Origin of the sequence: Novosphingobium tardum, assembly GCF_042652045.1 — a bacterium.
In the GTDB taxonomy this organism is placed as follows: domain Bacteria; phylum Pseudomonadota; class Alphaproteobacteria; order Sphingomonadales; family Sphingomonadaceae; genus Novosphingobium; species Novosphingobium tardum.
Genome location: NZ_JBHSDR010000006.1, coordinates 619,222 through 1,068,907, shown reverse-complemented (window position 1 = coordinate 1,068,907; position 449,686 = coordinate 619,222). Strand labels below are relative to the sequence as shown.

429 protein-coding genes, 4 tRNA genes, 4 pseudogenes and 1 riboswitch (2 of these 438 running past the window's edge) are annotated in these 449,686 nt (G+C 65.3%); of the genes and pseudogenes, 234 read left to right on the top strand and 203 right to left on the bottom strand.

Translation table 11 applies throughout. The features are described 5' to 3' along the window. Together pnp and ACFO0A_RS13100 are read left to right on the top strand one after the other, a co-directional pair. Positions 1-529 carry the 3' end of a polyribonucleotide nucleotidyltransferase gene (gene pnp / locus ACFO0A_RS13105; protein WP_379539447.1) on the top strand. The gene continues 1,799 nt to the left of window position 1, outside the view, so only the last 529 of its 2,328 coding nucleotides appear in the window; the start codon falls outside the window, past its left edge; the stop codon is at positions 527-529. A gap of 145 nt (positions 530-674) precedes the next feature. After that, the gene (locus tag ACFO0A_RS13100) at positions 675-917 is read left to right on the top strand and encodes a DUF6582 domain-containing protein (protein ID WP_379539446.1); all 243 of its coding nucleotides are present in this window, start codon (positions 675-677) and stop codon (positions 915-917) included. Between the two features lie 33 nt (positions 918-950). On the opposite strand, the gene ACFO0A_RS13095 is transcribed toward ACFO0A_RS13100, so the two are convergent. Next, a complete protein-coding gene (locus ACFO0A_RS13095; RefSeq protein WP_379539445.1) occupies positions 951-1,667 on the bottom strand; it encodes a GcrA family cell cycle regulator in 717 nt (238 codons plus the stop codon). A gap of 76 nt (positions 1,668-1,743) precedes the next feature. Here ACFO0A_RS13095 and ACFO0A_RS13090 point away from each other — a divergent pair, with 76 nt between their 5' ends. After that, positions 1,744-2,658 (top strand): ABC transporter permease, encoded by a 915-nt coding sequence (locus ACFO0A_RS13090; RefSeq protein ID WP_379539444.1) that lies wholly within the window; start codon positions 1,744-1,746, stop codon positions 2,656-2,658. Between the two features lie 26 nt (positions 2,659-2,684). On the opposite strand, the gene hspQ is transcribed toward ACFO0A_RS13090, so the two are convergent. Continuing rightward, entirely contained in the window at positions 2,685-3,065 is a 381-nt protein-coding gene (gene hspQ / locus ACFO0A_RS13085; RefSeq protein WP_379539443.1) for a heat shock protein HspQ, read from the bottom strand. 164 nt (positions 3,066-3,229) lie between these two features. On the opposite strand from hspQ, the gene ACFO0A_RS13080 reads away from it, so the two are divergent. Continuing rightward, positions 3,230-3,319, top strand: a tRNA-Ser gene (locus ACFO0A_RS13080). 350 nt (positions 3,320-3,669) lie between these two features. Here the strand turns inward: ACFO0A_RS13080 and ACFO0A_RS13075 are convergent. Genes ACFO0A_RS13075 through ACFO0A_RS13065 form a run of 3 tightly spaced genes read right to left on the bottom strand, consistent with a single transcriptional unit; the run spans position 3,670 to position 5,995 of the window. Beyond that, entirely contained in the window at positions 3,670-5,286 is a 1,617-nt protein-coding gene (locus ACFO0A_RS13075; RefSeq protein WP_379539442.1) for a recombinase family protein, read from the bottom strand. Then, on the bottom strand, positions 5,283-5,687 hold the full coding sequence (locus tag ACFO0A_RS13070) for a DUF2924 domain-containing protein (RefSeq protein WP_379539441.1): 405 nt from the start codon (positions 5,685-5,687) through the stop codon (positions 5,283-5,285). The genes ACFO0A_RS13075 and ACFO0A_RS13070 overlap by 4 nt, the downstream gene beginning before the upstream one ends. After that, positions 5,684-5,995 carry a DUF3489 domain-containing protein gene (locus tag ACFO0A_RS13065; protein WP_379539440.1) on the bottom strand — a complete coding sequence of 104 codons (312 nt, stop codon included), beginning with the start codon at positions 5,993-5,995 and terminating at the stop codon, positions 5,684-5,686. The genes ACFO0A_RS13070 and ACFO0A_RS13065 overlap by 4 nt, the downstream gene beginning before the upstream one ends. A gap of 188 nt (positions 5,996-6,183) precedes the next feature. Here ACFO0A_RS13065 and ACFO0A_RS13060 point away from each other — a divergent pair, with 188 nt between their 5' ends. From ACFO0A_RS13060 to ACFO0A_RS13050, 3 genes are read left to right on the top strand one after another with little or no spacing between them, the layout of a single operon-like run. After that, entirely contained in the window at positions 6,184-7,488 is a 1,305-nt protein-coding gene (locus ACFO0A_RS13060; RefSeq protein ID WP_379539439.1) for a site-specific DNA-methyltransferase, read from the top strand. Next, positions 7,485-7,991 carry a DUF5681 domain-containing protein gene (locus tag ACFO0A_RS13055; RefSeq protein WP_379539438.1) on the top strand — a complete coding sequence of 169 codons (507 nt, stop codon included), beginning with the start codon at positions 7,485-7,487 and terminating at the stop codon, positions 7,989-7,991. The genes ACFO0A_RS13060 and ACFO0A_RS13055 overlap by 4 nt, the downstream gene beginning before the upstream one ends. Continuing rightward, on the top strand, positions 7,988-8,542 hold the full coding sequence (locus ACFO0A_RS13050; protein ID WP_379539437.1) for a DUF5681 domain-containing protein: 555 nt from the start codon (positions 7,988-7,990) through the stop codon (positions 8,540-8,542). The genes ACFO0A_RS13055 and ACFO0A_RS13050 overlap by 4 nt, the downstream gene beginning before the upstream one ends. A gap of 262 nt (positions 8,543-8,804) precedes the next feature. On the opposite strand, the gene ACFO0A_RS13045 is transcribed toward ACFO0A_RS13050, so the two are convergent. From ACFO0A_RS13045 to ACFO0A_RS13035, 3 genes are read right to left on the bottom strand one after another with little or no spacing between them, the layout of a single operon-like run. Beyond that, a complete protein-coding gene (locus ACFO0A_RS13045; protein ID WP_379539436.1) occupies positions 8,805-9,440 on the bottom strand; it encodes a PIN domain-containing protein in 636 nt (211 codons plus the stop codon). After that, positions 9,415-10,596 (bottom strand): helix-turn-helix domain-containing protein, encoded by a 1,182-nt coding sequence (locus ACFO0A_RS13040; protein ID WP_379539435.1) that lies wholly within the window; start codon positions 10,594-10,596, stop codon positions 9,415-9,417. The genes ACFO0A_RS13045 and ACFO0A_RS13040 overlap by 26 nt, the downstream gene beginning before the upstream one ends. Then, complete coding sequence (locus ACFO0A_RS13035) at positions 10,584-11,975, bottom strand: 7-cyano-7-deazaguanine synthase (RefSeq protein ID WP_379539434.1); 1,392 nt, start codon at positions 11,973-11,975, stop codon at positions 10,584-10,586. The genes ACFO0A_RS13040 and ACFO0A_RS13035 overlap by 13 nt, the downstream gene beginning before the upstream one ends. Positions 11,976-12,082: 107 nt before the next feature. Here ACFO0A_RS13035 and ACFO0A_RS13030 point away from each other — a divergent pair, with 107 nt between their 5' ends. The 3 genes from ACFO0A_RS13030 to ACFO0A_RS13020 all read left to right on the top strand — a co-directional run bounded on the left by ACFO0A_RS13030 (position 12,083) and on the right by ACFO0A_RS13020 (position 16,086). After that, positions 12,083-12,520 carry a hypothetical protein gene (locus tag ACFO0A_RS13030; RefSeq protein WP_379539433.1) on the top strand — a complete coding sequence of 146 codons (438 nt, stop codon included), beginning with the start codon at positions 12,083-12,085 and terminating at the stop codon, positions 12,518-12,520. A gap of 480 nt (positions 12,521-13,000) precedes the next feature. Beyond that, complete coding sequence (locus ACFO0A_RS13025) at positions 13,001-13,993, top strand: restriction endonuclease (protein WP_379539432.1); 993 nt, start codon at positions 13,001-13,003, stop codon at positions 13,991-13,993. 476 nt (positions 13,994-14,469) lie between these two features. Further along, complete coding sequence (locus ACFO0A_RS13020; protein ID WP_379539431.1) at positions 14,470-16,086, top strand: hypothetical protein; 1,617 nt, start codon at positions 14,470-14,472, stop codon at positions 16,084-16,086. A gap of 326 nt (positions 16,087-16,412) precedes the next feature. Here the strand turns inward: ACFO0A_RS13020 and ACFO0A_RS13015 are convergent, their stop codons facing one another. Beyond that, complete coding sequence (locus ACFO0A_RS13015) at positions 16,413-16,637, bottom strand: hypothetical protein (protein ID WP_379539430.1); 225 nt, start codon at positions 16,635-16,637, stop codon at positions 16,413-16,415. Further along, positions 16,634-17,593 carry a GlxA family transcriptional regulator gene (locus tag ACFO0A_RS13010; RefSeq protein WP_379539429.1) on the bottom strand — a complete coding sequence of 320 codons (960 nt, stop codon included), beginning with the start codon at positions 17,591-17,593 and terminating at the stop codon, positions 16,634-16,636. Before ACFO0A_RS13010 ends, ACFO0A_RS13015 begins: the two co-directional genes overlap by 4 nt. A gap of 106 nt (positions 17,594-17,699) precedes the next feature. Here ACFO0A_RS13010 and ACFO0A_RS13005 point away from each other — a divergent pair, with 106 nt between their 5' ends. Genes ACFO0A_RS13005 through ACFO0A_RS12980 form a run of 6 tightly spaced genes read left to right on the top strand, consistent with a single transcriptional unit; the run spans position 17,700 to position 24,466 of the window. Then, positions 17,700-18,959: a sarcosine oxidase subunit beta family protein gene (locus tag ACFO0A_RS13005; RefSeq protein ID WP_379539428.1), complete on the top strand. Its 1,260-nt coding sequence runs from the start codon at positions 17,700-17,702 to the stop codon at positions 18,957-18,959. A gap of 10 nt (positions 18,960-18,969) precedes the next feature. Further along, positions 18,970-19,230: a sarcosine oxidase subunit delta gene (locus tag ACFO0A_RS13000; protein ID WP_379539427.1), complete on the top strand. Its 261-nt coding sequence runs from the start codon at positions 18,970-18,972 to the stop codon at positions 19,228-19,230. Further along, the gene (locus tag ACFO0A_RS12995) at positions 19,227-22,145 is read left to right on the top strand and encodes a sarcosine oxidase subunit alpha family protein (protein WP_379539426.1); all 2,919 of its coding nucleotides are present in this window, start codon (positions 19,227-19,229) and stop codon (positions 22,143-22,145) included. Before ACFO0A_RS13000 ends, ACFO0A_RS12995 begins: the two co-directional genes overlap by 4 nt. Then, a complete protein-coding gene (locus ACFO0A_RS12990) occupies positions 22,138-22,680 on the top strand; it encodes a hypothetical protein (RefSeq protein ID WP_379539425.1) in 543 nt (180 codons plus the stop codon). The genes ACFO0A_RS12995 and ACFO0A_RS12990 overlap by 8 nt, the downstream gene beginning before the upstream one ends. 30 nt (positions 22,681-22,710) lie before the next feature. Continuing rightward, positions 22,711-23,562, top strand: a complete 852-nt coding sequence (gene purU / locus ACFO0A_RS12985; protein WP_379539424.1) for a formyltetrahydrofolate deformylase — start codon at positions 22,711-22,713, stop codon at positions 23,560-23,562. A gap of 4 nt (positions 23,563-23,566) precedes the next feature. Then, positions 23,567-24,466 carry a bifunctional 5,10-methylenetetrahydrofolate dehydrogenase/5,10-methenyltetrahydrofolate cyclohydrolase gene (locus tag ACFO0A_RS12980; protein WP_379539423.1) on the top strand — a complete coding sequence of 300 codons (900 nt, stop codon included), beginning with the start codon at positions 23,567-23,569 and terminating at the stop codon, positions 24,464-24,466. Here the strand turns inward: ACFO0A_RS12980 and otnC are convergent. Genes otnC through ACFO0A_RS12955 form a run of 5 tightly spaced genes read right to left on the bottom strand, consistent with a single transcriptional unit; the run spans position 24,441 to position 28,872 of the window. Further along, on the bottom strand, positions 24,441-25,079 hold the full coding sequence (otnC, locus tag ACFO0A_RS12975; RefSeq protein ID WP_379539422.1) for a 3-oxo-tetronate 4-phosphate decarboxylase: 639 nt from the start codon (positions 25,077-25,079) through the stop codon (positions 24,441-24,443). The genes ACFO0A_RS12980 and otnC overlap by 26 nt on opposite strands. Further along, the gene (gene otnK, locus ACFO0A_RS12970) at positions 25,076-26,305 is read right to left on the bottom strand and encodes a 3-oxo-tetronate kinase (protein ID WP_417600931.1); all 1,230 of its coding nucleotides are present in this window, start codon (positions 26,303-26,305) and stop codon (positions 25,076-25,078) included. Before otnK ends, otnC begins: the two co-directional genes overlap by 4 nt. Further along, complete coding sequence (locus ACFO0A_RS12965) at positions 26,302-26,994, bottom strand: alpha/beta fold hydrolase (RefSeq protein WP_379539421.1); 693 nt, start codon at positions 26,992-26,994, stop codon at positions 26,302-26,304. The genes otnK and ACFO0A_RS12965 overlap by 4 nt, the downstream gene beginning before the upstream one ends. Then, on the bottom strand, positions 26,991-27,749 hold the full coding sequence (locus ACFO0A_RS12960) for an HpcH/HpaI aldolase family protein (RefSeq protein WP_379539420.1): 759 nt from the start codon (positions 27,747-27,749) through the stop codon (positions 26,991-26,993). The genes ACFO0A_RS12965 and ACFO0A_RS12960 overlap by 4 nt, the downstream gene beginning before the upstream one ends. 1 nt (position 27,750) lies before the next feature. After that, entirely contained in the window at positions 27,751-28,872 is a 1,122-nt protein-coding gene (locus tag ACFO0A_RS12955) for a cupin domain-containing protein (RefSeq protein WP_379539419.1), read from the bottom strand. A 58-nt stretch (positions 28,873-28,930) separates the two neighbouring features. Between ACFO0A_RS12955 and ACFO0A_RS12950 the strand changes: the two genes are divergently transcribed. Both ACFO0A_RS12950 and ACFO0A_RS12945 read left to right on the top strand, forming a co-directional pair. Beyond that, positions 28,931-30,064, top strand: coding sequence for a LacI family DNA-binding transcriptional regulator (locus ACFO0A_RS12950; protein WP_379539418.1), 1,134 nt, complete (start codon positions 28,931-28,933; stop codon positions 30,062-30,064). A gap of 51 nt (positions 30,065-30,115) precedes the next feature. Further along, positions 30,116-31,162, top strand: coding sequence for a nuclear transport factor 2 family protein (locus ACFO0A_RS12945; RefSeq protein ID WP_379539417.1), 1,047 nt, complete (start codon positions 30,116-30,118; stop codon positions 31,160-31,162). Positions 31,163-31,463: 301 nt separating this feature from the next. Here ACFO0A_RS12945 and ACFO0A_RS12940 read toward each other — a convergent pair whose 3' ends face one another. After that, on the bottom strand, positions 31,464-33,908 hold the full coding sequence (locus ACFO0A_RS12940; protein WP_379539416.1) for a TonB-dependent receptor: 2,445 nt from the start codon (positions 33,906-33,908) through the stop codon (positions 31,464-31,466). A 223-nt stretch (positions 33,909-34,131) separates the two neighbouring features. Between ACFO0A_RS12940 and ACFO0A_RS12935 the strand changes: the two genes are divergently transcribed. The 3 genes and pseudogenes from ACFO0A_RS12935 to ACFO0A_RS15295 all read left to right on the top strand — a co-directional run bounded on the left by ACFO0A_RS12935 (position 34,132) and on the right by ACFO0A_RS15295 (position 37,278). Next, positions 34,132-35,379, top strand: coding sequence for an MFS transporter (locus ACFO0A_RS12935; protein ID WP_379539415.1), 1,248 nt, complete (start codon positions 34,132-34,134; stop codon positions 35,377-35,379). A gap of 6 nt (positions 35,380-35,385) precedes the next feature. Next, the gene (locus ACFO0A_RS12930; protein WP_379539414.1) at positions 35,386-36,372 is read left to right on the top strand and encodes an asparaginase; all 987 of its coding nucleotides are present in this window, start codon (positions 35,386-35,388) and stop codon (positions 36,370-36,372) included. Between the two features lie 170 nt (positions 36,373-36,542). Beyond that, positions 36,543-37,278: pseudogene (locus ACFO0A_RS15295) on the top strand (IS6 family transposase). A gap of 68 nt (positions 37,279-37,346) precedes the next feature. On the opposite strand, the gene ACFO0A_RS12910 reads toward ACFO0A_RS15295, so the two are convergent. From ACFO0A_RS12910 to ACFO0A_RS12900, 3 genes are all read right to left on the bottom strand, one after another. Beyond that, on the bottom strand, positions 37,347-39,614 hold the full coding sequence (locus ACFO0A_RS12910; RefSeq protein WP_379539413.1) for a TonB-dependent receptor: 2,268 nt from the start codon (positions 39,612-39,614) through the stop codon (positions 37,347-37,349). 62 nt (positions 39,615-39,676) lie between these two features. Beyond that, positions 39,677-40,942, bottom strand: coding sequence for a cytochrome P450 (locus tag ACFO0A_RS12905; protein ID WP_379539412.1), 1,266 nt, complete (start codon positions 40,940-40,942; stop codon positions 39,677-39,679). 28 nt (positions 40,943-40,970) lie between these two features. Continuing rightward, positions 40,971-41,705, bottom strand: coding sequence for a TetR/AcrR family transcriptional regulator (locus ACFO0A_RS12900; RefSeq protein ID WP_379539663.1), 735 nt, complete (start codon positions 41,703-41,705; stop codon positions 40,971-40,973). Between the two features lie 227 nt (positions 41,706-41,932). Here ACFO0A_RS12900 and ACFO0A_RS12895 point away from each other — a divergent pair, with 227 nt between their 5' ends. Continuing rightward, on the top strand, positions 41,933-42,649 hold the full coding sequence (locus ACFO0A_RS12895) for an IS6 family transposase (protein WP_379539411.1): 717 nt from the start codon (positions 41,933-41,935) through the stop codon (positions 42,647-42,649). A 163-nt stretch (positions 42,650-42,812) separates the two neighbouring features. Further along, positions 42,813-43,001 (top strand): annotated as a pseudogene (locus ACFO0A_RS12890) (transglutaminase family protein); the annotation flags it as partial. A gap of 37 nt (positions 43,002-43,038) precedes the next feature. On the opposite strand, the gene ACFO0A_RS12885 reads toward ACFO0A_RS12890, so the two are convergent. Further along, positions 43,039-43,833, bottom strand: coding sequence for a class II aldolase/adducin family protein (locus tag ACFO0A_RS12885; protein ID WP_379539410.1), 795 nt, complete (start codon positions 43,831-43,833; stop codon positions 43,039-43,041). A gap of 15 nt (positions 43,834-43,848) precedes the next feature. After that, on the bottom strand, positions 43,849-44,703 hold the full coding sequence (locus ACFO0A_RS12880) for a sterol desaturase family protein (protein WP_379539409.1): 855 nt from the start codon (positions 44,701-44,703) through the stop codon (positions 43,849-43,851). A gap of 136 nt (positions 44,704-44,839) precedes the next feature. On the opposite strand from ACFO0A_RS12880, the gene ACFO0A_RS12875 reads away from it, so the two are divergent. After that, positions 44,840-45,445 carry a Crp/Fnr family transcriptional regulator gene (locus ACFO0A_RS12875; protein ID WP_379539408.1) on the top strand — a complete coding sequence of 202 codons (606 nt, stop codon included), beginning with the start codon at positions 44,840-44,842 and terminating at the stop codon, positions 45,443-45,445. A gap of 153 nt (positions 45,446-45,598) precedes the next feature. On the opposite strand, the gene ACFO0A_RS12870 is transcribed toward ACFO0A_RS12875, so the two are convergent. From ACFO0A_RS12870 to ACFO0A_RS12850, 5 genes are all read right to left on the bottom strand, one after another. Further along, positions 45,599-45,784, bottom strand: a complete 186-nt coding sequence (locus tag ACFO0A_RS12870; protein WP_379539407.1) for a hypothetical protein — start codon at positions 45,782-45,784, stop codon at positions 45,599-45,601. A gap of 309 nt (positions 45,785-46,093) precedes the next feature. Continuing rightward, the gene (locus ACFO0A_RS12865; RefSeq protein WP_379539406.1) at positions 46,094-46,561 is read right to left on the bottom strand and encodes a GreA/GreB family elongation factor; all 468 of its coding nucleotides are present in this window, start codon (positions 46,559-46,561) and stop codon (positions 46,094-46,096) included. Then, positions 46,561-46,902: a hypothetical protein gene (locus ACFO0A_RS12860; RefSeq protein WP_379539405.1), complete on the bottom strand. Its 342-nt coding sequence runs from the start codon at positions 46,900-46,902 to the stop codon at positions 46,561-46,563. The genes ACFO0A_RS12865 and ACFO0A_RS12860 overlap by 1 nt, the downstream gene beginning before the upstream one ends. A gap of 240 nt (positions 46,903-47,142) precedes the next feature. Next, a complete protein-coding gene (locus ACFO0A_RS12855; RefSeq protein ID WP_379539404.1) occupies positions 47,143-47,919 on the bottom strand; it encodes an alpha/beta fold hydrolase in 777 nt (258 codons plus the stop codon). Positions 47,920-48,109: 190 nt separating this feature from the next. Beyond that, complete coding sequence (locus ACFO0A_RS12850; protein ID WP_379539403.1) at positions 48,110-48,556, bottom strand: GFA family protein; 447 nt, start codon at positions 48,554-48,556, stop codon at positions 48,110-48,112. A gap of 169 nt (positions 48,557-48,725) precedes the next feature. Between ACFO0A_RS12850 and ACFO0A_RS12845 the strand changes: the two genes are divergently transcribed. The 3 genes from ACFO0A_RS12845 to ACFO0A_RS12835 all read left to right on the top strand — a co-directional run bounded on the left by ACFO0A_RS12845 (position 48,726) and on the right by ACFO0A_RS12835 (position 52,260). Then, entirely contained in the window at positions 48,726-49,754 is a 1,029-nt protein-coding gene (locus ACFO0A_RS12845) for an IS110 family RNA-guided transposase (RefSeq protein WP_379539402.1), read from the top strand. 397 nt (positions 49,755-50,151) lie between these two features. Beyond that, positions 50,152-50,304, top strand: coding sequence for a hypothetical protein (locus ACFO0A_RS12840; RefSeq protein WP_379539401.1), 153 nt, complete (start codon positions 50,152-50,154; stop codon positions 50,302-50,304). 300 nt (positions 50,305-50,604) lie between these two features. Continuing rightward, a complete protein-coding gene (locus ACFO0A_RS12835) occupies positions 50,605-52,260 on the top strand; it encodes a flavin-containing monooxygenase (RefSeq protein WP_379539400.1) in 1,656 nt (551 codons plus the stop codon). A gap of 210 nt (positions 52,261-52,470) precedes the next feature. Here ACFO0A_RS12835 and ACFO0A_RS12830 read toward each other — a convergent pair whose 3' ends face one another. Next, on the bottom strand, positions 52,471-53,379 hold the full coding sequence (locus tag ACFO0A_RS12830) for a LysR family transcriptional regulator (RefSeq protein ID WP_379539399.1): 909 nt from the start codon (positions 53,377-53,379) through the stop codon (positions 52,471-52,473). 96 nt (positions 53,380-53,475) lie between these two features. On the opposite strand from ACFO0A_RS12830, the gene ACFO0A_RS12825 reads away from it, so the two are divergent. The 16 genes and pseudogenes from ACFO0A_RS12825 to ACFO0A_RS12750 all read left to right on the top strand — a co-directional run bounded on the left by ACFO0A_RS12825 (position 53,476) and on the right by ACFO0A_RS12750 (position 71,577). After that, entirely contained in the window at positions 53,476-54,723 is a 1,248-nt protein-coding gene (locus ACFO0A_RS12825; protein WP_379539398.1) for a CaiB/BaiF CoA transferase family protein, read from the top strand. Next, positions 54,710-55,516, top strand: coding sequence for an enoyl-CoA hydratase-related protein (locus tag ACFO0A_RS12820; RefSeq protein WP_379539397.1), 807 nt, complete (start codon positions 54,710-54,712; stop codon positions 55,514-55,516). Before ACFO0A_RS12825 ends, ACFO0A_RS12820 begins: the two co-directional genes overlap by 14 nt. Before the next feature lie 317 nt (positions 55,517-55,833). Then, positions 55,834-58,497 (top strand): TonB-dependent receptor, encoded by a 2,664-nt coding sequence (locus ACFO0A_RS12815; RefSeq protein ID WP_379539396.1) that lies wholly within the window; start codon positions 55,834-55,836, stop codon positions 58,495-58,497. 48 nt (positions 58,498-58,545) lie between these two features. Beyond that, positions 58,546-59,697: an acyl-CoA dehydrogenase family protein gene (locus ACFO0A_RS12810; protein ID WP_379539395.1), complete on the top strand. Its 1,152-nt coding sequence runs from the start codon at positions 58,546-58,548 to the stop codon at positions 59,695-59,697. 12 nt (positions 59,698-59,709) lie between these two features. After that, positions 59,710-60,720: an acyl-CoA dehydrogenase family protein gene (locus tag ACFO0A_RS12805; protein WP_379539394.1), complete on the top strand. Its 1,011-nt coding sequence runs from the start codon at positions 59,710-59,712 to the stop codon at positions 60,718-60,720. A 64-nt stretch (positions 60,721-60,784) separates the two neighbouring features. Beyond that, positions 60,785-61,690 carry an alpha/beta hydrolase gene (locus ACFO0A_RS12800; protein WP_379539393.1) on the top strand — a complete coding sequence of 302 codons (906 nt, stop codon included), beginning with the start codon at positions 60,785-60,787 and terminating at the stop codon, positions 61,688-61,690. 22 nt (positions 61,691-61,712) lie between these two features. Beyond that, on the top strand, positions 61,713-62,039 hold the full coding sequence (locus ACFO0A_RS12795; protein ID WP_379539392.1) for an NIPSNAP family protein: 327 nt from the start codon (positions 61,713-61,715) through the stop codon (positions 62,037-62,039). A 115-nt stretch (positions 62,040-62,154) separates the two neighbouring features. Beyond that, on the top strand, positions 62,155-63,585 hold the full coding sequence (locus ACFO0A_RS12790) for an NAD-dependent succinate-semialdehyde dehydrogenase (protein ID WP_379539662.1): 1,431 nt from the start codon (positions 62,155-62,157) through the stop codon (positions 63,583-63,585). Positions 63,586-63,591: 6 nt separating this feature from the next. Further along, positions 63,592-65,268 (top strand): AMP-binding protein, encoded by a 1,677-nt coding sequence (locus ACFO0A_RS12785; RefSeq protein WP_379539391.1) that lies wholly within the window; start codon positions 63,592-63,594, stop codon positions 65,266-65,268. Between the two features lie 11 nt (positions 65,269-65,279). Beyond that, entirely contained in the window at positions 65,280-65,564 is a 285-nt protein-coding gene (locus ACFO0A_RS12780; RefSeq protein WP_379539390.1) for a DUF1330 domain-containing protein, read from the top strand. A gap of 69 nt (positions 65,565-65,633) precedes the next feature. Next, positions 65,634-66,566, top strand: coding sequence for a DMT family transporter (locus ACFO0A_RS12775; RefSeq protein ID WP_379539389.1), 933 nt, complete (start codon positions 65,634-65,636; stop codon positions 66,564-66,566). Between the two features lie 47 nt (positions 66,567-66,613). After that, positions 66,614-67,396: an SDR family NAD(P)-dependent oxidoreductase gene (locus ACFO0A_RS12770; protein ID WP_379539388.1), complete on the top strand. Its 783-nt coding sequence runs from the start codon at positions 66,614-66,616 to the stop codon at positions 67,394-67,396. A 559-nt stretch (positions 67,397-67,955) separates the two neighbouring features. Further along, complete coding sequence (locus tag ACFO0A_RS12765) at positions 67,956-68,672, top strand: IS6 family transposase (protein WP_379539387.1); 717 nt, start codon at positions 67,956-67,958, stop codon at positions 68,670-68,672. Positions 68,673-69,324: 652 nt separating this feature from the next. Further along, positions 69,325-70,269: a hypothetical protein gene (locus ACFO0A_RS12760; RefSeq protein ID WP_379539386.1), complete on the top strand. Its 945-nt coding sequence runs from the start codon at positions 69,325-69,327 to the stop codon at positions 70,267-70,269. A gap of 148 nt (positions 70,270-70,417) precedes the next feature. Beyond that, positions 70,418-70,510, top strand: a pseudogene (locus ACFO0A_RS12755) (integrase); the annotation flags it as partial. 131 nt (positions 70,511-70,641) lie between these two features. Continuing rightward, positions 70,642-71,577: an MBL fold metallo-hydrolase gene (locus ACFO0A_RS12750; protein ID WP_379539385.1), complete on the top strand. Its 936-nt coding sequence runs from the start codon at positions 70,642-70,644 to the stop codon at positions 71,575-71,577. A gap of 156 nt (positions 71,578-71,733) precedes the next feature. On the opposite strand, the gene ACFO0A_RS12745 is transcribed toward ACFO0A_RS12750, so the two are convergent. The 4 genes from ACFO0A_RS12745 to ACFO0A_RS12730 form a co-directional block, all read right to left on the bottom strand. Beyond that, complete coding sequence (locus ACFO0A_RS12745) at positions 71,734-72,450, bottom strand: hypothetical protein (RefSeq protein ID WP_379539661.1); 717 nt, start codon at positions 72,448-72,450, stop codon at positions 71,734-71,736. A gap of 316 nt (positions 72,451-72,766) precedes the next feature. Beyond that, positions 72,767-73,780, bottom strand: a complete 1,014-nt coding sequence (locus ACFO0A_RS12740; RefSeq protein ID WP_379539384.1) for an inorganic phosphate transporter — start codon at positions 73,778-73,780, stop codon at positions 72,767-72,769. Next, positions 73,780-74,901 carry a DUF47 family protein gene (locus ACFO0A_RS12735; protein ID WP_379539660.1) on the bottom strand — a complete coding sequence of 374 codons (1,122 nt, stop codon included), beginning with the start codon at positions 74,899-74,901 and terminating at the stop codon, positions 73,780-73,782. The genes ACFO0A_RS12740 and ACFO0A_RS12735 overlap by 1 nt, the downstream gene beginning before the upstream one ends. A 165-nt stretch (positions 74,902-75,066) precedes the next feature. Continuing rightward, on the bottom strand, positions 75,067-76,542 hold the full coding sequence (locus ACFO0A_RS12730) for an amidase (RefSeq protein ID WP_379539383.1): 1,476 nt from the start codon (positions 76,540-76,542) through the stop codon (positions 75,067-75,069). Positions 76,543-76,803: 261 nt separating this feature from the next. Between ACFO0A_RS12730 and ACFO0A_RS12725 the strand changes: the two genes are divergently transcribed. Genes ACFO0A_RS12725 through ACFO0A_RS12710 form a run of 4 tightly spaced genes read left to right on the top strand, consistent with a single transcriptional unit; the run spans position 76,804 to position 80,513 of the window. Beyond that, complete coding sequence (locus tag ACFO0A_RS12725; protein WP_379539382.1) at positions 76,804-77,955, top strand: acyl-CoA dehydrogenase family protein; 1,152 nt, start codon at positions 76,804-76,806, stop codon at positions 77,953-77,955. A 5-nt stretch (positions 77,956-77,960) separates the two neighbouring features. Then, positions 77,961-78,854, top strand: a complete 894-nt coding sequence (locus ACFO0A_RS12720; RefSeq protein WP_379539381.1) for an acyl-CoA dehydrogenase family protein — start codon at positions 77,961-77,963, stop codon at positions 78,852-78,854. Continuing rightward, positions 78,851-79,630: an enoyl-CoA hydratase/isomerase family protein gene (locus tag ACFO0A_RS12715; RefSeq protein WP_379539380.1), complete on the top strand. Its 780-nt coding sequence runs from the start codon at positions 78,851-78,853 to the stop codon at positions 79,628-79,630. Before ACFO0A_RS12720 ends, ACFO0A_RS12715 begins: the two co-directional genes overlap by 4 nt. Position 79,631: 1 nt before the next feature. Then, on the top strand, positions 79,632-80,513 hold the full coding sequence (locus ACFO0A_RS12710; RefSeq protein ID WP_379539379.1) for an SDR family oxidoreductase: 882 nt from the start codon (positions 79,632-79,634) through the stop codon (positions 80,511-80,513). A gap of 307 nt (positions 80,514-80,820) precedes the next feature. On the opposite strand, the gene ACFO0A_RS12705 is transcribed toward ACFO0A_RS12710, so the two are convergent. Next, complete coding sequence (locus ACFO0A_RS12705; protein WP_379539378.1) at positions 80,821-83,352, bottom strand: TonB-dependent receptor; 2,532 nt, start codon at positions 83,350-83,352, stop codon at positions 80,821-80,823. A gap of 112 nt (positions 83,353-83,464) precedes the next feature. On the opposite strand from ACFO0A_RS12705, the gene ACFO0A_RS12700 reads away from it, so the two are divergent. The 9 genes from ACFO0A_RS12700 to ACFO0A_RS12660 all read left to right on the top strand — a co-directional run bounded on the left by ACFO0A_RS12700 (position 83,465) and on the right by ACFO0A_RS12660 (position 93,897). Next, positions 83,465-84,145: a GntR family transcriptional regulator gene (locus tag ACFO0A_RS12700; RefSeq protein ID WP_379539377.1), complete on the top strand. Its 681-nt coding sequence runs from the start codon at positions 83,465-83,467 to the stop codon at positions 84,143-84,145. An 8-nt stretch (positions 84,146-84,153) separates the two neighbouring features. Next, entirely contained in the window at positions 84,154-85,068 is a 915-nt protein-coding gene (locus tag ACFO0A_RS12695) for a hydroxymethylglutaryl-CoA lyase (protein ID WP_379539376.1), read from the top strand. 17 nt (positions 85,069-85,085) lie between these two features. Next, positions 85,086-87,134: a hydantoinase/oxoprolinase family protein gene (locus tag ACFO0A_RS12690; protein ID WP_379539375.1), complete on the top strand. Its 2,049-nt coding sequence runs from the start codon at positions 85,086-85,088 to the stop codon at positions 87,132-87,134. 10 nt (positions 87,135-87,144) lie between these two features. After that, positions 87,145-89,031 (top strand): hydantoinase B/oxoprolinase family protein, encoded by a 1,887-nt coding sequence (locus ACFO0A_RS12685; protein ID WP_379539374.1) that lies wholly within the window; start codon positions 87,145-87,147, stop codon positions 89,029-89,031. Then, the gene (locus ACFO0A_RS12680) at positions 89,028-90,221 is read left to right on the top strand and encodes a CaiB/BaiF CoA transferase family protein (protein ID WP_379539373.1); all 1,194 of its coding nucleotides are present in this window, start codon (positions 89,028-89,030) and stop codon (positions 90,219-90,221) included. The genes ACFO0A_RS12685 and ACFO0A_RS12680 overlap by 4 nt, the downstream gene beginning before the upstream one ends. Then, positions 90,221-90,853, top strand: a complete 633-nt coding sequence (locus ACFO0A_RS12675) for an isochorismatase family protein (RefSeq protein ID WP_379539372.1) — start codon at positions 90,221-90,223, stop codon at positions 90,851-90,853. Before ACFO0A_RS12680 ends, ACFO0A_RS12675 begins: the two co-directional genes overlap by 1 nt. Positions 90,854-91,115: 262 nt before the next feature. After that, a complete protein-coding gene (locus ACFO0A_RS12670; RefSeq protein ID WP_379539371.1) occupies positions 91,116-92,426 on the top strand; it encodes an O-acetylhomoserine aminocarboxypropyltransferase/cysteine synthase family protein in 1,311 nt (436 codons plus the stop codon). A 214-nt stretch (positions 92,427-92,640) separates the two neighbouring features. After that, on the top strand, positions 92,641-93,048 hold the full coding sequence (locus ACFO0A_RS12665; protein ID WP_379539370.1) for a hypothetical protein: 408 nt from the start codon (positions 92,641-92,643) through the stop codon (positions 93,046-93,048). Positions 93,049-93,489: 441 nt separating this feature from the next. Next, on the top strand, positions 93,490-93,897 hold the full coding sequence (locus ACFO0A_RS12660; protein ID WP_379539659.1) for an energy transducer TonB: 408 nt from the start codon (positions 93,490-93,492) through the stop codon (positions 93,895-93,897). Between the two features lie 110 nt (positions 93,898-94,007). Here ACFO0A_RS12660 and ACFO0A_RS12655 read toward each other — a convergent pair whose 3' ends face one another. The 4 genes from ACFO0A_RS12655 to ACFO0A_RS12640 all read right to left on the bottom strand — a co-directional run bounded on the left by ACFO0A_RS12655 (position 94,008) and on the right by ACFO0A_RS12640 (position 97,237). After that, positions 94,008-94,349 (bottom strand): globin domain-containing protein, encoded by a 342-nt coding sequence (locus ACFO0A_RS12655; RefSeq protein ID WP_379539369.1) that lies wholly within the window; start codon positions 94,347-94,349, stop codon positions 94,008-94,010. 231 nt (positions 94,350-94,580) lie between these two features. After that, positions 94,581-94,760 carry a hypothetical protein gene (locus tag ACFO0A_RS12650; RefSeq protein WP_379539368.1) on the bottom strand — a complete coding sequence of 60 codons (180 nt, stop codon included), beginning with the start codon at positions 94,758-94,760 and terminating at the stop codon, positions 94,581-94,583. A gap of 462 nt (positions 94,761-95,222) precedes the next feature. After that, a complete protein-coding gene (locus tag ACFO0A_RS12645; protein WP_379539367.1) occupies positions 95,223-95,960 on the bottom strand; it encodes a phosphatase PAP2 family protein in 738 nt (245 codons plus the stop codon). A gap of 404 nt (positions 95,961-96,364) precedes the next feature. Continuing rightward, entirely contained in the window at positions 96,365-97,237 is an 873-nt protein-coding gene (locus ACFO0A_RS12640) for a LysR family transcriptional regulator (protein WP_379539366.1), read from the bottom strand. A gap of 185 nt (positions 97,238-97,422) precedes the next feature. Here ACFO0A_RS12640 and ACFO0A_RS12635 point away from each other — a divergent pair, with 185 nt between their 5' ends. After that, entirely contained in the window at positions 97,423-98,223 is an 801-nt protein-coding gene (locus ACFO0A_RS12635) for a sterol desaturase family protein (protein WP_379539365.1), read from the top strand. 102 nt (positions 98,224-98,325) lie between these two features. Here ACFO0A_RS12635 and ACFO0A_RS12630 read toward each other — a convergent pair whose 3' ends face one another. The 3 genes from ACFO0A_RS12630 to dctA form a co-directional block, all read right to left on the bottom strand. After that, the gene (locus ACFO0A_RS12630; RefSeq protein WP_379539364.1) at positions 98,326-99,123 is read right to left on the bottom strand and encodes a hypothetical protein; all 798 of its coding nucleotides are present in this window, start codon (positions 99,121-99,123) and stop codon (positions 98,326-98,328) included. Positions 99,124-99,316: 193 nt separating this feature from the next. Then, on the bottom strand, positions 99,317-100,513 hold the full coding sequence (locus ACFO0A_RS12625; protein WP_379539363.1) for a tetratricopeptide repeat protein: 1,197 nt from the start codon (positions 100,511-100,513) through the stop codon (positions 99,317-99,319). Between the two features lie 465 nt (positions 100,514-100,978). Further along, entirely contained in the window at positions 100,979-102,316 is a 1,338-nt protein-coding gene (dctA, locus tag ACFO0A_RS12620; RefSeq protein ID WP_379539658.1) for a C4-dicarboxylate transporter DctA, read from the bottom strand. 216 nt (positions 102,317-102,532) lie between these two features. On the opposite strand from dctA, the gene ACFO0A_RS12615 reads away from it, so the two are divergent. Continuing rightward, positions 102,533-102,925, top strand: coding sequence for a metallopeptidase family protein (locus tag ACFO0A_RS12615; protein WP_379539362.1), 393 nt, complete (start codon positions 102,533-102,535; stop codon positions 102,923-102,925). Between the two features lie 122 nt (positions 102,926-103,047). Continuing rightward, positions 103,048-103,473, top strand: coding sequence for an ion channel (locus tag ACFO0A_RS12610; RefSeq protein ID WP_379539361.1), 426 nt, complete (start codon positions 103,048-103,050; stop codon positions 103,471-103,473). 50 nt (positions 103,474-103,523) lie between these two features. Here ACFO0A_RS12610 and ACFO0A_RS12605 read toward each other — a convergent pair whose 3' ends face one another. After that, positions 103,524-103,937, bottom strand: coding sequence for an ATP-binding protein (locus tag ACFO0A_RS12605; RefSeq protein WP_379539360.1), 414 nt, complete (start codon positions 103,935-103,937; stop codon positions 103,524-103,526). 10 nt (positions 103,938-103,947) lie between these two features. Between ACFO0A_RS12605 and ACFO0A_RS12600 the strand changes: the two genes are divergently transcribed. Beyond that, positions 103,948-104,430, top strand: a complete 483-nt coding sequence (locus ACFO0A_RS12600) for a FecR family protein (protein WP_379539359.1) — start codon at positions 103,948-103,950, stop codon at positions 104,428-104,430. Then, positions 104,427-105,014 carry an OmpA family protein gene (locus tag ACFO0A_RS12595; RefSeq protein WP_379539358.1) on the top strand — a complete coding sequence of 196 codons (588 nt, stop codon included), beginning with the start codon at positions 104,427-104,429 and terminating at the stop codon, positions 105,012-105,014. The genes ACFO0A_RS12600 and ACFO0A_RS12595 overlap by 4 nt, the downstream gene beginning before the upstream one ends. Here the strand turns inward: ACFO0A_RS12595 and ACFO0A_RS12590 are convergent. Genes ACFO0A_RS12590 through ACFO0A_RS12580 form a run of 3 tightly spaced genes read right to left on the bottom strand, consistent with a single transcriptional unit; the run spans position 105,011 to position 108,370 of the window. Next, complete coding sequence (locus ACFO0A_RS12590) at positions 105,011-107,074, bottom strand: CHASE2 domain-containing protein (RefSeq protein WP_379539357.1); 2,064 nt, start codon at positions 107,072-107,074, stop codon at positions 105,011-105,013. The two genes, ACFO0A_RS12595 and ACFO0A_RS12590, sit on opposite strands and share 4 nt — an antisense overlap. Continuing rightward, entirely contained in the window at positions 107,049-108,011 is a 963-nt protein-coding gene (locus ACFO0A_RS12585) for an MBL fold metallo-hydrolase (RefSeq protein WP_379539356.1), read from the bottom strand. Before ACFO0A_RS12585 ends, ACFO0A_RS12590 begins: the two co-directional genes overlap by 26 nt. Before the next feature lie 14 nt (positions 108,012-108,025). After that, positions 108,026-108,370 carry an STAS domain-containing protein gene (locus ACFO0A_RS12580; protein ID WP_379539355.1) on the bottom strand — a complete coding sequence of 115 codons (345 nt, stop codon included), beginning with the start codon at positions 108,368-108,370 and terminating at the stop codon, positions 108,026-108,028. Between the two features lie 118 nt (positions 108,371-108,488). On the opposite strand from ACFO0A_RS12580, the gene ACFO0A_RS12575 reads away from it, so the two are divergent. The 12 genes from ACFO0A_RS12575 (at position 108,489) to ACFO0A_RS12520 (ending at position 124,034) form a co-directional block, all read left to right on the top strand. After that, positions 108,489-109,244 carry a TetR/AcrR family transcriptional regulator gene (locus ACFO0A_RS12575; RefSeq protein ID WP_379539354.1) on the top strand — a complete coding sequence of 252 codons (756 nt, stop codon included), beginning with the start codon at positions 108,489-108,491 and terminating at the stop codon, positions 109,242-109,244. A gap of 78 nt (positions 109,245-109,322) precedes the next feature. Beyond that, the gene (locus ACFO0A_RS12570; RefSeq protein WP_379539353.1) at positions 109,323-111,281 is read left to right on the top strand and encodes an oxidoreductase; all 1,959 of its coding nucleotides are present in this window, start codon (positions 109,323-109,325) and stop codon (positions 111,279-111,281) included. 11 nt (positions 111,282-111,292) lie between these two features. Further along, complete coding sequence (locus ACFO0A_RS12565) at positions 111,293-111,808, top strand: nuclear transport factor 2 family protein (protein WP_379539352.1); 516 nt, start codon at positions 111,293-111,295, stop codon at positions 111,806-111,808. Continuing rightward, entirely contained in the window at positions 111,805-112,800 is a 996-nt protein-coding gene (locus tag ACFO0A_RS12560) for a zinc-binding dehydrogenase (protein ID WP_379539351.1), read from the top strand. Before ACFO0A_RS12565 ends, ACFO0A_RS12560 begins: the two co-directional genes overlap by 4 nt. A 46-nt stretch (positions 112,801-112,846) precedes the next feature. Then, positions 112,847-113,347, top strand: a complete 501-nt coding sequence (locus ACFO0A_RS12555) for a nuclear transport factor 2 family protein (RefSeq protein WP_379539350.1) — start codon at positions 112,847-112,849, stop codon at positions 113,345-113,347. Positions 113,348-113,361: 14 nt separating this feature from the next. Next, positions 113,362-114,099 (top strand): SDR family NAD(P)-dependent oxidoreductase, encoded by a 738-nt coding sequence (locus tag ACFO0A_RS12550; protein ID WP_379539349.1) that lies wholly within the window; start codon positions 113,362-113,364, stop codon positions 114,097-114,099. Next, complete coding sequence (locus ACFO0A_RS12545; protein WP_379539348.1) at positions 114,099-115,010, top strand: NAD-dependent epimerase/dehydratase family protein; 912 nt, start codon at positions 114,099-114,101, stop codon at positions 115,008-115,010. The genes ACFO0A_RS12550 and ACFO0A_RS12545 overlap by 1 nt, the downstream gene beginning before the upstream one ends. A gap of 200 nt (positions 115,011-115,210) precedes the next feature. Then, positions 115,211-117,592, top strand: coding sequence for a TonB-dependent receptor (locus tag ACFO0A_RS12540; protein ID WP_379539347.1), 2,382 nt, complete (start codon positions 115,211-115,213; stop codon positions 117,590-117,592). 4 nt (positions 117,593-117,596) lie between these two features. Continuing rightward, positions 117,597-119,567 (top strand): oxidoreductase, encoded by a 1,971-nt coding sequence (locus tag ACFO0A_RS12535; RefSeq protein ID WP_379539346.1) that lies wholly within the window; start codon positions 117,597-117,599, stop codon positions 119,565-119,567. Between the two features lie 22 nt (positions 119,568-119,589). Next, entirely contained in the window at positions 119,590-120,831 is a 1,242-nt protein-coding gene (locus ACFO0A_RS12530) for a cytochrome P450 (RefSeq protein ID WP_379539345.1), read from the top strand. A 49-nt stretch (positions 120,832-120,880) separates the two neighbouring features. Next, positions 120,881-122,818: an SDR family oxidoreductase gene (locus ACFO0A_RS12525; RefSeq protein WP_379539657.1), complete on the top strand. Its 1,938-nt coding sequence runs from the start codon at positions 120,881-120,883 to the stop codon at positions 122,816-122,818. 16 nt (positions 122,819-122,834) lie between these two features. Next, positions 122,835-124,034, top strand: coding sequence for an aromatic ring-hydroxylating oxygenase subunit alpha (locus tag ACFO0A_RS12520; protein ID WP_379539344.1), 1,200 nt, complete (start codon positions 122,835-122,837; stop codon positions 124,032-124,034). Positions 124,035-124,058: 24 nt separating this feature from the next. Here the strand turns inward: ACFO0A_RS12520 and ACFO0A_RS12515 are convergent, their stop codons facing one another. The 4 genes from ACFO0A_RS12515 to ACFO0A_RS12500 are packed head-to-tail and all read right to left on the bottom strand — an operon-like array spanning position 124,059 to position 128,355. Next, positions 124,059-125,222 carry a thiolase C-terminal domain-containing protein gene (locus ACFO0A_RS12515; RefSeq protein ID WP_379539343.1) on the bottom strand — a complete coding sequence of 388 codons (1,164 nt, stop codon included), beginning with the start codon at positions 125,220-125,222 and terminating at the stop codon, positions 124,059-124,061. After that, positions 125,219-125,617, bottom strand: a complete 399-nt coding sequence (locus tag ACFO0A_RS12510) for a Zn-ribbon domain-containing OB-fold protein (RefSeq protein ID WP_379539342.1) — start codon at positions 125,615-125,617, stop codon at positions 125,219-125,221. Before ACFO0A_RS12510 ends, ACFO0A_RS12515 begins: the two co-directional genes overlap by 4 nt. 4 nt (positions 125,618-125,621) lie before the next feature. Then, complete coding sequence (locus tag ACFO0A_RS12505) at positions 125,622-126,842, bottom strand: cytochrome P450 (protein WP_379539341.1); 1,221 nt, start codon at positions 126,840-126,842, stop codon at positions 125,622-125,624. A gap of 13 nt (positions 126,843-126,855) precedes the next feature. Continuing rightward, positions 126,856-128,355: a class I adenylate-forming enzyme family protein gene (locus ACFO0A_RS12500; RefSeq protein WP_379539340.1), complete on the bottom strand. Its 1,500-nt coding sequence runs from the start codon at positions 128,353-128,355 to the stop codon at positions 126,856-126,858. A gap of 130 nt (positions 128,356-128,485) precedes the next feature. Between ACFO0A_RS12500 and ACFO0A_RS12495 the strand changes: the two genes are divergently transcribed. Together ACFO0A_RS12495 and ACFO0A_RS12490 are read left to right on the top strand one after the other, a co-directional pair. Then, on the top strand, positions 128,486-130,087 hold the full coding sequence (locus tag ACFO0A_RS12495; protein ID WP_379539339.1) for a GMC family oxidoreductase: 1,602 nt from the start codon (positions 128,486-128,488) through the stop codon (positions 130,085-130,087). A gap of 124 nt (positions 130,088-130,211) precedes the next feature. Further along, the gene (locus tag ACFO0A_RS12490; protein WP_379539338.1) at positions 130,212-132,668 is read left to right on the top strand and encodes a TonB-dependent receptor; all 2,457 of its coding nucleotides are present in this window, start codon (positions 130,212-130,214) and stop codon (positions 132,666-132,668) included. 40 nt (positions 132,669-132,708) lie between these two features. Here ACFO0A_RS12490 and ACFO0A_RS12485 read toward each other — a convergent pair whose 3' ends face one another. Then, positions 132,709-133,344 carry a TetR/AcrR family transcriptional regulator gene (locus tag ACFO0A_RS12485; RefSeq protein ID WP_379539656.1) on the bottom strand — a complete coding sequence of 212 codons (636 nt, stop codon included), beginning with the start codon at positions 133,342-133,344 and terminating at the stop codon, positions 132,709-132,711. 178 nt (positions 133,345-133,522) lie between these two features. Here ACFO0A_RS12485 and ACFO0A_RS12480 point away from each other — a divergent pair, with 178 nt between their 5' ends. The 3 genes from ACFO0A_RS12480 to ACFO0A_RS12470 all read left to right on the top strand — a co-directional run bounded on the left by ACFO0A_RS12480 (position 133,523) and on the right by ACFO0A_RS12470 (position 136,686). Continuing rightward, positions 133,523-134,377 (top strand): alpha/beta fold hydrolase, encoded by an 855-nt coding sequence (locus tag ACFO0A_RS12480; RefSeq protein ID WP_379539337.1) that lies wholly within the window; start codon positions 133,523-133,525, stop codon positions 134,375-134,377. Between the two features lie 66 nt (positions 134,378-134,443). After that, the gene (locus tag ACFO0A_RS12475) at positions 134,444-135,634 is read left to right on the top strand and encodes an aromatic ring-hydroxylating oxygenase subunit alpha (RefSeq protein ID WP_379539336.1); all 1,191 of its coding nucleotides are present in this window, start codon (positions 134,444-134,446) and stop codon (positions 135,632-135,634) included. Then, complete coding sequence (locus tag ACFO0A_RS12470) at positions 135,631-136,686, top strand: acyl-CoA dehydrogenase family protein (RefSeq protein WP_379539335.1); 1,056 nt, start codon at positions 135,631-135,633, stop codon at positions 136,684-136,686. Before ACFO0A_RS12475 ends, ACFO0A_RS12470 begins: the two co-directional genes overlap by 4 nt. Before the next feature lie 6 nt (positions 136,687-136,692). Here the strand turns inward: ACFO0A_RS12470 and ACFO0A_RS12465 are convergent, their stop codons facing one another. Both ACFO0A_RS12465 and ACFO0A_RS12460 read right to left on the bottom strand, forming a co-directional pair. Continuing rightward, on the bottom strand, positions 136,693-137,904 hold the full coding sequence (locus ACFO0A_RS12465; RefSeq protein ID WP_379539334.1) for an acyl-CoA dehydrogenase family protein: 1,212 nt from the start codon (positions 137,902-137,904) through the stop codon (positions 136,693-136,695). Next, entirely contained in the window at positions 137,901-139,334 is a 1,434-nt protein-coding gene (locus tag ACFO0A_RS12460; RefSeq protein ID WP_379539333.1) for an aldehyde dehydrogenase family protein, read from the bottom strand. The genes ACFO0A_RS12465 and ACFO0A_RS12460 overlap by 4 nt, the downstream gene beginning before the upstream one ends. A 316-nt stretch (positions 139,335-139,650) precedes the next feature. On the opposite strand from ACFO0A_RS12460, the gene ACFO0A_RS12455 reads away from it, so the two are divergent. The 7 genes from ACFO0A_RS12455 to ACFO0A_RS12425 all read left to right on the top strand — a co-directional run bounded on the left by ACFO0A_RS12455 (position 139,651) and on the right by ACFO0A_RS12425 (position 147,446). Beyond that, positions 139,651-140,940, top strand: coding sequence for a L,D-transpeptidase family protein (locus tag ACFO0A_RS12455; protein WP_379539332.1), 1,290 nt, complete (start codon positions 139,651-139,653; stop codon positions 140,938-140,940). A 155-nt stretch (positions 140,941-141,095) separates the two neighbouring features. Then, entirely contained in the window at positions 141,096-141,536 is a 441-nt protein-coding gene (locus tag ACFO0A_RS12450; protein WP_379539331.1) for an NAD(P)H-dependent oxidoreductase subunit E, read from the top strand. Further along, complete coding sequence (locus ACFO0A_RS12445) at positions 141,533-142,999, top strand: NADH-ubiquinone oxidoreductase-F iron-sulfur binding region domain-containing protein (RefSeq protein ID WP_379539330.1); 1,467 nt, start codon at positions 141,533-141,535, stop codon at positions 142,997-142,999. Before ACFO0A_RS12450 ends, ACFO0A_RS12445 begins: the two co-directional genes overlap by 4 nt. Next, complete coding sequence (gene fdhD / locus ACFO0A_RS12440) at positions 142,996-143,808, top strand: formate dehydrogenase accessory sulfurtransferase FdhD (RefSeq protein WP_379539329.1); 813 nt, start codon at positions 142,996-142,998, stop codon at positions 143,806-143,808. The genes ACFO0A_RS12445 and fdhD overlap by 4 nt, the downstream gene beginning before the upstream one ends. Continuing rightward, entirely contained in the window at positions 143,805-144,338 is a 534-nt protein-coding gene (gene mobA, locus ACFO0A_RS12435) for a molybdenum cofactor guanylyltransferase (RefSeq protein ID WP_379539328.1), read from the top strand. The genes fdhD and mobA overlap by 4 nt, the downstream gene beginning before the upstream one ends. Then, positions 144,328-147,174, top strand: a complete 2,847-nt coding sequence (gene fdhF, locus ACFO0A_RS12430; protein WP_379539327.1) for a formate dehydrogenase subunit alpha — start codon at positions 144,328-144,330, stop codon at positions 147,172-147,174. Before mobA ends, fdhF begins: the two co-directional genes overlap by 11 nt. Continuing rightward, entirely contained in the window at positions 147,171-147,446 is a 276-nt protein-coding gene (locus ACFO0A_RS12425; RefSeq protein WP_379539326.1) for a formate dehydrogenase subunit delta, read from the top strand. Before fdhF ends, ACFO0A_RS12425 begins: the two co-directional genes overlap by 4 nt. 140 nt (positions 147,447-147,586) lie before the next feature. Here ACFO0A_RS12425 and ACFO0A_RS12420 read toward each other — a convergent pair whose 3' ends face one another. Both ACFO0A_RS12420 and ACFO0A_RS12415 read right to left on the bottom strand, forming a co-directional pair. Beyond that, on the bottom strand, positions 147,587-148,477 hold the full coding sequence (locus ACFO0A_RS12420; RefSeq protein ID WP_379539325.1) for an SDR family oxidoreductase: 891 nt from the start codon (positions 148,475-148,477) through the stop codon (positions 147,587-147,589). A gap of 2 nt (positions 148,478-148,479) precedes the next feature. After that, positions 148,480-149,280: an enoyl-CoA hydratase/isomerase family protein gene (locus tag ACFO0A_RS12415; RefSeq protein WP_379539324.1), complete on the bottom strand. Its 801-nt coding sequence runs from the start codon at positions 149,278-149,280 to the stop codon at positions 148,480-148,482. An 88-nt stretch (positions 149,281-149,368) separates the two neighbouring features. Here ACFO0A_RS12415 and ACFO0A_RS12410 point away from each other — a divergent pair, with 88 nt between their 5' ends. Together ACFO0A_RS12410 and ACFO0A_RS12405 are read left to right on the top strand one after the other, a co-directional pair. Continuing rightward, positions 149,369-150,466: an acyl-CoA dehydrogenase family protein gene (locus tag ACFO0A_RS12410; protein ID WP_379539323.1), complete on the top strand. Its 1,098-nt coding sequence runs from the start codon at positions 149,369-149,371 to the stop codon at positions 150,464-150,466. Positions 150,467-150,469: 3 nt separating this feature from the next. Continuing rightward, the gene (locus ACFO0A_RS12405; protein WP_379539322.1) at positions 150,470-151,690 is read left to right on the top strand and encodes an acyl-CoA dehydrogenase family protein; all 1,221 of its coding nucleotides are present in this window, start codon (positions 150,470-150,472) and stop codon (positions 151,688-151,690) included. An 11-nt stretch (positions 151,691-151,701) separates the two neighbouring features. Here ACFO0A_RS12405 and ACFO0A_RS12400 read toward each other — a convergent pair whose 3' ends face one another. Then, a complete protein-coding gene (locus ACFO0A_RS12400) occupies positions 151,702-153,207 on the bottom strand; it encodes a class I adenylate-forming enzyme family protein (RefSeq protein WP_379539321.1) in 1,506 nt (501 codons plus the stop codon). Between the two features lie 73 nt (positions 153,208-153,280). Here ACFO0A_RS12400 and ACFO0A_RS12395 point away from each other — a divergent pair, with 73 nt between their 5' ends. The 7 genes from ACFO0A_RS12395 to ACFO0A_RS12365 are packed head-to-tail and all read left to right on the top strand — an operon-like array spanning position 153,281 to position 160,913. Next, complete coding sequence (locus ACFO0A_RS12395) at positions 153,281-154,579, top strand: FAS1-like dehydratase domain-containing protein (protein ID WP_379539320.1); 1,299 nt, start codon at positions 153,281-153,283, stop codon at positions 154,577-154,579. Positions 154,580-154,615: 36 nt separating this feature from the next. Next, complete coding sequence (locus ACFO0A_RS12390) at positions 154,616-155,404, top strand: enoyl-CoA hydratase-related protein (RefSeq protein ID WP_379539319.1); 789 nt, start codon at positions 154,616-154,618, stop codon at positions 155,402-155,404. A gap of 1 nt (position 155,405) precedes the next feature. Beyond that, a complete protein-coding gene (locus ACFO0A_RS12385) occupies positions 155,406-156,602 on the top strand; it encodes an acyl-CoA dehydrogenase family protein (protein ID WP_379539318.1) in 1,197 nt (398 codons plus the stop codon). A gap of 2 nt (positions 156,603-156,604) precedes the next feature. Further along, positions 156,605-157,600, top strand: a complete 996-nt coding sequence (locus ACFO0A_RS12380; protein ID WP_379539317.1) for an acyl-CoA dehydrogenase family protein — start codon at positions 156,605-156,607, stop codon at positions 157,598-157,600. Further along, positions 157,594-158,532: an NAD(P)H-dependent flavin oxidoreductase gene (locus tag ACFO0A_RS12375; protein WP_379539316.1), complete on the top strand. Its 939-nt coding sequence runs from the start codon at positions 157,594-157,596 to the stop codon at positions 158,530-158,532. The genes ACFO0A_RS12380 and ACFO0A_RS12375 overlap by 7 nt, the downstream gene beginning before the upstream one ends. Positions 158,533-158,539: 7 nt before the next feature. Then, positions 158,540-159,928, top strand: a complete 1,389-nt coding sequence (locus ACFO0A_RS12370) for a wax ester/triacylglycerol synthase domain-containing protein (RefSeq protein ID WP_379539315.1) — start codon at positions 158,540-158,542, stop codon at positions 159,926-159,928. Positions 159,929-159,932: 4 nt separating this feature from the next. Next, positions 159,933-160,913 carry an NAD(P)H-dependent flavin oxidoreductase gene (locus ACFO0A_RS12365; RefSeq protein WP_379539314.1) on the top strand — a complete coding sequence of 327 codons (981 nt, stop codon included), beginning with the start codon at positions 159,933-159,935 and terminating at the stop codon, positions 160,911-160,913. A 12-nt stretch (positions 160,914-160,925) separates the two neighbouring features. Here ACFO0A_RS12365 and ACFO0A_RS12360 read toward each other — a convergent pair whose 3' ends face one another. Further along, positions 160,926-161,903, bottom strand: coding sequence for an NADPH:quinone oxidoreductase family protein (locus ACFO0A_RS12360; protein ID WP_379539313.1), 978 nt, complete (start codon positions 161,901-161,903; stop codon positions 160,926-160,928). 80 nt (positions 161,904-161,983) lie between these two features. On the opposite strand from ACFO0A_RS12360, the gene ACFO0A_RS12355 reads away from it, so the two are divergent. Further along, positions 161,984-162,964 carry an aldo/keto reductase gene (locus ACFO0A_RS12355; protein WP_379539312.1) on the top strand — a complete coding sequence of 327 codons (981 nt, stop codon included), beginning with the start codon at positions 161,984-161,986 and terminating at the stop codon, positions 162,962-162,964. A 3-nt stretch (positions 162,965-162,967) separates the two neighbouring features. Here ACFO0A_RS12355 and ACFO0A_RS12350 read toward each other — a convergent pair whose 3' ends face one another. The 5 genes from ACFO0A_RS12350 to ACFO0A_RS12330 are packed head-to-tail and all read right to left on the bottom strand — an operon-like array spanning position 162,968 to position 166,989. Continuing rightward, positions 162,968-163,714 carry an SDR family NAD(P)-dependent oxidoreductase gene (locus ACFO0A_RS12350; protein ID WP_379539311.1) on the bottom strand — a complete coding sequence of 249 codons (747 nt, stop codon included), beginning with the start codon at positions 163,712-163,714 and terminating at the stop codon, positions 162,968-162,970. After that, entirely contained in the window at positions 163,711-164,997 is a 1,287-nt protein-coding gene (locus ACFO0A_RS12345) for an acyl-CoA dehydrogenase family protein (protein ID WP_379539310.1), read from the bottom strand. The genes ACFO0A_RS12350 and ACFO0A_RS12345 overlap by 4 nt, the downstream gene beginning before the upstream one ends. Positions 164,998-165,009: 12 nt before the next feature. Further along, the gene (locus tag ACFO0A_RS12340; RefSeq protein WP_379539309.1) at positions 165,010-166,074 is read right to left on the bottom strand and encodes a phosphotransferase family protein; all 1,065 of its coding nucleotides are present in this window, start codon (positions 166,072-166,074) and stop codon (positions 165,010-165,012) included. Further along, on the bottom strand, positions 166,071-166,529 hold the full coding sequence (locus ACFO0A_RS12335; RefSeq protein WP_379539308.1) for a MarR family winged helix-turn-helix transcriptional regulator: 459 nt from the start codon (positions 166,527-166,529) through the stop codon (positions 166,071-166,073). Before ACFO0A_RS12335 ends, ACFO0A_RS12340 begins: the two co-directional genes overlap by 4 nt. A 31-nt stretch (positions 166,530-166,560) precedes the next feature. Beyond that, positions 166,561-166,989 carry a nuclear transport factor 2 family protein gene (locus ACFO0A_RS12330; protein ID WP_379539307.1) on the bottom strand — a complete coding sequence of 143 codons (429 nt, stop codon included), beginning with the start codon at positions 166,987-166,989 and terminating at the stop codon, positions 166,561-166,563. Between the two features lie 77 nt (positions 166,990-167,066). Between ACFO0A_RS12330 and ACFO0A_RS12325 the strand changes: the two genes are divergently transcribed. Genes ACFO0A_RS12325 through ACFO0A_RS12315 form a run of 3 tightly spaced genes read left to right on the top strand, consistent with a single transcriptional unit; the run spans position 167,067 to position 169,301 of the window. Then, the gene (locus ACFO0A_RS12325; RefSeq protein ID WP_379539306.1) at positions 167,067-167,948 is read left to right on the top strand and encodes an SDR family oxidoreductase; all 882 of its coding nucleotides are present in this window, start codon (positions 167,067-167,069) and stop codon (positions 167,946-167,948) included. Continuing rightward, complete coding sequence (locus ACFO0A_RS12320; protein ID WP_379539305.1) at positions 167,948-168,448, top strand: SDR family oxidoreductase; 501 nt, start codon at positions 167,948-167,950, stop codon at positions 168,446-168,448. Before ACFO0A_RS12325 ends, ACFO0A_RS12320 begins: the two co-directional genes overlap by 1 nt. Beyond that, positions 168,441-169,301 (top strand): SDR family NAD(P)-dependent oxidoreductase, encoded by an 861-nt coding sequence (locus tag ACFO0A_RS12315; RefSeq protein ID WP_379539304.1) that lies wholly within the window; start codon positions 168,441-168,443, stop codon positions 169,299-169,301. The genes ACFO0A_RS12320 and ACFO0A_RS12315 overlap by 8 nt, the downstream gene beginning before the upstream one ends. On the opposite strand, the gene ACFO0A_RS12310 is transcribed toward ACFO0A_RS12315, so the two are convergent. Together ACFO0A_RS12310 and ACFO0A_RS12305 are read right to left on the bottom strand one after the other, a co-directional pair. Next, complete coding sequence (locus ACFO0A_RS12310; RefSeq protein ID WP_379539303.1) at positions 169,298-170,821, bottom strand: acyl-CoA synthetase; 1,524 nt, start codon at positions 170,819-170,821, stop codon at positions 169,298-169,300. The two genes, ACFO0A_RS12315 and ACFO0A_RS12310, sit on opposite strands and share 4 nt — an antisense overlap. Beyond that, complete coding sequence (locus ACFO0A_RS12305) at positions 170,818-172,383, bottom strand: AMP-binding protein (RefSeq protein WP_379539302.1); 1,566 nt, start codon at positions 172,381-172,383, stop codon at positions 170,818-170,820. Before ACFO0A_RS12305 ends, ACFO0A_RS12310 begins: the two co-directional genes overlap by 4 nt. Before the next feature lie 171 nt (positions 172,384-172,554). On the opposite strand from ACFO0A_RS12305, the gene ACFO0A_RS12300 reads away from it, so the two are divergent. The 8 genes from ACFO0A_RS12300 (at position 172,555) to ACFO0A_RS12265 (ending at position 182,388) form a co-directional block, all read left to right on the top strand. Further along, positions 172,555-173,337, top strand: coding sequence for a FadR/GntR family transcriptional regulator (locus ACFO0A_RS12300; RefSeq protein ID WP_379539301.1), 783 nt, complete (start codon positions 172,555-172,557; stop codon positions 173,335-173,337). 92 nt (positions 173,338-173,429) lie between these two features. Next, entirely contained in the window at positions 173,430-174,194 is a 765-nt protein-coding gene (locus ACFO0A_RS12295) for an SDR family NAD(P)-dependent oxidoreductase (RefSeq protein ID WP_379539300.1), read from the top strand. Positions 174,195-174,229: 35 nt separating this feature from the next. Further along, positions 174,230-175,720, top strand: a complete 1,491-nt coding sequence (locus tag ACFO0A_RS12290) for a class I adenylate-forming enzyme family protein (protein WP_379539299.1) — start codon at positions 174,230-174,232, stop codon at positions 175,718-175,720. Next, positions 175,717-176,568, top strand: a complete 852-nt coding sequence (locus tag ACFO0A_RS12285) for an SDR family NAD(P)-dependent oxidoreductase (protein WP_379539298.1) — start codon at positions 175,717-175,719, stop codon at positions 176,566-176,568. Before ACFO0A_RS12290 ends, ACFO0A_RS12285 begins: the two co-directional genes overlap by 4 nt. After that, a complete protein-coding gene (locus tag ACFO0A_RS12280; RefSeq protein WP_379539297.1) occupies positions 176,565-177,356 on the top strand; it encodes an SDR family oxidoreductase in 792 nt (263 codons plus the stop codon). The genes ACFO0A_RS12285 and ACFO0A_RS12280 overlap by 4 nt, the downstream gene beginning before the upstream one ends. 10 nt (positions 177,357-177,366) lie before the next feature. Beyond that, on the top strand, positions 177,367-178,371 hold the full coding sequence (locus ACFO0A_RS12275; RefSeq protein ID WP_379539296.1) for a DUF2889 domain-containing protein: 1,005 nt from the start codon (positions 177,367-177,369) through the stop codon (positions 178,369-178,371). 148 nt (positions 178,372-178,519) lie between these two features. Further along, positions 178,520-181,051, top strand: a complete 2,532-nt coding sequence (locus tag ACFO0A_RS12270; RefSeq protein ID WP_379539295.1) for a TonB-dependent receptor — start codon at positions 178,520-178,522, stop codon at positions 181,049-181,051. Positions 181,052-181,059: 8 nt separating this feature from the next. Beyond that, complete coding sequence (locus ACFO0A_RS12265) at positions 181,060-182,388, top strand: MFS transporter (protein WP_379539294.1); 1,329 nt, start codon at positions 181,060-181,062, stop codon at positions 182,386-182,388. On the opposite strand, the gene ACFO0A_RS12260 is transcribed toward ACFO0A_RS12265, so the two are convergent. Then, positions 182,385-183,503: an amidohydrolase family protein gene (locus ACFO0A_RS12260; protein WP_379539293.1), complete on the bottom strand. Its 1,119-nt coding sequence runs from the start codon at positions 183,501-183,503 to the stop codon at positions 182,385-182,387. The two genes, ACFO0A_RS12265 and ACFO0A_RS12260, sit on opposite strands and share 4 nt — an antisense overlap. Positions 183,504-183,619: 116 nt before the next feature. Here ACFO0A_RS12260 and ACFO0A_RS12255 point away from each other — a divergent pair, with 116 nt between their 5' ends. From ACFO0A_RS12255 to ACFO0A_RS12240, 4 genes are all read left to right on the top strand, one after another. After that, a complete protein-coding gene (locus tag ACFO0A_RS12255) occupies positions 183,620-184,315 on the top strand; it encodes a FadR/GntR family transcriptional regulator (RefSeq protein ID WP_379539292.1) in 696 nt (231 codons plus the stop codon). A gap of 64 nt (positions 184,316-184,379) precedes the next feature. Continuing rightward, on the top strand, positions 184,380-185,600 hold the full coding sequence (locus ACFO0A_RS12250; RefSeq protein WP_379539291.1) for a thiolase C-terminal domain-containing protein: 1,221 nt from the start codon (positions 184,380-184,382) through the stop codon (positions 185,598-185,600). After that, entirely contained in the window at positions 185,597-186,025 is a 429-nt protein-coding gene (locus ACFO0A_RS12245; RefSeq protein ID WP_379539290.1) for a Zn-ribbon domain-containing OB-fold protein, read from the top strand. The genes ACFO0A_RS12250 and ACFO0A_RS12245 overlap by 4 nt, the downstream gene beginning before the upstream one ends. Positions 186,026-186,029: 4 nt before the next feature. Next, complete coding sequence (locus tag ACFO0A_RS12240) at positions 186,030-188,231, top strand: CaiB/BaiF CoA-transferase family protein (RefSeq protein ID WP_379539289.1); 2,202 nt, start codon at positions 186,030-186,032, stop codon at positions 188,229-188,231. Here the strand turns inward: ACFO0A_RS12240 and ACFO0A_RS12235 are convergent, their stop codons facing one another. From ACFO0A_RS12235 to ACFO0A_RS12180, 12 genes are all read right to left on the bottom strand, one after another. Beyond that, entirely contained in the window at positions 188,232-189,620 is a 1,389-nt protein-coding gene (locus tag ACFO0A_RS12235) for a phosphotransferase family protein (protein ID WP_379539288.1), read from the bottom strand. Beyond that, positions 189,617-190,681: a DUF7065 domain-containing protein gene (locus ACFO0A_RS12230; protein ID WP_379539287.1), complete on the bottom strand. Its 1,065-nt coding sequence runs from the start codon at positions 190,679-190,681 to the stop codon at positions 189,617-189,619. The genes ACFO0A_RS12235 and ACFO0A_RS12230 overlap by 4 nt, the downstream gene beginning before the upstream one ends. After that, positions 190,681-191,970 (bottom strand): cytochrome P450, encoded by a 1,290-nt coding sequence (locus ACFO0A_RS12225; RefSeq protein WP_379539286.1) that lies wholly within the window; start codon positions 191,968-191,970, stop codon positions 190,681-190,683. The genes ACFO0A_RS12230 and ACFO0A_RS12225 overlap by 1 nt, the downstream gene beginning before the upstream one ends. After that, on the bottom strand, positions 191,967-193,283 hold the full coding sequence (locus ACFO0A_RS12220) for an amidohydrolase family protein (protein WP_379539285.1): 1,317 nt from the start codon (positions 193,281-193,283) through the stop codon (positions 191,967-191,969). Before ACFO0A_RS12220 ends, ACFO0A_RS12225 begins: the two co-directional genes overlap by 4 nt. A 122-nt stretch (positions 193,284-193,405) precedes the next feature. Further along, the gene (locus ACFO0A_RS12215) at positions 193,406-194,746 is read right to left on the bottom strand and encodes an amidohydrolase family protein (protein WP_379539284.1); all 1,341 of its coding nucleotides are present in this window, start codon (positions 194,744-194,746) and stop codon (positions 193,406-193,408) included. Next, positions 194,739-195,716 carry a CoA transferase gene (locus ACFO0A_RS12210; RefSeq protein ID WP_379539283.1) on the bottom strand — a complete coding sequence of 326 codons (978 nt, stop codon included), beginning with the start codon at positions 195,714-195,716 and terminating at the stop codon, positions 194,739-194,741. Before ACFO0A_RS12210 ends, ACFO0A_RS12215 begins: the two co-directional genes overlap by 8 nt. Beyond that, a complete protein-coding gene (locus ACFO0A_RS12205) occupies positions 195,713-196,696 on the bottom strand; it encodes an enoyl-CoA hydratase/isomerase family protein (protein ID WP_379539282.1) in 984 nt (327 codons plus the stop codon). The genes ACFO0A_RS12210 and ACFO0A_RS12205 overlap by 4 nt, the downstream gene beginning before the upstream one ends. Positions 196,697-196,705: 9 nt before the next feature. Further along, entirely contained in the window at positions 196,706-198,208 is a 1,503-nt protein-coding gene (locus tag ACFO0A_RS12200) for a class I adenylate-forming enzyme family protein (RefSeq protein WP_379539281.1), read from the bottom strand. A gap of 6 nt (positions 198,209-198,214) precedes the next feature. Further along, entirely contained in the window at positions 198,215-198,523 is a 309-nt protein-coding gene (locus ACFO0A_RS12195) for a hypothetical protein (protein WP_379539280.1), read from the bottom strand. After that, positions 198,523-199,752: a CaiB/BaiF CoA transferase family protein gene (locus ACFO0A_RS12190; protein ID WP_379539279.1), complete on the bottom strand. Its 1,230-nt coding sequence runs from the start codon at positions 199,750-199,752 to the stop codon at positions 198,523-198,525. Before ACFO0A_RS12190 ends, ACFO0A_RS12195 begins: the two co-directional genes overlap by 1 nt. A gap of 12 nt (positions 199,753-199,764) precedes the next feature. Next, positions 199,765-201,240 carry an aldehyde dehydrogenase family protein gene (locus ACFO0A_RS12185; protein ID WP_379539278.1) on the bottom strand — a complete coding sequence of 492 codons (1,476 nt, stop codon included), beginning with the start codon at positions 201,238-201,240 and terminating at the stop codon, positions 199,765-199,767. A gap of 75 nt (positions 201,241-201,315) precedes the next feature. Beyond that, positions 201,316-201,897 carry a TetR/AcrR family transcriptional regulator gene (locus ACFO0A_RS12180; protein WP_379539277.1) on the bottom strand — a complete coding sequence of 194 codons (582 nt, stop codon included), beginning with the start codon at positions 201,895-201,897 and terminating at the stop codon, positions 201,316-201,318. Between the two features lie 49 nt (positions 201,898-201,946). Between ACFO0A_RS12180 and ACFO0A_RS12175 the strand changes: the two genes are divergently transcribed. From ACFO0A_RS12175 to ACFO0A_RS12160, 4 genes are read left to right on the top strand one after another with little or no spacing between them, the layout of a single operon-like run. Beyond that, positions 201,947-203,140: a cytochrome P450 gene (locus ACFO0A_RS12175; protein WP_379539276.1), complete on the top strand. Its 1,194-nt coding sequence runs from the start codon at positions 201,947-201,949 to the stop codon at positions 203,138-203,140. Then, a complete protein-coding gene (locus ACFO0A_RS12170) occupies positions 203,137-203,565 on the top strand; it encodes a VOC family protein (protein ID WP_379539275.1) in 429 nt (142 codons plus the stop codon). Before ACFO0A_RS12175 ends, ACFO0A_RS12170 begins: the two co-directional genes overlap by 4 nt. A 28-nt stretch (positions 203,566-203,593) precedes the next feature. After that, the gene (locus tag ACFO0A_RS12165) at positions 203,594-205,045 is read left to right on the top strand and encodes an aldehyde dehydrogenase family protein (RefSeq protein ID WP_379539274.1); all 1,452 of its coding nucleotides are present in this window, start codon (positions 203,594-203,596) and stop codon (positions 205,043-205,045) included. Positions 205,046-205,056: 11 nt separating this feature from the next. Further along, positions 205,057-205,842: an SDR family oxidoreductase gene (locus ACFO0A_RS12160; RefSeq protein WP_379539273.1), complete on the top strand. Its 786-nt coding sequence runs from the start codon at positions 205,057-205,059 to the stop codon at positions 205,840-205,842. On the opposite strand, the gene ACFO0A_RS12155 is transcribed toward ACFO0A_RS12160, so the two are convergent. Genes ACFO0A_RS12155 through ACFO0A_RS12140 form a run of 4 tightly spaced genes read right to left on the bottom strand, consistent with a single transcriptional unit; the run spans position 205,839 to position 210,029 of the window. After that, positions 205,839-207,023, bottom strand: a complete 1,185-nt coding sequence (locus ACFO0A_RS12155) for a thiolase family protein (protein WP_379539272.1) — start codon at positions 207,021-207,023, stop codon at positions 205,839-205,841. The genes ACFO0A_RS12160 and ACFO0A_RS12155 overlap by 4 nt on opposite strands. Continuing rightward, a complete protein-coding gene (locus tag ACFO0A_RS12150) occupies positions 207,020-207,430 on the bottom strand; it encodes a Zn-ribbon domain-containing OB-fold protein (protein WP_379539271.1) in 411 nt (136 codons plus the stop codon). The genes ACFO0A_RS12155 and ACFO0A_RS12150 overlap by 4 nt, the downstream gene beginning before the upstream one ends. Next, positions 207,427-208,866, bottom strand: a complete 1,440-nt coding sequence (locus ACFO0A_RS12145) for an MFS transporter (RefSeq protein ID WP_379539270.1) — start codon at positions 208,864-208,866, stop codon at positions 207,427-207,429. The genes ACFO0A_RS12150 and ACFO0A_RS12145 overlap by 4 nt, the downstream gene beginning before the upstream one ends. Beyond that, positions 208,863-210,029 (bottom strand): thiolase C-terminal domain-containing protein, encoded by a 1,167-nt coding sequence (locus tag ACFO0A_RS12140; protein WP_379539269.1) that lies wholly within the window; start codon positions 210,027-210,029, stop codon positions 208,863-208,865. Before ACFO0A_RS12140 ends, ACFO0A_RS12145 begins: the two co-directional genes overlap by 4 nt. A gap of 77 nt (positions 210,030-210,106) precedes the next feature. Here ACFO0A_RS12140 and ACFO0A_RS12135 point away from each other — a divergent pair, with 77 nt between their 5' ends. Beyond that, entirely contained in the window at positions 210,107-210,502 is a 396-nt protein-coding gene (locus ACFO0A_RS12135) for a Zn-ribbon domain-containing OB-fold protein (RefSeq protein ID WP_379539268.1), read from the top strand. Here the strand turns inward: ACFO0A_RS12135 and ACFO0A_RS12130 are convergent. Beyond that, the gene (locus ACFO0A_RS12130; protein ID WP_379539267.1) at positions 210,499-211,275 is read right to left on the bottom strand and encodes an SDR family oxidoreductase; all 777 of its coding nucleotides are present in this window, start codon (positions 211,273-211,275) and stop codon (positions 210,499-210,501) included. The genes ACFO0A_RS12135 and ACFO0A_RS12130 overlap by 4 nt on opposite strands. A gap of 106 nt (positions 211,276-211,381) precedes the next feature. Between ACFO0A_RS12130 and ACFO0A_RS12125 the strand changes: the two genes are divergently transcribed. Then, entirely contained in the window at positions 211,382-212,041 is a 660-nt protein-coding gene (locus ACFO0A_RS12125) for a TetR/AcrR family transcriptional regulator (protein ID WP_379539266.1), read from the top strand. On the opposite strand, the gene ACFO0A_RS12120 is transcribed toward ACFO0A_RS12125, so the two are convergent. Beyond that, on the bottom strand, positions 212,038-212,862 hold the full coding sequence (locus ACFO0A_RS12120) for a coniferyl-alcohol dehydrogenase (protein WP_379539655.1): 825 nt from the start codon (positions 212,860-212,862) through the stop codon (positions 212,038-212,040). The genes ACFO0A_RS12125 and ACFO0A_RS12120 overlap by 4 nt on opposite strands. Positions 212,863-213,059: 197 nt before the next feature. Here ACFO0A_RS12120 and ACFO0A_RS12115 point away from each other — a divergent pair, with 197 nt between their 5' ends. After that, positions 213,060-213,440, top strand: coding sequence for a PilZ domain-containing protein (locus ACFO0A_RS12115; RefSeq protein WP_379539265.1), 381 nt, complete (start codon positions 213,060-213,062; stop codon positions 213,438-213,440). A gap of 14 nt (positions 213,441-213,454) precedes the next feature. Here ACFO0A_RS12115 and ACFO0A_RS12110 read toward each other — a convergent pair whose 3' ends face one another. Beyond that, positions 213,455-215,011, bottom strand: a complete 1,557-nt coding sequence (locus ACFO0A_RS12110; protein ID WP_379539264.1) for a flavin-containing monooxygenase — start codon at positions 215,009-215,011, stop codon at positions 213,455-213,457. Positions 215,012-215,329: 318 nt separating this feature from the next. Between ACFO0A_RS12110 and ACFO0A_RS12105 the strand changes: the two genes are divergently transcribed. Then, on the top strand, positions 215,330-220,711 hold the full coding sequence (locus ACFO0A_RS12105; protein ID WP_379539263.1) for a HAMP domain-containing protein: 5,382 nt from the start codon (positions 215,330-215,332) through the stop codon (positions 220,709-220,711). A gap of 8 nt (positions 220,712-220,719) precedes the next feature. Next, the gene (locus tag ACFO0A_RS12100) at positions 220,720-222,762 is read left to right on the top strand and encodes a response regulator (RefSeq protein WP_379539262.1); all 2,043 of its coding nucleotides are present in this window, start codon (positions 220,720-220,722) and stop codon (positions 222,760-222,762) included. 46 nt (positions 222,763-222,808) lie between these two features. On the opposite strand, the gene ACFO0A_RS12095 is transcribed toward ACFO0A_RS12100, so the two are convergent. From ACFO0A_RS12095 to ACFO0A_RS12065, 7 genes are all read right to left on the bottom strand, one after another. Next, positions 222,809-223,210 (bottom strand): response regulator, encoded by a 402-nt coding sequence (locus tag ACFO0A_RS12095; protein WP_379539261.1) that lies wholly within the window; start codon positions 223,208-223,210, stop codon positions 222,809-222,811. 159 nt (positions 223,211-223,369) lie between these two features. Further along, positions 223,370-224,107 carry a 3'(2'),5'-bisphosphate nucleotidase CysQ gene (locus ACFO0A_RS12090; RefSeq protein WP_379539260.1) on the bottom strand — a complete coding sequence of 246 codons (738 nt, stop codon included), beginning with the start codon at positions 224,105-224,107 and terminating at the stop codon, positions 223,370-223,372. Beyond that, positions 224,107-226,047, bottom strand: a complete 1,941-nt coding sequence (gene cysN, locus ACFO0A_RS12085) for a sulfate adenylyltransferase subunit CysN (RefSeq protein ID WP_379539259.1) — start codon at positions 226,045-226,047, stop codon at positions 224,107-224,109. The genes ACFO0A_RS12090 and cysN overlap by 1 nt, the downstream gene beginning before the upstream one ends. After that, positions 226,047-226,952, bottom strand: a complete 906-nt coding sequence (gene cysD, locus ACFO0A_RS12080; protein ID WP_379539258.1) for a sulfate adenylyltransferase subunit CysD — start codon at positions 226,950-226,952, stop codon at positions 226,047-226,049. Before cysD ends, cysN begins: the two co-directional genes overlap by 1 nt. A gap of 126 nt (positions 226,953-227,078) precedes the next feature. Then, positions 227,079-227,177, bottom strand: a complete 99-nt coding sequence (locus ACFO0A_RS12075; protein ID WP_379539257.1) for a DUF2474 family protein — start codon at positions 227,175-227,177, stop codon at positions 227,079-227,081. Next, complete coding sequence (gene cydB, locus ACFO0A_RS12070) at positions 227,167-228,234, bottom strand: cytochrome d ubiquinol oxidase subunit II (protein ID WP_379539256.1); 1,068 nt, start codon at positions 228,232-228,234, stop codon at positions 227,167-227,169. The genes ACFO0A_RS12075 and cydB overlap by 11 nt, the downstream gene beginning before the upstream one ends. After that, positions 228,231-229,661, bottom strand: coding sequence for a cytochrome ubiquinol oxidase subunit I (locus tag ACFO0A_RS12065; RefSeq protein ID WP_379539255.1), 1,431 nt, complete (start codon positions 229,659-229,661; stop codon positions 228,231-228,233). Before ACFO0A_RS12065 ends, cydB begins: the two co-directional genes overlap by 4 nt. A 131-nt stretch (positions 229,662-229,792) precedes the next feature. Between ACFO0A_RS12065 and ACFO0A_RS12060 the strand changes: the two genes are divergently transcribed. Beyond that, entirely contained in the window at positions 229,793-230,599 is an 807-nt protein-coding gene (locus ACFO0A_RS12060) for an enoyl-CoA hydratase/isomerase family protein (protein WP_379539254.1), read from the top strand. Here ACFO0A_RS12060 and ACFO0A_RS12055 read toward each other — a convergent pair. The 7 genes from ACFO0A_RS12055 to crtY form a co-directional block, all read right to left on the bottom strand. Then, complete coding sequence (locus ACFO0A_RS12055; RefSeq protein WP_379539253.1) at positions 230,584-231,885, bottom strand: enoyl-CoA hydratase-related protein; 1,302 nt, start codon at positions 231,883-231,885, stop codon at positions 230,584-230,586. The genes ACFO0A_RS12060 and ACFO0A_RS12055 overlap by 16 nt on opposite strands. Positions 231,886-231,908: 23 nt before the next feature. Beyond that, the gene (locus ACFO0A_RS12050) at positions 231,909-233,168 is read right to left on the bottom strand and encodes an acetyl-CoA hydrolase/transferase family protein (protein WP_379539252.1); all 1,260 of its coding nucleotides are present in this window, start codon (positions 233,166-233,168) and stop codon (positions 231,909-231,911) included. A 179-nt stretch (positions 233,169-233,347) separates the two neighbouring features. Continuing rightward, positions 233,348-233,761, bottom strand: coding sequence for a response regulator transcription factor (locus ACFO0A_RS12045; protein WP_379539251.1), 414 nt, complete (start codon positions 233,759-233,761; stop codon positions 233,348-233,350). A gap of 65 nt (positions 233,762-233,826) precedes the next feature. After that, entirely contained in the window at positions 233,827-234,819 is a 993-nt protein-coding gene (locus tag ACFO0A_RS12040; RefSeq protein ID WP_379539250.1) for a phytoene/squalene synthase family protein, read from the bottom strand. After that, on the bottom strand, positions 234,816-235,397 hold the full coding sequence (locus tag ACFO0A_RS12035; protein ID WP_379539249.1) for an LOG family protein: 582 nt from the start codon (positions 235,395-235,397) through the stop codon (positions 234,816-234,818). Before ACFO0A_RS12035 ends, ACFO0A_RS12040 begins: the two co-directional genes overlap by 4 nt. Before the next feature lie 7 nt (positions 235,398-235,404). Then, the gene (locus tag ACFO0A_RS12030) at positions 235,405-236,892 is read right to left on the bottom strand and encodes a phytoene desaturase (protein ID WP_379539248.1); all 1,488 of its coding nucleotides are present in this window, start codon (positions 236,890-236,892) and stop codon (positions 235,405-235,407) included. Next, positions 236,889-238,055 (bottom strand): lycopene beta-cyclase CrtY, encoded by a 1,167-nt coding sequence (gene crtY, locus ACFO0A_RS12025; protein ID WP_379539247.1) that lies wholly within the window; start codon positions 238,053-238,055, stop codon positions 236,889-236,891. The genes ACFO0A_RS12030 and crtY overlap by 4 nt, the downstream gene beginning before the upstream one ends. 82 nt (positions 238,056-238,137) lie before the next feature. On the opposite strand from crtY, the gene ACFO0A_RS12020 reads away from it, so the two are divergent. From ACFO0A_RS12020 to ACFO0A_RS12010, 3 genes are all read left to right on the top strand, one after another. Continuing rightward, entirely contained in the window at positions 238,138-238,680 is a 543-nt protein-coding gene (locus ACFO0A_RS12020; protein ID WP_379539246.1) for a GNAT family N-acetyltransferase, read from the top strand. After that, entirely contained in the window at positions 238,677-239,273 is a 597-nt protein-coding gene (locus ACFO0A_RS12015) for a DUF2585 domain-containing protein (protein ID WP_379539245.1), read from the top strand. The genes ACFO0A_RS12020 and ACFO0A_RS12015 overlap by 4 nt, the downstream gene beginning before the upstream one ends. Before the next feature lie 68 nt (positions 239,274-239,341). Then, positions 239,342-240,229 carry a MipA/OmpV family protein gene (locus tag ACFO0A_RS12010; RefSeq protein ID WP_379539244.1) on the top strand — a complete coding sequence of 296 codons (888 nt, stop codon included), beginning with the start codon at positions 239,342-239,344 and terminating at the stop codon, positions 240,227-240,229. 3 nt (positions 240,230-240,232) lie between these two features. Here the strand turns inward: ACFO0A_RS12010 and ACFO0A_RS12005 are convergent, their stop codons facing one another. Both ACFO0A_RS12005 and ACFO0A_RS12000 read right to left on the bottom strand, forming a co-directional pair. Next, a complete protein-coding gene (locus tag ACFO0A_RS12005; protein ID WP_379539243.1) occupies positions 240,233-241,099 on the bottom strand; it encodes an enoyl-CoA hydratase-related protein in 867 nt (288 codons plus the stop codon). Continuing rightward, positions 241,096-242,466, bottom strand: coding sequence for a flavin-containing monooxygenase (locus ACFO0A_RS12000; protein ID WP_379539242.1), 1,371 nt, complete (start codon positions 242,464-242,466; stop codon positions 241,096-241,098). The genes ACFO0A_RS12005 and ACFO0A_RS12000 overlap by 4 nt, the downstream gene beginning before the upstream one ends. A gap of 158 nt (positions 242,467-242,624) precedes the next feature. After that, positions 242,625-242,709: riboswitch (TPP riboswitch) on the top strand. 54 nt (positions 242,710-242,763) lie between these two features. Between ACFO0A_RS12000 and thiC the strand changes: the two genes are divergently transcribed. Continuing rightward, a complete protein-coding gene (thiC, locus tag ACFO0A_RS11995) occupies positions 242,764-244,623 on the top strand; it encodes a phosphomethylpyrimidine synthase ThiC (protein ID WP_379539241.1) in 1,860 nt (619 codons plus the stop codon). 300 nt (positions 244,624-244,923) lie between these two features. Next, on the top strand, positions 244,924-246,471 hold the full coding sequence (locus tag ACFO0A_RS11990; protein WP_379539240.1) for an anti-phage dCTP deaminase: 1,548 nt from the start codon (positions 244,924-244,926) through the stop codon (positions 246,469-246,471). Here the strand turns inward: ACFO0A_RS11990 and ACFO0A_RS11985 are convergent. After that, entirely contained in the window at positions 246,468-246,812 is a 345-nt protein-coding gene (locus ACFO0A_RS11985; protein ID WP_379539239.1) for an Mpo1-like protein, read from the bottom strand. The genes ACFO0A_RS11990 and ACFO0A_RS11985 overlap by 4 nt on opposite strands. Positions 246,813-247,012: 200 nt before the next feature. On the opposite strand from ACFO0A_RS11985, the gene ACFO0A_RS11980 reads away from it, so the two are divergent. Then, positions 247,013-247,417, top strand: coding sequence for a GFA family protein (locus tag ACFO0A_RS11980; protein ID WP_379539238.1), 405 nt, complete (start codon positions 247,013-247,015; stop codon positions 247,415-247,417). 50 nt (positions 247,418-247,467) lie between these two features. On the opposite strand, the gene ACFO0A_RS11975 is transcribed toward ACFO0A_RS11980, so the two are convergent. After that, positions 247,468-247,788, bottom strand: coding sequence for an alkylphosphonate utilization protein (locus tag ACFO0A_RS11975; protein WP_379539237.1), 321 nt, complete (start codon positions 247,786-247,788; stop codon positions 247,468-247,470). Between the two features lie 134 nt (positions 247,789-247,922). Between ACFO0A_RS11975 and ACFO0A_RS11970 the strand changes: the two genes are divergently transcribed. From ACFO0A_RS11970 to ACFO0A_RS11960, 3 genes are all read left to right on the top strand, one after another. After that, positions 247,923-248,339 carry a DUF6632 domain-containing protein gene (locus ACFO0A_RS11970; RefSeq protein ID WP_379539236.1) on the top strand — a complete coding sequence of 139 codons (417 nt, stop codon included), beginning with the start codon at positions 247,923-247,925 and terminating at the stop codon, positions 248,337-248,339. A gap of 249 nt (positions 248,340-248,588) precedes the next feature. Then, positions 248,589-248,984: a DUF1801 domain-containing protein gene (locus tag ACFO0A_RS11965; protein WP_379539235.1), complete on the top strand. Its 396-nt coding sequence runs from the start codon at positions 248,589-248,591 to the stop codon at positions 248,982-248,984. Beyond that, positions 248,981-249,556, top strand: coding sequence for a DUF3833 family protein (locus tag ACFO0A_RS11960; RefSeq protein WP_379539234.1), 576 nt, complete (start codon positions 248,981-248,983; stop codon positions 249,554-249,556). The genes ACFO0A_RS11965 and ACFO0A_RS11960 overlap by 4 nt, the downstream gene beginning before the upstream one ends. Before the next feature lie 15 nt (positions 249,557-249,571). Here ACFO0A_RS11960 and ACFO0A_RS11955 read toward each other — a convergent pair whose 3' ends face one another. After that, a complete protein-coding gene (locus ACFO0A_RS11955; protein ID WP_379539233.1) occupies positions 249,572-249,760 on the bottom strand; it encodes a hypothetical protein in 189 nt (62 codons plus the stop codon). Next, the gene (locus ACFO0A_RS11950; RefSeq protein ID WP_379539232.1) at positions 249,761-250,225 is read right to left on the bottom strand and encodes a YaiI/YqxD family protein; all 465 of its coding nucleotides are present in this window, start codon (positions 250,223-250,225) and stop codon (positions 249,761-249,763) included. A gap of 403 nt (positions 250,226-250,628) precedes the next feature. On the opposite strand from ACFO0A_RS11950, the gene ACFO0A_RS11945 reads away from it, so the two are divergent. Further along, positions 250,629-251,543, top strand: coding sequence for a LysR family transcriptional regulator (locus ACFO0A_RS11945; RefSeq protein WP_379539231.1), 915 nt, complete (start codon positions 250,629-250,631; stop codon positions 251,541-251,543). Positions 251,544-251,574: 31 nt separating this feature from the next. Here the strand turns inward: ACFO0A_RS11945 and ACFO0A_RS11940 are convergent, their stop codons facing one another. After that, complete coding sequence (locus tag ACFO0A_RS11940; protein WP_379539230.1) at positions 251,575-251,937, bottom strand: hypothetical protein; 363 nt, start codon at positions 251,935-251,937, stop codon at positions 251,575-251,577. Between the two features lie 89 nt (positions 251,938-252,026). Between ACFO0A_RS11940 and ACFO0A_RS11935 the strand changes: the two genes are divergently transcribed. Beyond that, the gene (locus ACFO0A_RS11935) at positions 252,027-252,506 is read left to right on the top strand and encodes a MaoC family dehydratase (RefSeq protein WP_379539229.1); all 480 of its coding nucleotides are present in this window, start codon (positions 252,027-252,029) and stop codon (positions 252,504-252,506) included. Here the strand turns inward: ACFO0A_RS11935 and ACFO0A_RS11930 are convergent. Next, a complete protein-coding gene (locus tag ACFO0A_RS11930; RefSeq protein ID WP_379539228.1) occupies positions 252,503-252,784 on the bottom strand; it encodes a DUF427 domain-containing protein in 282 nt (93 codons plus the stop codon). The two genes, ACFO0A_RS11935 and ACFO0A_RS11930, sit on opposite strands and share 4 nt — an antisense overlap. Positions 252,785-252,955: 171 nt before the next feature. On the opposite strand from ACFO0A_RS11930, the gene ACFO0A_RS11925 reads away from it, so the two are divergent. Further along, entirely contained in the window at positions 252,956-253,519 is a 564-nt protein-coding gene (locus tag ACFO0A_RS11925; RefSeq protein ID WP_379539227.1) for a YbhB/YbcL family Raf kinase inhibitor-like protein, read from the top strand. 12 nt (positions 253,520-253,531) lie between these two features. On the opposite strand, the gene ACFO0A_RS11920 is transcribed toward ACFO0A_RS11925, so the two are convergent. From ACFO0A_RS11920 to ACFO0A_RS11905, 4 genes are all read right to left on the bottom strand, one after another. Then, complete coding sequence (locus ACFO0A_RS11920) at positions 253,532-254,977, bottom strand: S41 family peptidase (protein WP_379539226.1); 1,446 nt, start codon at positions 254,975-254,977, stop codon at positions 253,532-253,534. Positions 254,978-255,072: 95 nt separating this feature from the next. After that, positions 255,073-255,537 carry a hypothetical protein gene (locus ACFO0A_RS11915; RefSeq protein ID WP_379539225.1) on the bottom strand — a complete coding sequence of 155 codons (465 nt, stop codon included), beginning with the start codon at positions 255,535-255,537 and terminating at the stop codon, positions 255,073-255,075. Continuing rightward, positions 255,534-255,962, bottom strand: a complete 429-nt coding sequence (locus ACFO0A_RS11910; protein WP_379539224.1) for a DoxX family protein — start codon at positions 255,960-255,962, stop codon at positions 255,534-255,536. Before ACFO0A_RS11910 ends, ACFO0A_RS11915 begins: the two co-directional genes overlap by 4 nt. 3 nt (positions 255,963-255,965) lie before the next feature. Next, on the bottom strand, positions 255,966-256,475 hold the full coding sequence (locus ACFO0A_RS11905; protein ID WP_379539223.1) for a YybH family protein: 510 nt from the start codon (positions 256,473-256,475) through the stop codon (positions 255,966-255,968). A 156-nt stretch (positions 256,476-256,631) separates the two neighbouring features. Between ACFO0A_RS11905 and ACFO0A_RS11900 the strand changes: the two genes are divergently transcribed. Further along, the gene (locus ACFO0A_RS11900; RefSeq protein WP_379539222.1) at positions 256,632-256,955 is read left to right on the top strand and encodes an FHA domain-containing protein; all 324 of its coding nucleotides are present in this window, start codon (positions 256,632-256,634) and stop codon (positions 256,953-256,955) included. Here the strand turns inward: ACFO0A_RS11900 and ACFO0A_RS11895 are convergent. Then, positions 256,952-257,392 (bottom strand): pyridoxamine 5'-phosphate oxidase family protein, encoded by a 441-nt coding sequence (locus ACFO0A_RS11895; protein ID WP_379539221.1) that lies wholly within the window; start codon positions 257,390-257,392, stop codon positions 256,952-256,954. The genes ACFO0A_RS11900 and ACFO0A_RS11895 overlap by 4 nt on opposite strands. Positions 257,393-257,515: 123 nt before the next feature. Between ACFO0A_RS11895 and ACFO0A_RS11890 the strand changes: the two genes are divergently transcribed. After that, complete coding sequence (locus ACFO0A_RS11890) at positions 257,516-258,331, top strand: DUF72 domain-containing protein (protein WP_379539220.1); 816 nt, start codon at positions 257,516-257,518, stop codon at positions 258,329-258,331. Here the strand turns inward: ACFO0A_RS11890 and ACFO0A_RS11885 are convergent, their stop codons facing one another. The 3 genes from ACFO0A_RS11885 to dapD form a co-directional block, all read right to left on the bottom strand. After that, positions 258,332-258,544 carry a hypervirulence associated TUDOR domain-containing protein gene (locus ACFO0A_RS11885; RefSeq protein ID WP_379539219.1) on the bottom strand — a complete coding sequence of 71 codons (213 nt, stop codon included), beginning with the start codon at positions 258,542-258,544 and terminating at the stop codon, positions 258,332-258,334. It abuts the gene before it with no gap. A gap of 7 nt (positions 258,545-258,551) precedes the next feature. Further along, positions 258,552-258,755, bottom strand: a complete 204-nt coding sequence (locus ACFO0A_RS11880; protein ID WP_379539218.1) for a hypothetical protein — start codon at positions 258,753-258,755, stop codon at positions 258,552-258,554. Between the two features lie 83 nt (positions 258,756-258,838). Next, on the bottom strand, positions 258,839-259,675 hold the full coding sequence (dapD, locus tag ACFO0A_RS11875; protein ID WP_379539217.1) for a 2,3,4,5-tetrahydropyridine-2,6-dicarboxylate N-succinyltransferase: 837 nt from the start codon (positions 259,673-259,675) through the stop codon (positions 258,839-258,841). 203 nt (positions 259,676-259,878) lie between these two features. On the opposite strand from dapD, the gene ACFO0A_RS11870 reads away from it, so the two are divergent. Beyond that, positions 259,879-262,293 (top strand): S8 family serine peptidase, encoded by a 2,415-nt coding sequence (locus ACFO0A_RS11870; protein WP_379539216.1) that lies wholly within the window; start codon positions 259,879-259,881, stop codon positions 262,291-262,293. A gap of 22 nt (positions 262,294-262,315) precedes the next feature. Here ACFO0A_RS11870 and ACFO0A_RS11865 read toward each other — a convergent pair whose 3' ends face one another. From ACFO0A_RS11865 to ACFO0A_RS11840, 6 genes are all read right to left on the bottom strand, one after another. Further along, complete coding sequence (locus ACFO0A_RS11865; protein ID WP_379539215.1) at positions 262,316-262,675, bottom strand: VOC family protein; 360 nt, start codon at positions 262,673-262,675, stop codon at positions 262,316-262,318. A gap of 32 nt (positions 262,676-262,707) precedes the next feature. Continuing rightward, positions 262,708-263,790, bottom strand: a complete 1,083-nt coding sequence (locus ACFO0A_RS11860; RefSeq protein WP_379539214.1) for a phosphotransferase family protein — start codon at positions 263,788-263,790, stop codon at positions 262,708-262,710. Further along, positions 263,787-264,881 carry a Zn-dependent alcohol dehydrogenase gene (locus ACFO0A_RS11855; protein ID WP_379539213.1) on the bottom strand — a complete coding sequence of 365 codons (1,095 nt, stop codon included), beginning with the start codon at positions 264,879-264,881 and terminating at the stop codon, positions 263,787-263,789. The genes ACFO0A_RS11860 and ACFO0A_RS11855 overlap by 4 nt, the downstream gene beginning before the upstream one ends. Positions 264,882-264,954: 73 nt before the next feature. After that, a complete protein-coding gene (locus tag ACFO0A_RS11850; RefSeq protein WP_379539212.1) occupies positions 264,955-266,247 on the bottom strand; it encodes an acyl-CoA dehydrogenase family protein in 1,293 nt (430 codons plus the stop codon). 100 nt (positions 266,248-266,347) lie between these two features. Beyond that, entirely contained in the window at positions 266,348-267,781 is a 1,434-nt protein-coding gene (locus ACFO0A_RS11845) for an MFS transporter (RefSeq protein ID WP_379539211.1), read from the bottom strand. After that, positions 267,778-268,626: an SDR family NAD(P)-dependent oxidoreductase gene (locus tag ACFO0A_RS11840; protein ID WP_379539210.1), complete on the bottom strand. Its 849-nt coding sequence runs from the start codon at positions 268,624-268,626 to the stop codon at positions 267,778-267,780. Before ACFO0A_RS11840 ends, ACFO0A_RS11845 begins: the two co-directional genes overlap by 4 nt. Positions 268,627-268,803: 177 nt before the next feature. Between ACFO0A_RS11840 and ACFO0A_RS11835 the strand changes: the two genes are divergently transcribed. From ACFO0A_RS11835 to ACFO0A_RS11820, 4 genes are all read left to right on the top strand, one after another. Continuing rightward, positions 268,804-269,967 (top strand): acyl-CoA dehydrogenase family protein, encoded by a 1,164-nt coding sequence (locus ACFO0A_RS11835; protein ID WP_379539209.1) that lies wholly within the window; start codon positions 268,804-268,806, stop codon positions 269,965-269,967. Between the two features lie 73 nt (positions 269,968-270,040). Continuing rightward, complete coding sequence (locus ACFO0A_RS11830; protein WP_379539208.1) at positions 270,041-271,180, top strand: acyl-CoA dehydrogenase family protein; 1,140 nt, start codon at positions 270,041-270,043, stop codon at positions 271,178-271,180. A gap of 11 nt (positions 271,181-271,191) precedes the next feature. Beyond that, positions 271,192-272,007: an SDR family NAD(P)-dependent oxidoreductase gene (locus ACFO0A_RS11825; RefSeq protein WP_379539207.1), complete on the top strand. Its 816-nt coding sequence runs from the start codon at positions 271,192-271,194 to the stop codon at positions 272,005-272,007. Continuing rightward, complete coding sequence (locus ACFO0A_RS11820; RefSeq protein WP_379539206.1) at positions 272,007-272,888, top strand: SMP-30/gluconolactonase/LRE family protein; 882 nt, start codon at positions 272,007-272,009, stop codon at positions 272,886-272,888. Before ACFO0A_RS11825 ends, ACFO0A_RS11820 begins: the two co-directional genes overlap by 1 nt. A 25-nt stretch (positions 272,889-272,913) precedes the next feature. On the opposite strand, the gene ACFO0A_RS11815 is transcribed toward ACFO0A_RS11820, so the two are convergent. The 4 genes from ACFO0A_RS11815 to ACFO0A_RS11800 form a co-directional block, all read right to left on the bottom strand. Next, positions 272,914-273,330, bottom strand: a complete 417-nt coding sequence (locus ACFO0A_RS11815; protein WP_379539205.1) for a nuclear transport factor 2 family protein — start codon at positions 273,328-273,330, stop codon at positions 272,914-272,916. A 96-nt stretch (positions 273,331-273,426) separates the two neighbouring features. Continuing rightward, positions 273,427-274,080: a guanylate kinase gene (gene gmk, locus ACFO0A_RS11810; protein WP_379539204.1), complete on the bottom strand. Its 654-nt coding sequence runs from the start codon at positions 274,078-274,080 to the stop codon at positions 273,427-273,429. Positions 274,081-274,127: 47 nt separating this feature from the next. Then, the gene (locus ACFO0A_RS11805; RefSeq protein WP_379539203.1) at positions 274,128-274,574 is read right to left on the bottom strand and encodes a hypothetical protein; all 447 of its coding nucleotides are present in this window, start codon (positions 274,572-274,574) and stop codon (positions 274,128-274,130) included. A 41-nt stretch (positions 274,575-274,615) separates the two neighbouring features. After that, a complete protein-coding gene (locus tag ACFO0A_RS11800; protein ID WP_379539202.1) occupies positions 274,616-275,128 on the bottom strand; it encodes an SspB family protein in 513 nt (170 codons plus the stop codon). Positions 275,129-275,231: 103 nt separating this feature from the next. Between ACFO0A_RS11800 and hisB the strand changes: the two genes are divergently transcribed. The 16 genes from hisB (at position 275,232) to ACFO0A_RS11720 (ending at position 286,383) form a co-directional block, all read left to right on the top strand. Continuing rightward, positions 275,232-275,825, top strand: a complete 594-nt coding sequence (hisB, locus tag ACFO0A_RS11795) for an imidazoleglycerol-phosphate dehydratase HisB (protein WP_379539201.1) — start codon at positions 275,232-275,234, stop codon at positions 275,823-275,825. Continuing rightward, a complete protein-coding gene (gene hisH, locus ACFO0A_RS11790) occupies positions 275,818-276,447 on the top strand; it encodes an imidazole glycerol phosphate synthase subunit HisH (RefSeq protein ID WP_379539200.1) in 630 nt (209 codons plus the stop codon). Before hisB ends, hisH begins: the two co-directional genes overlap by 8 nt. Positions 276,448-276,500: 53 nt before the next feature. Then, positions 276,501-277,271 carry an SDR family oxidoreductase gene (locus ACFO0A_RS11785; RefSeq protein WP_379539199.1) on the top strand — a complete coding sequence of 257 codons (771 nt, stop codon included), beginning with the start codon at positions 276,501-276,503 and terminating at the stop codon, positions 277,269-277,271. Next, entirely contained in the window at positions 277,268-278,404 is a 1,137-nt protein-coding gene (locus ACFO0A_RS11780; RefSeq protein WP_379539198.1) for a glycoside hydrolase family 130 protein, read from the top strand. The genes ACFO0A_RS11785 and ACFO0A_RS11780 overlap by 4 nt, the downstream gene beginning before the upstream one ends. A 19-nt stretch (positions 278,405-278,423) precedes the next feature. Then, entirely contained in the window at positions 278,424-279,152 is a 729-nt protein-coding gene (gene hisA, locus ACFO0A_RS11775; protein WP_379539197.1) for a 1-(5-phosphoribosyl)-5-[(5-phosphoribosylamino)methylideneamino]imidazole-4-carboxamide isomerase, read from the top strand. Then, complete coding sequence (hisF, locus tag ACFO0A_RS11770; protein WP_379539196.1) at positions 279,149-279,910, top strand: imidazole glycerol phosphate synthase subunit HisF; 762 nt, start codon at positions 279,149-279,151, stop codon at positions 279,908-279,910. The genes hisA and hisF overlap by 4 nt, the downstream gene beginning before the upstream one ends. A 155-nt stretch (positions 279,911-280,065) precedes the next feature. Beyond that, on the top strand, positions 280,066-280,254 hold the full coding sequence (locus tag ACFO0A_RS11765) for a hypothetical protein (RefSeq protein WP_379539195.1): 189 nt from the start codon (positions 280,066-280,068) through the stop codon (positions 280,252-280,254). A gap of 154 nt (positions 280,255-280,408) precedes the next feature. Then, complete coding sequence (locus tag ACFO0A_RS11760) at positions 280,409-280,732, top strand: phosphoribosyl-ATP diphosphatase (RefSeq protein ID WP_379539194.1); 324 nt, start codon at positions 280,409-280,411, stop codon at positions 280,730-280,732. After that, positions 280,732-281,115, top strand: coding sequence for a histidine triad nucleotide-binding protein (locus tag ACFO0A_RS11755; protein ID WP_379539193.1), 384 nt, complete (start codon positions 280,732-280,734; stop codon positions 281,113-281,115). Before ACFO0A_RS11760 ends, ACFO0A_RS11755 begins: the two co-directional genes overlap by 1 nt. Before the next feature lie 95 nt (positions 281,116-281,210). Next, positions 281,211-281,699 (top strand): YbgC/FadM family acyl-CoA thioesterase, encoded by a 489-nt coding sequence (locus ACFO0A_RS11750; protein ID WP_379539192.1) that lies wholly within the window; start codon positions 281,211-281,213, stop codon positions 281,697-281,699. After that, entirely contained in the window at positions 281,696-282,403 is a 708-nt protein-coding gene (tolQ, locus tag ACFO0A_RS11745; protein ID WP_379539191.1) for a protein TolQ, read from the top strand. The genes ACFO0A_RS11750 and tolQ overlap by 4 nt, the downstream gene beginning before the upstream one ends. A 2-nt stretch (positions 282,404-282,405) precedes the next feature. After that, positions 282,406-282,903, top strand: a complete 498-nt coding sequence (locus ACFO0A_RS11740; protein ID WP_379539190.1) for an ExbD/TolR family protein — start codon at positions 282,406-282,408, stop codon at positions 282,901-282,903. A 14-nt stretch (positions 282,904-282,917) separates the two neighbouring features. Beyond that, on the top strand, positions 282,918-283,796 hold the full coding sequence (locus tag ACFO0A_RS11735) for a hypothetical protein (protein ID WP_379539189.1): 879 nt from the start codon (positions 282,918-282,920) through the stop codon (positions 283,794-283,796). After that, a complete protein-coding gene (gene tolB, locus ACFO0A_RS11730) occupies positions 283,793-285,160 on the top strand; it encodes a Tol-Pal system beta propeller repeat protein TolB (protein ID WP_379539188.1) in 1,368 nt (455 codons plus the stop codon). Before ACFO0A_RS11735 ends, tolB begins: the two co-directional genes overlap by 4 nt. Before the next feature lie 53 nt (positions 285,161-285,213). Beyond that, the gene (gene pal / locus ACFO0A_RS11725; RefSeq protein WP_379539187.1) at positions 285,214-285,726 is read left to right on the top strand and encodes a peptidoglycan-associated lipoprotein Pal; all 513 of its coding nucleotides are present in this window, start codon (positions 285,214-285,216) and stop codon (positions 285,724-285,726) included. Positions 285,727-285,849: 123 nt separating this feature from the next. Beyond that, positions 285,850-286,383 carry a J domain-containing protein gene (locus ACFO0A_RS11720; RefSeq protein ID WP_379539186.1) on the top strand — a complete coding sequence of 178 codons (534 nt, stop codon included), beginning with the start codon at positions 285,850-285,852 and terminating at the stop codon, positions 286,381-286,383. Between the two features lie 436 nt (positions 286,384-286,819). Here the strand turns inward: ACFO0A_RS11720 and ACFO0A_RS11715 are convergent, their stop codons facing one another. The 5 genes from ACFO0A_RS11715 to ACFO0A_RS11695 form a co-directional block, all read right to left on the bottom strand. Further along, on the bottom strand, positions 286,820-288,139 hold the full coding sequence (locus tag ACFO0A_RS11715) for a cystathionine gamma-synthase family protein (RefSeq protein WP_379539185.1): 1,320 nt from the start codon (positions 288,137-288,139) through the stop codon (positions 286,820-286,822). 68 nt (positions 288,140-288,207) lie between these two features. After that, positions 288,208-289,482 carry a HupE/UreJ family protein gene (locus ACFO0A_RS11710; RefSeq protein ID WP_379539184.1) on the bottom strand — a complete coding sequence of 425 codons (1,275 nt, stop codon included), beginning with the start codon at positions 289,480-289,482 and terminating at the stop codon, positions 288,208-288,210. Then, the gene (locus ACFO0A_RS11705) at positions 289,475-290,854 is read right to left on the bottom strand and encodes a tetratricopeptide repeat protein (protein WP_379539183.1); all 1,380 of its coding nucleotides are present in this window, start codon (positions 290,852-290,854) and stop codon (positions 289,475-289,477) included. The genes ACFO0A_RS11710 and ACFO0A_RS11705 overlap by 8 nt, the downstream gene beginning before the upstream one ends. Before the next feature lie 34 nt (positions 290,855-290,888). Beyond that, on the bottom strand, positions 290,889-291,629 hold the full coding sequence (locus tag ACFO0A_RS11700) for a DUF4331 family protein (protein WP_379539182.1): 741 nt from the start codon (positions 291,627-291,629) through the stop codon (positions 290,889-290,891). After that, complete coding sequence (locus ACFO0A_RS11695) at positions 291,629-292,294, bottom strand: DUF4331 family protein (RefSeq protein WP_379539181.1); 666 nt, start codon at positions 292,292-292,294, stop codon at positions 291,629-291,631. Before ACFO0A_RS11695 ends, ACFO0A_RS11700 begins: the two co-directional genes overlap by 1 nt. 335 nt (positions 292,295-292,629) lie before the next feature. On the opposite strand from ACFO0A_RS11695, the gene ACFO0A_RS11690 reads away from it, so the two are divergent. Continuing rightward, positions 292,630-293,133 (top strand): energy transducer TonB family protein, encoded by a 504-nt coding sequence (locus ACFO0A_RS11690; protein ID WP_379539180.1) that lies wholly within the window; start codon positions 292,630-292,632, stop codon positions 293,131-293,133. Positions 293,134-293,238: 105 nt separating this feature from the next. Here the strand turns inward: ACFO0A_RS11690 and infC are convergent, their stop codons facing one another. From infC to ACFO0A_RS11660, 6 genes are all read right to left on the bottom strand, one after another. Next, positions 293,239-293,757 carry a translation initiation factor IF-3 gene (gene infC / locus ACFO0A_RS11685; protein ID WP_379539179.1) on the bottom strand — a complete coding sequence of 173 codons (519 nt, stop codon included), beginning with the start codon at positions 293,755-293,757 and terminating at the stop codon, positions 293,239-293,241. A 189-nt stretch (positions 293,758-293,946) separates the two neighbouring features. Next, complete coding sequence (pdeM, locus tag ACFO0A_RS11680) at positions 293,947-294,639, bottom strand: ligase-associated DNA damage response endonuclease PdeM (protein WP_379539178.1); 693 nt, start codon at positions 294,637-294,639, stop codon at positions 293,947-293,949. A 42-nt stretch (positions 294,640-294,681) separates the two neighbouring features. Further along, positions 294,682-295,257 (bottom strand): TMEM165/GDT1 family protein, encoded by a 576-nt coding sequence (locus ACFO0A_RS11675; RefSeq protein WP_379539654.1) that lies wholly within the window; start codon positions 295,255-295,257, stop codon positions 294,682-294,684. 52 nt (positions 295,258-295,309) lie between these two features. Further along, positions 295,310-295,687 (bottom strand): glycine zipper 2TM domain-containing protein, encoded by a 378-nt coding sequence (locus ACFO0A_RS11670; RefSeq protein WP_379539177.1) that lies wholly within the window; start codon positions 295,685-295,687, stop codon positions 295,310-295,312. Between the two features lie 124 nt (positions 295,688-295,811). Next, the gene (locus ACFO0A_RS11665) at positions 295,812-296,555 is read right to left on the bottom strand and encodes a molybdopterin-binding protein (protein WP_379539176.1); all 744 of its coding nucleotides are present in this window, start codon (positions 296,553-296,555) and stop codon (positions 295,812-295,814) included. Next, positions 296,552-297,256 (bottom strand): cytochrome b/b6 domain-containing protein, encoded by a 705-nt coding sequence (locus ACFO0A_RS11660; protein WP_379539175.1) that lies wholly within the window; start codon positions 297,254-297,256, stop codon positions 296,552-296,554. The genes ACFO0A_RS11665 and ACFO0A_RS11660 overlap by 4 nt, the downstream gene beginning before the upstream one ends. A gap of 172 nt (positions 297,257-297,428) precedes the next feature. Here ACFO0A_RS11660 and ACFO0A_RS11655 point away from each other — a divergent pair, with 172 nt between their 5' ends. Further along, on the top strand, positions 297,429-298,016 hold the full coding sequence (locus ACFO0A_RS11655) for an NADPH-dependent FMN reductase (RefSeq protein WP_379539174.1): 588 nt from the start codon (positions 297,429-297,431) through the stop codon (positions 298,014-298,016). Between the two features lie 10 nt (positions 298,017-298,026). Here ACFO0A_RS11655 and rlmN read toward each other — a convergent pair whose 3' ends face one another. Beyond that, on the bottom strand, positions 298,027-299,301 hold the full coding sequence (rlmN, locus tag ACFO0A_RS11650; RefSeq protein WP_379539173.1) for a 23S rRNA (adenine(2503)-C(2))-methyltransferase RlmN: 1,275 nt from the start codon (positions 299,299-299,301) through the stop codon (positions 298,027-298,029). A gap of 232 nt (positions 299,302-299,533) precedes the next feature. On the opposite strand from rlmN, the gene ACFO0A_RS11645 reads away from it, so the two are divergent. Continuing rightward, positions 299,534-300,190, top strand: coding sequence for an outer membrane protein (locus tag ACFO0A_RS11645; RefSeq protein WP_379539172.1), 657 nt, complete (start codon positions 299,534-299,536; stop codon positions 300,188-300,190). Between the two features lie 70 nt (positions 300,191-300,260). Here ACFO0A_RS11645 and ACFO0A_RS11640 read toward each other — a convergent pair whose 3' ends face one another. Genes ACFO0A_RS11640 through ACFO0A_RS11625 form a run of 4 tightly spaced genes read right to left on the bottom strand, consistent with a single transcriptional unit; the run spans position 300,261 to position 303,952 of the window. Next, a complete protein-coding gene (locus ACFO0A_RS11640; RefSeq protein ID WP_379539171.1) occupies positions 300,261-300,767 on the bottom strand; it encodes a hypothetical protein in 507 nt (168 codons plus the stop codon). After that, positions 300,764-301,414: a histidine phosphatase family protein gene (locus tag ACFO0A_RS11635; RefSeq protein ID WP_379539170.1), complete on the bottom strand. Its 651-nt coding sequence runs from the start codon at positions 301,412-301,414 to the stop codon at positions 300,764-300,766. Before ACFO0A_RS11635 ends, ACFO0A_RS11640 begins: the two co-directional genes overlap by 4 nt. A 32-nt stretch (positions 301,415-301,446) precedes the next feature. Further along, positions 301,447-301,965 carry a GreA/GreB family elongation factor gene (locus tag ACFO0A_RS11630; protein ID WP_379539169.1) on the bottom strand — a complete coding sequence of 173 codons (519 nt, stop codon included), beginning with the start codon at positions 301,963-301,965 and terminating at the stop codon, positions 301,447-301,449. Positions 301,966-301,984: 19 nt separating this feature from the next. Further along, entirely contained in the window at positions 301,985-303,952 is a 1,968-nt protein-coding gene (locus ACFO0A_RS11625; RefSeq protein ID WP_379539168.1) for a lytic transglycosylase domain-containing protein, read from the bottom strand. A 137-nt stretch (positions 303,953-304,089) separates the two neighbouring features. Between ACFO0A_RS11625 and dapA the strand changes: the two genes are divergently transcribed. The 7 genes from dapA to recA all read left to right on the top strand — a co-directional run bounded on the left by dapA (position 304,090) and on the right by recA (position 311,145). After that, positions 304,090-304,971, top strand: a complete 882-nt coding sequence (dapA, locus tag ACFO0A_RS11620) for a 4-hydroxy-tetrahydrodipicolinate synthase (RefSeq protein ID WP_379539653.1) — start codon at positions 304,090-304,092, stop codon at positions 304,969-304,971. 122 nt (positions 304,972-305,093) lie between these two features. Then, positions 305,094-305,777, top strand: a complete 684-nt coding sequence (locus ACFO0A_RS11615; RefSeq protein ID WP_379539167.1) for an SMI1/KNR4 family protein — start codon at positions 305,094-305,096, stop codon at positions 305,775-305,777. A gap of 57 nt (positions 305,778-305,834) precedes the next feature. Then, complete coding sequence (smpB, locus tag ACFO0A_RS11610) at positions 305,835-306,317, top strand: SsrA-binding protein SmpB (RefSeq protein ID WP_379539166.1); 483 nt, start codon at positions 305,835-305,837, stop codon at positions 306,315-306,317. A gap of 10 nt (positions 306,318-306,327) precedes the next feature. Continuing rightward, on the top strand, positions 306,328-306,906 hold the full coding sequence (locus tag ACFO0A_RS11605; RefSeq protein ID WP_379539165.1) for a DUF2062 domain-containing protein: 579 nt from the start codon (positions 306,328-306,330) through the stop codon (positions 306,904-306,906). Beyond that, positions 306,884-307,507 carry a DUF2062 domain-containing protein gene (locus ACFO0A_RS11600; protein WP_379539164.1) on the top strand — a complete coding sequence of 208 codons (624 nt, stop codon included), beginning with the start codon at positions 306,884-306,886 and terminating at the stop codon, positions 307,505-307,507. Before ACFO0A_RS11605 ends, ACFO0A_RS11600 begins: the two co-directional genes overlap by 23 nt. Further along, entirely contained in the window at positions 307,504-309,930 is a 2,427-nt protein-coding gene (locus ACFO0A_RS11595; protein WP_379539163.1) for a hybrid sensor histidine kinase/response regulator, read from the top strand. The genes ACFO0A_RS11600 and ACFO0A_RS11595 overlap by 4 nt, the downstream gene beginning before the upstream one ends. Before the next feature lie 147 nt (positions 309,931-310,077). Next, positions 310,078-311,145 (top strand): recombinase RecA, encoded by a 1,068-nt coding sequence (gene recA, locus ACFO0A_RS11590; protein WP_379539162.1) that lies wholly within the window; start codon positions 310,078-310,080, stop codon positions 311,143-311,145. 112 nt (positions 311,146-311,257) lie between these two features. Here the strand turns inward: recA and ACFO0A_RS11585 are convergent, their stop codons facing one another. Genes ACFO0A_RS11585 through ACFO0A_RS11575 form a run of 3 tightly spaced genes read right to left on the bottom strand, consistent with a single transcriptional unit; the run spans position 311,258 to position 314,453 of the window. After that, entirely contained in the window at positions 311,258-312,013 is a 756-nt protein-coding gene (locus tag ACFO0A_RS11585; protein ID WP_379539161.1) for a hypothetical protein, read from the bottom strand. After that, a complete protein-coding gene (locus ACFO0A_RS11580; RefSeq protein WP_379539160.1) occupies positions 312,010-312,321 on the bottom strand; it encodes a PadR family transcriptional regulator in 312 nt (103 codons plus the stop codon). Before ACFO0A_RS11580 ends, ACFO0A_RS11585 begins: the two co-directional genes overlap by 4 nt. A gap of 44 nt (positions 312,322-312,365) precedes the next feature. Continuing rightward, positions 312,366-314,453 carry an elongation factor G gene (locus ACFO0A_RS11575; protein WP_379539159.1) on the bottom strand — a complete coding sequence of 696 codons (2,088 nt, stop codon included), beginning with the start codon at positions 314,451-314,453 and terminating at the stop codon, positions 312,366-312,368. 153 nt (positions 314,454-314,606) lie between these two features. Here ACFO0A_RS11575 and ACFO0A_RS11570 point away from each other — a divergent pair, with 153 nt between their 5' ends. Genes ACFO0A_RS11570 through alaS form a run of 3 tightly spaced genes read left to right on the top strand, consistent with a single transcriptional unit; the run spans position 314,607 to position 319,040 of the window. Then, on the top strand, positions 314,607-315,434 hold the full coding sequence (locus ACFO0A_RS11570) for a class I SAM-dependent methyltransferase (protein WP_379539158.1): 828 nt from the start codon (positions 314,607-314,609) through the stop codon (positions 315,432-315,434). Then, positions 315,431-316,342 carry a diacylglycerol/lipid kinase family protein gene (locus ACFO0A_RS11565; protein WP_379539157.1) on the top strand — a complete coding sequence of 304 codons (912 nt, stop codon included), beginning with the start codon at positions 315,431-315,433 and terminating at the stop codon, positions 316,340-316,342. The genes ACFO0A_RS11570 and ACFO0A_RS11565 overlap by 4 nt, the downstream gene beginning before the upstream one ends. Positions 316,343-316,394: 52 nt before the next feature. Further along, positions 316,395-319,040, top strand: coding sequence for an alanine--tRNA ligase (gene alaS / locus ACFO0A_RS11560; RefSeq protein ID WP_379539156.1), 2,646 nt, complete (start codon positions 316,395-316,397; stop codon positions 319,038-319,040). Between the two features lie 3 nt (positions 319,041-319,043). Here alaS and ACFO0A_RS11555 read toward each other — a convergent pair whose 3' ends face one another. Together ACFO0A_RS11555 and ACFO0A_RS11550 are read right to left on the bottom strand one after the other, a co-directional pair. Further along, positions 319,044-319,841 carry a hypothetical protein gene (locus ACFO0A_RS11555; protein WP_379539155.1) on the bottom strand — a complete coding sequence of 266 codons (798 nt, stop codon included), beginning with the start codon at positions 319,839-319,841 and terminating at the stop codon, positions 319,044-319,046. Positions 319,842-319,891: 50 nt separating this feature from the next. Beyond that, positions 319,892-321,685, bottom strand: a complete 1,794-nt coding sequence (locus ACFO0A_RS11550) for a cation:proton antiporter domain-containing protein (RefSeq protein WP_379539154.1) — start codon at positions 321,683-321,685, stop codon at positions 319,892-319,894. A 38-nt stretch (positions 321,686-321,723) separates the two neighbouring features. On the opposite strand from ACFO0A_RS11550, the gene ACFO0A_RS11545 reads away from it, so the two are divergent. Next, entirely contained in the window at positions 321,724-322,953 is a 1,230-nt protein-coding gene (locus ACFO0A_RS11545) for an FAD-dependent oxidoreductase (protein ID WP_379539153.1), read from the top strand. On the opposite strand, the gene ACFO0A_RS11540 is transcribed toward ACFO0A_RS11545, so the two are convergent. After that, complete coding sequence (locus ACFO0A_RS11540) at positions 322,950-324,608, bottom strand: GNAT family N-acetyltransferase (RefSeq protein WP_379539152.1); 1,659 nt, start codon at positions 324,606-324,608, stop codon at positions 322,950-322,952. The genes ACFO0A_RS11545 and ACFO0A_RS11540 overlap by 4 nt on opposite strands. Before the next feature lie 70 nt (positions 324,609-324,678). Further along, on the bottom strand, positions 324,679-325,899 hold the full coding sequence (locus ACFO0A_RS11535; RefSeq protein WP_379539151.1) for an NADP-dependent isocitrate dehydrogenase: 1,221 nt from the start codon (positions 325,897-325,899) through the stop codon (positions 324,679-324,681). 188 nt (positions 325,900-326,087) lie between these two features. Between ACFO0A_RS11535 and ACFO0A_RS11530 the strand changes: the two genes are divergently transcribed. Then, positions 326,088-326,855, top strand: a complete 768-nt coding sequence (locus ACFO0A_RS11530) for a crotonase/enoyl-CoA hydratase family protein (protein ID WP_379539150.1) — start codon at positions 326,088-326,090, stop codon at positions 326,853-326,855. Positions 326,856-326,919: 64 nt separating this feature from the next. Here ACFO0A_RS11530 and ACFO0A_RS11525 read toward each other — a convergent pair. Both ACFO0A_RS11525 and cpdR read right to left on the bottom strand, forming a co-directional pair. Beyond that, positions 326,920-326,994, bottom strand: a tRNA-Val gene (locus ACFO0A_RS11525). A 101-nt stretch (positions 326,995-327,095) separates the two neighbouring features. Further along, complete coding sequence (gene cpdR / locus ACFO0A_RS11520; RefSeq protein WP_379539149.1) at positions 327,096-327,476, bottom strand: cell cycle two-component system response regulator CpdR; 381 nt, start codon at positions 327,474-327,476, stop codon at positions 327,096-327,098. 153 nt (positions 327,477-327,629) lie between these two features. Between cpdR and ACFO0A_RS11515 the strand changes: the two genes are divergently transcribed. Further along, positions 327,630-328,598 carry an N-formylglutamate amidohydrolase gene (locus ACFO0A_RS11515; RefSeq protein WP_379539148.1) on the top strand — a complete coding sequence of 323 codons (969 nt, stop codon included), beginning with the start codon at positions 327,630-327,632 and terminating at the stop codon, positions 328,596-328,598. 202 nt (positions 328,599-328,800) lie between these two features. On the opposite strand, the gene ACFO0A_RS11510 is transcribed toward ACFO0A_RS11515, so the two are convergent. Both ACFO0A_RS11510 and ACFO0A_RS11505 read right to left on the bottom strand, forming a co-directional pair. Then, on the bottom strand, positions 328,801-329,601 hold the full coding sequence (locus ACFO0A_RS11510; RefSeq protein ID WP_379539147.1) for a SapC family protein: 801 nt from the start codon (positions 329,599-329,601) through the stop codon (positions 328,801-328,803). Between the two features lie 124 nt (positions 329,602-329,725). After that, complete coding sequence (locus ACFO0A_RS11505) at positions 329,726-331,147, bottom strand: FAD-binding oxidoreductase (protein ID WP_379539146.1); 1,422 nt, start codon at positions 331,145-331,147, stop codon at positions 329,726-329,728. A 170-nt stretch (positions 331,148-331,317) separates the two neighbouring features. Here ACFO0A_RS11505 and ACFO0A_RS11500 point away from each other — a divergent pair, with 170 nt between their 5' ends. Next, the gene (locus tag ACFO0A_RS11500) at positions 331,318-331,953 is read left to right on the top strand and encodes a hypothetical protein (RefSeq protein ID WP_379539145.1); all 636 of its coding nucleotides are present in this window, start codon (positions 331,318-331,320) and stop codon (positions 331,951-331,953) included. Positions 331,954-332,138: 185 nt separating this feature from the next. After that, entirely contained in the window at positions 332,139-333,587 is a 1,449-nt protein-coding gene (locus ACFO0A_RS11495) for a DEAD/DEAH box helicase (RefSeq protein ID WP_379539144.1), read from the top strand. Positions 333,588-333,616: 29 nt separating this feature from the next. Here ACFO0A_RS11495 and ACFO0A_RS11490 read toward each other — a convergent pair whose 3' ends face one another. Beyond that, positions 333,617-335,977: an ATP-dependent helicase gene (locus tag ACFO0A_RS11490; RefSeq protein ID WP_379539143.1), complete on the bottom strand. Its 2,361-nt coding sequence runs from the start codon at positions 335,975-335,977 to the stop codon at positions 333,617-333,619. Between the two features lie 64 nt (positions 335,978-336,041). On the opposite strand from ACFO0A_RS11490, the gene ACFO0A_RS11485 reads away from it, so the two are divergent. Together ACFO0A_RS11485 and ACFO0A_RS11480 are read left to right on the top strand one after the other, a co-directional pair. Then, positions 336,042-336,653 carry a hypothetical protein gene (locus ACFO0A_RS11485; RefSeq protein WP_379539142.1) on the top strand — a complete coding sequence of 204 codons (612 nt, stop codon included), beginning with the start codon at positions 336,042-336,044 and terminating at the stop codon, positions 336,651-336,653. Positions 336,654-336,767: 114 nt separating this feature from the next. Continuing rightward, positions 336,768-338,063, top strand: coding sequence for an MFS transporter (locus tag ACFO0A_RS11480; protein ID WP_379539141.1), 1,296 nt, complete (start codon positions 336,768-336,770; stop codon positions 338,061-338,063). Here ACFO0A_RS11480 and rsmD read toward each other — a convergent pair. From rsmD to ACFO0A_RS11465, 3 genes are all read right to left on the bottom strand, one after another. Next, positions 338,029-338,577 (bottom strand): 16S rRNA (guanine(966)-N(2))-methyltransferase RsmD, encoded by a 549-nt coding sequence (rsmD, locus tag ACFO0A_RS11475; RefSeq protein WP_379539140.1) that lies wholly within the window; start codon positions 338,575-338,577, stop codon positions 338,029-338,031. The two genes, ACFO0A_RS11480 and rsmD, sit on opposite strands and share 35 nt — an antisense overlap. Continuing rightward, on the bottom strand, positions 338,577-339,494 hold the full coding sequence (locus tag ACFO0A_RS11470) for a pseudouridine synthase (protein WP_379539139.1): 918 nt from the start codon (positions 339,492-339,494) through the stop codon (positions 338,577-338,579). Before ACFO0A_RS11470 ends, rsmD begins: the two co-directional genes overlap by 1 nt. A gap of 69 nt (positions 339,495-339,563) precedes the next feature. Then, complete coding sequence (locus tag ACFO0A_RS11465) at positions 339,564-340,721, bottom strand: aromatic ring-hydroxylating oxygenase subunit alpha (RefSeq protein ID WP_379539138.1); 1,158 nt, start codon at positions 340,719-340,721, stop codon at positions 339,564-339,566. A gap of 65 nt (positions 340,722-340,786) precedes the next feature. Between ACFO0A_RS11465 and ACFO0A_RS11460 the strand changes: the two genes are divergently transcribed. Next, positions 340,787-342,511, top strand: a complete 1,725-nt coding sequence (locus ACFO0A_RS11460; RefSeq protein WP_379539137.1) for an AmpG family muropeptide MFS transporter — start codon at positions 340,787-340,789, stop codon at positions 342,509-342,511. Here the strand turns inward: ACFO0A_RS11460 and ACFO0A_RS11455 are convergent. The 11 genes from ACFO0A_RS11455 to radC all read right to left on the bottom strand — a co-directional run bounded on the left by ACFO0A_RS11455 (position 342,489) and on the right by radC (position 352,355). Next, positions 342,489-343,826 (bottom strand): bifunctional folylpolyglutamate synthase/dihydrofolate synthase, encoded by a 1,338-nt coding sequence (locus ACFO0A_RS11455; RefSeq protein ID WP_379539136.1) that lies wholly within the window; start codon positions 343,824-343,826, stop codon positions 342,489-342,491. The two genes, ACFO0A_RS11460 and ACFO0A_RS11455, sit on opposite strands and share 23 nt — an antisense overlap. 29 nt (positions 343,827-343,855) lie before the next feature. Continuing rightward, positions 343,856-344,704, bottom strand: coding sequence for an acetyl-CoA carboxylase, carboxyltransferase subunit beta (gene accD / locus ACFO0A_RS11450; protein ID WP_379539135.1), 849 nt, complete (start codon positions 344,702-344,704; stop codon positions 343,856-343,858). Continuing rightward, positions 344,701-345,498 (bottom strand): tryptophan synthase subunit alpha, encoded by a 798-nt coding sequence (gene trpA, locus ACFO0A_RS11445; RefSeq protein WP_379539134.1) that lies wholly within the window; start codon positions 345,496-345,498, stop codon positions 344,701-344,703. Before trpA ends, accD begins: the two co-directional genes overlap by 4 nt. Next, on the bottom strand, positions 345,495-346,730 hold the full coding sequence (gene trpB / locus ACFO0A_RS11440) for a tryptophan synthase subunit beta (protein WP_379539133.1): 1,236 nt from the start codon (positions 346,728-346,730) through the stop codon (positions 345,495-345,497). Before trpB ends, trpA begins: the two co-directional genes overlap by 4 nt. A gap of 62 nt (positions 346,731-346,792) precedes the next feature. Next, complete coding sequence (locus ACFO0A_RS11435; RefSeq protein ID WP_379539132.1) at positions 346,793-347,434, bottom strand: phosphoribosylanthranilate isomerase; 642 nt, start codon at positions 347,432-347,434, stop codon at positions 346,793-346,795. A 25-nt stretch (positions 347,435-347,459) separates the two neighbouring features. After that, positions 347,460-348,239 carry an SIMPL domain-containing protein gene (locus ACFO0A_RS11430; protein ID WP_379539131.1) on the bottom strand — a complete coding sequence of 260 codons (780 nt, stop codon included), beginning with the start codon at positions 348,237-348,239 and terminating at the stop codon, positions 347,460-347,462. Between the two features lie 77 nt (positions 348,240-348,316). Next, positions 348,317-348,991 carry an orotidine-5'-phosphate decarboxylase gene (pyrF, locus tag ACFO0A_RS11425; RefSeq protein ID WP_379539652.1) on the bottom strand — a complete coding sequence of 225 codons (675 nt, stop codon included), beginning with the start codon at positions 348,989-348,991 and terminating at the stop codon, positions 348,317-348,319. Further along, the gene (locus ACFO0A_RS11420) at positions 348,988-349,314 is read right to left on the bottom strand and encodes a lipopolysaccharide assembly protein LapA domain-containing protein (protein WP_379539130.1); all 327 of its coding nucleotides are present in this window, start codon (positions 349,312-349,314) and stop codon (positions 348,988-348,990) included. The genes pyrF and ACFO0A_RS11420 overlap by 4 nt, the downstream gene beginning before the upstream one ends. A gap of 33 nt (positions 349,315-349,347) precedes the next feature. Beyond that, entirely contained in the window at positions 349,348-350,700 is a 1,353-nt protein-coding gene (purB, locus tag ACFO0A_RS11415; protein ID WP_379539129.1) for an adenylosuccinate lyase, read from the bottom strand. A gap of 181 nt (positions 350,701-350,881) precedes the next feature. Beyond that, positions 350,882-351,601, bottom strand: coding sequence for an NRDE family protein (locus ACFO0A_RS11410; RefSeq protein WP_379539128.1), 720 nt, complete (start codon positions 351,599-351,601; stop codon positions 350,882-350,884). A gap of 4 nt (positions 351,602-351,605) precedes the next feature. Beyond that, a complete protein-coding gene (radC, locus tag ACFO0A_RS11405; protein ID WP_379539127.1) occupies positions 351,606-352,355 on the bottom strand; it encodes a RadC family protein in 750 nt (249 codons plus the stop codon). Between the two features lie 106 nt (positions 352,356-352,461). On the opposite strand from radC, the gene ACFO0A_RS11400 reads away from it, so the two are divergent. From ACFO0A_RS11400 to ACFO0A_RS11365, 8 genes are all read left to right on the top strand, one after another. Further along, positions 352,462-355,758, top strand: coding sequence for an intermembrane phospholipid transport protein YdbH family protein (locus ACFO0A_RS11400; protein WP_379539126.1), 3,297 nt, complete (start codon positions 352,462-352,464; stop codon positions 355,756-355,758). A gap of 140 nt (positions 355,759-355,898) precedes the next feature. Continuing rightward, positions 355,899-356,024, top strand: a complete 126-nt coding sequence (locus ACFO0A_RS11395; RefSeq protein WP_379539125.1) for a YnbE family lipoprotein — start codon at positions 355,899-355,901, stop codon at positions 356,022-356,024. Then, positions 356,024-356,434: a YdbL family probable chaperone protein gene (locus ACFO0A_RS11390; protein WP_379539124.1), complete on the top strand. Its 411-nt coding sequence runs from the start codon at positions 356,024-356,026 to the stop codon at positions 356,432-356,434. The genes ACFO0A_RS11395 and ACFO0A_RS11390 overlap by 1 nt, the downstream gene beginning before the upstream one ends. Before the next feature lie 244 nt (positions 356,435-356,678). After that, positions 356,679-357,008: an AtpZ/AtpI family protein gene (locus tag ACFO0A_RS11385; RefSeq protein ID WP_379539123.1), complete on the top strand. Its 330-nt coding sequence runs from the start codon at positions 356,679-356,681 to the stop codon at positions 357,006-357,008. 9 nt (positions 357,009-357,017) lie between these two features. Beyond that, positions 357,018-357,767: a F0F1 ATP synthase subunit A gene (locus tag ACFO0A_RS11380; RefSeq protein ID WP_379539122.1), complete on the top strand. Its 750-nt coding sequence runs from the start codon at positions 357,018-357,020 to the stop codon at positions 357,765-357,767. A gap of 49 nt (positions 357,768-357,816) precedes the next feature. Then, positions 357,817-358,041, top strand: coding sequence for a F0F1 ATP synthase subunit C (locus ACFO0A_RS11375; RefSeq protein ID WP_379539121.1), 225 nt, complete (start codon positions 357,817-357,819; stop codon positions 358,039-358,041). Positions 358,042-358,099: 58 nt separating this feature from the next. Further along, positions 358,100-358,594, top strand: a complete 495-nt coding sequence (locus ACFO0A_RS11370) for a F0F1 ATP synthase subunit B family protein (protein ID WP_379539120.1) — start codon at positions 358,100-358,102, stop codon at positions 358,592-358,594. A 5-nt stretch (positions 358,595-358,599) separates the two neighbouring features. Next, positions 358,600-359,151: a F0F1 ATP synthase subunit B family protein gene (locus ACFO0A_RS11365; RefSeq protein ID WP_379539119.1), complete on the top strand. Its 552-nt coding sequence runs from the start codon at positions 358,600-358,602 to the stop codon at positions 359,149-359,151. 22 nt (positions 359,152-359,173) lie between these two features. Here the strand turns inward: ACFO0A_RS11365 and ACFO0A_RS11360 are convergent, their stop codons facing one another. The 4 genes from ACFO0A_RS11360 to ACFO0A_RS11345 form a co-directional block, all read right to left on the bottom strand. After that, the gene (locus ACFO0A_RS11360; protein ID WP_379539118.1) at positions 359,174-360,154 is read right to left on the bottom strand and encodes an NADPH:quinone oxidoreductase family protein; all 981 of its coding nucleotides are present in this window, start codon (positions 360,152-360,154) and stop codon (positions 359,174-359,176) included. Between the two features lie 14 nt (positions 360,155-360,168). Continuing rightward, a complete protein-coding gene (gene gloB / locus ACFO0A_RS11355; RefSeq protein WP_379539117.1) occupies positions 360,169-360,927 on the bottom strand; it encodes a hydroxyacylglutathione hydrolase in 759 nt (252 codons plus the stop codon). After that, complete coding sequence (locus ACFO0A_RS11350) at positions 360,924-361,358, bottom strand: GFA family protein (RefSeq protein ID WP_379539116.1); 435 nt, start codon at positions 361,356-361,358, stop codon at positions 360,924-360,926. Before ACFO0A_RS11350 ends, gloB begins: the two co-directional genes overlap by 4 nt. 92 nt (positions 361,359-361,450) lie before the next feature. Beyond that, positions 361,451-361,795, bottom strand: a complete 345-nt coding sequence (locus ACFO0A_RS11345; protein WP_379539115.1) for a GFA family protein — start codon at positions 361,793-361,795, stop codon at positions 361,451-361,453. A gap of 157 nt (positions 361,796-361,952) precedes the next feature. On the opposite strand from ACFO0A_RS11345, the gene ACFO0A_RS11340 reads away from it, so the two are divergent. Continuing rightward, a complete protein-coding gene (locus ACFO0A_RS11340; RefSeq protein WP_379539114.1) occupies positions 361,953-363,179 on the top strand; it encodes an acyltransferase family protein in 1,227 nt (408 codons plus the stop codon). After that, positions 363,179-363,967 (top strand): sterol desaturase family protein, encoded by a 789-nt coding sequence (locus tag ACFO0A_RS11335; protein WP_379539113.1) that lies wholly within the window; start codon positions 363,179-363,181, stop codon positions 363,965-363,967. Before ACFO0A_RS11340 ends, ACFO0A_RS11335 begins: the two co-directional genes overlap by 1 nt. A gap of 164 nt (positions 363,968-364,131) precedes the next feature. On the opposite strand, the gene rpsA is transcribed toward ACFO0A_RS11335, so the two are convergent. From rpsA to aroA, 4 genes are all read right to left on the bottom strand, one after another. After that, positions 364,132-365,838 carry a 30S ribosomal protein S1 gene (rpsA, locus tag ACFO0A_RS11330; protein WP_379539112.1) on the bottom strand — a complete coding sequence of 569 codons (1,707 nt, stop codon included), beginning with the start codon at positions 365,836-365,838 and terminating at the stop codon, positions 364,132-364,134. A gap of 208 nt (positions 365,839-366,046) precedes the next feature. Then, complete coding sequence (locus tag ACFO0A_RS11325; RefSeq protein WP_379539111.1) at positions 366,047-366,700, bottom strand: (d)CMP kinase; 654 nt, start codon at positions 366,698-366,700, stop codon at positions 366,047-366,049. Continuing rightward, on the bottom strand, positions 366,697-366,954 hold the full coding sequence (locus tag ACFO0A_RS11320) for a CBU_0592 family membrane protein (protein WP_379539110.1): 258 nt from the start codon (positions 366,952-366,954) through the stop codon (positions 366,697-366,699). The genes ACFO0A_RS11325 and ACFO0A_RS11320 overlap by 4 nt, the downstream gene beginning before the upstream one ends. Then, positions 366,951-368,288, bottom strand: coding sequence for a 3-phosphoshikimate 1-carboxyvinyltransferase (aroA, locus tag ACFO0A_RS11315; protein WP_379539109.1), 1,338 nt, complete (start codon positions 368,286-368,288; stop codon positions 366,951-366,953). The genes ACFO0A_RS11320 and aroA overlap by 4 nt, the downstream gene beginning before the upstream one ends. Before the next feature lie 218 nt (positions 368,289-368,506). On the opposite strand from aroA, the gene ACFO0A_RS11310 reads away from it, so the two are divergent. The 7 genes from ACFO0A_RS11310 (at position 368,507) to ACFO0A_RS11280 (ending at position 377,666) form a co-directional block, all read left to right on the top strand. Continuing rightward, positions 368,507-368,824: a TIGR02300 family protein gene (locus ACFO0A_RS11310; protein ID WP_379539108.1), complete on the top strand. Its 318-nt coding sequence runs from the start codon at positions 368,507-368,509 to the stop codon at positions 368,822-368,824. A 167-nt stretch (positions 368,825-368,991) separates the two neighbouring features. After that, positions 368,992-369,067: transfer RNA gene (locus ACFO0A_RS11305), tRNA-Ala, on the top strand. Between the two features lie 479 nt (positions 369,068-369,546). Continuing rightward, positions 369,547-373,089, top strand: a complete 3,543-nt coding sequence (locus ACFO0A_RS11300) for a DUF7507 domain-containing protein (RefSeq protein WP_379539107.1) — start codon at positions 369,547-369,549, stop codon at positions 373,087-373,089. 67 nt (positions 373,090-373,156) lie between these two features. Next, positions 373,157-374,884, top strand: a complete 1,728-nt coding sequence (locus tag ACFO0A_RS11295; RefSeq protein ID WP_379539106.1) for a type I secretion system permease/ATPase — start codon at positions 373,157-373,159, stop codon at positions 374,882-374,884. Between the two features lie 4 nt (positions 374,885-374,888). Further along, positions 374,889-376,196: an HlyD family type I secretion periplasmic adaptor subunit gene (locus ACFO0A_RS11290; RefSeq protein WP_379539105.1), complete on the top strand. Its 1,308-nt coding sequence runs from the start codon at positions 374,889-374,891 to the stop codon at positions 376,194-376,196. Positions 376,197-376,266: 70 nt separating this feature from the next. Beyond that, positions 376,267-376,959 (top strand): hypothetical protein, encoded by a 693-nt coding sequence (locus ACFO0A_RS11285; RefSeq protein WP_379539104.1) that lies wholly within the window; start codon positions 376,267-376,269, stop codon positions 376,957-376,959. Between the two features lie 5 nt (positions 376,960-376,964). Beyond that, positions 376,965-377,666 (top strand): COG3904 family protein, encoded by a 702-nt coding sequence (locus ACFO0A_RS11280; RefSeq protein ID WP_379539103.1) that lies wholly within the window; start codon positions 376,965-376,967, stop codon positions 377,664-377,666. Between the two features lie 9 nt (positions 377,667-377,675). Here the strand turns inward: ACFO0A_RS11280 and ACFO0A_RS11275 are convergent, their stop codons facing one another. Next, the gene (locus tag ACFO0A_RS11275) at positions 377,676-378,395 is read right to left on the bottom strand and encodes an energy transducer TonB (protein WP_379539102.1); all 720 of its coding nucleotides are present in this window, start codon (positions 378,393-378,395) and stop codon (positions 377,676-377,678) included. Between the two features lie 137 nt (positions 378,396-378,532). Here ACFO0A_RS11275 and ACFO0A_RS11270 point away from each other — a divergent pair, with 137 nt between their 5' ends. Next, complete coding sequence (locus ACFO0A_RS11270; protein ID WP_379539101.1) at positions 378,533-379,708, top strand: acyl-CoA dehydrogenase family protein; 1,176 nt, start codon at positions 378,533-378,535, stop codon at positions 379,706-379,708. Between the two features lie 10 nt (positions 379,709-379,718). Here ACFO0A_RS11270 and ACFO0A_RS11265 read toward each other — a convergent pair whose 3' ends face one another. Beyond that, positions 379,719-380,654, bottom strand: coding sequence for an isopenicillin N synthase family dioxygenase (locus ACFO0A_RS11265; protein WP_379539100.1), 936 nt, complete (start codon positions 380,652-380,654; stop codon positions 379,719-379,721). A 59-nt stretch (positions 380,655-380,713) separates the two neighbouring features. Here ACFO0A_RS11265 and ACFO0A_RS11260 point away from each other — a divergent pair, with 59 nt between their 5' ends. The 3 genes from ACFO0A_RS11260 to ACFO0A_RS11250 all read left to right on the top strand — a co-directional run bounded on the left by ACFO0A_RS11260 (position 380,714) and on the right by ACFO0A_RS11250 (position 381,760). Then, complete coding sequence (locus ACFO0A_RS11260; protein WP_379539099.1) at positions 380,714-381,145, top strand: EVE domain-containing protein; 432 nt, start codon at positions 380,714-380,716, stop codon at positions 381,143-381,145. A gap of 77 nt (positions 381,146-381,222) precedes the next feature. Further along, a complete protein-coding gene (locus tag ACFO0A_RS11255) occupies positions 381,223-381,405 on the top strand; it encodes a CsbD family protein (RefSeq protein ID WP_379539098.1) in 183 nt (60 codons plus the stop codon). Positions 381,406-381,577: 172 nt separating this feature from the next. Then, on the top strand, positions 381,578-381,760 hold the full coding sequence (locus tag ACFO0A_RS11250; RefSeq protein WP_379539097.1) for a hypothetical protein: 183 nt from the start codon (positions 381,578-381,580) through the stop codon (positions 381,758-381,760). Between the two features lie 6 nt (positions 381,761-381,766). On the opposite strand, the gene ACFO0A_RS11245 is transcribed toward ACFO0A_RS11250, so the two are convergent. Then, positions 381,767-383,077 (bottom strand): MFS transporter, encoded by a 1,311-nt coding sequence (locus ACFO0A_RS11245; RefSeq protein WP_379539096.1) that lies wholly within the window; start codon positions 383,075-383,077, stop codon positions 381,767-381,769. 113 nt (positions 383,078-383,190) lie between these two features. Between ACFO0A_RS11245 and pgsA the strand changes: the two genes are divergently transcribed. Further along, positions 383,191-383,799 (top strand): CDP-diacylglycerol--glycerol-3-phosphate 3-phosphatidyltransferase, encoded by a 609-nt coding sequence (pgsA, locus tag ACFO0A_RS11240; protein WP_379539651.1) that lies wholly within the window; start codon positions 383,191-383,193, stop codon positions 383,797-383,799. Between the two features lie 31 nt (positions 383,800-383,830). On the opposite strand, the gene ACFO0A_RS11235 is transcribed toward pgsA, so the two are convergent. The 4 genes from ACFO0A_RS11235 to ACFO0A_RS11220 are packed head-to-tail and all read right to left on the bottom strand — an operon-like array spanning position 383,831 to position 388,763. Then, positions 383,831-386,029 carry a copper-transporting P-type ATPase gene (locus ACFO0A_RS11235; RefSeq protein ID WP_379539095.1) on the bottom strand — a complete coding sequence of 733 codons (2,199 nt, stop codon included), beginning with the start codon at positions 386,027-386,029 and terminating at the stop codon, positions 383,831-383,833. A 28-nt stretch (positions 386,030-386,057) separates the two neighbouring features. Then, the gene (locus tag ACFO0A_RS11230; protein ID WP_379539094.1) at positions 386,058-386,954 is read right to left on the bottom strand and encodes a hydrogen peroxide-inducible genes activator; all 897 of its coding nucleotides are present in this window, start codon (positions 386,952-386,954) and stop codon (positions 386,058-386,060) included. Beyond that, positions 386,951-388,252, bottom strand: a complete 1,302-nt coding sequence (gene rnd / locus ACFO0A_RS11225; RefSeq protein ID WP_379539093.1) for a ribonuclease D — start codon at positions 388,250-388,252, stop codon at positions 386,951-386,953. Before rnd ends, ACFO0A_RS11230 begins: the two co-directional genes overlap by 4 nt. 58 nt (positions 388,253-388,310) lie before the next feature. Further along, on the bottom strand, positions 388,311-388,763 hold the full coding sequence (locus tag ACFO0A_RS11220) for a hypothetical protein (RefSeq protein ID WP_379539092.1): 453 nt from the start codon (positions 388,761-388,763) through the stop codon (positions 388,311-388,313). 187 nt (positions 388,764-388,950) lie between these two features. Between ACFO0A_RS11220 and aspS the strand changes: the two genes are divergently transcribed. The 7 genes from aspS (at position 388,951) to ACFO0A_RS11185 (ending at position 394,867) form a co-directional block, all read left to right on the top strand. Continuing rightward, the gene (aspS, locus tag ACFO0A_RS11215; protein ID WP_379539091.1) at positions 388,951-390,732 is read left to right on the top strand and encodes an aspartate--tRNA ligase; all 1,782 of its coding nucleotides are present in this window, start codon (positions 388,951-388,953) and stop codon (positions 390,730-390,732) included. Positions 390,733-390,851: 119 nt separating this feature from the next. Further along, entirely contained in the window at positions 390,852-391,088 is a 237-nt protein-coding gene (locus ACFO0A_RS11210; protein WP_379539090.1) for an acyl carrier protein, read from the top strand. Positions 391,089-391,224: 136 nt separating this feature from the next. Then, entirely contained in the window at positions 391,225-392,484 is a 1,260-nt protein-coding gene (fabF, locus tag ACFO0A_RS11205; RefSeq protein ID WP_379539089.1) for a beta-ketoacyl-ACP synthase II, read from the top strand. Between the two features lie 4 nt (positions 392,485-392,488). Continuing rightward, positions 392,489-393,466, top strand: a complete 978-nt coding sequence (gene mltG / locus ACFO0A_RS11200; protein WP_379539088.1) for an endolytic transglycosylase MltG — start codon at positions 392,489-392,491, stop codon at positions 393,464-393,466. Between the two features lie 157 nt (positions 393,467-393,623). Then, on the top strand, positions 393,624-394,178 hold the full coding sequence (locus ACFO0A_RS11195) for a peroxiredoxin (protein WP_379539087.1): 555 nt from the start codon (positions 393,624-393,626) through the stop codon (positions 394,176-394,178). An 18-nt stretch (positions 394,179-394,196) separates the two neighbouring features. Next, positions 394,197-394,715 carry a 2'-5' RNA ligase family protein gene (locus ACFO0A_RS11190; RefSeq protein ID WP_379539086.1) on the top strand — a complete coding sequence of 173 codons (519 nt, stop codon included), beginning with the start codon at positions 394,197-394,199 and terminating at the stop codon, positions 394,713-394,715. 75 nt (positions 394,716-394,790) lie between these two features. Beyond that, a tRNA-Met gene (locus ACFO0A_RS11185) sits at positions 394,791-394,867 on the top strand. 71 nt (positions 394,868-394,938) lie between these two features. Here the strand turns inward: ACFO0A_RS11185 and ACFO0A_RS11180 are convergent. From ACFO0A_RS11180 to ACFO0A_RS11165, 4 genes are all read right to left on the bottom strand, one after another. Beyond that, a complete protein-coding gene (locus tag ACFO0A_RS11180; RefSeq protein ID WP_379539085.1) occupies positions 394,939-396,528 on the bottom strand; it encodes a winged helix-turn-helix domain-containing protein in 1,590 nt (529 codons plus the stop codon). Positions 396,529-396,594: 66 nt separating this feature from the next. Further along, on the bottom strand, positions 396,595-398,622 hold the full coding sequence (locus tag ACFO0A_RS11175; RefSeq protein ID WP_379539084.1) for a TonB-dependent receptor: 2,028 nt from the start codon (positions 398,620-398,622) through the stop codon (positions 396,595-396,597). 141 nt (positions 398,623-398,763) lie between these two features. Further along, positions 398,764-399,045: a TehB family protein gene (locus ACFO0A_RS11170; protein WP_379539083.1), complete on the bottom strand. Its 282-nt coding sequence runs from the start codon at positions 399,043-399,045 to the stop codon at positions 398,764-398,766. Further along, positions 399,042-399,749 carry a group III truncated hemoglobin gene (locus ACFO0A_RS11165; protein WP_379539082.1) on the bottom strand — a complete coding sequence of 236 codons (708 nt, stop codon included), beginning with the start codon at positions 399,747-399,749 and terminating at the stop codon, positions 399,042-399,044. The genes ACFO0A_RS11170 and ACFO0A_RS11165 overlap by 4 nt, the downstream gene beginning before the upstream one ends. Positions 399,750-399,752: 3 nt before the next feature. On the opposite strand from ACFO0A_RS11165, the gene ACFO0A_RS11160 reads away from it, so the two are divergent. The 10 genes and pseudogenes from ACFO0A_RS11160 to ACFO0A_RS11115 all read left to right on the top strand — a co-directional run bounded on the left by ACFO0A_RS11160 (position 399,753) and on the right by ACFO0A_RS11115 (position 409,128). After that, positions 399,753-400,052: a hypothetical protein gene (locus ACFO0A_RS11160; RefSeq protein WP_379539081.1), complete on the top strand. Its 300-nt coding sequence runs from the start codon at positions 399,753-399,755 to the stop codon at positions 400,050-400,052. Positions 400,053-400,076: 24 nt separating this feature from the next. Further along, positions 400,077-401,738: a cytochrome-c oxidase, cbb3-type subunit I gene (ccoN, locus tag ACFO0A_RS11155; protein WP_379539080.1), complete on the top strand. Its 1,662-nt coding sequence runs from the start codon at positions 400,077-400,079 to the stop codon at positions 401,736-401,738. A gap of 10 nt (positions 401,739-401,748) precedes the next feature. Then, the gene (gene ccoO / locus ACFO0A_RS11150; protein WP_379539079.1) at positions 401,749-402,486 is read left to right on the top strand and encodes a cytochrome-c oxidase, cbb3-type subunit II; all 738 of its coding nucleotides are present in this window, start codon (positions 401,749-401,751) and stop codon (positions 402,484-402,486) included. After that, positions 402,483-402,638, top strand: a complete 156-nt coding sequence (locus ACFO0A_RS11145) for a cbb3-type cytochrome oxidase subunit 3 (RefSeq protein WP_379539078.1) — start codon at positions 402,483-402,485, stop codon at positions 402,636-402,638. Before ccoO ends, ACFO0A_RS11145 begins: the two co-directional genes overlap by 4 nt. Then, entirely contained in the window at positions 402,631-403,596 is a 966-nt protein-coding gene (gene ccoP / locus ACFO0A_RS11140) for a cytochrome-c oxidase, cbb3-type subunit III (RefSeq protein WP_379539077.1), read from the top strand. The genes ACFO0A_RS11145 and ccoP overlap by 8 nt, the downstream gene beginning before the upstream one ends. Further along, positions 403,583-405,121: a 4Fe-4S dicluster domain-containing protein gene (locus tag ACFO0A_RS11135; protein WP_379539076.1), complete on the top strand. Its 1,539-nt coding sequence runs from the start codon at positions 403,583-403,585 to the stop codon at positions 405,119-405,121. The genes ccoP and ACFO0A_RS11135 overlap by 14 nt, the downstream gene beginning before the upstream one ends. Next, positions 405,118-405,561, top strand: a complete 444-nt coding sequence (locus ACFO0A_RS11130; protein WP_379539075.1) for a FixH family protein — start codon at positions 405,118-405,120, stop codon at positions 405,559-405,561. The genes ACFO0A_RS11135 and ACFO0A_RS11130 overlap by 4 nt, the downstream gene beginning before the upstream one ends. Continuing rightward, complete coding sequence (locus ACFO0A_RS11125) at positions 405,558-407,675, top strand: heavy metal translocating P-type ATPase (RefSeq protein ID WP_379539074.1); 2,118 nt, start codon at positions 405,558-405,560, stop codon at positions 407,673-407,675. Before ACFO0A_RS11130 ends, ACFO0A_RS11125 begins: the two co-directional genes overlap by 4 nt. Further along, a pseudogene (ccoS, locus tag ACFO0A_RS11120) lies at positions 407,672-407,809 on the top strand (cbb3-type cytochrome oxidase assembly protein CcoS); the annotation flags it as partial. The gene ACFO0A_RS11125 and the pseudogene ccoS, both read left to right, overlap by 4 nt. 92 nt (positions 407,810-407,901) lie before the next feature. After that, positions 407,902-409,128 (top strand): aromatic ring-hydroxylating oxygenase subunit alpha, encoded by a 1,227-nt coding sequence (locus ACFO0A_RS11115; RefSeq protein WP_379539073.1) that lies wholly within the window; start codon positions 407,902-407,904, stop codon positions 409,126-409,128. Between the two features lie 25 nt (positions 409,129-409,153). Here the strand turns inward: ACFO0A_RS11115 and ACFO0A_RS11110 are convergent, their stop codons facing one another. After that, positions 409,154-410,101: an SDR family oxidoreductase gene (locus ACFO0A_RS11110; protein ID WP_379539072.1), complete on the bottom strand. Its 948-nt coding sequence runs from the start codon at positions 410,099-410,101 to the stop codon at positions 409,154-409,156. 156 nt (positions 410,102-410,257) lie between these two features. Here ACFO0A_RS11110 and ACFO0A_RS11105 point away from each other — a divergent pair, with 156 nt between their 5' ends. After that, positions 410,258-410,791 (top strand): nuclear transport factor 2 family protein, encoded by a 534-nt coding sequence (locus ACFO0A_RS11105; RefSeq protein WP_379539071.1) that lies wholly within the window; start codon positions 410,258-410,260, stop codon positions 410,789-410,791. On the opposite strand, the gene ACFO0A_RS11100 is transcribed toward ACFO0A_RS11105, so the two are convergent. Next, positions 410,788-411,201, bottom strand: a complete 414-nt coding sequence (locus ACFO0A_RS11100; protein ID WP_379539070.1) for a PaaI family thioesterase — start codon at positions 411,199-411,201, stop codon at positions 410,788-410,790. The genes ACFO0A_RS11105 and ACFO0A_RS11100 overlap by 4 nt on opposite strands. Before the next feature lie 87 nt (positions 411,202-411,288). On the opposite strand from ACFO0A_RS11100, the gene ACFO0A_RS11095 reads away from it, so the two are divergent. Together ACFO0A_RS11095 and ACFO0A_RS11090 are read left to right on the top strand one after the other, a co-directional pair. Further along, positions 411,289-411,816, top strand: coding sequence for a VOC family protein (locus ACFO0A_RS11095; RefSeq protein ID WP_379539069.1), 528 nt, complete (start codon positions 411,289-411,291; stop codon positions 411,814-411,816). An 11-nt stretch (positions 411,817-411,827) separates the two neighbouring features. Then, on the top strand, positions 411,828-412,193 hold the full coding sequence (locus tag ACFO0A_RS11090) for a nuclear transport factor 2 family protein (protein WP_379539068.1): 366 nt from the start codon (positions 411,828-411,830) through the stop codon (positions 412,191-412,193). Between the two features lie 4 nt (positions 412,194-412,197). Here ACFO0A_RS11090 and ACFO0A_RS11085 read toward each other — a convergent pair whose 3' ends face one another. From ACFO0A_RS11085 to ACFO0A_RS11075, 3 genes are read right to left on the bottom strand one after another with little or no spacing between them, the layout of a single operon-like run. After that, positions 412,198-412,716, bottom strand: coding sequence for a nuclear transport factor 2 family protein (locus tag ACFO0A_RS11085; protein ID WP_379539067.1), 519 nt, complete (start codon positions 412,714-412,716; stop codon positions 412,198-412,200). Next, on the bottom strand, positions 412,713-413,114 hold the full coding sequence (locus tag ACFO0A_RS11080; RefSeq protein ID WP_379539066.1) for a putative quinol monooxygenase: 402 nt from the start codon (positions 413,112-413,114) through the stop codon (positions 412,713-412,715). Before ACFO0A_RS11080 ends, ACFO0A_RS11085 begins: the two co-directional genes overlap by 4 nt. Further along, positions 413,111-414,442, bottom strand: coding sequence for a cytochrome P450 (locus tag ACFO0A_RS11075; protein WP_379539065.1), 1,332 nt, complete (start codon positions 414,440-414,442; stop codon positions 413,111-413,113). Before ACFO0A_RS11075 ends, ACFO0A_RS11080 begins: the two co-directional genes overlap by 4 nt. Before the next feature lie 151 nt (positions 414,443-414,593). On the opposite strand from ACFO0A_RS11075, the gene ACFO0A_RS11070 reads away from it, so the two are divergent. Further along, positions 414,594-415,136, top strand: a complete 543-nt coding sequence (locus tag ACFO0A_RS11070; RefSeq protein WP_379539064.1) for a carboxymuconolactone decarboxylase family protein — start codon at positions 414,594-414,596, stop codon at positions 415,134-415,136. Beyond that, a complete protein-coding gene (locus ACFO0A_RS11065; RefSeq protein ID WP_379539063.1) occupies positions 415,106-416,419 on the top strand; it encodes a cytochrome P450 in 1,314 nt (437 codons plus the stop codon). The genes ACFO0A_RS11070 and ACFO0A_RS11065 overlap by 31 nt, the downstream gene beginning before the upstream one ends. 7 nt (positions 416,420-416,426) lie before the next feature. Here ACFO0A_RS11065 and ACFO0A_RS11060 read toward each other — a convergent pair whose 3' ends face one another. After that, positions 416,427-418,067 carry an FAD-dependent oxidoreductase gene (locus ACFO0A_RS11060; protein WP_379539062.1) on the bottom strand — a complete coding sequence of 547 codons (1,641 nt, stop codon included), beginning with the start codon at positions 418,065-418,067 and terminating at the stop codon, positions 416,427-416,429. A gap of 90 nt (positions 418,068-418,157) precedes the next feature. Here ACFO0A_RS11060 and ACFO0A_RS11055 point away from each other — a divergent pair, with 90 nt between their 5' ends. The 9 genes from ACFO0A_RS11055 to ACFO0A_RS11015 all read left to right on the top strand — a co-directional run bounded on the left by ACFO0A_RS11055 (position 418,158) and on the right by ACFO0A_RS11015 (position 428,940). Then, positions 418,158-418,937 carry an SDR family NAD(P)-dependent oxidoreductase gene (locus tag ACFO0A_RS11055; protein WP_379539061.1) on the top strand — a complete coding sequence of 260 codons (780 nt, stop codon included), beginning with the start codon at positions 418,158-418,160 and terminating at the stop codon, positions 418,935-418,937. Positions 418,938-419,015: 78 nt separating this feature from the next. After that, positions 419,016-421,142: a molybdopterin-containing oxidoreductase family protein gene (locus ACFO0A_RS11050; RefSeq protein WP_379539060.1), complete on the top strand. Its 2,127-nt coding sequence runs from the start codon at positions 419,016-419,018 to the stop codon at positions 421,140-421,142. A gap of 97 nt (positions 421,143-421,239) precedes the next feature. Continuing rightward, positions 421,240-422,475: a cytochrome P450 gene (locus ACFO0A_RS11045; RefSeq protein ID WP_379539059.1), complete on the top strand. Its 1,236-nt coding sequence runs from the start codon at positions 421,240-421,242 to the stop codon at positions 422,473-422,475. Next, complete coding sequence (locus ACFO0A_RS11040) at positions 422,472-423,560, top strand: acyl-CoA dehydrogenase family protein (RefSeq protein WP_379539058.1); 1,089 nt, start codon at positions 422,472-422,474, stop codon at positions 423,558-423,560. Before ACFO0A_RS11045 ends, ACFO0A_RS11040 begins: the two co-directional genes overlap by 4 nt. Positions 423,561-423,609: 49 nt before the next feature. After that, positions 423,610-424,353 carry a ThuA domain-containing protein gene (locus tag ACFO0A_RS11035; protein ID WP_379539057.1) on the top strand — a complete coding sequence of 248 codons (744 nt, stop codon included), beginning with the start codon at positions 423,610-423,612 and terminating at the stop codon, positions 424,351-424,353. Positions 424,354-424,356: 3 nt separating this feature from the next. Further along, positions 424,357-425,565 carry an acyl-CoA dehydrogenase family protein gene (locus ACFO0A_RS11030; RefSeq protein ID WP_379539056.1) on the top strand — a complete coding sequence of 403 codons (1,209 nt, stop codon included), beginning with the start codon at positions 424,357-424,359 and terminating at the stop codon, positions 425,563-425,565. An 84-nt stretch (positions 425,566-425,649) separates the two neighbouring features. After that, positions 425,650-426,459 (top strand): helix-turn-helix transcriptional regulator, encoded by an 810-nt coding sequence (locus ACFO0A_RS11025; protein ID WP_379539055.1) that lies wholly within the window; start codon positions 425,650-425,652, stop codon positions 426,457-426,459. A 124-nt stretch (positions 426,460-426,583) separates the two neighbouring features. Then, positions 426,584-428,026: an aromatic ring-hydroxylating oxygenase subunit alpha gene (locus ACFO0A_RS11020; protein WP_379539054.1), complete on the top strand. Its 1,443-nt coding sequence runs from the start codon at positions 426,584-426,586 to the stop codon at positions 428,024-428,026. Further along, positions 428,023-428,940 carry an SDR family oxidoreductase gene (locus ACFO0A_RS11015; RefSeq protein ID WP_379539053.1) on the top strand — a complete coding sequence of 306 codons (918 nt, stop codon included), beginning with the start codon at positions 428,023-428,025 and terminating at the stop codon, positions 428,938-428,940. The genes ACFO0A_RS11020 and ACFO0A_RS11015 overlap by 4 nt, the downstream gene beginning before the upstream one ends. A 61-nt stretch (positions 428,941-429,001) precedes the next feature. Here ACFO0A_RS11015 and ACFO0A_RS11010 read toward each other — a convergent pair whose 3' ends face one another. The 6 genes from ACFO0A_RS11010 to ACFO0A_RS10985 form a co-directional block, all read right to left on the bottom strand. Then, a complete protein-coding gene (locus ACFO0A_RS11010; protein WP_379539052.1) occupies positions 429,002-429,232 on the bottom strand; it encodes a biotin/lipoyl-containing protein in 231 nt (76 codons plus the stop codon). Positions 429,233-429,236: 4 nt separating this feature from the next. Continuing rightward, positions 429,237-430,223, bottom strand: a complete 987-nt coding sequence (locus tag ACFO0A_RS11005) for an alpha-ketoacid dehydrogenase subunit beta (RefSeq protein ID WP_379539051.1) — start codon at positions 430,221-430,223, stop codon at positions 429,237-429,239. Continuing rightward, positions 430,223-431,194, bottom strand: a complete 972-nt coding sequence (locus ACFO0A_RS11000) for a thiamine pyrophosphate-dependent dehydrogenase E1 component subunit alpha (protein ID WP_379539050.1) — start codon at positions 431,192-431,194, stop codon at positions 430,223-430,225. Before ACFO0A_RS11000 ends, ACFO0A_RS11005 begins: the two co-directional genes overlap by 1 nt. A 32-nt stretch (positions 431,195-431,226) precedes the next feature. Continuing rightward, positions 431,227-431,991, bottom strand: a complete 765-nt coding sequence (locus ACFO0A_RS10995) for an SDR family NAD(P)-dependent oxidoreductase (RefSeq protein WP_379539049.1) — start codon at positions 431,989-431,991, stop codon at positions 431,227-431,229. A gap of 118 nt (positions 431,992-432,109) precedes the next feature. Continuing rightward, entirely contained in the window at positions 432,110-433,393 is a 1,284-nt protein-coding gene (locus ACFO0A_RS10990; protein ID WP_379539048.1) for a spinster family MFS transporter, read from the bottom strand. After that, on the bottom strand, positions 433,374-434,132 hold the full coding sequence (locus ACFO0A_RS10985; protein WP_379539047.1) for an SDR family oxidoreductase: 759 nt from the start codon (positions 434,130-434,132) through the stop codon (positions 433,374-433,376). The genes ACFO0A_RS10990 and ACFO0A_RS10985 overlap by 20 nt, the downstream gene beginning before the upstream one ends. Before the next feature lie 286 nt (positions 434,133-434,418). Between ACFO0A_RS10985 and ACFO0A_RS10980 the strand changes: the two genes are divergently transcribed. Continuing rightward, on the top strand, positions 434,419-436,974 hold the full coding sequence (locus ACFO0A_RS10980) for a TonB-dependent receptor (RefSeq protein WP_379539046.1): 2,556 nt from the start codon (positions 434,419-434,421) through the stop codon (positions 436,972-436,974). Between the two features lie 232 nt (positions 436,975-437,206). On the opposite strand, the gene mmsB is transcribed toward ACFO0A_RS10980, so the two are convergent. From mmsB to ACFO0A_RS10950, 6 genes are all read right to left on the bottom strand, one after another. Further along, positions 437,207-438,136 carry a 3-hydroxyisobutyrate dehydrogenase gene (gene mmsB / locus ACFO0A_RS10975; RefSeq protein WP_379539650.1) on the bottom strand — a complete coding sequence of 310 codons (930 nt, stop codon included), beginning with the start codon at positions 438,134-438,136 and terminating at the stop codon, positions 437,207-437,209. After that, on the bottom strand, positions 438,081-438,857 hold the full coding sequence (locus ACFO0A_RS10970) for an enoyl-CoA hydratase-related protein (protein ID WP_379539045.1): 777 nt from the start codon (positions 438,855-438,857) through the stop codon (positions 438,081-438,083). Before ACFO0A_RS10970 ends, mmsB begins: the two co-directional genes overlap by 56 nt. Then, positions 438,854-439,912: an enoyl-CoA hydratase/isomerase family protein gene (locus ACFO0A_RS10965; RefSeq protein ID WP_379539044.1), complete on the bottom strand. Its 1,059-nt coding sequence runs from the start codon at positions 439,910-439,912 to the stop codon at positions 438,854-438,856. The genes ACFO0A_RS10970 and ACFO0A_RS10965 overlap by 4 nt, the downstream gene beginning before the upstream one ends. Continuing rightward, entirely contained in the window at positions 439,909-441,054 is a 1,146-nt protein-coding gene (locus tag ACFO0A_RS10960; protein WP_379539043.1) for an acyl-CoA dehydrogenase family protein, read from the bottom strand. Before ACFO0A_RS10960 ends, ACFO0A_RS10965 begins: the two co-directional genes overlap by 4 nt. A gap of 63 nt (positions 441,055-441,117) precedes the next feature. Beyond that, positions 441,118-441,651 (bottom strand): hypothetical protein, encoded by a 534-nt coding sequence (locus ACFO0A_RS10955; protein WP_379539042.1) that lies wholly within the window; start codon positions 441,649-441,651, stop codon positions 441,118-441,120. 90 nt (positions 441,652-441,741) lie between these two features. Continuing rightward, on the bottom strand, positions 441,742-443,241 hold the full coding sequence (locus ACFO0A_RS10950) for a CoA-acylating methylmalonate-semialdehyde dehydrogenase (RefSeq protein ID WP_379539041.1): 1,500 nt from the start codon (positions 443,239-443,241) through the stop codon (positions 441,742-441,744). A gap of 91 nt (positions 443,242-443,332) precedes the next feature. Between ACFO0A_RS10950 and ACFO0A_RS10945 the strand changes: the two genes are divergently transcribed. After that, complete coding sequence (locus ACFO0A_RS10945) at positions 443,333-444,229, top strand: LysR family transcriptional regulator (protein ID WP_379539040.1); 897 nt, start codon at positions 443,333-443,335, stop codon at positions 444,227-444,229. A 38-nt stretch (positions 444,230-444,267) separates the two neighbouring features. On the opposite strand, the gene ACFO0A_RS10940 is transcribed toward ACFO0A_RS10945, so the two are convergent. From ACFO0A_RS10940 to ACFO0A_RS10930, 3 genes are read right to left on the bottom strand one after another with little or no spacing between them, the layout of a single operon-like run. Continuing rightward, entirely contained in the window at positions 444,268-445,518 is a 1,251-nt protein-coding gene (locus tag ACFO0A_RS10940) for an acetyl-CoA C-acetyltransferase (protein WP_379539039.1), read from the bottom strand. Between the two features lie 31 nt (positions 445,519-445,549). Beyond that, positions 445,550-446,755 (bottom strand): acyl-CoA dehydrogenase family protein, encoded by a 1,206-nt coding sequence (locus ACFO0A_RS10935; RefSeq protein WP_379539038.1) that lies wholly within the window; start codon positions 446,753-446,755, stop codon positions 445,550-445,552. Next, positions 446,752-447,846: an acyl-CoA dehydrogenase family protein gene (locus tag ACFO0A_RS10930; RefSeq protein ID WP_379539037.1), complete on the bottom strand. Its 1,095-nt coding sequence runs from the start codon at positions 447,844-447,846 to the stop codon at positions 446,752-446,754. Before ACFO0A_RS10930 ends, ACFO0A_RS10935 begins: the two co-directional genes overlap by 4 nt. A gap of 163 nt (positions 447,847-448,009) precedes the next feature. On the opposite strand from ACFO0A_RS10930, the gene ACFO0A_RS10925 reads away from it, so the two are divergent. The 3 genes in view from ACFO0A_RS10925 to ACFO0A_RS10915 are tightly spaced (at most 16 nt apart) and all read left to right on the top strand, a layout consistent with a single transcriptional unit that may run on beyond the window. Further along, positions 448,010-449,209: a M20 metallopeptidase family protein gene (locus ACFO0A_RS10925; RefSeq protein ID WP_379539036.1), complete on the top strand. Its 1,200-nt coding sequence runs from the start codon at positions 448,010-448,012 to the stop codon at positions 449,207-449,209. After that, positions 449,206-449,640, top strand: a complete 435-nt coding sequence (locus ACFO0A_RS10920; protein ID WP_379539035.1) for a hotdog fold thioesterase — start codon at positions 449,206-449,208, stop codon at positions 449,638-449,640. Before ACFO0A_RS10925 ends, ACFO0A_RS10920 begins: the two co-directional genes overlap by 4 nt. Positions 449,641-449,656: 16 nt before the next feature. Beyond that, a protein-coding gene (locus ACFO0A_RS10915; RefSeq protein ID WP_379539034.1) for an SDR family NAD(P)-dependent oxidoreductase crosses the window boundary here: on the top strand, positions 449,657-449,686 show its 5' end (the start). The gene runs 753 nt beyond the window's last position; 30 of the gene's 783 nt are visible here — the first part of the coding sequence; it begins with the start codon at positions 449,657-449,659; its stop codon lies beyond the right edge, outside the window.

The window sequence follows — 449,686 nt, the reverse complement described above, 5'->3', positions numbered from 1 at the left end:
GGCGCAGATCGAGGCGGCTCGCGCCTGGATCCTCGGCATCGTCGAGGAAGCCGAAGTCGGCAAGATCTACAACGGCAAGGTCGTCAACCTCGTCGATTTCGGCGCGTTCGTGAACTTCATGGGCGGCAAGGACGGTCTCGTCCACGTCTCCGAAATTCGCAACGAGCGCGTCGAGAAGGTCTCCGACGTCCTGAGCGAAGGCCAGGAAGTCAAGGTCAAGGTCCTCGAGATCGATCCGCGCGGCAAGGTTCGCCTGTCGATGCGGGTCGTCGATCAGGATACCGGCGAGGCTCTCGAAGACAACCGCCCGCCGCGCGAACCGCGTCCGGCCGTTGACCGGGGCGATCGCGGCGACCGACGTCCGCGCCGTGACGGCGACCGTGGTCCGCGCAGCGGCGGCGGTGATCGCGGCGATCGCGGTCCGCGTCGTGACGGCGGCGGTGACCGCGGCCCGCGGCGCGAGCGTTCGGAAGGCGGCGAGGGTGGTGATCCCAACTTCGTCCCCGCGTTCCTCAAGAACGACGACTAAGCCTTTCGCCTCCGGGCGAACGAAAGCAGGAAAGGGGCCGCGGGCGATCGCGGCCCCTTTTTTCGTGCGTGCAGAAGAAGGGTGCGGGAACCGGACTCGCGCATGCCGCGCTTAAGGCAAATCAGGCAATGCCAACGAGGTACCGATGACCAAGCTCGATGAAGCCAAGCGCGACAAACTGTCCGAGGGCAGGTTCGCGTTTCCCGAGCAGCGCAAGGAACCGCTCGAGGACGCAAGCCACGTCCGCAACGCCATCGCCCGCTTCGACCAGGTCGAGGGGGTCAGCGACGACGAGCGCGACGCGGCATGGCGGCGGATCAAGGACGCCGCGAAGAAGCACGGCGTGGACGTCAGCGAGAAAAGCTGGCGCGAACTCGGCAAGAAATAACCGGCCTGGGCGGCGCGAGGCCGCCCGGCGAAATCAGCGCACCCGCGGCCCGCCGAACGGCAGCGGTGGAGGAGGACGGCGCGAACCGCGCGGAAGCTGCGCCTGGTAGGCCCGTCCACAGTGCGTGACGCAATACGGGAAGCCGGGGTTCACCTTGTCGCCGCAGAAGTGGAAATCGGGCTCGCCCGGGTGGCCCATCGGCCAGCGGCAGATCCGGTCGTTGAGGTCGAGCAGGCTGGTCTTGTCCGCGATTTCCGCGCTGGGCCGGGCCGGAACCAGCCGGCGCGGCGGGGCGGGCGGAATCGGAGCTTGCTGATCGCCGGGGCCTTGGCGCAAGAAGCCGCCGGGACCGACCGAGACGATGCGGGGTTGCGCCTTGGCCACCGGCGCGGACTCGCTCGCGTCGGCCGAATCGGCGGCGCGGACCGGTGCAGGCGCGGGCTCGGCCGGTTCAGGCCGCACTTCGGCAGGCGGCGCGGGACGCGGCGCGATGGGAGCCGCCGGTGCGGCGCGCGTGGCGACCGGCCTTGCCGCAGGCGCGGCAGGCGCCGGGCGCGCGGCAGGGGCGGGGGTCTCCGCCTTCTCGTTCGGCTTGACGGGAGAGGGCCGGGCCTTGAGACCGAGGCGGTGCGCCTTGCCGATCACGGCGTTGCGGCTGACCCCGCCCAGTTCTTCGGCGATCTGCGACGCGGTCGCGCCGCCTTCCCACATCTTGGTCAGCTTCTCGATGCGTTCGTCGGTCCAGCTCATGCCTGCTCCAAATACCTTTGCGTCCCGCGTGACGGGAACTTGCCATGCGGCGGCGGCGCCGATAGGCGCCAAAGCCATGGCCGATCATGCAATCCCTTCGCAAGCGCAATCGCCGGAACCGGCCCCGCACCCGGTCGCATCCGGGACAGTGCCGATCAGGCCGCGCCGTGGGTTTGCACCCCACGGCACGCCGCAGCTTTCGAACGTCAACCGTTTGGGATTGTTCACCCTCTATATGAAGGAGGTGCGGCGGTTCTTCAAGGTGCAGACGCAGACGATATGGGCCCCCGCGATCACCACCCTGCTGTTCCTGACGGTGTTCACCGTGGCGATGGGGCGAAGCGGGCGGATGGTGCTGGGCGTTCCCTTCGCCACCTTCGTTGCTCCCGGGCTCATCGTCTCGACCGGGATGATGCAGAACGCGTTCGCGAATTCCAGCTTCTCCCTGCTCGTCGGCAAGATCCAGGGAACAATCATCGACTATCTGATGCCGCCGCTGAGCGAAGGCGAGTTGCTCGCCGCCATCCTCGGTGCGGCGGTAACCCGCGCGGTGCTGGTCGGGCTCGCCATCGCGGCGGCCATGGCGTTCTATCCCGGGGTGAGCCTCTACATGCACCACCCCTGGGCGGTGTTCTGGTTCGGGATGATGGGCTCGCTCTTCATGGGATCGATCGGCGTGCTGTCGTCGATCTGGGCGGAAAAGTTCGATCACAACGCCGCGATCACAAACTTCGTGATCGCGCCGCTTTCGCTGCTCTCGGGCACGTTCTACGTGATCGACAACCTGGCCCCGCTGTTCCAAACGATCAGCCGGCTCAACCCGTTCTTCTACATCATCTCGGGCTTTCGCTTCGGGTTCCTGGGACGCAGCGACATCGGCGATACGAACACCGCCGTGCTTCACGCCGCACTTGGCCTGGGCGTTCTCAACCTTGCGCTGATCGCGCTGAGTTACGGATTGCTGAAGTCGGGCTGGCGGCTGAAGAACTAGCCCCGCGAGCAAGCCGTGCCGTGCCCCTAGTGGCGCAGATCGCGGCGCAGCCGGTAACGGCCCCGGTCGTATCCTTCGAACAGGTCGTCCACCGAAGGGTGATCGATCGGCCCGCCATCGCCGTCATCCAGCAGGTTCTGCTGGCTGACGTAGGCGACATAGCTACTGTCGCCGTTCTCAGCGAACAGGTGGTAGAACGGCTGTTCGCGGCTGGGGCGCATTTCCGCCGGAATGGAATCGTACCATTCTTCGCTGTTGGCGAAGACCGGGTCGATATCGAAAACCACCCCGCGAAAGTCGAACATGCGATGCCGCACGACATCGCCGATGGAAAAGCGCGCTTCGGCCACCGGCGGGGCGGTGACGAGCTTGCCGGCCTGGGGCGAGAAGAATTGCGAGCGATCCATGGGCGTGAATATAGTTTTCACCACGCCATTAACAAGCCGAGCGCCGGCGTGTTCCCCGGCGATGTTGCAAAGCGCGGCGCGAAGGGCTTGGCAAGCCGCCCCGCTTTCGCTAACCGCCGCGCTTCGTCGACCGGCCCCGCACCACGCGGCGCCGCACATCTCGCGGAGAGGTGGCAGAGTGGTCGAATGCACCGCACTCGAAATGCGGCATACGGGCAACCGTATCGAGGGTTCGAATCCCTCCCTCTCCGCCACGCAGTTACAGCACCCGTCTCCAACTGGAACAGGCCGCCGAACAGCGGCGCGTTGCGCGGGCTTTCAGGGCCATATCCGTTTCCCGGCGTCCGATCAGCCCGTTCTCCGGCGGCGTTATGTCGCCACGATCTCAGCGCGTCTCCGCGCGGATCGAGATCGGTCCGGTTTCCCTGTTTTCAGGCGATAACAGGGAAAAACACGAAAACGACGGCCCCGATCAGGCCATTTGGCCTTGCTCGGCGACCAGGGCTGCATGAGAACTCGCAGAGTTCCGCCAATCTCGCCCCGCAAAATGCCTGTTCCCTGTTATTCGCCATAACAGGGCATTTAATCGCCCGTATCAGGGCATTTAATCGCGCGGATCAGGCTGCCAATTCGCCATAACAGGAACGTTGGCGCTTCGCGAAAACCCGAGCATCGCGCGCTGCGCGGACCAGGCGAGCGGGACGCCGCGGTGGATCAGCTGCTCAAGGTTGAGTGAGCGCGGCTGGCGCCCGGCGAGGATCGCCTGCTGGATGTCGGGGGCAAGGAAGGCGAGGCGCAGGAGCCGCCGCTCGTAAGGCGAGGCGGGCGCAGTAGTCATGATCGGCTGGCCGCGGGGATCGCGCTCGAGCATCGCGTGGGCCTTGCGCAGCGCGCCGATCAGGATCGCATCGGGGCAAGTCTGCATCCGCGCCCCGGCGTCGATGCTGCGCCGGCCGCCGCGCAAGGGCAGGCAGAGCGGGATGGTGACGATGCATGCATCATCCTCGAGCGTGACCGTCTCGTCGTCGCTGACCCGCGCGGCGATGCTGCGCGCCGCCGGGCGGGGCAGGACCAGGTCGATCGCGGCAGCCTTCAGGTGGACGGCGCGGAGGAGATCGCTGGATGCGGGCTGGCCAAGCAGCCGTTCGAGCGTGGTGGTGACGACTTGTTCCAGCGCGGGAGCAGCGACGCGCTGGAGACAGCTGCCGCGCGAGGCGCCGCGCTGGAGCGAGGCGGAAACGTAGTAACGATAGAGCCGGCCGGAGCGTCCGCGCGAGTGGGCGGGGCTCATCGGCTCGCCCTGCGCGTCGAACAGGCGCCCGGCAAGCATGGCCTTGTCCACGCGACGGGGACTGTCGGGACTCCGCTTCGTCGCGCTACCAGCAAGGCGCTGCTGGACGTGTTCGAACAGGCCCTGATCGACGATGGCGTCATGCTCACCATCGTGGACGGCGTCCTTGTGGACGATCTGGCCGAGATAGATGCGGTTGCGCAGGAGGTGGAACAGCGCGCCGCGGCCCAAGGGGGTGCCGCCGAGCACGCGTCCGCTGCGCGCGGTGTGGGCCTTGGAAACGACGCCTTCGTCGGTGAGCGTGCTCGCGAGCCGGTGGACCGATCCGATCGCGAGATAGCGCGCGAAGATCATCCGCACCGTTGCCGCCTCGTCGGCGTTGACCTGGAGCTTGCGGCTGCCGGGCTCGGGCAGATCGTAACCCAGCGGCGGTAGCCCGCCCATCCACATGCCGCGGGCCTTCGACGCGGCGATCTTGTCGCGGATCCGCTCGCCGGTGACCTCGCGCTCGAACTGGGCGAACGAGAGCAGGACGTTCAAGGTCAGCCGGCCCATCGACGAGGTCGTATTGAACGCCTGGGTGACCGAGACGAAGCTGACCCCGCGGGCATCGAAGCGCTCGACGATCCGGGCAAAGTCGGCAAGGCTGCGGGTGAGCCGGTCGATCTTGTAGACCACCACGACATCGACCAGCCCGGCCTCGACGTCGGCGAGGAGGCGCTGGAGCCCGGGGCGCTCCATCGTGCCGCCCGAGAAGCCGCCATCGTCATAGCGGGTTGCAATCGCCTTCCACCCTTCGGCCGCCTGGCTCGTGATATAGGCCTCGCCAGCGTCGCGCTGGGCATCGAGGCTGTTGAACGCCTGGTCGAGCCCTTCGTCGGAACTCTTGCGCGTGTAGATCGCGCAGCGCCTGGGCGCGGGCCTGCTCATGCCGCGTCGCGCAAGCCGAAGAAGCGCGGCCCGTTCCACTTACTCCCCGCGATCGCGGTCGCGACGGCCGACAGGCTGCGGTACGTCCTGCCCTCCCAGCGGAACCCTCCCGTCTCGACGATGACCTCGTGGACCCGGCCCTGCCAGGTGCGGGTGAGGCGGGCGCCGATGCCGAGGTCGAGCCCTTCGGCGCGCGGCGCGCCCTTGCGGCCAAGCGTGCGCCGCGTGCCCGGATCGATCCCGCCATGCGCTTGCGCCTGCACGCGCCACGCAAGCAGCAGGCGCAGGATCGGGACCGAGCGCAGTGGTGGGGGCGTGCCGAAGCGCTGCTGCCAGAAGCGGCGCAGCCCGGCGAGGTCGAGCGCGTCGAGCGCGGCGACCTGTTCCTCGACCGGGCTCACGAGGCCTTTCTCGCGCGGTAGCGGCGGACCCCGTCGACCTTGTCGGACGTGATGGCGAGCCAGCGCTTCTTCAGCGCGCCCGCCATCGCGCCGCGCACCGAGTGCTGCTGCCACCCGGTTGCAGCGACGAGCTCGGCGATGCTGGCGCCCTCGGCGGCAAGCAGCAGCGCTTCCACGCAGTCCAGCTTGCGCGGCGCTCTGTCTGTACTCGCAAGGTCCGCCTGCGGGGAGACGGGCGCCCCTTGCGCCTCGCGCGCCATCCGGCGGGCGCTGCGGGGTGTGGTCGAGGTGTTGCTGGAAATGGTCATCGCGGCATCCTTGCGTAGACGCGCCCGAAGATCCCGGCCGCTACCGCCACGAGCCCGGCTCGCCGGGCAGTTCCCACCAATGCTTGCGCTGCGCCGACAGTCCAGTCGCAAAAAGTTCTTCACGGCTTTGTCCCCAGACGCCGGGCGGTGTTGTGGTCAAAACAGGAACGTTCTGCTATTGTTCGCAAATGAGCAGCGCCCCCGCCACGACCGCACCGTCGGTCGTCCGCCCGCTGACGGTCGTTTACCGACCGCTCGGCTGCCTTGTCCCCGATCCGCGCAATGCGCGCACGCATCCACGGCGCCAGGTCGACCAGATCGTCGCCTCGATCCGCGCGTTCGGGTTCACCAACCCGCTTCTCGCAGATCACGAGGGCCGCCTCATCGCAGGCCATGGCCGGCTGCTTGCCGCGAAAGGGCTGGGGCTGACCGAGGTCCCGGTGATCGAGCTCGCCGGGCTCAGCGAAGCGCAGAAGAAGGCGCTGCGCCTCGCCGACAACAAGATCGCGTTGAACGCTGGCTGGGACGTCGAGATCCTCAAGCTCGAGCTGGCCGACCTGGCGCTGCCCGAGTTCGAGATGGACCTTGCGCTGACCGGGTTCAGCTCGGGCGAGATCGACGTTGTCCTCGGCGACAAGGGCGATCCCGATGATGAACGGATACCGCCCGTGCCCGCGACGCCGCGCACGCAAGCCGGCGACATCTGGCAACTGGGCGAGCACCGCATCGGCTGCGGCGACGGCCGTGACCTTGCGTTCCTGCGCGCGGTGGTCGGCGAGGGCGAGGCGATCGACGCCGCGTTCCTCGATCCGCCCTACAACGTGAAGATCAACGGCCACGCCAATGCCAGAGGCCGTCACCGCGAGTTCGCGATGGCCTCGGGCGAGATGACCACCGAGGCGTTCCGCACCTTCCTGCGCGAGACCCTGGCTGCCTGCGAGCGCGTCTCGCGCGGCGGCGCGGTCCACTTCGTCTGCATGGACTGGCGCCACCTCGACGATGTAAGTGCTGTCGGCGGCGAGGTCTACAACGCGCTGCTCAACATCTGCGTGTGGAACAAGAGCAACGCCGGGATGGGCTCGCTCTACCGCTCGAAGCACGAGATGGTGTTCGTCTACCGGGTCGGCGACGCACCGCACACCAATGCCGTCGAGCTGGGCAGGCATGGCCGCAATCGCACCAACGTGTGGGATTACCCGTCGGTCAACTCGCTCCAGGGCAGCCGGCGCGAGGACCTTGCGCTCCATCCCACGGTCAAGCCGGTGGCGATGGTCGCCGATGCGATCTGCGACGTGACCCGCCAGGGTGAGCGTGTGCTCGATATCTTCCTTGGCTCGGGCACAAGCCTGATCGCCGCCGAGCGGGTGGGGCGCAGGTTCCGCGGGCTCGATATCGACCCCGCCTATGTCGACGTGGCGATCGCGCGGTGGGAGCGACTGACCGGGAGGACTGCGGTGCTGGTGCACCGCGCGGCCGGGGAGGCTGCGGCTTGAGCCGGTTCGCCAAGGGCCAGTCGGGCAACCCCGCCGGCCGCCCGAGGCTTCGCCGCCCGCACGTCTCGGCGTTCGATATCATCTTCGACAAGACGCTCACCGTCACCCAGGGCGGGGCCATGCGCGAGCTGTCCGTTGACGAGGCGCTGCAGCTGCAGACCTACCAGGCCGCGCTCAGGGGCAGCAGGATGGCGATCCGCAAGGTGCTCAAGATGATCCACAGGCGCGAGCTGGCACTCGCGAAGAAGACGCCGCCGCGTTCAAACCCGGTCAAGGTCAAACACCACTATGGGTCGGACAATGCGAACGAGGCGCTGCGCATCCTCGGGATCGCAAGCAATGATCCCGACTTTCCAAGTCGGATGAAGGTGCATGGCTGGGCGACGCAAGCCGCTCTCAGTCGCCCCGGGCGCAGGAAACTATCCGGCAAGGACGTCGACGACATCAAGTTCTTCACGTTCGACTCCGAGACACTGCGCTGGCCGCGCGGGAGGATTGGATGAGCGTCAGCGAGCAACCTGTGGGCTACGGCAGACCGCCAGCTGCCACGCGGTTCCGCAAGGGACAGTCCGGCAACCCGAGGGGCCGGCCGAAAAGCCGCGTCCGCGAAATGCCCTACGATGCGGTGCTCGGCCAGATGGTCACGATCCGTGAGGATGGACGCGAGCGCCGCGTGACCGCAGCCGAAGCGTTCCTGCTCCAGCTGACACAGAAGGGCCTCGCAGGGGACAGCGGGGCCGCCCGCGCATCCCTCGAAGCGATCGAGGCGGCGCGCGCTTCTCGTGGCGGGGAAATGAAGACCATCAGCGTCATCATCATGAAATCGATCAGCAGCGGTGCGGACGCGATCCTCGACCGGCTTGATCTCGCCCGCCTCAAATATCCGACCGACCAAAAGCGGGTCCGCTGGGAGATTAATCCCTGGATCGTCGAAGCGGCATTGGCGCGGCTCGGTGCTCGCCGGCTGTCACGGGAAGAACAGCAGGAGGTCTGGTCAAACGTCAGAAATCCGCTGGGTGTTGTCTGGCCTGACTGGTGGACCGAGCGAGGCTAGGTTCCGCTTTGCGCCCCAATCCCAGTCATTGAAGCTCCGTCGCCGCGTTCCTGAAAGCGGAAATTGAAGCGAGCATCGCCGAGCGTCAGGTATGTTGGACACTCCGGTCAGTCCGCTTTTCGGAACACAGATTAGTGTATAGCCGACATTCCCGGCCGCGAGCCGACGTGTCTGTTTCGGGCCTAATTTTGGTCGCTGCTGTTGGCATTTGCCCAAATCTGCCATTCCGGACCCAACCGCAGGTGCGCTGAACGGCGAATGGTCAGCTGGCCGCCAATCGTGCGTCAGGCGGCCTCCTCCATAATGCTGGCAAACTTTGGCATTGCTGCCGACGCTCCGGTCCGAGCAGCCCGCACACCGCCGGCAGATGGCATTCAGGCACACGCATTCTCGCAACCGATAAGGCCCTGAACAAACTGTCCGCGAGATCTTCGAGTGTCAGCGCGCATTGCACTTCCTGAGAGAGTAACAGATCCGTCGTGCTCATCACTTTAACTGACGGGAACTGGCTTCCGCAGAGAGCGGTCGCTTTCCGCTCATCGATCAGCGCAACCGATCCTGATCCAAGCGCATATGCAATGGTCGCGGCCTCGCCATCGTCGAGCGTTTCACTGACAGGACCAGCAACGAGGCTAAGGAAGGTTGCCTCCTCTACGGGTCCGAGCCCTACCTCATCGACCAACCCCATTTCGATCAACTCTGCAACCACGGCCGCGGTCCGTCGCCCCTTCGCTCGACCGGCGTCAAGCTCGCCGAGCGCCGTCGAAGTAATGAGGTGACGTACAGAGGAAGCTCGTAGAATGACCTCAGCGCGATCCGTTGCAACGAGATTGATCCAGACACTTGCGTCGCTCACCAGCGATGCGGCACCGTTAAGCCAGGAGCCAGGGGGACTCATCGTCGACCGCTCCTTCCGCTTCGAACTCGTCAATCATCTCGCGAGCCTCGACCCGGTCGATGTGTAAAAGCCGCGCCAGCTGTCCCTCGCTCAACAGACCCCGTCGCCAAGCTTCGCTGGCCAGCAAGCTCAATCGCATCGAGACCGGACGAGACGCATCCCCCTTTGCAGGGTCCGGCGCAATAGCGTCCCCCAATACTTCCCGAGCCTGCTCGTCAGTGATTCCGCCATGGTCCGCGAACCAGTCCCAAGTTCCCGACTTGGTGAGGCCGAGTTCCTCGAGCCGGCGCACCATGGCCTCGCGCGACACGCCAAAAGCATGCGCGAGGATGATGATATGGCGACGGGTCAATCGTGACGCCCCGGCGGTCACATCCTGAAACCGGGCAGCTACTGCCCTTGCAGGGGTCAGGAAGCAGCGTGCAAAAGCGTTGGCATAACGCTCCTCGCGTGTCGCTTCCGGCGAGTCGCTATAAAGCGCGTCGGGCGCCCGGCGTGTCGAAATGAAATGCCCGGTCTCGTGGGCGCCGGTTTGCGCCCGGCGATCCCGGGGATGTGCCGCATTGAGAAGGATGCACGCACCTGCCTCCTCGTCGAACGCGTAGAGACCAGACACTCTCGCCGGTAGCTGCCTAACGAATACGCGCGCGCCGAGCTGCACCTCCAACAGGCTGAGCATGTCGTGAATTGGCGCCATGCCCAGTCCGAGCCACTGCCTCAGTTCCGCAGCATCCTGCTCGGCTTGCAAGATCACGTTCCCGGGCAGCAGCGGCCTCTCCGGTGGATCGTTGCGCGCACGCTTGATGCCGAGCAAATTTTCAAGCTCCAGTTCGGCCTGGACCAAGCTGTTGAGAAGGGCAACCGCGCCTTCCACCTCCTGATCGTCTTCGCCTGCCTTCCGGAATCTCGGACGCAAATCGACTCTAACACCGTCCTTTCGCAACAAGACATTGAGCGAAACACGATACAGTGCGGCAAGCTTTTGAAGCTCCTCGATGCGGGCACGGCGTTGCCCCTGTTCGATCGCGACGAGCGTAGTACGTGCCACATTGAGCGCCTGCGCCGCCGCTGCCTGTGTCAGCTTTGCATTCTCGCGAGCTTCCCGCAGAAGTTCGCCAAGCGCTTTGGGTGTGAGGCCGCCGGTTACCGCGGCCATGGAGATACCTGGGCAAGCTGGGAAACAAATGACTTCGGCCCCAGACTAATTTGGAAGCCAAGCCATTCGTCGCGATGACGCGCCAAGAGATCATGAATCTTTTGTTCCCCTTCGACGGGCTCGATTGACAGGGCGTCAGAGGTCTCGCGTGCAACGCGATCAATGGTCCGACGATGGATGGGCGATCCGGCCAGTGCGGCCAGATGGTCAAGATGCAGCACGCCAGCGATGGCATGTTCGCGAAGAGCTTTGGTCATAAGGGTGAAGCCCGGTACGGCACCCGACGCAATGTCGGGAGCGGAAAGATTCTCCCAAATATAATTGGATGCAGGTTCGTCTATCTCAGCCGCGTGCATGCTAAGCCGCCGAAGCATACAGGCTGCGCAAATTCCGCACTGACGGCGCTGCTGCGCGAAACTGACTTGCCGTGAATTCTGCCAACAGGAGCGGGTGTTCGACCAGCCGGGAGGAGATGCGAGCGCACTCGCCGCCTTCACGGTTTCTCCCTTGGTCGACCAAATCCGCGGATATTCGTACCGGATTCGCTTGCCGGTGAGTACCGCGAATAGTGCTTCGATCCGGCGGGTGAACGCCGGATGCACGCGATAATCTGCGTAGGCTTGCCCCAAGCTCGCGAGGATCGGACCAAGCGCACCCTGACCGCTCTCGGTCACCACGATCCGCTCTACATTGGCGAGGGTCGCGGCGATGCCGGTGATGACCGCAAATTTGAAACCGCGCGATCGCGCGGTGGATTCGACGCGCTGTCTTGCAGCGAGCCGGACTTGATAGGGAACCGACATGAACCTTCGCTCCCGGGGATCGCGCGAGCGAGTATCAGCCCCCTTGGTCCCGAGGCGCACCCGCACGAGGCCGCCTCCTTCTTCCGCGTCAACAAGAGCCGATACGGCGCGTGAATCGATGCCGTCGCTGTACGGCATGATAATGCGATCGCGGACGTCGAAGCCCAGCGTCCCTTGACCGACGCGTGCGATGTCGTGTTCGCGCTCGACGAACGAGATCGCCCATTGGTCCCCAGTCAAAAATGTCAGTGCATCTTCCAGCGCCATGCCGACGTCATTGTCTTCCCATCGCGCGAGATCATGGACAGCGACGCGCAGATCAAAAGAGCGCGCCCAGCCCCATCTCGGACGCCGAACGCTGAGATCACAAAACTCGACGGCTCCGGCGATCACCATCAGGTCGACAAGTTCGGGCCGCCAGCCCGTGTAGAAATAGCTCTCCAGGCCTGCGGTCGACAGGCTGATCGCAGAGTCCAAAAGGGCACCGACAGCACCATCGCGCATACTGACGCCAGCCTCGACGGCGTCTATCAGTGCCGCGTCTTCGCGACTTGCGTGATAGGTTCTGGCGGTCATAGGGACACTCCAGCATCAAGATCGGTATGTGAAGCGCGGGTTCGTCGGGGCAACGGATCGCCGGTCCTCAAGAGTGCGCGGGCGAGACCCCGGAAATCGACCCGCTGATGGGCGGTTTCGAACCTGCTCCGGACGAAACGCGCATTCTGCAGGCCGTCATCGCGGCGGACATGTTCTTCCACTTGGCGATAGCTGCTCAGCAGTCGGTCGGACAGGGCATCCTCTGCTGCCCGTTGCACGGCGGCTGCCCCGGAGTGTCCCGACCTAACGGCCTCCATCGCGGTAAGAACGAAAGTCGACTCCATCGGAGAAGCGCATGTTCGCTGAAGTCCACCAAGATCATTCAGGATCTGATCGGCAAACAACGATTGCTGGCCGACGGCATTAACGATTGCGGCCACGCTACTGACGAAAGTCTGCCGTACTTCGCTACGCCAATCGGCATGCGATGCCCGGGTGACGCTATCCACGACCTCGTCTGGCGAATAGGCCTCTTTGTAGGCGCACTTAGCGGCTCGCCGCCAACGCGGCTTCATCGGCAGTGATTTATATGGACCATCACTCATGCAGAGCTCCCGCACCCTATTTGCGCCCAAGACCTGACATTGTCAACATATATGTCTAAATATCCTGACATTGACTGGGCCCGCCAGTCGCTGCGCCAGGGCGCGTCGCGTTTGAGCGGGTCTGCCGTCACGTCGAAGTTTGGTTCCGGCTGCGCCCAGCAATGGGTTGTCTGGGGCTAATTAACATCGCTGTGATTCTGGGCGCCACGATTTGGGCGCTGGTGTATCCGGCGGCCTACGGCCCGCTGCCGCCGTCGCAGCGGCATTCTCGCTCACAACCCAGACGCTCGGCATATCGCTCGGGATCGTCCGACTGGTGCTGCGCAGCCCGCGACCTACTGGCTGATGCCGGCGATCTCGAATACGCTGGGACGGCCGAGGGGGCCGCCGCGCCAGCCACCGGGGTCCCAACAGCGCCCCGGTGCTAGAAAGGAAGATAAGCGTATGGGGCATATCATCATGCCATCTTTCGCGTTCCGTACTGCGCTCAGCGAGGATGCAGGCGTGCGCTCTGGCTTCGCGCTCAGCGAAGCCGACATGCTCGCGCATTTGCCGAAGACTCACAGCTTGCGTGAAGGCCTCGAAGCCGATGTTGCGATGAGGGTGGGATCGGAAGACTACGCCGATACCGTCGGCGACCTGCTACACTCGCTCGGTGCCACCGACGAGCCCGGCATGCCGACGCTCGGCATCCGACTGATGAAGCTGATTGGGCGCGACTGGCGGGAGTTCGCGACGCTCGATGGGATGATGGCGATCGAGGCAGTCGCCAGCCATTATCTGCGTTTGCGCAACAGCAACGATGCCGAGCAGGTGGCGATTCTTGCAGAATTGAAGGGGATGGTGGCGGGCAAAGCCGGCGTCTGGGACGCGCTTCAGGAGGCGATGACCTATCATCTCGCATTTTCGCCTTTCTTCACGCGTTCGGTGACGCATGCCGACCGGATCGCGCTCGACGCGTTGTTCGCGAGCGAGCACCTTCCCGTCGAGCCCGAGCGCTATTTTGACCAGCGCTTCATCAATTACTTGGCGAGCCAGCCAGAGCGCCTAAAGGACATTCACTGGCGGCAATTCGAGGGATTGACCGCCGAGTGGTTCCAGCGCAGCGGCTACAGTGTCGAGCTCGGGCCCGGGCGCAATGACGGCAGCATCGATGTGCGGCTATGGAACGCCAACGCTGCCCCCGGCACTCCGCCGGCGGTGATGGTCCAGTGCAAGCGCCAAACGCGCAAGGTCGAACGCGTAGTGGTGAAGGCACTCTATGCCGACATGCTCGAGGAGCGTGCGGATGCGGGACTGGTGGTGACGACGAGCGACATCAGCCCGGGAGCCGCAAGCGACGTGAGCGCCCGCGCTTATCCAGTCACGACGGCGAACCGGGCACAAGTGCAGCGGTGGATCGAGGCGATGCGAAGCCCCGAAGCGGGCGTGATCGCCGGCGAATTCGAATGACGCGCCCTATCAACGCGACGAGCGCTCGCGTCAGCTTGGTCTTAAATCGGCATAATCGTTACGAGTTCCCTACGCGCCTTCGCACCTACGATCCGAGAGCCTTGGGGTCCGCCCAATCAATCCAAACCGTTCGCTCGGCATCGCGCTTAATGAAGGGCAGGTACCGGGATGTTATAAAGGCGATGGAAATGACCGCTATGTCGGCGCAAGCTGTCCGAGACATTAAGTCAAGCGAACGGCAGCTTCGCTCATGCTAGAGCCTGAAACCGGACAGGCAGAAGACGGCCCAGAATTAGTCATCCAACGGTGCGTGAATGAGCGTACGGTTTCGGAGACAGGAGAGGCGCCCGGAACGACCAACGATCCTTCGATAGCCCCGTCGATTTTGTCGAAACGACGCAGGTTTGAGAACGTCCGATCCGCCGCGTAACGAGATCGGAGTGGGCGTTCAAATTTAGGGGTGGTAGCCGAACGCCATGACTCTTGATGGCTTTATCACCTTTCTGGGCTTAGTCGCCGCGGCGTTGGCTATCGTCTCGCCGGTCACGAGGCTGCAGCTTGGCATGGCTGCTCGCCGGCTGGCGTGGTCGTCCGTCCTGTTCACCGCTGCGATCCTGTATTTTGAATTTTTCGATCTGCTGGCGCTGGGCTGCCCCGACCTTCTCGGCACAGCTTGCCCGGTGCTGACCAAGGACGGGGCGATCACCCCGCAACAAGCCGCCTTTCTGGTCGTCTTTGTCTGGTTGGTGCTGCTAGCGGAAATCCTGCGTCGGCCGAGCACATCGCTCAGTTCGCTGGTCGCGCTCGAACGGCTGGTCGCGCGGCTGGCCGAATCGGCGCGGTATGCCGAGCTGGTCGAAGTCGTTGAAAGGCCGATCGGATTCATCGACGATTGTGCTGCTGGAGAGCTTGGTTTCCAACGCCGCCGTTCGCGGTTGCTCGGAGCGCCCGCAATCCCCCGGCTGCAGATCCGCCTTGGCGGTGAAGAACTCGAGCCCAATCCGGTCCGTTCAACCGGGATCGCCACCTTCCTGACGACAGTCAAACGGACGTATGTCGCGCTCCTGCCATCCGACGCTCAGCCCCGCGAAGCAGCCGAACGCATTCTCCAGACTGTGTTGCGCTCAGGCTCCGTTGTCGACTGGATTGCCGAGCACCGACCTCACTTCGGTGCCAGATTGCTGTCGCTGCGTTCTCACAAAGTGGGGGATTTCTCCGACCGCTTCCTCGGGAATCTCATCGCCCACCCCGGCAGCGCGCTTTATGATGAAGTTCAAGACAATCAAAATCTCGACCGGTGCGGATATGTGCTCACCGGGCACAACAAAGTCCTGCGTGCTTTGCTCACCGACGCGGCACTTGCGGAACGGTTGGAGGCATACCGGCCGATCGGCGAGCATGTTTTGGGCGTGCTAAGCGCGACCAACGCGCCCGAGTATGTCACCACCTTGAACCTGCCCTTCGACAATCATTGGAACGAGCGGGGGCGCTGGCGCGACCAGACTTTTGTCGCCATCCGATATTTCGACATCCTGGTTCAGGCGTCGGCCTGCCAGAACATTCATTGGCATATGTGGCTCTATTATCTCGCTCATTTCGTGGAACGCCTCGAGACGTTCTACGAGGAACCAATCAATGATGATGGGTTTGGCGAATTCCCGACCCGGGGGGCCAGGCTGATATATGCGGCGGTCGACGCGCTGGCCGACTTTGTCGTTTTGGCAGGGAAGGTTGGGGAGGGATCGAACCATCGCGCGCCCGAGAACGATCGGGTCGATCATGAGAACGGCAACATTCCAAAGTCCGCGGCGCTTGCGCTGGGGATCTGCATGCGCACGATCATTCTGTCCGATCGCATAAGTGAGCGCGTCCAGCGGACTTTGGTCGGTGTCGCGCTCAGCCCTTTGAGCGACCCCTACCTCCGCGAAGGGCATGACCGCCTGCGCAAGGTCCTGATTGGATCCATCATCGCCGGCGGCATCGTTGGAGGCGGCGCACCCTACCTGGCGCGGTTGCGTGAGCTCTATGCGCAGAGAGATCGGCCATGGCTTGATGATCTTGACGATTTTCGGACGGCACTCGCCGCGGCCTAGTCTCGTCCCCTCGCGTGCCGCTGGGGCCACTGGGCGCGAACAAGCGGGCGGTGTGATGCACGAATGTCTGCGTCGAGACTACCACGGAACCGAGGTGAAATTCTTCCCTGAGTTTTGCTACGTGGGCTGGTAACCGAACGAACGTCTGCTTCTCGCATCCTGGCGCCCAGGAGCGGTCTGTCCGCAACCGGTCCAGGTGCTGCCAAGATATTTCGGACTGTTCGTTGGGCTTATTCGTCATCAAACAAGTTAGTAAGCGAGTTCCGCACCTCGTCCTCAACTTCATCGTCTTGAACGCGTGGGGGCGCTTCATGGGCGCAAGCCATTCACTTCAGGATGAAACGTTCGACATCGGGCAAGCAGTAGGTAGTTCCCGTTCCTCGGGTAAGAGTTTTTCTCGCAATCGGTTCATCGATCTGTTGATATAATGACTGGGCCAAGTCGCCGGCATGCAAGTGCGCCCAAATTGGCATGGGCGTTCGGCACGAAGGATCGAACCGGAGTAAGCGAACGCACAATGCCGGGCGCAACGCGTGGAAATAGCGCTTCACTGCGACCTCACCGATATCATGGACCGAGCGATCGACAATTTTTGGGCCGCTCTAGCATCTGTCGGATTAACTCCGAATTTCTTGGTGAACGATCGTGAAAAATGGCTCTGGCTGGCGAAGCCGCTGGCCGCGCTGATCTCGGCAACTGAACTGGTCGTCTCGACAAGAAGCTTGTACGCCAACTCCAGCTTCAACGCCTGGGCATGGCGTGCAATCGACGAACCGAGGTATTGCCTGAAAAGCCGGTCTAGTTGCCGGACCGAAACCCCCGCTACGACGGCCAGTTCGTCGCGTCCGAGCGGCTCCACGACGCGTGCTTCCATGGTGGCCAAAACCTTTACCAGCCCGGAATGCGTGACGCGGTAACGTTGGATGATCGAGTGGCGTTGCGAGCGCCCGGCCTGACGTTGCTCCGTCTGGATATACCAGTCGCTCACCTTGTCCGCCAGCTCGGCGCCATGGTCGCGCGCGATCAGGACCACGGCAAGATCCAGTCCGGCGATACCACCGGCACAAGTTACCCGGTTGCCATCGATGACGAAGAGACCGCGCTCGAGTCGAGGCCGGTCGAACGTTTCCAGGAAAGCCTCCTCGTGCTCCCAGTGGATAGTGCACTGCACGCCATCGAGAAGCCCGGCGCGAGCGAGAATAAAGGGGCCGCCCGATACGCCGGCGACCGTCGTTCCGAACCGGGCGGCGCGGCGCAGCGCCTGCAGCGTTGTCGCATCCCTGAACTGCGAGGGATTGCCGCCCGCACAGACGAAGAGAATGTCGGTCGCTTCCATGCCCGCGATGGCGCTATCGACCGCAAACGAAATGCCGTTCGATGCGCTGGCTGGGCTGCCAGTCGGAGAATAGTGTTTCCACACATACAGTGCCTTGCCCGAAAGGCGGTTGGCGGCGCGAAAGGGCTCGATGACCGGGGCGTAGGACATGAGCGCGAATCCGTCGATCATCAGGTAGCCTAGCCGGATCGGTCTTTCCGTGATGTCCGCTCGGGGCATGGTTATGTCGCTTTGGGGCATGATAAATCTCTATCAACGAGTAGTCAGGTCGTCGATCATGACGAAACGCTATTCCCTCCTTTCCCTCGCGCGCCAGGCGTTATCCGCGCACCGCGGATGGGAACCCGTTTGGCGCGATGCCGCGCCGCGCGAACACTATGACATCGTCGTCATCGGCGGGGGCGGGCACGGTCTTGCGACAGCCTACTACCTGGCCAAGGTGTTCGGCGAGAAGTCGGTGGCGGTGCTGGAGAAGGGCTGGATCGGCGGCGGAAATGCCGGGCGCAACACCACGATCATTCGGTCGAACTACCTGCTGCCGGGCAACATCCCATTCTACGAGCATTCGCTGAAGCTCTGGGAGGGGCTGGAGCAGGACTTCAACTACAACGCAATGGTCAGCCAGCGCGGCATTATAAACCTGTTCCATTCGGACGAGCAGCGCGATGCTCACGAAAGGCGCGGCAACGCTATGCGGCTGCACGGCGTCGATGCGGAGCTCCTCGACGCGTCTGGTGTGTGCAAGATGGCCCCGTTCCTCGATTTCGAAAACGCGCGTTTTCCGATCTTCGGCGGGCTGTTGCAGAAGCGGGCCGGCACCGTACGTCACGACGCAGTGGTCTGGGGTTTTGCCCGCGGGGCATCCGTGCTGGGCGTCGACATCATCCAGAATTGCGAAGTAACCGGCATGGAGCGTGGCGCCGGCGGGCGCGTCGTCGCCCTGGATACGACGCGGGGCCGCATCGGCGCAGGGAAAGTCGGGATGGCTGTGGCGGGCAACAGCTCGCGCGTGGCGGCACTCGCAGACCTGCGGCTGCCCATCGAAAGCCATGTCCTTCAAGCATTCGTCAGCGAAGGGCTGAAGCCGGTAATCCCCGGAGTGATTACGTTCGGGGCAGGGCATTTTTACATCAGCCAGTCGGACAAGGGCGGACTGGTCTTCGGCGGGGATCTCGACGGCTACAAGAGCTACGCCCAGCGCGGCAATCTACCCATCGTAGAGGACGTCTGCGAAGAGGCGATGGCGCTGATGCCGATGGTCGGTCGCGCCCGGCTCCTGCGCTCGTGGGGCGGCATCATGGACATGACGATGGACGGATCGCCCATCATGGACCGTACGCCCGTCCCTGGACTCTATCTCAACGGCGGCTGGTGTTACGGGGGGTTCAAGGCGACGCCCGCGTCGGGCTGGTGCTTTGCCCACCTCCTTTCCCGTGACGAACCGCATCCTGTAACCGCCAGTTACCGGCTCGATCGTTTCGCGACGGGCCGGCTCATCGACGAAAAGGGCTCCGGCCCGCAACCGAACCTGCAGTGAGGGGCGCAAGATGATCATCGATTGTCCCCATTGCGGCGCCCGCGACAGCGGCGAATTCCACATGCGCGGCGAAGCGACTGGGTCGCGTCCGGCCTATGCGGACGGGCCGGACGCCTTCGCGGGATATGTCTACGACCGGGCCAATCTCGCCGGCGTGCAGCGCGAGCACTGGTATCATGCCGCAGGCTGCCGATCGTGGCTGGTGGTGGAGCGCGACACCCGCAGTCATGTCGTGGCCTCGGTTACCGCCGCCCGAAAGGGCGGGGCATGACCCGTGCGCCACACGGCGGTCTTGTCGACCGAGCTCGCCCGATCGCTTTCAGCTTCGACGGACGCCCGATGCAGGGATACTCCGGCGACACACTTGCATCCGCGCTGATCGCCAACGGCGTGAAGATCGTCGGCCGCTCGTTCAAGTATCACCGACCACGCGGCATCCTTACCGACGGAGCCGACGAGCCGAACGCGCTGTTGACCCTGCATCGCGGCGCCCGTGCCTTGCCGAACAGCAAGGCGCCGGTGGTCGAGCTGGTCGATGGCATGGAAGCGTTTAGCCAGAATTGCTGGCCCAGTCCCCGCTTCGACCTGATGGCCATCAACGGCCTTTTCTCGCCGATTTTCGTCGCGGGTTTTTACTACAAGACATTCATGTGGCCGGCTGCGTTTTGGGAACGCATCTACGAGCCGTTGATCCGCCGCGCCGCCGGTCTCGGCAAGCTGAGCGACCAGCCGGACCCCGACACTTACGATCGCAGCCACGCTTTTGCTGATCTCCTCGTGATAGGGGCCGGTGTGGCGGGCCTGACGGCAGCGCTCGAAGCGGCAAGGATGGGGCAGCGCGTCATTCTGGTCGAGCAGGATGCGGAGCTGGGCGGACGCCTGTTGTCCGAGCGCGGCGATGTGGGAGGCAAGCCCGGCGTAGCATGGGCGAAAGATGCAACGGCCGAACTCGCCGGCCTCAGCAACGTAACGATGCTGAATCGAACTTCGCTGTTTGGAGCCTACGACGGGCGCAGTTACGGCGCGGTCGAGCGGGTGAGCGAACATCTGTCGCAAGCCGTCAGCGGCATGCCCCGCCAGCGCTACTGGAAGATCGTGGCCGATCACGCGGTGTTCGCCACCGGCGCAACCGAGCGTCCCATCGCATTCGCCGGCAACGATCGGCCCGGCGTCATGATGGCGTCCGCCGTACAGACTTACGTCAACCGCTATGCGGCCCTCCCCGGCCAGCGCGCCGCCGTTTTCGCCCAGTGCGACAGCGCTTACGCCACTGCCGCCGACCTCGTTGCCGCCGGCGTCGAGGTGGTCGCCATCGTTGACCCGCGCCCAGATGCCGGCCAAGTCGAGAGGTCTATTGCCCCTATCATTCGGGGCGAAGTCGTACGCACGCATGGCAAGTGCCTGAAGGCGATGACCGTGCGGCGCCCCGATGGATCGACGCACAAGCTCAAGGTCGACCTGCTAGCGGTCGCGGGCGGATGGAACCCGAATATCGGGTTCGCCAGCCACCTCGGTCAGCGGCCTACCTGGTCGGACCAATTGCAAGCCTTTGTGCAAGATGCGCCGCCCGAGGGGATGCATTTTATCGGCGCAGCGGCTGGCCGCAATTCGGTCGACGCGGCTATGATCGACGCGCGCGCGGCGGTGGCCGCTCTGTGCCGCGGTGTGGGCATAGCCCGGGCCACCCACACGGACCGGCTCGCTGCGCCGCTGGTCGTTTCCGGCAGTGACAAGAAAGCGTTCGTCGATTTTCAGCACGATGTCACCGTTTCCGACGTCGTCCTGGCCCAGCAGGAGGGCTATGCTTCTGTCGAGCACCTGAAGCGTTATACCACGTTGGGCATGGCGACCGATCAGGGCAAGATCGGGCAAGTGCTGGGCCACGCCCTGCTGGCACGCCTAAGGGGCAAGGACATCTCCGCCGTCGGTACCATCGCGGCCCGCCCGCCGCACACGCCCGTCGCGATTGGCGCGCTGGCCGGCATCCATCGCGGCGAGCACCTCAAGCCGACGCGCCTCACGCCGACGCACGACTGGGCCGTCTCGCAAGGCGCCAGTTTCATTAATGCCGGGCTGTGGAAGAGGGCGCAGTGGTACACCCGCCCGGGCGACGCCGACTGGCTAGCCAGCGCGGTGCGCGAGGCGAAGGCGGTGCGATCGGCGGTTGGCATTTGCGACGTTTCGACACTCGGAAAGATCGAGATCGCTGGCTCCGACGCAACGCTGCTGCTCGAGCGGCTTTATTGCAATGCGATGGCTAGCCTGGCTGTCGGCAAGGTCCGCTACGGTGTGATGTTGCGCGAGGATGGCTTCGTCTTCGATGACGGCACCGTCGCCCGTATCTCCGCGGATCGATATGTCATCTCCACCACGACCGCCAACGCGATCGCGGTGATGCGGCACATCGATTACGCGCTGCAGGTCATCTGGCCCGATCTCGATGCGCAAGCATGTTCGATCACCGAGAACTGGGCGCAGGTCGCAGTGGCCGGGCCGAATTCGCGCACTCTGCTGCAGCGGCTGTTGCCCGACATCGACCTTTGCAACGAGGCATTCCCATTCATGGGCGCACTCGAAGGCCGGTGGGCAGGGGCGCCGATGCGGCTGTTCCGAATCTCGTTTTCGGGTGAACTTGCCTACGAAATCGCAGTCCCGGCCGGTCTTGGCGACGCGCTCACCCGCCGGCTTATGGATCTCGGGCGCGATCTCGGCTGCACGCCATACGGGCTCGAGGCGTTGGGGATCCTGCGCATCGAAAAGGGCCACGCCGCAGGCGGCGAGCTGAACGGGCAGATCACTGCCGGTGACCTCGGCCTTGGGCGGATAGTGTCGAAAAAGAAGGACTTCATCGGACGGGCGCTGGCCGAACGCGCTGCGCTGCTCGATCCCGACCGGCAGGTGCTCGTCGGCCTTGCTCCGCTCGACCCGGCTGCCAGGGTGACCGGCGGATCGCACATTCTGCCACGCGGCGTGCCGGTCACGGCCGCGCATGACGACGGCCATGTCACTTCGGTCGCGTTCTCGCCGACCCTCAATCGGTGGATCGCGCTTGGCTTTCTTGCGCGGGGGGCGGAGCGTATCGGCGAGGTCGTCAATGTCGCTTCACCGGTTCGCGGAACCAGCATGGACATGATCGTGTCGAGCGCCATTTTCGTCGATCCGGAAGGGGAGAGACTGCGTGGCTAACCTGACGATCGGAGCATTTTCCCGTTATGTCGCGAAGCTCCCGGCGGCGGTCCATCCGACATTGACCCTTACCGAATGGACCGAGGTATCTGCTTGCCACGTCATTGCTTTACAGGCTCGCGCCGAAGCGACCGCAGCCGTGCTGGGCGCCCTTCCCCGTGACGCGCATATTCTGCACACCGGCATCGGCCAATGGCTGGTCATCGTGAAAGGCGGCGGCGTCGTCGACCTCACTTCGCGCCTGCACGGTCTCGCCAAGACTTTCGACCAGTCGGCCGCATCGGGCATACTGGAGTTCGAAGGCCACGATGCTCTCCGACTGCTGCAAAAGGGTGTCTTCGTCGATCTTACGCGCACACTCGACATGGACGGAAGTTGCCTAGTCAGCGTGATCGCGCATGTCCCGGTTACCATGTGGCGCATTTCGTCGGACCGGTTCGGCATCGCCGTGCCGCGCAGCTATGTGGGCAGTTTCTGGCACTGGCTCGAGGCCAGTGCTGCGGCCGATGCGATGACGCTCTCGACGCTTAACTGAAACACTCAATTCTTCGGAAAAGTTGACACGATGACTGAAAAATACGTCCTCACCATGTCGTGCGGCAACCGGCGCGGCATCGTTTCGCGCATTTCCGCGGCGATCTTCCACCGCGACGGCGACATCGTCGAAGCCGACCAGTTCGACGATCCGGAAACCGGCCTGTTCTTCATGCGGATCGTCTTCGCGCTTCCCGTCACGATGGGCGAGCCGCTGGGCCAGGATATGGCGATCATCGCTCGCGACCTCGACATGACGTGGCAGCTTCACCGGATGAGCGCGAAGAAACGGGTCCTGCTGATGGTGTCGAAATTCGACCACTGCCTTGTCGACTTGCTCTATCGCTGGCGAATAGGCGAACTGCACATGAACATCACTGGCATCGTGTCGAACCACTCGCGCGAATGCTTCGACACCGACTTCGGCGACATTCCCTTCCATCACCTGCCGGTCACCATAGACACGAAGCCGGAGCAGGAAGCCGCGATCCGTCAACTGGTCGCGGAAACTCGAACCGACCTCGTCGTGCTCGCGCGCTACATGCAAATCCTGTCAGACGAGATGGCGGGCTTCCTCAGCGGTCGCTGCATCAATATCCACCATTCGTTCCTGCCGGGGTTCAAGGGCGCCAAGCCTTATCACCAGGCGCACCTGCGCGGAGTGAAGCTGATCGGCGCGACCGCGCACTACGTGACGTCGGACCTCGACGAAGGGCCGATCATCGAGCAGGATGTCGAACGCATCAGCCATGCCGATACTCCGGAAGATCTCGTTAGGAAGGGCCGCGACATAGAACGCCGCGTGCTTTCTCGGGCAATCGGCTTCCATCTCGAAGGACGTGCGCTGATGAACGGCGGCAAGACGGTCGTTTTCCGGGACTGATGCGGTGGCCGCCGAAGTTATCGATGGCGCCGCGTTCGCCCGCGACCTGACCCGGGAACTGACAGCAAAGGTTGCCGACCTCGCGTCTCAAGGCACCGTTCCTCAACTTGCGGTCATCCTTGTCGGCGAGGATCCGGCCAGCCAGACTTACGTGCGCAGCAAGATTCGCGCCGCTCGATCGGTCGGCATCCGCTCGGTCGAACATCGGCTCGACGCGGCAATCGCCCAGGATGACCTCCTGGCGCTGATCGTCCGGCTCAATTCCGATGCGGAAACTGATGGTATCCTAATCCAGCTGCCGCTGCCGCCGCAGATCGACGTGACGAAGGTCATCCGCGCTATCGATCCGGCCAAGGACGTGGACGGTTTCCATCCCAACAATGTCGGCCAACGGGTAACGGGGGCGGGCGGCATCGTGCCGTGCACCCCTAAGGGCGTAATGCTCTTGATCAGATCGGTCGTAGCGAACGTAGAGGGGCTGGACGCGCTCGTCATCGGCGCATCGAACATCGTGGGCAAGCCGATGGCGGACCTCCTGCTGACAGCAGGATGCACGGTGACAACGGCGCATATCAAGTCGGTCGGGCTGCCGGGCATATGCCGTCGCGCCGACATTGTCGTCGTCGCCGTTGGCAAGGCCGGGCTGGTGCGCGCGGACTGGATCAAGCCGGGCGCCATCGTCATCGACGTGGGCATCAACCGCGTCATTTCGCCTTGCGGGCAAAGCCGTCTCGTCGGTGATGTCGCGTTTCAGGAAGCGGTCGGCGTTGCGGGGGCGATAACGCCGGTGCCGGGCGGGGTCGGCCCCATGACCATTGCGTGCCTGATGATCAATACGGTCCACGCCGCCATCGAGCGGCGCGGGCTGAAGCCGGTGCTCAGCGCGGTGATCTCTGCGCGTTGAAAAAGTCGACCTCGGCCTGGGGGACCAGCCGGGGGCGTTCGTTGCGCAGCAGCAGAAGCAGCCTTGCTGTTTGCTCCAGTTCCTCGATCGCGTAGCCCGCTTCGAAAAGCGTGTCGCCGGCCACCACCGGTCCGTGGTTCGCCAGAAGCACTGCCGAATAGACCCCGTTCAGGTCTGCAACGGCATCGCCCATCGCCGGATCGCCGGGCCGGAAATAGGGGAGCAGCGCGGTCCGACCCACTTTCATCAGTTGGTAGGCGGTGAACGGGGGCAGGGCATCGCCGGGATCGATGTCGGGGAGCATCGAGACGGCCACGCTGTGCGTCGAATGAAGGTGCACGACGGCCCCGCTGCCGCCACGGGTGCGGTATAGAGCTTCGTGCAGGGCGACCTCCTTGGTCGGAGACGGTCCGTCGACGAGGCGGCCCGTTGCATCGAGGCGAGCCAGCGCTGCAGGATCGAGCGTCCCCAGTGATACGTTAGTGGGCGTCACCAGAAATCCGCCATTGTCCAGCCGGGCGCTGATGTTGCCGGACGCGCCGTGCGTGTAGCCACGTTCGACCAGCGAGCGGCCCAGATCGCAGATCGCGTCCCTCAACCGGGCTTCGTTCATGAACATGGCTCCATCGCGGCTACGGCCTCGTGCAGGAAATTCTCCGATCCGAAGTTGCCCGATTTCAGCGCGAATGTCTGGGTCTCGCTGGCCAGCAGGGGAACCCCCGGCGCGATCATTTTGCCGACCTGCAGCGGGCCCGGGCGCAAGGCTTCTACTACGCCACCCGACGTTTCGCCGCCAGCCACCACGAATTTGGTAATCCCTCGCGCCGCAGCCCTGGTCGCCAGCTTGGCCAGAAGATTCTCGACTGCGTGGGCCGCCCTGTTAGCACCATCGTCAGCGATGAAAGTTCGCGAATGTTCCGGTGGTGCCGTCGAATAGGCCAGTGGCGCGTCTGCGGCATAGCGCCTAAGAAAATCGTCGACTTCATCCACCACCGGGCATCCCTCCAGAAGACGGCTCACGTCCACCGCGATAGCCGGACGTGAGGCGCGGTAGGATGCCACTTGCGCATTCGATGCAACCGAACAACTGCCCGAAAGCAGGATCGTCGGGCCAGGACGAGCTAGATTGGGTAAGGCGGCATCGCCAATCAGCTCGCGTTCGCGGAAATTTGCGGGCAATCCCATGCCGATCGCCGAACCCCCGGTAATCAGCGGCGCATCGGCGACGGCGCGGGCAATGATGCGCAGATCGTCGTCGGACACCGCGTCGGTGACCACCAGCCCGGTCGCACCTGCCAGTTCGGCTGCCAATCCGGCGGCCCGCACGCGCTGCAGCGGAATGTGCCTCACTGGCAGCGAGGTCTGCGGTGCCAGCCAGCGGCGAATATCGCTGTCAGTCATTGGCGTCAGCGGATGATCTCGCATGCCGCTTTCTGCCAGCGGAACGTCGCCGACGAAAAGATTGCCCTGATAAACCGTCCGGCCGTTCGCGGGGAAAGCGGGGCAGACGATGGCTGTCGCGACGCCAAGCCGGGCCGCCAGCGCTTCGGCGACAGGTCCGATATTGCCCCGCGGGGTCGAATCGAAAGTCGAGCAATACTTGAAAACGATCTGCCGGCAGCCCGCAGCCAGCAACGGCACAAGCGCGGCGAGCGACTTTGCGACCGCATGTTCGACCGAGATCGAACGGGTCTTCAACGCGACCACGCCGGCCTCGCAGTCCCTGCTTCCGATGTCGTCGATGCTGGTGAACAGGCTCGTCCGCATGCCTTCGGCAGCGATCAGCCCGGCGATGTCACCCGCGCCGGTGAAATCGTCAGCGATGCAGCCAAGGATCATGCCACGTAGTCCGGAAAGAGCCGGTACAGATGCGCAGCGAGGACGGCGGGTGCCTCGAGAGGTACGTAATGGCCGACGCCGTCCAGGACCGTCAGCGTGGAATCGGGTCCCGAAGCGGCCTGTTCGTACCGGTCGCGAGGGCAGAGTCCGTCGGCCGATCCCGCGATGACGTGGATCGGCACGCGCGCTCGCGCGGCGAATGCACGCAGGTCCGGGCGGTTAATGTTCATCTCTGTCTGCAGGGCGTGCCGCTCATGACCGACCGCTTCGGCCATTTCCACGATGAGAGAACGCAGAGCGGTATTCGTCCGGTGTTGCGGGCCCAGCATTCGGTCCCATTCTTCCGCGAAGACGGCATTGAACCCGCTTTCCCGTCCCCGCGTCACGCGGTCGCGGCGGCTGATCGCGTTTTCGGATGCATCGGGAAAGGCATTGCCGCTGATGAGGACGATGCCACGAAATCGCTCGGGCGCAAGCCTGGCCATTTCGAGCAGGACCCACGAACCAAGCGAGAAGGCAACGCCGAGCGTCTCCGGCTCGACGGTCCCTACGAGATGCCGTGCCGCGTCGGTGGCATCACCGTACGTCGCAATATTGTTAATCCGCGCGCCCTCTAAGCTGTGCTGCAGGAGGCCGAAGACCCGTGCGTCGCACAGCGTGCCGGGCAGGAAGACGGCGCGTCCGGTCACTGGCGCGCCTGTTTTACGGCACTCGCCATCGCGACGCGCAGCAAGGCTGCGTCATTGCCGGGCGTGACCAGATCGAAGCCCTGTGCGATCCGCATCGACGCTGCCTCACCGTTGCTGCAGAAGATCCCGCTGATCAGGCCAACCTCGTCGGTCCTGGCCCTGACGAGTTCGATGGCTTCGGCAACCGGACCGCTCTCGGGTTCGTTGAGCGGACGATGCCCCAGCGCCAGGCCGAGATCGTTGGGCCCGACATAAATACCGTCCAAACCTTCGACCGCAAGGATCGCGTCCAAATTAGCCAGGCCCTGGCGAGTTTCAATCATGGCGAGGACCAAGATTTCGTCGTTGGCATGGTCAAGATAGTCCGCGCCGCCATAAAGCATTCCGCGAGCCGGACCGAACGAACGGTCGCCCGCCGGCGGATAGCGGCAGGCAGCAACGAGCCGTGCGGCATCCTCGGCCGTTGAGATCATGGGGCAGATGATGCCGTAGCTCCCAGCATCGAGGAAGCGCATGATCTCGGCGGCATTGAGGCCGGAGGGTCGCACCAAAGGGATGGCTGGCGTGCTCGACACAGCCTGCAGCATCGCGATCGCGGTGTCGAAGCCGATCATGCCGTGCTGGCAGTCGATTGTGGCGGCGTCGAAGCCCTGGTGCGCGATCGCCTCGGCAGCGTAGGCCGCGCCAATGGAAAGCCACGCGTTGACGATGGGCTTGTCTTCGGCCTTCAGCCTGCGAAGTGCGTTGGGGCGCATATCAGGCTGTCGGCAGGAGATGCGCTGGCGCTATATAACCGTTGGGATCGAGCCCCACGCCGGCGGCCATCGCCGCGGCGACGATGTCTGGCGACCACTCGATGTCGGGCCTTGCGTCGCCCGCAGTCGTCAGGGTGAAGAGCGCTTCCTCGTCGCCGACGGAACGGAACGTACGCCATGTGTTCGCGGGAACCGAGAAGGTCGACCATGGTTCCGCGACGGCGCTGGTCGCGTCTGCGCCATCGCCCAGTTGGATCTCGAGCTTGCCTTGGCGGACAATAAGTACCTGCTTGGGCGCGATGCGATAGGTGCCGATAATGTTCCCCGCGGGAAGGCGGACATATTCGAGCATGAAGCCGTGCGGATCAGAGATCGGTGCGACGGCATTGCGGTCCTCCGTCATGCCGGCGCCGATGACCGGAGCGACAAAAGAAGCATGACCTGCGAGCCCGCTGTCGAGCAAGGGGGCGTCGGACCATGCAAGATCCTCGAAACGCACCACGCGGCGAGCCATCTCGCTTGGCGTGGGGCGACGCATGGCGGCGATGTCGGCGGGACTCAGCGGCTGGATCAGACCGGCATCGGCGGGCTTCGCCTTACCTTCCGCAGTGTCGACCATCATGTTGTCGCGCGTGAGGTAGAGACCCTGATCGGCAGCGAGCTCGAGTATCGAGGGGTGCCAGACCACGCCACCGCTGTTGTCACGGCCGAGAAGGGTGAAGATCCAGCTATCGTCGGGCCCGACATTGGTAAACCCGCGGAACATCCAGGTCGGCATAGACAGGACATCCCCCTCGCGGCCGGTGATCTCGCCATCGTTTCCTTCCGGCCCCCAGCGGAACAACCATTCGCCGCGATAGATCATAAATACTTCGGCCGTGTAGTGCATGTGGAGGTTGTTGGTGACGCCATTCGGCATCGCCGCCACGCCCAGCGCGAAACCATGCGGTTCGGCAAGGTTCACAAACTGCTCGCGCGATTGGGTCACCCCGGCACCGATGATGGAATAGTTAACCTTCCGGTCCGAGCCGGGAATCTTGCAGTCAATAAAGGCAAGCGTGCAGGGAACCAGATCCTCGAGGCGGATGAGGCGATCGGACGCGGTGAATCTATTATTAGGCATCGGTTTTCAGCTTTCGAGATCTCTTGCGAGGGTCGCGCGGCCATATCAGTGCATCCGAATGCAATCAAGAGGCGCATTTCAGGTCATTTTCGATGCAGGAATCGTGCATCGGCTTTGCTATGGGTTGGTCATGATCAAGCCTGACACCGCTGTGCGTGCCGACCTCCCGGTAACTTTGACGGATGCGCAGGCGATTGGCCGGATCGTCACCTCCTACGACGTGGCGAAATTCGCCGGCGTATCGCAGTCGGCCGTCTCGCGCTGCTTCACCCCGGGCAAAAGCGTATCCGAACGGATGCGGACCAAGATCTTGCGGGCGGCGAACGAACTTGGTTACCAGCCGAACGCCATTGCACGGATGCTTATTACCAAGCGTTCCAACCTGATCGCGGTCATCGTGTCCAACCTTAGCGTGAACCCGGATTTCACTTCCATTCTCAGCCAGCACATGATCGAGCGCGGGCTGAACCTGCTGTTCTTTACGCTGGACCAGGATGCGGACGCGGACCGTGCGATCGAGCAGCTCTGGCAATACCGTGTCGACGGCGTCATTTCGGCGGCGGAACTTTCGATCGACCAGATCCGAGTATTGCGGGAGCGCGGAATTCCGTTGGTTTTCATTAACAGGCTCTACGACGTGATGGGCGCAAACAGCGTTGGTTGTGACCACGCCGAGGGCGAAGGATGGCTGATCGAGAAACTGGTTGCGGCGGGGCATTCCCGGTTTGGCATTGTCGCGGGGCCGGAGGCTTCCGTGGTCAGCCGGATGCGGCTGAGGGGCGCGGTGGATAGGCTGGAGGCGCTGGGGTGTGCTGCGCCGCAAGTCGTACACAGCGACTTTACCTATGCCGGCGGGCGTGGAGCGATGCGTGCTCTGTGCGGCGGCAAGAAGCGCCCGGATGCAATCGTCTGCGCCAATGACCTCATGGCGGTCGGCTGCATTGACGAGGCGCGGTTGGCGCTGTCGCTCAAGGTGCCTGAAGACGTCTCCGTCGTGGGCTTTGACGGCTTCGCTCCCGGCCAGTGGGGCGGCTATCGGCTCACAACTGTCCGCCAGCCCGTGGCCGCAATGGCAAGGGCGGCGGTCGATATGCTGGTTGCCCGAATCGAGGATCCTTCGATGGCAACCGAAAAGCGGGTTTTTTCGGGCGAATTGATCGAAGGCGGCAGTGCTCGCAGTGAATTGGCTTGACCAAAATCTGCATCCGCTTAGCATTCGGATGCAAACTTTCAAAGGATTTTCATGGACAAGTTCGATCCACTCGCCGATCTCGATCCGGCTGCCTACGCTCCCTTCCGCGACCCGCGTGACTACATCCTGAGCTGGACCGACCAGATCTGGATCGACAAGGGCCTCGGCCGCCTGGGGGAACACTACGCCGACGATATCAAGGTCCACACCGCCTATGGCGAGACCTACGATTTCAATCATGTCCTGACGAACAGCGTTCAGAAGATGAGCGCTTTTCCCAACGGCGGTGGTGGGTCGGGCGAGGACGTGATCTGGGAACAGCGCGGACCGATGGGTTTCATCAGTTCGCACCGCGTCCTCAAGACCGGCACGAACCTGGGTCACTGGACCTACGGCCCGCCGACTGGGCGCAACTGGATCTCGCGTACGATCGCGCACTGCGTCGTGCAGGACGGCAAGGTGGTCGAGGAATGGTTGGTCCGCGATGAATACGCGGTGCTACTGTCTCTTGGGATCGATCCTGAGCAGGTTGCTGCCGACATGGTGCACGCTTCTCCGATTACGGGCGAGGTTTTGGCCATCACGGACGAAACGCCCGCCTTTTCCGGCAATTACCCGGAGCCTGGCCGGGAAGGACTCTCCGGTAGGCGACCCGATCGCTTCCAAGCTGAGTGCGATGCCATTGTCGCGATGTACGATGAGGTCTGGAACCGAAAGCGGTTCGACCGTGTTTCGGCCTACTGCGATCCCAAGGTCGTGTCCCACACGGTGCGCCTGCACCGGGCCCAGGGCATTGACGGATATCAGCAGCAGGTCATCGACCTGCTCGCCGCATTCCCCGACGGTCGCATCGAGGTCCGCGACCTGGTGGTCTGCCAGTCTGACGAACTGGGCATGCGCATCGCTGCGATCTGGACGCTGCACGGCACCTATAGCGGAGTTCCGCTTTACGGTCCCCCGACCCGGAAGCCGGTGAAGGTCATGGGCGCGACCCATTTCGAGATGAAGGATAACAAGATCCTGCGCGAATGGCGCCTCTTCGACGAGATTGCGGTCATGGCTCAGATCATCGGCGCGCGTACCACCGCCGCCGCCTGACTTCTGGATAAAGGACATCTAAGGGGGCTGGTCGAAAGGCCCGCCCCATTTTGTCTGTGCGTCTAACTCGAGCGCTGCCCGGCGAGCGCTATTCGCAATACTTCGAGAGCTGAACGGGGCGCGCGGCGTGGCATGGTGCCCGTGACCCAGATCGCGACCACCAAGCTTGTCCCTCCGGCGCAACAGCAGGGCCAAAGGCAAAAAAAGGGTAGGCGATCCCGGCGGACCGCCCACCCTTGCTGTGCCCCTCTTGCCCCAATCCTAGGCCTTGACCCGGCTCGACGCAGAGGGCGCGTGAGAGTTAAAATTTGATCCGTGCGCGCACGCCGTAATTGCGCGGCATGCCCCAATTGGCTTGCTGCAGGCCGTCACCACCGGTTTGCGTGCGCTGGTTGAGCATCTCGTCCTCGATGTTTTCGACGAAGAATTCGACGCCATAGCGGCCTTCGTAGTCCGAAAGGGCAAGGCGTACGTCCGTCTGAGTGAAGCTAGGCTGGTAGCCGGACAGGTCGAACGGCAGGCCGCCATGGGCAAAGAAGCTGCTCGAATAGCGCATTTGCGCCTGCGGCGTCAGATAGCCGAAGCCGACGTCAATGTCATAGCTGGTGCCGATCGTGAAGCTGAACTTGGGGGTATAAGGCGGACGATAGCCCGACAGGTCGATGAAGCGGCTGGCCGGGACTGCGCCGTTGAGCACCTGGAAACCGCCCGGCAGGTTTATGCCGAATTTGCCGTACTTGGCATCGAGCAGAGACGCACCGAATGAAATCTTCCAGCGGTCGACCGGCAGCAGGGCACCGGTGACTTCGACGCCCTTGGCGTTCAGCACGCCGCCGTTCGACGACATCGTGATGAACGATCCGGGGTTGGCTGGGTTCGCCACCTGGAACGTCGTGGCCAGATCCGAATAGCGCGCCTTGAACAGCGCGATGTTCAGTTCCGCCCGGCTATCCCAGAAGCGCGATTTGAGGCCGAGTTCGAACGAACGGGACTTTTGCGGCTGGGTGACTGAGCCGTTCTGATTCATCGCGCCCGACAGGAAGCCTGTCGAGGCGGTGAAGTAAGCCATGACGTCGTCGGCCACGTCGAATTCGGTGCCCGCGCGCCAGGTCACGTTCTCGAACGTAGCGCGCACGTCGCTCTTCGCCGTGGCGGTAGCGAAGTCAAATGGGAAGACCTCGCGCGGGTCGGTCGGCGGGGTACTCGGAGTCAGGCTGCCGACATATATCGCGTTGCCGTTCTTAGCGTGCTTGCGCTCGTTGTTGTAGCGCACGCCGCCGATGACACGCCATTCGGGCATGATGGCGAACGTCACTTCGCCGAAAGCACCTAGGTAGCGCGAATCGATGACCTGCGTGTTGTTCGACGCGTTGTTGATAACGTTGTCGAGCGAAAGCAGCGGCGTGCCAGTCTGGACCGGCAGGGTCACGCCGTTCGTTGACGTAGCCGTTGGCCGAGCCAAAAGATTATCCCGCGTATGGCGCAGTGAAGAATAGGAGAAGAAAAGTTCGTCGTAGGACGCGTACGCGCCTACAGTCATGCTCAGGGGGCCGTCCCACTGCGAGATCAGCTGCAGTTCCTGCGTATACGACTTGTTGTTTTCCTCCACCCATTCGCGTGCATTGGGATTGGAGCTGTAGTCCGCGTCGTTGCCGAGCAGCGATGTATAATTGGTGTAGGAACTGATCGAGCGCAGTTGCATGCTGCCGAGTCCTGCCGTCACATCAAGCGTGGCGTTGGTTTCGCGCAAGCTGTCTTTGTTGACGAAGTCGCGCGATACGGTGCGGCGGTCCTTGTTCGACATGCCGGGTTTGCCGTCTAGCATGTCGAAGGCGACCGTCCCGCCCGAACCGCGGCGCGGGTTCTGGCAATCGAATTGGGGGCCAAAGGGATCGGTCAGGCCGTTCGGCTGGACGGTTCGGCAGGCGCCGTTAATGGCGAACATTCCGGCTGGGTTGCCTTTTTCCGAAATCGACGAAACTCGCAGGATCACCTCCAGATCGCTGCTCGGCTTGTAGCGGGCCGAACCGCGGACCGAGAAGGTGTTCGCAATGCCCAGATTGCGGCCATTGAGATTCTTGACCCAGCCATCGCTGTTGTCGGTCAGCACCGCAACGCGCACGCCGACGTCTTCGGTTATGCCGGCGTTGACAAACATCTCATTGCGGAACTCGTTGAAGCGGCTGAACCGGCTGTCGATGCCGCCCGAGACGCCGCGGATCGAGAGGTCGGGCGCCTTGGAGTAGAGGTTGATCGCACCGCCGAGAGTGTTGCGGCCGTAGAGCGTACCCTGCGGCCCACGCAACACTTCGATCCGCTCCACGTCGAAAAAGGCGCGGGTCTGCTGCGAAGCGCGCGGCTTATACACGCCATCGACAAAGACGCCGACGATGGAGGAGTTGTCACCGAACGTGCTGTTCGAGTTGGCACCGCGCAAGGCGATCTTGGCATCGTTTCCACCCTTGGCGAAAACGAGGCCAGGAGCCATCTGCTCGAGCCGCGACACGTCGTTGATGCCGGCCTTGGCAAGGTCTTCGCCGGTCAGCGCCTGCACACTGGCACTGACGTCCTGCAGGTTCTGGGCACGCTTGTTCGCAGTGACGACGATTTCGTCGAGGCCTTCGCTTGCACTGGCCGCAGTCGCGGAATCGGAAGCGGGGGCTTCCTGCGCGAAGGCGACCGCCGGGAGGAGCGCGGTGGCGAGAGCGATGCTTGCGGTGGTTGTCCGGAAAGTTGTGCGGCTCATGAACATGGTCCCCTGTTCGGATTATCGACGGGCATTGCGATGCCTCGCCCCTAGACTGTAATCCGAATGCAAAATTCAGCAATTAAAAAAGAGGCCACAAAATCAATAAGATGGTTTCCTATGTCTGGAATACAGCTGTGGTTTTTTGGGATTTCGGCAAATAACCTTGCATCCCATTTCAATCGGAGGCAGCATCGCCTCGACACCGATGTAAGGATGATGGATGCAACGCGCGGAAGACATGGCCTTGGGCCGCAGGATTTGCGCGCTCGCATTTCTGGCTTTGGCCTACATTCTCTACAGCTGGTCGTGGAACACCGTCGATGTCCTGCGCCCCTACATCGCGGCCGACTTGGGCCTCTCCCTGACGCAGGCCGGGTCACTCTACAGCGCACAGGCGCTGGGTGCCCTGCTCGGCGCCGTTATCAATGGCCAGCTTGCCGACCGGTTCGGCCGCCGTAATGCCTTGATGGCCGTGATGGTCGGTTTCGGTATCATGCTGATTCTGGGCACCCTGGTCACCAGCTATGTGCAGGTCCTGTGCCAGCGCTTCGTGCTCGGCTATTTCACCGGCTCGATGTATCCGATCACGGTGGGTATCTATGCCGCCCTGTTCGGTCCTGCGGTGCGCGGCCGGGTTGCATCGGTGATCATGGGGTCGTCCTACCTCGCCGTTTCGCTGCTTGGCTTTGCCTCCGCTACCGTCTTTTCGCTCGGACTCGACTGGCACCTACTTCTCTGGGTCGGTATTTTCCCGATCGCGATGGCCGCTTTCGCGCCGCTGGTAATACCAAACGATCGCAAGCTGATCGCATTCGGTGCGCCGGCACACGAGGGGCTCCGCGCAGGCGGATTTCCGGTCAAGGAGTTGTTCTCACCCGTCTTTCGCAAGCAGACCATTATGCTGACACTGGTGTCCGGACTGAATTTCTTCGCTTACCAGGCCTTCAGCGGCTGGGCGACGACCTATCTCAAGGACGAGCGCGGCCTGAACGACAGTGCCATTGGCGTCTCGGTGTCGTGGATGTTTGCCGGCAGCCTACTGGGCGGATTCTTCTGGGGCTGGATCGGTGACCGCTTCGGACGCCGGGCCGCTGCACTCGGCTTCTTCCTGACGGCAGGCCTTATTCTCGTATACCTCTATGCACCAATCTCGCCGATGGTGCTGAACCTGGTCGCTTTCGGTTATGGCACCTGTCTAGCATGCAGCGTGGTTTGGGGTCCGTGGCTGGCGGAACTCTACCCTCATCACCTCAAATCGACGGCCGCATCGATCTTTCAATGGGGCCGTATCGTGAGTTTTGTCGCGCCGCTTATAACCGGGCAAATGGCTGAGGTTGTAGGGTTGTCGCTGACCATGACAGTCGCAAGCGTCGTATTTACTATTGCCGCGCTTATCTGGCTGCGTCTGCCCGAAACCTATCGTTATGCTGCCTCGCCAAAGGCACTTGTCGTAGAGCCCTCCAGGTAACCTAAAATGACCAGCGATTCCATTCGCATTCGCCTGATCGCCATGGGCGGCACCATCGCCATGCGGCGGGAGGAGGGACAAGGCTCTACGCCGCGTGACGGGGCCGACGAACTGGCCGGAAGTACGCCTTCGCCGTCTGGCGTACGCGTTGAGCGGCAGGACCTTACGCTGAAGCCGAGCGCGAGCGTGACACTGGCCGATGTCGCTGACTTGTGCCGCGCGATTGCCAAGGCCGAGGCAGACGGCGTGACCGGTGTGGTCGTGACCCACGGTACCGATACGCTGGAGGAAACCGCCTTCGCGCTGGGGCTGATGGAGCGCGGGGCCATTCCTGTAGTCGTCACCGGCGCCATGCGCAGCGCCGACAGCATCGGCGCAGACGGGCCGGCCAACCTCGCCAACGCGATCCGAGTTGCAAGCCATCCCGATGCCAGGCGGCATGGGGTGATGGTCCTGTTCGGCGACGAGATTCACGCCGGGCACTTCGTACGCAAGGTCCACAGCGGCCGGCCGCACGCCTTTTCCTCCGAGCCTTACGGCCCGCTCGGCCACGTGACCGAGGACGTGGTGCGTTTCGAAATGGCCGCGCTGGTCGACCTGCCGCAACTGACGCTCGGCGAGACGGCGGACGGGCGCATTCCGGTCGTGCCGATCCTGCAAGCCGGGCTGGACCTGGAGCCAGAAGCCATTCGCCTGTTCGAGGCGGCCGAGATCGACGCGCTGGTTATTAGCGGCGTCGGTGGTGGGCACGTGTCGGCTCGGGCGGCGCAAGAACTCGAACGGCTGGCGCGCATCAAGCCCGTGGTCATGACCAGCCGGGTCGGCATGGGCCCTACGCTCAGCAACAGTTATGCCTATGCGGGCGGCGATATAGACCTCGGCAAACGCGGCATTCTCAATGGCGGCCGCTGGCGTCCGGCGCAGGCGCGCATCCTGCTGCAACTGCTGATCAGCCGGGGCATGCGCTTCGAGGAGACTCGTTCAGGCCAATGAGACAGCTGCTAGCGACAGATCTGTCATAGCGAGTGTGTCAGAGCAAATGGCTCTGTTAGAGCTAATGCACCAGCTGGCAATCATCTGAGGGCAGGGCGGCCCGATGCCTCGCAGAGGCTCTGTCAGAGTAATTGCACCCGTTGGTGATCCGAAGAGGGCAGGGCGGGCTGATGTCCCGCAAATGCCAGCCCGCCAGCCCGTTCCGCTATTTCAACTCATCGCCCGAGGTGATCCGCCTTGTGGTGATGATGTATGTTCGTTTCCCTTTGTCGCTCCGCAACGCGGAGGACCTGCTGTTCGAGCGTGGGATCGACGTCTGCCACGAGACGGTTCGGCATTGGTGGAATCGGTTCGGGCCTATGTTCGCAGGCGATATCCGCCGGCAGCGGGTCAGCCGGATGCGCGGCTTCCGGCAGTGGCGCTGGCACCTTGACGAATTGTACGTGATCCGAAGGGCGGCGAAGCCAACCTCGACGGTGAGATGGTCTACCTGTGGCGCGCGGTCGACCAGCAAAGCGAGATCCTCGAGAGCTACATCACGAGAACCCGTGACAGGGCAGCGGCGCTAACCTTCATGAAGAAGGCGCCGAAGCGTCACGGCAGGCCCGAGAAGATCACGACCGACGGTTTGTGCTCGTACAAGGCCGCGATGAAAGATGTGGGAGTGCCGACAAGCAGGAGATCGGCCGCTGGGCCAACAACCGGGTGGAGAACAGCCATCTGTCGTTCCGACGACGGGAGCGCGCGATGCTCAGGTTCAGGCGAATGAAGACGCTACAAAAGTTCGCCTCGGTCCACGCCAACGTCCACAACCACTTCAATCAGGAACACCACCTCGTCGATCGACAAACTTTCAAGCAACGCCGCTCGGCCGCACTGGCCGAGTGGCAAGGCCTCATGGCCTAGGACCGCGCGCTCAAGGCTGCAGCTCCACCAATCGGTGACGAGTGGCAGTTAGACTGACAGCACCCTCCTTAGAAATGATAACCAACGCTCACGCCAATCTGGCGTGGGGGAGTGTATTCCACCCCATCGATCTGCGCCGCAAGAAGTGTCCCGCTGATCACATGCTGCCCTGTAAGGTTTTTTCCAAACAACGCGATGCGCACATCACTGTCGGAGGGGGTTAAAGCCAGCTGCCCGTTAAGGATCGCATGTCTAACTGTTTTCACACGGTCTGTGAGTTCCCAATTGTAACCGCTCGAGTAGGCCAACGTTGCATTAGCCTCCAGCAGACCCAAACCGATTGTCCGCGAGTAATTGGCGGAGATTGATCCGCCAAGCCTCGCCGATTTGAGGATGCGGTGTCCACTTGCATCGATTACAGTTTGAGCCATGCCTGTAGGCTTGTTGGGCAAGAGAAAGGCAACAGCGCCGGGAAAGTTCCGATACTCGGCCTTGGGCAGCCATGAACCTGCGACGCGCAATTGCAAGCCCTCAGCGACTTCCGCCGATGCGTCGATATCCAAGCCGATAATTCGGGCGGTTGCCGCATTTCCGAGAAGCGTGCGCGTTCCATTGAAAAATTGAACTTGGAGATTGCTGTAATCATAAAGGAACGCCGCAGCGGTGAAGCTGTACCGGGGTCCTCCAATCTTCGTTCCAACTTCGTATGAACTGATTGTTTCCGGCAGGGCGGGCGAGTTGGTAAAGCCTTGGGCGTCGATTACCCCGCTTTTGAACCCTTTGCTGTATGTTGCGTAGATGTTCGCGACGTCGGTTATGTCGAACCGTGCCGAAAATCTGGGCGTCCAACGATGTGACGTCGGTAGCCCTCCGAATGCGAACGGCACTCCCGCTACGCCTCGCTTGCCGACCCCACTTTTCTTGTCGACGCTGTACCGGAGCCCCCCGATCAGGTGGAGCCGATCGGTGACGTCCAACGTTGCCTCACCAAATGCCGCATAGGACCGTGTCCGAACGGTGGCCGCGCTCCGAACCAAACCAACTCCGCCGTCGACCAAAGAGCCGTCTGGGTTGAGCGGAGGATTGAGGTTCGTCGTGGAATCGCTGCGGTCGTGGTAATAGAACAAGCCAGCGACAAAGCTGAGAGCGCCGAACTTCTCGGAAGCAAAGCTGAGCTCCTGTTGAAAGGTTCGCGACGGGCCGTAGTTCACGTTATACAAGAGGCATCGGGGAAACGGACAAGTTGGGGCATATGCGCCATCAATGTCCGATGTCGTGACGGAGTCAGCGAAAGTGTACCCTGTGAGAGACGTCAGTTTGCCGGCGTCCAGGAAGTCGAACTCCGCTCGCAGCGTCGCGCCTCGATGCTCCGATCGTGTCGGTACGACACTATCCTTTAGCTCACTCGCCAGATGGTACGGTTTCGTAGAGATCAAGAAGGGCGGATAAAACTGGGCATTGGTATTGCCGCGCAGGGGCGCTGCAGAAGCAGCGGCGTCATCGTGACGATGATCGGCAAAACCGGCTAGAATAAATCGTAGTCCCGGAGCGGGCTTAAACAGAAGCTTTCCCCGAACAGCGTAACTCTCGACTTCTCCCGTGCCCCGACCGGTGCGGTCATCGACAAGATAGCCATCAATTTTGTCGTAATAACCACTGACGCTTACCGCGAGGACGTCTTCGACTAGCGGAGCGCTCAAGAAAGCCTTGGCGGTGAACTCGTTCGAGCGATGCGAGCCTCCGCCGCTGAACACGCCATCGCTAACGACAATATCGCCCGTAGGGACGAAACTAGGATCGCGCGTATAGATGGTAATCGCCCCGCCCGTGGCGTTCCTACCAAAAAGTGTACCTTGAGGGCCTTTGAGGACCTCGACGCGAGATACGTCGGGTAGGTCAAAGATGTTTGCCACTTGGTTTGGCTGATAAAACCCGTCGATATAGATGGAGATTGGATTCTCGGATCCGGTCACGCTGATGGAAGACTGGACTCCGCGGATCGTCGGCTGGGCGAAGGTACCCTGCGTAGTGAAGGTTAGTCCCGGAACAAGGTTACCTAGCTCCCGAACGTTTGCTACGCCCGCCTGCGCGAGAGCATCACCGGTAACGGCGGTTATCGAGATTGGCACATCGCGTAGTCGCTCAGAGCGTCGCTGAGCAGTTACAACAATATCTCCGTAGCCCGCTGTTGCAGGCGTCTCTTCTACGGTGTCCGTCGCCGTCACGGAGTCGCTGGGGGCTGAAGGTGTTCCGGAGGTAGCTTGCGCTAGAGCCGCATGGCTCGATGCAAAACAGAGCATCAGGATTGCGGCTCGAGACGAGGTTCTGAGCAACATGTATACCCTCCCTAAGGCCGCCGGTTTTATCCGGTCGGCGTCAAATCAAAACGAAACCTAGCTTAGTCAAAAGAGACATGGAGATGGCGGAGCGCACGAAGCACGAAGCCTGGCCAGTGAGTGAAATCATTGGCCCCGGGGGTCAGCCGAAGGTTGGGTAGCCGCTCCAAGAGCCGCTCATAAGCTATCACCTGTTCAAGCCGGGAAAGAGCAGCGCCAGGACAATGGTGCTCCCCCTTGCTGAAGGCCAGATGACGGGAAGCGTTCTTCCTACCGAGATCAACTTTGTCGGGATGAGCAAATACTGCTTCGTCGCGATTGGCGGCGGCAAACCGCATGTGAATGGTGGCACCTTTTGAAATGGGGACACCACGTATCTCGGTGTCGGCCGAGGCTGTCCGGTACAGGCCCTGGGTGGGGGATTCTAGGCGAAGGACCTCTTCGGCGAACGTCGGCAATTGCGACGGATTGGCAATTAGCGCCTTATAGATTTGTGCCTCGCGCAGCATGAGCCACAAGCCAGACGCTATCGCAAACGTCGTGGTTTCGTTGCCGCCAATATATAGGTGGTCGACGATCGAGGCGATCTCATGATCCGTTAAAGGCCGCTCGTCGTCGTAGCGAGCTTGAACCAGATGGGTTATGATGTCTTCGCGTGGGTTGCGGCGTCGCTCATTTGCAACATCGCGAATATAATTCTGGAAATCCACGCCTTGACGCGCGACCTCCATCTCCTGCTCGAGCGACAACCCCCTTGCGAATGGAGCCGCCCAAGCGGCCGACCACTGTCTCAGCTGGGGTATATCCTCGAGCGGCAAACCCAAGAGCGAAGTGATAACGGTGACCGGCAAGGGTTCCGCAAATGCACTGACTACTTCAACTTCACCTTGGGTAACAAATCCATCGATGAGCTCGTCGACAAGTTGCTCGATCAGTGGCCGGGCGTCCAGAAGAGCCCTTCCCTGAAAGAAGCGGTCGACCAGATCGCGATACTTCCGATGGCGAGGGGGATCGGTGGACAATGGAGACCAGCGGCCTACTCCAGTTTCCTTTCCCAGTCCGTTCTCGCGGTAAAACTCCCGCGCTTGTTCATGTTTGATGAGTAGATCGCCTCCTAGGCGCTCATGCTCCACCGAGAAGAGCTTCGGGTCCCGAACCACGCGCATGATATCCTCGTAGCGGGTCAGGACATACAAATCTGACCCAGGGAGTCGGTAGACCGGGTGGTTATCCCTCAGCTCCCGATAGGCCGGATACCAGTCCTCCTGGGTGGCTGGATCAAACAAGTCGATATTCGGTTGCCCCACGCCACCCTCGGTCTCTGCCACTGGTGGAGGACTGTTACTATCAGTGATGCTAGTGAGGGCCTGCCGATTTTGATAGCTCATTCAGGCATTCAATGAGCTCCTCGGCAGCCTGACGAAGTCTGTTCAGTTTGGGCTCGGCCGAAGGCATAGAAACCGGATCCGATGATGCCTGGACGCCGCGCTCTGACCAATAATCTCTCAAAAGTGAGGAAAGGAGGGCCAACTGGCGCTCCTGGGTCGAGTCTTCTGCTGGAGAACCGAAGCGGTGCCTCAAAAGGCCCTCAAGAAAGATTGTGGTAAAGGCGCGCGCCTCAGTAAATGCAGCTTTATCGGCAACAGAAAATGTTGAAAATTTTATAGCAGCCTCATCGTAACGCATATGTGCGTCGTCAGCGCTTAATTCGTCAATTATCCTGCGAAGTTCTGGATCAGTCCGCGATGAAATGTCTAATTCGTAGTAAGCTTGGTACTCGGGCAGATGCATGTGATTCCATAATCTAATAATACCAGACAGAATGTCTTTAGATTCCTCTTCTGGGTTTGAAAGAGAGAAATAACGTTCACGCCAATCATCAAGGATACGACGAATTGCAGCTCGCAGAAGAAGCTCGCGGGTCGGAAAATAATATTGCACCAGTGGCCGCGTTACCCCCGCCAGCCTAGCAACGTGAGACATAGTCGTGCGATTATAGCCGTCCCGTACGACACTTTTGATCGCAGCCGCTAAGATGTCCTCCCGGCGGGTCTGCTTTGGGTTCGGCGCAACCGGTGCTGCCTCTCTCACATCATTCACCAAAAAAATGCGATTCTGAAATCATACCTGTCAGGCATGATAGTTGCGCGCCTCAACCAGATCAACTGCGCCGCCCGCCGGCTTGCCTCTATAAGGACTGATTGCCTCAGGTACCGGCGCAATCCGCAGGTCCGCTGCGAAATGACGGCCAATGCACGCCTTGGCTCTGTCAGAGCAAGTGCACCGCTCGTTAGGAACTGACGGCTAGCGGGGCGCGCATGCCCCGCAAACGCCAGCCTGCCAGTCCGTTCCGCTACTTCAACTCATCGCCCGAGGTGATCCGTCTCGTGGTGATGATGTACGTGCGGTTTCCCCTGTCGCTGCGCAATGTCGAGGACCTGCTGTTCGAGCGTGGGATCGACATCTGCCATGAGACGGTGCGGCATTGGTGGAACCGGTTCGGTCCGCTGTTCGCAGGGGACATCCGCCGGCAGCGCGTGAGCCGGATGCGTGGCTTCCGGCAGTGGCGCTGGCACCTCGATGAGATGTATGTGAAATTGAACGGCGAGATGGTCTACCTGTGGCGCGCCGTCGACCAGGAAGGCGAGATCCTCGAAAGTTACATCACGAAGACCCGCGACAAGGCAGCGGCGCTGACCTTCATGAAGAAGGCGCTGAAGCGCCACGGCTCACCTGAGAAGATCACTACCGATGGCCTGCGCTCGTACAAGGCCGCGATGAAAGACCTGGGCAATGCCGACAAACAGGAGGTCGGTCGCTGGGCCAACAACCGGGTGGAGAACAGCCACCTGTCCTTCCGACGACGCGAGCGCGCGATGCTCAGATTCAGACGAATGAAGACGCTACAGAAGTTTGCCTCGGTCCACGCCAACGTCCACAACCACTTCAACCTCGAACGCCACCTCGTCGACCGCCAGACCTACAAGCAACGCCGCTCGGCCGCACTGGTCGGGTGGCAGAGCCTCATGGCCTAAGACCGCGCACTCAAACCTGAAGATCTGCCAATCGGAGACGAGTTGCGGTTAGACTGACAGCACCTTCCAAATCGCCCAATGGCGACCTCGCCGAATGCAGCAAAAGGATTGCACTCTGGATGTCGGCTTTCTTCTGTCTGGTCGCTCAAGCCGGACAGTCTCCTCCCGGCCCAGGATCGGTCGGATTGCAATGGCGATCGGCAGGGATGCGACCGATGTTGCGCTAACCACCGCATTCCGCGATGCGCGCCTTAGGGACTTCAAGGTTCATACCGACGAAGTCACGACTCTCGATCTTGAGATCGCACCGAAATTGTCCGCCGTTCCGCAGCGGGAACTGGAGCCTTCCTGACTGCGAACGGCCACCACCGATGAGCGCGAGGTGGCGGTCAGGTTCGATACGACGGGTCGATCCGGTCCAGTTTGCGCAGCAGTGCGGGCCACGCGAGCCGGTCGGCGACGACGGACAGTGCGGGCCCGCCCGATTGTTCGCGAACCTTCTCCGGCGTGCCCTGCGGCGGGTTGTGGAGGCCATCGCGGCCGGCGCTGAGCATCTTGACCTGCGCGTCGCAGGCGCGTTCGAGGAAATAGAGCCGCAGGAAGCACTGGGCGACTGACTCGCCCACCGCCAGGGTGCCGTGGTTGCGCAGGATCATGACATTGCGCGCGCCTAAGTCTTCGACCAGGCGCTCGCGCTCCTCGAGCTCGGTCGCGATACCCTCGTACTCGTGATAGGCGATGTCGTGGCGCGCGATCATCGCGGTCTGGGTGTGCGGCAGCAGGCCTTCAGCCATCGCGCTCACCGCCTGGCCAGCGGGCGTGTGTAGGTGCATCACCGCGTGCGCGTCCTCGCGCGCCATGTGCAGCGCGGAGTGAATGGTGAACCCAGCCGGGTTGACCGGGTGCGCGCTCGGCACCACCGGATTGCCGTCGACGTCGATCTTGACCAGCGATGATGCGGTGATCTCCTCGAACATCATGTCGTAGGGGTTGATCAAGAAATGGTGCTCGGGGCCGGGCACGCGCGCCGAGAGGTGGGTGAAGATCAGGTCGTCCCAGCCGTACAGCGCAACCAGACGATAGGATGCGGCGAGGTCGACGCGGACCGTCCATTCCTCCGCACTCGCGCTCGAGCGGATATGTTCATCGTTCGTGGCGGTCGCGGTATCGAGCATCGTCGCCATGGTCGGTTCCTTCCCTCAGGCAGTCGCCGGCCGAGCGGCGGGCGCCGACCCCGCCGGGCTGTAGTGCAAGTCCGTGTTCTCGGCGAACAAAGGCCACAGCAGTTGCTGGCCCAGCGTCGCGTCGGCGAGGTTCTCGACGCCGTAGCTCGCCGGATAGCTACGGGTGATCTGCGCGGTGCCGAACAGCACGTCCCAGAAGAACAAGAGGTTGCCGTAGTTGCCCTTGTAGTGAACCGCTGGATCGTCGAGGTGGCGGCCGTGGTGCGCGTGGTGCGTCGAAGGCGTCGAGATCGTCCGCTCGACCAGCCACATCAGCGGTGACAGCGCGGGGATGCGATAGAGCGGGGCGTCCCACTTCACGTCGCTGTGCGCGCCAATGATGACCAGCATCTTGACCACCAGATAGCCGGCATAGAACCACCCAAGCCCGAGGTAGATCAGCGCTGCCGCGAACCACAGGCTGGGCATCATCGCATAATAGATGACGTTGTTGCGGTAGACCAGCCGCACGCTCATGTAGCGGGCGTTGTGGTGCGCGCGATGGAGGTTGTAGAGCCACGCGAAGCTGTGCGAGGCGCGGTGCCACCAGTACTGCATCATGTCCTCGAACACGAGGAACAGCGCGAGCGCGGCGAAGAAATTGAGGCCTGCGAGCGCGCCGCGATATCCGGGAAGAAACCGCGCTCCGAGGATGTCGACCAGCGTGATGATCGCCGGCTGCGTGACCATCAGCAACATGGCGGTCGAGACGACCTCGACGATCCCGTCGTTCCGGCACTGCTCGGGCTTGGCGAACAGGTTTGAGCTCAACAGTTCCAGCAGGCCGAAGCCCAGATAGATCGCAATCACAGCCTGGGTGGCGACGGGCATCTCTTCTCTCCTTTGCGCGGGCCGGATTGCGCGCCCGGCCGCTTGTGCCGGAACACGCAATAAGCCATTGCAGCGCTCAGGAATGCAAAGAACTTATCAATTCGGTGGAATTGCCCGCACCCGCGCCGACGACGCGATGACGGCGATGCTTGCGGGCGCCGGGCGGCGGCGGCATTTCGACGATGGCGCCACGATCCAGCAGCAGGGAGACGAGGGCGACGGGTTCTGGCTCGTAGTCTCGGGTCGCGTTGTGGTCTGCCGTTTCGCCGAGACAGGTGACGTGACCGTCTTCGCGGTGCTTGGTCCCGGCGACCTGTTCGGCGAGTTGGCCTATTTCGCCCAGGTTCCGCGACAGGTCGATGCTGTCGCCGAGGGCAACGTCGAGTTGAGTTGGATCGGCGCGGCGCTCGTCGACCGGCTGCTGGCCGACGAGCCTGCGTTCGCACAATGGCTGCTGAGGTCGCTTGCGCACCAGCTGCGCACCGCGCTCGATCGCGTTGATCGCGACCGACGGCTATCGGCCCACGCGCGGTTGGCGCGCGTGCTTTCCGACATCGCTGTGCGCGACGGCCCCGCCATCACCGCTACGCAGCAGGACTTGGCCGATCTGGTTGGCGTCTCGCGAGTGACGACCGGCCAGGCGCTAGCGCGGTTTGCCGAGTCCGGCCTGATTGAACGTGGGTACGGCCGGATCACATTATGCGATCCGGTGGGCCTTGAGGCGTTGGCGGCTGGGTTATGACTGTTCTCGCTTAGTTTTCACCAAAACCGGCCATGCGGCAAACGGCCCAGAAATCGCCGGCAGCCGACCCTCAACTGAGCGGCGATCCGCCTCATCCGTTGAGCGCAGTTGCTTTGACTGCGCCTGTGGAGCCTCTCAGACGCCCACATCCTGCTACTTCTGAGGTTTCAGCGAAACCCAGACGTCGATTGGCGCCACGAACTTTCCCGGAGGGGGCTTGCCGACGTCGATCCGTTCGGCAGTCACGAGTGTGCCATTCTCCAAGGTGAAAGACGCCCATGGCTTGGGCATCCGTTGAAACTTCATTCGCTGTATGGGGCGGCCCGTGAGGGTGTTCATGATCGTTGCAACAATAGCTGTGCCGCGATCGCCTAGGTGCTCAGGACGTACCCTGTCGAGGGCCTGGCGGCGACCCCAGAATTGTCAGCTCACAGGGCGGGGGACTCGCTTGCCCTTCATATGGTGGGTCAGGTGCATCATCCTGCAAACGCTCCGCCGGGTCCGCATGATGCTTCGTAATAGATTGCGTGTGTTGAGCGTTTAAACGCCTGAGCTGTCAACGATCACTCGAGGTGAGACAGCAAATCGGGTGGTACAGTTCCAAGCCCTAGTAACCCAGGGAGGCAGCTTGTGCGCTTCGCAAGACGGCTATTGCTCCGGCACATTCACGCTCAGGATTTCGATCGCATCCTCGGCCTTGCCGAACGGGAGCAGGTCTCCCTCCTGCCCGCCCAGCATGGCTCGGCTCAAAGGTGCGTTGAAGGAAATCAGACCGTCAGACGGCGCCGCTTCGTCGTCTCCGACAATCCGAAGGGTCCGGGCGATGCCGTTCAATGTAAAGTGAACCTCCGTGCCGAACTCTACCTTAGCGCCGGAAGGCACTGGCACCAGATCGGCCGTGACTTGCCGAGTCTGCCAGTAACGCAAATCACGTTGAAAGCTGGCGATGTTTGGTGGGTCGGTAGAGTCGGCAATGAGGGCTTCCAGCTCGGCGATCCGTTCGTCGATCAGCCGCAGTCCACGCGCGGTCACGAAGTTTGGACCAGCTGGGATCGGAAGCTCGAATTTCGGCTCCAGATGCTCTTCGTCGCCGTCGCGACGGAACGCTACGCTCATCAGCGCTTCTTCTTCGAGATCGTCGCGGTAAAATCGGGATCCTTGTTCGCCACCCAATCCACGAACTTGCGCATGGCGGGATTGGCCAGCAGGCCCTCCAAATCCATTCCGTGGCGCTGCAGTTCGGAATTGGTGAAATTGACCGTCAGCGTCTGCTGGCAGATCGGATGCATCGGCACGACATTACGCCCGCCCCGGCTCTTGGGTACAGGATGATGCCAAACGATCTTCTCCCCGGTCGGACGGCCGCATAGCCAGCAGGGCGTCGTCGCTGCCGCAGTGTTGTCGTCCTCGGCCCATGAGGTTTCGAAACGGTCATGATTGGAATGCTTGCGGGCCATGTGCTTGCCTCAACGGGAGCTGCCGGAGCGCCCGTATAGAGCGCGCGGGCGACATTGCCAGATCGGCCGGCCTTCGAGCTTGTGAAGGGATGCTTCCTCGAGAAGCGACCTCCGGATCTCCGGGCCCCAGTTGCGCTCGGTAGCTATAGGCGCCGCGCGTATGTCCGCTTCAACGCCCTTGGACCCGAAAGCAGCCGTTCTGCAATCGGCCCAGATTTGACCGGTCCAAGCGAATCCCGGCTAACCCGTGGCGTTGAGAATAGCGCGGACTGTTTCGGGCGGTTGATCCCACATAGGAAAATGGCCACTCTCTTCGAACCAGTGCATCGTTGCATCTGGAAAGGCAGCCATCGCTCGGCTCGCTTGCGCAGGAAGGCACAATCGATCCTTGCGGCCCCAGCCGATGACGACGGGGGCAGCGGTGGCGGCAGGACCTTCCTGCATCGGACTTGTAGCAAGGTCCTTGACCAGGGAGTTGAAGGTAGAGGTACCAGCGAACGATCGCAGTTCGTTCAGAACCAAAGAGGGATCCAGCGCCCATGGCTTCGCAGAAAGCTGAAGCATGAGTGCGGTCCGACTGGCGACGTTCTTGGTGATGGCGGGAAGAACTGGTTGCATTGCCCGCACCAGAGCGATCGACGCCGAAATCGTGGTTCTGAAGAACGTGCGTTCCCAACCTTGCCAGAACCCGCCCGGATCGAGAGCGACAACCGCACCGGCGCGACCGCGCCGTGCCATCTCTAGAACGAGGCGCGCGCCCATGGAGCTGCCAACCATATCAATACCTGCGAGATTCTCGTTGATCAGCCAGTCCTCCATGCCACGCGCCAAGCCAGCAAACGTGCCGCTGTCGACATCCGCAGCGGTTTGACCGTGGCCGGGCAGGTCGACGGCAATTACCTCACGTTCGTTCGAGAGTGCGGTAGAGACTGTGTCCCAAGACCGGTGACTTCCCCCCAAACCGTGAATGAGCAGGAGGGGTTTACCGCGGCCTGAGCGCGTGTGGTGCATGGTCATGGCGATAGAACGCCTCGCAGCGACTTATGGCCTCCAGACTGGCGAATGCCCGCTTCCTCGGTTTGATCCGCAAAACCGGATAGTCTGTAACCGACCCCACAGCGGCCAGTAAGCAGGCCTCGATACTGCGTCAGATTCTGGGAAGCTGATCCCGGACGGCTACGTCAGCAATTGGGGTGGAATGCGGACGTCATCTCATCGTTGGCGGGGTGGGATTCTTGGCGTGTGTCGGGAGGTCGGTTAAAAGCAGCCAAGGATGCCGGCTTTCAGCCCACACCTGCTGTTCTGGTAATGGGAACCCTGGGTCGGCGAAAGCACCGACGGCAACACCGATCAAGGCCGGTAATCGTTCAGCTTCCCACCAAAGGTTAGAACCGCAGGCACGGCAAAAATGAAACGTTACATCCTTTCCGCTGCCTGATGGGCGACGGAACGAGCCGGCCTCATCACTCACAATCCGAACAGCATCTCGGGGGTAGAAGGCGGCCACGCTGAACAACGAGCCTGTTCGTCGCTGGCAATCGAGGCAGTGACAGAGCGATACCTTGGTTGGCTCGCCGATGCATTCGAGTTGTAGGCCACCGCAATGGCACTGAGCCTGTCGGATTACTGTCGAGGTGGGCGATTGGAATGCCATCGCTCACGGTCTGCTCCTTCGCTCCTTTGTCCGCAATGGGGTCGGTAGCGGACCGACAGTTTCCCGGCTGATCAGACGGAAAAGCAGACAGTCGGCAACTGATGCTGTGGACGGCTCTCCACCCCCTCCCGCGCTATGATCGCGGGGTTGAGCTGGAAGGAGAGTCGATATGGGCGAAGTCATTACGATAGGTCTGGATATCGCGAAGTCGGTGTTCCAGGTGCACGGGGTTGGATCGGATGGCGAGGTACTGATCCGTCGCCGACTGACGCGAGCAAGGATGCTGCCGTTCTTCGCGAAGCTGCCGCCATGCTTGGTCGGCATCGAAGCCTGTAACAACTCACATTACTGGGCGCGTGAGCTCATCGCACTCGGCCACGATGTGAAGCTGATGCCGGCGCAATATGTGAAGCCATACGTCAAGTGCGGGAAGAACGATGCCGCCGATGCCGAAGCAATCTGCGAGGCGGTCACACGCCCGACGATGCGGTTCGTCGCGGTGAAGAGCCCGGAGCAGCAGAGCCTGATGATGCTGCACCGGGTGCGGCTGATGCTGAACCGGCAGCGCACGCAGATCTCGAACGCGATCCGCGCTCACATCTCGGAGTTCGGCGTAGTGGCACCGGTCGGCCGGCTCGGGGTCGAACGGCTGCTCGAGGTGGTCGTGGATGCGGGCGACGATCGTGTCCCGGAGGATGCACGCCTGTGCCTGCAGATGCTGGCAGCGCAGCTCGAAGTCGTGAAGCAGCAGATCCTCGAGAACGACCGGCGTGTGCTCGCGAGCGCTCGGCGGACTGAGCTCGGGCGCAGGCTGATGGATATCCCCGGCGTGGGTCCGCTTCTGGCGAGTGCGTTCGTCGCCTCGGTCGCCGATCCAACCGTGTTTAGGACCGGGCGCGACCTGGCGGCCTGGATCGGACTCGTGCCGAAGCAGAACTCATCGGGCGGGAAGGATCGGCTCGGCAGCATCACGCGGGCCGGCAACCGATACCTTCGGCAGATGCTTGTGGTCGGGGCGATGGCAGTGATCCGCTATGCCGAGCGGCATGGCACGAAGCGACCCTGGCTGGTCCAGCTGCTCGCGCGCCGCCCAGCCAAGGTCGCGGCAGTAGCGCTGGCGAACAAGAACGCGCGCACGATCTGGGCGCTGATGACCAGCGGTGAGCGCTACCGAGAGCCGATGCCGATGGCAGCGTAAGAGCTTAGCGCGGAGCACCGCGCCGGCGATGTTGGAAAGGGCAACGAGGAGTTGATGCACAAAGCCGGTTGAAACCGCCGGATCGGGAAAACCCATTTTGGGCCGTGGCGCCTCGAGCGCGAGCTATAGGTCGGGACCCGGTTCGCGCGAAAGGCATCATGGCCAGCGGCGCATGACAATGCCGCATCGAAAGGCCGGACACATGGCCGCCTCGACCAGCGGAATGCAGAGCCTCGAAATACCCTTGCCAACGGAGGGCCGTCCACACACGGCCCAATCCTGGTCGTGTGTCTCTGTGTTCCAGGAACCGAACTTGCAATCCATCAGCGCACCATGTCAGCGAGATCAAAGCGAACAGAAGACTCTTCGCGCTCGCATTGCCGAAACCGAGCGGCTCATGAGCGATGCCGAGTTAATTCTCGAACTACATCCAACCGAGCAAAATGATCTGGCCGAGACCTTAGGCAGCGGCCAGCCAATTGCGACCCAAATCGAGCCGCTGCCGCGATTGTCCGAGAAATCGTCAATGAGGCACTGGCCCACGGACTAGGGATTTGCGCCGAAAGTTCGAGGGATCAAATCGAACATTCCGTGACGCAGGAACATCCAGGTTCCGAGCGGTCGGCCGGAGCCCGCTTGAAAGAGTTGCTTGGATGACTAGTCCTATATCGTTTCGATATTAATCTCTTCCCTTTTAATATTGGACCGCACCTCGACGGACCGGCTATCCTCCTCGCGGAAATCGATCGACGAAGCGCGATAAACGAGGCAGATAAGCTTCAAGTTGCGGTCCAATTTCGTCGGTCGAGTGCCTTGATATAAAACCTACCATCAGATGGGCTGGGCGAGGATGATCGAAATGAAGGCCGGAAGCGACGATAGTACCGATCTGGACGTCATTGTTGTAGGGGCTGGGTTCTCGGGCCTTTACATCCTTCACGAATTTCTGAAGCGAGGATACCGCGTTCAACTATTCGACGACGGTGAGGGCCCTGGCGGAACCTGGGATAAGAACAATTATCCAGGTGCGAGGGTGGACTCCGAGGTATGGGTCTATCAGTTCACGGACCCTGCGATCAGGCAAAACTTCACATTTTCGGAAAAATTTCCCAGCTGGCGTGAACTGAAGCCGTACTTCAACTTCGTGGCCGATAAGTGGGAATTGCGGCCCCACATGAAGTTTGGCACGCGGCTCGAGGGCGCCTCTTTCGACGATCGCGAGAACTTGTGGACAGCCCGTTTCAACGACAAAACGACGCGTCGCGCCCGCCATCTCGTATTGGCTATGGGCTCAACAACGACCCCTGTCCTGCCGAAAATCCCCGGCATAGAGAAGTTTGAAGGCGAATCCTATCACAGCGCACGTTGGCCAAAAGGTGAGGTTTCATTCGCTGGAAAGCGCGTCGCCGTCATCGGAACCGGCGCTTCAGGTGTGCAGACAATTCAGGAGGCGTCCAAGACGGCCGATCATCTTACCGTCTACCAGCGCACGCCCAACCTCGCTCTCCCAATGGGCCAGGAGACGTACAGCAAGCAGGAGTACTCCAAGATGGGGCCGCTGATCGGTTCCGCGATGGATTATAGCAAAAAGACATTTGGCGGTTTTGCATACGATCTGGATTACCGCCCCTGGGCCGATCATTCCGCGGCAGAAAAAGAGGAGGTCTTGCGGCGGAACTGGGATCAGAAGGGTTTCCGCTTCTGGCTCGGAGCACCTTCGGATCTGTTCTTCGACGAAGAGTGCAACCGGGATCACTACTATTTCTGGCGTGACGAAATCCGCAAGCGCATCAAGAAAGACTCCCTGATCGAACTGCTTGCGCCCACCGAACCGCCGCACCCCTTCGGAGCCAAGCGGCCTTGCCTCGAGCAATGGTATTTCGATGTCTATAACCAGGAGAATGTGGACCTGATCGACGCCAATGCCGCGCCCATCGAATGCATCACCAAGACCGGTATCATAGCCGGCGGCGTCGAGCGTGAGTATGATTGCATCGTCTATGCGACCGGCTTTGATAATTGTACGGGTGCGTTGGCATCGCTAGACATTAAGGACGCCGCGGGGCGAACAATTAGAGATATCTGGGACGAGAAATATCTTACTTACTTGGGCAAAATGGTGCCCGGTTTTCCCAATCTTCTCTTTACGTATGCGTTGCAGAGCCCGTCGGCTTTCCTTAACGGGCCGACTGCCGCTGAACTCGAAGGTGACTGGGTCGTAAAGACCGTAGCCAAGTTCGACGAAACGGGAATTCACCGGTACGAGGCGCGTCTAGAAGCGGCCCACCACTGGGCCGAAAGATGCAACGAAATTGCAGACATGAGTCTTATGCCTAAGGCAAAGTCATGGTACATGGGTGCTAACGTTCCGGGCAAACGTCCGGAGATCCAGCCATTCATCGGCGGCCAACTGGCCTACAAAGCGGCGCTCGATGAGGAAATGGAGAAGGGGTACCCCGGCATGACGCTTGAAACATCGTCAGTGTCGAGCGTAGCGGCCGCTTAGGAGCCCCGTCCGGCGGCACCTTCCCCCTGTCCGTGGCAGCTGTCCGTGGCAGCTGTTTCTCGGACATCGGGAAGGTTCGTCTTCCCCTTGGCTGGCGCTTGAGTTATCCGGCCCCGATATCATCAGCCCTTGCGCGCACGAACAAGCAGGCAGTGTGTTGGCAATGTCGCCTAGGGAATTGCGTCTTCTGAAACCGCCACATTTGATCTCTCAGGACAGCCTGGAGTCGCACGGTGCCTGACGAAGCGCAAATTCCAGAAATCTCTCGGTTACGCGACTGCGCTGGTCCTTCGGGAGGGCCAGCGCCAGACCGATCCGGTTGCTCTGTTCCGAGCCCTTAATTTTAAGAAATTTGATGTTGCTTGCCGAATAATTACGGGTGACCCCTGCGACGAGCGCGACCCCGATCCCACTTTGAACAAGCGAGATCATCGTTTGTGCCTGTATCGCTTCCTGCACCACGTTTGGCTGAAAGCCGGCCTCATGGCACATGAGCATCATAACAGCTCTCATGTTCGGAACCGCTGCCTCGGGGTGGGTGATAAGCGGCGCGTCCTTCAGTTCGCTGATATCTATGCTGGTCCGTTCGTCATACGGACCGGGCGACTTCACCACCGCGACAAGGGTATCGTGCTCGAGGACATGCAGTTCTGCATCTAGGTCTCCAAGCACTGGAGTGCGGACGAGTGCTACGTCGATTTCTCGGTCCGAGAGCTTTCGCAACAAGGCAGTGGTGTAAGACTCCTCCAGTAACAGATCGATGTTTGGATATTCCAAACGGAAACCGCTGAGCAGCCGGGGCAACAGGCTGTAGGTCGCGGAGCCCACGAAGCCGAACCGCAGCCGGCCCGTCGAACCAAGAAGGCTTTCTCGGACCGCTGCCTTGACCTGCTCAATGTGAAAGAGGGCCTGGGCCGCGTGTGGCAAGGCGGCCGCTCCCGCGGCTGTCAGAGTGACCTTGCGACGGTCTCGGGCGAACAGGCGCACGCCAAACTCAGCTTCCAATTTGGCGAGTGAGATCGATAGCGGCGGTTGGGCCATATTCAGCTTTTCCGCTGCGCGGCGGAAACTGAGCGTATCGGCCAGTGCGACAAGCTGGCGCAGCTGCTGCAGGTTCATGATATCCCTTGCATATTAAACATCTCTCTACCGATATTGGACCCTATTTGAACTGACAGCTAGCCTCAATCCTCATGCATATGCTCAGGTTCTAACATGCTTCCTTTGTCCGGTATTAAAGTAATAGATCTCGGATCGGTGCTTATGGCACCCTATGCCAGCCAGTGGTTGGGCGACCTTGGCGCAGATGTGGTGAAGGTCGAGACTAGGGATGGCGATTCCACACGGCATACCGGGCCAAGCACTGAACTTGGCATGGCAGCCATGTTTTTGGGAGCGAACCGTAATAAGCGGAGCATCGTTCTTGATTTACGCAATCCGGAAGGCCTCGAAACCCTATTAAGACTTGTCGAAGGCGCCGACATCTTTCTACACAACATCCGTCCTCAGAAAGTCAAGAAGCTCGGCATTGATCCCGAGACAGTCGCTGCGCGCAATCCGCGGGTAGTCTATGCTGGCCTGTACGGGTTCGGAGAAGGTGGGCCCTATTCCGGGCGCCCTGCATACGATGACATTATTCAAGGCATGTGCGGCAACAGCGATCTGATGATGCGTCAGACCGGAATGCCTGGCTATTTCCCAACGGTGAGCGCAGACAAGACGAGCGGATTAGTAGCTGCTATAGCTATTCTCGCGGCGCTAAGCGCTCGAGAGCGCAGCGGCCGCGGGGGCGTGGTTGAAATCCCCATGTTCGAGACGATGGCTGCCTTTAATCTCGTGGAGCATTTGTATGGTGGCCACTTCGAGCCGCCATTAGGGCGCCCTGGGTATCCCCGTGTCCTGGCGCGCACAAGAGCGCCATTCCCCACTCTCGATGGCTTCATCAGCGTCATGCCCTACACGGATCGCCATTGGACCGATCTGTTCGAGGAAGTTGGATCGCTGAGTATGCGTGAGGACATTCGGTTCGCGGACATTGCTGCACGGACACGAAACATCGGCCTTCTTTACGAAAAGCTCGCTGAGATCATCGCTACGCGGTCGACATCTGATTGGGTGGATGTCCTGGGTCGTCTCGATATCCCGTCAGCACCAGTGATCGGTCTCGATGAACTGGTCCACGACCAGCACCTTGAGCAGACTGATTTTTTTAGCGAGCTGAGCGACGAAAGCATGGGTCATATGCGCTTTCCCGGGGTTCCGGTACGCTTTGACGGAGTGCGACCCGGTATAAGTATGCCGCCGCGGCTCGGTGAACACACTATAGAGGTTCTTGTAGCGGCGGGACTGAGTTCGGCCGACATCGAGCAGCTCCTTTCCGCCGGTGCGGCATTTCAACACTCCTTTGATCAGGTCGACCAAGTTAGCGCACGCTACGAAGAATTCGGCGGTGCAATTGTCTAACTTGCTACTCGTGGAGCGTCGCGGCGACATTGCGGTGGTCACGATCAATCGTCCGGATCGACGAAACGCTCTGGGTTTCGGCGACGATGGCGACGTGGTCGAAGCTCATCTTAGAGAACTTAATGCAGACCGAACCCTGCGCTGCGTCATTCTCACTGGAGCTGGGACCGCGTTTTCCGCGGGCGGGGATCTGAAGCAGCTCAGTCGTTGGGCGCACGATGCCAGCATCAGGCCCCCCGATTTTCTCAAGCTGTATGAGGCCGGCATTCACAAGGTGGTCCGCGGATTCTGGAGCCTTGAAATGCCTGTGATCGCGGCGATCAACGGTTCGGCCATAGGGCTGGGTAATGACCTTGCCTGCCTGGCGGATATGCGTCTCGCCGCCGCTTCTGCGAAGTTCGGTGCGACCTTCCTGAAGATTGGCTTGGTGCCCGGGGACGGCGGCGCTTGGATCCTGCCAAGGATAATTGGCTGGGAGCGAGCTTCTGAATTGTATTTTACCGGCAAGATCATCGATGCCCCCACGGCCCTCGACTGGCGTCTCGTTGGACGTGTCGTGGCCGACGAAAGCCTGATGGATGAGGCAATGGCCGTTGCGGAAATGGTTTGCCGGCAACCGCCTGAAGTCCTGCGGGCCACCAAAAAGCTCATGCGTGCGAGTATATTGCAGGGTTTCGAAGACATCATGTCCTTGTCCGCGAGGTATCAGGTCATGGCGCATCTCACGGATGACCACCGCGAAGCGCTCGATGCGATCCACGAACGACGCCCTCCGGCATTCTCAGGCAGCTGATCTGGCCGGAGAACGGCTTCGGTGACAACTAGCGTCCGAAGACCGAACCGACAGTCATAAGGGGCGGCGGCTCCATCTCCCCCGGCCCAAAAGAAGACCGACGTGCGAAGCTCTGGGTGTCTAGGCACTCACCTCCGGGAGATCTGGATAGCCGGCGTGTGCAGTCGACCAACTCAAGCAGCTTCTAATATCCAATATTAATTAATCGCGACAAAACTAATATTAGACGCAATAGCCTTCCGCCCCGTAGGTTCCTGAGAAAGCCGGTACAACTCCAAGCCCAAAGATCGGGCGGAGCTCCAGCAAAGGGGTAGGGTATGAACAACATTCTGAAGGCAACGTTTCTGTGCACCGCGACGGCCCTAGCTAGTGTCGCTCATGCCCAAACTGCGCCGACCCCATCGGACTCAGCGAGCCCGATAGCGGCCGACGTCGAGGCGCATTCCTCCCAGGCCGGCGACCCCGTCACGGCGACTGACCCGTTACAAGGCGGGGCAAGCGTCGCGGACGCCAGTGAGCCTGTTAGCCAAGGCGATGGTGACATCGTTGTCACCGCCCGGAGGCGTAACGAAAACCTGCAGGACGTGCCGGCGTCCGTTTCGGTGCTTACAGAGAAGCAACTGGAGGCCACCGGGGCTCGTATGGTTCTGGACTTCGCCGAACTCACTCCCGGTGTAACGATGCAGGTGGGGGCGACGGAGCCTGGAGACGCCTCTATCAACATTCGGGGCCTGAACGGCGCACGCGATGCCGAGAACAACGTAGCGCTTGTGATTGATGGTGTGCTTCGGACCAGCGCAGTCGCCACGACCCAGCCACAAGGGGACATCACTCAGGTTGAGATCATCAAGGGTCCCCAAGGGGCCCTGTATGGACGCAACGCCTCTGCTGGCGCGATCGTCATCACAACTCGGAAGCCGACAGATCAGCTCTCTGGTCAAGTTAAGGCCATCGCAGCCAATGATGCTACATATCTCGTATCTGGCCTGCTCAGTGGCCCCATCACCGACCAGATCGGGTTTACCGTCAATGCCGAGTATTCCACCTCGGACGGTTTTCACCGAAACACCTTCCTTCAGTCGCCGGTGAACCAGCAAGTCTACCCCGGGAATAGCCGAAACGCCGCGTCCATTGACAATTATGAAAAATTCTATGCCTTCGGCCGCCTGCTGATATCTCCCAGTGAGGACACCGAGATCGACGTCAAAGCGAACTATGGTTCGCAAACGGCCAGTTCGATCAACTACAACGCAGTGTTTCACCTTCCTGCATTAGCCGCCGCCTTCAACACGCCACTTTTCGACCTCCCGATCAGTGACCACAAGTTCCTTTTCACGAACAATACCGAGGCCCAGAGCTGGCAGAAGAGCTATGGTGGATCGATCCGCTTCAATCAGCGTCTGGATTTCGGTTCGCTGATCGGATTCGCTGCATACAGCAACATAAAGAGCGATTTTATTGGCGGCGGAACGAGCGGGGCATTCGGCTTCTTCGCAAACGAGCCGACCTGCATGGCGACGCGTGCTGCGACTGCGCCTCGAGTGACTGGGGTCGCCAACCAAGAGCCCTTCACGACCTTCTACGATGTGTTCGGTTACGCTCAGCCGTACTCTCCGAGCACCTGCGACGGGATACAGTACAACGATCGTCGGCAGAAGGACGTTGTAACTGAGCTCCGCCTGGTCAGTCCAGAAAATGGGTCAGCGCTGTCGTGGCAGCTCGGATCCAGCTACATCTTCATTGACCGTCGGGTTTGCATCAACCTCACGCTCGACACAGGACAGAGTGCGTCGCGCCAGTGCTATACCACCGATCCCCGCTTTCCCACGGAAAGCCTCGTCGACGATAACTTCAAGACAAACGTGTACGCGCTTTTTGGCTCAGCCGAATACGAGGCCACCGACAAGCTGACGCTCGGCCTGGCTCTTCGGTACGATATCGAGGCGCGGAAAACGTCCAACAATGTGCCGGTGAATGCCCGGACACGCTGGGTGGGTAACGCACGAACGGGCTTTCCGACAGGCACGGCGACAAGCCCCGCGAACTACTATCTTAATCCGGGCCTCGACCCCGCCTATAACGCGAGCGGTGTTCTCGCGCCGCGCTCGAAAGCCTTCAGGCAGCTGCAGCCGAAAGTGTCGCTCACGTATCAAGCGAACTCCGATATGACGTTGTTCGCAAATTGGGGAGTCGGCTTCAAGGCAGGCGGTTTCAACAACGCTGGCACTGAGGCCATTGTTAACGGCTATTTCAACGCTCCGGTCTCGGCTGGGGGCATCAATGCCGGCCTGACAGTGGGCGACGTTTTCAAGAAGGAAGTAGACAGCGCATACGAAGCTGGAATCAAGGGGCGCGTCTCGAACAACATTAGGTACGAACTCGTTGGTTATTATACAAATGTGAAGGACATGCAGTTTTTCGAGTTTTTTGTCGGTGAATTCGGGCTGCTTAGAAGCGTCTCAAATATCGATAAGGTGAGAATCTATGGAGCAGAGGCGTCTCTTAACTATGAGTTCGCTCCAGGTTACAGCGTCTATGCCTCCGGTAATTACACCAATAGCAGGATTCAGAAGAACTCATCTCGCCCATATACCGTCGGGAACAAGTCTCCCAATACGCCCGATTACACCCTCAATTTTGGCGCGAGCGCTGATCAACCTATCACCGCGTCGATGAATTTTATTGGCCGGGTAGATGCGCGCATTACCGGCCCCACGCCCTATCACACCGTTCAGGACAACGACGTTCCGACAATTTTTGGGCTTACGGGGAACTATAAGAATTCCACGAGGGGTGCGTACACGATCGTGGACGTGCGCGCGGGTGTTCAAACCGACAGCTGGAGCATCACTGCCTTTGCCAGCAACCTCTTCAACAAGGCTTATATAAACGACGACGTTGTAGCACCGGAATTTGGTGGCGATTTCGTTGCTCCCGGTAGCCTGCGTCGTTACGGCATCGAAGCTTTGTTCAAGTTCTGACGGATGGCGGGGCGAGCATTCGATGTTGCAGACAGTGGGCATTAGCGAGTGCTAGCTTCGCTTGAACTCTCCAGCGTTCCTAAGGAGGACGAGGCGATCAGGCCGCTCGTGCGGGCATTCCTGGACGAAAGTCTCGTCCAGATGCCGCACGACATTCGCGCGCGATCGTGGATGGGGCACGATCCCGATTTCAGCCGCAACCTGGCGGCGCGGGGATGGGTCGGCATGACGCTGCCGATTGAATATGGCGGACAGGGCCGCAGCTACTTTGCACGGTTCGTTGTGGCGGAGGAACTGCTCGCCGCAAGTGTCCCGGTGGGCGCGCATTGGGTCGCGGAACGCCAGAGTGGGCCCCTGATTCTGCATTACGGTACCGAGGACCAACGGCAGTTCTATCTGCCGCGCATTTGCCGCGGAGAAGCCTTCTTCTGTATCGGCATGAGCGAGCCTGATACCGGATCGGATCTGGCCAGCGTCAAGACCAGCGCTGAGCGGACCGATGGCGGTTGGCTGCTGAACGGAGCGAAAATCTGGACCACGTACGCGCACGTGGCTCATTACATGATCGCGCTCGTCCGGACCTCCGGGTCGGGGGCAGATCGCCAGCAGGGCCTTTCCCAGCTTATCGTCGACCTATCACTCCCCGGGGTGACTGTTACCCCGATCGTCGACCTAGCGGGCGATAGCCACTTTTGTGAAGTGCACTTCGATAACGTCGAGCTGGCAGCCGATGCGCTGATAGGCGTCGAAGGCCAGGGTTGGCAGCAATGCATGGCCGAGCTGAGTCTCGAGCGCAGCGGACCCGAAAGGCTCTACTCGAGCATTCTCGTGCTCGACGAATGGCTGGCCCATCTGCGGGAGCAGGGAGCGCCTGACGATCGCACCATGGCGCTAGTCGGCAGTCTCGTGGGCCGCCTTGCAGTACTTCGCGCGCTTTCCCTCGCGCTCACTGCCCAGCTGGTACGGGGGGAGCGTCCAGAGGCCGCCGCGGCGCTGTACAAGGATTTCGGGACCGCGTTCGAGCAGGACTTGCCCGCTCTGATTGCGGACGCCATCGCGTCTCAGCCGGATATCATGCCCCCCGACGAACTTATGCGCACGCTTGCTTACGCCACGACCATGTCGCCGACGTATTCTCTCCGCGGCGGCACTCGTGAAATCCTCAGGGGCATGATCGCCCGTGGGCTCGGACTTCGATAGGGCGCCCGACGAATGGACACGCTTCTTGAAGACATGTTCGCGCGTTTGCTGGCCCGATCCTGCTCAACTACGTTTGTGCGTGCCGCCGAGCGCGATCCTGAGGATAAGCTGCTGGCACTGGTGTGGGACGAGATCGAAGAGTCCGGCCTGCCCAATGCTCTGGTAGCAGAGCAAGACGAGGGGTTCGGCCTATCCCTCGCGCAGATCTTGCCCCTGGTCCTTCTGATGGGCGCGCATGCGTTCCCCCTTCCGCTTGCTGAGACCATGGTCGCGCGGGCGCTTCTTCGCCGTGCCGGAGTGGAGCCGCCCCTTGCGCCTATAATCCTAGCGACTGCTCTCTCTCACGAGGACCAGGCGACGATCCAGACCGCGGGGCTTCCGCTCGCGCGTACCGCTGGCTATATGCTGGTTGCCCGCGGCGAGACCTTTGATCTTGTCGAGTTGAGCCCCTCGGTCCTTTCCTCGTCCCGGAATCAGTTCAGTCTCTCGGCACGCGTCGTTGCCGGGGCGGAGCAGATTCTGAACACGATCCCATCGGGCGCGCTGGCGCTCCGAGAAACGATAGCGTTCCTGCACGCTGCCAAACTAGCTGGCGCGATGCAGTCCGTTCTCCAGATGACCATCGATTATGCTCAGACCCGGTCGCAGTTCGGTCGACCTATTGGAAAGTTTCAGGCGATCCAGCAGCAGGTCAGCGTCATGGCCGAGCATGTCGCGGCGGCGCGCATGGCGGTGCAACTTGCCTCAGGCACCGGCCGAATGTTCCCCGATCCCCTCGCGGCGGGCGTCGCCAAGGAGTGTGCGAGCTCCGCCGCACTCGTGGTGGCGCAGATCGCGCATTCAGTGCACGGCGCGATCGGGATCAGCCGCGAACACGATCTACAGCTCTACACCCGGCGTATGGCCGAATGGCGCGCTGCAGAGGGCGCGGAAAGTTACTGGGCGACTCAGGTAGGGCGGGAATTCTTCGCAAGCAACGCAGCGCGCACGGCAGACTTCGTGCGGACGCGGCTGTCCGCCTGATCAGGCCATCCGCCAGACAACCGGTTCAATCGGCACGATCAAAGAACAACTCGGGAGAGATGACATGAGCACGACGCAGGCAAATGCCCTGACCGAAATGTACAAAAGCTGGACTGCGCGGATGGCGACGGGGACGATGGAACTCCCCGAGATGCGCACGATGTTCGAGGAGTGGGGAACGCTGGCGACGGAGCCTGAGGGCTTTGCCTATACGACCCTGTCGCTCGGCGGCGTGCCTTGCCTGGAGGCGGTGGAGACCGGCAGAGCCGATAACGGGCGTGTCCTGCTCTGCTTCCACGGCGGTGGGTTCGTGTGCGGTTCGCCTGAATCCCATCGCAAGATGTTCGCGCACATCGCCAGGGCGGTCGGTTGCAAGGCGATCATCGTCGACTACACGCGGACACCCGACAACCCCCACCCCGGCATCGTCAATCAGTGCACCGCCGTTTACGGCGCTTTGCTCGATCAAGGCTACGACCCCCGTCAGATCGCCATGATCGGGGATTCGGCGGGGGGGAACCTCGCCACCGCGGTCCCGCTCAACGCGCTTCGCGAAGGCCTCCCCGCTCCAGCTGCCAGCGTCCCCCTATCGCCCTGGTACGACATGGAGCCGACCGGTGAGACTTTCGTGACCAACGCAGAAGTCGATGCCTTCGTCAGCCCCGACGCGGTGCGACTGATGGCGGGAATGTATCTCGGCGGTGCCGATCCGAGCGATCCGGGCGTCAACCTGTTGCACGCGGACCCGTCCGCATTGCCTCCGCTGCTGATCCAGGTCGGCGGATATGAGGCCCTGCTCGACGACAGCCGCCGCTTCCACGACCGTGCAAAGGCCGCGGGCGTCGACGTGACGCTGCAGATCTACCCCGAGATGCAGCATGTCTTCCAGTTGATGGCGGGCAAGGCTCCCGAAGCCGATGATGCTATCGACAAGATCGCGCAGTGGCTGCGGCCGAGACTCGGACTTTGACCACCGGACAGGAACACGGCTGATGTTGTATGAGCTTCGTATCTATCACTGCGTCCCTGGCCGCCTGGGTGCGCTGCATCGCCGGTTCGAGGAGGTCACGCTCAAGCTCTGGGACAGGTTCGGCATCCAGCCGGTCGGCTTCTGGACCACGGTGGTCGGGCCGAGCAGCCAGACCCTGACCTACCTGATCCGCTGGGACTCGCTGGCCGACCGCGAGAGCAAGTGGAACGCGTTCATTTCGGACCCGGAATGGGCCGCGGCAAGAACCAGTTCCGAAAGGGACGGTGCCATCGTCGAGAAAGTGGAGAACCAGTTGCTGGAACCGACGGCCTATTCCCCGATGCGATGACGGCCCTCGGCCCGAACGGGCCGATCCCGGGCGAGCATGATCGGAGCCCGATGCGACGGTGCATTCGATCATGTCTTCAGTCCAGTATCCCGCGCGCGAAGAAGAAAGACTTATCATGGCCGACCATCTCGCTTGCACCCTCCTCATCGCTGGCGAGGCGTTAACCGGCACGGGTCGCGAGAGCCAAGACGTCATCGACCCGGCGACGGGCGAGATTATCGGCAGCGTGCCGCACGCGACCGCCGCCGATCTCGACCGCGCGCTCGAGGCGGCGGAACGCGGGTTCAGGACCTGGCGCGGCACCTCGGCCGACCAGCGCACCGCGATCCTGCTAAAGGCCGCGGGCCTGATCCGCGAGCGCTCCGCCCAGATCGGCGAAGCGCTGACCCGCGAGCAGGGCAAGCCGATCAAGGAGGCGATCGGCGAGACGCTCTACAGCGCGACGCTGCTCGAATTCTACGCGCAGGAGATCAAGCGCATCTATGGCCGCACGCTCGTGCGCCCCGCGGGGCAGCGGGCCGAGGTGCAGTATCACCCGGTCGGCCCGGTGGCCGGGTTCGCGGCATGGAACTTCCCGTCGCTCAACGTCATGCGCAAGATTGGCGGTGCGCTCGCCGCCGGCTGCTCGACGATCATCAAGCCGTCGGAAGAGACGCCAACGGCGGGGATCGCACTCGTCCAGGCCCTGATCGACGCGGGCGTGCCGGGCGATACGGTGCAATGCGTCTTCGGCGTGCCAGACGTGGTCAGCCGGCATTTGCTTGCATCGCCGATCATCCGCAAGGTGACCTTCACCGGCTCGACCGCGGTGGGCAAGCATCTTGCAAAACTGGCGGCCGAAGACCTCAAGATCGCGACAATGGAACTCGGCGGACACGCCCCGGTTCTCATCTTCGCCGATGCCGACCTCGACGCCGCGCTCGATACGATGTCCGCTAATGCCTTCCGCAACGCCGGTCAGGTCTGCGTCAGCCCGACCCGCTTCCTGATCGAGGAGCCGGTGTTCGAACGTTTCCGCGACGGGTTCGTCGCGCGGGCGAAGGCGATCAAGGTCGGCAGCGGGTTCGACGCGGATTCAGCGATGGGCCCGATGGCTTCGGCCCGCGGGCTCGAGCGGATGGAGCAGATGATCGGCGATGCCCGGGAGCATGGCGCACAGGTGCTCGCCGGCGGTGAGCGGATCGGCAACCGGGGTTTCTTCCATCAGCCGACCGTTCTGAGCGAGGTGCCTGAGAGCGCCGAGATCATGAACGAGGAACCGTTCGGTCCGGTCGCGCTGCTCAATCCGATGAAAGGCGAGGATGCGATGATCGAAGAGGCGAACCGCCTGCCTTACGGCCTTGCCGCCTATGCCTGGACGAAGGACCCTGCGCGCCGTCGGCGTCTTGCCGCCGAGGTCGAGGCGGGGATGCTGGCGATCGACACCGGCAGCGTTTCGGCCGCCGACGCCCCGTTCGGCGGGATCAAATGGTCGGGCTATGGCAGCGAGGACGGGCGCGAAGGCGTGATGGCGTGCATGGTCACCAAGACCGTTCACGAGGGATGAGGCTCCATGGCCCCGGGCCTCACCCAGACAGCGGAACGCTCTGTGCAATCTAACCGAAGTCCTTGGCGGACAAGGCTGGAGGCAGGCGTCGCAGCCGACTTCAGTGAGAGCGGTCAGTGGCTGGGTGTCACGCTTGTCCAGCAGGCGGCAACCCAGACGAAGGTGCGCGGCGCGACGACGGCAATCGTCGATGGGAAGGGGTCGCAAACTTTTGCCGAGATCATGGCGGAAGCCCGGCTGCTTGCCGGTTGGTTCCGCCAGATCGGTCTCGCCCCCGGTGAAGTCGTCAGTTTCCAGCTGCCGAACTGGTCGGAGGCGATCGCGATCAATCTCGCCGCCTGCATGTGCGGACTGGTGGTCAACCCGATCGTCCCGATCTACCGGGATGTGGAAGTCGGATATATCCTGCGCAGTTCGCGCACCCGGATAGTCTTCATCCCCGAGACGTTCAGAGCCACAGATTACGTGGAGATGGTCGAGAACCTTCGACCATCGCTGCCGGATCTCGAAGCGGTTGTGGTGGTGCGCGGTACGGAGAACCGCAGCGGGGTTCTAAACTACGGCCGATTGCTCGCAGAGGCGCCTCAAGCCCCTGGTTTCGCCGTGCAGATCCAAGACCCGAACGCGGTCAAACTGCTGCTTTACACGTCGGGCACGACGGGCCGACCCAAAGGCGTCCTGCACAGCCACAACACGATCCAGTCTGAGATCGACGCGGTCGGAAAGTTCTGGGGTATCCAGTCGACCGACGTGATACTGATGCCGTCACCGGTCACTCACATCACCGGGTATATCTATGGCATAGAGATGATGGCCACGTTCGGCTGCAAAGCGGTCTTCATGGACAGATGGGATGCGGAGCTAGCCGCCGCCCTCATCTTGCAGCACGGCGTCACTTTCAGCGTCGGTGCGACACCTTTTCTCAGGGAACTCGTCGGCTTCCTCGAACATCGCGGCGAGACCAGGCCCAGCTTGCGACTGTTCGCTTGCGGGGGGGCGCCGGTCGCGCCCGACGATATCCGGCGGGCCCGCGCTGTTCTTCCCAACTGTCTCGCCTTCCGCATCTACGGCAGCAGCGAAGCGCCGACGGTGACGGCGGGCGTCGCCGCAGGGGACCCCGTCGAACTCGGTGCGACGACCGATGGCGCGATCGTGAACTTCGACGTGAAGATCGTGAGCCCGGACACCGGCGAGACGCTTGGCGACGGCAGGGAAGGCGAGATTCTGGTCCGCGGCCCCGAACTGATGCTGGGCTACACCGAGTGGGAAGACACCGTGGAAGCCTTCGACGCGGAGGGATACTTCCGGACCGGAGACCTCGGCTTCATCAGCCATGCGCGCTACGTCACGGTCAGCGGCCGGAAGAAAGACCTTATCATCCGGGGCGGCGAGAACATCAGTGCCAAAGAAGTGGAGGATATTCTCCACACCCATCCCGCCATCGCGGAAGTCGCGGTCGTCGCGATGCCCCATGAGAGACTGGGCGAAACACCCTGCGCCTTCGCCGTTTTGAACAAGGGCGGCAGTCTGACCATTCAGGAGGTTCAGACCTTCCTGGAAGACACCAGGCTCGCGAAACAGAAATTTCCCGAGAATTTGTTCCTGCTCGCCAGCATGCCGAAAACGGCATCGGGGAAGATCCAGAAGCATGTGCTGAGAGCACGCTGCAAGACAGACACTTGAAAGGAAACGATATGACTGCGTACATCATCTTCGATCGGAGGCAGACCACCGATGCCGCCGAGCTCGCGACCTATGCGCCTTTGGTCGGGGCAACGCTTGCAGGACGCGGAGCGACCAAACGCGCCGGCGGCAGTCCAATCGTCGTCGAGGGGGAGCCGAGTGAAATGGTGGTAATCCTGGAGTTTCCCTCGGTCGAGGAAGCCAAGGCGTGGTACGACAGCCCGCTCTATCAGGAGGCCTCAGCTCACCGCCTCAAGGGTGGCGAATGGCGTGTCATGATCGTCGAGGGAGCCTGATTTCGACGCTTTCATCATGCGGTGACATTCGGGCGGGTGGCGTGGGCGCAGAAACCGCGGACCCGCCCGATGGCTGCTAAGGCTTTCCAACCCCGTCACCAGAGCGTGTCGCGCGGCATTGCCTTCCGGCTTGTCTCGGTCGGCTGTTATTCAGTGATGGCGGCGCTGCTCAAGCTGGCCTCGGAGCACGGGGTGGTGGCCGGCGAGATGCTGTTCTACCGGGCGATCTTTGCCCTTCCGGTCGTGCTGGTCTGGGCGCTTCGCAGCGGGGGAGTGCGCGCGCTCACTACGCGTCGACCCTGGGCGCACCTGGGCCGATGCGCGCTGGGCATCGCAGCGATACTTTGCTCCTTCCAGGCGCTCATCATGCTGCCGTTGGCCACCGCGACCACGGTCGGCTTTACCGCGCCGATATTTGCGACGGTGCTATCGGTGCTCTTTCTTGGCGAGAGGGCGGGGAACCATCACTGGCTGGCGGTCGCGCTGGGTCTTGTCGGCGTCGCGATCATCATGCTCCCCGGCGGGCCCGCCAACGATACCGCTCCGCTTCCGGGTGTCGCGGTCGCGCTGCTCGCTGCCCTCGGGACCGCTTCTGTCGTCACCGTGGTGCGACAGTTACGGCATTCCGAGCATGTGGCGGCGATCGTTTTCTGGTTCTTCGCGTCCTCCGCACTGGTCGGCGGTATCCTGCTGCTTTATGTCGGAAAGCAGCACGACTTGCAGACGCTGGCCATCCTCGCCGGAGCGGGGTTCGCAGCCGGAATCATGCAGATTACGTTGACGGAGTCGCTGCACGCGACGCAAGTATCGATTCTCGCGCCGCTCGACTATCTTCAGATCGTGGGTGCCTTGGCGCTTGGATGGCTGGTATTCTCGGAACTGCCCGGGCAAAGCGCGATACTCGGCGGGTGCCTTATCATCAGCAGCGGAATTTACCTGATCTGGCGCGAGTACAGACCCCAAACGATTGCCCGGCGCAATCTGGAAGCCAATACTGTTTAGCTCATGCTCGTCGCGCCTGTCGCAGCTGACCAATCGGAGCCGGAAAGATGACGAAGGGATTGTTCGACCTGACCGGGAAGGTGGCGCTAGTGACGGGCGGCAATGGGGGGATCGGCCTCGGGATGGCGCGCGGGCTTGCCATGCATGGCGCGTCGGTGATCATCTGGGGGAATAAGCCCGAGAAGAACGAGCGAGCGGTCGCCCAGCTCCAGGAATTCGGCGGTGAAGTTCGATCCCGTCAGGTCGACGTGTCGTCGGAAACCGCGGTGCAGGAAGGCATCGCTGCGATCATCGAGGAGTTCGGCTGGATTGACCAGGCGATAGCCAACGCCGGGATCGGCATACCCCGGAAAGACATGTTCGACATTTCCGCAGCCGATTTTCGCAAGCTGTGCAGCGTGAACGTGGAGGGTGTGTTCTTCACCCTGCGGGAGGCGGCCCGGCACATGATCCGGCAAAACGGGCAAGGCAGGCGAGGGGGCTCGCTCGTCGCGATCGGATCGACGTCGTCCATTCACGGCGCCGCCCGCAACGAGCATTACGGCGCTTCCAAGGGTGCGGTGGAATCCCTCGCGCGCGCGATGGCCGTGGAACTCGGGCCCAATGGGATCCGGGTGAATGCGATCCTGCCCGGCTGGACCCGATCCGATCTGACCGAGCGCCTGCAGACGTGGGACAAATTCAACGACAATGTCATCAGCCGGGCGCCGGTTGGCCGATGGGCGAGTGGTGACGATTTTTCGGCGATCGCGGTCTACCTGGCGAGCGATCATTCGAGCTTTCACATCGGAGACACGATCGTCATCGACGGCGGATATACTGTCTTCTGATATTGATCGTCCGGCGGGCGGGACTCGGTCTCGCCAATCTGACGACACACACAGTTGCTACCGATCTCTCCATCGGTGACCTAACTAGCTCAGCCTCGGGGCGCGGGGAGATAGCGAGCGACGCCGTTGACGGGCGTTAGTGCGCCCATGGGCGCGGGCGGCCACATTTTTCACCGGGGAACGGGCAGCGAAGACCAACCGCTTGATGGTCGTCACCGACGCCGTATTGGCGATCGCCAGCCGGCCGGTTTGAGGGACCAGCGCCATCACTCGCATGCCTCGCCGATCGAACGTCTAACGCAGGAAAGTGCGTTGTTTTCAGAATCTCTTCGCAGTCGTTATGGATTCATGGCCTAATTCGGCGACAATTCGGCGTTCCCCTTCAAGGAAATGCGCGCGATCAGCGGTGAGATCATCCCGTCGGCCGGGTTGCTTGATCCGTGAAGCCAGCCAACTTGCCTCCGACAGGACGCCATCGGCTGGATCGATGATGCAGGCGGGCCCCGTCAGAGCAAATGCACCGCTGGTGGCTGAGGGGGGACGGGCTAGGGCGCCAGACATGCTGCGCCCCCGCAAGCCTGCCAGCCCGTTCCGTTACTTCAACTCGTCGCCCGAGGTGATCCGCCTGGTGGTGATGATGTACGTGCGGTTTCCGCTGTCGCTGCGCAACGTCGAGGATCTGCTGTTCGAGCGCGGCATCGACATCTGCCATGAGACCGTGCGGATGTGGTGGCACCGCTTCGGTCCGCTGTTCGCCGGAGACATCCGGAGCCAGCGCGTGAGCCGAATGCGCGGCTTCCGGCAGTGGCGCTGGCACCTCGACGAGATGTACGTTAAGCTGAATGGCGAGATGGTCTACCTGTGGCGCGCGGTCGACCAGGAAGGCGAGATCCTCGAGAGCTACATAACGAGGACCCGCGACAAGGCAGCCGCCCTCACCTTCATGAAGAAGGCGCTGAAGCGCCACGGATCACCGGAGAAGATCACCACGGACGGTCTACGCTCGTACAGGGCGGCGATGACCGCGCTCGGCAACGCCGGGAAGCAGGAGATCGGCCGCTGGGCCAACAACCGGGTCGAGAACAGCCACCTGTCGTTCCGACGGCGAGAGCGGGCGATGCTCAGGTTCAGGCGGATGCGAACGCTACAGAAGTTCGCCTCGGTCCACGCCAACGTCCACAATCACTTCAATCAGGAACGCCACCTCGTCGATCGCCAGACCTACAAGGACCGCCGCTCGGCCGCACTGGCCGAGTGGAACAGCCTCATGGCCTGAGGCCACGCACCCCAAGCCACAGCTCCGCAAATCGGAGACGAGTTGCGATTAGACTGACAGCACCGCCACGGACCCGCGCCGGGTTTTGGGGTGTCGCGAACCCGCCAGTCCGCAGCACACATTTAGGGGGTACCCTTCCTTGGTCTCTCGTCCGTCCATGAAGACCGTGAGATCGCTGGTTCCAAACGCTTTGAGGAGCGACTTGCCCTCATGCGTCGGCAGGCCGACGACTGACGTACCTCAGCGTGGTCCGATCAGCGCCCAACACCCGGCAGCGATTCCGATGCCCGAGCTAATCCGCATTCTGTCAAGCGAATGATCTGCCCGCACATTGCGGCCTTTGCGGATGTTGCCGCCGCCCGCCGACCTTGACGTTGTTCGGCTGGCGCTTTTTCGCTTATGCTGCAGGCCCTTGGCGCAGGTCGGCTTTGAGCGTAACCTCGGGGACGAAGGAGTGCGATCAATGGTTCGTCGTTCCCTTATGGGCGTAATGTGCCTGACACTCGCGAGCTGCGGGGGAGGGGGTGGAAGCGGTGGAGCGACCGGCGAGATCATCAATCCGCCCCCAAGCCCGACGCCGACACCCTCCCCCTCTCCCACTCCGACACCAACGGTCACGCCAGCGCCGACGCCCACTCCTTCGCCTGCTTCGGTGAGCGCCCCTTACCCAGAGCCGATTGCCGCGCCCGGCGCGTCCGGCAGCACGCCAACGGCCTCGGTCGGCCCCCTTCTGCCTGCCAAGTCGGCCGCTGCCAGCCCCAATCTCTTGGGGTCAACCGCGGACTGGAGCGTGCTCAATCAGCCTGGCCAGCTTTTCCTGACCTATAGTTCTGGTTTCGCGAACTACAGCTTTGGCGCCGTCCCCGACAGGTTCAGCGCAGTCTACGCCAAGGCGTCGGACAGCTACCGTGTGACCGCATCGTACTACCGCGCCAACCATGACGTGACGCCCTACCAGACCTTCGATCTGACCTTCGGCCAAGGCGACCTCGCCGCCAGCGAGACAAACGCACGCTTCACGACCTATCGAAAGAACGCGAACGGGATTGCATCACGCCTGCTCCTTCTGAAGCCGACGAACGATCTCGTGAGCACGGCGTATTGTTCGATCGGGATGTGGGATGCGACGCTCAACTCCGGTGCTGCGAACCAGAGTTCCTTCACCGAAGCTTTCGTCTACGGCTATCAACAGAGCGGCGAGCCGCCGGCAGGAACCCGAACCTTCAATGGGATCGCGGTCGGTCAGGTTGCCGGATACGAAAACCGCCAGATGATGGTCATCGGCCGTGTAACTCTCACCGTCAGCTACGACGCCACTGCCCAAGCCTACCGCGTCGATGGACCCGTGAACCTGACGGGCGTCGACGCCAAGACGCATGAGGTGATCGCACTGGCGCCGATCCGGCTCCAGAACAATGGCAACGCCGATATCATCCTGGCCAACACGGCCGGTTTTGCCGACTTCGGACAAGGAAGATCCAAGTTCTGCGGCCCTTCATTCGATGAATACAGCGGAGTCGTATTTTCCCGGGTGTCCTTCGGAAACGGTATCACCGCCGGGGTGAATCTGGCGATCATCGCAACGCCTTCCCCCTAGCCAAACACGCTGCCGGCCCGGCGCACGCGCTGGCGTCAAAGACCCGCCATGGCCAAGATGCTGCTCCGCAACTACCCAATGACAAAGGTTCGACGCCACGCCGCATATCGGCAATCGAGTAGGGATGCTGACGTTGGGCTGGCTGAGGATGCTGGGTCATACCAAGATCGAGAACACGGTCCGCTATCTCGGCGTAGACGTCGAAGACGCCTTACTGTTGGCTGAGCGCACCGAAATCTGACTTCTTGTGCGGTCGGTCGGCAACGTTGGCCGACCGCTTGTGTGCAATAAACTCGCTGGCGAGATCGGCCGCTATGGGGTGGAAAGCGGACGTTCGACTCGCCTACGCCTTTCATGACATAAGCGCTCTGGATGGGACCGAAACAGCCGTCGTCGAGACTTTCCCGCCGAACCTTCATTGGTGCAGCAGGGCTGTCCGCGCTTCTGGTGAGTAGCCATACCTTTGCCGCGCCTCGTTCCGCGAAAGTCATTTTGCTCGGCACTAAGGGGGGGCCGACGCCGTCCGCCATTCGTGCTCCGGCTAGCGTCGCAATCGTAATCGGGGGTTTGGTCTATCTGGTCGATGTTCCGAACGGCGTCGCGAGACAATTAGCCTTGGCGGGGCTTTCGCTCGACCGGCTTGGCGAAGTTTTCATCACCCACAACCATTCGGACCATGTGCTGGACGTTGGAAGTCTGCTCGTCCTGGCATGGGGATCAGGCTTGAAGTCACCGGTGGGTATTTATGGACCTCCGCCATTGAGGGAAATCGTCCACGACTCCCTCGCTGCTTCGAGGTTCGACATTAACGTTCGGATGCGTGAAGAGGGACGCCCCCCCTTGGCGCCCATGATTCATGTGCACGAGCAAGCAAATAGCGGCACTGCGTATCGCGACGAGAACGTCACTGTAACGAGCGCTGTGGTGGATCATTACTCTGTGAAGCCAGCGTTCGCTTATCGGTTCGACACCCCAGGGCGCTCCATCGTCATCTCCGGTGATACCACCTACCGTGAAGCTCTTGTCGATCTCGCCCGAGGGGCCGACTTGCTTATCCACGAAGCCATGTATCTGGACGGCGTCATCCAACTCGCTGGCGGCAACGAGAGTTTGAAGGATCACCTGTTGCGTAGCCATTCCACTACAGAGCAAGTGGGCCTAGTGGCAGCGCGCGCAGGCGTGAAGAAGCTGGTGCTTTCTCACCTCGTGCCAGCTTTCCCTTCTATCACCGACGAAATGTGGCTTGCTGGCGTGCGCAAACATTTCACCGGCGAAGCGGTTGTTGGACGCGATCTGCAAGAGGTTTGAACTCCAACAACGACAGCGTCCGCAATGGGGTGGCTACTCGAACGGAAGCTCCCGCCTGCCGGTCAATTAACAGCGGACTGTCCGAAACCAGCCCAGCAGTTCGGCCGGTGGAAGCCGGTGAGATTTCCCTTGCAGTTATGTCCGCAACCGTGGCGGTTATCGCCCTGTCACCAAAGGTCCTGCGGGCGGCGGGGGAAATTGAAGTCCCGGCACGTAGGCGCCGTGCGAACCTGCGGTAACGGCGGCATAGAGTGCATCACCCAAGGGCGAATAAGCGATCGCCTCGTATGCTGCGGTATAAGCGAGAAACACCGCCACCGTCACGAACCAAGCGGGATGGACGCGTCCCAGCACGCGGCGATCGCGGATCATCCCGGCGATCGGGAACACCATGGTGGCAACGCCTGCGGCCTCGAAGGACCAAGGGATAAGGAGGGGCAGCGGTAGGAGCCGGCCAAAGGCTGGTGCGGTGAGGAGCGCCATCGCACCCAAGTGGAGCCGGTCATGCCAATCGGTCCGCTTGCGCATGGCGATCGCAACATAGGTCAGCACCGCGAATGCCAACAGATTGATCGGATCGCCCACCATAAGCAATTGCGGCTGGAAAAAGAACGGGATGGTGCCGTTCCGGGCCGATACTATGATTACGGCCATCGCCGCGCCGATCATCAACACTATCCAGCCGGCGGCGAACCAGCCGAGCTTGCGGTGCAGCGCCAGCGGCCCCCGCGTGGCCAAATAAGTCTGCAACAGGAATATGACGACCCAGCCCATGAAAGCGATCGCATGGACATGGACGCGCAGTGGTGAGCCAAAGGTGGATCGCCCCATCGCAAGTTGGAACGAAAATCCTGCGACGACGGTCAGGGCCATCACGATCGCCAACTTGAACGCGAAGGTTTCCGAGCGTGCGGGTTGATCGGGTCCTCTCCGAAGCTCCGACGCGGTCAACGATATGCTCGCCATTGCTTTTGCCCCCAATGAAGCCCGCTTAGCTGACGCAGGTTATAAGTCGTCAGACACGAAGTTTATTCAATGAACGTGAAAGATCCACAATTGGTCGTTTGATGTCGGTCGGCTCCTAGGCTCCGCCCACGAGAGTGCTGAAGTCGGGCATGTGGTGGAAATATGTCGTAAGTTAGGGCTGCTCTCGAATCCCTCAGCCAAGAATTTTTGTCGCTCTCGAAGTCTAAAAGAGGGTGATCAGCCAATAAAATAGCGCACCGACCGCAGCACTCGCCGGGATCGTGATGATCCACGCAATGACCACGTTCTGCGCAACGCCCCAGCGCACCGCGCTCGCCCTCCGCGCAACGCCCGCACCAATGATGCACCCGGTGATCGTGTGCGTTGTTGAAACGGGAATGCCCAATGAGGAAGCAGCGAACAGCATGATCGAGCCCCCGGTCGATGCGGCGAAGCCCTGGTGATGATCGATCTTGGTGATCCGGCTGCCCAACGTCTCGATGATTTTCCAGCCGCCGGTCAGCGTGCCCAGCGAGATCGCGATGTAGCAGGATATCGCCACCCAGTGCGGCACCTCGAAGTCGCCGCTGAGATAGCCCGTTGAGTAGAGCAGCACGGTGATCAGGCCCATGGTCTTCTGCGCGTCGTTCAGGCCATGCCCGGTAGAATATGCTGCGGCCGAAATCAGGTGGAGCATGCCAAAGCGCTTTTCCGCCCCGCGCGCGGTGGCCCGACGCATCGTCCAGCTGGTGATCAGCATGATCAGCAGCGCGAGGAACATCCCCAGCAGCGGAGACAGGACAATCGCGACGAGGGTCTTGTTGAGCCCGTTCCATTGCACGCCGGTCAACCCCGCATGCGCTACCCCCGAACCGACCAGACCGCCGACCAGCGCATGACTGGAGGACGAGGGAATGCCCTTGAGCCAGGTCACGACGTTCCAGAAGCTCGCCCCGATCAGCGCGCCGAACACCACCCCGGGGGTCACCAAGTCCTTATCGATCAGACCTTTGCCGATGGTGTCGGCGACCTTGTGGAGCGCGGGGAAGGCAATCGTCAGGAAGTAAGCGGCGAAATTGAAGAACGCTGCGAATGCGACCGCCTGGACCGGGCCGAGCAACCGCGTCGCCACCACCGTCGCGATGGAATTGGCCGCGTCGTGCAGCCCGTTGAGGAAATCGAACGCCAGCGCGATCACGATCAAGGCGACCAGCAGCGGGAAAGCAAGCTGGTGCATCAGGCGTGATCGATGACCAGGCCGTCGATTTCGTTTGCGATGTCCTCGAAACTATCGACGATGCGTTCAAGGTGCTTGTAAATCTCGCGCTTGACGGTGAAGGCCATGGCTCCGCCAGCCTCGGTGGAGTGGCTGCGGTAAGCTGATTTGAGACCTGCACGGTGCACTTCGTCGGCGTGGCTTTCCATGCGCACCAAGCGTTCCGTGAGCTCATGCAAGCGACCGCCGTTTGCCGATATGTCACGCAGCAATGGGATGGCCTCTGCCAACACTCGCGCTGAATCGATCGCGATCCCTACCATATCGGCCATCTCCGGCTCGAAATCCGTGATGTCGTAGAGATCGACGGCATTGGCAGCCGACTGCATCTCGTCGATTGCGTCGTCCATTCGCCCGATCAGCGACGTGATCGCTCCACGGTCGAACGGGGTGAGAAATGTGCGGCGGACGGTCTGAAGCGTCTCGCGGATGATGTTGTCGGCGTCTTGTTCGCGTTCGTTGATTTCGCGAATATGTTCGGCACGCGCACCGCCGTCGCGAAACAGGCGGCCGAGCGCGTCGGCACCGGCAACGACACTGCGCGAATGGGCCTCGAACAACTCGAAGAAGTTGCCCGTCTTGGGGAGCAGGCGTTGGAACCAGGCAAACATCGGACCCACCTTCGATTTTTGCGCGACCACCGAAATGATCGTGTTGCGCTTGGCTGCTTTGGAAAACTCGGCGGCGTTGAACGATCGGATCAGGTTGGCCAGGTCGGCCTCCTCGACCATGTCGGCTGCTTCGCTGAGGCTGAACCAGCGTCGGGTCCGCTCGCCCGCCTCTTTCCACTCGGACAGCTCCTGGCTGACAGCGAGCGGATAGACGTCGACATCGAACCACAGCGAGGCGCCGGTCTTGCGGCGCTTGCGATAGCGATACTGGCCTAGCGGGATCGGACAGATCGCACCGCGGACACCCGCCTCTTCCTCAGCCTCAAGCGCCGCCGCTGCATGCGGCGAGTCAGCTCCGCCCTGGTTGCCCTTGGGCACTACCCAGCGCTTGCTCTCACGAGAAGTGACCAGCAGCACGCTGACCGCTCCGCTTGGAGTTGCACGATAGGGAAGGGCAGCGATCTGACGAATTGCGCGTTCCAAGCAGTCGATTGAAATGCCGTAGCCGTTCGTCAAACGACTGCAATATGAGCGTCATGATTGCCCACAACGGCGATCAGTTCGTACTTCCAGCGAACGGCGCCTTCAACCTCATGGTGAGGGTTGCCGAATGCCAGCCGACGTCGCTCAAAAGCGTCATTCACTCCAGCGCTTGAGCGTGGGGACGGGCAGTTTCGCACTTCGCGCACGCTCGTAGGCCGCGCCAGCATCTAACACCGCCGCATCGGCCCACTTTGGACCGATGAAACTGAGGCCCACGGGAAGACCTTCGACGGCGCCCATGGGGACGGTCAGGTGCGGGTACCCTGCAATCGCGGCGAGACTCCCAGCGCCTACGCCACTGAGCCCACGCTCGCCCATTACATGGTCGATCGGCCAAGCCGGTCCCTCGGTCGGAGCAATCAGGAACGAGACCTGGTTTGAGCCAAGCAGGCGGTCGATCCCGGCAATTCCCGCCAGCGTCAGCGAAGTCACCCGCGCCGCGGAGTAGGCGGAAGCGTCGGTTGCAAGCGCGGACTTCTCGAAGGTTTCCTGCCCGAAGAACGCGAGTTCGGCGGGGTTAGCCTTGTTGAACCCGATTACGTCAGCAAGGCTGCGGACGGCCGCAGTACCCGGCAAGTCACGAAGGTACGCGCCGAGGTTCTCGCGCAGTTCGTATTGGAGAACCTCGTTCTCGCCTTTGCCCATCGCTCTCGGAAAATCATAGTCGATATCGACCAGCACCGCGCCAGCGCGGCGCAGATCGGCGAGCGCCGTTTCGAACACGCGCAGCGTCTTGGGTTCGTCTCCCGCCTGCTTGCGCAAGACCCCGATGCGCACATCCTTGAGCGAACTGGTCGCAAGTCCCGCGGTGAAGTCGCTCTTACGGGAGTCGGCGTCGACGGTCTGCGCGTCGAGCGGATCGCTGCCTGAGATCGCGTTGAGCAACAAAGCGGCGTCGGCGACGCTTTTCGCCATCGGCCCCGGTGTATCCTGGCTGTGGCTGATTGGAACGACGTACGTGCGGCTCACGAGTCCCACCGTAGGCTTGAACCCGACCAGACCATTCACCGACGAAGGACAGGTAATCGATCCGTCCGTCTCGGTGCCGATCGCCGCCCAGGCCATGCCGGCCGCAACCGCGGCACCGCTGCCTGATGACGAGCCGCACGGGGTTCGGTCGAGGGCATAGGGATTTCGCGTCTGGCCGCCGACGGCGCTCCACCCGCTAGCCGACCATGGCGAGCGGATGTTCGCCCATTCGGATAGGTTCGTCTTTCCCAGTACGACTCCGCCAGCCGCTCGCATCCGCGCAACGAGCGGTGCGTCACGCCCGGTCACGTTGCCCGCTAGAGCCAAGCTGCCCGCGGTCGTGGGTAACTCGCGGGTCTCGATGTTATCCTTGACCAGCACGCTTCGTCCAGCAAGCAGGCCGGTAGCGGCCCGCGCCTCGGCAACCGCCGCGGGGTTGATCGCAATTACTGCATGGATGGCCGGTCCCTTGTCGTCGATGGCCGCTATCCGCTTGAGGTATGCCGCAGCAGCGCGGGCCGCTGCCTCATCCGCTTGCGCGGGGGCGCCGCCGAGTAAGGCAGCAAGGATGAACACGAAGGGGAAAGCGGCGCGCGACATTGGGTTCTCCTGGAGGGGCAGCGCGATGCTGGGACAGGCACCTCGACTGCGCAAGAGCCGCAGCTACCGCCATCAGTTCGCGCGGCGTCATCGGTCAGGTACGGCGCTCGCTAGAAGATGCGCCCTCGTCAAAGTCTGTCCGCTAATTGCGCTTGGCGGGGGCTAAGCAATTGACAGCCGACTTGCCCTGCTCAATACCAACCTAGTTATATAACTAGGTTTTATATATAGCGAAGCTGAAGCAGAGGAGGCCGGGAGGGCATGGACATCCGCTTTTCCTCGGATGAGCAGCATTTTCGCCAGGAATGCCGCAGTTGGCTCGCCGCCAACGTGCCCATCGAAAAACGTCCGCTCAACGCCGACGAGGCGCTCGATTTCGACAAGGCGTGGCAGCGCCGCCTGTTCGACGGGGGCTATGCCGGGATCGACTGGCCGGTGGAATATGGCGGCCGGGGATTCTCGATCATCCAGCAGGTGATCTGGCTCGAGGAGTACGCAAAGGCGAATGCACCCTGGATCGGGGCTAACTTCGTCGGGATCAATCACGGCGGCCCGACCCTGATACTCAACGCCAGCGAGGCGCAGAAGGCCTACCACCTGCCGCGCATCCTCCGCGGCGAGGCGATCTGGTGCCAGGGCTTCTCGGAGCCAGGCGCCGGATCAGACCTTGCCGGGATCAAGACCCGCGCTCGCATTGAGGACGGCGAACTGATCATCAACGGATCCAAGATCTGGACCAGCTTCGCCCACGTCGCAGACTGGCAGGAACTGGTCGTGCGGACCGAGGAAGGCTCGGTTCGCCACAAGGGGCTGTCGTGGGTGATTTGCGACATGCACGCCCCCGGCATCGAGATCCGCCCGATACGCAAGATCAACGGGACGATCGAGTTCTGCCAGGTGTTCTATGATGATGTGCGCATTCCGCTGGAAAACGTCGTCGGCGGACTCGGCAACGGCTGGAAGGTGGCGATGAGCACCTTGAGCTTCGAACGCGGCACCGGGTTCATCGCCGAACAGGTCAAGCAGAGCCAGGAAATCGAGGAACTGCTCGAGAAGGCGCGGGCCACCGGGGCGATCGAGGACGACCGGATCGCGAACGAGCTCGCCCAGTTGCGGGCCGAAGTCGCCGCGATCCGGTCAATGACCTACCGCAATGTCAGCCAGTTGATCCGCTCCGCTCAGCCGGGTCCGGAAGCTTCCGTCATCCGGCTGTTCGGGTCCGAGCTCGGCCAGCGGCTCGAACGCATGGCCATGCTGCTTGCCGGACCCGAAGTCCTCGACTTCCGCTATGGCGACGACAATCTCGTCGCCGACTACCTGCGCGGCTTCGCCGGGACGATCGCGGGCGGCACGTCCCAGATTCAGCGCGACATCATCGCCGAGCGTCTGCTCGGCCTGCCCAAGTCGAGGTGACATCCATGGACCTGTCGCTCGATTCCGATCAGGAAGCCCTCGTCACCGCGACCGCCGACTGGTGCCGCGCCAACATGCCGCTCGAGCACGTGCGCGACCGCCCGGTCGACCTGTGGCGCGATTTGGAGGCGATGGGCTGGACCGCGATGACCGCTCCCGGCCTGGACCTTTCCCACGCGACCGAAGCGATGGTCTTCGCCGAACTCGGCCGCTTCCTCGCTCCGGTCGCGCTACTGTCGAGCGCTGTCGCAGCGCGTTGGCTGGGCAGCGCGGACAAGGTCGCACTCGCGCTGGACGACGGTAATCGGCTACGTGTGTTCGATGGCGAGAGCGCGACTCTCGCGATAGGCGTTACGAGCACGCAGGCCAGCGTCTATCGCCTGCCCGAAGGCCTGTCGGGCGCACCCGGCCTCGATCTTTCTGTATCCCTCACCCTGCTCGAAACCGCGCCTGCCGCCGAGCCGCTGGGCAATCCGCACGCTGCACTCCACCTCCAGCTCCTCGCCGCGGCCTTCACAGTGGGTTGCGCCGAGGCGGCACGCGACATGGCAGCCGGCTATGCCATTATGCGCGAACAGTTCGAGCGCCCGATCGGCTGGTTCCAGGCGCTCAAGCACATGATCGCCGACACGGCGGTGCGCGCGGCCGTCGCGCGCTCGCAACTTTGCTACGCGGCCTGTGCGCTTGATGCGAACGCGCCAGATGCGGCCTTCCACATCGCCGCGGCGCGGCGGTTGGCCGACCAGGCGGCGATCGACAACAGCCGGACCAACATCCAGGTTCACGGCGGCATCGGCATGACTGACGAGGCTTTCCCGCATTTCTGCCTGAAGCGCGCCCACCTGCTGTCGTTTATCGCGCCGGCCGAACAGGGCGCCCTGCTTGGAGAGGCTTCATGAGCGAAAAAGTCCTTTATCATGTCAGCGACAACGTCGGGATGATCACTCTCAATCGTCCGGACGTTCACAACGCGATGGATGACGAGGCTTCAGAGCGCTACGCCGAGGTCCTCGACCAAGCCCTGGCCGACGACACGGTCCGCGCTGTGCTGATTCAGGGCGCGGGCAAGTCGTTCTGCTCGGGCCGGGACATCACGATGCTCGGCCAGCGGGCAAGGGATGAAAGCGACTACCACTTCGTGCTGCGAGCCCAGCAGGGCCGGCTCAAGATCCTCGACAGCGCCAAACCGTTCATCGCCGCGGTCAAGGGCGCGACGATCGGCGGGGGCTGCGAAATGGCGCTAGTCTGCGATATCCGCGTCTCGTCAACCGACCTCAAGATGGCTTTGCCCGAAATCAACTACGGCATTCTGCCCGATACTGGCGGCACCCAGTACATGGCCAATCTGATCGGGACGAGCCGGGCCAAGTACCTCGTGATGACGGGCGATCGCATCGGTGCGCAGACGGCGCTCGAATGGGGCGCGGTCGATTTCGTGGTCGAGCCGGACCAGCTCGACGCCCGCGCGCTGGAAATCGCCAAAACGATCGCGTCGAAGCCGCCCCTGTGCCTCGCCATGGCCAAGACCATGATCGACCAGTCGGTCGCCGGGGCGGTGCGAAGCGGGATCGCGCAGGAGCTGATGGCGCAGTCGTACCTGTTCAAGACCGCGGACTACCAGGAAGCCCGCGCGGCGCTGCGCGAGAAGCGCAAGCCCGTGTACAAGGGGAAATAGGATGAGCGAGGACTACAAGGGTTTGCGCCGGGCGCCGGCCAAGGGCATGCGGATGCTGCCCGAAGGCACCTTCGCCAACGACGTGGCGATCATCACCGGCGGCGGCTCGGGCCTCGGCAAGGGCATCGCGGCCGAGTTCGGTCGGCTGGGCGGCGCGGTGGCCATCGCCAGCCGCGATTCGGAGAAGCGCGCGCGCGGCGTCGCGGCGGTCGAAGAAGCGGGCGGCCGGGCGATCGGCGTCCAGCTCGACGTGCGCAGCCCCGAGGCGGTTGCCGCCTGCTTCGACGAGGTGGAGGAAGCCTTCGGCCCGGTTACCCAACTGATCAACAACGCGGCCGGAAACCTCGCCGGCGCATCCGAGGACTTCAGCCTCAACGCCTGGCGCGCGGTGACCGGCATTGTCCTCGATGGAACGTGGATCTGCTCGACCGAGTTTGCCCGGCGGCGCGTCGCCGACGGCATCGGCGGGGTTATCCTCAACATGGGCGCAACTTATTCCTGGACGGGTGGGCCGGGAACCAGCCCCTCGGCGGCGGCCAAGGCCGGGGTTACCAACCTGACCCAGAGCCTCGCGGTGGAATGGGCGCCCTACGACATCCGAGTGAACTGCCTCGCTCCGGGGCTGTTTCCGCACGAGGACCGCGCCAAGCACCTGCAGGTATTCGACAAGTCAAAGAGCGACCTCGACAGTCGCCAGCCCGCGCTGCGGGTGGGCGAGATCCACGAGCTCGGCTGGGCCGCCGCCTATCTGTGCTCCGACTACGCCGCGTTCTGCTCGGGCCACACCTTCGTGCTCGACGGAGCGAACTGGCTGCGTCGCAGCTTGCGGATGCCGGTGTTCGAGCCGGTGCGGACCTGGGTTCCGGAAAAGAAGGAGAGGTGATGCTTCCTGTGCCAACCATCGGGTCTTGGCAGTCTTAAGCGCGCAATGCTGAGGTTCAGGCGAATGAAGATGCTACAGAAGTTCGCTTCCGAACACGCCAACGTCCACAACCATTTCAACCAGGAATGTCACCTCATCGACCCAGACCTCCAAGGAACGCGCACGGCCGCACTGGCCGAGTGATGTTACCTCATCCGCTAAGCCCGCACGCCACTCGACCGCGCTGCCGATGGCGTAGGCAAGCGCCATCATGGCTACCTCGCGGGGACAGTCCGCCGGCGGCGGACGATCAAAAGCCAAAGAGGTTCTAGAACTTGTAGCCTGCCTCGACCCCGACGACCCGGCGGGCACCCGGAGAGATGAACGATCCTCCGAATTCGATCGCCGGGATGACTTCTGCCAGATATTTGCGATCGAGCATGTTGTTTGCGAAGGCGGCGATGGAAAACCGGTCTGTCTGAATGCCCGCGCGAAGGTTCAGGACACCGAACGCCGCGCGTTGCGATTTGCAGAAGTTCGCGTCGCCGACGAAGCTCGGCAATGCGAGCGCCGAGATCGGAAGAAGACCGGAGAAGAGGGACGGCCGGTCCTGGCACTGTACGTTGCTGAACCACGTCGGGCCGGTGATGCGGTAGTCCGCTCGCACGAGCAGCTTGGCCGCCTCGCTGATCGGTGCGACGATCTCCGTTCCCAGATTGATGGTGTAATCGGCCGTGTAGGGGGAGTTGTTTCCTACCGTATAAGGCCGTGTGCTGTTCTTCTTGATCTCGCTGTCGGTCACGTTGCCCGAAGCGAAGAAGCGCCAGCCATCGATCACGCGTAGCCCCAGATTGAGCTCGGCGCCCTTCAGGTCGACGCGGTCGATGTTCGAGACGACGCGCAACAGGCCGAAGCCGCCGACGAAGAACTCGAAGAACTGCATGTCGGTGACGCGGGTATAGTATCCCGCGAGGTCGAACGTCAGTCGCTCGTCGAACAGGCTGCCCTTCATGCCTACTTCGAAGGCGCTCGACCGTTCCTTGCGATACTGGTCGCTGATGTTCACCCCGGCGTTGATGGTGCCGGGGGTCACGCCATCATTGAAGTTGGCATCGATCAGCGCAGCCGAGCCCTGATTGTTGAAGCCGCCCGATTTGAAACCGATGCCCCAGTCCGCATAGAGGTTGAGATGGTCGGTCGGACGCCAGCTGACCGAGATCTTCGGCTCGAGTTGATTGAACGTCGCAGCCTGCGGCACGAGCGGCCCGAACGCCTGGCCGGGATTGATCGGGGCGCCGGTGAATGGGTCATTTGCGGTCGGCACCAAGGGGTTGGATCGACGGTGCTCGCTGTCGTATCGGAGGGCGAGGCCGGCGGTGAATTGGCTCGTCGGCTTCCAATCGACGGACCCGAACGCGGCATAGACATCGGTCTTGAACTTGTCAGCGAGCAGCAGGGAAGTCGGGTTCACGCTGCTCGGAGGATTATAGAGCTGCTTGATGACCCCTTGCCCCTCGTCGGCACCGAGACTGACGCCCACGGTCCGGTCGATATTCAGGTAATAGGCCCCGACCTGCCAAGCGAACGGACCGTCGCCGATCGACGACAGTCGCACCTCACCGCTGATGTCCTTCTGGTTACGAAGCTGGTACTGGATGCCGTCGCAAGTCGTCGGGCTGTAAGGGCCGAACGTCGATCCCGTCGCGGGCGCGAAAATGAATGGAACCGGGATCGTCCCGATGAAGCCGGGCGGGTTGACGGGAAATCCCGTAAGCGCTGCAGTCGAGGCGAAGCACTTGTTGACGGCCGGCTGCGCGGCGGGGTTAGCTGCCGAGATGTATCGCGCGAAATCCGCGGACGTGCCGTCGGCGACAAGGTCCTGCTTGACGTCGGAATACAGCGCCCAAGCGGTGAGCTTCATGGCCTCGAATTCATGCTCGACCTTTGCCGATACGTCGAAGCTGGTCTGATCGTTCGTCGGGCGGACGTTGCTGTAGAAATTGAACGGGTGCTTGTTCACATCCTCGTAGAACGCGGGATTCACGGCAGCGAAGTTCGGCAACGCAAACGCTGCATTGAACGGGAGCGATGCGCCGCTGAAATCCGCGTAACGCGCTTTCAGGTCGACCTGTGTCGCGCTGTTCATGCCGAGCATGACCCGCCCGTCGATCGCCCAGCTGCGGTGATCGTCGACTACGCTCCGGTTGTTGAGGTAAATGTTGCGATAAAAGCCATCGGATTTCTCGTAGATCCCCGACAGGACGAATCCCGCTCCCTCCGCGATCGGGCCGGCGACGTGGGCCGAGGTGCTCCAGGTGTTATGCTCGCCGTAACTGCCCTTGATGGCCCCGGTGAAGGTGTCGGTCGGTTTCAGGGTCTGGATGACGATGGCGCCCGCGGCGGCGTTCCGGCCGTATATCGCGCCCTGCGGACCCTTCAGGAACTCGACCTGCTCGAGCGTTCCCTGGTCCTGGTTGAGCTGCGCGGTGTTCGTCTTGAGAATGCCGTCGACGACAAGCGCGACCGAGCTCTCCGCATCTCGCGCGCCGTTGATGCCGCGAATGTTGATCTGGGTATCGCCTGCCTCGGCCGTACCGGTGACGATCGTCACGCCTGGGGTGAGCTGGACGAAATCTGCCGCCTTCGCTGCGCCGGTGCGATCGAGCGCCGCCGCCGTCAACACGGACACCGATGCGGGGACGTCCTGCAGTCTTTCGGACTGGCGACGGGCCGTGACGATGATCGCGCCCTCGTCCGGCTGTGCAGCTTCCGGCCGATCGGCATCCTGGGCGAGGGCCGGACTGGCGAATAGCGCATTGAGCGCTACGCCGGTGAGGAAAGCCTTGGCGAAGTTCGTCATGCGAGAAACTCCCTCATATCGATGTCGGGGTGCAATTTTTGCGGCACTTGATCCTTGCGACGAAATCACCTTATTGTATACAAAACCGATCAGTCAAGAGCAAGGAAGCCAGATGTCACGGGCGTCCGACAGGGCCTACACCGCCATCCGCGAAATGATCATGTCCGGCGAACTGGCGCCGGGAGATCCGCTGGGAGAAGAAGCCCTCGCGGAGCGCTGCGGAGTCTCGCGGACACCGGTGCGCGACGCACTGCGCCGGCTGGAGTCGGAAATGCTGATCACGCGAAGCGACACGCAGCGCAGCTTCGTCGCAGACTGGTCGATCGACGACGTGGCCGACCTTTTCGAACTGCGCGCCATGCTCGAAGGTCACGCAGCAAAGCGCGCTGCCGACCGGATGAGTGCCTCGACCTTGCAGGAGCTTCGCCGTTGCAATGCAGCGCTCCGCAGCGCGGTCACCGCCTCGCCACCGGACGTCGACCTATTTCTCGAGCGAAACCGTGAATTTCACGCCCTGATCCTCGAGGCCGCCGGTTCGCGGAAGCTCGTTTCGCTGCTGGCCGCGGTGATCGAGCAGCCGGTCATATGGCGCACCGCGCACCATTATGGAGAAGAGGAATTGCGCCGCTCGTGTGGGGAGCATGAGGAATTGCTCGCTGCATTCGCCAGGCGCGACGGAAGCTGGGCGGAATCGATCATGGCCGGGCATATCCGCCGTGCCTACCACGCGTATGCCGACGCTCATCACGGCCTGACCGCGATCGACAAGGCCGGACGAAAGCGGACAGCGTAATGGCAAAAATGTATACAGATAAGATCGAGATTGTCGAGGTAAGTCCTCGCGACGGGCTACAGAACGAGCCCGTCATCCTTCCGGCTTCAAGCAAGCTCGAGCTGATCGGGAAAGCGAGAGCGGCCGGGTCGCGCCGCATCGAGGTGGCGAGCTTCGTGAACCCCAAGGCAGTGCCGCAGATGGCAGATGCGGAAGAGGTGTGCGCGGGCCTGCCCGACCGCGACGACGTCACATACATCGGACTCGTGATGAACGCTCGTGGAGCGGAACGGGCTATCGCGACGGGCCGGATCGACCAGCTGGGCGCCGTGGCGGTCAGCACCGACCGTTTCGCGATGGCTAACCAGGGTCAGACGAGCGACGGCTCGGTCGACGCATCGCGGGCAATCATCGAGCGGGCCCGCGAGGCGGGACTGACTGGCCAGGCGACAATCGCCGCCAGCTTCGGCTGTCCCTTCGAAGGCGAAGTCAGCGAAGACCGGGTGCTTGCCATGGCGGTGGCAATCGCTGCCTCCGGACCCGTGGAGATCGCCCTGGCCGACACCATCGGTGTCGCCAATCCTGCTCACGTTGCAAGCCTGGTCGAGAAGGTCGGCAAGGCCATCGCGCCGATCCCCGTCCGTATGCACTTCCACAATACGCGCGGAACGGGGCTTGCGAATGTCTGGGCGGCCATTGGCGCGGGAGCGCGCGTCATCGATGCATCGATCGGCGGCCTTGGCGGATGCCCCTTCGCGCCCGGCGCGGCCGGCAATATCGCGACCGAGGATACGACGTACATGCTCGAGCGCGCAGGGATATCGACCGGCCTCGATCTCGAAATGCTGATATCGACAAACCGCTGGCTTGCCGGACTCATGAACAAGGCCCTGCCCGCAATGGTGGGAAAAGCGGGCGGATTTCCCGCTCCTTCGACGTATTGAAAAGAGGAAGCTGCCCGATGCGTTACCGGCTTGGTGTGGATGTCGGAGGCACGTTCACCGACCTGCTGCTGTTCGATAACGAAACCGGCGACTTCTGGCGGCACAAGACGCCTTCCACCCCAGACGACAGCAGCGAAGGAATTCTTGCTGGCGTGACGGCAATCACCGCGGAAGCTGGTGTCGACCCGGCGGCGATCGAATTCTTCCTTCACGGTACGACGGTGGCGACGAACGCCATACTCGAAGGAAAGGGCGCCCGGGTCGGGCTCATAACGACCGAAGGCTATCGGGACATCATGCAGATCGCCCGCAGCTTCGTGCCGGGCGGACTCGCAGCATGGATCGTCTGGCCCAAGCCGCAACCTCTGGCCGCGCTCGAGGATACCGTGACCGTCAAGGGCCGGATGGATGCGGACGGCAACGAAGTGCGTCCGCTCGACGAAGACGAAGTTCGCGCAAAACTTGCGGCGCTGCGGGATTCGGGCGTCGAGGCGATCACGGTCAGCCTGATCAATGCATATGTCGATGGACGGCACGAAAGGCGCATCGGCGAGATCGCAAGGGACATCCTGCAGGAAATGCCCGTGTCTCTCAGCCACGAGGTCCTGCCCGAGATGCAGGAATACGAAAGGACGCTGTCGACGGTCGCGAATGCATCCGTCCGGCCCGTCGTCGGCAAGTACGTCTCGAACTTGCGGACCAAGCTCCAGGATGCCGGGGTAACGGGCAAGTTATCGCTGTTGCGATCGGATGGCGGCCTGATGAGCAGTCAAAAGGCCGAGGAACACCCGGTCAATATTCTCATGTCCGGGCCGGCCGGCGGGGTTACCGGTGCGCTTTGGGTTGCGAAGAACGCGGGGTTCAAGAACATCCTCACGCTCGACGTAGGCGGAACCTCGACCGACGTTGCGCTGATCGAGAACCTCGAGCCGCGCAGGGTGCGCACGACGGAAGTTGGGCATCTTTCCGTCCGAGCATCGTCGCTCGACGTGAAGACGGTGGGTGCCGGCGGCGGGTCGATCGCCTACGTTCCCGAACTCACCGGTGCGCTGCGGGTCGGTCCGCAGTCTGCCGGCGCGGTGCCGGGCCCGGTCGCCTACGGCAAGGGCGGCCATCAGCCGACTGTCACGGATGCCAACGTGGTTCTTGGCTACTTGCCCGAGGATCTGCTCGGCGGGTCCTTCAAGCTCGACCGCGAGGGCGCGAAGAAGTCGATCCAGGGGATCGCCGATGCGCTGGGGATTCCTCTCATGGATGCCGCGCGCGGTATTATCGACATCGTCAACGAGAACATGTTCGGCGCCCTGCGGATGATTTCCGTTCAGCAAGGTTACGATCCGCGACATTTCGCCCTGATGGGATTTGGAGGCGCGGGACCGCTTCACGTCAACGCGGTCGCGCGACTGATGGGAAGCTGGCCGGCAATCTCCCCAGTTTCGCCGGGCGTGCTCTGCGCTCTCGGCGATGCGACCACACGCATGCGGACGGAGACTGCGCGCAGCTTCAGCCGTCTTGCCCACGAGACCGATGTCGAGGAACTTGTGGCCATCCTCGACGAGATGGCGACACAGACGCGCGCCGAACTTGTCGCCGACGGCATTCCGGGAGGCGAGGTATCGAGCGAGTTCGAGATCGATGTGCGCTATGCGGGCCAGGCGTTCGAAGTACCCCTGACCATCGACCAGGCCACGTTGCGTGAAGGGGGCATCGAGAAGATCCTGGAGCGCTTCGATGACGAGCATCGACGCCTGTTTACATTCAACATGCAAACGCCGCACGAAATCGTAAACCTTCGGGCGGTTGCTCTCGGTCAGCCGCCCCACCTTCCGGCCGCCGAGCTCGAGAAGGGCTCTGGCGATCCTTCGGCCGCAAAGATCCGCGATCACACGGTGTGGATGAATGGACGAGAGCAGGCAGCCGTCATCTACGACCGATCGCGCTTGAAGCAGGGCGATACAATTCCAGGTCCTGCGATCGTCACCGAGATGGATTCCACCACCCTGATCGAAAATGGCTGCGTCGGCACTGTCGATCCGGTCGGCAACATCCTGATCACCCTGGCCTGAGGAGCACCCCATGCCCGCCCGGATCATTGAACAGAACGCCAAGCCCTTCGACCGGGTCCCCATCGATCCCGTCACGCTCGACATCATCGAGAACGCCATGCGCAATGCCCGGATCGAGATGGACGCAACACTCGTCCGGACCGCAATGTCCCCGGGCATCCGCGAGCAAGGCGATGCCTTTCCGCTTATCGCCGACCCTTCCGGCAAGATGATCGTCGGCCAGTTCGGCAGCTTCATCGATGGCTTCCTCAAAGGCTTCGACGGGACGATCGAGGACGGGGATATGATCTTCCTGTCCGATCCTTATTCATGCGAAGGCGCGATCAGCCATTCGAACGACTGGCTGGTACTGTTGCCGGTCTACAAGGACGGACGCCTGATCGCGTGGACGGCAATGTTCGGCCATCAGAGTGACATCGGCGGCAAGGTTGCCGGCTCCATGCCGATCGACGCCAAGTCGATCTTCGAGGAGGGGGTACGCATCCCGCCGGTCAAGATCTGGAAGAAGGGCGAATACAACGAAGACCTGATGAAGCTGGTTCTGCACCAGACGCGCAAGCCTGACTGGTGCCAGGCCGACCTCAATGCCTTGATCGCGTCCTGCCGGGTTGCTGCCAATCGGGTGACCGAAATGGCCGGTCGCTTCGGCGACGATGTCTATGTATCGGCGACGCAGGAACTGCTCGCGCGCAACCATCGGGCGATGAAGGCGCTGATCGCCATGGCTGTTGCCGAGGAACCTGTGAGTTTCGAGGATTACATCTGCGACGACGGCCTCGGCTTCGGGCCATACAAGATCAGATGCACGATGCGGCGCGAAGGCGAGAAAGTCGTGCTCGATTTCGACGGTACCGATCCGCAGAGCGCCGCTTCGATCAACTTCTATCTCAATGAAAACATGTTCAAGATGTTCTTCGGCATCTACATGATCATGGTCTTCGACCCGCAGATCCTGTTCAACGACGGGTTCTACGACTTGATCGAGGTGCGCATCCCCGAAGGGTCGCTCCTCAAGCCGAAATTCCCGGCAGCCCTGTCGGGTCGCACACACGCCCTCGGGCGCATATTCGACATCCTCGGCGGACTACTGGGGCAAAAGACCCCGGAGTTCCTCAACGCCGCGGGATTCAGTTCCTCGCCACACCTGTTCTATTCGGGGTGGGACAACCGGCAAGGTCGTGAAGGCGAGTGGTTCCAGCTATTCCAGATCGGTTTCGGTGGAATTCCCGGGCGACCGCTCGGTGACGGACCCGACGGCCATTCGCTTTGGCCCGGGTTCACGAACGTCCCGAACGAGTTCCTCGAGCGATACTTTCCGATGAGGATCGAGCGCTACGAAACCGAGCCCGACAGCGGCGGAGCCGGACTTCATCGTGGCGGAAACGGCATCCACATGACCTACCGCTTCCTCGCGGATGGCCAGATCGGCATTCATGACGATCGCTGGTTCGTCCCGCCATGGGGAGTGAACGGCGGGCTTCCGGGGCGCCGCGCTCGCAAGATTCTCGAAAAGGCTGACGGCACGACGCAAATCGTCGGCAACAAGACCGACGACATCGCGGTCTCGGCGGGCGACCAGTTGCACTACGTCACATGGGGCGGTGGTGGCTGGGGAGATCCGCTTGAGCGCGATCCCGAACTCGTCGGGCTCGAAATCCGGCAAGGTCTTGTGACACCCCAGGGTGCACGCGATTATGGCGTTGTCGCTTCGAGCGATGGCGCAGTGGACGTAGCCGCTACGCACGATCTGCGTACGCAAATGCGCGCGGCCCGTGGTGACCCCAAGCTGTTCGATTTCGGTCTTTCCATTGAGGACCTCCGAAGGAATTGCGAAAAGGAAACCGGTCTTCCTGCCCCGATCCAGCCGGTGTGGCAGCATCAGGTAGCCGCAGAATGAGCGGCGCCCCCGGTGCATTGAACGGTTTGCGCGTGGTGGAGCTGGGCCAACTCCTCGCGGGCCCGTTCTGTGGACAGCTTCTGGGCGACATGGGAGCCGACGTCATCAAGATCGAGCCGCCTGGGGCGGGGGACCCCATGCGGGTGTGGGGGCAGGGCGAAGAGAAGGTCCAGTGGGAGGTGATCGGACGCAACAAGCGATCGGTCACCTGCAATCTCAGAGTTCCGGAAGGCCAGGCGCTCGCGCGACGCCTGATCCTCGCGGCAGATGTGATGGTCGAGAACTTCAAGCCCGGCACGCTCGAGAAGTGGGGGCTCGATCCATCCGACCTGCTGCGCGAGAAGCCCTCCCTGATCGTGTCGCGCATGTCTGGCTATGGCCAGACGGGCCCATATTCCGACCGCGCAGGCTTCGGCGGTATCGGTGAGGCAATGGGCGGGTGGCGGTATATCGTCGGAGAGCCCGATCGCCCGCCTGCGCGCATGGGGATTTCGATCGGCGATACCCTTTGCGCGACTTACGGATGCATGGGCATTCTGGCTGCGCTTCACCATCGCGAGAGGACAGGTGAGGGCCAGGTGATCGACACAGCGCTCTATGAAGCGGTGCTGCAGGTCATGGAGGGACTGATCCCGGAATACGACTACAACGGCGTCATACGCGAACGCTCCGGCTCCATCCTGCCGGGCATCGCACCGTCGAACGTGTACACATGCAAGGACGGCCCCTTCATGATCGGCGCGAACAACGATGCGATCTTCGCGCGGCTGGCTCAGGCGATGGGGCGTCCCGAACTGGCCCAGGACCCGCGCTATGCCACTCATCTCGCGCGGGGCCGGCACCAGACCGAACTCGACGAACTGATCAACGCCTGGACCTCGACCCATACGATCGACGAAGTCGATCGGTTGATGATCGAATATTCGATACCTGCGGGCCGGGTCTATACGGCGAAGGACATGCTCGAAGATCCTCACTTCGCGGCCCGGCAAGCGATCGTCGAAGTCGAGACGCAGACACACGGCAAGGTCAAGATGCAGAACGCCTTCCCCAAGTTCTCCCGTACGCCCTCCGGGATCTTCCGCGCCGCCCCTGCCCGACCTGGTGTACACAATTTCGAGGTCTATGCGGACATCCTCGGCATGGATCCGGCGGATCTGGATCGCCTTTCGGCCTCTGGCGTGATCTGATGGAGCCTGGCGACACGGGAGTGACCCGCGCCGGCGCATTCGCGGGACACATCGAGCCGGGCAACTCGCCCGCCCTGCTGCTCGTCGACATGGTGCAGGCGTACCTCCAGGCCGACTCGCCGCTCTATTGCGATACTGCTGCGGCAGCTTTGAACTGCGCTTTGAAACTGCTTGGCGCGGCTCGATCCGGCGGTCGCCCCGTGGTGTTCACGAACGTCGTTTACGCACCGGGAGGGACAGACGGCGGAATCTTTTACAAGAAGGTGCCTGCTCTCAAGGTGTTCGAGAGAGGCTCACCGCTGGGAGATTTCCCCCCGACCTTGAGGCCATCTCCCGAAGAACTCGTCGTCACCAAGCAGTATCCATCTGCATTCTTCAAGACCGGGCTGGACCGATGGCTCGCCGAGCGAGGCGTGGACACACTTGTGATAGCCGGTTTCTCCACATCCGGATGCGTACGCGCCTCCGGTCTCGACGCGCTTCAGTATGGTTTTGCGCCGTTCATAGTGCGGGAAGCATGTGCTGACCGACAGGCCGAGACTCACGAGGCCAACTTGTCGGATCTCCAGGCCAAATATGCCGAAGTGTGCACACCGGAGTTCGCCCTTTCTATCCTAAACTCCGATGCGTGAACGCAATTTTGAATGGATGCGAAGAGTACGGGATTGTCGAGGGATGCGCACTTGGGTGCCATCCAGTCTTGTCTGTTGAAGATGCACGTCCGGTTGACGGATCAACCGCTTAGCGCCCGCCACCCGTTCCACGACCTTTCTAAATCGCTGAGTTGGTGGATTTAGGTTGGTACCGCACTCCGAAAGCCGAGGGACCATAGACGGTGGCCTGATGCCAAGAGGCGGGATAGGGGTCTTGGCTACAAATGCATGGAGCCGACCAATGCCGAAAGAGAGTCTGCATCCCGAAACGCTCGCGCTCCATGCAGGATGGCGCGCGGACGCCTCGACGGGTTCGGTGGCCGTGCCGATCCACCAGACAACATCCTATCAGTTCCGTGACGCGGAACATGCCGCGTCTCTCTTCGCGCTCCAAGAAATGGGGAACATCTACACTCGGATCATGAACCCGACGACGGATGTGCTGGAAAAGAGAATAGCCGCTCTCGAAGGGGGAGCGGCTGCTTTGGCAGTCGCTTCCGGGCAGGCGGCTTCCGCCTTCTCGATCCAGAACCTTGCGCGAGCAGGAGACAATATCGTCAGTTCGACAGCGTTGTACGGGGGAACTTACAACCTGTTCGCGAACACGCTTCGAGACCAAGGGATCGACGTCCGGTTTGTCGACTCCTCGGATCCGCAGAACTTTGCCCGTGCGACCGACGAGCGCACGCGTGCCTATTATGCCGAGACGCTGCCGAATCCGAAACTGGAGGTCTTTCCCATGGCGGAAGTGGCGAAGATCGGACGTGCATCGGGCATCCCGCTCATCATGGACAATACTGCCGCGCCGCTGATCTGCCGTCCCCTCGATCACGGCGCTGCGATCGTGGTCTACTCCGCCACGAAATACCTGGGCGGCCACGGCTCCTCTATCGGTGGTATCCTCGTCGATGGCGGAAACTTCGACTGGGCGGCGCATCCTGACCGTCAGCCGCAGCTCAACACACCCGATCCATCCTATCACGGAGCTGTATGGGCCGAAGCAGCCGAGCCGCTCGGCCCAATCGCATACGTGCTTAGGGCCCGCGTGGTGCTCCTGCGGGATCTCGGTGCCGCGCTTTCGCCGTTCAACGCGTTTCAGCTAATTCAGGGGATCGAAACGCTGCCGCTGCGAATGGAAAGGCATTGCACCAACGCGCTGGCCGTTGCCGCCCACCTGGCGCAACACCCGGCCGTCACCAGGGTCATCCACCCTTCGCAGCAAAGCGGCGAGGCCCGAGCGCTTGCCGAGCGCTACTTGAAAGGCGGGCAAGGCGGATTGATCGGCTTCGAACTCGCCGGTGGGATCGAGAGCGGCCGGCGCTTCATCGATGCTCTGCAGATGTTCTACCACGTCGCAAACATCGGCGACGCACGCAGCCTCGCCATTCACCCCGCGTCCACCACACACTCTCAGCTAGGTGAAGCCGAACAGGTCGCGTCGGGGGTATCTCCCGGATATGTTCGGCTTTCGATCGGGCTAGAGCACATCGATGACATTCTGGAGGATATCGATTGCGCCCTGGCGCAGTCGGAAACGTCAGCCTTGAAATGAAGTCCGCGTCCAAGCTGCTGTCCGCCTAACGGCCCATGAAGCGCGCCCCCGATACCCCCACGCGGATTTCGCTGATCACCCAGTGGATAGAACGCAAGACCGCCATCACGTCGGTGTCGTTTGGAAGTGAGTGCCTTTGCCCATAAACTCACGACTGGGGCGCGAGTCGAGCGGGTGGATCTTACTGCCCGTGAGTCGATTTGGGGGAAAGTTGATGAAGCGGATTATACTTATTGCCGCACTCGTGACCGTCAGCGCTTGTTCAAAGCCAGCGCCGGCGCCGACGCCTTCGCAAACGACGACCGAAGCATCGTCGACCGTCCCGGCTCAAACGCTCGCGGCCGACGGAAAACCCTCCGTTGGAACTTACAAGGTCACGACTTCGGATGGGAAGATCGTGACGGAAGTGGCTAACGCCGACGGAACCTATGTCGACACGATCGACGGTAAGGTAGTGGAAACCGGGAAGTGGGAGCAGAAATCGCCGGAGCAGTATTGCTATACCAAGGACGAGCCTGGCGCGAAGCAGAAGTGCAATGTCGAACGCGTCGATGAAAAGGGCGTGTGGACGACGAAGGATCCCGAAGGAAAGATCGCGACCGTTGAGCGGGTGAAGGGCTGACTGACAGCGTAGGGTCGCCGCGACTTTGGGTCTCCGACCCGCGATCCAAATGGTCGATGTGGGAGCTTCCGCCAATCGGCGGAAGCTTCTGCGCCCAGGGGTGAGGGCAAGCCGGCCTCTAACCCTGCGGTAAACTTGTATGGACGCGACAATCGTTCGCGCCAGGCCGATTTTCGGCAATGGAATCGTTGACAACCCTCCAAATTGGGACATTTTCGTTCACGGGACAGCGCGTGGTCCGCAAAACGCACGCCATCCTATCGACCTTAGGCGTAAGGCGGGCAATCCGCATATTCGGGCGTCGTCGGCAAGGCCGGACAATCTCCGACTTGAGGGTAAACGATCATGAAACTAACTGTCTTGGTGGCGCTTTAGGCCATCCCCGCCGTGTGCGTTCCTTCCGCGGCCAAGGAACTGCACCCCGTCATCGTCACCGGCCACATGAACTCGGTTGCTCAGTGGTCGAGCGGGATGACCGACAAGATCAATCAGAACCTCGAACTCCCCCGTCGGGTTCTGAATGAATCCACCGATGGAACGGTTTCGGTGGCGTTTCTCTGCAGCGAGGACGGAACCCCTGCAGCATTGCGGGTGATTCACCGGTCTGGCAATTCGACGCTTGATCGTGCGGCACTGCGAGCGGTCAGCCGCATCCCCACGATGCACCCGCTGCCGCAGGGCATCGATCACGGGCAGCGTTTCCAGGCCAACATCATTTTCGCGTCGTCCCAGTCCGCCTATGACGATCAGATCAGGACGTTACGCAGGGACGCGGCAAGGACAAGTCAGGCGCTGGCCGCTCAAGGCGATACGCTGGTTCTGAACGTGACGGCGAACCCGCGCGGATAGACCCCTTCATCCGACCCTCCTCGCGCTCACTCGGCTTTTGCGGACGGGTGGGCGCGTTGGCGGCCGCCCTGGCTCAAAGCTGAAGTTCCGCCAATCCAGACGAATTGGGATCAGACTGCCAGCAGCAGCTCCCTGATCGCGCCGATTCCCGTAGTCACTTTCGGTGCCTCTCCGAGCTCACTGCGCGAAATCGTTCCAACGATTGCCCAGTACGTATTGCTCCAAGCTGAGAGGAACGACGGAGTGGCTCTTTCTCCGAGCAAATCCTTCAAGCCGACACTGAGAAAATCGCCAAAACAGGAATAGTGGGCAGGCGTAATGCCAAGAGCGCGATGGCGACTTGCCGTCTCTTCAATCGGTCGAAGCAAAGGCAGACCGACGACGTCGCGGACATGGTCGAACCACGTGGCAGAGAAGAACGGCCACGTCGATGGCACCACTATGTAGAACAAGGCTCAATCTCCGTTTTGACCTCGGTCGGAGCCGGATTAATCGGCATGCGCGGCGGCAGTTCGATCGCGTGGCCATGTCCCGATGGGCGCCAGTGCTCGTTGACTATCATCCGCGTCGGCAAAGGCGCGTCGTAGGCAAGGGCTACCTCCGGTATTTCACTTCATCGGGCGCAGGGGCCCGCATGGCGTTGGTGATTTACGCGCCGCTAACTCGTTACTTCGCAACGTAGCTTATGTCTTCGGGCACTTGGTGAAATGACCCTTGGCATCGCGGCACTTGGCGGCCTTCACAGGCGCGGCTTTGGCGCACTTGATGAACTTGCCCTTGGCGTCGCGACAGGCCGCCGCGTCGGCGGTTACGGGCGCGGAGAGAAGGGCTCCGGCGACCAGCGCATAGAGAAATTTCCGCACGGACTGTTCCTTTCCTCCTTGATGAGGAAGCAAGGGTGAGGGCGGGCGCTTTTCGGCAAGATGGCCGGTCGATTACGGTTCTGTAATTTCGGCAACACCTTGAGAGGTTGATGTCGTCGCGGCGTCACAGTTCGGAAACGTGGACTGTCGAGAGGCGCGAAATGGGAAACTATGAAGCCTATGTTTTCTCGCTACCCTGCGACGAGGCGCGGTCCTTCGCGAGGTCTCGGCGTCGACAACAGCGTTTGCTCCAGGCGGCGAGCAAATGGACTGGCCTGGTTGCGGCCGCCGCAATCAGTCTGGCTATTCTGCAGGGTTGGCATCTCTGATCAGAAAAATGCGCTGCCCATGACTGCGACTAACCCGCTTCCGCGCCGTCCAGATCACGGTGCGGGAAGGAAGAACTCCCTTCGTCCTTCCCGCATCGCCAACCGAAAAAGGGGAAGCAGGGGCCTGTAGGGACTAGCTTCCCTCTTCTGGGCCAGCCCCTTCGATCCTGCGGTGCCGCTGTAGCGATTTGCCAATAAGCGAGCAGCCAGCTGCCCACGCTGCACCCACCGCCCATCCGGCGACAACGTCGCTTGGCCAGTGAACGCCGAGAAAGACCCTCGAGAATCCAATCATGAGCGTGAGAGCAATCGCGGCGCAGAGGAGATAAACGCGGCCCCTGACGTCCTCCTGGGATCGACCCAGGAGCGTTGCCAACGTCAAGTAGACGACCGCCGAGTTCATGGCGTGGCCGCTGGGAAAGCTCGCCGAGGTCACCTCGACGAGGTGCGGCACAACCTCGGGTCGCGGCCGGAAGAACAACTCCTTCAAGGCTCCGCTGAACAATGCCCCTGTTGCGACCGAGAGAGCCACGAATACCGCAGTGGAGCGCTTTCTGACCGCGATGAGATAGCCGTCTGTCAGAATCGTGATCAACGTGAGGACGGTCGAACTTCCCAAGGCCGTCACGTCGATCATCGAGAGCGCCAGCCATCTTGGGCCAATAGGAACTGCTGGGTTGGCCGCGGCGCGCAGACCGCGCAGGATGAGGCGGTCGATGGCGAAGGTCTCACCTTCGATAACCTCAGACGCCAGCCAGAGCAGACCGAAGGCTGCCGCCGAGAATAACAGGAAGAGCACAAGGATCTTGCTGTCGACGCGGTGCCCTCGAAGGGTGCGGGCCAGAGTTGAACCTGCCTCGATCTTTGTCACAGCGAGCTCCCCCGACAACTGCGACTAACAGATCGCGAGGAGGCATGTTCCCTGGGATTGTTCAAAAGCAGTTGGTGCGAATCCCCCACTCCGCCAAGTCGGCTTATCGGAACGCCGCGAACACGTCGGCGAGGCCTGGCGGGTCGCACCCTGCTCTCAGTGCTTCGACAGCTGAAATGGGCTTGGGGCGCGAGTTCTTCGCACTGCTGCGCCACCACGCCAGCGGCGCAGAGCAGGGTGCCAGCGCGATACTCGCCGAAGCAGGGCTCTAACGCACTTCGACGATGCCGACGTTCAATGCCTTAATGCGCAAGGTGATCCTCAGTGCTCGTGGTCGATGATCCGGCCCATGGGCTCCGTCAGAGCCTTATCGAGTTCTTCGTGCAGTCTCATGGGGGTCGGATTCAGACCGGCTCCGCAAGATTCATCGATGCCACAATGTAGCGCAATGAATGCACAATCTTCGGGACAGATTCCCCTGCCCACATAATCATCATCGCGGATTTCGGAGTGGTGAGGTGTTGTGCTGCGGTTAGGTCAACCAAGCCGGGTGTCTGCATGGACGCGGGGAATATGCAAAACGCATCGCTGCTCGCCACAAGCTGTGCCAACATCTGGAAATCGTCCGAAGCAATTACGGGGTCATAGAGTATCGACTGCGGCGCAAGCTCTTTGATCATTCGTTGGTCGAGAACCGCGCCAACGAAGGGGTAATGGCTCAGGTCGTCGGCAGTTAAGATGGCCTTGTCCAGAAGAGGGTGACCTTCCCGCACCCGCATCGAAATTGGAATGTCAAAGAGATGCTCGGCGTGCAGATTGCCCCGCACTTCGAATGATCCTTCTGCGCAAACAGCTACATCCAGTTCGTCCGCCTCGATGAGCTCTCGCAATCTCATTCCGGTATGGACCTGGCACACCAGCCGTTCAACTACTCCATCCTTGATCTGCTGCCGGCACAATTCAGCCTGGATAAGCGATGCCGGCATTGGTCCCATACCGAGCCGGACTGTTGCCCCCGAATGCCGCCAAGCCAGGCGCATCGCATCCTCAAGATCGTCCACTGCCCCCAGCATGTCCTGCGCCTTGCGCAAGAACAGTTTGCCGATCGGGGTCGGGATGGTTCCCATTCCTGTGCGTTCGAAGAGCGTAAGGTCGAGCTGGTGTTCGAGTGTCTGGATGCTCCTGCTCAGCGTCGATTGGCTGATGTTGAGCTCTATTGCGGCACGCGCAAAATTTCCGTGCCTTGCCAGAGTCGCCGCGTGCCGGACGCGTTCCATGCTTCGTAATGCATTTTTTGCATTAGGAGGCTGCTTTCTTCTCATTGGATTTATCAAGCCTTCTCAAGCTATCGAACCTGCTCGTCTGAAAGGATTTCGGATCTTGAACCGAAACCCGGAGACACCGACGGCCCCTGACATGAGCTTTCTTCATGAAAGCAGGTGACATCGCAAGGAAGAGGTAGATGACTAGCAACCCGACCGGAATCGCATTCCTCTTTGCGGCGGTACTCATCCTCCTGGCAGAAATTTGGGCAGGGCGGCATCGTGGCGCCTACAGTCCGCACGATTTGAGTGTCACGGTTCTGTGCGCCGCAATCGGAGTTGCCATAACGCGCCCGCTCAGCGCTCTTCTTGCCGCCTCGTTGTTCGCGTTTGCCTTTCCCGAGGGTCGAAATAGCCTCGAGGGGGCTTCATTCGGCACCGCGTTCGTTCTCATTTTGCTGGCAAGTGAATTCGGCTTCTACTGGGTGCATCGACTGGCTCATGACTCTCGTAACACCCGCTTCAACTGGTTCTGGGGCTTCCACCGGACACACCATTCCGGAAAGTTCATGAATGTCCTGCTCAACTTCCGGGTCCTTCCCATCTGGAGCTTCATCGTCCCCAACACCTGGATCTGGGGGCTTGCGGTGTATCTTGGACTGGGTTCCGCAACGGCAGCGGTAATCGTCGTCGTTACGATCTGGAACCTTGTTACCCACGCCAATTTCCGTTGGGACGATGCCATTCGCAGTCATCGGATATGGGGCGAAACCTGGCGCATTCTTGAGCACGCGTTCGTGACGCCGGGAATTCATCATACCCATCACGGTTACGGCAAGGACGGAGCGTCCTACCGCAACTTCGGAGTGGTGCTTTCGATCTACGATACCATCTTCGGTACGCTCCACATCCCTGATGGCAGGCCGTCCAGATATGGCCTGCCCGGCCCGAATGACGTCCATTGGACGCGGGAAGTGTTTTACCCCTTCGGTCGGCGTTAGGGAGGACAGGTCTGGCGATCGACGAGTTGGCACGCGAGGGCCCGGCGCGAGCGCTTCAAGCCGAGTATCGGCATGGGCATGAATGGCACCCCGTGCAGCGGTCTAGCTGCTGCAAAAGCCGGTCATGATACCCGTGACTGCGCCCTTGGCTCGAACCGCGATTTCAGACGCCTGAGGTCCGAAGAAACGGCTCTCAAGGACATTGTCGTTCGACGTTCCGTAAGTCGCGCTCAATTGGGTAGGTGCGGTGCGGGAGTATAGAGCCTGGCTTAACGGATAGCGCGGCAGAGGCTCCCCGTTCATTGCATAAAACGGCTCGACAAACCCCGATTGAGTGCCGGTCGAAGAATCGAACGTTATTTCTCCGTCTCCGATTTCGTCCATGCCGAAGCGGCAGGTTTTCGTCCCCGAGGCAGGGACATCGCCGGGTGCGGTTGCGAAGCCAAATGCCACATACGCCTTGGCGGACATGTCCGCGTAGATACGGGCTTCGGCAAGATATTGCGGCAATGCGGAGCCGGAAGCCGGCGCAGAGATCAGCATCTGGAACGGGAACTTCGAGCCGTCAGGGGCCAGGACATCGAACTTTCCGCCGCCGCTCGCGAGAGCTTTCAGACTTCCCCAATCTGCATAACCGGTCGCCAGCACTTCATATTGCGATGCCGCCGCATTCCAGCGCAGGCTCATCGCCGACGGGACGGGAGCAGCGGGCCATGCGTCCCAGCCGAACACGTCGAAAGTGCGATCCTGGGTCAGCGAAAACGGTACCGGCGTCGACATGTACTGGGTGGGCGTTGCCGTTGGCGTGGGTGTTGGCGTCGGCGTGGGTGACGGTGCTGGTGCGACCGCGATAGGCATCGACCCACCGTTGTTGCCGCCACCGCCGCAACCGGCGATCACCCCTATCGCGCAGATCGCCGATAGCCGGATGGTCGCATGAATTATTCGCGGCGCAAGACGGATCATCGCTGGCCCCCAGAGATGCGGTGCAGGAACCTGATGCCTGCCAAAGCATCCTAGCCGTCGCGCCCGATGGGCGCGCGTCGTATCAAGTTGCAAATAGCGGCAGGTGGCGGATGAGAGGAGCCGCGGGTTATCCTTTGGGGAAGCTGAGAGCTGCGAGCCCTCGAAAATCAGGCGGTTTGCGGGCCTCGCGCCAATATCTTTCGAGGCCGAGCTCCTCGATCAACAGACCGAAGCGCCGATCCTTCCACATCGGCGAAAGCGGTGGTTCGAAGAGGTAGTTCGTGTGCCGCTGGCTCTGCGACACGAAGAGGCCGCCTCCGAGCTCTCCGCCAACGGTAAACCCGCGTGCGAAGTAGTAGGCCTGGGCGAGTGTAAAGGCATCGTCGAGGCGGCCCGTGAGTGAAGCAACCCGCAACGCATTGGTCGCCGCGCGGATGCCGATCCGGGCGCCCGTAAGCAATTTGCCCATCAGATCGTCAATCTGCGCTGCGTGCCTGCTGCCGAGGGCCGCAGCCAGAAGAACGAGGTCTTGCGCTTCGCTCTCCGTCACGACCTCGGGTCGGCCCCTGGCATCCTGCGCCAGCGCAACCGCCTCGTCGGGACGGCCGCCGAAAGCCAACACCTCGAACCGCGTGTACCAGAGCATCTTGTTGGTCGGGTACAGTCCCGCCGCCTCGGCGAGCTTGCGGTCCCGTTCCGCACTTTGCCCCGCGCTCCACAATGCCCTGATCCAAATGTTGTAGAGGGGCGGGGTGCGATGACGGGTTTGAAGGCGCGCGCATACGGCTGCCGCCTCTGCGCAATGGCCGGTGAACCGCAGGATAAAGGCTTGCTCGACGAGCGCGTCGGGATCGGAGGGGGCGCGGTCAAGCGAGCGCTTGATGCCGTCGGCACGGGCGAGCCAACTGTCGGTCCCGCACAATGGAAGCGCCGTAGCCAAGGCCAATTCGCCCTTGGCATTGCCAGGATCGAGGTCGAGCGCTCGCTGTCCGCTCATTGTGGCCTGTTCGCGCAGCGATCTGGATTCCGCCTCCTGGCGCCAGCGCGAGGCGGTGGCCTGCGCGTAACCCAGTTCACCCCAGGCAGTTGCATTGCTCGGGTCCTGCCTGACTGCCTCGCGAGCGAGACCGATCGCCTGATTTTGCGTCTCGCGCGTATTCTGGCTGCGAAGGATGCGGGCCTGCTCGAGCAGCGCCTTTGCGTCGCTTTTTCCTTCGGTTGGGCGAAAAGCGGCGATTCCCAGGGCGGCGACCGTCGCCGCGGCGAACGATCCCACGATAAGGGTGCGGCGCGCGATCGTTGGATCGGCAGATATCGAATCCATACCGCCTGCCAGCCAGGCATCAAGCTCCTGGCAAACGGCATAGACGCTTGCTCTTCTTCCGCCCGGCAACCGATGAACGGGGAGGCCCCGGGTCGCCGCCCAGCGCATCGCCGTCGTACGATCACGGTCGACATAGCGTCCGATGGCTTTCCACCCGCTGATCCTCGGAGAATCCACAGGACTGCCCCTTCCGACGACCCATCCTCAATAAGTGGAGGATGCAAGATCGTACCTTCGGCCAGACCGGTCATCAAGCCGATCGGTCGATAGGTCCACGGACGGAGGACAGACGGGTTTGCCCGACTGGGGCCGCTCGGCCTCAACGCCGGCAAGCATTATCGGGACCACCGGTGGCCAGCCAGTACCCTCACAGCGCCTTCGTGATGCCGATCTCGCCACCCAGGCCCGCCTGATTGTAAAGGGCAAAGGTCGACGACGGTTCTCAAGCGACTTCCACCGCGAAATCTATTGTGTTGCGACAGGCCCCGGTTCGATTTCGCCTACCGTCGGAACATCGAGGTCGGCGGTCCCGTTCAGCGCCGCGTCGAGCTGGGCGCGATCGAGACCGCCTTCCCATCGGGCGATGACCACGGTCGCGACGGCATTGCCGATGAAGTTCGTTACGCTCCGGCATTCGGACATGAAGCGGTCGATCCCGAGGATCAGCGTCAGTCCGGCAACCGGCACCGAGGGGACGATTGCAAGGGTCGCCGCGAGAGTGATGAAGCCGGCTCCGGTAACGCCGGCGGCGCCCTTGGAGCTGAGCATCGCGACGCCGAGCAGGAGAGCGATCTCGCCGAATGACAGATGAATGTTGCACGCCTGGGCGATGAACATCGTCGCCAGCGTCATGTAGATGTTGGTGCCGTCGAGGTTGAACGAGTATCCGGTGGGAACGACGAGGCCGACGACCGCATCGTCGCAGCCGGCGTTCTCCATCTTGCGGATGAGGTTGGGCAGGGCCGCTTCCGACGACGAAGTGCCCAGGACAAGGAAGATCTCAGCCTTGAGGTAACGGATCAGCCGCCACAGCGAGAACCCATTCATCCGGCAGATCGCGCCAAGCACCACCGCGATGAACAGCACCGAGGTAAGGTAGAAGGTGGCGATCAGGCCGACGAGGTTCGACAGCGCCGACAGGCCGTAATTGCCGATCGTGAACGCCATCGCGCCAAAGGCGCCGATCGGCGCTGTTCGCATGACGATGGCAACGACGCGGAAAACGATCAGCGCGAGCCGGTCGAGGAAATCGCGCACCGGCGCGCCGTCCTCACCCGTCGCGGCAAGCGCGATGCCCACCAGAACCGCGACGAGGAGGACCTGGAGTACATTGCCCTGGATCAGCGATGAAAGCAGCGTGTCGGGAATGATGTCGGTGAGAAAGCCGACGACCGACTGGTCGTGAGCCTTCGCGACATAGTCCGAGACGGCCGCGCCATCGAGCGAAGCCGGATCGACGTTCAGGCCGACGCCGGGCCGGATGACGAGCGAGGAGGCCAGTCCGACGAAGAGCGCCAAGGTCGAAACGCTGATGAAGTAGGCAAAGGCGCGCGTGGTGACGCGGCCGAGTTCGCCAAGCTCTCGCATCCCCGCGATGCCGGTCACCACGGTCAGGAAGATGACCGGCGAGACGACCATCTTGACCAGTTTGACGAAGGCATCACCCAATGGCTTGAGAGCGGTGCCGAAGGTCGGGAAGAGCGCCCCGACAGCAATGCCGAGCAACATGCCCAAGACGACCTGGACGTAAAGCGAACCCAGCAACCCGCGGCCGCGCCCGCTCTTTTCGCCCCGAAGGATTATGGTCGGCTGCAAATTGCTTCTCCCGGCGTCGATGCGCGTCCCCCCTGAGGGGCTTAGTCAAGGTAGGGGCTGCCAACTGGAACGGGAAAACAAAAGCCAGAATTCATTGGTCACGAAGATAATGCGGCAAGCGGCGAGCCCATCGACAACTCGAGCCACCGCAAGGAGCTGCGGGCAGGAGGTGACGTATCGCCTGCTCGTTCCCATATCGGCGAAATGGAATTGCCCGCGCCCTCTGCCGAGAAGATCATGCAATTGGCGCAAAGCGCGATCGCGCGGCTCCCTCGGCAGTTCCGGGATCATCTGGCTGACGTGGCGTTACGGGTTGACGACTTTGCTGACGATGAAACCCTCGATGCGCTCGACATCGACAGCGCCTGGGACCTCACCGGCCTGTATCACGGCCGTCCGCTTACCGAGCAATCGATTTGGGCCTCTGGCGATCTCCCGCCGGTAATCTCGCTGTTCCGGCGTCCCCTCCTTAGCGAATGGGCCGAAACCGGCGTCGATCTGGAAGCGCTCATCTACCACGTCATAGTTCATGAGGTGGGGCACCACTTCGGGTTCTCGGACGAGCAGATGCACTCGATCGAGGATGACGATACCTGATCGCTGCCGGGCTCGTCGTGTAGTCGCTATCCGGCGAGTGGACTTGCGGTCAGGCTCAGGGAAATCCACACAGGGCTGTCCCGCGCGCATTGGCGCGCCGTTCCGGCCTGAGGGGTCCAACCGTGCTAGCAGAGCTGACCCTGGCGACAGTGATGGTCACCCTCACCGTGCTGGTGCATGGTAGCGGACTGGTCCTGCTCGCGCGGTTGCTCCGGTTGGAGGAGCGCTCGGACACTTCTGGACATATGCATCCCAGTTCGCCGCTGCACATGGCGATAACCCTGTTCTCGATCCTCGCGCTTATCGGACTGCACGGGGTCGAGATTTGGCTCTATGCAGCGCTTTATCTGGTGATCGGCGCGATCGGCGACCTGCGTGAAGCGGTCTATTTCTCGACCATCACCTATGGCGCGATCGGCTACAGCGATACCGCCATGGCTCCCGAATGGCGTCTGGTTTCGGCGATCGAGGGCATCAACGGCATCATCATGATCGGCTGGTCTACGGCATTCCTGATCCGCATAGTGTCGCTGCTACGGCGGGTTTAGCGGGCCGGCATTATCGCCTTGCCGACATTTCATTCCCACGGAAGCGCGTGTCAGCGCTCCGATCTCAGCGCAACGCGCAGTCGGTTGGAGCCGTCGATGCGCGCATAGCAAGGCTTGTGCCCCCAGGCGTTGAGCAGCGCGAGTCCGACGCCTCCGCCGGTTTGAGGATCGGGTCCTTTGAAGGCACGTTTCCGGGTCGGATCGAACGGCGCTCCGTCGTCCTCGAAGGTAAGCGCGATACCCCCGGCTACGGACCGCAGGTGGAGACGCACCTTCTGCGCCTTTCCATGGCGCAACGCGTTGGAGAGCACTTCCTCGACCATGACCGAGAGCCTCGCTGTGGCGGCTTGCGCCAGACCGGCGCCGGCAGCGAAGTTCGCCACGGCTGCTTGCGCGGCGATAAGGACATCGCCCGGATCGCTGCCGGGCTTCAACCTGGCTGAAAACCGTTTGCTCGCCCCCATGGGCGGGGTTATGCCACACGAGGTCGCGTTCGGGGGAGAAATCGTGCGCAACCTTATCATCGTTCCCGCCCTTGTGCTGCTGTTTACGGCGGCACCCGCCTGGGCCGAGATCGGCCGGATCAAGAGTCACGTCGGTGAAGTCCTGGTCGTGCGAAAGGGGGCTGCGGTGGCTGCGGCCCCGGGGCTCAAGCTTGAACAAGGTGATATCGTGAAGACCGGCAAGGACGGCCGGGTCGGCATCGCCTTTCTCGACAACACGCGGATGGCGCTGGGGCCGAGCAGCCGGATCACCCTCGACGAATTTTCCTACGACCGTTCCCGCCAGACCGGCAGCTTCGTCACCAGCGTCAATCGCGGTTCGCTTGGCGTCGTGTCGGGCAATATCGCGAAGTCCAAGCGGGATGCGATGCGGGTGCGCACGCCGACCTCGATGCTGGGGGTCCGTGGCACGAAATTCGTCGTTGAGGTCAAGGGAAGGGGCTCGGACAAGTGAGGCGCGCGCTCCCTGCGTCGGTGCTGGCCCTGGCAATGGCGATCGCAGGCTGCGCCACCGACAAGGTCACCTTGCTCGAGAACGAGCCCGGCCACGACACTGGCGCGGTTGCGGTGATCGGCAAGGGCGGGCGCGAAACGGTGGTCGACCGGGTCAACGCCCAGGCATCTCTGGGCAGCGGGTCCAGCCATGTCCGCGGTCTCAAGAAGCTCAAGCCCGCGTACGGTACGCTCCTTGGATCGCTGCCGCCTTCGGCAAAGGCCTTCGTCATCACTTTCCCGACGGGCAGTTCGGATATTCCGGCCGACCAGCGCGGCGTGCTCGAACAGATCCGCAACGAGCTTTCGACCCGACCCGGCGCGCAGATCGAAGTCGCGGGCTTCACCGATTCAACCGGCGGGGATGCGATCAACGACAAGATCTCGCTCGATCGCGCGCAGGAAGTTGCCGAACAATTGCGCAGCTTCGGCTTTCCTGTGGATCGCGAGGATGCGATTGGACGCGGCGAGGACGAGGCGAGGGCCAGGCTGGGTGACGAAGTCGCGAACGAAGGCTATCGCCGCGTCGAGGTCATCGTCCGCTAGATCGCGCGAAAGCGCACGGTGAGGATCGTCAGGTCGTCGTTCGGGTCGGTTCCAGTCTCGAACGCCCTGATCCGGTCGGCAAGATCGGCGGCGCGGCGGGTCGCGGGAATGTCGCCCTGACTACGCAAGGCTTCGATCACGCCATCGAGCCCCAGCATAGCTCCTTGCGCATCCTGGGCCTCGGTAGCGCCATCAGTGATGAGGATCAGCGTGTCGCCCGGCGCCAGCCGCACGCGTTCCTCGGGATAAGGAAAGTCGACCACGCAAAACGGCGGCCCGCCACGCATCCCAAGTGATTCCACGGCGCCCTGTTTGCGAACCACGACGGGGTTTTCGTGGCCGGCGTTGACGAGGGCCAGTTCGCCGTTCGTGCAATCGAGAATCCCGACGAGCATGGTGACGCCCATTTCCTCGTCGGCATCGGCCATCAACTCGCGGTTCAGGCCTGCCATGGCCTGCCCCAAATCGCCATCGGCCCTGCTCAGCACACTTTTCGAGACCGCTTTCGACAGCGCCATATAGAGAGCAGCCGGGACCCCCTTCCCGGTAACGTCCCCGATCACCAGCAGCAGCTTGTCCGGCGAGATCATCAGAGCGTCGTAGAAGTCGCCGCCGACCGACCTGGCGGGCCGCAATACCGCGCCAATTCCGACGCGCTGATCAAGCCGCCCGAGCCTGTCGGAGCTTGGCACCATCCCTTGCTGGATTCGCCGTGCCGCGTTCAACTCGCCGTCCTGCTGGGCCGCGGTGATGCGTTGTTCCACCAGCGCGGCGGCGAGCCGGGAGCGTTCTGCCCGGGCGAGCATGTAGAGGGTGATCCACATTGCGATCGCGGCGCTGAGGCCCACCAAGACCGGATTGATCGGATCGAACAGGATGTTGGCGCGGTCGAATGCCACGAAGGAGGCAAGAGGAAGGGCGATTGCCAGCGCAAGCGCCACCCCCAGCAGCCAGTATGACCTCCGCCCCCCGGCGCCGAGTATCAGAACGAGCAGCAAGAGGCCTGCCGCAACCTCCGCCCAGGGGACCCAGGGCGGGCGTGACAGCCAGCCGTTCGAAAGGATCGCGTCGACCGCCTGTGCCTGCACCATCACGCCGAAGATTTCGGTCTGCAGCGGTGTGGCGACGATGTCGGCCGTGCCTTCGGCACCCTGGCCGACGAGCACGATCTTGTCCGTGAATGTGCCGGGGCGAACCTTGCCGCCGAGAACTTCGGCGGCGGACGTGACCGCGGTACTTGGCAGGGCGCCCATCCGGAATGGAAGGTTCGCAGTGTCCTCGGCCTCGAGCGTGCGGCTGCCAATGGCGAGCTTGCGATCGTGCCAGTCGAGGCTTTTCGCACCCAGGCCGATCCGGGCAAGCTCGACGGCGAAACCGGGCATGGACCTGCCGCCGGCGATCATAGTGAGGGGTATGCGGCGCACGATGCCGTCGTTGTCGGGCGGGCCATTGACGAGGCCGTGACCCAGCGCAACGCCATCGATCTCGGGCAAACTCGCCAAGACCTGGGCGCGGCGAGCGGTCTGTGCCGGAGGCGTTCCCCGAATTTCGGGGTCGACCATCAAAGTTGCTGGATCGGCGCCATCGTGATCCGACGCGCTGCGCGCAAGGACCACCGGCGCCCGCCCGAACACATTCGCCAGAATGGCGTCCATTGTGGGGAGCGACGAAATTCTGGCGCGCGTCGCGGGATCGAGTTCCTGGGGATAAAGCCCGGCGAAATTGGCGGGGCTGAGCGCGTCGGGTTCCGCGAACACCATGTCGAAGCCGATTGCCTTGGGCTGCTGCGCGGTGATCGCCTCGGTCAGGCGCGCGATGTAGTAGCGCGGCCAGGGCCAAGGCCCCACCGCATCGAGGCTGAGCGAATCGATAAGGACGATCGCCACCTTGTCGCCGCTGATTTCGCGGGGGGCGAGCCGCTGCCATTCGTCGAACAGCGTGCGGCGGTGCCAGTCCGCGGTGGCGAGGCCGAGCAACGCGCCGACGAGGCCGCCGAGAATGACCGCCCAGCCCGCGACGCGGCGGGCGCGCGTTTCAGATGTCGACCGCGAGCCCGTCATAAGCACAAAGCACCTCGAGTGGCGCCTCGGCGCGGGTCAGTTCCTCGTAGCGGATCGTCTCGAGATGCATTCGCTCGATGTCGGCGTCGGAATAAGTCGGCTCGTGATGGAACAGGACCAGCCGCCGGGCCTTCGCTTCATGGCAAAGGTCGACCGCGACGATGTTCGACGAGTGGCCCCAGTCCTCTTTCATCGAAACGCTGTCTGCCAAACTGTACATCGTGTCGCAGACGACAAGGTCCGCATTGGCAAAGAACGAAACGACGTCAGCCTCCCCGTCCATCCGGTCGATCTTGTGCTCGCTGTCGGTTGAATAGATCGCGGATTTTCCGGTCTTGTCGGTGAAACGGAAACCGTAGCTGGCATGGCTGTGGTGTTGCTCGATGCACGATACGATTACCGCGCCGATGGTATAGTCGCGGGCTGGTTCCAAGGTACGGAATTCGATGTCCGCCCGCAGGTAGTCGAACGGCACCGGGAAGCTGATCTCCTCCTGCTGACGGCGCAGCGCTGCTTCGGCATCGGCATGTCCGGCATGGATCACGATCTTCGACCCCGGCGCAAATGCCGGAACGAAGAAAGGGAAGCCCATGATGTGGTCCCAGTGAAGGTGCGACAGGAAAAAGTGCCACTCGCGCGGGCGGCCCTCTGCGCAGCGGCGGAGGCTGTCGAGGCCGAGTTCGCGCAAACCCGAGCCCATGTCGCAGATGATGAACGCCCCTTCGCCGACATCGAGCTCGACGCAGCTTGTCGCGCCGCCATACGAATGCGCGCCGGCAAAGGGCATTTCGTGTTCGAGGAAGTTGCCCGCTTGCGCGACGGTGGCGAAGCGTCGCCCATCGGCCGCAACCAGTGCCGCGGCGATCTTGTCCCGGACTGCCTGGGCCTTGGGCGCCACGGGAAGTGAACCGCGGGTGCCCCAGAACCGGATCTGCATCGCCCCCTCCCGCGTTAGTCCGCGATAGCATCCTCTATCGTTTCGGTGACCGTGAAGACCAGATCGTACCGGCTGATCGCCAGGATTTCCCGCATCGTATCGTTGGGCCGCGCGAGCACCAGCGCCGACCCGCCATCAGCCCCGCGCCGCTGCGCCAGGGTAAGCGCACGAAGCCCGCGCGACGACATGTAGGCGATGCCCGCGAGATCGAGAACGAGCCTGCCCGCTCCGGCGCTGGCTGCCTCGGTCAGGCGTTCGGTAAATTCCGTTGCCGTGGATTCGTCGACCCGTCCGACTGGTGCGACGATACGGACGCCATCGCGCTCGTCGCTGCTCCAAGTGAGCGTTCCCTCGTTCATTGCACAGGGATATCCCTGACCGCGGCCAATGCCAAGCGGCGCTTGCCTTCCCCAATGGAGTTCGCGCCGATGCGCCTGCGTTTGCGTTTGGCCGGGTCACCCGCGTAAAGCGGTGGACATGACCAATCCCGCACCCGCCACGTCAGAAGAAGTCTCCAAGCCCGCGCATGCGCGCCGGCGCGGGGGCTCCGCTCCAGGGCGTCGTTACGACAGCGCGGGGATGCAGAACCGGCGCGCGCGCATCCTGGCCGAGGCGCAGGCCTTGCTCAGCGAAGTGGGCATCGAGGAGTTCACGATCGGCGAGCTGAGCAAGCGCGCGGGCGTGGCCCAGCGCACGCTCTACCGCAACCTGGGTTCGCGAGAAGACATCATGGCCCGCGCCATCGCCGCGCAGCATGATGGCCTGCTATCGACCATTCCCCCATTCAAGGCGCGATCGCTGGCCCAATGCCTCGACCGCGCGGCAACCGTCGCGCGCTTCGTGATCGCCTTGCGCGGCTACGCCACAGCGATGGTCACCGTGTTCTTTTCGGCAACGATCGACCGCCGTATCTTCGAGGAACTGCGCGGCATTCCTTTACGCGGATACGGCAACTTCTTCGAGGACGGGGTCGAGGCGGGGATCATCCGTCCGATGACAGAGGGAGAAAAGCTGCTGGCCGCGCAGCGCATGCCGCACCAATCGTACGGGCTGGTCAGCGACTGGGCTGCCGGACGCCTGACCGACGAGCAATTCGTCGAGCGGGCGCCGATCTCGTTCCTGCTTTCGATGCACCCCTTTCTGACGGACGAGGCAAGGGCCGAGGCGGACGCAATCCTATCGGCCCACGCCGAGCACGTCGCGGCAGAGCAATCGGCACTCGACGACGATTGAAAACTATCATGTCTGCTATTTTCTAGTTCGCGTTCGTCTGCTACCTCTCCCTTCGAGAGAGGGTGACGAGGCAAGAAAATGTCGCTCAAGAAAGTTCTGACGCCGATCGAGATCGGCGGGGTCACGATCCCGAACCGCGTCGTGCGCACCGCGCATGCCACGGGCCTGGGACCGATGAACGATGCGCTCATCGCCTATCATCGTGCGCGCGCCGTCGGCGGCGTGGGGCTGACCATCGTCGAGATCCTTTCGGTCCACCCCACCAGTCCCGCGTCGCTCAACGCGTTCGACCCGGCGATCGGCGATGGCTACGCCAGGCTGGTCGATGCGGTTCGTCCGCATGGCATGAAGCTGTTCCAGCAGATCTGGCACGCCGGTCACAACAGTTTGCCCATCGATGGTTCGCCGCCGTGGTCGTCTTCCGACGTGCCGAGCACGACCGTCGGCGTCGTTCCCCTGGCGATGACCAAGGGGATGATCGACGAGATCGTCGGCGCCTATGCCGACGCGGTGCGCAAGTGCGCCGCATGGGGCATGAACGGCGCGGAAATCCACTGTGCCCACGGTTACCTGCCGGCGCAGTTCCTGTCGGCCGCGATCAATCGCCGGGACGACGACTATGGCGGGTCGATCGACAATCGCGCGCGGTTCGCGATCGAGGTCCTGGCGGCATGCCGCGATGCCGTGCCGAAGGGATTCGCCCTTGGCGTGCGCGTCGCGCCTGACATGGTGACGGGCGGGGCCGGGATCGACGAAAACGGGCGGCTGGTCGAGCTTCTGGAAGCTCGCAGCCTGATCGATTTCGTCGATGTCTCGCTGGGCAACTACCAGACATTTCCCAAGATGATCGGCGGGATGCACGAGCCGGCGGGCTATGAATTGCCGACAAGCGAGCCGATCACGCGCCTGACCGGGCTGCCGACCATCGTGACCGGCCGCGTTCGCACGCTGGAAGAAGCCGATCAGATCATCCGCGATGGCGCGGCGGACCTCGTCGGAATGACCCGGGCGCACATCGCGGACCCGGCCATCGTCTCCAAGACCCTTGCCGGGCATCCGGAGCAGGTTCGGCCCTGCATCGCCTGCAACCAGGGATGCGTCGGCAATCTCCTTTCGCCCAAGCGTCGCATGGAATGCGTGGTCAATCCGGGGGCAGGGTTCGAGACGAGCGTTGGTGACGACCACCTTATTCCCGCCGTTCCGCGCCGCGTGCTCGTGGTTGGTGGCGGCCCGGCGGGGATGGAAGCGGCACGCGTCGCGGCGCTACGCGGCCACCAGGTCACGCTGGCCGAGGCCGAGCCTGAACTGGGCGGAGCGCTGAAGCTCGCCGCCCGCGCGCCCAAGCGCCACGGCTTTGGCGATCTGCTCGTGTGGCTCGAACAGGAAGTATTCCGGCTCGGTGTCGAGGTGCGGCTGTCGACATATATCGAGGCGGACGAAATCGTGGCCGAAGGGTTCGACGCCGTCATCGTGGCAACCGGTGCGCAGCCCCGGATGGACGGGCGCGTGATCTCTGCTCCCGGACTACCGATCCAAGGGGTCGATGGCCGGAATGTCATTTCGACCCACGATCTGTTCCGCAGCCCGGCCAGCTACAATCCCGCCCGCGCCGTCGTGATCGACGACCTGGGCCACTACGAGGGGATTGCCGCCGCCGAGCAACTTACAAGCTCCGGAGCGGCCGTTGCCTGCATAAGCCGACATCCCTCATTCGCGCCCCTCGTCGAATCCGCGCTGATGGTCGAACCCGCGCTCGAGCGGCTTGCGCTCGCCGAATTCGAGCAATTGGCTCGCCACCGCGCGGTGCGGATCGAGCGTGACGCGGTCATCGCAGCGCCCGTCTACATGCCCGCAGGATCGGGCGAACGGCGCATTCCGGCCGATCTGGTGGTCGTTGTCACCGCCAACCGGCCCGACCGCAGTCTCGCCCAATCGCTTGCGGGCAAGGTCGAGGTCACGATGGCGGGGGACGCGCGATCCCCGCGGTTCCTCCAGCAGGTGATCCGCGAAGGTCATCTCGCCGGCGCGACGATCTAGGGAGACGAAAGATGACGCTCGACGAGCTGGCCGCGCACGAGGCGATACGTCAGGTGCTGTACCGTTACTGCCGCGGCGTTGACCGCGGTGATGCAGCCATGATTTCCGCGGTCTATCATCCCGATGCCATTGACTACCACGGCGCGTGGTCGGGCCTTGGGCGGGAGTTCGGCGACTACCTCGTCCCCTCGATGGACGGGGCGGCTGGCGCCGGGCAGCACCATATCACCAACGTCCTGATCGAGCTGGATGGCGCCAGCGCAGCAGTCGAAAGCTATTTCATCGCATTTCACCCGCAGCCCGCGCAGGAGCATGAGGCGCGACACATCCTGGTCGCCGGGCGCTATCTCGACCGGTTCGAGCAGCGCGACGGAGCCTGGTTGATCGCGGAACGTCATGTCGTGATTGACGTCAGTCGTCCGATGGCGCCTGAGGTGGCGGACTGGATCGGCGCAGCGAGCTTTCCGGCGGGGGCACGGCGCGGCGACGATCCGTCCGCTTCGCTCTTCCGGAAGACAACCCGATGACGCGCGCGGTCCACCTGGCGCGCCAGCCCGGCACGCATATCGCGCCCGACGATTTCGAGGTTCGCGACGTTGTCCTTCCCGCGGTGCAGTCAGGCCAGGCAAGGGTGCGCAACCTGTTCGTCTCGCTCGATCCCTACATGCGACTGCCACTGACCGCGCGCGCCGGGCTGCACCCGGCCAAGGGTCCGGGCGACCTGCTTGGCGGCGCTGCGGTGGGCGTGGTCGAGGAATCTGCCGATCCCGCGCTTGTGGCGGGAACCCTCGTCGTCAGCCAGTCCGGCTGGACCGAAGGCTTCGTAGCGCCCGTCGCGAGCTTGCGCGCGCTGCCCGCGGACACTCCGCATCCGAGCTGGCATCTGGGCGTTCTGGGGCTCACCGGGATCACAGCTTGGCTCGGCGTGGAACGCGTATTGAAGCCGGTGCGAGGCGAAACAGTCTATGTTTCGGGCGCAGCGGGCGCGGTGGGTTCTATTGCTTGCGGCCTTGCCCGCCGACGCGGAGCGACCGTGATCGGAACCGCGGGGACCGACGCCAAATGCCGCTTGCTAATCGACGAGATCGGGTGCGCTACGGCGGGCAATTATCATCGCGAGCCGGTCTCCGCGTTCCTTGCGCGAGCCGCGCCTGACGGGGTCGACGCGAGCTTCGACAACGTCGGGGGTGCAACGCTGGACGCCATTCTCGGCGCGACGAGGCCGGGCGGCAGAATCGGAGCCTGCGGCGCGATCTCGCTTTACGAGAGCGACGACTATCGCGGCGGGCCGGCCGACTTCTTTCGCGTGATCGAACAGGGCCTGACCATCACTGGCTTCAATGCCGGGCAGGCAGGCGACGACGCGCCCGCGATCGTCTCGGAACTGCAGCAGATGGCCGCCGCGGGCGATATCCTCGTCCGTGAAACAGTCGTCGAAGGAATAGCCGCTGTGCCTGCCGCCTTCGCATCGCTCTTCACGGGCGAGACGACAGGCAAGCTCATCGCGCGGCTGGGATGACGGGAAAAGCGGCCGGCAGATGCGCGGCATCACGGAGAGAACGGGCATGACCTACCAACGGCTAACCGCCGACGACCTGATCGACCGCGCCGAAATCGTGGACACGGTCCATCGCTATGCCTCGGGCATCGATCGCTGCGACTGGACCATGTACCGCTCGATCTTCGCAGACGAGGTCCTGTTCGACTTTTCGAGCTGGTCCGGCGCGCCTGCCGCACCGATGGCGGCGGATGACTGGGTCGCGCGGGTCGGCGGCACCTTGTCGCTGTTTGATTCAACCCAGCACCTGCTCAGCAATCACCGCATCACCCTGGACGGGGATGCCGCGCAGTGCGTCACCTACATGATCGCTCTGCATCATCTGGTGACCGGCGACGTGCGCGAGATGCACGCCATCGGCGGCTTCTACACCAACCGGCTGAAGCTCACGGACGAAGGCTGGCGGATCGTCGCCTGCACGCTCACCGTGACCTGGGAAATGGGTGACCGGGGGCTGTTCCAGCGCGCCGCCGATCGCGGACGGCGCCGCCCCGCCGGAAAAGCCTGAACGAAAGGTACGTCATGGATATCAAGGGGAAGACCGCGCTGATCACTGGCGCGGCAGCAGGGATCGGGCGTGCGACGGCCATCGCCTTCGCCGAACGCGGCGCGACACGGCTTTTGATCGCCGATGTCGATGAGGCGGGCCTGGCCGAGACTGCACGGCTCGCGGCGGGGGACGGCACGCGGGTCGACGTCTGCAAGCTGGACGTGACCGATTCCGATGCCTTTGCCGCGTTGTTCGACGGCGATGCCTCAATCGACATCGTATTCAACAATGCGGGGATCGTTTCCGGGCCGCCGCCCTATCCCGGAACGCCGATCAAGCGGATCGAACTGCTAGTTGCGATCAACCTGACAAGCGTTATCGTCGGCACCACGCTCGCGGTGCGGCACATGCAGGCGCACGGGCGCGGCGGGGCGATCGTCAACACTGCCTCTACTGGTGCGCTCAATCCCTACATCGACGATGCGCCATATGCGGCATCCAAGGCCGGCGTGGTGATGTTCTCGCGCAGCTGCGGCGCGCTGAAGGATCGCGACGGAATCCGCGTCAATGCGGTCCTGCCCGGGGTCACCGAGACACCCATTCTGGAAAAGCTCGGAGGCGGGGAGCGGCCCGAGTGGCTTGGGCCGATCATGGAAGGCATCCGCATCCACCAGCCGTCAGACATCGCGGCCGCCGTCGTCCGGATCGTCGAGGACGACGAAATGGCCGGCGATTACGTCACGCTGTCCAACGACCGCGCCGCAAGCTGATGGCGCGCGTCCTGATCCTGGGGGCACGCGGCTTCGTGGGCTCGGCTGTGGCCCGCGCCCTGGCCGCAGAGGGGCACCAGATCTCGGGTCTTGCGCGGTCCGACGAAGCGGCAGAGGCGCTGCGGCAAGCGAGGATCGCACCGGTGGCTGGCGACATGGACCGGCTCGAACAAGTCGCCGCGCAAGTGGGAGCGCACGACGCCACGGTCTTCGCGCCGACCGTCCCCTTCGCGGACGAGTGGCGGATAGCCGAAGCGCTGATCGAACCGCTGATCGGCAGCGATCGCCCTTTCATCTTCACCTCCGGCACCGCAGTCCTTTCGCACGAGGCGCATGACGGTCATTGGAACGAGGCAACCTATGCCGAGGACGACCCGTTCAGTCCGCCCGAATGGATCGCAATGCGGGTCGAGACCGAGAATCGGGTGCGCGCAATGGCCGAGCGCGGTGTCCGCGCGATGGTGGTGCGGCCTCCGCTGATCTGGGGACACGGCGGCAGCAAGCAGATCCCGGCCATTTTCGATTCAATCGCGACGACCGGGGCCGCCTGCTATCTCGGCGCCGGGCTTAACCTCTATTCCAACGTCCACGTCGATGATCTTGCGGCGGTCTATCGCCTGGCGATCGAGCGCGGCACGGCCGGCGCGCTCTACCATGCGGTAGCCGGTGAGGCGAATTTCCGCGCGCTGGCCGAAGCGGCTGCGGTCGCCATGGACTGTGGAACGCGCTCGATCGACATCGACGAGGCCCGAAAGGTCTGGGGAGACTTCGTGGGACCGCTGTTCTTCGGCGTGAACAGCAGATCGCGCGCGGTGCGGACGCGAGCCGAACTGGGCTGGGTGCCGCAGCACCTCGATGTCGCCGAGGATGTGCGACGCGGCTCGTACCGCGCCCGCTTTCGTCAGGATTAGGCGCTCCACGCCCACCGAAAACTCACGGTTAACGCGGCGCGACGGCTTTGAAGTCGGAGCGGAACGAGCGTGCTTCTCTGTTGTGCGACACCGTCGTTGAACACGCATTTTTAAAATTGACATGCATGCGCAAAACATGAAAGTTATCATGCAGTAGCAAATTCAAACCGACAAAAGCTGCTTTGGGATGGGAGAGGAAGATGGCGAAGTACGCCGGTTCGCGCGCGTCGACGCGTGCTTTTATGATGTCCGTTGCCGCGGCGGCGCTGATCACACCAGCCGGTGCGGCCTTTGCCCAGGAACAGGCTCCGGACCAGTCATCACCACCCGAAGCCACGAGTGACCACGCTATCGTCGTGACCGCCCGCCTGCGTGAGGAATCTCTGCTCGAAGTGCCGGTCGCGGTGACCGCGCTGAGCAAATCCGACCTCGAGCGCTACGGCGCCGCGTCGCTCAACGCGATCGCCCAGCAGACCCCGAACATCATCATCAACAAGTCCTCGTCCGGCGGCGGCGGTCAGATTACGCTGCGCGGCATCAGCACAGCCGCGGGTCAGGCCGGGTTCGACCAGGCGGTGTCGGTCAATATCGACGGCATCCAGACCAGCCGCGGCCGCGTCATCACGCAAGGATTCTTCGATCTCCAACAGGTCGAGGTGCTGAAGGGGCCGCAAGCGCTGTTCTTCGGGCGCAACAGCCCTGCCGGCGTGATTTCGCTTACCAGCGCGGGCCCGACGAACGCGTTCGAAGGCTATGTCCGCGCCGGCTATGAATTCAACGCCGACGAAGCCTACGGCGAAGCTGCCGTATCCGGGCCGCTCAGCGATACGTTTGGCTTGCGGCTGGCGCTGCGTGCGCGCAACCTGAAGGGCTGGATGCGTAACCAGTCGGTGGCGCAGCCGACGCCCTTCAACACGCCGGGCGCCAGCGACAGGCGCGCGGGCGAGCGCGAGATCATTGGGCGGGTCACTGCGAAGTGGCAACCGACCGATAACTTCACGGCGACGCTCAAGATTCTCGGCAGCGACTACAACGACGATGGTCCGTCGGCGGGCAACATCCAGATCATCTCGTGCGGATCGGCGCTGCTTCCCGAAGTCACGTTCAGCGGCAACCGTTTCAGCGATCCGACGGGCGACTGCCGCCGCGATTCGCGCAATTCCAGCGGCGACCAGCGCGCCGTGGTGGCTGCCAACTGGCCCGTCGCCGCCGAAAACGGGGGCGTCAATTTCGGGCGCTACAGGTCATTCACGGGATCGCTGAACCTCGACTGGCGCTTTGACAATCTGCGCGTAACCTCGGTGACCGGGCTGTTCGCAACGCGCGCCGCCTCGCTCGACAGCTATGATGGCGTCACTTACGCGCAGATCGCCGCGGCGGAGCGGGATCGCTACCGCCAGCTCAGCCAGGAGCTGCGCATTCAGTCCGACTTCGACGGTCCGATCAACTTCATGGTCGGCGGCTTCTACAGCGACGTTAACCACCACTTCTTCAACGCCTCGCGGATCGCACCCGTGCCCGTCGACGCCGCGACCGGCAAATACCATAGCTGGGAGAAGCCGAGCCAGTCGCTGGGTGAAACCTATTCGCTGTTCGGGCAGGTCCGTTACACCATCGGCGACGTCGAGATTGCCGGCGGTGCGCGTTACACGCACGAAAAGAAGGACTCGCGGATCGAGAACACTTACGTCCACCCGCTGTTGCGGGCGGCGCTGTCGTTGCGGCGGTTCGATGACCATTTCCGCGACAACAATGTCTCGCCCGAAGCGACAATCGCGTGGCACCCGGCTCCCGACACCACGATCTACGCCGCCTACAAGACCGGCTACAAGTCGGGCGGTCTCGGGCTAAGCGCAGTGCTCACGACCGCGATCACCAGCGTCGAGACGATCAATTACGACCCGGAGCGGGTGAAGGGCTTCGAGCTGGGAGCAAAGGGCGAGTTTCTCGACCGCAAGCTTCGCGCGGAACTGACCGTCTATCGCTATCGCTTCGCCGATCTTCAGGTGAATTCGTTCGATCCGGCGACCGCATCGTTCACGATCCAGAATGCGGCCAGCTTGAAGCAGTTCGGCGTCGAGGGGCAGGTCGTGGTTCGGCCGACCGACGAGCTCCAGCTGCGTGGATCGCTTTCCTACAACCGCAACCGCTTCGGCCAGTATATCGGTCAATGCTACGCGCAGCAGACCGCGGCACAAGGTTGCACGCCGCTGGGTCAGAGCTTTGCCGGACGCGCGCCGGCACGTTCGCCCGATTGGTCGGGAAGCGCAGGTGCAACCTACACGGTCAACCTCGGCAGCGCGAAGCTGGGACTGACCGGAGACGCTTTCTACACCGACGGCTATTTCGGAGCAGAGACCCAGTCGCCCGGTTCGTACCAGCCTTCGTTCTGGCGCTTCGACGCCAGTGCACGGGTCCAGTTCGACGATAACCGCTATGAGCTTGCGCTGATTGGCCGAAACCTGTCGAATGAACGCTACGTGCTGTCGTCGAGCGACAAGCCCGGCACGTCGACCGGCCAGCAATACGGCACGATCTCGCGTCCCCGCGAGATCATTCTGCAGGCAACCACGCGGTTCTGATCCAATGGCCTATACCCACGTCCTTACTCCGATCCGGCTTGGCCCCGTAGAGGTCAAGAACCGTGTCGTGCGCACCGCGCATACGACGATGATCGGGGGCGGGACGGTGAACGACGCGCTGATCGACTATCACCAAAGGCGCGCGATCGGGGGTGTAGGACTGTCGGTGATCGAGGCGATGGCGGTCCACCCTTCGTCGGTAGCAACGCTCAACGCCTTCGATCCTCGACTGCAGGACGCCTATCCTCCGCTGGTCGAGAGGATGCGCCCGCACGGCATGAAAGTGTTCCAGCAGCTCTTTCATGCCGGACATAACGGCCAGTCAGCGGACGGTGGCCCGCCCTGGGCGCCGTCAGATATCCCGGGCTGGGCCAACGGCGCGCCGCCGCTGGCGATGTCGAAGGGAATGATCGACGAAGTCGTCGAAAGCTACGCCAATGCGGCGCGGATGTGCGCTGACTGGGGGCTGGACGGCGTTGAGGTCCACTGCGCGCACGGCTTCCTGATCCAGCAGTTCCTCTCCACCTATGCCAACGATCGCGAAGACGACTACGGCGGCCCGATCGAGAATCGTGCGCGCTTCATGCTCGAAGTGCTGCGCGCGGTTCGTGGGGCTCTTCCCGGCTCGATGGCACTTGGCATCAGGGTCGCGCCTGATTTGATGCCGGGTGGGGTCGGCATCGACGACAACTTGTGGGCGGCGCAGGCCGCGGCCAAGGAAGGCCTCGCCGATTACGTGAGCATCTCGTCCGCCACGTTTCAAACCTTCCCTAAGATGATCGGCGGCATGCATGAGCGAGCCGGGTTCGAGCTGGAAACGAGCGCGCCCATCACCACCAAACTGGAATTGCCGACCATCGTGATCGGCCGTTTCCGCACGCTGGAGGAGGCCGACCAAGTCATCCGTGCAGGCGAGGGCGACATGGTCGGCATGGTGCGCGCGACGATCGCCGATCCCGATCTCGTCGCCAAGTCGCAGCGCGGCGAGCCTCAATCGGTGCGTCCGTGCATCGCCTGCAACCAGGGCTGCATAGGACAACTTCTCGGTGCGCCTGGCCGGATGGGCTGCGCGGTGAACCCCGCAGTGGGTTTCGAGGCGACATTGTCCGACGAAGACGCGCTTCCTGTCATCGAACCGCATAAGGTTCTGGTCGTGGGCGGTGGGCCCGCGGGCATGGAGGCCGCGCGGGTCGCGGCGCGGCGCGGACACCATGTCGTGCTGGCAGAGGCAGCCCCGCGGCTTGGCGGAACGATTTCACTCGCGGCACGCGCCCCGACGCGTGCCGGACTGCGCGACATCACGGAATGGCTGGAACAGGAAGTCTATCGGCTGGGCGTGGAAGTGCGGCTTTCGACCTACATGGATGCCGATGACATTGCCGCGGAGCAGGCGGACACCGTTATCCTGGCCACGGGTGCATCGCCGCGCATGGACGGTGTGCAACTATCCAATCCGGGCGAGGCGATCACCGGCATGGACCTGCCACACGTGCTGTCGTCCACCGACCTGCTGGCTGCGCCCGATCGCGATTTCGGCAAGCACGCCGTCGTGATCGACGACCTTGGTCATTACGAGGCTGTGGGGGCGGCCGAATTCCTCGCCGCGCGCGGCGCGACGGTAACGTACCTAACCCGTCACACAGCCTTTGCGCCGCTGATGGAGCCGGCGCTGATGAACGAGCCGGCGCTGCGACGGATGGACGGGGCGATCGATGTTCACCTTCGCACCCGCGCCATCGCGATCGACCGTGAGAGCGTCCTCGCCGGACCGACCTACTTGCCCGCGCAATCGAACGCATCGCGCCGTTTCCGCGCGGATACCGTGGTCTTCGTCTCGCACAATCGTCCCAATCGCGACCTTGCCGAAGCGCTCGTCGCGCGGGGGATCGAGGCGCGGAGCATAGGGGACGCAAACACGCCCCGATACCTGCCCGCTGCGATCCGCGAAGGGCGCATTGCCGGGCTTGCCGCATGATAATTCAATCGGAAAAATCGCTATGAGCACGACCAAGACCCATCCCGTCGAAGGCATGATGGAGATCGACTTCAACTCTCCGGAGTTCCAGCGCGACTTCAAGGAAATCTACGCCCGCATGCACGCGTCGGGTTGTCCGTTCGCGCACTCGACTCCCGGTGATCACTACGCGATCGGGTCGTACAAGGAACTGACCGGCGCGCTCCTGCAACCGCAGCTGTGGCGCAGCAAGTTTGGACCGGGCCTGCCCTATCAGCCCGAGGACACGCCCGGCGTGCTCGTCAGCGTCGATCCGCCCGAACACACGGTCGAGGCTCGGATCGCGGGCAAGGTCTTCTCAAAGGCCTATTTCGATTCGTTTGAGCCGCGCATCGCGAAGTTCCTCGACGAGCGGATCGACGCTTTCTTCGCGCGCGGCAAATGCGACATCCACGCCGAACTTTCGATCCCGTTACCTCTCTTCGTCATCTTCGAGATGTTCGGCATCCCCCTCGAGGGACGCGCAGAGATCTTCCGCAAGGAGTTGAAGGACAGCGTCGGCTTCATGCTCATGCCCGCCGACATGCGCGGCGGGAAGGTGCAGACCGACTTCACCCGCGAGAGCGAGCGCATGATCGTTGCCCATGTCGAGGACTGCGAACGCAAGCTGGCGTCCGGAGAGATGGGACCCGAGGACAATCTGGTCACCAAGTTCATGACCACCGAGGTGAACGGCGAGCGCCTGAGCCGCGAGAAGATCCTCGGCTTCTGCCGATTCCTGCTGGTGGCGGGAAGCGCGACGACAACGATCCTGTTGTCGAACGTGCTTCACCGCCTGCTGAGCGAACCGGAACAGTTCCGCATGATCATCGAGGATCCGTCACTGATCCCGATCGCGATCGAGGAGGCACTGCGCGTCGACGCACCGGTCCAGGGGCTTTTCCGAACCAACGACGAAGAGACGGACCTGGGACCCGTGCACCTGGAGCGGGACACCAAGGTCATGATGCTGTGGGCCGCGGCGAACCTCGACCCTGAGATGTTCGAGGATCCCGAGCGCTACGACATCACCCGCAAGCCCAGCGTTATCCGCAAGCACGTGGCATTCGGGCATGGCATCCACGTCTGCCGCGGCGCGCCGCTGGCCCGGATGGAGGCAAAGCTGTTTCTCGAAACGCTGATCCGCCGCCTGCCCAATATGCGCATTGCTGGCGAGGTGAAGCCGGAACTAGCGATGCCAGTGCTCCAGGGCATCGCCGAATTCCCGCTCGCTTGGGACGTGTGATCCTCCGGGTGATCGCCCTTCCAGCCAAGGAGAATTGCCAGTGACCGAGATGAGCCGCGCGACCGATGCGGAAATAGATTCGCTGTTCGCCCCGCTCGCGGTTGGCAATATCACGGTGCGCAACAGGATCGCGATGGCGCCCTGCACGCGGCAGCGGTCGTACTTGGACGGAACGCCGACCGCGTCCGTGGCGGAATATTACCGCCAGCGCGCAAGTGCCGGCCTGATCATTTCAGAAGGCATCTACCCCGCAGAGATGGGGAAGGGCTACCTGTTCTCCCCCGGTCTGTGTTCAGCCGATCACGTGGAGGGATGGCGCGCGGTGACCGATGCCGTCCACTCCGAGGGCGGCGCGATCTTCGGGCAGATCATGCATGTCGGGCGTCTTTCCGATCCCCTCATGCTGCCCGCCCATGCCGATCCCATCGCACCGTCCGCGGTGCAGCCGGACCCGCTGGCGCGGCACTACACCGTCAACTGCCCCCGCGCGAAGCGCCCCTATCCCACGCCGCGGGCGTTGACGGCCAAAGAGGTAAGCGAGGTGGTCGAGGACTATCGCCGCTCCGCCATTCTGGCGCGCGACGCCGGGTTCGACGGCGTCGAAATACACGGGGCCAGCGGCTATCTGCCGATGCAGTTCATGTCGACCAACACCAACGTGCGCACCGATGTCTATGGCGGGAGCGTCGAAAACCGCGCGCGCTTTCTCCTGGAGTGTGTCGACGCGATGATCGATGCGACCGACAACGGTTTCGTGGCGGTCAAGGTCGGTCCGGGCTGGGAATTTCACAACGTGTTCGACGTCGATCCCGTAGCGACTTACAGCCACGTCGTATCCGAGTTGTCGAAGCGCAGGATCGCGTTCCTGGAAGTGGGTGACTACGGTCAGAAATGGGACGTGCATGGCACCCTGCGCCCGCTGTTCGACGGGCCTTACATGGGGGTAGCCGGCTTTACCCGGTCGACCGCGGCGCGCGCCGTGTCATCCGGGCAGATCGACATGGCGGCGTTCGGGCAGAACTATCTTGCCAACCCGGATCTTGCCGAGCGCTACCGCAACGGCTGGCCGCTCAACCGGCCGGACCCGGCGACATATTATACGCAGGGCGATGCGGGTTACACCGACTACCCCGCATACAATCCGGAGTCCGGCGACGGTCTGGTGGACGTGGAATCGCCGCCTACCCGCTCGCGGCTCGCGACTGACGCAAATCCGGCGATCGAGAGAAGGACGAAGATGGGCAAGCTTTCGGGCAAGGTCGCGCTGGTGACGGGCGGCAGTGCGGGAATAGGCCTGGGGATCGCCCAGCGTCTGGCGCAAGACGGCGCGCAAGTCGTGATCATGGGACGGCGAAAGCCGGTGGTAGATGAGGCCGTTGCCCAGATCGGACACGACGCTGTCGGCATCGCGGGCGACGTTACCGTGATGGCCGACCTCGACCGCGTCTTCGCGCAGATCAAGGAGCAATTCGGCGGGCTCGACGCACTGGTGCTCAATGCCGGCGGCGTGGGCGCGGGACCGCTTGAAACGTGCACCGAGGAAGCCTTCGACGAGCTTGTGAGCCTCAACATGCGAAGCATCTTCTTCGCTACGCAGAAGGCCCTGCCGCTCCTGCGCGATCCGTCGAATGTCGTCCTGATCGGATCGGTTGCGGACCAGATCGTCGTGCCGGGCGGATCGGTCTATTCGGCCACCAAAGCGGCAGTTCGCGCATTCGCGCGCTGCTGGGGCGAGGACCTCGCCCCGCGCGGCATCCGCGTTCATCTGCTGGGGCCGGGGTACACCGAAACCCCGCTGTTCGAGCGGATCACAGCAACCGACGCCGGACGCGAGCGGTTCGACGAGTGGGTGGCGCAGCGAACTTCGCTGAAGCGGCGCGGGCGGCCCGAGGAGATTGGCGCAGTCGCGTCGTTCCTTTGTTCCGACGACTCATCCTACATGACCGGCGGCGCGATCTATGTCGGCGGCGGCGCGGAGAACTGGTGAGCGCGGGAGCAGGGCGATGAAAGCCGAGACGATCTTCAGCCAGATCCGTTACGAGGAAAGCCGCGACGACGCCCCACCGGGCTTCCCGTCGTTGCCCGAGGTGCCCGGCGGGCGCTATACCGATCCCGCCTTCTTCGCCCTCGAGGTCGAGCGCGTCTTTCGGCCTGCATGGCATCTGGCGGGGCATGTCGCCGACCTTCCCGAGCCCCGCAGCTACTTCATCTTTGACAAGCTGCTCGGCAAGCCGATCCTCGTCGTCCGCGACCGTGAGGGCGAGGTGCGGGCCTTTTACAACACCTGCCGCCACCGCGGCGCGCCGATCGTCAAGGATGCGGCCGGGCGATGCAACCTGCTGCGCTGCCAATACCATAGTTGGGCCTACGACTTCGATGGCCGGCTGCTGTCGGTCCCCGACGCCCACGACTTTCCCGGACTGGACAAGGCGGACCGCGGCCTGATTCAATTGCGCTGTGAGACGTTCGAAGGGCTCATCTTCGTGAACGAAGATCCCAAGGCGATCCCGCTCGTCGAATGGCTTGGCCCCTTGGCCGAGGAATGGCGGACGGCCGATCTGCGTGCGCTGGTGCCGGACTATCGCTGGTCGCGCGTGATCGGCTGCAACTGGAAATGTGCGCTCGACGCCTTCCAGGAAGTCTATCACATCAAGACCCTGCACCCGACGACCGTCGGCGCGGCGCTCGATCATCACGCGACCGCGATTTCCCTTCTGCCGAATGGGCACAGCCGCATGTGCGTGCGCTATGCCCACGGGGATTGCGAGACGCGGCCCGATGGCGGCTGGAGCGATCGTTCCGTCTACGAGCAGACCAGCGTGGCGCACACGATGTGGCCCGCGCTGAACGTGCCGTGGCGGATCGGCTCGGGCAAGTTCATGATGTTCTGGCCGCGCGGTGTGGACCAATGCGAAGTTCAGATCATCGGCGTCGGCATGCCGTGGGGCGAGGGTCCGCTTCCGGCAGCGCGCCAGGCCGGGAACGACCAGTTCGACAGCATCCTCATGGAAGACGTCGAGAACCTGGAGGCAATCCAGGCCTCATTGGAGAGCGGGGCGTTTACCGGAATGATTCTCGGCTACCAGGAGCGCCGCCTGTACTGGTCCCACGAGCAGATCGATCGCGCCATCGGCATCGATCGTCTGGAGAAAGACCTGCGGGTCGAACAGCTCCTGTCACCCCTCGTGGAATCCCCGGCGTAGGGGAATCGCCGGTTCTTTGGAGAGCTAGAATGCGTTGGCGAAGATTGCCGAACTGACAGTCGGCGCGCCGGGGCCCCCGGCAAGCAGGCACGTACGCGCACCGGCAACTGGATTTGGCGATTCGCCCCGCAACTGGCGCACTGCCTCGATCGGCAGGCCGATGCCGTGGATGAAGCCTTGCGCGAGATTGCCTCCCGCGGTGTTGACGGGGAGCTTGCCGCCATCGCTGATCAGGTTCTCGAAGCGCAGGATCTCCGCGGCGTTTTCGTACGTGCAGAAACCATGGTCGATCAGGGACATGATGCCTTGCGCGTCGAAGTTCTCGTAGAGCTGGACGACGTCGATGTCGGCGGGCGTCAGGCCCGTGTCGCGATAGAGTCGCCCCGCCACGAAGCGAAAGCCGGCGGTGGCGTAAAGCTCGGTGTCATCGTTTTCCAGCAGGTCGCCCCAGCCGGCCTCGGCCCCTTGCGTGCAGCCCAGCAGATACACGGGAGGTTTGGCCAGGTCGCCGGCTACATCGGCGGCGACCATCAGCAAGGCCCCAGCGCCGTCGTTCTCGCGCGAGCAATCGAACAGTCGGAATGGTTCGGCAATCAGGCGCGATGAGTGGAGCAAGGCCGGATCGAACTGCTGGCCGAACGCGACCGCTTCGGGATTTCGGCTGCCGTGAAAATAGGATGCGCGGACGAGATCCTCGACGATCCTGCGCGGAACGCCGTGATGCTCGAACAGCCGGTTGGCGCGGATCGCGCATACCTGCGCCGGCGACACGACCCCGGCGGCAAGCATGTGATCGTTGAGATGATGCGCCATGACCGCGGCGGAAAGCCGGCCGCTTGCTCCTTCCACCAGTGCGCGGAAGATCACCACCGCCTTGGCCTGCCCCGAAAGGATTGCCGCGGCGGCCACGCCGAAGGCCCCGGCGATGCCGCCGCCGCCGCCGCCCCACACGGAAGCCGACCAGCGCAGTTCGCGCGTTCCCAACTCCGGCATCAGGCGGACAGGCTCGTTGTGGTCGTCGCCGTACGAGACGAAGCCATCGACATCGGCGGGATCCAAGCCGGCCTCGCCACATGCATCGAGGATGGCCTCGACCAGAACGCTTCGCTCCGGCAGGGGGGATGCGCCGCGCTTGTACTGGCGCAGGCCGACGCCGGCGATCGCCGTCGTGCCGAACAGCGGGTTCATGGCCGGCTCCAGATGATCGTGGGAATGCTGTCGTCGCCGACGACAGTTGTGGCGAAACGGCCGCTCAGCGCCTCACCGATCACGGGGTTGATCCGGTCGGGATCGTCGAGCCGGCCGAGCAGCCGCACACCGCAATCGTGGATTTCGGCAAGGACGGTCGTGAATGGAAGGTCGAGCGCCTCGGTAAGAACGAAGCGATGCCAGGTTCGGGTCCATGAAAAGACGGTGGCCCTGGCTTCGCGCTCGAGCCAGCGGACGGCGGTGCTGCCGCAGTGGCCGCAGCGGTGCCCGGCGGGCCACATCCAGCGATCGCAGCCCTCGCAGCGCGGGAGCACAAGCCGGCCTTCCGCCAGCGCGGTCCAGTAGGGCGCGTCCGCGCCATCGAAACGGTTCATCCGATCAGACGTCCCATTCGATGGGCAGCTTCTCGAGCGCCATGACGGTGCCGGTGCGGAACGGGCGTTCGGCCCCTTCGACGATGTGGAAGCGCGGTACCTGGCGCACCCATTCTTCCACCAGCACGCGAATCTCGGCACGGCCGAGGACGTGGCCGATGCACAAGTGCGGCCCGGTGGAGAAAGTCATGTGCGCGACCTTCTTGCGATCGATGTCGAGCGCGTGGGGATTTTCGAACTTGCGGTCGTCGCGGCTCGCTACCGGCAGCAGGTTGAGAACCATGTCGCCCGTCCGGAATGGCACCCCGAGCAGGTCCTTGTCCTTGACCACTAGACGGGGCGAATTGACCACGCCGAAAGCGCGAACCGCTTCGTCGGCGAACGCGGTCGACAGGCCCGCGGGGTCGGCCGCAAGCCGGGCCTGAAGTTCGGGCATCTGGGCGAGTTGCTGGAAGGCGAAGCCAGTCACGTTGGTAACCGTGTCCATCCCGCCCAGGAACAGGACGAAGCTCATCGCGAGGATTTCATCGTCGTTCATCGTGCGGCCGTCTTCGATTTCGGCGTGCACGAAATGGCTCATCAGCTTGTCGTCGGGGCGCGCGCGCTTCACGTCGACGAGCTCTTTCATGATGCCCAGGATCGTCGCGCTCAAGCGGCCCATCTCCTCGGCATCGTTCTGCACTTCGAAGAACCGCTCGGCGAGGTGGCGGAACTCCTGCAGCCGCGAGAGGTCCATGCCCATCAGTTCCATGAAGATGCTGACGGGATAGACCTTGGCGACGTCGGCCATGAAGTCGCAGCCGCCCTTGGGCGCCACTTCGGCCACGATGGTCTGTGCCCAATGGCGCAGGCGCGGCTCAAGCGCCTTGATCGCGGTAGGCCCGAACATTGGCGCCATCGCCCGGCGATACTTGAGATTGTCGGGCGGATCGAGGCTGAGCGGAATGAAGAACGGGGGGTTTTCGACCCTCGGGATCTGCATCTCGCGCACCGAAAAGTGCTCCGGATCGCTCGCGACGGCGGCGATCGCGTCGAAGCGCTTCACCAGCCAGTGGCCGCCGTTGGCCGGCGACCAGAAGATGTCGGGCGCGTCGGCGATCGCCTCGGCATAGCTGCGCTGAACGTCGCTCGAGACGCGTTCGTCGGCGTAGATGTCGAAATTGTAGACCAGGTGAGGCGGCACGTGATCAGGGATCGTGCGGTCGATCTGGGCTTGGGCGTTCATCGGCCGGTCTCCTTCAGCGGACGCGGGGAAGGTGCTTGTGCGCGTCGGCGTACCGTTCACGGACGGCGGGCTTGGATAGCTTGCCGGTCGCCAGCCGCGGCAGCGGCTCGCGCGAGTAGGCGACGTAGCGCGGCACCTTGTAGTTCGCGAGGTTGGCGTCGCAGTGTCGGATGAGCGCGGCGACGTCGATCTCGTCGGGACCGTGGATGACAGCCAACGGCGTTTCGCCGAACTTGGTGTCGGGCGCGGCTATCACGAGCGCCTCCACGATGCCGGGAAACTCGGTCACGACGCCTTCGACTTCGGCGGCCGAGATATTGAGCCCGCCCGAGATGATGAGGTCCTTCAGCCTGTCGACGAAGGTCAGCATGCCATCTTCGTCCAGCATCCCCAGGTCGCCCGAATGGAGCCAGCCGTCGCGGATGGCTCGCGCCGTCTCTTCGGGATTGCGCCAGTAGCCCTGCATCATCGCGGGGGACCGCATCACGATTTCGCCGGTCTCGCCCGGTGAGCAATCGCTGCCGTCGGGCCGCACGACGCGCAAGTCCATGAACACTCCGCCCCAGCCGCACTTCTCCGGCGCGGCGAGCGCGAGATGCTCGGGCATCATGGTCGCGTTGCCGCCGACTTCGGTCTGGCCGTAGATCTGGCGGATGACGATGCCCTTGGCCTTGTAAGCGTCGAGCAGCTGCCGGCTGACGCGCGAGCCACCGGCGGTGGCCAGGCGAAGCGAACTGAGATCCGCATCGGGGAATTCGGGCAAGGCGGCGATGAATTCGAAGAATGCCGGGACCGCGCCGAAGCAGGTAATGCGCTCCTGCTCGATCAGCCGCAGCGCCTTCAGCGGATCGAACTGGGGCACCATGTAAATCGTGCAGCCTTGAGTGGTGTAGTGCATCAACTGCACGAACCCTGCCGAGGTATTGAGCGGCGCAAGGCTCATTACTCGCGATCCCGCGGCCGACGTCGTCTCCTCGATTGCCCAGTTTGCGGCATAGGCCGTCATCGAGCGGTTGGTGAACACCACGCCCTTGGGCTTGGCGGTCGATCCCGAAGTCGCGATGATCACCACGGGCGCATCGGGCGCCGGATCGTGCGCGCAGATGGCAGGGGCACCCGTCCTCAGGGCGAGGATGAGGTCCATTGCGCGCGGCGAGATGCCAGTCGCGGCCACGTTCTCGCGGAACTCCTCCGCCGCAAAGGCGAAGCGCGGTTCGGTGGTCTCGAACAATTCGGCGATTTCACGAGTGGTATAGCGGAAATTGACCGGGTTCACGATCCCGCCGGCGCGGATCGTGCCAAGGATCAAGGCTACATAGGCAAGGCTGTTGGTCGCGCAGATCGCAACGCGGTCACCGGGCTCCAGCCCATCGGCGATCAGCATCTGGGCGACCCGACGCGACCAGTCGCGATATTCGCTGTAGGTGATGGCATCTTCGCCGAGGACGACAGCCGGCTGGTCCGGCCGCATCCGCGCCCACCAGTCAATCGCCGCTGGCAAAGTCTGCGCCATTCCACTCCTCTCGGCATCGTATCGCGCAATGCGACGTGCTTTGCGATGTAGCTATTGCCCATTCTATCTAATGGCAATAGGTTTATTGCACCGAGCGACCACAGATGTTGCCGGACTCCGGAGGAAGCGCATGAAAAGCTATGATTTCGTGATTGTCGGAGCGGGTGCAGCAGGGTGCGTCCTTGCCTACCGGCTGAGCGAGAATCCTGCGAATTCGGTCCTCCTGATCGAAGCCGGACCTCGCGATACACACCCGTTCATCGCCATGCCCAAGGGGCTGGCGAAGGTCATGGCAGACCCGAAGCATCTCTGGGCCTATGCCAGCAACCCTGAGGAATCGACCGCTGGGCAGTCCGAAGTCTGGGTTCGCGGCCGCGTCCTCGGCGGGTCGAGCTCGATCAACGGAATGATGTACGTCCGGGGACAGCCTGCCGACTTCGACGCCATCGCGGAACTCAGCAGCGACGACTGGAATTGGGAGCATATCGGCAAGGCCTACGCCGCGCTGGAAAGCCATGAGCTGGGCGCAGCGGAAACGCGCGGCGCAAAGGGCCCGCTGCGGGTAACGATGCCCGATCTGCGCGATGAATTGTCGGAAGCACAGGTCGGTGCCGGAGAGGCGATGGGCTGGCCGCGCAAGGCCGACGTCAATACGCCCGACAATGCCGAGGCAATCGGCTTCGCCCCGCGCACGATCTCCAATGGGCGCCGACAAAGCGCAGCGGTTGCCTTCCTCCGTCCGGCCGAGAATCGCGCGAACCTGACCATCCTGACCGGCTGTACGGTTGATCGGGTGACCTTTACCGGCACGCGCGCCACGGGGGTCGAGCTGATCCGAGAGGGCAAGCGCGAAAGCTTCGGGGCTGGGCGTGAGGTGATCGTCTGCGGCGGCGCCATGGCAAGCCCGGGAATTCTCGAACGATCGGGCATCGGCGACGCCGCGCGACTCGAGGCGCTCGGCATCAGGGTGGTCCACCACAATCCCGAGGTGGGCGAGGGCCTGATCGAGCATCGCGGCCTGATCATGCAGTGGAAGCTGAAGCGCGATATCTCGCAGAACAAGGAGTTCAAGGGCTGGCGGCTGCTGCGATCGACCTTGAAGTACTATCTTACCCGGCGCGGGCCGATGGCGGCGGCGGCCTACGAGATCGGCGCCTGGTTCCGCACGCGTCCGGGCCTCAATCGCCCAGATGCGCAAATGCTCATCGCCCCGTTCTCGTTCGACTTCGCCAAGAATCGTCAGGACGTGGAGCGGTTTCCCGGGATGCATGTGGTCGTCTATTCGCTGCGGCCGACGTCACGGGGGCAAATCCATATCGAGACCTGCGATCCGGATGCTCCCGCCCGTTTCAGCCCGAATTACCGGGCGAATGCCGAGGACCGGCAATCGATGATCGGCGCGGTGCGGGTTGTCAGGGACTACGTCCGCAAAGCACCTCTCGCCGACCTTATCGCCGAGGAGACGATGCCGGGACCGCAATATGCATCCGACGATGAGATCCTCGATGCTTACGACCGTTTCGGCACCTGCGCCTATCACGCGGTGGGCAGTTGCCGGATGGGCAATGACGAAGGTTCGGTCGTCGACCCTCAGCTCAGGGTCCGCGGAGTGGATGGCCTGCGCGTCATGGACACGTCGATCATGCCCGTGATTCCAGCGGGAAATACCCAGGCTCCGACGATGGCGATGGCCTGGCGCGCAGCCGATCTCATCCTGGCCGGGAACCAGTAGTAGCTGGTCCGCTTTCGTTTATCTATTGACATTAGGTTGACGGAATGGTGGATATGGAACCGCGTAAATAAACGTGGTGAAGCCCAGCAACGGCGAATGTCGCGGGCTTTTGGGAGGATTGGCCGTGGCTCATAAGTTCCGAATTGCTGCCCTGATGTTGTCGACCGGGTTGGTCGCGCCAGGCACTGTCTTTGCTCAGACCCAGGCGGATGCCGTCCCCGGCGGCGTATCGACCGACCCTGCCGCCGATGCCGCTTCGACCGAGCCGCAGAACGACCAGGAAATCATCGTTTCGGCCCGCCGCCGCGACGAGCGCCTGCTCGATGCCCCGGTGGCGATCACCGCGATCGGTGGCGAGACGCTGAAGGATTATTCGGTCAACCGGGTGACCGACCTCGCCACGCTTGTCCCCTCGCTCATCGCGGGCAAGGCGGCTTCGGGTTCCTCTGCCAGCATCTTTCTGCGCGGGGTTGGCTCCACGGCCCTTTCCGCCGGTTTCGACCAGTCGGTCTCGTTCGTCATCGATGGCCTTCCGATGAGCCGCGGGCGCGAGATCAGCCTGCCGCAATACGATATCCAGCGCGTCGAAGTCCTGAAGGGACCGCAGGCGCTGTTCTTCGGAAAGAACACCACGGGCGGCCTGATCAGCATCACGACCAACGGACCGAGCGACACGTTCGAAGCGGGGGTCAAGGCCGGTTACGGCTTTAATACCGAGGAGAAGTACGTCGAGGCATTCGTCTCGGGTCCGATCAGCGATACCTTCCGCGCCCGGGTCGCCGGCCGCTTCTCGGATAGCAACGGCGCGTTCACCAATACCGCGGCGGCGATTTATCCTACCCCGATCCCGGGGCAGGTCCGGACCCGCAATTCCGACAAGCGGGGCCCCGCGAAAAGCTACAGCGGCCGTCTGACGACCGAATGGGATGCCAGCTCGGCGTTGACGCTCCAGCTCAAGGCCGGCGCGACCAAGGTCGAGGACGGCGGACCGACCGATCTGCTCGAGCGGATCTGCGGGGGCGGGCGCACCGTGCCCTTTGCCGCCAACGGCATCCCGCCGAGCCCGAACGCCGATTGCCGGATCGACGGCCGGGCCGACAGCTCCGCGATCCCGATTCAGGTCGCGCAGGCCAACTATCGCTATGCCCGCAACGGCAAGATGTATGCCGACTTCCAGTCGCAGTACGCAATCCTGACCGGCACGCTGAAAAGCGATCCGTTCGATGTGTCGTCGATCACGGGCTACTATCGGTTCAAGCAGACCGATCTCAACAACGTCTCGGGCGAGGGTTATCCGGCCGGGTTCAGCCAGCTTGCCGAATTCCAGCAGTATTCGCAGGAACTGCGCTTCCAGTCGCACTTCGACGGGCCGCTGAACCTGCTGTTCGGTGGATTCTACGCGCACGGGAAATTCGACTTCAACACCGATGCCTACATCTTCCCGGTGCCGATCGATCCGATCAACCAGACCTTCGTGACCTTCAAGCGCGACAACGGGTTCCAGACGGATTCCATGTCGCTGTTCGCCGAAGCGACGCTGAACCTGGGCGAAAAGTTCGAAATCGCCGGGGGTGCGCGTTACAGCCTCGAGGCGCGCGATTCTTTCCAGCAGTCGCTGCCGGCGCACATTGCCTTTGCCGGCGCGTTCCCGGGTAACATCCGCCTGACCGACCGTTATCGCGACACCAATCTCTCCCCCCAGGTCACTGTGCGCTACAAGCCGGAGGCCGATACGACCTTCTATGCCGCGTACAAGCAGGGCTTCAAGGCGGGCGGATTCAACATCTCGCAGGCGCTGACGCCCGCCGCCAGCGTCGCGGCGGGCCGCTACGGCTCGGAAACGGCCGAGGGCGGCGAGGTCGGCTTGCGCACCTTGCAGCTCGACCGGCACCTCAGCTTCAACCTGACGGCCTATCGCTATATCTACTCGGATCTGCAGGTTCAGTTCTTCGATCCGCAGGCGGTTTCGCTGATCGCGGGCAATGCGGGCAAGCTGCGCACGCAGGGTGTCGAGGCCGACCTGAACTATCGCGTGCCGGGGATCGACGGGCTTAGCCTTCGTGCCGCGGCGGCGTATAACGACGCAAAGTACCAAGACTACATCGGCCAATGCTATCCGGGCCAGACCAGCGCGCAGGGTTGCAACCTGCAGCTAGTGGGCTCGGCCTTCACGGCGCAGGACTATGACGGCCGCACGCCGCCCAAGGCGCCGAAGTTCGCGGGCAGGGCCGGGTTCACCTGGGACATCCCACTGACCGACGCCGGCTGGACGCTGCGCGCGATGAGCGATGTCAGCTACACCTCGCGCTACAACTTTACCGACGCGCTGCGGCCGGACTCGATCCAGAAGGCCTACACCAAGGTGGACGCCAGCCTGTCGCTGCGCGGGCCGGACGATCGCTGGTCGCTGTCGCTGATCGGGCGCAATCTGACCAACGAGCTGGTGGTGACCGCGGCGAACGACATCCCGTTCACCGGCGGCACCGGTACCGGCACGGCTGGACCCGGCGTCCTCGCCGACATGTCGGCGTTCGTCGACAACCCGCGCGAGGTGTTCGTCGAGGTCGCGCTGAAGTTCTGACGAGTTCGCGCGCCGCGTGTCCTCGGACCGCGGCGCCCGCTCAGTCCTTCGCCAGCTTCGATCCGAAGCGAACGCGAAAGCCGTCGAGCAGCGCCTTCAGCGCCTCCACGTGAATCGCCTCGTCGTCGCCCGGCGCCACTTTGAGGGCATGGGCGAGGCGGGGAAAGCGCCCGGCGTCGACCGTCGGCATGGCCGGCACGTGGTGTGCCTCGGCCGCCGCGGCGAACAGCGAAGTTCCATAAGTGAACTTCTCCACCGCCTCGAGGATCACCGCCTGCGCCTCGGGAGAGTAGGGACAGTCGATCAGCGACCTCTCGTAGGCGGGAAGCATCAGCTTGCGCGGAAAGAACCGCAGCGCCAGCGGAGCGCCGTTGGGATGGCGCAGCATCACCCGGCGGGTCGCAAGGCTGAGCTCGATCGTGCGGGTTTCCCAATCGTCGGACCAGGTGTCCTGTTCGGCGCCGATCTCTTCCAGCATCCGGCGCACAACTTCGGTGAGGATTTCCTCCTTGTCCTTGAAGTGGTGGTAGAGCGACGGAGCGCTCACGCCCAGTTCGCGTGCCACGCCTTGAAGGCTTAGGCCGTCGAGCCCGTGTCGATCGATCAGTTTGAGCGCGGCATCTGAAGCGGTCTGCCGTGTGATGAGCGGCGTCGCCGGTCTCCCTGCCCGCGGCACGCGAGGCGCGGCCGCGGCTGATGCTTTTCCAGACTTCACTTCATTGTCCCCATTGCACAAGGCCCTGACCTCGGGTTCGGTAGGATACCGGCGAATCCGACGCCAGCAACTTCGCTGGCTTGTCACTAAACCTAATTACAGTAGATTAACGGACTAAGCGAGTGAAAGGTCGGTGCCGATGAGTGTAGTTCGTCGCTATGTGGCTCCAGACGGCGTGACGTTGGTGGCCGACGAGGCAGGCCCTGAGGGCGCGCCGACAGTGATCCTGCTGCACGGCGGCGGGCAGACCCGCCATAGCTGGTCGGGGGCTATGCGCGCCCTGGTCGGACGCGGTTATCGCGTGATCAATGTCGACGGGCGCGGGCATGGCGACAGCGACTGGTCGGAGGCCGGCCGCTACTCGCTTGACGATCGCGTTGACGACCTGCGCGTCATCACGGCGGGCATCACCGGCCCCTTCGCGCTCGTGGGGGCCTCGCTTGGCGGGATGACTGCGATCCACGCGGCGGCATCGGGTCTTGCGCCGTCGGCTCTCGTCCTCGTCGATATCGTGCCTACTCCGGAGCCTGCCGGGATCGACCGCATCGTCACTTTCATGCGCGGAACTTCGGCCGGGTTCGATACGATTGAAGACGTTGTCGCCGCGGTGACCGCCTACAATCCGCATCGCCCGCGCCCGCGCGATTCCTCCGGCCTGCGCCGCAACCTGCGCGAGCGCGAAGATGGGCGCCTCTATTGGCACTGGGACCCACGGATCGTGTCGACTCGTCCCGAAGACATTCACGCGATGGTCGAGCGTTCGGCCCGCATGCTCGGCCGTCGCCTGGAGATGGGCGTGCTGGTCGTGCGCGGGATGAGCAGCGACGTGGTGAGCGACAGCAGCGTCGCCGCCTTCCGCAAGATCCTGCCGACGCTGGAAGTCGCCGATGTCGCAGGCGCGGGTCACATGGTCTCGGGAGACAGGAATGACGCCTTCAACGCCAGCGTCCTCGAATTTCTCGACCGCCGGATGCCGGTCGCGGCGGAGACCTAAAACTATTGCCATTAGATTTAGGTGGGGGTATGCTCGCTTCAACGAGTCTGGAGAGGCATCAAGACCATGAACGAGGTCACCGATATTCCCGCGACAACGACGCGCAAGGTAACCCGCCTTGCCGACCTGACCGCCAGCCAGCAGGAATCGATCCGCCGAATCCCTGCCGAGAAGGACGCGGTCAACGTGCCACTCGCCGCGACCCGGCCCAATTCCATCTTTACGGGCACGGAGCGGTTCGAGGCTGAACAGGCCAAGATCTTCCGGCGTTTTCCGGTCCCGGTAACGCTTTCGGCCCTACTCGAGGAACCCGGCTCGATTGTCGCCATCGAGGCATACGGGATGCCGTTGCTCGTCTCGCGAACCCGCGACGACGAGATCAAGGTCTTCGTCAATGCCTGCCAGCACAAGGGCTCGAAGCTCATCGAGGATTGCGCGGTCCACAAGCAGGGGCGGATGACCTGCCCCTACCATGCCTGGACCTATGGCATTGACGGCCAGCTCGTCGGCGTCGCCAGGTCCGACATGTTCGCCGACTTCGACAAGTCGAAGCGGGGGCTGCGGCAATTGCCGTCGCGGGTCATGGGCGGGATCGTCTATGCCCAGCTCGACAGAAGTGAGCCCGATTATTCGCAGCTTTCGGACCAGGTGGCGGAGGACTTTACCGCGCTCGGCATCGCCGACGGACATGTCTACGGGCGCCAGACGTTCGAGCTGAAGGCCAACTGGAAGGTCGTTCTGGAGCCCTTCCTCGAGGGCTATCATGTGCAGCGGCTTCATGCCGCCTCGATCGGCAACCTGTTTGTCGATGCGCCGAACATCGTGGACATGTTCGGACCGAATATCCGCCAGGTTTCCGGCAGGATCGGCTACGAACCGGCGATGCTGGACGAGGATCCGGAGGGCAATGTCCACAAGCTGGTGACGCATGCCTACACCGCGTTTCCGAACTTGGTAATCGTGACCAGCCAGTACTATACGAGCGCGATGATCCTTATGCCGCGGGACGTCGATCATACGACAGTGCATTACTTCATGCTGACCCCGGGGCCGGCGACGACGCAGAAGGCCGAAGAAGTGTTCAAGCGCTCCTACGAACTCATCATCAGCGTGTTTGGCGGCGAGGATTTCCGTGCCGCAGAGATCAGCCAGGAGGGCCTGTCAACCGGCGTTCCCGCCGAGGTCGTCTACTGCGGGCTCGAAGCCAATATCGTCCACTATTACGAAGCGCTCGAAGCGCTCCTCGCCCGGGCGTGAGCGAGGCTGCGGAGGCTGACGCGGCTGGTGCCGAGCGGGACCAGCTCTACGATGCGCTCAGCCGCCGGCTGACGCAGGCCGATGCGGCCAGCGCCTGGCCGATCCTCGGCGACGCGGGGGTTCAGGGCATTCTGATACGTGAGGCGTTGGGCGGCCTCGGGATGACGGCGGGCGAAGCCGAACCGATCATGGCCGCGCTGGGGGGAGCCTGTTGGCCCACACCCTTCGTCGAAAGCAGCATTGTCGCGGCCACGCTTCTTGCTCGATTTGCAACCTCAAGTTCGGATGAGGTTTTGCGGTCGATGGCTGAATCCGGAGAGATTGCGACTGTCGCGGGTCTCGACGAGCGCCTCCGCGGAGGTGTCTCAGGGTCCAAAGACGGCGAGCAGTGGCGCGTCGACGGGACGCTCAGACTTGTCCTCGACGCCGATCATGCGAAGGTGACTCTCGTCGTTGTCGATCAAGCCGAAGCGACAGGACTGTTCCTGATCGATCCGGCGCTCGCCTCTGGGCGCCGTTCCTATCCCACGATCGACGGCAGGCTTGCTGCCGACCTTCAGTTGGACCGTGCGCCCGCGACCATGCTCTCCGCCGATGCGGGGGAAGCTGTCGCGGCAGCCGCAGACGCAGCGCGGGCCTGCATCGCAGTCGAGGCGGCCGCGATCATGAAGAGGCTTGTGCGCGATACGGTCGAGTATGCTCGCCAACGGCGCCAGTTCGGACAGACGCTCGCCCAGTTCCAGGTCGTGCAGCACCGCCTGGTCGACATGCAGATGCACGCGCGGCGGGCAGGTGCGATTGCGCGCCGGGCAATGCAGGCGCTGGACGAACCGGCGGAGGTTCGTGGACGTATCGTCAGCGCGGCGAAGGCGACGGTGGCCACGGCCGGACGGTTCGTCGGCCAACAGGCGGTCCAGCTTCACGGCGCGATGGGAATGACCGACGAGCTCGCGCTAAGCCGTTGCTTCAAAAGGCTTACCGTGATCGCCGACGAACTCGGTTCAGCCGACCAGCATGCAGCCCGCCACGCATCCCTGCGCGACGCAGGCTAAACCGAACTACAGTCCCAGCTCTGCCTTGGCGATGATGTTGCGCTGAATTTCGTTGGTCCCGGCATAGATCGAGCCCGCGCGCTCGTTGAGATAGCGCAAGGGCGCGATCGCCTGCCAAGGTTCACCGCTCGAATAGGGCTCGATGTTGCCCGGGTAGCCCAGTACTGGCCCGCCAGGCATTGTCACCCCCGGCTGCCAGGCACGCGATAGCGGCCCTGCGGCTTCAAGCCGCAGTTCGGTCATCAGCTGCTGCAACTCGGTCCCGAGGATCTTCATCATCGATGCGTCGGTGCCGATCGAGCGGTCGTTTGACAATGCCGAGAGGATCTCGATCTCCAGCGCGTCGAGCACCTCGATCTGGACACCGGCGTCCGCCACCCGGCCGGCGAAGACCGGGTCCGACGCGATCATTCCCGCTGCCTCGCGGTAAAGAAGGTCGAGCTTAGCCTTGAGTTCGGGCGCGTATGCGCTGCCGCCGCGCTCGAAATCGAGCAGATACTTGGCCACGGTCCAGCCGTCGTCGATCTGGCCGAGGACGTTGGCGACCGGGACCCGGACATTGTCGAAGAAGACCTGGTTCTGAATCCACTCACCCGAATGCATGACGATGGGGCGCACCTCGATCCCCGGGGTGGTCATGTCGATCAGCAGGAAAGTAATGCCTTGCTGCCGCCGCTCGGTGCGCGTCGTGCGGACGAGGCAGAACATCCAGTTCGCGACGTTGGCGTGAGTCGTCCAGATCTTGCTGCCAGAACAGACCAGATCATCGCCGTCGCGCACTGCCTTCATGTCTAGCGCAGCAAGGTCCGATCCGGCCTGCGGTTCGGAATAGCCCTGGCACCAGAAGTGTTCGCCCGACAGCATCCGGGGCAGGAAATGGGCCTTCTGCTCGGCGGTGCCGTAGCCGAGGATCGCCGGACCGGCCATGCTGATGCCCATCGGCGAGGTCGGCGGCGCCCCGGCCGCCACGCGCTCACGCGTGAAGATGTGCCGCTGAACGGCTGTCCAGCCCGCGCCGCCGTGCTCCACGGGCCATGCCGGCGCCGCCCAGCCGCGCTCGTGGAGGATCGCCTGCCACGCCATCTGCGCCTCGTGATCGGCATATACGCTGGTCATCCTGCTGCCCGCCAGGCGCAGCTCCGGGGTCAGCTTGGCATCGAGGAACGCGCGCACCTCCTCGCGGAATTCCAGGTCGCGGGTGGACAGGGCGAGGCTCATGCGGCGGGCGCCGTCTTGGGAATGTAGATGGCCTTTGGCCGCGTGAATTCCAGCAGCCCAGACAGGCCGTTCTCCTGGCCGAAGCCCGATTGCTTGGCACCGGCCAGCGGCGTGAAGGGCGTCGACTGCAGGTTCTGATTGATCCACACCGTACCGGTATCCAGCCGATGGGCGATAGCCGTCGCCTGCGCCACGTCGGCGGACCAGACAGCGCCTGCCAAGCCATATTGGGTGTCGTTCGCGCGGGATACCACGTCGTCGACCTCGGTGAACTTGAGCAGCGGCAGCACCGGGCCGAATGCCTCCTCGACCACCACGCGCGAATCCTCGGGCGGGTTGTCGACGAGCGTCAGGGGCACGAAATAGCCTGCCTGCGGTACGGGCCCGCCTTCCAGCAAGGTAAGGCCGTTTGCGCGCGCGTCTTCCAGCAGGGAAACCACACGGCGATACTGTGCCTCGTTCTGGATCGGGCCATAGCGGTTGCCCTGTTCGGCGCCGTCGCCCACTGGCGTCTCGCGGATCAGTTCATGCAGGCGGTCACGAAGCCGGTCATAGACATCGGCGTGGATATAGAGCCGCTTCGTCGCCACGCAGACCTGCGCGGTGTTATGGAATGCGCCTTCGAAGAGCTGTTCCGCCACGGCATCGACATCGACATCGGGCATCACGATGGCGGCATCGTTGCCGCCGAGCTCCAGGGTAATGCGCTTGAGATCGCGCGCCGCGGATTCCATCACCCGCCGCCCGGTCGCGGTCGAACCGGTGAATGAGATCTTCGCGAAGCCAGGATGCGCGGTCATCAGCGGGCCAAGCGAGTCGTCGCCGCAGATCACGTTGAAGACGCCGGCAGGGAAACAGTCACGGATCAGTTCGGCGATGCGGAGGGTGGTGAGGGGCGTGAACGGGGAGGGTTTGAGGACCAGCGTGTTGCCCGCCATCAGCGCGGGGCCGATCTTCCATGATGCCAGCAGTACGGGGAAGTTCCACGGCACGATGCCGCAGACGACGCCAAGCGGAACGTGATGGACTTCAATCCGCCGGGTAGCGGTGTCCTCGGTGACCTCGACCGGGATGTCGAGCATCGTCGTGGCCTTGAGCCACATGGCGGCCCCCGCGATTTCCGCTTTCGCGCCGGGCAGGGGGCGGCCCTGTTCGCGCGTGAACAGCGCAGCGAGCGCATCGACCTCGCCCTCGATCTTTTCCGCCGCCTTGAGCAATGCCGCCTTGCGCGTTGCGATCGGGGTGTCGCGCCAGCCGGGGAAGGCGCGTCTTGCGGCGGCGACCGCCCGGTCGAGGTCACCGGAATCGGCGCATGGTGCCTCGGCAAACGCTTCGCCGGTCGCGGGATTCTTGACGGGGATTGTCCTGGCAGTCGACAAATCCTGACCGTCGACCGTCATCACGTAGCGATCTTGCGCGAGGGTTGCCATTTTTCTCTCCTGTCCGGCCGCCTGCAGCTGCTTGTTGCGATCAATCTAACATCATTAGATAAGTCAGGCAATCGTGCTTGGCAGGCAATCTTCGATCCGAGCAGGGGCGCGCCGGAAGCACAAGCCCGAACGACAGATGCTCATCGTAGTCGGTAAAGACTGACGAAGCCGATAGCCTCACGTCTGATCGGTGGCGCCGGTCGGCGTTCGCCCTTTTCGCCACACTCCGCGTTCAGGAGTGCGAAACTTAAATCCCGCCAGTCCGTTCATTCGCCGAACACCTGATTTGGAGGGCGCCGCGCAGCGGCAATTCGTTATGAACAAGAAGATTCACCTGATCCTCGGCGCTGCGGCGCTCTTGGTGGCCACGCCCGGCATGTCGGCCGTTCCGCGCGGCGACGAGCCCGTGGCGGTGGCAAGCAACATCAAGCAGGGCATCGATTTCGTCTACGTCGATCCGCAGATGAGCACGGTCGCGAAGAAGAAGCAGAAGCCGCGCAATTGGCTTCAGCGGATATTCAAGGGCTCCGATGAAGGCCGCGCGGGCGCGCCGAACATCCTGTTCGCCCAGCTCGCCCAAGGTTTGCAACAGTACGAAGCCACCTGGGGCGCCTTGCCGCAAACCCGGCTTGCAACCGGCGCGCCGCTCAAGACTGGCGCCACGGGCAAGCGCGTCGCCCAGCTCCGCTCGCGCCTCGGCCTGCCGGCCGGAAGCACGTACGATCAGGCGGTCTATCAAAGAGTGATGGAATACCAGTCCGTCCACGGCCTGGCTCCCGCCGACGGAATTGCCGGGCGCGCGACGATCGCTTCACTGAACCTCGGTGCGCCCTATTTCGAGCGCCGCATCGCGATCAACATGGAGCGCGCCTGGCGCCTTCCGGTCTCGCGTACGTTCGATCGCTATGTGGTGGTCGATTCGGGCGCGGCGGAGGCATACCTTTTCAACCGCGATCAAATTGCCGATACCATGCGCGTCGTTGTGGGATCGCCCAAGACCAAGACTCCGATGATGGCGGTTCTCATGCGCACGGCAAAGGCGAACCCCTATTGGAACGTGCCGCCCGAGCTAACGCGCAGCCTGACGGCCCGGCGGATCCTCGAGCAGGGGCCGTCGTACTTGCGCGATTTCCACTACGAAGTGCTTTCCGACTGGTCGGACAACGCGGCGCCTGCCGACCTGTCGACGATCAACTGGAAGCAGGTGGCGGCGGGCAAGCGCGAGGTGCGCGTGCGCCAGTTGCCTGGCCCCTGGAATTCGATGGGCGCGATGAAGTTCGAGATGCCGAATGATTACGGCATCTACCTGCACGATACCCCCCACAAGGAACTGTTTGCGCAGGATGCCCGCTGGGTCAGCAACGGCTGCGTCCGGCTGCAGGACTATCGCCGCTTTGCCTCGTGGGTGTTCCCCAAGATGCCAATGGTTACCACGCAGGCCGAGCAGAAGTTCGAACTGCCCAAACCGGTTCCAGTATACATGACTTACCTCACCGCGGCGCCGGGTGCCGGAGGCATTGTGTTCCGGCCCGATCCCTACGGGTTCGATGCCCTGGCCATGCCGCAGATGTTCGCTGGCGGACGCGGGAAATCCTCGGCGACCTAGTGCGTAGCTCGGGCAGGGGACTGAGGCGCTGCCCCAATCCCCCGCCCGGGCGAACTAAAATCGAGATACTGCCGATATACGAAATGGACGATTTGCAGTAAGCTTCGTCGGAAGCGTCCCGAAGCTTCGGGACGCCAACGATTGGAAAGTGAATCGTGACCGGTGCTGCAAACGTTCTTGAGGACGAGCTGGCACAGATCATCGCCTCGCACATTGAGCTTGACGGTCCGCTCCTTCCAATCCTGCACGCTGTTCAGGGCCGCTTTGGCGCCATTGGCGAAGCGCATGTCCGCGCAATTGCATCTGCCATGAACCTCAGTCGCGCCGAAGTTTACGGGGTGGTCAGCTTCTACCATGACTTCGCCGACGTCCCTGATCCGCGTCCCATCGTGCAGCTCTGCCGGGCAGAGGCGTGCAAGGCACGCGGGGTCGAAGCGCTTGTCTCCGCAGCCGAGGCGGCGGCCGGCGAGCGGGTTCGGCTTGAGACGGTCTATTGTCTAGGCCTGTGCAGCGTCGGCCCCAACGCGCGCGTGGGCGCGAAGCTCCATGCGCGGCTCGACGAACAGCGCCTTGCCGCGCTGATCGAGGCGGCATGACTCGGGTTCGGGTCTCGGACGATGCACTTGCCCTCGCCTGCGGGGCGGACGAGGTTGCCGCTGCCTTCAGAAGGCAGGGCTGCACCGTAGAGCGCGTATCGAGCTGGGGAATGCACTGGCTTGAACCGCTCGTGGATATCGGTGGCGATGGCTTCGGGCCTGTCGAAGTCGCGGACGTTCCAGAGATCCTGCGCGGCGACGGCGCGAAGGCAATCGGGCGCATCGCGGACCATCCGTTCCTCACCCGGCAGCAACGGCTTACCTTTGCGCGCGCGGGAAAGACCCGTCCTCTCGATCTGGGCGACTACGCCGCGAACGGCGGCTGGGCGGGGCTGAAGCGGGCCGGTGCGATCGGAGCCCAGGCGAGCATCGACGAAGTGACGGTCTCGGGACTGCGCGGACGGGGCGGCGCGGGCTTTCCCGCCGGGCGCAAGTGGCAGACCGTCGCGGATGCGCCTGCCGGCCCGAAATACATCGTCTGCAACGCGGACGAGGGCGACAGCGCGACTTTTGCCGACCGGATGCTGATGGAAGGCGATCCCTTCTGCCTGATCGAGGGGATGGCAATTGCGGCGCTCGCGACGGGGGCGGACAAGGGCTTCGTCTATGTCCGTTCGGAGTATCCTCACGCCTTTGCCAAGTTGAAAGCGGTGGTCGCGCTTGCCGCGCCGCTGATCGCGCCGTTCACGATCGAGGTCCGACTGGGCGCGGGCGCCTACGTCTGCGGCGAGGAGACGTCGCTGCTCAATAGCCTGGAAGGCAAGCGCGGCGAAGTGCGCGCGAAGCCGCCGCTGCCGGCGCTCGAGGGCCTGTTCGGTTGCCCGACAGTGGTCAACAACGTCCTCACCCTAGCCGCGGTGCCCCATATCCTCTCCGAAGGGGGAGACGCCTATGCGTCTCTTGAACCCGGAAGATCGCGCGGGACGGTCGCGATCCAGCTAGCGGGCAACATCCGCCACGGTGGCCTGTTCGAATGCGGCTTCGGCGTGACCCTGCGAGAGTTGGTCGAGGAAATTGGCGGTGGCACCGCGTCGGGTCGTCCGGTCCGCGCGGTCCAGGTGGGCGGGCCGCTCGGGGCTTATTTTCCACCCGAAATGTTCGACACGCCATTCGATTACGAAACATTCGCCGCGCGTGACGGGCTGATCGGGCACGGCGGCGTGTGCGTTTTCGACGATACCGTGGACATGGCCCGTATGGCGCGGTTCGCGTTTGATTTCTGTGCCGCGGAAAGCTGCGGCAAATGCACGCCCTGCCGGATCGGCGCGGTTCGCGGGCGCGAGACGATCGACCGGCTGCTTGCCGGCGAGGACGCAGCGGCGCAGATCGAACTCGTCACCGATTTGTGCGAGACGATGAAGTTCGGATCGCTCTGCGCACTGGGAGGCTTCACCCCCTTTCCGGTCATGAGCGCGTTGAGTCACTTTCCCGAAGACTTCGCCGGCCGGGGACGAGGGGGATGAGCGCCGCGCTCGACCAGGAACGCATCTTCGCGGTACACCGGCTTGGGCTGGGCGAACCGCGCGACGCCGATCTTGCGCGCAGCATCCCGATCGAAGCCCCCGTCGCGTTCGAGTACAATGGTCTGGGCTATGCCGTGATGATGGCTACGCCTTCCGATCTCGAGGCTTTCGCAGTCGGCTTCTCACTTGCCGAAGGCCTGATCGTGAGTGCCTCGGAAATCGCAGACATCGCGTTTCATCAGGCCGAAGGCGGCTGGGTTGTCCGCGTCGCACTACCCCCCGACAGGATGGACATCGTCTTGAAGCGGGCAAGGGCTCGGGTCTCGGAGAGTAGCTGCGGCATCTGCGGGATCGACAGCATCGAAGAGGCGCTGCGGCCGCTGCCGCCTCTCTCTGTCCGAATTGCCATCACGCGCAGGGCGCTCGCCCGCGCCCTGGCCGAACTGCGCGATCACCAGCCGCTTGGAAGGAGCACCGGCGCCGCCCATGCCGCGGCATTCTGTAGCGATGATGGCGCCATTATCCGCGCCAGCGAAGACGTCGGTCGGCACAATGCGCTCGACAAGCTTATCGGCAGGCTCGCCTTAGATGGGATCGATTGCGGGACCGGCTTCATCCTGCTGACGGCGCGGTGCAGTTACGAACTCGTCGAGAAGACGGTCCGCGCCGGATGCCCCATGCTGGTGACGATTTCAGCCCCGACGACGCTTGCCGCCGACCGCGCGAAAGCCGCCGGACTGACACTCGTCGCGCTGGCGCGGCCCGACAGCGCGCTGGTCATAAACGATCCGCACGGCGCCTTCAGATGAGGGTGCTCGGCGCAGTTCTCGCCGGAGGACAATCCAGTCGCTTCGGCTCCGACAAGGCGGAGGCACTGTTACATGGCCGCCCGTTGCTCGCTCACGCGCTCGAACAGTTGCGGCGACACGTTACATCGGTCGTCGTGGTCGGCCGCCAGACGGACTTAGCGCCCAGCGCGGTGGATTGGCCTCGACCTGGCGAAGGACCGCTGGGCGGTATCGCCGGAGCATTTCATTATGCCGAGTCAGAGGGCTTTAAATGGGTCCTCTCCGTGCCTGTCGATGCACTGTCCTTGCCCGATGACCTCCTATCCGCACTGTCGCCCGGACCGGCTTGCCTAGGCGAGCAGCCGGTAATTGGACTTTGGCCTGTTTCCGCGGCGCAGATCTTGGACGAACTGCTCGCCGGGGACGGCCGGAAATCGATGTTCGCCTTCGCCGAGGCGATCGGCGCGCGCAGAGTTTCGGTTTCGTCTCATCCCGCCAACATCAACACGGTGGCCGACCTTGTGCAGCTGGAGCAGCGCAATGGGATTTGAGCCGCAACCCGACTTCGGGACACCCGCCTCGCTTTCCGCGGAAACCGTTGCTCTAACGATCGACGGTCAGCCGGTCACCGCCCCCGCGGGAACCAGCGTGATGCGCGCGGCGGCGGAACTGGGCACCACGATTCCCCGGCTCTGTGCGACCGACAGCGTCGAGTCATTCGGGTCCTGTCGGCTGTGCCTGGTCGAGATTGAGGGCCGCGGCGGCACGCCCGCCTCGTGCACCACTCCGGTCGAGCAGGGCATGGTCGTCCATACGCAGACCCCGTTGCTTCAGAAGCTGCGCAAGGGCGTGATGGAACTGTATATCTCAGACCATCCGCTCGACTGCCTGACCTGCTCGGCCAACGGCGATTGCGAGCTTCAGGATCAAGCCGGGGCGGTCGGCCTGCGCGACGTGCGCTTCGGCCAGGAGGGCGCCACTCACCTCGGAGAGGTCAAGGATCTCTCCAATCCCTATTTCGATTTCGATCCGTCGAAGTGCATCGCCTGCTCGCGGTGCGTGCGCGCCTGCGACGAGGTTCAGGGCACCTTCGCCCTGACGATGGCCGATCGGGGCTTCGCGTCGAAAATCTCTGCGGGCACTGCGGCCGACAATTTCCTTTCGTCTGAATGCGTTTCGTGCGGCGCCTGCGTCCAGGCATGCCCGACGGCGACCCTGCAGGAACGGACGGTGGTCGAGATCGGGACGCCCGACCGCTCGATCGTGACGACATGCGCCTACTGCGGCGTGGGCTGCGCGTTTCGCGCCGAGATGCGCGGAGAGCAGCTCGTGCGAATGGTGCCGTGGAAGGACGGCAAGGCCAACCGCGGGCATAGCTGCGTGAAAGGGCGGTTCGCTTGGGGATACGCGAACCATGCCGAGCGGATACTTTCGCCCATGATCCGCGAAACCATCGACCAGCCGTGGCGGGAAGTGACCTGGAACGAGGCCTTCACCCACGCCGCCGCCGAGATCGCACGAATCCAGGAAAAGTACGGCCGCCACGCGGTGGGGGGCATCACATCGAGCCGCTGCACCAACGAGGAGACGTTCCTCGTTCAGAAGCTCGTGCGTGCCGGGTTTGGAAACAACAACGTCGATACCTGCGCGCGCGTGTGCCATTCGCCGACCGGCTACGGTCTGAAGACGACTTTCGGGACGTCGGCCGGAACGCAGGATTTCGATAGCGTCATGGCGTCGGATGTCGTCCTGATCATCGGCGCCAATCCCACCGATGGCCATCCCGTGTTCGCCAGCCGGCTTAAGCGCCGCCTTCGCCAGGGGGCGCGGCTGATCGTGATCGACCCTCGCCGCACCGACATCGTGCGCAGCCCCCATGTCGAGGCGGATTTCCACCTACCGCTCCGCCCCGGCACAAATGTCGCGGTGCTCACCGCGATGGCACACGTCATTGTAACCGAGGGTCTGGCAGACGAGGCCTTCGTCCGCGCGCGCTGCGACTGGGAGGAATACCGGCACTGGGCCGATTTCGTGGCGCTGCCCTGCAATTCGCCCGAGGCACTGGCGCCGGTCACGGGGGTCACGCCAGTAACGCTGCGCGCTGCCGCCCGGCTCTTTGCGACCGGCGGCAACGGCTCGATCTATTACGGTCTGGGCGTAACCGAGCACAGCCAGGGCAGCTCGACCGTCATGGCCATTGCCAATCTTGCAATGGCGACCGGCAATATTGGCCGGCCGGGCGTGGGGGTGAACCCGCTGCGCGGGCAGAACAACGTGCAGGGAGCCTGCGACATGGGCAGCTTTCCGCACGAACTGTCAGGCTACCGCCATATCTCCGACGCCGCCGCCCGTAATATGTTCGAGGCCGAATGGGGCGTGAGCATCGATCCCGAGCCGGGCCTGCGCATCCCCAACATGCTGGACGCCGCTTGTGACGGCACGTTCAAAGCGCTGTATATTCAGGGTGAGGATATCCTCCAGTCCGATCCCAACACCAAGCATGTCGCAGCCGGTCTTGCGGCGATGGAATGCGTGATCGTCCACGACCTGTTCCTCAATGAAACCGCGAACTATGCCCACATCTTCCTGCCGGGCTCGACCTTCCTCGAAAAGAACGGGACTTTCACCAACGCCGAGCGGCGGATCCAGCCGGTTCGCAAGGTGATGACCCCGCTGAGCGGACTCGAGGACTGGGAGGTCACCCAGGGACTCGCCAACGCGATGGGGCTCGGCTGGAGCTATGGGCATCCGGCGGAAATCATGGAAGAGATCGCGCGGCTGACGCCGACTTTCGCCAATGTCAGCTTTGCCCGTCTCGACGTTCTCGGCTCGATGCAGTGGCCAGCGACCGCTGCGGCGCCCGATGGAACACCGGTGATGCATGTCGACAGTTTCGTTCGCGGGAAGGGCAAGTTCGTGGTCACCGACTACATCCCGACCGACGAGAAGACCGGACCGCGGTATCCGCTGCTGCTGACCACCGGGCGCATCCTCAGCCAATACAACGTGGGCGCGCAGACGCGGCGCACCGCCAACGTGATCTGGCACGAGGAGGACCGGCTGGAAATCCACCCCGCCGACGCCGAGGACAGGGGGTTGAAAGAAGGCGACTGGGCGCGTCTGGCGAGCCGTTCGGGCGAAACGACGTTGCGCGTTATGGTGACCGACCGGGTCGCCCCCGGCGTGGTTTATACGACGTTCCACCATCCTGCGACCCAGGCCAATGTCGTGACCTCGGAATATTCCGACTGGGCGACCAATTGTCCGGAATACAAGGTGACCGCGGTCCAGGTCTCTCCTTCGAACGGGCCGACCGATTGGCAGGAAGACTATTCCGCGTTCACCGCACATTCGCGCCGGATCGCGTCTGAAGAACCCGCGGAATGAGCGACACCCGCTCGCGCCTCGTCTACATGGCCAACCAGATCGCGCGCAATTTCGCGGCGATGGGGGTCGATGCCGAAGCCGCGACGGCCGAGCACATCGCCAGCTTCTGGGATCCGGCCATGCGGGCCGTCCTGATCGCGGACCCGGCCGGGCTGAATGAAAGCGCCTCCGCAGCTTTCGACCGCCTGCGCTCCGCTGCGGCTGCGGCTCGAGTTCCTAAAACCGAGGTCGTGGAAAGGGCCAAGGCGCCCGGTGGGTCGGACGCAGGCTGACGACGCACTAGCGCGATGCATCGATCTTTCAGCTGACGGTTCACATGCTTAGGGGCGACCGACCAGCTCGTTGCCGCGCTTGAAGTCAGCTCGTGCGCAATCCGGGAGAGCGAGGACGAACTGGAGCGGGCCTGAAATGCTTAGGGTGCCTTGGGCGCCGCATCCTTCGCCTGCTCTTCGGATTCCCGGACCTCTTTGACGACGCGATTTACGTCGTAACGGTCGAGGCCCTCGCTCCAAGGTGCCTGTGCTGCGAACGCGGCCTCGACCATTTCGGCGCGGCGGCGGGCCGCGGGCCATGATTCCGCATGGGTCACGATCAGGCGCTCTCCGCGCCCGGTTCCTTCCACCGCCGCACGCGCGGCTTCCTCGGACGGCATTCCGCGCGACTGGACCGCCGCGCCGAAGGCGACGGCGCGCTCGCTGGGCTGGCGCAAATTGGCCGGTCGCGGGGCGTGCGCGAGATTGGTCGCCACCAGGCCAGGACAGAATACGGTGATGCCGATCAGCGGGGCCAGTTCTTCGCGCATCACGTCGGCAAGCCCCATCACGGCGTGCTTGGTCGCCGTGTACAGTCCCGCGCCGGTGTGCTGCAGCCCCAGCGAATGTTCCGAGGCGGTGACGCAGATCCGGCCCTCCTGCCCGGACGCGAGCATCCGCCGGGCAAAGGCCGACATCGTGCTCCAGGCCCCCCTGACGTTCACGCCGAATATCCAGTCCAATTCCTGGGGAGTGGCCGCAATCAGCGGTCCATTGATGATCGTACCAGCGTTGGCGAACACCAGGTCGACCTGTCCGAACAATTCGAAGGCGCGGTCCGCGAGCGCTTCGACAGCGGCGTGGTCTGACACGTCGCAGCGCATGAAGCTTGCGCCTTCGCCGAGCTCGGCCGCGAGGTCCGCGGCCGCGCCCTCGTCGATATCGGCAACCAGCACGCGGTCGCCGCGACGGGCAAGAATTTCGGTGATGGCGCGGCCGATACCCGATGCGCCACCCGTCACGACAGCGCAGCGCGGACGAGGATCAGCCATCGTCAGCGCAGCGTAAACTTCTTGGCCTTGTCGGCCATCAGCGTGGCACGGTCGACCTGTGGAACGCCAACCGGGTTGCCGATCTGCGGGAACATCAAGCCCTGCGCCAGCGCGACCGACCGGGGAAGGTCCAGGCTTTGCCAGATCGCCTTGACCGATCCGGCGGTCGCCGCCGGAGGCTTGGCCGCGATGATCGCCGCCAGCTCGGCGGCCCGCGGCCACAGGCGGTCGAGGGGAACCACCTCGCTGACGATCCCGATCGACTTGGCGGTTGCGGCGCAGATCCGCTCGTCATTGCCGAGCAGCACCATGCGGAGCACGTCCTGCAAAGGCATCCTGTACGTCATGCCGATGGGTTCGAGCGCGCTGGTCATGCCGTAGGTCACGTGCGGATCGAAGAATGTGGCGTCGTCCGAGCAGATCACGATGTCGCTCTCGTTCAGCCAATAGAACGCGCCGCCAGCCGCCATGCCGTGGACCGCGGTAATGACGGGCTTCCAGAAGTTCTGCGCCTTCGGGCCGAGGTACTTGCCGGGGTCCTCGCAGTGCCAGGTGTTCGCAAGGTCGACGACGGCCTGCCCGGGTTCCTGCGATGCCTTCACGTCGGCACCCGTGCTGAAGGCGCGGCCGGGAGCGGCGCGCAGCACGCAGCAATGCACGTCGTCGTTGTTGCCGAGAGCCTTCCAGACGGCGGCGAACTCTTCGCACATCGTCTTGGTGAAGCTGTTCATCGCCTCGGGGCGGTTGATCGTGATCGTCGCGACATGGTCGGCAATATCGACGATGATGGTTTCGTATGTCATCCTGGCAGTCTCCCAGACCGGCGTCGCATAGTTGACTTGGTTATACAAGTGAGTATGCCTCGAACGCGGGGAACGAGGAAGCCGGAAGATGAATTTCGACCTGTCGGATGAACAGAAAATGCTCGCCGAGCAAGCCCGCAACTTGCTCGCCGACCGGGTTCCCTATGATTCCCTGCGCGCGCTGATCGACGCCGGGGCCGAGTGGGACGAGCCGCTGTGGCGCGAACTCGGCGCGATGGGTTTTCTCGGCGCAAACCTGCCTGAAGATGCGGGGGGGCTCGGGCTTGGCGCGCTCGATCTCGGCGTGATCGCGGCCGAGCTGGGGCGGGTCAACGCGGCGGTCCCGTTCTTTTCGTCGATCGTGCTCGCCGCCGAGGCAATCCGCCTCGCTGGAAGCGACGAGCAGAAGGCGCGATGGCTTCCGCGGATGGCGACGGGAGAGGTCGTCGGCTGCTTCGCCAGCACCGAGGGCCCCGGACCGCTTCTGGGCTCGAAGGTCACGCTCGCCGGTACGACGATCACCGGGACCAAGACGCCGGTGGCCGATGCTGGCGTCGCTGCGATTGCCGTCGTGCAATGCGGCGATGGCCTGGCACTGGTCGAACTCAACCAGCCTGGCGTAACCCGAAAGCGGCTTGAGAGCTTCGACCAGCTCCGCCCTCATTATCGGCTGGATTTCTCTGATGCCGTGGCGGAGCCCATGCCCGGCGCCGGCAAGCTGGACGAATTGCTGGACCGGGCTGCGGTGCAGGCTGCGTTCGAGGCCGTGGGCGCTGCCGAAGCCTGCCTGACCATGGGGCGCGATTATGCGATGGAGCGCCAGATCTTCGGCCGTGCGCTGGCGTCGTATCAGGCGATCAAGCACAAGCTGGCCGATGTCGCCGTAGGGGTCGAACTGGCGCGATCGAATGCGTTCTACGCCGGCTGGGCGGCCGACGAATCCTCCGGCGACCTGCCGGCGGCGGCCGCAGCGGCGCGCTTGACCGCGATTTCGGCATTCGAGGCGGCTGCCCGCGAGAACCTGCAGGTGCATGGCGGCATCGGCTACACATTCGAGGCGAACTGCCACTTCTATTATCGTCGCGAGCGGCTGCTGGCGGTCAATGTCGGCAACCGCGGCTTCTGGGCCGATCGGCTGATCCGCCAGCAGCCCGGCTCGCAATCGACTTCGCACAAGGCGGCCTGATCCATGGATTTCAACGACACGCCCGAAGAAGCCGCATTCCGTGCGAAAGCGCGCGACTGGCTGGCCGCGAATGCCCCAGCCCACCTCATGCCCGATGGCGTGCGCCTGCCCGATACCGAAGAGGCCGAGCGCGGGCGCGCATGGATGCGCGCGCTTTATGATGGCGGGTATTCAGGGATCACGCTGCCCAAGTCGGTCGGCGGACAGGGCGGCACGGTAATCGAGGCGGTCGTCTTTGCCGAGGAAGAGTCCAAGTACCATCTGCCCAAGGGTCCGTTCACCAGCATAGGGACGGGGATGGCGCTGCCGGTCATAAGCAAGCACGGTACGCCCGAACAGATCGCCCGCTTCGCCGAACCGACGCTCAAGGGCGAGCTCACCTGGTGCCAGCTCTTTTCGGAACCATCCGCCGGTTCCGATCTTGCGAACCTGCGCACCAAGGCCGTCCGCGCCGACGATGGCAGCGGCGACTGGATCGTCAATGGCCAGAAAGTCTGGTCGAGCTGGGCTCACCTGACCGACTGGGGCATCCTGGTGGTGCGGACCGATCCGACGGTGCCCAAGCACAAGGGCCTGACATTCTTCGTGGTCGACATGAAGACCCCGGGAATCGATGTGCGCCCGATCCGCCAGATCTCCGGTGCGTCCGATTTCAACGAGACGTTTCTCACCGATGTGCGGATTCCCGACAGCCAGCGGATCGGCGCGGTGGGCGAGGGCTGGGCCTGCTGCATGACCGTCCTGATGGGCGAACGGCTCGGCAGCGGCAGCCACAAGAGCGCGATCGCCGGTCTGCTCGACTATGCCGTAGCGACACCCGACATGATGGGCGGCAACGCGCTCGACAACGGGGCCGTTCGCCAGTCGCTCGCCGAGGCCCTGGCCGAGGAGCAGGCTGAGAAGTACTTCCAGGCGCGGCTGCGGACGATGGTTTCGCGCGGCGAGAACCCCGGCGCGCTCGCCGGAATGGTCAAGCTGGCCTACGCCCGCCGCCTCCAGAAGACGAGCGGCCTCGCGCTGGAACTGCGCGGGATGGATGCGATGGCGCCCGCCTCAGGCGATGCCGCCACCGCCGAAATCCAGATGGACTACATCTGGTCGACCGTTATGCGGATCGCGGGCGGGGCCGACGAGGTCCTGCGCAACCAGATCGCCGAGCGCGTGCTGGGGATGCCGGGCGACGTGCGGATGGACAAGGACGTGCCCTTCGACCAGCTGCGCTGACGCGCTGCGCTTCAGGTCGCTGTGGCGCGCTTTCGCGCTTCGGCCTCTTTCTCGAGAAGAGGCTTCAGTACCTTCTTGAGCACCTTTCCATTCGGATTGTGCGGCAGTTCGGGCAGGATCAAAATCGTGCGCGGCACCTTGTTGTCGGCCAGGTGCTCACGGCAGAACGCGACGAGATCAGCCGGCGTGGCGCTGGCGCCGGAGCGCAGCGATACCGCGGCCGCGACGTCCTCGCCCAGCACGGGATGATCGATCCCCACCACTGCGGCGTTCTGCACCGCGGGATGCTGGTGCAGCACGGTCTCGATCTCCATCGGCGTGATGTTGTACCCGCCGCGAATGATGAGCTCCTTCGAGCGGCCCGCCATGATGAGGTCGCCGTCGTCGTCGAGATAGCCCAGATCGCCGCTGCGCGTCCAACCCTCGCGGAACGAGGCGGCCGTTGCTTCCGGGTCGTTCCAGTACCGCCGCGAGTGCTTCTGGTAGCCGAAGATCTCTCCCACGACGTTGGATGCGGTAATCACGTTTCCGTCCTCGTCGCGCAACTGCATGTTGGCGGGGAGCCGGCCGACGCAGCCGGGCTTCAGCACCTGCTCGCGCGTCGTGGTCATGATGCCGATCCCGCCTTCGGACATGCCGTAGCTGTTGCGCATCCGCACGTGCGGCCACAGCGCCAGTGCGCGAACCACGCTGTCGTGGGGCAGCGGCGCGGTGCCCGTCATCAGGTATTTCACGCCATCGAAATCGTACTGCGCCGCGTCGGGATGATCGAGCACCAGGCGCAGCATGGAAGGGACAAGGTAGACGAGGTCGGGCTTGCGCGACTTTACCAGTTCCAGGAACCCCTTCGGGTCGAACCTGGGCTGGGTGTAGGTCGTGGCACCGCCGCGCGCGGGCAGCATCAGCACGCCGAGATTGCCTCCGGACCCGCTGAACGGAAGGGCGTGGAGCGTCGAGCGGCTTCGGTCCATGTTCGTGCCCGTCACTCCCTTCATCAGGTCGGGATGCGAGATGACGACGCCCTTGATCTTGCCGGTCGTTCCAGACGTGCCGAGGATTTCGGCATCGGCGCTTGCGTCCAGCTTCGTCTGATCGGGCAGAGCGCCGATATCGCGCGGCATGTCGTCGACGTGCCAAACGCGCTCAAGGGGCACTTCGGCGAGCAGCGCGGGGTCGTCCGTCAAAGCGAAGCGCGGGCCGGTAAGTTCGGCGAAGTCGCGGATCTCGCGGGGCGAGAGCCGGGTATTGATCGGGCAGGCGATACCGCCGGCGCGGAACACGGCGAAAACCGCGATGGCATGTTCGACGGCGTGAGCGTTGCTGATCGGCAGGAACACGCGGTCGCCCGGCTTGAGGCCCGCGGCCGCCAGTCCACCGCCGACTTCGTCGGCCTCGCGGTCCCACTGGGCGAAGGTGAGGGTGCGGCGGGTGTCGTCATGCGCGATCTGGTCGGCCTGGTGCACCGCGCGAACCTTCAATGCATCGCTGATGCGCCTGACTTCAATCGCAGTTGGCAAGGCCCTATCCCCTCTTGCGTCTCTTCTCCCCGTATATTACCTAGTTATACAAGTGGGAGCAAGGAGAGTTTGCATGGCTGAGGGCACAACGGCGCCGAAAGACGATATTCTTCAGAGCGAGGAATGGCAGAAAGCCGTCGCTTATTCGATCACGGACGAGGACATCGAGCGCCAGCGCAAGCTTCTCGGGTATGACCAGGCGGCAAAGACTCGCGAGTACATTCAGACCGCGACCGAGGACAACATCCGCAATTTCGCGCACGGCTGCGGTGACGACAAGCCGCTGTTCTGCGATCCGGACTACGCCCGAAGGACGCGCTGGGGCAGCGTGATCGCGCCCGGGATGATGTGTTCGCAGATCAACAAGCCGATGCTTGGCGATCCGGTTCCCGACGAGATCAAGGCACTGCGCAAGAGCCTGTTCAAGGGCATCCACGTGTTCGTCTCGGGGTCGAACTGGGAGTTCTACCGGCCGGTCTTTCCCGGCGACACCATCTACAGCTTCAATGGCGACGAGAGCGTCGAGGTCAAGCAATCGGAATTCGCGGGCCGTTCCGTGATCAAGGTCCGCCGCGACGTGAAGGTGAACCAGCGGGGCGAGGTGGTCGCCGTCTATCGCATCCTGTCGGTCCTTACCGAGCGCAAGACAGCCGTGAAGAAGGGCAAGTATTCCGCGATCGAACCGGCGCAGTGGGACGACGACAGCTTTGCCGAGATCGAGCAGATCTATGCCAACGAGAAGGTTCAGGGGTCGGCCAAGCGGTGGTTCGAGGACATCAAAAAGGGCGACTCGCTGGGCCTTCAGGTCAAGGGGCCGCTGACGGTCACCGACGTGATCTGCTATCACGCCGGCGGCTATGGCTTCGTGCCCTACGCCCCCACCGTCGGGCGGCTGGCGCACAAGAACCGCCAGCGCATTCCTGCGTTCTACGTGAAGAACGAGAACGGCGTGCCCGATGTGGCGCAGCGGCTGCACTGGGATCCGAAGTGGGCCCAGGCGATCGGAAACCCGATGGCCTACGACTATGGCGTGATGCGCGAGAACTACCTCTGGGCCTATCTCAACGACTGGGCAGGCGACGACGCGATCATCACCAATGTCCACGACGAGATCCGCAAATTCAATTACATGGGCGACGTTCAGCGGGTTTCGGGTGAGGTTCTCGCCAAGCGCAGCGAGAACGGCCAGAACCTGGTCGATGTGGCGGTCAAGTTCGTGAACCAGCGTGATGAGGAAACCGTGCGCGCCACGGCGACAATCGCGCTGCCGTCGCGCGAGAATCCGCTGCCGATGTATCCCCAGGTGCCCGCCGAACTCGCCCAGAAGGCGGCGCAGATGATGGCGCGGCATTGGGAACTCGGCGGAAAGTGATAACGCTCGCCTGACGAGTGACCTTTGGGGGAAGCAATGGCTGACGAAGTGCTCGTCGAAGACGAAGGCGGAGTGCGCCTCATCACGATGAACCGGCCCGACCGGCTCAACGCGCTGACCGCATCGATCATGGCCCCGCTTGCCGACGCTGCGGCCGACGCCGCGCGCGATCCGGCGGTGGGCTGCGTCGTGATCACCGGCGCCGGCAGGGGTTTCTGCGCGGGCGGCGACCTCAAGGAAGGCGGAGCCGACAAGGCGGTCGTTCCCGCCAACGCGGGCAGCGGTGGCCGCACCGAGCAGGGCTTTGCCCGGTTGCGTGGTTTCATGGAGACGGCACGCCTCCTTCACGAAATGCCCAAGCCGACCATCGCGATGGTCAATGGCCCGGTAGCGGGCGCGGGAATCGGCATCGCTGGAGCCTGCGACCTTCGCTTCGCCGGCCCGGGCGCAAGCTTTCTCACTGCGTTCGACCGGATCGGCGCCGGGGGCGATTTTGGATCGACCTGGTTCTGGACCAAGATCGTGGGCACGGGCGTGGCGCGCGAACTGTTCCTTCTTGGCGAGAAACTGACCGCGGAACAGGCATTTGCCAAAGGACTTTACACCCGCCTCTTCGCAGAGGACGCGCTGCGCGAAGAAACGTTCAAGGCCGCACAGCGACTGGCCGATGGCCCGCGCATGGGCTTTCGCTACATGAAGCAGAATCTCAACAATGCCGAGGATTACGCGTTCGAGGCCGCGCTCGATGCCGAGGCGCTCAACATGACGCTTTCGACCCAGGCTACGGCGCAAATCTGGAAGGCCAGCCAGAGGAAGGACGGCTAGGATGGACCTGAGCTACGGGGCCGAGGCCGAGGCATTCCGCAAGGAGGTCCGCGCATTCCTCAGCGGGGCATGGCTTCCGCGCGAGCGCCGGGGGGCGGAACTGAAGGACTATGTCCGCAGCTTTCGCCGCGCGGCGATTGAGCGTGGCTATCTCTACCGCTCGATCCCCAAGCGTTATGGCGGGTCGGAGCAACCGGTCGACGTGATCCGCGCACAGGTTATCCGCGAGGAATTCAGCCGCGCCCGCGCGCCGATGGAGGTCGGCGGGAACGGGGTCAACATGACCATCCCCACGTTGCTCGAAAAGGGCACCGAGGAACAGCGCGAGCTTTTCATCCGCAAGACGCTGGAAGGCGAATACGTGTGGGGCCAGGGCTATTCCGAGCCCGGCTCCGGCTCGGACCTCGCCAGCGTCCGGACCAAGGGCGAACTGTCCCCCGACGGCACCCGCTGGGTGATCAACGGCCAGAAGATCTGGACGAGCCAGGGCGGCTACGCGACGCACATGTTCATGCTGGTGCGCACCGAACCCGACGCGCCCAAGCATGACGGTATCACCTACCTGCTGATCGATCTCGACCAGCCCGGCATCACCCGCCGCCCGATCCGGCAGATGACTGGGGAAAGCGGCGAGGGCACGTTCTTCGAGTTCTTTTTCGACAACGCGGAAACCCCGGTCTCGTGGCAGGTCGGCGAACGCGGACGAGGCTGGTATGTCAGCCGAACCACGCTGAAGCACGAACGCGCCGCGATCGGCAGCGCCGACGGGCTCGGCAGCCAGTTCCGCAAGCTGGTCGATCTGGCGAAAGAGACCGGCCGTATCGGTGATCCGCTGACCTGCGATCGACTGGTGGAGATCGAAGGGCGGGTCATGGCCCACCGCTATTCCAGCTTCCGCCTTTTCTCGAACGCGGCGGCGGGTGACGATCCCGGGCCGCTGCAGCTCATGATGAAGCTGCTGCTGACTGAAATCGGCCACGAGATTGCCCTGCTGGCGCAGGAGCTTATCGGCGAGAAAGGCCTGATCGAGCCGGCCAAGGGCGGTAAGGGGCCGCGCGGTCCGAACAAATGGCTCGACCAGATCATGGGGAGCCTTGGCAATTCGATCGCGGGAGGCGCGAGCAACATTCAGCGCAACATCATCGCCGAACGCGGCCTTGGCCTTCCGCGCGACCTCGCCATGAGCGGAGAGCGCTGACGATGCGCTTCCACCTGACCGGGGAACAGGTCGCGATCCAGGATGCGGTGCGCGGCACGCTGGCCGACGTCTGGCCGCTCGAGCGGCTGCATGCCTTTGCCGACGGCACGGCGGATCTTGATCGTCCGAGCTGGAATGCCCTGATGGGGCTTGGCCTCGCGGGGACGCTCCTGCCCGAAAGCGGGATGGGCTTGCTCGAGGCGGCACTTGCCTGCGAGGTTGTTGGCGAAGCGGCTGGAAACGGCCCGCTGATCGGACAGATGCTGGCGGTCTGGGCTGTCGCGCAGAGCGACCGCGCACCCCGCGGACTGCTCGATGACCTTGTCAGCGGCGCACGGATCGCGACGCTGGCGCTGGGTGACAGCGCACTCGTCCAGGCAGCTTCGAGCGCCGACCTGTTCGTCGCCGGCAGCCGCGACGGCGCAATCTCGCTGGTCGAGAGGGGTGACGACGTCACTGTCGAGGAGGTCGTGTCGACCGACCGCAGCCGTCCGATTTCGCGGGTGGCCTTGAGCGGCGGGAAGCACAGCGAACTGTTAGCTCCGGGGGATCCCAACGTCGCTCGCCTGTTCGACGCCGCGCTGGTGCTCGTCGCTGCCGACGCGCTTGGCGGAGCGCAGAAGTGCACCGACCTTTCGGTCGAGTATGCCAAGACGCGCGAACAGTTCGGCCAGCCGATCGGCCGCTTCCAGGGCCTGAAGCACCAGCTCGCCCACATGGCGCTCGACGTCGAGCCGGCGCGTGCGCTGGTATGGTATGCCGCCTATGCCTGGGACGCGGGTCTCGCCGATGCGCCGCGCTCCGCCGCCATCGCCAAGGCGCATTTGGCCGACGTCTATGTTCGTGCCACGCGCGCCGCGATCGCCGCGCATGGGGGAATCGGATACACTTGGGAGTATGGGCTGAACTACTGGTTCAGGCGGGCGATCTACGACCGTGCGTGGCTCGGCAGCCCGCCCGAGCATCGCGCGCGGGCAGCGGAGATGGCGGGTTGGTAGATTTCAGCAAGCTCGCCCTGCCGCTGATGTGCGCGCCGATGAGCTTCGCTTCCTCGGTGCCGCTGGCCGTCGCATGCTCGCGCGCGGGGGTCATCGCCGGCTGGCAGGGCGGAACCGTCACCACGACCGATCAATTCGCGCGATACCTTGCCGGATTGGATGAGGCGGAGGGTGCGCCGCCGATCGTGAACCTGCCCGCGCGGATCGCGGGCGAGGCGACCGGCGAGGAGAAACTGGCGCTGCTCGAACGGTATCGCGCGCCGCTGGTTCTTTCGAGCCTTGGCGACCCGGCCTTGCTGGCGGAGCGGGTTCATCGCTGGGGCGGAAGGGTGGTCCAGGACGTCACGACCATGCGCCACGCCGAAAAGGCGCTGGCCGCGAACGTCGACGGGTTGATGCTGACCTGTTCGGGCGCCGGTGGGCACACTGGTTTCCTCACTCCGTTCGCGTTCGTGCCGGCGGTCCGGCGCATCTACGACGGATTGATCATCGTCGCCGGGGGAATCGCCGATGCGGCGGGCATGGCAGGCGCCCTGGCACTTGGCGGCGACATTGCCTGCATGGGCACGCGGTTCATCGCCACGCCCGAAAGCGGTGTAGTGGACGGACACCGGGAGATGATCCCTGAAACCGGCATCGACCGCATCGTTACCTCAGCCGCCATGAACGGGGTGCCAGCGAACTGGATCCGGGAATCGGTGGAGCAGGCTGGGCTCGACATTGCGACCCTGCCGAATGTGCGGACAGCCATGCCCGAAGGCGTGCGGCCGTGGCGCGACATCTACAGCGCCGGCCAAAGCGTGGCGTTGATCGACCGGGTCGAGCCGGTCGATAAGCTGGTCGCGCGCCTGACGCACGACTTCGCGGCGCGCGTCCCGCAATCCACATGGCGCGCCAGGCTGGCAGAGATCAGCTCTGCCTGGGGCGACTGATGGGCGCATGAGCAGCGCAAGCGATCTTCTCGCGCCCGGCGTCCGGCGCATGCGCCCCGACGATCATTTCATGGTCCTGAGCGAGACTGACGCATCACCGATGCACGTCGGCGCCTTGCTGATGCTCGAGGTCCCCCAAGCGCAAAAGGCCGGCCTCGCCGCGGCCTTCCGCCGTCAGCTTGCCGAGCGGCTGCCGGCCACGCCTTTGCTCGTGCGGCTTTTCCAGTCGCCTGAGGGGTTCGATTCGGACGTCTGGGTCGATGTGGCCGGGGCCGACCTCGACCGGCTCGTAATGGCCGAGGACATGCCGCTGGCAGACGATGCCGCGCTTTATGCCGCGGTTGCCGAGCGCAACATGATCCGGCTCGACCTCACCTCTCCGCCCTTCCTTGCCTATGTCTTCACAGGCCTTCGCGACGATCGCGCGGCAATCTATTTCAAGATGCACCATTGCGTTGCCGACGGGATCGGCTTCCAGGAGGTACTGCGGCTGCTGAGCGACGAGGCTCCGCCTGTTCCGCCGCGCACCGCAGATGCAACGCTGCCCGGCGAGGACGAATGGCGGCGGATCGCCGAAGCGCGATTCGCAGCGGAAGAGGGCCTACGGGGGGCGCAATCGGCGACCCGCAAGCAGGCGCTTGCCGCGCTCGAACCACTGGCCGGCGAGCGCGCCGCTACGCCGGCACTCGACTTAGGCGGCGCGACGTCGAACCGGCGCTCGTACACCACGGTGAGCATCCCGCTCGAACCCTTCAAGGCGGTCGCCGGCAGGCTCGGCGCGACGGTAAACGATCTGTTCCTGGCATGCGCCAGCCATGGACTGCACGATGTCCTTGCGAGCGAGAGCGCCCTTCCTGCCGAGCCACTCGTGGTCAATACCGCGCGCAGTTACCGGCGCGCTGAGCACGGATCGTTCGGCAACCGGATCGTCGCCATGCATCCTCACCTTGCGACGAACCTTTCCGATCCAATCGCCCGGCTTCACGCGATCCAGGCATCGATGCGGTCAGAAATGCGGCGGACCGCCTATGACGAAGCGCTTCTCGATGCGCTGGAGAAGCCATTTGGCGCGCGCGATCGCAGGGCGACGTTTGCCAGGCTCCACGGCAGCGGCGGGCGCGTGCTCCCCGGTAACGTGACACTATCGAACGTGCCGGGCCCCGCTGCAGAGCGCCGCTTCATGGGCTGGCGCCAGCTTCACAACTTTCCCGTGCCGATCATCGGCAGCGGCCGCTTCGCCAATATCACTTCGCGGCGCAGCGGCGCCAATCTCGACATGGGAGTGATCACCGACGCGGCGAAGATCGCCGAAGCGCGGGCGATCGCCCGCGGATTCGAGGAGGGGTTTGCGCAATACGCCGCCCTGGGCAACAACCAGACATCAATCGAGGACTAGACGCATGGCTTTCAGGACACGCATCACCGACTTGCTCGAGATCGAGCATCCGATCGTCCAGGGCGGGATGCAGAACGTGGGGCTCGCGGGCCTGGCCAGCGCCGTCTCCAATGCCGGCGGCCTCGGCATCCTCACCGCACTCGCCCAGCCGACGCCCGCGGCGCTTCGCGACGAAATCGAGCTGTGCCGGTCGATGACGGCCAAGCCGTTCGGCGTGAACCTCACGGTCTTTCCGACGATCAATTCGCCCGACTACAAGGCCTATGCGCAGGCGATCATCGATGGCGGGGTGAAGATCGTCGAGACCGCCGGCACCCCCGCGGTGCGCGAGATCTGGGAGCAGCTTCGACCCCACGGGATCAAGATCCTGCACAAATGCACGGCGGTGCGGCATGCCCTCTCGGCGGAACGAGCCGGGGTCGACGTCATCTCGATCGACGGGTTCGAATGTGCGGGGCATCCGGGCGAGGATGACATTCCGGGCCTGATCCTGATCCCCGCCGCAGCGGACAAGGTGAAGATTCCGATGCTCGCCTCGGGCGGTTTCGGCGACGGGCGCGGTCTTGCCGCGGCGCTCGCGCTCGGTGCCGACGGGATCAACATGGGCACGCGCTTCTGCGCCACGCAGGAAGCAAAGATCCATCCCAACGTGAAGCAGGCATATGTCGACAATGACGAGCGCGGCAGCTTTCTGATCTTCCGGCAGTTTCGCAACACCGCCCGCGTCGGCAAGAGCCCGGTCAGCGAGGAAGTCGTCCGGCGCCTGGCCGAACCCGACGCCAAGTTCGAGGATGTGCGCGAACTGGTAAGCGGGGTCGCCGGCAAGGAACTGCTGGACACGGGCGACCTGTCCAAGGGCGTGTTCTGGGCGGGAATGGTGCAGGGCCTGATCCACGACATTCCCACGTGCGAAGAGCTCCTGACGCGCATCGTCAGCGATGCCGAGGCGATCATCCGGCAGCGGCTTCAGGGGATGCTGGCCTAGGCTAGCGCCCCGTCATTCCATCGTGAGAACGACGCGGCCGGCGGTGGCGCCCGCCGCCGCTTCGTTCATGGCTGCCGCGAACTGAGCCAACGGATAGCGGCTTGCGATCGGCGGGCGCAGGACGCCGTCTGCCGCCAGCGCGAAGACCGTGTTGCGATTGGCCTCGGCCCTGTTCGGCTCGAACTGGCCGAACTGGCGGATATCGACACCGACCAGGCTGGCGCCCTTGATCAGTGCGAGGTTGGTGCGCAGCGCGGTCATTCCGGCGGGAAAGCCGACGACGAGATGCCGGCCGCCCCAGCCGAGCGAGCGGAACGCGGGCTCGGTCGCGGCGCCGCCGACCGGATCGAACACCACGTCCACCGCGCGCCCGCCTGCGGCCGTGCGCACCGCCTCGCGCCAATCGGAATCGTTGGGATCGACCACCGCATCGGCGCCCCCTGAAAGCGCCAGCGCCCGCTTTTCCGGGATGGAGGCCGAGCCGACCACGGTAGCACCCAGATGCTTGCCGACCTGGACGGCGGCATAGCCGGTCGCCCCGCCCGCGCCCAAGACGAGCAGCGTCTCCCCGCGGGCAAGCCGGGCACGGTCGACCAGCGCATGCCACGCAGTCGCGTAGCTGACCGGGAAGACGGCTCCTTCCGAGAAATCGAGCGCGGCGGGCAGCATCCTTACCGCCGCAGCGGGCAGGACGGCGTCGGTCGCGAACATCCCGCCCCAGCCGGAACAGACCACCCGGTCACCAGCGGCGAAGCCGCAATCCGCGCTGCCCGTTGCGGTGACCAGCCCGGCCGCTTCGCTGCCTGGAACGAATGGAAGCGGAGGCTTCACCTGATATCCGCCCCCCGCGGTCAGCACGTCGACGAAGCTGATCCCCGCTGCCTTGATGGCGATCCGCACCTCGCCCGGCGCCGGCTCGCGAAGCTCGATCTCCCGCAGCGAATAAGTCTCGGGCGGCCCGAACTGGTCGGCGATTACGGCGAGGGTCATCGGCAAACCTTGCTTTGGCCGGCGCGGGGGAGCAAGCCCGGATTTCAGTGCGCGGTGCCCGCGAATTGGGAGAAATCCGAATGAAGTACGTCAGACTGGGCAAGTCCGGACTGAAGGTCTCGCAGCTTTGCCTTGGCTGCATGAGCTATGGCGACGCGTCGCGCGGAGGCCACGGCTGGGTTCTGGACGAGGGGACGAGCAGGCCATTCTTCCGGCAGGCGATCGAAGCGGGTATCAACTTCTTCGACACGGCGAATGTCTATTCCAACGGATCGTCCGAGGAATTTACCGGGCGCGCGCTCAAGGAGTTCGGGCGTCGCGACGAGCTCGTCATCGCGACCAAGGTGGCAGGGCCGATGGGCAAGGGCCCGAACCAGACCGGCCTCTCGCGCAAGGCGATCATGCACGAAGTCGACGCCAGCCTGCGCCGCCTGGGTACGGACTACATCGACCTCTATCAGATCCACCGTCTCGATCCGACGACGCCCATGGAGGAAATCCTCGAGGCGCTGCACGACGTCGTGAAGTCGGGGAAGGTCCGCTACATCGGCGCGTCCTCGATGTACGCCTGGCAGTTCGCGACGATGCTTCATCTCGCCGACAAGCACGGCTGGACCAGGTTCATCTCGATGCAGAACCATATGAACCTGCTCTACCGCGAGGAGGAGCGCGAAATGCTTCCGCTGTGCCGCGCCGAGGGCATCGGCGTAATGCCGTGGAGCCCGCTTGCGCGCGGTCGCCTGACCCGACCGTGGGACGAACAGACCGAACGCTCGGGTTCCGACCAGTTCGGCGCGATGCTTTATGGTGGAACCGCCGACCAGGATCGCAAGGTGGTCGATGCGGTTGGTGAAGTCGCCGCCGAACGCGGCGTCCCGCGCGCGCAGGTTGCGCTGGCATGGCTGCTGGCCAAACCAGGCGTCACCTCGCCCATCGTAGGGGCGACGAAGGCCGCCCAGCTTGACGATGCGATCGCGGCGCTGTCGCTTACCTTGGATGAAAGCGAGATGGCGAGGCTGGAAGCGCCATACGTCCCCCATCCCGTTCTCGGCCACCAATAGCGGCTACTGCTGCCCGCCATCGACGCGGACGAGCGCGCCGGTGGTGTAAGACGACGAAGGGCTGGCGAGCATCAGCGCTGCTGTGACAATCTCCTCGGGATGGCCTGGGCGACCGAGCGCGACCGGCTGGCGTTCGCGCTTCTCTGCCTCCCATGCTTCGGCGATGTCCGTCAGGAACGGCCCGGGGCTGATCGTGTTGACGCGCACCTTCGGGGCATACTCGCGGGCAAGAGAGACACTCATCGCGTTGAGCGCGGCCTTGGCCGCGCCATAGGGAACTACCATGGGCAATGCCATAAGCGCGCCTGTCGAACTGATGTTCACGATCGATCCGCCGTCGCCGTCGGCCATGCGATGGCCGATCTGGCTGGCGAGCCGGAAGGGTCCTTTGAAGTTGAGGTTGAGGACCGAATCGAACAGGCTCTCGGGCATCTCGTGGCTGGGGCAGGGCGGAGACATGCCGGCATTGTTAACCAGCACGTCGATCCGGCCGAATTCGGCGTAGGCCGCCTCGATCAGCGCATCGCATTCCGCCCAGCGACCGACGTGCGCGGAAACGGCCAGCGCCCGGCGCCCGAGGGTACGCACTTCACCGGCCACCGCCTCACAGTTTTCGAGCTTGCGGCTGGCCACGACCACGTCCGCGCCGCGTTCGGCGAAGGCGCGGACCATGCGATAGCCCAGGCCGCGGCTGCCGCCGGTGACGAGGACGACCTTGCCGGTGAAATCGAACAGCGGATCGGGGATCATGCGGCATGCTCCATGCGCGTGGGAATATGTTCGCTGGGGAACAGGCCCTTGGCAGGGACAGCGTTCCGCAGGAGGGCTTTGGCAACCTGAACATTGTGCACTTCCGTCGGTCCGTCGGCCAGCGCAAGGCTCATCACTCCGCCCCACCATTCGGCCAGCGGAAGTTCCAGGGTCACTCCCAGGCTTCCGTGGAGTTGGATCGCCCGCTGGACGATGTCGTGATAGACCTTGGCCATCTGCACCTTGCACATCGCGATCCCGGTCCGTGAGGCGCCGTGGGGCAGGCGCCCGGCCTCGATCTCGTCGATCGTCCAGGCGGTGTGGAGTACCAGCAAGCGGAACTGGGCGAGTTCGATGGCGCTGTCCGCGATCATTCCCTGCACGAACTGGTGATCGGCCAGCAGCTTGCCCTGGGTGCGGCGCGACACCGCGCGTTCCAGCATCATGTCGAGCGCGCGCTGGCACTTGCCGACCGTGCGCATCGCGTGGTGGACACGGCCACCGCCAAGACGCGCCTGCGCCACCTTGAAGCCTTCTCCGGAGCCTCCCAGCATCGCGTCGAGCGGAACCCGCACCCGGTTGTAGCGCAGGTAGGCATGGATGCCGCCGTCGCCAGCGTGATCGTCCCCCATCACCTTTACGTGGCGGACGAACTCGATCCCCGGGGTGTCAGTCGGCACGATGAACATGCTCATCCTCTCGTGCGGGGCGGCGTCGGGATCGGTCACCGCCATGACGATCAGGAATGCGGCAAAGCGTGCGTTAGACGAGAACCACTTCTCGCCTTCGATGACCCATTCGTCTCCGTCGCGCGTGGCCTTGCAGACGAATTCCTTGGGGTCCGCGCCGGCCTGCGGCTCGGTCATCGAAAAACAGGACACGATGTCCCCGTCCATCAGCGGCTGCAGAAAGCGTGCCTTCTGCTGATCGGTACCGAACATCGCCAGGATCTCGGCATTTCCCGTATCGGGCGCGGCGGTGCCGAAGACTGTCGGGGCCCAGTAGGAACGCCCGAGGATCTCGTTCATCAGCCCGAGCTTGACCTGGCCATAGCCGGGTCCGCCAAGATGGGGCCCGAGGTGGCAGGCCCACAGCCCTTGCGCGCGCACTTCGTCCTGCAGGGGGCGGATCGCGGCGCGGCTTTCTGCATTCGCAACATCATAGACCGCGCCGTGGCCGGGGAAACGGTAGTCCAGCGGCTCGACCTTCGTGCGCACGAATTCGGCCATCCAGTCGAGCTTCGCCTGGAATTCGGGATCAGTCTGGAAGGACCACATGGGCATCGTCTCCGGTTGTTATCCTGCCTGGCGGCAGAGGTCTTCGGCGCGGGCAAAGTTGGTGGTCACCAGCCGATCGAAGAACCGTCCGGTCTCGGGTGAAAGGATCCCGCATGCGCTTTGCGCGACTTTGTATTCGAGGATGCAGCCGCCCTTGTAGAGCGCAAGGACGCAATAATAGTCGAAGTTCGACAGGTCGCGCCCGGTTCCCGCGGCGTAGTAGCGCGCCAGCTCCTGCCGGGTTGGAAAGTTGGCAATATCGTAAAGCGCGTCGGGATCGATCTCGTCGGGCCGATCCTCGTCGCGAAGCTTGTTGGTGAACCAGGCAAGGTCGATCAGGGGATCGCCGATGGTCGATAGCTCCCAGTCGATCAGGGCGGTCAGCCTCGCCGGGCGATCGAAGGCGAAAAGCGCATTGGGCGTGCCGACGTCGCCGTGGATGATGCCGGCGCGAAAGTCGTCGGGAATATTCGCGCGCAACCAGTCGCGGGCATAGGCGAAGCCCGGTATCTCGCGGCCTTCATAGCCGTAGAGCCGGGGGTACGAGTTGAGCTGGCCCTCCCAGCGATCGACCTGACGCTCGAGGAAGTTATCCGCGCGGCCGAAATCGGAAAGTGCGACCGCGACGTGGTCGACGTTGGCGAGCGCGACCAGCCCGTCGATCATGGCATAGCCGATGCCGTAAGCGCTTGGTGCGGTATCGAAGGGCGGGCGATTGTAGATCTTGCCGTCGCGCAGCTCGGCGGCCCAGCCGTCAACCTTTTCCATCACATAGAACGGTGCGCCGATGATCGCCGGATCGGCGCAACTGGCATGGCAGTGCGGATGCGGCACGGCAGTTCCGTTGAGCGCCGTCAGGACGCGCGCCTCGCGCATGATCCCCTTCTCACTGCCCGGGGGCGGAACCGCCGGGGGGCGACGCAGGACCATCGTGAGCCCGCCCCGGTCGAGGGTAAGGATCACGTTGGAGGTGCCGCCGTGAAGCTGCCCGATCCGCAATGGCCCATCGCCGAGTTGCGGAACATGGCGGTCGAGCCAGGGCGCGAGCCGAGCGGGGTCGGCGAGTAGCGCGATGTCGATCATGCAGGACTTCCCCGTTCCGGCGAATGAAGGCCCGCGCGGATGCTGCCCAGCAGGCGGGTTGCCTCGCGCACTTCAGCAGGGTCGAGGTTCGCGATGAGGCGTTCGGCGATCTCCTCGGCGCGGTCGTTGGCGCGGCGTTGAAGGCGAGTGCCGGCGTCAGTTGGCAACAACAGGTTTGCCCGCTTGTGGTCGGGATTCGGCGCCTGCGAGATGAGGCCGCGTTCCGCGAGTGCGTTTGCCGCCCGCTGCACGACCTGCCGGGGATGGCCCAGCGCGCGTCCGATCTGCGGGACCGTCGGCGGCCGCTGCGCCTCTACCACCGCCGTGAGCACGGTCTGCTCCATCTGGCTGAGGGCGATGCCTTGGCGCGCTTCGGCAAACGCTTCGCGCAGCCTTCCTCCGGTACGCATGATGGCGTCGAGCAGGACGATCAGATAGGAATGAGACGACGACATCGCACATTGGTGTCATGATGACACTATGGTGTCAAGTGCGGGTCACCATCGGGCGGAAAAGGGAAGACGGCGCTTGCCAGTCGATCCGGACCTTGCGCGACGCGATAAGCCACCGGCCGCCATCGTGAACGAGCGCGTCGACGTAAGTGCCACTGTGATCCGGGCCGTTGTCGCTCGTGACCGCAAAGTAACTGCGCGCCTCGGCGCGTTCGCCCTGAACGATGATCAGCGGGTTGGTGATATGGTGGCGCACGAAAGTGCGTCCTTCGACCGGCGCTCCGGCCGAGAGTGCGGTGGCAATCGCCTCCGGCCCCTCGGCGCGCGAACCGGGAAATTCCAGCACGCCGTCCGGCGCGAAGCAGGCCGCGAGTTCGGCAATCCGCCCCCGGTCTCCGGCATACGTGTAGCGCGCGAGAAGGTCCCGGATCGCTTCGCGCGCAAGTGCTTCTGATTGGTCCATAGATATCTCACTTGGTGCACCATGTCTTGACAGGCTCGCCGGCCCGGCACAAGCCTTCACTTCGGGAGAGACCTGCAATGCCTGTACCTGCACACCACATAGTGCCAGAACCGCCGCCGTTCGACCGACCGCCCTATCCCGCCGATATCTTCGCGGGCCAGGTTGTCCTGGTTTCGGGAGGCGGCTCGGGGATGGGGCTGGCTATGGCGCTGGCCTTTGCCCAAGGCGGTGCGGCCGTCGCGATTCTTGGCCGGTCGATCGAGCGGGCCGAGGAGGGCGCGGCGCAGTGCGCGGCGCTTGGGGTGCCCACGTTCGCGACAAGTTGCGATGTTCGTTCGCCCGAAGAGGTGGCGGCGGCGTTCGACGCGGCGGAGGCCGCGCTGGGTCCGGTATCGCTGCTTGCCAACAACGCGGGCGCGAACTTTCCGGTGCTGGCCGAAAACATTTCGGCCAACGCGTGGAACGCGGTCACGCGGATCGCCATCGACGGGACGTTCCTGTGTTCCACCGAATTTGCCAGGCGCCGCATCGCGGCGGGAGCATCCGGGGCGATCATCAATAATTCCGCGCAATACATTTGGACCGGCTTTCCCGGAGATGCGCACTCGGCCGCCGCCAAGACCGCGCAGGCGACGATGACCCGCGCACTGGCCCGCGAATGGGCGCCACACGACATCCGGGTCAACGCGGTGGCTGCGGGCTTCTTTCCCCACGAACGATCAAGCGCCGTTTCGTCTCGTAACGGCCTCGAACCGCTGCAGGGGATGATTCCCGCTGGTCGCACTGGCCGCATTCGCGAATTCGGCTGGCTCTCTGCGATGACCTGCACCCCGCTGCTTGGCGATCTGACCGGCCAGGTAATCGTGCAGGATGGCGGCGAGAGCCTGCGCCGCTCGCTGATGAATCCCGATTTCATTCCACCGCGCGAGCGCGAGGGTGGCCCGTGGGAGTGGCGCTGATGGAATGGTTGGCAGGAAGGAGCGCGCGCGTCATCGGGCCCGATCGCGGTATCCCGGCCGCGCTTGCGGCGCGGGGCGCAGTAGTAGTGGAGGATGGACCCAGCGAACTGCTCGTCCACGTCGCGTCGCCGCCCGATTGCCGTCCGGCGCAGGCAATCGCGCACGCCGACTGGCGGCGAATGCTCGACGACGGGCTTGATCAGCGGTTCTTCTCCGCGCGCGCCTTTGCCGCCGAACGCCGTGCGGCAGGGCGCGGAGGCGCCGTACTTTTCGTCGGCTCTCCCGAACAGTCGGCGGGCGCCGCCCAGGCGGCCGCTGCCGGCGCGCTTGCCAATCTCACCAAGACACTTGGCGTCGAGTGGGCGCGCGACGGCATCCGGGTGAACACGGTTCTCGCCGCACACGATTCGCCCACCCTCGGAACTTTGGCGGCGTACCTGCTCAGCGATTACGCCGCCTATGTCACGGGCATGGTGACTGGGGTCGCACTCGATGACTGATCGAATCCGACTGCAAGGGCAGGCCGCGTTCGTCACAGGCGGCGGAGGCGGGATCGGGCGAGGCATCGCGCTGCGGCTGGCGGAGGCCGGGGCTGACGTGGCGGTGTTCGACATCTTTCCCGAACGCGCCGAGGAGGCGGCCGCCCGCGTCCGTGAGGCAGGCGGACGCGCACTCGCAATTCCAGGCGATGTCATGGATACCGACGCGCTGCGCGCGGCGATCGCCGCCACACATGCCGAGTTCGGGCGATTTGACATCCTGGTCAACAATGCCGGGGGCGTGTCCGCCCGGCCGTTCCTCGAACAGTCCGAGCGCAGCTGGCGCCGTCACATCGACATAAATCTCGTCTCGATGCTTGCCGCGACCCACGCCGCGGCGCCGCTGATGACCGCAGGCGGGCGGGGCGGTTCCATCGTCAATGTCGCCAGCATCGAGGCGAGCCGCGCCGCGCCGAACTTCTCGGTCTATGCCGCATGCAAGGCGGGCATGGTGAGCTTCACCAAGTCCATGGCGCTCGAACTGTCGCAGGATGGCATACGGGTGAACTGCATCGCGCCCGATCACACCACTACGCCGGGCAGCAGCGGCAATCGGTCCGGACCCGTCGATCCCGCGACGTGGCGGCAGCGCTCGGCCGAACAAGTGGACGCCATGAATCGGGTCATTCCGCTGCTGCGCGAAGGTGTCGATCTCGAATGCGGCGATGCGGCGGTGTTTCTCTCCAGCGCGATGGCCAGTTATGTCACGGGCATCCTCTTGCCGATCGATGGCGGGACCTTCGCCGGGTCGGGCTGGGTGCGTGGGCGCAACGGAAAGTGGACGCTGAACGAGGGGCTCGACTTCGGAGGCTAGGCGCTGGCGGTCTTGCCCCAGTACCGATCCTTGAGCAGCCGCTTGTAGAGCTTCCCGTTGTCCAGCCGCGGCAGCGCCATGTCGAAATCGACCGAACGCGGGCATTTCACCGGCGACAGATGCGCGCGGCAATGCGCGATCAGTTCCTGCGCGAATGCGGGTGTCGCGTCGGCGGGATCGAGCGGCTGGACGACGGCCTTCACTTCCTCGCCGAAATCGGGGTTGGGCACGCCGATCACCGCCGCGTCGGCGACCTTGGGGTGCGTGATCAGCAGGTTTTCCACCTCCTGCGGATAGATGTTCACCCCGCCGGAAATGATCATGTAGCTCTTGCGGTCGGTGAGGAAGAGATAACCATCCTCGTCGAGGTACCCGATGTCGCCGAGCGCGGACCAGCCGGGATGGCGCGGGTGGCGGCTGTCGCGGGTCTTGTCCGGATCGCCGAGATACTGGAAGTCCCAGCCGCCCTCAAAATACACGATGCCCGGCTCGTGCGGGGGAAGCTCGTTACCCTCGTCGTCGCAGATATGGATCTTGCCCCAGCTTGCCTTGCCGACCGAACCCGGCTTGCGCAGCCATTCCTCGGCCGTGATGTTGGTCGATCCGTTGCCCTCGGAACCGCCGTAGTATTCCTGGATGATCGGGCCGAGCCATTCGATCATGCGGTGCTTGATCTCCACCGGACATGGCGCCGCGGCGTGGATGACGTGGCGCAGGCTGGACACGTCGTAAGCCAGGCGGGCCGCGTCCGGCAGCTTGAGCAGGCGCACGAACATCGTCGGCACCATTTGCGTCACGGTTACCTTGTAGCGCTCGACGGTCTGAAGCCAGGCTTCGGGATCGAATCTTGGCATTACCACGACGGTTGCACCCAGGCGGTGGCAAGAGGTGCAGAACGCGATGGGTGCGGTATGATACAGGGGTGCCGGCGACAGGTAGACCGATCCCGGGCCGATGCCGTAGTTGAGCGCCGCGCGCTCGGCCAGCATGTGCGGAGCGGTGGGATCGCCGCCCGCAAGGGGCAGGCGAATGCCCTTGGGCCGGCCCGTGGTGCCGCTGGAATAGACCATGTGAAAGCCCGCGCTCTCGTCGGCGATCGGCGTGGATGGCATCGCCGCGATGGCTGAGTACCACTCATGCAAGCGAAGGATGTGCGCCAGCTTCGATGGCCGGTTTGCTTCGATATCCGCCAGTCCGGCGATCTCGTCGGAGCTCACCAGCAGCCGCGCCTCGCTGTTGTCGAGAATGTAGTGCGCTTCCTCGCCGGTCAGGGCGGTCGCCACAGGCGTGATGTACAGGCCGGCTCGCTGCGCCGCCCAGTACACGCACAGGAACTCCACGCAGTTAGGCAGCCAGACCGCAACGGTCTGGCCCGTTTCGATGCCGAGCGAGCGGAAGAGCTGCGCGCCCTGATTGGCGACCTTTTCGAGCTCGCCGCACGTCACTGACTTCCCGGTATCGCTCATCACGATCGCCAGCCGCTCGGGAAAGGCTTCGGCATGAATGCGGGGATGCGTCATGTTGCCTGCCCGGCGATCGCGCGCGCGGCAGCGCGCAACTGATGCTTGAGCACCTTGCCCGTTGCGTTGCGCGGGAAGTCCTCGACGATCTCCAGCCGTTCGGGCGTCTTTGCGCGGGCGATTCCCGCCTGTGCGAAATGCTCGGCCACGCTGCCCAGGGTCAGCTGCGCGCCCGGGCGGACGATGACGAAGGCGCAGACGACCTCGCCCATCCTCGCGTCGGGCGCAGCGACGACCGCGGCCTCGACGATGTCGGGATGCGTGAACAGGATGTCCTCGACCTCGCGCGAGGAAATATTCTCGCCGCCGCGGATGATGACGTCCTTCTTGCGGTCGGTGATCACCAGGTAGCCATCGGCATCGCGGCGGCCAATGTCGCCCGTGCGAAACCAGCGGCCCGGCAGAAACGCTTCGGCATCGAGCGAGGCGTCAAAGTAGCCGAGAAACAGCTCCGGCCCGCGGGTCACCAGTTCGCCTTCCTCGCCATCGGGCAGGAACCGGCCCTCCTCGTCGACGAATGCCATCTCATTTCCGCGGGTCAGCCGGCCTTCGGTGCCAAGGCGCTTCTCGATCGGATCGTCGGAATTGCCGGCGGTAACGGTGGGATGCTCGCTCGAGCCATAGCTGCGATAGGGGCGCAAGCCTCGCGCCTCGGCCCGGGCGATCAGGCCCGCCGGAACGGGCGCTGCGCCGACGAGGCAATTGGTGAGGCTCGACAAGTCGCGCCGATCGCGATCGGCCGCGTCGAGAATGCCGGACAGGTGAAACGGGGTGAACGAACTGGAATTGATCGCGTGGCGTTCGATCAGTTCGGCGGCCGTGCCGGCATCCCACTGGTCGGCAAGGACCATGGACGCATCGCCGGCAAGGAAGCGCATCAACGAAATCGCGCCGGCCACGTGCCCGGGAGGCCATGGCGAGAAGATGCGCTCGTCAGGAATCGCGCGGCGCTGCCATGCTGTCGCGGATAGTTCGGCGATGAGGGTGCGGTGCGAATGACGCACGCCCTTGGGGTCGGCAGTCGTGCCCGAAGTATAGACGAGCATGGCCATGTCGTCCGGACTAGAGGAATGGGCTTCCTGGACCGGGACCGACCGTTCCAGTTCACTCCACGGCACCGTGCCCGCCGGTGCCGCGCCTATGACGACGTGGTGGGCAAGGGCGGGCAACGGCCCGCAGTCCGCAACGATCGCGGCGAAGTCGGCTTTGCGGAAGGTATCTGGGGTAATGAGGATCTTCGCCTGCGACTGGCGCAGGATGAAGCCAAGCTCCCTGGCGCCATAGATCGACACCACAGGTAGCAGCACCGCTCCGCAATGCGCCGCCGCCACCGCCGCGACGAGCCATTCGGACCATGCCGGAAGCTGAACCGCCACGACATCGCCGGGCTCCACCCCCAGCGCGCGCAGGTTTGCGCCAGCGATCTCGCCGCGCGCATGGAGTTCGCCAAGGGAAACATCGGCCGGACGCACATTCGAGACGACGACCAGCCTGCGGTCGGCGGCGCGCTGCGCGCCATCCCGATAGAGACCGGCCAAAGTCGGCCCGTAGATTTCGCGCATGTGCCTGCTCTCCCGGCAATCGGCAGCTTGCGCATGTGCAGCGATTGACAGAACCTGTCAAACCTAGTGAACTAGCTGGCGAAATTGCGGCAGTTTCTTGCCGTATCTTGCCGGGGGGTGCTAATGGCCGGTTCAAATCTCAAACTTCCCCCGACATCCAAGGCATCGAGCGTGGCAGAAAGCGATTATGGCGGCCTGATGGGCCGCATCCGGGTGCCCAAGAATTCCGAAGTCGTGGCGGACCATTTTCGCGGCATGATAGTCCGGGGCGAGCTGAAGGAGGGAGACTTCCTTCCGCCCGAAGGCCAGTTGATGACCACGCTCGGCATCTCGCGCCCGACATTGCGCGAGGCCTTCCGCATCCTCGAGGCGGAAAGCCTGATCAGCGTCGTGCGCGGTTCGCGAACCGGCGCGCGCGTGCACCAGCCATCGACCGAGTTGGTTTCGCGCTATGCGGGTTACGTGCTGCAATCGATCGGCACGACCATTTCGGATCTCTACCAGGCGCGCCTTGCGATCGAGCCCACCGTCGTTCGGTGGCTGGCCACGAAGCCCAACAAGAAGGCCGTGGCCCGCCTTCGGGAAGAGGTGGAGCGGCTGCGCGTCCTTCTCGCCACCGGCCGTTACGAGGATTTCCTCGAAGGCGTGACCGACTTTCATGCCACGCTCGTCCAGGTAAGCGGGACCAAGACGGTCACCTTCCTGAACCAGCTTCTTCTCAACTTGGTTGCCCGCCACCAGGCGGACTACAACCGGCGCCATCCCACCGATCGCGAGACGCATGCAAAGCGCTTGCAGGCCGGTCTGAAATCCTACGAGAAGGTGGTGAACTTGATCGAGGCCGGCGACGTCGAAGGTGCGGTCGCGCACTGGCGGCTTCATCTTCACAACGCGAACGAAACCTGGGCGCGCGACGGCGAGGGCAGCAGGCTGGTCGACTCGCTGGGACGATAAGCCGTTCGGAGTCTCCGAGGGGCTCGCGTCGCTGATTCGGGTTGGCGCGTTCACCTATTGCACCAGGTGAACTATGTTGGCACAGTGCCGGCATGGGAGAACTTTCAGGCAAGACGGCACTCGTCACTGGCGGCGCGCGCGGAATCGGTGCGGCCATCGTCCGGCGGCTCGCGGCCGAAGGCGTCCACGTAGCCGTCAATTATGCTGCGCGGGCCGATGCGGCCGATGCTCTGGTTGAGGAGGTCGCCAAGGCTGGCGGGCGCGCCTTTTCGGTGCGTGCGGACGTCTCCTCGCTGCTCGAGATCGCGGCGATGTTCGAAGCCTGTGACGAACATTTCGGCCCCGCTCCCAACCTCGATATCCTCATCAACAATGCCGGCATCGGCAGCGGGGGCATTGACGCGAGCTTGGCCAACGAGACCGAGCAGCACTTTGACCGGCAGATGGCGGTCAACGTGAAGGGGCCGCATTTCGTGACCCAGGTCGCGCTCGGCCGCCTTCGCGACGGGGGGCGGATCGTCAACATCGGCTCGATGTCCGGCAAGGTCGGCCAAACCTTTGCGGCCGGCTATGCGATGGGCAAGCGGGCACTGCAGAGCCTGACCTTTTCCACCGCGCTGGCGGTGGCGAAGCGCGGGATCACCTGCAACCTGATCGCGCCGGGAGCGGTGGAGACCGACTTCATCAGCAGTCTTCGAGCCAGGCCGGGCTGGGACGAGGCGACCGCGCGCCATACTCCGATGGGACGGCTCGGCCATCCAGAGGACATAGCCGGCGCGGTCACCATGCTGCTGGGCAAGGATGCCGGTTGGGTGACGGGCCAGGTGATCGAGGCAAGCGGCGGGCTGTCGCTGTGAGCCTCGAGGCGCAAGCCGCCGGGCACGGCTCGTTAATGACCGACAAGCTTCGGGCGATCATGGCGATCGACCCCGCTCGGGCCGAGATCGATTTTGGCGGGCAGGACTATACCTGGGGCCAGATCGCCCGCACGGTTGAAGAGGTTATCGCGGCCCTGGCGACGCTTGACCTGCCGGCAGACGCGCGGGTCGGCGTGATGCTGCGCAACAAGCCGGGCCATGTCGCTGCGGCGCTGGCGGTCCTGGCGAGCGATCGCTGCCTCGTCACGCTCAATCCCGCGCTGCCCGACACGGCGCTTGTTGCCGATTGTGTGGGGCTGCACCTGCCCGTGGTCGTGCTCGACCATGACGATCTTTCACGGCCCGGCATGGCGGATGGACTGGCGCAGGCGGGATCGGCCGTGATCGCGTTCGGGGCGCATCTGGAAGGTGCCCGCCTGGTATCGCGCGGAGCCGGCGTCCCGCCGTCGATGGCGCCCGGCGTGGCGATCGAAATGCTGACCAGCGGTACGACCGGCAGGCCCAAGCGCGTCCCGCTGACCCGCGCGGCGTTCGATGCAAGCTTCGCCGGCTTCACCCGCTACGAGCGCGGTCGCGATTACGCGGACCAGCCCCAGCTTCGGTCCGGCGTAACGATGATTGTGAATCCGCTGACCCATATCGGCGGAATATACGGCTGCATCGGCGCCCTGATGGCTGGCCGCAAGATCGCTTTGCTCGAACGGTTCACCGTAGACGCCTGGGTCGATGCGATCCGCCGCAATCGGCCCAAGGTCGCCTCCGCCGTTCCCGCCGCGATCCGCATGATCCTGGAGGCCAATGTCCCTCCCGAGGCGCTTTCCAGCCTCACCGCGATGATCAGTGGGACGGCGCCGCTCGATCCCGAGACGATCGACCGGTTTCACGCAAGGTACGGCGTGCCGATCCTCACCAATTACGGCGCGACCGAGTTCGCCGGGGCGATCGCCGGGTGGTCGATCGACGACTTCCGCGCCCACTGGGCCGACAAGCGCGGCGCGGCGGGCCGCATCCATGCCGACGTCGACGCGCGGGTCGTCGATCCCGAGACTGGCGTCCTTACAGGACCGCAAGGCGAGGGCGTGCTCGAAATTCGCGGAGCCCAGCTTGGAAACGGCATGAAGTGGCTGCGCACGACCGATCGGGCGCGGATCGACGAAGAAGGCTTCCTGTTCATCCTCGGCCGCGCCGACAACGCTATCATCCGCGGTGGCTTCAAGATCCATCCCGACGATATCGTCAGCGCGCTGCAGGCTCACCCCGCCGTGCGCGAGGCGGCCGCGCTGGGCCTTCCGGACGAGCGGTTGGGGCAGGTGCCGGCAGCCGTCGTCATCCTCAAGGACGGCGCTGCGCCTACGTCACCGGAGGATCTGCTTGCCTTCCTCAAGCAACGTCTGCTGCCCTACCAGGTCCCGGTGCATTTGCGCGTCGTGCCGGACTTTCCTCGCACTCCGTCGATGAAGCCCTCGGCGCCGGGCCTGCGCGCGCTGTTCGGAGATGAAGCATGAGCGAAAGTTTCGCAGGCAGGACCGTCGTCGTTACTGGCGCGGGTCGCGGCATCGGGCGGGGCATTGCCGAAGCCTTCGCCGCGGCAGGCGCGAACGTGCTGCTCGGTGCCCGCACCGCCAGCCATGCGGAGGCTGTCCGCGCCGGAATTTGCGCAAGCGGCGGGACGGCGGAAGTGTTCCAGCTCGACGTGAAGGACCACGCGGCATGCACTGCGCTGGTTGAGCATGCTGCGGCGATGTTTGGCGGAGTAGATGTGGTGATCCACTGCGCCGCGGAGATCCCGCACGGTGGCCTTGGCGCGGTAAGCGACGAGGCGATGGAAGCCGGCATTGCCAGCTCCGCGAAAGCGGCGTGGTGGCTGCTCGACTCCGCGCGCAGGTACCTGTCGCGGTCCGCCCAGGGCGGGCGCTTCATCGCGATCGGATCGGTCAACGGAACCTTCACGACCGTTCCCAACATGACCGCCTACGGCATGGCCAAGGCCGCGCTCGATGCCTTCGTGCGCGGAGCCGCACTCGACCTTGCGGCCGAGAACATCACCGTGAACGCGATCGTTCCCGGGCTTGTGGCAAGCGACCGCGCCCGCGACATCCTGGGAGACGAGGGCCTCGATCTCTACGGTTCGACCGTCCCCGTGGGGCGCGCCGGAACGCCTGCCGACATCGCGCACGCATGCCTCTTCATGGCATCGCCAGGCGCCTCGTACATCACCGGGACCAGCCTCAAGATGGATGGCGGGGCGACGCTCGGTTCCGGAGGAAGCAGCCGCAGCCAGCTTTTGCAGGAGCGCCTCGCCATGCAGCGCGAGCCGCGACAGTCATCGATCGAGAAGGAACAACAGACGTGAAAACCGACAGCAACACCGCGGCCGTCGTCACCGGGGGCGCATCCGGCCTTGGCCGGGCCAGCGCCGAAGCACTGGCCGCCGCCGGCATGAAAGTGGCGATCTTCGACCTCAACGAGGCAGCGGGCGAGGAGATCGCCAAGGCCATTGGCGGCGTGTTCTGCAAGGTGGACGTCACCAGCGAGGACAGCGTGGTCGCGGGCTTTGCCGCAGCGCGCGCCGCTCATGGGCAGGAGCGCGTGACGGTCCACTGCGCCCAGGTTTCGAAGGGGGGGAAGACCCTTGCGCGCGACCGCGAGACGGGCGGTTTCAAGCGTTATTCGACCGAAGATTACGAATTTTCCGCGCGCGGCATCCTCGTCGCCAGCTACCGCGTCGCTTCGCTGTCCGCGCTCGGTATGGCCGGGCTGGAGCCGCTGGACGATGGCGAGCGCGGAGTGATCACCCTGACCGCCTCGGCAGCCGCGCAGGACGCACAAATCGGCCAGGTCGGCTACGGCAGCTGCAAGGCAGGCGTGAACGGCCTCGTCCTGCCGCTGGCCCGCGACCTCATGGATCTGGGCATCAGGGTGAATTCGATCATGCCCGGCATCTTCGCCACGCCGCCGATGCTCTCGGTGAAGGATCGGGCGCCCGCGATCTTCGAAGGGCTGGCCGCCTCCGTCCCGTTCCCCAAGCGCCTTGGCAAGCCCGAGGAGTTCGGCAGCCTCGTGCTGGAGCTTGTCCGCAACAGCTATTTCAACGGGCAGAACATTCGGCTGGATGGCGCCATCCGCATGCCGCCGCGTTGAGGGCCGGACATTGAACGCCCCGCCGCAATTCCCGCTCGCGCGGAGCGCCTACGGGCCGGCGCCGGTTCGCCGGCCGGGCTCGGTCCGCCGCACCTCCACGATCGACACGTCCTGGCCCGAAGGGTTCGGCCAGGCGATGCGCATGGAAGGTCATGCGCGCGACGTCCTGACGCCTGCCGGTGGCGGGGAGCCGGTCGTCCTGGCCGAGGACCGCTACGTCATCGTGGCATCGCCGCGGCGCGAGATACTTTCGCTCGAGACGGTTCCTGCACGGCCAAAGGCGCAGGAGCTCGTCGGGATAAGGGCGGGGGGCGAAAGCCGCGCGGCGCTGATGCGGATCATGGCGGCCGAGCGCGAGGCGGGAGCGCCGCTGTACCTCATCCTCGACGACTTTGCGGGCGCAAGTCTCGTCGCCGGGTGGGTCTGGTCGCTATGGGACGACAGGTGGCGCGAACGTGCGTCGGAATCGGGGGCGAGGCGCACGTCGTCATCGATGGAGGGCGTCTGCACGGGCTTTGCGCCGGGGTCGTCCGCGCTCGACAGCCACCGGAATCCGGAAATGCGGGAACAGAGCAGCACGCGGGTTCCCTCGCTGGTGAACCCGCTGGATGCCGAGGGCTGGCACCGCCTCGGCGAGCAGCCCGGCGTCGGGATGCGCCGCGCGCGGCGGATCGACCTTTGGCGCGACGGCGATGCGATTGCGATTGACGTCGGCTTTCAGGACAGCGGGACTTCGCCCGACGGAGGCGACCGGATCGCGATCCACGAATATCACGTGACCGCCCGGGCGCGCGAAGGGCGCCTCGAGGATCTGAAGATCGATCCCCGCATCCTGCCCTTCCGCGAATGCCCTGGCGCGGCTGCGCTGGCCAGCCGGATACTCGACGCTCCGCTGGCGGAATTGCGAACGCAGGTGCTTGAAACCTTACCCGGCACGCTGGGCTGCACGCACCTCAACGACGTGCTTCGCTCGATGGCGGAAGTGCCGCTTCTTGCACGACACCTGCCCGACTGAGCCTTTTGCGCAACACTATTGCCGCGATGGCGGCGCGAACCGCGCGAAACATGCTCTCATGGGAGAATCCCGGTTGTAATGCCTAGGTGACCTAGTTATACAACTGGCACGGAACCTCGGAGTAACGGGGTACTCTTGGGAGAGGGCTATGGAAATTCAAAAGCTAACGCTGCGCACGCTGTCTGCGCGAACGCTTGCCGGCTGCTCGGTCATCGCGTTGGGCATGGCTTCGGCCACTCCCGCGCTCGCCCAGTCCACAGGCGCCGAACCGGAACAGACGACGACCGCTCCGGCGGATTCGACCGGTCTTCAGGAAATCATCGTCAATGCGCGCAAGGTGGCGGAAAACCAGCAGGACGTTCCTGTCGCGGTGACCGCCTTTACCGGTGACGACCTGGTCAATCAGAACGCTCAAAAGGTCGAGAATCTCGCCGCTTTCACGCCCGGCATGTCGACCCGCCAGGGCTCTTCGACACCAACCGCGCTGACGATCACGCTGCGCGGCCAGGTCCAGACCGATATTCTGGCCACGCTCGATCCCTCGGTCGGCACGTATGTCGACGGGGTTTACTGGGCGCGCGCCTACGGCCTCAACGGCTCGCTTCTCGATATCAAGTCGGTTCAGGTGCTCAAGGGTCCGCAAGGCACGCTGTTCGGCCGCAACACGACCGGCGGCGCGCTGCTGATCAACACCAACGATCCCGATCTCAACGATTTCGGCGGTCGCTTCTCGGTGACCTACGGCCGGTTCAACGAGTTCGAGACGACTGGCGTCGTCAACCTGCCGGTCGTGACGGACCGCGTCGCGCTGCGCCTCGCCGCCACCCGCCTGACCCGCGATGGCTACACTCGCAACGTGATCCCGGCGACGGCGAATACCGCGCTTACCGGCAACACGGTTGTCAATCGCGGCCCGTTCACGACCAACCAGAACGGCAAGCGCTTCGACAACCGCGACCGCTGGAACGCGCGGGGCAAGCTGCTCGTGCAGGCGACCGACAATCTGAGCCTGCTTTTCTCGGGCGAAGTGTTCGACTCCGACGAGACCGTGCCGGCCCGCCAGCTCCGGTTCGTGACCAATCCGTTCACGGCCGCGAATACGACCTACAACACGTCAGGCACCGCCGGCCTGTACGTCGGCCTCCTGAACGGCAGCCCGCCGCCGCTCCCCACGGACGCGCCTGCGGTGCAGGGGCAAAAGGCTGGCGCCGCAATTGCCCTGGGCAATAGCATTCTCAACGCTCAGGCGGCCACGCTTGCCGCAAATCCTAAGACGACGTCCAACAACGAGCGTCCCTACGCAACGGCGCGGACCTACACCTATGGGCTCACCGCCGCTCTCGAAGTGCCATGGGGTGAAGCCAAGCTGATCACCAGCGCGCGCCAGGTGCGCACCTCGGCGGGCCTCGACCTTGAAGGTTCGTCTTACTCGGTTCACTTCACCGAAGGGCAGCAGAAGCTCAAGCAGCAGTCGGCCGAACTTCAGACCACGGGCAAGGCATTCAACGGCGCGATCGATTTCGCCGCGGGCCTGTTCGCGTTCCATGAGAGCGGCCACGACCAGTCGATCTCGGTCGTCGCACCGGAGATCAATGGCGCGACGTCGCACTTCTACGGGCTGATCAACAACGATAGCATGGGCGTCTATACCCAGGCATCGTACCACATCACCCCCGCGCTGACGTTCACCGGTGGCCTGCGCTATTCGGTCGACGACAAGGGCCTGGAGACGCGCAACAACAACTACCTCCGCGCCAGCAAGACGACCATCTGCTCGATCATTCCCGGCACGTTTGTCGTGGCGACCGAGACCGTCGGTCCCGCCCAGTGCGCATTCCGCCGCCGTGACAGCTTCAGCGGCTGGTCGTGGACTGCGGGCGTGGATTACAAGGTTACCGACGACGTGATGGTCTATGCCAAGGCCTCGAAGGGCTTCCGCTCGGGCGGCCAGAACCTTCGCGCGCCAAGCACGGTGGCGTTCCTGCCGTTCAAGCCGGAAACCGCCTATTCCTATGAAGTTGGCCTCAAGAGCGAATTCTTCAATCGCCGGGTCCGCTTCAACGCAGCGGCCTACACCTCGGATATCAACGACATCCAGCGCTCGACGCTGATCGCCACTGCGCCGATCCCGCCATCGACGCTCCCGGGCACTGCGACGATCCTGGGCAACGCGGGCAAGGCGCGCATTCGCGGCGTCGAGGCCGAGCTGGCCGCAGTCGTGTTTCCGGGCCTGACGGTAAGCGCCAGCGGCGCGCTGACCGATCCCAAGTACGTGAAGTTCGCGGACCTTTCCGGCGACCGCTCGTTCGAACGTTTCGTCGGCGTGCCCAAGCGCCAGTTCGGCGTCGCGGCGGATTATTCGACCGAGCTGATGAGCGACGCGAAGCTCAGCCTTCACGCCGACTACTCATGGCGTTCCGATACGGCGCTCTCGGAATACAACTGGGCGCCCAATCCGCAGAACGCGCTGATCCAGGACAAGACCACCGCCAAGGCGCTGGGCTTGCTGGGGGCGCGGGCCGCGGTGGAATACGGCAACTTCGAACTTGCCGTGTTCGGGCGCAACCTGACCAACGAGCGCAAGTTCGTCACCAACCTGCTGGTGGCGCCGGTCGGCTACATCACCGGCATCCGCCAGGAGCCGCGGACCTACGGGGTCACCGGCACGGTCAAGTTCTGACGACTGCCTTGACCGATACTATCATTGCGGGGGGAGAGCCGGAGACGGCTCTCCCCCTTCGTGCGTCGGGCGTTTCGACAGCCACAGCGACGTCGCCGGCGCGGGCCTACCTTACGCTCACCCTGATCCTCGTCGTCTGCGCGCTGAGCTACATCGACCGGCAAGTTTTCGGGATCTTCATGGAGAAGATCAAAGAGGACCTGGGGCTTAACGACAAGGCGATGGGCCTGCTCGCCGGGCTGACATTCTCGATCTTCTACATCCTTGCCGCCTTCCCGATCGCGCGCCTCGCAGACCGGGGCGACCGGCGCCTGATCATCGCGACCTGCGTGGCGGTATGGAGCCTTGCCACCGCGGCGTGCAGCCTTGCGAACAGCGGTTTGCAGATGGCGCTCGCCCGGATCGGCCTTGCCGCCGGGGAGGGCGGTGCGGGACCGGCATCGCAATCGCTTCTGCTCCACCTGTTTCCCGCGCACCGCCGCACGCTGGTGCTTTCGACGATGCTGGCGGCAAGCGCGGTCGGGCTGGGACTGGGCGGAAAGATCGGCGGCTGGCTTTCGCAGTTCTACGACTGGCGCGAAGCAATGGTGATCGTGGGCCTGCCCGGCCTGCTGGTGGCACTGGCGGTATTCGTCCTGATCCCCGAACCGCGCCGCAAGGACGGCCGTGCAATCGCGCCGCCGCCGCAAGTTCCCTTGCGCGAGACGCTCGGCATCATCGCCGCGAACCCGTCGCTGCGCTGGGTTGCGCTGACCATCATCGCGGTATCGATGGCTGGTTTTCCGTTCCTGATCTGGGCGGGCTCGTTCTATCAGCAGGTCCACGGGATGACCGTGCACGAGGCCGGAAACGCGCTGTTCTGGCCCATTACCGGCGGCCTGGTGATCGGCAACCTGCTGGCCGGATGGCTTGCCGACCGCTTCGGCAAGGACAACCTGCGGTTTCACGGGTGGCTCGCGAGCAGCGGGCTCCTGATCGCCTTTCCGTTGGGACTGGCGATGGCGTGGCTCCCCGACGCCAAGCAATCACTGGCCTGTTTCTTCGCCTTTCACATCTTCATCACGCTTCATCTGGCGCCGATGATGGCGATTGCCTTTGCCCAGGTCCCTGTCGCCACGCGCGCGGTGCTGGGCGCGACGATCAACATGGTGATTTCGCTGTGCGGGATCGGGATCGGGACGTTTCTGGTGGGCGCGCTCAGCGATTACTATGCGGCGGCGCACGGGGCGCAATCGCTGCGCTACGCGATGATGACGGTTGTGTTCAGCCTGCTCTTGGGGGCGGTGGCAGCGGTGCGCGCGGCGATTACCGCGCGCCCGCTGCCAGTTGCCGTTTAGGCGAGTTCCATTCCCGGGCGTTCGCTGGTGAACACCTTGGGCGCGATGCGGAACAGGTTGGCCCCGTTCAGCCCCAGGATCGCTCGCTTCGTATCGACTGGGACGCTCATCCCCTCGAACAGCGCTTCGGTGATCGGACGCGAGCTGGGGAACGTGCCTTCGGCGTGGGGGTAATCCGAACCCCACATCACGTTGCGCCCGCCGGGCAGGTGCGCCGATGCGATGCAGGCGCGATCATGCTGGAAACTCGCCCATACCTGGTCGTCGATGATCTTGCTGGGCATCCGCGACAGCTTGGGATGGACGAAATTTTCGTGCGCGTCGTGCACCTCATCCATCCGTTCGGCCAGTGCGACGAGCCAGCTTGCGCCGCTCTCGATGAAGGCGACCTTGGCCTTGGGATTGCGGTCCAGCACGCCGCCGGCGACGAGGTACATGCATGAGCTGACCGCGTCGTTCATCTGGTTGGTGTAGTTGATGATCGCCGCGCCGGGTCCGCGCTCCACCACCACGCTTTCCAGACCCGTGCCCGTGTGCAGGACGAAAACGATGCCGAGTTCGCCGGCGAGGGCAAAGATCGGGTCCCACTTCGGATCGTTGTAGCGCGGCAGGCCCGGAGGGCTGACGGCCGGCAGCATCGCCGCGGTAAAGCCCTTCGAACCGAGATAACGCAGTTCCTCGAGCGTGTTGGAGAAATCGAGCACCGGCAGCATCCCGCAGCGCACGAACCGGTTGGGATTGGAGCCCAGGAACTCGTCGTTCCAGTCGTTGTAGAGGCGGGCCGAGGCGGCTTCGGCTTCCGGATTGTCGAGCGCGTAGAGCCACAGGCCGAGGCTGGGAAAACAGATTTCGGCGTCGATGCCCTCGAGTTCCATGTCCTCGAGGCGGCCCGGGATTTCACGAATGCCCTTGCGCTCCGGATCGCCCAGCGCCTTCTCGCTGTGGGCGCCAACGCGCAGGCGGTAGATCACCTTGTCCTTCGTTCCGGTGACCAGATAGTCGCCCTCCTTGCGGGCGTGGATCGCATGATCCTTCAGACTTGCAGGCAGGCCATCGAGAAAGATCTCCTTGGGTTCCATCACGTGGCTGTCGGCGCTGAACACAAAGGGCTTCACGGCAATTCTCCTGCATCGAATCGTGATTTGCCAAAAAGGTATCTCGATACGCGTCAAAAATCAACGATTATTCGAAATGTCTTGCCATATTGCCGTTAAGAGGTATCTATTATGGCATGAGCGACAAATCCACCCGTTCGGCCGTCAACCGCGCCGTGTCCCTGCTGGCCGACCGCAGCCTCGCTGCCGCGCCGGGTGACTTCCTGGGCCGCGAGGACACGCTCCTGGCCGAACTTGGGATCAGCCGGCCGACGCTGCGGCAGGCGGCGCGCATCCTGGAAGCCGAGCATCTCGTCGCGGTTCGCCGCGGTGCGCGGGGCGGCTTCTTCGCGCAGCGGCCGCAGGCCGAAGACGTGATACGCGCGCCGGCACGCTTTCTTCGCCTGAACGGCGCGACGGTCGCGGATGTTCACGCTGCAACCAAGTCGATTGCCGAGGAGGTGGGCGCGCTTGCCGCCCGGTGCACCGATCCAGAGCTGCGTGGCCGGCTCGACGCGTTCCGCGACTCGATCGACGCGAACGTCAGCCCCGGCTCGGTCATTGCGGCCGAGACCGCGCTTGCCCGGCTGCTCGCCGAGATGAGCGGCAACCCCGCGGCGAAGCTATTCATCGAGATCGGCTATACGTTCGGTCGCGACGAGCACCACCTGCACTTCTACCAGAGCGCCGAGGACCGCGCGCGTGCGCGGGCGTTGCAGCGGGGCGTCTGCGACGCAGTTCTCGCTCACGATAGTGAGGTGGCGCGGCTGATGATGCAGCGCAGATCCGCCCTCGTCGCCGAGTGGCTGGCTCGGGAACCGGCCTCTGGATGAAGAGGCTTGCGCCGCCGGCCTATCCAACCTAGTTGCATAAGTGGGAACACGAGAGGATATGTTGATGGGCTGGGTCAACCAGGACAAGTGCGCCATCGTCGGCGTGGGTGCGACCGACTATTACATGCGCGGCAAGAGCTGGCCGCGCACGATCAACGACATGGCCGGCGAAGCGATTCTCGCCGCCTGCGCCGATGCCGGAATCAGCGTGAAGCAGATCGACGGCATCGCCTATTACTCGACGGCCGGCGCCGGCTATCTCGACAAGTTCGACACCGCGAGCCTGATGGAGACGCTGGGGATCCCGCACGTCGGCTTTTCGGCGACGCTGACTTCGGGCGGGGGCGGATGCCCCGGCGCCATCGGCCTCGCCACGGCGGGCCTGATGAACGAGGATTGTACCTACACGATTACCCTGATGGCGCTTCAGCAGCTTCCCCAGCACCGCCTCGGCGTGGTCTTCGGGGCCTCGGCGCCGAGCCCCGAGAACAGCTTTCTCCAGCCCTCCGGGCTCGTCGGGCCGGGGCACCTTATGTCGGTCCTCGCCCGGCGCCACATGCATCTCTACGGCACGAAGCCCGAAGCCTTCCAGGAGATCGTCCAGGGAACGCGAGCGAACGCGTACAACCGGCCCAAGGCGATCCGCAAGAACCCCTTGAGCGACGAGGAATACCAGAAATCGCCGATGCTGGCGGATCCGCTGCGCCGGCTCGACTTCTGCCTCGAAACCGATGGCGCGGTTGCGGTGGTCACCACCACGATGGATCGCGCAAAGGACTGCAGGCACAAACCTGCAGTGGTGCACGGCGTGGCTCACGGCGGCCAGCGCGAATGGGGCCGCGCCTTCGCCTGGATGGGCATGCCCGATCCCCACTTCGCGTCGTCGGGCCACAAGTTCGTTGCCGACCGCATCTGGGACCAGACCGGCCTTTCCGCCAAGGACATGGACGTGGCGCTGATCTACGATCACTTCAGCCCCATGGTCCTGATGCAGCTCGAGGATTACGGTTTCTGCGCGAAGGGCGAGGGGAGCGACTACGTTCTCGGCGGGCGGGTCCGCTATGATGCGGCGACAGGCCGAGGCGTGAACGGCGGCGTCCCCGTCAACACCCACGGCGGCAACCTCAACGAAGCGTACATCATCGGCATGACCCATATCGTGGAGGGGGTGGAGCAGGTTCGTGGCACCGCGATCAACCAGGTCAAGGACGCTGAATTCGCGCTCGTCAGCGGCGGCCCGGCCTCGCTCCCCGTTTCCGGCATGATCCTGAGGAAAGCAGCATGACCTACGGCCCCGCGCGCGCGCTCCCTGGCGAACAGATCCAGATTACTACCAATCCGGACACCGAACCGTTCTGGGAAGCGGCCAAGAACCACCGGCTGACCGCGTGCCAATGCGCGGCATGCGGGCATTTCCGGATGCCGCCATCGCCTTATTGTCCGGAATGCCAGTCGGCAGAGAAGCGCTGGCCGACGCTTCCGGGCACCGGGACCGTGTTCAGCTACGCGATCTGCAACAAGAACCCCAAGACCGGCGAGGACTATGTCTACGTGCCCATCGTCGTCGATCTCGACGAGGCGCCCGGTACGCGCCTCAACGCCAATGTCACCGGCTGCGATGCCGAGGACGTGACCATCGGCATGAAGGTCACGGTCGACTGGACGCCGATCCAGGATGGCTGGGTCCTGCCCAACTTCCGCAAGGCCTGAGGCCATGCTGGACGACCTGCGGATCGTCGAGATCGGCGAGGGGATGGCGGTCCAGGTCGCCGGTCTGATGTTGGGCGAGCTTGGCGCCGACGTGCTCAAGGTCGAGCGTCCCGGCGGCGACCCGGCGCGCGGCACCGCGCCTTTTGCCAACTGGAACCGCGGCAAGCGCAGCATGGTCTGCGATCTTGCGAGCGAAGAAGGTCGTGGCGACCTGCGCTCGCGGCTCGCCGATGCGGACGTCCTTCTCCACCAGTTCTCGCCCAAGCTGGCAGCGGCCTTGGGCCTCGACGATGAGACGCTGGGCAAGCTGTTCCCCCATCTCGTCGTCTGCGCCGTCACCGGATCGCCGCACGACCATCCCGATGTCGAGCGATCCGACGACGAGCTGCTCGTCGCCGCGCGCCTGGGCGTCCTTTACGAAAACGATGGCCATCGGCCCGGCCCGATCGTCTACCGCTACCGAATGGGAAGCTGGAGCGCGGCCCACCTTGCGGTCGCGGGCATCCTGGCGCGGATCGTGATGCGTCTGCGATCGGGGCGAGGCGGAGCGGCGCACACCTCGATCATGCAGGGCTTCCTCGCCAAGATTCCGTTGGTGTGGGCGCGCAATTCGCAAGGTCCGATGCCCAATCCGCCCACTTATCCGCTTGCCGCGCGTCCCGCGGCCAACCAGCTCTGGGAATGCCAGGGCGGGGACTGGCTCCAGATCATGGATCCCACCCAACAGTTCGACTACGCCACCATGCCCACGATGTGGGAAGTGATGGCCGAGGGCGTCGATATCGATACGCCGGAGGGCGTGGCCGAGGCCTTTCGCCGCCGCCCGATCGAATCCTGGCTGGCGGACTTGCGGGCGCAGGACATCGCGGTCGAGCCGGCTTATCCGATGGGCGAGATGCTGCGCCATCCCGAGGTGGTCGCCAACGGCTACGTCATCGAGGTCGACGATCCCGACCTCGGCCGGACGATCCAGCCCAATGTCCCGTTCCATACCGACGCGCCGCTGCCGCTGGGGCGCCCCGCGCCCAGGCTGGGCGAGGGCGGGGACGCGGCGTGGCGCAAGCCGCGCGCCCCACTGGGGGATGACGGCACCCCGGCTCACCCGCTCGAAGGCGTGCGGGTGCTGGATCTCGGCATGTTCCTCGCAGGACCGATGGGGCCCTCGATGATGGGCGACATGGGCGCCGACGTGATCAAGGTCGAGGCACTGACCGGCGACCGGCTGCGGTTCATGCATCGCTACTTCCAGGCCGCGGCGCGGTCGAAGCGCTCGATCGCGCTAGACCTCACACGCCCCGAAGCGCAGCCCATCCTCGAACGCTTGGTGAAGTGGGCGGAGGTCCTGCACCACAACATGCGTTTTAAGGGCGCGACAAAGCTGGGGCTGGGGGAGGCGGACGTGCGCAAATACAATCCGCAGATCGCCTACTCCTATGTCAGTGCCTATGGCCAAAGAGGCACCCGCGGCAACTGGCCGGGATACGATTCCATCTTCAACGCCATCGCGGGGTGGGAATTCGAAAACGCGGGCGAAGGCAACCGCCCGGTGTTCAACCGGCCCGGCACAATGGATGTCCATTCGGCCCAGAGCTGCCTCGTTTCGATCATGGCCTCGCTCTACGCCCTGCGCGCGCACGGCGAAGCGCACGGGGTGCAGACCTCGCTGCTGGGCGCGGCGGCGTTTTCGCAGGGCGAGCGGCTGATCCTGCCCGATGGATCGATGAGCGAGACCTATCACCTGACCGCCGACCAGACCGGGTTCGGCCCCTATCACCGGATCTTCGAGGCGAGCGACGGCTGGGTTGCCATCGCCGCGCACGACGATGCCGCGCGCGCCGGCGTGCGCAACGTGTTCGGCAATGTCGAGGCCGACTTTGCCGCAAAGGCCGCGGACTTCACCGCGGGGGGCCTTGTCGCAGCGATGGAGGAGCAAGGCGTTCCTTGTGACCGCGTGGTGTTCGAGGACGCGATGAACCGGTTCTTCGACGATCCCCGGAATGTCGAGAACGGGCTCGTCTCGCGGCTCCCGCACCCTGTCTATGGCACGGTGGAGCAGCCGGGCGAGTTCTGGGACTTCGGCGAAACGCCATTGGCGATCGAGCGGGCCTGCCCGACCATCGGCGAACATACCGACGAGATCATGCGCGAGATAGGCTTTTCGGACGACGAGATCGCGGCATTCCGCGCCGACAAGATTATCGGCTGATCATTCCAGCGGAGCGAAACCCACTTTCGCCAGCGCGCCCATCGCGTCGGCCATGAGCGCCGCCTCGCGCGTGACGTGGGCATTTGCGATGCGGATTGCGACAGCGATATCTATCGCGCCCGTGCGTACCGCCTGGCAGTAGGCGGTCCACGCCTCGGCATGGGTGGCGTAATCGCCGCCCAGGGCCGCAGCGATCTCCGTGCGTTCGGCCTCGAGGTATCCGGCCTCGTAACGCTCGCAGTCGCGCCACCATTTCACGAGGCGAGCCATTCCCTTGGCCTTCACCGCCGCCTGCTGGTCGCCACTGCGCGGCACGATCACGTCGCGCAGGTCGTCGAGCGCGATGGCGAAGCTGCGTTCGCGCGGCCCGGGAGGTGCGTCGGGAAGAGCGACGGGCGGCAGAGAAACTCCCGCGGCCTCGGCCAGCGCCTCGCTCAGCACGCGGCGGTGGATCGCCGAATAGACCATGTTCATGCCCAGGTTGGGCGGCGGCGGAGCATCGGGGTCGAGTTGCTTGCCGCGCCCCGCGAACCCGGCCTGGAACAGCAGCCGCCAGTAGCGCAGCCGCTTCAGGTCGATGGGATGACCGCCGGCAGCCTCATAGGCCCGGAAGGCATGGGGCAGCGGTACGAACGGCTGGAACAGCATCCGCAGCGCCAGCATCGCAAGATCGGCCATCGGGTCGCCGTAGTGGACGAGTTCCCAGTCCAGGAGGATCGTGACCTTGCCATCCTTGAATAGGAAGTTTGCCGGCCCCGCATCGCCGTGAACGATGACGGGCGCAAACTCCGTGTCAGGAATATTCTGTTCGAGCCAGGCCAGAACGAGGTGCTGGAGGGGATCCCAGGCATCGCCCCCGTTGCGTGAGCCCAGCAACGCGATCCGGCGCGCGATGAGTTCGCCGATCGGCTCGATAGGGCCCATGCCTTCGATCGGCGTCGCGACGGGATCGATGCGGTGCAGGCGGGCGAGCTGGCCCATGAAATCAGTCGCGACCGCCATTCTTTCGTCGGGCGTGGCCAGCTTGTTGAAATTGGCCTCGCCGCCCACGAAGCCGCCCAGCAGCGCGCGCCGGTCGGGCAAGGCTGCGATGAACGGCGCAACGCGGACGCCGGCGCCGGCGAGCGGGCCGGACAGCGCGCGCACGATCGCAGCCTCGCGCAGGAACGCGGCATCGTCGCCAGCACCGGCGCGCAGCACGTCGTAGTTCATGTAGGCGCGCTGGCGGCGGCCGTCGGGCCAGGCGAGTTCGAGTTCCGCGCCTTCCCGCGACGCGCCGCCCCCGCCGCGCGGGGTTATCGCGGTGATCGCCGCTCCCGTCTGGGCTTCCACCGCTGCCGCCAGGCCGTTGGGAAGCAGCGATGGGTCGGCTGGCTTGGGTTCCTTCACCGGACGGACTTGAGCGCGTCGAGCATGCGGACGAAATGCTTGCCGTTCCAGACGTCCTGGTCTTCGCCCCAGCCGATGCCCCCGTCGATGTCCCAGCGCATGAGCTGGTTCACGCCGTAGCCCGCCTCGCTCATCGAGCTGACGACGAAGCCTTCGCTGCGCATCGTGCGGCCCATGTCGTCGGTGAGGTCGACTTCCATGTGCGTCGACCAGCCGGTGCGCGGGTTGCGCCAGCTCTTCATCCGCGACTTGGAGGCATCCAGCCCGCCGAATTCGCCGTCGCGGCGGATCCATCCGGCGTTCATCGGCGCCCACCCGTCGGCATCGGCATCCTGCAAGCGGGCAAAGCCGAGGAACCCGGTACCGTCGGCGCGGTGCCCGAAGATATACTGGATGCGTCCGCGCCCGCGTTCGCGCTCGATCTCGCGCCAGCGTGCGCCGCCCGGGTGCTTCACCCGTTCAAGGTCGTTCGCATAAGTCTTGGGGCTGGCGGCATAGGGGCCGCCGCGCGGACCCCAGGTGCGGTCGCGGACCCCGATCCCGTCGATGCGGATGCGCTCGCCGCGCAAGGTCATCCACCCTTCGACATGGCCGAGCTGGTCGAAGTGCGGGGTCTGCATGAACGGCGGTTTGCCCGGGGGAAAGCGATGCGGGCGGTGCAGGCCGGCATGCGTGAAGTCGAGCGCGAACCCGCGACTCGGATCTTCGTAGAGCAGGTGATACTTCATCCCCGGCTCGATCATCTTGAGGCTGTAGCCGGGGCCTGCCTTGTCGCCGGGAAAGGCGATGTCGCGAAGGTCGGGGGCGTCAGGCATCGCCGCTTCCTCGACCTTGCGGTAATAGGCCATCCTTGCCGGGTCGTACCCTTCGTCATCCCACGCGAAGATCCGCCAGGTGATGGTCTTTCGGTTGGGATAATAGGGGGCGTGGATCCAGCAACCGATCTTGCGCTCGGGAATGTTGAACGACCACCAGTTGGTCTCGGTTTCATAGGGATCGTCGGAAAGCTGGTGGTAGCAATCGTCCTCGGGGCCAAACGCAAGTACCGGGGTATCGGACATCAGGCAGCTTTCCACTCAATCGGCAGGTTTCTGATCGAGAGCAGTCCCGGCATTACGGTCGTATCCGCGCCGTCCCGCACCTTGAAGGGTTGCGGGATCCGGCGGAACCATTCGTCGAGCAGCACCCGCAGCTCGCGCCGGGCAAGGTGCGCGCCCAGGCAAAGGTGGATTCCGCCCGCCAGGGTAAAGTGGCGGTTGGCGGCGCGTTCGGGATCGAACGCGTGGGGGCAGGCAAACTGCGCCTCGTCGAAATTGCCGGACGAATTGAACGCGGAAACCCAGTCGCCGGCCTTGATGTGCACGCCATGCCATTCGAAGTCGCGCTTCACCTTGCGCCCTGAATTGACGAGCGGCTGAACCCGCAGGAATTCCTCCACTGCGGTCGGAATGATTTGCGGATTGTCGCGGATGCGCTCCTGCAGCGCCTGGTCCTTTGCCAGTCGCCGGAACATCTGGCTGACAGTCGATGCCACGGTGTCGAGCCCGCCGAGCCACAGGAACCAGGTCATGCCCAGCACTTCCTCGTCGCTCAACGGCTGTCCCTCGATCGAGCCGTTGGCGATGTAGCTGCCCAGGGTCTCGTCCGGCGCCGCCTTCTTTTGTGCGATGAACGAGCGCAGGTAGCCAAGGATGCCCCGGACCGCCGCGGCTTTCGTCGCGATCTCGGGCTCGTGAAGGATATCCCATTCCCATGCGAGAAACTGGTCGAACATCGCGAAGGGGAAGCCCATCAGGTCGAGGAACACCTTGACCGGGAACACGCGGCCGAAGTCATAGGCGATGTCGACTTCGCCCTTGGCGGCGAATTCGTCGATCATGCTGCCGATGATCGCGCGGATGCGCGGCTCCATCGCCTTCATCGCGACCGGCGTGAACCACGGGTTGAGGAACCTGCGGTAGCGCGCGTGATCGGGCGGATCGATCCCCAGCGGAATCGATGGCCATGTCTCGCCCGCCAGGGCCTGGAACTGCGCCACCCCCTCGGTCGAGAACAGGTCGTTGTCCTCGTATAGGCGGCGGATGTCATCGTAGTGCGTCACCACCCACGCGCCATGCTGGTTGCCGCTCGTCGGCCACGGGAAATAGTGGATCCGCGGCATTGCCGGATCGCGCAGCACGTCTGCGGGCGTGTAAGGATCGGGCAGGTCGTTGGCGGTGTGGCCGTTGGCGAAACGCGTATCGAGCACCAGCTCGGGCGGAACGTGCGCGGGAGCCGCAGGGGCATCGGCGGGCGCGCGGGCGACCGGGCATTGGCCCGGCGTCCGCGTCGAAACGGCGGCCTCGCTCATGCCGAGGCGAACATTTTTTCGATTTCGCCCGAGGTCACGGGGCGACGTGACTTGCCGATCAGGTCCATGCTCTCGGTCTTGAGGCCGCCAAGGCCCACCCGGGGACTGACGTCGACGTCCTTGCCCAGTTCGCGCAGGTGCCCGACCGTGCAATTCTCGCGCCCGCCGTTGAGCGCGAAGGCATCGAAGCTGTATTCGCGCATGACGTTGGCGTGCGTGATCTTATTGATGATCGCGGGATCGAGCCCGTTGACCGAAGCCCACAGATATTCCGGCACGTTGGGCCAGACGGTATCCGAATGGGGATAGTCGCATTCGTATGCGACCATGTCGGTGTTCATGTATTCGAGGTTCTTCACCCCGAACTGGTCGTCGATGAAGCAGCAGATCACGTGCCGCTTGAACAGGTCGGACGGCCGCTCGCCCGCAAAGTCGCTGAACGTCCATTCGTGGTGGTGTTCGTAGGTGAAGTCGGCCCGCTCGAGGAAATAGGGAATCCACCCGATCCCGCCCTCGGACAGCGCCATGCGCAGGTCGGGGTAGCGTTTCCAGAACGTGGCGAAGGTCCAGTCAGCGGCCGAATTGGCGATGGAGATCGGCATCGCCGTGATCCAGGCGTCGATCGGGCTTTCGGACGAAGGGTGAAGCGCCCGGGCGCCGGTGCCGATGTGGCAGTTGATCACGATGCGATAGTCGCTGCAGGCCTTCCAGAACGGCTCCCAGTATTCGTTGTGGATGCTCGGCAGCCCAATGTTGGCGGGGTTGTCCGAGAAGGAAACCGCATGGACCCCAAGGTCGCTCATGCGCTTCAATTCGGCAAGCGTGGCGTCCATGTCCCACATCGGCACCAGGCACATCGGGATGAATCGCCCGGGCGCCGAGGCGCACCATTCCTGGACGTGCCAATCGTTCCACGCGCGCGTCGCCATCAGCGCTTCGTCCTTGGCGCCGGCCGCGGCTGCGCCCACGAACACGCCGCCCGCGAAAGATGGCATCGTCGGAAAGTTCAGCGAGCCGAGAACACCGTTGGCGTTCATGTCGTCGACCCGCGCGGCTGCGTCGAAACAGCCGGGGCGCAGCTGCTCGAACCGGGTGGGCTCCATCCCGTATTCGGAGCGGGGGCGACCGACCACGGCGTTGAGGCCGATGGTCGGATAGACCTTGTCGTTCCACAGCCAGACGTCCTGGCCATTCTTGTCGATGATGCGCGGCGCGCGGTCCTTCTTGCCTTCGGGATAGTGGCGGACGAATGCCTCGGGCGGCTCGACCGCGTGGTCGTCCACGCTGATGATGACCATGTCTTCCATCTGCATCGCCGCTCTCCTCGCGCGCTGCCGGATCGGTTCACTGCCGATTCGGTCGGGTCAATTTCTCAAACTTGACGGTTCGTCAGTTTATTGATCGCTGCGTCTAGGGCAAGCACTTTCTCGGCCGGTCAGCGCTGGAAAATCACCCTGCCGCCAATCATGGTGAGGGTGACGGGCGATCCCGCGGCGATCGCCCAGTCCGCTTCCAGCAGCACGAGGTTCGCCGGCGAACCCGGTACAAGCGTTCGCCCGCTTCGGTAGAGGTCCAGCGCTGCCGTGGGGGACAGCGCCTCCCCCGGCCCGAGCACCGCACCTTCGTCCGTCCGCCGGTCGACAGCGGCACGGATGGCGAGCCAGGGGTCGGGGAATCCATAGGGCGCATCCGATCCGGCAAGGAGCGGGATCGAGCACCTCTCGAGCGATGCAAGCCGGTAAAGGTCAGGCTGGTCATCCACCGCGATCGTCGCGCGGTACCGGTCCCCCCGGGTGCGCACGAAGCCGGGGTTGCTCACCACCGTCAGCCCAGCTTGCGCGATATCGGGGAGCAGGCTTTGCGGGATCATCCCGCCATGCTCGATCCGGTCGCCGCGCACGACTCCGCCCGCTTCGTCGAGGGCGGCAAGGTAAAGGAGAAGTTCGGATATGGTCACGCAATGCGCGGCGACGCCGCGTCCGGCGGCGCGCGCGGCCCGGACGCGCCGGGCCACGGCGGCCGGATCGGGCAGGGTTGCCTCATCGTAATGCAGCTTCAGCGGGCCGCGGCGATAGAGCCGGGATTCCGGCAGCGTCTCATCGCCCATCAGGATCAGATCCTGCAGCAGTTCCCCGCGCTGAATGGCGGACTCAAGCAGCGCGGCCTCGTCGGGACCGTTGTGCGGTCCGGCATCGGTTACCTCGGTGAGGCCCCATTCCGCCAGGGCGCGGCTCAGCGGCGCGAGGTCCGGTGCCGATCCTCCAAGCCTTTCCCTCAGCCAGCGGTCCTCCCGGCGGATTCGCCCGGTGGGCGTTCCGTCCGATGCGATCTCCACTCCGCCAGGGAAGGGGCCGGCGCCGAGGGTGCCGACGGCCGCGCTGTTGAGCAGCCATAGCGCACCCGTCCGGTCCTGGATCCGCAGCGGCCGGTCGCCGACCCAGCGGTCCAGAGCCTGGCGATCGGGCAGCCCGGCGCAGCGCTCGTCATAACCGATCGCCCGGATCGGTCCCGGCGGAGCGGACCCTAGGCGAGAGCGAATGTCGGAGGCGCTCAAGCAGCCGGAAAGATCGACCGAGCGAAGCCGTGCGGCCGCCGCGAACAGGTGGATGTGATGGTCGGCAAGTCCGGGATGAATGACCCGCCCACCCGCGTCGATCGTCCGGCCGGCGGGCTCGATATCGGCTCGCGCCGCAACGATCATGCCGTCTTCGATCCTCAGCGATTGCGGCGCACCGTCGATGGTCCAAGCATCGCGGATGACGATCGTATCAGCCACCGAAGCGCGCCGCGGCGTCCGCCGCGGTTCCCGCCAGCGAGATGTCGAGCAAACCTGCGTATCCTCCCGCAAGCGTGCCGAGCGCCGCTGTGGCCGCGGCTATGCCCGTCAGCGGATCGGCGAGCGCATCTCCAGCGAAGTTCGGCTGCGCGCCGTTCCAGGACACGAGTCCGCCCGCGGCGGCGCAATCGTCACCGAACCCCACCCGCCAAGCCTCAGGGCCGTGCCAGCCATGCGCCGTGATCGCGATCCACAGAAGGCCGGGGTTGAGCGCGCGCAGGGCGGTCTCGTCCATTCCCTTGCGGGCGAGCGCCAGCGGGCGGCTGGAGGTAATGAGGATGTTGGCTGCGGCGATCAGGTCCAACAGTTCAGGGCTGTCGAGCTCCAGCGTTCGGCGCCGCTTGGCGCCGTTGAGCGAGGCGTCGCCGGCGGTCGGGTCCGGACGCCCCGGGGCCTCGACTTTGTCGAACGCAATGCCGCAGCGGGCGAGCAGTGCGCCGCACAGCGGGCCTGCCCAAAGTGCCGACAGATCGACCCCGCGCAAGCCGCCGTCGCGCCTGACCACACGCATTCCGTGCGCGGTCGGCCCCGGCTCCTTGCGTTCGCCAACGGTGGACACTGGCAGGCCCAGAAGAATAGCGGATTCCAACATTTCGGCCACCGCCCTGCTTCGGCACCCGTCGATTACCGTGTCCCAAGTGTCAGACTCGAGCGGACCTTCCAGCCAGGCCGGAACCGCCCTGCGATCCTCGTCGCGCGCCAGGTTGACCGCCAGCCAGCCGTCGCCGGCTTCGACCATTCTGCAGTGCCGGTTGGGCGACCAGATGCCCGGCGCGGCGAGGGGAACAGGCGTCGCGCGTTCGAGAAGCTTCGCCCCGTCCAGATCGAGAGACGCGCCGAAGTCGGCTGCCGCTCCGGACAATTCGGCGCACAGGCCGACCGCGGCGCGTTCGCCGATGCCGGGATTCATTCGCGGACCTCACGCACCAGGCCCCAGGCAAGCGCCTGTTCGGCCCCGATGCGCCGACCGGACAACGCGAGCCACATCGTGCGGTGGCGTCCGACGGCGCGAGGGAGAGTCACGGTCCCGCCCGCGCCGGGGATCAGACCCATGCGCAGTTCGGGAAGCTGGAACCAGGCGCCGCGCCGCGCGATCCGCCGCGCGGCGGCCGCTCCGATCTCGAGACCCGAACCGATGCTGGCGCCATGGAATTCGACAGTGGCGCGCTCGCCCAGAGCCATCAGCGCGCCGGCGCAGCTTCGCGCGGTCCGGATCACGTGCGCGAGCGACAGGTCCGTCGCCGTTCCGAACTCGCCAAGGTCGCCCCCGCTGGAAAAGCACCGCCCGGCGCCGCGCACGGTCACGAACGGGCGGGTAGGATCGTCCAGCGTGTTGGCAAGCGCCTCGTAGAGCGCGTCTCGCATCGCCGCGGTCATGGCGTTGCGCGTTTCAGGCGAGGCAAGCGACAAAACGACGCCGTCCTCATCATAGGCACACGAGACCTTGCCTACGCCCGTTGCCGCGGGCGGCAGCACGCTCCGCTCGCGCCAGCGGCGAAACTCGGCGCCGCCCAGCAAGGCGGAGTAAGCCATCGATTCTACAGCGATGGCCGAATTGGCAGGAATCCCCGCGGTTGCTCGCACGACCCCGGCAAGAACCGTCGCGGCCACCGGGTTGGCGCGGACGGCCTGGGCGAGCGCATCCGCCGCCTCCTCGATCCGGTCCGGCGGCACGCAGACCCATGGCGCCCCGGCGTCCGAGGCGCTCGTCAGCAGAATGTCGAAGCAATCCGGTTCGATCGGTGGAAGGGTGCCGGCGGCATCAATCCCGATCACGACCGCCTGGACAGGCGAGGCGGGCGCCCGCCAGTCTGCCGCAGGCACGACGATGACGGGGCAATCGCCCAGTGCCGAGTAGCGATCGGTCGAGAGGAAATCGATGCCGTCCACCTGGCCGGTCTAGTCCTGGCCGGTGGCCTCCGCCAGTTCGGCCTTCAGCACCCGCCGCAGCAGCTTGCCGGTTTCGTTGTAGGGCAACTCGGTGCGGAAGAACCATTGCTCGGGCGTCTTCGTCGAGCGAAGGCGAGCCTGGACGTGGCGGCTGAGTTCGGCGGAGTCGGGGTCGGCATCGCGGCAGACCACGACCGCGGCCACGCACTCTCCCCACGATGGGTGAGGCAGGCCAAGGACGGCGACATCAGCGATCGAGCCGTGTTCGCGCAGCACGTCCTCGATCTCGCCCGGAGAGATATTCTCGCCCCCGCGAACGATCACGTCGTCCAGCCGCCCTTCGACGAAGAGATAGCCGTCCTCGTCGATCCAGCCGCTGTCGTTGGTGGCGAACCAGCCGTCGTCGGCAATGGCTTTCTTGTGCAGGTATTCGCCCGAAACCTGCTCGCCGCGCACGCAGATCTCGCCCTTCTGTCCGGGCGGCAGCGCGTTGCCCTGCTCGTCGCGAATCTCGATCTCGAGCGAGGGCAGGACCCGGCCGACCGAGCCCAGGCGCGCGCGCACGACGGCATCCTCCGAAGCGAACGCCTCACGGTGATCGTCGGGAGAAAGCAGCGCGACCGTCGAACTGGTTTCGGTGAGGCCGTAGGCGTTGACGAAATCGACGTTGGGAAGGACGCGCATGGCGCGGGCGATCACCGGCTCGGGCATCCGTCCGCCGCCATAGGACAGCGCGCGCAGGGCCGGCAGCTTCTCGCCCCGGCTGTCCAGTTCGTCGAGAATCCGGTCAAGCATCGTGGGAACGACCATCGCATGGGTCACGCCCTCGCGCGCCGCGACGGCGACCCAGTCCTCGGCGGTGAAGGCCGGGATATAGACGATGCGCCGGGCGCCATAGACCGAGGTCAGGATCGCCGAGATTCCGGCGATGTGATAGGCGGGAACGCTGACGAGAGCGGCCTCGTCCTCGTCGCAGCCGAGCAGGTCCACCGTCGACATGACGTATGAGGTCAGGTTCGCGTGGCGCAGGACCGCAGCCTTCGGCTCCCCGGTCGTGCCGCTGGTGAACAGCAGGACCGCGATGTCGTTTTCGCTTTCGGGAAGATCGACCGGTTCCGCGGCGCCATGGAGAAAGCGTTCCTCGAACGTGCTGCGGGCGATCACCTTCACCCCCTCGATCGCGCCCAGGCGGGGCACCATGTCGTCATCGGCGACGAGCACCGCGGGCGCGGTCCGGGCGACGAGCCGGCGCAAGTCGGCATCCGCAAGGCGATAGTTGAGCGGCACGAAGGGCATGCCGGCAAAGCCGGCGGCGAACAAGGTGAGCGGAACCGCAGCGCCGTTTAGCCCCAAAAAGCCCAGGTTTTCGGCCGAGCGCGACATGAGCCAGGCGGCGGCGGCGCGCGCGCCGTCGCGCAGTTGTCCGAACGACACTCCCCCCTCGCGCGGGCCGACCGCGATCCGCTCGCCGCAGGCGTCGGCAACGATATCGAGAAGGAGGGTGGTACGCATGTCGGGTCAGTCGGACGCGGGAAGGGGCTTGGCTTCCTTCAAACTGAGCGGTCGGCCATCGAAGGCGAGCGAGCCTTCGCCGGCCTTCGCGCCCAGCACTTCGATGCCGCTCTGCTCGTCGGTGTAGCGCTTGCCCACAAGGACGCCGCCGGCATGGCCGGGATCGACGGTCCCGCCAGGCGACGCAGCTTCGCCGTGCGGGATCACAGCCACGCCGCCGCACTGCAGTTCTCCGACGCTCGACGGCGGGCGGACCACGACCATTTCGGCGCTGCATACCGCGCTCTTCCAGCGCGAACCGGGCTTGATATCCATTACGCGATTGCCTTCTTCTGCTTGAGCGCTTCGATCCTGTCCCACTCAAGGCCCAGTTCCATCAGGAACAGTTCGGTGTGTTCCGAAGCCTCCGGCGCGCGGGTGTTGGTCACGCCCTGCTTGTTGAACTGGACCGGATTGGCGACGAGCCTGATCGGCGGGCCGCCATCGGCGCTTTCTACCTCGAAGATCAGGTCATTGGCGAGGACCTGTTCGTCGCTGCCGATGTCGGACGGCTGCTGGTATGCGGCCCACTGGCCCTTCATCGTCTTGAGATGCTCGATCCAGTAGGCGAACGGCTGCTTGGCGATCGCTTCCTTGGTCAATGCGTGGGCGGCAACGGCGTTCTCGAACAGGTCGTCGGCGGTCGAGAAACGCGGATCGTCGGCTGCCTCGGGAATGCCGAGGTGCGTGAAGGTGTCCGTGATGAGCAGCGACGGCGACAGGACGGTAAGATTGATGAAGCCGCCGTCGGACGTGCGGAAAACCCCGATCCACGGGTTGCTGCCGACCGTATCGGTTCCGGGCATTGCATTTTCGAACGGGTTGAGCCCCAGTTCCATGCACACGTCGATGGAACAGGCCGTGGCCCAGATGCCCGACGAGAGCAGCGAGACGTCGACCTCGGTCGCCTCGCCGGTGCGTTCGCGGTGGAACAGCGCCGCGGCGATCCCGCCGGCGATGTTCATTCCGCCGATGGTATCGCCATAGGCCGGTCCCGGCTGCATCAGCGGGCCTTCCAGCGCCTTGGGCGTTACCAGCAGCGACGAACCGCCGCGGGCCCAGAAGGCGGTGGAATCAAATCCGCCCTTCTCGCGCTCGGGCCCCTTTTCGCCGAACGCGGAGCCGCGGCAGTAGATGATGTCGGGGTTCGCCGCGCGGATATGCTCGAGGTCGATCTTCAGCTTCTGGCGCTGTTGCGGCAGGTAGTTGGTGAGGAAGACATCGGCGGTCTTGGCGATTTCGTAAAGAAGCTCCTGCCCCTCGGCGGTCGCGATATCGATGCCCACGCTGCGTTTGCCGCGATTGGGGTGCTGCATCAGCGAGCTGCGCTGCGGGTTGACCGCGAGCCGCTGCAGCATCTTGATCCCGCGCTGCGCATCGCCGCGCACCGGATGCTCGATCTTGATGACATCGGCGCCCCAGTCCGACAGGACCGCGCCGGCGGCGGGAACATAGGTGAACTGCGCGACTTCAAGGACGCGCACGCCCTTCATAACCTGCGTCATGAGCGGCTCCCCTCAGGCACCGTGGAAACCGACGGTCTTGATGTAAGTGAACTCGTTCAGGCCGTCCTCGCCGTACTCGCGGCCATAGCCCGAGCGCTTGATCCCGCCGAACGGTGCGTGGCTCGACATCCGGCCCGAGCCGCCATTGATCGAGACCCCGCCGGTCCGCATACGCAAGGCCATCTCGTAGGCCAGACCGACGTTGGCCGAGTAGATCCCGCCCGACAGGCCGAAATCGCTGTCGTTCGCCATGTCGATCGCCTCGTCGTCATCGTCGAACCCGATGACCGCCCCGATGGGGCCGAAGACTTCCTCTTGGGCGATCCGGCTGGCGTTGCTGACACCGTCGAACAACGTGGGCTCGTAGTAGAAGCCCTTGTCGAGCCCGGCGGGCCGCTTGCCGCCGGCGACGAGAGTCGCGCCCTCGCTGCGGGCGATCTCGACGTAATTCTCGGTGCGCGTGCGCGCCACCTCGCGGATCAGGGGGCCGTAGTTGACCGTGGGATCGGCGGGATTGCCGATCTTCACATGCGCCAGCATGGCCTTGAGCGTCTCGACGTACTGCGCGCGCACCGAGTTGTGGACCAGGTGGCGGGTCAGCAGCGCGCAGCCCTGGCCGCAGTGAACGGTGAACCCGCCCAGACCGGCCATCGCGGCCTGCTGAATATCGGCATCGGCCCGCACGATCAGCGCCGACTTGCCGCCAAGCTCCATGAGACAGCGCTTGACCGTTGGCGCAGCCTGCGCCTGGATCATCGAGCCGACCTTGTCCGACCCGGTGAAGCTGATGAGGTCGACCCGCTTGTCGGTGGTGAGAAGCTGGCCCGCCTCAATGTCGCCGGTGACGATGTTGAGCACGCCGTTGGGCAGCCCGACCTCTTCGGCGATCTCTCCCAGGATCAGCGCCTCGATCGGGGTATAGGGCGAGGGCTTGAGCACCACGGTGCAGCCCACCGCCATTGCCGGGATGATCTTGCCGATGTTGAGGAAGAACGGAAAATTGTAGGGCGTGATCGCGGCGACGACACCCATCGGCTCGCGCGACATCACGCCTGCGCCCAGCGTGATCGTACCTTGCGCGTTCGGAGTCGTTTCTACCGGAAGCGGGGTTACCGCCGGGCGAGAGGAAAGCTCGACCATGTGGCGCGCGTGCTGCATCGGAATACCGAACTGGAGGTAATCGGCCAGCATCTGGGTTGCCCCCGCCTCGGCGACGATGAGCGCGACGATATCGTCCTTGCGACGGTCGATCGCGTCGAGGAAGCGGGTGAGGTATGCCTGCCGCTCGCGCTGGGGGAGCCGGGGCCAAGGGCCCCTGTCGAACGCATGGCGCGCCGCGCCGATGGCGGCTTCGACCGCGGCGCTGTCGCCCACCGGAGCCATTGCGAGAAGCGATTCGTCGGCGGGATTGATCACCGCCTCGCTGCCCGAGACTTCATGCCACCCGCCATCGATGAACAGCGAACGCGGATGCGCCAGAAGTGCCATTGCCAATCGTCCTTCCCAAAGTCTTCCGCCTAAAACTGACGGTTCGTCACCTTCTATGGAATAACTGGCAAAGCGTCAATGCTCGATCACCGGCCAGTCGACGATCGACTGGAACGAATGTTCGAGCCATGCGCGGCTTCCCGGATCGAGCTCGCCGCTCCAGGTCGGCAGGCGGTAGAGCAGGCGATAGGTGAACAGCCCGCTGGACAGGGTCATGACCTGGGCGGCGCGATGTTCGCCGTCGGGGGCGCCGAACCATTCCGCGAGTGGCGCCAGCACCATCTCGCGCACCAGGCGATCGGCGATGGCCCGGGCGCCTTCGTCGGCCGTCGCCAGGACAAGGATCTGGAGCGGATTTATGCCGGTGGCCGAAGCGTCGACGAAAGTTTCAACCAAGCGCTTGCCGAAGTTTTCGCGCGGTTGCTCCGTCAGCAGGCTCACATCGAGAAGATCGGCGAGCGCCGCTTCGAACAGCTTCTCCTTCGATCCGAAATAACGGCTCACCAGCGCAGGGTTCACTCCCGCAGCAGCGGTTATCTCGCGCACCCCGGCCGCAGCATAGCCGCGCGTTGCAAAGGCATGCTGCGCAGCATGGAGGATTGCTGCGCGCGTCCGATCGGCATCGCGGGCGGGGCGGGGGGCTGCATGGCTGGCCATTGACAAGTTTTGTAAACGAACGTTTACTTGGCGGCAAGAGGAGATGGTTATGAACGAGTCGGCGGAGCGCCAAAGGGCGCCGGTCTACGATTTCGATTTTTACGGCGACCCGCTGATCCGGCGCGACGTCCACGCCGCCTATCTCGAGCTCAAGGCCAAGGCGCCGCCGTTTTTTTGGACTCCGCGCAATGGCGGCCATTGGGTCGCGTTGGCTTCGGCAGACGTGCTTCACATGATGCAGCACCCCGAAAGCTTCTCGAACTGCCAGCTCGCCATTCCCGCCGCGGTCGATGCCCCGCGGATGATTCCCGAATCGCTCGATCCGCCCGAACATAAGCGATACCGCCAGTTCCTTCGTCCCTGGTTCGAATCCAGCGCGATCGCCCCCCGCGAGCAGCGGATTATCGAATGGGCCGAAACCTACGTCGGACGTCTGGCGGCGCAGGGACGGTGCGAATTCGTAGAAGATGTCGCTTCGCGTTTTCCGGTGTCGGTGTTCATGGAGATGTTCGGACTCCCGCTCGACCGCATCGACGAGTTCCGCGATCTTATCACCGCATTCTTCGGCAGCGGTGGAGACGAGAACCGCGCCGATTATGTGGGGCAGATCACGGCGATCCTGGTCGAGCTCCTCCAGGCCCGTATGGCCGAGCCGAAGGACGATCTCGTCAGCCAGCTGATCACTGCCGATTTCGAGGGCCGGAAGCTCGAATTTGCCGAGCTCATGTCGATCAGCTTTCTCATGTTCCTCGCCGGGCTCGACACCGTGACGAACGCCATGACCTTCGGCATGCGGCACCTTGCCCAGCATCCCGAACAGCAGCAGCAGTTGCGCGACGACCCCTCGCTCATCCCTGCGGCGGTCGAGGAATTGATGCGCCGCTACAGCTTCGTCGCGACCCCGCGCCAGGTGACGGGCGAGGCCGAGATCGGCGGCGTCAAGCTGCATGACGGCGACATGGTCCTTTGCGCCCTGAACCTCGTCGGGATGGACGAGCATCTCAATCCCGATCCGGACACGGTCGACTTCCACCGCCCGCGCTGCCGCCACGCGGCGTTTGGCAACGGGGTGCACACCTGCCTCGGCATCCATCTCGCGCGGCTGGAACTCAAGACCTTCTACCGGATCTGGCTCGAGCGGGTCGGCCCGTTCCGCCTCGCCGCCGACGCGCCCGCCCAGGAAACGCGCGGTGGCTCGGTCTTCGCGCAAACCGCGCTGCATCTCGAATGGAGCGACGAATGAAAATCGATCAGCGGCTCAATATGGTGATGGTCGGCGCCGACGATATCGCGGTGCTACGCTGTTTCTACGAGGACGGTCTGGGCTGGCAAACCTGGGGACCGGTATCCGAAATGTCGGTCATGTATCGCGCCGGGACCGCAGTCATCGTGTTCCTCAACCGCGGCTATCTCGCGCAGGAAAGCGGCATCGAAGGCGGAACCACACCCCGTTCGATCTGGGCGATCTTCGTCGACGACAAGGACGCGGTCGACCGCGGCTTCGCGGCCGCCGTTGCCGCCGGGGCCACCGTGACAAGCGCCGTGCGCGACCGCGATGGCGGCCTCTACTCGGGCTATTTCACCGACCCTGAAGGCAATGGCTGGGAGCTCGTGTGGAGCCCGCACATGCCCGTCGGTGTTGACGGCGGCCTGACCTTCGCCGCCTGAAAATTTATTCATTCTCCAAGGAAAACCCATGCCCATCGTTCCTCCTTCGGTTTCGCTTCATGTCGGCGGCGTTCCCCGCAACTCCGGTTCGGGCGGCACGCACGAACACCGCAATCCCGTAAGCGGCGAGGTGCAAGCCAGCATCCCGCTCGCTGGCGCTGCCGAGGTGGACGAGGCGGTGCGGCTGGCCGAGGCGGCCCGCGAAGGCTGGCGGCGCACCGCGCCCGAAGTGCGGCGCGATATCCTCAACCGGCTGGCCGACCTGATGGAAGCCAACAAGGGCAAGCTCGCCGAAGCCGCAGCGCTCGACGGCGGCACGCCGCTCGTTGCGGGCGAGCGCGGCGTGGACACGGCGGTCGCCTGGACGCGCTACTACGCGGGCTGGTGCGACAAGCTGTCTGGCGAGCTGATCAGCACGTTCGATACGCGCGGCGAGTTTTCCTACACCGTCCCCGAACCGGTCGGCATCGTGGGCATCATCATCACCTGGAACGGACCGATCATTTCGCTGGGAATGAAGGTTGGCCCGGCGCTGGCGGCGGGCAACTGCGTGATCGTCAAGCCAGCAGAGATCACGCCGTTCGCGCCCGAGCTGTTTGCCCGGCTGTGCAAGGAGGCCGGAGTTCCCGACGGCGTGCTTACGATCATGCCCGGCAGCGCCGAGGCGGGCGAGGCGCTGGTCCGCCACGACAAGGTCGAACTGATCAGCTTCACCGGCGGGCCGATCACCGCGCGGCGGATCATGGCCGCCTGTGCGGAGGCGATAAAGCCCTGCGTGATGGAGCTAGGCGGCAAGTCGGCCAGCCTCCTGTTCCCGGATGCCGATATCGACGCGGCCTGCCAGCGCGCGGTCTTCTGGTCGATCGGCATCCTGTCGGGCCAGGGTTGTGCCCTGCCGACCCGGCTGCTGGTCCACGCCGACATCTATGACGCGGTGCTGGAAAAGCTGACCGCGATCGCGAGCCAGTACAAGGTCGGCGATCCGTTCGAACCCGGCGTGCAAGTTGGTCCGGTGATCAATGCCGCGGCGGTCGAGCGCGTGATCGGCATGTTCGACCGAGTGCGCGAGCAAGGGTCGGGCCGGTTCCTGATGGGCGGCAACAGGTGCGAAGGCGCGCTCGCCAAAGGCAACTTCATCCAGCCCACGATCATCGCCGACGCCGATCCCGACAGCGAGATCGCTCAGGTGGAGATCTTCGGCCCCGCGCTGGTGGTGATGAAGTTCACCGACGAGGACGACGCCGTCCGCATCGCCAACAACAGCAAGTACGGGCTTGCCGCCTATATCCAGTCGAACGATCTAAAGCGCGTCCACAGCCTGGCCGAGCGGCTCTATGCCGGCGGCGTCTATGTGAACGGCGCGACCCAGATCAATCCGCACACGCCCTTCGGCGGGGTCGGGATTTCCGGCTTCGGCAAGGAAGGCGGCAAAGCCGGGATCGACGAATTCCTGCGCTACAAGACCGTCACGATCGCCTGAGGGACCAGACAATGCCATTCACCAACGAACAGTTCCGCCTTGACGGCAAGGTCGCGATAATGACCGGCGCCGGCGGGCGCGGCAATTCCATCGGCCGGGCCTATGCCTTCGGTCTCGCCAATGCAGGCGCTGCGGTAATCGTCGCCGATCTCAACGGCGAAGGCGCAAAGGCGGTTGCGGACGAGATCGTGGCGGCGGGCGGCAAGGCGCTGGGCGTCGAGGCGGACATCACCGATCGCGGATCGGTCGCGAAGATGGTCGAAGCCGGGGTCGCGGCGTTCGGCGGGATAGACATCCTCGTCAACAATGCGGCGCTGATGGTCGAGATCGTCGGAACGCCCGCCAGCCAGATCAGCACCGAGGACCTCGACCGCGCGCTGAAGGTCAATCTCCACGGTGCGCTGAACTGCTCGCAGGCGGTGATACCCGAGATGGCTAGGCGCGGCGGCGGGCGGATCGTGAACCAGCTTTCGGCCGGGGCATTCCCCGCGCAGTCGGTCTATGGCGTGACCAAGGTCGCCCTCCTGGGGCTCACCACCACGCTCGCGACCGAGCTGGGTTCGCAGAACATAACGGTCAACGCGATCGCGCCCGGCATGACCAAGAGCGACGCCGGCCTCTCGCTGACGCCCGACGACAGCCCGCTGGTGCAGTACGTCGAAAACCGCACCCCGATCCACGGGCGCGATGTTCCCGATGCTTTGGTCGGCGCACTGATCATGCTGGTGTCGGACGCGGGCCGGTGGATGACCGGTCAGACGCTCAACATCGACGGCGGCTGGGTGATGCGCAACTAGTCGCGCGCGAGGAGGAAGCTTCCCGCCAGGGGACCGCCCGCGGTGGTCAGCGACGCGACCTTCGGCTCGCCCTTCACCTGGCGCGCGCCGCCAAGGCCCCACAACTGGACGCAGGCCTCGTGGACCTGGCCATAGGCGTGCATCCGCCCCGCCGAAAGCGCGCCGCCGTTGGTGTTGATCGGAAACTCGCCCTCGAGCGCAATCCGCGACCCGTCGCCGATGAAGTCCTTCGCCTCGTAGCGCCCGCAGACGCCCAGGTTCTCGAGCCAATTAATCGTGTGATAGCTGAACCCGTCATAGAGTTCGGCGACATCGATGTCCTTCACCATAAGATCGGTGCGGCTCCACATCATCCGCGCGACCTCGGGTTGGGCCTGCGTGTCGAGTGCGTCGAGCTGCACCCAGCTGTTGCGGTAACGCATCGAGCTGCCGATGGCCTCGATCCAGGTCAGCGGGTTTGGCCCGTCCTTCGCGGCATCGCGATGCGACAGGATGATCGCTGTCGATCCGTCGATCGGAACGTCGCAATCATAGAGTCGCAAGGGCGTGGCGATAACCGGCGAGGCGAGATAATCGTCCAGCGTCAGCGGCGTGCGATAGACCGCCGCCGGGTTCAGCGCGGCGTTGCGCCTGCCGTTGAGCGCGATCTGCGCCACTTGTTCCGGCCGGATACCCGACTTGTGGACATAGAGGTTGAAGAACAGCGCCTGCTGCAAGGCGGCGGCATAGACGTGGTAGGGCGCGTACCAGTTGAAGATGCCGTGGACCCGCTCCCCCGGCTGGTTGAGCGCGTTGGCGAAGCTCGTCTTGCGCGCAGTCGCCTCGTACATCGTGCGGAACACGAGCACGTGCCGCGCCAGCCCCGCCCCGATCGCGCCGACCGCGTTGAACAGCGCCCCGAACTGGCCCGAGGTTTCCGAAGCATTGGAATACCAGTCCAGCTTGAGCCGCAGCGCATCCTGCAACACCGAGATGGAAACCGGCGCGAAGCCGTTGGCCTCGCCAGTGCCGCCCGGCCAGCAGGCCATGCCGTCGATGTCGGATCGCTTGAGGCCCGCATTCTCGATCGCCTGCATCGCTGCGTCGATGGTCAGGCCGAGCGCCGACTTTTCGGCCCCGCGCGAAATCTTCGACTGGCCGATCCCGGTGATCGCGGTCTGCTTTTCGGGATAGGCGGTCATGCCCCGGCGTCCGGCGCGAACAGGGGCACCCAGATGTCCTCGCACTGTTCGAAGCGCACGCTGACGGGCATCCCGAAGCTGACGTCCTCGGGCGCGCAGCCCACGATGTTGGTGGCGAGGCGCACGTCGTCCTGTTCCGCCAGCCTGACCAGCGCGAGGACGTAGCGTTCGGGCAGGCCGGGCATCCACTGCTTGTGGTTGATCGTGAACGTTTCGACGAAGGCCTTGCCGGAGACCGGCGCAAAGCGCGTTTCGCGGCCTTCGCACACCGGACAGAAGCCGGTCGGCGGATGGATAAGGTATTCGCAGGCGCAGCACTGCTCGATCAGCAGTTCACCGCACGCGCCGCCGGTCCAGAACGGGCGGCTATCTGCGGTCAGCGCGGGGAGCGGGCGGGGAAGGGTCATCGCGGGTCATCCATGCGGCCCTTCGGCAGGGCAAAGGCGCACAACGTCGCGGCCAGGCTCAATCCGGTGACCACCGCGATGGTGAAGCGAAAGGCGGCCTCGGTCGGATATTGCGCGTGACTGGCGGGATCGCTGACGATGTCGCTGGCGAGCAGCGTGGTCACGAGCATCGCACCGATGCCCATGAACAGGCCGCGCACGACGGTCAGCATGCCTGAGACTTCGCTGGTCCGGTCGGGCGGAACGGCTTCGGCCAGGATCGTCGGGCCGACGGCAAAAAGGATGGTCGTGCCGAACGAGATCACGCACAGGATCGCCACGACCACCGCCACGCTCCCGTGAAAGAACAACACCAGCGCCCAGCCGAGCGTGGCCAGCGCGCCACCGGCCAGCATCGCCGCCCGCCCGCCCCCGCGCCCGGTCAGCCACCCGCTCAGCGGGCCGGCAAAGGTCGAAAGGATGTTCGACGGCAGCTTGGCGAGGCCGGACGCCAGCGCGGTCACGCCCAGGCCGACGCCGGTCCACTTGGGCGCCTGCAGCAGAATGGCGAACACAAGCGTGATCTGGAGCGAGCTGAGCGCGACCAGCGCGGTCACCACGTTGGCCACCGCGACGCTCCTTTGCCGCAGCTGGCGCAGGTCGAACAGCGGATCGGGGATCGACAGGCTGCGCTGGACCCACCAGGCAAGAAGCGCGACGCCGACGCCGAGGTAGGCGAGCCCGAGCGGGTCGGCAATTCCCGACTTGGCGATCGACCCCACGTAGAACAGCACGAGCATGATCCCCGGCGCGAACAGGGCGCCCGCGAACCAGTCGGTACGCGGTCCCGGCGCACCCTGGCGCGAGGGCGGCACGAGGAGCGCGACGGCGATGAAGGCTGCGGTGCAGAAGATCACGCTGGCCACGAACACGCCGTGCCAACTGAAATTGTCGGCGATCCATCCGCCCAGGATCAGGCCCGCCGCCGTCCCCAGCGATGCGCCCGAGATCATCAGCCCGATCCCCATGGGAACTAGCCTGCGGGGCAGCGCCTCGCGGGCGATGCCGATCGAAAGGGCCAGGATCGCGCCGGTCGCGCCCTGGAGTACGCGCCCTGCCAGCAGGACTGCGAAACTGCCCGACAGCGCGCTGACCAGCGAGCCGGCCGCGCCCACCGCAAGAACGATAAGCAGCAGCCGGCGCCGCCCGAACAGGTCGCCCATCCGTCCGACCAGCGCAGCGGCGGCCGCGCCGACGATCAGGTACGAAGTCACCAGCCAGCCGACCCGCGCGGGATCGCCGAAATCCTCGATCAGGCGCTTCATCGCGGCGATGATCATCGCGCTTTCGAACGAACCCGTGATCTCGGCGATGAACAGCGCGAGGATCAGCCCGGCATAGGGCCGCAGCTCGGCTGTTCGACCTTCCCGGGCGACGGCAGCTTCGCTCGCGGTCACGCGCGGTGGAGCAGCATCGCCCCGGCCAGTGGCCCGCCGCCCATGCCGACGACCGCGGTCTGTGCGGCGGCAACCTGCCGCGTCCCGCCTTCGCCCCAGAGCTGGACGCAGGCTTCGTGAAGATGGCCGAAACCGTGCAGGCGGCCCGCGGAAAGCTGGCCCCCGCCGGTGTTGGTGGGCAGGCGTCCGTTTAGTGCGGTATGGCCGGCGGCGATGAATGCCTCGCCTTCGCCGCGCGCGCAGAAGCCCAACCCTTCCAGCCACATCGGCACGAAGACGCTGAACCCGTCATAGACCGCGGCGACATCGACATCGGCGGGCGCGAAATCGGTCCGGCGCCAAAGGTCCTGTCCGGCGTCGAGGGCAGCCATCTGGGTCAGGTCCTCACGCTGGTCCCAGCTGTCCCGGTCGAGAGCGGCGCTCATCGCCGGGATCGAGATCGGCGGCTTGCGGCAATCCCGCGCCGCGTCGGCAGCCGACACGATCACCACGCAGGCGCCGTCGATCGGAATATCGCAGTCGAGCATGGAAAGTGGATCGGCGATCATCCGCGCATCGAGGTAATCGTCCATGGTCATCGGCTTGCCGTGGAATACCGCGCGCGGATTGCCTTGCGCGTTGGCGCGCTGCAGCACGCATTGCGCGCCCAGCATCTCGCGGGTCGCGCCGAATTCGTGCATCCGGCGCTGCGCGAACTGCGCGGCCCAGGTCGCCGCGGCGAACGCGCCCATCGGCAGCAGCCATTGCAGCCAGCCGCCGACGCGCCCGCCGCTGCCGGTCGGCACGCTCGCGCGCCGTCCCGCCGATTGCGAGGAGCTTTCGGTCAACGCGCGAAAGCACAGGACATGGCGGGCCTGGCCGGTCGAAACCGCCATTGCCGCGATCATCACCGGCGACATCTGCGCGGGACCTTCCGCGCTCGACGAATGCCAGCGGGTGCGCAGGCCCAGCGCCTCGCGGACTTCGGTGCAGCCGAGGGGCGACATCCCGGGCGAGTTGTCGTGCTTGCCGGGATAGGTCGTCAGGCCATCGATATCGTCACGGGTCAGGCCGGCATCGGCCATGGCCTCGAATGCCGCGTCGGCGAGCAGGTCGACGCATGGCCGGCCCGTGTTGCGGCCCAGCTTGGACATTCCGATCCCGGTGATTGCTGCTGAAAGCACTGCCTCTCCTGCGCTTGCCTTCCGGCCAGTCGAGGCTATTACTAACGAACCGTCAGTTTTTGGAAAGCGCAAAGTCGATGGGTTTGCCGGTTCCTGCGATCACCCCTGAAAGCGAGCCCTTCTGGAGTGGGGGCGCCGTGGGCGAATTGCGCATCATGGCGTGCGGCGACTGCGACCTCCGCATCCATCCGCCGCAGCTTATCTGCCCCCGTTGCCTGTCGCGCAACGTCGCGCCGGTGGTGGCGAGCGGCACGGGCACAGTCCACAGCTTCACGATAAACCGGCAGCAGTGGCTCCCCGACCTCGCGGTTCCCTATGTCCTGGCGATCGTCGATCTCGACGACCAGCCGGGCGTGAGGCTGACCGCCCGGGTGGAGCTCGACGATCCGTCACGAATGGCGATCGGCGCGCCCGTCGCGGTCGACTTCGAGCCGCGCGAGGACGTGTTCGTGCCGTTCTTCCGCTTGCGCTAGAGCGCCTTCGCGCCCGCCGGCAGCCCGCTACGCGCGGCCCGGACCTCTACCAAATCGGCGCTGACGTCGGGCGGCAACGAGATCATCGCCAGAAGCGCTTGGGCCATCGATTCCGGAGTTGCCGGTTCCCCCGACATCGCAGCGTGCCCGCTGGCCACGATCCGGCGGTAGAACTCTTGCGTCACCGCCGGATCCCATGCCGCGCTGGCGGTGCTGCCGGCGACCGAGCCCGAGCGCAGCACCGAGACGCGCACGCCTTCGCCGCGCAATTCCTCGCGCAATCCGGCGGAGAGCGCCTCCACCGCGGCCTTGGTCGCGGCATAGACGCCGAGCATCGGGAAGGGATGGCTGACGGATTCGCTCGAGATGGTGACGATCTGGCCGAACGACGCCTTCAGGTGGGGGATGGCGGCGCGCATCATCCAGATCACGCCGGTGAGATTGAGCGCGATCTGGCCTTCGATCTGGGCGTCGGTCGCGCTGTCCAGCAGGAAGGGTTCGAACGCCGCGGCGTTGTTCACCACCAGGTCGAGCCGGCCGAATCGCGCGACGGTCTCCGCCACCGCATCGGCGACCGCCTTGCTTGCCGAAACGTCGCAGGACAGGGCGATCACCTTGTCCCCGTAGGCAGCGCCCAGAAGGTCGAGCTCGGCCGAAGGGCGGGCGAGGGCGGCGACCTGCCAGCCCTGTCCGACCAGCGCATCGACGAAGTGCCTGCCCATCCCTTTCGATGCCCCGGTGACAATCGCCACCTTGCCCGCGCCTGAGTTCACGCTAGTTCTCCTCTTCCGCAGCCGACCTTTGCGATCATTGACGGAATGTCAATTTTGAGAAAGGAATGGTTGCCTGCGCTGATCGATCGATTGGGGGATCCGACTTTTGAACGAACCTGGCGTCATCACGGCCGACCCGCCGCAGCTCGTCAACCAGAACGGGCAGCGCATCGGGGCAAAGGGCCAGCGTACCCGCCAGCGGCTGATCGAGGTGACGGTACACCTGCTCGAAACGCATGGATTGCGCGACCTGACCGTGGCCGAGGTCGCGCGCGTGGCGCAGACCTCGCCGGCCACGTTCTACGTCTATTTCGACGGGGTGCCCGATGTCGTCCTGGCCGCACTGGCCGCGACCAGCCAGACCACGCCCGAGCTTCTCGATCTGCTGCAACAGGACTGGATCGGGGCCGAGGGGAAGGAGAAGGCACGCACCTTCGTACAACTCTACTGCGCCCAGTGGGAATCGCACCGGACAGTCTTCCGGGTCCGCAACCTTGCCGCCGAGGAAGGCGATCCGCGGTTCATGGAGGCGCGGCGCGGGGCGGTTCGCGGGTTGCTCGAACTGTTGGCGCGCCGGGTGGCCGCCGCTCGCAGCGCCGGCCGAGTCGATCCTTCGACGAACGGCCCGGCCCAGGCCGCGGCGATCCTCATCCTTCTGGAACGGCTGGCGGCGGTCCGCCTCCTGATCGTCCCTGGGGAGACCGACTACGGCCTTGTCATGCATTCGGCGGCCGACATGATCGCGCATGCGATGGGGGCCGGCTAGCCCGCCATAGCCGCGCCGATCAGCGCGGGAACATCGATCAGTCCGGTATTCACCCCGCCGGTGAAGGCGCCGTCGACCGGAAGGCACACGCCGCTGATGAATCCGGCGGCGGGGCTGTTGAGGAAGATGAGCGGCCATGCCTGCTCCTCGGCAGTCGACTGGCGTCCCGAAGGCAGCGCGAAGACGTCGAGGATCTTCTGGCCCGCGACCTGCTCGAAATCCTTCATCATCGGCGTCGCGGTGGGGCTGGGCAGGGTGGCGTTGATGCGGATGCCCTGCTTGATCAGGTCGACGCCGCGCTGCTGGGTCCACACCACCAAGGCTTCTTTCGAGAAGCCATAGCCGTCGGCAACGTCTTCGGCATGCGCCGATACCCAGGCGGCGGCCTCGGCCGGGTCGGCGATGGCGACGAATTCCTGAAGCAGCGGCAGCCGCCGCTGGTAGTTCATTGCCGCATTGGACGAGACCGTGACGATAGCCCCGCCCTTGCGGATGCGGGGAATCCACCGCTCGGTCCACCGCTTGAGGCCGATGAAATTGACCCGCACGACGTCCAATGCCGGGAAGGTCTGCGGCAGGCCGGCGCAGTTGAAGACCGCATCGACCTCTCCGCCGATTTCGTCGACCACCCGGTCGATCGCGGCGACGTCCTTGAGGTCGAGTTGGGTGAACGATGCGAGATCGACTTGCGAAGGCCGGATATCGACGCCGTGAACCTCGGCGCCGAGACGCACCAGTTCGCGCGCGCAGGCCTCTCCCATCCCGGAAAAGCACCCGGCGATGACGACCCGCTTACCCTCGTATGACCACACGTCGCCCATCGTCAGCACCCTCGCATCTTTGTTTCCGGGCGCACATTAGCTAATCCACCTGGTTATACAAGTCTTGCACTCGGCGGGATGCGGGACATTCCGGTGGGGCAAGGTCCCGATCTTTATTCCAACCTAACCATCTCTGGTTGCCAACTGTTCGCCCTCGCGGCCCAGTATGGTCCCGGGGGGGCAGAAGGGCCTCAGACATGGGTGATATGGGAGCCGCAGGAGAGGAGTTCCGGATCGGTTCGCGCGACGCGGATCGCATTCCCGTGCGTGCGGCGATCGAGATCCGCGACGGGGGTCGCGCGATGCCGGCCTTCGCGCACGACATCTCGATCACCGGCCTGCGGATCGAAACGCGCGGCGTCACGCTTGCGGCCGGCGACCTTATCCTCGTCCGGCTGCCCACCGCTCCGTGCGATCTCGCGGCGGAAATCGCCTGGGCCGCCGGAAGGGTGGCGGGGGCGAAGTTCTGCCAGCCGCTGGAACGCGACCAGGTGCGCACCCTGGCATTGGCGATGCAGCCACCCAAAGCCTTCGAACACGAGCCGTCGCTGGCGTTCCCGATCCCGAGATACGAGTGACCGGAGCGATCCGGTCAGGCGTTCTCGAGCTGGGCCGGCACCTTGGCCGCGGATGCGCGCACACCGTCGTAGATGAACTCGCTGCCTTCGAGGTCGATGTTGGGAATTTCTCCCTTTTCCGCCCAGTAGTCCTGGTTATGGCGCCATTCGGGCTTGTCCCCGCGGCGCGGCATGAACTTCAGGCCGCGCATGAGGTAGCCGGGATTGAAGTTCTCACCTTCAATCCAGTCCTCGAGCGGCATGTCACGATCCTCGTCACGCAAGGCCACCTCGACCCGCCTGGCGCCGCGGGCGTCCATATGGTTGAGCAGCTTGCAGACGAAATCGCCGAGCATGTCGACGCGCAGGGTCCAGCTCGCCCGGAAGTAGCCCATGACCCAAACCAGATTGGGGACGCCGGTGAACATCATCCCGCGGTAATTGATCGTTTTATGCCAATCGACTGGCTTGCCGTCGACCTCGAAGGCGATGCCGCCCATCATCAGCAGGTTGAAGCCGGTCGCCGCGACCACGATGTCCGCCTCGATTTCCTCGCCCGAAGTAGTCCGCACGCCCTTTTCGGTGAAGGTTTCGATCGTGTCGGTCACCACTGTCAGCTTTCCGGCGACGGCAGCCCGGAAGATGTCGCCCTCGGGGCAGAACGCCAGGCGCTGCTGCCATGGGCGATACCTGGGGGTGAAGTGCGGCTCGAACTGGAAGTTCTCGTCGCCCGAAAAGGCGCGGATCAGCGCCTTGAGGTCCTCGAACACGGCGTCCGGTTCCTCGATGCAGCGCTTCGTCAACGCATCCTGGTCGTACATTATCTGGGTTCGGACGACGCGGTGGATGGTCGGCTCGTCGATGCCGACCTCGCGGAGCCGGTCGGCGAGCTCGTTCTTGTTTTCCGAGCAGAAGAAATAGGTCGGCGAGCGCTGGAGCATCGTGACGTGCGCCGCCTCCTTGGCGATCTCGGGGATCACCGTCGCCGCCGTCGCGCCCGAGCCGATGACGAGGACGCGCTTGCCCTTGTAGTCGATCTCGGGGCTCCACAGCTGGGCGTGGATCAGCTTGCCGCGGTAGACGTCCTTGCCCGGCCAGTCGGGGATGAAGGGCTTTTCGTGATCGTAGTAGCCCTGGCACATCCACAGGAAATTGGCGGTGAAGCTGACCGCGGCCCCATCCGAATTGCGCGTGGCGTCGATGGTCCAGAGGTTGGTCTTGCTGTCCCAGGCGCAGCGGGCAATCCGGTGTCCGTAATGAATGTGACGGTCGATCCCGTTCTCGGTGATCACCTCGCCCATGTAGTCGAGGATCGCCTGTCCCGAGGCGATGGGCGCGCCGACCCATGGCTTGAACCGATAGCCGAAGGTGTAGAGGTCGGAATCCGACCGGACGCCCGGATACTTGTGCGTTTCCCAGGTTCCGCCGAACGTGTCCTTCATCTCGAGGATCGCGTAGCTCTTGTCCGGGCATTGCTGCTGGAGGTGGTACGCCGAACCGATGCCCGAGATTCCGGCGCCCACGATCAGCACGTCGACATGGGTCGCCTCGCGCGGCGTCGCGTCCGGGGCTCGTACCGTTGCACTTGCCATTGCTTTCTCTCTCCCAAGGGGCGCCGGCGTCATTCTGGCCGCTCGTCGCCATCTTCGCCGCGAATTGCACGGCGCGGCTTTGATGCCGGTCAATCGGGGCACGCGGCCCGGCTGACGGGTGACAGGTTGTCGCGGCGTGGAGGCGGGCGCAACCCAATCTTCAATGAAATGGCCAAGTTGCCCGGCAGGTGGGTCGGAGCGCGAAGTGCTGCGCACGATGAACGCGCTGGGGCGGAACAATATTTCGCGTGATCCGTTCCGCGCACGGGTCAGCGCGCTTTCTCTACCTTGAGGGAAAGCGGCGAGGGAAGGGTCGAGATGGTTGAAAAGACGAATCGGGTCGAAACCGGGCTAAGCCGGCGCCAGCTCGTTGCCGCGTTGCGTACCCTGCGCCGGGGCGATTTCAGCGTCCGGCTGGACGAGGTCACTTCGGGCGACGATCAGGAAATCGCGATCCTGTTCAACGAGGTCGTCAGCCTCAACCAGCAGATCACCGAGGAATTCGAGCGTCTGTCGCGCGTTGTCGGCAAGGAGGGCAAGACCGGTCACCGGGCCAAGGTGCGCGGGGCAAGCGGCGGCTGGGAAAGCAAGCTGCGCGCGGTCAACGAACTGATCGAGGACATGGTCCAGCCGACCGCCGAGGTCAGCCGCGTGATCGGCGCGGTGGCCAAGGGCGATCTGTCGCAGATGATGGCGGTCGAGATCGACGGCCGCCAGTTGCGTGGTGAGTTCCTGCGCATCGGCAAGGTCGTCAACACGATGGTCGAGCAGCTCGCCTCGTTCGCATCGGAAGTGACGCGCGTGGCGCGTGAGGTCGGCACCGAAGGCAAGCTGGGCGGTCAGGCGCTGGTGAAGGGCGTGTCGGGCACCTGGAAGGACCTGACCGACAACGTCAACGCGATGGCCACGAACCTTACCGGCCAGGTCCGCAACATCGCCGAAGTGACGACCGCCGTGGCGAGCGGCGACCTTTCCAAGAAGATCACCGTCGACGTGAAGGGAGAGATTCTCGAGCTGAAGAACACGATCAATACGATGGTCGACCAGCTCAACTCGTTCGCCTCCGAAGTCACCCGCGTGGCGCGCGAGGTTGGGACCGAGGGCAAGCTGGGCGGTCAGGCGCAGGTCGAGGGCGTCGGCGGCACCTGGAAGGACCTGACCGACAACGTGAACCTCATGGCCGAAAACCTCACTGGCCAGGTCCGCAACATCGCCGACGTGACGACCGCCGTGGCGCGCGGAGACCTGTCGAAAAAGATCACCGTCGACGTGAAGGGCGAGATTCTCGAGCTGAAGAACACGATCAATACCATGGTCGACCAGCTCAACGGCTTTGCTTCGGAAGTGACCCGCGTGGCGCGCGAGGTCGGCACCGAGGGCAAGCTGGGCGGGCAGGCGCAGGTCCCCGGGGTCGCCGGCACCTGGGCCGACCTGACCGACAACGTGAACCTGATGGCCGACAACCTGACGGGCCAGGTTCGCAATATCGCCGAGGTGACCACGGCGGTCGCCAGCGGGGACTTGTCGAAGAAGATCACCGTCGACGTGAAGGGCGAAATCCTCGAGTTGAAGAACACGATCAACACCATGGTCGATCAGCTCAACGGGTTCGCTTCGGAAGTTACCCGCGTGGCGCGCGAGGTCGGCACCGAAGGCAAGCTGGGCGGGCAGGCGCAGGTCGAGGGCGTCGGCGGCACGTGGAAGGACCTGACCGACAACGTCAACCTGATGGCCGCGAACCTGACCGGCCAGGTCCGCAACATCGCCGACGTGACCACAGCCGTTGCGCGCGGCGACCTTTCGAAGAAGATCACGGTCGAGGTGAAGGGCGAGATCCTCGAGCTGAAGAACACGATCAACGTGATGGTCGACCAGCTCAACTCGTTCGCGTCCGAAGTCACCCGCGTGGCGCGCGAGGTCGGGACCGAGGGCCGGCTGGGCGGACAGGCGCAGGTCGAGGGCGTCGGCGGCACCTGGAAGGACCTCACCGAGAACGTGAACGCTATGGCTGCGAACCTGACCGGCCAGGTCCGCAACATCGCGGAGGTGACCACCGCGGTGGCGCTGGGCGACCTTTCGAAGAAGATCACCGTCGACGTGAAGGGCGAGATTCTCGAGCTGAAAAACACGATCAACACGATGGTCGACCAGCTCAACTCGTTCGCGTCCGAAGTCACCCGCGTGGCGCGCGAGGTCGGCACCGAAGGCCGCCTCGGCGGACAGGCCAAGGTGGTCGGCGTCGGCGGCACCTGGAAGGACCTGACCGACAACGTGAATGCCATGGCGGGCAACCTGACGGGCCAGGTCCGCAACATCGCCGAAGTGACGACCGCGGTGGCGCTGGGCGACCTTTCCAAGAAGATCACCGTCGACGTCCGCGGCGAGATCCTCGAGCTGAAGAACACCATCAACACGATGGTCGATCAGCTCAACTCGTTCGCCTCGGAAGTGACGCGCGTGGCGCGCGAGGTCGGCACCGAGGGCAAGCTGGGCGGTCAGGCACAGGTGCGCGGCGTCGCCGGGACCTGGGCCGACCTGACCGACAACGTGAATCTGATGGCGGATAACCTGACGGGACAGGTCCGCAACATTGCCGAGGTTACCACCGCGGTGGCGCGGGGCGACCTTTCGAAGAAGATCACCGTCGACGTGAAGGGCGAGATCCTCGAGCTGAAGAACACCATCAACACGATGGTCGATCAGCTCAACGGGTTCGCTTCGGAAGTGACGCGCGTCGCGCGCGAGGTCGGCACTGAAGGCAAGCTGGGCGGCCAGGCACAGGTGCCGGGCGTCGGCGGCACGTGGAAGGACCTGACCGACAACGTCAACCTCATGGCCACGAATCTGACCAATCAGGTGCGCGGCATCGCCGACGTGGTCACGGCGGTGGCGCAGGGCAACCTCAAGCGCAAGCTCACCTTCGACGCCAAGGGCGAGATCGCGGCGCTGGCCGAGACGATCAACGGCATGATCGAAACGCTTTCGACCTTCGGTGACCAGGTGACCAACATGGCGCGCGAAGTCGGCGTCGAAGGCCGTCTGGGCGGTCAGGCCCGCGTGCCGGGCGCGGCCGGGCTGTGGCGCGACCTGACCGACAACGTCAACCAGCTTGCCGCCAACCTCACCAACCAGGTGCGTTCGATCGCCGAAGTGGCGACCGCGGTGACCAAGGGCGACCTTACCCGCTCGATCGCCGTCGAAGCGTCGGGCGAAATGGCAGCGCTGAAGGACAACATCAACGAGATGATCCGCAACCTGAAGGATCAGACGCTCAAGAACGCCGAGCAGGACTGGCTCAAGACCAACCTCGCGCGGTTTTCGCGGATGCTTCAGGGTGAGCGGGACCTGTCGACGATCTCGAACCTGATCATGTCCGAGCTCGCCCCGCTGGTGAACGCGCAATACGGCGTGTTCTATGTCGCCAACGACCGCGACGGGGATACAACGCTCGACCTTATCGCCAGCTACGGCGCTGCCGGGCAGGGCGAGCTCAAGCAGACCTTCGAACTGCGCGAAGGGCTCGTCGGACAGGCTGCCGCGGACAAGCGGTCGATGCGGCTCGCCAAGGTGCCGGGCGACTTCATCAAGATCGGCTCGGGCCTCGGCCACGCCTCGCCCGCCAACATCAGCATCCTGCCCGCCCTCTTCGAGGACGAGGTGAAGGCGGTGATCGAACTCGCCTCGTTCGAGCAGTTCAACGAGACGCACGACAGCTTCCTCAACCAGCTGATGGAAACCGTGGGCATCGTGCTCAACACCATCGCCGCGACGATGCGCACCGAGGAGCTTCTCAAGGAATCGCAGCTTCTGACGCAGGAACTCCAAGCCCGGCAGACCGAGCTCACGACCAAGCAGGAGGAACTGCACAACACCAACGAGGAACTGCAGGAAAAGGCCCAGCTGCTCGAGAACGAGAAGCGCCAGGTCGAGGCGAAGAACTTCGAGATCGAGATGGCGCGGCGCGCGGTCGAGGAAAAGGCCGAGCAGCTCGCGCTCACCTCGAAGTACAAGTCAGAGTTTCTCGCCAACATGAGCCACGAATTGCGCACCCCGCTCAATTCGCTGCTGATCCTGTCGAAGCTGCTGGCCGACAACCAGCAGGGCAACCTTAACCCCAAGCAGACCGAATTCGCCCGCACGATCCACGGCGCGGGCACCGACCTGCTCAACCTCATCAACGACATCCTCGACCTGTCGAAGATCGAGTCGGGCACCGTCTCGATCGAGCTTGGCGACATGTCGATGGCCGGGCTCAAGCAGCACATGGAGCGTACGTTCCGGCAGCTTGCGTCCGAAAAGGGCCTGCGTTTCGACGTGACCTTCTCGGAAGACCTGCCCGCCGCGATCAGGACCGACGAGAAGCGCCTCCAGCAGATCGTCCTCAACCTCCTGTCCAACGCCTTCAAGTTCACGTCGGAAGGCGGGGTCACGATGGAAGTGCGCCGGGCACTGGGCGGGTGGAGCGCGCACCACCCGGTCCTGCGCGAGGGCGAGCCGGCGATCGAGATCTCGGTGACCGATACCGGCATCGGCATTGCCAAGGACAAGCAACGCCTGATCTTCGAAGCGTTCCAGCAGGCCGACGGCACCACCAGCCGTAAGTACGGCGGGACCGGGCTGGGCCTGTCGATCAGCCGCGAGATCTCGCGGCTTCTGGGGGGCGAGCTGCGGGTGAATTCCGAACCCGGCGTGGGCTCCACCTTCACCCTGTTCGTGCCGATGACCGCGCCCGCCGGTGCGATCGCGCTGGCCGAGCCCGAGCACCTGCCCGAGCCTTTGGGCCCGTCCGAGAGCGCCGCCATCGTCTATCCCGTCGCCGACGACCGCGACGATCTCGGCACCGATCCCTTCGTGGTGATCGTCGAGGACGATCCGACCTTCGCCTCGATCCTGCTCGAGGCGGCGCGCGATTCGGGTCTGAAGGGCGTAATCTCGTCGTCGGGCTCGGGCACGGTGGCGATGGTGCGCAAGCTCCAGCCGCGCGCGCTGACGCTCGACCTCGGCCTGTCGGACATCGACGGGTTCGTCCTGCTCGACCTGCTGCGCCACAACCCGGAAACCGCGCATATCCCGGTCTTCGTCGTTTCGGGCGCCGAACAGGCCGAGCACGCGCTGGCGATCGGCGCGTCCGGGGTCGTTGAAAAGCCGGCCGATCTCGATGTGCTCCACGACCTGTTCAAAAAGGTCCGCGCGCTGCCCGATCACCGGCCGAACGCCGCCAGGCCAGGGCGCAAGGCGAAGGGGGCGGCGGCAGAAGCGATTGCGCCAACGGCCGCCGCGCCCGAACTGTCACGGCGCAAGATCGTCATCATCGACGACGATATCCGCAACATCTACTCGCTCACCAGCGTGCTCGAGGCCTACGATGTGGAGGTTTTCCACGCCGAGAGCGGGGCCGAGGGCATTGCGGTGCTCGAGTCGACGCCCGGCATCGACCTGGCGCTGGTCGATATCATGATGCCCGAAATGGACGGGTACGAGACGATGCGGCGCATCCGCGGGAATCCCGCCATCGCGCACATCCCGCTGATCTCCGTGACTGCCAAGGCGATGAAGGGCGACCGGCAGAAATGCCTCGATGCGGGTGCGTCGGACTACATCTCCAAGCCTGTCGACATCGATCTCCTGATCGCGCTGCTGCGCGTCTGGATCGGGCGGAGCAACGCACTGTCGGCCGCTGAGTCGATTGCCGCCGAATGAAGCGAACAGTGGCCAGTCTGGTTCGCACGGATGCGTCGTCCTCCGCGGGCGCGCAGCCTACGCCCGCGCTTCCGCGCGTGCTGGTGGTTGACGACGACGAGCGCAATCTCCTCGCGTTGAGCGAGGTGCTCAAGGGCCTGGGCGAGATCGTTACCGCCATGTCGGGCAAGGAGGCGCTGAGGCGCCTGCTCAAGGACGATTTCGCGGTCATCCTGCTCGACGTATTCATGCCCGGAATCGACGGTTACGAAACCGCCCAGCTTATCCGCCAGCGCGAGCAGACCAGCCGCATCCCGATCATCTTCCTTTCAGCGGTGAACAAGGAAACCGAGCACCTCATGCGCGGCTATGCGATGGGTGCGGTCGACTATGTATTCAAGCCGGTCGATGCGGTGGTGTTGCGTTCCAAAGTCGGGGTGTTCGTCGACCTCTACAGCATGCGCCAGCAGGTCGCGGTCCAGGCAAGGGCCGAGCAGAAGCTGAAGGACGAGCGCCACCGCGCCGACCTGGCCCGCCTGAAGGTGGAGCGCCAGCTTCGTGACACGATGCAGCGGCAGACCGATATCCTGAGCATCCTGCCGCTTGCGCTCTACGAGGAAGAGCTCGACGCGCAAGGAGAGCTGGTCCGGCGTTTCGTCGGGGGCGACTTCGAGCGGCTGACCGGCGGGGGCGCGCAGGGCGAGCCCGAAGCGTTCATCTCGCGCATCCATCCCGAAGATGCCGAGCGGGTGCGCACCTTGTTCATGCGCGGGGCGCCTGGCGCCCAACTATGTTCCTACCGCTGGATTGCGCCCGACGGCGACGTGCGGCATTTCCTCGACCAGCGCAGCGTCACGTCTGGCGGCAAGCGCCCCGCCGGCGCGGGCGCGACGCGCAAGTGGGCGGGCACTCTCGTCGACGTGACCGAGCAGAAGCGCATGGAGGCGCAGCTCGTCCAGACCGGCAAAATGGACGCGATCGGCCAGCTTACGGGCGGGATCGCGCACGATTTCAACAACCTGCTTGCCTCGATCCTCGGCGGCATCGACATTCTGGACCGGCGGATGGAATTCGCCCCGGCGGAAGAGAAAATACTGTCCCTTATGCGCCACGCCGCGTTGCAAGGGGCCGAACTCGTGCGACGGATGATGACCTTCGCGCGCAAGCAGGACCTCAATCCGGTATGCGTCGAGCTGTCGGCCGTGCGCACGACGGTGCTGGGCCTGGTCGAGCATGCCGTGGGCGATGCGATCGCGCTGATGTGGGTTTGCGATGACGATGCGGGCGAGGTCTTCGCCGACCGCGCGCAGCTCGAACTGTCGATCGTCAACCTCATCATCAACGCGCGCGACGCGATCGGCGGGGCCGACGGCCTCATCACGATCCGGACCGCTTCCTGTGCGCTCGAAAGCGGCAACGAGCATGGGCTGCCCGCCGGCGATTACGTGCGCCTGACGATCGAGGATACCGGCGAGGGCATCGCGCCCGATATCCTGGACAAGATCACCGAGCCTTTCTTCACCACCAAGGATGTCGGCAAGGGCACGGGCCTGGGCCTGTCGATGGTGTTCGGCTTCGTCCGCCAGTCCGGCGGGGCGATGAACGTGCGCAGCGTGGTGGGCAAGGGCACGACTGTCGAACTGCTTCTTCCCCATGCAGAGCGGAGCGCGGCGGACGAACCCGATGGCTCCGATGCCAGCCATCCCGCGCCCATCCCCTTCGCCTCGGCCCTCCTGGTCGATGACGACGAGGGTGTGCGCAGCGTCGTTCGCGAGCAACTCGTCGATCTCGGTCTCGCGGTCGAATGCGCCGAGGACGGCCCGCGCGCGCTGGCGCTGGTCGACAAGGACCCGTCGCGCTTCGACCTGGTGATAACCGACCTGTCGATGCCGGGAATGAACGGCGTGGAGCTGATCGACGAGCTTGCGGTGAGCTGTCCGGACGCACGGATCGTGCTGATGACCGGGTTCATCGACGATGCCGTGGTCGACCGGCTGGCTCCTTCGGTTCTGAGGCTGCGCAAGCCGGTGACGAGCGGGGAACTGCGCGAGGCGCTCAGCGCCAAAGTGTGAGCAGGCGGGGCAATGGTCCGCGAACCGGACGCGGCCGAATCAGCCTTCAGCCCGGTGAAGGAGTGGGCGGCGCCGGCGGCTGGCAGTTGAGGAGCGTCGAGATCGCGGTGACGAGCTGCGCGTCGGCGAACGGCTTTTGCAGGATGACGCTGTCGGGCACACCTTCGGCCGACCATTCGGCGAAGCTGTCCCCCGTTACATAAACCACCGCGATGGTCGGGAAGAGCTTGCGCGCATGGCGGGCGATCTCCCAGCCGTTCGGTCCGGCGCCGGCGCGGATGTCGGTGACGAGTCCGTGAATTTCGCCGCCGCCGTCGAGGTGTTCGATCGCCGCATGGCCGCTGGTCGCTTCGAGCAGGGCGAAGCCTCCGTCCGCCAGCACTTCGGACATGCTAAGCAGCAGTAATGCCTCATCCTCGACGAGGAGCAGTGAGGGTCCGTCAGTCACGAAAAGGTGTTTGCCTTGTTTGCGTTTGTTGCGACGCGACCCGGCTTTCCTGAAACTCTTACGGCCGCGTGGCAAGCCGGGAATGGCGATAATGCGACGGGCGCCGACTTTTCCCGCGATGCTTTGCTGCGCTGGGCGGAGCCCGCAGGTCCCGCGCGGTCAGGCGGCCAACAGTTCCAGCACCCGTTCGGCCAGCTCGACGCGGCAGATCAGCAGGTCGGGCATGTAGAGATCGGCCTGGTTGTAGCGCAGCGGCGATCCGTCGAGCCGGGAGCAGTGCAGCCCGTGTGCCAGCGCCACCGCGACCGGGGCGCAGCTGTCCCATTCGAATTGCCCGCCGGAATGGAGGTAGATCTCGGCCTCGCCGCGCACGACCGCCATGGCCTTGGCCCCGGCGCTGCCCATCGGCACGAGCACCGCGCCGAGCGCGGCGGCGACCCGGTCCGCTTCTGCGGGCGGGCGGCTGCGGCTGATCACGATGCGCGGCGCGCCGTCACGGGTGGGCACGGGCGCGAGCTTGTCGGTGCGCAGGACAAGGTCCAGCCCCGGGAGCGCAACCGCGCCGACGCTGGCCACGCCATCGATCGCCAGGCCGACATGGACTGCCCAGTCGGTGCGCGCCTCGCCGTATTCGCGCGTTCCGTCGACCGGATCGACGATCCACACCCGGCGCTTTTCCAGCCTTTCGGGGGTGTCGCGGCTTTCTTCCGAGAGCAGCCCGTCGTCGGGCCGTTCGGCGCGGAGCGCGGCGCACAGCAGGCGGTTCGCCGCGGCATCGCCTTCGGCGCCCAGCGCCTTGCCGGTGAATTTCCCAGCGGCCTGGATGTCGAGCAGGAGCCGCCCGGCCTCGCGCGCCAGCCGCGCGGCGAGCGCGGCATCGTCCGCTGCCGCGTCCATCACGCGTCGCCGATCACGACGTCGACGATCCGCTCCGCAGCCTGCTCGGCGGTCATCGTGGTCGTGTCGATATGCACTTCGGGCTTTTGCGGCGCTTCGTAGGGACTGTCGATCCCGGTGAAGTTCTTGAGCTGCCCGGCGCGGGCCTTGGCATAGAGGCCCTTCACGTCGCGGCGCTCCGCTTCGGCCAGCGGGGTGTCGACGAACACCTCGATGAACTCGCCCTCGGGCACCATCGCGCGGACCATCTCGCGCTCCGCCGCGAACGGGCTGATGAAGGCGGTGATCACGATCAGCCCGGCATCGGCCATCAGCTTGGCTACCTCGCCGACCCGGCGGATGTTCTCGATCCGGTCGGCCTCGGTGAAGCCCAGGTCCTTGTTCAGCCCGTGCCGCACGTTGTCGCCGTCGAGCAGGAAGGTATGCCGGTTCATCCGGTGCAGCTTCTTCTCGACCAGGTTGGCGATGGTCGACTTGCCCGAGCCCGAAAGACCGGTGAGCCAGACGACCGCCGGCCGCTGGTTCTTCAGCCGGGCGTGCTCCGCCCGTCCTACGTCGAGCGCCTGCCAGTGGACGTTCTGCGCGCGGCGGAGCGAGAAATTCAGCATTCCCGCCGCGACCGTCGCGTTGGTGAGCTTGTCGACCAGGATGAACCCGCCCAGCGCCTTGTTCGGCACCGCGCCTTCGCTGGCATAAGGCTCGAACACGATCGGCCTGTCGGTCGCCAGTTCGGCCACGCCGATGGCATTGAGGTCGAGCGTCTTGGCCGCCAGGTGCTCCATCGTGTTGACGTTCACCGCATACTTGGGCTGGTGGATCGTGGCCGAAACGGTCTGCGTCGCGAGCTTGAGCCAGTAGGCGCGGCCCGGGATCAGCGCCTCGTCGGCCATCCACACAAGGGTGGCCTCGAACTGATCGGCGACCTGTGGCGGCGCGTCCGCGGCTGCGATCACGTCGCCGCGCGAACAGTCGATCTCGTCGGCAAGGGTCAGGGTGACCGACTGTCCGGCCACCGCCGCATCGAGATCGCCGTCCAGCGTGACGATCCGGGCCACGGTGGTGGTCTTGCCCGAAGGCAGCACGCGCACCGCGTCGCCTGGCCGCACCGTTCCCGACGCGATCAGCCCGGCAAAGCCCCGGAAGTCGAGATTGGGACGATTGACCCACTGCACCGGCATCCGCAGCGGCTGCGCGGCAGCCGCGTCGCTGTCGAGTTCGACCGTCTCGAGATGGGCGATCAGGGTGGGGCCGTCGTACCACGACGTGTTTGTGCTGGGCGCGGTGATGTTGTCGCCCTTGAAGCCCGAGATCGGCATCGCGGTAAACGCGTCGATCCCGATCCCGTCGGCAAAAGCGTGGTAGTCCGCGACGATCGCGTCATAGGTCGCGCGGTCGTAGCCGACGAGGTCCATCTTGTTCACCGCCAGCACGATGTGGCGGATACCGATGAGGTGGGCGAGATAGCTGTGCCGCCGGGTCTGGGTCAGCACCCCCTTGCGCGCGTCGACGAGGATCACGGCAAGATCTGCGGTCGATGCGCCGGTTACCATGTTGCGCGTGTACTGTTCGTGCCCCGGGGTGTCGGCGACGATGAACTTGCGCTTCTCGGTCGAGAAAAAGCGGTAGGCGACGTCGATCGTGATGCCCTGTTCGCGCTCGGCGGCGAGGCCGTCGACGAGCAGGGCGAAGTCGATCTCCTGTCCTTGCGTGCCCACGCGCCTGCTGTCAGCCTCGAGCGCGGCGAGCTGGTCCTCGAAGATCATCTTGCTGTCGTAGAGCAGCCGCCCGATCAGCGTGGATTTGCCGTCGTCGACGCTTCCGCAGGTGATGAAGCGCAGCATGGTCTTGTGCTGGTGCGTGGCGAGATAGGCGTCGATATCGTCCGCGATCAGCGCGTCGGTGACGTATTTCGGTTCGGTGGCGGTGGGCTGGTCGGCCATCAGAAATAGCCCTCCTGCTTCTTCTTCTCCATGCCCGCGCCGCCCGCATCCTTGTCGATCGCGCGGCCCTGGCGCTCGCTGGTGGTGGTCAGCAGCGTCTCCTGGATCACCTCGCTCAGGCTTGCCGCCTCGCTTTCGACCGCGCCGGTCAGGGGATAGCAGCCCAGCGTGCGGAACCGGATCGAGCGCATCTGCGGCACTTCGCCGGGTTCCAGCGGGAAGCGCTCGTCATCGACCATCAGCAGCATTCCGTCGCGCTCCACCGTCGGGCGCGGCGCGGCGAAATAGAGCGGCACGATCGGGATGCCTTCGAGCTGGATGTATTGCCACACGTCGAGCTCGGTCCAGTTCGAGATCGGGAATACGCGGATGCTCTCGCCCCGGTTCTTGCGCGCGTTGTAGAGGTTCCACAGTTCGGGCCGCTGGTTCTTGGGGTCCCAGCCGTGGCTGGCGGTGCGGAAGGAGAAGATGCGCTCCTTCGCCCGGCTCTTTTCCTCGTCACGCCGGGCGCCGCCGAACGCCGCATCGAAGCCGTATTTGTCGAGCGCCTGCTTCAATCCTTCGGTCTTCCACATGTCGGTATGCAGCGGGCCGTGGTCGAAAGGGTTGATCCCGCGCGCCTTGGCCTCGGGGTTCTGGTAGACGATCAGCTCCATCCCGCTGTCGCGCGCCATCTTGTCGCGCAGGTCGTACATCGCCTTGAACTTCCAGGTGGTGTCGACGTGGAGCAGCGGGAACGGCGGCGGAGCGGGGAAGAATGCCTTGCGCGCCAGGTGCAGCATCACCGCGCTGTCCTTGCCCACCGAATAGAGCATCACGGGGCGCTCGGCCTCTGCCACCACCTCGCGCATGATGTGGATCGCCTCGGCCTCGAGCCGCTGGAGATGAGTGAGGGGCTTGGTCATGCGAAAACGATTGTCCGGGCTGTCAGGCAGGAGTTCAGAGACCGCCTGATCGCCGTTCGGCCGCGCGCGGGCAAGGGCAGCGATGCTGTCGCGGGGCAAAGCATGGCTTGTCCGTTCTGCCTGCCTTCAGGCCAGCACGAGCCTGATGGCCCATGCCACCACGCCCAGCGCGGCAACGCTGGCGGCCCACAGCCCCACGAACCAGCCGAGCTGCCTAATGGTCATGCGAATGGTATCCGCCCTGCGCGTCGACCTTGCCCCGGAACACCCAGTAGGCCCAGGCGGTATAGCCCAGGATCACGGGCAGCAGGACCGCCACCCCGGCCAGCATGAACAGCTGCGAATCGGCCGGGGCCGCGGCCTGCCAGATCGAGATCCGGCCGGGCACCGCGTCGGGCCAGATCGAGATGCCGAGGCCTGCCATGGAAAGCGCGAACAGGATGAGCGTCCAGCCGAACGCTGCGCCATCGGCGAATGGGGCCGGGTCATCGCGGCCCATATGACGGGCGGCCTCGCGGCGCAGCGCGGACCACAGCCGCCATGTCGCCAAGGTCACCAGCAGCGGCATGGGCACCGCGACGAAGATGCCGGGACTGGCGAACCAGCGCTCCCAGTACTTCCCTTCGAGGAACGGGGTATAGGCGCTGACCGCCGCGACGACGAGCGCGAACAGCGGCAGCAGCCGGCGGGCATAGCGGCGCGCATCGTCCTGGACTCGGCCGGTCGTCTTCCACACCAGCCAGGTCGCCCCGAGCAGGGCATAGCCGATGACCAGCGCCGCGCCGGTGAGCAGCGAGAACGGGGTCAGCCAGTCGAACCAGCCGCCCGAATAGGCGCGGCCCGAGATCGCGATCCCCTGGACCAGCGCGCCCAGCACGATCCCTTGCGCGAAGGCGGCGACCACCGAACCGAGGGTGAAGCCCGCATCCCAGCGGCGGCGATGATTGGGATCGCGCCAGCGAAACTCGAACGCGACGCCGCGAAAGACGAGTCCCAGCAGCATCGCGATAAGCGGCGCGTAGAGCGCGGGCAGGACCACCGCATAGGCCAGCGGAAACGCGGCGAGCAGCCCGCCGCCGCCCAGCACCAGCCAGGTTTCGTTGCCGTCCCACACCGGCGCGATCGAATTCATCGCGGCATCGCGTTCCTCGCCCACGCGGAAGCCGGGAAACAGGATGCCGATGCCCAGGTCGAACCCGTCCATGAACACGTACATCGCGATCGCCACGGCAATGATCACCGCCCAGATCACGGGAAGCGCGGGGGTGAGCTCCGCGATCATCCGGCCTCTCCGGTCTCTGTGGAAGCGTCCGCCGCTGTCGCGCGGGCCGGGGCGGGCGTTATCCCGGCGGTGCGCGTCGGGGCGGGCGCAAGCGCGGTTTCGCCGGGATGCGGCGGGCGGCTCATCATCTTGAGGATGTACCAGATGCCGAAGCCGAAGACCGCAGTGTAGACCGCGACGAAGGCGATCAGCGATCCCGCCACGCCCGGCGCGCCGATCGCGGACACCGCCTCGCGCGTGCGCAGGACGCCGTAGATCGTCCACGGCTGGCGCCCGACCTCGGTCGTCACCCATCCGGCGATCACCGCGACGAAGCCTGCCGGCCCCAGTGCCACCGCCGCGCGGTGCAGCCAGCCGGGGGAATAGAGCGCGCCTCGCGCCCGCGCGAAAAGACCCCACAAGCCCAGCGCGATCATCGCCAGGCCCAGGCCGACCATGATCCGGAACGACCAGAACACGATGGCGACGGGCGGCTGCTCGTCGCGCGGATACTGGTCGAGTCCCTTCACCGGCGCATCGAGGCTGTGCTCGAGGATCAGCGATCCAAGCTTGGGGATGCCGATGGCATAGCGCAGTGTCTGGTGCTCCTGATCGGGGATGCCGAACAGGTACAGCGGCGCGCCGTGGGGATGGCTGGTGAAATGCCCTTCCATCGCCATGACCTTGATCGGCTGGTGTTGCAGCGTGTTGATCCCGTGCGCGTCGCCCGCCAGAAGCTGGAACGGCGCGACCAGCGCGACCATCCACATCGCCATCGAGAAGGCGGTGCGCACCTGCGGGGTGTCGTGCCGCCGGATCAGGTGGAACGCGGCGACCCCGCCGACCGCGAGCGCGGTGGTGAGATAGGCGGCGGTCACCGTATGGACGAGGCGATAGGGAAAGCTGGGGTTCCAGATCACGTCCCACCAGCCGCCGGATTTCACGAACTGGCCGACGGCATTGGTGGTCCAGGCCACCGGGGTCTGCATCCAGCTGTTGACTGAAATGATCCAGAACGCCGAGATGAACGTGCCCAGCGCGACCATCAGCGTCGCGATGAAGTGCAGCTTCCTGCCAACCCGCTCCAGCCCGAACAGCATCACGCCGAGGAAGCCCGCCTCGAGGAAGAACGCGGTCAGCACCTCGTAGGCCATGAGCGGTCCGATGATCGGGCCTGCCCGGTCCGAGAACACCGCCCAGTTGGTCCCGAACTGGTAGCTCATCACGATGCCCGAGACGACGCCCATGGCGAAGGCGACCGAGAAGATCCGCAGCCAGTAGCGGAACAGGTCGAGGTACTTGTCGTCGCCGCTCAGCAGCCAGCGCGCCTCGAGCACCGCGAGGAAACTGGCGAGACCGATGGAGAAGGCGGGAAATATGAAATGGAAGCTGATGGTGAACGCGAACTGGGCGCGGGCGAGAAGCAGGGCGAGTTCGGCAGGCGTCATCGTCGGCGTGGTCCTTGCGCGCGCCTTGTGCGCCGTTCGGCCGCGTCCCGCAAGCGCCTGCGGGGTCCTTGCAAGGCAAACGCGGGGCGGGCAGGACGGGCCGGTCCAGCGACCAGCCACGAGGAACGCCAATGCCTTCGCAATACGAGACGATCACCATCGAGAAGCGCGGCAAGGTCGACTGGCTGACCCTCGACCGGCCGGAGGCGATGAACGCCATCAACCTCAAGATGGTCGAGGAGCTGAACGACTATTTCGGCGGGCTTTATCACGACGGTTCGGTGCGGGTTGTGGTGATGCGGGGCGCCGGGCGCGCGTTCTGCGCCGGGCTCGACATCCGCGAGCGGAGCGGAAGTGACGCCGAGCCCGTTCCTTTCGGTGGAGGGTTCGGCTTCCAGGGCTACCTTGCAGATGTCTACATCAAGATGCGGCGCTGCCCGCAGGCGATCGTGGCGCTGGTCCACGGCCCGGCCTGCGGCGGCGGCTTTGCCTTCGCGCTGGCCGCGGACATCCGCCTTGCGGGGGAAAGCGCGCGTATGAACGCCGCCTTCATCCGCTTGGGCCTTTCGGCGTGCGACATGGGGGTCAGCTATTTCCTTCCCCGGCTGGTCGGCGCATCGGTCGCGGCCGAGCTGATGCTGACGGGACGCTTCATCCACGCGCAGCGCGCTCTGGCAACCGGGCTGGTCGCCGAAGTCGTGCCCGACGATGCGCTCGAGGCCGCGGCGGGGCCGTGGATCGACGATCTGCTCCACGCCTCGCCGATGGGGCTGCGCATGACCAAGGAAGGTCTGGCTATGGCGATCGATGCGCCGAGCCTCGAGGCGGCGATGGCAATCGAGAACCGCAACCAGGTGATGACCAGCCGCAGCGCCAACTTTGCCGAAGGGATGGCCGCGTTCCTGGAGAAGCGCGCGCCCGACTACGCCGACGACTGATCTTCGGCGGCGTGGGCTCGCCGCGCGAACGGCCCGCCGAGGTAGGCCGGATAGCCTGCCTGGTTGACGATCGCGTAGTCGAGCAGGCGCAGCTCGGCCGGGGTGCGTCCGGCGGCGAGCGGGGCCAGCGCGGCATCGATCCTGGCGACCGCGACCCGGGCTGGCCCGGCCCATGGCGCGTTGCTGTCGATCCAGTACCCGGGCGCGGTGCGGGTTCGCGCGGGCGGGGCGCTGCCCATCCCCCAGAAGCCCGCGCCGGCGAGCGAGGTGGTGTCGCTGTCGCGGATCGCCTGCCGCGCGGCCGCCACCGCCTCGGCCACGAAGGTGGGCAGTGCGGTGGCGCGGTCGAGCCGCTCGTAGTCCGTCCGCCCGGTGAACATCGTGGCGATCATGTTGCGCGGTTCCTCGCGCTGGATCAGCTCGGCGAAGATCGCCGCTTCGCTGCGTATCCCGCCTTCGAGCGATTGCGGCAGCCCGAATTCGAAGCAATCGAGGATCGCCAGCGGCGCGGGGTAATGGCCCAGCGTCTTGCTGAGGACGCGGGTGCGCACCGGCGCGATCGCCGCGCTGACCTCGGCCGCGGGGAGGGGCTGCCAGTCCGCCCGGTCCCAGGGCTGGACGGGTTCGGGATCGCCCAGCAACCAGGCCTCGGCGCGCGCGACCGCATCGCCCGGCTCGGCCAGTTCGCTCGCCAGCCCGGCGTCGAGCGCCTCGCCATCGGCAAGGCGCGCGGCGTCGAGCAGGACGGGCAGCGCGGCGCGCATGCCCACCAGCCGAGGCAGGCGCTGGGTGCCGCCGGCGCCGGGCAGCAGACCGACCAGCACGTCGGGAAGGCCGAACGCCGCGGCGGGATCGCGCGCGAGGACGCGGTGGTGCGTCGCCATCGCCAGTTCGCAGCCTGCGCCGAGCGCCAGCCCCTCGATCGCGGCGACAACTGGCGTGCCTGCGGTCTCGAGCCGGCGTATCGCCGCGCTCAACCGGAAGAAGCGATCGAACGCGCTGGCGAACCTTTCGTGCGGCGGAAGCGCGGCCATCGCATCGTGGGCAGCGGCCAGTTCGGCAAGGTCGGTGCCCGCGCAGAAGCTCCCGGGCTTGGCCGAGCGGATCACCACCCCGCGCAAGGCCGCGTTCGGGAGCCAGGCGACGAAGGCCGCGAGGTCGGCAATCGCGGCATCGGAAAAGACATTCACCGCCCGCCCGGGACAATCGAACACGAGATGGGCAATGCGGTTACCCCCCAACTCGATGCGGAACTGGGTAAGGGCGGGAGGAGGGCTTGCCGGCATCGTGGGTTCTCCGCGCGCGCGCATCAAAGCCGCGCCGCGAACGCGCGCCAGCCGGCGTCGAGCGCCTCGCGGTGCTCCGGCGCGGCCAGAGCGATCAGACGGGCGGCACGGGTCGGATAGTCGGTGCCGCGCAAGTCGGCGGCGCCGTGCTCGGTCACCACGACATCGATTTCCGTCCGGGAAAGCGAGACCGGTCCCGCACCGGCGCCGGGCAGGACGATCCGGCTGATCTGCCCCTCCTTGCCCGCGCTGGCGGGCAGCGCGACGATCCGCGTGCCGCCTCCCGAGCGTGCGCCGCGGGCGAAATCGGTCGCGCCGCCGGGCCCCGACATCAGCCCCTTGGGGACAAGTTCGGAAAAAGCCTGGCCGAACAGGTCGACCTCGATCGCCGAATTGATCGTGACGAGGCGCTCGACATTCGCCAGCGCCGCCGCGCCATGAGTGACCGCCACAGGTTGCATCGCGATCGCCGGGTCGTCGAGCGCGGCATAGAGCGCCGTGCTGCCCACAGCGATCCCGCCGAGGACCGACGGGCCCGGCGCCAGCGCGCCGCTGGCCTGAAGTTCGAGCAGCCAGTCGCCCAGCAATCCCGAATGAACCCTCAGATTGCGGCGATGCGACAGCGCGGCGGGCAGGGCATCGGGGATCTTGCCGATCCCGACCTGCAGCGTGGACCCGTCGGGCACGAACGGCGCGACATGCTCGGCGATGGCCTGGGCCACCGCGTCGGGCGTTCCCGAAGGCGCGGTCAAGAGCGGCTGAGCCTGTTCGACGTAGGCGGTCAACGCGGAAAACGGGATGCCCGGATCGCCCGCGACGCGCGGCATTTCCGGATTGATGTGCGCCACCAGCACGCCGATGTCGCGCCACAGCCCGGGCAGGAAGTCCACCTGCACGCCAAGGCTGCACATCCCGTCGGCATCTGGCGGGCTGCACATCAGCAGGGCGGCGTCGGGGCGGCGGCGGCGCAGCTCGCGGCCGATGTCGTCGTAACACAGCGGAAGGAACGTCACCCGCTCGCCGGCCGCGCGCAGTTCGGGGGTTAGGAAGAAAGTCAGCACGCGGCTGTCGGCGCCCGCCTGCCACACCCGGCGGTTGGTGCCGGGCAGGAATATCCCGGTGAAGGTCATCGCGCCCAGCGCATCTCCCGCGGCTGCGACCCCATCGGCCAGGATCGCGGATTCGGCGGCGCATGACGATACCAGCGCCAGCCCGCCGGGCGGAAGCAGTTCGGCAAGGGCGGCAGGCAGCGCCTCGGGCGCGATACGGCGCGGTTCGCTCATTGCAGGATATTGACCCTCTTATGCCGCCATGGTGCGGACGGGTCTGCGTCTGGCCACGGTTCGCCGCGCGGTCAACCCGCGGCGGGGCATCTGGGGCCGGGGTTGCGCCCGCCCCGGTCAGGGATAGCGGGGCGGGCGCGCCCGCCGAGGCGGGCCGGGCAACTGAAGGGACCAGCGGGTCAGGCCGCTGCGGACCTGCCCCGAGGCCAGGCTTGCGCGCCGATGCCCTCGCGCTGGAGCACGCTGGCGATGCGAAGCGAAAGCTCGTCGGGGAAGAACGGCTTGACGAGATAGTCGGCCGCACCGGCGCGCAGGGCGGCAAGCACGTCGTCCTGCCCCTTGCGGTCGGTCAGCATGATGACGGGGACGTGGGCGAAGTCCTGATCGGCCTTCAGCGCCGACAGAACGGCAAGGCCGGACATTTCCGCAAGCGTCATGTCGAGCACGATGCAGTCGGGCGCGACGTCGGGCACTGCGGCAAGCGCGGTCGCCCCGTCGGGAAAGGAATAGACCTGATGCCCCGCGGCGCAGAGCCTCAGCCGCACCAGTTCGCGCAGCAGGTCGTCATCGTCGGCGGCAAGTATCCTGGGCATCGTTGGCTCCGCTGGTGCGAAGCCGACCATGGTTGACCAGGCGTTAGCATTGCGCCCACGCGGCCCTACGGACAAATACCTATCGCACCGGGCGGCTTGATCCCGCCGGCAAGGTCGCGGCGGGTCCACAGCCTGGCCTCGGCACCGTCGCGGCAGGCGCGGGGCGGCGGCATCAGCGCTTCCCACGCGGCGCGCGCGATCCAGCCCAGCTTGTGGAAATCCGATACCACGGTGCGGTGGTCCCAGGCGTGGGCCCCGCGCCGTTCCACCACCCGCGCGATCTCGCCATAGATGCCCGCGGCGGACAGCACCGCCCAGCGCTGGCGCAGCTTGAGCCGCCCCGCGCCGATCCGGGCCGAGCACTCGTGAGCATGGGCGATCCGCACCAGCCGCGCCACCAGCGGGGTCAATGCCCGGCGATAGTGCGGCTTGAGGTGCTCGCCCGGGGGAATGTCGGCCTCGGCCAGCCATTCCATCGGCAGGTAGCAGCGGTCGGCCGCGTCGTCCTCTTCGATGTCGCGGGCAATATTGGCGAGCTGGAAGGCCAGGCCCAGGTCGCAGGCGCGGTCGAGCGTGTCCTCGTCGGCGGGGGAGACGCCCATCACCACCGCCATCATCACGCCCACCGCGCCGGCGACGTGATAGCAGTAACGCATCAGGTCGGCTTCGGAATGCGGCTGCCAGTCGGCGGCGTCGAGGGCAAAGCCGGCGATCACATCGTCGGCCATCGCCCCGGTCAGGCCGGTTTCGGCGGCGACGAGGCCGAAGGCGTCGAACGCGGGGTCGCCGGTAGGCTTGCCCGCCAGCGCCTCGTCCGTCAGCTTGCGGATGATGGCAAGGCGGGCTGCGGCGCCGCGCTGATCGCCCAGCGCACCGCCCATGTCCTGCGCATCGGCCAGGTCGTCGCAGCGCCGGCACCAGGCATAGAGCAGCCACACCCGCTCGCGCGTGGTGCGGTCGAACAGGCGGCTGGCGGCGGAAAAGCTGCGCGACCCGCGCGCAATCGCGGAATGGGCCTGGGCCACGAGCGATGCGCGGTCGGGCCGGTCGGCGGTCACAGCTTGGTGGGGTCCATCTCGAAGATCGGGGTATGGGGCTCGTGCGCCGCCATGCGGGCCAGCAGCAGGTCAAGCTCGCACTCGGCGATGATGATCCCCTGGTGCGCCGGACGGACGAAGCCGACCTCGATCATGTGGCGGTTGAACGCGATCAGGTGATCGTAGAACCCGAACGCGTTGAGCAGGCCGACCGGCTTTGCGTGGTAGCCGAGCTGGGACCAGCTTACCGCCTCCCACAGCTCGTCCATCGTGCCGACCCCGCCGGGGATGGTCAGGAACCCGTCCGAGAGGTGGGTGAAAGCGGCCTTGCGCTCGTGCATGTTGGCCACGATCCGCAGCTCGGTGCAGTCGGTATTGGCGACTTCGCCTCCGACGAGAGCCTCGGGGATCACGCCGATCACCTCGCCTCCCGCATCGAGCGCGGCCGATGCCAGCGCGCCCATCAGCCCCAGCCGCCCGCCGCCATAGACGAGCCCGATCCCGCGCTGGGCCAGGGTGCGGCCGACGTCGCGGGCAAGTTCGATGTAGCGGGGATCGGCTGGGGTGGCGGACCCGCAATAGACGGCAAGCTTCTTCATAGATGTCTCATGTTCGTGTCTTGAGGTCTTCCAGCATCAGCCCGGCGGTGGCCTTGGCGCTCCCCACCACGCCGGGAATGCCCGCGCCAGGGTGGGTTCCGGCGCCGACGAAGTAGAGGTTGCCGATGGCGTCGTCGCGGTTGTGGGCGCGGAACCACGCGCTCTGCGTCAGCGTCGGCTCGAGGCTGAAGGCGCTGCCGAGGTGCGCGTTGAGGTCGCGGCTGAAATCGGCCGGGGCATAGTGGAACTTGGTCACGATCCGGCTGTGGATGTCGGGGATGAGCCGTTCGCCCAGCGTGTCGAGGATGCGCTTTTCCAGAAGTGGGCCGATCGTGTCCCAGTCGACCGGCAGCTTGCCCTGGTGAGCCACGGGGACGAGCGCGTAGAACGTGCTCATGCCCTCGGGCGCCATCGCCGGGTCGGTCACCGTCGGATGGTGGAGGTAGATCGAAAAATCGCGCGGCAGCACGCCGTGGACGTAGATGTCGTCGAGCAGCCCTTTGTAGCGCGGGCCGAACAGGATCATGTGGTGGGGGATGCCCGGCCACGTCCCCTCGATCCCGAAATGGACGACGAACAGGCTGGGCGAATAGCGCTTTTTCGCCAGGCTTTTCCCTTGCGCCTTGCCCCGGAAACTGTCGCCCAGCAGGTCGCGGTAACTATGCATGAGGTCGGCGTTGCTCGCCACCGCGTCGAAATCGGCGCGCCAGCCGCTCTTGGTCTCGAGCCCCGTCACCCTGTCGCCCAGCGTTGCGATGCGGGTCACGGGATCGCCCATACGGACCACGCCGCCGAGCCGTTCGAAGTGAGCCACCATCCCGGCGACGAGGCGATTGGTGCCGCCCTTGGCCCACCACACGCCGCCGTCCTTCTCCAGCTTGTGGATCAGGGCATAGAGCGCGCTGGTGGTGAACGGATTGCCGCCGACGAGCAGCGTGTGGAACGACAGCGCCTCACGCAGCTTTTCCGACTTCACGAAGCTGGAGACCATCGAATAGACGCTGCGCCAGGCCTGGTAGCGGGCCAGCGCCGGCGCGGCCTTGATCATGCTGGCAAAGTCGAGGAACGGCTTGGCCCCGAGCTTGACGTAGCCTTCCTCGTAGACCCCGGCGCTGTAGCGCAGGAAATCGTGGTAGCCCGGCAGGTCGCCCGGCGCGACCCGGCCGATCTCGGCGGCCAGCCCCGCCTCATCGTTGGAATAGTCGAACACCGTGCCGTCGGGCCACTGCAGGCGGTAGAACGGCATGACCGGGACGAGCTCGACGTCCTCTACCATCTTGTGCCCGGACAGCGCCCACAGTTCCTCGAGGCACGCGGGATCGGTGATGACGGTCGGCCCGGCATCGAAGGTGAAGCCTTCGCGCTGCCAGAAATAGCCGCGCCCGCCGGGCTTGTCGCGCCCCTCGACCAGCGTGACCGCGTGGCCCGCCGATTGCAGGCGGATGGCCAAGGCCAGCCCTCCGAAGCCCGCGCCGATTACCGCAACCTTGCTCATCTTGTCCCCGCAATCGTCGCCAGCGCACGGCCCAGCGGCACCGGCGGCCGTCCCATCAGGATGCGCAGCTTGTCCGTCATCGTCGAGCGCCCGGCATAGAACCGTTCGACCCGCGCCGCGCCGATCCGGTAGAAGTGCGCCAGCGGGCGCCAGCGCTGCGCCGGTTCGGCGGCGCGGAACATCATCCGGGTCAGCAGGCGGTAGTATCCGCCCGCGTTCCAACGGTTGCGCGCATGATCGCGGATCGCGACGGCCAGCGTCGCGCTGTCATGCGCGGGCAGCCCGGCGACCAGGCTGGCGAGCCGCACCGCATCGGGCAGCGAGAAGCTGGTGAGCGGGTGGAACAGCCCGGCGCGCGTGCCCGCGCGGGGCAGCGGGTCGTCTGCCGGCCAGAACGCGTCGAAATCGCCGCCGATCACCACCGGCAGCACGCCCGTTTCGCTGGCGAGGACGCGGGCATCGGACCACCCCTGCGCTTCGGCATAGGCGGCGATCCGCCCTGCCAGCAGTTGCGGGTCGATCGCGGGACCGTCGGAGTAATAGGTGTCCTCGACGAATACGCGGTGTTCGTCGAATGGCAGGCAATAGACGAAGCGAAAGCCGTCGTGCTGGGTGACGCGCGCATCCATCACCCGCGGACGGGTCAGGCCGTGCGGGGCCGGGCATTCGATCATCTGGCCGTGGAATTTCTGCCAGGCGCAGTCGAGCGCGGCGAGGCTTGGGTCGTCCGCTGTCAAGCCGCGCGCGTCGATCACCCCGCGCGCCGCGATGCGCCGCCCGTCGGCCAGCGTCACCCCGGCGGGATCGGCTGCGGCAACGACCGCGCCGGTCAGGACGGCATCGCCGGGGAGCGCCGCTCGCAACACCGCGTCGAACCGGGCCGAGGTGATCGAGTTGTAGCCCGTGCCGAGCGTTCGCGCCGAGCCGGGAAAGCGCACGTCGTAGCCGTCCCAGTGACGCTCGACCAGCGGAGCGACGAGCGCGCGGTCGGCGGGCGCGATGTCGCTGTCGAAGAACGACCAGATGTGATTGCCGCCCAGCGATTCGCCCTGCTCGATCAGCATGACCCGAAGGCCGGGGCGCGCTGAGGCGAGGGCAAGCGCGATCAGTCCCCCGGAAAGGCCGCCGCCGAGGATCGCGAGGTCGGTGTGATGCTGGATCATCCGCCGCCGCTTTACCGCAACGCGGAATACGCGCAACCGGATCGCTTGGCGGCGGCCTTCGAATGGGGCATCGTCGGGCACGATGAGGGGGACGATCGAGATCGCGCGGGCGAGCCTGGACGACGCGGCGGCGGTTGCCGCGATCTATGCCGTCCACGTGCGCGAAGGCACCGCCAGCTTCGAGACCGAGCCGCCCACCGCCGCCGAAATGGCCGCGCGCATGGCCCGCGTGCTCGATGCCGGGTGGCCCTGGCTGGTGGCGCGCGATGGGGCCGGCGCGGTCGTCGGCTATGCCTATGCCGCCCAGTTCCGCGACCGGCCGGCCTATCGCTTCGCCTGCGAGAACAGCGTGTATATCGAGGCCTGGCGGCGCGGGCAGCGGATCGGCGGCGCGCTTCTCGCCGCGCTGCTCGATGCCGCCACGGCCTGCGGGTTTCGCCAGATGATCGCGGTGATCGGCGGGGCCGAGCCGGCCTCCGTTGCGCTCCATGCCCGCGCGGGGTTCGCCGAGACGGGCCGGATGCGCAGCGTCGGGCGCAAGCATGGCCGCTGGCTCGATACCCTCTACATGCAGCGGGCGCTGGGCGTGGGCGACACGACCCCGCCGGAAAAGGAGCCGGCATGACCGCGCCCGCCAGCCTTTTGCCGCGCCGCGCCGGCTGGTTCGCCGCGCTGGCCATCGGGCTAGCTACGGGCGCGATCCTGCTCGCGATGGGCCGTTCCGCGATCTGCGCCTGCGGCACAGTCAAGCTATGGCACGGGGTCGTCCAGTCGTCCGAAAACAGCCAGCACATCGCCGACTGGTATTCGTTCAGCCACGTCATCCACGGGCTTCTGTTCTATTTCTTCGCGCACTTGCTGTGGCGCCGCTGGAAGCTCCTCGGCGGGCGGCCCACCTCATGGGCGCTGCCCATTGCGGTCGCGTTCGAGGCGTTCTGGGAACTGCTGGAGAACTCGCCGATCATCATCGACCGCTATCGCGCGGTCACGGTCAGCTTCGGCTACGTCGGCGACAGCGTGGTCAATTCGCTGTCCGACATCGGCTTCATGGTGGTCGGCTTCGTCCTGGCCTCGCGCCTGCCGGTATGGGCGAGCGTGGTGCTGGCCATCGCGTTCGAGCTGTTCACGCTGGCGATGATCCGCGACAACCTGACGCTGAACATCCTGATGCTGGTCTGGCCGCTCGATGCGGTCCGCGCGTGGCAGGCGGCGGGCTAACCGGGAGACCACGCCGCGCGGCAATCGACGGGCCGGCTGAAACCCCTTTGCGCCGCGTGCGTTGGTGCGTGGAACGAACAGGGGTTCCCACGATCATGCATGCCAAGACCTTGCGCGCCGCGGCACTTGCCGCGCTGGCCGCCGCCGCAACCACCGCCACCCCGGCCCGTGCCCAGAACGATGGCTCGCAGGCCGAAACCGTGTTCGACGGGAACTACCTCACCGTCGGGGCCGGCGCGGTCTATTCGCCCAGCTACGAAGGCTCGGACGATTACGTGCTCTATCCCGCGCCGGTGGTGCAGGGGAACCTGCTCGGCGTGGCGATCACCCCCCGGCCCGGCGGCGTAGCGCTGGACTTCATTCCCGACCCCAAGGGGGCCAAGGTCGGCTTCTCGCTTGGCCCCACGGCGCGGGTGCGCGCCAACCGGACGGGCCACATCAAGGACCCGGTGGTCAAGCGACTGGGCAAGCTCGATACCGCGATCGAGGTCGGCGCCAATGCCGGGATTACGTTCTACGACCTGCTGACGGGCTACGACAGCGTGACCGTGTCGAGCGACGTGCGCTGGGACGTAGCCGGAGCGCACAAGGGGATGATCGTGGCGCCTTCGGTCAGCTACTTCACCCCGCTCAGCAAGGGGGCGGCGGTCAACCTGTCGCTCACCGCCGAGCACGCCGACGACGATTACGCGAACTATTACTTCACCGTCAGCCCGGCGGGCAGCGTGGCCAGCGGACTACCCGCGTTCCAGGCCAAGGGCGGGTGGAAGAACGTCGGCGCGAACCTGTTCGCCGGGGTCGACCTCGACGGCGACTTGACCAACGGCGGTCTCGCGGTGTTCGGCATCGCCGGCTACAACCGCCTGCTGGGCGACGCGAAGCGGACCCCGCTCACCTCGATCCGCGGCAGCCGCGACCAGTGGGTGATCGGCGGCGGGCTTGGCTTCACGTTCTGACCGCTAGCCGGCGCCGCGCCGCCACCACGGCGTCGCGGGCAGGTCCTGCGACACGGTGCCCGGGAAATCGGGCGCCCGTTTCTCGAGGAACGCCGCCACGCCTTCGTGGACGTCGGCGGTCTGTCCCAGCGCGATATTGAGCGCGGCGTCGATCGCCAGCGCGCCTTGCGGACCGGGCTCGCCACCGAACTGCCACAGCATCCGCCGGGTCAGCGCCAGCGCGACCGGCGCGGTGCTCGCGGCGATCTCCAGCGCCAGCTCGCGCGCCCGTGCTTCGAGCTGGTCGGCGGGGCAGGTCTCGCTCACCAATCCCGCGGCCAGCGCTTCGCTGGCGGGGAACAGCGCGCCGGTGAGGCACCATTTGAGCGCCTGCGGCAACCCGACGAGGCGCGGCAGGAACCAGGCGGACCCGGCCTCGGGCACCAGACCGCGCCGGGCGAAGACGCAACCGAACTTTGCGTGGTCGGCGGCGATGCGGATGTCGCAGGGCAGCGTCAGCGTCAGCCCCACGCCCGCCGCCGATCCGTTGAACGCGACGATCGAGGGCTTGCGGCAGTCCATCATCGCGCCGACGAAATCGTTCGCGCGCTCGTTGTTGTCGCGCCCCGCGCCGAACGCGGTGGCGCCCGTGCCGCTGGCGGTATCGAACGCGCCGGCGCCCGCCGAAACGTCGGCTCCCGCGCAGAACACCCGGCCATTGGCGGTCAGGACCACCACGCGCACGCTGTCGTCGGTGTCGGCCCGGTTGAACGCGGCGGTCAGTTCCGCGCCCATGTCGGCGGTATAGGCGTTCATCGCCTCGGGCCGGTTCAGGCGCAGCCACAGGATCGGGCCATCCTGCTCGACGATCACGGTTCGGGTGTCGCTCATGCCGCGGCTTCCGCCGGTTCGCGGCCCGGGACGGGAAGCTTGTGTCCCCCGGCGGCGGCGCGCCTGGCGCCGGCGGCGAGTTCCTTCTTCAGGTGGCGGACGTAGTGATCGAAGTCGAGCTGGATCGTGTGGCGGCGCGACTTGTAATACTGCCCGGTATAATACTCCTCGTCCGCGCGGATGACGCGCGCCATCTCCTCGGGCGCGGGCGGCACGTAATCGCCCGCAAGGTAGGCGGCGACGAGCTTCGACTGCTGCTCGGCGAAATTGACCAGGGTCGGGAGCGGCTGGGCCAGCCCCATGTAGAACAGGTCCGGCACGCCCGGTTTCAGGATACGCTTGAACAGCGGCGGGGGGCGGTTCTCGGCATCGGCCTGCAGCGCGGCATCGGAAAAGAACGGGAACTTGATGTCGTAGCCCGTTGCCCAGACGATCACGTCGAGCTTTTCGCGGCTACCGTCGGTGAACACCACGCCGTCGCCGTCGAGCCGCTCGATCCCCGGCTTCATCGCGATGTCGCCCGATCCCGCGCGAAGCAGGAATTCGCCCGATACGGTGCCGTGGCTCTCGAACGGGCCGATGGTCGGCTCGGGCAGGCCATAGTCGCTCATCCTGCCGACAAGGCCGCGGATCATCCGCCCCCCCAGCCACTGGCGCAGCCCCTTGGGCATCCACGCCGGGGCGGGGTTCTTGTCGATCGGCTGGCCCTTGAAGTACTTGGGAAAGATCCACACGCCGTGGCGCGCGGAAACGAACAGGCGCTCGGCGATCGGGCGCTGCGAAAGCTCCGATGCGATGTCCATCGCGCTGTTGCCCATGCCCACCACCAGCACGCGCTTGCCGACGCAATCGACCGGCTCGAACGGACTGCGGTAGTTGTGCGAATGAAGCTGCGGCCCGTCGAAGCTGCCGGGATATTCGGGAATGCGCGCCGCCCAGTGATGGCCGTTGGCCACCGCCAGCGCATCGTAGTCGCGCGTCTCGCCGGTAGAGAGGGTCACCTGCCAGCCGCCTTCCGCACGGCGTTCCGCCTTCTCCACCCGGGTGTTGAACGCGATGTGCGGGCGCAGGCCGAAATGGTCGACATAGTCGTGGAAGTACTGGAGCAGCTGGGCGTGATGGGGATAGTCCGGCCAGTCGGCGGGGACGGGATAGTCCTCGAACGCGAGCCGCCACTTCGAAGTGTCGATGTGCAGGCTCTTGTAGCAGGACGACATGCCGTTGGGATTGGCGAAGTACCAGTTGCCGCCAATGTCGTCCGAAGCCTCGAACACGTCGAACGGAATGCCGCGGTCCTTCAGGCGCTTGGCGGTGGTAAAGCCGGAGCACCCGGCGCCGATGATGCAGACCTTGGGCAATGCGGGCATCGCGCTTCCTTGCGTTGCGGGCGCGGGGCCCCTCTCTGCCGCGAAGGTAGTTTTAATCGGGCGGTTAAGTCCAGAGGGGATTGCCGCCGGGCGCCCGCGTCCGAAAGTCGGGCGCGGCAACTGGACGCCGGCCCGCGATGCACTTATGGTCGCGCCATCCCCGGGGAGCCATGTGGCTGAGAGGTGGGCGTCACGTCCCACGACCCGTCGAACCTGAACCCGTTAACACGGGCGGAGGGAGGGCCGGCCGCGACCCCGCAAAGAAGGCCCGCTCCCGTTTCCGCCCAAGGAGCATCCATGGCCGACATCAATTCGAAGCTGGAAATCGGCGTGACCACCGGGCCGATCCGCGGCAGCCGCAAGATCCACGTCGGCCCGCTCAAGGTCGCGATGCGCGCGATCGACCTCGAGCCCTCGTCGGGCGAGCCGCCGCTGAATGTCTACGACACCTCGGGCCCCTACACCGATCCCGCCGCCACGATCGACATCGCCGCCGGCCTGCCGATGATCCGGCGCGACTGGCAGCTAGCCCGCGGCGATGTTGAGGAATACGCCCCGCGCCCCGTCCAGGCAGTGGACAACGGCCAGCTCGGCCCCGACCGGTCGGGCGGCGTGCCCCCGTTCCCCGCCGCGCTGCGCCGTCCCTTGCGGGCCCGGGCGGGCGCGAACCTGTCGCAGATGCACTACGCCCGGCGCGGGATCATCACGCCCGAGATGGAATACGTCGCCATCCGCGAGAACATCGGCCGCGAGGCCATCGCCGGCCACATGCGCGACGGGCAGGACTGGGGCGCGAGCATCCCCGACCACGTGACGCCCGAGTTCGTCCGCGACGAAGTGGCGCGCGGCCGCGCGATCATCCCCAGCAACGTCAACCACCCGGAATGCGAGCCGATGGCGATCGGGCGCAACTTCCTGGTCAAGATCAACGCCAACATCGGCAATTCGGCGGTCGCGTCCGACGTGGCAAGCGAGGTCGACAAGCTGGTCTGGTCGATCCGCTGGGGCGCGGACACGGTGATGGACCTCTCGACGGGCCGCAACATCCACGACACCCGCGAATGGATCATCCGCAACAGCCCCGTGCCGATCGGCACCGTGCCGATCTACCAGGCGCTTGAGAAGGTCGGCGGCATCGCCGAGGACCTGACCTGGGAGATCTTCCGCGACACCCTGATCGAACAGGCCGAGCAGGGGGTGGACTACTTCACCATCCACGCCGGGGTGCGGCTGCCGTACATCCCGATGACCGCCAGGCGCGTCACCGGCATCGTCAGCCGCGGCGGATCGATCATGGCCAAGTGGTGCCTCGCGCATCACAAGGAATCGTTCCTCTACGAACGGTTCGACGAGATCACCGAGATCATGAAGGCCTATGACATCGCCTATTCGCTGGGCGACGGCCTGCGCCCCGGCTCGGTCGCCGACGCCAACGACGAGGCCCAGTTCGCCGAGCTCTATACCCTGGGCGAGCTGACCAAGCGCGCCTGGGCGCAGGACGTGCAGGTGATGATCGAGGGGCCGGGCCACGTGCCCATGCACAAGATCAAGGAGAACATGGACAAGCAGCTCGCCGCCTGCGGCGAGGCGCCGTTCTACACGCTCGGGCCGCTCGTCACCGACATCGCGCCCGGCTACGACCACATCACCAGCGGCATCGGCGCCGCGATGATCGGGTGGTTCGGCACCGCGATGCTCTGCTACGTCACGCCCAAGGAACACCTCGGCCTGCCCGACCGCGACGACGTGAAGGTGGGCGTGGTCACCTACAAGCTCGCCGCCCACGCCGCCGACCTCGCCAAGGGCCATCCCGCGGCCAAGCTGCGCGACGACGCGCTCAGCCGCGCCCGCTTCGAATTCCGCTGGCGCGACCAGTTCAACCTCAGCCTCGACCCCGACACCGCCGAGCAATACCACGACCAGACACTCCCGGCCGAAGGGGCCAAGACCGCGCACTTCTGCTCGATGTGCGGGCCCAAGTTCTGCTCGATGAAGATCACCCAGGAAGTGCGCGACTTCGCGGCGAAGCAGAATGCGGGGGCGGACAGCTTCATCGCCGCCGAGGAGGTGGAAGCCGGGATGGCCGAGATGAGCCGCGTCTACAACGATGGCGGGCGGGAGCTGTATATCGGCGCTGGTGATCGGGAGCACGATTGAGCGTGCTCTGCGGGGTATGAAAAAAGGGGCGTGAGAACCGCCCCTTTTCCACATCTTGCTCGGCTAAGCTCTCTTTCGCTCTTCGGAGGTTTCCTCAGAGGACGATTTCCACCTGTGATGAGCTTGGAATTCGGTGCCCATGATGCGCGCCATGCGCGTGGTAGATTCGCTAGCCTTCCAAGCAGATTTACCGGAATTTTCGTCCGTTTTTGGCATAGCGTTCTCCCCTTGGTTTGCTCGGATGTAGGTTAAAGCTTACGAAGCTTCATAAGGCAACGAGGGTGAGGCTGAACGCGCGCAATGGCAGACCAACTGAGGCTTTTGAGTCACCCTGAAATTGTAATCGGTTTAGCTGGACCAATTGGCATCGACATTGAGGCAATGGCCGAGGAAGTTGGTCGTGCCTTGGGCCATGTCGGCTACGACCATCGCACGGTGCGCGTAACCGATCTCATGACGCGCTACGAAGCGCCGGGGGTCCAAGCCACCGGCAAAGATTACTTCGCCGCCATGAACTTCAAAATGGACTACGCAAACAAGCTTTGCGAGTTGGCCGGTTCCCCTGATGCTCTCATCCGCCTCATTATCCAGGGCATCAGAGAGCATAGGAATGAGCTTCTCGGTCTGAAAGGATCAGAGGCGGAGGTTCTATCAGAGACCGCGTTCATCATCCGCCAACTCAAACGACCGGAGGAGGTGCTTCTACTCCGTAGGATCTACGATAAGCGCTTCGTGCTCATATCAGGATACGGGAGCGAAGAGCATCGGTTGGAACGGGTTGTGGAGAAGGGGCGAGCAAGCCTCCCCCTTTCTGCAGAGCATCCCGAGATCGTTGAAAAGGCTTGGAGTTTGCTCCTCCGGGATCAGCACGAAGGCCAAGCCAAGACGACGCAGCATCTTCGCGATACGTTTCACCTCGCGGACGTGTTTGTCGACGGCATCAATCGCGACCAGATGCGGCCTGGTCTGGAGCGCTTCTTTCAGGCATTTTTTGGGCGGGTCGATATCGGACCGACCAAGACAGAATATGGAATGTATGCCGCAAAGGCGGCATCTCTCCGCTCGACCGATCTATCTCGTCAAGTGGGTTCTGCGATCTTCACCCCAGATGGGGAGATTGTCGCGCAGGGTTGCAACGAGGTGCCGCGCGCGTTCGGAGGAACCTACTGGTCTGGCGAAGAGCCTGATTTCCGAGATGTTCGCTTGGGATACGATCCTAACGACGTGCTCAAAAAGGATGTTATTCGGGATCTCCTTGAGAAGCTATCCGTGGCCGGATTGTTAAGCTGTCCAGATGGCAATGATGTTTCGTCCGACGGCTTCGTGGAGCAGCTTCTAGGTCGAGGCCCCACCACCGGTTCACACCACGGCTGCTTGAAGGACTCGCAAGTCAGCGACCTCACAGAATATGGCCGGGTAGTTCACGCGGAAATGGTTTCGATTTGCGATGCCGCGCGGTTGGGTAAAGCTATTAAGGGCTCTGTGCTCTATGTGACTACATTCCCATGTCACAATTGTACGAAGCATATCATAGCCAGCGGCATAAAAAGAGTTCATTTCTTAGAACCCTATCCAAAGAGTAGAGCCAAACAGCTCCACTCGAACGAAATCGAGATTGAGAAGACTAGTGTTAATAAGGTGTCTTTCCTGCCTTTCCTAGGCATCTCGCCATTCCGCTATCGAGACATATTTGAAAAAGGGGTCCGGAAAAAAGGGGGCGAGGCGAAGACTTGGTATTCGGAGGGGGACATTCCTCAGCCGCTCATCCCTCAGTCACTCCCGAAATATATCGAATTGGAAGAGATCGAGATCGACAAAATCGAGGGCGATTTCATATTATTAGCCTAAATACACAACCCCGCCGCCCTTAACTCCGCCCCCAGCCGCCCGGTCAGCCACAGCCACCACATGCGGAAGTCGGCGGCGAGGCTCCATAGGGGGTAGGTGAAGGTCGCGGGGCGGTTCTTCTCGACCGCGAAGTGCGCGAGCCACGCAAAGAAGTAGCCCGCCACCGGCATCGCCAGCAGCCACCACCAGCGGCCCGTCGCAATGGCGAACACGGCCACCGCCACTACGAGGGTGGTCCCGATATAATGCAGCGCGCGGGTGAGGGGGCGCGCGTGCTCGCGCAGGTAGAACGGCCAGAACTCGGCGAACGTGGCGTAGCGGGTGGCGGGGGTATCGGTCATTCGGCCCGCGATGCTGCGCCGCCGGGCGCGGGGACGCAAGGCGGTTGTCGAGGGGTGCTGTCTCGCGCCCCCGCCGAAGCCACCTTGGTCCTTGCCATCGCGCCGCACATCGGGCGAAAGGGTGAACGAGCAGCGGCCGGGCGCGCCGGCCCTCAACACTTGAACGAGCGCAAGTGGCGCGATCGGCGGGAGAGCGAGCAATGACGACGAAGACCGGCGGATGCCTGTGCGGCGCGGTGCGCTACAGCTTCGAGGGCGAGCCGCTGATGCAGGCGGTGTGCCACTGCAAGAACTGCCAGCGCCAGGCAGGAAGCGGCTGGTCGATGCTGATCGCCCTGCCGCTGAACGCGGTGACCGTAACGGGCGAGCTGCGCACCTACGTCGACCACAGCGAGACGGGCAACGAGGTTCACCGCCAGTTCTGCCCGACCTGCGGCTCCCCAGTCTTCACTCGCGTTCCCGCGCAGCCCGACATGATCTTCATCAAGGCCGGCTCGCTCGACGACACCTCGACCTTCGCCCCGCAGATCCAGTTCTGGACGAAGAGCAAGCAGAACTGGGTGGTGATTCCCGATGTGCCGGGGATGCCGGGCAACCCGGGATAAGAGCGCTCAACGGTGGGGCGTCAGCCGCATGATGAGTGCGTTTCGCTCGACTAGCGCTTCCTTACGAACTCCGCCCGCAGCACCAGGCCCTTGATCCCTTCGAAGCGGCAGTCGATTTCCTGCGCGTCGCCGGTGAGGCGGATCGACTTGATCACGGTGCCCTGTTTCAGCGTGCGGCCCGCGCCCTTGACCTCCAGGTCCTTGATCAGCGTCACCTGGTCGCCGTCGGCAAGCAGGTTGCCCACCGCGTCGCGCACCTCGACCGCGCCTTCGGCGGCGCGCCGGGCGGCGAGCTGCGAGGCGGGCATCCATTCGCCGCTGTCCTCGTCGAACACGTAGTCTTCATCGTCGCCCTGATCACCACTCGACATAGCGCTTCTCCTGTCGCGGGCTCCTCGCACGGCGCGGCGCGGTTGGCCAGAAGCACCGTGACCATTGCATCGCCCCCAAACGAGCGTAACCTCGTTTTCGTGGTCGCACCCAATGCGTTGGGAGGCGCATCGTCATGGTCGGCAAATACTCATACCTGCAAATCGCCATGGTCCTGTTCGGGATCGTGTTCTGCCTCGTCTATCCGCTCGCGATCGTCTGGCCGTCGGGGTGGGCCTGGCATGAGGGGCCGCCCGCCGCCGACAACTATTTCCTGATGATCGTCGGCATCTACCTCACGCTGGGCGTGATGCTGATCCTGGGCGCGCGCGATCCGTTGGCCAACGCGTCGCTGATCCGCTTCACCGTGGCCTCCAGCGTGGTCCACGCCGCGATCATGGCGGTGGAATCCTATGGCAACCCGATGCACGGCGGGCACCTGACGGGCGACGTACCGGCGCTGCTGCTCGTCGCGCTGGTGCTCGGCCCGCTGCTGGCGCGTGAGCGTGGCGCGGGCGGCGAACGGGCGGGAACGCAGAAAGCGTTTTCCTAACCGCGCGGTTTGGTGGATCGTCGGGGGCATGCCAGCGCCCGACGATTCCGCCTGCCTTCGCCCCGGACGGTCGCCGCAAGATCGTTGCGCGATGGCGAAAGAACATTTTATTTTCTCCCGCGTCCGAAATTGCCGGGATTTGCCGCGAAAAGCGCGGGGCTGTGCGGGCTTGGGCCGGGGGACGCCAGTGTCACCCCGTGTAACTTGTGTAACCCTGGGCGCGCCTTGCGGGCAGGAGAACATTGGCCGATGACCGACGCTTCCGACCGCATCGACGCGAAGATCGCTTCGCTGGGCGACTGGCGCGGCAAGACGCTCGCCCGCCTGCGCAAGCTGATCCGCGAGGCCTTGCCCGAGGTGGAGGAGACGGTGAAGTGGGCCAAGCCCTCAAACCCCGCGGGCGTTCCGGTGTGGGAGCACGGCGGCATCCTGTGCACCGGCGAAACCTACAAGGACAAGGTCAAGCTGACCTTTGCCAACGGGGCTGACCTGGCGGACCCGGCGGGGCTGTTCAACGCCAGCCTCGACGGCAACGTCCGCCGCGCGATCGACCTGGGCGAGGGCGACGAGGTGGATGCCGCCGCGTTCAAGGCGCTGGTCCGCGAAGCCGCCGCGCGCAATGCGGCCAAGGCGGCCAGGCGATGAGCCGGGACGGGGAGCTTTCGCGGCGCAGGCGCGTTGGGGCGGGGATGATGCTCACTGCATGGCTCGTTCGCGCGCCGCTCGCCCTGATCGCCGCCGTAGCGGTGGCCGCCTGCGCTTCCGCCGGGGCCGCGCCCGCGGCGACGCCCGCGGTGCGCGGGTTCGATCCGGTCGCATTCTTCAGCGGCGCCACGACGGGCGAGGGCAGGCTCAAGAAAGTGTTCTCGCGCAGCGTGGCGACCCATGTCGTCGGGCGCGGGCGGGTGGAGCACGGCGGGACGCTGGTGCTCGACCAGACGGTCACGATCGCCGGCGAAAGGACGCGCGAGCGGCAGTGGCGGCTGCGCGAGGTGGCGCCGGGGCGCTATGCGGGGACGCTTACCGACGCGCGCGGGCCGGTCACCGCCACGGTCGCCGGGCCGGTGCTGACCATCGCCTATACCTCGACCGACGGGATGGGCATCGCCCAGGCGATCACGCTGGCCCCCAACGGGCGCAGCGCGCGCAACATGATGAAGGTGAAGAAGCTGGGGCTGACCGTGGCCACGCTGGCCGAGACGATCACCCGCGACTGATCGGGGCGGAGGGCGCTACTTCGTCTCCTTGGCCATGATGCCCTTTTGCGAGGGGTTCGAGGCGTTCTGCTTCCTGGGTTTTTCCGCCTTGGGCTTGCGGACTTCCTTGTTCGATTTCTTCTGGCTCTTGGCCATGGCGTCACTCTCCGGCGGGGCGGGCCGCCCCGTCGCCAACTCCTGCGCCCGAACCGGCGCCTTGTCCAATCAGGGGCGCTGGAGCCGGGCCAGCGCGGTGTCGAGCGCCTGGAGAAAGCGCGAGCGGTCGGCCTTGGCGAACGGGGCGGGGCCGCCCGTGATCCCGTCGGCCCCGGCGCGCAGGTCGGCCATGATCGCCCGCGTCGCCACCTGCGCCCCGATGGATGCGGTGGTGAACGGCTTGCCCGCGGGGGAAAGGACGGTCGCCCCGGCCTTCAGGCAGCGGTCGGCCAGGAGGATGTCGGCGGTGACGACCACGCTGGCGGCGTCGGCCTGCTCGGCGATCCAGTCGTCGGCGGCGTCGAAGCTGTCGGACACCACTACGCGGCTCACCAGCGGATGCTGGGGGATGCGCAGGAAGGCGTTGCTGACGATCGTCACCGGCACCTCGCGGCGCCAGGCGACCTTGTAGATCTCGTCTTTCACCGGGCAGGCATCGGCATCGACGAGAATGCGGGGAGAAGCGGGCGTCATCGCCGGTGCGGTTCGCACTTTGCCGGCAGGCCTACAAGCGCCGGCATGAAAAAAGGCCCGGCGCCGCAGTGGCTGCCGGGCCTCAGACTGGGGGCATGGGCGGGCTGTTGGGCGGGGTCAGGCGCCGACACCCGTCGCGGTGAGCAGCGAGGCGGGCATGGCCAGCAGCACGAAGGCAAAGCTGAACGCGGTGGCGGCGATTGCGGCGGCGGCTGCGTTGAGGCGGGTCGTGGACATTTCGGTTCTCCTCTTCTCGGTGGTGGCGGGCCTTGTGTCCCGCGCTGTAGAACCCAGATAGTCCCTCGGGCCCGGCAAGCGTGAACACTGTTGTTGCAAGCCGGCTATCCGCAAATGCATAACCGCGACACGCCGCGGGCGCGGCCTTCGGGAAGGGGGCGGGCTAGTGTTCGAGTGGAACGATCTGCGATTTTTCCTCGCCGTGGCGCGCAGCGGCTCCACGCTCAGCGCGGCGAGGGCGCTGCAGGTAAGCCAGGCCACCGTGTCGCGCCGGATCGCGGTGCTCGAGGAAGCGCTTGGCGTCGCCCTGTTCTCGCGCAGCCCCGCCGGTTACGCACTAACCCCGCGCGGCCAAGCTCTGCTCGAACAGGCGCAAGAGGTGGAGGCCGCGGTCCATCGTTTCGGCCACGCCGTCGATGCCGAGACTCGCCGGCTTTCGGGCACGGTGAGACTGACCACGGTGGAAAGCGCCGCCAACGCCTGGGTTATCCCCGCGCTGCCGGCGCTGCACGAGGCCCATCCAGAGATCGAAGTCGAGGTTATCTCCTCGTACGAGATGCTCGACCTCGCGCGGGGGGAGGCGGAGGTCGCGATCCGTTTCGGCAGCCGGCCGACGCAGGAATCGCTCATCGTACGGCACCTGACCGATCTCGACGAATGCTTCTACGCCAGCCGCGACCTCGTGACCCGGCTGGGCCGCCCGTCCAGCGTGGCGGATATCGCGCGCTACCCGCTCGTGGGGTCGAGCGCCGACCAGACCGGCCGGATCGGCGAATGGATTTCCGCGAACCTGCCCGGCGTGCGGATGGCGCACCGCTTTAACGCGCTCTCGGCGGTGATCGCTGGTGCCACGGCGGGCCTGGGTGCGGCGGTGCTTCCGTGCATGATGGGGGACGACGTTCGCGGCCTCGTCCGGCTAGCGCCCCCGGTCCCCGAATTTTCCACGCCCTGCTGGCTGGTGACGACCGACGCCGCGCGGCGCCAGCCGCACGTGCGCGCGGTGATCGACCTGGTGGTGGCCAGGATCGCAGGCGCAGGCGCGCGCGCCAGCGCCGGGCGGGAGCGGAACGACGCTGCGTGATCGCTGCAGAAGCTACCTTAGATAGCCGCGATCACCAGGTTGCGGGCGTAAGCGCTATGGGTCCGCCGTCCCACGGTTCCCAGCCCTGGCGGCCGATCACGTCGTTGCTCTCGCGCGCCTTTCGCCCATCGGCCAGCGACCAGGTGATGTGCCAGGTGCCGCTGTCCGGCCGCTGGGTGACACCGCCGATCTCCACCACCAGCGCTTCCACTCCGAGGCCGTCGTCAACATGGCCGACGACGCGCGCGCCGACCGCCTCCTCGGGCAGTTCGGCATCATGACCATGACCCGCGGTCAGCGTGACGTGATCGGCATCGACGTTGGGGTAGCGGGGCGGGCGCAGGGCCAGCAGGCGCACGCGATCGGCGGTGCCAAGTCTCCATCCGGTGGGCATATCCTCCCTTTCCCGTTCGCCTGCCCGAAACAGTCAGACGCACGCGTTGCAACGACGGGTCCATCCCGCCTTCGAGTGGAAGTGCCAGTATGAGCGAGTCTTTCGATCCGGAAAAGCACCACCTTCTGCCGCTTCGCGGATTCGAGGACCTGAAGATCGGAGAGATGTTCCGCCTGCCATCACGTACGCTGGGCGACGGAAACTTCGCGGCTTTCCAGACGCTCAGCCTGGACAATCACCCGATCCACTACGACGCGGAATATTGCGCTGCACAGGGCCATCCCGCGCCGCTGGCGCACGGCCTGCAGGTGCTGGCCTTCACCGCGGCCGGCGCGGGCATGTTTCCGCACGTCATCGGTCCCGCCCTGATCGGTTTCGTAGAGGTTAGCGCGAAGTTCCTGAAGGCGGTCTATCCCGGCGACACGCTTTACCCCGCGCTGGAGATCGCGGCCCTGACCCCCCAACGTACCACCGGCCTCGTCACAATGCGCGCGACGGTCCACAACCAGCACAGCGCGCTGGTGCTGGATGGCGAGCACAAGTACCTGCTTCGCCTTGCGCGCGGCTAGCGGACCTCGACGCCCTTCCAGAAGGCGATACGATCCTTGATCTGCGACGCCGCTTCCTTGGGCTCGGGATAGTACCAGGCGGCGTCGGGATTGCGGGAGCCGCCCGCCTCTATGGAGTAGTAGTGGGCGGTGCCTTTCCACGGACAGACGCTGGTCGTGGCGCTTTCCAGCAAGGCTGCGGGATCGACCGCGGTCCTGGGGAAGTAATGATTACCCTCGACGATCACGGTGTCGTCGCTGTGGGCGATCCGGGTGCCGTTCCACCATGCTTCTGCCATCTCTCGATCTCCTTGCTGGATGCGAGATAGGCCCGCTATCAGGCCGATCAAGACGATGGGCGATTGCACGTTGCGCGTTCCAGTGCGACGGGCGCCTTGACCCGTTTCGGGGAACGCCGGGCGGGCCCCGGTGATTGAATTGGCAACGCACAAATTCCTGAAAGGATCACGATGCTCGAACATGTTCCCGGCTGGCTGGGACGAGCGCTGCGCGGCGCGCGCGCGGGCCACGCGAAACTGGCGGTAGCGCGATTGGGCGATGAAGACCTTCTTGGCGCGGGCGGGTTTTCACTGACAAGCCCGGCCTTCGCCGATGGCGAGGAACTCGACCCGATGTTCACCGCTGACGAGGAAGACGCCTGCGCCCCGCCGCTGGCATGGACCGATCCTCCGGCGGGCACCGAGGGCCTTGTGCTTCTGGTCGAGGATCCGGACGCGCCGGGGGCCGAACCTTTCGTCCATCTCCTGGGCTGGGGCATGGAGCCCGAAGCCGGAGAAATCCTTGAAGGCGAGGACCCACCCGTCGTCGGGCGCAATTCCTTGGAGCTGGACGCGTGGCTCGCGCCCGATCCGCCGGCCGGCCACGGACCGCACGACTACGTATTCCAGCTCTTCGCGCTCGACATCCCGATGGAGCTTGCGCCGGGGAGCGACCGCGACGCGATCCTCGACGAGATGGAAGGCCAGATCCTGGCCGTCGCGGTGCTGACCGGAACCTATTCGCGCGAGGGCTAGGTCAGGCGCCGGTTAGAACGAGCCGGGCACTTCACGCTGTTCGGTCGTGCCGTTGGGGACCTGCAGCACTTGCCTGGAGGCACGCAACGTCTGCGTCGTCTGTCCGCTCGTGCTGATCGGCGTGCAACTGCGGCCGGCAAGAAAATCGAGCGCGGTCTTGACTGAAGCTTCGTTCGGATCGCCGAGCTGGAACGAGAGATCGTCCGACGCGGCGCAGCTCGCCGCTACGCGCGTGGCAAGCCCGGTGTAGTAGTCGCCTTCGTGGTTGGCGTTCTCGGTGCGGAAGGCGATCGCGCGCAGGCGGTCGTCGCAACTGCTCTTGTCGAGCGCCACCTGCCCCACCGGCTTGCCGTAGGTGTTCGTGCCGATCAGCCCGGCATTGGCCCCGAGATAGGGCTTGAAGGCATTTATCAGCAGTTCGCTGGCGGATGCTGTCGAGGTGGTGCCGATGAAGGCGATCTTCATCGGCGCGATCGACTGCGAGGTCGGCTGGAAGTTGTGGGTGGAGTTGTTGTTCGACTTTTCCGGCCGGAAAGTGGTGTAGCTGAACACCTGCCCGGCGCGGCCGGCGCCCAGCAGGCTGCCGAACAGTTCGGAGATCGAGACCAGGCCGCCACCGTTGTAGCGCAGGTCGACGATGACGTTGGTAATGCCCTGCGCGCGCAGCGTGTCGACCGCGCTGCGGAGCGCCGGATCCGCCGAATCGATGAACGTGCGAAGGTTGATGTAGCCCACCTTCTGCCCCCCGTTATCGATGACCTTCACGCCATAGCGCGACGATACCGGGGTAAGCTCGTAGCTCGTCTTGGTGATGGTCAGGTCCTGCTGGACCCCGTTGATGATCACTCGCAGCACTCGTGATACGCCGGCGGTCGATGGTCCCAGCGCGTCGCTGACCGCTGCTGCGCCCCCGGCCGTGAACAGCGACTTGACCGTCTGGAGATTGGACGTGCTGGTGCCGATGGCGGTGATCTCGGTTCCCCGGTCGATGCCCGCGGCAAGCGCGGGCGCGCCTTCGAACGCTTCGGCCACGAACACCCGTTGCGCGGTTGAATCGTAGGTCAGGCGCACTCCGAAGCCGGCACTGGCGCCCTGCTGGTAGAAGGCGTTCTCCTGGGCGATCGAGGTGATGTAGGTGAAGTAGCGGTCCTTGGACTGCGCCCGCGCCGGGGCGACGAGGGCATCGATGTAGTCCTGAACCGTAGTATAGGAGCCGGGGCTTGCGCCGGTATCGAGCAGGTCGGGGAACAGGTACCATTCGCGCAGTTGGGAAAGCGTCCAGTCCTGCCGCTCACGCAGCGAGCAACCGGCGGTCGTCGTCGCGGTGGGGGTGGGAGTCGAACTGCCGGGCGCGGGCGTTACCTGGATCGGCGAGCCGGTGGTGCTGCCGCCACCGCCGCCGCACGCGGACAGCATCGCCACGAGGGCAACCATCGCCGGAAAACGACCCTTGCGCATCCCTTACTCCACAACCCGATCAGCGCCGGCGATCCGGCGAATCGGTCACCGCTACACCATCGCGCCAGTCCCGGCGATGAACAAGACGAGTGACTTCAATCGGTTGCGGTCGTTCCGGCGGGTTCTGCCAATCGCTTCCTCGCCGCTCGGGCGGCGTGGCCCGCGAGTTCACGAGCCACGATTGCGTTGAGGGCATCGGCCTGGCGCGCCCAGGCGGCGCTGGCCCCCGCGGGCCAGTCGCTGCCCGCCCGCCGCTCTATCGCCGCGATGGTCATGAGAATCCAGGCTTCGTAATCGCCCGCGTCGAAATCCGCATAGTTGCGGTGAAGGTCCACGAAGCTGGTCACGGCACCGTCTACCCACCATTCCGACGCTGCCAGTCCGACCATCGCCTCGAGAGTTTCGCCTGTCATGCGCTCTCGCGCAGCCTCGGGGTTGATGAAGGCTGCGGCATATTGGGGCCGCGAAGCGATGAGCGTTGCGAACAGTTCCTCCGCCAGCCCCTCGTACCTGTCGCCCAGGGCGACGAGGCTCTCCTCCATGATCTCGCGGTCGCTCATGCCGAGGCTTCCTGGCGCGGCGCGGCAAACGGCCACTCTATCACTTGGGCGGACCACAGCGCCAGCCACACCAGCAGCGGCTGCGCGAACATCCGCGGGACATGGTAGGCCCAGCCCAGTGTCGGATGCGGCGAACCCATGTCGATCATCAGGTGATTGATATTGGCCGGGAAGACGCACACCGCGTAAAGCGCCAGCCCGATCCCGCCGGCCCGGCGCAAGCCTGCCGACCATGGCTGTACCAGCGCCGCCGCCCCCGCCAACTCGGCAAGCCCAGTGAGGAAAATGACCGTGGGGGCAAATGGTACCCAATGCGGAGTGATCGTTAGGAACGGGCCGGGCCGGGCCAGGTGAAAGTAGCCGGCGACGAGGTAGAAGACCGCCAGCAGCCAGCGCAGCCCGATACGGATCCGTCCACGCGCCATCTGCTAGCGCGCGTCGCCCGTGTTCGAGACGACGCTCCATGCCATCTTCCAGGTCCCGTCTGCCTGCACCTTGTAGCCCAGGATCCAGTTGCCCGGCTCGGTCACCACAGCCTTCGATTTGGGATCGGTGAAGGTGAAAGCATAAGTCGCGCGATAGACGGCCATCTCGCCCGACTTTGCGACATCGACGACCTCGTCACTGACGGCGACCTTGGCGGCGGGGTCCGACACCTGCCGTTTCGTGACGGCAAGATCCTGCTCGGGGCCGACGACATTCGGCGCGCCGTGGAACATACCGACGTAATCGGGGGCGTCATGCGCGACAGTCATCGCCGCATCGTGCGCGTTGAAGGTCGTGACCAACTGGCCGACGTCGCCCTTGACCGCGTCGGCGATCTTGGCGGTATCGATGATCGCGGCCGGCGGCGGCGCGGCTGGCGGGGTGCATCCGCCCAGCGCAGCAAGCGTGGGCACGATGGTAAGGGCAAGGCCGCGGAAAACCTGTCGGTGCATGATAATCCCCTCTCGGAAGCGACCCCGGGGGAATAGGATTCCGCCCGCGCCGCGGAGTCAACCCGAACGAGGGAGAAACCCGCTACCTTGCAACCGCAGGCCAAACGGATACGATGCCGAGCAGGGCGGTCGCGACGCTAGGATGATGGGGAACGCTTGACCGAAATCGACACTTTCGTGCGCTTCGAAAGCGATGGCGAATGCTTCGAGGTTCCCATCGCTCAGCCGGGAACCTGCGGGTTCGGCCGGTCGCTGGAAAACACCGTCGTCCTGACCGATACGCTCGCCTCGCGCGATCACGCGGTCATCACGCGTGCCGAGGATGGAGCCTGCCTGCTCAGCGACCTGGGCAGCACGAACGGTACCCGCGTCAACGGCCGCCCGGTGACCGCGCCCACGGCGCTGTCGTCGGGCGACGTCATCGAGATCGGCCGTCAGGCGATCGTGTTCATCCAGGGTAGCGCGCCCCGCGGGGTCTAGACGCGAAGTTCGCCTTCTTCCTCGCCGTCCCAGTAATGGATGCGCGAGGCGCGGACCTTGATCATGATCGTGCCCGGCGTATCGGGCCCTTGCGGAAACCAGCGGTCGAGCGACTTGTCCCAGTGCTCAGAGAAAGTCGCGCGGTCGCGGACCAGTTCGGCCCTTCCCTCGACGTGAAGGAACATTCCGGGCGCGCCCAGCATTCCCTTCAGCCCGGCCGAGCCAAGATAGGTCACGCCAACGTTGGGGTCTCGCTCGATATCCTTGATCATCACCCGGTCGTCATAGGTGAAGAACCAGGCGTCGCCGTCGAAATCTACGTTGCGGTTGTTGCTCATCGGACGGGCCCCGATCGCGCCGCCTTCCGCGTGGGTGGCCAGGGTGCAGAAGTCTATGTCGCGCATCGCTTCGGAGATTTCGGCAAGGGTTTTGGCCATCGGTCGGGTGCCTTTCGTTCGATTTCACGGGGTTCGTGACACTAACCGCCGGTCGGCGTCCGCGTTCCGGGCTTTCCCTGCGTAAGACCGGAAACGCGCGACGCTTCGACGCGTTGGCTGCGGATGGACCGCGCGAAATATTCATCAATCCGCCCCGGAATCGGCGGGTGGACTTACCCGGCGTGGCGCGGCGGGGTGTTCTTTCCGGAAGGACTGCGCCAGGCCGACGAGCTGGCGTTTGCGGCGCGCGCTGTGTCGGCCATAGAGATCAACGCGACGTTCTATCGCCGTCAGGCGCCCGAAAGCTTCGCTGCGTGGCGCGCGGCGACGCCGGAAGGGTTCGTCTTCGCTCTCAAGGGGTCACGCTTCGTCACAAACCGCAAGGTTCTGGCGACCGCGGGTGAGGGGCTGGCGAATTTCTTCGCGCAGGGTCTTTCCGAGCTGGGAGACCGGCTGGGTCCCGTCGTCTGGCAACTGGCGGCGACGAAGCAGTTCGAGCCTGACGACATCGCCGCTTTTCTCGCACTGCTACCGGCGAGTGTCGATGGCCTGCCGCTGCGCCACGTGATCGAGGTCGGGCACTCGAGCTTCGCGTGCCCCGAGTTCGTGGCACTGGCCCGGGCGGCGGGGGTTGCGATCTGCTACTCCGACCATCCCGACCGCAGGCCCATCGCCGACCGCACGGCGCCGCTCGCCTATGCACGGCTTCAGGGGATGAAGGCGAAGGTCAGGACAGGGTATTCGCAGTCCGAGATAGCCAGGATCGCGGAGATTGCACGGGCCTGGGCAACCGGCCGCTGTCCGCCTGGCCTGCCCTATGCGGGCGACCGCGCGGCAGGCGAGGGCGCTGCGGGAGAGGTGTTCGTCTTCTTCATCAACGGAGCAAAGGAACGGGCGCCCGCCGCCGCGCAGGCGTTGCGCCGCGCGCTAGCCAGGTAGTCAGGAAACCTCGGAGGCGCGCTTCAGAACCCTTCCGCCATCGGCCTGCTCGATCAGCAGGGCGGGGTTTTCGGCGGTCCCGTTGCGGACGATCCGCTTGCCCTTGATCGTTCGGCTCACACGCCGCTCGAACCGTTCGGCGATCGTTCCGTGGGCGGTTCCTTCGCCCCAAGTCCAGCTCACCTTCGTGCCCTTGGCAAGTGTCCCGGCCACCGGATCGTTACTGCCGCGGCGTGGCCTGACCCGAGATGTCGCCAACCTTGGCGGGCTGATCGCTGGATAGCGCGCCGGTGATCCAGATCAGCGAAAGGGCGACGACCGCGAGCAGCAGGCTGATGACGAGGACGTAACGCACGATGTGCGGGGTCGAGCCGCCGCGTGCTTCCTCGGTGGTGACGTCGACTTCTTCCCCGTGGCGTTCCATGGTCGTCCGTTCCTTGAATGCGATCCCGTTACCCGGTCATTACGCTTCGACCCGACTCTAGGTTCCTTCGCGGTCCGCGTCCATCAATCCCGCAACAGCTCGTTGATGCCGGTCTTGCTTCGCGTCTGCGCATCGACGGTCTTCACGATCACCGCGCAATAGAGCGACGGGCCGGGCGATCCGTCCGGCAGCGGCTTGCCGGGAAGGGCGCCGGGTACGACCACGGCATAGGCCGGAACCTCGCCCATATGGATCTGGCCGGTCGCGCGGTCGACGATCTTGGTCGACGCGCCGAGATAGACGCCCATCGAAAGCACCGCGCCCTTGCCGACGCGCACGCCTTCGGCAACCTCGCTGCGCGCGCCGATGAAGGCGCCGTCCTCGATCACCACCGGCCCGGCCTGAAGCGGTTCCAGCACCCCGCCGATCCCCGCGCCGCCCGAGATATGGACGTTGCGCCCGATCTGGGCGCAGCTGCCGACCGTGGCCCAGGTATCGACCATCGTGCCTTCGTCGATGTAGGCGCCGATGTTCACGAACGACGGCATCAGCACGACGCCGCGCGCGATGTAGGCGCCCTGCCGCGCAACCGCGCCGGGCACGACGCGAAAGCCCGCGTCGCGGAAGCGGTTCTCGCCCCACCCTGCGAACTTCGAAGGCACCTTGTCGTACGCCGGCGCGCCACCGGCGCCGCTCTCGACCACCGCGTTGTCGTTGAGGCGAAATGACAGCAGCACCGCCTTCTTGAGCCACTGGTTCACTTGCCAACCGTCCCCGACAGGTTCGGCCACCCGCGCCTTGCCGGCATCGAGCAGGGCGAGCGCCGCCTCGACCGCCTTGCGCACCTCGGAGCTTGCGGGCGTAACCGTGTCGCGCGCTTCCCACGCGGCCTCGATCGCGGCTTCTAGCTGGTCGGTCACGGGCGCATCTCCTTGCGGGGGTTGTTGCTGGCCCAGCGCGCCTAGCCCAGCAGGTCCGACGCGACAAGCTGGCCGCCGGGCCAGGCGCACGGCAAGCTGGAATTAACCATTTTCGCGTCTAGTACTATTCGTTCAGGAACGGGGCAGGCGCCTGGTGATAGGGCCGCGCGCCTCGAAACGGGTCAGCCAGGGCGCACATGCACATGCCATCGATCAAGCCGCGTCGGACAGGGTATTATGCGGCACTCGCAGTGACCAGCGCCGGTGCGGCGCTGCTTGCCGGGTGTGGCGGCGGCGGGGGATCGGTCGGCAGCACGCCGCCGCCGGTCGCCAGCACGCCCACGCCGTCTCCGCCAGATCCGGCGCCCACGCCCAGCCCTTCGCCGAGCCCGACGCCCACGCCCACGTCGACCGGCGGCACCTTCGACACGGCCGAGTATCGCCAGTCGGACGGTCCGCAATTTCATCGGGCGATCCCGGCCTGGCAGGCGGGCGCGACCGGATCGAGCGTAACGCTCGCGATCGTCGATACCGGGATCGACCGCACCAATCCCGAATTCAGCGGGCGCATCTCGTCCGCATCAGCCGACGTCGCGGGCAGCCGCTCGATCCAGGAGGAGGACGATCACGGGACCCAAGTCGCGCTGATCGCTGCCGCCGCTCGCAACAACACCGGGATCATGGGCGTCGCCTATAATGCGACCATCCAGGTTCTGCGCGCCGACACCGTCGGAAGCTGCGCGACGTTCAGTTCGAGCAATCCAGACAGCGGCTGCTCCTTCTCGGACAACGCGCTGGCGGCGGGCGTCGACAAGGCGGTTTCGGCCGGGGCGCGGGTAATCAACCTTTCGGTCGGCGGATCGACGATCAATTCCACCTTGCGCGATTCGATTGGCAGGGCGGCAGCAGCGGGCGTGGTGATCGTCGTCGCGGCGGGCAACGGAGGCGACAGCACCGATCCGGCGGTGGATCCGAACCAGCCCGATCCCTTTGCCAGCTCGGTGCTCCAGGCGGGCACCGGCAAAGTGATCATTGCGGGCTCGGTCAACATGGCCGGGACCATTTCGTCGTTCAGCAACCGCGCCGGCAACAGCGCGGCCTACTACCTCAACGGACTGGGTGAGGACGTTTGCTGCGTCTACCAGAACGGCGTCCTGAAGGTCACGACCGACAGCTCGGGCCAGCGGTTCGTGACCGTCGTCAGCGGCACCAGCTTCTCGGCGCCGCAGATCAGCGGCGCGGTCGCGCTCGTGGCGCAGGCGTTCCCCAACATGAGCGGCGCGCAGATCGTCGATCTTCTGCTGCGGACGGCGCGCGATGCGGGCGCGGCGGGCACCGACAGCATCTACGGGCGCGGTATCCTCGACATCGCCAATGCCTTTTCGCCGCAGGGCACCACCAGCCTGGCTGGCGGCACCTCGATGCTGCCGCTCGGCGACGATACGGCCGTCACCAGTGCCGCGATGGGCGATGCGCAAGGGACGCTCGGTGCGATCATCCTGGACGGATACGCCCGCGCTTTTGCGGTCGACCTCGCCCAATCGGTCCATCATGCGCAGGCCGCACAGCGGCTGACCCCGGCGCTTTCGGCGCAAGTCCGCCATATCGCCGCGGGCAACCGGGACCTCGCGCTCGCCTTTACGATCGACGCGCGCCACCCGCAGAACTGGATCGCGCCGTTGCGGCTGACGGCGGGTGAGGCGCAGCAGGCGCGCGTCCTTGCCGCAAGCATCACCGGCAAGGTTGGCGAGGGCCGCCAGCTGGGCTTTGCCTACGGCCAGGGCGCTGATGAGCTTGCCTCGCGGCTTGCCGCACGGCGGCAGCCCGCGTTTCTGGTGGCCGAGGCTCCGGGCGAAGATTTCGGTTTCGCCCAGGCGGACCGCACGTCCCTGGCCTTGCGCCAGGCGCTGGGCGGTGTCGGCAGCGGGCTTGGCCTGACGATCAGTGCCGAGACCGGCGACGCGCTGACCGCGCCCGCCCACTTCGCCGAGAGCCTGCGTTCGCGCCGGCAGCAGGAAACGATGTCGCGCTTCGGCGTGACCCTCGACGCGCAACATGGTGCGCTCGACGGGGCGCTTGGCGCGTCATGGCTGCGCGAGGACCGCACCGTGCTCGGCGCGCGATTCCACGATGCGCTGGCGGGCGGTGGTGCGGACAGCGCCTTTGTCGATGCCCGGATCGGCTATGCGATCGCCCCGGACCTCCGGCTTGGCGCCGCGTGGCGCGGCGGGCTGACGGTGCCGGATCGCAGCGGCGCGATAACCGGCGGATCGCGGCTGCTGAGCCAGGCGTTCGCCGCCGATCTCGAGAAGGTGGGGGTGTTGCAACGCAATGACCGCCTCGCGCTGCGCATCGCGCAGCCGCTCCGCGTGGAATCGGGCGGAGTCGCCTTCAACCTGCCGGTCGCTTACGACTACGCAACGCTGGCGACGACGTACGGCACCCGCTTCATGCCACTGACCCCGCAAGGGCGCGAACTTATGGGCGAACTGGCCTGGCGCGGAACCCTGTGGGGCGGCGACGCTGCGGCGAGCGTCTATTACCGCAAGGACCCGGGTCACTATGCCAGCCTGCCCGACGACAAGGGCGTCGCGGTGAAGTGGGCAACGGGATTCTGAAGGGAAGGCGCCGGAAACGGCGTCAGGATTCCGCGTCAGGTTCCCACAGCTCGATGGGATTGCCCTCCGGATCGTGAATGCGGGCGAACCGGCCGACGCCGGGCATGTTCCATTCCGGCTTCGTGATCATCGCGATTCCCGCCTCGGTCAGCGAAGCACACAGCGCATCGAGATCGTCGACCCGCAGATTGAGCATCCACTGGCGGTCCTCGGCGAAATAGTCGGTATCGGCGGGGAACGGCGCGAACACGCTCGGCCCTGCCTGGACCTCCCACGAACCGTAGGGCTTCGAGCCCACGCCGAGGTGCTCGGCGTACCAGTCGCGCAGGCGGTCGGGGTCGGCTGCGCGGAAGAAGAACCCGCCGATCCCTGTCACGCCCATGCTCGTCCCCCCGATGTTGCCGACCCCCCGGTCTAGCGCGCGCCGGCCTTAAGCGCGAAGTCCCAAGCTCGATCGGCCAGCGGCGTCACCCGGTCCGACATGTCGCGCGCGTGCGCGCTCGATGCGGTGCCGTCGATGACCCGCTTCTTGATGCCCTGCATGATCCCCGCCAGGCGGAAGAAATTGTAGGCGAAGTACCAGTTGAGATCGGGGATGCTTTCACGCCCCGTCGCGGCGCAATAGCGGGCGACGACCTCGTCCAGTTCGGGGATGCCCAGCGCCTTGCGGTCGACGTCGGCAACGCCCGAGCGGCCACCGTTGTCGGTCACCCACGCCATCGCGACATAGGTGAAGTCGGCCAGCGGATCGCCCAGCGTCGACAGTTCCCAGTCGAGCACCGCAAGGACCTCCGGGCGATCGTGCGCGAAGATCATGTTGTCGATGCGGTAGTCGCCGTGAACGACCGACGTGCGGTCCTGCTCGGGCAGTGTCGCCGGCAGCCATTCGATCAATCGCTCCATCGGCTCCATCCGCTCGGTTTCCGAGAGGCGGTACTGCTTGGTCCAGCGGTCGACCTGACGGCCGAAGTAGTTGCCGGGCTTGCCGAATTCCTCAAGCCCCGCTGCCGCAAGATCGACGCTGTGCAGCGCGGCCAGGGTATCGATCATCGCCTCGTATGTGGCGCGGCGCTCGGCCGGCTGGGCGCCGGGCATCGATCCGTCCCAGATCGTGCGGCCGTCGACCAGCCCCATGATGTAGAACCAGCTTCCGACCACCGAATCGTCGGTGCACAGGCCATACTGGCGCGAGACGGGGAAGCCTGTCTTGTAGAGCCCGGCCTGGACGCGGTACTCGCGGTCCACGGCGTGGGCCGAGGGCAGGAGCTGGCCGAAAGGCTTGCGCCGCAGCACGTAGCTGCCCGAAGCGGCGTCGATCCGGTACGTCGGATTGGACTGCCCGCCCTTGAACTTGGTCAGCTTCAGCGGCCCGCGAAAGCCTTCGACATTGGCTTCCATCCAGGCAGCAAGGCGCGCTTCGTCGAGCCGGTCGGCGCCTTCGGGCTCGACCGTTCCGGTGAACAGCTTCTGCGCGTCGATCTGGGGAGCGTCGGTCATTGGTCGAACACGATGACCGAACGGGCGACATCGCCTTTCTTCATTTTCTCGAAGCCCTCGTTCACTTGTTCAAGCGGGATGCGCTCGGCGACGATCGAGTCGAGGTCGAGCATCCCGCGCAGATAGAAATCGACGAGGCGGGGCATGTCGACCGGGAAATGGTTCATGCCCATGATCGCGCCCTGCAGCTTCTTGCCCGAAAGCAGGTCCATCGCGCTCAGCCCCACCTTTTCGCTGAGCGGCATCATGCCGAGGATCGTTGCGGTGCCGCCGCGACGAAGCGAGGCGACAGCGAGCGCGGCCGAAGCCGGCCGGCCGACCGCCTCGATCGCGTGATCGACCCCGCCCTTGGTCATCTCGACGATCTGCGCCGCGGCATCGTTGGCCAGCGCGTCGATGGTGTCGGTTGCGCCCAGCTTCATCGCCAGTTCGCGCTTTTCGGGGATGGGGTCGGCAGCGATGATCCGCCCGGCGCCCGCGATCTTCGCGGCATTGACCGTGGCGAGGCCGACGCCGCCGCAGCCGACGACGACGACGGTTTCGCCCGGCGTTACCTTGCAGGCGTTGAAGATCGTGCCCGCCCCGGTGGTGACCGCGCAGCCGATCACCGCCGCCCGGTCAAGCGGCATCTCGGGGTCGATCGCGGTGCAGGCATGCTCGTGGATCAGCATCATCTCGCTGAAGGCCGAGAGGTTGAGCATCTGGTTGACCGGCGAGCCGTCGTCCGAGCGGGTGATGCGGGGGGGCTGGCCCGGGCCACGCCGGGTATCGCCGCTGATGCAAAGGGCCATGCGGCCGGTGACGCAGAATTCGCAGTGGCCGCAGAATGCGGACAGGCAGGTCACGACGGCATCGCCAACCTTCACCGTGCGCACTTCGCTGCCCACCGCCTCGACGATGCCCGCGGCCTCGTGCCCGGGGATCGCGGGAAGGGCGTGGGGATAGGTGCCCTCGATGAAGTGGAGGTCCGAGTGACACAGCCCGCAGGCCGCGGTGCGGATCAGCACTTCGTGCGGGCCGGGCTTGTCGATCGTCACGTGGTCGATGACCAGCGGCTGTCCGGGGGCTTGGAGAATGGCGGCTTTGGCCAAGGTGCTGCTCCGCTTGGTAGAGAAGGAAAAGGCAAACCCCTGCCGCAAGGATCGCGGCAGGGGCCGATATGGATTAGCGCGAAACGCCCACGTCGCCGGAACTAAAGCTGGCCGGATCGTTGCCCGGCTTGGGCGAATGACGGGCGAACTCGATCCGCGCGATGGCGCGGTTGTGCACCTCGTCCGGACCGTCGGCGAGACGCAGCGTGCGCTGGTGGGCCCATGCTTCGGCAAGGCCGTAGTCGTCGGATACGCCGCCCGCGCCGTGGGCCTGGATCGCATTGTCGAGGATCGACAGCGCCATGTTGGGCGCCTGGACCTTGATCATCGCGATCTCGGCGGCAGCGGCCTTGTTGCCCACCTTGTCCATCATGTCCGCGGCCTTGAGGCACAGCAGGCGAGTCATCTCGATGTCGATGCGGGCGCGGGCGATGCGCTCTTCCCACACCGACTGCTCGGCGATGGTCTTGCCGAAGGCGACGCGCGCCTGAAGGCGCTTTGCCATCTTGGCGATGCCTTCCTCGGCCACGCCGATGGTGCGCATGCAGTGGTGAATGCGGCCCGGCCCAAGGCGGCCCTGCGCGATCTCGAAGCCGCGCCCTTCGCCCAGCAGCATGTTCGTGACAGGCACGCGCACGTCGTTGAGCTGGATTTCCATGTGCCCGTGCGGGGCATCGTCATAGCCGAAGACCGGCAGGTGGCGGATGATCTCGACGCCGGGGGCATTGAGTTCCATCAGCACCATCGACTGCTGGGCATGGCGGCGGGCCTCGAAGTCGGTCTTGCCCATGACGATCGCGATCTCGCAGCGCGGATCGCCGGCACCCGACGACCACCACTTGCGGCCGTTGATCACGTATTCGTCGCCGTCGCGCTTGATCGAGCATTCGATGTTGGTCGCGTCGGACGAAGCCACCGCGGGTTCGGTCATGAGGAAGGCGGAGCGGATCTTGCCGTCCATCAGCGGCTGGAGCCAGCGTTCCTTCTGCTCGCGCGTGCCGTAACGGTAGAGCACTTCCATGTTGCCGGTGTCGGGCGCCGAGCAGTTGAACACTTCCGAGGCGAACGCGGCGCGGCCCATTTCCTCGGCGCAGAGCGCGTATTCGAGGTTGGTCAGGCCCGGGCCGTCGAATTCGAAGCTGTCATCGACATGGGCGCGGCCCGAGCGCGGCGGCATGAACAGGTTCCAGATGCCTTGCGCCTTGGCGCGGGCCTTTTCCTCCTCGATCACTGGCAGGACCTTCCAGCGGTCGCCTTCGGCCTTTTGCTGGCGGTATTCGCCGTAACGCGGGCGGACGTGAGCGTCGATGAACTGGCGGACCCGATCGCGCCAATGCTTCTGCCGTTCGGTCGGTTCGAAATCCATGGTCAGGGTCCTCTCTTCTTGCCGCGGCCGAGTCTGCGGCGTTTCGTTCTGCATTGGCGAGGGTCGCGGGCAAGCACAACCCCTCCATTTAAGCGGGCGCTTAAGGGTGCGCCCCGGTAGCGTCGGGATCGGCCCGGGCCGCTGCATCAAGCGCGGCGAGACGGGCGATGTGATCGTCGCGGCTGATCGGGAAACGACGCAGGACGGTGGCCTGAACGATCGCGAGGACAAGCAGGATGACGGCATAGGTCATCGTCAGCCGGTCGATGATCTGGGGCGCCACGGACCCCGGCGTCGCCTTTCCGGGCATCCCGGCATACTCGAGGATCAGGCCGGTCGCGAAAATTCCGATGCCGGTCGCGCACTTCGAGGCGAACAGCCCGCCGGCGGTGAAGGTGCCTTCGGAACGCCGCCCGGTCTGCTCCTCGCTGGCCTCGACCACGTCGGGGACCATCGATGAGATCGAGATCATCGCGATCACGCTCGCCATGTTCGAGGCGAGGATGAACGCGAACAGCAACGCCAGGGTTGCGCCCGCCACGCCGCTGCCGGGCGGAATCACGTAATTGCGCAAGGTCAGCGGGAGGACCCAAAGCGCCATGCCGACCAGTCCCGATCCGATTGCCACGCCGCGCTTGCCCCAGCGGCGCTGGAGCGGACCCACGAACAGGAACGCGCCCACCACGCTGGCGAACAGCAGCCAGGGGTAAAGCTGGAACGCCAGCGGCGAGAACCGCCAGACGTAGAGGTACAGGTAGTTGGAGATCGAGAAGGTGATGCCCTGGCTGATGTAGCCCAGCGCGATCGCCACCAGCAGGACGACGAACGCGGGATGGGTCACGCATTCGCGGATGTCGGAAAAGGCCGAACCCAGGCGCTTATGCTCGCCAGCGGCGCGGGGCGGCGGCGGAACCGCGACGTAACGGTGCTGGAAGAGCGCGGACAGGAGGACGGTGCCGGTGATGAGGATCGCGCCGGTCAGGCCGAAATTGCGATAGCCCGTGGTGCCGAGCATGTCGGCGGGCAGGAACACCTGATAGGCCAGCATGAGCATGAGCAGCCCGCCGGCCCAACCGAACAGGTAACGGTAACGCACCAGCCGGGTGCGTTCGTCGTAATCGCGGGTGATCTCGGGGACCAGGGCATTGGACGGCACTTCGACGCAGGCGACGAGGCCGCGCACGATCACCGCGCTGGCGACCAGTACGAGAAAGCTGGGCGTGCCGGATGGGGTCCACAGCACGTACCAGGCGACCCCCAGCGGCACGCCCGCAAGGTAGAGCCAAGGCAGGCGGCGGCCCCAGCGGGTGCGGGTGGAATCGCTGAGATGGCCGATCACGGGATCGAGAAACCCGTCGAACACCAGCGCGACCAGCAGCGCGAAGCTGACCAGCCGCGCCTCCATCCCCAGCACCTGGTTGTAGAACAGCAGCAGGAACGTCGAAAAGCCGTTGTCCTTCACCCCGTAGGCGATGCTTCCGACGGCGTTGGCAACGGCGAGCCGGGTCGGAACACGGCCCTTTATGGGGATCACGCGGGCGTATCCGCGAACTGCTGGAGCGCCTGGAAGAGGCCGGGCATGTCGGGATCCCAGCTATGACGCGGACCGACGGTGATGCCGCCGTCCACGATCAGCGAGGTTCCGGTGATGAAGCCGGCCTCTTCGCTGACGAGGAACGCGACCGCGCGCGCGATATCGTCGGGCTGGCCGCCGCGCGCCACGGGCTGCGCGCTTTGCGACATCTGCGCGATTATCGCATTGGCCGCCGGGACCTTGGCCTTGTCGATCTCGATCGAGCTGGTGAAGATGTTGGTATTGATGAAGCCGGGCTGCACCGCGTTCACCCTGATGCCGTAGCGGGCGAGGTCGGTCGCTGCGCATTTGGTGAGGTGCAGGACACCCGCCTTGGCAACCGCATAGGTCGTCGGCGAATAACCAGGTCCGACCGCGGCGACGCTCGACGTGTTGACGATCGCGGCTCCGGGGCGGCCCTTCATGTGGGGCACGGCATAACGGATGCCGAACGCCACCGACCGCAGCAGGAGGTCCATGGTGCGGTCCCAGCCTGCCGGCTCGATCTCGTCGATCGCGGCACGGTCGCCGCCCGCGCCGGCGTTGTTGAACACCACGTCGATTCCGCCCGTCTCGCTTGCCGCACGGTCCATCAATGCCTTGATGTCCTCGGTCCTGCAGACGTCGCAATGCTGGAAGCGGATCATGCCGTTGGACTGCTGGGCCAGCGCTTCGCCACCTTCGGTGTCGATGTCGGCGGCATAGACCGTCGCGCCTTCGCCGGCGAAAAGAAGGACGGCGGCCTTGCCGATCCCCGAAGCCGCCCCGGTTATGATGACCGTCTTGCCGGCGAATCGTCCAGCCATACCCAATCCTCTCAAAACGTTCTTTTATGCGCGCCAGCTTAGGCGCGCAGACGATACCGTCAACGCCAGATATGCGCGACGCTACGGAATCGCGGTGCCATCGGGACCGGGCCAAGTCCGCCTTGCGCGCGACGCCCTGTTCGACATACTCTGCATTCAAAGAGGAGCCCTGAAGCCATGTCCGATCTCGAAGCCTTCCGTCAGGAAATCCGCACCTGGCTCGAAGCCAACTGCCCGCCCGAGATGCGCGAGCCCGTCCGCGACGAGGACGATGCGTGCTGGGGCGGCCGCAACTTCAAGTTCAAGAACGACGCCCAGCGCCAGTGGATGGAAGCCTGCGCGGCCAAGGGCTACACGGTGCCCGACTGGCCCAAGGAGTATGGCGGCGCGGGGATGAGCGCGGCCGAGGCCAAGGTCTGGCGCGAGGAAATGGCCCGGATCAACGCGCGGCCGCCGCTGTCCAGCTTCGGCATCTGGATGCTCGGACCCGCATTGCTCAAGTTCGGGACCGAGGAGCAGAAGCGTCACTACCTCAACCAGATCGCGCGGGGCGAGATACGCTGGTGCCAGGGCTATTCCGAACCCGGCTCGGGCTCGGACCTGGTGTCGCTGCAGACCTACGGCGAGGACAAGGGCGATCACTGGGTGGTGAACGGCCAGAAGATCTGGACCAGCTATGCCGACAAGGCCGACTGGATCTTCTGCCTCGTCCGCACCGACAAGACGAACAAGTACCAGGGGATCAGCTTCCTCCTTTTCGACATGACGACACCGGGCGTCAGCACCAAGCCGATCCTTCTGATCAGCGGCAACTCGCCGTTCTGCGAGACGTTCTTCGACAACGTGGTGGTCCCCAAGGACCAGATCGTGGGCGAGCTCAATCGCGGCTGGGATGTGGCGAAATACCTCCTCGGGCATGAGCGCGAGATGATCTCGGCAACCGGCGGCGGCGACCGGGCGGGTTCGCTCGGCGCGATCCTGTCGCGCAGCGGCGTGCTCGACGAGCCGGTCCTGCGCGCCGAGCTGGCGATGTTCGACGTCGACAGCCTTGCGTTCACCGCGATGAGCGAAAAGTTCCTCGACGAGGCCAAGGTCGGGCGCGGTCATCCGGCGCAGCCCAACATGATGAAGTACGCCGGGACCGAGTTGAACAAGCGCCGCAACGAGCTGGTCATGTCTGCCGGCGGCAGCGCCGCGCTCGAGTGGGACAGCGAGGAAAGCGGTGGCGGCGCGCGCCCGCGCGGCTGGCTGCGGACCAAGGCGAACTCGATCGAGGGCGGCACCAGCGAAGTGATGCTCAACGTCATCGCCAAGCGCATCCTCGACCTTCCCGGCGCCTGACGCCGGAACCGACACACGATCAATCCGGCCGGGCGCGGACCCGGGCCGGCAGACTTTTGGGACGGGAACCGAAATGCCACTCTATCACGACGACGATCAGGCGATGCTCCACGAGACCGTCTCGGCCTTCATGGCCGACGAGGGCAGCATCAAGAAGCAGTTGCGCCGCTGGCGCGACGAGAACTGCAAGGACGGCTTCGGCCACGAACTGTGGAAGAATTTCGCCGGCATGGGTCTTACCGGAATGCTGGTGCCCGAGGAGAACGGCGGGCTGGGCATGGGCCACGTCGAGGCCGGCATCGTTCTGGCCGAGATCGGCCGCAACCTCACCCCTTCGCCGTTCCTCACCACCTCGGTCATGGGCGTGACCGCGCTTGCCGCCGGATCGGACGAGGTGCGCGGGCGCTGGCTGCCCGGGATCGTGGCCGGAGACAGCGTGGTAGCGGTCGCGATCGACGAAGGCCCCAAGCACCACCCTGAGCGGATCGCCTGCAAGGCCGAGCGCGCGGGCAACGGTTTCCGCCTGTCGGGCAAGAAGGATTTCGTGGTTCAGGGCGCGTCGGCCGATTGCCTGATCGTCGCCGCGCGCACCTCGGGCGGCGATGCCGATACCGATGGGGTGACGCTCTTCGCGGTTCCCAAGGACGCAGCCGGGATCGGCCACAACAGCGTTCGGCTCGTCGACAGCGCGATGGCCAGCCATGTGACCTTCGACAACGTCGAGCTCGACGGTGACGCGGTGATCGGCGAGATCGACGGCGGCCGCGCGCTGCTGAACCGCGTCCTCGACGCAGGACGCGTCGGCGCCGCCGCCGAGCAGACCGGTGTAGCCGCCGGGGCGATGGACATGACGGTCGAGTACCTGAAGCAGCGCAAGCAGTTCGGCAAGTTGATCGGCGAATTCCAGGCGCTCCAGCACCGCGCTGCGCACCTTTATTCCGAGGTCGAGATCGCTCAGGCCGCCGTGGTCAAGGCGCAGCAGTTGCTCGATGCGGGGAGTGACCGCGCCGAACTGATGGTGTCGGTCGCCAAGGCCAAGGCGGGCAAGGCCTGCAACCTCGCGGTACGCGAAGGCGTGCAGATGCACGGCGGCATCGGGATGACCGACGAATACGACATCGGCCTCTACATGAAGCGCGACCGCGCGCTCGCCGAGTTCATGGGCGATCCCTACTACCATGCCGAGCGCGTGGCCCAGCTTTCCGGTTATTGAGGACCAAGACGATGGACTTTGCCAAGCTGTTCAGCCTCGAAGGGCGCGTCGCGGTCATCACCGGGGGCTCGCGCGGGATCGGCAAGATGATCCTCGAAGGCTATCTCGATGCCGGGTGCGAGCGGGTCTACATCACCGCGCGCAAGGCCGCGGTGGTCGAGGAAACCGCCGCCGAATTCGGCGCGACGCATCCGGGTCGGGTGGTGGCGCTGCCAGGCGATATCAGCCAGATGGAAGGCATCCAGCAGCTTGCCGACGAGCTGGCCCGGCGCGAGGATCGCGTGGACATCCTCGTCAACAACGCCGGGGCCGCCTGGGGCGCGGACTTCGAGGATTTCCCCGAGGTGGGTTGGGACAAGGTCATGGACCTCAACGTCAAGACTCCGTTCTTCCTTACTCAGAAGCTGCACGGCATGCTCAAGGCAGCAGCCACGTTCGAACGCCCGGCCAAGGTCATCAACATCGCCTCGATCGACGGGATGCGGCCCAATCCCTGGGAGACCTATCCCTACCAGGCGTCGAAGGCCGGCCTGATCCACCTGACCAAACGCATGGCCGCGCGGCTCATCAAGGACGATATCGTCGTCAGCGGGATCGCGCCCGGCGCCTATCCGAGCGAGATGAACAAGGCCGCGGCGCGCAATCCGGAAGGGTCGGCCAAGGGTATCCCGGCACGCCGCGTCGGCGTGGCCGAAGACATCGCGGGCGGCGCGATCTACCTCGCCAGCCGCGCGGGTGACTATGTCGTGGGCACGACGATCCCGATCGACGGCGGCATCGTGAATGCCTGGGTGCCCAGCGACTTCCAGGACCCCTCGGGCCACTGATGGTGGCCGGCCCCGTCCGCACCATTGCGACCGGCATCTATTTCGGCGAGGGGCCGCGCTGGCACGACGGGCGGCTGTGGTTCAGCGACTTCCATTCCCACCGTGTCTGCTCGGTAGGAGAAGACGGCGAGGTGCGGACCGAGCTCGAGGTCGACGACCAGCCTTCGGGGCTGGGCTGGATGCCCGACCGCTCGCTGCTCGTGGTGCTGATGAAGGCGCGCGCGGTTTGGCGGCGCTGGCCTGACGGACGCTTTACCCGGCACGCCGACCTCGCCGACGTTTCGGCCCACTTGTGCAACGACATGGTCGTGGACGGGCAGGGACGGGCCTATGTCGGCAACTTCGGCTTCGATCTCGACGCCGCGATCCGCGAACGCGGCGCGCCGGCGGTGATGGCCGATCACCCCAAGACCACGCTCGTCCTCGTCCAGCCTGATGGCACCGTCTCGGTCGCGGCCGACGACATGAGCTTTCCCAATGGGACGGTTATCACGCCCGACGGCAAGACGCTGATCGTGGGCGAATCGCTGGCCGCTCGGCTCACCGCGTTCGACATCGCCGCGGATGGCGCGCTGACCAATCGTCGGGTCTGGGCCGCCACCCAGCCCTATGTCCCCGACGGGATCTGCCTGGATGCGGACGGCGCGATCTGGGTCGCCAACCCCATCGGCCCGCAATGCGTGCGCATTGCCGAAGGCGGCAAGCTGCTTGATGTGGTGGATACCGGCTTGCCCTGCTTCGCCTGCATGCTCGGCGGACCGGACGGCCGCACGCTCCATATGCTGATCGCGGCCAATTCGGATCACGAGGAAGCGGCCAAGGCGCCCACCGGGCAGCTTATCGCCTGCGAGGTAGACGCGGCGCGCGCGGGGTGGCCCTGAATTCCGAGGCGTGCCGACCGACCGTTTAAGTGGGCTTCCTGTCCTCGAGCATCGTTTCGCTGTGGGCGTGGCAGTGCCATCCATCGTCCCCACGCACCCAGGTCGAGCAGTCGGCGGCGCGCATCGTCTGGGGTTTGCCCTGGAGCGTCACCTGCTGGGTCACAGTGTAGGCGATGATCGCGACATCCGGAGCAGGAGCCGCCACCTGGACATCGTCGAATTCGTAGGATTCAAGCGTCCATTCGCCTTCCTCGGTCATGCTCGCCATCCTGGTGCGCGGGATCGCCATGACGCCGTTCTTGCCTGAAACGAGGCTCGGGTTGCCCGATAGCGCTGCGGCGCCATGGCCGTCCTTGCGCTTCATGGCGTCCCAATAGGACTTTTCCAGCGCGACGATTTCGTCGTGCGTGGCGGATTGGCGGGTTGTGGCGGCGGTTGCCATGGCAGGCTCCTGTGATCGTCCAGACGATCAATCCGCCAGTGCGCGCGCCGGTTCCGCGCCCTGCCGCACCGGTCGTGCAGCGCGCCGCGCCAGCGTTCAGGCGCCCCGCATCAACTCGCGCACGAAGTCGATCAGGCCGGTCTGGCGCTTGCGCTTCATCCGCTCGGCATGAAGGATTTCGCGCACCTTGATGAAGCATTCCTCCACGTCGTCGTTTACCACCACGTAGTCGTAGCCGTCCCAGTGGCTGATTTCGGCCTGCGCGCGCGCCATGCGGCCGTCGATCACCTCTTCGCTGTCCTGCGCCCGGGCGACGAGCCGGCGGTGCAGTTCCTCAAGGCTGGGCGGCAGGATGAACACAGGGACGACGTCGGCCTTGTCCTTCTGGCTGAGCTGCTGAGTGCCTTGCCAGTCGATATCGAAGAGGAAGTCCTGCCCTTCCTTCAGTCCGGCGCGGATATGGGCCTTGGGCGTGCCGTAGCGGTGCCCGAAAACGCGCGCCCACTCGTAGAACTCGTCGCCTTCGACCATCCGGTCGAATTCGGCGTCGGAGACGAAGTGGTAATCGGTCCCGTCGACCTCGCCCGGGCGGATCGGCCGGGTGGTGGCCGATACCGACAGGCAGATGTCGCTGTCGGCTTCGAGCAGGCGGCGGGCGATGGTGGTTTTTCCCGCGCCCGAAGGCGACGAAAGGATGAACATCAACCCCCGGCGGTGCAGGGTATCGTGCGTTGGGACGGGCGCGGGCATGGCCGCAGATGAAGCATCGGGCGGCGCGCGGTCAAGGCGCGGGCGCGTTATTTCCCCTTGGCTTCCTGCTTCGCGATCGCGTTGTCACCGGCCTTGCGGGCGGCGCGCTTGTCCTGGTTGCGGTCGTAAAGCAGCTTCGCCAGCGAGGCGCCGCCCACGATGATTGCGCCGGGGACCGAGCGGGTGGCGAAACGGGCGACCGCCGTGCTCACCAGTGTCTGGGTCAGGCTCCGGCCCTTCATGATCCGCTTGGCCCTGGTCTTGTCGAACTTGGTGCTCAGCAGCGCGCCTTCGACCGCGTGGCGCATGATCTGTCCGCCGCCGCGCAGGAGCAGGTCGGTCAGGATCAGGTTGGTCATGGGGTTGGGGCTCGGCCCCTCGGCCTTGTCGAGCGCCGCCTTGGTATCGTCGACCGCGACGGCGACCTTCTTGCCGACCTCGGCGCTGCTGTCGGCGACCTTCTCCGACAGAGTGGTCTTGCGCTTTCTGGCCATGGAAACCCCTTGCTTGCCGGCCTCGCTCGGCCGAGCGGAGGCTACTTCTTGCGGCCGAAGTCGACCGTGACGACGTTCGATCCGTCGTCCGCGCCATCAACGCCGTGCGCCTGGCCCTGTTCCTCCGAATCGGGCGAGTCGTTTTCGGCATTCTCGTGCGGTTCGGGCGAGCTGCCGCCCGCCATCGCCTGGAACTGCAGACCGAAATCGACCGCGGGGTCGACGAAAGCGGTGATCGCGGAATAGGGCACGACCAGCTTCGCCGGGATCTGGTTGAAGCTGAGGCTGACGGTGAAGCTGTCCTCGCCCACGCCCAGGTCCCAGAACTTGTTCTGCAGGACGATGGTCATTTCGTCGGGAAACCGTTCGCGCAGATGCGTGGGCACGCTGACGCCCGGTGCCCCGGTCTTGAAGGTGATGTAGAAATGGTGCGCGCCGGGCAGCTCGCCGCCTCCACGCTCGACCTGGGTGAGCACGCGCCCGACGACCGCGCGCAGCGCCTCCTGGACGATCTCGTCGTAGGGGATCAGGCTGTCGGGGGCAGTGTCGCTCATCGCTGAACACCTGACGCTCGGCGGGCCGCGCGTCAAGGTGACTCGCGCGCGATCCGCGCGGATTTGCTTGAGGTGCGCCGCGCGGGGGCTATAGGCGCAAGCCATGCGCAAAGGCCGGATCGCCCGAACCACGTCCGAAACCGACATTCTCGTCGAGCTCGATCTCGACGGCACAGGGACTTACGACGTCTCCACGGGGATCGGCTTTCTCGATCACATGATCGAACAGTTCGCCCGCCATTCGGCGATCGACCTTGTCTGCAAGGTCAAGGGCGACCTTCATGTCGACCAGCACCACACGACCGAGGACAGCGCCATCGCGATCGGTCAGGCGATCACCCAGGCGCTCGGCGACAAGCGCGGCATCACCCGTTACGGCAGCGCCTATTCCCCGATGGACGAGACGCTGGCCCGCGTGGCGCTCGACATCTCGGGCCGGCCCTGGCTGGTATGGAAGGCCGAGTTCACCCAGCCTCGCCTCGGCGAGATGGACACCGAGCTGTTCGAGCACTGGTTCCAGTCGATCGCCCAGGCCGCCGGCATCACGCTCCACATCGAACTGCTCTACGGCCAGAACAACCACCACATCATCGAGGGCATCTTCAAGGGTTTTGCCCGCGCGATGCGCGGCGCGGTGGCGCTCGATGCGGTGAAGGCCGATGCCGTGCCTTCGACCAAGGGCATCCTCGGTGGCTGAAGTCCTCGCGCTGGTGGATTACGGCGCGGGCAACATCCAGTCGGTCCGCAACGCGCTGCTGACCGCGGGGGCCGACAGCGTGACGGTGACCAGCGACCCGGCGGTGGTCCGCGCCGCCGACCGCATTGTGCTGCCCGGTGTCGGCGCCTTTGCCTCGTGCGCCGCGGCACTGCGGGCGGTGCCCAACCTTGTCGAGGCGATGGATGAGCGCGTTCGCGTCGGAGCGGCGCCGTTCCTCGGCATCTGCGTCGGCATGCAGCTTCTCGCCACGCGCGGGGTCGAGCACGGCGAGACGCCGGGCCTTGGCTGGATCGCGGGCGAGGTTCGCGCGATCGAGCGGACCGATCCGGCGATCAAGGTCCCGCACATGGGCTGGAACGACGTCGCCCCGATGCACCACGCCGACGGCGCCGGCCTGATCGAACCGGGCGAGGCCTATTTCCTCCACGGCTACCACTTCGCCGCCGACGAGGGGCGCGAGGTGGCGGCCATGACCGACCACGGCGGCGGGCTCGTCGCCGCGGTGGCGCGCGACACGATCCTGGGGGTCCAGTTCCACCCGGAAAAGAGCCAGGCGTATGGCCTGTCGCTCCTGGCGCGTTTTCTCCAGTGGAAGCCCTGACGCGGGAACGATCGAAGCGGTAATCTCTTGATTGGCGTGAAGGAGATTGCCCCATGGCCGACGCCGATCCCAACCTTGAAGATGCTCACACGCTGCTTGCCCCGCTCAAGGGCCGCAAGGCGGTCATAACCGGCGGCACGACCGGTATCGGCCGCGCCATCGCGGTCCTGCTCGCCAGCGAAGGCGTGGAGATCTTCACTTGCGGGCGCGACGCCGACCATCTCGCCGATGCGTTGGCGCGGATCGAGGAAGTGGGCGGCAAGGGCGACGGGATCGCGCTCGATCTTGCCGACCGCGACGGGGTCGAGCGGTTCTTCGCCGCCGCCGACAAGGCCCTGGGCGCCTACGACATCGCCGTGATCAACGCCGCGGTGCCCGCATCTGGGCTGACCGAGATGAGCGCCGAGGACGTCCGCTATGCGCTCGCCACCGATTTCACCGCCTATGTGATGAGCGCGCACCGCGCCTGCGACGCGCTGAAGGATCGCGGCGACGTGGTCCTCATCGGTTCGATGAGCGCGCACATCCTCGGCCCGCATTCGACCGTCTATGCCGGGATGAAGGCGGGGATCGCCGGTTTTGCCGAGGCGCTCCGCAAGGAGGCGGGCAACCAGGGCATCCGCGTCGCGCTGGTCGAGCCGGGCAAGACCGGCGCCGACTTCCAGTATCCCGACATTCCGGCCGACAAGCAGCGCGAGATGATAAACGCCGACAAGATGCTGCGCGCCGAGGACATTGCGGTAGGGGTCCATTACCTGCTCTCCCAGCCGAGACGCACGGTAATCCAGCAGCTCACGATCGTGCCGCGGGTTGCCGAGGAATGAAGATGGCTGTCGACCAGCTTGTCCTCACCCCGCGTGACATCGACCTCGCCCGCTCGCCGCTCGCCGGGCAGTTCGATGCCGAAACCTATGTCCTGGGCGCGTTCAATCCGGGGATGACGCGGCTGGCGAACGGCAACCTCCTGCTGATGGTCCGCGTCGCCGAGGCGCTGCGCCGGCCCATCCTCGACGGCAAGGTCCACGCAATCCGCCTGGAGGAGCCCGGCCGCTTCGTGCTCGACGGCTGGCCGCTGGAGCTGGCCGACACCGCCGACCCGCGCAAATTCCTGCTCCACGGCGGCGGCTGGAAGGTCATGGCGCTCACCTCGCTATCGTGGCTCCTGCCGGTGGAGGTGACCCCGGACGGGCTCCAGATCGTCGCGATCCATTACGACAAGGCGCTGGCGCCCGAGGGTTCGTGGCAGTGCTACGGGCTGGAGGACGCGCGGATCAGCCGGGTCGAAGGCGGCTACCTGATGACCACCTGCTCGGTCAGCCCCGAGCGGCACTCGACCACGCTCTATTCCTCGGAAAACGCGCTCGACTGGACGTTCGAGGGGATTGTCCTCGATCACCAGAACAAGGACATGCTGATCTTCGAGGGGCTGGTCGGCGGGCAGTACTGGGCCCAGACCAGGCCCCTTGGCGACCTCTACTTCGCCTACCCGCCGGGCAGCGAATGGCGCGCGGGGCCGTCGATCAACCTCGCCACCTCGCCCGACGGGCGCCACTGGAAGCCGTGCCTCGCGCCCGGCATACGCCCTCACGCCGGCACCGCCGCGACCGCGCGGATGGGCGGGGGAACGCCCCCGGTGCTGACCGAAATCGCCGGACAGCGCGGCTGGCTGACGCTGTGGCACGGGGTCGAGCCCAAGGAGATCGTCGGGATCTATCGTACCTACTGGTCGCTGCTCGACCCGGACGATCCGTCGCGCGTGCTGGCGACGAACCGCGAGCCGCTGCTGGAACCCGCGCCCGCGCTGACCGCTCCGCTCGAGGACCTGATGTACTTGCGCGACGTTGTCTTCACGACCGGCATCGCCGACGCCGGCGACCACTTCGTCGTCGCCTCGGGCGAGGCCGACTTGGCCTGCCGGATCACGCATGTTCCCAAGGCGTCTTTCAAGCCTGGCTGACCGCTGCTAGGCGGCGGCGATGATCGTCTTTCCCGCCATCGACCTCAAGGCCGGCCAGGTCGTCCGCCTGGCCGAAGGGGACATGGGCCGCGCCACCGTCTATGGCGACGACCCGGCCGCGCAGGCGCTGCTGTTCGCCGAGGCCGGGGCGCATCACCTCCATGTCGTCGATCTCGACGGCGCGTTCGCGGGCGAAAGCCGCAATCGCGCCGCGGTCGAAGGAATCGTCGCGGCGTTCCCCGGCCACGTCCAGCTCGGCGGCGGCATCCGCACGCCCGAGGCGGTTGCCGGGTGGTTCGATCTCGGCGTCAGCCGGATCGTGATCGGGACCGCCGCGCTGACCGACCCCGATTTCGTGCGCGACATGGCGCGCGAATGGCCTGGCGGTATCGTCGTCGCGGTCGATGCGCGTGACGGGATGGTCGCCACCGCGGGCTGGGCCGACGTGTCCGACGTGCCCATCGCCGACATGGCCCGCCGGTTCGAGGATGCCGGCGTCGCCAGCCTGCTGTTCACCGACATCGGCCGCGACGGCCTGCTCAAGGGCGCGAACATCGATGCGACGCTCGACCTGGCGCGCGCCACTCGCCTGCCGGTGATCGCAAGCGGCGGGGTCAAGGGGCTCGACGATATCCGGATGCTCGCGCTTCACGCGAACGAAGGGATCGAGGGCGTGATCACCGGCCGCGCGCTTTACGACGGTCGGCTCGACCTGGCCGCAGCGCTGGCGATGGCGGCGAAGGCATGACCGTCCGCATCCGCGTGATCCCGTGCCTGGACGTGGCGAACGGCCGCGTGGTCAAGGGCGTGAACTTCGTCGACGTCAAGGACGCGGGCGATCCGGTCGAACAGGCCCGCGCGTATGACGCAGCCGGGGCGGACGAGCTCTGCTTTCTCGACATCACCGCCAGCCACGAGGCGCGCGGCACGCTGCTCGACGTCGTGGCCCGCACCGCAGAGGTCTGCTTCATGCCGCTGACGGTGGGCGGCGGGGTGCGCGCGGTGGAAGATGCGCGCGCGCTGCTGCTGGCGGGCGCCGACAAGGTCGCGGTGAACTCCGCGGCGGTCGCCCGGCCCGAAGTCGTGGCCGAGATTGCCGACCGCTTCGGCAGCCAGTGCGTGGTCGCATCGGTCGATGCGCGCCGGACGGGTGATCGCAAGTGGGAGATCTTCACGCACGGCGGACGCCGCGCCACCGGGATCGACGCGCTCGCCCATGCCCGCAACCTCGCCGCGCTGGGCGCGGGCGAATTGCTCGTCACCTCGATGGACGGTGACGGGACGAAAGCGGGCTACGACCTGGCACTGACCCGCGCGATCGCCGACAGCGTGTCGATCCCGGTAATCGCCAGCGGCGGGGTCGGGACGCTCGACCATCTCGTCGCAGGCGTGCGCGAAGGCCACGCCAGCGCCGTGCTCGCCGCCTCGATCTTCCATTTCGGGACCTACACGATCGCCCAGGCGCATGCCGCGTTGCGCGACGCCGGGTTGCCCGCGCGCGGCTGACGCGCTGCCCAGTGCCGGCGCGAATGTGTCGGCGCGCCTGACATCCCTTGCCGCTTCGCGCCCTCGGTTAACCATCGCCATGCGCCGCCTGGGCGCGTTGCGCCGCGCTGGCACGGGGATTGCGTAAACCTTTCGCGGAAAGGGTTTTACGACAGATGGGACGCGCGCTCTACAGCCTGGCCACGCTTGCCGGCCTCCTCGTGGCGCTCGGCTGGTCCGCGCCCCTGCTTGCCACGACCGGTGCAATCGCCATTCCCGATCTATCGGGTGCCGGCCTGTTCATGCTGGGCCTGGCCGGCCTCGTCATCGGGCGGGAAGGCGCGCGCCGGCGTCCGCCGGACTGACGGCGCAAACCATCCGCCCGGGCGTTCGTCTCCTTGTCGACCGGGCGGCCAGCAAAGGGGGCGTCTTCGCAGCGGACGACGCCCCCTTCGCGAACCTCTCCGGGCATCGTCGCCGGGATTGGTGAAGCGGCCGCCATGGGCTAAGGCCGGCGGCATGACCGGAAGCACCCTGATCGACCGTCTCGAATCCACCATCCGCGCGCGCCGCGGCGCCGATCCCGCGACCAGCTATGTCGCCGCGCTCCATGCGGCCGGCCCGGCAAAAATCGCGCGCAAGCTGGGCGAGGAAGCGATCGAGACCGTCATCGCCGCGCTCGGCGAAAGCGACGCCGCGCTGACCGGCGAGGCCGCCGACCTGCTCTTCCACCTCCTCGTCCTGCTCGATGCGCGGGGCCTTTCCCTGGCCGACGTGCTGGCGGAACTCGAAGTCCGCGAAGGGCTTTCGGGGATCGAGGAAAAAGCCAGCCGGAGCCGTTGATGCCTATCGACCCGACCCAGTCCTACGACGACCAGAACATTTTCGCGAAGATCCTGCGCGGCGAGATTCCCTCGCGCACGGTGTTCGAGAATGAACATGCGCTGGCGTTCCACGACATCGCCCCGCAGGCGCCGTATCACGTCCTCGTGATCCCCAAGGGCGCCTACGTGAGCTGGGACGATTTCTCTGCCCGCGCCGAAGATGCCGAGATCGCCGGGTTCGTGCGCGCGGTGGGCGAGGTGGCGCGCGCCGCGGGCCTCGTCGAGCCGGGCTATCGCCTGCTCGCCAACGTCGGGCACGACGGCCACCAGGAAGTCCCGCACCTTCACGTCCACATCTTTGCCGGGCGCGCGCTCGGCCCGATGCTCGCCCGCCCGATGTAACCGCGCCGCGCAGGCCGTTACGCGCCGCTCCGGCGCACCGTCCGGTCCCGCGCCGCCTTGCCAGCCGAGTCGCGTCACGGCTAAGGACGGGCACCATGACGTCGCCCGCCACCCCGATCCCGTCGCCGCCCAGCGGGCAGTTCGACGGACCGGTGCACCTTTTCCCGGTGCGCGTGTACTTCGAGGACACCGATCTTTCGGGCGTCGTCTATCATGCCAATTACCTGCGTTGGTTCGAGCGCGCCCGCTCCGACATGCTGCGGGTGCTGGGGATCGACCAGCGCGCCGCGCAGGAAGCGGGCGAGGGCGCCTATGCCGTCAGCGAGCTGGAAATCCGCTATCGCGCGCCTGCCCGGCTCGACGATGCGGTGCTGATCCGCAGCCGCACCACCGCGATCGCCGGGGCCTCGTGCCGCATCGCGCAAAGCGCCTGGCGCGGCGAAACCCTGCTTGCGGACGCCGCGGTGCGCGCCGCCTTCGTCACCCCGCAGGGCCGCGCCCGGCGCCAGCCCGAAAGCTGGATCACTGCCTTCAAGTCCGTCCACAAACCGTTGCCTGATAACGAAAGTCCTTCCCTGAAATGAGCGTCCTCGCGACCCTGGCGGTCTCCGCCACCGGCACTCCCACCCGGCTCAATCCGATCCAGTTGTTTCTCGATGCCGACATCGTCGTCCAGGCGGTGATGGCCGGGCTGCTGCTCGCCAGCGTTTGGGTGTGGACGATCATCGTCAGCTTCACCCTGCGCATCGCCCGCGTGCGGCGGCGCTGCGCGTCCTACGAAGCTGCGTTCTGGGAGGCGCAGGACATCGATGCCTTCCAGCGCGCACAGGCCAAGGCCGACATCGCCTCGGCCCACGTCGTCTCGGCCGGGCTGCGCGAATGGCGCCGCTCGACCAATGGGCCGAACATCGACCGCGAGGGCACCCGCCAGAGGCTTGCCCAGGCGATGGAAGGGGCCGTCGCCGACGAGACTGACCGGCTCGCCAACCGGCTCAACTTCCTCGCCACGGTGGGCTCGGTCGCGCCGTTCGTCGGCCTGTTCGGCACCGTGTGGGGGATCATGAACAGCTTCTTCGAGATCGGGGCGCAGCAGAACTCCAGCCTCGCAGTCGTCGCGCCCGGCATTTCCGAGGCGCTCTTCGCCACAGCCATCGGTCTGTTCGCGGCGATCCCGGCGGTCATCGCCTACAACCGCTTCTCGCACCGGGTGAACGCGCTGGAAGGCACGCTCATGCGCTTTGCCGACCGCTTCCACGCCACGCTCAGCCACGAGCTCGAGGCCGCCTGACGATGGCGATGAACCTGTCCTCGGGCGGCGGGCGGCGGCGGCGCGGGCGCGGCGGCCGCGCCCCGATGGCCGAGATCAACGTGACCCCGCTGGTCGACGTGATGCTGGTGCTGCTGATCATCTTCATGGTCACCGCGCCGCTGCTCGTCGCCGGGGTGCCGGTGGACCTGCCCGAAAGCCGCGCCAAGGCGCTGGCCGAAGAGGCCAACGAGGTGACGCTCAGCATCGACGGCCAGGGCCAGGTCTTTATCGATGATGGCCAGGTCGCGACGGGTGAGCTGGCCCAGCGGCTGGAGGATCTGCGCTGCGGCGCGGCCGCCAAGCCGCCGCTCATCACCCTGCGCGCCGACCGCGCGCTCGATTACGGACGGGTCATGGCGGTCATGGGCGAGCTGAACCGTGCCGGGTGCAACGCGGTGTCGTTGGTGACCCAATCGGCCGCCGGCGGCGGTCCGGCGGCGTCAGGGCCGGTCACAGCCGGTTCATCGGGCGGACCATAGCCTCGCCCGCGTCCATGGCCGCCCATACCCTTCCTTCCGCCCGTTTTACGCCCGAAGAGCGCGTCGGCCTGGCAGTGGCGATCGCCGCGCACGTCGGGCTTGTGGCGTGGCTGGCGCTCGCCTCGCTGGGCAAGTCGGTGGCCCCGCCGCCCGAGCGGATGGAAGTGACAATCGCCGACGAGGTGGCGCTTCGGTCGACCTCGCCCGAACCCTCCGCGCAGGCCGCGCCCGACATCGCGCCCACGCTGGGCGAGCCCGCGCCCGAAGCGCAGTCGATGGTCGAGCCGGCGCCGCCCGCACCGATCAGCCCGCCCGCGCCCGCCCCCTTGCCGCGCCCCGCGCCCAGGCCGCAGCCGCGCGCGGTGGCGCCCGCACCGCGCCCTGCCGTGGTGAAACCCTCTCCGCCCAAGCCCGCGGCGGCGCGGCCCGCCGCCAAGGCTCCGGCCGACGAGCGCACCCGCCGCCGTCCCGACGCGCCGGTTGGCGCAAGCCGGATCGGCAACGACTTCCTGAAGGGCATCTCCGGTGGGCAGACGGCGGGCACGTCGCGCAACCCGCCCGCCGCGGCGATCGGGCCGGGGGTCGCCGCATCGCTGTCATCGTCGATCGCGCGCCAGCTCAAGCCCCACTGGAGCGCGCCGCAGGGCGCCGAGGCCGACCAGCTGGTGACGATCCTCGCGTGGGAGCTGAAGCCCGACGGCTCGCTGGCCGGCCGCCCACGCGTGGTCAGCCAGCAGGGCGTGACCGACGCCAACCGGGCGCAGAAGGACCGCCACGCCGAACAGGCGATCAGGGCGGTCCAGCTTGCCGCCCCGTTCGACTTGCCCGACCAGTATTACGCCGCGTGGAAGCGCGTCGCGGCATTCCGTTTCGATAGGAAGCTGTCTCAATGAACCTGCTCAAACTGCTCGTATCCCTGCCAATTCTTGCGTTTGCCTCCGTCGCTGTCGCGCAGCCGGCGCCGCCTCCGCCGTCGAGCGCGCAGCAGGGCGAGGGCGGGCTGACCGGCTCGGTCTCGGACGAGAACGCCTGGCAGGATCTGGGCATCGCGATCCCCGCCTTTGCCACCGACCGCGATGCGGCGACGGCGGCGGGCAACAGCGCGGTTCTGGGCCGCCAGCTGGGCGAGGTGATCACCGCCGACTTGCGCAACAACGGCCTGTTCAAGCCGACCGGCCCCGGTTCGCTTCCCGCCATCGCGTTCGGCGACGTCGCCGCGCCGCAGTGGCCGCAATGGCAGTCGCGCGGGGCCGAGATGCTCGTCCACGGCTATGTCCGGGTGACGGGCGAGGGCAAGCTCACCGTGGGCTGCTACCTTTACGACGTCAGCCTGCGCAGCGAGCTGGCGCGGCAGGGCTACGTGGTGGCGCCGGCCGACTGGCGCCGCGCCGCGCACAAGTGCGCCGACATGGTCTATTCGCGGCTGTCGGGCGAAAGCCCGTTCTTCGACAGCAAGATCGCCTACATCGCGGAGACCGGTCCCAAGAACCATCGCGTGAAGCGCCTGGCGATCATGGATTCGGACGGCGCGAACCATCGCTTCATCACCAACGGACAGGCTACCGCGCTGACCCCGCGCTATTCGCCCGATTACAAATCAATCGTTTACCTCAGCTACCTCAACGGCAATCCGAGGATTTACATCTACGACATCGGCACCGGCCAGCAGCGCCTGGTGACGCAGAGCCGCAACCCGACCTTCGCCCCGCGCTGGTCGCCCGACGGGCGCTGGATCCTCTATTCGATGGCGGTGGCGGGCAACACCGACGTCTATCGCGTCTCTGCCGCGGGCGGCGAGCCGCGCCGGCTGACCGACAGCCCGGGGATCGACGTGGGCGGCAGCTATTCGCCCGACGGCTCGCGGATCGTGTTCGAAAGCGACCGTTCGGGCAGCCAGCAGGTCTATGTGATGAACGCGGACGGTTCGAACCAGCAGCGGATCAGCTTCTTCGGCGGCCGCGCCGCCACTCCGGAATGGAGCCCGCGCGGCGACCAGATCGCCTTCACCCATATCGCCGGCAATTTCCGCATCGCGGTGATGAGCCCCAACGGCAGCGGGATGCGCGACCTGACCGACAGCTGGCAGGACGAAGCGCCCACCTGGTCGCCCAACGGCCGGATCATCCAGTTCTTCCGCACCGCGCGCGGCAGCGGGAAGGCCGGCATCTGGCAGGTCGACCTTACTGGGCGGAACGAGCGCAAGCTTTCCACTCCGGTCGATGCGTCGGACCCGGCCTGGGGCCCGGTCCTGCCCTGAACCCCCGATTCCCCCGCGCCCGGCGCGGATGATTGCACAAAGGAGAAATGCCCATGTCCCGCCTGTCCCTTACCGTGACCGTCCTTGCGATGAGCGCGGCACTTGCCGGATGCGCGCACAAGGCGCCCAAGGAACTTCCGCCCGAACCGGGCACCCCGATCGGCCAGGAATCGAGCTCTTCGGACATGACCAACGCTGCCGTTCCGGGCAGCCAGGCCGACTTCGTGGCCTCGGTCGCGTCGGACACGATCTATTTCGATACCGACCAGTACAACGTCGACAGCGCCGATGGCGCCACGCTGCAGAGCCAGGCGCAGTGGCTCGCCCGCTATCCCGACAAGCGGATCACGGTCGAAGGCCATGCCGACGAGCGCGGCACGCGCGACTACAACATCGCGTTGGGCGAGCGCCGGGCCAATGCGGCCAAGAACTACCTCGTCAGCCTCGGCGTCGCGGCGGCGCGAATCGGCACGGTCAGCTACGGCAAGGAGCGCCCGGTCGCGCTGGGTTCGGACGAGGCGAGCTGGGCGCGCAACCGCCGCGCGGTGACCGTCACCATCCAGTAGGTTCGAGCGCCTTTGCCATCATTAGGCTTTGCGGAACCGACCGCGGCCTCCTAGATCGGGCGGTGCGGCTGCAGCGATGCGGCCGCCCGCCCGAAAACCTTCCGCCCTTCGTGAAAGCCGCCCGTGCCCGCATCCCGCCGTTCCAATGACTGGGGTTTTCCGCGCTGGCGGGGCTACGAGCATGGCCGCGAAGCCGCGACCGTGCGGCTGTGCGATCGCCACGGCTGCGATGCGCGCGGCGACTGCCCCGCGCCCAAATCGCCCAACAGCCCCGATCGCTGGTACTTCTGCGAAAAACACGCGGCCGAATACAACGCCGGGTGGGATTACTTCGAAGGGCTGAGCAAGGAAGAGGCCGCCGCGCGCGAGGCCGAAGAGACGCGTGACGCGTCGGGCTTCAAGGAAGCGGCCCATTATGGCTGGGGCGGCAGCGGAGACGGGAGCCGCAGCCGCGACGAGATGCGCGCGCTCGACCTCCTCGGGCTCGATGCCAGCGCCGATTTCGAGGCGGTGAAGAAGTCCTACCGCACGCGCGCCAAGGAAGTGCACCCCGACCTTAAGCCCGGCGATGCCGAGGCGGCCAAGGCCTTCCAGGCGCTGCAGCTTGCCTACGAGGTGCTCAAGGCGGCTGAGGAAAGGCGCGAGTGGAAGGGCTGAGCTCGGCTCGCCCGCTTCGACCTTGACAAAACGAACCATATAGGTTATATGCTGCCGCGCAACGGGTGCGGTGGGCGGTCAGCGCTTTGCCTCTCGTCCCCCGCGTGACGGCCGGTGCCCGCCTGGCGGCGAGCGCCGCTTTGCCGAAAAGGACATCGGGAGCGGGAGCGCACGGCGCCCGCATCGCGCAGCGGAGCCAGTCCGCAGGACGTGACGGCAAGGGAGCGAGCCCGCCCCGTCACCCCCCGATGCCGCAGGGCCGACCGGACGGTTTCGCAGCGATTCCCCGTCCGGCGTTCGCAACAATGATCGCGCAGCCACGCCCGTATGGCCCGGGCCACCATGCACCGGCCGTCGCCCGTTGCTTTTCCCGGCGTAATCCCGCGCTCGCCCGCGGGCGCGTAGCCGTGCCCCCTGCAGAAGGCGACGGGTCTTCTCAGACCTGCGCCAGCGCCTGCTCGAAGTCGGCGATCAGGTCGTCGGCGTCCTCGACCCCGATCGAGATTCGTACCAGGTTGTCGCTGATCCCCATTTCGGCCTTGCGTCCGTCTGGCACCGACAGGTGGGTCATGCTCGCCGGATGGCTGGCAAGCGTCTCGGTCCCGCCGAGGCTGACCGCCAGCTTGGCGATCCGCAGCGCATCGAGGAAGGCGAAGCTCTCCGCCTCGCCGCCCTTGATGAACAGCGAGAAGGTGCTGCCCGCGCCGGTGCAGTGGCGGTCGTAGATGTCCTGCTGGCGCGGATCGTCGATCATGCCGAGATAGCCGAGCCCGACGACCTTGGGGTGCGCCGCCAGCCAGGCGCAGACCTTGGCCGCGTTCTCGCCCGCGCGGGTCATCCGCAGCTCCACCGTCTCGAGGCTGCGCAGCAGCATCCACGCGGTGTTGGGATCGCAGATCGTGCCCATCGTGTTGCGCAGGCTGCGGATGGGATCCATGAACTTCTTCGCGCCCGACAGGCCCCCGGCGACGAGGTCGGAATGGCCGCCGGCATACTTGGTCAGCGAATAGACCACGATGTCCGCGCCGTGGAGCAGCGGCTGTTGCCACAGCGGCCCGAGGAACGTGTTGTCGATCGCGATCGGCGCGCCGTCGGCGCCCAGCACCGCGTCGCGCGCTTCCTGCACCGCCTCGACATCGACCAGCGCGTTGGTCGGGTTGGCCGGGCTTTCGAGATAGACGAGCGCGACCTTGCCGCCCAGCTTTGCGGCCAGCGCCTTGCCCCGTTCCATCACCGCGTCGAGTTCCTCGCGCGTCGCCCCGGCAGGAAAGTCGACGTAGCCGACCCCGAAGCGCGACAGGGTGCGCGCGATGAAGCCCTCGGTCGCGGCATAGAGCGGGCCCGAATGGACGATCACGTCGCCCTGGCTGCAGAAGGCGAGCAGCAGCGTGGCGATGGCCGACATGCCGCTGGAGAACACCAGCGCGTCCTCCGCCTCGTCCCACACCGCGAGGCGATCCTCGAGGATTTCCTGGTTGGGGCCGTTGAAGCGCGAATAGACGAGGCCCGCGGCATCGTCGGGGCGGCGGCCGGTGAGCTGCTCGAAGTGCCGCTTGCCCGCCGCCGCGCTTTCGAAGGCGAAAGTCGAGGTGAGGAAGATCGGCGGCTTGAGCGCGCCTTCGGACAGCTTGGGATCGTAGCCGTGGCCCATCATCAATGTGGCCGGCTTGAGCTTGCGCCCGCCGAGCTTTTCCACGGCGAGACGCGGCTTGCGGCGCGCGGTGGGGACTGGCGGAGTGGCGGGCTTGTCGGTCATGGCGGTCCTGCTGCTGGCGGCGATTATCGTTTCGCTGCGCTAGGCCCGATTGGTTTCAACTGCAACCGTCACGCGCTCATTCGCGCAGCCGCCTGCGGCAGGCCGCCGCGCGCCAGCCACGCCAGGCCGACCACCAGCGACGAGGCGACGAGCGCCAGGCCCAGCCACGGCAGGACCGCGTCGAACGCGGCGGCGACGGGGCTGGGAGTGTCGCTCACCCGCTCGGCCAGCCAGGCAAGCGCCGCGCCCGCGGCGAGTGTCGCCAGCCCGCGCCGGGCCGCGGGATAGGCGGCAGTCCGCGCGCCGATCAGCAGCGCGGGCAGGAGCAGCGCGACGATGCCGAGCTGGATCAGCTCGATCCCCAGGTTGAAGCCGAGGATGGCGGTCGCGCGCGTCTCGGCGTCGACTCCGAAGCCCGCGATCACCGTCGCGAAGGCAAGCCCGTGGACGAGCCCGAACATCAGCGCGACCAGCGGCTCGCGCCCCGGGAACAGCGGGCGCAGGCCGTGGAGCGAGGAGACGAGCACCGACAGCGCGATCAGCGCTTCGACAGGGGCGGCGGGCAGGTGCGCGTTGAACAGTGCGGCGGCGATCAGGGTCAGGCTGTGGCCCACGGTGAAGGCCGACACCGTCCAGCCCAGCAGGTGAAGCGTGGCGCGCGGGCTGCGCGGCGCGCCCCAGCGCCCGCCGGCGGCGAGCAGCGGCGCAGGCAGGAGCAGCGCGAGAAGGAACAGCAGGTGGTCGTGCCCGCCCAGGATATGCCGCGCGCCCAGCAGGATCGCGCCGCCGAACAGGCCGGCCGTTCCGCTGGTACCGCGATCGATGCGCATCTCGGGTGTTTCGCGGGTGAAGCTGCCGAGCAGTTCGTTGCCCTCGCTCATTCCGCGCACGAGGTCACCGTCGATCGCGGCGAGGGCGAAGTGGCTCGGCGTCTCGCGGATCACGGCGTCCCAGCGCAGCCGCAGCGCCCGGTCGGGCGCGCCCGGCGGGGGGACGAAGCGCAGCGTGGCGAGCATGTCGGGCCCACCCGGCGCGGACACGACGTTTATCCGGGTCACGTCCTTCGCCCACGCCCGTCCGTCGGGCGCGAGCACCGCTGCGTGATCGAGCAGATAGCGGCGCGCCTCGGCCAGCGCGGCGGGCGTGGAGTCCCCCGACTGGCCGGTCGCATAGGCATATTCGCTGGCCGGGATCAGGACCGCCGCCTCGACCGCGCCGGGGGCGAAATGAAGCCGTATCTCGGAGTTGGGGGTGAGGTGCGCTGCAGCCGGCACGGCCAGCAGCGTCGCGACCATCGCGATGAAGAGGGCCAGGAGCCGGCGCCCAGGGCGGCGCTCAATCATGGCCGAACCAGATGAGGCGGGTGCGCGGGTCGGCGGCGCGCGGATTGATCGCCTCGGCCCTGGTGCGCGCAGCAGCGCTCGCCGGGCCGTTGCCCAGCGCGGCCTCGGCCTCGGCCCGCTGCATCAGGCTGCCCGCGCTGGTCCAGCCCTGCGCCTGGGCCCGGTCGAGGCAGGCCAGGGCCTCGGCCGGACGCCCGGCCAGGACCAGCGCGCGGGCGAGGACCACGATTGCGGCGCCATGGGGCCGGGCGGCGACATCGGCGCGGGCCAGCGCCACGGCGCGTTCCGGATTGCCGGCGATCAGCTCGTGCTCTGCAGCGTGCTGGCGCGCCGCCTCGGGAAAGCGGGCCAGCCGCTCCTGCCACAGCTTGCCCGCGCGGTCCGACCATTCGCGGCTTTGCTTGGGCCTGCCTTCCATCCGCAGGAGCAGGGCTAGCGCGTCCATCACCTCGGGCGCCTGCGACTTGCGCGCGACCGCGGCATAGGCGCCGATCGCCTCGGCGGTGCGGCCCGACAGCGCGAGCGCCTGCGCGCCGTGGGCTTCGACCAGCCAGTAACCCGGAAACGTCCGGTCGGCAGCGGCGATCCAGCGCCGGGCTTCGTCCCACGAACCTTCGGCATAGGCGAGCGCAGCGCGCTGCAAGGCGAGCTGCGCCAGCGCCGCCGGGCTCTGCCGCGGACGGAGCAACAGCCGGTTCATCGCCTCGCGCGCGGCGTCGCGGTGGCCGCGGCGCAGGTCCAGCACGGCGCTGCGCAACTCGAGCCCGGCCGATGGAGCCAGCGCCTCGCCCCGGGCATAATGACGCGCGGCCTCGTCCATCTGCCCGCGCTGTAACGCGATGTCGCCGCGCAGCGCTTCGGCATCCGCGCTTTCGCCCGGCTCGGGCGCGGCGAACCGCGCGAACTCGGCGAGGGCGGCCTCGGCAGCGGCCAGGCGGTGGAGCAGCACCGCAAGCTGGGCCTGCGACAGAACGGGGCCGCCGGGGTCCGGCGCGCGCGCGGTCGCATCGTCGAGCAGGCGTTCGGCCTCGGCCAGGTCGGCATAGTCGCCCGTCAGCCGGTGGCGGGAGACCAGCTGGCGGGCGAGGCCTTCTTCGCGCAGCCATTCACCGGGCGCCATCGCAAGGCGCCTGCGCGCCTCGTCCACGCCGCCATCGGCCCGCGCCAGTGCCTCGAAATAATTGCGCGGGCCAAAGCCAGGCGACAGCGCTGCCGGGTCGGCAGACACTGCGGCGCGATGGGCCCGCCAGGCATCGAGCGCCGCTCCGCCGCCGATGACCAGCAGCGCGGCCAGCGCCAGCAAAGCCGCCCAGCGCAACGGGGCGGAAAGGCCCGTCAGGCGGGGAACGGGCGCCGGGTGGGCAAGCGCCATTCAGGCTGCCCCGCCCGTCGCCCCCCGGACCCCGTCAGTTCGACTTCGCGCAGGGCTTCAGGCCCAGCGAGATGAGATCGTCGGCCAGCGCATTGGTCAGCGTGGTCAACTGGGTGGTAATCTCGGGCACGAAGGCGCCCGCCGCATCGTCTGCCGGATTGTTGTCGTTGTAGGTGAGCTTCAGCGAACTGCCGATCAGCGCCGTCGCCACCGCCGGCATCCCCATCCGGTCGACCCGGACGAACGACGAGGCGGGATCGGTGCGGAAATCGAACGTCGTGCCCGTGCCCGTCGCCAGCGGCGGGGTGCCGTTGGGCGGGGAGAGGAACGGGAACGTCGTCAGGAACGGGACCTCGTTGCCCGGCGGGTTCAGCGGCAGGTTGGCGAAGGTCGCCGCGCTCTGCCCGGTGGCGTTCACGTCGAGGAACAATACCGCCAGGGTCACGTCGATGACGGGATCCTGCAGCCGCCGCCCGTTGGGGAAGCCGTCCGGCTTGCTGAAATCCAGCGCGACCGTGTCGGGCACCACCAGCGAGGCCGGTGTCGCGCCGTTGGTGCCGGGTATGACCTGGTTGAGACACGACGAGACGTTGTACGACGCGGTCGTCTGGGTCGGCGTCGGCGTTGGCGTCACGGTCGGCGTGGGGGTGGGGATCATTCCGCTCAGGTCGCCGCCGTCCCCGCCGCCGCAGGCGGCAAGAAGCAGCGAGGCCGCGAGCGGAGCGGCGGTAAGGGCGAGGCGGCGAAGCGCGCCGCGGGTAGTGTGCGCGCGCATCAGATCTGCCCTCCGAACCGGGCGGTCGTGGCCCAGACGTTGATCTTGCCCGTGGCACCTCCCAGCCGGGACTTCGGAATCTCGAAGACGAGCGAGGTGTCGTTCTGGCCGTTGAAGAAATCGCGGTTCTTGTCGAACCTGATCGCGCCGGTCGACCGGGTCTCGCGGAAGCCGACGAGGTCGAAGAAGAACGGATCGTCGCGAAGGCCCGCATAGACCCGAACCCCGTCCTTGCTGAGAATCTGCTCGACCGGGCCGACCAGCGCCCCGTTCACGCCGGGGAGCCCGGCGACCGAGATGCCGAACTGTCCGGCCGAGGTTCCGGGACCGAACCGCGACTGGATCGAGATCTCCGGTGACGACGCGGGCGTCGCGGTCGAGATGTTGAGCGTGTAGAGCACGTCGCGATCGTAGAACGCGGATTTCGCCGAGGCTGAGGGGCCGGCGAACGTGATGACGAAGTAGGCGTTCGTCGCATCGCTGAAGGCGAACACGTCGGCGATGTCGGCAGCGATGTCGGGCACCGAGTCGATTGCCGGGTCGGTTCGCGATGGCGGGTCGAGGTGATCCGCGCTGGCCGCGAACTGCCCCGGGACGAGGGCCAGCGCGGCGATTGCCGCGACCGCCGTAGCCCCGGCTAACACCATGGTCCTGATTCGTTTCATCGGTCGTTCCCCTTCGCGTGAGGCGAAAACTTTCTCACTGAAAACGCGACCGATTTTTCTGATTCTTGAGAATTGGCCTGGCCACGAAGGGAAAAAAGCCCGTCTCGCCGCCGATTCTTAACATCGTTGATTTTCGCCGGGTTAGTCAAGGCGGGCAAAAAATTCACCCAAATCCGGCTTGACAATTTGCGAAATCGGCAGACTGTTTGCTGTGGGAAAGCGCGTGGTCCGCAAAACGCACGCCATCCTATCGACCTTAGGCGTAAGGCGGGCAATCCGCATATTCGGGCGTCGTCGGCAAGGCCGGACAGTCTCCGACTTGAGGGTATACGATCATGAAACTGACTGCTTTGGTGGCGCTTTGCGCCATCCCCGCCGTGTGCGTTCCTTCTGCGGCCAAGGAAGTGCACCCCGTCATCGTCACCGGCCACATGAACTCGATTGCTCAGTGGTCGAACGGGATGACCGACAAGATCAACCGGAACCTCGACTTCCCCTACGAGGCGTCGGAACGCACCGCTGACGGGATCGTCTCGGTAGCTTTCCGTTGCAGCGACGAGGGCCTGCCAGCCGCGCTCAAGGTGGTGCGGAAATCGGGTGACTCCAGGCTCGATCGCGCGGCATTGCGCGCCATCAGCCGGGTTTCCACCATGCATCCGCTGCCCGTGGGCGTCGGGCCGGGACAGAAATTCCAGGCTAACATCATCTTCGCATCGTCACAGGGCGAATACGATCGCCAGCTCAGGAAGCTGCGCACCGACGTCGCCAAGGCGAACAGGGCGATGGATGCCGACGACGGAACCCTGGTCCTCAACGTGACGCCAAATCCGCGCGGCTAAGCCACCTGGTCAAAACCGTGCCTTCGCGCTCACTCGGCTTTGCGGACGGGTGGGCGCGTTGGCGGCCGTGCCGCACGGCCGCCGACGAGGCGACCCGCAATGCGCCTACTTGGGCGCAATCACCATGAGCATCTGGCGGCCTTCCATGCGCGGATAGGCTTCAACCTTGGCAATCTCGGCAACATCGGCCTGGACCCGCTTGAGCAGGTCCATGCCGAGTTGCTGGTGCGACAATTCGCGCCCGCGAAAGCGCAGGGTGACCTTCACCTTGTCGCCGTCTTCGATGAACCGGTTCACGTTGCGCATCTTCACATCGTAATCGTGATCGTCGATGTTCGGACGCATCTTGATTTCCTTGATGTCCTGCGTCTTCTGGGTCTTGCGCTGGGCGTTGGCCTTCTTCTGCGCTTCGTACCGGAACTTGCCGACATCGAGGAACTTGCACACCGGCGGATCGGCGTTGGGCGATACCTCGACCAGATCGAGTCCCACCGCGGCGGCAGCCTCGATCGCCTCACGGGTGTACATCACGCCCAGATTCTCGCCCTCGCCATCGATCACCCGGACCTTGTCCACCGTGATGAAATTATTGAAGCGTGGGCCGCTCTTGGTAGGGGGCGTCATGAGGCGCCGGGGAGGGGGTGCGATAGGTACTGCTCCTGAAAGTTGAAATGACGTGCGGGTTGAATCAAGGCGCGCTCTTACTGGCAAAACCCGCGCAAATAAAGGGGGCCATGCACCGGGCGCGCACGGTGCGGATGTGGTGTTGCAAGCCTGCCCGCGCAAGACCTGCGCCGGCTTGAAATCAACGGCCTACGCGGCAGCGCGCCACAGCGCGAAACGGGCGAGTTGCCCCGCCGCGGGAACGATCGCGTCGATCGCGGTGGCGGGCTGCATGGCGGAAAGGATCGCCGGGTCGGCCGCATCCATGCCCCCGGTCAGCGCGCCGAACGCAGGCAGGATCATCCGCCCTCCGGTAGCGGTGTCGGCGCTTGCGACAAGGCACGGGCGCGAAATCCGCCGCCCGCGATGCACAAGCCGCAGCTTGGGGTGATAGTGCCCGGACAATTCCGGCCGCGTTTCTCCCGCCATCGCCCGGTGGCGCAGGACGACCCCGCCGATCTCGGTTTCATCGACCAGCGCGCCGCCGCACGATGCTTCCATCGCGGCGTCGTGGTTGCCGGTGATCCACACCCACTCGACCGCGCGGGTCAGCGCCGCGAGCATGCCGGCGGCATGGGGTTCGAGCCGCTCCACCCCCCGGCTGTCGTGGAAGTTGTCGCCAAGGCAATAGACCCGGCGCGCGCCCGTCTCGCGGATTGCCAAGGCCACTCGTTCCAACGTCTCGCGGCTGTCGTAGGGCGGGAGCATCTGGCCGTGACGGGCGAAGAAGCTGGCCTTTTCAAGATGCAGGTCGGCGACCAGCAACGCCTGCTCGCGCGGCCAGTAAAGCGCGCGGCCGGCGGTCATCAGCCATTCCTGCGATGCGAACGAAAAGGGAACCATATCGGGTCAATGCCCAAGCGACGCGCGCTTGGCAAGGAGCGATCAGAGCCAGCCCGCCCAGTCGGCAAGCTGCCACAGGCCCAGCGCGAGGAACAGCAGCGCCGCCGCGATCCGCGTGGCCTTGAGCGATACGTGGCGCACCAGCGTATCGCCAAACAGGACCGCCGGCGTATTCGCGAGCATCATCCCCACCGTGGTTCCCGCAGCGACGATCGCGATCGAATGGAACCTTGCGCCCAGCGCGATCGTGGCGACCTGGGTCTTGTCGCCCATCTCGACGATGAAGAACGCGATCAGCGTAGTGAGGAACGCGCCGCCGCGCCGGCGGATCGCTTCGCCGTCGTCATCGTCGAACTTGTCCGGAACGAGCGTCCACAGCGCCATCGCGATGAAGCCCAGCGCCACCGCGAGGCGGAACCACGGCGCGTCGAGCAGACCGGCGACCTCGCTGCCGACCAGTGCGGCGAGCGCGTGATTGGCCAGCGTGGCGAAGAAGATCCCGAGCAGGATCTGCACCGGGGCACGCAGCCGCGTCGCCAGCAGGATGGCCAGAAGCATGGTCTTGTCGCCGATCTCGGCGAGCGCGACGAGCGAAACGGAAGCGAGGAAGGCGGTCAGCATCGCCGGCGCCTTGCCCCGCTTCCCGCATTATGGCCAGAGCGTTTTCAGATCAGCGGCAGCGAAGTCCGCCGCGGTCGATCTCGCGGCCCAGCAGCGCGCCGCCCGCGGCGCCCAGGATGGTGCCGAGCGTGCGGTGTCGCCCGCCGTCGAGCGAGCGGCCGAGCAGCGCGCCCGCCGCACCGCCGATGATCAGGCCGGTCGTGCCGTTGCCCCGGCGGCAGTAGTAGCGGCCGTCGTTGCCGCGCCAGACCGTGTCATTGCGGCTGAGCGCGCGGGGTTCGTAGTAGCGGCCGTAGCTGTCGTACATCGCCTGGCGATCATGGGCGCGGCGGCCATGCGCCGGCGCCCAGGGCGGCGGGTCGGCCAGCACCGGGGCGACCGGCGCGGCGACCGCGGCGAGGGTTGCGGCAAGAACGAGCTTCCTCATGAAGGGACCTTTCCATGTTGCGGTTTCGTTGTCCTGAACCCGCACTATCGACCGGCGATCCCCAACCTCGGATTAACAGCGGCTGGATGAATTGGCTGCGCGGCGAGCCGTGCCCGCGGCCCGATCAGATGCCCGCATACCACTGGTATCCCGAACGATCCTCCCAATAGCCGCCCTTGCCCCCGGCGATCCCCGCCAGGCTGGCGACCGCCTCGATCCGCTCGATATATTTGGCCTGCTTGTAGCCGAGCTGGCGCTCGACCCGCAGGCGCAGCGGGGCGCCGTTGCGGATGGGCAGGGGGGCGCCGTTCAGGGCATGCGCGATGATCGTCTGCGGGTGAAGTGCGTCGATCATGTCGATGCTCTCGTAATAGGGCGTGCCCGACAGGCTGTCGGCGCAGTGGAACACGATATACTTCGCCTCGGGCCGGACTCCGGCAAGCGCGAGCAGCCGGGCAAGGGGCACGCCGGTCCACTGACCGATCGCGCTCCACCCCTCGACGCAGTCGTGGCGGGTGATCTGGGTCCGCTGCGGCAGGGCGCGGACTTGCGCCAGCGAGAGCGACAGCGGGCGCTCGACGAGGCCGTCCACCGCCAGCCGCCAGTCGGCGAACTGGCCGGCGGCGTGGGCGTCATAAGCTGGGGTGGCGGGATTCTGGGTGCCGTTGCCGCGAAAGAACGGCGAGATGTCGGCCACCGTGAACTCGCGGGCGAGCGCGGTGCGCTTCGAGATGGCCCGCTGCGCCGCACGGTTCCAGCGCTCGACCGTTTCGAGCAGCGCGCCGCCCGGCTGGCTTTGCGCGATCTTGGTGCAGCCGGCGAGCAACCCGCCGGCCAGCGTGCCGATCAATCCGCGGCGGCCGATCATGCCCCGGCCTCCGCCGGGATAGGCGGGGCGGACGGCTCCGCCACCTTTCCGCCGGTGATCATGTCGCGAAGCTGGCCGATCGGGCCGGACAGGAGGACCGCGAGGATGTGGGCGAGGAAGAATGCGAACAGCGCCCAGGCGGTCACGAAATGGATCGAGCGGGCGGTCTGCCGCCCGGCGAACAGATCGAGCAGCCAGGGCCAGGCGGCGTCCATCGCCGGGCTCATCGCCAAGCCCGTGAGGATCATCAGGGGCAGCCCGATGAACAGGACGAGGCCGTAAAGCAGCTTCTGGAGGAAATTGAACGATTCGCCCGGCGGCGGCGCGAAGTCGCGCCGCAAGTGCTTGACCAGATCTTCGCGGATCGCCCCCAAGCGCCATTCGTGCAGGTGTGTGACGAAGCGCCGCCAGTGCCCGCTGGCCAGAGCCGCGACGAGGAACAGCGCCAGCCCCAGCGCGAAGGGCCAGGCCGCAAGGAAATGCCACAGCCGCGCCTCGGCCAGGCTGTAATGGCCGGGGATCGTCATCCAGAACGGAAAGCGCGGGACTTCGAGCCAGGCGGTCGCGGGATCGAAACCCCAGGCGCCGAGATAGAGCCGGGGGTGCGCGTTCGATATGCCGAGGCCCGAGAAGAACAGGACCGCCATTGCCCAGGCATTGAGCCAGTGCCACAGCCGCGTCGAGAGCGCGTGTCGCTTCATGCCGGTCCCCATCGCATCCGGGCGAAAGGATGCACCCAACGTCGCTCACGCGAAACCGAAATCTGTGGCCGTCACACGCCGCGTGGCGTCGCGCGGGCAAGACAGGCTCGTGCCATTGCGCTAGCCAGGGGGGCAGGGCGGGACTTTAGGCCATCGAGCCAGGGAGAAAAGCGTGGCGAAGGTTCTGGTATTCTACGGCTCTTACCGGCGCGACCGGCTCGGCATCCGGCTTGCCGATTTCATCGTGGCGCGCCTTCGCGCACGAGGCGAAGCGCCGGAACTGATCGATGCGCGCGCCGTCGCGCTGCCCATGCTCGACCGCATGTACAAGGAGTATCCCAAGGGCGAAGCGCCCCCGGCAATGGAAGAGCTGGCCGGGAAGATCCGCGGCGCCGACGCCTTCGTGTTCGTTACCGGCGAATACAATTGGGGGGTGCAGCCGGGGCTCAAGAACCTGACCGACCATTTCCTCGAGGAATGGTTCTGGCGGCCCGCCGCCATCGCCAGCTATTCGCGCGGGCGGCTGTCGGGCGCACGCTCCAACTCGGCGTGGCATCCGACCCTGGCCGAAATGGGGATGGTCGTCATCTCGAGCACGTTGACGGTGGGACCGATCGCCGAGACGCTGGACGAGACGGCCGAGCCGACCGGCAAGGCGGGCGAAAGCCTTTCGAAGGCGTTCGAGCGGTTTGCCGATGATCTTTCGTGGTGGACCGAGGCCGCCGCCGCGCAGAAAAAGTTGCGCGCGCCGCCCTACTGACGGTCAGAAATCAGCCGAGCGCGGCCATCTTTTCCTCGGCAAGCCGGTCGAGTTCGGCGCGGCTGCGCTTTTCGGCCGAGGTCTTGAGCTGGCCGCAAGCCGCGTCGATGTCGCGCCCGCGGGGCGTGCGCACGGGCGCGCTTATCCCGGCGTCGAAGACGATCTCGCTGAACCGGCGGATGCGCTCGGGCGTGGAGCACGAATAGACCGAACCCGGCCACGGGTTGAACGGGATCAGGTTTACCTTGGCCGGCAGCTTGTACTGCTTGATCAGGCGGACCAGTTCGCGCGCGTCCTCGTCGCTGTCGTTCACCCCGTCGAGCATCACGTATTCGAACGTGATGCGGCGCGAATTGCTCGCCCCGGGATAGGCAGCGCAGGCCTCGAGCAGTTCCTCGATCCCGTACTTGCGGTTGATCGGCACGATCTCGTCGCGCACCGGCTTGGTCACGGCATGGAGCGAGACGGCCAGGTTCACCCCGATCTCCTCGCCCGCGCGCGCCATCATCGGCACGACCCCGCTGGTGGAAAGCGTGATCCGCCGCTTCGACAGGGCCAGCCCGTCGCCGTCCATCACCAGCTTCAGCGCGTCGCGAACGTTGTCGAAATTATAGAGCGGTTCGCCCATGCCCATCATCACGATGTTGGTCAGCAGGCGCCCGTCGGCGGAATACTGGCCGCCTTCTTCCTCGTCCTCGTCGTCGTCGGTCGCATCCGCTGCGAAGGCGGGTCGCTCGATCGGCGGGGTGGCACCGGCGCTTCCCGGCCACTCGCCCAGCGCGTCGCGCGCCAGCATGACCTGGCCCACGATCTCGCCGGGGGTCAGGTTGCGGACCAGGCGCATGGTCCCCGTGTGGCAGAACCGGCAGTTGAGCGTGCAGCCCACCTGGCTCGACACGCACAGCGTGCCGCGCGTCTCGTCCGGGATGAAGACCATCTCGAAATCGTGGCCGTCGGCGGTGCGAAGCAGCCACTTGCGGGTGCCGTCCTCCGAAACCTGCGCTTCGACCACCTCGGGCCGGGCGATGACGAAGCGTTCGGCAAGCCACGGCCGCATCGCCTTGGCAATGTCGGTCATCGTCTCGAAGTCTGATACGCCGCGGTGGTAGATCCAGTGGAACAGCTGGCGCGAACGCAGTTTCGCTGCCTTGGTGTCGAGCCCGGCCTCGGCCAGCAGCTCGGCGATGCGGAGGCGCGGCAGCCCCATCAGGTCGATGCGGCCATCGGCGCGCGGGGTAACGTCGCGCGCGACGGGAACGGGATCGACTTGGCCGGGGATCTGCATGGTGGCGGCGATATAGGGATCGTCGGGCGCCGGCGATAGCCCCCCGCGCGAACCCCGCCGAAGCCCTCCGGTTCCTGACTTTGGTCGTGCTGCAACTGCGTCCGGTCGAAAGGGTGTGACCAAAAAACCTCAGTATTTTCGTTGTGTTAGGTTCATGAAACTTGTTCGCGGTTGCATCATTCTCCCAGTCCCGGCGGCGTTCGACGCCTCGGGAAACCTAATGGAGTTGATAATGAAAAAGCATCTTGCAGTCCTGGCCCTCGGTTGCACGGCGGTGGCCACCCCCGCCCTGGCACAGGACAACTCGACCTTCACCGGTCCGCGTGTCGAAGCCATCCTCGGCTACGACAAGACCCAGGCCGGCAGCTCGGTCGACAACGACACCACCTCCAGCGACGACCAGTCGGTCGACGGCCTGCTCTATGGCATCGGCGCGGGTTATGACGTCGCCGTCGGCGGCGTCGTGCTCGGCGTGGAAGGCGAATATACCGACTCCACCGCGAAGACCGGCTACGACAACGGCGACTTCGAGGGTTTCGGCTTCGGCAACGTCAAGGTCGGGCGCGACCTCTACGTCGGCGCGCGCGCCGGCGTTCTCACCAGCCCCCGCACGATGGTCTATGCCAAGGCGGGCTATACCAACGCCCGCTTCGACGTTCTGGCAAGCGACGGGACGACCGAGTTGAAGAACAACTTCGACACGGATGGGTGGCGCGTGGGCGCGGGCGTCGAGCACGCGCTCGGGCCGCAGACCTTTGCCAAGCTCGAGTACCGCTACTCGAACTACAACAAGGGCGAGGTCGACTACCCGGTCGGCACCGACAGCGCGCGCTTCGACATCGACACCGACCGCCACCAGGTCGTGGTCGGCGTGGGCATGCGCTTCTGATCGCATGAAGCGATAGTCTGATGGAGCGGGCCGGGGTCAAACCCGGCCCGTTCTGTATCGGGCGTCGGCGTCAGCGGGTTCGGGCGCAGCCGACGGCGGCGGCGTCGATCGCGGTGGCCGCGCCGGCGAGCGTGTAGTTGTCGCGGAAACTGCCGCCCCGGACCGAACGTGCGGCGATCGACATCGTCTCGGCCGATCGGAGCGCCGCGACGATCGCGGCATCCATCCGCGCATCGAGCGCCCACGCATCGCCACCGCCTCCGGCGAGGTCGAACCGCTGCGACCCTATCGCGAGCCGGATCGGGCTTCCGGCGACAAGCTGGCGCGACAGGCGAAAGTGCACCTGGTTGCGGATGCCGCGGCGCGGCCAGTGGCCGACTGTTGCGAAGGGTCGGTAATCGATCCGCCGCCCGGGCGGGACTTCGGCCATCGCGATGGCATAGCAGCGCGGCACCTGCGGATCGCGGAAGGCGCCCCACCGGCCATAGATGCCGAGGCTGTCGCGCGCCGCCGCAATTCCCGCCGGCAGTGCTGCCGCGCCCAGCAATGCGGCGAGCAGGAGCGCGCCGCGCCTCACGCGTGCAGCGCGCCGACCGCGGCGCCTAGCAGCACGCTTTCCCGGCCGCCTTCGATCAGGGCGATCGAGCCCTGGGTCTGCGCCGGGGCGATCGGGGCATGACGGACGGGGTGATCGGGCAGCCCGGTCATCACCCCGCGCAGCACGCGGCTGGAGATGCCGTGCATGACCACGACGTGGTCGCCCCCGGCATCGGGCAGCGCGGCCAGCCAGTCGCGCAGCCGCGCCGCAATCATCGCATAGTCCTCGCCGTCAGGAGCGGGACGCAGCAGGTGCTCGGTATCGACGATCGGGCCGTGCTCGGCTTCGACATCGGCATAAGTGCGTCCGCACCAGCTGCCCATGTCGATCTCGACGAGGCGCAAGTCGCGGCGCGCCGCAAACCAGTCCAGCCCAAGCACGTCGCAGACCAGCGCCATCGTCTGCAGCGCGCGACCCGTCTCGGAGACATGGAGCGTGACCGGCGGCCGGTCGCCCAGGGCGCCGCGCAGCGCCGCGCCCATCGCCAGCGCCTGCTCGGTCCCTATCCGGGTCAGCGGCGTGTGGATGTGGTTGGCCTGGAGCCGCCGCGTGGCGTTGTACACGGTCTCGCCGTGACGCATCACGAAGAAGCGGCCGGGCAGGGCGGAAGGATCGAGATCGGGCATCGCCGGCTGCTATCAGCAGGCGCGGGCGCAACTCAAGTGCCGGGCGCGTTTTCGCCGGGATACGAGATGCTGAGGACTTCCCATTCCTTTTCGCCGCCGGGCAGGACCACGCGGCGAAGATCGCCGACCGCCGCGCCGCGCAGTGCCCGGGCAAGCGGCGCGCTCCAGCCGATGCGGCCCGCGCCGGCGTCGGCCTCGTCGTCGCCTACCAGCGCGACGGTGCGTTGCAGGTCGTCCTCGTCGGCGATGGTGACGGTGGCGCCGAACAGCGCGCGGCTGCGATCGCCCGCCTTGCCCGGCTCGACCACCCGCGCCGCCTTCATCCTTCGGGCGAGATGCGCCAGCTCGCGGTCGATCTCGCGCAGCCGCTTGCGGCCATAGATGTAATCGCCGTTCTCGCTGCGGTCGCCGTTGCCTGCGGCCCAGCTCACGATCTCCACCATTCGCGGGCGTTCGTCGCCCAGCAGCGCGTCGTAGCGCGCGCGCAGCCGGGCCAGGCCCTCGGGGGTGATGGGATTGCCCGGAACCCGGGCGCGCTCGTCGTCGCTCACCTCGGAACGCCTTGGCTGCTCAGCCGGGGGTCCGCTTGCCCAGGAAATGGCTGGTCGGATTGGGGCCGCGATAAGTGGCCTTGTCCGGGTTCATCGCTTCATAGACGACGGCGTTTTCGATCACGCGCTGGACGTAGTTCTTGGTCTCGTAGATCGGGATTCTCTCGATCCAGTCGACCCAGCTGATCGATCCGGTGCGCGGGTCGCCGTTGGCGGCAAGCCACTTGTTCACGTTGCCCGCCCCGGCATTGTAGGCCGCGACCGCCAGCGGATAGGACCCGCCGAAGTAGTCCATCATCCGCCCGAAATAGCTCGAGCCGAGTTGCATGTTGTAATTCGGGTCGGCGATCAGCGAATCCGGCGCATAGGACAGGCCGATCTTGCCAGCCTGTTCGCGCGCGGTGCCGGGCATGAGCTGCATCAGCCCGCGCGCGCCGGCATGGCTGACCGCGTTTTGCGCGAACTGGCTTTCCTGCCGGGCGATGGCGTGGATCATCGTCCATCCCGAATCGTAGCCGAGCGGCACCTGGATCCGTGGAAAGGCGATGTGCTGGAAATCGAGAAAGCCCTTCGTCGCAGCCGACTGGCCAAGGATCACGCCAAGGTCGCGGCGGCCGAGGTTGCGCGCCAGTTCGGCCACCAGCACGTGGTCACCCGCGGTCTGCGCGTTGTCGGAGATCTGGCGGAAGAACTTGACCGCGGTGCGCCAGTCGCTGGCGCGCGCCACTTCGCGCACCGCGGCGGTGAGCGGTGCCGAGGCGAAGGCCTGGCGCTCGGCCGGGGTGGGCACGACGGTCGGGTCGGTCGCGAATGTCGGGATCGGCCGGCCCAGCCGCTCGAGCGCGAGCTGGCCGTAGAACTGGTCGCCGTAATTCGCTGCCATCTGGAAATAGCGCTGAGCGCTTGCCGGATCGCGCGCCCGGTCGGACGCGAGGCCCGCCCAGTAGAAGCCCTTCGAGCGCGTCTGCGGTGTCTTGGCCGCATTGCCGTAGCGATAGAACAGCGGAGCGGCGCTGACGGGATCGCCCAGGTCCCACATCGCCTCGGTCCCGCCGAGCCAGACCAGCGACGTGTAATCGTCACGCAGGCCGAGCGAGAGCTGGCTGATGTCGGTGCCCGGCTCGAATGCGTCGTCGACCTTCGATGCGATCCGCACCGCGGTGCGAGGATCGCCCGAACTGGCGGCGGAGCGCGCGTTGACGAGGAGTTCGTCGACCCATTTCTCGACATCGACGGGGCGCCGGCTCAGTGCCCCGCGATTGGCGAGGAGGCTGCGCGCGGCCGCACCATTGCCCGACTTGCGGTACTGGCGGACGCGCTGGAACAGGTATCCCGGGTCGCTCATCATCGAGGAGCTGTCGACCTGGATGCCGGTCAACGCCGGGTCGATGCCCGACAGAGCGGCGAGACGCACGGCGGCGACCGCGCGCTGGGCGGGCGAAACGAAGCCGAGCTGGCGCTGGGCCTGCGCCTGGCTGCCGGCCCAGAGCAGCGCGTCCATCCGCGCGTCATGGTCGTCGGGGGTGAAGGTCGCGCCGAACTGCGAAAAAAGCATCGCCTCGGCGGTGTCGCTCATCGGCCCGCCGCGCCACGCGGCGTGGGCGACGGTCGAGGCTTCGGGGCGGCCCATCGCGCGCAGCGCCAGCGCGTACTGCGCGCGGGCCGGATTGGTCAGCGGCGGACGGCGGTCGAAATAGGAGACGAGCCGCTGGGCATCGACGTATTCGCGATCGAGTGCGCCTTCGGCGTAGCGGCGAAGCTTCTCCTCGTCGGGGAAGTTCGGATAGGAAAGCACGAAGCTGCTGTAGTCGGCGAAGGTGAAGCGGTCCGAGGCGGACAGCTGCTTCCACCGGTCCACCGCGTAAGTCATCGCGGTCGGCTGGCTGACGACGAGCGCGGCGCGGGCGCGATCCCAGTCGTTGGGATCGGCAGCCGATGCGGGACTCGCAGCGCCAAGCGCGATTCCGCCGAAAACCGTAGCAATCAAGACATGTTTACTGACCATGCTGGACATAGTGGCCGCCGGCTCCTTATCAGGCGCTGAATGGGTCTGTCTCATGATCCCCCCGCGGTGCTGAAAGCACCGTATCGGGTCATGATGGCCCAAAGCGAAGGAAAATGTCCATGTTTTCGGGCTCGATTCCCGCCCTGGTGACTCCTTTCCGCGACGGGTCGTTCGACGAGAAGGCATTTCGCCGCCTGGTCGACTGGCAGATCGACAACGGATCGAAGGCTCTCGTCCCTTGCGGCACCACCGGCGAGGCTTCGACCCTGTCGAACGCCGAGCATCACCGGGTGATCGAGGTGTGTGTCGAGCAGGCCGCCGGGCGCGTCCCGGTCATCGCAGGCTGCGGCAGCAACGACACGATGAACGCGCTGCTTCACATGAATTTCTCGCGCAAGTGCGGCGCCGCCGCCGCGCTGTGCGTGGCCCCTTATTACAACCGTCCCAGCCAGGCCGGGCTGATCGCGCACTTTTCGTACCTCGCCGAGCACTGCGACCTGCCGATCATCCTCTACAACGTGCCGGGCCGCACCGTGACGGACATCGAGCCCGAGACTGTCTGCGCGCTGGCCAAGCGCTATCCCGACGCGATCGTGGGGATCAAGGACGCCAGCGGCGACCTTTCGCGCGTGGTCGATCACCGGATGGGCATCGGCAAGGACTTCTGCCAGCTTTCGGGCGACGACGAGCTTTCGCTCCCGGCCAACGCGGCGGGCGCGGTGGGCTGCATCTCGGTCACCGCAAACGTCGCCCCGGCGCTGTGCGCGCAGTTTCAGCAGGCCTGCGCCGACAACGACTTCGCCAAGGCGCGCGAGATCAACGACCGGCTCTATCCGCTGCATTACGCGATGTTCGAGGACGCCAGCCCGGCTCCGCTCAAGTACGCGCTGACGCGGGTCCACGATTGGCTGACCGAAGACCTGCGCCTGCCGCTGGTCCGCTGCAACGAGGCGGCGCGCAAGGCGGTCGACGAGGCTTTGGTGCACGCAGGACTGGTGTGAGGCGCGCGGCGGCGCTGGCACCGCTCCTGCTGCTTGCCGGCTGCTGCGGGGCGGAGGAAGAGGCCAGCCCCGAACCGCCGAGGCAAGAATCGGTTCACCAATCGCGCGTAGATACCGGCGCCATGACCGCTCTTCCGCCCGCGCTCGTCGCCGCCATTTCCGCCCGCATCCGCGACCCCGGCCGTCGCCATGATCCCCTCGGCGGAACGCCGGGCGGCGTGGTGACCGACCCCGAGGAGCTGATCGCGATGTTCGGCCGGCTTAGCCCCGAAGCCGAAGGTCCGTTTCGCGGGGTCGTCGCGCAGATGGCGGCCTGGGGCCAGAAGATGCCGCCGATGCACGTGACGAATTACCCGGACGGGACCTTCGGCGCATCGAGCGAGGATGCCGACGCGCTGCCGCTGGCCGCACCGGCATCCGAGGCGGACATTGCCACGCTTGAGCGGAAGATCGGGCGCAAGCTGCCGGCAGATCTGCGCGCGCTTTACGCCATCGCCGACGGCGGCTGGGGTCCGGGCACGGCCTACACCCAGGGCCGGGGAAGTGGCTTCCAGTCGCTCGAGGCGGTTGGCAACGTGCTCGACGACCTGCGTCGCCGCGGCCCGGGCTATACCGGCGAGCATCCGTGGCCAGCCCATCTCCTGCCGATCGCCGACACCACCGGGCCGGTCTCGTACAACCTCGACACGGGCGAGATCGTGGCGTTCAACGACTACTATTTCGACGACGGCCAGACGGTGGAGGAAGCCTTCACCGTGCTTCACCCCTCGCTCGCCGCGTGGCTGGAGGAGTGGGTGGCAAGCTGAATCGAAGCCAACAACGGCTTTTACAATCGCCGGCCAGCCCCTACATGCCGGGACACAATGGCCCGACCCGCACACGCCGCATTCGACAAGCAGAAGACCGTCGCCGAGAACCGGCGCGCGCGGTACGAATACTTCATCGAGGAAGTGTTCGAAGCGGGCATCGCGCTGACCGGAACCGAAGTGAAAAGCCTGCGCTTCGGCGAGGGCTCGATCGCCGAATCCTATGCCGAGGTGAAGGGCGGCGAGGTTTGGCTGGTCAACGCCAACGTGCCCGAGTTCAGCCACGGCAACCGCTACAACCACGAGCCCAAGCGGCCGCGCAAGCTGCTGCTGAAAGAGCGCGAGATCAGCCGGCTGCATGGCGCGGTCGAGCGCAAGGGCATGACCCTCGTTCCGCTTTCGGTCTATTTCAACGGCCGGGGCCGCGCGAAAGTCGAGCTGGCGCTGGCCAAGGGCAAGAACTCGGCCGACAAGCGCCAGACGATCAAGGACCGCGACTGGCAGCGCGACAAGGCGCGCATCCTGCGGGACAACCGCTGATGCGGCGCCGATGAGCACGATCCTCACGCGCCTTTCGGGCTGGGCCCAGCGCTCGATGCCGACGCGCGAGCAGATGGAAGAGAGCCGCTGGATCCGGCCCTTTGCCGGCCGCGTGCTGCGTTCCGAACTGTGGCGCTTTACCCGCCGCTCGGTTCCTCGAGGGGTCGCGCTGGGAATGCTGGTGGGGATCATCATCCCCTTCGCGCAGATCCTGTTCGCCGCACTGCTGAGCCTGTCGGTGCGCGCGAACGTGCCCGTTGCGGCACTGACGACCTTCATCACCAACCCGTTCACCACGCCGTTCATCTGGGTGATTGCCTACAAGGTCGGCGCGTTCATCCTGAAGGTCGATGCGATGACCGTGATTGCCCCGGTCAACCAGGCGATCGAGCATTCCGACTTCGACCAGACGCTGCAATGGCTCACCGGCGCCACGCTGGTGACCGCCTTCGGGCTCGTGATCGTCGCCGTGGTGGCCGCGGCCGTCAGTTACCTCGCCACCAGTTTCAGCTGGCGCTGGTGGATCGCGCACAAACGGCGCACCCGGCTGGCCCGGGTGCGCGAGCGTGAGCGCGCCGCCCGTGATTGAGCGCAAGCCCCGCGATACGGCGCTTTCCGCGCGCCTCGGCCGCCTGATCCCGCAGCGCGAGCATATCGAAAACAGCCGCTGGCTAAGACCCTTCGCCGGCAGCGTCCTGCGCTCGGACCTGTGGCGCTTCACCCGCCGTTCGGTCCCGCGCGGGGTGGCGCTGGGCCTGTTCATCGGAGTCATCATCCCGATGGCTCATTTCATCGTCGCCGCCCTTCTCGCCGTCTTTGTGCGCGCCAACGTTCCGGCCGCGCTGGTGGCGACCTTCGTCGGCAACCCGGTGACCGTACTCGCACTGTGGGCGCTGGCCTACAAGGTCGGCGAACTCATGCTCCACGCCGATGCGATGACCGCGATCGCGCCGGTCGCGCGCACGATGCAGCAGACGCAGACCGACGTCCTGCTTCAGCGGATCACCGGCGCGGGCCTCGATACCGCGCTGGGCCTGCTGGTGATCGCCTCGCTGACTGCCAGCGTGGGATTCCTGCTTACCGGCTGGGTCTGGCGCTGGTGGGTCGCGCGCAAGCGCGCGGCGCGGCTGGCCCTGGCGCTTGAGCGCCGCGCGCTGCGCGCACAGGCGGGGCCGCACCCGCTGCCATGACCGAAGTTGCTACCCTGATGGCGGAGCAGGACGCCCAGCGCACTCAGCCGACCGACTTGCTGATCCTGGCGGCCGCGCTCGTCGCCAGCGCCGTCCTCGTCTGGCTCGCCTCGGGAGAACCGCTGGTCGCCGCCGGTTATGGAGCCGGCGTGCTCGCCTTCGCCGCCCTTGGCCGGATCCTTCTGCGGCCGCGATCCGTTGGCGGCACCGCCGAGTTCGCTCAGCCCGACTGGTCGGTCACCAACGCCGCGATCGACCGGCCCGATGCCGCGGTCGCGATAACCGACCGCGCCGGGCGGCTGGTCTGCGCCAACCGGTTGTTCGAAGAGTGGTTCGGCATGAGCTCGGCCCCGCCGCGGCTTCCGCTCGACGACGCCGCGGTGGAGCGGCTCGACCGCGCCGCGCGGGCCGCCTGGCGCGATGGCGAAGCCAGCGCAGACGGCCTCGAAGGCGCGGGCCGCCGCTGGACCGCGCACGCCAGGCGCAGCGGCCGGGGCGAGGATTACCTCGCCTGGACGATCGAGCCGGTGGAAAGCACCGACATCGTCGCCGACGCCGCGCGCGCCGTGGCGGGCAAGGCCGGCCTTGCACTGGGCCAGGCCGGGATCTGCGCCGCGGTCGTCTCGCCCGACGGCGCGATCCTGAGCGCCAATCCCGGCTTCGCGTTGGCCGCGACCGGCGAGGCGCAGGCAACGGTCGTCGGCACGGACTTCGTCAGCTACCTGCGCTCCGACGAGCAGGACCGCATCTACTTCGCGCGCGAGGGGCGCAAGGGCGCGCCGCAGCGGCTGATCCACCTGCCGGTGGCCGATCCCGAAAGCCGGACCGACGCCGATCCCGCGCTCACGCCTTCGCTGATGCTGCTGATCGAGAGCGGCACCGGGGCGGGCGAGGGACGCGCCGGGATACCGCAGATCGAGGCACTGCTCGCGCGGTTGCCGCTGGGCCTGGCGATGTGCGACCGCGACGGCCGCTTCCTGTTCGCGAACGAAGCATTTCTGCGTGCCGCGGGTCACGACGGCACCGTAGCGCCGCCCTATCCTTCGGACCTCGTCATTCGCGATGACAAGGGCGCGCTCGCCGACGCGGTGCGCCGCATTGCCCAAGGCGCACCCACAGCGGGCGACGTCGCCGTGCGTCTGCGCTCCGCGCCCGAGGACCCGGTGTCGCTCAGCGTGGCGGGTGTGCGGGGGCTGGGTGAGGGCGCGGTGCTGCTCAGCCTCAAGGATTCGAGCGAGGAGGCGCGGCTCAAGCGCCAGATCGCGCAGGCGACTAAGATGCAGGCGGTGGGCCAGCTCGCAGGCGGTGTCGCGCACGATTTCAACAACGTGCTGACCGCGATCATCGGCTATTGCGACCTTATGCTGCTGCGCCATTCGCCCGGCGACAGCGACTATGACGACATCGTCCAGATCAAGGCCAACTCGAACCGCGCGGCCAGCCTCACCCGCCAGCTTCTGGCCTTCTCGCGCCAGCAGACGCTGCGCCCGCAGGTTCTCCAGCTCCCCGACCTCGTCTCCGAGGTGTCGCAACTGCTGAAGCGGCTGATTGGCGAGAAGATCAAGCTGGTGGTCAGCCACGATCGCGACCTCGGGCCGATCCGCGCCGATCCGACGCAGATCGAGAACGTGATCATCAACCTCGCCGTCAACGCGCGCGACGCGATGCAGGGCAAGTCCGGCGAGGCGAGCGGCACGCTCCGGCTCGCAACCCGCAGGATCACGCCCGCCGATGTCCGCGCGCTGAAGAGCGAGATCCTCCCGGCGGGCAACTATACCGCGCTGGTGATCGAGGATACCGGCAGCGGCATCCCGCCCGAGAACCTCGGCAAGATCTTCGAGCCGTTCTTCACCACCAAGGAGCTGGGCAAGGGTACGGGGCTGGGCCTGTCGACCGTCTATGGGATCGTCAAGCAGTCGGGCGGCTTCATCTTCGCCGACAGCGAGGTGGGCAAGGGGACGCGCTTTACCGTTTACCTGCCGGTCTATTCGGGCACCGAGGTCGCGGCACCGCCAGTGGCGGCGCCGGCCCAGGCGCAACAAACCTGGAGCGGGGGCGGGCGGGTCCTGCTGGTCGAGGACGAGGACACCGTCCGCGCCGTGGCCGAACGCGCGCTGGTGCGGCAGGGCTATGTCGTCACCACCGCCGGCGATGGCGAGGCGGGGCTGGAGGCGATCGTCTCCGGCGGCACCTTCGACCTCGTGCTGAGCGACGTCGTGATGCCCACGATGGACGGTCCCACGATGGCCCGCGCCATTCGCGAGCGGCTGCCTTCGATCCCCGTGCTGTTCATGTCGGGCTATGCCGAGGAACAGCTTCGCCGCGAGATCGACCTGCCCAACATGCATTTCCTGCCCAAGCCGTTCAGTGTCGCCCAGATCGGAGAGGCGGTGGAACGCGTGCTGAAGGGCCAGTCTCTCTAGGCTGCGCCGCAATCGCGCAATTCCCAGCGCGCGGGCACGGACGAAAAAATTTCGTTCCACTCTTGTTCCATGAGAACAAACGCGATACACGCTGCCCAGGTTGACGGCGAGGCCCGCCGCTCTCTAAGCGAAGGAGGCACCTGCGAAATGGCTGCGAATCTCAAGATCGTACAGGAAGGCAAGGACTCCATGGATCGTCAGAAGGCGCTGGAAGCGGCGCTGGCGCAGATCGATCGCGCGTTCGGCAAGGGCAGCGCGATGAAGCTCGGCTCGAAAGAGGCGATGCAGGTCGAGGCGGTGTCCACCGGATCGCTCGGTCTGGATATCGCGCTGGGGGTTGGCGGCCTTCCCCGCGGCCGGGTCATCGAAATCTACGGACCCGAAAGCTCGGGCAAGACCACGCTGGCGCTGCACTGTATCGCCGAGGCGCAGAAGACCGGCGGCACCGCTGCCTTCGTCGACGCCGAGCATGCGCTCGACCCGGTCTATGCCAAGAAGCTGGGCGTCGACATCGACGAACTGATCGTGTCGCAGCCCGATACCGGCGAACAGGCGCTCGAGATCGTCGACACGCTGGTCCGTTCCAACGCGATCGACGTGCTGGTGATCGACTCGGTCGCCGCGCTCGTTCCCCGGGCCGAGATCGAGGGCGAGATGGGCGACAGCCATGTCGGCCTTCAGGCCCGCCTGATGTCGCAATCGCTGCGCAAGCTCACCGGCTCGATCAGCCGTTCGCGCTGCACCGTGATCTTCATCAACCAGCTGCGGATGAAGATCGGCGTGATGTACGGCAATCCCGAGACGACGACCGGAGGCAATGCGCTCAAGTTCTATGCCTCGGTCCGCCTCGACATCCGCCGCACCGGCCAGATCAAGGATCGCGACGAGATCGTCGGCAACGCGACCCGCGTGAAGGTGGTGAAGAACAAGGTGGCCCCGCCGTTCAAGCAGGTCGAATTCGACATCATGTACGGCCAGGGCATTTCCAAGATCGGTGAGATCCTCGACCTCGGCGTCAAGGCCGGCCTGGTCGAGAAGTCGGGCGCCTGGTTCAGCTACGATTCGGTGCGGATCGGGCAGGGCCGTGAAAACGCCAAGCAGTTCCTCAAGGACAATCCCGAGATGTGCAACCGGCTGGAAGCTGCGATCCGCAGCCACACCGACCGCGTTGCCGAGGAAATGATGACCGGTCCCGAGGCGGACGACGACATCTGATCCTCACCGCAGCGCGTCCCTCCGCGCCGCATAACAACAGACCGGCGTGCTTCCCCGGAAGGAAGCACGCCGGTTCGTCGTTTTGCGCGGGTTGAGGCCAATCCCTGCGCGCCTATTGCGCCGGACGTTGGCCGTTCTGCCGCGCGGCAGCAGCAAACAAGGCCGCCGATCCCAGCCACAGGGCCGCATAGCAAAGGGTGAGGATGCTCACGTCGCGCGACCAGGCCGGGCCGCCGGCGCCCATGTTGCCCGCCAGCGCCACGATCCCCACCACGACTTGAGCGATTGCGGTGGCGGCCAGCGCCCGGCTCATGCCCCGGGCGCGGAAGTGGGCGATTACGGTGCCGCCGCACAAGACCGCGAGTACGCCCGCGAACATCAAGTTGGCGGGATTTGCCTCGCTGCCAATGATCCCAACCGCAATGTTCATCCATACCAGCATGAACGCGGTCGCCATCGCCAGCGCTGCCCCGGTGCGGTACGCCATGTTCCCGGTGCGACCGGCGAGGAACTCGTACGCCAGGCCCGTCCCTGTCAGCATCGCGCCGAAGACGGTGAAGTCGGCCGCGTCCCAGTTGACGCCCTCAGCGCCGAGCCAAATCGCCACCGCGGGCAGGGCCAGCAACGCTGCAGCCGCGCTCCATCTCGCCACGAGCCATGAATTCGTGCGCAGCGCCTTCGCCATTGCTGACATTCGTTCTCTGCCCGCTCCCAGGAGGCAGCCGCTCGCGAAATCGAGCGCGGCTGCCGGCTCGGCGATGGTGTCGAATTCCGCCGCCATTGCGTCGGCCCACGTCCGGCGCGCGGTGGGCATGATCCACCGCGATGCAACCATCAGAGAGTGGGCGAGGAAGCTTGGCGCGCTCATGCCGGCAGCACTCCGCCCAGCGCCGGGCCTCGCGTGGGGGCCCGATCCGCAGACGCGCGCGCCAGGTTCAATCCCTCTTTTGTCAGCCGGTATGCGTGACGCGGTGCGCGCGCGGGGGGCACCGGCGGCTGCCACTCCGCTTCGACGAGCCCGCGATCGGCCAGACGCATCAGCAGTGGATACAACGTGCCCGACTTGAGCGCGGTGCGCTGCATCAGGTCGTAGCCGTGGCTCCATGCAGCCGGCCGTTCAAGCAGCGCGGCCAGGACGGCGCGGGTCTGGCGGGAGAGGCGGAGCGGTGCGTCCATCCCCTTACTCTACATATGTAGACTAACCCGTCAAGCGCTGCCTCTCACCCGGAAAGCTCGGCCGCGCGGGCCTTCACCACGTCGTCCGCCTGCTTGCCCGACAGCTCGGCGAGATGATCGAAGCTGGCGCTGAAACTTGCCAAGCCCTGGCTCAACGAGCGGAGTTCCGCATCCAGTCCATGCAGTCCCGCCTCGGGTAGCATCGCTTCGATCCGTTCCCACCGCGCCCAATCGGGGTGCGGTCCCAGGCCGAGGATCTGGCCGCGCCGGCTCGACAGGAGCGATCCGGCCTTGGAGCCGGTCCCTGCCGGAGTGTCGATCACGACGCGGCAGATCGGCTCGAGCAGATAGGGCGCGCATTTGGCCAGTCCCTCGTTCATCGCCATGCGTCCGGCGATGCGGAAGGCCAGTTCGGAGCTGTCGACCGCGTGGAACGACCCGTCGATCAGCGTGACGGTCACGTCGACCACCGGGAAGCCCAGCGGTCCGCGCTCCATCGCTTCGCGCACACCGGCCTCGACCGCCGGGATCCACTGCTTGGGAACCACGCCGCCGCTGATCCGGTCCTCGAAGGTGAAGCCCGATCCGGGCGGTAGAGGCGCGATCTCGATCACCGCGTCGCCATACTGGCCGTGCCCGCCCGACTGCTTCTTGTGGCGGCCACGCTGGGTCGTGCCTTTGCGGATCGATTCGCGATAGGCGATCCGCGGTGGCCGGGTCTCTACCGCAACGCCATAGCGCCGCTGCAACTTGGCCAGGACGACTTGCAGGTGCTCGTCGTTGATCCCGCGCAGCAGCGTCTCGTGGCTGGTGTCGTCCTGCGACCATTCGAGCGCCGGGTCTTCCTCGCACAGCCGATGGAGCGCGGTGGACAGCTTCACGTCGTCCTTGCGGTCGCGCGTCGCGATCGCGAGCGCCGCGTTGCGCGCCGGGTAGGTGACCAGCGGTTCGTCCCGTGCGTCGCCAGCGCGCGAGCCGAGCATCATCCCGCAGCGCGCGTTGTCGATCTTGGCCACCGCCACCACATCGCCCTGGCGCGCTTCGCCCTGCTTGGCGGTCTTTTCTCCCTGCAACGCGAAGATCGCGCCGGTCCGGGTGGTTTCGCCTCCGACCGTCAGGTCCTCTCCTTCGCGCAATCCTTCGCCAAGCACGCGGCCCAGCGCCAGCCGCCCCATCGCGCCGCCGTTGGCGATCTTGAAGACGTGTAGCGCGGCGCCATCGCCGACGCCGAGCCGGTCGCCGGCCTGCCGGGCCGGAGGCGTCTCGTGCCGCAGGAACTTGAGCAGTCGGCGTACGCCCCCGCCGTTCTGGGCGGAACCGAACATCACCGGCACCAGCTTGTTGCCGCCGGTGTCCTCGGCCAGATCGGCTAGCACCACGTCGGCGTCAGGCACTTCGTCCATCAGCAGCGCTTCCATCAGCGCATCGTCGAAATCGGCCAGGGTCTCGAGCAGTCGCGTGCGTTCGGCATGTTCGCGATCGGCCGCGTCGGGAGGAATCGAGATGACCTCGGAGGGCTTACCGGGCTGGTAGCGATAGGCCCGCTCCAGCGCGACATCGACATAGCCGGTGATCGCCTCGCCATCGCGCAGCGGAAATTGCCGCAGAGCCAGCGGCTCGCGGCTCAGCGGCTGGAGCGCCGCGATGACCTCGCGGATCGAGCCCGCGCGCGCGCCGTCGACCTTGTTGATGAAGATTGCGTGGGGAAGGCCAAGCTCGTCGATCCGGCGCAGGATCGGTCCGGCCAGCGCGGCGCGCGCGGGATCGGCGTCGATCACCACCAGCGCCAGGTCGGCGCTGGGCAGCGCGGCGAGGCCGTCGGCGGCAAAGCCGACTCCGCCGGGCGTGTCGATCAGCGCATAGCGATCGTCCATGTAGTCGAAGTGAAACAGGTTAAGCTCGGTAGAGCCGCGCCGGGCGCGCGCTTCGGGGCTGGCATCGCCTACGGTGGTGCCGGCATCGACGCTGCCCATGCGGTTGATCGCGCCACTGGCAAAGAGCAGCGCTTCGGCCAGGCTGGTCTTGCCCGTGCCCGCCGGCCCCACCAGCGCGATTGCTCTGGTGGCCAGCCGGCCGCCGGGACTGCTGCCGTTAGTGGTGACACTCCTGCCGATCGTTGCCGCGCTGGCCATCGTCCGCTCCTCTTGCTTGTGCTTTAGGAGCGCGCCGGGCCTTCGCGCCTGACGCGCTGGGTTGCCGGATGCTCTGCCCCCGAGCGGTGAGTCGCAAGCGGAAAATAGTCGGCCCCTTGCCGGTGGAGCCGGCGTGCCTTACTTCAGCTCGCGATGACGAACGCCGAAGACTGGGAAAGCGGCGTTGGTCGCAACTGGGCCGCCGAATGGCGCCGCACCGACCGCAGCTTTGCCAATCTCACGCCGCGCCTGCTTTCGGCCATCGCGGCACTGCCCGGCACCGACATCGTCGACGTGGGCTGCGGCGCGGGCGAACTGTCGCTTGCGGTCGCGGATGCCCGTCCCGGCGCGCGGGTGCTGGGGATCGACATCTCGCCCGATCTCCTCACCGCTGCGGCAGCCCGCGCGCGGGGCAGGCCGAACCTAGCTTTCGCCTTGGCCGACGCTTCGCGCTGGGAGCCGGACCGGGGACGCCCCGATCTTTACATGTCGCGTCACGGCGTGATGTTCTTCGCCGATCCGGTCGCGGCGTTCGCTCACCTTGCCCGGGTCGCTACGCCGGGCGCGCACCTCGCATTCTCGTGCTTTCGCGATCGGGCCGAAAACCCTTGGGCCAGCGAATTGGCGATGCTCTTCGCTGCGTCCGGTGGGCCGCTCGCCGATCCGCGGGCGCCCGGGCCTTTCGCTTTCTCCGACAAGGACTACGTCGCCGGCCTGCTGGGCGAGGCGGGGTGGAGCGACGTCGTCTTCGAGCCGGTCGATTTCACCTACCGCGCGGGTGAAGGCGCGAATGCGGTCGACGATGCCATGGCGCTCTTCCAGCGTATCGGCCCCGCCGCAGCAGCGCTTCGCGCCCTGCCGGACGAGACGCGGGAGGCCGCTGCCGCCGAGATGCGGCGCGTGCTGGAAAGCCACCTGTCCGGCGACACGGTGAGCTTCCCTGCCGCGGCGTGGATCGTAACCGCGCGGAGCACCGGGTGAGTAACTCCCCGCTGACGGTGATCGTCAACAAGAGCGGAGGGACGGCTTCGTCCCTCGGCGACAAGCTGGAAGGCGAGCTCGAGGCAGCGTTTTCCGCGGCAGGGCAGCAGATCGACGCGCAACTGGTCGAGGGTGGCGACATCAAGCGCACGGTCGAGGCCGCGAAGGGTTCACCGCTCATCGCGGTGGGCGGGGGAGACGGCACCCTCGGCACGGCCGCCGCGCTCATCGCCGAAAGCGAAACGGCGCTGGGGATCCTGCCGCTCGGCACGCGAAATCACCTGGCCAAGCAGCTCGGCATTCCGCCGGAAATCGAGGGCGCCGCGAAGATAATCGCGCAAGGGGCCAGGGTTCGCATCGACTTGGCCCGGTGCGGCGAGCGGGTCTTCGTCAACAACGCGTCGATGGGCGTGTACACCCGCCTCGTGCGCGAGCGTGACCGCCATTTCGGCCCCAAGTGGCTCGGCACGATCCCAGCCACCTTCTATGTCCTGCGACACTTGCGCGCCAAGCCGGTCCGGCTGACGATCGACGGGAAGGAGCAGCAGGTGGTGACCCCGCTCCTGTTCGTCGGCAACAATCGCTACTCGCTCGACAGCGGGAAGGTCGGCACGCGCGAATCGCTGACCGACGGAGTGCTTTCGGTGTTCGCCGTCGCTCATGGCAGCCCACTATCGTTGGTCGGGTTCGCCTTGCGCGCGCTCATCGGCAAGGCCGATCCCGAGCGCGACTTCTGCGAACTGACCACGGCGCGCGAAGTGACGGTGGAAGGCACCGGCATGCTCGACGTGGCGTTCGACGGCGAGGTGGAGCGGATGGAACTGCCGCTGCACTTCTCGATCATGCCCGCGGCGCTGACCGTGATGGTCGGCGATCCCGCCGAAGCCGAACGGACCGACGCATCCTGACACCATCTCGCCGCTTGTCGCCGGGCGGCGGCTCGCCTAATCGGCGCTTGCCATGACCTCGACAAACGACATCCGCCGGTCCTTCCTCGATTACTTCGCGGCCAACGGCCACGAGCCCGTGCCGTCGGCGCCGCTCGTCCCCTACAACGATCCCACGCTGATGTTCGTCAACGCCGGGATGGTGCCGTTCAAGAACGTCTTCACCGGGCTGGAAACCCGCGCCGTGCCGCGCGCCGCGAGCAGCCAGAAGTGCGTGCGCGCCGGGGGCAAGCACAACGACCTCGACAATGTCGGCTACACCGCGCGTCACCACACCTTCTTCGAGATGCTCGGCAACTTTTCGTTCGGCGACTATTTCAAGGAACAGGCGATCACGCACGCCTGGACCCTGCTGACGAAGGAATGGGGCCTGCCCGCGGACAAGCTGACCGCGACCGTCTATCATACCGACGACGAGGCGTTCGACCTGTGGCGGCGGATCGCCGGCCTGCCCGAGGAACGGATCATCCGCATCGCCACCTCGGACAACTTCTGGTCGATGGGCGACACCGGCCCGTGCGGCCCGTGCAGCGAGATCTTCTACGATCACGGGGCGCATATCCCCGGCGGCCCTCCAGGCAGCCCGGATGAGGACGGCGACCGCTTCATCGAGATCTGGAACCTCGTGTTCATGCAGTTCGAGCAGGCCGCCGACGGCAGCCGCACGCCGCTGCCCAAGCCCTCGATCGACACCGGCATGGGGCTGGAGCGCATCGCCGCGGTGATGCAGGGCGTCCATGACAACTACGATACCGACACCTTCCGCGCGCTGATCGCGGCGTCGGAAGGCCTGACCGGCGTGGCTGCCGAGGGCGAGGCTCGCGCCAGCCACCGGGTGATCGCCGACCACCTGCGCTCGACCAGCTATCTCCTTGCCGATGGCGTGCTGCCCTCGAACGAGGGGCGCGGATACGTGCTGCGCCGGATCATGCGCCGGGCGATGCGCCACGCCCACCTCCTCGGCGCGAGGGACCCCCTGATGCACCGGCTCGTGCCTGCGCTGGTGACCGAGATGGGCCAGGCCTATCCCGAACTCGGCCGCGCCCAGCCGCTGATCGAGGAAGTGTTGGAGCGCGAAGAGACGCGTTTTCGCCAGACGCTGCAGAACGGCCTGCGCCTGCTCGACGAGGCGACCGGCGCGCTGGGCGAGGGCGACAGCCTGCCGGGCGAGACCGCGTTCCGGCTCTACGATACCTTCGGCTTCCCCTACGACCTGACCGAGGACGCCTTGCGCGCGCGCGGGATCGGGGTCGACCGCGCCGGGTTCGACGCGGCGATGGCGCAGCAGAAGGCCGCGGCCCGCGCCGCGTGGAAGGGTTCGGGCGATGCCGCCTCGGGCGAGGCATGGTTCGACATTGCCGAGCGCGAGGGCGCGACCGAGTTCACCGGCTACACCGCCACCAGCGGCGAAGGCCAGGTCGTGGCGCTGCTCAAGGACGGAACCGAAGTCGCTTCGGTCGAGGCGGGCGACGAGGTCGTCGTGCTCACCAACCAGACCCCGTTCTATGGCGAGAGCGGCGGCCAGACCGGCGATGCCGGCACGATCACGACACCCGAAGGCCTGCGGCTGGCCGTTCACGATACGTCCAAGCCGCTCGGCCGGCTGCATGCCCACCACGCCACGGTCGAAGCGGGGCGGATCGGCGTGGGCATGACGGTTCACCTCGCGGTCGATGTTGACCGCCGCGACGCGATCCGCGCTAACCATTCGGCGACGCACCTCCTTCACGCCGCGCTGCGCCACCGGCTGGGTGCGCATGTCACGCAGAAGGGCTCTCTCGTCGCCGCCGACCGGCTGCGCTTCGACTTCTCGCATCCCACCGCGCTGACCGCCGACGACATCGCCGCGATCGAGGCCGAGGTGAATGCCGAAATCCGCCACAACGAGCCCGTCACGACCCGGCTGATGAGCCCGGACGACGCAATCGAGGCCGGGGCGATGGCGCTGTTCGGCGAGAAATACGGCGACGAGGTCCGCGTCCTGTCGATGGGACGGCAGAGCGACGGGCATTATTCGGTCGAGTTGTGCGGCGGCACCCACGTCAATGCGCTGGGCGACATCGGGGTCTTTCGGATCGTATCGGAAAGCGCCGTATCGTCGGGGGTTCGGCGCATCGAGGCGCTGACCGGCGAAGGCGCGCGGCAGTGGCTGGTCGGGCGCGAAGACACGCTAAAGGCGGTCGCCGCAGCGCTGCGAACTGGTCCCGACGAGGTCGAGGCGCGGGTCGCCGCGCTGGTCGACGAGCGCCGCCGGCTGGAACGCGAACTGGCCGAGGCGAAGAAGGCGCTGGCGCTGGGCGGAGGCTCCGCCGCAGCGGGCCCGGCCGACGAAAGCGTGAACGGAGTGACGTTCGCGGGCCAGGTGATCGACGGGCTCGAGGCCAAGGAACTGCGCGGGTTGCTCGATCAGGCGAAGGCGCGGATCGGTTCGGGCATTGCCGCCATTGCCGCGGTCAATGATGGGCGCGCGGCGTTCGCCGTGGCGGTGACCGACGATCTCGTCTCGCGCTTCAGCGCGGTGGATCTCGTGAAGCTGGGCGTCGAGGCGCTGGGCGGCAAGGGCGGCGGCGGGCGGCCCGACATGGCGCAGGGCGGGGGTCCTGACGGGACCAAGGCGGGCGAGGCGATCGCCGCCGTCAGGGCCGCGCTCGCCGCCTGAGCTTCAGGTAAACCGCGTCAACCAGTCGGCGAAGGCCATCCATGCGTCGGTCTGGCTGAGCGGGACGCGCAGGAGTTGGACCGGCACCAGGATGCCAAGGCCCCAAAGCCACGCCGGGTGAACTTTTCCCCCGCGCCGCCAGTCGATAACCGCGCCCCCGACAATGATGAGGTCGAGCGTGAAGATGGGCAGCAGCGATGCCGCGACCGGGGCGGGCGGAAAGCTGTCGGGCCGTTGCCCCGCCGCCATGCCGTGCGCCGCGTAAAAGAAGAACCGCGCCATCGCCGCCTGGAGCACCGAGGCCGTGGCCACGATGATGAACCGCTTGTGCCATTCGGAGCGGTTGATGTTGGCGATTGCCGCGATGAAGAAACCGTAGAAGCCGCCGATCGCAGCAAAGGGCACGACGAGAAAGTGACGTCCCAGGTCGCCGTAGCCCTGCGCGATGCGGTGTTCCATCCCGACCACCGCGGTAGCCAGGCCGACGAGAAACATGGTCGTCGCCAGGACGATGCCGGCCAACCCCCAGGCGCGATGGTGGCGCAGTCCGCCGCGCGCGATCAGAACGGACTGGCTCACGAGCAACAGCGGCCAGGCGGTGAAGACGATGGCGTGAAGGTGGATGAGCGGCGTGCCGCGGAAGGTGTTCTGCGCGATCTGCGCCCAGTAGGTCGGGATGAACCCGATAACCGCGATCAGAAGGCACAGTGCCGAAAGCCAGACGAACATCGTGGAGGGGCGGCCACGCGACCGGGTCGGTTCGGGAGCGAGCGCGGTTAGCGGGGCGACGGTGGCCATCATCCTGCCTCCTCAAAGCCGAGGAGCGACCCGGCGGCATGTGTGCGCCCGAATCAGGACGTTGGCAACGGCCCCGTCTGCGAGAGCCTGCTGCTGCGAAGCTGGGGCTTGTGGTCCAGCTTGCCGCTGACCATGATCTCCTCGCGAAACTCGTCACGCTTCTCGTGGATCGAGGCGATGACCGGCCCCATCGCAAAGCCGAGATCGACCAGCACGGCTTCGCTGAGCTGGAGCGAGCTTTCCAGCGTTTCGGGCACCGCGTGGCTGGCGCCAGCACGATAGAGCTCCGCAGCATGGTCGGTGTCGCGGGCACGCACGATGATCGGGAGGTCGGGATAGGTCCCCCGCAACTTGCGCACGATGCGCGAGACGAGCACCGGCTCGTCCATCGTCACGATCAGGGCCTGCGCCTTTTCGATCTGTAGCCGATCGGTAGTGGTGGCATTCGCGACATTGCCGAACAGCACCGGAAAACCCGCCGCGCGCGCTTCGGAAACCAGCGTGGGATTGGCTTCGATGGCGATGAAGCGCTGGCCATGCGCGGTCAGCATTTCGCCGACCAGGCGGCCGACGCGGCCGAAGCCGAAGATCACCGCGCGCTCTGCCGCCTCGTCCTCGATCAAGGGATCGCTGCGTCCGGCGTCGGGCCCTTCGACCCGCCGCGCCACGCGATTGCCGAGGAGCGCGAGGAGCGGGGTGATCGTAAGGCCGATGGCGGTAACGATCTGCCAGAACTGCGCAGTGGCGGGCTGGATGAGCTGGGCCTGCGCCGCGGCGGCGAGAACGATCAGCGTCGTCTCCGATGGGCTGGCCATCAGCAGTCCGGTCTCGGTCGCGGTGCCCCGCGCGGCGCCCATCAGGCGCAGGAGCGTGCCGGTGACGAGCGCCTTGATCAGGACCACGCCAGCCACCGCCAGAACCAGCGGCCCGATATTGGAGATGATCACCGAGACGTCGATGCTCATCCCCACGGTGATCAGGAACACGCCGAGCGCCAGGCCCTTGAACGGCTCGGTGATGCTTTCGACCTCGCTGTGGTACTCGGTCTCGGCGATCAACAACCCGGCAAGCAGGGCGCCCATGATGGGCGACAGGCCGACAGCCGCAGTCGCGAGCGCGGCGGCGATCACGACGAGCAGGCTGGCGGCGAGGAACAGCTCGGGACTTTTCGTGCGCGCCGCCTGCGCGAAAAGGCCGGGAAGGGCGTAGCGGCCGACGATCAGCATGATCCCGATGGTCAGCGCGCCGGTCCACAAGGTGGTCAGCATCTGCTCCCACCCGCCGTTGGCGGCATAGGGGGCCATCGCGCCCAGCATGAAGATGATCGGGACGAGCGCGATATCCTCGAACAACAGCATCGCCAGCGCGGCGCGGCCTACGGGCGTCTGGGTTCCGGCGATGGGCAGGACGAGCGCGGTCGAAGACAGCGCAAGTGCCAGCCCCAGACCCATCGCTCCCGACCAGTACTGGCCCATGACCATCAGGATGAAGGCGAGAAGGGCGGCGGAAATGAGCAGTTCCATCGCGCCCAGGCCGAACACCAGCCGCCGCATCGACCATAGCCGGTTGAACGAAAGCTCAAGCCCGATGGAAAACAGCAGGAGGATGATCCCGAATTCCGCGAACGGCTTGATGCCCTCGGGTTCGGTGATCGATAAGTAATAGAGCCACGGATACCGGTCGACCATCGAACCAAGCCCGAACGGCCCGACCAGCAGCCCGACGAGGATGAAGCCGATGACCGGCGTAATGCGGAACCGGGCAAATGCCGGGATCACGATCCCCGCCGCGCCGAGGATGACGAGAGCGTCTGACAGTGCGGTCGTTGCGGTGAACTCTTCGGCCATGGTTGCACCTAAGCGGCTGGCGGCGCATTTGTCACTGCATGGACGCGATTAACGGCCCTGAAGTGCTGATCATCGGCGGCGGTCCTGCGGGAATGCTGGCGGGCCTGTTGTTCGCACGGGCCGGCGTCGCGACCACCGTCCTCGAGAAACACGTCGACTTCTTCCGCGATTTCCGGGGCGACACCGTGCACCCGTCGACGATGGAGTTCCTCGATCAGCTCGGAATGCTCGACCGCTTCCTGGCGCGTCCGCACGATCGGCTCGACCGCGCGGAGATCGCGATCGCGGGCGAGGACTACACGGTGGGCGACCTGTCGCACATTCCCGCGCGGGCGCAGTTCATTGCGATGATGCCGCAATGGGACTTCCTCGACTTCCTGCGCGATGAAGCCGCGTCCTTCCCTGCCTTTCGCCTCGAGATGGAAGCGGGAGTGGCGCAAATCCTGCGGGACGGCGGGCGGGTGACTGGCGTCCGGTTGGTGGACGGCCGCGAACTCAGGGCGCGCCGGCTGGTGATCGCCGCCGACGGGCGCGGATCGCTCGTCCGCAGCCAGGCGCTGCTGCCGGTACGATCGTTCGGTGCGCCGATGGACGTGCTGTGGTTCCGGATGCCCCGAGCCGGCAATCCGGGCGACGCGTTGCGCGGTTCGATCGCAACCGGGCGCATGGTCGTCATGATCGACCGCCGGACCTACTGGCAGACCGCGTTCCTCGTGCCCAAGGGCGGTGCCGAGACGGTGCTGACCAGAGGCGTGCAGTGGCTGCGCGAACAGGTCGCCTTGGCGTTTCCGGACATCGCCTTCCCAGCCGAGGGCGGGCCGCAGGGCGCCGCCGACGTCAGTGTGCTCGAGGTAACGCTGGACCGCCTGACCCGCTGGGCCCGGCCCGGACTGCTTGCCATCGGCGACGCGGCCCATGCGATGAGCCCGATCGGAGGGGTGGGGATCAACCTCGCAATTCAGGACGCGGTCGCGGCGGCGAACCTCCTGGCCGGTCCTCTGGCCGCGGGGCAAAACGTCGACGGCCTGCTCGACCGCGTCCAGTACAAGCGCGAATGGCCGGTGCGGATCGTCCAGGCGGCTCAGCGCACCATGCAGGATCGCGTCATCGGCAAGGTCCTGGACGGCACCCAGATCACCGGCGCACCCTTGTTCGTGAAGGCGCTGAACCGCATCCCGCTGCTGCGGCGCGTTCCGGGCCGCCTTATCGGCCTTGGGGTCGGGCGCGAACGGCTGACCGCGCCTGCCGCGTCCCGCCCGGCGGTCTAGCCACCGCCGGCGGTCGGCGGTCCGCTGGGCCGCGCGGTGGCCTTGGCGCGGGTATCGGGATGGTTCTCCCATTCGATCCGGTAGAGGTCGAAGCGCCGGTCTGCGAGATTACGGACGGTTCCCTCGGCCCGTGCCCAGGTCAGGTCGGCAAGGTTGATGTCGCTGATCGTCAGCGTCTCGACGTTCTCGCTCGCTTCGGCGGCGATGCCGTCGCGCGCGAAAGGAAAGTCGCATGGGGTCAGGATGCAGCTCTGCGCGTACTGGATATCCATGTTGCCGACGTTGGGCAGGTTGCCGACATTTCCGCTCATCACCACGAAGCACTGGTTCTCGATCGCGCGGGCCTGGCAGCAATAGCGGACCCGCAGATAGCCCTGGCGGCTGTCGGTGCAGAACGGAGTGAAGATGATCCGCGCGCCTTCGTCGACCAGGCGGCGGGCAAGTTCGGGAAACTCGCTGTCGTAGCAGATCAGCACCCCGATCGGCCCACAGTCGGTGGGGATCACGTCGATCGAATCGCCGCCCTTGATGTTCCACCAATAGCGCTCGTTAGGCGTGGGGTGGATCTTCTCCTGCTCGTGGATCGAGCCGTCGCGCAGGCAGACATGGGCCACGTTGTGGATGTCGCCGTCGTCCATCCGTGTCGGGTGCGAACCGCCGATGATGTTGATGTTGTAGCGCATCGCCATGTCGGACAGTGCCTGGCGGATGCGCGGGGTGTAGCGGCTGAGTGTCTCGATCGCCTCGACCGGCGAGAGTTCGCTCGGCTCGAACGACAGGAGCATGAGCGTGAACAGTTCGGGAAAGACGATGAAGTCCGCCTCGTAGTCGCTCGCCACGTCGACGAAATACTCGATGTTGCGCATGAACTCGTCGTAGTCGGCGACCGCCCGCGCCTGGAGCTGGCAGGTCGCCACCCGCACGCTTTCGACCCCGCGCGGAACCCGCATCTTTATCGGCTCGTCGCGATCGACGTAGGGATTGCGCCAGACCATGTGGACGGCGTTGCCCTTGGATTGACGATCTTCGGGCAAGTAATTGGAAAGGACGCCGATGGGCTCGAACCCGTTGGCGAGCTGGAAGCGGAGAACCGGGTCGTGGAGCTTTCCTGCGACCACCTGGTCGAGATAGTCTTGGGGGCCTGAAACCTTCCGGCGCGCCCGGGTGAGGCCGGGCATCCGCCCACCGAAAACGATCCCGGTCAGCTCGCGCTCTTCGGCAAGGGCGCGGCGCTCCTCGTAGAGCCGGCGGCCGATGCGCGCGCCGCGAACCTTCGGGTCGACGCACATCTCGTAGCCGTAGAGCCAGTCGCCGGTGGGATCGTGGCGGCTGCCGAAACCGTTGCCGGTGATGACGTCCCAGGTGTGCGGCGCGAGCGCGACCGAACCCGCGATCTGCATCGAGGCGCAGTAACCCACGACCTTGCCGTCGAGAATGGCGACGAAGCAGCCTTCGGGAAAGTTGTTCAGCTGGCCGCGGATTTCACCGAACGTATAGGCGGGCAGATCGTCGTACGCGCGGCGAACGAGCGCGGCGATGCCGCTGACGTCGCCTGCGGTCGCATTACGCACCTCGAGCCTTGCCGCGCCGACCCGTTCGGAGGCCTTGGTCCGGCGCTTCGCGGAAGGAGGAGCGGGAGTAGCGGCGCGAGCCATCAACGGCTGCCGGGTAGCGGCGAGGCGGCGTTGGCAGCCGCCTTGAACACCGCACCCATAAGGCGGTGGCTTACTGCCAGCTGCCCATCTCCGCTTCGAGGTTCTGAACGATCGCTTCGAAGAACTTCTCGGTGGTCATCCAGGGCTGGTCGGGACCAATCAGGATCGCCAGATCCTTCGTCATGGCGCCCTTCTCGACCGTCTCGATGCAGACCCGCTCAAGCGTTTCGGCAAACTTGACCACGTCGGGCGTATTGTCGAACCGGCCGCGATAGATGAGGCCGCGGGTCCAGGCGAAGATCGAGGCGATCGGATTGGTCGACGTCGCCTTGCCCTGCTGGTGCTGGCGGTAGTGGCGCGTCACGGTGCCGTGCGCGGCTTCGGCTTCGACCGTCTTGCCGTCGGGCGTCATCAGCACCGAGGTCATCAGGCCGAGGCTGCCGAACCCTTGCGCGACGGTATCCGACTGGACGTCGCCGTCGTAGTTCTTGCACGCCCAGACGAACTTGCCCGACCACTTGAGCGCCGAGGCGACCATGTCGTCGATCAGGCGGTGCTCGTATGTGATGCCCTTGGCCTTGAACTTGTCCGCAAACTCGGCCTGGAACACTTCCTCGAAAAGGTCCTTGAACCGGCCGTCATAGGCCTTGAGGATCGTGTTCTTGGTCGAAAGGTACACCGGCCAGCCGCGGTCGAGGCCGTAATTCATCGACGCGCGGGCAAAGTCGCGGATCGAATCGTCGAGGTTGTACATCGCCATTGCGACGCCCGGCGAGGGGAACTGGAACACTTCCTCGTCGATCACGGTGCCGTCCTCGCCCTTGAACACCAGGCTGAGCTTGCCCGGGCCGGGGACGAGGTAATCGGTGGCCTTGTACTGGTCGCCGAACGCGTGGCGGCCGACGACGATCGGGTCGGTCCAGCCCGGCACGAGCCGCGGCACGTTCTGGATCACGATGGGTTCGCGGAAGACCACGCCGCCCAGGATGTTGCGGATGGTGCCGTTCGGGCTCTTCCACATCTTCTTGAGGTGGAATTCCTCGACCCGGGCCTCGTCCGGGGTGATCGTCGCGCACTTCACGCCGACGCCGAATTCCTTGATCGCGTTCGCCGCGTCGACCGTTATCCGGTCGCTGGTCTCGTCGCGCTTCTCGACCGAAAGGTCGAAATACTTGAGGTCGATGTCGAGGTAGGGAAGGATCAGGCGTTCGCGGATCCACTCCCAGATGATCCGCGTCATTTCGTCGCCGTCGAGTTCGACGACGGGGTTCTTCACCTTGATCTTGGCCATGCTCGTGCTTCGTCCCTGGGGAGTGTGGGGAAGGGGGGGTCGCCCGCCTCTTAGCAGAGGGGCGGCGTGGTGCAAGTTCGCGCCGGAAGCGGGCCGGAACGATTCGCGCTGGACAGCCGGCGGACGGCTCGGCAAGGATTTAAGCGAGCGGTTAAAAGCCGTGGCAATCCAATCGAGAGGACGAAGCAGTGAGCGACAGCGAGGAAGTTCAGACCCGGGTCGAGGATGGCGTGCTGATCGTGACGATCAACCGCCCCGAAGCGAAGAACGCGATGAACCAGGCGGCGGCGCAGGGCATCGCGGCGGCGATGGACCGGCTTGAGTCCGAATCCGAATTGCGCGTCGCGATCCTGACCGGTGCGGGGGGCACGTTCTGTTCGGGCATGGACCTCAAGGGCTTCCTCCGCGGCGAGCGTCCGACGGTCGAGGGGCGCGGCTTCGGCGGCATCACCCAGTGGAGCCCTAAGAAGCCGCTTATCGCGGCGGTGGACGGCTATGCCCTGGCGGGCGGGATGGAGCTGGCCATGGCCTGCGATCTCATCGTCGCCAACCGCGGCGCCAAGTTCGGCATTCCCGAAGCGAAGCGCGGCCTGGCGGCCGGCGCCGGCGGCCTCATTCGTCTCCCGCGCCAGATTCCGTCGCGGATCGCGATGGAACTCGCGCTGACCGGCGACTTCATCGATGCCGAGCGCGCCTATGCGCTTGGGTTCATCAACGACCTCACCGACGGTCCTGCAATCGAGGGGGCAAAGGCCCTGGCGCGGCGGATCGCCGACAACGGCCCGCTGGCGGTCATCGCCTCGAAGGGCGTGATCCGCGACAGCGGGACGTGGTCCGACGAGGAGATGTGGGACAAGCAGCAGGGCTACATCGCGAACGTCTTTTCAAGCGCCGACGCCCGCGAAGGCGCGCTGGCCTTCGCCGAGAAGCGCAAGCCGAACTGGACCGGTGCCTGAACGCACCCGGCGCATTGTCGCAAACGAAAAAGGCCCCGGAAAACCGGGGCCTTTTTTGTGCGAATGGTGGGCGTAGCAAGGATTGAACTTGCGACCCCTACGATGTCAACATAGTGCTCTACCACTGAGCTATACGCCCACGCGTTCGCATGTCCGGCCAGTCCGAAGGCCGGGCCGGGGCCGTCCCTTAGCCGCGCCTTGCCTGGCTGGCAAGCCGGTTTCCCGAGGCTTGCCGAACCCTCATTGAAGCTGGCCGGTCATCGGCTGCTCGCCGAAGATCCGCTCTACCTCGAGCACGAGGTCGCGCAGGTGGAACGGCTTCGACAGGACCTTGGCCTGCGGCGCCTCGCGGTTGGCCTTCAGCGTCACCGCGGCAAAGCCCGTGATGAACATGATCTTCGTCGCCGGACTTACCTCGGCGCAGCGCTGGGCGAGCTCGATCCCGTCCATCTCGGGCATCACGATGTCGGACAGCAGCAGGTCGAAGTGCGACGACTGGAGATGCGGCAGGGCTGCGGTCCCGCGATCCACCGCCACGACGTCGTAGCCCGCGTTTTCCAGCGCCCGCGCCAGATAGGCCCGCATGGCGTCTTCGTCTTCGGCAAGAAGAATGCGAATCATCAGGCGGCCGGGTCCTTCGTAAACTTTATTGCGGGCGCGAATCCGCGGTTCGTCGTGGCAGACCAGCTTGCTATCACGGCCGAAGTTAAAATTCTGCTGTCCTGCCGCGACCGGCTTTGACACGGAACAGCAATGACGCCACGCTCAAGGGCAATGGCGCGCGAAGATCCACCCGAAGTTGAGCCGGTGCGCGGCGCGCCCGCCGTTGGCGAGATCCCCGGTCTGGATGGGCATCCCGCATTCACCCTGACCCAGTCCGAAGCCTCGCCGGTCCCCGTCCTCATTGCCGTCCCGCATGCCGGCCGCGCTTATCCCGCGCCGCTCGTTGCACGCCTCCGTCAGCCCGGCGCCGCGGCGATCCGGCTGGAAGATCGCTACGCCGACCTGCTGGGGCGCCATATCGCGGCCGAGACGGGGGCGAGCCTGCTGGTGGCGCATGCCCCGCGTGCGATGCTCGACCTCAATCGCGCGCCGGACGACATAGATTGGGACATGGTCGCGGGGCCCATACCGCCGGGCTCATCCTCAGCGGATCCGGGCAACGGCCGCCGTGCACGGAGCGGGCTGGGCCTGGTTCCCCGCCGCCTCCCCGGCATCGGGGAATTGTGGCGCGGGCGGATGCGCGAAGGCGAAATGGCGCAGCGCGTTTCGGCGATCCATGCGCCCTATCACGCCGCGCTTGGGGGAGCGCTGGCGGACCTGCGCCGTCGCTGGGGTGCGGCGCTGCTCATCGACCTGCACTCGATGCCGTCGCTGCCGCCGCGCGCGTCGGGCGACAAGCCCGCGCAATTCGTGATCGGCGACCGGTTTGGCGCGGCATGCGACGGCTTGCTGGTGGCGACCGGTTTCGCCTTCCTCGCCGAGGAAGGTCACCATGCCGCGCATAATCGCCCCTATGCCGGCGGCTATGTGCTTGAACGGCACGCCGCGCCGCGCGCGGGCATTCATTGTCTTCAGCTCGAAGTCGATCGGGCAAGCTACCTCGATCACCGCATGGCCGAACCGGGCGAGGGCTTTGCCGCTACAGCCGCGGTGCTGACCGAGCTTGTACGCCGGCTGGCCGGTGAGGTTGCCGCGCTGGGTGGTGCTGACCGCCGCGGCTGGGCGATCGCGGCCGAATAGGGCCGGGCGGACCGCGCCCATAAAAAAACCACCTCGTGACAAGCACGAGGTGGCCAAGGTTCAGGGAGGGAGTGCACCGAAGTACACTCGCCCAACCGGATCATGAGGGGAATCCGGTCAGACCCGTCGAAGATAGGAGCCCCCTTGCCTGCTGACAAGGGGGTCGATCATTCTGCCGTCAAATCAACGGTATGTGATTGGATCAGGCGTTTACCGGCGCGTTAGTGGTGCCGGGAATCGTGGCGCCTTCCGGCCCCTTGCCGAGCGCGACCTGCTTGGCGAAAATGTCTCGAAGCAGCTCGAGCGAGAACAGGTGGGCGTGGATGAGCGGCAGCAAGCCATTCTGGTTCCAGGTGCGCAGCACGTCGCCGCGCACTTCGCGCAGCTTGTCCTGATTGACCATCTGGAAGCCCCGATAGACGAAAGGCTGGTCGATCCCAGGCTGCTGGATCGCGACTTCGCCTTCCATCAGGAGATCGTGCTTCTGCAGTTCCTCGACGAAGGCGCCGGTGCGCTGTCCGGCCTGCTCGAAGCTCTCGCAGAACGACAGCGCGTTCTTGGTCGCCTCGCTGGGCTGGCCGTCGACGAACAGCGGCTCACCGTCGCTGAAATCGCCCACGATGTCACAGGTCGGATCGAAGCACAGCGAAAGCTCTTCGCTGTCGGGCGAAAGCTTGGCCAGCAGGAACGGATAGCGACGGACGTAGGCGGGCAGGTAGATCGGCGCCTCGGGCTTGCCCTCGGCATCAACGAAGACGTTGACACCGTCGTTGAGGCCCATCAGCGCCAGCGGCACGGGGTTCTCGCCCGAGGCGAAGATGATCGGGTAGAAACGCTGGGCTTGCGGAAATTCCTCGACCGTCAGCGGCACCGCGTGCTGCTCGGCCAGCCAGGGAGCCTTGTCCAGTCCGCGCGCGCGCCAGGTCGCGTGGTCGCGGCTGTTGAGCGGCATCAGGTCCTTGTAGAACAGGGGCAGGTTGGCGGATTGCGGCGCACTGGCCATACTTCGGTCTCCGAGCGGAAAAAGGTGGTTTCCCCACTTTGCTGCGAGGTCTTGCGACACGCCGGCGCCAGTCCGGGAAGCCGCGCTCTTTAAGGTCTTCCCCGCTTCGGCGCAAGCGTGCCGGTCAGATCAGCTTGCCGGGGTTCAGCAGGCCGTGCGGGTCCAGCGCATCCTTTACCCTGCGCATGAGCTCGAGCGCGACGGGATCGCCGAGGCGGGCCAGCTCGTCGCGCTTCAACTGGCCGATCCCGTGCTCGGCCGAGATCGAGCCCCGCCATTGGACCACGATGTCGTGAACCTCGCGGCTGATCGCCTTGCCTTCACCCTGTTGCCACGTCGGGCCATCCACGCCTGGCGGGGCGAGGACGTGAAAGTGAATGTTGCCGTCGCCCAGGTGACCGAATGCGACCGCGCGGGTGCCGGGGAACCGCGCCTCGATGGCCGGCACCGCGGCTTCGACAAAGGCCGGCATGTCGGCCACCGGAACGCTGACGTCGTGCTGCACGGCGGGCCCGATCGCCCGCTCGGCCGGGGCGACAATCTCGCGCAGTTGCCAGAATTTCTCGGCCTGCGTTTCGCTGCTCGCGAAGACTGCGTCGGCCAGCAATCCCTTCTCGAAAGCGTCCGCGATCATCGCCTCGGCGCGGTCGCGAAGCGAATCGGCGTCGCTGTCCGAAGCGGTGAGTTCGATCAACGCATGCCAGGCGTTCTGGCCGGCGAGCGGCGGACGGGCGTCGGGCAGGAATGCGACGACGTTGTCGAGGCAGTGCTGCGGCATGACCTCGAACCCTTCGAGCGCATCGCCCTCGGCAGCCTGACAGTGGAGCAGCAGTCCCCGTGCGGCGGCGATCGAGGGCACGCCGGCCCAGATGACCGCGCGGTCGGCGACCGCGGGAACCAGCCGAAGGGTCGCCGCGGTCACGATCCCGAGCGTGCCTTCCGATCCGATCAGCAACTGCTTCAGATCGAAGCCGCGATTGTCCTTTTTCAGCGGGACGAGCGCGTCGAGGATCTGCCCGTCGGCCAGCACGGCCTCCAGCCCCAGGACCAGCGCCCGCATCGAACCGTGGCGGATGACCTGTGTCCCGCCGGCATTGGTCGAGATCAGGCCGCCGATCGTTGCCGAACCCTTGCCGCCCAGCGACAGGGGGAAGCGCAGGCCCTGGAGTTCCGCGATATGATGCAGATTCTCGAGGATGACGCCGGCTTCGGCGGTGATCTGCATGGCATCGCGATCGAGCGCGCGAATAGCGTTCATCCTGCGCAGCGAAACCAGCAGCGACTTGCCGGTTTCATCGGGAGTGGCCCCGCCGGACATGCCGCTGTTGCCGCCCTGTGGAACGAGCGGAACGCGGGTTTGCGCGCAGAGCGCGACGAGCGCCGACAACTCGGCGGTCGTCGCCGGCTGCGCCAGCGCTAGTGCCGCGCCGTGGAAACGCCCGCGCCAGTCGGTCAGCCACGGCTCGACGAGATCGGGATCCTGCGTCAGGCCTCGCGGCCCGAGAATCGCCTCCGCCTGATCGAGGAAATCATTGGTAGCCATCATCGCCGCGACCGTATGGGTTCGGGCACCGGCCCGCAATCGCCCTGTGGGCTAACCGCACGCCAGGTTTGACGTAACGCGGCAGTCGCGCCATCCATCGAGTTAAGCCGATGTTCAATCGGGCCGTGCCAGCGGAGCGCTCTCGCCGCGCAAAGGAATCCGTCCTCGCCGCCATGCCTTCGCTCACCGTTTTCCTGATGCCCCTTGCCGCCGCGGCGGCGGCGCCGGCGCCGGCAGTCCCGTGGTGGGCAGGCGAAGCGACTGCAATCGAGCAGGTGTGGCCCGCGCGAGCGACATCCGAAGATGCGCCGGACGGGGCGGAATGGGAGTGGTCGCTGACGCAGCCGGTGCCCGGTCTGTTCGCGGTCGACCCCGCAGGTAGCGATGTGTGGAGGTCGATCGTCGACGGATTCAGCGCCCCGGCCCAAAACCAGGTGCGGATCGAGCAGCGCCTGGTCATCCGCGTCGCTCCGGTCGCCCCGACACGTATGCGCAGGCTCCCCGATCCCCCGGCTTTTTCGATCGACGACCAATATCGCGAACGCAAGGTCGGCAGGTGCGTGGCTGTCGCCGGCATCGCAGGGGTGCAGATCGCTTCGGACGATCGCCTTCTGCTGTTCATGCGGGACCAGCGCCTGATCAGCGCACAGCTTGAAAAGGCCTGCAGCGCCCGCGATTTCTATTCGGGTTTCTACATGGAGCGCAGCGAGGACGGCAACTTGTGCGTCGATCGCGACATGCTCCAGTCGCGGGCGGGAGCGAGCTGCTCGCTCAGCCGGCTTCGCCAGCTCGTCGCGAAGGACGAGTAGGCCTCCCTCGAAGGCCACGGATTTCTTGACTTTCGCGCGCCGCTGCGCTTAGCGGCGCACTGTGTCCGTCCCGGTGGATCGGATCGCGCATTCGCCGCTTCGACGGCGGTGCTGAATGCGGCAAGAACCTGCGGTTTATTGCCCTTTTGCCCTACTGGCCTTGTGCCACTGCTTCGGACTTGCCCATGAATTTTGCCGACCTCGGCCTCTCGGATGAATTGCTGAAGTCGGTCACCGACGCGGGTTACGACACGCCGACGCCGATCCAGGCGCAGGCGATTCCGCCCGTCCTGATGATGAAGGACATCATCGGGATCGCGCAGACCGGCACGGGCAAGACCGCCAGCTTCGTGCTGCCGATGATCGATATCCTGGCGCACGGCCGGGCCCGCGCCCGGATGCCCAGATCCTTGATCCTCGAGCCGACGCGCGAGCTTGCGGCCCAGGTTGCCGAGAATTTCGAGAAATACGGCGCCAACCACAAGCTCTCGATGGCGCTCCTGATCGGCGGCGTGCAGATGGGCGATCAGGTCAAGGCGCTCGAGCGCGGGGTCGACGTGCTGATCGCGACGCCGGGCCGGCTCATGGACCTGTTCGAGCGCGGCAAGATACTGCTGAACGGCTGCAACCTCCTCGTCATCGACGAGGCGGATCGCATGCTCGACATGGGCTTCATCCCGGATATCGAGAATATCTGCACGAAGCTTCCCGCCAATCGGCAGACGCTGCTGTTTTCGGCCACGATGCCGCCACCGATCAAGAAGCTGGCCGACCGCTTCCTGTCCAATCCCAAGTATATCGAGGTCAGCCGCCCGGCGAGCTCGAACCTCAATATCGCGCAGTTCAAGGTGCGCGTTTCCTCGCGCGGCAAGCGCCAGGCGCTGGTGGACCTGATCCGGCAGGAGGAGGTATCCACCGCGATCATCTTCTGCAACCGCAAGACCACGGTTCGCGAACTGGCAAAGAGCCTGAAGCGCGACGGCTTTTCCGCGGGCGAGATTCATGGCGACATGGACCAGTCGTCCCGGAACGCCGAACTCCAGCGGTTCAAGGACCGGGCGATCAACATCCTCGTCGCGTCCGACGTTGCCGCCCGCGGCCTTGACGTGAAGGACGTGAGCCACGTCTTCAATTACGACACGCCCTGGCATCCCGACGATTATGTCCACCGCATCGGGCGGACCGGCCGGGCGGGCAGAACGGGTCGTGCCTTCACCTTCGTCACGCCCGAGGACGGCGAGGCGATCGACAACGTCGAGAAGCTGACCAAGCTGGTGATCCCCGAATTCACCCTGGGCGCAGCCGCTCCTGAACTCGCCGACGCGGCTGAGGGCGAGCAACGTGAGGAACCGGCCCGTGCCGAGCGTCGCCCCGAGCAGCGCCGCACGCGCGGTGGTCGCAATTCATCATCGCGCCGCGAAGCTGCGGCCCAGGAAGATCAGTCTCCGCAGCCGAGCCACGGCGAGGAGCCGGCAGCGAGGGAGCGTTCGGAAGCGCGTCCGGCCCGCCGCGTACGCAGCGAAGCCCCGCGCCCGACACCGGCGCCCGCGCCGCGCAGTGCGCCGGAAGGCGATGACGACGGCGGCTGGAACGGCCCGGTGCCCGACTTTCTTCGGGGTACGCTCGCAAGCTGACCTGTTCCGGCGGCGCGCCTGCCGGTCGTTCAGTCTGCCGGCTTGACGAAGCTGTCGATCACCCGCTTGCGGCCGCTCGCCTCGAAATCGATCTCCAGCTTATTGCCTTCCTGCGCCGCGATCGTGCCGTAGCCGAACTTGTCGTGGAACACGCGGGCGCCGATCGCCAGGTCCGCTCGCGGCTTCGCGGCAAAGCTGGCCGCGCTCCGCCCGGGCTCGGCAATCCGGCGTGGGGCGGGGTCGAAGCCCGCGCTCAACGCCCGTTGCCAGCCGGGGCCGCGCGTCATCGTCCGGCTCGGTTGTTCGCGCGCCAGATGGGCAAAGGGATCGCCCTGCTCGGACCAGTTGGCCCGCCATAGTGAGGCGCCGCCGGTCATCGTGGTCTCCTGCGTCACGTGCGCGGGCGGCAGCTCGGCAATGAACCGCGAGGGTATCGAGCTCGTCCACTGGCCATAGATCTGGCGGTTCGCGGCATAGAGGATGGTGCAGGTGCGCCGCGCGCGGGTGATCGCGACATATGCCAGCCGGCGCTCTTCCTCGAGCGCGGCCAGCCCCCCTTCGTCGAGCGCGCGCTGGGACGGGAAGACCCCTTCCTCCCAGCCGGGTAGGAATATGTGCGCGAACTCCAGCCCCTTGGCGGCATGGATCGTCATGATCGTGATCTTGTCGGTCTCGGCGTCGGCATCGTTGTCCATCACGAGGCTGACATGCTCGAGGAAATCGCCGAGCGTCTCGTACTCTTCCATCGCCCGGGCGAGTTCGGACAGGTTCTCGAGCCGTCCCCCGGCTTCCACGCTGCGCTCGGCCTGACGCGCCGCGGTGTAGCCCGATTCCTCGAGGATGGTGCGGACAAGTTCCGCCGGGACGACCGTTGCCGCAAGGTCGCGCCAGCGGGCAAAGCCGCGCATCAGGCCGAGCAGCGTACCCCGCGCGCGGGCGGGCAGCTCGTCGCTGTCGCAAAGCTCGAGTGCCGCAGCGGCGAGCGGGATGCCGCGGGCGCGGGCATGGCGATGAAGCTTCTCCAGCGTCTTGTCGCCGAGTCCCCGCTTGGGCGCATTGTATATGCGCTCGAACGCGAGGTCGTCGGAAGGCTGGGCGACCACCCGCAGGTAGGCGAGGGCATCGCGGATCTCGGCCCGCTCGTAGAAACGGAAGCCGCCGACGATCCGGTAGGGCAGGCCGATAGCGATAAAGCGGTCTTCGAAGGCGCGGGTCTGGAACTGCGCGCGCACGAGGATGGCAAGGTGATTGAGCGAGACGCCGTCGGCCATCTTGGCTTCGGCCTCCTCGCCCACGCGGCGCGCCTCTTCGGGTCCATCCCAGACGCCGATGACACGAACCTTCTCGCCGTCGTTCGCTTCGGTCCACAACGTCTTGCCCAGCCGTTCGCTGTTGCCGCCGATGAGGCCCGATGCGGCGGCGAGAATATCGGGCGTGGAGCGATAGTTCTGTTCTAGGCGAATGACGGCGGCGCCGGGAAAATCCTTTTCGAAGCGCAGGATATTGGCGACTTCGGCACCGCGCCATGAATAGATCGACTGGTCGTCGTCACCCACCACGCACAGGTTCTTGCGCTCCTGCGCCAGCAGCCGCAGCCACAGATACTGGACCGCGTTGGTGTCCTGGTACTCGTCCACCATGATATACTTGAAGCGCTGCTGGTACTGAGCAAGCACGTCGCGGTGCGTGCGGAAGATGTTCAGCATGTGCAGCGTCAGGTCGCCGAAATCGCAGGCGTTGAGCGCCTTTAGTCGCGCCTGGTAGAGCGCGTAAAACTTCTGTCCCTTGCCGTCGGCGTAAGCTTCGTTCTCGACCGCGTCGAGATCGGCGGGGTTGAGGCCGCGGTTCTTCCAGCGGTCGATCAGCCCGGCGAGCTGGCGGGCAGGCCAGCGCTTCTCGTCGAGTTCGTTGGCCACGATCAGTTGCTTGAGCAGGCGAAGCTGATCGTCGGTATCGATGATCGTGAAGTTCGCCTGCAAGCCGACGAGTTCGGCATGACGGCGCAACATGCGCGCCGAAACAGCGTGGAAAGTGCCCAGCCAGGGCATGCCTTCGACCGCGCTGCCGATCAGATCGCTCACCCGGTGACGCATCTCGCGCGCGGCCTTGTTGGTGAAGGTCACGCAGAGAATTTCGCTCGGCCACGCCTTGCGCGACCATACCAGGTGAGCAAGCCGCGCGGTCAATGCGGCGGTCTTCCCCGTCCCCGCGCCGGCCAGCATCAGCACCGGTCCCTCGGTCGTCAGCACGGCCTCGCGCTGCGGGGGATTCAGCCCGTCGAGCCATGCCACGGGGGGCGCTGCGTCGCGCGGAGAGCTATCGGGGACGGGAATGGACACGTGTGAACAACTAGGGAACGCCGACGCTTCGCGCAAGGCGGCCGGGGCCATACGGCCGGAACCAAGGCGGATGGGAAGCGTAATGTGCCCGGACGATATGCTTAAGGAGCTTTCGATGCGTACCCTTCTTCTCGCCAGTGCCGCGGCCCTGGTCATGACCGCCGCGCCTGCCGTGGTCAGTGCGCAAACCGGTACGACCACGACGACGACCACCACGACCACCTGGACCACGGAGCAAAAGGCGGCTTACGACGCCTGGCCCGCAGATCAGCGCGCCATGTTCGATGCCTGGCCGATGAACTACCGCACCTATTACTGGACGCTGACGCCGAACCAGCAGGCCGGCTACTGGAAGCTGACCGACGAGCAGCGCGCGACGGTTTACGGAATGACGCCGGAACAGCGTGCCGCTGCCTGGGCCTCGATCGAGGCGCAGATGAGCGGCATGGGCGCGACGACCAGCGCGACGATGAGCGACGGAATGTCGACCACGACCGCGACGACCACCGCCGGCACCATGACGACGCCGCAGACTACGGTGGTCACCACGACGTCGGGCAACATGACGCCGCCTCCGGCGTCGGCGATGAACAAGACTTATCCGCTGTGCTCGAAGACCATCACGGACAGCTGCATCAACCCGCGCGAGGCCGGCAAGAATTACGGCAACCGCCCGCTGAAATACTGGCCGGGCAAGCCCGCCAGCGAAATGAAGAAGCCGGGTTAACCGCATCACCAGCTGCGGTCGCAGGGAAGGGCGTCGGGAAACCGGCGCCCTTTTCGCGTGGTTCGAAAGGAGCCCGAGGTTGACAGGGCGCGGTGCATATCCGAGCGCGCGACGATGAACCGGCAAGCACCGCTGGCGCAGGGCGCCTCACCGCTCAGGGTCAATGCCCGCGTGCTGACCTCCAGCCTCGTCGGCACGGCGGTCGAGTTCTACGACTTTTATGTCTACGCAACCGCCGCCGCGCTGGTGATCGGTCCGCTGTTTTTCCCGGCCTCGTCATCCCAGGCCCAGACGCTTGCCGCGTTCATGAGCTTTGGCCTGGCATTCTTCGCGCGGCCCGTGGGCGCGATTGCGTTCGGTCACTTCGGCGACCGCGTGGGTAGAAAGTCTGCACTGGTCACCTCGCTGGTTCTTATGGGCGCGGCGACCCTGCTGATCGGCCTGCTGCCGTCATACGCGGCCATCGGCTGGGCCGCGCCCCTGCTCCTATGCATCCTGCGCTTCGGCCAAGGGTTTGGCCTTGGCGGCGAGTGGGGCGGGGCAACGTTGCTGGCGGTGGAAAACGCGCCGCCCGGCTGGGCCGCGCGGTTCGGGTCCGCCCCGCAATTCGGTGCGCCGGTCGGGTTCATCGCCGCCAATGGCCTGTTCCTCGTGCTCGGCTTCGCGCTCGACGATGCGAGCTTCGCTGCCTGGGGCTGGCGAATTCCGTTCCTGGCCAGCGCAATTCTCGTCGCGCTGGGACTGTGGGTGCGGTTGCGCATCGGAGAGACGCCGGCGTTCGCCGCCGCCCTGGCGGAGGCGCCGCCCCCGCGCGTTCCCGTTGCCCGCCTGCTGCGCGACCACCTCGGCGCTGTCGTGGCGGGGAGCGCGGGGGTCGTGGCGTGCTTCGCGCTGTTCTACCTTTCGACCGCGTTTGCCCTTTCGCATGCGACGGGACCCGGCGGCTTCTCGCGCGAAGCCTATCTGGGCGTCGAACTCGGCGCGATCCTGTTCCTGGCGCTGGGGATCGGTCTCGCGGCACTCCTTTCCGATCGGACCAGTCCGCGGCGCGTGCTGATGGGCGGAGCGGTGGCGACGGTCGTCGTCGGGTTCGCCTTCGGTCCGGCACTGGCCAGCCCCTCGCTTGCCGTTCACTTCCTGGCGCTGTCGGCGGCGCTGCTGACGATGGGCTTCGTTTATGGCCCGCTCGGTGGGTGGTTGCCGTCGCTGTTCCCTGTGACGGTCCGCTACACCGGCGTTTCGGTCGCCTTCACTCTCGGAGGGATCGTGGGCGGAGCGCTGGCTCCGATCGCGGCGCAGATGTTGAGCGCGCAAGGCGGCATCGCCCAGGTCGGGCTGTTCCTGTCGGCGGCGGGTGCGGTAACCCTGCTCGGCGTCATTCTGGCGCGGACGAACCACGCAACATGGTAATCTGGGCCTTGCCGACGCTACGTTGTGCGTCGAGCTCGAGAGTGCTCACGATCGCGGGATCGCCGCGGCCCGTTTCCAGGCTGATCCAGCTTGCCGGTCCGATCCAGCCCAGTCTTTGAAGCTTGTCGAGCGCCACGGCCCCCGCGTTCGTGCCGTAAGGCGGATCGAGGAGAAGGAGGTCGAGCGGCGCAGGCGCTTGGCCGAGCGAGAGAACCGACGAGGCCCGGATGTCGGCTTCGGCACCCAGCGCGGCGACGTTTGCCCGCAGCGCCTTCAGCGCCTCGGCATCCTGTTCGACGAAAATGCAGTGGGCGGCGCCGCGCGACAACGCTTCCAGCCCGAGTGCGCCCGATCCGGCAAAGAAGTCGCCCACTCGCAGGCCTTCGAACGAGCCAAGCCTGCTGGCGAGCATCGAGAACAGCGTCTCCCGCGTGCGATCCGCGGTGGGGCGCGTGGTGTCGCCCTTCGGCGCGACGATACGTCGCCCCCGCCAGTTTCCGGCAATGATCCGCATCAGCGCCGCCCGGCGGGGCCGCCCTTGCGCGGGTCAGGGTGGGGCCGGGCGGAGCGCGGCGTTGCAGGTCGGGCCGGACGCGCCGCGGTGCGGACCGGCGGCGCTTTCATCGGCGCGCGGCGCGAAGGTGCTTCGGCAATGCTGGCCTGCAGGCGCTCGACGTCGCTCTTGCGCAACTCGACCGCAGCGCCGCGTTGAAGCTCGCCAAGATCGAAGGGCCCATACCCGGTGCGCAGGAGTCGCGAAACCTGAAGCCCAAGGAACTCGAGCACGCGGCGCACTTCGCGGTTCTTGCCCTCGGTCAGGGTCAGTTCAATCCACTGGTTGCGGCCCGTCCGCCGCTCCAGGTTCGCGTCGATCCGTCCGTAGCGGACGCCGTCGATCGTGATTCCTTCGATCAGGCTTTCAAGCTGGGCCTGTGTCACGGCACCGAAAGTGCGCGCGCGATAGGTGCGCGGAACCCCGGTCGAAGGCAGTTCCATCGCTCGCTTGAGTTCGCCGTCGTTGGTCAGCAACAGCAATCCTTCAGTGCTGAGGTCGAGCCGCCCGATCGGCATCAGCCGGGGAGTCCCCGCCGGCAGGGCATTGCGCAGCGCGGTGTAGATCGTCGGCCGCCCCGAAAAGTCGCGCTCCGCGGTCAGCAGGCCGCTGGGCTTGTGAAAGGCGAAAAGCCGCGTGGGCTCGGGGGAGGCGACCGGCTTGCCATCCACGGTCACGCCATCGAGATTGGCGAGAATCGTGGCAGGTGTTTCGATTATCGTCCCGCCCCGGGCAACCCGCCCGTCCGCGATCATGCGCTCCACCTCGCGACGCGAGGCGACGCCGGCCCGGGCCAGCAGCTTCGCTATGCGGTCGCCCTTCGGCGAGGCCGATGAGGGGGGGGCGGAGGATTCGAAAGTCTTCGGGGGCAGGGACATCGGACGGCCATAGCGAGCACGGCCGCCGCCGTCACCTTTGCCGGCTGGCCGCAAGGCCGTGCGGCAGATTCAGCTCTTGCCCATCTCGTCAACGAGGATCGAATGGAAGCGGCTGATCCCTGCTTCGAGCGACCCGAGCGTCAGTTCGGGTACGGCGCCGGTGGCCAGCCCCTGTTGCCCAAGTTCCGCCGCGCGGAAATCCTCGCCCGCGAAAACCTGCCCGTCGAGCAAGTCCCAGCTCCGCCGCCAGTGGCTTTCAGCCTTCTCGTCGCGCGGAGGCTCGGGGATAAGCATGAAATCCTCGACAAGCGTGCGATCGTGCGCCTGCGGCATCAGGGTCATGACATTGACGTAGTCTGGGCTGACGACGACGACGGTGCCGGGAAAAAGCTGATAGGCAAAGGTCACAAGCCGCCTCAGCTCGTTCCAGTCGGAAAGGTCGATTTCGGCGAGTTCGGCAGCGCGGCCAACGGCAGAGCGCGAATGCGGCCCGACCTGGTCGCCGGAGGTCACGCCGTCACGAAAGAAGGGGCCGATCGAACCCGAATGGAGCCGCGTCACGTGGTAGCTCTCAAGGAACGCATCCATGATCAGCTTCCAGTTGCCCGCCACTTCGTGGATCTTGCGGTTATACAGGTGCAGGCCGCCCAGGCCGAACGCGTCGAAGTCTGGCCCGATGGCAGCGGCGTCGGTGAAGTCGGCCTCTTCGGCGGGGGCGAACCAGATCAATCCGCCGGCCTCCAGGCTGGGCAGTTCGCGCAGACCGTGCGTGCCCTTGTCCAGCCCCTCGAACGTCTCCGGGCGGGGCAGCGCAAGCAGCCGGCCGTCCAGCCCATATGTCCACGCATGATAGGGACATACGAGGCGCTTGCCGCACGAAACCGCGCTGCCCTCGACAAGCCGCGTCCCGCGATGGCGGCAGACATTGAGAAAGACGTGAACCTGGCCATCCTTGTCCCGCGTCACCAACAGCGGACGCCCGGTCGCATCGTGTGGCACCGCCATGCCCGGTTCGGGCAGCAGGGCGGACGGCACGAGCACTTGCGGCAGACGCTCGAACAGCGTCGCCTTTTCTCGTTCGAACCAGGCGGGGTCGATGTAGGCGCTTGCCGGAACGCTGCTCATCGGCGGGAGCGCGCGTGTTTCTCCGGCGGCGATGGAGCGCGCTAGGGCGAGCTGCCCTTCGGTTGGTCGCAGCAACGGGGCGGTTGTCGTGAAGTCAGCCATCGGGACTATCCATAGCGGAAAATTCACCTAGTCTCGCCATAAGATTTGGGAGGACGCGCACTACCATGGCTTCAACCGCCGATACGAACACGGCACCGGCAACTCCTGCGGCGGCAGCGCCCGCACCCCGGCCAAAGGGCTGGAAGCTGCTCAAGCTGGCGCTCAGAAAGCGCAAGTCCGCCTGCATGCTCGGCTTCGGCTTCTCGTCGGGGCTGCCATACGCGCTGCTGATCGGCACTCTCAACGCCTGGCTGGGCGAGGTCGGGGTGAACCTGGCGACGATCGGGGTTCTGTCGTGGATCGGCCTGTCCTATTCCTTCAAGTTCCTGTGGTCGCCGCTGGTCGACCGCTTCCACTTGCCGCTGCTTGACCGGATCGGACGACGCAAGAGCTGGATCCTGCTTTGCCAGGTGGTGATGATCGCCGGTTTCGCGGGCCTCGCCGCGACCAATCCGGCCACCGATATCGGCACCTTTGCGATCTTCGCGTTCATTTCGGCGCTCGCGTCGGCAACGCAGGACGTCGCGGTCGACGCGTGGCGGATCGACGTGGCGGATGAAGACACGCCGGTCGAGCTGCTCTCGGCGATCTACCAGTTCGGCTACCGCATAGCCTCGATCGTCGGCGGAGCGCTGGCGCTGGTCCTCGCCGCACGGATGAGCTGGCCGCTGGTGTACCTGCTGATGGCCGGGCTGATCGGCGTCGTCATCGTGGTGACGTTGCGGGCGCCCGATACAGATCGGCCGGAGCGCGAGACGCTTCACCTTGCCCTCGCACAGCCCGGGGCGCTTGCGCCGCGTTATCGCGCGCTGGCGCTCGGCGTGGTGGGACTGAGCTGGCTCTGGGCGATTGCGACGATCGTCCGCTTCATGGCCAGCATGCTGCACGAACCCGTGCCGGGCGTTCCTCCCCCGTCGGTGGCCGATTTCACCAAGCTTTATGGCCCGTGGGTCATTTTCGCGACGGTTGCAGTACCGCTCATCGTCGCGGCGATGACCAATTGGCTGCGCCATCGGCCGGGCTCGACCCTGAACGAGCCCGACACGCATGCCTCGCCGCTCCGCACTGCCGCAAATCACCTCTACGTCGCGCTGGTGGCTCCCTTGGCGGAACTGGCGTCGCGGCTTGGCTGGGGCGTGCTCATCGTCCTCGGGATGATCCTCACCTACACCCTTTGCTACAACATCTGGGGCAGCTTCGCCTTCCCGTTCTACCTTGAGGAGCTGAAGTACACGAAGGACGAGGTTGCATTCGCTTCGAAGGTCTTCGGCATTTTCATGACCATCCTCGGCATCAGCCTGGGCGGATACCTGTTCGCCCGGCTGGGCCGTATGCCGACCATCCTGATCGGCGCGATCCTCCCGATATTGGGCAACTTCGTCTATGCCGACCTGGCCGAAGGCGGGGCCAACATCGATGCCATCGGTCGCGGACTGGGCCTGCATGCGCTACTGGGCCTGTTCGGGTTCGACGATCGCATGCTGCGGTTGCTGATGGCGATCAGCTTCGAGAATATCTCGACCGGCATCGCGGGCGCGGCCTTCGTCGCGTACATGTCGGGGATCGTCAGCAGGCAATACACCGCGGTCCAATATGCGCTGCTTTCTTCGCTGACCTTCCTGATCGGCTCGCTCGGGCGCGGCATCGCGGGCGAGGCGTTCGACCAGTACGGCTATGCGACGGTCTTCCGCTGGACCGCGGCGGCGGGCCTCGTGGCGGTGGTCATGGTCCTGCTCGAATGGATGCGCGTCAGCCGCGAGGCGAGGATTACTGCGGCAACTCGCGATTGAGGCGAAGCACTTCTCCGGCGAGGTAGAGCGAGCCCGCGATCAGAAGGTGCGCCGCGCCGCCGGCATCCCCTGCGGCGTCTTCCAGCGCGCTCTCCAGCGAGGCGGCGGCTGACACCTTTGCTATTCCCAGCCTGTCGCGGGCTAGCCTGGCGATGACTTGCGGGTCGTGGTGTTCGTGGCCCGGAATCGGGACCGCACGCAGGCTTTGTGCGAGAGGCGCGAGCGGCCCGAGGACGGACGCGATATCGCGGTTGGCAAGCAGTCCGAACACGAGGTCGAGAGGAGCGTTGCCGCGCATTGCGGCGGCGATCGCCCACGCGGCATCGGGATTGTGACCTCCATCGACCCACACGGTTCGATCGGGCAGGGCGGCCGTTAGGGGTCCATCGCCAAGCTTCTGAAGGCGGGCGGGCCACCGCGCCGCGACGATCCCCCTTGCGATCGCATCGGCGCTTACCGGAACTTCGTCCTGATGGCGGAGCATGGCCACCGCCAGCGCCGCGTTCGCGGCCTGGTGTTCCCCCGGCATTGTCGGCAGCGGAAGGTCGAGCACGCCGCGCGCATCGCGATAGGTCATGCGATCGGCCTCTACCGTCGCCGACCAACTGGCCGGGGACGCCAGCAATTCGCCCCCACGCTCGCGAACGGTCGCGGCGATCACTTTCTCGACGTCATCGGGGTGAGGCCCTGTGACCAGCGGAACGCCTGGCTTGGCGATCCCCGCCTTTTCGAACGCGATCCGTTCAATCGGAACCGTCGGCACGTCTTCCTCGGGAGCGAGGAGGAACGCCTCGTGGTCGATCCCGAGGCTGGCGACGCCGCAGATTGTCGGGCGCTCCAGCACATTGGTGGAATCGAAACGGCCGCCCAATCCTACTTCGATCACGCAGGCATCGGCGGGATGCCGGGCAAAGGCGAGAAAGGCCGCGGCCGTCGAAACCTCGAAAAAGCTTGCCCCGATGTCGGTATCCGCATCGAGCACGGTCTTCAGCAATTCCGCGAGTTCGTCGTCCTCGACCAGTTTCCCGGCGATCCTGATGCGCTCGTTGAAGCGAACGAGGTGAGGGCTGGTGAACGCATGAACCCTTGCGCCCTGCGCCTCCAGCATCGCGCGCAGGAATGCGCAGGTCGAGCCCTTGCCGTTCGTGCCAGCGACGTGAAAGACAGGCGGCAGGCGCCGTTGCGGATTGCCTAGTCGGGCAAGAAGGGTTCGGACCGGATCGAGGCTGAGCCGCCCCCGCGGCACGGCCAGCGCGCCAAGGCGATCGAGCTGGGCCTGGACCGCCGGGTGATCCGAAACTGCGAAATCGCGCAACGCCGGGATTCCGTTCGCCGTCGCGCTGATCAGGCGGCGGCCGCCTGCTCCAGATAGCCGAGCAGGTCCCCCAGCGTGCTTTTGAGTTGGTGGCGGTCGACCACCATGTCGACCATTCCGTGCGCGTGGAGATATTCGGCGCGCTGGAAGCCCTCGGGTAGCTTTTCGCGGATCGTGTCCTGGATGACGCGCTGTCCGGCAAAACCGATGAGCGCGCCCGGCTCCGCGATATGGATATCGCCGAGCATGGCGTAACTGGCCGTCACGCCGCCCGTCGTCGGGTCCGTCAGTATGACGATATAGGGCAGTCCGGCGGCCTTCAGGCGGCTGATGGCGACGGTCGTGCGCGGCATCTGCATCAGGCTGAGGATGCCTTCCTGCATCCGGGCGCCGCCCGCAGCGGTCACGATGACATAGGCACAGTGCTCGGCAACGGCGCGCTCCGCTCCCGCGACGAAGGCGCTGCCGACCGCCATGCCCATGGACCCGCCCATGAAGGCGAATTCCTGGACGCCGATCACCGCGCGATGGCCTTCGACCGTGCCGAAGGCGTTGGTCAGCGCATCAGGATGAGGGTTGGCAGCGCGGGCCGCCTTGATCCGGTCGACGTACTTCTTGCTGTCGCGGAATTTGAGCGGGTCTTCCTTGACCTTGGGCGCGGGCAGTTCGGTAAAGCCCGGATCGAACAATTGCGCCAGCCGTGCGTCGGCGCCAATCCGGCCATGATGCTCGCAGCGCGGGCATACGGACAGGTTGTCCTCATACTCCTTGGTGAAGAGCATCTCTTCGCAGTTGGGGCACTTCGTCCAGAGATTGTCGGGCGTTTCGCGCTTCGCCACGAAGGGCAGGGAATTGCGAACCTTGTCGATCCAGCTCATGCGATCTTCTCCGGACGGGCGGCGCGGACCGCCGCGGCGAGCGAGGCAATATAGGAACGAACGGGCTCGGGCGCACCCGCGCCATGCTTTGCCACCAGTTCCACGATGGCGGAGCCGACCACCACGCCATCCGCGACGCGGGCCACCGCGGCGGCCTGCTCGGGAGTGCGGATGCCGAAGCCGACCGCTACGGGCAGTTCGGTCGCGGCCTTCAGCCGGGCGACGGCCTCCTCGATGCTGGCCTGGGCCGCCTGCTGCTTGCCCGTGATCCCGGCAACGGAAACGTAGTAGAGGAAGCCGGCAGAGCCATCGAGCACGGTCGGCAGGCGCGCGTCGTCGGTCGTCGGGGTGGCAAGGCGAATGGGCGCGATGTCCTTTTCGCGCAGATAGGGGCCGAGCGAGTCGTCTTCCTCGGGCGGGATGTCGACGCAGATCACTCCATCGACGCCGGCTTCGGCGATGCTCTCGGCAAACCAACGGGGACCGCGACGGACCATGGGGTTGGCATAGCCCATGAGAACCAGCGGAGTGTCGGGATGCCGCTCGCGAAAACCGCGGGCCATCTCGAGGATGTCCTTCGTCTTCGTCCCGGCGCCGAGCGAACGCAGGTTCGCAGCCTGGATTGCGGGTCCGTCGGCCATGGGATCGGTGAACGGCATCCCCAGTTCGACTATATCAGCACCACCCGCGACGAGCGCGTCGAGAACCGCCGGCGTATCGCCGTCGCCTGCGGTGACGAAGCAGACCAGCGCAGGGTGCGGCTTGGCGAACGCCGCCGCAAGACGACTGCTCACAGCCGCGCTCCAAGCGCCTCGGCGACGGTGAATATGTCCTTGTCGCCCCGGCCGCACAGGTTGGCGAGGATGATCGTCTCGCGCGGCAAGTTCGGCGCGATCTTGGCGACGGCAGCGATAGCGTGCGCCGGCTCGAGCGCCGGGATGATTCCTTCGGTGCGGCAGAGGAGCTGGAAAGCGTCGAGCGCTTCGTTGTCGGTCACGCTGGTATATTCGACCCGGCCGATGTCGCGGAGCCAGGCATGTTCGGGCCCAATGCCGGGATAGTCGAGACCGGCGCTGATCGAGTGGGCCTCGGCGATCTGGCCGTCCTCGTCCTGCAGCAGGTAGGTGCGGTTGCCATGGAGGATGCCGGGCGATCCCCCGGCGAGGCTGGCGGCGTGCTCCTTGTCGAGCCCATGACCAGCGGCCTCGACGCCAAGCATCTTCACGCTGGCATCGTCGAGGAAGGGATGGAACAGGCCGATCGCGTTGCTGCCGCCACCGATAGCCGCGACCAGCAGGTCGGGCAGGCGCCCGGTCCGCGCCATCAGCTGCTCGCGGGCCTCGCGCCCGATCACCGACTGAAAGTCGCGCACGAGTTCGGGATAGGGGTGCGGGCCGGCGGCGGTTCCGATTATGTAGAAAGTGTCGTGGACGTTGGCGACCCAGTCGCGCAGCGCCTCGTTCATCGCGTCCTTGAGCGTGCGCGCGCCGCTCTCAACGCCGATGACCTGGGCACCGAGCAGCTGCATGCGGAACACGTTGGGCTGCTGCCGCTCCATGTCACGGGCGCCCATGTAGATCACGCACGGCAGGCCGAAGCGCGCGGCAACCGTGGCGGTGGCGACGCCGTGCTGGCCCGCGCCGGTTTCGGCGATGATGCGCGTCTTGCCCATGCGGATCGCGAGGAGGATCTGGCCGACGCAATTGTTGATCTTGTGCGCGCCCGTATGATTGAGTTCGTCACGCTTGAACCACACTTGCGCTCCCATGCCAGGCGCTGCGTCCTTGCGCAGTTCCTCTGACAGCCGTTCGGCATGGTACAGGGGGCTCGGACGGCCGACATAGTGCTCGAGCAAATCGTCGAACTGCGCCTTGAACGCCGGATCGACCTTGGCCGCGCGGTATTCGCGCTCGAGGTCGAGGATCAGCGGCATCAAGGTTTCGGCGACGTAACGCCCGCCGAACTGGCCGAAATGGCCGCGTTCGTCAGGGCCGTTTCGGTACGAGTTTGCTATTGAAGTGGCCATGGCGCCCCGGCGCTTGGCAGAGGCGGGGGGCGTTGTCCAGAAGCGGCTCGCCCGCCCGCGATCTAACCCCGGGCGGCGGAGCAGAACGCGGCGATAAGGCGGGTATCCTTGACGCCCGGCGCACTCTCCACGCCAGACGAAACATCGACGAGCGGCGCACGGGTGATCGCCCGCGCTTCGGCGACATTGGCCGGAGACAGCCCACCCGCAAGGCCCCAGGGCATCTGGCCCCGCCAGCCCGACAGCAGGGTCCAGTCGAACACGAGCCCCATCCCGCCTGGCAGCGCGGCGCCGCGCGGCGTGCGCGCGTCGAACAGGATGAGGTCGGCCGCGCCGGCAAACCTGTCTGCGCCGGCCACATCCTCGCGACGCGTGACGGGTACTGCCTTCCACACAGGCAAGCCGAACCTCGTCTTCAAGGCGGCAGCGCGCTCGGGCGTCTCGTCGCCGTGAAGCTGGATCGCGTCGAGGCTCGCCGCGGCGATGGCTTCGGCCACCAGATCGTCTGCAGGCTCGACGAACAGCCCGACGCGGCCGATCCGCCCGCTTGCCCGCCGGCCCAGCGCCGCTGCGTCCGCAAGCGCGAGGTTGCGCGGGCTGGGCGCGAAGAACACGAATCCGGCATGATCGGCCCGCGCCGCGATCGCGGCATCGAGCGCAGCGGCGCGGTCGATCCCGCAAATCTTGATGGCCGGGGCGGACATGGCCCGAGCCTTTAGCGCATTGCGGTCAGGGCGCCAGTTCGAACAGCACCGTCACGCTGGCGGTCAGCTGGACTTCGCCAGGCGCAACCGGCGGAGCGGGAGGCGCGGCAACCTCGGCCCGGGCGAACATCACTTGCGGCGGCCGGTAGTAACCGCCCGACTCGCTGATCGACAGGATGCGCACGACCCGCATGCCTGCCGCACGCGCGTAGAGCTCGGCACGGGTTCGCGCCTTCTTCATGGCCTCGATCCGGGCCTCGTCGAGAGCAGGGTCGGGCTCGTCCATCTCGAAGCTCGGGCCGTTCACCTGGTTCGCTCCGGCGCTAGCCAGCGTGTCGATCACCCGCCCGTATTCTCCCAGCTTGCGCTGGCGGACCGAGACGTTGTTCGAGACCGAGTAGCCGATGATCCGCGGCGCGACCTGTTCTGGCGGAGGCACCGGGCGACCGGGGGGGGACTGCACGGCGAGGATGGCGTCGCGGGCCGGGTCCGAATAGATCGGATTGATGCTGAGGTTGCTCGTCTGGATGTCGCGCTCGGCGATGCCGGCGTTGCGGAGCGCCGCCATCACCGCGGTCATGCGCCGGGCATTCTCCGCCAGCGCATCGGCCGCCGTCTTGCCCTGGGTGGTGACCCCGGCGGAAAAGATCGCGAGGCCAGGAGTGCGCGCCGAGCGGCCTTCCGCCGTAATCGTCAGGACGGCATTGCCCGGCTGGAGAACCGGCGCGGGGCTGGCGACCTGGGCCAGGACGGGGGCGGAGACCGCCAGTGCCGTGCAGGCGAGAGCGGCGCGGAAAAGCTTCATCGTGTCGGGTTCCCTTCTCGTTTCATCGCACGGATGCACCGGCCCGTCTTGCGCGGAGGTGAACCGAGATCAGGGGGTTAAAGCGTTTCTTCTATCGCGCGCGCCGCGGCGAGAGGATCCTCGGCACGGCTGATCGGGCGCCCGACGACCAACACGTCGGCGCCGGCGTCCCGCGCTTCGCGCGGGCTGACAGTGCGCTTCTGGTCGCCCGCGGCGCCATTGTCGGGCCTCACTCCCGGCACCACGAGGAAGCCGTCCTTCCACTGACTCCGCACCGCCGCGACTTCGTGCCCTGAACAGACGACCCCGTCGAGACCCGCCAACTGGGCCAGTTCGGCAAGGCGCAGCACCTGATCGTGCGCGCTGCCGCTGACACCGGTGCGGACCAGGTCGCGCTCGTCCAGGCTGGTCAGCAGCGTGACCGCCACGACACGGGTATCCTTGCCCGCCGCAGCTTTCGCATCCTCGAGCATCGCGCGCCCGCCGGCGGCATGGACCGTCACGATCGCGGGCTGGAGCGCATGGATCGCATACATCGCGCCGGCCACGGTATTGGGAATGTCGTGAAGCTTGAGGTCGAGAAACAGCGGCAAGCCAAGCTTCCCCACTTCGTGAACCCCGTGATGGCCGTGGGCGCAGAAGAATTCGAGCCCGAGCTTGATCCCTCCGACATGCGACTTGACGCTGCGCGCGAGCTCGACCGCCGGATCGAGCTGGGCGATGTCGAGCGCAAGATAGACGGGGTTGGTCAGGGCAGGGGCTCCACGGCTGGGGTCGGAGTGACTTCAGGCGCGGGGGTTGGCGCCGGCGCGACCAACGGCGGAGCGGGGGTGCGGTCCGTCAGCGAGGATTCGAGCTGCGCTATCCGGCGCTTCCAGCGCCAGCGCGCGGCGCGATGGAACAGCCACATCGGGACCAGGCCCAGGAGGAACGCGACGATCGCAAGCGGCGCGAGCTTGGTTTCCAGGATCAGCGTCTGCCAGATCCGCACTTCCACCGGCTGCCAGTTGTTCACCGCGAACAGCACGATCAGCACCGCGATGACGACCCACAGGATGGTTCGCAGGATTTGCATTGGCGCCCCTCTTATCGCTTCCGGTAGCGGATGCTAGGCCGGAACCGGGCCGTTGGCCAGCGCCGCGCCGCCGCCTTCCCCGAACACCCGCGCAAAGATCGTGTCGACCTGCGCGAAATGGTAGTCGAGGTCGAAGCTGCTCTCCAGTTCGTCGGGCGCGATCCGGCCGGTGACGTCGTCGTCCGCCTTGAGCAGGTCCAGCAGCGACAGCGCGCCGTCGCTTTCCCATACTTTCATCGCGTTGCGCTGGACGATCTTGTATGCGTCCTCGCGGCTTACCCCGGCCTGGGTCAGGGCAAGCAACACGCGCTGCGAATGAACCAGCCCGCCCATCCGGTCGAGGTTCTTCATCATCCGGTCGGGATAGACCAGCAGCTTGTCGATCACCCCGGTCAGGCGGCCCAGGGCGAAGTCGAGCGTGATCGTGGCATCGGGGCCGATGAACCGCTCCACCGACGAATGCGAAATGTCGCGCTCGTGCCACAGCGCCACGTTTTCCAGCGCCGGCACGACGGCCGAGCGAACCATGCGGGCAAGGCCGGTCAGGTTCTCGGTAAGCACCGGGTTGCGCTTGTGAGGCATGGCCGAGCTGCCCTTCTGCCCCGGCGAGAAGTATTCCTCGGCTTCCAGAACTTCGGTCCGCTGGAGGTGGCGCACCTCGGTGGCGAGCCTTTCGATCGAGCCCGCGATCACGCCTAGCGTGGCGAAGAACATCGCGTGGCGGTCGCGCGGTATCACTTGCGTCGACACGGGCTCGACCGCCAGGCCAAGCTTGGTCGCGACGTGCTCTTCCACCGCCGGGTCGATGTTCGCGAACGTGCCGACCGCGCCCGAGATCGCGCAGGTCGCCACATCGGCGCGCGCGGCGACCAGACGGGTTCGGGCACGGGCGAACTCGGCGTGGGCCTGCGCAAGCTTCAGGCCGAAGGTGGTGGGTTCGGCATGAATGCCGTGGCTGCGGCCGATGGTGGGGGTGTATTTGTACTCCTCGGCGCGGCGACGCAGCGCGTCGAGCAGCGCGTCAATATCTTCGATCAGCAGGTCCGATGCCCTGGCCAGCTGGACCGCCAGCGTGGTGTCGAGCACGTCGGAGCTGGTCATGCCCTGGTGCATGAACCGTGCCTCGTCGCCCACCTGGTCGGCAACCCAGGTCAGGAACGCGATGACGTCGTGCTTTGTCACAGCCTCGATATCGTCGATCGCGGCGACGTCGATCGCGGGGTTAGTGGCCCACCATGCCCACAGCGCCTTCGCGGCGGAGGGCGGGACGACGCCCAGCTCGCCCAGCTTCTCGGTCGCGTGAGCCTCGATCTCGAACCAGATGCGATAGCGCGCCTCGGCCTCCCAGATCGCGGTCATCGCGGGGCGGGAATAACGGGGGACCATGGTCGACTCCGATGCTGGAAATTGGGGCGGCGGCGGATGCGGCGCGGGCTAGGGCGCTGCGGCCTGGAAGGCAAGACCAGCGCCGCCTTGGCAGCGCGGGCGGCAACGTTTTACCTATTCGATCACCCTGGAAAATGCAGAAAACGCAATTCTTGCGAGGCGGAGTAAGCTCGACCCTGCCCTAGAGAGCAGCAGGCAGCGCGACCTCGCCGGTCATCCGCGCCGCCGCGTCGAAGCTGCGCTCGATGATTGTGCCCGTGCCGTCGGCGGCGAGCAGGACCACCGTCGAGCAACGGGTGCCGTAGGTATCGTTGATGATGAACGGCGGCAGCGCGGTCGCCTCGTCGTAGGCTCCGGGCGGCACATGCTCGTCGCGCAGCGCCGCGAACAGCGCGGCAGGATCGTTCGCAGGCCCTTCGATCCAGTCTTCCAGCGCGCGGGTAAGCCCGGCAAGCTTGGGCCAGGGCTGGGCGAACGGTCCGTTCGTAAGGCCGTGGATGCCGCGCTCCAGGCGCCGGCTCTGCGCCTCCGGCCGGTTGGTGAGAAGCCAGGCCGAACCTGCATCTACGGCGATCAGGCTGAACGGGTTATACTCCTCAAGCGGCAGCGCGCCCGGATCGGCGACGCCGCGCAGTAGCCCGGCGACGAGATCGCCGCGGGTCCTTGCCAGCGGATCGGGCGGCACGTCGCTGCGCAGGTTGGTCAACGCGGCGAAGCGCCCTTGCTCGCCGATCCCCAGCCAGGTCCCGCCCGACCTCAGGTCGCGCCCGGCGATGATGCCGCTGCCGTCGTTCCAGGCGGTCAGTGGAGCCGCCGGGCGAGCATGGAATTCATCGCGGTTGGCCATCGCGACCAGCCGCCAGCGCGGATGCGCGTTCCAGGCGAGTGCGAGTACGCACATCTGCTCAGACCAGGCCCTTGGCGCGCAAGCTCACGTGGCCCTCGCGGCCGATGATCACATGGTCGTGGACGGTGATGCCGAGCAGGCGCCCGGCTTCCGCGATCCGGTTTGTGATCTGGATATCGGCGCGGCTCGGCTGCGGGGAGCCTGAAGGGTGATTGTGCACGAGGATCAGTGCCACCGCGCCGATGTCGAGCGCGCGGCGGATCACCTCGCGCGGGTGGATCGATGCTTCGTCGATCGAGCCGTCGCCGACGTGGTAGTCCTCGATCAGCATGTTCTGGGCGTTGAGATAAAGTACCCGGACCCGTTCGACCGTGAGGTGCGCCATGTCGATGTGGAGATAGTCGATCAGCGCCTGCCAGCTTCCCAAAACCGGCGTTTCGCGCACGGCTTGGCGGGCGAGGCGGCGCGCGGCGAAAGCGACGATCTTGAGAGCGGCGGCGCTGGCTTCGCCCATCCCGGCCATCCCGGCCATCCCGGCAAGCGTTCGCCCATCGGCGTCGAGCACCCCGGCAAGGCTGCCGAAGCGCGCCATGAGGGCGCGGGCGAGCGGCTTGACGTCGCGCCGCGGGATCGCGCCCATCAGCAGGAACTCGATAACCTCGTGATCGGCCAGCGCATCGATACCGCCCGCCAGAAGGCGTTGGCGCAAGCGGGCACGGTGGCCGGCGGCGGGGTTGCCGGCATCCTGCGCGGAAACGGTGTCGCCGACCGGGAACAGGTCGTCGTCACCGTCAAGATCGTCTGCCATGCAACTTCCCGGCTCATCGCGCGTTAAGGACCCGGATGCATTGCCTCGCCCACGCCGCCCGTGCAAGCGAAGCACGCGCGGGGCCCGGTCCGCACAGTGGGGATGAATGAGCGACAGCAGCGAGCCGGAGGCCATTCTCGACAGCGCGCCCGCTGACGAGACTCCGCGCCAGGAGCGCAGACGGTTCGGCCGCCTCGCTCGCGTCCTGGGCGCTTTCCTCGTCATCATGCTCTTCGCGCTGGCGATCGTCTGGTCCCAACGCGAACGCATCGCCGACAATGTGATCGAGGGCGAGTTGCGCAGCCGGGGTATACCGGCGACTTACAAGATCGAGAGGATCGCGGGGCGCAACCAGATCCTGCGCGACATCGTGGTCGGCGATCCGGCGCGTCCGGACCTGACGGCCGAGCGGGCACAGGTGGAGATCCTCTATCGCCTCGGGTTACCGCGCATCGGGCGCATCACCCTGACCAAACCCCGCCTGTTCGGTACGCTGAAGGGCGGCAAGCTCAGCTTCGGGACGCTCGACCCGCTGCTGTTCGGCGGGCCCAAGAAGGCCTTCGCCCTGCCGGACATCGACATCGCCCTGATCGACGGCCGCGCGCTGCTCGACAGCGACTACGGGCGGTTGGGCTTCAAGGCCGAAGGGCAAGGCAACCTGAGCGACGGCTTCAAGGGCATCCTCGCCGTTGCTGCGCCGCGAGTGGCGGGCGCGGGCTGCACCGCCGAGGGCGCAAGCTATTTCGGCAAGCTGGCAGTCGCGGCTCGCCGACCCAGTTTCACGGGACCCTTGCGCGTGGCAGCGCTCGATTGCCCGGACAAGGGGCTGTCGTTGCGCACGGCGGCACTCCAGCTGGACGCGACGCTTTCCGAAGACCTTCGGAATGCCGAAGGGACCGGGCGCCTTGCCAGCGGACCGGTGGTCCTCGGAACGAACCGCATGTCGTCTCTTGCAGCCGATACCCACCTGGCATGGCGCGACGGCGCGCTGACCGCGAAGATCGATGGCCGCGCGGGCGGTGTCGCGACCTCGGCAGTGGGCTTCGCCTCGCTGGCGACCGAAGGCACCTTGCGCACACGCGACGGATTTTCGCAAATCCAGTACGAGGGTTCGCTCGACGGGGCAGGGGTACGGCCAGGTCGGGGCCTCGACGCCAGTCTCGCCGGGGTGCAGCGCGGGTTGGAGGGAACCTTGCTCGCGCCGCTGCTGGCCAAGATGCGTGGCGCGCTGGTGCGCCATACGCCGGGAAGCAGGCTGACGGCGGATGTCGATTATCGCCAGACCGGCAGCCTCTACACCCTGGTCGTCCCCCAGGCCGCGCTTCGTGGCGGGAGCGGAGCGACGCTGGCCGCGCTCTCGCGGCTTTCGCTCAGCGGCGGACGGGCGGGCGCGCCGCGGCTTGCCGGCAATTTTTCGACCGGCGGACCGGACATGCCCCAGATCGCGGGGCGGATGGAACGTTCGCCGCAGGGACGGTCGGTCCTGCGCCTGACGATGGCCGAATACCGCGCGGGCAATGCAGCACTTGCGCTACCCCAGATGGCCTTCGCCCAAGCGCGCGACGGCTCTCTGGGCTTTGCCGGCATCGCCCGGGCCAGCGGTCCGCTGCCGGGCGGCTTCGTCCGCAATCTTGCCATGCCCATCGATGGCGGGCTGGCGGCCAACGGCGAACTTGCTGTGATGCGCCGCTGCACCACCGCGACGTTCGACCAGCTCACTCTTGCCAGCCTGAGTCTCGACCGGCGAAGCCTGACACTCTGCCCGCAGCGGGGCGGAGCGATCGTCCGCAATGGACGCGGCGGGCTGCGCATCGCGGCGGGCGCGCCTTCGCTCGACCTCGCTGGGCGGCTTGGCGCAACCCCGATCCGGATCGCCAGCGGCCCGGTCGGGTTCGCCTATCCCGGCGTGATGACCGCGCGGCGGGTTGACGTGGCGCTCGGTCCCGCGGCCACGGCGTCGCGCTTCTCGCTGAGCAACCTCGAGGCTAGGCTCGCACCGGGCACGGTCGAAGGGCGGTTCGACGGGACCGACGTGCGCCTTGCCGCCACGCCGCTCGACGTGACCGACGCGACCGGGCGCTGGCGTTATGCGGGCGGCCGGCTCGCGATCAGCGACGCCACGCTGAAGGTCAGCGACCGCAATGCTGAGCCACGCTTTGCCCCGCTTGTGGCGCGTGGGGCAACGCTGACGCTCTTTGCCAACCGGATCGACGCGGACGCGCTCCTGCGCGAACCCGCCACCGACCGCGCCGTCGTCCGCGCCGCGATCCACCACGACCTGGCCACCGCAAGCGGCCATGCCGACCTTTTCGTCGACGGGATCACCTTCGACCGCTCGCTGCAGCCGGCGGACCTGAGCAGGCTGGCGCTGGGCACGATCGCCAACGCCAACGGGACGGTGCGTGGGGGCGGACGGATCGACTGGAATGCGCGGGGGACGACGAGCAGCGGCGATTTCTCGACCGACAAGCTCGATTTTGCCGCCGCCTTCGGCCCGGTCACCGGAATGTCCGGGACGGTTCATTTCACGGACCTCCTCGGCCTGGTAACCGCGCCCGACCAGGAAGTGCGGATCGCCACGATCAATCCGGGGATAGAGGTCACCGACGGCGTGGTCCGCTTCAGCCTAGCTCCAGGTTCGGTCCTCAAGTTGCAAAGCGCGACGTGGCCGTTCCTGGGCGGGACGCTGACCCTGGCGCCCACCAACCTCGCGCTCGGAGTGTCCGAGACGCGGCGCTATGTGCTCCTGATCGAGGGACTGGACGCGGCCCGGTTCGTCGAGCGCATGGGCCTGGCCAACATCAGCGCCACCGGAACGTTCGACGGCAAGCTGCCGCTGGTCTTCGCCTCGGCCAGCGGCGAAAGTGTCGGCGCGGCACTCGGCACGGTGCTGGGCATCGGCACGCCCGAAGGGCAGCAGGCAGCAGCCTCCACCCCCGGCAGCGGGCGCATCGAAGGTGGACTGCTCACCTCGCGGCCGCCGGGAGGTAACGTCTCCTACGTCGGCGAGCTGACCTATCGCGACCTCTCTACGATGGCCAACTTCGCCTTCCAGACGCTCAAGTCGCTCGACTACAAGCAGATGACCATCCAGATGGACGGCGCGCTTGAGGGCGAGATTGTCACCCGGGTGAAGTTCGACGGAGTTCGCCAAGGCGCGGGCACCAAGCGCAATTTCCTGACCCGTGCGGTGGCCGACCTGCCGATCCAGTTCAACGTCAACATTCGCGCGCCGTTCTATCAGCTCATCACGTCGCTCAAGGCGCTCTACGACCCCGCATTCGTGAAGGACCCGCGCACGCTTGGCCTGATCGATGCCGAAGGCCGGCCGATCGCGCAGCCGACGCCCCAGCCATCACAAACCCCTGCTATTCAGCCTCCAGCAAGCGAGAACGTGCCATGACAAGCCCGCAATTGACCGGACCTGCAAAGGCTGCGACTTTCCCCGGAAAGGGGGACGCAAGCTTGCAGCAACGGAATCGACTGGGGCGACGCGCACTGCTCGCGTTGCCGGTGTGGGGATTGATGGCGCTCGGTGCGTGCGTGTCCGTAAAGGCACCCGACAAGCCGATCGTTATCGAGCTCAACATCAACATCAAGCAGGAGGTGGTCTACCGGCTGTCAGCCGACGCCGGCCAGACGATCGAGAAGAACCCGGAGATATTCTGATGCGAGTCCCTTCTGCCCCTACCTTCCGCCGCAAGCTGGCGCTGGGCCTTGGCGCCGGACTGATGCTGGCCGCGCTGCCTGGCGTGGTCTTCGCCCAGTCGGGCCGCGACCCGGCCTATTCGTCCGCACGCGCCGCAGGCCAGGTCGGAGAGAAGATGGACGGCTATCTCGGCTACGTCACTTCGCCGTCGGCGGCGCTGCGTGCTGTGGTCGAGGACATCAACATCAAGCGCAAGGCGGTCTACGCGGCGAAGGCCAAGGCCAACAACGCCACGGTCGAGGAATATGCACTTACATCGGGCTGCCTGCTGATCAGCCAGACCCAGCCGGGCGAGAAGTACCAGGCGCCCGACGGCAGCTGGCAGACCCGCACTTCCTCGCCTCCGCTGCGCGACAGCCGTTGCCCATAAGCGCGGCTGCCTGACGGTTCCCCGGGGGGCGTCCGACGCGGGTCGGGCGCCCCTTTTTGCTGCGTGCTGCCATAGGGCGACCGCAGTGCAGCATCGCGGTTGACTTGTCCGGCACCCCTTCCTAAAGGGGCGGCGCGCATGCCGTTCCGCCACCCGCGGAGGCGGCGCATTTGCGCACTTTTTCAGGCCGGAATCGCCCTTTCGGGCAACCAGTTCACCCGGCGAACTTTACGGGGCTTTCGCGTTGGTCGACACGAACGGACATAACGGCGGGGACGACCTCGACCGCCGGATTGCCGAAGCGCAAGTCCAGCACCAGCGGGGAATCTCGCCGGCAGAAGGTCGCGCCGAAACGCGCGGCTGGGCGATCGGCATCGAATTCGTCGGCACCGTGCTCGTCTCCGGCTTCATTGGCTGGGGGATCGACCACTGGGCTGGCCTCGGCACCGCACCGTGGGCGATGATCGTGATGCTCATGCTCGGCTTCATCGCCGGCGTGCGGCGCGCGGCGCAGACCTCGGCGCAATTCGACGGCGATGCCGGCAACGATACTCCCGGCAAGCCGGGCGCATAAGGTTTCACGATGTCCAACCCGATGCATCAGTTCGAGGTCGTAACGTACAAGCCGCTGAGCCTTGGCGGATACGACGTCTCGTTCACCAACAGCTCGCTGTGGATGCTGATCGCGCTTGCCGCGGTCTCGATCTTCCTGTTCGTCGGAACCGCGCGGCCTCAGGTTGTGCCCGGCCGCTGGCAGGCTGCAGTGGAGTATATCTACGACTTCGTCCGAAAGATGCTGGACGAGAATGTCGGTCCCGAAGGGCGGCGCTATGCCCCGCTCATCTTCTCCATCTTCGTCTTCGTGCTGGCCTGCAACCTGCTCGGCCTGATCCCCTGGATCGGCGCCTTCACTCCGACCAGCCACATCTCGGTGACGCTCGGCCTTGCCCTGCTCGTATTCATCACGGTGTGCATCGTCGGGTTCCTGCGCCACGGGCTGCACTTCTTCAGCCTGTTCTGGCCCAAGGATACCAACATCTTCCTTGGCGCCTTCGTGTTCCTGATCGAGATCCTGTCGTTCCTGTCGCGTCCGTTCACGCTCGCCATCCGGCTTTTCGCGAACATGACCGCCGGACACGTGCTGCTGAAGGTGTTCGGCACCTTCGTCGTGGCGCTCGGCTCGTTCGGGGCGCTGCCCTATGTCTTCGGGATCCTGCCCCTGGCGGTAACCGTGGCGCTGACCGCGCTCGAGGTGCTGATCGCGGTGGTCCAGGCCTACGTTTTCGCATTGCTCGCCTCGCTCTACCTGAACGACGCGGTCAACCTGCACTAATTCAAACTTTACAATCGTTTCTCTCGTTTCTTTCGGAAAGGTCAATATCATGGACGTCGCTTCGGCAAAGGTTATCGGCGCGGGTCTCGCGGCCATCGGTGCGGGTCTCGCGGCGATCGGCGTGGGCCAGATCTTCGGCCAGTATCTCAGCGGCGCGCTGCGCAACCCCGAGGCTGACGCCAAGATGGGCGGACGCCTGATCTTCGGTTTCGCGGTGACCGAAGCGCTCGGCCTTATCGCGGCCGTCGTCGCGCTGGCGCTGGCGTTCAGCTGATCTGACTGGACCGGCCGGGAATCGTCCCGGCCGGGCCGTTCATTAAGCGAGCACCCCGATGCCTCAGTTCGATTTCGCAAACGTCTTCTGGCCGCAGCTTGCGTGGCTCGCGGTGTTCTTCATCGTCCTCTATTTCGGCGTCGTCCGCGCGACCTTGCCGAAGCTGGGCAAGGTGATGACCGCGCGCGAAGACCGCATTGCCGGCGACCTCTCGGCGGCCCAGGCCGCCAAGCAGGCCGCGGACGAGATCGACACCCGTTACCACGCCGAACTCGAGGCTGCGCGCGAGCAGTCGCGCAACGCCATCGCCGCGGCGAAGCTGGAAGCGGCAGGCGTCGGCGAGCAGCGCCTCAAGGCGGCAAGCGCGGCCGCCGATGCGCGGCTGGCGGAGGCTGAAACCCGGATCGCGGCTTCGCGGGCCGAGGCGCAGGACACGCTGCGCGTTGCCGCGGCCGAAAGCGCCGCCGCGATCGTTGCCCGCCTGACGGGCCGCGAGCCGGCGCACGAGGCCGCACTGGCCAAGGTCGGCGCTTCGCTGGCCGGACAGGACTGAACACGATGGCGCAGCCAGTTCCCACCACCGAAACCGCCCACACCGAAGTTGCGGGCGAGCATGAGGCGACGTTGCTCGGCCTTGGGGCCGAGGGCTGGGTCTATGTCGGCGTAACCATCTTCCTGCTGATCGCGATCTTCGTCGCCAAAGCGCACAAGAAGGTCGTTGAGGCGCTGGACGCGCAGATTGCCGAGACTCGTCGCACGCTCGACGACGCAGCTTCGATCCGCAAGGAAGCCGAAGCTCTCCTCGCCAGCGCCAAGACGCAGCACGAGGCCAGCGCCAAGCACGCGGCCGAGATGATCGATCATGCGCGTCACGAGGCCGAGGCGATCGTTGCCAAGGCCGAGACCGACACGACCGACATGATCGCCCGGCGCGAAAAGATGGCCACCGACAAGATCGAGGCGGCCGAACGCGCTGCGGTGGAGGCCATGCGCGCCCAGACCGCTGGTGCCGCGGCCCGCGCCGCCCGCGCGCTGATTGCCGAAACGCACGATGCCGGCAGCGACCGCGCGCTCGTCGACGCGGCTATCGCGGACATCGGCGCGCGCTAAACCCTTCGTTCCTCCGCGCCGCTCAGGCGCCGGGCTCGAAAACCACTTTCCCCACCAGGTCGCGATTGGCCATCGCCGAAAATCCTTCGCGCCAGCGCGCTAAGGACAGGACGCGATCGATCAGCGGCGAAAGACGGCCTTGCGCCAGCATGCTGTCGATATGTTCCCCGATCGCGGCTCCGCGTTCGGGAAAGCGGCGCGCGTACTCGCCGGCACGGACGCCGACGATCGAGAATCCCTTGATGAGAGGGATGTTAACGTCGACGTGGGGGATGCGGCCCGAAGTGAAACCGACGACCAGCAGCTTGCCCCCGAAGGCGACGCAGCGCGTGCTTTCGTCGAACACGTCGCCGCCCACGGGATCGTAAACGAGGTCGGCGAGCACGCCCCCCGTCGCATCCGCCACGCCCTCGCGAAACCGACCCTCGGCCAGCAGCGTCGCGTCGGGCGCGTATACTTCGGCGATCCGTTCCAGCTTCCGGGGTGAACCGGACGTGGCGATGACCCGCGCGCCCAGTGCCTTGGCGAGGTCCACCGCAGCCGCGCCAACGCCGCCGGTGGCCCCGTGTATCAGCACCCATTGGCCCGGCTTCAGCCCGCCAAGTTCGACCAGCGCGGTCCACGCCGTGCGATAGGCTGCGCCATATGCTGCTGCCGCGGGGAATGAGAGCGTGCCGGGGATCGGGCGGAGCGCACTGGCAGGAACCGACACGAATTCGGCCATGCCGCCGAGCCGCGTTCCGGCGACGACGGCGTCGCGGGGGGCGTAGCCACTATCGGCCGGCGCGCTGACGATTTCACCGGCGACGTCCATGCCGGGGGTGAACGGCAGTTCGGGCTTCAGCTGGTAAAGCCCTTGGGTCATCAGCAGGTCGGGAAAGTTGAGCGAGACCGCCCCAACCCTGACCAGCGCCTCTCCAGGGCGGGGATCGGGGCGGTCGGTCGTCACCAGCGCGCATCCCGACAGATCGGGCGACAGCGCCGTGATCCGCAGAGCCTTCATGATGGTGGGCGCGGTCAGAAGCTGTCCTTCGCGGCACGCAACGCGGCAAAGGTGGCCACCGCATCGCCGCCGCCCCAACGGGCCTGGAGCGCGGGATCGTCCGCGCGGAGAAACGGGTTGGCCTCCAGTTCGCGGTCAAGCCGGGTCGGCACGGTCCATTCCCCGCGCGCGCGGCGCTCCGTCACTTCCTCGGCGTAAGCGCGCAAGGCCGCGTTGTCGGGATCGGCGTGAAGCGCGAAGCGTGCATTGCTCGCGGTATACTCGTGCGCGCAATAGAGCGTCGTCTGCCGCGGGAGCGCCTTGAGCCGCGACAGGCTGGCCCAGAACTGGGGTGCAGTGCCCTCGAACATGCGCCCGCAGCCCAGCGCGAACAGCGAATCCCCGACGAACGCAATTCCATCGGCGGCAAGGTGATAGGCGATGTGACCCATCGTATGTCCGCCCACGTCGATCACCGTCGCCGCGTGATCGCCGAGGCGCACGGTGTCACCGTCGGCCACGGTCCGGTCGAACCCGGCGATGCGTTCCGCCTCCGCCGCCGGGGCGACGATGGTGCAGCCGCTTGCCGCCTTGATCGCGGCATTGCCGCCGGCGTGATCGGGGTGCCAATGGGTGTTCCAGATCTGGGAGATCCGCCAGCCCTTGGCCTCTGCCTCGCGCAAATAGGCGTCGGCATCAGGGGTGTCGATGCAAGCGGTTTCGCCGCTGGCCGCATCGTGAACGAGGTATCCGTAATTGTCGGACAGGCACGGGAACTGGTGGACTTCGATCATGGCTGGGCTTTCGGCGCGATGCGCCCCTGGAGGAAATGCGGGATGTCGGCGGGCAGGGTGACCCAGGCGTGGCGGGACTCCTCCCACACCGAGCGTTCGGGCGGGGCAAACCCAGGATCGGCGAAGGCGCCCACCGGGATGCCGATCATCGGCGGCTCCTTGGCGGTTTCGATGGCGACGGTGCTGCCGCAGGTCGCGCAGAACGCGTTGGTAAAGGCGGCGCCGCTGTCAGTGGTGCGGGAATAGCGCTGCGCCTCGCCCGAGATCGTCACGTCGCCGGCGGGGTAGTAAGCGATCACGCCAAGCGGCGCGCCGGTGCGGCGCTGGCATGCCAGGCAATGGCACGCCACGACCTGCGGCCGCGTATCGCTGCGCGCCTCGGCGCCAAGCCGGCCGCACTGGCAGCGGGCCCAGTGAGTCTCGTTTGCCATGCACCTGAGTTAGCGCCGCGCACGGCAAAGCAAAGCCGATTATGCGTTGAGCTGCTGGCAACATGGGGCCGCCCAGGGGCGTAGGGCCGCCGTCAGCGCGACGCCTGATCCGCGTTGTCGAACTTCCTCACTTCGATTGCGCTTTCATCGAAACCGTCGAGCAGCCGGGCGTTGATGCCCATCTTGCCGAAGTCTTCGCCCAGCGTCTGCCAGTGGGTCCCGCAGCCGCAGACGGGACAATGGTGAATGCCGATCATCCGGTCGCCCCAGACATAGGCGGTAGTCTCGCCCGCGATGCGCACCTGCTCGGGCGGGTAATAGGCCACCCTCCACGCAAGCCGCCGGCAGAGCGAGCAATTGCAGTCGGCCACCCACTCGGGCGGGCTCGGCGACTTAATCTGGACTTTGCCGCAGTGACAGCTTCCGTAAACGCTCATGGCTGCATCTAATCGTGGCTTCGGAGCAACCGCAAGCGGGCCGGGTGCCTAATGGCGCGCACGCTGCACAAAGCGAGGGCCGGATTTAATCGAGATTAACTCTGTTCGCCTAATGCTCAGGGCCGATTTCGGGAACCAGAGCGAAGCGAGCGAGACCATGTCCATCGGGACAGCCACAATGCAGTTCGATCCGCGACGGACGGGCGGACGGCGTTATTTCGCTTTCCCGAAGATCGGGCACCAGAACCCCTGGCTCGACTTCCTGCGCAGCCTGGCGATTATCCTGGTGTTGCTGCGCCACGGGGTGAGGGCAGGGCCAGATGTGGCTCCGAAGGGCGATGGCTTCGTCGCTTCGCTTCTCATCAACGGCTGGGTGGGGGTCGACCTATTTCTCGTCCTCTCGGGATACCTGATCGGCAATGCGCTGATCCGGCGCAGCCAGGGAGGAAGCGTCTTCCCGGCGATGGCAGGCTATTTCCGGGCCCGAATCCTTCGGATCGTCCCTGCCTATTACGTCGCAATGCTGTTGATCGTGGGAGGGGCCTTTCCCTTCTACGCCGTGGATTATGGCGGGATCGTGCCGCGCGTCTTCTATCACGCGTTGTTCCTGCAGGATTATCTTCCCTCCGACATCAACGTCACGTTCTGGTCGCTCGGGGTCGAAGAGAAGTTTTACATCCTCGCCCCGTTACTCGTCTTTGCGATCGCGGCGCTGCCACTGCGGGCCGTGCTGGGCCTCTTGCTAGCGCTGTTCCTGATCTCTCCCACGCTTCGGCTAGTCGCCTTTGCGGGCCAGACCGAGCCGGTGACCTATGCTCATTTTTTCCGGGCTTTCCGCAGTCCCTTTCATATGGTGCTCGAACCGCTGATCATGGGCGTGACCGTGAGCTATTTGACCAGTCTGCGCGGTCTTGCCTTCACGCGCCGGACGGCAATCGTCATCCTGTGCTCCGCCCTCGCAGGCTTCGCGCTGCTTGCCGGATCGCACGATTTCATGGCCACGATTTCGATCTATGACATCGTGTTCCAACCAGTCGTGCTGGCCCTTCTGTTCGGGGCGATGGTGGTGGCTGCCTTATCGCTTCATGGTGTCGCCCTGCCGTTCGAGCATTTCTGGCGGGCAGTGGCTCGGCTGAGCTACACGCTTTACCTGGTCCATTTCCCGCTCATCCCCCTTGCGCTGCACATTGCGGGACGAACTCCGACATCATCGGCGGGTGCGTTCTGGGCTGCCTATATCTGCCTCTCGACGGCCATGGCCATGGCGCTCCATTTCGCGGTCGAAAAGCCGTTCCTGATGCTCAAGGACCGCTCGATACCGAAGTTGGCCGCCCGTTCGGAAAGCCGGACCTTCGCAATTCGCCAAAACACGGTGGCTTCGTAATGGTGTACGGTCTTCTGCGCGACCTGCTGTTCGCACTCGTCATCTTCGTCCCGCTCGAACGCCTCCTGCCGCGCAGCCGGGATCAAGCCGTCCTGCGCCGCTTCTGGCGCACCGACCTGGCGTTCGCGATAATTGGCGGCGTGCTGATCCTCGCCGGAACGATGCTGGTCCTGGTTGCGGGCGAGGCGTTGCTCGTGCCCTTGATTTCGGATGCCGCGCAACCGGCGATCCGTTCACAGCCGATCTGGCTCCAGGCCCTGGAAGTCGCAGTGCTGGCGGACATCGTTTATTACGCCATCCACCGGCTGTTCCACGAGGTTCCGTTCCTGTGGCGACTCCACAAGGTTCATCACTCGATCGAGGAGATGGACTGGCTGGCGGGTCACCGGGTCCACCCGGTGGATCAGATACTCACGCGCGGCTTGTCGCTCATCGTGCCGTTCGCGGTCGGCTTCGATGTCGCTGCGCTTGCGGCTTTCTCGATAGTGTCTGCATGGCATTCGCACCTGAAGCACTCGAATGTCGACGTCAGCTTCGGCCCACTGCGGTGGCTGTTCGTCTCGCCGCTGTACCACCATTGGCATCACGCGAACGAGCAGGCGGCGTTCAACCGCAACTATGCCGGACAATTTCCGATCCTCGATATCGTAATGCGGACGGCGTGCCTCAAGGAGCCGCTGGCGCCTCAGTCTTACGGAATCGATGAGCCGCTGCCGTTCGGCTTCGTCGACAAGATTGTCGAGCCGTTCCGCAAGGAGCGGTCTGCACCAGAAAGCAGCACCGTCTAATCCGGGTAGAATTGCCGGCCGCTGGCGGCTCGACCTCGGCCTGCGGCGTGGAGCGCGCCAACGCCATCGGCTTGTCTGCGACGAGAAGCTCCATGCAAAAGGCCCGCCCGCTCGGGTGAGCGGACGGGCCGGATGCTGTTCGCGTGGTGCGAAGAGGAGGAGGCTTACGCCCCCTTCTTCAGCGCCGCGCCGAGGATGTCGCCGAGCGAAGCGCCGGCATCCGACGAACCGTACTGTTCCACCGCTTCCTTCTCTTCGGCGAGCTGACGCGCCTTGACCGAGAAGTTGGGCTTCTTCGAACGATCGAAGCCGGTGACCATCGCGTCGAGCTTCTGCCCGACCTGGAACCGGTCGGGACGCTGCTCGTCGCGGTCGCGGCCAAGGTCCGAGCGCTTGACGAAGCCGGTGGCCCCATCGTCGCCGGCCTGGACCTCGAGCCCGCCGTCGCGCACTTCGAGCACGGTCACAGTGACCACGTCGCCGCGCTTCAGCGCGCCGTCGGCCGAAACGCCACCGGCTGCCGGAGCACCCTTTTCAAGCTGCTTCATGCCAAGGCTGATGCGCTCCTTCTCGACGTCGACGTCGAGCACGACCGCCTTGATCTGCTCGCCCTTGCGGTGGAGCGCCAGCGCGTCCTCGCCAGAGATGCCCCAGGCGATGTCCGACATGTGGACCATGCCGTCGACGTCCCCGTCGAGGCCGATGAACAGGCCGAACTCGGTCGCGTTCTTGACTTCGCCTTCGACGACCGAACCGATCGGGTGCTTCTCGGCGAAATCGCCCCACGGGTTCGACTGGGCCTGCTTGAGGCCAAGGCTGATCCGGCGCTTGGCGCTGTCGACCTCGAGGACGATGACTTCGACTTCCTGGCTGGTCGAGACGATCTTGCCCGGATGGACGTTCTTCTTGGTCCAGCTCATTTCCGAAACGTGGACAAGGCCTTCGATCCCCGGCTCCAGCTCCACGAAGGCGCCGTATTCGGTGATGTTGGTGACCGTACCCTTGAGCTTGGCGCCGACCGGGTAGTTCTTTTCCACGTTCTCCCACGGATCGCTTTCCAGCTGCTTCATGCCGAGGCTGATGCGCTGGGTATCCTGGTTGATGCGGACGATCTGGACCTTGACCGTGTCACCGATGTTGATGACCTCGCTCGGGTGGTTGACGCGCTTGTAGCTCATGTCGGTGACGTGGAGCAGGCCGTCGATGCCGCCCAGGTCCACGAACGCGCCGTAGTCGGTGATGTTCTTGACGACGCCTTCGATGACCTGGCCTTCGGCGAGGTTCTGGATCAGGCCAGAACGCTGCTCGGCGCGGGTCTCTTCCAGGACGGCGCGGCGCGACACGACGATGTTTCCGCGGCGGCGATCCATCTTGAGGATCTGGAACGGCTGCGGCTGATCCATCAGCGGCTGCACGTCGCGCACGGGGCGGATGTCGACCTGGCTGCCGGGGAGGAACGCGACGGCGCCGTCGAGGTCGACGGTGAAGCCGCCCTTGACCCGGCCGAAGATCGTGCCTTCGACGCGCTTGCCTTCGCCGAATTCGTTCTCGAGCTTGTCCCACGCGGCTTCGCGGCGGGCGCGGTCGCGGCTGAGCATCGCTTCGCCGTCGGCGTTCTCGACGCGGTCGACGTAAACTTCGACCTCGTCGCCGACCTTCAGGCCATGCGGTTGGCCGGGCGCGGCGAATTCGCGCAGGGCGACGCGGCCCTCGCTCTTCAGGCCAACGTCGATGACGGCCTTGTCGTTTTCGATACCGGTGACGGTGCCCTTGACCACCCGGCCTTCGAAGCCGCCGTCGCTGGCGCCGCCGAGCGATTCGTCAAGGAGAGCCGCGAAATCATCGCGGGAGGGGTTTGGCATGGTGGCCATATGCAATCAGTTTCCTGTGTCGATGTTTCCGGCCGGGCGGTTTTTCCGCCGGTCTTTCTCCGTCGCGGCGGGATTGCCGAGACGGGCCAAAGGGGCCGAACTGCCTGCCGGACCGGGTGCCGCGACAGACATCCTGCAAGCCGCGGGCGGCCTTCAGGACGCGCGCGCCCTAGTCCAAGGAGGCCGTGAAGGCAAGGGAAATGGCGCTTCAAACCCCTGCCGCACCGGGTGAGGCCTGGCGTTCCGCGAAGCGCCGTTCGGCAAGCTCGATGGCGGCTTCAATCGCGGCATCGCGGCCCAAGTCGGAGGTGTCGAGCAGGACCGCATCGGAAGCGGCGACCAGCGGCGCTTCGGCGCGGGTGCGGTCGCGCTCATCGCGCATCGCGAGGTCCGCGGCCACGTCGGCGAGAGCCACGTTGCGTCCCTGCGCCTGCATTTCGCGAAATCGCCGCTCGGCCCGCGCTGGTACGCTGGCGACAACAAACAGCTTCAGATCGGCTTCGGGCGCGATGACCGTGCCGATGTCGCGGCCGTCGAGCACCGCGCCGCCGGGCAGGTGCGCGAAATCGCGCTGGCGGGTGAGCAGCGCCGCCCGCACCGCGGGATGGACCGATACGCGGCTTGCCAGTCCACCCACGTCCTCTCCGCGCAGGATCGGATCGTCGAGCAGGGCATCGGGAAACGTGGTCGCCGCCAGGGCGTCCCCGCCGTCATCGGGATTGCCGCCGTCGAGAAAGCACTGCCGCCCGACCGCGCGATAGAGCAGGCCGGTATCGAGATGGGGCAAGCCGAAGTGCGCGGCGAGGGCCTTGGCGATAGTGCCCTTGCCCGAGGCGGTCGGGCCGTCGACCGCGATGATCATGCAGTGCGTTTCCGCCGCGCGAGCAGCGTCCGGACCAGGCCGAGCAAGGCAATGCCCATCCACACGAATTCCAGAACGAGCGTGGGCAGGTTGTAGTTGACCGTCAACGACACGGCCAGAAGTGCCGCGCCGACAAAGTTCAGCGCGTTGAACAACAGCATGTTCATCGCAGCGGACAGGTTGCTGTAGGCGTACGCGGCCACGATGCAGAAGCTGCCGGCAAAGCCGATCAGATCGGCGGTCTGGGGCGTCATCGCGCGCTCTCCTGCCCGGTGGCGGACGCCAGAAGCGTCTCGAAGTCGGGAAAGCTCGTGGCGATCGGGCGGATGTCGTCGACCTCCACCCCGTCGGCACTGGCGAGCCCCGCCACCGCCATGCTCATCGCGATGCGATGGTCGAGATGGGTCGTGACCGGCGCGCCGTTACCGGCGAGACCCGGAAGGGGAGCGCCCCCGGTCCCGTCGATCACGAGCCCGTCCTGCGTCTCGGATACGCGCGCGCCCGCAGCCGTCAATGCCTCTGCCATGGCAGTGAGCCGGTCGGACTCCTTGACCCGCAATTCCTCGAGCCCACTGGTGGTCGTCCGCCCGCGGGCGAGCGCGGCGGCGACAAACAGGACCGGGAACTCGTCGATCATGGCCGGCGCCACCGCGGGGTCGACATCGACGCCCGTCAGCGCGGAATGGAATACGCGCAGGTCCGCCACGGGCTCGCCTCCCACGTCGCGCAGGTTCTCTTCCTCGATCCGGGCGCCCATCTCGCGCAGCACCGCGAACAGGCCCGCCCGGGTGGGGTTGAGGCCGACGTTGTGGACCAGCAGTTCCGAACCGGGCACGAGCAGCGCCGCGACGACGAAGAACGCGGCGGAAGAAGGGTCGCCCGGAACCGTGATCGCCTGGGGCCGCAGCTCCGCCTCGCCGATCAGGCGGATCACCCGCGCGCCGGCGCTGTCTTGTTCCACCGAAATCTGCGCACCGAAGCCCGCCAGCATCCGTTCGCTGTGATCGCGAGTGGGAACAGGCTCGATCACCGTCGTGATGCCCGGGGTGTTGAGGCCGGCGAGCAGGATGGCGCTCTTCACCTGGGCCGAGGCGACCGGCAGGGTATATTCGATCGGCACGGCGGGGACGAGCCCGCGCACCATCAGCGGAAGCGTCCCTCCGGGGGAGGCGGTGATGTCGGCACCCATCCGGCTCAGCGGCTCGATCACCCGGCCCATCGGACGGCGCGACAAGCTGGCGTCGCCGACGAAGGTCGCGGTCAATCGGTGGCTGGCGACGAGACCCATGAGCAGGCGGGTGGAGGTGCCGCTATTGCCCATGTCGAGCGCGCCCGCAGGCTGTCCGAGGCCGCCCACGCCCACGCCGTGGACACGCCAGGTTCCGTCATTGCCGCGCTCGATCCCGGCGCCCATCGCGCGCAGGGCGGCCGCGCTGGCCAGTACGTCCTCGCCTTCGAGAAGCCCGGTGATCCGGCTTTCGCCGATCGCCAGCGCCGAAAGGATCAGCGCGCGGTGGCTGATCGACTTGTCGCCGGGCACCGCGATCGCTCCGCGCAACGGTCCCTGCGGCAGGAAGCGGCGTGGCACGGGTCGGGAAGCGGAGGGGGTGATAGGACCTGTCCTTGCACGAAGCCGCGGGGGGACGGGGCCCGGGCGCGCGGCTTTTGACAGCGCGCGCCGCCTATGGCAAGGCGCGCCACCGTCTGGGCGGCACGCTTGAAACGGCGCGCGCCCGCCACCATCATTTCCGCGGTCCGAGGGTGCGGCTCCCGCGCGCCCCGCCTGCCAATTTGCAAGGAAGTTTCATGGTCAAGCCAGAATGGGGTGCCAAGCATGGCTGCCCGAAGTGCGGCACCCGGTTCTACGATCTGGGCAAGAGCGATCCGGTCACCTGCGTGAACTGCGGATACGCCTGGCAGCCCGAGCCGGTGCTCAAGTCCAAGCAGCCGATCCCCTACGAGGAAATCCAGAAGGAGAAGGTCAAGGAGGTCGAGGACGCCGACCTGGCCGAGGAAGATCTGGATATCGACGACGACGGCGATTCGCCGGATAACGACGTGGATCTTGGCGGCGACGACGACCTCGGCGTGGCCGGTCCGGACGACGACGGCGACGAGCATTGATACCTGGGGCGTAGTCCTGCCGAAGGCGGGAAACGCCCTGACGAAATTGGCGCGGCGGGCAGTGCATTTACGCTTGCCAGCCGCGCCGCGGTTCGCCTAGAGAGCCGCTTCCCGGCGACCCAAGGGCCGGGAATTGGAGTGGCAGCGCCGCTCCGCAGCGTTGGTAAGGGGCCTTAGCTCAGCTGGGAGAGCGCCTGCATGGCATGCAGGAGGTCAGCGGTTCGATCCCGCTAGGCTCCACCATCGCCCAAACCCCTTTATCCTGCTCCACACCTGCGGCGCGCGCCGTTCCATATCGGGACTCGCGTTGTGCAGCGCGGCGAACCCAAGTCGCTGGCGGGCAATCGCAAATTCGCCAAGGCCATGCTGATCGGCGATTTCTCGTCCGGAATCTCATCTGAACTTATCACTGGATTTCAGTCAGATCGTGCTTGGACTTATTAGGCAATCGCTAATTTTTCCGGCGGCTTGACAGGCGCCCCGAATGTCAACCGCAGTGCGTCAAGCCGTTACTTTGAGGCGATAATTCGAGCCTCACCCGATGACTCCGCTTGTTGCCTGATCCGAAAATGAGTAAATCTCCCATTAACGAAAACAGGGTCGTCCGCGACTCGGCTGTTTTGGCCGGGTCTTCTTGGACGAGGTTTCCAAGGCACATCGCGAACTGGATGCGGCGCTTGCCCGAACGGGTTCGCGTGCCTGGACCATTGGGAGTTTTGAAAATGGCCGAAGAAATTATCCCCGTCCTCACCGTGGATGATGAGACGACCCCTTTCGATGAAGGCATCGCGACGATCACGGACCCCGTTTGGACCGATGATTTCTTGGTGAAGCATCTCTCCCCCGATGAATATCTCGTTTCCGGTACCGGTACCTATCAGCCCTTCCTCAATCTCAATGCAGGCGGGCAGTCCGACGGCATCGAGCTGGGCTACAACACGGATGCAAGCCCGCTCCCGCTCGACTCGGGACAGCCCAATTCCACGAACGCGATTCACCTTTCCGACCTTCCGATCGTCGTGATCGATGGCGTTTCGTATTACGAAATCCGCCTGGACGTGAACGAGCCGAACACGAGCACCAAGCAGCTATCGCTCAGCGAGTTCCAGATCTTTACCTCCGGTCGCCAGGCGACGTCCGGCGACTACACTGGCAGCGACGTAACCGCGCTGAATTCCGATTTCACGAAGGTTTTTGATCTCGACGCCACGACGGACAAGACCCTTGTCCTGAGCGACGACTATTCGGGCAGCGGTCGCGACGACTACATCTTCTTCGTCCCCGTCAGTTCGGTAGGCGCAGCGACCATCGGGTCCGACCCCTTCATCACCCTCTTCGCGCAATTCGGGCCCACTCCGCCCGAGAATGGCGGCTTCGAGGAATTCCGCCTGCGCGCGGCGCCGTCGATCGACGTGACCAAGACGGCCCTGGACGTCGATGGCGTCCCTGGCGCCCACGTGACCTCCGCCGGCGACGTGGTCCATTATCAGATCACTATCGACAATACCGGTAACGTGGACCTCACCGGCGTGACGGTCCTTGACCAGGTCGAAGCGCTGACCGCTACCGGTGCAACCTATGTGTCCGGCGATACCGATGGGGACCACGTCCTCGATAAGACGGAAACCTGGGTCTATTCGGCCTCCTACGTCGTGACGCAGGCCGATATCGATACGAAGGGCGGTGGCAACGGGTTCATCGATAACACCGCCACGGGCGACACAGATCAAACCGGCCCCGACAGCGCCAGCGCATCGGTTGCGATCGATTATAATCCCTCGATCATGATCACGAAGGCCGTTTCCGGCGTGACCGATGGGGATGACGTCGATGTTTCGCTTGTCACCGACGCCAACGGCGCCGGCGATATCGTCAACTACACGCTTGATGTTAAGAACGACGGCAACGTCACGCTGACGAACGTGGTCGTCACCGACCCCAACGCCGATCTGGGCAGCATTCATGCGGTGCTTGACGGTGACGGGTTCAACACCGGCGATGTCAATCAGGATGGCGAGCTCGATGTAGGCGAGACCTGGCATTACACAGCCGCTCAGACCGTCACCCAGGCGGATCTCGACAGCCAGGGCAATGACAGCACTGACGGGGTCGACAACGATCTCGACAACACCGGCATCGTCGTAGCCAATCCGATAGGGACGACGGACACGGTCACCGACAACGACAGCGCGCCCCAGCCGCTAGTCTATGATCCCTCGATCATGATCACGAAGGCCGTTTCCGGCGTGACCGATGGGGATGACGTAGACGTTTCGCTCGTCACCGACGCCAACGGCGCCGGCGACATCGTCAACTACACGCTTGATGTTAAGAACGACGGCAACGTCACGCTGACGAACGTGGTCGTAACCGACCCCAACGCCGATACGGGCAGCATTCATGCGGTGCTTGACGGTGATGGGTTCAACACCGGCGACGTCAACCAGGATGGCGCGCTCGACGTAGGCGAGACCTGGCATTACACGGCCTCTCAGACCGTCACCCAGGCCGATCTCGACAGCCAGGGCAATGACAGCACTGACGGGGTCGACAACGATCTCGACAACACCGGCATCGTCGTAGCCAATCCGATAGGGACGACGGACACGGTCACCGACAACGACAGCGCGCCCCAGCCGCTGGTCTATGCGCCTGCCATCGACGTGACCAAGACCGTCACCGCTGTTGATAGCGCTGGCAACCATGCGGCCGACGCGGCTGGCGACATCATCGAATACGGCATCACGATCTCGAATACCGGCAACATCACGCTGGATGGCGTGACGGTGGACGACCAGGTGGAGGGTTATGCCAAGACGTCGGCAACGGCGGTCCTGGCGGCGGGCACTGCCTATAACATCGGCGATACGAATGGGGACGGCCACTTCGACGTGGGCGAAACCTGGTCCTATACGGCGAGCTACACCCTTACGCAGGAAGACCTCAACACGAAGGGCGGCGGCAACGGTTACCTCGACAACACCGCGACCGGCGACACGAACCTGACCGATCCTGAGTCAGACTCGGCGCAGGTCGAGCTCGTCTACACCCCGCACGTCGACCTGACGAAGTACGTCTCGACTGACGGCGAGACCTACTACGACGCAAACGACCCCTCGATGCTGCCGGGTAACATCACCGTGCAGGATCCGGTGTACTTCAAGGTGACCATCGAAAACGATGGCAACATCGACCTGACCAACCTGGTCATCAAGGACACCAACTACACCGGAAACGTGGTCGGCGTTACCCAGACGCTCTACGCGAATGGAGCGCTGACCCAGTACGCACTCGACCATAACGCGATCCTGACCGGCGACGACAACCACGACAATATCCTGGACGTCACCGAGACCTGGACGATCACCTACACCCAGGGCTTCGACTACGGGCAGCACGTCAACGTGGCCGACGTCAGCACAGACGAGGGCGCGACCGACATGGATGCCGCCTACTACTATGGCGTCCTCGCAGGACCAGGTGTGCGGACCCCGGGGTTCTGGTCGAACCTGGGCATGCAGTTCTGGGATGGCATGCAGGGCAACGAAACAAAGGTCGGTCCGACCTTTGCCGATCACGAGTTGACGATCATCGATGTCAACCATGACGGCAAGTACGATGTCACCAACGGTGACACCTACTTGATGATCGGCGGGGTGAAGGGCCTGTTGATCGGCGACTGGAACATGAACGGCGTTACCGACCATACGGCGGGCAACGACGGCATGATGGGCACGTCCGACGACTACATCGAGGATACGCTGTTCATCAGCCTGGACGATGCCAAGAACCTCATCAACGCCTCCCAGAAGACGCAGGCCGGCGACGGCACGCAGATGCTGGGCCGGGACATGGTGGCGACCTGGCTCAACTACCTGGCTGGCAACGGTATTGGGGATGCCTCGGACCACAGCAGTCCGAAGCATTTCCTCCAGGACGCGATCGATTGGATGCAGTCATTCGCAGGCAAGGACGGGAACGGCACGATCCTTACCGCGTCCAAGGCCAATCCCGATCCGTTCATCGACAATCTGAGGAACGAGACGTTCGACACCTACAGCAAGGATCACGTCGTGGTGAAGACCAGCTCGGCCTACTGGTCGGTACCGGCTTCTCCGATCGATCACTCGGCGGCGGCGATGCACAGTGCCCTGGATCATTACAACAACACCGGTCAGACCGTGGATGGCGGCATCCATTACGCCATGGCGGCCGACAACCCGATGGACGCCATGATGATCAACGCTGCGGCATTGATCGCTTGACGCTGTGACCACATTCATAATTGCGTAGCCAAAGCCGCGTAAGATTGCCGGATAAGGGGGCACGGCTTTGGTTACCAATTCTGAAGTAGACATTCCGCGGGGCCGGCTATCCGAATGGCTGGCCGGCCCGTTGCGGAAGAACCGCGCGATTTACCTCAAGGTCGGCCTGGCCGCGATGATGGTGAACTTCTTCGCGCTGGTGACCTCGCTGTTCACGATGACAGTGTATGACCGGGTCGTGCCGAACAATGCCACGGAATCGCTGGTCGGCCTGACGATTGGCCTCGGCATCATCCTCATTTTCGATTTCGCGCTGAAGCTTCTGCGCGCCTATTTCGTCGACGTCGCGGGCGCGCGGATAGACCGCGATGTCGGCCGCGCGATCTTCCAGAAGATCCTCGACATGCGGCTCGACCTCGGGCGAAAGTCCACCGGCGGGCTGGCCGGCCTCGTCCGCGAGATCGAGACGCTGCGCGATTTCTTCGCCTCGGCCACGGTCACGGCGCTCGTCGACGTGCCGTTCATCTTCATCACCCTGGCGGTGATCGCGCTGATCGGCGGCAGCATCGTGTGGGTGCCGCTCGTCCTCATCCCGATCGTGATCCTGACCGCGCTGATCACCCAGCCGATGATGCGCAAGCTGTCCGCCGAGACCCTCGGCGAAGCGCTGGGCAAGCAGGCCGTGCTGGTCGAGACGATCGGCAGCATCGAGACGGTCAAGTCCGCCAATGCCGGGCCGATGCTCGCCGCGCGGTGGGACCAGGCGGTCCAGGGACATGCCGGCGCATCGCTGCGCCAGCGCCTGGTATCCACTATCGCGATCAACATGGCGGGCACCGCGCAGACGGTGGCCTATACGGGGGTAGTGATCTTCGGCGTGTTCGCCATTGCCGACCGCACCCTGACGATGGGCGGGCTGATCGCCTGTTCCATCCTCGCTGGCCGCGCGGTCGCGCCGTTGGGCACGATCACCCACCTGCTGACCCGCATCAACGCCGCGCGTACCGCATACCTCCAGATTGACCGGCTGATGGAACAGCCGCCCGAAGGGCCGGCGGGCGAGGGGCTCCGCCTCCAGCACCTTGAAGGCGGGATCGAGTTCCGCGACGTCGACTTCCGTTATCCGGGAGCGGCAGAGCTCGCGCTGACCGGGGTTTCGTTCCGGGTCGAGCCCGGCGAACACGTCGCCCTGATCGGCCCGATCGGATCGGGCAAGTCCACCATCGCGCGGCTTCTGGTAGGTCTCTATCCCCCCACCAGCGGGCTCGTCCTGGTCGACGGATCCGACATCCGCCAGCTTACGACCACCTCGCTGCGCAAGAAGATGGGCGCGCTGTTCCAGGACAACGTGCTGCTTACCGGCACGATCCGCGACAACATCAAGCTCGGCCGAGAAGAGGCCGATGATGAGGAGATGCTGCGGGCATCGAAGGTGAGCCTGGCTCACGATTTCGTTTCGCGCATGCCCAATGGCTATGATCTGGTGCTGGCCGATCGCGGCGACGGACTTTCGGGCGGGCAGCGCCAGTCTATCGCGATGGCCCGGGCGCTGGTCGGAAGGCCCGCGATCCTCGTCCTCGACGAGCCGACCTCATCGGTTGACACCGAGACGGAAAGCCGCCTCATCGCGAATCTGCGCGCGGAGTTCGAAGGGCGCACCCTGGTTCTCATCACCCATCGTCCGTCGTTGCTGGCGCTGGTCGACAGGGTTATCCTGCTGGCGCACGGCCGGGTGATGATGGACGGTTCGCCGGACCAGATCACCCGCAAGGTCAGCCAGATCGGGGCGAGATAGGGCAATGCCAAACCTGACCCAGTTCCTCGGCGACCGCGAAATCGATCTCGACGAGAGCGAATTCGCCGCGCGCAAATCCGCCAATGTCATGCTCTGGATCATCCTGGCGTTCTTCGCGATCTTCATCGCGTGGGCGGCACTGACCAAGATCGACCGCACTGTGCGCGGGCAGGGTCGCGTCGTGCCGAGCGCGAAGCTCCAGGTCGTCTCGAACCTCGAAGGCGGGGTGATTGAACAAATCCTCGTCCGGCCCGGCCAGACGGTTCGCAAGGGCGAGATCCTCGTCCGGCTTTCTCCAACACTGAGCAGTGCGGCCTTTGGCAGTTCGACCGCCGGGGTCGAAGCGTTACAGACGCGCGTTGCGCGCCTCAACGCCGAGGTCCGCAGCGCCACGCCGGTCTATGGCGCGGCGCCGCAGGATCAGGTCGCGGTCGAGAGGTCGCTCTACGCTGCGCGCTCGGCGGAGCTTCAGGGCATTCTGGCGGCGGGCGCGGCGCGCGTGACACAAGCCGAACGCGCTGTCGTCGAGGCGCAATCCGCGCTTGAGGCACGGCGCTCGAACCTCGTCGCGACGGAGCGAGAGCTTGAGATGATCCGTCCACTGGCCGAGCAGCTCATCGTTCCCAAGATCGACCTGGTGAAGGCCGAAAACGCCGCCCAGGTGGCGCGCAACGAAGTCGACGCGGCAAGCGCCGCGCTGGCCCGCGCGCGTTCCGGCGTGGCCGAGGCCCGGGCCCAGACCGCGCAGCAGCGCAGCGACTGGATGAGCCGCGCAGGCGTAGAACTTTCGCAGGCGCAGGCCGAGCTTTCGGAGAAGCAGCGTCAGCTTCCAGCGCTCTCCGATCGGGTCGACCGCACGACTATCCGCGCGCCGATGTCGGGCAAGGTCAACCGCGTGCTGGTGACAACCGTGGGCGGCTCGGTCGCGGCGGGATCGCCGGTCGTGGAAATCGTGCCATCCGAGCAGGCACTGTATATCGAGGCGATGGTTCGCCCGTCTGACATCGCGAACGTTCGCCTCAACCAACGCGCGAAGGTCGATATCACGGCCTACAATTCCGCGATCTTTGGAACGCTTGACGGCAAGGTGACGTCGATCTCGCCCGACGCGGTGCTGAACGAGAAGACGGGGGAGAGTTTCTACACCGTCGAGGTGCAGACGGTCGCGACGCTCAAGGACGAGAGCGGGAAGCCGTTGCCGATCGGCCCGGGCATGATCGCCAACGTCAGCTTGCTCGGCGAAAAGCGCTCGATCCTGTCCTACCTGTTCACGCCCATCACCCGGCTCGGTGAAACCGCTTTCCGCGAATAGTCCGGCCTGCGCGGGTTCGTCGAACTGCATCGCGACAAGTTGACGCTCGTCACAGCAGGGCGTAATTTCGATGGTAAGGCGTTGGCTCAACAGGAGTTATGCCGCCCCTACCGAACGGATTCGCGATCGGCCCGCCTCGCTGGCGGCATGGGTGCAGCGCTCCTCAGAACGGGACGAGGGATCGATGGGGCGCAACATCACGGACATTCTTGGCTGGGCCGCAGCGGGCGCGCTGGCGCTGGGCAACGCCGCTCCGGCAGCAGCCCAGTTCGGGGGTTTCGGCCTGCCTTCGATCCCCAGTTCCACATCGAGCAGCCAGACGAGCTCGGACGGCTGCCCAAAGGGCAAGAAGAAGAGCGCGGGCTCCGCTATACTGGGCAGCGTTCTGGGGCAGGTGGCCGGGCGGGCCGCAAGCTCGGCCGGCATTTCGAGCTGGGTGCCCACCGCCGCGGTCGCCGATCAGCTCACGAATGTCATCGCCTGCCGTCTCGACCCGCAGGAGCAGGCACAGGCCGCCGCCGCTACCGTCGCGGCGACTCGCGGCGACGAGGTAGGCAGCACTGCGGCCTGGACCTCGGCCACGCGTGAAAACGTGTCGGGCAAGTCCACCGTCATCGCCCGCAACGACAAGGCCAAGGGCATGCCCGAAGGCTCGACCTGCATCACCGTCAGCGACGTGATCATCGTCAACGGCGAGGAGACGACCGCGAACAAGCGCATGTGCCGCGCACCCGGTGCGGCTCGCTATTCGCTGATGGCCTGATCGGCGTGAACCGTCTCGCCTTCCTTGCTTTCACCGCGCCGCTCGTGCTCGCCGCGGCGCCGGCAATGGACAAGGACAATCCGAGCTGCCCCGCGGCTCCGGGCTGGGGAGAGGCGAAGGCGATATCCCTCTCGACAGCGGAGAAGGGCGGCAAGCGGGTGCTGATCGCCGATGGCATCATCGAGGAAACCTTCCCCGACCGGCTAAAGGCGGCGCTCGACAAGGACGAGAAGATCGAGGAAATCTGGCTGCGCAGCCGCGGCGGCGATGCCCGCGCTGGCAACGCGGCGGGCAAGGTGATCCGCTCGTTCCCCGGCATGGCGACTCGCATCCCGGCGGGGTGGACCTGCTTTTCAAGCTGCAACTTCGTGTTCATGGGCGGCGACCGCCGCTTCGTCGATCCCGGCGGCGTGTTCATGGTTCACATGTTCACCCACACCGCGGACCGCGATGTGATCGACCTGAGCGTGGGCGAGGGGACGGACGAGACGATCAAGCTGATCGGCGAGATCGAGCAGTCGAGCGCGATGCTGGCCAGCGAAGACAACGACTTCCTGATCCGCATGGGCATCAGCCGCAAGCTTCTGACCGATATCATGTACAGGCAGCAGGCGGTGGCGAGCACTGCCAACCATTCGACGCGCTATTGCCTGAGCCAGGACGAAGTGCGCAAATACAACGTGGTGCCCCAGGAAACCGCCGGCTGACCTTCCTGCTCAGCGGGGTGGACGCGTGTCCTCATCCAGCACCCAGGTGTGGTTCTCCTCGACGATCGCCCGAACCGGGCGTCCCGCTGCATTGCGCGCCGGGCGGAAATAATAGCGCCGCTCGATCAGGCGGCAGGCAAGTGCATCTATCCGGGGAAAGCCGCTCGAACGGGCCGCACGGCAGCCGGTGGCGCTGCCGTCGGTTTCGACCGCATAACGCACCACGACCCGCGCCGTCTGGCCCGGCATCAGTGCATCTTCGGGCAGGTCGTCGAACGAGAGCCGGCCCCTGATCTTCTGAGGTCCGACCACAGCATCGCCGTCGCCGTCCCCGCCGGTCCCTCCGCCGCCCAGGCCATTGCCGTAATTGCCCGCGCCCTGGCCCGGGCCGGCCCGGTCGGAAGCGCCGCTCTGCACGGCATTGCCGGTGTTCGCCGCAGTCGTCGCGACAGCCACCGGTGGTGGCGGCACTATCACGATCGGCGGCTTGGGCAGGACGATCTGGGTCGCCTTGTTCTTGAGGTTGTGCTGGCCGGGATCGCCCTTGGGCGCGGCCTTCGTGGTCTGCGGCGGTGGCCGGGTGGGGCTGGGAGTCGGCGTCGGCGCTGGGGGTATGATATTGAGCGCGACAAGCGACTGCGCCGCTTTGACCACCACCCCAGCTTGAAGCCCGAACAGCAGCATGGCGCCGATGCCCGCGACGATCGCGCCCGAGGCGATAGCCGACACAGTCCTGTTGCCTTGCGCTGAATACATGAAACGCGACCCGCTCGGTTGCCCTGCGACAACGCCCGAAGTGCCAGGTATATCCGCGCCCGCCTTTCGCCGCCCTTGACGGCGTGCTGCCGCGCCCGCAGCCTCAGCGAATGACAGCATTCGACGACTGGCGCGCCCGCTCCCCATTCTACGACGAAACCCACGAGGCCCTGGCGGCGAGCGTGCGCCGTTTCGTGGCCAAGGAAATCGCGCCCCACATCGATCGCTGGGAGGCCGAAGGCGAACTGCCGCGCGAACTTCATCGCAAGGCGGCCGAAGCGGGTATCCTCGGCCTGCGCTATCCCGAGGCCTATGGCGGGCACAGCGAGGGGTTCGACATCTTTCACGGCCTCGTCGTCACAGAGGAGCTGGCGGCGGTCGGTGCGGGCGGCTTGGGCGCATCGCTGATGACGCACGGGATCGGTCTGCCGCCCATCCTTGCGCTCGGCTCGGAAGAACTGAAGCAACGCGTCGCCCCGCCCGTGCTGGCGGGTGACAAGATCATCGCGCTCGGGATAACCGAGGCGGGCGGCGGGTCCGATGTCGCCAATCTTAGCACCACGGCGGTGCGCGATGGAGACGTCTATTTCGTCAACGGCGGCAAGATGTTCATTACCAGCGGGATGCGGGCCGACTGGCTGACTTGCGCGGTGCGCACCGGCGGGGCGGGCGCAGGCGGCATCTCGCTGCTGCTGATCGACATGACCGCGCCCGGGGTCAGCCGCACCCGGCTCGACAAGATGGGCTGGCGCTGCAGCGACACCGCCGCGATCCATTTCGACAACGTGCGGGTTCCGGCCGCCAACCTGATCGGGACCGAGAACGGCGGGTTCATGGGGATCGTGCGCAACTTCAACGGCGAGCGCTTGGGAATGGCGATGGGTTGCTGCGCCTACGCCCGCGTGGCGATGGCCGAAGCGGCCGACTGGGCGCAACAGCGCCAGACCTTCGGCAAGCCGCTGGTCGGCCACCAGTCGATCCGGATCAAGCTGGCCGATATGGAGCGCCAGATCGAGGCAACTCAGGCGTGGGTGGATCTTTGCGCCTGGCAAGTGCGCGAAGGACGCGACCGGCCCGCCGACTTCGCCATGCTCAAGGTCCAGGCGACGCGGATGCTCGAGCACGTCGCGCGCGAAGCGGCGCAAGTGCTTGGCGGGGCGAGTTACATCACCGGCAGCAAGGTCGAGCGGATCTACCGCGAGGTGCGGGTCAACTCGATCGGCGGCGGCAGCGAGGAGATCATGCTCGACCTTGCTGGGCGCCAGTTGTTCGGCGGTGCCCGCTAGGCCCGGCTACTCACATCTTCAGACCTATTTCGCGCAAGCGTTCCTGCAGGTAATCGTCCGCAGTAATCGAAACCGGGTACCGGTCGGGCCTCTCCGCCGTGATGCACTGGGGCAGGGTGACGAACGGGAAGTCGCTGCGCAGGTGCAGGAAGAACGGCATCGAGTAGCGGCTGTGCGCGGCGCGCGGCCCTTCGGGATTGCGCACGCGATGCGTGGTCGAGGGCAGGACGTGATTGGTCAGCCGCTGGAGCATGTCGCCGATGTTGACCACCAGCGCGCCCTCCGGAGGATCGACCGCAAGCCACTTGCCTTCGCGTGAAAGCAGTTCAAGTCCGGCTTCCTCGGCGCCCAGCAGCAGCGTGATGAGATTGATGTCCTCATGCGCGCCGGCGCGGATCGCACCGCCCTCGGCGTTGGGCACGGGCGGATAATGCAGCAGGCGCAGCACCGAATTGCCGTCCTCGATCGCGGGATCGAACCAGTGCTCGTCGAGCTTGAGCCAGGTCGCGATCCGCGAAAGGATCGTCGCGCCAACGCGGTCGAGCTCGGCGTAAAGCTCCTCGAAAGTCGCACGAAAGCCTTCAGGCCGGTCGGGCCAGACGTTCGGCGGCATCGAATCGGACAGCGGATGTCCAGCCGGCAGGTCGCGGCCGACGTGCCAGAATTCCTTGAGGTCGTGCGCTTTCGCGCCCTTGGCGATCTCGGTCCCGAACGGCGTGTAGCCGCGCGCACCACCTTGCCCGGGGATCGCATAGCGACGCTTTTCCTCTTCAGGGAGGGCGAAGAACTGCGCGGTGAGGTCCCACGCCCGGGCAACGAGGTCGGGATCGAGGCCGTGGTCCTTGACCATGGCGAAGCCGAAGGTCTGGAAGCTTTCGCCCAGATCACGCGAGAGCGAAGCGGGCGCGTCGGCGAGCGACAGCACCGGGAGAGTCTGCAGGTCCATTGTCAGGTCCGGAAATTGAGAGCTATGGCCGCGCCCTAGCCCAGGCCACGAGGGATTGCATGACGAAAAGCTATTGGCTGATGAAATCGGAGCCCGACGCCTACAGTTGGGACGACTTGGTCGAGCAGGGGGAAGGCACCTGGGATGGAGTGCGTAATCACTTGGCCGCACGCAACCTGCGGACGATGAAGCGCGGCGACGAGGCGTTCTTCTACCATTCGAACATCGGCCTCGAGATCGTAGGCATCATCCGCATCAGCAAGGATGGTATGACAGATCCCACGGACGAGACCGGCAAGTGGGCTGCGGTCAAGGTGATGCCCGTGCGCAAGCTCGCCCGGCCGGTGACGCTCAAGGAAATAAAGGCAACGCCGGAACTCGCCGAGATGGATTTGCTGCGCCAATCGCGCCTGTCCGTGTCGATGGTGCGGCCAGACGAATGGAACCTCATTCTGACGATGGCAAAACGAAAGTTGCCGGGAACCAAGTAGGGCGGCGGGGCGTATGGTCCTTGCGAAGGCGACGGCAGATTTTCCCGCCACGTCGCTGAAAACAAGGAGAAATTCTCATGGGTGAGCTCAAAGACAAGGCCGCCGGCCTGACCAACGAAGCTATCGGCAACACGAAGCAGGCCGTGGCCGACGCGACCAACGATCCCAGCCTCGATCAGCGTGGCAAGGCCCAGGAACGCAAGGGCGAAGTGCAGCAGGTGTCTGGCGACCTCAAGGGCGCCATGGGTGACGATATCTGATCGAAGGCAGCTTCGATGCAGGAAGAGAGCCGTCCGCAAGGGCGGCTCTCTTTGCATTTGCGTCACGCGATTTCGTTGCGGCCGCCTTGTGCCGTGTCCCGCAGAGAAACAGGTGGGACCAATCGTGGTAAACGGACTGTAAACGCCACGGATGCCGCCCTACCTTGCGGGAATGACCAGACCCCTTGTCCTGACGAGCGAGGATGCCCGGCATCCATTCCGACGCTCGCTTCGCCCCTCGGCCCTGCGGTCGGTTCGAACCCCGTGGACATGGCCCTTCAGCGTAACCGACGTACGTGAGTTCCTGCTCGCCTACTGCGCCTGCTTCGTCGGGGTGAGCGCCTTCATCGCCTGATCCGGCTCAGGCCGCTTCGCATTCCGCTTGGAAGAGCAGGCGGCCGAGCCAGGCGGAGACGAGGCACATCGCCGCGCCCAGCAAAAGCTGGTCCTGCACGGTCACGTGCGCCGCGCTCAACCCGACGGCAAGCAACGAACCAATCACCATCGCGCCGGAATTGACGATATTGTTGGCGGCGATCGTCCGCGCGGTCTGCGACTTGGGTACCGTCGTTGTCAGAAAGGCATAAAGCGGTACGACGAACATCCCGCCTGCCACCGCGATGCCGAGAAGGCTGAGCAGGAGCGGCGCCGCCAGCGGCTCTGACACGAAACCCGCGACATCGAGCAGCGCGCCGCCCGGATGGCCCGTCCACAGCCGGCAGACGGCATAGAACGCGACGATGAACAGGCCCATCATGATCACGGAAAATGGGGCATAGCGCGCCGAGACGGTGCCTTTGAGCAGCGCGTTGATCGACATCGAACCGATCGCCACGCCCACCGAGAATACGACGAGGAACAGGCTTGCGACCTCCTTGCTTGCGTCGAGCACATTCTTTGCCAGCGGCGGAAACTGGATGAACAGCACCGCGCCGATGGTCCAGAAGAAGCTGATGGCCATGATCGCAAGAAACACGCGGCGGTGATGCATGGTGTCCGCCACGAGCCTGATCGACGAGCGCACCAGATGGAAGTCCATCGGCTGCGCATCGATCAGGGGCGGCGCGGGCGGCACTTGGCGCCCGGCGAACCAGCCGAGCACCGCGGTTACAACCACGCCGATCGCGGCCCATTCGACCGGAATCCAGCCGGCGAGGATCGTGCCGGCGAGGATCGCGATATATGTTCCGGCCTCGACCAGGCCAGTGCCGGCAAGAACCTCGTCCTCGTGCAGGTGCTGCGGCAGTATCGCGTACTTGATCGGCCCGAAGAAGGTCGAATGGACGCCCATGGCGAACAGGGCTGTGAGCATCAGCGGTATCGCCAGTGCATCGAGACCCAGGCCGTAGCGATAGCGGGCAAGCAACAGGCCCGCTCCGCCGACCAGCATGATCCCGATCTCGCACGCTTTCACAATGCGGATGATTCGCGCCTTGTCGCGCATGTCGGCAAGCTGTCCGGCGAGCGCGGAAAGCACGAAGAACGGCAGGATGAAGACGCCGGAGGCGATGGCGCTGAACTTGGCCTCGGCCGCTTCGGAGCTGTACACGCTGTAGACGACGTACAGCACCATCGCATTCTTGAAGAGGTTGTCGTTGAAGGCACCCAACAGCTGAGTGACGAACAACGGCAGGAAGCGACGGGAATGTACCAGATGCGTCGAAGTGGTCATGCGATCCTTGCCAGCATCCGCGTTCGGGGCCACTGTCTAACGGCATGACTGGCGCGGACAAGACATTTGGCGGAAGCGCCCCGGCCGCCCCGGATGAACCCGCGCGCGGACAGATGCTCTCGTTGCCTAATCTGCTCACCCTGTCGCGGATCGTGGCCGTGCCGCTGCTGGCTTTCCTGCTGTGGTGGCCGCAGTGGGAACTGGGCTACGCGCTGGCCTTTGCAATGTACTGCCTGATGGGCATCACCGATTATTTCGACGGATATCTCGCGCGGGCCAGCGGGCGGGTCAGCCGACTGGGCCAGTTCCTCGATCCGATTGCCGACAAGATCATGATCGCTGCGGTGATCCTCGTCCTTGCCGCGCAGGGCTATCTGCGTGGCCCGTACGTTGGCGACCTGCATGTCATCGCCGGGCTGATCATCCTGATCCGGGAGATCGCCGTTTCGGGGCTGCGCGAGTTTCTGGGTCCGTTGCAAGTCTCGATCCCCGTGTCCAAGCTAGCGAAATGGAAGACGACTCTCCAGCTCGTCAGCCTCGGCGCGCTGATTCTAGGCGGAGCCGTTCATGGCGCGCCCTGCGTTCCAGGGTCAGAACCCTGCATTCCCCGGCCCGGTCAGTGGATTCACCTCGTGGGACTCACCACTCTGTGGGGCGCAGCGGTGCTGACCGTGATCACCGGCTGGGACTATCTGCGAGTCGGCCTCAAGCACATGGACTGAGGCTGGCGCGCCTTCGCGGCCAATAGCTTCGTCACAGTTTCACCAACCGCAGCCGCAGCGCATTGGTCACCACGCTTACCGAAGAGAGCGCCATCGCCGCCGCCGCGATGGCGGGCGAAAGGACGAGGCCGAACGCCGGGTAGAGCGCGCCTGCTGCGACGGGTATACCCGCCACGTTGTAGATGAAGGCGAAGACGAGGTTCTGGCGAATGTTGCGCATCACCGCGCGCGACAGCCGCCGGGCCCGCACGATCCCGTTGAGATCGCCCTTCAACAAAGTAACACCAGCGCTCTCGATCGCGACGTCCGCCCCTGCGCCCATCGCGATACCAACCTCGGCGGCAGCGAGGGCAGGGGCGTCGTTCACCCCATCGCCGGCCATTGCCACGCTGCGGCCTTCGCCGCGCAGCCGGTTGACGACGCTGGCCTTGTCCTCGGGCAGGACCTCCGCCTCGACCGCATCGATGCCGAGCCGTGAGGCCACCGCCAGCGCGGTGGTGCGATTGTCGCCAGTCAGCATCACGATGCGGATGCCCTCGGCCTTCAGGTCGCGGACTGCCTGCGCCGAGGTTTCCTTGATCGGATCGGCGATTGCCAGAAGCCCGGCAAGCTGGCCGTCCACGGCGGCGAAGATCGCGGTGGCACCTTCGGCGCGCGCAGTCTCGGCGGCGGCGGAAAGCGCTGAAACGTCGATGGCCTGTTCCGACATGAAGCGGGGGCCGCCAAGCAGGACACGCCGGCCCCCTACCACGCCCGTCACCCCGCGCCCGACCGGCGAATCGAAATCCTCTACTCGCTCAAGCACCACGCCGCGGTCCTGTGCGGCGCGAACGACCGCTTCGCCAAGCGGATGTTCGCTTCCCCGTTCGAGACTGGCGGCAAGGCGCAACAGATTGTCTTCGTCCCAACCCACGGCAGGGTGCATGGCGGTCAGCGCCGGGCGCCCTTCGGTCAGAGTGCCGGTCTTGTCCACGACCAGGGTGTCGATCTTCTCGAACCGCTCGAGCGCCTCGGCGTTCTTGATCAGCACGCCCGCCTGCGCCCCGCGTCCCACGCCCACCATGATCGACATCGGCGTCGCGAGGCCAAGCGCGCATGGGCAGGCAATGATGAGCACGGAGACCGCCGCGACTAGCGCATAGGTCAGTCGGGGGTCAGGCCCGAACAGCGCCCACGCCGCGGCCGCGACCAGCGCAGCCACGATCACCGCAGGAACGAACCATCCCGATACCTGGTCCGCCATCCGCTGGATCGGCGCGCGACTGCGCTGCGCTTCGGCGACCATCTGGACGATCCTAGAAAGCAGCGTCTCGCTGCCGACCTTCTGCGCCAGCATCACGAAGCTGCCGGTCTTGTTGAGCGAGCCGGCGATCACGCTCGCTCCGGCTTCCTTGGTCACCGGCATGGATTCGCCCGTGACCAGCGACTCGTCGATCGCGACGCGCCCCTCCTCGATCAGGCCATCGACCGGCACCTTTTCTCCCGGTCGCACGCGTAGCCGGTCGCCGACGCTGATCATGTCCAGCGTAACTTCCTCGTCCTCGCCGTTCGCGCGGACGCGGCGGGCGGTCTTGGGCGCAAGGTCCAGCAGCGCCTGGATCGCGCCCGAAGTGCGCTCTCGCGCCCGCAATTCGAGAACCTGGCCAAGGAGGACGAGCACCGTGATCACCGCGGCCGCCTCGAAGTATATGGGAACGGCTCCCATCTCGTCACGGAATGCGGAAGGGAACAGCCCGGGGGCGAAGAGGGCGACTAGACTGTAGAGGTAGGCCACTCCTACGCCCATCGCGATCAGCGTGAACATGTTGAGGTGGCGGGTCCTGAGCGAGTCACACCCACGCACGAAGAATGGCCAGCCAGCCCACAGGACCACAGGCGTCGCCAGCAGGAACTGGACCCAGTTCGATGGCTGCTTGTCGAGAAGCATCGGCAGGCCGGGCAGGTGACTGCCCATCTCGAGTACGAACACGGGCATGGTGAGGACAAGCGCGATCCAGAAGCGGCGGGTCATATCGACCAATTCAGCGCTCGGCTCCGAATCGAGGGTAATCGTCTCGGGTTCCAGAGCCATGCCGCAGATCGGACAGGCGCCGGGCGCGTTGCGGCGGATCTCCGGATGCATTGGGCAGGTATAGATGACCGATCCAGTCAGGCCCTGCGGCGAGGAGTGGGCCGCTCCGGACGTTGCGCCGGGTTCGTGATGATGACCGTGACCCGCGCGTGTCGTCATGCCGGACTCCCTCTGCCTCGCGGTGAGCTTAGCCCGCGCGCAGCTCTTCGGCGAGCAGCTTGAATTCTTCGCTGCGGGGGCTGTTCTTGCGCCACACCAGCGCGATCTCGCGCGCGGCGTTCTCCGATTGCAGGGGGCGCGCGGCAATGTCGGTGTCGTGAAGGATGCCCGCGGTAACTGCCATTTCGGGTAGCATCGTGAGGCCCAGGCCATTGTCGACCATCTGCACCAGGGTGTGCAACGACGTGCCGATCATCGTCGCGCTGGCGCGCAGCTCCGGGCGATTGCAGGCGGCCAGCGCATGATCCTTGAGGCAGTGCCCATCCTCGAGCAGGAGCAGGCGGCTCTCGTCGATCAGCGAAGGTGGAATACTGTCGGGCGGATCGCGCGGGTCGTCCTTTGGAAAGGCGACGAGCAGGCGGTCGCTGAACAGGCGCTCGACCTCGACCTCGCCGGTGGCGAAGGGCAGAGCGAGGAGAACGCAATCGGCTCTCCCGTGATGCAGCGATTCGATAGCCGCGGCGCTCGGTTCCTCGCGCAGGAACAGTTTCAGTTGTGGACGATCGCGGCGGAGGCGAGGAAGTACGCGCGGCAGCAGGAACGGCGCGATCGTGGGGATTACGCTCATCCGCAATTCGCCGACCAGGGGCTGGCCACTGGACCGGACCAGCTCGGCCAGTTCCTCGCCTTCCCGCAGCAGGCGGTGGGCCTTGGCGACGACCTGGTTGCCGAGCGGTGTGAAGCGCACCACGCGGCGGCTGCGCTCTACCAGGGTAACGCCGAGCAAGGTCTCGAGGTCGCGCAGGCCGGCTGAAAGGGTCGATTGCGAGACGAAACAGGCTTCGGCGGCGCGCCCGAAATGGCCGTGCTCGTGCAGCGCCACGAGGTATTGGAGCTGCTTGAGCGACGGCAGGTACGTGCTCATGCGACCTCTTCGGACGCTCCGTCATCGGCCAGCGGGGCCGTGAAGGCAGCTGAACCCTCGGGCTCGTCCGGGCCGGCATCGCCAATCTCTACCACCGCTTCGGGGGCGGGTTCGGGCTCGCGGTTGGCGATATTGTCGATGTGCGCCATCTTCATCTTGCCCCCGACCACCGCGAAGGCGACCTTGCCCTCGACCAGTTCCAGCGCCTCGCGCCCGAATTGCTCGAAGCGCCAACCTTCGAGAATCGACAGGCCCTTGCGCTGCCCGGCGGCCAGCGCCTCGAGCTCGTCGCTGCGGGCAAGCAGGCGCGCGGCTATGTCGACTTCGCGGCAGCGGATCTTGAGCAGGAGCTTGAGCAGATCGGCCACCAACGCGCCTTCCTTGCCCAGCGGGGCACCGCGCGGGCTGCGGGCCGGCAGCTCGTCATCGCGAAGGGGCTTGGCATCCTCGAGCGCGAGCATCATCCGCCGCCCGATCTCGTTCTCGCGCCAGCCGGCGGACAGGCCCCGAACCTTGGCGAGGTCGGCCTGAACCTTTGGCGGGTGGCTGGCTATGTCGGCCAGCGTCTCGTCCCGCGCGATTCGGCCGCGCGGGATGTTCTTGTCCATCGCCTCGGCCTCGCGCCAAGCGGCCAAGGCCTTCAGGCGACCCAAAACCGAAGCGTTTCGGCTGGGCGCCTTTATCCGGTGCCAGATAGTCTCCGGGTCGCTCTGGTAGTTTGCCGGATCGGCAAGCTTTTCCATTTCCTGGTCAAGCCACGCGCCGCGCCCGGTCTTGCGCAGCCGCGCCAGCATCCGGGGAAAAATCTTCGACAGGTGGGTGACGTCGCCGATCGCATAATCGATCTGGCGAGCATCGAGAGGGCGGCGCGACCAGTCGGTGAACCGCGCGCCCTTGTCGACCGAGAACCCAAGCCAGGATTCGACAAGGTTGGAGTAACCGATCTGCTCCGACTGGCTGATCGCCATCATCGCGATCTGGGTGTCGAAAATCGGATGCGGGGTCTTGCCGGTCAGGTTGAAGATGATCTCGACGTCCTGTCCGCCCGCGTGGAAGACCTTGAGCACGTCCTCGTTCTCGGTCAGCAGCTCGAGCAACGGGGCAAGGTCAAGGCCCGGCGCCAGCGGATCGATCGCCGCGGCTTCCTCGGTGTCGGCGATCTGGACAAGGCAGAGTTCCGGCCAGTAGGTATTCTCGCGCATGAACTCGGTGTCGACCGTTATGAAGTCGGCGCGCGAAAGTCGTTCGCAGAGCGGGCGCAGGGCCTCGGTCGTGGTAATCAGGGGGTGGATCTTCATCGACGCGGGCGATAGGCGCAACGCCGCCCGCGTTCAACGGCGCAGTTGGGCCGCGCGATCAGGCCGCGCGCTTGCGCGAGAACAGCCGCCCGACGAGGCTTAGACGCGGGGCGACGGCGACAGGTTGGAGCGCGATATCGGAAGCTGGAACGCCGTTTAGCCGGCGGCGCAGCGCGGGAATGCTGACCATCGGTTCCTCCTCGGGAACATCCTCAGCCAGCTTCTGCCCTGTGCGCAACGCCAGGACGGCGCCGCCGATCAGCAGCGCATCGCGATCGAGCGGATCGAGTGTTTCGCTCCAGCTCTCCTCGAGGGTGGCAAGGTAAGGCCTGATGTCCTCGCTTTCGCGGCACTCCCGGGCGACTGGATGACCGGCTTCCTCAAGCGCCGACAGCGCGCAGTCGAGCTCTCGGCTGGCCTCCTCGGCGGCACCCTCGCGCGCCATCGCATCGACCGCCGCGACGAATGCGGCGGCAGCTTCGCCGTCGGGAAAAATGGCACTGGCGGTCATCGCGCTTCCTTCGTTGCCGCTAAGGTCAAGTAAAACTTAGCTTACGAAGGTTAACGACTTCATCACCATGCCGGACGGCTCGGATTGACGCGGCGGCAAGGATGCTGGAAATGCGCGCGCCGCTGCCCTAAGGCCGCCGCTTCCATGCGGGCCCCCGCTTTCGAACAACAGCAAAGACCATCGACCGATGCATCCCTATCGCACTCATAACTGCGCCGAGCTGCGCGCTTCGGACGTCGGCGCGCAGGCGCGCCTTTCGGGCTGGATTCACCGCAAGCGCGACCATGGCGGGTTGCTGTTCATCGACCTCCGCGATCATTTCGGGCTCACCCAGATCGTGGTCGACACCGACAGTCCGGCATTTGCCGCGCTCGAACGCCTGCGCGTTGAATCGGTCGTTACCGTGACCGGAACGGTCGTGGCCCGCACCGCCGATACGGTGAACGGCAACCTGCCGACCGGCGAGATCGAGATGCGCGCGAGCGAGGTCGAAGTGCGCTCCGCCGCCGAGGAACTGCCGATGCCCGTGGCGGGTGAGCAGGAATATCCCGAAGATATCCGCCTCACGTACCGGTACCTCGACCTGCGCCGCGAGAAGGTGCACGCCAACATGATGCTGCGAAGCCGGGTCATCGCCTCGCTGCGCCAGCGGATGGTGGCGCAGGGCTTCACCGAGTTCCAGACGCCGATCCTGACCGCGTCGAGCCCCGAGGGCGCGCGAGACTATCTCGTCCCCAGCCGGGTACATCCGGGCAAGTTCTACGCGCTGCCGCAGGCTCCGCAGATGTTCAAGCAGCTGCTGATGGTCGCCGGGTTCGACCGTTATTTCCAGATCGCGCCGTGCTTCCGCGACGAGGATGCCCGCGCCGACCGTTCGCCAGGCGAGTTCTACCAGCTCGACTTCGAAATGAGCTTCGTCACCCAGGACGACGTGTTCAACGCGATCGAGCCAGTGCTTGCCGGCGTGTTCGAGGAATTCGCCAATGGCAAGTCGGTGACCCCGGCGGGCAGCTTTGCCCGCATCCCGTATGCCGAGGCGATGCTCAAGTACGGGTCCGACAAGCCGGACCTGCGCAACCCGATCCTGATTTCCGACGTCACCGATCACTTCAAGGGGTCGGGCTTCGGCCTGTTCGATCGGATCGCGTCGGAAGGCGGGCGCGTGCGCGCGATCCCGGCGCCAGGCGCGGGCAAGTTGAGCCGCAAGTTCTTCGACGAGATGAACGAGTGGGCGCGGGGCGAGGGCCACGCAGGTCTTGGCTATATCAACATCAAGGAAGGCGTGCCCGCCGGCCCCATCGCCAAGAACCACGGCGAGGAAGCGACCGCGAAGCTGGTCGCCGCGCTGGGACTTGGTCCCGACGACGGGGTGTTCTTCGCCGCGGGCAAGGAAGCGCAGGCGGTCAAGCTGGCGGGCCTTGCGCGGACCCGCACGGCCGAACAGCTCAAGCTGATCGAGCAGGATTGCTTCAAGCTGTGCTGGATCGTCGACTTCCCGATGTTCGAGTATGACGAGGACGCCAAGAAGATCGACTTCAGTCACAACCCGTTCTCGATGCCGCAGGGCGAACTGCATGCGCTCGAGACGATGGACCCGCTCGAGATCAAGGCCTGGCAGTACGACATCGTCTGCAACGGGGTCGAATTGTCGTCGGGAGCGATCCGCAACCATCGTCCGGACATCATGTACAAGGCGTTCGAGATCGCGGGCTATTCCGCGGCCGAGGTCGACGCCAACTTTGCCGGCATGATCAATGCGTTCAAGTTCGGCGCGCCGCCGCACGGCGGGTCTGCTCCGGGAGTCGACCGGATAGTGATGCTGCTGGCCGACGAGCCCAACATCCGCGAGGTCGTGGTCTTTCCGATGAACCAGAAGGCCGAGGATCTGCTGATGGGCGCGCCCGCCGCGGTCAGCCCAAAGCAGTTGCGCGAACTCCAGATCCGGCTGGTCGAGCGTCCCGGTCAATGAGCCGATGCGGGCTGGGCGCAGGCCCGTCTGCAATCGGCGAGGGACCCTTGCCAGCGCTATCTGCGTTCATTAGGGCGAAAGCTTGATATCAACCCGTTTCCTTCGAAGGGGCAATTTGCATGAGCGACACCGCAGAACGCGTTAAGAAGATCGTGGTCGAGCACCTGGGCGTCGAAGCCGACAAGGTGACCGAGGACGCGAGCTTCATCGACGACCTGGGCGCCGACAGCCTCGACATCGTCGAACTGGTAATGGCCTTCGAGGAAGAGTTCGGCGTCGAGATCCCCGACGACGCGGCCGAGAAGATCACCACCGTCTCGGACGCGATCAAGTATATCGACGACAACAAGGGCTGATCGCCCTGCGGCAGGTCCCGCCCGCTAGCCTGACGCCCGTAGTGGGGCAGGCAGGGGCGGCGGGCCGCCGCTGCTGACGTATTTTGACAGGCCCAGCCCTTAGCGGGCTGGGCCTGTTCGGTTTGTGGAGAGAAGCATGCGCCGAGTGGTCGTTACCGGACTGGGCCTTGTCACCCCGCTGGGGGCCGACGTGGAAACCGTGTGGGCCAACCTTATCGCCGGCAAGTCCGGCGCGGGTCACATCACCAAGTTCGATGCGTCGGACCAGAAGTGCCGAATTGCCTGCGAAGTAAAGCCGGCTGATCACGAATATGGCTTCGATCCGAACAAGCGCGTCGACCACAAGGTCCAGCGCCAGGTCGATCCCTTCATCATCTACGGCATCGATGCCGCCGGCCAGGCGCTCGAAGACGCCGGCCTGACCGAGATGGACGAAACCACCCGCCTGCGCGCCGGCTGCTCGATCGGTTCGGGTATCGGCGGGCTGCCGGGAATCGAGAGCGAATCGCTCGTCCTTCATGAAAAGGGTCCGGGCCGGGTCAGCCCGCACTTCGTCCATGGCCGCCTCATCAACCTGATCTCGGGTCAGGTCTCGATCAAGTACGGGCTGATGGGGCCGAATCACGCTGTCGTGACCGCGTGCTCGACCGGTGCCCATTCGATCGGCGATGCCGCGCGGATGATCAAGGATGATGACGCCGACATCATGCTGGCCGGCGGGGCCGAGGGCACCGTCTGCCCGATCGGAATCGCTGGGTTTGCGCAGGCTCGTGCGCTTTCCACCGCCTTCAACGACCAGCCCGAAAAGGCCAGTCGCCCCTACGACGTCGACCGCGACGGGTTCGTGATGGGCGAGGGCGCGGGCGTGGTGGTGCTCGAGGAATATGAGCATGCCAAGGCGCGCGGCGCAAAGATCTATGCCGAAGTCATCGGCTATGGTCTGTCGGGCGATGCCTATCACGTCACCGCGCCGCATCCTGAAGGCTCGGGCGCCTTCCGTTCCATGGAAATGGCGCTGCGCAAATCTGGGCTGACGGTCGACGACATCGACTACATCAACGCTCACGGCACCTCGACCCCGCTGGGCGACGAGTTGGAGCTGGGCGCGGTGCGTCGGCTGTTCGGTGATGCCATTTCCAATGTCTCGATGAGCAGCACGAAGTCCGCGATCGGCCACCTTCTGGGCGGCGCGGGCGCGGTCGAGACGATCTTCTGCATTCTCGCGCTGCGCGACCAGATCGTGCCGCCGACCCTCAACCTCGACAATCCGAGTGAGGGTTGCGCCGGCGTCGACCTGGTGCCGCACACAGCGAAGAAGCGCGAAGTGCGCGCGGTGCTGAACAACAGCTTCGGCTTCGGCGGCACCAACGCCAGCCTCGTGCTGCGCAAGGTCTGACGCCATGGCCCGGCTGCGCTGGAAGCGCGGCATCATCGTCGCGCTGGCAGTGCTGGCCCTCGCCTGGGCCGGGTCGTTCCTGCGCGGCTGGTATGCTGGCGGCCCTCTAAAAAGCGAAACCGCCTTCATAGTTCCAGATGGTTCCACGCTGACCAGCGTCGCGGCCAAGCTTGAAAAGGAAGGCGCGATAGGGTCATCGCAGCGCTTCCTGGCGCTCGCGAAAGTGCTCGGCAGCGGCGATGCGATCAAGGCAGGGGAATTCCTCCTCCCCGCACACGCATCCGGGTCGCGGATTCTCGATACGCTCCAGCACGGCAAGGCGATGCGCCGGCTGATCGCGGTTCCCGAAGGCATGCCTTCGATCATGGTGTGGGAACGGCTGATGGCGCAGCCGCTACTGACTGGAAACATTCCCGTTCCGGCGGAAGGTTCGCTCCTGCCCGACAGCTACGATTTCGAGCGTGGCGAGCCGCGCGCCAACGTAGTCGCGCGAATGCAGAAGGCGATGAGTACGACGCTCGCGCAGCTATGGTCGAAGCGGGCCAGCAACATCGCGGTGTCCACCCCCCAGGAAGCGCTGGCGCTCGCCTCGATCGTCGAGAAGGAAACCGGCAAACCCTCGGAACGCAGGATGGTGGCCGGGCTATATTCCAACCGCCTGCGCGCCGGGATGATGCTGCAGGCAGATCCGACGATCATTTATCCCATTACCCGCGGCAAGCCTCTGGGGAGGCGCATCCTTCAGTCGGAAATCGCTGCGATCAACGACTACAACACCTACTCGATGGTCGGCCTTCCGAAGGGTCCGATCACGAATCCGGGGCGCGATTCCATCGCCGCCGTCCTCAATCCCGCGCAGACCGACGCGCTCTACATGGTGGCGGACGGGACCGGGGGCCACGTCTTCGCCAGCACGCTTCAGCAGCACAACGCCAACGTCGCCAAGTGGTTTGCATTGCGACGCGCGCGAGGGGAAATCTGAGCGGAAACCCATGGGCCGCTCGGCCGTTGGACGCCGAGAGGACGCCAGGACCTGATTTATCGGGCAAGTCGATCAAAGTGATCCGATCAATCGGTTTGGCAAATAACCGGACGAGCACCATATTGGTTGCACGGTTCATTCCCATCAGGAGATTTTCATGCTCGACCGCCAGATTCCCGACGTGACGCTCAAGACGCGGGTGCGCGACGAAACCGTCGACGGCCCCAACCCCTTCCGCTGGCAGGACTTCAACGTTCGCGAAGAATTCGCCGGCAAGAAGATCGTGATCTTCTCGCTCCCCGGCGCGTTTACTCCGACCTGCTCGAACGAGCAGTGCCCGAATTACGAGCGGCTTTACGACGAATTCCGCGCCGCCGGGATCGACGAAGTGTACTGCGTTTCGGTCAACGATGCCTTCGTGATGTTTCAGTGGGGCAAGAACCTCGGCCTTCAGAAGGTAAAGCTGCTGCCCGACGGTTCCGGCGACTTTACCCGCCGCATGGGTATGCTGATCGACAAGAGCCATCTGGGCTTTGGCATGCGCAGCTGGCGCTATGCGATGCTGGTCGACGACAACAAGGTGGTCGAGTGGTTCGAGGAGCCGGGCATCAACGATGTCGGCAGCGACAGCGACCCATATGGCGAAACCGCGCCCGAGAAGCTTCTTGAGGCTATCAGGGCAAAGGCCGGCCAGCACGCCGAAGCGGCCTGAGGACGGACGGGGCGGCAAGTGTCGTCCCCGGCTCCTGCGCCGCTGATCATCACAGCCCGTCTTCCCGCGCCCGTTCAGGCGTGGGCGGACGGGTTACGGCGCGTCCACTTTCCGCAGGAGCGCAATCATCTTGCCGCGCACGTCACACTGTTCCACGCGCTGCCGCCTTCTGCCGACGACGAGGTGCGCCGTAGTCTTGCCGCAGCAGCCGGCCGGAACGAGCCACTCCCCGCAACCATCAGCGGCGTCATGGCGCTGGGGGGAGGAACCGCGCTCGCCATAGTGAGCGAGGGCATGGCCATGTTGCGCGCCGATTTGGCAGAGCGCTTTGCGGGCCTCCTGACGGCGCAGGACCAGGGCCGCCCGCGACTTCATGTGACGATCCAGAACAAGGTGACCGGCGCCGCCGCCATGGCTCTCCAGACCCAGCTTCGCGCCACGTTCAGCCCGCGTGATTTCCGCTTCGCTGGCCTTGAACTTCATCGCTACTGCGGCGGCCCTTGGGAGTTCGTGCAATTCTGCCCGTTCCGCGGTTGACCGGCCGAAGTCACCGCCCTAATAGCCGCGCCTTGCCTCGCCGCAGCCCTTTCTTAACGGGCCGCGCGTGCCTGGGGCGGAGTAGCTCAGCTGGTTAGAGCAGCGGAATCATAATCCGCGTGTCGGGGGTTCAAGTCCCTCCTCCGCTACCATTCTCCAATTCGACCGCGCATGATGTACGCGCGACGCTCGTGCCCACGGAGTCTGCAGTCAAACGCAGCGTTCAGGCGACGACGAGCGAGCCTCGCACGAACTTGTCGGGCCATATCCCGCGCTTGCGCCAGTAGTCGATGTAGCCGATCTGCTCGCAGAACGGCGTGAAGCGGCCGTCGGCGCGCAAACGGCGCGTTGCCGGCGTGAACAGCCACTGCGTACCCCGCCATGTCCGCGCGCTGTAAAGCATCGGATTGGTGGACGAGGATTGCGGTCCGATCAAATTCCCCCGCTTGGCGACGAATCCCTCGGCCACCGCGTAGGCGGCATCCAGCGCGCCCAGCGCCGACAGGATCATCACGGCGTTCGCCGCCATGCCGGGCTGAATGAGCGCCGCGGTAGCGCAGGCTTGCTCTGCGGCGGAAACATTCGCGGCTGACGGCAGGCTCAGCGCCTCCAGTCCCGCATTCCATGCTCGCACCGCTTCGGGCCTTAGCCTGGGTCTGCTTGCTTCATCGGTCAACATGGCAAGTCCGGCCCGAGGGCGGCCGGTGAAGGCGTAGATGGTAAGGCGGGTGTTCCACACCTGAATCTCGGTCGGCCACATTTCCAGGGCACTGTCGATCACCCGGTCTGCGTCGGCAGGCCTCCCGAAGATCCAAAACTTCATCGCCCGGCGCCATTGAAACGTCGGCGAACCGGGGATCGCGGCCAGAGCGCGCTCGTTTATCGCCAGCGAATCCCGACACCTTCCCACCCCCTGGAAGAGCAACATCGCCGCGTTCAGCGCGGGACTCAGGGTGGGGTCGTCGCGCAGGATCTCGTCGAGCTGGCGTTCGAACGCGATCCAGTCGTCGATCCCGCGTTCGAGCATCGCGCGGGCCATTCGCGCGGTCGGTTCGCTGGGGTCGAGATCGAGCGCGCGCTGCATCAGGCGCCGGCTTTCGATAGCCACCGCAGCGCGCTGTGCATTGGGCAGCGTATCCAGCGAATCGAACTGGATGATGGAAAGCCAGCCCAGCGCCGCAGCATTGGCCCTATCCTCGGCCAGGGCGCGCTCGAACAGTTCGGCGGCGCGCTTGCGCGAGAGCGCCGTGCCGGCCTCGTAAGCACGCCGGCCCTCGCGAACCAGCGCGGCAGCCCGCGCAGTGCTGCGATGCGAAGCGAACACAGTGAGGGCCAAGGTGGTCGCCGCCAGCGCTCCTGCGCCGGCGATCGCAGTTCTGCGCGATAGGCCAGACGGGTTGGAGGGTGGCGCTTCCCATTCCGCAGGGACGGAGAGCGGTGCCCCGCCGTCCAGCGAAAGGCGGTAACCCACGCGGGAGATCGTCTCCACCGTGAACCCGGCGTCGCAGGCTGCCGCCGCCTTGCGCAGTTCGGCGATAGCGCGGTTGATCGCGTCGTCCCCAACGATCCGGCCCTGCCAGCAGACGCGCAGCAGGTCTTCGCGCGAAAGCACCGCGCTGTTGGCGTCGTGAAGAGCGAGCAGGACCTGGATAACGCGGGGTTCGGCGCTTGCAGTACCGGCAGGCCCCTCGATCACCCGCAGTGACGGACGGATCAGGGCCTTGCCCAAGCGAAAGTCGGGCCTGCGCGCCAGCGGTACCGGTTCTTCGGCGCTGGCTTCGGATTGTACCGATCCGTTGGCGAAGTCGTTCAATCGCCCATCCTTTGCCGCTCGAATAGAGCAACAGCGCAGGCTCAGGTCAACGGGCCGGGCATTGGGCTAGAACTGCGCCTCGATGGAAATCCCGGCTTTGCGCGGATCGCCCGCGGTGGCCAGATTCGAGCCCGCCGAATAGAGATAAGTGAGGTAGAAGTTGTCGAGCACGTTGCGCACATAGGCGGCGACGGTCACCGGGCCGCTGCGCCATTCGCCCCGCAGATCGAGAGTCGTCGCCGGGCCGATCCGGCGGGCCGGATCGTTGGTGTCATCACTGAAATAGCCGGAATTGTGCCGGGCCTGGGCCGAGACAAGGACGCTGGGAAGGGGGCGCCAGTCGAGCGCCACCCGCCCGGTGAAGTGGGGCGACCGCTGGAACTCCTTCCCGTCGAGCGGGTCGGCCGCATCGAGCGCGCGAGTTAGGCGGGTTCGCAAGAGGCCGACGCCGGCGGCAAGCGACAGTGCGCTGTCGGGATCGAGGCGCAAGGCGACCTCTGCCCCGCTGGTCCGCGCGCGCGGCGCGTTGGCGATTTCCGATAGCGTTACGATTCCGCCGGGCGTGAACAGCAGCCGCACGAGCGATCGCTGGGCGTTGCGGATGTCGTAGTGAAACGCATTCGCTTCGAGCTGAACCCTGCCTCCCGCCAGCGATGTGCGCAGGAAGGCCTCGTAATCCCACAGTCGCTCGGCCTCGAACGTGTCGGCGCGTCCGCTGCGCTCCAGCGTCGTGCCGCCTGGGTTGAAGGCCTTCTGCACCAGGACGCCGATCCGCGTCCGCGGGGCTAGGTCGTATGCCAGCGATGCCTTCGGCAGCAGCGCCTCGAACGATCCCTTGTAGTTGAGCGAAATCGGCCCGGCAGCCGGGGTGAGCGACCCTTCGCGGTCCTGGCTGTCACGTTGGAACCGGCCCCCGACGGTCAGTTCCAGGCGCGGGACGAGCTTGATGCGGGCCTCGCCGAAAATGCCGGTGCTGAGCTGCTTGTCCTCGAAGCCGCCTTTGCCAAGCAATGCGGCGGTGAGGTCGATCCGCTGGTGCAGCCGATTGATGACGTGCGCCGCGCCCGCGAGGATCGACACAGAATCGGCTGGCTGGGCCGAGACGATCAGTTCCGCCGAGCGATCGCTTGCGGCGTTGTGGGCGACGCCGAAGCCGGGCGGGGCGGCGCGATCGATCGTGGCCCAACCCGCCGAGAAGTTGGCTGTAGCCGAGAAGGTCGAAGCGGGACGGTACTGACCGCGCAACGTCACGGCGTCGACGCTCGTCGAAAAGATGCCGTAGGTCGCGTTCGGATCGCGGCGCAGGCGGAAGGGGGCGCGCACTCCTTCAACCTGCGGTGCGTTGGAGCGGGTATGGCTGTAATTTCCCGTGATCCGCAGCCCCTGAACCGCTTGTGGGGTGGCCAGCAGCTTGAAGCGAAGCTGCTCGTAGCGGTCCTCGTTAGGATCGGCCCCGATAGCCGCGCTGGTCAGTGTGCTGGAGGGCCGCGACCGCCGCTTGTCCCCGCTGATGCGCGCGGCGACCTCGTTCTCGACCAGCGGGCCGGAAACCAGGAACGAGGCCTGGCGCGTGTCATAGTCCCCCGCCACCAGTCGCGCGCCGTACTCCCAATCGAAGGTGGGCTGCCGGGTTTCGACGAAGATGGCGCCCGCGATCGAATTGCGACCCTGCGTCGTCGTTTGCGGGCTGCGGAAGACCTCTATTCGCTCCACATCCCACAGCGGCGCGGTGCCGAAGGCGAACTCGTTATAGCTGATCGCGCGCCCATCGACCTGCAACGTCACGCGAGGACGGGTGCCGCCGAGGAAGGCGGGAAGGTCTCGCAGCACTCCAGTGGAGTCCTGGCCGCGGATGGTAGGCCCTTCGCCGCCCGAGCCGAGCTGGACATTGGGGATGCCTGCGAGGATTTGGTCGACGCGATCGGCACCCGACGCGCGCTCAAGTTCCTCGGCAGTGATCACTGTCACGCTCGAGGCGGTTTCCTTGACCGCCCGTGGCGCGCGCTCGCCGGTCACGATGATGGGTTGCGGCGCGCCTTGCGGGGCTTCGGCTGCCCATGCAGGATATCCGGAGGCGAGCGCGGCACCACCCATGGCAAGGCGGGATAGGGCTCGCCCACAACCTCCGGAATGTGACCTCGCCATAACCACAACCGCCCCTCAACGCCGGGTTTCGCCGAAATGATAACGGCTTACCCAAGAGCTTGGAAGCCAATCCGGTTGAAGAGCGCGGCGTCAGCTTTGGGGAAGGGGAGGCTCATGGTAAAACTCGACGCGCATGCGCATCGGGCCGTGCGTCACGACGTGATGAAGTGTCTGCGGGTCGATTTGCGCGGGGTTCTCCACCGTCACCTCGACCGTGCGGGCCGGGTCGTGGAAGACAAGCGATACCCGGCCTTCGAGGACGCGCAGAAGCCCCCACACTCCGGCCTTGGTCGAATGATCGTTGCGCAAGGCTTGCGGCAGCGTCGCCTCGTCAAACTCCGGCGTACTCTTGTAAGGTATTGGCCCGCTCACGCCGGCTCGACTTTGCGATCGAGGCGAAACCACAACGCGAGCTTGAGGCTTTCGGCGATATTTCGAGCCTTGGCCTGCAGCGCCGCCGCGGCCTCGGGCGCAAGCATCTCGTTCGTGACCTCGGACCAGAGTTCCAGCCAGCGTCCAAACATCTTGGGCTCCATCTCTGTCCGGTGCTTGATATGCGCGGCCATAGGGCTCCCTTTGTAAGTCCCGGTGGTCAACATTACCGAGGACCAGAACGCGATGAGCCGGTCGAGATGGTGAGGCCAGTCCTGGATCGACGCATTGAACAGCGGGCCGATGAAAGGGTCGGCGCGAACGCGTGAGTAAAATTCCGGAATGACCCGGGCAATGTCAGTTTCCGAAAGTGCATCTGTCATGGCACAACCTGTCAGGCTAAAAGCGGTATTGACAATACCTGTATCATGTTCGACAGGAATGCAAGGCCAATGAGGCCGACCAGCAGATGCGGTGATGTCTTGGCGGAGCCGCGAAACCACATGCTGCTGGCTGGTTTTACAAAGGTTTGGGTGTGCCTGGCTGGTTTGACATTCGTCAAATACCGCACCTGCGAACGCCTCTAGCGCAGCCCCGTCGGGACGGACGTCCCAGTGCGGCAAAGCGTCGAATTGGCGTTTGCCGAGCAGTTCCAGCAAGGCCAGTTCGCACTTGCGCATGTAGTCGACGGAAGCGATGATCACGCCATGAACCTGCCGATTTCAACGTGGGGAATTATCATAGGCGTGCTGGGGATTGTTGCCCTGGTAAGCGGCGCCTGGCTGCTACTTCGGGCGCGTGATGTGGCGCGCGTCGCCGACTCTCCTTCGAACGAACTGGCGCCGGGCCGGCAGCGTCGCCCATCGGCCAATCGGGGCACTGTCAGGCTGATCCTTGTGATCAACCTGCTGGCCACGATCGGCGCTCTGGCCCTGTTCGCGCTGGTGGCGACGCGGACGATTGGATCGCCTGAAACCCAGACAGATCCTTACGCACAGCGGCCCTGACGGGCCGGAAGGGAAGGGGCGCAGATGGAAAATCAACTCATCAAGGTCGGCGGCTGGCTGGTTGTCGCGCTGGTCGCGCTTGCCGCAAGCGCGATGGCGCACGACAGCGGTTTCGCGGTGCACATGGGCATCGCTTGCGCCGCCGCGCTGTTGGTGGCGTGGGTTACGCTGACCCGGGCGGATTATGCGGTCCTGACGGGACTCAAGCCCAAGTCGATGCCCGACGTGACCCGCTATGACGACGATCTTGTCCGCCTCGGCGTCCTGGCGACGGTCTTCTGGGGAGTGGTAGGCTTCCTGGTCGGCGTCGTCATCGCGACCCAAATGGTCTTTCCGACGTTCAACCTCGAGCCCTGGTTCAGCTTCGGCCGCCTGCGGCCTTTGCATACTTCGGGCGTGGTGTTCGCATTCGGCGGCAACGCCCTGATCGCGACCAGCTTCTACGTCGTCCAGCGTACTTGCCGCGCGCGGCTCGCCTTTCCGACGCTCGCCCGGTTCGTGTTCTGGGGCTACCAGATGTTCATCGTCCTGGCCGCCACCGGCTACGTCATGGGCATCACCGAAAGCCGCGAGTACGCGGAGCCCGAGTGGTACGTCGACGTGTGGCTGACGATCGTCTGGGTCGCGTATCTGGCGGTCTTCGTGGGCACGCTGCTGCGCCGGTCAGAACCGCACATATACGTCGCGAACTGGTTCTACCTCAGCTTCATCATCACCATCGCGATGCTGCACATCGTGAACAACCTGGCCGTTCCGGTCAGCTTCCTCGGTTCCAAAAGCTATTCCGCATTCGCCGGCGTCCAGGATGCGCTCACCCAATGGTGGTACGGGCACAACGCGGTCGCGTTCTTCCTCACAGTGCCGTTCCTGGCGATGATGTACTACTTCGTCCCCAAGCAGGCCGAGCGTCCGATCTACAGCTATCGCCTGTCGATCATCCACTTCTGGAGCCTGATCTTCCTCTACATCTGGGCCGGGCCGCACCACCTGCTCTACACGGCGCTGCCCGACTGGGCACAGACGCTGGGCATGGTGTTCTCGATCGTCCTGTGGATGCCGAGCTGGGGCGGTATGATCAACGGGCTGATGACGCTGAACGGCGCGTGGGACAAGATCCGCACCGACCCGATCATCCGCCTGATGGTTTTCGCCCTCGCGTTCTACGGGATGGCCACCTTTGAAGGCCCGATGCTGTCGATCAAGGCGGTCAACTCGCTTTCGCACTATACCGAATGGACTATCGGCCATGTGCATTCCGGCGCGCTCGGCTGGAACGGCATGATCACCTTTGCGGCGATCTATTACCTTACCCCGCGGCTGTGGGGACGTGAGCGGCTCTACTCGCTGAGGATGGTCAACTGGCACTTCTGGCTCGCGACGCTGGGGCTGGTGCTCTACGCCGCTGCGCTGTGGGTGGCGGGGATTACCCAGGGCTTGATGGCGCGCGAATACGGCGAGGACGGCTACCTTGTGTACGCCTTTGCCGAGATCGTAGCCGCGATGAAGCCCTACTATGCGATCCGGGTCGTGGGTGGCCTGCTCTACCTGTCCGGCGCGCTGATCATGGTCTTCAACGTCTGGATGACAATCGCCGGGAAGCTGCGCGAAGAAGCGCCGATGTCGAGCCCCAAGTACAATCCCGCCGCGGATCGGCCGCTGGCGCCCGCCGCGGTTCCGGCCGAGTAAGGACACGATCATGGCATCGCAGCTTGCCGCCCGGCACAAAACGATCGAGCGCAACGTCACGTTGCTTGGCGTCCTTGCCTTCGTCGCCGTGGCGATCGGCGGGATCGTCGAGATCGCGCCGCTGTTCTGGATCGATTCGACGATCGAGAAGGTCGACGGAATGAGGCCCTACACCCCGCTCGAACAGGTGGGCCGTGACATCTACGTGCGGGAGGGGTGCTACACTTGCCACAGCCAGATGATCCGCCCGTTCCGTGATGAGGTGGAGCGGTATGGCCACTACAGTCTCGCCGCCGAGAGCATGTACGACCATCCGTTCCAATGGGGCTCGAAGCGCACCGGGCCAGACCTCGCCCGGGTCGGCGGGCGCTATTCCGACGAGTGGCACGTCCAGCACCTGAAGGACCCTCGCTCGGTCGTTCCGGAATCGATCATGCCTTCCTACGCATTCCTTTCGGAGACCGATCTGTCGACCGACGGGATAGCGGGCAAGCTGCGTGCGCTCAGCGATGTCGGCGTTCCCTATTCCAAGGAAATGATCGATTCTGCCGAAAGCGACCTCAAGGCGCAGGCCGATCCCGCGGGCGATGCCGCCGCGCTGGCCAAGCGCTATCCCAAGTCGCAGGTTCGCGATTTCGACGGCGATCCTTCCCGCCTGACCGAAATGGACGCGCTGGTCGCCTACCTCCAGATGCTCGGCACGCTGGTCGACACCAACGCCGCCGCTGCGCAGGAGCGTGAACGGTGAACTACAACGAGATGCGCCACTTCGCTGACAGCTGGGGCCTGTTGTTCATGGGGATCACCTTCCTTATCCTGATCGGCTGGGCCCTTCGCCGCGGCGCTGGCGCGAGCCACGAACACGCTGCCCGCTCGATCCTGGAGAACGACGATGGCTGATCCGCGGATCGACAAGGCGACCGGCACGCCCACTGTCGGGCACGAATGGGACGGGATCGAGGAACTCGATACCCCTATGCCGCGCTGGTGGCTTTGGACGCTGTTCGCCACCATCGTGTGGGCCGTGATCTACACCGTGCTTTATCCGGCCTGGCCGATGCTCAATTCGGCGACCACCGGCGTCCTTGGCTGGTCGAGCCATGCGCAGCTCGAAGGCGAGGCCGAGGCCGAGCGGGTCCGCAAGGCGCCGATCCAGCTTGCCCTGGCGCGCATCCCGATCGAGCGTCTAAACGAAGATTCGCGGTTGATGCAGGCCGCGGTCGAAGGCGGACGGGCCGCGTTCAAGGTCCACTGCGTTCAGTGCCACGGTTCGGGCGCGGCGGGCAGCAAGGGCTACCCCAATCTCAACGACGACGACTGGCTGTGGGGCGGGAACATCAAGCAGATTCACACCACCCTGGTGAACGGCGTGCGCCAGCCGGGGAACAAGGAAACGCGGATGTCGCAGATGCCCGCTTTCGGGCGCGACGGCATCCTCGATCCCGCGGGCGTGCAGGATGTCGTCAGTTTCGTCCGGGTCGTTTCGCGCCAGGAAAAGCCCAGCGCGTCGTCGCGGCGCGGCGCGGTGCTGTTCGAAGCCAACTGCTCGGTTTGCCACGGGGTGAACGCAACGGGCGACCGCAAGGTGGGCGCACCCAATCTCACCGATGCGATCTGGCTTTACGGCGGCGATCGGGACTCGCTGACCCAGACCGTCACGAACGCCCGCTACGGTGTGATGCCCGCGTGGGGCACGCGTCTCGATCCGGTGACGATCAAGATGCTGGCGGCCTATGTCCATTCGCTCGGCGGGGGCGAGGATTACATTCCCGACGCGCCGGCGACGGCGGGCGCCACCCCGGCTCCGGCCGCCTCGCCCGCGCCCAGCCCAGCGGCCCCAAGCAATGTCCAGCCCTGAAGTCCTGACCGGCCCCCGCCAGACGCTCTTCGAAAAGCGCCGCAAGGTCTTTCCCAAGGCGATCGACGGCCCCTTCCGCCGCTTCAAGTGGCTGGTGATGGCCGTTACCCTGACGATTTACTACGTAACGCCCTGGCTGCGCTGGAACCGCGGACCCTACTCGCCCGACCAGGCCGTGCTGGTCGATCTGCCCGGCCGGCGCTTCTACATGTTCTCGATCGAGATCTGGCCGCACGAGTTCTATTACGTCGCGGGGCTGCTGATCATGGCCGGGATCGGACTGTTCCTAGTCACCTCGGCGGTCGGCCGTGCCTGGTGCGGCTATGCCTGCCCCCAGACGGTGTGGACCGATCTGTTTCAGCACGTCGAGCGGTTCGTCGAAGGCGACCGCAACGCCCAGCTTCGCCTCGAAAAAGCACCGTGGGGTCCGGAAAAGATCGCGCGAAAGGCCACCAAGCACGCCATCTGGCTGATCATCGCGGTGGCGACCGGGGGTGCGTGGATCTTCTACTTCGCCGACGCTCCCACCCTCGCGCGGCAGCTCTGGAACCTCGACGCGCCTTACCAGGCGTGGTTCACGATCGGGGTGCTCACCGCCACGACCTATGTCCTGGGCGGCCTGATGCGCGAGCAGTTCTGCATCTACGGATGCCCGTGGCCCCGGATTCAGGGCGCAATGCTCGACGAAAAGTCGTTGCTGGTCACCTACAAGGCTTGGCGCGGCGAGCCTCGGACGCATGGGACCAAGCGCGCTGGATCGGCGGTCCATCAGCCCGACGGCGACCTGGGCGCACAAGCCCAGTACGGCCAGCCCTCGCTCGTCGCGATGGCCTCTGATCCATCCAACAATCCGACCTTCGGCGATTGCATCGATTGCAATGCCTGCGTCGCCGTGTGCCCGACCGGGATCGACATCCGCAACGGGTCGCAGATCGGCTGCATCACCTGCGGCCTGTGCATCGACGCCTGCGACCAGGTGATGGACAGGGTCGGTCGGCCCCGGAAGCTGATCGGCTATTCGACCGCCGCTGACGAGTTGATCGCAGGCAATGGCGGCACGCCCGAACGCCCGCTCAAGCGCCTGCTTCGCCCGCGCACCATCATCTACTTCGTGATCTGGGGTTCGATCGGCGTGGCCCTGCTTTTTGCGCTCGGCGCGCGCACGCGGCTCGACTTGAGCATCCGGCAAGAGCGCAATCCCCAGTGGGTGCAGCTTTCCGACGGCGCCGTGCGAAACGCCTACACCATCAACGTGCGCAACATGGAGGCGCGCCCGCGCAAGGTGACGCTGACCGTCGAAGGGCTTCCCGGCGCGCTGATGTGGACCGATGCCCAAGCGCGCGAGAATGCCACGTCAACGCTTCAGCTCCAGGTCGCGCCCGACAAGGTTCACAAGGCCCGCGTTTATGTTGCGGCGCCCGAACGCCAGCGCCGGGACATTGCGTTCTCGATCCGCGCCAACGATGCGGAAGGCGGGGGCGACCGCGAGCGCAGCATCTTCGACGGGCCGGAGGGCGCGCAATGATCCGCGAATTCACCGGGCGTCACATGTGGTTCGTGATGATCGGCATGTTCGGCACGATCATCGCCGTAAACCTCGTGATGGCGCGCTATGCGGTCGAGACGTTCGGCGGCACCGTCGTCGACAATTCCTATGTCGCGAGCCAGGACTACAATCGCTGGCTGGCCGATGCCCGCGCCCAGAAGGCGTTGGGTTGGACGCTTGTCCCCCGTCGCAATGACGATGGACGGGTTGAGGTGGACGGCACGCCGCTGGCCGGGGTGCTGACGGGAACCGCGCATCACCCGCTCGGCCGTGCGCCCGATCAGTCGCTGCGCTTCACCCGAACCGCCCCGGGCAAGTGGGTCTCGGACAGTCCGCTTCCCGCCGGGCGCTGGATGTTGCGCCTGACACTTGTCAGTGACGGCAAGACCGCGCGCTACGCCTTAGAAATCCCCGCATGACCGCAGTTACCAGCACGTTCAGCGTGCCGGGACTGCATTGCGCCGGCTGCATAGCCAAGCTCGAGGGCGGGCTCTCCCGCGTCGATGGGGTGATCGGCGCGCGGGTGAACTTCACCAAGCGGCGCGTTGCCATCGCGCATGCGGCCGAACTCGACGACGAGCGCCTGCGCGACGTGATTGGTCGGATCGGCTTTCCCGCCGAGCGGTTGCTGGCCGATGACGAGGCCCGCTCCGCCCCTGAAAATCGCGAGCTGGGCCGGGCCCTCGGCGTGGCCGGTTTCGCCGCGATGAACATCATGCTGCTGTCGGTCAGCGTGTGGTCGGGAGCGCAAGGCGCGACCCGCGACATGTTCCACTGGCTGTCGGCGCTGATCGCGCTGCCGACCGTGGTCTATGCCGGCAGGCCGTTCTACCGCAGCGCGTGGTCGGCGCTGCGGCGGGGAACGACCAACATGGACGTGCCGATCACCATCGGCGTGTCGCTCGCCTGCGCGGTCAGCCTCTACGAGACGATGACCCACGGCCCCCATGCCTACTTCGATGGCGCCGTGATGCTGCTATTCTTCCTGCTCGCCGGCCGCTTCCTCGACGGGGTGATGCGCGCTCGGGCGGAAGATGGCGTTGCCGCGCTCCAGCGCCAGCGCGCGCCGCGCGGATTGGTGCTTGCGGCCCATGGGCACGCGGAATGGCGTGATGCCGACGAGCTGGCCCCCGGCATGAAGCTGCTGGTCGCGGCTGGCGAGGCATTCGCGGCCGACGGGACAGTCGTGGAAGGGACCTCCAGCGTCGACCGCGCACTGGTGACGGGCGAAAGCGCGCCGGAAAGCGTAGCGCCCGGCGCCGGGGTTCTGGCCGGAACGATCAACCTTGCAGCGCCACTCACGGTCAAGGTTTCTGCGGCGGGAGAAGCCACGGCGATCGCCGGGATCGCCCGCCTGATGGAAGCCGCAGGAGGCGCCCGGTCACGCTACGTCCGGCTCGCAGACCGGGCGTCCAGGTTCTACGCTCCTGCAGTGCACCTGCTCGCCGCGTTGTCGTTTGCGGGCTGGATGCTGGCGGGCGCTGGACTTCACCAATCGGTCCTGGTCGCCGTCGCGGTTCTGATCATCACCTGCCCTTGTGCGCTCGGGTTAGCGGTGCCCGTGGCCCAGGTGGTTTCGGCCGGGGCGCTGATGCGCCGCGGCATCCTGATCCGCGATGGAGCGGGGCTTGAGCGGCTGGCCGAGGCTGACGTGGCGCTGATGGATAAGACCGGGACCCTGACCCTGGGCCGCCCGCGCCTGATCGACACCGGCGGCCTCACCGCCGAAGAGGCGCCGGTCGCGCTCGCGCTCGCCCGCTCCAGCCGCCATCCGCTGGCCCGCGCACTTGCTGAATCGCTCGACGGCGGCACGGCGGCGGAGGTGACTGAACTGGAAGAGTCTCCCGGACTTGGCGTTACCGCCGTGTTCCAGGGCCAGGAGGCCGTGCTGGGCAGGATTGACCTTGGCGAGGGCGACCCAGCCGACATAGCGGCCAGCCGCCATGCTCTGACGACCGCCTTCCGCCTTGGCGACGGCCCGTTGCGCCTGATCCGGTTCGAAGACGCGTTGCGCCCCGACGCGGCGGCAGCAGTCAGAAGGCTCAGGGAACTGGGGCTTGAGCCGACCATCGTGTCCGGCGACGCCCCGCGCCGCGTGGACCGCATGTCCCGGCTTCTCGACGTTCCGGGACTTGGCGGGCTCTCGCCGCAGGGCAAGCTCGATGCAATCGCGGCGCGCCAGGCTGCGGGGCAGCACGTGCTGATGATCGGCGACGGGCTCAACGATGGCCCGGCGCTCAATGCCGCGCATGTCTCGGTTGCTCCGTCGTCAGCGTCGGATGTGGGCCAGAACTCGGCCGATCTCGTGTTCCTCGGCGATTCGCTCGCAGCCGTGCCGGTGGCGATAGTGGCTGCGCGGCGGACGATGCGCGTGGTTCGACAGAACTTCGCGATGGCGATCGGCTACAACATCGTGGCCGTCCCCATCGCGATGGCGGGGCTCGCCACACCGCTTATCGCGGCGCTGGCGATGTCGCTTTCCTCGCTGCTGGTGGTGGGCAATTCGCTGCGCCTGCGCGGGGCGGCGGCATGACCGGGCTTTCCATCCTTATCCCGGCGGCGCTCCTGATGGGCCTGCTCGGTCTCGCCGCGTTTCTGTGGGCGATGCGCAGCGGCCAGTACGACGATCTCGACGGTGCGGCCCAGCGCATCCTGATAGACGACGACCAGAAAGAACCGTTCGTCAATTTGCCAATTGCGTTTCCGGCGATCGAGCGCACACTTTCGGAAACAGAGACTCCAAGCCCCGCGGAGAAGATATGTCCAAGCAACAACTGATCGCGATGACGCATTCGCTCATCGAGCATGCGAAAGCGGGAACGCTCGAGCAGACGGACTCCATCGTCGAGATACCGGCATCGTCCTACACCGATCCGGAATTGTTCGAGCGCGAGAAGAAGCAGATCTTCAGCCGCCTGCCGTTGATGGTCGCGCCAAGCTGCGAACTGCCCGAAGCGGGCAGCTACAAGGCGATGACGGTGGCCGGCGTGCCGCTGCTGTTGACCCGAGACCGCGAGGGCAAGGTCGGCGCTTTCCTCAACATGTGCACGCATCGCGGAAATCCGGTTGCGCTGGGCGAGGGGAAAGCGAGCCGCTTCGTTTGCGGCTATCACGGGTGGACGTTCAAGAACGACGGCAGCCTGATCGGTGTCGCATCCGCCGAGGATTTCGGCCCGGTCGACAAGGCGACCCACTGCCTCAAGAAATTCCCGGTGCTGGAGCGGGCAGGGCTGATCTGGGCGACGCTCGATCCCAACTCGACCCTCGACATCGAGGATTTCCTCTGCGGCTACGACGAGATGCTGGAGCATTTCGGCTTCGCCAACTGGCACTTGTTCTCCAAGCGGACGATCAAGGGTCCCAACTGGAAGACGGCCTATGACGGCTATCTCGATTTCTACCACCTGCCGGTGCTCCACGCGAACACCTTCGGCGCAGATTTCTTCAACCGCGCCAACTACTTCGCCTGGGGGCCGCATCAGCGGCTGACTACCCCCACGGTAAAGCACGACAAGCTGGGCACCAATGAATCGATGAACCTCGAGGACGTGCCCGAGAAAGACTGGCCGATCGACGCGCTGCTTGCCGGCGTCTGGACGATCTATCCGCACATCTCGATCGCCAGCTTTTATGGCGGCAGTTCGCGCGGAGCGTTGCTGTCGCAGCTGTTCCCGGGCGACACCGTGGGCGAAAGCGTGACCACGCAGTATTACCTGATGGAGCGCGAGCCGACCGACCAAGAGACGATCGACGGCGCCAACCAGCAGTTCGATTTTCTGAAGACCGTGGTCGAGGGCGAGGATTACGCTACCGGCAAGCGCCAGCACGATGCGCTGATGTCGGGGTTGATGGAAAATGTCCTGTTCGGCAGGAACGAGGGCGGCGGCCAGGCCTTCCACCGCTGGACCGAGCGTCTGGTTTCGGCGAGCGACGCTGAACTCAAAACCATCTTTTCCCACCAGCAGGCGGCCGAGGCGGCGGAGTAGCCGCCCCGGCCCGCTTGGCGCCCCGTCAGCCGAAGGCGGGGCGGTGGTTGCTTTCGCCCCAGTCCTGACGGTTCGCCCAGTCCTGCATCGGTTCGAGCTTGCCTTCCAGTTCGGGGAACCGCTCGTAAACGTGGCCCATCTCGACCTCGAAGGGCTTGGTCGGCGCGGTGTTATTGTATTCGTAGAAGTCGCGGATTCCATCGGCGAAGGCAGCGCGCATTTCGGCCGGCATGTCGTCACCTGCCGCCTCGACCAGGTACTTGCCGAATTCGGCCGGCGTGCAGGGATCGTATTTGATCGGCTTCTTGAACGTGTTCGACAGGATTTCCGTGACCTGCTTGCCCTTCAGCCGCTCGGGACCGCCGATGTTTAGCCAGGCGCCTTCCATGTCCGGACGCTCGATCGAGGCGAGCATGAACTTGGCCACGTCGTCGAGACTAATCCAGTTGGCCTCAAGCTGCGGGTTGTGCGGATAGACGTAGCGTCCCTCGTTGACGATGAAAGGCCGCGCCCAGTTCGTCAGCAGGTTGTCCATGAACAGGACCGAGCCGAACACCGTGCCCGGCGCGCCCGAGCGCCAGAGCGCGTTGATCCCGGCGGTGTTGCCGGCATAAGTGAACGCATCGCCCGGCTTGTCGGGAATCCAGCTCGAGGTGTTCCAGACCACCCGCTTCACTCCGGCTTCGGCGCCGGCCTTGCCGACCTGGCCGACCAGCACCGCGCGGTCGGCGCGGGCCTGCAGCGGGTGGGTGTAGAAAATGTAGTCCGAACCCTCGAACGCATTCTTGTAGGTTTCGGTGTCGTAGAGATCGATGGGACGAACCTCGACCTTGTCGGAACCTTCGATCTTCGCTCCGGCAAACGGATCCTCATGGCGGGAAAGCGCGCGCACGTCATAGCCCGCGGCCAGAGCCTGCCGGACTTGTGCCATTCCCTGGCGCCCTGAAGCGCCGACGACAGTGATAAGCGCCATATTCAAGCCTCTCCGTTCAATTGGTTTGGAAACGAAACTATGACTCAGGGAAAAGGGGCGCACCCGACCAAATTGATAGCGCGTCCTATTATTTTGAATCGTGGACGATAGCACGCGCAAACGCACGATGACCCATGGAGGTGAAGGATGCCCGGAATGCTCGAAGACCGCGAGACCATCCGCGAGATCATCGGACTTTACGCTCACGCGATCGACCGGCGCCGCTGGGACATGATGGCGCGCCTGTTTCACGCAGATGCGACGTTCGGGTTTGGCCCCGTCGGCGGGGACTGGGCCAGCTTCGTCGAGCAGGCAAAGGCGATCATCGACCCATGCATCGCCACGCAGCACCAGCTTGGTCAGACGCTGATCGCGTTCGAGAATGCCGATGTCGCACATTGCGAAACCTACATGACGGCAACACACCTCGTTCCCGCCGGATACCCCCTGCCGAGCGTTTATCCCGACCGGGGGGAGACCTATACGGCGGTCATCGCCGGGCGCTATGTCGACAGGTTCGAAAGGCGCAGCGGAGACTGGCGGATCGCCCACCGCCAGGGTCTCTATGACTGGCGAGAATATCGCAGCATCGGCGATGCCGACCTTTCGGGAATGCCGGAAGGGGCGTGCGGATATCACGACGACCGCGATCCCTCGACCCCGGTCGTCGCCGCCTGGCGCTCTGCCTAGCGCCGAAGAATGCTGAACACGCCCGACATCGTCGCGACCACGGTGTCGCCGCAGCGGATCGTCCCACTCGCGTAGCCGAGACGCTTGCCGATCCGGTCGATCCGCGCTTCGGCCTCGAGCCAGTCTCCGAGCCGTGCTCCACCCAGGAAATTGACGGTGAGCGTGGCGGTCGCGACCGGCAGAGGGGGCTTTTCGCTGGCGAACAGGACAAACGACAGGGCGACGTCGGCGAGGGTAGTCAGCACCCCTCCGTGTGCGACGTCCTGATAGTTGAGATGACCCTCCTCGACCCGCATTCCGACGATCGTGCCCTCTAGGCCCTTGCCAAGGAAATAGGGACCGCCCCGATCGAGGAAGCCGGGAGAAAAGCCAGCGGACTTAAACCCTGGCGGTGCAGCAATTTCTGTCATTCTGCATTCCTAGCGCGGTGCGCGCGCCAGTCGCGCTATGAATTGTGCCAATGGTCGGGTGGGCGGCGCAGCGTAAACCGATGGGCCATGCTTGGAACGCATCTTCCCGTCCGCCAGCTCGCGTTCTTCGTCGCGGACGTTCGCGCCGCAGCGTTGGCGCATGTCGCCGCGTTCGGCTCTGGGCCTTACTTCGTGGCAGACCATGTCGCGCTCGCGAGTTCCCAACATCGCGGTGTCGAGCGTCCGTTCGATCACTCTTCGGCCTATGGCCAATGGGGAAGCGTGATGGTCGAATTCGTCGCGCAGCATAATCCTGATCCGAGCGCGCTACGCGACGCCTTCCCGCAGGGACCGGTGGGGGGACTTCATCATACTGCGCTTTTCGTTCTCGACCTCGACGCTTCCATCGCCGCGTTCGAGGAGCAGGGGATGCCCCTTGCGCAGCTTTCGGTAACGCAGGGCGGTACGGCCTTCGCCTTCATCGATGCGCTGGACCGGTTCGGCCACATGCTCGAGCTGTACGAACCCGCGCCGCTGCTCACAGGCTTTTACGAATTCATCGCGTCCGCGGCCGAAGCCTGGGACGGGCGTGATCCCTTAAGGTCGCTGGGCTGAGGAGAACGAACATGCCGGGAGCGGCGCACGACGCAATCGAGAATTTTTGGAAAACCCAGGACAGCGGCGACTACACCAAACTGGTGGATCTGTTCGCCGAGGACGCCGTGGTCGAAGACATGGTCTGGGGGACTTATCGCGGCCGCGATGAGATCATGGCCTTCATGTCGACGATGGTTAAGGTCATGACCGAGCGAAAGATCCATTTCACGGTCGACGAGATTTGCGGCGACGATCACACCGCGTGGTCGCGCTGGACGATGGTGTCGCCCGCCGGGAGCCGCGGCGGCTGCGGGATATACAAGGTGTCTGGCGGCAAACTGACCTATTACCGCGACTACTCCGACCCGGACGAGCACGAACAGCCCGCGCGCTGAGGGGCTACATCGGTCGGTAGCGCGGATGGCCCGAAGCGCTGAGATCGAGCATCGGCAAGGCACCGGCGGGTCCATCTCCGCCGATGTGCTGGGGCGGCAGCGGCATCGACCAGTCGAGGATATAGTCGCGCCGCGAGATGCGCCATTCATCGCCCCTTTTCTCGAACTCGTCGAGGTAGCGCCCGCCGAAGACATTTCCTGAATGGATGCCATCGGCGCCTTCGCGTGTTGCCGTCGCGATGCCGTAGCATTCGCTGCTCGCCCTATCCGCACCGTGCAGCTTGATCTGGAGGCCGCTCAGCATGTGCCAGCGCCGGCCGGTCGAACGCTCGATGTTCATCACGACCGGGACGAAATCGGCAGCCGTTCCGCTGAAGAAGCCATAGTTGATCGCCGCGTCGGGCCAATAGCAACTGGCCTGTCCTGCGTCGTCGAGCCAGTCGAGCGTGCGGGCATAGCGCGCAATGACCGCAGTAATGGCGCGCTCGTCCAGCAGCGCCTGCAGTTCAGGGTCGCGGGTCACTTCCGCCCGCTCCACCATGGCGCGATCTGTAGCGGAAAGCGCTCCTGCGCGATGCGCTGTTCGGGCGGCGCATCGTCTGCCAGAGGCGGGTCAAGCGTTCGCGCCAGGCCTCCGCCAGCGTCCGCCACCGGGTCGATATACTCAAGGCGAATATCCTCAAGCACGTCGCCGAAGTCATGGCCTTCGTGATGATCCGACATCTGGTGATGGTAGAATGCCGCCTTGTCGGCGAACGACAGCAGGCAATAGTAGCTGTTGGGCTCCTGACCCTTCCAGTATTCGTAGCGCCGCACGCCTTCTTCGGTGGCGAAAGTCTGCGCCACCATGTCCTGCATGATCGCTTCCCACTTGGCTTCCTTGCCGGGCTTGATCCTGATGTGGGCGAGAAGGGTGGTCATCGGGCGGGCTCCGCGGTCGAATTGAGGGAGAGTCTCAGTTCCAGCGTACCGAGCATGATCCCCGGCTGGTGAAGGAAGGTGTTGCCGGGCGCGTAGACAATGCCGCCCAGCCGATCGAGCAGGCGGTTCCAGGCGATTGTCTGCTCCAGCCGCGAGAGGCCAGCGCCAGGGCAGACCCTGGGCCCGGCGGAAAACGCCAGGTGACGTGTCGCCGCGCGGCGGTCGAGCTTGAGGGCGAGCGGATCGTCGAACTCGTCGGGATCGATGTTGGCTGCGGCCCAGCGCAGATGAAGGGTCGATCCCGCCGGCACGGCCACGCCCTGGAGCACTTCGTCACGCGACGTGACCCGCGTCGATAATCCCTGCGTGGGGGAGCGCAGGCGCATCGCTTCCTCGATAAAGGTCCGCACCAGGCCGCGATCCTCGCGCAGCGTGGCGAAGAGGCCATCCTGTTCGCAGATTAATTGGGCCTGCTCGCAAAGCGCGTACTGCGTCGTTTCAAGCCCGCCGATGACCATCGCATAGACGATGCCGTTGATCTCCGCGTCGCTCAGCTTGCGGTCGAGCGCCTGGTAATGGACCTGCGTCAGGAAGCTGATCATGTCATCCTGAGGCGCGGCGCGTTTGCGTTTCACCTGGTCGCGGACATAGTCCGAGAAGCCGGCGAGCAGACGAAACTTCTCGCGCGTTTGCTCGGGCGTAATGATGTTGTTGTGGCCGCAGCCGTGGACGTAGGACAGGACCTGCGCGTTGCCCCAGATTTCGAGTTGGGGAATGTCCTCCTGCGGAAAGCCCAGCACAGAAGCCATCGTGCGCTGGGGAAGCGGGCGAGCGAAGGCCGCGACGAAATCGACTTCGGCGCTGTCTGCGAACGCATCGATCAGGTCATCGACGTGGCCAGTGATCATTTTTTCGTGGCGGCGCGCGCCGGGGCCCACCCAGGGGTCGGTCAGTTCCTGGCGATGGGCGCGCCACAGTTCGGGCGTAGGGCGCAGCGATACGATCGACTGCACCATGGCGTCGATATCAGGCATTTCCCGCGACAGCGATCCCGACTGCTCGATCTGGGCGACGAGCAGCGAAAGGGTGGGCGGGAATCTCTCCCAATCGCGTACGACCCGCGAAATGTCGGCATACTTCGTAAGGATGAACGCATCGCGATCAGGCGTCATGCCTTCCCCGGGAAGCCGCAGGACGGGTGCCTCGGCGTGGAGGATGTCGTAGGCTTCGTACCAGTGTTCGGCTGCTCCCGGACCGAACAGGTCGACATCGGCCAAGGCGTGGGGGCAGTCCATCGGGCTCAGGTCGTGGTTTACGTGCCGTTCCATTCCGTCTCCGCCCGCTTGCCTGGCGTCTATCGAAAGCGCCAATTGTGCAGGATGGAATTTGGACCGAGCGTCGCCGGGTCGCCACGCGCAATTTAAGGAGGATCAGCTGAACAGGATCTCCAAGCTAGCCCCCGAAGAATGGGATCCCCGGTTGCGGCAGGCGGTCCAGCCCGAGGCGCTGACAGACCTCGAACAGGGCCTGACCCGTTTCTTCGCGCATTGCCCCGAACAGGCATTGGGACTGATGCAGTTCGGCCGCGCGCTGAAGGCCAATCGGCGCCTGTCCGAACGCCTGGTGGAGCTTGTCCGTCTGCGGATCGCGTTCTTCAATCAGTGCCGTAGTTGCATGGCGATCCGCTATTCCGACGCCGTGGCCGACGGGTTGAACGAAGACCTCGTCTGCTCGCTCGAGCGGCCGCAGGAGGCCGAGAACCTGACCGATGCGGAAAAGGCGGCGATCCGCTTCGGCGAGCTGATGGCGACCGATCACCTGTCGATCGACGATGCGACCTTTGCCGACCTGCGCCGCCATTTCAGCGAGGAAGAGATCGTCGAGCTTGGCATGACCTGCGCGTTCTTCGTGGGTTTCGGCCGCCTTGCTGCGACGTTCCACATGGTCGAGGAACTGCCCGAGGCGTTTCGCGGCGATGCGCCGATCGCGCCATGGGGCGAGGAACGGATCCAGGTTCGCTGATGCCGGGCGAGCCGCAGGCACCCAGCGAGGTCCGGGTCGACCTGTTCGATCCCGAGGTGCAGCAATGCCCCTACGCGGCCTACAAGCTGCTGCGCGACGAGGCGCCTGTCTATCGCCAGCCCGGAACCGATATCTATGTCGTAACCCGCTACGACGACGTGCGCCGCGTACTGATGGACCCCGAGACGTTTCCAAGCGGCTCCTCGGGCACGGCCTACCGGATGGCCACGAACAACCAGGAACGGCAAAAGCGGGTCGCGGAGCGGTTTGCCGCAAAGGGGTGGGTGCCACGCCCAACTCTTTCCGGGCGCGACGATCCCAATCATCGCCAGTTGCGCGCCATGTTCAACGAGGCGTTCAAGCCCAGCCGGATCAAGGAAATCGACCCTCTTGTCGAGCATCTGGCCTATGAACTGATCGACGGGTTCATCGCCGACGGAAAGTGCGAATGGATCAGCCAGTTTGCCGTGCCGCTGCCGCTGTTCATCATCGGCGAGCAGATGGGCGCCAGGCGCGAGGACATGTGGCAGATCAAGCGGTGGACCGATGCGTTCTTTCACCGCATCTCCATGATGCTGCCCGAAGAGCGCGAGATGGAAATGGTCGATCGCGAGATCGAGGCGCAGCACTATTTCCAGCCCATCTTCGAGCGGTTGCGCGCGAACCCCGATGACTCGCTGATCAGCGTGCTCGTGAACACTGTTATTGAAGGCTGGGGCAGGACTCTGGTCGATGAGGAACTCCATGCCGAGATGATGGCCGACACTTTCGTGGGCGGCAGCGAGACGACCACCAACGCGCTGGCTGCGGGTATGCGCCTGCTGATCGAGAACAAGGATATCTGGCACCAGCTCAAGAGCGATCCCGCGCGCTACATGAAGACCTTTGTCGAGGAGGTCGTGCGGCTTGAATCTCCGGTGCAGAGCCTGATGCGCTTTTGCGCGAAGGATACCGAGATCGATGGAGTGACTATCCCCGACGGCGCCCTCGTCAACGTCCGGTTCGCTGCCGCCAACCGCGACGACCGGGTGTTCGGTTGTCCCGAGAAGCTGGATCTGGAGCGGCCGCGCGCCGGCGCCCATCTCGCGTTCGGGTCGGGGGTCCACCACTGTCTCGGCGCGCCGCTTGCACGACGCGAGCTGACCTGGGGTTTTACCGCGGTCGTGGACCGGTTCGAGGATATGTGGTTCGCCGAAGGGGCGAACGACTTTGCCGTCCACCCCCACTTTCTCCTGCGCAGCCTCAAGGCACTGCACATCGAGTTCGAACCGAAGCGGCGCTAGCGGCGGTCTAGCTGGCGTTCGCGCCTGCGGCGGCGCGCCCTGCGAGATACCCGAATGCAATCGCCGGCCCCAGCGTCCCGCCGGCTCCGGCGTATATGCCCCCCGTGGGGCAGGCTATGGCGTTGCCCGCGCCGTACAAGCCCGGGATTGGCCGGTCTGCATGATCGAGAATCCGCCCGGCTCCGTCTGTCTGCGGCCCGCCGTTAGTGCCCAGCATGCCCATGCGGATTTCGACCGCGTAATACGGCGCGCGATCGACGGGGCCCAGGGTGACATGAGTGCCCTGTCGCGAGCGATCGCCATAGAAATGATCGTAGGCGCTGGTCCCGCGGGCAAAGTCGGCATCGCATCCGTCACGCGCAAAGTCGTTGAATCGAGACACCGTTTCTTCCAGCGCCTTGGCCGGCACGCCGATTTGCGAGGCGAGGGCATCCATCGTCTCAGCGCGCGCCACCCAATCGGGCAGGGGCGTGCCCGGCATCACGGTCCCCAGCGGATAGCGCTCGCGATACTGCTCGTCGAAGATGAGCCACGCGGGCTTGTTGCGATAGGAATAGGACTGCGGGTCGAAGGCGTGGAACGCGCCGGCCAATGCGGAATAGTTGGCGGCCTCGTTGCAGAAGCGCTGCCCGAAGCGGTTTACCATGAGCGAGTGCGGCACGGTCCGTTCGATCAGTACCGGGGCGGCGCGCTGCTCGCCGCCGGGCCACTGTTCGCCGGGTGGCGCCAGCGTCGGCGCCCACCACGCGCTGGTCATGTTGCCGAGGCTCGCGCCAGCAGCAAGCGCCAGCCCCAGGCCCTCGCCGCGCGCGGTTGGCGGTGAAGCAGGCGTATCGGCGGGCCCGCGCAGGAAAGTGCGGCGCAACCGTTCATCCCATTCGAACCCGCCCGTGGCGATGATCACGCCTTTGCGCGCGCGCAGCGCAAAGGGCTCGCCGCCGCGTTCTCCCTCTATCCCGACGATGCGCCCGCGTTCGATCGTCAGGCGGTCCGTTCGTGTCTCGAGCATGGGCTCGATCCCCCGCGCGAGGCAGGCCTTTAGCAATCGGCCCACCATCGCCTGGCCAAAGCCTCGTTCGTTCGCGGCGATCCTGCGTTGCAGTTCGGTGGGCGGGACGATCCCGCTGCCACCGCCAAGCGCGGTTTCGCGCAGCATCATAGGCTTAGGCTCTTCGATTGCGTAAATGCGCGATGCCCAATCGCCCAGTTCGCCGAGCGCGAACAGGTCATGGTCGAGCGCGCGCCCTCCCATGGGCTTGGCTCCCGGCCGGTCGAGGTAGTAATCCGGATAACCTGCGAGCAGCGACACGCGCAGCGCGTCAATTTCCTCGAGGAACGCCACGGCTTGCGGCGCAGCATCGACAAAGGCTTCGAGCGTCTCGTCGCGCAAATCGCCGTGGTCGAGGGAACGGAAATAGGCCAGCGCCTCTTCCCGGCTGTCGGAAAGTCCCGCGGCGCGCTGGCGCGGATTGTCTGCCGTCCAGATTACTCCTCCCGAAACCGCTGCGGTGCCGCCGATCCGGTCGAACCGCTCGATCAGCCGTACTTGCGCGCCGCTTTCATGGGCCGCGAGTGCAGCGGTCATGCCGGCGGCGCCGCTGCCCAGGACGATGACGTCGCATTCCTCGATCATCGCCCTGTTGGGCACCACATCGCGAAACGGGGCAACCCTTCTTTTTGGCGAGGTGCGCGGCGCGGCGCGAGCGCGTAGGGTCCGCTATCAGTGCACGGGAGAACGATGATGAAACTGCAAGGGCAGGTTGCGGCGATCACTGGGGGAACCGCCGGGATTGGGCGCGGGATCGCTGAGGCCTTCCTTGCCGAGGGCGCATCGGTCGCGCTGATGGCGCGCAACGCGGACAAGGCGCGGGCCGCATTGGCCGAGATCGGCGCGGGCGATCGCGCCATCCACATTGCCGGCGACGCGACGGTCCAGGGCGACATTGAGAACTTCGTCGACCAGGCGGCCAAGCACTTCGGCCGTCTCGACATACTGGTGAACAATGCCGGGGGCGCGAGCGACCTTCAGCCGCTGGCGCAGCTTTCCGACGCAACCTTCGACGAGGCGATGAAATGGAACGTCTACGCCACGTTCTGGGCCTGCCGCCGCGCGCTGCAGACGATGCTTCCCGCCAAGTCCGGGCGGATCATCAACATCTCGTCGGTCGAGGGCAAGCACGGCAAGCCGGTCCTGACGGCATACACCGCGGCCAAGCACGCGGTGAACGGGCTTACCAAGTCGCTGGCGCGTGAAGTTGGGACGCAGGGAATTACCGTGAACGCGATCTGTCCCGGGCTCGTGATCACGGACATCATTCGTAACCAGGGCCCGGAAACGGCCAAGGCAATGGGAATGGAGTTCGAGGAAATGGTCGCCTTGTTCGCCGAGGAATCGGCCATCAAGCGCCCGAACACGGTCGAGGAAGTGGCGGCGGTCGCGCTGCTGCTGGCATCGCCGCTTGGCGCGGGGATCACGGGCGCGACCATCAGTGTCGATGGTGGGACCGCGCAATACTAGCTAAGGTCGCGGCGCTAGCAAAAAGAAGCGGACCATCCGGGACCGGGCAGGAGCATACTCGAAGCGGGAGAGAGAATAATGGCCGTCGAAACACGCCGCACGTTCTGCCGCTTCTGCCACGCTAACTGCGCGATGCTTGCCGATGTCGAGGACGGCAAGGTAATCGCGGTGCGCGGCGACCCTGACGATCCGGTCTATGGCGGCTACACCTGCCTCAAGGGGCGCGAACTTCCCGACAGTCACAACGCGCCGCATCGCCTCGTGCGCAGTCTCGTTCGCCGCGACGGAGATTTCATCGAGACCGCGATGGACGCGGCGCTGACGCACGTTGCCGACGAGCTGCGCAGGATCATCGTCAAGCACGGCCCGCATTCGGTCGCGGTGTTCATCGGCTCGGGCGGATACCAGAACAGCGCCGCCTGGGCGGCCTCGTACAGCCTCGCGCAGGCGATCGGCACGCGCAACTTCTATACCTCGGTGACGCTCGACCAGCCGGCGAAGGTCTTCACGACCCAGCGCTACGGCAAATGGATGGGCGGCTCGAACACCTTCGAGGAGGCCGATGTCGCATTCCTGATCGGCAACAACCCGATGGTTTCGCACTACTCGCCGCCCGGCGGTGTCCCGCCATTTTCGCCTTCGCGCAGGATCCGCGATCGGCAGAAGGCAGGGCTCAAGCTGATCGTCGCGGATCCGCGCGAAAGCGACGTCGGCGCGCTCGCCGACATCTACCTGCCGGTGAAGCCGGGCGAAGATCCCGCGTTGCTGGCGGGCATGCTCAATGTCATCTTCGCCGAGGGACTTTACGACCGCAATTTCGTCGCCGCCCATGTCGACGGCGTTGCCGAGCTGGAAAAGGCGGTCGCGCCTTTCACTCCTGAATTAGCGGCGGCGCGGGCGGGGGTTGAGCCGGACGCATTGCGCGCGGCCGCGCGGATGTTCGCCGGGGCCGAGCGGGGTTGCGCCGTCACCGGCACTGGGCCCGAGATGGCCGGAAACGGTACGCTTACCGAATATCTCGTCACGTGCCTCAACGTGCTGTGCGCGCGCTTCAAGCAGGAGGGAGAGAAGACCGCGATCCCCGGCGTGTTCACCGCGCAGGCGCCCCGCCGCGCCCAGGTCGCGCCGCCGGTGCCGATGTTCGGTGCCGAAGGGATGGCGAGGTCGCGTTTTCGCGGGCTCGGCCAGCTTGGCTTCGAGATGCCGTGCAACGTCCTTGCCGACGAGATCCTCACCCCCGGCGAAGGGCAGGTACGCGCGCTGATCTCGGTCGGGGGCAACCCCGAAGTCGGATTTCCCAACCAGCTCAAGATGCGCCGTGCGCTCGACGACCTGGAGCTCTTCGTCCAGGTGGATCCGTGGATGTCGGCGAGCGCCAAGCGCGCCGATGTGGTGCTGGCCCCCAAGCAATGCCTCGAGCGCGAAGACATCACGAACCTATCCGAATGGTGGCACGAACGTCCTTATGCCCGCTATGTCGAGGCGGTGGCCGCCGCGCCGGGCGATGTGCTCGATGAGTACGAGATGATCTGGCACATCGCCAAGCACCTCGGCCTTCAGCTGCAACTGGCCGGAGGCCCGCTGCCGATGGACGCTTGCCCTGACAAGCAGACCTTTCTCGACCTCATGACTGCGGGATGCCTTGTCCCGCCCAGCCAAGTGCGGCGCGACACGCACGAGGGCGAGGCGGTGATCTACGACGACCTGCATCCGGTCGTCGAGCCGGCCGACCCATCGGAATCCTATGGTTTCGATCTGGCGGCGGGAGCAATGCCCGAGCAGTTGGAACGCTATGGCCGCGACGAGGCGCGTGGTGCCGGTTTCGATTACCGCCTGATTTCGCGGCGGTCCAAGACGCGGTTCAATTCCATCGGGCATCCGCTGGCAAAATTGCGGGCCAAGACGACCACGAACCCGGCGTACATCCATCCCGCCGATCTTGCCGATCTTGGCATCGCGGACGGATCGATCGTCGAGATCACCTCGGCCCATGCCACGATCCACGGGGTCGCCAAGGCGAGCGACAAGGTTCGCCGTGGCCTGGTCTCAATGGCGCATGCCTATGGCGACAGCGAGGCTGGCAAACACAACGTGCGCGAGCTGGGAGGATCGACCAACCGCTTGACCAGCGACGAGGTGGACTTCGATCCGATCACCGGTCAGGCGCTGCAAAGCGCGATCCCGGTGCGCATCGCCGCAGCCTGAGAGGCTGCGTAACGAAGCCTAGCAGATTCACGCATCGCGCCTCGGAAGCGGGAGCGACTAAGGCGAATATAGGGCCACTTTCAGCAGGCGAAACGGCATGAACGAGCATACCAGCCTCTTCTCACCCCAGACGCTGATCGATCCGTTCGATCACTATCGGGCGGCCTTCGACGCGGGCACGGCGATCGAGCATGTTCCCGCGATGAACGCGCATGTCGTCTACAGCTACGACCTGTGCGCCGAAGCAACAGGGCGTGTCGCCGAATTCTCCAACGATTTCGGTTCGCTGATGGGGGCCGCCGATCCCGAGATCGAGGCGATCCTCAAGGAGGGCTGGGAAAACCCCCCGACATTGCTGACCGCCGACGCGCCGGTCCACACGCGCAATCGCAAGCTGGTCAACCTGGCGTTCTCCGCGCCCCGCGTGAACGCGATCGAACAGGACATGCGGGCCAAGTCGATCGAGCTGATAGAAAGCTTTGCCGATCGCGGCGAATGCGAGTTCGTGAACGAATTCGCCGTCCCGCTGCCAGTCGCGATGATCGCGCAGCAGATTGGGCTCGATAACGATCCGGCGCAGGTCAAGGAATGGTCCGACGCGGCGGTTGATCGTTTCAGCCAGATGGTTGGCCGCGAGCGCGAGCTGGAATGCGCGCATCAGTTCGTGGAATTCCAGAAGTACCTGAAGGCCAAGATCGACGAACGGCGAGAGAAGGGCGGCGACGACCTGCTTACCGATCTCGTCGAAGCGCGGGTCGAGGGCGAGACTCCGCTCACCGATCCCGAGATCATGTCGATCATGCAGCAATTTATGGTCGCCGGGAACGAGACGACGACTTCAACCCTGGCAGGCGGCCTGCTTCAGCTTATCCGCAATCCCGACCAGATGGCATTGGCCAAGGCGGCTGCGGGCGGTCGCGATCCCAAGCTCGTTCAGAACCTGGTCGAGGAAGCTTTGCGCTATGAAACCCCAACCGCGGGGATGTGGCGGGTCGTGACGACCGATACCGAACTGGGCGGGGTTCCGCTGAAAAAGGGTTCGATGCTCCAGTTGCGGTATGCCGCCGCAAATCGCGATCCCGCGAAGTTTCCCGATCCCGACCGGTTCGACATCACTCGCCAGAATGCCCGCACGCATCTCGCTTTCGGCAAGGGGCCTCACATGTGTGTTGGCAACATGCTGAGCCGCAAGGAAATGTTCGTCGCCTTCGACGAGCTGCTCGAACGTCTCACCAACTTCCGCGTTACAGACGAGAGCAAAGTGACGGTCTTCCCCAATGTGCTGCTGCGCGGGGTGGCGAGCCTGCCAATCGCATTCGAGCGAGCATCGTGAATTTCGATCTTTCCGAGGAACAGGAACTCTTTCGTTCGAGCGTGGAACGATTCACCGCGTCAATGGACGGCGCCGCGCGGCGCCGATTGCGTACAGAGCCGGGTGGCTATTCGCGCGAACGTTGGACGCAGCTTGCCGAACTCGGCCTCCTAGCGCTCGCGGCGAGCGAGGACGCTGGCGGCATGGGCGGTTCCCCGGTCGACCTGGTGGTCGTTGCCGAGGCATTGGGAAAGGCCAATGCGCCCGATCCGTGGATTGAAAACGGGATCCTGCCGGTAGCACTGCTGGCCGCCGCAGGGCGGCCCGCGGACCTTGCCACGGCGATGACCGGCGAGCGGTTCTTTGCCTTTGCCTTTGCCGAACGCGGCCAGCGCTACAACCTCGTTCCGAAGTCGGTCACCGCGCGCAGCGCAAACGGGGGCTACGCCCTGAACGGAGAAAAGACCTTCGTGCTGGGCGGTGCGCAGGCAGATACTTTCATCGTGTCCGCCGTGCTCGAGGGGCAGGCAGCGTATTTCCTCGTCCCGGCCGATGCTTCGGGACTGGCCGCCAGACCCTACCGCATCGCCGATGGCAGCCTGGCCTGCGAACTGCGGCTGACCCACGTGGCCGTCACGCCAGAAGATCGTCTCGAACTCGATTCGGGACAGATCGCCGAGGCGATAGCGCTCGTGCGCCTGCTTGCCGCAGCCGAGATGCTGGGCCTTGCTCAGCGCCTGTTCGACGACACGCTCGCCTATGTGAAGCAGCGCGAGCAGTTCGGCGTGCCCATCGGCAGTTTCCAGGCGCTGCAGCATCGGCTTGTCGATTGCTACGCTGCGCTTGAACAGAGCCGCTCCATCGTGCTGCGCGCTGCGCTGGTCGACGAGCCTGGCACGAACGGTCGGATCCGCGCTGCGGCGGGCGCCAAGGCCTTCGTGGCAACGCAAGCCGACCTGATCGCGCGCGAGGCGGTTCAGATGCACGGCGGCATGGGGGTGACCGACGAACTGGCCATCGGTCACGCCATGAAGCGCGTGCTGATGCTGGCAAAGCTGTTCGGCGACGAGGAAACTGCGCTTGCCGAATACGCGGTTGCGGCGTGACCCGACCGAAGGCGGGAGCGACCGCACAACGAAATGAGGATTTTTTGTTATGAGTGACCGGATCGACGCCCACTTCGTTGCGGCGGGCAAGTACCACGACATCGATTTCGCCCGGCTCGAGGTGCTCAAGCTGCTGGCCGAACATCCTCAGATCCGGACGACCGTTGCGTGCGACTACAGCGATGTCGAGCGGCTGGAGGCCTGCCGGTTCCTCATCACCTACACCTGTGACATGATGCCCACTGAGGCCGAAGCCAAGGCGATCCGTTCCTGGCTGGAACGGGGCGGCAAGTGGCTGGCGCTGCACGGGACCAATTCCATTCTCGTCTTCACCGAAAGCGGTAAGGTCGACACCCCGGACCTGCGCCCGGACGTGATGGAAATGCTGGGCACGCAGTTCAAGGCGCATCCGCCCATCGGTCAATTCAAGGTCGAGGTGGTGAACCACGATCACGAGCTGACGCGCGGGATCGAGGACTTCGAGGTTATCGACGAGCTCTACCTGTCAAATACTTCGGCCGAGATCGACACCCTGATGCAGACCCGCTTCGAAGGCGAGGCGACAGGCTTCATGGCCGAACAGTGGGAACCCACCGCGGTCCCCATCGTCTACACCCGCGCGATCGGTGAAGGCATGGTCTCTTACAACGCGCTGGGCCACTGCCGTGGTCATTACGATCTTCCCGGCATGGTGGATTTCTACCCCAATCCGGAACGCTGCTCGTGGAATTACGGCGTCTACTACGAGTTGCTTCGGCGCGGGATTTCGTGGGCGATGCGCGAAGGGCTCTGACCGATGGACATGGAATTCACGCGCGAGGACTTGGCGTTCCGCGACGAAGTCCGCGAATTTCTCGCCCAGAACCTGCCGGATCGCCTGCGCGTCGGGGCGCGGCGCACACCCGGCGTGTTCGTTGAGCCCGACATCGGTCTGGAATGGCACCGGACGCTCGCCGCCCGGGGCTGGGTCGCGCCGCATTGGCCGAAGGAAGACGGTGGCACCGGCTGGACGCCGACGCAGCGCTTCATTTTCGAGCAGGAATGCGGCCTGGCGGGGGCGCCTTCGCTATCGATCCTGGGATTGCGGCTGGTTGGGCCGGTCATCTGCGCATTCGGCACGCCCGAGCAGAAAAAGCGTTTCCTGCCGGGAATCCTGTCGGGCGACGTCTACTGGTGCCAAGGTTACTCCGAACCCGGCAGCGGGTCCGACCTTGCCTCGCTCAAGACGCGGGCGCGGCGCGAGGGCGATGAATACGTAATCAACGGATCCAAAATCTGGACCACCCACGCGCATCACGCCGACTGGATGTTCGCGCTGGTACGCACCGATCCCGACGTGAAGCCGCAGCGTGGCATCAGCTTCCTGCTCGTCCCGATGGACCAGCCGGGGATCGAAGTGGCGCCGATCATGTCGATGTCGGGCGATCACGAGGTCAATCAGGTCTTTCTGACGGACGCGCGCACCGGAGCGGAAAACCGCATCGGCGAAGAAGGGCAGGGCTGGACCATCGCCAAGTTCCTGCTGGAGAACGAGCGCGGCGGGTCGTGCTATGCTCCGCGCCTGCTGCGCAGCCTGGACGAAATCGGTCGCTTGGCGCAGGAGGCACCTTCGGGCGTCAACGGTGCGCTGGCCCACGATCCTCGTTTTCGCGACCGCCTCGCTCGCACGCGACTCGAAGCCGAAGCCCTCGAGTTCACCGAGCTTCGCATCCTTGCCGACCTGGCCAAGGGACGAGCTCCGGGGCCGCAGACTTCGCTGGCGAAACTTCTGGGCTCGAATCTGGGGCAGGCGGTCGATACGCTTCGGCTCGAACTCTACGGATACGACGCGTTGCAACTGCCGCTCGAGCGTCCGCTCTATGGCAATGATGCCCCGGAACCCGTTGGAAGCGCGGGTGCGCAAGTCGCCTTGGGACGCTATCTGAATAATCGTGCGGCCACGATTTTTGGCGGTTCGAACGAGGTCCAGAAGAACATCATCGCCAAATCAGTCCTGGGACTTTAGCTCCCCGACCTTCGGATCGGGGCGGGCGAAATGCGTTTTTTGCCACCCCTTGCATAATTGGTCTGCTTCCCGGATAACGGGGGCATGACGGGAAGCGTAATAGAACTTCGCGCGCAGAGGAGCCAATTGCGCATCGAGGACCTGCTGGAGCAGGTCACCGTCCGCTGTGTCGAGGATATCCACGACGCGGCGGTCGCGCTCAGCACCATTGCGGCCGAACGCGGTTTGCAGGTCTGCACCTGCGACGACATCTCCTCGAAGGAGCCGATGGTCGACGCCGATGGCACGATCATCAATGCTGACGTGTTTGGCTGGATCGAGGACGGCAAGCGCTGGTGGGAAGACCATCGCCTGGCGCTTCGCTCGCCGTTGCCGCGCGCCTGCCGCTACGAAAGCGAACCCTTCTGGGTGAATCGCCACGGTTACTTCACCCGCTGGCGCAATTCCTATCTCGACGAGATGGAGCTGCACGACTTCAAGAAGCGCGCGCTGTGCAACGCCGCGATCGTGATTCCGGTCCACCTTCCGTTCGGCCAGATCTCGGCCAACAGCTACATCCCGTTCGAGCGAGACAAGGAGGACCTGTCGCAGGAATTCGCCCTCTACGGCGACCTTCTGGGCATGGTCATGCGCCGGTTCATTGCGGGATACGTGCAGGCCAACCGCACCAAGCGTAGGATACCCTCGAACTGTGTGCTGTCGAAGCGAGAGGTGGAATGCCTGCGGTGGGCGGCGATCGGCAAGACCGACAAGGAGATCAGCATGATCCTTGGTCGCAGCCACGCCACGATCCGGTATCATATCCACCGCGCGGGCGAGAAACTCGACTCGGTGAACCGCGCCCAGACGATCTTCAAGGCCGGCCAGCTCGGCTACCTGGGTTCGAGCAGCTAGGAACAAACGTGCGAACGGCCACGGTCGCCGCTGACCGGCCGCCCTCGCAGATGCACTAGGATACGGCGGCAGTTCGCTAGGCCATCACTGGCCGATCGCGCATATTGGAAGAGGGCTTATACCGGTGAATCAGAACACCACGATTACCGCGGGCGAACGCTGCCCTGGGATCAGCTACACGGACATGCTCGAGGCGGATACGCGTCCGGTGCCCGATTTCCTGTTCGAGGAATCGAACATCGAGATGACGAACGAGCCGATCAGCGTCGAGCCATACATCAGCGAAGAGTTCGCAAAGCTCGAGCGCGAGCGGATGTGGCCCAACGTCTGGCTGTTCGCGGCGCGTGAAGAGGAGTTGCCCGATACCGGCGACACCGTGGTGTTCGAGATCAACGACAGCTCGTTCCTGCTCGTCCGGCAGGCCGACGGGTCGATCCGCGCATTCTACAACGCCTGTCTCCACCGCGGCCGCAAGCTGCGCACAAAGGCCGGAAACACGACCCAACTGCGTTGTCCCTTCCACGGCTTCACCTGGCGCAACGACGGTTCGCTGAAGGAAATTCCCTGCGCGTGGGACTTCAAGCACCTCGAGGGCAAGGATCTCAGCCTTCCCGAAGCCCGGGTCAACCTGTGGCAGGGCTTCGTGATGATCACGGAAAACGCCGATCTGCCCGAATTCACCGACTGGGTCGGCCCGGTGCTCAAGCAGTACGAGAACTACGAACTCGACAAGCGCTATACCGCGATGTGGGTCGCCAAGCGTATCCCGGCGAACTGGAAGGCCACCGCGGAAGCCTTCATGGAGGCGTGGCATTCGGTCACCACGCACCCGCAGCTTTTGCCCTTCCTGGGTGACGCCAACACGCGCTACGACCTTTACGGCGACTTCTTCAACCGCGCGATCACGCCCTCGGGCGTCCTTTCACCCCACATGACGGGCAAGGACCAGCAGTACGTCATCGACAAGATGGCCGAATTTTCGGGCGGCAGCGATGCCGATACCAATCGCCGCTTCAGTGCGGACGCAAAGGGTGCGCAGTTCGATCCGGCAGACCCGCTTTATGCCCGCAAGATGCTGGCCGAGGCAAACCGCCAGGGATTTTCGGCAAACGACGGGCACGACTATTCGGACAAGTCCGACGCGGAGATGCTGGACAACTTCACCTACAACATCTTCCCCAACTTCGCGCCGTGGGGCGGATACGTGCCGAACCTCGTCTATCGCTGGCTGCCGGGCGAAACGGCCGATTCCTGCGTCATGGAGATCCGCCTTCTCGCGCCCGTGCCAAAGGGTCAGAAGCGCCCGCGTGCCGTGGAGCGCACTTTCATCCCCGATGATCAGCCGTTCTCGTGGGCCAACAACATCATGGGCGAGGCGCTGGCGGGCGTGTTCGATCAGGACATGGCCAACCTGCCGCACGTCCAGACCGGCATGAAGGCCTCGCGCAACCGGCTGATGGAGCTTGGCGCCTATCAAGACAGCCGCGTGCGCCATTTCCAGCAGACCTTGATGAAGTTCATCGACGGCGAACTGCCCGCACCGGCGGCGCAGGCTTCGTCAGCGTGACTAGTGGTAAGGTCATCGTCCTGGGCGCTTCGGCGGACCAGGGCATTCCGCTGGTCAGGTCGCTCGAGAAGCGCGGCTTCTCCGTATCGGCCGGGGTACGCCGAAAGGATGCGCTCGAAGGGACGCCGGTGGCGCACCTTCCTGCGCTGGAAGCCGACATCATGGATGCCGGCACGCTTGAACGCGCATTTGCCGGCCATGACGCTCTCGCGATGCATCTGCCGTTCGAGTTCGACCGCGCTCGCGCTGCCGAATTCGGGCGCAACATCGCCGCAGGAGCGGCCGATGCCGGGCTCCAGAAGATCGTCTTCAACACGAGTTGCTTCATCGCCGACCACGACCTCGACCTGTCGGCACACGATGGGCGGCGCGACATCGAAAAGTCGCTGGAAGACACCGGCATCCCGTGTGTCTTCATCGAGCCGGTCGTCTTCATGGACAACATCATCAGGCCCTGGGCCAAGCCCTCGATCGTCAATCGCGGAATCTTCGCCTATTCCTCGTCCCCCACGCTGAAGATCAGCTGGGTTTGCCTGGACGACGTGGCCGAATGCATGGCCGCCGCCCTCCAGACCGATGCGGCGGACGGCAGTCACGTTCCCGTGGGCGGCCCTGAGGTGCTCGTGGGCGACGAGGTTGCCGAGCGGCTCAGCGAAGTCACGGGGAAGGAAGTCCGTTTCCAGAGCCTTTCGCCCGACGAATTCGCCGCGCGGATGAGCGAACTGGTCACGGGATCGCGCGAGGTCGAGCCCTTCAGCATCTATGATGGAATGGCCAAGTTCTACCGCTACTACAACGAGCAGGCGGTTTCGCCGCTGATCATCGATCCGGACGGGACCCGCAAGATGTTCGGGGTGGAGCCGACGCCGATGCGCGAGTGGCTCAAGCGCTGGGACTGGAACAGCCCCATTTGATATCGAAGAGAGGTGGCCGGCTCGCCCCGTGAGGCGAGCCGATCACCCTCTCCGATTCAAGTCAGTCGATCGTACCGATCAGGTCGCCGACCTGATAGACTTCGCCTTCGGTGCCGGTCGGGTGAATGATCCCCGCGTCCTGCGCCTCGACCTCGTTCGTGCTCTTGTCCGTCTCGACGGTGTAGATCACGTCGCCGACGTTCACCTGATCGCCGTCGCCGAACATCCATTCGACCAACGTCATCTCGGTGATGCTCATCCCCAACTTGGGGATGCGGATCTCGGTCGCCATCGGTTCAGCCCTTTCCAACGCTGGCCTTGATCGCCTCGACGATCTGCGGCTTCGTGGGGATCCACGCCTGCTCCAGCGACGAGGCGAAGGGGACGGGCGAGAAGGTTCCGCCGATCCGCAGCACCGGTCCCTTGAGGTTGTCCCAAGCCTTTTCCTGAATGATCGAGGCGATTTCCGCTCCCGTGCCGAAGGGGCGGACCGCTTCGTGCAGGGTGATCGCGCGCCCGGTCTTGCGGACCGAAGCGAGCACCGTCTCTTCGTCGAACGGAGCGATAGTGCGAAGATCGACCACTTCGACCGACACGCCTTCCTTGGCAAGGTCTTCGGCGACCGCGAGCGCGTCGAGCACTGTGCGGCCATAGGTGATGAGCGAAAGGTCCGTGCCTTCGCGGGCGATCGCCGCCTTGCCGAGCGGCACCCGATAGCCCGGACCCGGGTCCTCTGACTTCAGGCCATAGCAAAGGATGTTCTCGATGAAGATCACCGGATCGTTGCAGTCGATCGAGGCGCGCATCAGCCCTTTCGCGTCGGCAGCATTCGACGGCGTGACGACCTTGATCCCCGCTACGTGGGCGAACCACGCCTCGAGCATGTCGGAGTGCTGGCCGCCAAAGCCCACACCGACGCCGGTGGTGGTGCGGATGACCAGCGGGCAATTGGTCTGGCCGCCGGACATGAAGCGAAGCTTTGCCGCGTGATTGACGATCTGGTCCATGCACACGCCGACGAAGTTCATCAGCATGATTTCGGCGATGGGGCGCTGGCCGGCCAGCGCCGCGCCGACTGCCGCACCGATGATCGCGGTTTCCGAAATCGGCGTCGCGCGGACCCGGTTCATGCCGTATTTCTCGCTAAGGCCGGCGGTAATCTTGAACACGCCTCCGCCCTGCTTGGCCGAGACATCCTCGCCAAGGCAGAACACGCCCGCATCCTCGGCCATCGCTTCGTCAATGGCCGAATTGAGGGCCTGGGTCATTGTGATCGCGCCCATCAGGCCATCTCCTCCTCGAACACGTCGATTTTCAGTTCCTCCGGACCGGGGGGAGGCGCGGCGAGCGCCTTCTCCACGGCCGCGTCGATCTCGGCGTCGATCTCGGCGACGATCCGGTCGAGTTCTTCCTCGGTGAACTGGCGATCCAGCATCACCTTCCGCAGCTTGGGCAGCGGATCCTCGCGGTTCATCTCCGCGATATGCTCAGGCGGCATGTACGAGAAGTCGGCACCGAAGAAGTGGCCCATCATGCGATAGCACATGGCCTCGATCAGGGTCGGCCCCTCGCCGGCGCGGGCGCGTTCGACAGCGTCGCGCGCCGCACCGTACATCGCTTCGACGTCGTTGCCGTCGACCGTCACGCCCTTCATGCCGTAGCCCTCGGCGCGCTGGGCGATCGACTTGCTGTCGGTATGGTCGGCGAAGGCGGTATGTTCGCCGTAGCGGTTGTTCTGGCACAGGAAAACGACCGGCAGCTTGTAGAGCTGGGCCATGTTCATCGCTTCGTGGAAGCCACCGATGTTGCTGGCTCCGTCGCCGAAGCTGACCACGGTGACCTTTCCGTCGCCGTTGTTCTGGCTCGCCATGGCGAGGCCGTTGGCGATCGGAAGGCCGGAACCGACGACACCCGTCGTCACCATGATCCCCTTGTCCGGATCGGTGATATGCATCGTTCCGCCCTTGCCCTTGCAGGTGCCGGTAACCCGGCCCAGGCATTCGGCCCACCACTTCTCGATCGGGATGCCCTTGGCGGTCTGCTCGCCCTGTCCACGATAAGTGCAGACGACATAGTCGTCCTCTTCAAGCGCGGCCATCATTGCAGCGGAGACAAGTTCCTGTCCCCGCACGCAGTAATACATGACGGCCACCTTGCCGCCCATCAGGAGCGAGCGGAACTTCTCGTCCGTGCGGTTGACCTTCATCGTTCGGGTATAGATGTCGAGCAGCTTGTCGCGGTCGATCTGGGACATGGGCGGTTTCTCTCGCTTGGCTTGCTGGGTGATCAGAACTGGACGCGCTGGGTAAAGCCGCCGTCGATCACCAGGTTGGCCCCGGTCATGTAGGGGCAGGCGGGGCTGGCTACGAAGACCACTGCCTTGGCGACCTCGTCGGGCTCGCCGTAGCGGCCCATCGGCATCTTCGCGAGGGTCGCCTCGTACAGCGCGGGCATGTGCTGCTTGATCGTCTCCCAGTTGCCGCCCTCATAATAGATGGCGCCGGGGGAGACGGTGTTCACGCGGATCTTCTGCGCGGCGAGCGCCTGGCTCAACTGCGAACCATAGGTGATGAGCGCGGCCTTCAGCGCGTTGAACGGCTGCGGCGCGATGAACGTCTCGAACGCCGCGGTCGACGACATGAAGACGATCGATCCTGTGCCGCTTTCGGCGAGCCTGGGGGTGAGGACCTCGACCGCAAGCGCGGCGCCCATGATGTCCATGTCCAGGCCCTTCTGCCAGTCGCCGGTTCCGCCAGTACCCGAGGAACTGGCCATGTGGACGAAGATGTCGCAGCCGCCGAGCGTATCGGCCGCCTTGGCGAGCCAGTCCTTGTACGCGTCGTGCCCGCTGGCCATGTCGAAGACTTCACCGTGGACCTTGCCCGAACCGGCTTCGGAGATCGCCTTCTTGGCGGCCTCGATCTTGTCTTCCTTGCGGCTGAAGAAGGCGACGTCGGCTCCTTCGGCTGCAAAGTGCTTGAGCGAGGCGAGTCCGAGGCCGTGCGCGCCCCCGTTCATGATCACCTTTTTGCCGGAAAGTCCCAGATCCATCGCCCATGCTCCTCTGTTGGTTTACGCGGTCCAATACCGGTTAGGGGAATGCGTATGGCATAATAATCACCAAAAGTAAGAGCCGCGTTAGAATTGTGGCTCCGATCTGGAGATTTCGTCAGGGTACGGTTGCCGCTCGCTTCATCTGCTGCGCCGTCCAGGCAAAGATCGCCAGCGAACCGAGACCGCCGAGCGCGCACACGGCAAAGACAGCGGCCTTGAGCGCGTCGGGCCCGAACTGCGGGGTCCAGCGATCGCTCAACCAGCCGATGAGCCCTGCGCTGAACGCCTGTCCGACGAGGTTGTTGAAGAACAGCGCCATCGCGACGCCGAACGCGCGCTCGCTCGCGTCCAGCGATGTCTGCAGCAGCGACAGGATCGGCGCCTGGCTTAACAGGAACACGCCATAGCTGAATGCAAACAGCGCCAGGAACGCGCCAAAGCCGCCCGCCATCAGGCCCATCGCCAACGGAATGAGGCAGGCGGTGCTTGCCAGCCCGGGCAGCCAGGCGCGCCAGCGTTCGTCGCGCTTCACCAGCCAGTCGGTAAGATACCCGCCGATGATCGGGCCGGGAATTCCCCCAACGACAAAGGCCAGCCCCAGGAACAGGCCCACCATTCCGATCGACACCCCGAAGCCTCGCAGCATGATCGGCGCCATCCAGATCGCGATCGCGTAGCCGATCATGATCTGGACCGAGAATCCCGCGACAAGTCCGACGTACACGCGGTTGCGCAGGAGCTTGCGAATCGTCTCGCCCAGCGGGCGCTGGACCGCCTCGGCGGCGCCGCCAAGCGCGTAGCGGCCGCGCTCGGGTTCGCGAATCGTGGTGTAGATCAGTATGCCGAGGAGGATACCCGGCATGCCGAGCAGCACGAAGGCCATGCGCCAGCCGAACCGTTCGGCGAGCATGCCGCCCGCGACCAGTCCCGCTGCCGTTCCCAGGGTCGCCCCCAGTGTCAGGAAGCCCATCGCGCGGGCAAGCTGGTCGCGGCGAAAATAGTCGGCCAGCAGCGATTGCCCGGCGGGCCCGCTGCCAGCCTCTCCGATCCCCACCCCCATTCGCGCGGCGAACAACGACACGAAACCGACGGCCGCCCCACACAGCATCGTCATCAGGCTCCACACCGAGAGCGAGGCGGCGACGATCGTGCGCCGCGTCGCCCGGTCGGCGAGGCGCGCGAAGGGGAAGCCGAAGGTGATGTAGAGCAGCGAGAACGCGGCGCCGGTCAGCAAGCCCAGCTCGCCGTCGGTCAGGACGAACTCGGCCTTTATGTCCTCCAGCAGGATCGACAGCACCAGCCTGTCCGCCACGCTGAACAGGCTGGTGAGAGTCAGGACTCCGAGAACGTACCAGCGATAGACGCCGTCAGTGCCAGGCTCAGTGGTGGGGGCGCGCATAGAGTCCGTTGTCGATCGGTATTTCCATTCCGGTCAGAAAGCGCGCTTCATCGGACGCGAGGTAGAGCACCATGTTGGCGACATCGCGCGGGGCGCCCAGTGCATCGGCGGGCAGCGCGCCGGACGGGACGGGCTGTTCCTGTCCCGCGCGTCCTGAAATCGCCTGGACCATCGGCGTCTCGATGCCGCCCGGCATGAGTGCGTTGCAGCGGATGCCGTAGCCCTTGTCCTGGCAATGCATGGCGATCGATTTGGTCATCGAGCGGATAGCGCCCTTCGCGGCCGAGTAGGCGACGATTGTTCCGTAACCCATCAGCGAGGCGGTGGAGGCCATGTTGATGATCGACCCGCCGCCCGATTTGATCATCAGCGGCAGCGCATACTTGCAGCCGAAGAACGTGCCTTCGACGTGGATCGCCATCTGAAGGCGGAAATTCTCGGCCGAGCAGTCCTCGATCGATTCGAAGATCACGTTGCCGGCGTTGTTGACGAGAATGTCGAGCCGGCCATGGAGCCGCTCCACCTCGGCAATGGCTTCCTTCCACCGCTGCTCGTCGCGGACGTCCTGCGCCAGCGCGGTTCCGCCGATGCTGTCGGCGACCGCCTGTGCTTTCGATAGATCGATATCGGTAAGGACAACCTTCGCGCCTTCTTCGGCAAGACGCTCGCAATCGGCCTTGCCAAGTCCCATGGCGCCGCCCGTCACTAGCGCGACCTTGCCCGCTACCCGTCCAGTCATCCTACGCTCCACTTGTTGTTATGCGCGGCACCGTAGCGGTTGGGGACACGGGCCAATACCGTCAAAAGCGCTTACCTTGGGGGAGGGGATCGGGTGGGAGGTCAGACGGCCTCATCCACCCCGCGCTCAAACCGCGAAGGGCGGGTGTCCAGTGTTCCTAATGGTTTTGCTAGATTGTGCGCGGACAAGGCGGCGCGTAGAAAGTGCAATAGGCATCGGCGGAATCCGCGGCGCCGCGTTGACAGCGAAGCGACAGGCTTCGGCGACGGAAATGGGGAGGGCAGCGATGATGCGTTCGGCAATCAATGGCCGCAAGGCGGCTTTCTATCGTACCGGCATGCTGGCATCGGCGGCGACAATCGCCTTAGCGGTCCCGCATGCGGCATTCGCTCAGACAGAGCCGCAAGCCTCTGAAGCGGCAGCGCCGCTGGGCAACGAGATCATCGTTACCGCGCGCAAGGCGAACGAAACCCTTCAGGAAGTGCCTGTCACCGTCTCGGTCGTCGATCGCAAGACTCTCGACGACTATCACGTCAACCACGTCGAAGACGTCGCCAGCCGCGTCCCCACCCTCAACGTCCAGATCGGCGGATCCGGCTCGGGCGGCCAACTGTCACTTCGCGGCGTAGGCTCATCTAACATCTCGGCCGCCTTCGACTCGGCGGTCGCGTTCGACTTCGACGGTGTGCAGATCAGCACGATGCGGCTGGTGCAGGCCGGCTTCTTCGACGTGGGCCAGGTCGAAGTTCTCAAGGGCCCACAGTCCCTCTATTTCGGCAAGAGCGCGACGGCCGGCGTGCTGTCGCTGAAATCCGCCGAGCCGACCCGGACCTGGGAAGCAGCTGCAAAGGCATCGTACGAATTCGAGGAGAAGGGCAAGGTCGTCGGCGGCTATGTCTCCGGCCCGCTTGGCGATGATCTCGGGATCCGGCTTGCCGCGCAATACACCGACATCGATCGCTTCCAGCGTCTTCAGGTCGGCACACCCGCGGTGAAAAACCCGCGCACGCTGAAGGATATCGTCGGGCGCCTGACCCTCAACTGGCAGCCGCAGGACAGGTTCACCGCGAACCTCAAGGTCCAGTACGTTCACACGGAAAACGATGGCGCGATCGCCCAGTCGGATATCTACTGCGGCGCCAATGGCCGGGCCGACGAGATATATCTTCTTCAGGGGGCGGTTGCGTTTCCCGCCGGGTACGACTGCAAGACGAACAACGGCCGTTACTACCTGACCGACACGAACCCGGCGCTGGCCAAGTCCGTGCCCAATTTCTCGCGCGCGCAGGGCTACAACGGCGTGCCCTTCGGCGAGACGGACCTGTACTTCGCCCGCATGCGCTTCGACCTCGACATGTCGGATACGATCAAGCTGACGTCGATTTCGGGCTTCGTCGATCTCAACGCGATCGACGTCGACAACTATTCGTACGGTGGCATCGGGCCCGCCTTCTCGCCGGTCGGCAATCTTCTGGGCCGGCCGCTTTCGGCCTTCGCACCCGCGCTCGCTGCCATCAACGGGCCCGGCGTCCCGGGCGGGGTAGGAACCAGCGATCCCGTGAACAAGCTGCGCCAGTACACACAGGAACTGCGGCTCGCGAGCAACTTCGACGGGCCAATCAACTTCCTTGTCGGCGCATTCTACGAAAATCGCCGGTTCGTCTTCAACACCGCGCAGCAGGCGGTGAATATCTCGCTCATCGCGCCCGATCCGGTCACCGGATACACGTTCGACTATCGCAAGATCCAGGTGACCAAGACCGACGCTTATTCAGCGTTCGGCAGCCTGACCTTCACGCCGACCGACCAGCTCGAAATATCGGGCGGCGTCCGCTACACGAAGGAAGACAAGACCAACACGATCAGCATTCCCTACGTCCATTCGATCCTGTCGGCGGGTGCGTTCGTGAAGAGCGGGTTCTTCTCGGGCCCGATCGAGTTTCACGACACGAACTTCTCGCCCGAAGCGACGGTCAAGTACAAGGTCACGCCGACGATCAACGTCTTCGCGTCGGTCAAGACCGGCTACAAGTCGGGCGGCGTTGACAACAGCGCGCTTCCCAGCAACTCGCTGCTCGGTTTTGCCAGCCCGGACCCGCTGGTCCAGGCGGCCACCGCGCGCAGCCTCGTCTTTAAGTCGGAGAAGGCCAAGGGCGGTGAGATCGGCTTCAAGTCCGAATTTGCCGGGCGCACGCTGACCTTGAACGGCACCGCCTATTACTATGTGTTCAAGGACCTGCAGGTGCAGTCGTTTAACGCCACGACCGTTCAGTTCGTGACGCAGAACGCGGGCGAAGTCACCACCAAGGGCGTCGATCTCGAAATGCGCTGGCGCACGCCTCTTGAAGGCCTGAACCTGTCGACGAACCTCTCGTTCCTCAACGGCAAGTTCACCAAGGACTTCTTCAACCCGGGTCCCGACGGCAAGTCAGGCACGGCCGACGACATCAACCTCAACGGCCGGAAGGTCGCGCGCGCGCCCAACCTTTCCGGCAACGTCGGCTTCGACTGGACCGCTCCCGTCGGCGAAGATCTGTCGCTGGGGCTGAGCGGGAACATGACCTATTCGGGCAAGTACTTCACCAATAACAGCACGTTGAGCGACTACGTCCAGAAGTCGTGGACGACCTTCGACGCGCGTGTGTCCTTCGGGCAGCGCGACGATCGCTGGCGGGTGGCCGTTGTCGGGGTGAACTTGGCCGACAAGCTCTACACCAACACCTCGGGTGGCCGTCCCTTCCTGGCGCCGGCAAATCCCTATGGCGTGCCGGTGGGCGACGACCAGATCCTGACCCAGAACCGTGGTCGCCAGATTTTCGTCGAAGCCAGCATGAAGTTCTGATTGCAGAACGAAAGGCCGGTTATCCGGCAATGGAGGACCGCGGCGACCCAAGCGCCGCGGTCCTTTTTCATGCGGGCAACGGGAAAAAGCAGCGCGGCGGCGCGCATGTGCCTGCGGTCACAGCGCGGTGGGATGTTCCCCGGTATCAGAATCTAGCGACCCTAGCGGTGGTGCAAACTGCCGCAACTTAAAGCCCCCGTCCGTCACCGGGCGGGGGCCTTTTTTATGCGTGTCAGAGCGTGCGAATGATCGCCGAGAAATCGAGCCCGGCGTTACCCGCCTTGGCGAATTCGTCGTACAGTTCCTCGGCACGCGCTCCCATCGGTACGTCGGCTCCTGCGCTTTGCGCGGCGGCAAGCGCAAGTTTGAGGTCCTTGAGCATCAGGCCAGCGGCAAAACCGCCCTGATAGTCGTTGTCGGCAGGGGTCTGCGGGCCGACGCCCGGAAGCGGGCAGTAGCTCGTCATCGACCAGGACTGACCCGACGCCTTGGACGAGATGTCGAAGAACACCTGCGGGTCGAGGCCCAGCTTCTGTGCCAGGTTGAACGCCTCACAAGTGGCGATCATCGTCGATCCGAGGATTAGGTTGTTGCAGATCTTCGCGGCCTGCCCGGCGCCCGCGCCGCCCGCATGGATAACTGCCTTGCCCATCGCCGACAGGATCGGCTCGGCACGGGCGAAGGCCTCGTCGCTGCCGCCGACCATGAAAGTCAACGTTCCGCCATTTGCCGCCGCGATCCCGCCGGAAACGGGCGCGTCGACCATGGGGTAACCGGCCTTCTCGGCCGCATCGGCAACCTTGCGCGCCGTCGCCACGTCGATCGTCGAGCAGTCGAGCAGCAGCGCGCCAGCGGGGGCCTTGCCGATCACGTCGCCGGTGTAGAGGTCATCGACGATCTTGCCGTTGGGCAGCATCGTCACGACCGCGTCCACGCCGTCCAGCGTATCGCCGGCTGCGGTGAAGGTCTGCGCTCCATTCTCCTTCGCCCGGGCCAGCGCCTCTGCGCTGAGATCGAAGGCGCGGACCTCGTGACCCGCCTTGACCAGGTTGGCGGCCATGCCGCCGCCCATGTTGCCGAGACCGATGAATGCGATTTTCATGTGCTTACTTTCCCGTCCAGTTGCCCGGGCGCTTCTCGACGAAGGCGGCCATGCCCTCAGTCTGGTCCTCGCTCCCGAACAGCGAGTGGAAGACGCGACGCTCGAACAATACGCCTTGCTGCAATGTCATTTCGTAGGCGGCGTTGACCTGTTCCTTTACCGCGATCGCGGCCAGCGGCGGCATTGCGGCAATCTCGTTCGCCAGCTTCAGCGCTGCATCGAGGAGTTCCGCTGCGGGAACGACGCGCGCGACAAGGCCCGATGTCTCGGCTTCGGCAGCCCCCATCATCCGCCCGGTCAGGCACATTTCCATCGACTTCGCCTTGCCGATCGCGCGGGTCAGGCGCTGCGAGCCGCCCATGCCCGGCGAAACGCCAAGTTTGATCTCCGGCTGCCCGAATTTGGCATTGTCGCCGGCGATGATGAGGTCGGCCATCATTGCCAGCTCGCAGCCGCCGCCCAGCGCGAAGCCGGCAACCGCCGCGATCCACGGCTTGCGCGTTGCGGTGATGCGATCGTATCCGGCGAAGAAGTTGCTGCCGTACATGTCGCCGAAGCTTTGCGGCTGCATTTCCTTGATGTCTGCGCCGGCGGCAAACGCCTTTTCACCGCTTCCGGTCAGCACCGCGCAACGCTGCGACGGGTCGGCATCGAATGCGGCGAATGCCTGGATGAGGTCGGTGAGGACCTGGCTGTTGAGCGCGTTGAGCGCCTGCGGGCGATTGAGCGTGATCAGCGTCACCGCGCCGCGCTGTTCGACCAGGATCGTCTCGAAACTCATAGGGGCTTCCATTCCTCGTTGGCGGGCAGGGGCGCGAAAATCGCGTCGAGCAGGCTCTCGGTCACGTCCTCGGGCGCCGCGGGGTTCCACTGCGGGGCATTGTCCTTGTCCACGATCACCGCGCGCACGCCTTCGGTGAAGTCGGGACGGAGCAGGACACGGCTGGCGATCCGGTATTCCATCGTCATGTTCGCGCCGAAATCGGCGCAATGCTTGCCCAGGGCGAGTTGGCGCAGCGCAACCTTGCAGGTCTGCGGGCTCTTGGTCGCTAGCGCCGCAAGCTCCTTCTCCGCCCATTCGCCGCCATCGGCACGAAGCGCGGCGAGAATGTCCTCGTAGCGATCAGAGGCGAACAGCCGGTCTATCGCTTCGGAATTGGCGGCGATCCGCGCCGGGGTGGGGATCGTTGCCAGTTCGCCGAGAATCTGTGGGCAGTGATGCGGGTCGGAGGCGATGCGCGCCTTGGCCTGCGCCAAACCCTCGCTCGACAGGTAATGCGTGGCCAGCCCGGCCCAGAGGCATTCGGCTCCGTCGAGCCGCGCACCGGTTAGCGCCAAAAATTGGCCGATCCTTCCCTTGAGATGCGACAGGTACCAGCCGCCCCCAACGTCGGGAAACAGGCCGATGCCGGTTTCGGGCATGGCGAGCCGCGTGTTCTCGGTCGCGACGCGGAACTTGGCTGGCTGGGAAATGCCCACGCCGCCACCCATGGTGATCCCGTCCATGAACGCGACCACCGGCTTGGGGTAAGTGAAGATGAGGTGGTTGAGCTGGTACTCGTCGTGGAAGAACTTGCGCCCGGAAACGCCGCCGTCGTTCAGCGCCGAATTGCGCAGGAAGGCGATGTCGCCGCCGGCGCAGAACCCGCGTCCTTCGGCATGGTCGATGATCACGACCTCGACCGCCGGATCGTCGCGCCATTCGAGCAAAGCGGCGGTCATCGCATGGACCATGTCGAGGGTCAGCGCATGGATCGCCTTGGGGCGATTGAGCGACAGGAAACCGGCCGCGTCCTGGCGGCGGACAAGGACGTCCTGGGTTGGCTGCGCGGTCATTGGCGCAGCAGGTCCCGGCCCACGATCATCCGCATTACCTGGTTTGTCCCTTCGAGAATGGAATGGACCCGCAGATCGCGCCAGAAGCGTTCGATCGGATAGTCCTTGAGATAGCCGTAACCGCCGTGGAGCTGCAGCGCGCGGTCGACGATCGAACTGCCGTTATCGGTGGCGAGCCGCTTGGCCATTGCCGAAAAGCGCGACTTGTCGGGCGCATTCGCGGAGACCTTGGCTGCGGCCATGTAGAGCAGCGCCCGCGCCGATTCGAGATCGGTGGCCATGTCGGCGAGGGTGAACTGCGTGTTCTGGAATTCGGCGACCGGCTGGCCGAACTGCTGGCGTTCCTTGGTGTAGCGAACCGCTTCGTCGAGGCAGCGCTGGGCACCGCCGAGCGAGCAGGCGCCGATGTTCAGCCGACCGCCGTCGAGGCCCATCATCGCGAAGCGAAAGCCGTCGCCCTCAGCACCCACACGATTCTCCACCGGAACGCGCACATTGTCGAAAATCACCTGTGCGGTCGGGCTGGCATTCCAGCCCAGCTTTCGTTCGGGCGCGCCGAAGCTGACGCCGGCCATGTCCTTTTCGATCACCAGGGTCGAGATGCCCTTGGGGCCGTCCTGCCCGGTGCGCACCATCGTCACGTAGACGTCGTTGACGCCGCCGCCCGAGATGAACTGCTTGGTTCCGTTGACGACGTAGTGATCGCCGTCGAGCCGCGCGGCGGTGCGCAACGCCGCGGCGTCGGACCCGCTGCCCGGCTCGGTCAGGCAGTAGCCTGCCATCTTCTCCATCGTCACCAGGTCGGGGAGGTACTTTGCCTTGACCGCTTCCCCGCCGAACGCGTCGATCATCCAGCTCGCCATGTTGTGGATCGAGATGAATGCGCTCGTCGCGGGGCAGCCATAGGCCATCGCTTCCATGATCAGCGCGGCTTCCAGCCGACCCAGGCCAATCCCGCCGCTTTCCTCGGAAACATAGATCGCGGCGAAGCCGAGCTCTGCGGCAGACTTGATCGTGGCGCGGGGAAACTCGTGATCCTCGTCCCATTTCGCGGCAAACGGTGTGATGGCGTCGGCAGTGAAGCGCCTTGCCATTTCCTGGATCGCCAGCTGGTCTTCGGTCAGGCTGAACTGGTCGGTCATCGGTCCCCGTTCGTGATGGTGTCGGTGCAGCCAGCCGAAGCTGGCCGACCGGATCGAGTCAAGTCAGACGCACTTCTTGTACTTGAAGGGCCCCGGCGCGGCGTCCTGGCCGTATTCGCGGCGGATCAGGGTCTTGCCGCCGTCCTGCACGTCGAGCACTTCGTCCCGGGTCCAGTTCATGCCTTCGCCGGTAAAGGAAATCCCCGCGCGCAGGCGGGTGTCCGAACGTTCCTTGATCGCGCCGATCGTGCCGCGCGATTCGTAGAACTTCAGCGTGGTGGCGTCGATTGTCAGGAGACCCTTGGCGTCGCCGCGGGTCGAGGTGCAATCCGCCGGGACCAGGCCCCAACGGCCCTGCAGGGCCACCGGAATAGTCTGCGCTGCCGGACTGCCAGTTGCCTCGGGCGACGGGGCCGGCGGACTTGGCACCGGTGAAACTTCCGCATTGGTCGTCGCTTCGGCTGCCGGAGCGCTGGCCGTAGATGACGTTTCCGCTTCGGCCGCGCCCGTTTCGGACGCAGCGGGCGTCACCGGCTGCTGAGAGCAGGCCATCAGCGCGAACGTTGCAACGGCGGCGGACAGAGCGGCACGGTTCATGCGAATTTTCCTTTGACGAGATGAAGGGGCTGGCGGGGTTGCCATGCGCTGACAACCCCCGGCACATCGATGCCGTTCCGAACCCCGGCTTCACCCCATCGTGGGAATGACGAAGGCGTTGGCGCCATCGCCCACGCCGCCGTCGGGCCAGCGGGCGGTGACGGTCTTGACCTTGGTCCAGAACTTCACGCCTTCCATGCCGTGCTGGTTGGTGTCGCCGAAGGCAGAGCGCTTCCAGCCGCCGAAGGTATGATAGGCGACCGGCACCGGGATCGGCACGTTGATTCCGACCATGCCGACGTTGACCCGGGCGGCGAATTCGCGCGCGGCGTGGCCATTGCGGGTGAAGATCGCCACACCGTTGCCGTACTGGTGCTTGCTTGGCAGCGACAGCGCCGTTTCGAAATCGGGCGCGCGAACCATCTGCAGCACCGGACCGAAGATCTCCTCGCGGTAGCTCTCCATGTCTGGGGTCACGTGGTCGATCAGGGTGGGGCCGATGAAGAAACCTTCCTCGTGGCCCTGGAGGCTGAACCCGCGGCCGTCGACGATGATCTCGCCGCCCTCGTCGGCGCACTTCTGGATCCAGCCTTCGACCTTCGCCTTGTGCGCCGCGGTGACGACGGGACCGTAATGCGCTTCGCTGTCGGTCGAGATACCGACGCGCAGCGCTTCGATCGCGGGGATCAGCTTGGCCTTCAGCCGCTCGGCGGTGTCGTCGCCGACCGGCACCACGACGGGAAGCGCCATGCAGCGCTCACCCGCCGAACCGAAGGCCGCGCCGGCCAGATCGTTGACCACCTGGTCGAGATCGGCGTCGGGCATCACGATGCCGTGGTTCTTCGCCCCGCCCATCGCCTGGACGCGCTTACCGGCGGCCACGCCCCGATTGTAAACGTAATGCGCGATGTCCGAACTGCCGACGAAGCTGATCGCGCCGATCGCGGGATGGTCGAGGATGGCGTCGACCATTTCCTTGTCGCCGTTGACGACCTGGCAGATGCCTTCGGGCAGGCCCGCCTCGAGGAACAGTTCGGCCAGCCGGACGGGGACCGAGGGGTCGCGCTCGCTGGGTTTGATGATGAAGGCGTTGCCGGTGGCGATGGCCACGCCCGACATCCACAGAGGGATCATCGCGGGGAAATTGAACGGGGTGATCCCTGCGCCGATGCCGATCGGCTGGCGCATCGAATAGACGTCGATGCCCGGGCCAGCGCCCTGGGTGTACTCGCCCTTGAGGACGTGCGGAATGCCGCAGCAGAACTCGATCACTTCCAGGCCGCGCTGGATGTCGCCCTTGCTGTCGGCGATCACCTTGCCGTGTTCGGAGCTGAGCAGCTCGGCGAGGCTGTCGATATTCGCTTCGACGAGGCGCTTGAACTCGAACATCACGCGGGCGCGGCGCTGCGGGTTGGTCATCGCCCAACCCGGTTGCGCGGCCTGAGCCGCCGCCACGGCGCGGTCGAGGACTGCAGCATCGCCAAGCGCGACGCGGGCCTGGACGCCGCCGTTGTTGGGATCGAAGATGTCGGACATCCGACCGCCTGAAGTCGCACCGCCACCGGCGATGAGATGATCGATCTGACGCATGATATTCCTCTCAAGATCGTGTTCTTGCGGTCACCGTGCACCTCGCAACGATTGCAGACAACCGGAGAGTTTGCGGCTATGACCTGCAATTATGCAGCCTGAATGGAGCGACTTCCAAGTCTTCCTCGCGATTGCCCGCGCCGGCCAACTGGCGCGCGCCGCCGCCGCGACGGGCGTTGATGCCACCACCATGGGCCGGCGGCTGCGGCGGCTCGAGGCTCGCCTGGGTCAGACGCTGTTCGAACAGACCCGCCAGGGCCAGGTCCTGACCGAGGCGGGCGAGGCGATGTTGGCGGAAGTCGAGGCGATGGAAGTCGCAGCGGGCCGGATCGCCGAAGGGGCGGCCACCGCTGGCGGGCCGTCGGGGGTTTTGCGGGTGAGTCTGTCGGAAGGTTTCGGCACCTGGTTCGTGGCGCGCCACGTGCACGAATTCGTTGCCGCGCATCCTCGCATAACCCTGGATCTCGTGGCCAGCAGCGGGTTCCTCAGTCCGTCGAAGCGCGAGGCCGATCTGGCGGTCGTCCTGTCGCGCCCTCGCGCCGGGCCGGTCATCGCGGGAAAACTGTCGGACTACGCGTTGCGGCTTTACGCCTCTCCCGACTACCTGCTGCGTCACGGAACGCCGACGTGCGCGGCAGACCTCGGCGTCGGGCATCGATTGGTCGGCTACATCCCCGATCTGCTCTATGCGCCGGAACTGCGCTATCTTGCCGAACTGGAGCCCGGCCTGCACGCCGACATCCGCAGCTCGAGCATCATCGCCCAGCACAGGCTGATCGCGTCGGGGGCGGGGATAGGAGTTCTGCCCTGCTTCATCGGCGAAGCGGAGCCGGGCGTTGTGCCGGTGCTGCGCGACCAGCGGATCATGCGCTCGTTCTGGCTGGTGACGCACAAGGACACGCACCAGTTGGCCCGGGTTAGGGCGTTCAAGCAGTGGCTGGACGAAGCGGTACACCGTCATCGCACGGCATTGCTGCCGCCGGGATGAGCGAGCGGGCCGGAACGAGGTCCGGCCCGCTCGTATAATCAGAGGCGTTCGATGATGATCGCGGGGGCCATGCCGCCCGCGGCGCACATCGTAACGAGACCATAACGCCCGCCGGACCGCTCAAGCTCGTCGAGCGCGGTGCCGATGAGGATCGAGCCGGTCGCGCCGATCGGGTGGCCCAGCGCCATCGAACCGCCGTTCGGATTGACCTTTGCGCGATCGAGATCGAGGTCGCGGATGAACTTTTCGGCGACCACGGCAAAGGCCTCGTTGATTTCCCAGACGTCGATATCGTCCTTGGTCAGGCCCGCCTTTTCGAGAACCTTTTTGGCGGCCGGAACCGGGGCGTTGAGCATTAGCGTCGGATCGTCGCCCTGGTTGGCATAGGCGACGACGCGCGCGCGCGGCTTGAGGTTGTGCTTCTTGGCATACTCGTCCGACGTGAGGAGGATGGCCGCAGCGCCATCGACGACGCCGGACGAATTGCCGGCGTGATGCACGCCCTTCCACTCAAGGTCGGGATAGCGACGCTTGATCTGGTCGCCGAAGGTCTTGCCGTTGCCCATGTCGAAATTCTTCATCGCTTCGAAGCTCGGCTTGAGAGCTGCGAGGCCTTCGGCAGTGGTTTCGGGCCGCGGGAATTCCTCGCGGTCGAGTGCGACGCTGCCGTCGGGGTTCAGGACCGGCACGACCGACTTCGCGAAGCGGCCTTCCTTTATCGCGCGGTCCGCGCGCTGCTGGCTGACGAGGGCAAGGTCGTCGAGCGCCTGGCGGTCGATGCCTTCGATCGCGGCGATCGCATCGCCCGCGACGCCCTGCTGGGTCTGCGGATGCAGTTCGTCCAGCGCATCGTGGCCAGCACCCATCAGGCGGGGCGGCAAGCCGGCGTTGGCCTGCTCGGCGGCATAGGCCGAAGTGTAACTCATCATCTCGGTGCCGCCTGCAATCACGCAGTCTTCCATGCCCGACATGATTGAGGCAGCGGCGAAGTTCACCGAGCTGATCCCGCCGCCGCAAAAGCGGTCAAGCGTGGTGCCGCTGGCCTTGACGTCATAGCCCGCGGAAAGCGCCGCCATGCGGCCGAGATCGCCGCCCTGCTTGCCGAGCTGCGAGCTGGTCGACCAGACGATGTCGTCGACGGTCTCGGTCTCGAGGTGGTTGCGTTCCTTGATCGCCTTGAGGACGGTGGCGGCGAGGTGCTGCGGGTGCAGGTGGCTCAGCGCGCCCTTGCCGGGCTTGCCGATTCCGCGCGGGGTGCGGACGGCGTCGATGATATAGGCTTCGGCCATTGAAGTTCTCCTGAAACTCTAGGTTAGATGGTCATGCAGGGATCTGATTGAAGGCCACGCCCTTGTCCGGGCGGTGATCCTGCGGCAGTCCGAGTATCTTTTCGGCGATGGTGTTGAGCAGCATCTCGTCCGCGCCACCGGCGATGCGGCCGGTCGGCGCGTTGATCCAGCTCGCTGTCCAGTCTTCCTTGACGAAGGCGTGCGGATCGAAGGCGAGGCCGGTCGTACCCTGCAGATCGATCGCCAGTTCCGACAGCTTCTGGCGGCTTCGCACCGCGACAAGCTTGTTGAGCGAACCTTCCGGCCCCGGCTGCATGCCGGCCATCATCATTTCCATCGCGCGGTGCGTGATCGCTTCCAGTCCGCTGCGCATCGCATAATTGCGGGCGATGGCCGAACGGATGCGGCCATCTTCAATGGCGGGCTTCTGGTTGACCTCGACGTTGCGCGACAAGTCGATGAACAGGTCGAGATGCGGGCCGAACCCGCCGCTGTCGGTGGCGATGTACCGCTCGATCATCAGCGTGTGCATCGCGACAGCGAAGCCGCCCCCGACCGGGCTCATGCGCTGCTCGTCGGTCAGCTTCACGTCATCGAAGAAAACCTCGTTCACGTGGCTGTCGCCGCCGGCCAGCTTGATCGGACGGACTTCGACGCCGGGCGCCTTCATGTCGACCCAGTAATAGGTCAGGCCCTTGTGCTTGGGCACGTTGGGGTCCGTCCGGGCGACGATCACGCCATAGTCGCAATACTGCGCCCAGCTGGTCCACAGCTTCTGACCGGTCAGGGACCAGCCATTGCCGTCCGGAACCGCTCGGGTGCGAAGTCCGGCAAGGTCGGAACCGCCCGCTGGCTCGGAGAATAGCTGACACCAGATTTCCTCGCCGCGCAGCGCCTTGATCACGCGCTCCTTCGCCCAGGCCTTGTCAGGGCCGTGCGCCATGAGGATCGGAACCGGCATGCCCAGCGAGATGCCGAAATAGCCGACCGGCATCCCGAACTGCATTTCCTCGCTGTCGAAAGTGATCTTCTCGAGGTGCGTCAGACCTTGCCCGCCCCACTCCGTAGGCCAATTGATTCCGGCAAAGCCAGCGTCGAACTTAGCGGCCATGTAGCGGCGGCCGAGGGCAAGGTCGTCCTCCACGGAAAGGCCCCGGCGCGCGTCCTTGCCGAACGTCGGCGCAACCGATTCAAGCCAGGCCCGCGACTTTGCGCGATAGGCGTCCAGATCGCTCATGCCGCTACTCCCGTAAGGCGTTCGACCAGCAGGTCTTCCCAGAACATCGTGTTTCCGCACTCGATCGCAAGGCTGCGCGCGCGGCGCATGTGAAGATGCAGCCCCGCTTCCCACGTGACCCCGATCCCGCCGTGGACCTGAACGGTGTCGCGCGCCGCGGTGTCGTATGCTTCGGTGGCGGACAGGCGGGCCGCTGCGGCGGCGACGACGAAATCATGTTCGCCCTCGCGGCTGGCGGCAAAGACGCAATTGGCGCGCGCGATCTCGACCAGTCCGTAAAGCTCGGCGATGCGGTGCTTGACCGACTGGAACGCGCCGATCGGCTGGCCGAACGCCTTGCGGGTCACGGCATAGTCGCGGGCGATGTGCATCAACGCCTCGGCACCGCCGGTCTGCTCGTGCGCAGTGATCAGCGCCATTCGGGCGAGGATGTCCTCCGCCTTGTCGAGCGCGGCGGGTCCCTTGACGAGGAGGGTCGCCTCTGCGCCATCGAAGGCGAGGTTGGCATAGCCGCGGCTGTTGTCGAAACTGTCGATCGGCCGGCGCGCCGAGCTGTCGAGGCGGGTGAGGACGAGCGCGGGCTCACCTTCCGCGAGCGCCAGGACAACCGCGAGGTCGGCCTGAACGCCGCCCGCAACGCCCGGCTTGAACCCGGTCAGCTTACCGTCACTCAGGTGAGTCGTGGGGCGGGTGGGCAGGGGTGATTGCTCTTCGGCAAAGGCAACCGTGGCGATGGCTTCGCCACTGGCGATGCGCGGCAGCCACTCGTTCTTTACTGACCCGTCGGATGAAGCGAGGATCGCCTGCGCCGCGCCGTAACCTGTCGTGAGGAATGGCGCGCCGGCGGTGCCGGCGCCGATGGCATGCGAGACGATGCCAAGTTCGGTCAGCCCCAGGGCGAGCCCGCCGAATTCCTCGGGGAGTGCGAGCGCGGTCCAGCCCTGTTCCTTGGCGGTCTCCCAAAATGAAGAGTCGTAAGCGCCAGTCTGTTCAAGCAAGCCCAGAAGCCGGGCCTTGTCGGTCCGGGCGTCCAGGACGCGGCGCGATTCGTTGGCGATGGCCTGCTGGCCCTCATCGTAGAGAAGTGACATCCCGGCTCCTTGTTATCCATTGTCCCTATTTAATCGCGCGATTAAAAGTCAAGCGAAGCCTACGGTCGCGGGATCGATTTTCGTGCCCTCCGGCACTACTCGACGACCTCGCCAGGGCGGACTATGCCCAAGGTCTCAACCAGATCCTGCGGGAGCAACTCTCATGCTGAACCAGACGCTTCTCGATGATGCCCGCGGATTTGCCGACCGTATCGTCTCGCTCCGGCGCGAGATTCATGCCGAGCCGGAACTGGGACTTCAGACGCCCAAGACACGCGACAAGGTGCGCGCAGCATTGGCGCATCTCCCGCTTGAATGGCGCGAAGGCGGATCCACCACCGGGCTCGTCGCCACCCTGCGCGGCGGCGGCAACGGACGCCGCGTTCTGCTGCGCGGCGACATGGATGCGCTGCCGATGACCGAGGAGACGGGCCTCGACTTCTCGTCCACCATCGCAGGAGCGATGCATGCCTGTGGGCACGACACGCACACGGCGATGCTCGCGGGGGCGGCAGAGATACTCTGCGCCCGGCGCGAGGAACTGGCGGGCGAGGTCCAGTTCATGTTCCAGCCGGGAGAGGAGGGGTTCCACGGCGCGCGCTTCATGCTCGACGACGGATTGATCGATCCGCTGCCCGACGCCGCTTTCGCCCTCCATATCATGCCCAACAGCAAGCACGGCCTCGTGGCCGGACGCGCCGGGCCGCTGATGGCCTCGGCCGACCAGCTCGAGATCGTGGTGACCGGGGCGGGCGGTCACGCTTCGATGCCGCACCAGACACGCGATCCGGTGCCGGTCGCCTGCGAGATCGTCATGGCGATACAAACGCTGATCACCCGCCACTTCGATGCCGCCGATCCGGTGATTGCGACGGTGGCCAGGATCGACGCAGGCACGACTTACAACGTCATTCCCGATCGCGTGACGATGAAGGGAACGCTGCGGACCCTGTCGCCAGGCAACCGCACCCGCCTGCACGCGGAACTCACCCGGCTGGCAGAGGGTATCGCCTCGGCCCACGGGCTTTCCGCGAAGGTGACGATCGAGCTCGGCTTTCCGGTGACGATCTGCGATCCGCGCGCTGTCGAACTCGGCGAGGCGGTAAGCGCGGAACTGTTCGGCGACGCGGCCTTCCGCCGGATGCCGCACCCGATCATGGGCGCCGAGGATTTCTCCTACGTGCTGGAAAAGGTGCCGGGCGCGATGTTCTTTCTGGGCGTTGCGCACGAAGGGGCCGACCTTGCGAGTTGCTGCGGCATCCATTCCACGCGAATGATCGTCGACGAAGCCGCGCTGCCTTTGGGTTCCGCATTGCTGGCGGGCTGCGCTACGAAATTCCTGGCCGAAGGGTTCGCCGCTTGATCTGGTGGGGAGGACAGCTGCCCTCGCTCGAGCGGCTTACCCGAATGGGGGAAAAGGCCCTGCCGCGTCACATCGGCATCGAATTTCACGATGTTGGCGAGGACTGGATTTCTGCGCGAATGCCGGTCGACGAGCGGACGCACCAGCCGTTCGGGCGGCTTCACGGCGGGGCCTCGGTGGCACTCGCCGAAACAATCGCCTCCGTCGCGGGCGCTATGGTCGTTGACCCGGACAAGTTCGTGACCGTCGGGATGGAGATAAACGCCAATCACCTGCGCCCTGCCTTCGATGGCTGGGTTATCGCGACCGCACGACCCGAATCGCTGGGGCGCACCGTGCAGGTATGGACGATCCGCATCGCTGACGAGGCGGGGCGCCTCGTCTGCCTTTCGCGCATGACCGGTGCGGTCATTCCCCTCGACCGCAAATAGACAGGACGCTTCCACGATGACCTTTCCCACGCCAAATGTATCGTTC

Bases quoted from the DNA above. Each gene is read 5' to 3' on its own strand.
- ACFO0A_RS13100 (WP_379539446.1), top strand. From the start codon at position 675: ATGACCAAGCTCGATGAAGCCAAGCGCGACAAACTGTCCGAGGGCAGG.
- ACFO0A_RS13095 (WP_379539445.1), bottom strand. From the start codon at position 1,667: ATGAGCTGGACCGACGAACGCATCGAGAAGCTGACCAAGATGTGGGAA.
- ACFO0A_RS13090 (WP_379539444.1), top strand. From the start codon at position 1,744: ATGGCCGATCATGCAATCCCTTCGCAAGCGCAATCGCCGGAACCGGCC.
- hspQ (WP_379539443.1), bottom strand. From the start codon at position 3,065: ATGGATCGCTCGCAATTCTTCTCGCCCCAGGCCGGCAAGCTCGTCACC.
- ACFO0A_RS13075 (WP_379539442.1), bottom strand. From the start codon at position 5,286: ATGAGCAGGCCCGCGCCCAGGCGCTGCGCGATCTACACGCGCAAGAGT.
- ACFO0A_RS13065 (WP_379539440.1), bottom strand. From the start codon at position 5,995: ATGACCATTTCCAGCAACACCTCGACCACACCCCGCAGCGCCCGCCGG.
- ACFO0A_RS13060 (WP_379539439.1), top strand. From the start codon at position 6,184: ATGAGCAGCGCCCCCGCCACGACCGCACCGTCGGTCGTCCGCCCGCTG.
- ACFO0A_RS13050 (WP_379539437.1), top strand. From the start codon at position 7,988: ATGAGCGTCAGCGAGCAACCTGTGGGCTACGGCAGACCGCCAGCTGCC.
- ACFO0A_RS13045 (WP_379539436.1), bottom strand. From the start codon at position 9,440: ATGAGTCCCCCTGGCTCCTGGCTTAACGGTGCCGCATCGCTGGTGAGC.
- ACFO0A_RS13040 (WP_379539435.1), bottom strand. From the start codon at position 10,596: ATGGCCGCGGTAACCGGCGGCCTCACACCCAAAGCGCTTGGCGAACTT.
- ACFO0A_RS13035 (WP_379539434.1), bottom strand. From the start codon at position 11,975: ATGACCGCCAGAACCTATCACGCAAGTCGCGAAGACGCGGCACTGATA.
- ACFO0A_RS13030 (WP_379539433.1), top strand. From the start codon at position 12,083: ATGGGCGGTTTCGAACCTGCTCCGGACGAAACGCGCATTCTGCAGGCC.
- ACFO0A_RS13025 (WP_379539432.1), top strand. From the start codon at position 13,001: ATGCCATCTTTCGCGTTCCGTACTGCGCTCAGCGAGGATGCAGGCGTG.
- ACFO0A_RS13020 (WP_379539431.1), top strand. From the start codon at position 14,470: ATGACTCTTGATGGCTTTATCACCTTTCTGGGCTTAGTCGCCGCGGCG.
- ACFO0A_RS13010 (WP_379539429.1), bottom strand. From the start codon at position 17,593: ATGATCGACGGATTCGCGCTCATGTCCTACGCCCCGGTCATCGAGCCC.
- ACFO0A_RS13005 (WP_379539428.1), top strand. From the start codon at position 17,700: ATGACGAAACGCTATTCCCTCCTTTCCCTCGCGCGCCAGGCGTTATCC.
- ACFO0A_RS13000 (WP_379539427.1), top strand. From the start codon at position 18,970: ATGATCATCGATTGTCCCCATTGCGGCGCCCGCGACAGCGGCGAATTC.
- ACFO0A_RS12995 (WP_379539426.1), top strand. From the start codon at position 19,227: ATGACCCGTGCGCCACACGGCGGTCTTGTCGACCGAGCTCGCCCGATC.
- purU (WP_379539424.1), top strand. From the start codon at position 22,711: ATGACTGAAAAATACGTCCTCACCATGTCGTGCGGCAACCGGCGCGGC.
- otnC (WP_379539422.1), bottom strand. From the start codon at position 25,079: ATGAACGAAGCCCGGTTGAGGGACGCGATCTGCGATCTGGGCCGCTCG.
- otnK (WP_417600931.1), bottom strand. From the start codon at position 26,305: ATGATCCTTGGCTGCATCGCTGACGATTTCACCGGCGCGGGTGACATC.
- ACFO0A_RS12960 (WP_379539420.1), bottom strand. From the start codon at position 27,749: ATGCGCCCCAACGCACTTCGCAGGCTGAAGGCCGAAGACAAGCCCATC.
- ACFO0A_RS12955 (WP_379539419.1), bottom strand. From the start codon at position 28,872: ATGCCTAATAATAGATTCACCGCGTCCGATCGCCTCATCCGCCTCGAG.
- ACFO0A_RS12950 (WP_379539418.1), top strand. From the start codon at position 28,931: ATGCAATCAAGAGGCGCATTTCAGGTCATTTTCGATGCAGGAATCGTG.
- ACFO0A_RS12945 (WP_379539417.1), top strand. From the start codon at position 30,116: ATGGACAAGTTCGATCCACTCGCCGATCTCGATCCGGCTGCCTACGCT.
- ACFO0A_RS12940 (WP_379539416.1), bottom strand. From the start codon at position 33,908: ATGAGCCGCACAACTTTCCGGACAACCACCGCAAGCATCGCTCTCGCC.
- ACFO0A_RS12935 (WP_379539415.1), top strand. From the start codon at position 34,132: ATGCAACGCGCGGAAGACATGGCCTTGGGCCGCAGGATTTGCGCGCTC.
- ACFO0A_RS12930 (WP_379539414.1), top strand. From the start codon at position 35,386: ATGACCAGCGATTCCATTCGCATTCGCCTGATCGCCATGGGCGGCACC.
- ACFO0A_RS12910 (WP_379539413.1), bottom strand. From the start codon at position 39,614: ATGTTGCTCAGAACCTCGTCTCGAGCCGCAATCCTGATGCTCTGTTTT.
- ACFO0A_RS12895 (WP_379539411.1), top strand. From the start codon at position 41,933: ATGCCCCGCAAACGCCAGCCTGCCAGTCCGTTCCGCTACTTCAACTCA.
- ACFO0A_RS12885 (WP_379539410.1), bottom strand. From the start codon at position 43,833: ATGGCGACGATGCTCGATACCGCGACCGCCACGAACGATGAACATATC.
- ACFO0A_RS12880 (WP_379539409.1), bottom strand. From the start codon at position 44,703: ATGCCCGTCGCCACCCAGGCTGTGATTGCGATCTATCTGGGCTTCGGC.
- ACFO0A_RS12875 (WP_379539408.1), top strand. From the start codon at position 44,840: ATGACGGCGATGCTTGCGGGCGCCGGGCGGCGGCGGCATTTCGACGAT.
- ACFO0A_RS12870 (WP_379539407.1), bottom strand. From the start codon at position 45,784: ATGAACACCCTCACGGGCCGCCCCATACAGCGAATGAAGTTTCAACGG.
- ACFO0A_RS12865 (WP_379539406.1), bottom strand. From the start codon at position 46,561: ATGAGCGTAGCGTTCCGTCGCGACGGCGACGAAGAGCATCTGGAGCCG.
- ACFO0A_RS12860 (WP_379539405.1), bottom strand. From the start codon at position 46,902: ATGGCCCGCAAGCATTCCAATCATGACCGTTTCGAAACCTCATGGGCC.
- ACFO0A_RS12855 (WP_379539404.1), bottom strand. From the start codon at position 47,919: ATGACCATGCACCACACGCGCTCAGGCCGCGGTAAACCCCTCCTGCTC.
- ACFO0A_RS12850 (WP_379539403.1), bottom strand. From the start codon at position 48,556: ATGGCATTCCAATCGCCCACCTCGACAGTAATCCGACAGGCTCAGTGC.
- ACFO0A_RS12845 (WP_379539402.1), top strand. From the start codon at position 48,726: ATGGGCGAAGTCATTACGATAGGTCTGGATATCGCGAAGTCGGTGTTC.
- ACFO0A_RS12840 (WP_379539401.1), top strand. From the start codon at position 50,152: ATGAGCGATGCCGAGTTAATTCTCGAACTACATCCAACCGAGCAAAAT.
- ACFO0A_RS12835 (WP_379539400.1), top strand. From the start codon at position 50,605: ATGATCGAAATGAAGGCCGGAAGCGACGATAGTACCGATCTGGACGTC.
- ACFO0A_RS12830 (WP_379539399.1), bottom strand. From the start codon at position 53,379: ATGAACCTGCAGCAGCTGCGCCAGCTTGTCGCACTGGCCGATACGCTC.
- ACFO0A_RS12825 (WP_379539398.1), top strand. From the start codon at position 53,476: ATGCTTCCTTTGTCCGGTATTAAAGTAATAGATCTCGGATCGGTGCTT.
- ACFO0A_RS12815 (WP_379539396.1), top strand. From the start codon at position 55,834: ATGAACAACATTCTGAAGGCAACGTTTCTGTGCACCGCGACGGCCCTA.
- ACFO0A_RS12805 (WP_379539394.1), top strand. From the start codon at position 59,710: ATGGACACGCTTCTTGAAGACATGTTCGCGCGTTTGCTGGCCCGATCC.
- ACFO0A_RS12800 (WP_379539393.1), top strand. From the start codon at position 60,785: ATGAGCACGACGCAGGCAAATGCCCTGACCGAAATGTACAAAAGCTGG.
- ACFO0A_RS12795 (WP_379539392.1), top strand. From the start codon at position 61,713: ATGTTGTATGAGCTTCGTATCTATCACTGCGTCCCTGGCCGCCTGGGT.
- ACFO0A_RS12790 (WP_379539662.1), top strand. From the start codon at position 62,155: ATGGCCGACCATCTCGCTTGCACCCTCCTCATCGCTGGCGAGGCGTTA.
- ACFO0A_RS12785 (WP_379539391.1), top strand. From the start codon at position 63,592: ATGGCCCCGGGCCTCACCCAGACAGCGGAACGCTCTGTGCAATCTAAC.
- ACFO0A_RS12780 (WP_379539390.1), top strand. From the start codon at position 65,280: ATGACTGCGTACATCATCTTCGATCGGAGGCAGACCACCGATGCCGCC.
- ACFO0A_RS12775 (WP_379539389.1), top strand. From the start codon at position 65,634: ATGGCTGCTAAGGCTTTCCAACCCCGTCACCAGAGCGTGTCGCGCGGC.
- ACFO0A_RS12770 (WP_379539388.1), top strand. From the start codon at position 66,614: ATGACGAAGGGATTGTTCGACCTGACCGGGAAGGTGGCGCTAGTGACG.
- ACFO0A_RS12765 (WP_379539387.1), top strand. From the start codon at position 67,956: ATGCTGCGCCCCCGCAAGCCTGCCAGCCCGTTCCGTTACTTCAACTCG.
- ACFO0A_RS12750 (WP_379539385.1), top strand. From the start codon at position 70,642: ATGGGACCGAAACAGCCGTCGTCGAGACTTTCCCGCCGAACCTTCATT.
- ACFO0A_RS12745 (WP_379539661.1), bottom strand. From the start codon at position 72,450: ATGGCCCTGACCGTCGTCGCAGGATTTTCGTTCCAACTTGCGATGGGG.
- ACFO0A_RS12740 (WP_379539384.1), bottom strand. From the start codon at position 73,780: ATGCACCAGCTTGCTTTCCCGCTGCTGGTCGCCTTGATCGTGATCGCG.
- ACFO0A_RS12730 (WP_379539383.1), bottom strand. From the start codon at position 76,542: ATGTCGCGCGCCGCTTTCCCCTTCGTGTTCATCCTTGCTGCCTTACTC.
- ACFO0A_RS12725 (WP_379539382.1), top strand. From the start codon at position 76,804: ATGGACATCCGCTTTTCCTCGGATGAGCAGCATTTTCGCCAGGAATGC.
- ACFO0A_RS12720 (WP_379539381.1), top strand. From the start codon at position 77,961: ATGGACCTGTCGCTCGATTCCGATCAGGAAGCCCTCGTCACCGCGACC.
- ACFO0A_RS12715 (WP_379539380.1), top strand. From the start codon at position 78,851: ATGAGCGAAAAAGTCCTTTATCATGTCAGCGACAACGTCGGGATGATC.
- ACFO0A_RS12710 (WP_379539379.1), top strand. From the start codon at position 79,632: ATGAGCGAGGACTACAAGGGTTTGCGCCGGGCGCCGGCCAAGGGCATG.
- ACFO0A_RS12705 (WP_379539378.1), bottom strand. From the start codon at position 83,352: ATGACGAACTTCGCCAAGGCTTTCCTCACCGGCGTAGCGCTCAATGCG.
- ACFO0A_RS12700 (WP_379539377.1), top strand. From the start codon at position 83,465: ATGTCACGGGCGTCCGACAGGGCCTACACCGCCATCCGCGAAATGATC.
- ACFO0A_RS12695 (WP_379539376.1), top strand. From the start codon at position 84,154: ATGTATACAGATAAGATCGAGATTGTCGAGGTAAGTCCTCGCGACGGG.
- ACFO0A_RS12690 (WP_379539375.1), top strand. From the start codon at position 85,086: ATGCGTTACCGGCTTGGTGTGGATGTCGGAGGCACGTTCACCGACCTG.
- ACFO0A_RS12685 (WP_379539374.1), top strand. From the start codon at position 87,145: ATGCCCGCCCGGATCATTGAACAGAACGCCAAGCCCTTCGACCGGGTC.
- ACFO0A_RS12680 (WP_379539373.1), top strand. From the start codon at position 89,028: ATGAGCGGCGCCCCCGGTGCATTGAACGGTTTGCGCGTGGTGGAGCTG.
- ACFO0A_RS12675 (WP_379539372.1), top strand. From the start codon at position 90,221: ATGGAGCCTGGCGACACGGGAGTGACCCGCGCCGGCGCATTCGCGGGA.
- ACFO0A_RS12670 (WP_379539371.1), top strand. From the start codon at position 91,116: ATGCCGAAAGAGAGTCTGCATCCCGAAACGCTCGCGCTCCATGCAGGA.
- ACFO0A_RS12665 (WP_379539370.1), top strand. From the start codon at position 92,641: ATGAAGCGGATTATACTTATTGCCGCACTCGTGACCGTCAGCGCTTGT.
- ACFO0A_RS12660 (WP_379539659.1), top strand. From the start codon at position 93,490: ATGAACTCGGTTGCTCAGTGGTCGAGCGGGATGACCGACAAGATCAAT.
- ACFO0A_RS12640 (WP_379539366.1), bottom strand. From the start codon at position 97,237: ATGGAACGCGTCCGGCACGCGGCGACTCTGGCAAGGCACGGAAATTTT.
- ACFO0A_RS12635 (WP_379539365.1), top strand. From the start codon at position 97,423: ATGACTAGCAACCCGACCGGAATCGCATTCCTCTTTGCGGCGGTACTC.
- ACFO0A_RS12625 (WP_379539363.1), bottom strand. From the start codon at position 100,513: ATGGATTCGATATCTGCCGATCCAACGATCGCGCGCCGCACCCTTATC.
- ACFO0A_RS12615 (WP_379539362.1), top strand. From the start codon at position 102,533: ATGGAATTGCCCGCGCCCTCTGCCGAGAAGATCATGCAATTGGCGCAA.
- ACFO0A_RS12605 (WP_379539360.1), bottom strand. From the start codon at position 103,937: ATGGGGGCGAGCAAACGGTTTTCAGCCAGGTTGAAGCCCGGCAGCGAT.
- ACFO0A_RS12600 (WP_379539359.1), top strand. From the start codon at position 103,948: ATGCCACACGAGGTCGCGTTCGGGGGAGAAATCGTGCGCAACCTTATC.
- ACFO0A_RS12590 (WP_379539357.1), bottom strand. From the start codon at position 107,074: ATGACGGGCTCGCGGTCGACATCTGAAACGCGCGCCCGCCGCGTCGCG.
- ACFO0A_RS12585 (WP_379539356.1), bottom strand. From the start codon at position 108,011: ATGCAGATCCGGTTCTGGGGCACCCGCGGTTCACTTCCCGTGGCGCCC.
- ACFO0A_RS12580 (WP_379539355.1), bottom strand. From the start codon at position 108,370: ATGAACGAGGGAACGCTCACTTGGAGCAGCGACGAGCGCGATGGCGTC.
- ACFO0A_RS12575 (WP_379539354.1), top strand. From the start codon at position 108,489: ATGACCAATCCCGCACCCGCCACGTCAGAAGAAGTCTCCAAGCCCGCG.
- ACFO0A_RS12570 (WP_379539353.1), top strand. From the start codon at position 109,323: ATGTCGCTCAAGAAAGTTCTGACGCCGATCGAGATCGGCGGGGTCACG.
- ACFO0A_RS12565 (WP_379539352.1), top strand. From the start codon at position 111,293: ATGACGCTCGACGAGCTGGCCGCGCACGAGGCGATACGTCAGGTGCTG.
- ACFO0A_RS12560 (WP_379539351.1), top strand. From the start codon at position 111,805: ATGACGCGCGCGGTCCACCTGGCGCGCCAGCCCGGCACGCATATCGCG.
- ACFO0A_RS12555 (WP_379539350.1), top strand. From the start codon at position 112,847: ATGACCTACCAACGGCTAACCGCCGACGACCTGATCGACCGCGCCGAA.
- ACFO0A_RS12550 (WP_379539349.1), top strand. From the start codon at position 113,362: ATGGATATCAAGGGGAAGACCGCGCTGATCACTGGCGCGGCAGCAGGG.
- ACFO0A_RS12545 (WP_379539348.1), top strand. From the start codon at position 114,099: ATGGCGCGCGTCCTGATCCTGGGGGCACGCGGCTTCGTGGGCTCGGCT.
- ACFO0A_RS12540 (WP_379539347.1), top strand. From the start codon at position 115,211: ATGGCGAAGTACGCCGGTTCGCGCGCGTCGACGCGTGCTTTTATGATG.
- ACFO0A_RS12535 (WP_379539346.1), top strand. From the start codon at position 117,597: ATGGCCTATACCCACGTCCTTACTCCGATCCGGCTTGGCCCCGTAGAG.
- ACFO0A_RS12530 (WP_379539345.1), top strand. From the start codon at position 119,590: ATGAGCACGACCAAGACCCATCCCGTCGAAGGCATGATGGAGATCGAC.
- ACFO0A_RS12525 (WP_379539657.1), top strand. From the start codon at position 120,881: ATGAGCCGCGCGACCGATGCGGAAATAGATTCGCTGTTCGCCCCGCTC.
- ACFO0A_RS12520 (WP_379539344.1), top strand. From the start codon at position 122,835: ATGAAAGCCGAGACGATCTTCAGCCAGATCCGTTACGAGGAAAGCCGC.
- ACFO0A_RS12515 (WP_379539343.1), bottom strand. From the start codon at position 125,222: ATGAACCCGCTGTTCGGCACGACGGCGATCGCCGGCGTCGGCCTGCGC.
- ACFO0A_RS12510 (WP_379539342.1), bottom strand. From the start codon at position 125,617: ATGAACCGTTTCGATGGCGCGGACGCGCCCTACTGGACCGCGCTGGCG.
- ACFO0A_RS12505 (WP_379539341.1), bottom strand. From the start codon at position 126,842: ATGAACGCCCAAGCCCAGATCGACCGCACGATCCCTGATCACGTGCCG.
- ACFO0A_RS12500 (WP_379539340.1), bottom strand. From the start codon at position 128,355: ATGGCGCAGACTTTGCCAGCGGCGATTGACTGGTGGGCGCGGATGCGG.
- ACFO0A_RS12495 (WP_379539339.1), top strand. From the start codon at position 128,486: ATGAAAAGCTATGATTTCGTGATTGTCGGAGCGGGTGCAGCAGGGTGC.
- ACFO0A_RS12480 (WP_379539337.1), top strand. From the start codon at position 133,523: ATGAGTGTAGTTCGTCGCTATGTGGCTCCAGACGGCGTGACGTTGGTG.
- ACFO0A_RS12475 (WP_379539336.1), top strand. From the start codon at position 134,444: ATGAACGAGGTCACCGATATTCCCGCGACAACGACGCGCAAGGTAACC.
- ACFO0A_RS12465 (WP_379539334.1), bottom strand. From the start codon at position 137,904: ATGAGCCTCGCCCTGTCCACCCGCGACCTGGAATTCCGCGAGGAGGTG.
- ACFO0A_RS12460 (WP_379539333.1), bottom strand. From the start codon at position 139,334: ATGGCAACCCTCGCGCAAGATCGCTACGTGATGACGGTCGACGGTCAG.
- ACFO0A_RS12455 (WP_379539332.1), top strand. From the start codon at position 139,651: ATGAACAAGAAGATTCACCTGATCCTCGGCGCTGCGGCGCTCTTGGTG.
- ACFO0A_RS12445 (WP_379539330.1), top strand. From the start codon at position 141,533: ATGACTCGGGTTCGGGTCTCGGACGATGCACTTGCCCTCGCCTGCGGG.
- fdhD (WP_379539329.1), top strand. From the start codon at position 142,996: ATGAGCGCCGCGCTCGACCAGGAACGCATCTTCGCGGTACACCGGCTT.
- mobA (WP_379539328.1), top strand. From the start codon at position 143,805: ATGAGGGTGCTCGGCGCAGTTCTCGCCGGAGGACAATCCAGTCGCTTC.
- fdhF (WP_379539327.1), top strand. From the start codon at position 144,328: ATGGGATTTGAGCCGCAACCCGACTTCGGGACACCCGCCTCGCTTTCC.
- ACFO0A_RS12425 (WP_379539326.1), top strand. From the start codon at position 147,171: ATGAGCGACACCCGCTCGCGCCTCGTCTACATGGCCAACCAGATCGCG.
- ACFO0A_RS12420 (WP_379539325.1), bottom strand. From the start codon at position 148,477: ATGGCTGATCCTCGTCCGCGCTGCGCTGTCGTGACGGGTGGCGCATCG.
- ACFO0A_RS12415 (WP_379539324.1), bottom strand. From the start codon at position 149,280: ATGACATACGAAACCATCATCGTCGATATTGCCGACCATGTCGCGACG.
- ACFO0A_RS12410 (WP_379539323.1), top strand. From the start codon at position 149,369: ATGAATTTCGACCTGTCGGATGAACAGAAAATGCTCGCCGAGCAAGCC.
- ACFO0A_RS12405 (WP_379539322.1), top strand. From the start codon at position 150,470: ATGGATTTCAACGACACGCCCGAAGAAGCCGCATTCCGTGCGAAAGCG.
- ACFO0A_RS12395 (WP_379539320.1), top strand. From the start codon at position 153,281: ATGGCTGAGGGCACAACGGCGCCGAAAGACGATATTCTTCAGAGCGAG.
- ACFO0A_RS12390 (WP_379539319.1), top strand. From the start codon at position 154,616: ATGGCTGACGAAGTGCTCGTCGAAGACGAAGGCGGAGTGCGCCTCATC.
- ACFO0A_RS12385 (WP_379539318.1), top strand. From the start codon at position 155,406: ATGGACCTGAGCTACGGGGCCGAGGCCGAGGCATTCCGCAAGGAGGTC.
- ACFO0A_RS12380 (WP_379539317.1), top strand. From the start codon at position 156,605: ATGCGCTTCCACCTGACCGGGGAACAGGTCGCGATCCAGGATGCGGTG.
- ACFO0A_RS12370 (WP_379539315.1), top strand. From the start codon at position 158,540: ATGAGCAGCGCAAGCGATCTTCTCGCGCCCGGCGTCCGGCGCATGCGC.
- ACFO0A_RS12365 (WP_379539314.1), top strand. From the start codon at position 159,933: ATGGCTTTCAGGACACGCATCACCGACTTGCTCGAGATCGAGCATCCG.
- ACFO0A_RS12360 (WP_379539313.1), bottom strand. From the start codon at position 161,903: ATGACCCTCGCCGTAATCGCCGACCAGTTCGGGCCGCCCGAGACTTAT.
- ACFO0A_RS12355 (WP_379539312.1), top strand. From the start codon at position 161,984: ATGAAGTACGTCAGACTGGGCAAGTCCGGACTGAAGGTCTCGCAGCTT.
- ACFO0A_RS12350 (WP_379539311.1), bottom strand. From the start codon at position 163,714: ATGATCCCCGATCCGCTGTTCGATTTCACCGGCAAGGTCGTCCTCGTC.
- ACFO0A_RS12345 (WP_379539310.1), bottom strand. From the start codon at position 164,997: ATGCCCATGTGGTCCTTCCAGACTGATCCCGAATTCCAGGCGAAGCTC.
- ACFO0A_RS12340 (WP_379539309.1), bottom strand. From the start codon at position 166,074: ATGATCGACATCGCGCTACTCGCCGACCCCGCTCGGCTCGCGCCCTGG.
- ACFO0A_RS12335 (WP_379539308.1), bottom strand. From the start codon at position 166,529: ATGTCGTCGTCTCATTCCTATCTGATCGTCCTGCTCGACGCCATCATG.
- ACFO0A_RS12330 (WP_379539307.1), bottom strand. From the start codon at position 166,989: ATGGACCAATCAGAAGCACTTGCGCGCGAAGCGATCCGGGACCTTCTC.
- ACFO0A_RS12325 (WP_379539306.1), top strand. From the start codon at position 167,067: ATGCCTGTACCTGCACACCACATAGTGCCAGAACCGCCGCCGTTCGAC.
- ACFO0A_RS12320 (WP_379539305.1), top strand. From the start codon at position 167,948: ATGGAATGGTTGGCAGGAAGGAGCGCGCGCGTCATCGGGCCCGATCGC.
- ACFO0A_RS12315 (WP_379539304.1), top strand. From the start codon at position 168,441: ATGACTGATCGAATCCGACTGCAAGGGCAGGCCGCGTTCGTCACAGGC.
- ACFO0A_RS12310 (WP_379539303.1), bottom strand. From the start codon at position 170,821: ATGACGCATCCCCGCATTCATGCCGAAGCCTTTCCCGAGCGGCTGGCG.
- ACFO0A_RS12305 (WP_379539302.1), bottom strand. From the start codon at position 172,383: ATGCGCGAAATCTACGGGCCGACTTTGGCCGGTCTCTATCGGGATGGC.
- ACFO0A_RS12295 (WP_379539300.1), top strand. From the start codon at position 173,430: ATGGGAGAACTTTCAGGCAAGACGGCACTCGTCACTGGCGGCGCGCGC.
- ACFO0A_RS12290 (WP_379539299.1), top strand. From the start codon at position 174,230: ATGACCGACAAGCTTCGGGCGATCATGGCGATCGACCCCGCTCGGGCC.
- ACFO0A_RS12285 (WP_379539298.1), top strand. From the start codon at position 175,717: ATGAGCGAAAGTTTCGCAGGCAGGACCGTCGTCGTTACTGGCGCGGGT.
- ACFO0A_RS12270 (WP_379539295.1), top strand. From the start codon at position 178,520: ATGGAAATTCAAAAGCTAACGCTGCGCACGCTGTCTGCGCGAACGCTT.
- ACFO0A_RS12255 (WP_379539292.1), top strand. From the start codon at position 183,620: ATGAGCGACAAATCCACCCGTTCGGCCGTCAACCGCGCCGTGTCCCTG.
- ACFO0A_RS12250 (WP_379539291.1), top strand. From the start codon at position 184,380: ATGGGCTGGGTCAACCAGGACAAGTGCGCCATCGTCGGCGTGGGTGCG.
- ACFO0A_RS12245 (WP_379539290.1), top strand. From the start codon at position 185,597: ATGACCTACGGCCCCGCGCGCGCGCTCCCTGGCGAACAGATCCAGATT.
- ACFO0A_RS12240 (WP_379539289.1), top strand. From the start codon at position 186,030: ATGCTGGACGACCTGCGGATCGTCGAGATCGGCGAGGGGATGGCGGTC.
- ACFO0A_RS12230 (WP_379539287.1), bottom strand. From the start codon at position 190,681: ATGTCCGATACCCCGGTACTTGCGTTTGGCCCCGAGGACGATTGCTAC.
- ACFO0A_RS12225 (WP_379539286.1), bottom strand. From the start codon at position 191,970: ATGAGCGAGGCCGCCGTTTCGACGCGGACGCCGGGCCAATGCCCGGTC.
- ACFO0A_RS12220 (WP_379539285.1), bottom strand. From the start codon at position 193,283: ATGCAGATGGAAGACATGGTCATCATCAGCGTGGACGACCACGCGGTC.
- ACFO0A_RS12210 (WP_379539283.1), bottom strand. From the start codon at position 195,716: ATGAATCCCGGCATCGGCGAACGCGCCGCGGTCGGCCTGTGCGCCGAA.
- ACFO0A_RS12200 (WP_379539281.1), bottom strand. From the start codon at position 198,208: ATGCGTACCACCCTCCTTCTCGATATCGTTGCCGACGCCTGCGGCGAG.
- ACFO0A_RS12195 (WP_379539280.1), bottom strand. From the start codon at position 198,523: ATGGATATCAAGCCCGGTTCGCGCTGGAAGAGCGCGGTATGCAGCGCC.
- ACFO0A_RS12190 (WP_379539279.1), bottom strand. From the start codon at position 199,752: ATGACGCAGGTTATGAAGGGCGTGCGCGTCCTTGAAGTCGCGCAGTTC.
- ACFO0A_RS12185 (WP_379539278.1), bottom strand. From the start codon at position 201,240: ATGGCACTTCTGGCGCATCCGCGTTCGCTGTTCATCGATGGCGGGTGG.
- ACFO0A_RS12180 (WP_379539277.1), bottom strand. From the start codon at position 201,897: ATGGCCAGCCATGCAGCCCCCCGCCCCGCCCGCGATGCCGATCGGACG.
- ACFO0A_RS12175 (WP_379539276.1), top strand. From the start codon at position 201,947: ATGAACGAGTCGGCGGAGCGCCAAAGGGCGCCGGTCTACGATTTCGAT.
- ACFO0A_RS12170 (WP_379539275.1), top strand. From the start codon at position 203,137: ATGAAAATCGATCAGCGGCTCAATATGGTGATGGTCGGCGCCGACGAT.
- ACFO0A_RS12165 (WP_379539274.1), top strand. From the start codon at position 203,594: ATGCCCATCGTTCCTCCTTCGGTTTCGCTTCATGTCGGCGGCGTTCCC.
- ACFO0A_RS12160 (WP_379539273.1), top strand. From the start codon at position 205,057: ATGCCATTCACCAACGAACAGTTCCGCCTTGACGGCAAGGTCGCGATA.
- ACFO0A_RS12155 (WP_379539272.1), bottom strand. From the start codon at position 207,023: ATGACCGCCTATCCCGAAAAGCAGACCGCGATCACCGGGATCGGCCAG.
- ACFO0A_RS12150 (WP_379539271.1), bottom strand. From the start codon at position 207,430: ATGACCCTTCCCCGCCCGCTCCCCGCGCTGACCGCAGATAGCCGCCCG.
- ACFO0A_RS12135 (WP_379539268.1), top strand. From the start codon at position 210,107: ATGGGTTTGCCGGTTCCTGCGATCACCCCTGAAAGCGAGCCCTTCTGG.
- ACFO0A_RS12120 (WP_379539655.1), bottom strand. From the start codon at position 212,862: ATGGGCGACGTGTGGTCATACGAGGGTAAGCGGGTCGTCATCGCCGGG.
- ACFO0A_RS12115 (WP_379539265.1), top strand. From the start codon at position 213,060: ATGGGTGATATGGGAGCCGCAGGAGAGGAGTTCCGGATCGGTTCGCGC.
- ACFO0A_RS12110 (WP_379539264.1), bottom strand. From the start codon at position 215,011: ATGGCAAGTGCAACGGTACGAGCCCCGGACGCGACGCCGCGCGAGGCG.
- ACFO0A_RS12105 (WP_379539263.1), top strand. From the start codon at position 215,330: ATGGTTGAAAAGACGAATCGGGTCGAAACCGGGCTAAGCCGGCGCCAG.
- ACFO0A_RS12090 (WP_379539260.1), bottom strand. From the start codon at position 224,107: ATGGACGCGGCAGCGGACGATGCCGCGCTCGCCGCGCGGCTGGCGCGC.
- cysN (WP_379539259.1), bottom strand. From the start codon at position 226,047: ATGGCCGACCAGCCCACCGCCACCGAACCGAAATACGTCACCGACGCG.
- cysD (WP_379539258.1), bottom strand. From the start codon at position 226,952: ATGACCAAGCCCCTCACTCATCTCCAGCGGCTCGAGGCCGAGGCGATC.
- ACFO0A_RS12075 (WP_379539257.1), bottom strand. From the start codon at position 227,177: ATGACCATTAGGCAGCTCGGCTGGTTCGTGGGGCTGTGGGCCGCCAGC.
- cydB (WP_379539256.1), bottom strand. From the start codon at position 228,234: ATGATCGCGGAGCTCACCCCCGCGCTTCCCGTGATCTGGGCGGTGATC.
- ACFO0A_RS12065 (WP_379539255.1), bottom strand. From the start codon at position 229,661: ATGACGCCTGCCGAACTCGCCCTGCTTCTCGCCCGCGCCCAGTTCGCG.
- ACFO0A_RS12060 (WP_379539254.1), top strand. From the start codon at position 229,793: ATGCCTTCGCAATACGAGACGATCACCATCGAGAAGCGCGGCAAGGTC.
- ACFO0A_RS12055 (WP_379539253.1), bottom strand. From the start codon at position 231,885: ATGCCGGCAAGCCCTCCTCCCGCCCTTACCCAGTTCCGCATCGAGTTG.
- ACFO0A_RS12050 (WP_379539252.1), bottom strand. From the start codon at position 233,168: ATGAGCGAACCGCGCCGTATCGCGCCCGAGGCGCTGCCTGCCGCCCTT.
- ACFO0A_RS12045 (WP_379539251.1), bottom strand. From the start codon at position 233,761: ATGCCCAGGATACTTGCCGCCGACGATGACGACCTGCTGCGCGAACTG.
- ACFO0A_RS12035 (WP_379539249.1), bottom strand. From the start codon at position 235,397: ATGAAGAAGCTTGCCGTCTATTGCGGGTCCGCCACCCCAGCCGATCCC.
- ACFO0A_RS12030 (WP_379539248.1), bottom strand. From the start codon at position 236,892: ATGAGCAAGGTTGCGGTAATCGGCGCGGGCTTCGGAGGGCTGGCCTTG.
- crtY (WP_379539247.1), bottom strand. From the start codon at position 238,055: ATGATCCAGCATCACACCGACCTCGCGATCCTCGGCGGCGGCCTTTCC.
- ACFO0A_RS12020 (WP_379539246.1), top strand. From the start codon at position 238,138: ATGAGGGGGACGATCGAGATCGCGCGGGCGAGCCTGGACGACGCGGCG.
- ACFO0A_RS12015 (WP_379539245.1), top strand. From the start codon at position 238,677: ATGACCGCGCCCGCCAGCCTTTTGCCGCGCCGCGCCGGCTGGTTCGCC.
- ACFO0A_RS12005 (WP_379539243.1), bottom strand. From the start codon at position 241,099: ATGAGCGACACCCGAACCGTGATCGTCGAGCAGGATGGCCCGATCCTG.
- ACFO0A_RS12000 (WP_379539242.1), bottom strand. From the start codon at position 242,466: ATGCCCGCATTGCCCAAGGTCTGCATCATCGGCGCCGGGTGCTCCGGC.
- thiC (WP_379539241.1), top strand. From the start codon at position 242,764: ATGGCCGACATCAATTCGAAGCTGGAAATCGGCGTGACCACCGGGCCG.
- ACFO0A_RS11990 (WP_379539240.1), top strand. From the start codon at position 244,924: ATGGCAGACCAACTGAGGCTTTTGAGTCACCCTGAAATTGTAATCGGT.
- ACFO0A_RS11985 (WP_379539239.1), bottom strand. From the start codon at position 246,812: ATGACCGATACCCCCGCCACCCGCTACGCCACGTTCGCCGAGTTCTGG.
- ACFO0A_RS11980 (WP_379539238.1), top strand. From the start codon at position 247,013: ATGACGACGAAGACCGGCGGATGCCTGTGCGGCGCGGTGCGCTACAGC.
- ACFO0A_RS11975 (WP_379539237.1), bottom strand. From the start codon at position 247,788: ATGTCGAGTGGTGATCAGGGCGACGATGAAGACTACGTGTTCGACGAG.
- ACFO0A_RS11970 (WP_379539236.1), top strand. From the start codon at position 247,923: ATGGTCGGCAAATACTCATACCTGCAAATCGCCATGGTCCTGTTCGGG.
- ACFO0A_RS11965 (WP_379539235.1), top strand. From the start codon at position 248,589: ATGACCGACGCTTCCGACCGCATCGACGCGAAGATCGCTTCGCTGGGC.
- ACFO0A_RS11960 (WP_379539234.1), top strand. From the start codon at position 248,981: ATGAGCCGGGACGGGGAGCTTTCGCGGCGCAGGCGCGTTGGGGCGGGG.
- ACFO0A_RS11950 (WP_379539232.1), bottom strand. From the start codon at position 250,225: ATGACGCCCGCTTCTCCCCGCATTCTCGTCGATGCCGATGCCTGCCCG.
- ACFO0A_RS11940 (WP_379539230.1), bottom strand. From the start codon at position 251,937: ATGCCCACCGGATGGAGACTTGGCACCGCCGATCGCGTGCGCCTGCTG.
- ACFO0A_RS11935 (WP_379539229.1), top strand. From the start codon at position 252,027: ATGAGCGAGTCTTTCGATCCGGAAAAGCACCACCTTCTGCCGCTTCGC.
- ACFO0A_RS11930 (WP_379539228.1), bottom strand. From the start codon at position 252,784: ATGGCAGAAGCATGGTGGAACGGCACCCGGATCGCCCACAGCGACGAC.
- ACFO0A_RS11925 (WP_379539227.1), top strand. From the start codon at position 252,956: ATGCTCGAACATGTTCCCGGCTGGCTGGGACGAGCGCTGCGCGGCGCG.
- ACFO0A_RS11920 (WP_379539226.1), bottom strand. From the start codon at position 254,977: ATGCGCAAGGGTCGTTTTCCGGCGATGGTTGCCCTCGTGGCGATGCTG.
- ACFO0A_RS11915 (WP_379539225.1), bottom strand. From the start codon at position 255,537: ATGAGCGACCGCGAGATCATGGAGGAGAGCCTCGTCGCCCTGGGCGAC.
- ACFO0A_RS11910 (WP_379539224.1), bottom strand. From the start codon at position 255,962: ATGGCGCGTGGACGGATCCGTATCGGGCTGCGCTGGCTGCTGGCGGTC.
- ACFO0A_RS11905 (WP_379539223.1), bottom strand. From the start codon at position 256,475: ATGCACCGACAGGTTTTCCGCGGCCTTGCCCTTACCATCGTGCCCACG.
- ACFO0A_RS11895 (WP_379539221.1), bottom strand. From the start codon at position 257,392: ATGGCCAAAACCCTTGCCGAAATCTCCGAAGCGATGCGCGACATAGAC.
- ACFO0A_RS11890 (WP_379539220.1), top strand. From the start codon at position 257,516: ATGGACCGCGCGAAATATTCATCAATCCGCCCCGGAATCGGCGGGTGG.
- ACFO0A_RS11880 (WP_379539218.1), bottom strand. From the start codon at position 258,755: ATGGAACGCCACGGGGAAGAAGTCGACGTCACCACCGAGGAAGCACGC.
- ACFO0A_RS11870 (WP_379539216.1), top strand. From the start codon at position 259,879: ATGCCATCGATCAAGCCGCGTCGGACAGGGTATTATGCGGCACTCGCA.
- ACFO0A_RS11865 (WP_379539215.1), bottom strand. From the start codon at position 262,675: ATGGGCGTGACAGGGATCGGCGGGTTCTTCTTCCGCGCAGCCGACCCC.
- ACFO0A_RS11860 (WP_379539214.1), bottom strand. From the start codon at position 263,790: ATGACCGACGCTCCCCAGATCGACGCGCAGAAGCTGTTCACCGGAACG.
- ACFO0A_RS11850 (WP_379539212.1), bottom strand. From the start codon at position 266,247: ATGGATTTCGAACCGACCGAACGGCAGAAGCATTGGCGCGATCGGGTC.
- ACFO0A_RS11840 (WP_379539210.1), bottom strand. From the start codon at position 268,626: ATGGCTGGACGATTCGCCGGCAAGACGGTCATCATAACCGGGGCGGCT.
- ACFO0A_RS11835 (WP_379539209.1), top strand. From the start codon at position 268,804: ATGTCCGATCTCGAAGCCTTCCGTCAGGAAATCCGCACCTGGCTCGAA.
- ACFO0A_RS11830 (WP_379539208.1), top strand. From the start codon at position 270,041: ATGCCACTCTATCACGACGACGATCAGGCGATGCTCCACGAGACCGTC.
- ACFO0A_RS11825 (WP_379539207.1), top strand. From the start codon at position 271,192: ATGGACTTTGCCAAGCTGTTCAGCCTCGAAGGGCGCGTCGCGGTCATC.
- ACFO0A_RS11820 (WP_379539206.1), top strand. From the start codon at position 272,007: ATGGTGGCCGGCCCCGTCCGCACCATTGCGACCGGCATCTATTTCGGC.
- ACFO0A_RS11815 (WP_379539205.1), bottom strand. From the start codon at position 273,330: ATGGCAACCGCCGCCACAACCCGCCAATCCGCCACGCACGACGAAATC.
- gmk (WP_379539204.1), bottom strand. From the start codon at position 274,080: ATGCCCGCGCCCGTCCCAACGCACGATACCCTGCACCGCCGGGGGTTG.
- ACFO0A_RS11805 (WP_379539203.1), bottom strand. From the start codon at position 274,574: ATGGCCAGAAAGCGCAAGACCACTCTGTCGGAGAAGGTCGCCGACAGC.
- ACFO0A_RS11800 (WP_379539202.1), bottom strand. From the start codon at position 275,128: ATGAGCGACACTGCCCCCGACAGCCTGATCCCCTACGACGAGATCGTC.
- hisB (WP_379539201.1), top strand. From the start codon at position 275,232: ATGCGCAAAGGCCGGATCGCCCGAACCACGTCCGAAACCGACATTCTC.
- ACFO0A_RS11785 (WP_379539199.1), top strand. From the start codon at position 276,501: ATGGCCGACGCCGATCCCAACCTTGAAGATGCTCACACGCTGCTTGCC.
- ACFO0A_RS11780 (WP_379539198.1), top strand. From the start codon at position 277,268: ATGAAGATGGCTGTCGACCAGCTTGTCCTCACCCCGCGTGACATCGAC.
- hisA (WP_379539197.1), top strand. From the start codon at position 278,424: ATGATCGTCTTTCCCGCCATCGACCTCAAGGCCGGCCAGGTCGTCCGC.
- hisF (WP_379539196.1), top strand. From the start codon at position 279,149: ATGACCGTCCGCATCCGCGTGATCCCGTGCCTGGACGTGGCGAACGGC.
- ACFO0A_RS11765 (WP_379539195.1), top strand. From the start codon at position 280,066: ATGGGACGCGCGCTCTACAGCCTGGCCACGCTTGCCGGCCTCCTCGTG.
- ACFO0A_RS11760 (WP_379539194.1), top strand. From the start codon at position 280,409: ATGACCGGAAGCACCCTGATCGACCGTCTCGAATCCACCATCCGCGCG.
- ACFO0A_RS11755 (WP_379539193.1), top strand. From the start codon at position 280,732: ATGCCTATCGACCCGACCCAGTCCTACGACGACCAGAACATTTTCGCG.
- ACFO0A_RS11750 (WP_379539192.1), top strand. From the start codon at position 281,211: ATGACGTCGCCCGCCACCCCGATCCCGTCGCCGCCCAGCGGGCAGTTC.
- tolQ (WP_379539191.1), top strand. From the start codon at position 281,696: ATGAGCGTCCTCGCGACCCTGGCGGTCTCCGCCACCGGCACTCCCACC.
- ACFO0A_RS11740 (WP_379539190.1), top strand. From the start codon at position 282,406: ATGGCGATGAACCTGTCCTCGGGCGGCGGGCGGCGGCGGCGCGGGCGC.
- ACFO0A_RS11735 (WP_379539189.1), top strand. From the start codon at position 282,918: ATGGCCGCCCATACCCTTCCTTCCGCCCGTTTTACGCCCGAAGAGCGC.
- tolB (WP_379539188.1), top strand. From the start codon at position 283,793: ATGAACCTGCTCAAACTGCTCGTATCCCTGCCAATTCTTGCGTTTGCC.
- pal (WP_379539187.1), top strand. From the start codon at position 285,214: ATGTCCCGCCTGTCCCTTACCGTGACCGTCCTTGCGATGAGCGCGGCA.
- ACFO0A_RS11715 (WP_379539185.1), bottom strand. From the start codon at position 288,139: ATGACCGACAAGCCCGCCACTCCGCCAGTCCCCACCGCGCGCCGCAAG.
- ACFO0A_RS11710 (WP_379539184.1), bottom strand. From the start codon at position 289,482: ATGATTGAGCGCCGCCCTGGGCGCCGGCTCCTGGCCCTCTTCATCGCG.
- ACFO0A_RS11705 (WP_379539183.1), bottom strand. From the start codon at position 290,854: ATGGCGCTTGCCCACCCGGCGCCCGTTCCCCGCCTGACGGGCCTTTCC.
- ACFO0A_RS11700 (WP_379539182.1), bottom strand. From the start codon at position 291,629: ATGCGCGCGCACACTACCCGCGGCGCGCTTCGCCGCCTCGCCCTTACC.
- ACFO0A_RS11695 (WP_379539181.1), bottom strand. From the start codon at position 292,294: ATGAAACGAATCAGGACCATGGTGTTAGCCGGGGCTACGGCGGTCGCG.
- ACFO0A_RS11690 (WP_379539180.1), top strand. From the start codon at position 292,630: ATGAAACTGACTGCTTTGGTGGCGCTTTGCGCCATCCCCGCCGTGTGC.
- infC (WP_379539179.1), bottom strand. From the start codon at position 293,757: ATGACGCCCCCTACCAAGAGCGGCCCACGCTTCAATAATTTCATCACG.
- pdeM (WP_379539178.1), bottom strand. From the start codon at position 294,639: ATGGTTCCCTTTTCGTTCGCATCGCAGGAATGGCTGATGACCGCCGGC.
- ACFO0A_RS11670 (WP_379539177.1), bottom strand. From the start codon at position 295,687: ATGAGGAAGCTCGTTCTTGCCGCAACCCTCGCCGCGGTCGCCGCGCCG.
- ACFO0A_RS11665 (WP_379539176.1), bottom strand. From the start codon at position 296,555: ATGATCGGCCGCCGCGGATTGATCGGCACGCTGGCCGGCGGGTTGCTC.
- ACFO0A_RS11660 (WP_379539175.1), bottom strand. From the start codon at position 297,256: ATGAAGCGACACGCGCTCTCGACGCGGCTGTGGCACTGGCTCAATGCC.
- rlmN (WP_379539173.1), bottom strand. From the start codon at position 299,301: ATGCAGATCCCCGGCCAAGTCGATCCCGTTCCCGTCGCGCGCGACGTT.
- ACFO0A_RS11645 (WP_379539172.1), top strand. From the start codon at position 299,534: ATGAAAAAGCATCTTGCAGTCCTGGCCCTCGGTTGCACGGCGGTGGCC.
- ACFO0A_RS11635 (WP_379539170.1), bottom strand. From the start codon at position 301,414: ATGCCCGATCTCGATCCTTCCGCCCTGCCCGGCCGCTTCTTCGTGATG.
- dapA (WP_379539653.1), top strand. From the start codon at position 304,090: ATGTTTTCGGGCTCGATTCCCGCCCTGGTGACTCCTTTCCGCGACGGG.
- ACFO0A_RS11615 (WP_379539167.1), top strand. From the start codon at position 305,094: ATGACCGCTCTTCCGCCCGCGCTCGTCGCCGCCATTTCCGCCCGCATC.
- smpB (WP_379539166.1), top strand. From the start codon at position 305,835: ATGGCCCGACCCGCACACGCCGCATTCGACAAGCAGAAGACCGTCGCC.
- ACFO0A_RS11605 (WP_379539165.1), top strand. From the start codon at position 306,328: ATGAGCACGATCCTCACGCGCCTTTCGGGCTGGGCCCAGCGCTCGATG.
- ACFO0A_RS11595 (WP_379539163.1), top strand. From the start codon at position 307,504: ATGACCGAAGTTGCTACCCTGATGGCGGAGCAGGACGCCCAGCGCACT.
- recA (WP_379539162.1), top strand. From the start codon at position 310,078: ATGGCTGCGAATCTCAAGATCGTACAGGAAGGCAAGGACTCCATGGAT.
- ACFO0A_RS11585 (WP_379539161.1), bottom strand. From the start codon at position 312,013: ATGAGCGCGCCAAGCTTCCTCGCCCACTCTCTGATGGTTGCATCGCGG.
- ACFO0A_RS11580 (WP_379539160.1), bottom strand. From the start codon at position 312,321: ATGGACGCACCGCTCCGCCTCTCCCGCCAGACCCGCGCCGTCCTGGCC.
- ACFO0A_RS11575 (WP_379539159.1), bottom strand. From the start codon at position 314,453: ATGGCCAGCGCGGCAACGATCGGCAGGAGTGTCACCACTAACGGCAGC.
- ACFO0A_RS11570 (WP_379539158.1), top strand. From the start codon at position 314,607: ATGACGAACGCCGAAGACTGGGAAAGCGGCGTTGGTCGCAACTGGGCC.
- alaS (WP_379539156.1), top strand. From the start codon at position 316,395: ATGACCTCGACAAACGACATCCGCCGGTCCTTCCTCGATTACTTCGCG.
- ACFO0A_RS11555 (WP_379539155.1), bottom strand. From the start codon at position 319,841: ATGATGGCCACCGTCGCCCCGCTAACCGCGCTCGCTCCCGAACCGACC.
- ACFO0A_RS11550 (WP_379539154.1), bottom strand. From the start codon at position 321,685: ATGGCCGAAGAGTTCACCGCAACGACCGCACTGTCAGACGCTCTCGTC.
- ACFO0A_RS11545 (WP_379539153.1), top strand. From the start codon at position 321,724: ATGGACGCGATTAACGGCCCTGAAGTGCTGATCATCGGCGGCGGTCCT.
- ACFO0A_RS11540 (WP_379539152.1), bottom strand. From the start codon at position 324,608: ATGGCTCGCGCCGCTACTCCCGCTCCTCCTTCCGCGAAGCGCCGGACC.
- ACFO0A_RS11535 (WP_379539151.1), bottom strand. From the start codon at position 325,899: ATGGCCAAGATCAAGGTGAAGAACCCCGTCGTCGAACTCGACGGCGAC.
- cpdR (WP_379539149.1), bottom strand. From the start codon at position 327,476: ATGATTCGCATTCTTCTTGCCGAAGACGAAGACGCCATGCGGGCCTAT.
- ACFO0A_RS11515 (WP_379539148.1), top strand. From the start codon at position 327,630: ATGGCGCGCGAAGATCCACCCGAAGTTGAGCCGGTGCGCGGCGCGCCC.
- ACFO0A_RS11510 (WP_379539147.1), bottom strand. From the start codon at position 329,601: ATGGCCAGTGCGCCGCAATCCGCCAACCTGCCCCTGTTCTACAAGGAC.
- ACFO0A_RS11505 (WP_379539146.1), bottom strand. From the start codon at position 331,147: ATGATGGCTACCAATGATTTCCTCGATCAGGCGGAGGCGATTCTCGGG.
- ACFO0A_RS11500 (WP_379539145.1), top strand. From the start codon at position 331,318: ATGCCTTCGCTCACCGTTTTCCTGATGCCCCTTGCCGCCGCGGCGGCG.
- ACFO0A_RS11495 (WP_379539144.1), top strand. From the start codon at position 332,139: ATGAATTTTGCCGACCTCGGCCTCTCGGATGAATTGCTGAAGTCGGTC.
- ACFO0A_RS11490 (WP_379539143.1), bottom strand. From the start codon at position 335,977: ATGGCCCCGGCCGCCTTGCGCGAAGCGTCGGCGTTCCCTAGTTGTTCA.
- ACFO0A_RS11485 (WP_379539142.1), top strand. From the start codon at position 336,042: ATGCGTACCCTTCTTCTCGCCAGTGCCGCGGCCCTGGTCATGACCGCC.
- ACFO0A_RS11480 (WP_379539141.1), top strand. From the start codon at position 336,768: ATGAACCGGCAAGCACCGCTGGCGCAGGGCGCCTCACCGCTCAGGGTC.
- rsmD (WP_379539140.1), bottom strand. From the start codon at position 338,577: ATGCGGATCATTGCCGGAAACTGGCGGGGGCGACGTATCGTCGCGCCG.
- ACFO0A_RS11470 (WP_379539139.1), bottom strand. From the start codon at position 339,494: ATGTCCCTGCCCCCGAAGACTTTCGAATCCTCCGCCCCCCCCTCATCG.
- ACFO0A_RS11465 (WP_379539138.1), bottom strand. From the start codon at position 340,721: ATGGCTGACTTCACGACAACCGCCCCGTTGCTGCGACCAACCGAAGGG.
- ACFO0A_RS11460 (WP_379539137.1), top strand. From the start codon at position 340,787: ATGGCTTCAACCGCCGATACGAACACGGCACCGGCAACTCCTGCGGCG.
- accD (WP_379539135.1), bottom strand. From the start codon at position 344,704: ATGAGCTGGATCGACAAGGTTCGCAATTCCCTGCCCTTCGTGGCGAAG.
- trpB (WP_379539133.1), bottom strand. From the start codon at position 346,730: ATGGCCACTTCAATAGCAAACTCGTACCGAAACGGCCCTGACGAACGC.
- ACFO0A_RS11435 (WP_379539132.1), bottom strand. From the start codon at position 347,434: ATGTCCGCCCCGGCCATCAAGATTTGCGGGATCGACCGCGCCGCTGCG.
- ACFO0A_RS11430 (WP_379539131.1), bottom strand. From the start codon at position 348,239: ATGAAGCTTTTCCGCGCCGCTCTCGCCTGCACGGCACTGGCGGTCTCC.
- ACFO0A_RS11420 (WP_379539130.1), bottom strand. From the start codon at position 349,314: ATGCAAATCCTGCGAACCATCCTGTGGGTCGTCATCGCGGTGCTGATC.
- purB (WP_379539129.1), bottom strand. From the start codon at position 350,700: ATGGTCCCCCGTTATTCCCGCCCCGCGATGACCGCGATCTGGGAGGCC.
- ACFO0A_RS11410 (WP_379539128.1), bottom strand. From the start codon at position 351,601: ATGTGCGTACTCGCACTCGCCTGGAACGCGCATCCGCGCTGGCGGCTG.
- radC (WP_379539127.1), bottom strand. From the start codon at position 352,355: ATGGCAGACGATCTTGACGGTGACGACGACCTGTTCCCGGTCGGCGAC.
- ACFO0A_RS11400 (WP_379539126.1), top strand. From the start codon at position 352,462: ATGAGCGACAGCAGCGAGCCGGAGGCCATTCTCGACAGCGCGCCCGCT.
- ACFO0A_RS11390 (WP_379539124.1), top strand. From the start codon at position 356,024: ATGCGAGTCCCTTCTGCCCCTACCTTCCGCCGCAAGCTGGCGCTGGGC.
- ACFO0A_RS11380 (WP_379539122.1), top strand. From the start codon at position 357,018: ATGTCCAACCCGATGCATCAGTTCGAGGTCGTAACGTACAAGCCGCTG.
- ACFO0A_RS11375 (WP_379539121.1), top strand. From the start codon at position 357,817: ATGGACGTCGCTTCGGCAAAGGTTATCGGCGCGGGTCTCGCGGCCATC.
- ACFO0A_RS11370 (WP_379539120.1), top strand. From the start codon at position 358,100: ATGCCTCAGTTCGATTTCGCAAACGTCTTCTGGCCGCAGCTTGCGTGG.
- ACFO0A_RS11365 (WP_379539119.1), top strand. From the start codon at position 358,600: ATGGCGCAGCCAGTTCCCACCACCGAAACCGCCCACACCGAAGTTGCG.
- ACFO0A_RS11360 (WP_379539118.1), bottom strand. From the start codon at position 360,154: ATGAAGGCTCTGCGGATCACGGCGCTGTCGCCCGATCTGTCGGGATGC.
- gloB (WP_379539117.1), bottom strand. From the start codon at position 360,927: ATGATCGAAGTCCACCAGTTCCCGTGCCTGTCCGACAATTACGGATAC.
- ACFO0A_RS11350 (WP_379539116.1), bottom strand. From the start codon at position 361,358: ATGGCAAACGAGACTCACTGGGCCCGCTGCCAGTGCGGCCGGCTTGGC.
- ACFO0A_RS11345 (WP_379539115.1), bottom strand. From the start codon at position 361,795: ATGAGCGTTTACGGAAGCTGTCACTGCGGCAAAGTCCAGATTAAGTCG.
- ACFO0A_RS11340 (WP_379539114.1), top strand. From the start codon at position 361,953: ATGTCCATCGGGACAGCCACAATGCAGTTCGATCCGCGACGGACGGGC.
- ACFO0A_RS11335 (WP_379539113.1), top strand. From the start codon at position 363,179: ATGGTGTACGGTCTTCTGCGCGACCTGCTGTTCGCACTCGTCATCTTC.
- rpsA (WP_379539112.1), bottom strand. From the start codon at position 365,838: ATGGCCACCATGCCAAACCCCTCCCGCGATGATTTCGCGGCTCTCCTT.
- ACFO0A_RS11325 (WP_379539111.1), bottom strand. From the start codon at position 366,700: ATGATCATCGCGGTCGACGGCCCGACCGCCTCGGGCAAGGGCACTATC.
- ACFO0A_RS11320 (WP_379539110.1), bottom strand. From the start codon at position 366,954: ATGACGCCCCAGACCGCCGATCTGATCGGCTTTGCCGGCAGCTTCTGC.
- ACFO0A_RS11310 (WP_379539108.1), top strand. From the start codon at position 368,507: ATGGTCAAGCCAGAATGGGGTGCCAAGCATGGCTGCCCGAAGTGCGGC.
- ACFO0A_RS11300 (WP_379539107.1), top strand. From the start codon at position 369,547: ATGGCCGAAGAAATTATCCCCGTCCTCACCGTGGATGATGAGACGACC.
- ACFO0A_RS11290 (WP_379539105.1), top strand. From the start codon at position 374,889: ATGCCAAACCTGACCCAGTTCCTCGGCGACCGCGAAATCGATCTCGAC.
- ACFO0A_RS11285 (WP_379539104.1), top strand. From the start codon at position 376,267: ATGGTAAGGCGTTGGCTCAACAGGAGTTATGCCGCCCCTACCGAACGG.
- ACFO0A_RS11270 (WP_379539101.1), top strand. From the start codon at position 378,533: ATGACAGCATTCGACGACTGGCGCGCCCGCTCCCCATTCTACGACGAA.
- ACFO0A_RS11265 (WP_379539100.1), bottom strand. From the start codon at position 380,654: ATGGACCTGCAGACTCTCCCGGTGCTGTCGCTCGCCGACGCGCCCGCT.
- ACFO0A_RS11260 (WP_379539099.1), top strand. From the start codon at position 380,714: ATGACGAAAAGCTATTGGCTGATGAAATCGGAGCCCGACGCCTACAGT.
- ACFO0A_RS11255 (WP_379539098.1), top strand. From the start codon at position 381,223: ATGGGTGAGCTCAAAGACAAGGCCGCCGGCCTGACCAACGAAGCTATC.
- ACFO0A_RS11250 (WP_379539097.1), top strand. From the start codon at position 381,578: ATGACCAGACCCCTTGTCCTGACGAGCGAGGATGCCCGGCATCCATTC.
- ACFO0A_RS11245 (WP_379539096.1), bottom strand. From the start codon at position 383,077: ATGACCACTTCGACGCATCTGGTACATTCCCGTCGCTTCCTGCCGTTG.
- pgsA (WP_379539651.1), top strand. From the start codon at position 383,191: ATGCTCTCGTTGCCTAATCTGCTCACCCTGTCGCGGATCGTGGCCGTG.
- ACFO0A_RS11235 (WP_379539095.1), bottom strand. From the start codon at position 386,029: ATGACGACACGCGCGGGTCACGGTCATCATCACGAACCCGGCGCAACG.
- ACFO0A_RS11230 (WP_379539094.1), bottom strand. From the start codon at position 386,954: ATGAGCACGTACCTGCCGTCGCTCAAGCAGCTCCAATACCTCGTGGCG.
- rnd (WP_379539093.1), bottom strand. From the start codon at position 388,252: ATGAAGATCCACCCCCTGATTACCACGACCGAGGCCCTGCGCCCGCTC.
- ACFO0A_RS11220 (WP_379539092.1), bottom strand. From the start codon at position 388,763: ATGACCGCCAGTGCCATTTTTCCCGACGGCGAAGCTGCCGCCGCATTC.
- aspS (WP_379539091.1), top strand. From the start codon at position 388,951: ATGCATCCCTATCGCACTCATAACTGCGCCGAGCTGCGCGCTTCGGAC.
- ACFO0A_RS11210 (WP_379539090.1), top strand. From the start codon at position 390,852: ATGAGCGACACCGCAGAACGCGTTAAGAAGATCGTGGTCGAGCACCTG.
- fabF (WP_379539089.1), top strand. From the start codon at position 391,225: ATGCGCCGAGTGGTCGTTACCGGACTGGGCCTTGTCACCCCGCTGGGG.
- mltG (WP_379539088.1), top strand. From the start codon at position 392,489: ATGGCCCGGCTGCGCTGGAAGCGCGGCATCATCGTCGCGCTGGCAGTG.
- ACFO0A_RS11195 (WP_379539087.1), top strand. From the start codon at position 393,624: ATGCTCGACCGCCAGATTCCCGACGTGACGCTCAAGACGCGGGTGCGC.
- ACFO0A_RS11175 (WP_379539084.1), bottom strand. From the start codon at position 398,622: ATGGGTGGTGCCGCGCTCGCCTCCGGATATCCTGCATGGGCAGCCGAA.
- ACFO0A_RS11160 (WP_379539081.1), top strand. From the start codon at position 399,753: ATGAACCTGCCGATTTCAACGTGGGGAATTATCATAGGCGTGCTGGGG.
- ccoN (WP_379539080.1), top strand. From the start codon at position 400,077: ATGGAAAATCAACTCATCAAGGTCGGCGGCTGGCTGGTTGTCGCGCTG.
- ccoO (WP_379539079.1), top strand. From the start codon at position 401,749: ATGGCATCGCAGCTTGCCGCCCGGCACAAAACGATCGAGCGCAACGTC.
- ccoP (WP_379539077.1), top strand. From the start codon at position 402,631: ATGGCTGATCCGCGGATCGACAAGGCGACCGGCACGCCCACTGTCGGG.
- ACFO0A_RS11135 (WP_379539076.1), top strand. From the start codon at position 403,583: ATGTCCAGCCCTGAAGTCCTGACCGGCCCCCGCCAGACGCTCTTCGAA.
- ACFO0A_RS11130 (WP_379539075.1), top strand. From the start codon at position 405,118: ATGATCCGCGAATTCACCGGGCGTCACATGTGGTTCGTGATGATCGGC.
- ACFO0A_RS11125 (WP_379539074.1), top strand. From the start codon at position 405,558: ATGACCGCAGTTACCAGCACGTTCAGCGTGCCGGGACTGCATTGCGCC.
- ACFO0A_RS11115 (WP_379539073.1), top strand. From the start codon at position 407,902: ATGTCCAAGCAACAACTGATCGCGATGACGCATTCGCTCATCGAGCAT.
- ACFO0A_RS11110 (WP_379539072.1), bottom strand. From the start codon at position 410,101: ATGGCGCTTATCACTGTCGTCGGCGCTTCAGGGCGCCAGGGAATGGCA.
- ACFO0A_RS11105 (WP_379539071.1), top strand. From the start codon at position 410,258: ATGCTCGAAGACCGCGAGACCATCCGCGAGATCATCGGACTTTACGCT.
- ACFO0A_RS11100 (WP_379539070.1), bottom strand. From the start codon at position 411,201: ATGACAGAAATTGCTGCACCGCCAGGGTTTAAGTCCGCTGGCTTTTCT.
- ACFO0A_RS11095 (WP_379539069.1), top strand. From the start codon at position 411,289: ATGCTTGGAACGCATCTTCCCGTCCGCCAGCTCGCGTTCTTCGTCGCG.
- ACFO0A_RS11090 (WP_379539068.1), top strand. From the start codon at position 411,828: ATGCCGGGAGCGGCGCACGACGCAATCGAGAATTTTTGGAAAACCCAG.
- ACFO0A_RS11080 (WP_379539066.1), bottom strand. From the start codon at position 413,114: ATGACCACCCTTCTCGCCCACATCAGGATCAAGCCCGGCAAGGAAGCC.
- ACFO0A_RS11075 (WP_379539065.1), bottom strand. From the start codon at position 414,442: ATGGAACGGCACGTAAACCACGACCTGAGCCCGATGGACTGCCCCCAC.
- ACFO0A_RS11065 (WP_379539063.1), top strand. From the start codon at position 415,106: ATGGGGCGAGGAACGGATCCAGGTTCGCTGATGCCGGGCGAGCCGCAG.
- ACFO0A_RS11055 (WP_379539061.1), top strand. From the start codon at position 418,158: ATGATGAAACTGCAAGGGCAGGTTGCGGCGATCACTGGGGGAACCGCC.
- ACFO0A_RS11050 (WP_379539060.1), top strand. From the start codon at position 419,016: ATGGCCGTCGAAACACGCCGCACGTTCTGCCGCTTCTGCCACGCTAAC.
- ACFO0A_RS11045 (WP_379539059.1), top strand. From the start codon at position 421,240: ATGAACGAGCATACCAGCCTCTTCTCACCCCAGACGCTGATCGATCCG.
- ACFO0A_RS11035 (WP_379539057.1), top strand. From the start codon at position 423,610: ATGAGTGACCGGATCGACGCCCACTTCGTTGCGGCGGGCAAGTACCAC.
- ACFO0A_RS11030 (WP_379539056.1), top strand. From the start codon at position 424,357: ATGGACATGGAATTCACGCGCGAGGACTTGGCGTTCCGCGACGAAGTC.
- ACFO0A_RS11025 (WP_379539055.1), top strand. From the start codon at position 425,650: ATGACGGGAAGCGTAATAGAACTTCGCGCGCAGAGGAGCCAATTGCGC.
- ACFO0A_RS11010 (WP_379539052.1), bottom strand. From the start codon at position 429,232: ATGGCGACCGAGATCCGCATCCCCAAGTTGGGGATGAGCATCACCGAG.
- ACFO0A_RS11005 (WP_379539051.1), bottom strand. From the start codon at position 430,223: ATGGGCGCGATCACAATGACCCAGGCCCTCAATTCGGCCATTGACGAA.
- ACFO0A_RS11000 (WP_379539050.1), bottom strand. From the start codon at position 431,194: ATGTCCCAGATCGACCGCGACAAGCTGCTCGACATCTATACCCGAACG.
- ACFO0A_RS10995 (WP_379539049.1), bottom strand. From the start codon at position 431,991: ATGGATCTGGGACTTTCCGGCAAAAAGGTGATCATGAACGGGGGCGCG.
- ACFO0A_RS10990 (WP_379539048.1), bottom strand. From the start codon at position 433,393: ATGCGCGCCCCCACCACTGAGCCTGGCACTGACGGCGTCTATCGCTGG.
- ACFO0A_RS10985 (WP_379539047.1), bottom strand. From the start codon at position 434,132: ATGACTGGACGGGTAGCGGGCAAGGTCGCGCTAGTGACGGGCGGCGCC.
- ACFO0A_RS10980 (WP_379539046.1), top strand. From the start codon at position 434,419: ATGATGCGTTCGGCAATCAATGGCCGCAAGGCGGCTTTCTATCGTACC.
- ACFO0A_RS10970 (WP_379539045.1), bottom strand. From the start codon at position 438,857: ATGAGTTTCGAGACGATCCTGGTCGAACAGCGCGGCGCGGTGACGCTG.
- ACFO0A_RS10965 (WP_379539044.1), bottom strand. From the start codon at position 439,912: ATGACCGCGCAGCCAACCCAGGACGTCCTTGTCCGCCGCCAGGACGCG.
- ACFO0A_RS10960 (WP_379539043.1), bottom strand. From the start codon at position 441,054: ATGACCGACCAGTTCAGCCTGACCGAAGACCAGCTGGCGATCCAGGAA.
- ACFO0A_RS10955 (WP_379539042.1), bottom strand. From the start codon at position 441,651: ATGAACCGTGCCGCTCTGTCCGCCGCCGTTGCAACGTTCGCGCTGATG.
- ACFO0A_RS10950 (WP_379539041.1), bottom strand. From the start codon at position 443,241: ATGCGTCAGATCGATCATCTCATCGCCGGTGGCGGTGCGACTTCAGGC.
- ACFO0A_RS10945 (WP_379539040.1), top strand. From the start codon at position 443,333: ATGCAGCCTGAATGGAGCGACTTCCAAGTCTTCCTCGCGATTGCCCGC.
- ACFO0A_RS10940 (WP_379539039.1), bottom strand. From the start codon at position 445,518: ATGGCCGAAGCCTATATCATCGACGCCGTCCGCACCCCGCGCGGAATC.
- ACFO0A_RS10935 (WP_379539038.1), bottom strand. From the start codon at position 446,755: ATGAGCGATCTGGACGCCTATCGCGCAAAGTCGCGGGCCTGGCTTGAA.
- ACFO0A_RS10930 (WP_379539037.1), bottom strand. From the start codon at position 447,846: ATGTCACTTCTCTACGATGAGGGCCAGCAGGCCATCGCCAACGAATCG.
- ACFO0A_RS10925 (WP_379539036.1), top strand. From the start codon at position 448,010: ATGCTGAACCAGACGCTTCTCGATGATGCCCGCGGATTTGCCGACCGT.